This is a genomic window from Nocardioides sp. CFH 31398 (assembly GCF_022436705.1).
Classification (GTDB): Bacteria; Actinomycetota; Actinomycetes; order Propionibacteriales; family Nocardioidaceae; genus Nocardioides.
This window is the reverse complement of record NZ_JAKUHT010000001.1, coordinates 1-355,684: the sequence shown is the minus strand read 5'-3', so window position 1 is coordinate 355,684 and position 355,684 is coordinate 1. Positions and strand designations below refer to the sequence as shown.

General features: G+C 73.9%; 349 protein-coding genes and 5 tRNA genes. 129 read left to right on the top strand and 225 right to left on the bottom strand.

The window, feature by feature from the left end:
- Window positions 1-78: 78 nt before the first annotated feature.
- From rpoB to MJ876_RS01675, 19 genes are all read right to left on the bottom strand, one after another.
- Window positions 79-3,546: a DNA-directed RNA polymerase subunit beta gene (gene rpoB, locus MJ876_RS01765; RefSeq protein WP_240234323.1), complete on the bottom strand. Its 3,468-nt coding sequence runs from the start codon at window positions 3,544-3,546 to the stop codon at window positions 79-81.
- A gap of 265 nt (window positions 3,547-3,811) precedes the next feature.
- Window positions 3,812-4,792 carry a J domain-containing protein gene (locus MJ876_RS01760; protein ID WP_240234322.1) on the bottom strand — a complete coding sequence of 327 codons (981 nt, stop codon included), beginning with the start codon at window positions 4,790-4,792 and terminating at the stop codon, window positions 3,812-3,814.
- Window positions 4,789-5,490 (bottom strand): hypothetical protein, encoded by a 702-nt coding sequence (locus MJ876_RS01755; protein ID WP_240234321.1) that lies wholly within the window; start codon window positions 5,488-5,490, stop codon window positions 4,789-4,791. Before MJ876_RS01755 ends, MJ876_RS01760 begins: the two co-directional genes overlap by 4 nt.
- 90 nt (window positions 5,491-5,580) lie before the next feature.
- Window positions 5,581-6,903: an MCE family protein gene (locus tag MJ876_RS01750; protein ID WP_240234320.1), complete on the bottom strand. Its 1,323-nt coding sequence runs from the start codon at window positions 6,901-6,903 to the stop codon at window positions 5,581-5,583.
- Complete coding sequence (locus tag MJ876_RS01745) at window positions 6,900-8,519, bottom strand: MCE family protein (protein ID WP_240234319.1); 1,620 nt, start codon at window positions 8,517-8,519, stop codon at window positions 6,900-6,902. The genes MJ876_RS01750 and MJ876_RS01745 overlap by 4 nt, the downstream gene beginning before the upstream one ends.
- Window positions 8,516-9,706 (bottom strand): MCE family protein, encoded by a 1,191-nt coding sequence (locus MJ876_RS01740; protein ID WP_240234318.1) that lies wholly within the window; start codon window positions 9,704-9,706, stop codon window positions 8,516-8,518. Before MJ876_RS01740 ends, MJ876_RS01745 begins: the two co-directional genes overlap by 4 nt.
- Window positions 9,703-10,764: an MCE family protein gene (locus tag MJ876_RS01735; RefSeq protein WP_240234317.1), complete on the bottom strand. Its 1,062-nt coding sequence runs from the start codon at window positions 10,762-10,764 to the stop codon at window positions 9,703-9,705. The genes MJ876_RS01740 and MJ876_RS01735 overlap by 4 nt, the downstream gene beginning before the upstream one ends.
- A complete protein-coding gene (locus MJ876_RS01730; protein WP_240234316.1) occupies window positions 10,761-11,840 on the bottom strand; it encodes an MCE family protein in 1,080 nt (359 codons plus the stop codon). The genes MJ876_RS01735 and MJ876_RS01730 overlap by 4 nt, the downstream gene beginning before the upstream one ends.
- A complete protein-coding gene (locus MJ876_RS01725; RefSeq protein ID WP_240234315.1) occupies window positions 11,837-13,153 on the bottom strand; it encodes an MCE family protein in 1,317 nt (438 codons plus the stop codon). Before MJ876_RS01725 ends, MJ876_RS01730 begins: the two co-directional genes overlap by 4 nt.
- Window positions 13,153-13,980 (bottom strand): ABC transporter permease, encoded by an 828-nt coding sequence (locus MJ876_RS01720; RefSeq protein WP_308192546.1) that lies wholly within the window; start codon window positions 13,978-13,980, stop codon window positions 13,153-13,155. The genes MJ876_RS01725 and MJ876_RS01720 overlap by 1 nt, the downstream gene beginning before the upstream one ends.
- 3 nt (window positions 13,981-13,983) lie before the next feature.
- Window positions 13,984-14,769, bottom strand: coding sequence for an ABC transporter permease (locus MJ876_RS01715; RefSeq protein WP_240234314.1), 786 nt, complete (start codon window positions 14,767-14,769; stop codon window positions 13,984-13,986).
- Window positions 14,770-14,771: 2 nt separating this feature from the next.
- On the bottom strand, window positions 14,772-15,722 hold the full coding sequence (locus tag MJ876_RS01710) for an ABC transporter ATP-binding protein (RefSeq protein ID WP_240234313.1): 951 nt from the start codon (window positions 15,720-15,722) through the stop codon (window positions 14,772-14,774).
- Window positions 15,723-16,034: 312 nt separating this feature from the next.
- Window positions 16,035-16,427: a 50S ribosomal protein L7/L12 gene (gene rplL / locus MJ876_RS01705; RefSeq protein WP_240234312.1), complete on the bottom strand. Its 393-nt coding sequence runs from the start codon at window positions 16,425-16,427 to the stop codon at window positions 16,035-16,037.
- A 60-nt stretch (window positions 16,428-16,487) separates the two neighbouring features.
- Window positions 16,488-17,138, bottom strand: a complete 651-nt coding sequence (rplJ, locus tag MJ876_RS01700; RefSeq protein WP_240234311.1) for a 50S ribosomal protein L10 — start codon at window positions 17,136-17,138, stop codon at window positions 16,488-16,490.
- A 360-nt stretch (window positions 17,139-17,498) separates the two neighbouring features.
- The gene (gene rplA / locus MJ876_RS01695) at window positions 17,499-18,215 is read right to left on the bottom strand and encodes a 50S ribosomal protein L1 (protein WP_240234310.1); all 717 of its coding nucleotides are present in this window, start codon (window positions 18,213-18,215) and stop codon (window positions 17,499-17,501) included.
- Between the two features lie 98 nt (window positions 18,216-18,313).
- The gene (gene rplK, locus MJ876_RS01690; protein ID WP_240234309.1) at window positions 18,314-18,742 is read right to left on the bottom strand and encodes a 50S ribosomal protein L11; all 429 of its coding nucleotides are present in this window, start codon (window positions 18,740-18,742) and stop codon (window positions 18,314-18,316) included.
- Window positions 18,743-18,975: 233 nt separating this feature from the next.
- A complete protein-coding gene (gene nusG / locus MJ876_RS01685; protein WP_240234308.1) occupies window positions 18,976-19,827 on the bottom strand; it encodes a transcription termination/antitermination protein NusG in 852 nt (283 codons plus the stop codon).
- A 68-nt stretch (window positions 19,828-19,895) separates the two neighbouring features.
- A complete protein-coding gene (gene secE, locus MJ876_RS01680) occupies window positions 19,896-20,156 on the bottom strand; it encodes a preprotein translocase subunit SecE (RefSeq protein ID WP_240234307.1) in 261 nt (86 codons plus the stop codon).
- 33 nt (window positions 20,157-20,189) lie between these two features.
- A tRNA-Trp gene (locus MJ876_RS01675) sits at window positions 20,190-20,262 on the bottom strand.
- A 122-nt stretch (window positions 20,263-20,384) separates the two neighbouring features.
- Here MJ876_RS01675 and MJ876_RS01670 point away from each other — a divergent pair.
- Genes MJ876_RS01670 through MJ876_RS01650 form a run of 5 tightly spaced genes read left to right on the top strand, consistent with a single transcriptional unit; the run spans window position 20,385 to window position 24,239 of the window.
- Window positions 20,385-21,668, top strand: a complete 1,284-nt coding sequence (locus MJ876_RS01670) for an aminotransferase class I/II-fold pyridoxal phosphate-dependent enzyme (RefSeq protein ID WP_240234306.1) — start codon at window positions 20,385-20,387, stop codon at window positions 21,666-21,668.
- 7 nt (window positions 21,669-21,675) lie between these two features.
- Window positions 21,676-22,758 carry an adenosine deaminase gene (locus MJ876_RS01665; RefSeq protein ID WP_240234305.1) on the top strand — a complete coding sequence of 361 codons (1,083 nt, stop codon included), beginning with the start codon at window positions 21,676-21,678 and terminating at the stop codon, window positions 22,756-22,758.
- Window positions 22,755-23,201 carry a hypothetical protein gene (locus MJ876_RS01660; RefSeq protein WP_240234304.1) on the top strand — a complete coding sequence of 149 codons (447 nt, stop codon included), beginning with the start codon at window positions 22,755-22,757 and terminating at the stop codon, window positions 23,199-23,201. The genes MJ876_RS01665 and MJ876_RS01660 overlap by 4 nt, the downstream gene beginning before the upstream one ends.
- Before the next feature lie 37 nt (window positions 23,202-23,238).
- Window positions 23,239-23,679 carry a hypothetical protein gene (locus tag MJ876_RS01655; RefSeq protein WP_240234303.1) on the top strand — a complete coding sequence of 147 codons (441 nt, stop codon included), beginning with the start codon at window positions 23,239-23,241 and terminating at the stop codon, window positions 23,677-23,679.
- 29 nt (window positions 23,680-23,708) lie between these two features.
- Window positions 23,709-24,239 (top strand): DUF4190 domain-containing protein, encoded by a 531-nt coding sequence (locus MJ876_RS01650; protein WP_240234302.1) that lies wholly within the window; start codon window positions 23,709-23,711, stop codon window positions 24,237-24,239.
- Between the two features lie 18 nt (window positions 24,240-24,257).
- Here the strand turns inward: MJ876_RS01650 and MJ876_RS01645 are convergent, their stop codons facing one another.
- From MJ876_RS01645 to MJ876_RS01585, 13 genes are all read right to left on the bottom strand, one after another.
- Entirely contained in the window at window positions 24,258-25,325 is a 1,068-nt protein-coding gene (locus MJ876_RS01645; RefSeq protein ID WP_240234301.1) for a UDP-N-acetylmuramate dehydrogenase, read from the bottom strand.
- Window positions 25,318-25,710: a MaoC/PaaZ C-terminal domain-containing protein gene (locus MJ876_RS01640; RefSeq protein WP_240234300.1), complete on the bottom strand. Its 393-nt coding sequence runs from the start codon at window positions 25,708-25,710 to the stop codon at window positions 25,318-25,320. The genes MJ876_RS01645 and MJ876_RS01640 overlap by 8 nt, the downstream gene beginning before the upstream one ends.
- A complete protein-coding gene (locus tag MJ876_RS01635) occupies window positions 25,707-26,123 on the bottom strand; it encodes a MaoC family dehydratase N-terminal domain-containing protein (protein ID WP_240234299.1) in 417 nt (138 codons plus the stop codon). Before MJ876_RS01635 ends, MJ876_RS01640 begins: the two co-directional genes overlap by 4 nt.
- Window positions 26,124-26,227: 104 nt before the next feature.
- On the bottom strand, window positions 26,228-26,398 hold the full coding sequence (gene rpmG, locus MJ876_RS01630) for a 50S ribosomal protein L33 (protein WP_221024354.1): 171 nt from the start codon (window positions 26,396-26,398) through the stop codon (window positions 26,228-26,230).
- Window positions 26,399-26,443: 45 nt separating this feature from the next.
- Window positions 26,444-26,520, bottom strand: a tRNA-Met gene (locus tag MJ876_RS01625).
- Between the two features lie 41 nt (window positions 26,521-26,561).
- A tRNA-Thr gene (locus tag MJ876_RS01620) sits at window positions 26,562-26,634 on the bottom strand.
- An 82-nt stretch (window positions 26,635-26,716) separates the two neighbouring features.
- A complete protein-coding gene (locus MJ876_RS01615; RefSeq protein WP_240234298.1) occupies window positions 26,717-28,129 on the bottom strand; it encodes an amidase in 1,413 nt (470 codons plus the stop codon).
- Window positions 28,126-28,719, bottom strand: coding sequence for a DNA-3-methyladenine glycosylase I (locus tag MJ876_RS01610; protein WP_240234297.1), 594 nt, complete (start codon window positions 28,717-28,719; stop codon window positions 28,126-28,128). The genes MJ876_RS01615 and MJ876_RS01610 overlap by 4 nt, the downstream gene beginning before the upstream one ends.
- A gap of 33 nt (window positions 28,720-28,752) precedes the next feature.
- Window positions 28,753-29,721, bottom strand: a complete 969-nt coding sequence (locus MJ876_RS01605; RefSeq protein WP_240234296.1) for a pirin family protein — start codon at window positions 29,719-29,721, stop codon at window positions 28,753-28,755.
- Window positions 29,722-29,743: 22 nt separating this feature from the next.
- The gene (locus MJ876_RS01600) at window positions 29,744-32,161 is read right to left on the bottom strand and encodes an FdhF/YdeP family oxidoreductase (protein WP_240234295.1); all 2,418 of its coding nucleotides are present in this window, start codon (window positions 32,159-32,161) and stop codon (window positions 29,744-29,746) included.
- A gap of 56 nt (window positions 32,162-32,217) precedes the next feature.
- Window positions 32,218-33,438: an acetyl-CoA C-acetyltransferase gene (locus tag MJ876_RS01595; protein ID WP_240234294.1), complete on the bottom strand. Its 1,221-nt coding sequence runs from the start codon at window positions 33,436-33,438 to the stop codon at window positions 32,218-32,220.
- Window positions 33,439-33,496: 58 nt separating this feature from the next.
- The gene (locus tag MJ876_RS01590) at window positions 33,497-33,931 is read right to left on the bottom strand and encodes a hypothetical protein (protein ID WP_240234293.1); all 435 of its coding nucleotides are present in this window, start codon (window positions 33,929-33,931) and stop codon (window positions 33,497-33,499) included.
- A gap of 1 nt (window position 33,932) precedes the next feature.
- Window positions 33,933-34,400, bottom strand: a complete 468-nt coding sequence (locus MJ876_RS01585; protein WP_240234292.1) for an SRPBCC family protein — start codon at window positions 34,398-34,400, stop codon at window positions 33,933-33,935.
- Between the two features lie 76 nt (window positions 34,401-34,476).
- Here MJ876_RS01585 and MJ876_RS01580 point away from each other — a divergent pair, with 76 nt between their 5' ends.
- Window positions 34,477-35,661, top strand: a complete 1,185-nt coding sequence (locus tag MJ876_RS01580) for an acyl-CoA dehydrogenase family protein (protein ID WP_240234291.1) — start codon at window positions 34,477-34,479, stop codon at window positions 35,659-35,661.
- A 75-nt stretch (window positions 35,662-35,736) separates the two neighbouring features.
- Here the strand turns inward: MJ876_RS01580 and MJ876_RS01575 are convergent, their stop codons facing one another.
- Entirely contained in the window at window positions 35,737-37,089 is a 1,353-nt protein-coding gene (locus MJ876_RS01575; RefSeq protein ID WP_240234290.1) for an MFS transporter, read from the bottom strand.
- Window positions 37,090-37,240: 151 nt separating this feature from the next.
- On the opposite strand from MJ876_RS01575, the gene MJ876_RS01570 reads away from it, so the two are divergent.
- Together MJ876_RS01570 and MJ876_RS01565 are read left to right on the top strand one after the other, a co-directional pair.
- A complete protein-coding gene (locus MJ876_RS01570) occupies window positions 37,241-37,876 on the top strand; it encodes a hypothetical protein (RefSeq protein ID WP_240234289.1) in 636 nt (211 codons plus the stop codon).
- Entirely contained in the window at window positions 37,873-39,036 is a 1,164-nt protein-coding gene (locus tag MJ876_RS01565) for a fumarylacetoacetate hydrolase family protein (RefSeq protein WP_240234288.1), read from the top strand. The genes MJ876_RS01570 and MJ876_RS01565 overlap by 4 nt, the downstream gene beginning before the upstream one ends.
- Before the next feature lie 77 nt (window positions 39,037-39,113).
- Here MJ876_RS01565 and MJ876_RS22055 read toward each other — a convergent pair whose 3' ends face one another.
- The 3 genes from MJ876_RS22055 to MJ876_RS01550 all read right to left on the bottom strand — a co-directional run bounded on the left by MJ876_RS22055 (window position 39,114) and on the right by MJ876_RS01550 (window position 42,224).
- The gene (locus MJ876_RS22055; RefSeq protein WP_240234287.1) at window positions 39,114-39,944 is read right to left on the bottom strand and encodes an adenylate/guanylate cyclase domain-containing protein; all 831 of its coding nucleotides are present in this window, start codon (window positions 39,942-39,944) and stop codon (window positions 39,114-39,116) included.
- Window positions 39,941-40,783, bottom strand: a complete 843-nt coding sequence (gene menB / locus MJ876_RS01555) for a 1,4-dihydroxy-2-naphthoyl-CoA synthase (RefSeq protein WP_240234286.1) — start codon at window positions 40,781-40,783, stop codon at window positions 39,941-39,943. Before menB ends, MJ876_RS22055 begins: the two co-directional genes overlap by 4 nt.
- 73 nt (window positions 40,784-40,856) lie before the next feature.
- On the bottom strand, window positions 40,857-42,224 hold the full coding sequence (locus tag MJ876_RS01550) for an FAD/NAD(P)-binding protein (protein ID WP_240234285.1): 1,368 nt from the start codon (window positions 42,222-42,224) through the stop codon (window positions 40,857-40,859).
- A 252-nt stretch (window positions 42,225-42,476) separates the two neighbouring features.
- Here MJ876_RS01550 and MJ876_RS01545 point away from each other — a divergent pair, with 252 nt between their 5' ends.
- Together MJ876_RS01545 and MJ876_RS01540 are read left to right on the top strand one after the other, a co-directional pair.
- Window positions 42,477-42,812, top strand: coding sequence for a hypothetical protein (locus MJ876_RS01545; protein WP_240234284.1), 336 nt, complete (start codon window positions 42,477-42,479; stop codon window positions 42,810-42,812).
- Between the two features lie 244 nt (window positions 42,813-43,056).
- The gene (locus MJ876_RS01540; RefSeq protein WP_240234283.1) at window positions 43,057-43,542 is read left to right on the top strand and encodes a hypothetical protein; all 486 of its coding nucleotides are present in this window, start codon (window positions 43,057-43,059) and stop codon (window positions 43,540-43,542) included.
- Window positions 43,543-43,596: 54 nt separating this feature from the next.
- Here MJ876_RS01540 and MJ876_RS01535 read toward each other — a convergent pair.
- Window positions 43,597-43,678, bottom strand: a tRNA-Tyr gene (locus MJ876_RS01535).
- A 114-nt stretch (window positions 43,679-43,792) separates the two neighbouring features.
- Between MJ876_RS01535 and MJ876_RS01530 the strand changes: the two genes are divergently transcribed.
- The 3 genes from MJ876_RS01530 (at window position 43,793) to MJ876_RS01520 (ending at window position 47,506) form a co-directional block, all read left to right on the top strand.
- Window positions 43,793-44,284, top strand: coding sequence for a YajQ family cyclic di-GMP-binding protein (locus MJ876_RS01530; protein WP_240234282.1), 492 nt, complete (start codon window positions 43,793-43,795; stop codon window positions 44,282-44,284).
- Between the two features lie 172 nt (window positions 44,285-44,456).
- Window positions 44,457-46,406, top strand: coding sequence for a 2-oxoacid:acceptor oxidoreductase subunit alpha (locus MJ876_RS01525; RefSeq protein ID WP_240234281.1), 1,950 nt, complete (start codon window positions 44,457-44,459; stop codon window positions 46,404-46,406).
- The gene (locus MJ876_RS01520; RefSeq protein ID WP_240234280.1) at window positions 46,403-47,506 is read left to right on the top strand and encodes a 2-oxoacid:ferredoxin oxidoreductase subunit beta; all 1,104 of its coding nucleotides are present in this window, start codon (window positions 46,403-46,405) and stop codon (window positions 47,504-47,506) included. The genes MJ876_RS01525 and MJ876_RS01520 overlap by 4 nt, the downstream gene beginning before the upstream one ends.
- A gap of 83 nt (window positions 47,507-47,589) precedes the next feature.
- On the opposite strand, the gene MJ876_RS01515 is transcribed toward MJ876_RS01520, so the two are convergent.
- A complete protein-coding gene (locus MJ876_RS01515; protein ID WP_240234279.1) occupies window positions 47,590-48,027 on the bottom strand; it encodes a hypothetical protein in 438 nt (145 codons plus the stop codon).
- 93 nt (window positions 48,028-48,120) lie between these two features.
- On the opposite strand from MJ876_RS01515, the gene rarD reads away from it, so the two are divergent.
- Together rarD and MJ876_RS01505 are read left to right on the top strand one after the other, a co-directional pair.
- Window positions 48,121-49,071 (top strand): EamA family transporter RarD, encoded by a 951-nt coding sequence (gene rarD, locus MJ876_RS01510; RefSeq protein WP_240234278.1) that lies wholly within the window; start codon window positions 48,121-48,123, stop codon window positions 49,069-49,071.
- A gap of 183 nt (window positions 49,072-49,254) precedes the next feature.
- On the top strand, window positions 49,255-51,354 hold the full coding sequence (locus MJ876_RS01505) for a PhoX family phosphatase (protein WP_240234277.1): 2,100 nt from the start codon (window positions 49,255-49,257) through the stop codon (window positions 51,352-51,354).
- Between the two features lie 89 nt (window positions 51,355-51,443).
- Here MJ876_RS01505 and MJ876_RS01500 read toward each other — a convergent pair whose 3' ends face one another.
- The 22 genes from MJ876_RS01500 to MJ876_RS01395 all read right to left on the bottom strand — a co-directional run bounded on the left by MJ876_RS01500 (window position 51,444) and on the right by MJ876_RS01395 (window position 73,861).
- Window positions 51,444-51,638: a hypothetical protein gene (locus MJ876_RS01500; protein WP_240234276.1), complete on the bottom strand. Its 195-nt coding sequence runs from the start codon at window positions 51,636-51,638 to the stop codon at window positions 51,444-51,446.
- Window positions 51,639-51,651: 13 nt separating this feature from the next.
- Complete coding sequence (locus MJ876_RS01495) at window positions 51,652-52,491, bottom strand: hypothetical protein (protein ID WP_240234275.1); 840 nt, start codon at window positions 52,489-52,491, stop codon at window positions 51,652-51,654.
- Entirely contained in the window at window positions 52,488-53,396 is a 909-nt protein-coding gene (locus MJ876_RS01490; RefSeq protein WP_240234274.1) for an ATP-binding cassette domain-containing protein, read from the bottom strand. The genes MJ876_RS01495 and MJ876_RS01490 overlap by 4 nt, the downstream gene beginning before the upstream one ends.
- Window positions 53,393-54,871 carry a PH domain-containing protein gene (locus MJ876_RS01485; RefSeq protein ID WP_240234273.1) on the bottom strand — a complete coding sequence of 493 codons (1,479 nt, stop codon included), beginning with the start codon at window positions 54,869-54,871 and terminating at the stop codon, window positions 53,393-53,395. The genes MJ876_RS01490 and MJ876_RS01485 overlap by 4 nt, the downstream gene beginning before the upstream one ends.
- On the bottom strand, window positions 54,868-55,368 hold the full coding sequence (locus MJ876_RS22050) for a PH domain-containing protein (RefSeq protein ID WP_240234272.1): 501 nt from the start codon (window positions 55,366-55,368) through the stop codon (window positions 54,868-54,870). The genes MJ876_RS01485 and MJ876_RS22050 overlap by 4 nt, the downstream gene beginning before the upstream one ends.
- Before the next feature lie 87 nt (window positions 55,369-55,455).
- The gene (locus MJ876_RS01475; protein WP_240234271.1) at window positions 55,456-55,641 is read right to left on the bottom strand and encodes a hypothetical protein; all 186 of its coding nucleotides are present in this window, start codon (window positions 55,639-55,641) and stop codon (window positions 55,456-55,458) included.
- Between the two features lie 218 nt (window positions 55,642-55,859).
- On the bottom strand, window positions 55,860-56,867 hold the full coding sequence (locus tag MJ876_RS01470) for a polyprenyl synthetase family protein (RefSeq protein WP_240234270.1): 1,008 nt from the start codon (window positions 56,865-56,867) through the stop codon (window positions 55,860-55,862).
- Window positions 56,864-58,585, bottom strand: a complete 1,722-nt coding sequence (gene nuoN / locus MJ876_RS01465; RefSeq protein WP_240234269.1) for an NADH-quinone oxidoreductase subunit NuoN — start codon at window positions 58,583-58,585, stop codon at window positions 56,864-56,866. Before nuoN ends, MJ876_RS01470 begins: the two co-directional genes overlap by 4 nt.
- Window positions 58,585-60,165 (bottom strand): NADH-quinone oxidoreductase subunit M, encoded by a 1,581-nt coding sequence (locus tag MJ876_RS01460; RefSeq protein WP_240234268.1) that lies wholly within the window; start codon window positions 60,163-60,165, stop codon window positions 58,585-58,587. Before MJ876_RS01460 ends, nuoN begins: the two co-directional genes overlap by 1 nt.
- Window positions 60,166-60,229: 64 nt before the next feature.
- On the bottom strand, window positions 60,230-62,170 hold the full coding sequence (gene nuoL / locus MJ876_RS01455; RefSeq protein WP_240234267.1) for an NADH-quinone oxidoreductase subunit L: 1,941 nt from the start codon (window positions 62,168-62,170) through the stop codon (window positions 60,230-60,232).
- A gap of 13 nt (window positions 62,171-62,183) precedes the next feature.
- Entirely contained in the window at window positions 62,184-62,477 is a 294-nt protein-coding gene (gene nuoK / locus MJ876_RS01450; RefSeq protein ID WP_240234266.1) for an NADH-quinone oxidoreductase subunit NuoK, read from the bottom strand.
- On the bottom strand, window positions 62,474-63,286 hold the full coding sequence (locus tag MJ876_RS01445) for an NADH-quinone oxidoreductase subunit J (protein WP_275694247.1): 813 nt from the start codon (window positions 63,284-63,286) through the stop codon (window positions 62,474-62,476). The genes nuoK and MJ876_RS01445 overlap by 4 nt, the downstream gene beginning before the upstream one ends.
- 26 nt (window positions 63,287-63,312) lie before the next feature.
- Window positions 63,313-63,873: an NADH-quinone oxidoreductase subunit NuoI gene (nuoI, locus tag MJ876_RS01440; protein WP_240234264.1), complete on the bottom strand. Its 561-nt coding sequence runs from the start codon at window positions 63,871-63,873 to the stop codon at window positions 63,313-63,315.
- Window position 63,874: 1 nt separating this feature from the next.
- Complete coding sequence (gene nuoH, locus MJ876_RS01435) at window positions 63,875-65,221, bottom strand: NADH-quinone oxidoreductase subunit NuoH (RefSeq protein WP_240234263.1); 1,347 nt, start codon at window positions 65,219-65,221, stop codon at window positions 63,875-63,877.
- Complete coding sequence (locus MJ876_RS01430) at window positions 65,218-67,683, bottom strand: NADH-quinone oxidoreductase subunit G (RefSeq protein ID WP_240234262.1); 2,466 nt, start codon at window positions 67,681-67,683, stop codon at window positions 65,218-65,220. Before MJ876_RS01430 ends, nuoH begins: the two co-directional genes overlap by 4 nt.
- A complete protein-coding gene (gene nuoF, locus MJ876_RS01425) occupies window positions 67,680-69,014 on the bottom strand; it encodes an NADH-quinone oxidoreductase subunit NuoF (protein ID WP_240234261.1) in 1,335 nt (444 codons plus the stop codon). Before nuoF ends, MJ876_RS01430 begins: the two co-directional genes overlap by 4 nt.
- Window positions 69,011-69,850, bottom strand: coding sequence for an NADH-quinone oxidoreductase subunit NuoE (nuoE, locus tag MJ876_RS01420; protein WP_240234260.1), 840 nt, complete (start codon window positions 69,848-69,850; stop codon window positions 69,011-69,013). The genes nuoF and nuoE overlap by 4 nt, the downstream gene beginning before the upstream one ends.
- Window positions 69,847-71,223, bottom strand: coding sequence for an NADH-quinone oxidoreductase subunit D (locus MJ876_RS01415; RefSeq protein WP_240234259.1), 1,377 nt, complete (start codon window positions 71,221-71,223; stop codon window positions 69,847-69,849). The genes nuoE and MJ876_RS01415 overlap by 4 nt, the downstream gene beginning before the upstream one ends.
- Window positions 71,223-72,029 (bottom strand): NADH-quinone oxidoreductase subunit C, encoded by an 807-nt coding sequence (locus MJ876_RS01410; RefSeq protein WP_240234258.1) that lies wholly within the window; start codon window positions 72,027-72,029, stop codon window positions 71,223-71,225. Before MJ876_RS01410 ends, MJ876_RS01415 begins: the two co-directional genes overlap by 1 nt.
- Window positions 72,026-72,580: an NADH-quinone oxidoreductase subunit B family protein gene (locus MJ876_RS01405; RefSeq protein WP_240234257.1), complete on the bottom strand. Its 555-nt coding sequence runs from the start codon at window positions 72,578-72,580 to the stop codon at window positions 72,026-72,028. Before MJ876_RS01405 ends, MJ876_RS01410 begins: the two co-directional genes overlap by 4 nt.
- Before the next feature lie 22 nt (window positions 72,581-72,602).
- A complete protein-coding gene (locus MJ876_RS01400) occupies window positions 72,603-72,962 on the bottom strand; it encodes an NADH-quinone oxidoreductase subunit A (RefSeq protein ID WP_240234256.1) in 360 nt (119 codons plus the stop codon).
- A 209-nt stretch (window positions 72,963-73,171) separates the two neighbouring features.
- On the bottom strand, window positions 73,172-73,861 hold the full coding sequence (locus tag MJ876_RS01395; protein ID WP_240234255.1) for a demethylmenaquinone methyltransferase: 690 nt from the start codon (window positions 73,859-73,861) through the stop codon (window positions 73,172-73,174).
- Between the two features lie 141 nt (window positions 73,862-74,002).
- Here MJ876_RS01395 and MJ876_RS01390 point away from each other — a divergent pair, with 141 nt between their 5' ends.
- The 5 genes from MJ876_RS01390 (at window position 74,003) to MJ876_RS01370 (ending at window position 77,369) form a co-directional block, all read left to right on the top strand.
- Window positions 74,003-74,155, top strand: a complete 153-nt coding sequence (locus tag MJ876_RS01390) for a hypothetical protein (protein WP_240234254.1) — start codon at window positions 74,003-74,005, stop codon at window positions 74,153-74,155.
- Between the two features lie 65 nt (window positions 74,156-74,220).
- Window positions 74,221-74,373 carry a hypothetical protein gene (locus MJ876_RS01385; protein ID WP_240234254.1) on the top strand — a complete coding sequence of 51 codons (153 nt, stop codon included), beginning with the start codon at window positions 74,221-74,223 and terminating at the stop codon, window positions 74,371-74,373.
- 65 nt (window positions 74,374-74,438) lie between these two features.
- Window positions 74,439-74,591 carry a hypothetical protein gene (locus MJ876_RS01380; RefSeq protein WP_240234254.1) on the top strand — a complete coding sequence of 51 codons (153 nt, stop codon included), beginning with the start codon at window positions 74,439-74,441 and terminating at the stop codon, window positions 74,589-74,591.
- Window positions 74,592-74,673: 82 nt separating this feature from the next.
- Complete coding sequence (locus MJ876_RS01375) at window positions 74,674-76,488, top strand: ABC transporter ATP-binding protein (protein WP_240234253.1); 1,815 nt, start codon at window positions 74,674-74,676, stop codon at window positions 76,486-76,488.
- Window positions 76,485-77,369, top strand: a complete 885-nt coding sequence (locus tag MJ876_RS01370; RefSeq protein WP_240234252.1) for a serine/threonine-protein kinase — start codon at window positions 76,485-76,487, stop codon at window positions 77,367-77,369. Before MJ876_RS01375 ends, MJ876_RS01370 begins: the two co-directional genes overlap by 4 nt.
- 649 nt (window positions 77,370-78,018) lie before the next feature.
- Here MJ876_RS01370 and MJ876_RS01365 read toward each other — a convergent pair.
- A complete protein-coding gene (locus tag MJ876_RS01365; protein ID WP_240234251.1) occupies window positions 78,019-78,642 on the bottom strand; it encodes a hypothetical protein in 624 nt (207 codons plus the stop codon).
- Window positions 78,643-78,715: 73 nt separating this feature from the next.
- Between MJ876_RS01365 and MJ876_RS01360 the strand changes: the two genes are divergently transcribed.
- Both MJ876_RS01360 and MJ876_RS01355 read left to right on the top strand, forming a co-directional pair.
- Window positions 78,716-79,996, top strand: a complete 1,281-nt coding sequence (locus tag MJ876_RS01360) for an isochorismate synthase MenF (protein WP_240234250.1) — start codon at window positions 78,716-78,718, stop codon at window positions 79,994-79,996.
- A complete protein-coding gene (locus MJ876_RS01355; RefSeq protein ID WP_240234249.1) occupies window positions 79,993-80,859 on the top strand; it encodes an NAD(P)H-binding protein in 867 nt (288 codons plus the stop codon). Before MJ876_RS01360 ends, MJ876_RS01355 begins: the two co-directional genes overlap by 4 nt.
- On the opposite strand, the gene MJ876_RS01350 is transcribed toward MJ876_RS01355, so the two are convergent.
- Window positions 80,856-81,515, bottom strand: a complete 660-nt coding sequence (locus MJ876_RS01350) for an MBL fold metallo-hydrolase (protein WP_240234248.1) — start codon at window positions 81,513-81,515, stop codon at window positions 80,856-80,858. The genes MJ876_RS01355 and MJ876_RS01350 overlap by 4 nt on opposite strands.
- A 31-nt stretch (window positions 81,516-81,546) precedes the next feature.
- Window positions 81,547-83,187 carry a von Willebrand factor type A domain-containing protein gene (locus tag MJ876_RS01345; protein WP_240234247.1) on the bottom strand — a complete coding sequence of 547 codons (1,641 nt, stop codon included), beginning with the start codon at window positions 83,185-83,187 and terminating at the stop codon, window positions 81,547-81,549.
- A gap of 115 nt (window positions 83,188-83,302) precedes the next feature.
- Here MJ876_RS01345 and MJ876_RS01340 point away from each other — a divergent pair, with 115 nt between their 5' ends.
- Window positions 83,303-83,791: a GNAT family N-acetyltransferase gene (locus tag MJ876_RS01340; RefSeq protein ID WP_240234246.1), complete on the top strand. Its 489-nt coding sequence runs from the start codon at window positions 83,303-83,305 to the stop codon at window positions 83,789-83,791.
- Here the strand turns inward: MJ876_RS01340 and menD are convergent.
- The 3 genes from menD to MJ876_RS01325 are packed head-to-tail and all read right to left on the bottom strand — an operon-like array spanning window position 83,763 to window position 87,515.
- On the bottom strand, window positions 83,763-85,400 hold the full coding sequence (gene menD, locus MJ876_RS01335) for a 2-succinyl-5-enolpyruvyl-6-hydroxy-3-cyclohexene-1-carboxylic-acid synthase (protein WP_240234245.1): 1,638 nt from the start codon (window positions 85,398-85,400) through the stop codon (window positions 83,763-83,765). The two genes, MJ876_RS01340 and menD, sit on opposite strands and share 29 nt — an antisense overlap.
- Entirely contained in the window at window positions 85,397-86,383 is a 987-nt protein-coding gene (locus MJ876_RS01330; protein ID WP_308192545.1) for an o-succinylbenzoate synthase, read from the bottom strand. Before MJ876_RS01330 ends, menD begins: the two co-directional genes overlap by 4 nt.
- A gap of 4 nt (window positions 86,384-86,387) precedes the next feature.
- Complete coding sequence (locus MJ876_RS01325) at window positions 86,388-87,515, bottom strand: AMP-binding protein (protein ID WP_240234244.1); 1,128 nt, start codon at window positions 87,513-87,515, stop codon at window positions 86,388-86,390.
- Between the two features lie 41 nt (window positions 87,516-87,556).
- Here MJ876_RS01325 and MJ876_RS01320 point away from each other — a divergent pair, with 41 nt between their 5' ends.
- Window positions 87,557-88,444: a 1,4-dihydroxy-2-naphthoate polyprenyltransferase gene (locus MJ876_RS01320; RefSeq protein WP_240234243.1), complete on the top strand. Its 888-nt coding sequence runs from the start codon at window positions 87,557-87,559 to the stop codon at window positions 88,442-88,444.
- 9 nt (window positions 88,445-88,453) lie between these two features.
- A complete protein-coding gene (locus MJ876_RS21400) occupies window positions 88,454-88,585 on the top strand; it encodes a hypothetical protein (protein ID WP_275694169.1) in 132 nt (43 codons plus the stop codon).
- A 22-nt stretch (window positions 88,586-88,607) separates the two neighbouring features.
- Here the strand turns inward: MJ876_RS21400 and MJ876_RS01315 are convergent, their stop codons facing one another.
- Genes MJ876_RS01315 through MJ876_RS01305 form a run of 3 tightly spaced genes read right to left on the bottom strand, consistent with a single transcriptional unit; the run spans window position 88,608 to window position 90,555 of the window.
- Complete coding sequence (locus MJ876_RS01315; protein WP_240234242.1) at window positions 88,608-89,180, bottom strand: putative glycolipid-binding domain-containing protein; 573 nt, start codon at window positions 89,178-89,180, stop codon at window positions 88,608-88,610.
- 11 nt (window positions 89,181-89,191) lie between these two features.
- The gene (locus MJ876_RS01310) at window positions 89,192-90,250 is read right to left on the bottom strand and encodes a PLP-dependent cysteine synthase family protein (RefSeq protein ID WP_240234241.1); all 1,059 of its coding nucleotides are present in this window, start codon (window positions 90,248-90,250) and stop codon (window positions 89,192-89,194) included.
- A gap of 38 nt (window positions 90,251-90,288) precedes the next feature.
- Window positions 90,289-90,555 carry a DUF4229 domain-containing protein gene (locus tag MJ876_RS01305; protein WP_240234240.1) on the bottom strand — a complete coding sequence of 89 codons (267 nt, stop codon included), beginning with the start codon at window positions 90,553-90,555 and terminating at the stop codon, window positions 90,289-90,291.
- Between the two features lie 61 nt (window positions 90,556-90,616).
- Here MJ876_RS01305 and MJ876_RS01300 point away from each other — a divergent pair, with 61 nt between their 5' ends.
- A complete protein-coding gene (locus MJ876_RS01300) occupies window positions 90,617-90,949 on the top strand; it encodes a hypothetical protein (RefSeq protein WP_240234239.1) in 333 nt (110 codons plus the stop codon).
- Between the two features lie 426 nt (window positions 90,950-91,375).
- Here MJ876_RS01300 and ccsB read toward each other — a convergent pair whose 3' ends face one another.
- From ccsB to hemL, 6 genes are read right to left on the bottom strand one after another with little or no spacing between them, the layout of a single operon-like run.
- On the bottom strand, window positions 91,376-92,416 hold the full coding sequence (gene ccsB / locus MJ876_RS01295) for a c-type cytochrome biogenesis protein CcsB (RefSeq protein WP_240234238.1): 1,041 nt from the start codon (window positions 92,414-92,416) through the stop codon (window positions 91,376-91,378).
- Window positions 92,413-94,047 carry a cytochrome c biogenesis protein ResB gene (locus tag MJ876_RS01290; protein ID WP_240234237.1) on the bottom strand — a complete coding sequence of 545 codons (1,635 nt, stop codon included), beginning with the start codon at window positions 94,045-94,047 and terminating at the stop codon, window positions 92,413-92,415. The genes ccsB and MJ876_RS01290 overlap by 4 nt, the downstream gene beginning before the upstream one ends.
- Window positions 94,044-94,805, bottom strand: a complete 762-nt coding sequence (locus MJ876_RS01285) for a cytochrome c biogenesis CcdA family protein (RefSeq protein ID WP_240234236.1) — start codon at window positions 94,803-94,805, stop codon at window positions 94,044-94,046. The genes MJ876_RS01290 and MJ876_RS01285 overlap by 4 nt, the downstream gene beginning before the upstream one ends.
- The gene (locus tag MJ876_RS01280) at window positions 94,798-95,433 is read right to left on the bottom strand and encodes a TlpA disulfide reductase family protein (RefSeq protein ID WP_240234235.1); all 636 of its coding nucleotides are present in this window, start codon (window positions 95,431-95,433) and stop codon (window positions 94,798-94,800) included. Before MJ876_RS01280 ends, MJ876_RS01285 begins: the two co-directional genes overlap by 8 nt.
- A gap of 2 nt (window positions 95,434-95,435) precedes the next feature.
- The gene (locus MJ876_RS01275; protein WP_240234234.1) at window positions 95,436-96,140 is read right to left on the bottom strand and encodes a histidine phosphatase family protein; all 705 of its coding nucleotides are present in this window, start codon (window positions 96,138-96,140) and stop codon (window positions 95,436-95,438) included.
- Window positions 96,137-97,456 carry a glutamate-1-semialdehyde 2,1-aminomutase gene (gene hemL / locus MJ876_RS01270; protein WP_240234233.1) on the bottom strand — a complete coding sequence of 440 codons (1,320 nt, stop codon included), beginning with the start codon at window positions 97,454-97,456 and terminating at the stop codon, window positions 96,137-96,139. The genes MJ876_RS01275 and hemL overlap by 4 nt, the downstream gene beginning before the upstream one ends.
- A 365-nt stretch (window positions 97,457-97,821) precedes the next feature.
- On the opposite strand from hemL, the gene MJ876_RS01265 reads away from it, so the two are divergent.
- Window positions 97,822-99,021: a lytic murein transglycosylase gene (locus MJ876_RS01265; RefSeq protein ID WP_240234232.1), complete on the top strand. Its 1,200-nt coding sequence runs from the start codon at window positions 97,822-97,824 to the stop codon at window positions 99,019-99,021.
- A gap of 407 nt (window positions 99,022-99,428) precedes the next feature.
- On the opposite strand, the gene hemB is transcribed toward MJ876_RS01265, so the two are convergent.
- From hemB to MJ876_RS01235, 6 genes are all read right to left on the bottom strand, one after another.
- A complete protein-coding gene (gene hemB / locus MJ876_RS01260) occupies window positions 99,429-100,448 on the bottom strand; it encodes a porphobilinogen synthase (protein WP_240234231.1) in 1,020 nt (339 codons plus the stop codon).
- Window positions 100,438-102,153 (bottom strand): uroporphyrinogen-III synthase, encoded by a 1,716-nt coding sequence (locus tag MJ876_RS01255; RefSeq protein WP_240234230.1) that lies wholly within the window; start codon window positions 102,151-102,153, stop codon window positions 100,438-100,440. The genes hemB and MJ876_RS01255 overlap by 11 nt, the downstream gene beginning before the upstream one ends.
- Window positions 102,150-103,142 carry a hydroxymethylbilane synthase gene (gene hemC, locus MJ876_RS01250; protein WP_240234229.1) on the bottom strand — a complete coding sequence of 331 codons (993 nt, stop codon included), beginning with the start codon at window positions 103,140-103,142 and terminating at the stop codon, window positions 102,150-102,152. Before hemC ends, MJ876_RS01255 begins: the two co-directional genes overlap by 4 nt.
- Window positions 103,139-104,446, bottom strand: coding sequence for a glutamyl-tRNA reductase (locus MJ876_RS01245; RefSeq protein ID WP_240234228.1), 1,308 nt, complete (start codon window positions 104,444-104,446; stop codon window positions 103,139-103,141). Before MJ876_RS01245 ends, hemC begins: the two co-directional genes overlap by 4 nt.
- Window positions 104,443-105,159 (bottom strand): redox-sensing transcriptional repressor Rex, encoded by a 717-nt coding sequence (locus tag MJ876_RS01240; protein WP_240234227.1) that lies wholly within the window; start codon window positions 105,157-105,159, stop codon window positions 104,443-104,445. Before MJ876_RS01240 ends, MJ876_RS01245 begins: the two co-directional genes overlap by 4 nt.
- 245 nt (window positions 105,160-105,404) lie before the next feature.
- Window positions 105,405-105,686: a glutaredoxin family protein gene (locus MJ876_RS01235; protein WP_240234226.1), complete on the bottom strand. Its 282-nt coding sequence runs from the start codon at window positions 105,684-105,686 to the stop codon at window positions 105,405-105,407.
- A gap of 61 nt (window positions 105,687-105,747) precedes the next feature.
- Between MJ876_RS01235 and MJ876_RS01230 the strand changes: the two genes are divergently transcribed.
- From MJ876_RS01230 to MJ876_RS01220, 3 genes are all read left to right on the top strand, one after another.
- Window positions 105,748-106,644 carry an HAD family phosphatase gene (locus MJ876_RS01230; RefSeq protein WP_240234225.1) on the top strand — a complete coding sequence of 299 codons (897 nt, stop codon included), beginning with the start codon at window positions 105,748-105,750 and terminating at the stop codon, window positions 106,642-106,644.
- 137 nt (window positions 106,645-106,781) lie between these two features.
- Window positions 106,782-107,576, top strand: a complete 795-nt coding sequence (locus tag MJ876_RS01225) for a sigma-70 family RNA polymerase sigma factor (RefSeq protein ID WP_240234224.1) — start codon at window positions 106,782-106,784, stop codon at window positions 107,574-107,576.
- Window positions 107,577-107,670: 94 nt separating this feature from the next.
- On the top strand, window positions 107,671-109,005 hold the full coding sequence (locus MJ876_RS01220; RefSeq protein ID WP_240234223.1) for a DUF5667 domain-containing protein: 1,335 nt from the start codon (window positions 107,671-107,673) through the stop codon (window positions 109,003-109,005).
- Window positions 109,006-109,060: 55 nt separating this feature from the next.
- Here MJ876_RS01220 and MJ876_RS01215 read toward each other — a convergent pair whose 3' ends face one another.
- The 9 genes from MJ876_RS01215 to MJ876_RS01175 all read right to left on the bottom strand — a co-directional run bounded on the left by MJ876_RS01215 (window position 109,061) and on the right by MJ876_RS01175 (window position 117,135).
- Window positions 109,061-110,281: a lysophospholipid acyltransferase family protein gene (locus MJ876_RS01215; RefSeq protein WP_240234222.1), complete on the bottom strand. Its 1,221-nt coding sequence runs from the start codon at window positions 110,279-110,281 to the stop codon at window positions 109,061-109,063.
- Window positions 110,274-111,377 (bottom strand): NAD-dependent epimerase/dehydratase family protein, encoded by a 1,104-nt coding sequence (locus tag MJ876_RS01210; RefSeq protein WP_240234331.1) that lies wholly within the window; start codon window positions 111,375-111,377, stop codon window positions 110,274-110,276. The genes MJ876_RS01215 and MJ876_RS01210 overlap by 8 nt, the downstream gene beginning before the upstream one ends.
- Before the next feature lie 50 nt (window positions 111,378-111,427).
- The gene (locus tag MJ876_RS01205) at window positions 111,428-111,529 is read right to left on the bottom strand and encodes a 30S ribosomal protein bS22 (RefSeq protein WP_084653504.1); all 102 of its coding nucleotides are present in this window, start codon (window positions 111,527-111,529) and stop codon (window positions 111,428-111,430) included.
- A 129-nt stretch (window positions 111,530-111,658) separates the two neighbouring features.
- Window positions 111,659-111,859: a helix-turn-helix domain-containing protein gene (locus MJ876_RS01200; RefSeq protein ID WP_240234221.1), complete on the bottom strand. Its 201-nt coding sequence runs from the start codon at window positions 111,857-111,859 to the stop codon at window positions 111,659-111,661.
- A gap of 285 nt (window positions 111,860-112,144) precedes the next feature.
- The gene (locus tag MJ876_RS01195) at window positions 112,145-113,356 is read right to left on the bottom strand and encodes an acetoin utilization protein AcuC (RefSeq protein ID WP_374202452.1); all 1,212 of its coding nucleotides are present in this window, start codon (window positions 113,354-113,356) and stop codon (window positions 112,145-112,147) included.
- A gap of 44 nt (window positions 113,357-113,400) precedes the next feature.
- The gene (proC, locus tag MJ876_RS01190) at window positions 113,401-114,249 is read right to left on the bottom strand and encodes a pyrroline-5-carboxylate reductase (protein ID WP_240234220.1); all 849 of its coding nucleotides are present in this window, start codon (window positions 114,247-114,249) and stop codon (window positions 113,401-113,403) included.
- An 8-nt stretch (window positions 114,250-114,257) separates the two neighbouring features.
- Complete coding sequence (locus tag MJ876_RS01185; RefSeq protein WP_240234219.1) at window positions 114,258-115,208, bottom strand: proline dehydrogenase family protein; 951 nt, start codon at window positions 115,206-115,208, stop codon at window positions 114,258-114,260.
- Window positions 115,209-115,351: 143 nt separating this feature from the next.
- The gene (locus tag MJ876_RS01180) at window positions 115,352-116,167 is read right to left on the bottom strand and encodes a sugar phosphate isomerase/epimerase (RefSeq protein ID WP_240234218.1); all 816 of its coding nucleotides are present in this window, start codon (window positions 116,165-116,167) and stop codon (window positions 115,352-115,354) included.
- A complete protein-coding gene (locus MJ876_RS01175; RefSeq protein ID WP_240234217.1) occupies window positions 116,164-117,135 on the bottom strand; it encodes a Ppx/GppA phosphatase family protein in 972 nt (323 codons plus the stop codon). The genes MJ876_RS01180 and MJ876_RS01175 overlap by 4 nt, the downstream gene beginning before the upstream one ends.
- 73 nt (window positions 117,136-117,208) lie before the next feature.
- On the opposite strand from MJ876_RS01175, the gene MJ876_RS01170 reads away from it, so the two are divergent.
- From MJ876_RS01170 to MJ876_RS01160, 3 genes are all read left to right on the top strand, one after another.
- Window positions 117,209-117,994, top strand: coding sequence for a hypothetical protein (locus MJ876_RS01170; protein ID WP_240234216.1), 786 nt, complete (start codon window positions 117,209-117,211; stop codon window positions 117,992-117,994).
- 83 nt (window positions 117,995-118,077) lie between these two features.
- Window positions 118,078-118,716: a VOC family protein gene (locus MJ876_RS01165; RefSeq protein ID WP_240234215.1), complete on the top strand. Its 639-nt coding sequence runs from the start codon at window positions 118,078-118,080 to the stop codon at window positions 118,714-118,716.
- Window positions 118,717-118,747: 31 nt separating this feature from the next.
- A complete protein-coding gene (locus tag MJ876_RS01160; protein ID WP_240234214.1) occupies window positions 118,748-119,473 on the top strand; it encodes a class I SAM-dependent methyltransferase in 726 nt (241 codons plus the stop codon).
- Between the two features lie 104 nt (window positions 119,474-119,577).
- Here MJ876_RS01160 and MJ876_RS01155 read toward each other — a convergent pair whose 3' ends face one another.
- On the bottom strand, window positions 119,578-120,618 hold the full coding sequence (locus MJ876_RS01155) for a LacI family DNA-binding transcriptional regulator (protein WP_240234213.1): 1,041 nt from the start codon (window positions 120,616-120,618) through the stop codon (window positions 119,578-119,580).
- Window positions 120,619-120,756: 138 nt separating this feature from the next.
- Between MJ876_RS01155 and radA the strand changes: the two genes are divergently transcribed.
- Both radA and disA read left to right on the top strand, forming a co-directional pair.
- Complete coding sequence (gene radA / locus MJ876_RS01150) at window positions 120,757-122,172, top strand: DNA repair protein RadA (protein WP_240234212.1); 1,416 nt, start codon at window positions 120,757-120,759, stop codon at window positions 122,170-122,172.
- A gap of 87 nt (window positions 122,173-122,259) precedes the next feature.
- Complete coding sequence (gene disA / locus MJ876_RS01145; protein ID WP_240234211.1) at window positions 122,260-123,342, top strand: DNA integrity scanning diadenylate cyclase DisA; 1,083 nt, start codon at window positions 122,260-122,262, stop codon at window positions 123,340-123,342.
- 279 nt (window positions 123,343-123,621) lie between these two features.
- On the opposite strand, the gene purL is transcribed toward disA, so the two are convergent.
- A complete protein-coding gene (purL, locus tag MJ876_RS01140; RefSeq protein ID WP_240234210.1) occupies window positions 123,622-125,910 on the bottom strand; it encodes a phosphoribosylformylglycinamidine synthase subunit PurL in 2,289 nt (762 codons plus the stop codon).
- 22 nt (window positions 125,911-125,932) lie between these two features.
- The gene (locus MJ876_RS01135; protein ID WP_240234209.1) at window positions 125,933-127,264 is read right to left on the bottom strand and encodes an endonuclease/exonuclease/phosphatase family protein; all 1,332 of its coding nucleotides are present in this window, start codon (window positions 127,262-127,264) and stop codon (window positions 125,933-125,935) included.
- A gap of 113 nt (window positions 127,265-127,377) precedes the next feature.
- Here MJ876_RS01135 and MJ876_RS01130 point away from each other — a divergent pair, with 113 nt between their 5' ends.
- Complete coding sequence (locus MJ876_RS01130; protein ID WP_240234208.1) at window positions 127,378-128,229, top strand: hypothetical protein; 852 nt, start codon at window positions 127,378-127,380, stop codon at window positions 128,227-128,229.
- Window positions 128,230-128,244: 15 nt separating this feature from the next.
- Here MJ876_RS01130 and MJ876_RS01125 read toward each other — a convergent pair whose 3' ends face one another.
- Together MJ876_RS01125 and MJ876_RS22045 are read right to left on the bottom strand one after the other, a co-directional pair.
- Window positions 128,245-129,579, bottom strand: coding sequence for an aminopeptidase C (locus MJ876_RS01125; protein ID WP_240234207.1), 1,335 nt, complete (start codon window positions 129,577-129,579; stop codon window positions 128,245-128,247).
- A 64-nt stretch (window positions 129,580-129,643) separates the two neighbouring features.
- Entirely contained in the window at window positions 129,644-131,086 is a 1,443-nt protein-coding gene (locus MJ876_RS22045; protein WP_240234206.1) for a PQQ-binding-like beta-propeller repeat protein, read from the bottom strand.
- Between the two features lie 156 nt (window positions 131,087-131,242).
- On the opposite strand from MJ876_RS22045, the gene MJ876_RS01115 reads away from it, so the two are divergent.
- Window positions 131,243-132,613 (top strand): glycoside hydrolase domain-containing protein, encoded by a 1,371-nt coding sequence (locus MJ876_RS01115; RefSeq protein WP_240234205.1) that lies wholly within the window; start codon window positions 131,243-131,245, stop codon window positions 132,611-132,613.
- Window positions 132,614-132,701: 88 nt separating this feature from the next.
- Window positions 132,702-133,148: a DUF3817 domain-containing protein gene (locus MJ876_RS01110; protein WP_240234204.1), complete on the top strand. Its 447-nt coding sequence runs from the start codon at window positions 132,702-132,704 to the stop codon at window positions 133,146-133,148.
- A 20-nt stretch (window positions 133,149-133,168) separates the two neighbouring features.
- On the opposite strand, the gene purQ is transcribed toward MJ876_RS01110, so the two are convergent.
- The gene (gene purQ, locus MJ876_RS01105) at window positions 133,169-133,840 is read right to left on the bottom strand and encodes a phosphoribosylformylglycinamidine synthase subunit PurQ (protein ID WP_240234203.1); all 672 of its coding nucleotides are present in this window, start codon (window positions 133,838-133,840) and stop codon (window positions 133,169-133,171) included.
- Window positions 133,837-134,136 (bottom strand): phosphoribosylformylglycinamidine synthase subunit PurS, encoded by a 300-nt coding sequence (purS, locus tag MJ876_RS01100; RefSeq protein WP_240234202.1) that lies wholly within the window; start codon window positions 134,134-134,136, stop codon window positions 133,837-133,839. Before purS ends, purQ begins: the two co-directional genes overlap by 4 nt.
- A gap of 59 nt (window positions 134,137-134,195) precedes the next feature.
- On the opposite strand from purS, the gene MJ876_RS01095 reads away from it, so the two are divergent.
- Window positions 134,196-134,705 carry a general stress protein gene (locus MJ876_RS01095; RefSeq protein WP_240234201.1) on the top strand — a complete coding sequence of 170 codons (510 nt, stop codon included), beginning with the start codon at window positions 134,196-134,198 and terminating at the stop codon, window positions 134,703-134,705.
- Between the two features lie 173 nt (window positions 134,706-134,878).
- Window positions 134,879-135,838 carry a ribosome small subunit-dependent GTPase A gene (gene rsgA, locus MJ876_RS01090; protein ID WP_240234200.1) on the top strand — a complete coding sequence of 320 codons (960 nt, stop codon included), beginning with the start codon at window positions 134,879-134,881 and terminating at the stop codon, window positions 135,836-135,838.
- 7 nt (window positions 135,839-135,845) lie between these two features.
- On the opposite strand, the gene MJ876_RS01085 is transcribed toward rsgA, so the two are convergent.
- The 5 genes from MJ876_RS01085 to MJ876_RS01065 all read right to left on the bottom strand — a co-directional run bounded on the left by MJ876_RS01085 (window position 135,846) and on the right by MJ876_RS01065 (window position 139,441).
- Window positions 135,846-136,037: a hypothetical protein gene (locus MJ876_RS01085; RefSeq protein WP_240234199.1), complete on the bottom strand. Its 192-nt coding sequence runs from the start codon at window positions 136,035-136,037 to the stop codon at window positions 135,846-135,848.
- Between the two features lie 42 nt (window positions 136,038-136,079).
- Window positions 136,080-137,645, bottom strand: a complete 1,566-nt coding sequence (locus tag MJ876_RS01080) for a long-chain fatty acid--CoA ligase (protein WP_240234198.1) — start codon at window positions 137,643-137,645, stop codon at window positions 136,080-136,082.
- A 42-nt stretch (window positions 137,646-137,687) separates the two neighbouring features.
- Window positions 137,688-138,131 (bottom strand): SRPBCC family protein, encoded by a 444-nt coding sequence (locus MJ876_RS01075; protein ID WP_240234197.1) that lies wholly within the window; start codon window positions 138,129-138,131, stop codon window positions 137,688-137,690.
- A gap of 22 nt (window positions 138,132-138,153) precedes the next feature.
- The gene (locus MJ876_RS01070) at window positions 138,154-139,056 is read right to left on the bottom strand and encodes a phosphoribosylaminoimidazolesuccinocarboxamide synthase (RefSeq protein WP_240234329.1); all 903 of its coding nucleotides are present in this window, start codon (window positions 139,054-139,056) and stop codon (window positions 138,154-138,156) included.
- Window positions 139,057-139,153: 97 nt separating this feature from the next.
- Complete coding sequence (locus MJ876_RS01065; RefSeq protein WP_240234196.1) at window positions 139,154-139,441, bottom strand: acylphosphatase; 288 nt, start codon at window positions 139,439-139,441, stop codon at window positions 139,154-139,156.
- 122 nt (window positions 139,442-139,563) lie between these two features.
- On the opposite strand from MJ876_RS01065, the gene MJ876_RS01060 reads away from it, so the two are divergent.
- Genes MJ876_RS01060 through MJ876_RS01040 form a run of 5 tightly spaced genes read left to right on the top strand, consistent with a single transcriptional unit; the run spans window position 139,564 to window position 143,157 of the window.
- Window positions 139,564-140,337, top strand: a complete 774-nt coding sequence (locus tag MJ876_RS01060) for a hypothetical protein (RefSeq protein WP_240234195.1) — start codon at window positions 139,564-139,566, stop codon at window positions 140,335-140,337.
- Complete coding sequence (locus tag MJ876_RS01055; protein ID WP_240234194.1) at window positions 140,334-141,089, top strand: hypothetical protein; 756 nt, start codon at window positions 140,334-140,336, stop codon at window positions 141,087-141,089. Before MJ876_RS01060 ends, MJ876_RS01055 begins: the two co-directional genes overlap by 4 nt.
- Window positions 141,086-141,319, top strand: a complete 234-nt coding sequence (locus MJ876_RS01050; protein WP_240234193.1) for a hypothetical protein — start codon at window positions 141,086-141,088, stop codon at window positions 141,317-141,319. The genes MJ876_RS01055 and MJ876_RS01050 overlap by 4 nt, the downstream gene beginning before the upstream one ends.
- Before the next feature lie 9 nt (window positions 141,320-141,328).
- Window positions 141,329-141,670, top strand: a complete 342-nt coding sequence (locus tag MJ876_RS01045) for an antibiotic biosynthesis monooxygenase (RefSeq protein WP_240234192.1) — start codon at window positions 141,329-141,331, stop codon at window positions 141,668-141,670.
- A gap of 29 nt (window positions 141,671-141,699) precedes the next feature.
- Entirely contained in the window at window positions 141,700-143,157 is a 1,458-nt protein-coding gene (locus tag MJ876_RS01040) for an MFS transporter (RefSeq protein WP_240234191.1), read from the top strand.
- A 79-nt stretch (window positions 143,158-143,236) separates the two neighbouring features.
- On the opposite strand, the gene MJ876_RS01035 is transcribed toward MJ876_RS01040, so the two are convergent.
- A complete protein-coding gene (locus MJ876_RS01035; RefSeq protein ID WP_240234190.1) occupies window positions 143,237-143,848 on the bottom strand; it encodes an antibiotic biosynthesis monooxygenase in 612 nt (203 codons plus the stop codon).
- Window positions 143,849-143,956: 108 nt separating this feature from the next.
- On the opposite strand from MJ876_RS01035, the gene MJ876_RS01030 reads away from it, so the two are divergent.
- Entirely contained in the window at window positions 143,957-144,472 is a 516-nt protein-coding gene (locus tag MJ876_RS01030; RefSeq protein WP_240234189.1) for a hypothetical protein, read from the top strand.
- Here MJ876_RS01030 and purB read toward each other — a convergent pair.
- Both purB and purD read right to left on the bottom strand, forming a co-directional pair.
- A complete protein-coding gene (gene purB / locus MJ876_RS01025; RefSeq protein ID WP_240234188.1) occupies window positions 144,469-145,896 on the bottom strand; it encodes an adenylosuccinate lyase in 1,428 nt (475 codons plus the stop codon). The genes MJ876_RS01030 and purB overlap by 4 nt on opposite strands.
- Window positions 145,897-145,925: 29 nt before the next feature.
- Window positions 145,926-147,161, bottom strand: coding sequence for a phosphoribosylamine--glycine ligase (gene purD / locus MJ876_RS01020; RefSeq protein WP_240234187.1), 1,236 nt, complete (start codon window positions 147,159-147,161; stop codon window positions 145,926-145,928).
- A 122-nt stretch (window positions 147,162-147,283) separates the two neighbouring features.
- Here purD and MJ876_RS01015 point away from each other — a divergent pair, with 122 nt between their 5' ends.
- From MJ876_RS01015 to MJ876_RS01005, 3 genes are all read left to right on the top strand, one after another.
- A complete protein-coding gene (locus tag MJ876_RS01015; protein ID WP_240234186.1) occupies window positions 147,284-149,521 on the top strand; it encodes a serine/threonine-protein kinase in 2,238 nt (745 codons plus the stop codon).
- A gap of 109 nt (window positions 149,522-149,630) precedes the next feature.
- The gene (locus tag MJ876_RS01010; protein WP_240234185.1) at window positions 149,631-151,799 is read left to right on the top strand and encodes a protein kinase; all 2,169 of its coding nucleotides are present in this window, start codon (window positions 149,631-149,633) and stop codon (window positions 151,797-151,799) included.
- A gap of 3 nt (window positions 151,800-151,802) precedes the next feature.
- Window positions 151,803-153,581 carry a hypothetical protein gene (locus MJ876_RS01005; protein ID WP_240234184.1) on the top strand — a complete coding sequence of 593 codons (1,779 nt, stop codon included), beginning with the start codon at window positions 151,803-151,805 and terminating at the stop codon, window positions 153,579-153,581.
- A gap of 22 nt (window positions 153,582-153,603) precedes the next feature.
- On the opposite strand, the gene MJ876_RS01000 is transcribed toward MJ876_RS01005, so the two are convergent.
- Entirely contained in the window at window positions 153,604-154,887 is a 1,284-nt protein-coding gene (locus MJ876_RS01000; RefSeq protein WP_240234183.1) for an adenylosuccinate synthase, read from the bottom strand.
- Window positions 154,888-155,028: 141 nt separating this feature from the next.
- Between MJ876_RS01000 and MJ876_RS00995 the strand changes: the two genes are divergently transcribed.
- Entirely contained in the window at window positions 155,029-155,949 is a 921-nt protein-coding gene (locus MJ876_RS00995; protein ID WP_240234182.1) for a diacylglycerol kinase family protein, read from the top strand.
- Window positions 155,950-155,964: 15 nt separating this feature from the next.
- Here MJ876_RS00995 and MJ876_RS00990 read toward each other — a convergent pair whose 3' ends face one another.
- The 7 genes from MJ876_RS00990 to MJ876_RS00960 form a co-directional block, all read right to left on the bottom strand.
- On the bottom strand, window positions 155,965-156,954 hold the full coding sequence (locus tag MJ876_RS00990; RefSeq protein ID WP_240234181.1) for a helix-turn-helix domain-containing protein: 990 nt from the start codon (window positions 156,952-156,954) through the stop codon (window positions 155,965-155,967).
- Between the two features lie 295 nt (window positions 156,955-157,249).
- Complete coding sequence (locus MJ876_RS00985; RefSeq protein WP_240234180.1) at window positions 157,250-157,894, bottom strand: dihydrofolate reductase family protein; 645 nt, start codon at window positions 157,892-157,894, stop codon at window positions 157,250-157,252.
- A gap of 65 nt (window positions 157,895-157,959) precedes the next feature.
- Window positions 157,960-159,462 (bottom strand): lysine--tRNA ligase, encoded by a 1,503-nt coding sequence (gene lysS / locus MJ876_RS00980; RefSeq protein WP_240234328.1) that lies wholly within the window; start codon window positions 159,460-159,462, stop codon window positions 157,960-157,962.
- A 95-nt stretch (window positions 159,463-159,557) separates the two neighbouring features.
- A complete protein-coding gene (locus MJ876_RS00975) occupies window positions 159,558-159,971 on the bottom strand; it encodes a DUF3151 domain-containing protein (RefSeq protein ID WP_240234179.1) in 414 nt (137 codons plus the stop codon).
- Window positions 159,972-160,016: 45 nt separating this feature from the next.
- Window positions 160,017-161,798, bottom strand: coding sequence for an alpha/beta fold hydrolase (locus tag MJ876_RS00970; protein ID WP_240234178.1), 1,782 nt, complete (start codon window positions 161,796-161,798; stop codon window positions 160,017-160,019).
- A gap of 105 nt (window positions 161,799-161,903) precedes the next feature.
- Window positions 161,904-162,938, bottom strand: coding sequence for a class II fructose-bisphosphate aldolase (fbaA, locus tag MJ876_RS00965; protein WP_240234177.1), 1,035 nt, complete (start codon window positions 162,936-162,938; stop codon window positions 161,904-161,906).
- A 91-nt stretch (window positions 162,939-163,029) separates the two neighbouring features.
- On the bottom strand, window positions 163,030-163,755 hold the full coding sequence (locus MJ876_RS00960; RefSeq protein ID WP_240234176.1) for a hypothetical protein: 726 nt from the start codon (window positions 163,753-163,755) through the stop codon (window positions 163,030-163,032).
- A gap of 35 nt (window positions 163,756-163,790) precedes the next feature.
- Between MJ876_RS00960 and MJ876_RS00955 the strand changes: the two genes are divergently transcribed.
- Window positions 163,791-164,300: a DUF2867 domain-containing protein gene (locus MJ876_RS00955; protein ID WP_240234175.1), complete on the top strand. Its 510-nt coding sequence runs from the start codon at window positions 163,791-163,793 to the stop codon at window positions 164,298-164,300.
- Window positions 164,301-164,328: 28 nt separating this feature from the next.
- On the opposite strand, the gene MJ876_RS00950 is transcribed toward MJ876_RS00955, so the two are convergent.
- The 5 genes from MJ876_RS00950 to MJ876_RS00930 form a co-directional block, all read right to left on the bottom strand.
- Window positions 164,329-164,826 (bottom strand): SRPBCC family protein, encoded by a 498-nt coding sequence (locus MJ876_RS00950; protein WP_240234174.1) that lies wholly within the window; start codon window positions 164,824-164,826, stop codon window positions 164,329-164,331.
- Window positions 164,827-164,836: 10 nt separating this feature from the next.
- On the bottom strand, window positions 164,837-165,481 hold the full coding sequence (locus MJ876_RS00945; RefSeq protein ID WP_240234327.1) for a TrmH family RNA methyltransferase: 645 nt from the start codon (window positions 165,479-165,481) through the stop codon (window positions 164,837-164,839).
- A gap of 109 nt (window positions 165,482-165,590) precedes the next feature.
- Window positions 165,591-166,118, bottom strand: a complete 528-nt coding sequence (pyrE, locus tag MJ876_RS00940) for an orotate phosphoribosyltransferase (RefSeq protein WP_240234173.1) — start codon at window positions 166,116-166,118, stop codon at window positions 165,591-165,593.
- A 24-nt stretch (window positions 166,119-166,142) separates the two neighbouring features.
- A complete protein-coding gene (locus MJ876_RS00935) occupies window positions 166,143-166,805 on the bottom strand; it encodes a DedA family protein (protein WP_240234172.1) in 663 nt (220 codons plus the stop codon).
- Window positions 166,806-166,815: 10 nt separating this feature from the next.
- The gene (locus MJ876_RS00930; RefSeq protein WP_240234171.1) at window positions 166,816-167,505 is read right to left on the bottom strand and encodes a class E sortase; all 690 of its coding nucleotides are present in this window, start codon (window positions 167,503-167,505) and stop codon (window positions 166,816-166,818) included.
- Between the two features lie 76 nt (window positions 167,506-167,581).
- Between MJ876_RS00930 and MJ876_RS00925 the strand changes: the two genes are divergently transcribed.
- Window positions 167,582-168,775, top strand: coding sequence for a pyridoxal phosphate-dependent aminotransferase (locus tag MJ876_RS00925; protein ID WP_240234170.1), 1,194 nt, complete (start codon window positions 167,582-167,584; stop codon window positions 168,773-168,775).
- Here the strand turns inward: MJ876_RS00925 and MJ876_RS00920 are convergent.
- The 4 genes from MJ876_RS00920 to clpB are packed head-to-tail and all read right to left on the bottom strand — an operon-like array spanning window position 168,765 to window position 173,759.
- Window positions 168,765-169,247: a hypothetical protein gene (locus MJ876_RS00920; protein ID WP_240234169.1), complete on the bottom strand. Its 483-nt coding sequence runs from the start codon at window positions 169,245-169,247 to the stop codon at window positions 168,765-168,767. The genes MJ876_RS00925 and MJ876_RS00920 overlap by 11 nt on opposite strands.
- Window positions 169,248-169,282: 35 nt before the next feature.
- A complete protein-coding gene (locus MJ876_RS00915) occupies window positions 169,283-169,930 on the bottom strand; it encodes a hypothetical protein (protein ID WP_240234168.1) in 648 nt (215 codons plus the stop codon).
- Window positions 169,927-171,093 (bottom strand): hypothetical protein, encoded by a 1,167-nt coding sequence (locus MJ876_RS00910; RefSeq protein WP_240234167.1) that lies wholly within the window; start codon window positions 171,091-171,093, stop codon window positions 169,927-169,929. The genes MJ876_RS00915 and MJ876_RS00910 overlap by 4 nt, the downstream gene beginning before the upstream one ends.
- Before the next feature lie 53 nt (window positions 171,094-171,146).
- On the bottom strand, window positions 171,147-173,759 hold the full coding sequence (gene clpB / locus MJ876_RS00905; protein WP_240234166.1) for an ATP-dependent chaperone ClpB: 2,613 nt from the start codon (window positions 173,757-173,759) through the stop codon (window positions 171,147-171,149).
- A 113-nt stretch (window positions 173,760-173,872) separates the two neighbouring features.
- Between clpB and MJ876_RS00900 the strand changes: the two genes are divergently transcribed.
- Window positions 173,873-174,403 carry a gamma carbonic anhydrase family protein gene (locus MJ876_RS00900; protein WP_240234165.1) on the top strand — a complete coding sequence of 177 codons (531 nt, stop codon included), beginning with the start codon at window positions 173,873-173,875 and terminating at the stop codon, window positions 174,401-174,403.
- Between the two features lie 30 nt (window positions 174,404-174,433).
- On the opposite strand, the gene MJ876_RS00895 is transcribed toward MJ876_RS00900, so the two are convergent.
- From MJ876_RS00895 to MJ876_RS00885, 3 genes are all read right to left on the bottom strand, one after another.
- Window positions 174,434-176,047 (bottom strand): hypothetical protein, encoded by a 1,614-nt coding sequence (locus MJ876_RS00895; protein WP_240234164.1) that lies wholly within the window; start codon window positions 176,045-176,047, stop codon window positions 174,434-174,436.
- A 78-nt stretch (window positions 176,048-176,125) separates the two neighbouring features.
- Window positions 176,126-176,776 carry a hypothetical protein gene (locus tag MJ876_RS00890; protein ID WP_240234163.1) on the bottom strand — a complete coding sequence of 217 codons (651 nt, stop codon included), beginning with the start codon at window positions 176,774-176,776 and terminating at the stop codon, window positions 176,126-176,128.
- 94 nt (window positions 176,777-176,870) lie between these two features.
- The gene (locus MJ876_RS00885; protein ID WP_240234162.1) at window positions 176,871-178,199 is read right to left on the bottom strand and encodes a DUF222 domain-containing protein; all 1,329 of its coding nucleotides are present in this window, start codon (window positions 178,197-178,199) and stop codon (window positions 176,871-176,873) included.
- Between the two features lie 98 nt (window positions 178,200-178,297).
- Here MJ876_RS00885 and MJ876_RS00880 point away from each other — a divergent pair, with 98 nt between their 5' ends.
- The 3 genes from MJ876_RS00880 to rpsR all read left to right on the top strand — a co-directional run bounded on the left by MJ876_RS00880 (window position 178,298) and on the right by rpsR (window position 179,278).
- On the top strand, window positions 178,298-178,498 hold the full coding sequence (locus MJ876_RS00880) for a hypothetical protein (protein WP_240234161.1): 201 nt from the start codon (window positions 178,298-178,300) through the stop codon (window positions 178,496-178,498).
- A complete protein-coding gene (locus MJ876_RS00875; RefSeq protein WP_240234160.1) occupies window positions 178,495-179,016 on the top strand; it encodes a putative immunity protein in 522 nt (173 codons plus the stop codon). Before MJ876_RS00880 ends, MJ876_RS00875 begins: the two co-directional genes overlap by 4 nt.
- Before the next feature lie 73 nt (window positions 179,017-179,089).
- Window positions 179,090-179,278 (top strand): 30S ribosomal protein S18, encoded by a 189-nt coding sequence (gene rpsR, locus MJ876_RS00870; RefSeq protein ID WP_240234326.1) that lies wholly within the window; start codon window positions 179,090-179,092, stop codon window positions 179,276-179,278.
- Window positions 179,279-179,285: 7 nt separating this feature from the next.
- On the opposite strand, the gene MJ876_RS00865 is transcribed toward rpsR, so the two are convergent.
- From MJ876_RS00865 to MJ876_RS00845, 5 genes are all read right to left on the bottom strand, one after another.
- A complete protein-coding gene (locus MJ876_RS00865) occupies window positions 179,286-179,642 on the bottom strand; it encodes a YciI family protein (RefSeq protein ID WP_240234159.1) in 357 nt (118 codons plus the stop codon).
- Window positions 179,643-179,688: 46 nt separating this feature from the next.
- A complete protein-coding gene (locus tag MJ876_RS00860) occupies window positions 179,689-180,453 on the bottom strand; it encodes an AIM24 family protein (RefSeq protein WP_240234158.1) in 765 nt (254 codons plus the stop codon).
- 15 nt (window positions 180,454-180,468) lie between these two features.
- Window positions 180,469-181,113, bottom strand: a complete 645-nt coding sequence (locus MJ876_RS00855; RefSeq protein WP_240234157.1) for an AIM24 family protein — start codon at window positions 181,111-181,113, stop codon at window positions 180,469-180,471.
- Between the two features lies 1 nt (window position 181,114).
- Window positions 181,115-181,735, bottom strand: a complete 621-nt coding sequence (locus MJ876_RS00850; RefSeq protein ID WP_240234156.1) for an AIM24 family protein — start codon at window positions 181,733-181,735, stop codon at window positions 181,115-181,117.
- Between the two features lie 119 nt (window positions 181,736-181,854).
- A complete protein-coding gene (locus MJ876_RS00845; RefSeq protein WP_240234155.1) occupies window positions 181,855-182,559 on the bottom strand; it encodes a TetR/AcrR family transcriptional regulator in 705 nt (234 codons plus the stop codon).
- A gap of 86 nt (window positions 182,560-182,645) precedes the next feature.
- Between MJ876_RS00845 and MJ876_RS00840 the strand changes: the two genes are divergently transcribed.
- The gene (locus tag MJ876_RS00840; RefSeq protein WP_240234154.1) at window positions 182,646-183,509 is read left to right on the top strand and encodes an NAD(P)H-binding protein; all 864 of its coding nucleotides are present in this window, start codon (window positions 182,646-182,648) and stop codon (window positions 183,507-183,509) included.
- A gap of 19 nt (window positions 183,510-183,528) precedes the next feature.
- Window positions 183,529-184,311 carry a matrixin family metalloprotease gene (locus MJ876_RS00835; RefSeq protein ID WP_240234153.1) on the top strand — a complete coding sequence of 261 codons (783 nt, stop codon included), beginning with the start codon at window positions 183,529-183,531 and terminating at the stop codon, window positions 184,309-184,311.
- A gap of 21 nt (window positions 184,312-184,332) precedes the next feature.
- On the opposite strand, the gene MJ876_RS00830 is transcribed toward MJ876_RS00835, so the two are convergent.
- Together MJ876_RS00830 and MJ876_RS00825 are read right to left on the bottom strand one after the other, a co-directional pair.
- On the bottom strand, window positions 184,333-185,946 hold the full coding sequence (locus tag MJ876_RS00830) for an arylsulfatase (RefSeq protein ID WP_240234152.1): 1,614 nt from the start codon (window positions 185,944-185,946) through the stop codon (window positions 184,333-184,335).
- A complete protein-coding gene (locus MJ876_RS00825; protein WP_240234151.1) occupies window positions 185,943-187,292 on the bottom strand; it encodes an MFS transporter in 1,350 nt (449 codons plus the stop codon). The genes MJ876_RS00830 and MJ876_RS00825 overlap by 4 nt, the downstream gene beginning before the upstream one ends.
- 126 nt (window positions 187,293-187,418) lie before the next feature.
- Between MJ876_RS00825 and MJ876_RS00820 the strand changes: the two genes are divergently transcribed.
- Window positions 187,419-188,168, top strand: a complete 750-nt coding sequence (locus MJ876_RS00820) for an IclR family transcriptional regulator (protein WP_240234150.1) — start codon at window positions 187,419-187,421, stop codon at window positions 188,166-188,168.
- Window positions 188,169-188,177: 9 nt separating this feature from the next.
- On the opposite strand, the gene MJ876_RS00815 is transcribed toward MJ876_RS00820, so the two are convergent.
- Complete coding sequence (locus MJ876_RS00815) at window positions 188,178-190,910, bottom strand: hypothetical protein (RefSeq protein WP_240234149.1); 2,733 nt, start codon at window positions 190,908-190,910, stop codon at window positions 188,178-188,180.
- Between the two features lie 54 nt (window positions 190,911-190,964).
- Entirely contained in the window at window positions 190,965-192,170 is a 1,206-nt protein-coding gene (locus MJ876_RS00810) for a GAF domain-containing protein (protein WP_240234148.1), read from the bottom strand.
- A gap of 136 nt (window positions 192,171-192,306) precedes the next feature.
- Between MJ876_RS00810 and MJ876_RS00805 the strand changes: the two genes are divergently transcribed.
- The 5 genes from MJ876_RS00805 to MJ876_RS00785 are packed head-to-tail and all read left to right on the top strand — an operon-like array spanning window position 192,307 to window position 197,325.
- Complete coding sequence (locus MJ876_RS00805; RefSeq protein ID WP_240234147.1) at window positions 192,307-194,136, top strand: NAD(P)/FAD-dependent oxidoreductase; 1,830 nt, start codon at window positions 192,307-192,309, stop codon at window positions 194,134-194,136.
- Window positions 194,133-195,188: a 2,3-butanediol dehydrogenase gene (locus MJ876_RS00800; protein WP_240234146.1), complete on the top strand. Its 1,056-nt coding sequence runs from the start codon at window positions 194,133-194,135 to the stop codon at window positions 195,186-195,188. The genes MJ876_RS00805 and MJ876_RS00800 overlap by 4 nt, the downstream gene beginning before the upstream one ends.
- A gap of 48 nt (window positions 195,189-195,236) precedes the next feature.
- Window positions 195,237-195,851, top strand: a complete 615-nt coding sequence (locus tag MJ876_RS00795; protein WP_240234145.1) for a molybdopterin-dependent oxidoreductase — start codon at window positions 195,237-195,239, stop codon at window positions 195,849-195,851.
- Complete coding sequence (locus MJ876_RS00790; protein WP_240234144.1) at window positions 195,844-196,560, top strand: FAD-binding oxidoreductase; 717 nt, start codon at window positions 195,844-195,846, stop codon at window positions 196,558-196,560. The genes MJ876_RS00795 and MJ876_RS00790 overlap by 8 nt, the downstream gene beginning before the upstream one ends.
- 9 nt (window positions 196,561-196,569) lie before the next feature.
- Window positions 196,570-197,325: a VOC family protein gene (locus tag MJ876_RS00785; protein ID WP_240234143.1), complete on the top strand. Its 756-nt coding sequence runs from the start codon at window positions 196,570-196,572 to the stop codon at window positions 197,323-197,325.
- Window positions 197,326-197,391: 66 nt separating this feature from the next.
- Here MJ876_RS00785 and MJ876_RS00780 read toward each other — a convergent pair whose 3' ends face one another.
- The 6 genes from MJ876_RS00780 to MJ876_RS00755 form a co-directional block, all read right to left on the bottom strand.
- Window positions 197,392-198,711, bottom strand: a complete 1,320-nt coding sequence (locus MJ876_RS00780; RefSeq protein ID WP_240234142.1) for a cytochrome P450 — start codon at window positions 198,709-198,711, stop codon at window positions 197,392-197,394.
- A gap of 58 nt (window positions 198,712-198,769) precedes the next feature.
- On the bottom strand, window positions 198,770-199,630 hold the full coding sequence (locus MJ876_RS00775; RefSeq protein ID WP_240234141.1) for an endonuclease/exonuclease/phosphatase family protein: 861 nt from the start codon (window positions 199,628-199,630) through the stop codon (window positions 198,770-198,772).
- A gap of 70 nt (window positions 199,631-199,700) precedes the next feature.
- Window positions 199,701-200,516 (bottom strand): membrane protein insertase YidC, encoded by an 816-nt coding sequence (gene yidC / locus MJ876_RS00770; RefSeq protein WP_240234140.1) that lies wholly within the window; start codon window positions 200,514-200,516, stop codon window positions 199,701-199,703.
- Window positions 200,517-200,558: 42 nt separating this feature from the next.
- Complete coding sequence (locus MJ876_RS00765) at window positions 200,559-200,822, bottom strand: hypothetical protein (RefSeq protein ID WP_240234139.1); 264 nt, start codon at window positions 200,820-200,822, stop codon at window positions 200,559-200,561.
- A 9-nt stretch (window positions 200,823-200,831) separates the two neighbouring features.
- On the bottom strand, window positions 200,832-201,290 hold the full coding sequence (locus MJ876_RS00760; RefSeq protein WP_240234138.1) for a MarR family winged helix-turn-helix transcriptional regulator: 459 nt from the start codon (window positions 201,288-201,290) through the stop codon (window positions 200,832-200,834).
- Window positions 201,287-202,066 (bottom strand): sulfite exporter TauE/SafE family protein, encoded by a 780-nt coding sequence (locus MJ876_RS00755; protein ID WP_240234137.1) that lies wholly within the window; start codon window positions 202,064-202,066, stop codon window positions 201,287-201,289. The genes MJ876_RS00760 and MJ876_RS00755 overlap by 4 nt, the downstream gene beginning before the upstream one ends.
- 150 nt (window positions 202,067-202,216) lie before the next feature.
- On the opposite strand from MJ876_RS00755, the gene MJ876_RS00750 reads away from it, so the two are divergent.
- From MJ876_RS00750 to MJ876_RS00740, 3 genes are read left to right on the top strand one after another with little or no spacing between them, the layout of a single operon-like run.
- The gene (locus MJ876_RS00750) at window positions 202,217-203,281 is read left to right on the top strand and encodes an ABC transporter substrate-binding protein (RefSeq protein WP_240234136.1); all 1,065 of its coding nucleotides are present in this window, start codon (window positions 202,217-202,219) and stop codon (window positions 203,279-203,281) included.
- Window positions 203,278-204,120, top strand: coding sequence for an ABC transporter ATP-binding protein (locus MJ876_RS00745; RefSeq protein ID WP_240234135.1), 843 nt, complete (start codon window positions 203,278-203,280; stop codon window positions 204,118-204,120). The genes MJ876_RS00750 and MJ876_RS00745 overlap by 4 nt, the downstream gene beginning before the upstream one ends.
- Window positions 204,110-204,994, top strand: a complete 885-nt coding sequence (locus tag MJ876_RS00740) for an ABC transporter permease (RefSeq protein WP_240234134.1) — start codon at window positions 204,110-204,112, stop codon at window positions 204,992-204,994. The genes MJ876_RS00745 and MJ876_RS00740 overlap by 11 nt, the downstream gene beginning before the upstream one ends.
- Here the strand turns inward: MJ876_RS00740 and MJ876_RS00735 are convergent.
- The 10 genes from MJ876_RS00735 to dnaK all read right to left on the bottom strand — a co-directional run bounded on the left by MJ876_RS00735 (window position 204,978) and on the right by dnaK (window position 215,681).
- Window positions 204,978-205,739 (bottom strand): SDR family oxidoreductase, encoded by a 762-nt coding sequence (locus tag MJ876_RS00735; RefSeq protein WP_240234133.1) that lies wholly within the window; start codon window positions 205,737-205,739, stop codon window positions 204,978-204,980. The two genes, MJ876_RS00740 and MJ876_RS00735, sit on opposite strands and share 17 nt — an antisense overlap.
- 48 nt (window positions 205,740-205,787) lie before the next feature.
- Complete coding sequence (locus MJ876_RS00730; protein WP_240234132.1) at window positions 205,788-206,834, bottom strand: hypothetical protein; 1,047 nt, start codon at window positions 206,832-206,834, stop codon at window positions 205,788-205,790.
- A 159-nt stretch (window positions 206,835-206,993) separates the two neighbouring features.
- On the bottom strand, window positions 206,994-208,190 hold the full coding sequence (locus MJ876_RS00725) for a homogentisate 1,2-dioxygenase (RefSeq protein WP_240234131.1): 1,197 nt from the start codon (window positions 208,188-208,190) through the stop codon (window positions 206,994-206,996).
- Between the two features lie 66 nt (window positions 208,191-208,256).
- Window positions 208,257-209,069, bottom strand: coding sequence for an alpha/beta fold hydrolase (locus MJ876_RS00720; protein ID WP_240234130.1), 813 nt, complete (start codon window positions 209,067-209,069; stop codon window positions 208,257-208,259).
- 167 nt (window positions 209,070-209,236) lie between these two features.
- The gene (locus tag MJ876_RS00715) at window positions 209,237-210,127 is read right to left on the bottom strand and encodes a hypothetical protein (RefSeq protein WP_240234129.1); all 891 of its coding nucleotides are present in this window, start codon (window positions 210,125-210,127) and stop codon (window positions 209,237-209,239) included.
- A 77-nt stretch (window positions 210,128-210,204) separates the two neighbouring features.
- Entirely contained in the window at window positions 210,205-211,383 is a 1,179-nt protein-coding gene (locus MJ876_RS00710) for a serine hydrolase (RefSeq protein ID WP_240234128.1), read from the bottom strand.
- Between the two features lie 124 nt (window positions 211,384-211,507).
- Window positions 211,508-211,945, bottom strand: a complete 438-nt coding sequence (locus tag MJ876_RS00705) for a heat shock protein transcriptional repressor HspR (RefSeq protein ID WP_240234127.1) — start codon at window positions 211,943-211,945, stop codon at window positions 211,508-211,510.
- Between the two features lie 25 nt (window positions 211,946-211,970).
- Window positions 211,971-213,134 carry a molecular chaperone DnaJ gene (gene dnaJ / locus MJ876_RS00700; protein WP_240234126.1) on the bottom strand — a complete coding sequence of 388 codons (1,164 nt, stop codon included), beginning with the start codon at window positions 213,132-213,134 and terminating at the stop codon, window positions 211,971-211,973.
- Window positions 213,135-213,189: 55 nt separating this feature from the next.
- Window positions 213,190-213,804, bottom strand: coding sequence for a nucleotide exchange factor GrpE (grpE, locus tag MJ876_RS00695; protein WP_240234125.1), 615 nt, complete (start codon window positions 213,802-213,804; stop codon window positions 213,190-213,192).
- Complete coding sequence (dnaK, locus tag MJ876_RS00690; RefSeq protein WP_240234124.1) at window positions 213,801-215,681, bottom strand: molecular chaperone DnaK; 1,881 nt, start codon at window positions 215,679-215,681, stop codon at window positions 213,801-213,803. Before dnaK ends, grpE begins: the two co-directional genes overlap by 4 nt.
- Window positions 215,682-215,870: 189 nt before the next feature.
- On the opposite strand from dnaK, the gene MJ876_RS00685 reads away from it, so the two are divergent.
- The 4 genes from MJ876_RS00685 (at window position 215,871) to MJ876_RS00670 (ending at window position 218,891) form a co-directional block, all read left to right on the top strand.
- Complete coding sequence (locus tag MJ876_RS00685) at window positions 215,871-216,716, top strand: aldo/keto reductase (RefSeq protein WP_240234123.1); 846 nt, start codon at window positions 215,871-215,873, stop codon at window positions 216,714-216,716.
- Between the two features lie 140 nt (window positions 216,717-216,856).
- Window positions 216,857-217,198 carry a rhodanese-like domain-containing protein gene (locus tag MJ876_RS00680; RefSeq protein WP_240234122.1) on the top strand — a complete coding sequence of 114 codons (342 nt, stop codon included), beginning with the start codon at window positions 216,857-216,859 and terminating at the stop codon, window positions 217,196-217,198.
- 2 nt (window positions 217,199-217,200) lie between these two features.
- On the top strand, window positions 217,201-217,857 hold the full coding sequence (locus MJ876_RS00675) for a GAP family protein (RefSeq protein WP_240234121.1): 657 nt from the start codon (window positions 217,201-217,203) through the stop codon (window positions 217,855-217,857).
- A gap of 17 nt (window positions 217,858-217,874) precedes the next feature.
- Window positions 217,875-218,891, top strand: a complete 1,017-nt coding sequence (locus MJ876_RS00670) for a cation diffusion facilitator family transporter (protein ID WP_240234120.1) — start codon at window positions 217,875-217,877, stop codon at window positions 218,889-218,891.
- 85 nt (window positions 218,892-218,976) lie between these two features.
- Here the strand turns inward: MJ876_RS00670 and MJ876_RS00665 are convergent, their stop codons facing one another.
- Both MJ876_RS00665 and MJ876_RS00660 read right to left on the bottom strand, forming a co-directional pair.
- Window positions 218,977-219,423, bottom strand: coding sequence for a hypothetical protein (locus tag MJ876_RS00665; RefSeq protein ID WP_240234119.1), 447 nt, complete (start codon window positions 219,421-219,423; stop codon window positions 218,977-218,979).
- A 14-nt stretch (window positions 219,424-219,437) separates the two neighbouring features.
- Window positions 219,438-220,028: a hypothetical protein gene (locus MJ876_RS00660; protein ID WP_240234118.1), complete on the bottom strand. Its 591-nt coding sequence runs from the start codon at window positions 220,026-220,028 to the stop codon at window positions 219,438-219,440.
- A gap of 181 nt (window positions 220,029-220,209) precedes the next feature.
- On the opposite strand from MJ876_RS00660, the gene MJ876_RS00655 reads away from it, so the two are divergent.
- Entirely contained in the window at window positions 220,210-220,662 is a 453-nt protein-coding gene (locus MJ876_RS00655; RefSeq protein ID WP_240234117.1) for a hypothetical protein, read from the top strand.
- Window positions 220,663-220,708: 46 nt separating this feature from the next.
- On the opposite strand, the gene MJ876_RS00650 is transcribed toward MJ876_RS00655, so the two are convergent.
- The 10 genes from MJ876_RS00650 to MJ876_RS00605 form a co-directional block, all read right to left on the bottom strand.
- A complete protein-coding gene (locus MJ876_RS00650) occupies window positions 220,709-223,021 on the bottom strand; it encodes a PQQ-dependent sugar dehydrogenase (RefSeq protein WP_240234116.1) in 2,313 nt (770 codons plus the stop codon).
- Window positions 223,022-223,088: 67 nt separating this feature from the next.
- Window positions 223,089-223,790, bottom strand: a complete 702-nt coding sequence (locus tag MJ876_RS00645) for a hypothetical protein (RefSeq protein ID WP_240234115.1) — start codon at window positions 223,788-223,790, stop codon at window positions 223,089-223,091.
- Window positions 223,791-223,832: 42 nt separating this feature from the next.
- The gene (locus MJ876_RS00640) at window positions 223,833-224,765 is read right to left on the bottom strand and encodes a sugar phosphate isomerase/epimerase (RefSeq protein ID WP_240234114.1); all 933 of its coding nucleotides are present in this window, start codon (window positions 224,763-224,765) and stop codon (window positions 223,833-223,835) included.
- Window positions 224,762-225,925: a dihydrodipicolinate synthase family protein gene (locus MJ876_RS00635; protein ID WP_240234113.1), complete on the bottom strand. Its 1,164-nt coding sequence runs from the start codon at window positions 225,923-225,925 to the stop codon at window positions 224,762-224,764. Before MJ876_RS00635 ends, MJ876_RS00640 begins: the two co-directional genes overlap by 4 nt.
- A complete protein-coding gene (locus MJ876_RS00630) occupies window positions 225,922-227,097 on the bottom strand; it encodes a Gfo/Idh/MocA family protein (RefSeq protein ID WP_240234112.1) in 1,176 nt (391 codons plus the stop codon). Before MJ876_RS00630 ends, MJ876_RS00635 begins: the two co-directional genes overlap by 4 nt.
- On the bottom strand, window positions 227,094-227,915 hold the full coding sequence (locus tag MJ876_RS00625) for an ABC transporter ATP-binding protein (RefSeq protein WP_240234111.1): 822 nt from the start codon (window positions 227,913-227,915) through the stop codon (window positions 227,094-227,096). Before MJ876_RS00625 ends, MJ876_RS00630 begins: the two co-directional genes overlap by 4 nt.
- Window positions 227,905-228,681, bottom strand: coding sequence for an ABC transporter ATP-binding protein (locus MJ876_RS00620; protein WP_240234110.1), 777 nt, complete (start codon window positions 228,679-228,681; stop codon window positions 227,905-227,907). Before MJ876_RS00620 ends, MJ876_RS00625 begins: the two co-directional genes overlap by 11 nt.
- Window positions 228,678-229,865, bottom strand: a complete 1,188-nt coding sequence (locus MJ876_RS00615) for a branched-chain amino acid ABC transporter permease (protein WP_240234109.1) — start codon at window positions 229,863-229,865, stop codon at window positions 228,678-228,680. The genes MJ876_RS00620 and MJ876_RS00615 overlap by 4 nt, the downstream gene beginning before the upstream one ends.
- Window positions 229,849-230,733, bottom strand: a complete 885-nt coding sequence (locus MJ876_RS00610; protein WP_240234108.1) for a branched-chain amino acid ABC transporter permease — start codon at window positions 230,731-230,733, stop codon at window positions 229,849-229,851. The genes MJ876_RS00615 and MJ876_RS00610 overlap by 17 nt, the downstream gene beginning before the upstream one ends.
- Before the next feature lie 7 nt (window positions 230,734-230,740).
- Entirely contained in the window at window positions 230,741-231,982 is a 1,242-nt protein-coding gene (locus MJ876_RS00605) for an amino acid ABC transporter substrate-binding protein (RefSeq protein WP_240234107.1), read from the bottom strand.
- A 142-nt stretch (window positions 231,983-232,124) separates the two neighbouring features.
- Here MJ876_RS00605 and MJ876_RS00600 point away from each other — a divergent pair, with 142 nt between their 5' ends.
- From MJ876_RS00600 to MJ876_RS00585, 4 genes are all read left to right on the top strand, one after another.
- Window positions 232,125-233,183, top strand: coding sequence for a LacI family DNA-binding transcriptional regulator (locus MJ876_RS00600; RefSeq protein WP_240234106.1), 1,059 nt, complete (start codon window positions 232,125-232,127; stop codon window positions 233,181-233,183).
- Between the two features lie 42 nt (window positions 233,184-233,225).
- On the top strand, window positions 233,226-234,338 hold the full coding sequence (locus tag MJ876_RS00595; protein ID WP_240234105.1) for a glycerate kinase: 1,113 nt from the start codon (window positions 233,226-233,228) through the stop codon (window positions 234,336-234,338).
- 132 nt (window positions 234,339-234,470) lie between these two features.
- On the top strand, window positions 234,471-234,899 hold the full coding sequence (locus MJ876_RS00590; protein WP_240234104.1) for a hypothetical protein: 429 nt from the start codon (window positions 234,471-234,473) through the stop codon (window positions 234,897-234,899).
- 10 nt (window positions 234,900-234,909) lie between these two features.
- Complete coding sequence (locus MJ876_RS00585) at window positions 234,910-235,812, top strand: alpha/beta fold hydrolase (protein ID WP_240234103.1); 903 nt, start codon at window positions 234,910-234,912, stop codon at window positions 235,810-235,812.
- A gap of 98 nt (window positions 235,813-235,910) precedes the next feature.
- Here the strand turns inward: MJ876_RS00585 and hutI are convergent, their stop codons facing one another.
- Genes hutI through MJ876_RS00570 form a run of 3 tightly spaced genes read right to left on the bottom strand, consistent with a single transcriptional unit; the run spans window position 235,911 to window position 239,694 of the window.
- Window positions 235,911-237,092 carry an imidazolonepropionase gene (hutI, locus tag MJ876_RS00580; RefSeq protein ID WP_240234102.1) on the bottom strand — a complete coding sequence of 394 codons (1,182 nt, stop codon included), beginning with the start codon at window positions 237,090-237,092 and terminating at the stop codon, window positions 235,911-235,913.
- Window positions 237,089-238,456, bottom strand: a complete 1,368-nt coding sequence (locus MJ876_RS00575; protein ID WP_240234101.1) for a formimidoylglutamate deiminase — start codon at window positions 238,454-238,456, stop codon at window positions 237,089-237,091. Before MJ876_RS00575 ends, hutI begins: the two co-directional genes overlap by 4 nt.
- The gene (locus MJ876_RS00570; RefSeq protein WP_240234100.1) at window positions 238,453-239,694 is read right to left on the bottom strand and encodes an allantoate amidohydrolase; all 1,242 of its coding nucleotides are present in this window, start codon (window positions 239,692-239,694) and stop codon (window positions 238,453-238,455) included. The genes MJ876_RS00575 and MJ876_RS00570 overlap by 4 nt, the downstream gene beginning before the upstream one ends.
- An 11-nt stretch (window positions 239,695-239,705) precedes the next feature.
- Between MJ876_RS00570 and MJ876_RS00565 the strand changes: the two genes are divergently transcribed.
- From MJ876_RS00565 to MJ876_RS00550, 4 genes are all read left to right on the top strand, one after another.
- A complete protein-coding gene (locus MJ876_RS00565) occupies window positions 239,706-240,299 on the top strand; it encodes a nitroreductase family protein (protein ID WP_240234099.1) in 594 nt (197 codons plus the stop codon).
- Between the two features lie 132 nt (window positions 240,300-240,431).
- The gene (locus MJ876_RS00560; protein ID WP_240234098.1) at window positions 240,432-240,989 is read left to right on the top strand and encodes a DUF1992 domain-containing protein; all 558 of its coding nucleotides are present in this window, start codon (window positions 240,432-240,434) and stop codon (window positions 240,987-240,989) included.
- A 178-nt stretch (window positions 240,990-241,167) separates the two neighbouring features.
- Window positions 241,168-242,247 carry a CoA ester lyase gene (locus MJ876_RS00555; protein WP_240234097.1) on the top strand — a complete coding sequence of 360 codons (1,080 nt, stop codon included), beginning with the start codon at window positions 241,168-241,170 and terminating at the stop codon, window positions 242,245-242,247.
- Entirely contained in the window at window positions 242,244-243,107 is an 864-nt protein-coding gene (locus tag MJ876_RS00550) for a CoA ester lyase (RefSeq protein ID WP_240234096.1), read from the top strand. Before MJ876_RS00555 ends, MJ876_RS00550 begins: the two co-directional genes overlap by 4 nt.
- Window positions 243,108-243,291: 184 nt before the next feature.
- Here the strand turns inward: MJ876_RS00550 and MJ876_RS00545 are convergent, their stop codons facing one another.
- The 10 genes from MJ876_RS00545 to MJ876_RS00500 form a co-directional block, all read right to left on the bottom strand.
- A complete protein-coding gene (locus MJ876_RS00545) occupies window positions 243,292-243,843 on the bottom strand; it encodes a cysteine dioxygenase family protein (RefSeq protein WP_240234095.1) in 552 nt (183 codons plus the stop codon).
- Window positions 243,844-243,856: 13 nt separating this feature from the next.
- Window positions 243,857-244,804 (bottom strand): amidohydrolase family protein, encoded by a 948-nt coding sequence (locus tag MJ876_RS00540; protein WP_240234094.1) that lies wholly within the window; start codon window positions 244,802-244,804, stop codon window positions 243,857-243,859.
- 123 nt (window positions 244,805-244,927) lie between these two features.
- A complete protein-coding gene (locus MJ876_RS00535) occupies window positions 244,928-245,971 on the bottom strand; it encodes a M48 family metallopeptidase (RefSeq protein ID WP_240234093.1) in 1,044 nt (347 codons plus the stop codon).
- Window positions 245,972-246,046: 75 nt separating this feature from the next.
- Complete coding sequence (locus MJ876_RS00530) at window positions 246,047-246,532, bottom strand: DUF664 domain-containing protein (RefSeq protein ID WP_240234092.1); 486 nt, start codon at window positions 246,530-246,532, stop codon at window positions 246,047-246,049.
- A gap of 32 nt (window positions 246,533-246,564) precedes the next feature.
- Window positions 246,565-246,909 (bottom strand): hypothetical protein, encoded by a 345-nt coding sequence (locus MJ876_RS00525; protein WP_240234091.1) that lies wholly within the window; start codon window positions 246,907-246,909, stop codon window positions 246,565-246,567.
- Between the two features lie 28 nt (window positions 246,910-246,937).
- Window positions 246,938-247,873, bottom strand: a complete 936-nt coding sequence (locus MJ876_RS00520; protein WP_240234090.1) for an ABC transporter substrate-binding protein — start codon at window positions 247,871-247,873, stop codon at window positions 246,938-246,940.
- Window positions 247,870-248,820 (bottom strand): ABC transporter substrate-binding protein, encoded by a 951-nt coding sequence (locus tag MJ876_RS00515; RefSeq protein ID WP_240234089.1) that lies wholly within the window; start codon window positions 248,818-248,820, stop codon window positions 247,870-247,872. Before MJ876_RS00515 ends, MJ876_RS00520 begins: the two co-directional genes overlap by 4 nt.
- Before the next feature lie 44 nt (window positions 248,821-248,864).
- Window positions 248,865-249,626: an ABC transporter permease gene (locus MJ876_RS00510; protein WP_240234088.1), complete on the bottom strand. Its 762-nt coding sequence runs from the start codon at window positions 249,624-249,626 to the stop codon at window positions 248,865-248,867.
- A gap of 1 nt (window position 249,627) precedes the next feature.
- Window positions 249,628-250,296 carry an ABC transporter permease gene (locus MJ876_RS00505; RefSeq protein ID WP_240234087.1) on the bottom strand — a complete coding sequence of 223 codons (669 nt, stop codon included), beginning with the start codon at window positions 250,294-250,296 and terminating at the stop codon, window positions 249,628-249,630.
- A 3-nt stretch (window positions 250,297-250,299) separates the two neighbouring features.
- Entirely contained in the window at window positions 250,300-251,370 is a 1,071-nt protein-coding gene (locus tag MJ876_RS00500) for an ABC transporter ATP-binding protein (protein WP_240234086.1), read from the bottom strand.
- 113 nt (window positions 251,371-251,483) lie between these two features.
- On the opposite strand from MJ876_RS00500, the gene MJ876_RS00495 reads away from it, so the two are divergent.
- The gene (locus MJ876_RS00495; protein WP_240234085.1) at window positions 251,484-253,091 is read left to right on the top strand and encodes an aromatic amino acid ammonia-lyase; all 1,608 of its coding nucleotides are present in this window, start codon (window positions 251,484-251,486) and stop codon (window positions 253,089-253,091) included.
- Between the two features lie 12 nt (window positions 253,092-253,103).
- On the opposite strand, the gene MJ876_RS00490 is transcribed toward MJ876_RS00495, so the two are convergent.
- Both MJ876_RS00490 and MJ876_RS00485 read right to left on the bottom strand, forming a co-directional pair.
- Window positions 253,104-253,634 carry a cysteine dioxygenase family protein gene (locus tag MJ876_RS00490; protein ID WP_240234084.1) on the bottom strand — a complete coding sequence of 177 codons (531 nt, stop codon included), beginning with the start codon at window positions 253,632-253,634 and terminating at the stop codon, window positions 253,104-253,106.
- Window positions 253,631-254,575 carry an amidohydrolase family protein gene (locus MJ876_RS00485; protein ID WP_240234083.1) on the bottom strand — a complete coding sequence of 315 codons (945 nt, stop codon included), beginning with the start codon at window positions 254,573-254,575 and terminating at the stop codon, window positions 253,631-253,633. The genes MJ876_RS00490 and MJ876_RS00485 overlap by 4 nt, the downstream gene beginning before the upstream one ends.
- Before the next feature lie 68 nt (window positions 254,576-254,643).
- On the opposite strand from MJ876_RS00485, the gene MJ876_RS00480 reads away from it, so the two are divergent.
- Window positions 254,644-255,651: a LacI family DNA-binding transcriptional regulator gene (locus tag MJ876_RS00480; RefSeq protein WP_240234082.1), complete on the top strand. Its 1,008-nt coding sequence runs from the start codon at window positions 254,644-254,646 to the stop codon at window positions 255,649-255,651.
- 282 nt (window positions 255,652-255,933) lie between these two features.
- Here MJ876_RS00480 and MJ876_RS00475 read toward each other — a convergent pair whose 3' ends face one another.
- The 7 genes from MJ876_RS00475 to MJ876_RS00445 form a co-directional block, all read right to left on the bottom strand.
- Complete coding sequence (locus MJ876_RS00475) at window positions 255,934-257,382, bottom strand: aromatic amino acid lyase (protein ID WP_240234081.1); 1,449 nt, start codon at window positions 257,380-257,382, stop codon at window positions 255,934-255,936.
- A complete protein-coding gene (locus tag MJ876_RS00470; protein ID WP_240234080.1) occupies window positions 257,379-258,392 on the bottom strand; it encodes an ornithine cyclodeaminase family protein in 1,014 nt (337 codons plus the stop codon). Before MJ876_RS00470 ends, MJ876_RS00475 begins: the two co-directional genes overlap by 4 nt.
- A 4-nt stretch (window positions 258,393-258,396) precedes the next feature.
- Window positions 258,397-260,070: a urocanate hydratase gene (hutU, locus tag MJ876_RS00465; RefSeq protein ID WP_308192543.1), complete on the bottom strand. Its 1,674-nt coding sequence runs from the start codon at window positions 260,068-260,070 to the stop codon at window positions 258,397-258,399.
- Window positions 260,067-261,680: a histidine ammonia-lyase gene (hutH, locus tag MJ876_RS00460; RefSeq protein ID WP_240234079.1), complete on the bottom strand. Its 1,614-nt coding sequence runs from the start codon at window positions 261,678-261,680 to the stop codon at window positions 260,067-260,069. Before hutH ends, hutU begins: the two co-directional genes overlap by 4 nt.
- Window positions 261,681-261,755: 75 nt before the next feature.
- Window positions 261,756-261,986: a hypothetical protein gene (locus MJ876_RS00455; protein WP_240234078.1), complete on the bottom strand. Its 231-nt coding sequence runs from the start codon at window positions 261,984-261,986 to the stop codon at window positions 261,756-261,758.
- 93 nt (window positions 261,987-262,079) lie between these two features.
- Window positions 262,080-262,478, bottom strand: a complete 399-nt coding sequence (locus MJ876_RS00450; protein ID WP_240234077.1) for a hypothetical protein — start codon at window positions 262,476-262,478, stop codon at window positions 262,080-262,082.
- A 26-nt stretch (window positions 262,479-262,504) separates the two neighbouring features.
- Window positions 262,505-262,903 carry a hypothetical protein gene (locus MJ876_RS00445; protein ID WP_240234076.1) on the bottom strand — a complete coding sequence of 133 codons (399 nt, stop codon included), beginning with the start codon at window positions 262,901-262,903 and terminating at the stop codon, window positions 262,505-262,507.
- 178 nt (window positions 262,904-263,081) lie between these two features.
- Here MJ876_RS00445 and MJ876_RS00440 point away from each other — a divergent pair, with 178 nt between their 5' ends.
- From MJ876_RS00440 to MJ876_RS22035, 9 genes are all read left to right on the top strand, one after another.
- A complete protein-coding gene (locus tag MJ876_RS00440) occupies window positions 263,082-263,798 on the top strand; it encodes a response regulator transcription factor (RefSeq protein ID WP_240234075.1) in 717 nt (238 codons plus the stop codon).
- A complete protein-coding gene (locus MJ876_RS22040) occupies window positions 263,795-265,546 on the top strand; it encodes a histidine kinase (RefSeq protein WP_240234074.1) in 1,752 nt (583 codons plus the stop codon). Before MJ876_RS00440 ends, MJ876_RS22040 begins: the two co-directional genes overlap by 4 nt.
- 106 nt (window positions 265,547-265,652) lie before the next feature.
- Window positions 265,653-266,741 (top strand): ferredoxin reductase, encoded by a 1,089-nt coding sequence (locus tag MJ876_RS00430; protein ID WP_240234073.1) that lies wholly within the window; start codon window positions 265,653-265,655, stop codon window positions 266,739-266,741.
- A 101-nt stretch (window positions 266,742-266,842) separates the two neighbouring features.
- Window positions 266,843-268,042: a fatty acid desaturase gene (locus MJ876_RS00425; RefSeq protein WP_240234072.1), complete on the top strand. Its 1,200-nt coding sequence runs from the start codon at window positions 266,843-266,845 to the stop codon at window positions 268,040-268,042.
- Complete coding sequence (locus tag MJ876_RS00420) at window positions 268,039-268,521, top strand: hypothetical protein (protein ID WP_240234071.1); 483 nt, start codon at window positions 268,039-268,041, stop codon at window positions 268,519-268,521. The genes MJ876_RS00425 and MJ876_RS00420 overlap by 4 nt, the downstream gene beginning before the upstream one ends.
- A 27-nt stretch (window positions 268,522-268,548) precedes the next feature.
- Window positions 268,549-269,310, top strand: coding sequence for an IclR family transcriptional regulator (locus MJ876_RS00415; protein ID WP_240234070.1), 762 nt, complete (start codon window positions 268,549-268,551; stop codon window positions 269,308-269,310).
- Between the two features lie 32 nt (window positions 269,311-269,342).
- Entirely contained in the window at window positions 269,343-269,858 is a 516-nt protein-coding gene (locus MJ876_RS00410) for a hypothetical protein (RefSeq protein ID WP_240234069.1), read from the top strand.
- Window positions 269,859-269,897: 39 nt separating this feature from the next.
- On the top strand, window positions 269,898-270,530 hold the full coding sequence (locus MJ876_RS00405) for a copper resistance CopC family protein (RefSeq protein WP_275694164.1): 633 nt from the start codon (window positions 269,898-269,900) through the stop codon (window positions 270,528-270,530).
- Window positions 270,531-270,532: 2 nt separating this feature from the next.
- Window positions 270,533-272,605, top strand: coding sequence for a cytochrome c oxidase assembly protein (locus MJ876_RS22035; RefSeq protein WP_240234068.1), 2,073 nt, complete (start codon window positions 270,533-270,535; stop codon window positions 272,603-272,605).
- On the opposite strand, the gene MJ876_RS00395 is transcribed toward MJ876_RS22035, so the two are convergent.
- Both MJ876_RS00395 and sppA read right to left on the bottom strand, forming a co-directional pair.
- Window positions 272,585-273,412, bottom strand: coding sequence for a PhzF family phenazine biosynthesis protein (locus tag MJ876_RS00395; protein WP_240234067.1), 828 nt, complete (start codon window positions 273,410-273,412; stop codon window positions 272,585-272,587). The two genes, MJ876_RS22035 and MJ876_RS00395, sit on opposite strands and share 21 nt — an antisense overlap.
- 79 nt (window positions 273,413-273,491) lie before the next feature.
- The gene (gene sppA / locus MJ876_RS00390; RefSeq protein WP_240234066.1) at window positions 273,492-275,249 is read right to left on the bottom strand and encodes a signal peptide peptidase SppA; all 1,758 of its coding nucleotides are present in this window, start codon (window positions 275,247-275,249) and stop codon (window positions 273,492-273,494) included.
- 168 nt (window positions 275,250-275,417) lie between these two features.
- Here sppA and MJ876_RS00385 point away from each other — a divergent pair, with 168 nt between their 5' ends.
- A complete protein-coding gene (locus MJ876_RS00385) occupies window positions 275,418-278,666 on the top strand; it encodes a heterodisulfide reductase-related iron-sulfur binding cluster (protein ID WP_240234065.1) in 3,249 nt (1,082 codons plus the stop codon).
- Window positions 278,667-278,760: 94 nt separating this feature from the next.
- On the opposite strand, the gene MJ876_RS00380 is transcribed toward MJ876_RS00385, so the two are convergent.
- On the bottom strand, window positions 278,761-279,648 hold the full coding sequence (locus tag MJ876_RS00380; RefSeq protein ID WP_240234064.1) for a type IV toxin-antitoxin system AbiEi family antitoxin domain-containing protein: 888 nt from the start codon (window positions 279,646-279,648) through the stop codon (window positions 278,761-278,763).
- Window positions 279,649-279,707: 59 nt separating this feature from the next.
- Window positions 279,708-280,649, bottom strand: a complete 942-nt coding sequence (locus MJ876_RS00375) for a siderophore-interacting protein (protein WP_240234063.1) — start codon at window positions 280,647-280,649, stop codon at window positions 279,708-279,710.
- 63 nt (window positions 280,650-280,712) lie between these two features.
- Here MJ876_RS00375 and MJ876_RS00370 point away from each other — a divergent pair, with 63 nt between their 5' ends.
- Window positions 280,713-281,225 carry a hypothetical protein gene (locus tag MJ876_RS00370; RefSeq protein ID WP_240234062.1) on the top strand — a complete coding sequence of 171 codons (513 nt, stop codon included), beginning with the start codon at window positions 280,713-280,715 and terminating at the stop codon, window positions 281,223-281,225.
- Window positions 281,226-281,247: 22 nt separating this feature from the next.
- Here the strand turns inward: MJ876_RS00370 and dcd are convergent, their stop codons facing one another.
- The 4 genes from dcd to MJ876_RS00350 are packed head-to-tail and all read right to left on the bottom strand — an operon-like array spanning window position 281,248 to window position 283,562.
- Window positions 281,248-281,823: a dCTP deaminase gene (gene dcd / locus MJ876_RS00365; RefSeq protein ID WP_240234061.1), complete on the bottom strand. Its 576-nt coding sequence runs from the start codon at window positions 281,821-281,823 to the stop codon at window positions 281,248-281,250.
- A 9-nt stretch (window positions 281,824-281,832) separates the two neighbouring features.
- Window positions 281,833-282,492: a hypothetical protein gene (locus MJ876_RS00360; protein WP_240234060.1), complete on the bottom strand. Its 660-nt coding sequence runs from the start codon at window positions 282,490-282,492 to the stop codon at window positions 281,833-281,835.
- A gap of 12 nt (window positions 282,493-282,504) precedes the next feature.
- Complete coding sequence (locus MJ876_RS00355; protein ID WP_240234059.1) at window positions 282,505-282,948, bottom strand: MarR family winged helix-turn-helix transcriptional regulator; 444 nt, start codon at window positions 282,946-282,948, stop codon at window positions 282,505-282,507.
- Window positions 282,945-283,562: a DJ-1/PfpI family protein gene (locus MJ876_RS00350; protein WP_240234058.1), complete on the bottom strand. Its 618-nt coding sequence runs from the start codon at window positions 283,560-283,562 to the stop codon at window positions 282,945-282,947. Before MJ876_RS00350 ends, MJ876_RS00355 begins: the two co-directional genes overlap by 4 nt.
- Window positions 283,563-283,613: 51 nt before the next feature.
- Here MJ876_RS00350 and MJ876_RS00345 point away from each other — a divergent pair, with 51 nt between their 5' ends.
- The 4 genes from MJ876_RS00345 (at window position 283,614) to MJ876_RS00330 (ending at window position 285,633) form a co-directional block, all read left to right on the top strand.
- On the top strand, window positions 283,614-284,384 hold the full coding sequence (locus tag MJ876_RS00345; protein ID WP_240234057.1) for an SGNH/GDSL hydrolase family protein: 771 nt from the start codon (window positions 283,614-283,616) through the stop codon (window positions 284,382-284,384).
- A 26-nt stretch (window positions 284,385-284,410) separates the two neighbouring features.
- Window positions 284,411-284,486, top strand: a tRNA-Gly gene (locus tag MJ876_RS00340).
- Window positions 284,486-284,998, top strand: coding sequence for a polyketide cyclase (locus MJ876_RS00335; protein WP_240234056.1), 513 nt, complete (start codon window positions 284,486-284,488; stop codon window positions 284,996-284,998). The genes MJ876_RS00340 and MJ876_RS00335 overlap by 1 nt, the downstream gene beginning before the upstream one ends.
- Window positions 284,995-285,633, top strand: coding sequence for a DUF2461 domain-containing protein (locus tag MJ876_RS00330; RefSeq protein WP_240234055.1), 639 nt, complete (start codon window positions 284,995-284,997; stop codon window positions 285,631-285,633). The genes MJ876_RS00335 and MJ876_RS00330 overlap by 4 nt, the downstream gene beginning before the upstream one ends.
- Before the next feature lie 275 nt (window positions 285,634-285,908).
- On the opposite strand, the gene MJ876_RS00325 is transcribed toward MJ876_RS00330, so the two are convergent.
- Both MJ876_RS00325 and dinB read right to left on the bottom strand, forming a co-directional pair.
- On the bottom strand, window positions 285,909-286,835 hold the full coding sequence (locus MJ876_RS00325; RefSeq protein WP_240234054.1) for a hypothetical protein: 927 nt from the start codon (window positions 286,833-286,835) through the stop codon (window positions 285,909-285,911).
- A gap of 29 nt (window positions 286,836-286,864) precedes the next feature.
- Window positions 286,865-288,079, bottom strand: a complete 1,215-nt coding sequence (dinB, locus tag MJ876_RS00320; protein WP_240234053.1) for a DNA polymerase IV — start codon at window positions 288,077-288,079, stop codon at window positions 286,865-286,867.
- Between the two features lie 184 nt (window positions 288,080-288,263).
- On the opposite strand from dinB, the gene MJ876_RS00315 reads away from it, so the two are divergent.
- Window positions 288,264-289,268, top strand: a complete 1,005-nt coding sequence (locus MJ876_RS00315) for a hypothetical protein (RefSeq protein ID WP_240234052.1) — start codon at window positions 288,264-288,266, stop codon at window positions 289,266-289,268.
- Window positions 289,269-289,275: 7 nt separating this feature from the next.
- On the opposite strand, the gene MJ876_RS00310 is transcribed toward MJ876_RS00315, so the two are convergent.
- Together MJ876_RS00310 and MJ876_RS00305 are read right to left on the bottom strand one after the other, a co-directional pair.
- Window positions 289,276-289,734, bottom strand: a complete 459-nt coding sequence (locus MJ876_RS00310) for an Rrf2 family transcriptional regulator (protein ID WP_240234051.1) — start codon at window positions 289,732-289,734, stop codon at window positions 289,276-289,278.
- 128 nt (window positions 289,735-289,862) lie between these two features.
- Complete coding sequence (locus tag MJ876_RS00305) at window positions 289,863-290,759, bottom strand: sulfite exporter TauE/SafE family protein (protein WP_240234050.1); 897 nt, start codon at window positions 290,757-290,759, stop codon at window positions 289,863-289,865.
- Between the two features lie 221 nt (window positions 290,760-290,980).
- Here MJ876_RS00305 and MJ876_RS00300 point away from each other — a divergent pair, with 221 nt between their 5' ends.
- Window positions 290,981-292,858: an acyl-CoA dehydrogenase gene (locus tag MJ876_RS00300; RefSeq protein WP_240234049.1), complete on the top strand. Its 1,878-nt coding sequence runs from the start codon at window positions 290,981-290,983 to the stop codon at window positions 292,856-292,858.
- A 171-nt stretch (window positions 292,859-293,029) separates the two neighbouring features.
- Here the strand turns inward: MJ876_RS00300 and MJ876_RS00295 are convergent, their stop codons facing one another.
- Together MJ876_RS00295 and MJ876_RS00290 are read right to left on the bottom strand one after the other, a co-directional pair.
- Entirely contained in the window at window positions 293,030-293,356 is a 327-nt protein-coding gene (locus tag MJ876_RS00295) for a GIY-YIG nuclease family protein (RefSeq protein ID WP_240234048.1), read from the bottom strand.
- Window positions 293,357-293,848: 492 nt separating this feature from the next.
- Window positions 293,849-294,709, bottom strand: a complete 861-nt coding sequence (locus MJ876_RS00290; protein WP_240234047.1) for a LysR family transcriptional regulator ArgP — start codon at window positions 294,707-294,709, stop codon at window positions 293,849-293,851.
- Between the two features lie 70 nt (window positions 294,710-294,779).
- On the opposite strand from MJ876_RS00290, the gene MJ876_RS00285 reads away from it, so the two are divergent.
- A complete protein-coding gene (locus MJ876_RS00285; RefSeq protein WP_240234046.1) occupies window positions 294,780-295,391 on the top strand; it encodes a LysE/ArgO family amino acid transporter in 612 nt (203 codons plus the stop codon).
- Window positions 295,392-295,394: 3 nt separating this feature from the next.
- Here the strand turns inward: MJ876_RS00285 and MJ876_RS00280 are convergent, their stop codons facing one another.
- Together MJ876_RS00280 and MJ876_RS00275 are read right to left on the bottom strand one after the other, a co-directional pair.
- Window positions 295,395-295,829: a group 1 truncated hemoglobin gene (locus MJ876_RS00280; protein WP_240234045.1), complete on the bottom strand. Its 435-nt coding sequence runs from the start codon at window positions 295,827-295,829 to the stop codon at window positions 295,395-295,397.
- On the bottom strand, window positions 295,826-296,311 hold the full coding sequence (locus MJ876_RS00275) for a MarR family winged helix-turn-helix transcriptional regulator (RefSeq protein WP_240234044.1): 486 nt from the start codon (window positions 296,309-296,311) through the stop codon (window positions 295,826-295,828). The genes MJ876_RS00280 and MJ876_RS00275 overlap by 4 nt, the downstream gene beginning before the upstream one ends.
- A 169-nt stretch (window positions 296,312-296,480) precedes the next feature.
- Here MJ876_RS00275 and MJ876_RS00270 point away from each other — a divergent pair, with 169 nt between their 5' ends.
- The 7 genes from MJ876_RS00270 to MJ876_RS00240 all read left to right on the top strand — a co-directional run bounded on the left by MJ876_RS00270 (window position 296,481) and on the right by MJ876_RS00240 (window position 303,143).
- Window positions 296,481-299,393, top strand: coding sequence for a Na+/H+ antiporter subunit A (locus MJ876_RS00270; RefSeq protein ID WP_240234043.1), 2,913 nt, complete (start codon window positions 296,481-296,483; stop codon window positions 299,391-299,393).
- On the top strand, window positions 299,390-299,848 hold the full coding sequence (locus MJ876_RS00265) for a Na(+)/H(+) antiporter subunit C (RefSeq protein WP_240234042.1): 459 nt from the start codon (window positions 299,390-299,392) through the stop codon (window positions 299,846-299,848). The genes MJ876_RS00270 and MJ876_RS00265 overlap by 4 nt, the downstream gene beginning before the upstream one ends.
- On the top strand, window positions 299,845-301,581 hold the full coding sequence (locus MJ876_RS00260; RefSeq protein ID WP_240234041.1) for a Na+/H+ antiporter subunit D: 1,737 nt from the start codon (window positions 299,845-299,847) through the stop codon (window positions 301,579-301,581). The genes MJ876_RS00265 and MJ876_RS00260 overlap by 4 nt, the downstream gene beginning before the upstream one ends.
- On the top strand, window positions 301,578-302,162 hold the full coding sequence (locus tag MJ876_RS00255) for a Na+/H+ antiporter subunit E (protein WP_240234040.1): 585 nt from the start codon (window positions 301,578-301,580) through the stop codon (window positions 302,160-302,162). Before MJ876_RS00260 ends, MJ876_RS00255 begins: the two co-directional genes overlap by 4 nt.
- On the top strand, window positions 302,159-302,470 hold the full coding sequence (locus MJ876_RS00250; protein WP_240234039.1) for a monovalent cation/H+ antiporter complex subunit F: 312 nt from the start codon (window positions 302,159-302,161) through the stop codon (window positions 302,468-302,470). The genes MJ876_RS00255 and MJ876_RS00250 overlap by 4 nt, the downstream gene beginning before the upstream one ends.
- On the top strand, window positions 302,467-302,853 hold the full coding sequence (mnhG, locus tag MJ876_RS00245; protein ID WP_240234038.1) for a monovalent cation/H(+) antiporter subunit G: 387 nt from the start codon (window positions 302,467-302,469) through the stop codon (window positions 302,851-302,853). Before MJ876_RS00250 ends, mnhG begins: the two co-directional genes overlap by 4 nt.
- A gap of 74 nt (window positions 302,854-302,927) precedes the next feature.
- Window positions 302,928-303,143, top strand: a complete 216-nt coding sequence (locus tag MJ876_RS00240; protein ID WP_240234037.1) for a DUF6458 family protein — start codon at window positions 302,928-302,930, stop codon at window positions 303,141-303,143.
- A 91-nt stretch (window positions 303,144-303,234) separates the two neighbouring features.
- Here MJ876_RS00240 and MJ876_RS00235 read toward each other — a convergent pair whose 3' ends face one another.
- On the bottom strand, window positions 303,235-304,089 hold the full coding sequence (locus MJ876_RS00235; protein WP_240234036.1) for a crotonase/enoyl-CoA hydratase family protein: 855 nt from the start codon (window positions 304,087-304,089) through the stop codon (window positions 303,235-303,237).
- 55 nt (window positions 304,090-304,144) lie between these two features.
- Here MJ876_RS00235 and MJ876_RS00230 point away from each other — a divergent pair, with 55 nt between their 5' ends.
- The 6 genes from MJ876_RS00230 (at window position 304,145) to MJ876_RS00205 (ending at window position 312,346) form a co-directional block, all read left to right on the top strand.
- Window positions 304,145-304,558, top strand: coding sequence for a VOC family protein (locus tag MJ876_RS00230; protein WP_240234035.1), 414 nt, complete (start codon window positions 304,145-304,147; stop codon window positions 304,556-304,558).
- A 58-nt stretch (window positions 304,559-304,616) separates the two neighbouring features.
- Complete coding sequence (locus MJ876_RS00225) at window positions 304,617-305,393, top strand: hemerythrin domain-containing protein (protein ID WP_240234034.1); 777 nt, start codon at window positions 304,617-304,619, stop codon at window positions 305,391-305,393.
- Window positions 305,394-305,437: 44 nt separating this feature from the next.
- Complete coding sequence (locus MJ876_RS00220) at window positions 305,438-306,364, top strand: GNAT family N-acetyltransferase (protein WP_240234033.1); 927 nt, start codon at window positions 305,438-305,440, stop codon at window positions 306,362-306,364.
- Between the two features lie 154 nt (window positions 306,365-306,518).
- Entirely contained in the window at window positions 306,519-307,847 is a 1,329-nt protein-coding gene (locus MJ876_RS00215; protein WP_240234032.1) for an Ig-like domain repeat protein, read from the top strand.
- A gap of 28 nt (window positions 307,848-307,875) precedes the next feature.
- A complete protein-coding gene (locus MJ876_RS00210) occupies window positions 307,876-311,115 on the top strand; it encodes a BTAD domain-containing putative transcriptional regulator (RefSeq protein ID WP_240234031.1) in 3,240 nt (1,079 codons plus the stop codon).
- 214 nt (window positions 311,116-311,329) lie between these two features.
- Window positions 311,330-312,346, top strand: a complete 1,017-nt coding sequence (locus tag MJ876_RS00205; RefSeq protein WP_240234030.1) for an LLM class flavin-dependent oxidoreductase — start codon at window positions 311,330-311,332, stop codon at window positions 312,344-312,346.
- Between the two features lie 179 nt (window positions 312,347-312,525).
- On the opposite strand, the gene MJ876_RS00200 is transcribed toward MJ876_RS00205, so the two are convergent.
- Window positions 312,526-313,782, bottom strand: a complete 1,257-nt coding sequence (locus MJ876_RS00200; RefSeq protein ID WP_240234029.1) for an acyl-CoA desaturase — start codon at window positions 313,780-313,782, stop codon at window positions 312,526-312,528.
- A gap of 56 nt (window positions 313,783-313,838) precedes the next feature.
- Window positions 313,839-314,993: a flavin reductase family protein gene (locus tag MJ876_RS00195; RefSeq protein ID WP_240234028.1), complete on the bottom strand. Its 1,155-nt coding sequence runs from the start codon at window positions 314,991-314,993 to the stop codon at window positions 313,839-313,841.
- 97 nt (window positions 314,994-315,090) lie between these two features.
- Here MJ876_RS00195 and MJ876_RS00190 point away from each other — a divergent pair, with 97 nt between their 5' ends.
- Together MJ876_RS00190 and MJ876_RS00185 are read left to right on the top strand one after the other, a co-directional pair.
- Window positions 315,091-316,263, top strand: coding sequence for a CdaR family transcriptional regulator (locus tag MJ876_RS00190; RefSeq protein ID WP_240234027.1), 1,173 nt, complete (start codon window positions 315,091-315,093; stop codon window positions 316,261-316,263).
- A gap of 32 nt (window positions 316,264-316,295) precedes the next feature.
- A complete protein-coding gene (locus MJ876_RS00185) occupies window positions 316,296-317,180 on the top strand; it encodes an SGNH/GDSL hydrolase family protein (RefSeq protein WP_240234026.1) in 885 nt (294 codons plus the stop codon).
- Window positions 317,181-317,328: 148 nt separating this feature from the next.
- Here MJ876_RS00185 and MJ876_RS00180 read toward each other — a convergent pair whose 3' ends face one another.
- Complete coding sequence (locus tag MJ876_RS00180) at window positions 317,329-318,912, bottom strand: amidohydrolase (protein WP_240234025.1); 1,584 nt, start codon at window positions 318,910-318,912, stop codon at window positions 317,329-317,331.
- A 63-nt stretch (window positions 318,913-318,975) separates the two neighbouring features.
- On the opposite strand from MJ876_RS00180, the gene MJ876_RS00175 reads away from it, so the two are divergent.
- Window positions 318,976-319,503 (top strand): GNAT family N-acetyltransferase, encoded by a 528-nt coding sequence (locus tag MJ876_RS00175; protein WP_240234024.1) that lies wholly within the window; start codon window positions 318,976-318,978, stop codon window positions 319,501-319,503.
- A 61-nt stretch (window positions 319,504-319,564) separates the two neighbouring features.
- A complete protein-coding gene (locus MJ876_RS00170) occupies window positions 319,565-320,551 on the top strand; it encodes an NAD-dependent epimerase/dehydratase family protein (RefSeq protein WP_240234023.1) in 987 nt (328 codons plus the stop codon).
- Window positions 320,552-320,557: 6 nt separating this feature from the next.
- On the opposite strand, the gene MJ876_RS00165 is transcribed toward MJ876_RS00170, so the two are convergent.
- Window positions 320,558-322,081: a serine/threonine-protein kinase gene (locus MJ876_RS00165; protein WP_240234022.1), complete on the bottom strand. Its 1,524-nt coding sequence runs from the start codon at window positions 322,079-322,081 to the stop codon at window positions 320,558-320,560.
- Between the two features lie 107 nt (window positions 322,082-322,188).
- On the opposite strand from MJ876_RS00165, the gene MJ876_RS00160 reads away from it, so the two are divergent.
- Window positions 322,189-322,722, top strand: coding sequence for a hypothetical protein (locus MJ876_RS00160; RefSeq protein ID WP_240234021.1), 534 nt, complete (start codon window positions 322,189-322,191; stop codon window positions 322,720-322,722).
- 71 nt (window positions 322,723-322,793) lie between these two features.
- A complete protein-coding gene (locus MJ876_RS00155; RefSeq protein WP_240234020.1) occupies window positions 322,794-323,060 on the top strand; it encodes a GlsB/YeaQ/YmgE family stress response membrane protein in 267 nt (88 codons plus the stop codon).
- A 104-nt stretch (window positions 323,061-323,164) separates the two neighbouring features.
- On the opposite strand, the gene MJ876_RS00150 is transcribed toward MJ876_RS00155, so the two are convergent.
- Window positions 323,165-325,858 (bottom strand): adenylate/guanylate cyclase domain-containing protein, encoded by a 2,694-nt coding sequence (locus MJ876_RS00150; RefSeq protein ID WP_240234019.1) that lies wholly within the window; start codon window positions 325,856-325,858, stop codon window positions 323,165-323,167.
- Between the two features lie 221 nt (window positions 325,859-326,079).
- Here MJ876_RS00150 and MJ876_RS00145 point away from each other — a divergent pair, with 221 nt between their 5' ends.
- Window positions 326,080-326,772: a Crp/Fnr family transcriptional regulator gene (locus MJ876_RS00145; protein WP_240234018.1), complete on the top strand. Its 693-nt coding sequence runs from the start codon at window positions 326,080-326,082 to the stop codon at window positions 326,770-326,772.
- Window positions 326,773-326,791: 19 nt separating this feature from the next.
- Here the strand turns inward: MJ876_RS00145 and MJ876_RS00140 are convergent, their stop codons facing one another.
- The 7 genes from MJ876_RS00140 to MJ876_RS00110 form a co-directional block, all read right to left on the bottom strand.
- On the bottom strand, window positions 326,792-328,354 hold the full coding sequence (locus tag MJ876_RS00140; protein WP_240234017.1) for a dihydrolipoamide acetyltransferase family protein: 1,563 nt from the start codon (window positions 328,352-328,354) through the stop codon (window positions 326,792-326,794).
- 3 nt (window positions 328,355-328,357) lie between these two features.
- Window positions 328,358-329,332, bottom strand: a complete 975-nt coding sequence (locus MJ876_RS00135) for an alpha-ketoacid dehydrogenase subunit beta (RefSeq protein WP_240234016.1) — start codon at window positions 329,330-329,332, stop codon at window positions 328,358-328,360.
- Window positions 329,329-330,525, bottom strand: a complete 1,197-nt coding sequence (pdhA, locus tag MJ876_RS00130; RefSeq protein ID WP_240234015.1) for a pyruvate dehydrogenase (acetyl-transferring) E1 component subunit alpha — start codon at window positions 330,523-330,525, stop codon at window positions 329,329-329,331. The genes MJ876_RS00135 and pdhA overlap by 4 nt, the downstream gene beginning before the upstream one ends.
- A gap of 237 nt (window positions 330,526-330,762) precedes the next feature.
- Entirely contained in the window at window positions 330,763-331,686 is a 924-nt protein-coding gene (locus MJ876_RS00125; protein ID WP_240234014.1) for a DMT family transporter, read from the bottom strand.
- 5 nt (window positions 331,687-331,691) lie between these two features.
- Complete coding sequence (locus MJ876_RS00120) at window positions 331,692-332,369, bottom strand: GntR family transcriptional regulator (RefSeq protein WP_240234013.1); 678 nt, start codon at window positions 332,367-332,369, stop codon at window positions 331,692-331,694.
- Window positions 332,366-333,574 carry a CaiB/BaiF CoA-transferase family protein gene (locus MJ876_RS00115; RefSeq protein ID WP_240234012.1) on the bottom strand — a complete coding sequence of 403 codons (1,209 nt, stop codon included), beginning with the start codon at window positions 333,572-333,574 and terminating at the stop codon, window positions 332,366-332,368. Before MJ876_RS00115 ends, MJ876_RS00120 begins: the two co-directional genes overlap by 4 nt.
- Window positions 333,574-334,347, bottom strand: coding sequence for a glucose 1-dehydrogenase (locus MJ876_RS00110; RefSeq protein ID WP_240234011.1), 774 nt, complete (start codon window positions 334,345-334,347; stop codon window positions 333,574-333,576). Before MJ876_RS00110 ends, MJ876_RS00115 begins: the two co-directional genes overlap by 1 nt.
- Before the next feature lie 106 nt (window positions 334,348-334,453).
- On the opposite strand from MJ876_RS00110, the gene MJ876_RS00105 reads away from it, so the two are divergent.
- The 3 genes from MJ876_RS00105 to MJ876_RS00095 all read left to right on the top strand — a co-directional run bounded on the left by MJ876_RS00105 (window position 334,454) and on the right by MJ876_RS00095 (window position 336,978).
- Window positions 334,454-336,109: a FumA C-terminus/TtdB family hydratase beta subunit gene (locus MJ876_RS00105; protein ID WP_240234010.1), complete on the top strand. Its 1,656-nt coding sequence runs from the start codon at window positions 334,454-334,456 to the stop codon at window positions 336,107-336,109.
- Between the two features lie 126 nt (window positions 336,110-336,235).
- Window positions 336,236-336,688, top strand: a complete 453-nt coding sequence (locus tag MJ876_RS00100; RefSeq protein WP_240234009.1) for an SRPBCC family protein — start codon at window positions 336,236-336,238, stop codon at window positions 336,686-336,688.
- 50 nt (window positions 336,689-336,738) lie between these two features.
- Complete coding sequence (locus tag MJ876_RS00095; RefSeq protein ID WP_240234008.1) at window positions 336,739-336,978, top strand: hypothetical protein; 240 nt, start codon at window positions 336,739-336,741, stop codon at window positions 336,976-336,978.
- A gap of 19 nt (window positions 336,979-336,997) precedes the next feature.
- Here the strand turns inward: MJ876_RS00095 and MJ876_RS00090 are convergent, their stop codons facing one another.
- Together MJ876_RS00090 and MJ876_RS00085 are read right to left on the bottom strand one after the other, a co-directional pair.
- Window positions 336,998-337,921, bottom strand: a complete 924-nt coding sequence (locus MJ876_RS00090) for a cation diffusion facilitator family transporter (protein WP_240234007.1) — start codon at window positions 337,919-337,921, stop codon at window positions 336,998-337,000.
- A gap of 10 nt (window positions 337,922-337,931) precedes the next feature.
- Entirely contained in the window at window positions 337,932-338,825 is an 894-nt protein-coding gene (locus MJ876_RS00085; RefSeq protein WP_240234006.1) for a MarR family transcriptional regulator, read from the bottom strand.
- 113 nt (window positions 338,826-338,938) lie between these two features.
- Here MJ876_RS00085 and MJ876_RS00080 point away from each other — a divergent pair, with 113 nt between their 5' ends.
- Entirely contained in the window at window positions 338,939-340,585 is a 1,647-nt protein-coding gene (locus MJ876_RS00080; RefSeq protein WP_240234005.1) for an MFS transporter, read from the top strand.
- A 3-nt stretch (window positions 340,586-340,588) separates the two neighbouring features.
- Here the strand turns inward: MJ876_RS00080 and MJ876_RS00075 are convergent, their stop codons facing one another.
- The 5 genes from MJ876_RS00075 to MJ876_RS00055 all read right to left on the bottom strand — a co-directional run bounded on the left by MJ876_RS00075 (window position 340,589) and on the right by MJ876_RS00055 (window position 344,090).
- Window positions 340,589-341,020 (bottom strand): hypothetical protein, encoded by a 432-nt coding sequence (locus tag MJ876_RS00075; protein ID WP_240234004.1) that lies wholly within the window; start codon window positions 341,018-341,020, stop codon window positions 340,589-340,591.
- A 48-nt stretch (window positions 341,021-341,068) separates the two neighbouring features.
- A complete protein-coding gene (locus MJ876_RS00070) occupies window positions 341,069-341,455 on the bottom strand; it encodes a hypothetical protein (RefSeq protein ID WP_240234003.1) in 387 nt (128 codons plus the stop codon).
- The gene (locus tag MJ876_RS00065; RefSeq protein WP_240234002.1) at window positions 341,452-342,408 is read right to left on the bottom strand and encodes a glutathione S-transferase family protein; all 957 of its coding nucleotides are present in this window, start codon (window positions 342,406-342,408) and stop codon (window positions 341,452-341,454) included. Before MJ876_RS00065 ends, MJ876_RS00070 begins: the two co-directional genes overlap by 4 nt.
- A 46-nt stretch (window positions 342,409-342,454) precedes the next feature.
- Window positions 342,455-343,135, bottom strand: a complete 681-nt coding sequence (locus MJ876_RS00060; RefSeq protein ID WP_240234001.1) for a hypothetical protein — start codon at window positions 343,133-343,135, stop codon at window positions 342,455-342,457.
- Window positions 343,136-343,271: 136 nt separating this feature from the next.
- Window positions 343,272-344,090 (bottom strand): alpha/beta fold hydrolase, encoded by an 819-nt coding sequence (locus MJ876_RS00055; protein ID WP_240234000.1) that lies wholly within the window; start codon window positions 344,088-344,090, stop codon window positions 343,272-343,274.
- 79 nt (window positions 344,091-344,169) lie between these two features.
- On the opposite strand from MJ876_RS00055, the gene MJ876_RS00050 reads away from it, so the two are divergent.
- Window positions 344,170-344,754 (top strand): transcriptional regulator, encoded by a 585-nt coding sequence (locus MJ876_RS00050; protein ID WP_240233999.1) that lies wholly within the window; start codon window positions 344,170-344,172, stop codon window positions 344,752-344,754.
- Window positions 344,751-346,010, top strand: coding sequence for an MFS transporter (locus MJ876_RS00045; protein ID WP_240233998.1), 1,260 nt, complete (start codon window positions 344,751-344,753; stop codon window positions 346,008-346,010). Before MJ876_RS00050 ends, MJ876_RS00045 begins: the two co-directional genes overlap by 4 nt.
- Here MJ876_RS00045 and MJ876_RS00040 read toward each other — a convergent pair.
- From MJ876_RS00040 to MJ876_RS00030, 3 genes are read right to left on the bottom strand one after another with little or no spacing between them, the layout of a single operon-like run.
- Window positions 345,973-346,743 carry a hypothetical protein gene (locus MJ876_RS00040; RefSeq protein ID WP_240233997.1) on the bottom strand — a complete coding sequence of 257 codons (771 nt, stop codon included), beginning with the start codon at window positions 346,741-346,743 and terminating at the stop codon, window positions 345,973-345,975. The two genes, MJ876_RS00045 and MJ876_RS00040, sit on opposite strands and share 38 nt — an antisense overlap.
- A 42-nt stretch (window positions 346,744-346,785) precedes the next feature.
- On the bottom strand, window positions 346,786-347,859 hold the full coding sequence (gene hisC, locus MJ876_RS00035) for a histidinol-phosphate transaminase (protein WP_240233996.1): 1,074 nt from the start codon (window positions 347,857-347,859) through the stop codon (window positions 346,786-346,788).
- Between the two features lie 10 nt (window positions 347,860-347,869).
- Entirely contained in the window at window positions 347,870-348,436 is a 567-nt protein-coding gene (locus MJ876_RS00030) for a VanZ family protein (protein ID WP_240233995.1), read from the bottom strand.
- 101 nt (window positions 348,437-348,537) lie between these two features.
- On the opposite strand from MJ876_RS00030, the gene MJ876_RS00025 reads away from it, so the two are divergent.
- Genes MJ876_RS00025 through MJ876_RS00015 form a run of 3 tightly spaced genes read left to right on the top strand, consistent with a single transcriptional unit; the run spans window position 348,538 to window position 350,398 of the window.
- A complete protein-coding gene (locus MJ876_RS00025) occupies window positions 348,538-348,936 on the top strand; it encodes a phage holin family protein (RefSeq protein ID WP_240233994.1) in 399 nt (132 codons plus the stop codon).
- A complete protein-coding gene (locus MJ876_RS00020) occupies window positions 348,933-349,541 on the top strand; it encodes a low molecular weight protein-tyrosine-phosphatase (RefSeq protein ID WP_240233993.1) in 609 nt (202 codons plus the stop codon). The genes MJ876_RS00025 and MJ876_RS00020 overlap by 4 nt, the downstream gene beginning before the upstream one ends.
- Window positions 349,538-350,398, top strand: a complete 861-nt coding sequence (locus MJ876_RS00015) for a fructosamine kinase family protein (RefSeq protein WP_240233992.1) — start codon at window positions 349,538-349,540, stop codon at window positions 350,396-350,398. The genes MJ876_RS00020 and MJ876_RS00015 overlap by 4 nt, the downstream gene beginning before the upstream one ends.
- 16 nt (window positions 350,399-350,414) lie before the next feature.
- On the opposite strand, the gene MJ876_RS00010 is transcribed toward MJ876_RS00015, so the two are convergent.
- Together MJ876_RS00010 and MJ876_RS00005 are read right to left on the bottom strand one after the other, a co-directional pair.
- A complete protein-coding gene (locus MJ876_RS00010) occupies window positions 350,415-350,921 on the bottom strand; it encodes a hypothetical protein (protein WP_240233991.1) in 507 nt (168 codons plus the stop codon).
- A partial coding sequence (locus MJ876_RS00005; RefSeq protein ID WP_240233990.1) for an LPXTG cell wall anchor domain-containing protein occupies window positions 350,918-355,684 on the bottom strand: 4,767 nt, incomplete at its 5' end. The genes MJ876_RS00005 and MJ876_RS00010, both read right to left, overlap by 4 nt.

Genomic DNA, 355,684 nt, shown 5'->3' with positions numbered 1-355,684 from the left:
GTTGGTTTTTTTATTTTGGGGGTGTTGGGTGGGGGGGGCCGGGGGGGGCGCCCCCGGGGGGGCCCCCCCCGGCGCCGGTCACACCTCTTCGACCGAGCTGGGCTCGCGACGGGACAGGTCGATGCCGAGCTCCTCGGCAGCGCGGAAGACGTCCTCCTCCGCGTCGCGCATCTCGATGCGCGACCCGTCCTGGCTGAGCACCTCGACGTTCAGCGACAGCGACTGCATCTCCTTGACGAGCACCTTGAACGACTCCGGGATGCCGGAGTCGGGGATGTTCTCGCCCTTGACGATGGCCTCGTACACCTTCACGCGGCCGGGGACGTCGTCGGACTTGATCGTCAGGAGCTCCTGGAGGGCGTAGGCGGCGCCGTACGCCTCCATCGCCCACACCTCCATCTCACCGAAGCGCTGGCCACCGAACTGCGCCTTACCACCCAGCGGCTGCTGCGTGATCATCGAGTACGGGCCGGTGCTGCGGGCGTGGATCTTGTCGTCCACGAGGTGGTGCAGCTTCAGGATGTACATGTAGCCGACCGACACCGGGTCCGGGAACGGCTCGCCGGAGCGGCCGTCGAACAGGTCGGCCTTGCCGTCGGAGCTGATCATGCGGACGCCGTCGCGGTTGGGCAGCGTGGAGCCGAGCAGACCGGTGATCTCGTCCTCGCGGGCACCGTCGAAGACCGGGGTGGCGACCTTCGTGCCGGGCTCGGCCTGGCCGACGCCGATCTTGATCAGGCGCTGCTTCCACTCGGAGTCCTCCGGGTCACCGGAGAGGTTGAGGTCCCAGCCCTGGTTGGCGAGCCAGCCCAGGTGCAGCTCGAGGATCTGGCCGATGTTCATGCGTCGCGGCACACCCAGCGGGTTGAGCACGACGTCGACCGGCGTGCCGTCCTCCATGAACGGCATGTCCTCGATCGGCAGGATCTTCGCGATGACGCCCTTGTTGCCGTGACGCCCAGCGAGCTTGTCGCCGACGGAGATCTTGCGCTTCTGCGCGACGTACACGCGCACCAGCTGGTTGACGCCCGGCGGCAGCTCGTCGCCGTCCTCGCGGTCGAAGACCCGGACGCCGATGACGGTGCCGGACTCGCCGTGGGGGACCTTCATCGAGGTGTCGCGCACCTCGCGGGCCTTCTCGCCGAAGATCGCGCGCAGCAGCCGCTCCTCGGGGGTCAGCTCGGTCTCGCCCTTCGGCGTGACCTTGCCGACGAGGATGTCACCGGTGGTGACCTCGGCGCCGATCCGGATGATGCCGCGCTCGTCGAGGTCGGCGAGCATGTCCTCGCCGACGTTCGGGATGTCGCGGGTGATCTCCTCCGGGCCGAGCTTGGTGTCGCGGGCGTCGACCTCGTGCTCCTCGATGTGGATCGAGGTGAGCACGTCCTCCTGCACCAGGCGCTGGCTCAGGATGATGGCGTCCTCGTAGTTGTGGCCCTGCCAGGGCATGAAGGCCACGAGGAGGTTGGTGCCCAGCGCCATCTCGGCGTCGTCGGTGCACGGACCGTCGGCGATCGGCGAGCCCACCTCGAGGCGGTCACCCGCGTTGACCAGCGGACGCTGGTTGATGCAGGTGCCCTGGTTCGAGCGGCGGAACTTCGCCATCCGGTACGTCGAGTAGGTGCCGTCGTCGTTCATCGTCTCGACCGCGTCTGCCGAGACGTCCTGGACGACACCGGCCTTGTCGGCGACGACGACGTCGCCGGCGTCGACCGCGGCGCGGTACTCGATGCCGGTGCCGACGTACGGGCTGTCGCTACGGATCAGCGGCACGGCCTGACGCTGCATGTTCGCGCCCATGAGCGCGCGGTTGGCGTCGTCGTGCTCCAGGAACGGGATCAGGGCCGTCGCGACCGACACCATCTGGCGCGGCGAGACGTCCATGTAGTCCACCTCGTCGGCGAGGATCGCGTCGACCTCACCGTTCTTCTGGCGGACCAGCACCCGCTCCTCGACGAAGTGGTTGTCCTCGTCGAGCGGCGCGTTGGCCTGGGCGATGACGTAGCGGTCCTCGTCGTCCGCGGTGAGGTAGTCGACCTGGTCGGTGACCTGGCCGCCCACGACCTTGCGGTACGGCGTCTCCACGAACCCGAACGGGTTGATCCGGCCGTAGGAGGCCAGCGACCCGATCAGGCCGATGTTCGGGCCCTCCGGGGTCTCGATCGGGCACATCCGGCCGTAGTGGCTGTGGTGGACGTCGCGGACCTCCATGCCGGCGCGGTCACGGGACAGACCGCCGGGGCCGAGCGCCGAGAGGCGACGCTTGTGCGTCAGGCCGGCGATCGGGTTGGTCTGGTCCATGAACTGGCTCAGCTGCGAGGTGCCGAAGAACTCCTTCAGCGCCGCGGTGACCGGGCGGATGTTGATCAGCGACTGCGGCGTGATCGCCTCGACGTCCTGGGTCGTCATCCGCTCGCGGACGACACGCTCCATGCGGGCCAGGCCGGTGCGGAGCTGGTTCTGGATCAGCTCGCCGACCGTGCGCATGCGGCGGTTGCCGAAGTGGTCGATGTCGTCCGCGGACAGGTCGAGGACGCCGGCCTCGCCGCGGTCCAGCTCGGTGCGGCCGTCGTGCAGCGCGACGATGTACTTGATCGCGGCGACGATGTCGTCGACGGTCAGCGTCTGCTGGTCGAACGCCTCCTCCAGCCCCAGCTTCTTGTTGATCTTGTAGCGGCCGACCTTGGCGAGGTCGTAGCGCTTGGGGTTGAAGTAGTAGTTGTTCAGCAGCGTCTGCGCCGCCTCGCGCGTCGGGGGCTCACCCGGGCGCAGCTTGCGGTAGATGTCGAGCAGCGCCTCGTCCTGGTTGGCGGTGTTGTCCTTCTCCAGGGTGAGCATGACCGACTCGTACTCGCCGAACTCCTCGCGGATCTGCTCGTTTGTCCAGCCGAGCGCCTTGAGGAGGACGGTGACGTTCTGCTTGCGCTTGCGGTCGAGGCGGACGCCGACCAGGTCGCGCTTGTCGACCTCGAACTCCAGCCACGCACCGCGCGAGGGGATGACCTTCGCGGTGTAGACGTCCTTGTCGGAGGTCTTGTCGGCCGAGCGCTCGAAGTAGACGCCCGGGCTGCGGACCAGCTGGGAGACCACGACGCGCTCGGTGCCGTTGATGATGAACGTGCCCTTGTCGGTCATGAGCGGGAAGTCGCCCATGAAGACCGTCTGGCCCTTGATCTCGCCGGTCTCGTTGTTCGTGAACTCGGCGGAGACGTAGAGGGGCGCGGAGTGCGTGAAGTCCTTCTCCTTGCACTCCTCGACCGTGTACTTCGGGTCGTAGAAGACCGGGTTCTCGAACGAGAGCGACATCGTCTCGGAGAAGTCCTCGATCGGGGAGATCTCCTCGAAGATCTCGGTCAGGCCCGACTTCGGGGAGACGTCCTGCCCAGCAGCCTCGCGGCGGGCGACCTCCTGCTCCCACTTCTCGTTGCCGACCAGCCAGTCGAAGCTGTCGGTCTGCAGCGAGAGGAGCTGGGGGATCTCCAGCGGCTCGGTGATCTTCGCGAAGGAAATACGGCGGGTGCCGTCGGCGTTGTTGCGCGCAGCCAAGATCCGTCCTCAGGATTGATCTGAAGGTGTGTGCGTCCCTGCCCACCACGAGATCGGCCACCGGACAGGCGATCAGGCATCTGAGGGCAGACGCAACTGCACACAGTACATGCCGGTCGAGGGCACCACAAGACGGTGGCGCCTGAACTCGAACGTCTCGACGATGATCCCGGTCGCACGCCCCCAGGTCAAGCACCTGCGCCTGGCGCGGTGGACGGGCGCGCTGCTCCCCCGGGCGCCCGGCGTGCCGGCGGATCGGTGCAGGTCAGCCCGCCGTGCCGGTGTCGAGGTCGTCGACCAGCCACTCGTCGTCGACCCGCTCCATCGTCACCGTGACCTGGTTCGAGTCGGTGCGCGGCGTCGCCAGCTGGTCGTTGGTCGTCTGCTGGTCGACGAACACGAGCACCTGGACGCGGGTGACCTCGGGGTCGGTCCGGACCACCGCCGAGGCCAGGAGCGTCGCCTGCACCCGCGCGCCGATCTCCTCCGCGTTGCCCTCGATCAGGCCGTCGAAGATCTCGGCGTAGTCCTGGCCGAAGTCCTCGGTCAGGTACGACAGCGCGGTCGAGCGGCCCGCCTCGAGGTCGGTGGCGTCGTACGACAGCACCGGGACGATCGCCCGCTCCGCGGCCGCCTGCGCGTCGCCGACCTCGTCGTCGAGCTCGGCGGTCGGGGTCGAGTCGGTGAGCACCCACACCGACAGCGCCGCCAGCAGGACGGCGAGGACCCCCGCGACGAGGGCCACCCACAGCGGGCGACGCTCGCCGGCCGGGGCGGGGTCCGTCGTCTTGGTCAGGACCGGCTTCTCCCCCGCGGGCTTCTTCGGGGCGGGCTTCTTCGCCGCGGGCTTCTTCTGCGCCGTCTTCTTCGGGACGGCCTTCCCCCGGGCGGCCTCCTTCGGGGCGGCGGGGCCGTCCGCGGGAGCCGCCTCCGCCGCGACGGCCGGGCGCCCGGGGCCCCCCCCGGCCCCCCCGGCGCGGCCCGCCGCCGGGCGCGCCGCGACCCCGGCCGCCGCGTCGCCGGGCTCCGGGACGGCGTCCTCGTCGTCCTCGGCCTGCTCCGCGAGCTCGGCGTCGTGCGCCGCGCGGGCGTCCGGGTCCAGCAGGACCTTGGCCGCGCGGTTGAGCACGGCGAAGCGGCGGTCGGTCGGGTCGAGGTCGGCGACCTCGGCTCGCCACGCCGCGCGGATCTCGTCCGTCGTGGCGTCGGGGGCGACGTCGAGGACGTCGTACCAGCTCGGGGTCACCGGCCACCCCCCTGCTGGCCCTGCTGGCCCTGCTGACCCTGCTGGCCGCCCTGGCCGGGCTGCTGCGAGGGCAGGGGCAGGTCGGGGTCGACCGGCTGCTGCTCCTGCGGGGGCGAGACCCCGGCGAAGTCGTCGACCAGCCACTCCCCCTCGACCCGGACCAGCTCGACCCGGAGACGCAGCGGCACCGGCTGGCCGACTGGCTCGCCCTCCAGCGAGTCCGTGAACGTCCCGGCCACGAGCACGGCCGCGTCGTCGTCCGACATCTCCGCGACGCCGGTGCCGAGCACCTCGGCGCGGCGGGACACCCGGGAGTCGGCGACCTGCTGCTCGACGAGCGGCAGCGACTCCTCGAACCCGTCGCGGAACGACGGGGTGAGCAGCTCGCCCACGCTCTGGCCGTACTCGGTCAGCTTGCCGTCCTCGAGCCCGTCCGGTCCGTAGGTGCCGAGCCGCAGCACGAACTGGCGACCGATCTCCATCAGCTCGTCGCGCTGGGCCTGGACCTCGGCCTGGTCGCCCGCGACCTCCCGGTCGACGACCACCCAGGAGCGGGACGCGAACGTCCAGACCAGGACGCCGGCGGTGACGAGGGCGAGGACGACGGCGGCCGCGACGAGCGCGCTCGCCGTCCGGGCAGGAACGGTCCTGCGCGTCGGACGGGCGGTGCCGCCCGACGGGCGCTCACCTGCGGCCACGACGGCTCCCTCCCTCGGTCCCGGCGAGGCTAGCGCCCCGACCTGGGGCGCCGCAGGCGGGACGACCGGCGCGCCCGAGCCGGCCCGGCCTCACTCGCCGCCGGTCAGGGGCCGCATGAGCAGCCACGACCAGGCGTTGTCGCCCAGCGCCTCGGGCGCGCGGCTCGTGGTCGTCGCGGCGTCGTCCCCGCTGCCCCAGCGGACACGGCCCGAGTCGCGGTCGTAGGTCGCCACGGTCGGGCGCGAGTCCCAGGGCACGAGGCGCGGCGGGTTGTTCTGCTGACCGCGCACGTTGCCCTGCGCGGGGGTCAGGGTGCACCGCGCGTCCTGCTCCATCGGGATGTCGCCGCGCTCGGTCTGCGGGTCGCGCTGACGCTCCGTCGGCGGGAAGTTGCTCGTGATGGGCCGGTCGGCGAGCTTGTAGCCCTGGGTGCAGAACTGGGGCTCGTTGGTCAGCACCAGGCCGAAGTGGGCGTCCTTCAGCCCGTCGCGGCCGTCCTGCGTGACGACGGTGAAGCTGCCCGACACCACGTAGGGGTAGAGCACGAGGAACTGCTGGATGTTCGGCAGCCGGCGGACGACGATCTCGCCCGTGGTGACCAGGTTGTCGAGCAGGCGGCCCAGCGGGACGTCGTTCTGCTCGAGGAAGGTCCGCAGCTGGTTCGCGGTCGCCCCGCCGGTGTCGATCACCCGGCGCAGGTCGTCGTCGGCGCCGGCCAGGGTGGTCGAGAAGAGGCTGAGGTCGGTCGCGAACGAGCGGATGTCGTCCTGGTTGTCGAGCTGGGTCGACAGCACGGTGTTGGCGTTCTCGATGAGGTTCGCCGTGGTCCCGAAGTTCTCGTCCGCGGTCTCGATGAACGAGTTGCCGGTGTCGATGATCTGCTGCAGGTCGGGGCCCGTGCCGGCGAAGGCGTCGCCGAGCTCGCTCACGACGGTCCGCAGGTCGTCCTCGTCGACCGAGCTCACGGTGGACGACACGTTGGACAGCAGGGTCTCCACGGGCAGCGGCGTCGTGGTCCGGTCCTGTGCGATGACGTCGCCGTCCTGCAGGAAGGGGCCCTCGTCGGTCGTGGGCTGGAGCTCGATGTACTGCTCGCCCAGCGCCGACCGGTTCCCGACCACCACGTCGCTGTCGGCCGGGATGTCGTCGTAGGTGTCCTCGATGACGAGGTCCGCCTCGACGCCCCGCTCGGTCAGCGTCAGCTCACCGACCTGTCCGATCTTGACACCCCGGTAGGCCACCAGCCCGCCGGTGAACGACCCGCCGGAGTCGGCGAGGTCGACGGTCACGGTGTAGCTGCGGTCGACGACGAGCCGGTCCAGCTGGGCGTAGCGGCCACCGACGAAGGCCACGCCGAGCAGGGTGATGACGGCGAAGACCAGGAGCTGCAGCTTCGTACGACGGGTGATCACCGGCCCTCACCTCCGGGCAGCGCGGCGCGGGTGACGCCGGGGACGAGCAGTCCGGTCAGGTCGGCGTCGTAGGCCCGTGCCAGGTCGTCCATGTCGACCCAGTCGTCGGCCAGCTCCCCGCCGTAGACGGGGGACGCCGGGGCCGCGCGGGGCAGCAGCCCGCCCAGCCCGTCGTCGCCGAGGAGGCCGCCGCCTCCGCCGCCCCCGCCGCCCCCGCCGCGACCGCCGCCGCCGGGCAGGCCGGGGAGGTCGGGCAGCAACGGCTCGGTCGGGTCGACGGGCAGGCGGCCACCGCCGCCACCGCCGCCGGCTCCGCCGCCGCCCTCGGGGCAGAGGCCGGGGAAGAGCGTGCCGAGGACGTCGCACTGGATGAGGTCGGGGATCTCCGCGCCGACGTCGCCGACGCAGCCGAGGATCTCCTCGAGCGTGGGCTCGCCGGTGCCCAGGTCGTCCAGGCACTGCTGGATCGCGTCGACGGCCCCGCTGTCGCAGATGGCGTTGACGAGCTCACGGATCTGGTCGAGCGGCAGCCCGCTCTCGATCAGCCGCTTGAGGACCAGGGAGTCGATCTCGTCGCACACGACGTCGATGAGGTCACCGGCGCTCCCCAGCTTGAGGTCGAGCTGGATGTCGAGGTTGACGTAGTCACCGAACTGGATGGACCGCGCGACCTGCGGGTCGCGACCGACGGTCTCGTCCACGAACGGGAACGTGAGGAACGTCTGGATCGAGAACGCCAGGTCGTCGTCCGCGTTCGCGAGCTCGCGCAGCACGGGCTCGAGGAGCTCGAGGGACCGGATGGTCCCCTGCTTCGAGGCACGGATGACGTCCACCCCGACGTCGCTGAGCTCGTCGAGCGACGTCAGCGCCTCGACCAGGTCGTCGCGCTGACGGTCCAGCGACAGGGTCGCGGAGGGGATCTCGTCGAGCGCCAGGTTGATCGTGTCGGTCTGCGCGTTGGCCGACTTCGACAGCTCGTTGAGGGAGTCGATGGCGTCGATGATGTCGTCGGAGTTGTCGTCCGCGACCGTCGCGAAACGGTTCAGCCGCCGCAGGGCGGAGCGCAGCTCGGGCTCACGCCCTCCCAGGGCCGCGTTCAGCTCGCGGGTGATGACCTCGAGCTGGCCGATGCCGCCACCGTTCAGCAGCAGGCTCAGCGCACCGAAGACCTCCTCGACCTCCGGGTTGCGGCCGGTCTGCTCGATCGGGATGTCGTCCCCGTCCTCCAGAACGTCCCCCGACACCGTGTTCTCGGAGCCGGCCGGCGGGTCGAGCGAGACGAACTTCTCGCCGAGCAGGCTCGTCTGGCGGATCCGGGCGAAGGTCGTCGTCGGCAGGTCGAGGTCGCCCTGGATCTCCATCGTCACGAAGGCGCGGTAGTCGCGGGTCGTGATGTCGGTGATGCGTCCGACGTCGACGTCGTCCACCTTGACGTTGGTCTGGGGCACCAGGTCCATCACGTCGCGGAACTCCGCGGTGATGGTGATCGGGTCGTCCCCGGTGTCGGGGCCACCCGGCAGCGGGATCGAGTAGATGCTGAAGTCGCAGGAGCTCAGCAGGAGCATCCCGACCAGCGCCAGGCCGATCGCCCTCAACCGGTGCAGCGGCGTCCTCATCGGTCGCTCACCTCCACCAGGCCACCGAGCGTCGGGTCGAACGTCTCGCGCTCGGCGAGGGTCCGGAAGCCGCCGCCGGCGCCCTGTCCGAGCGGCGCGGTCCTGGCGGCGGGCAGCTCGGGGATGATCGGTCCGAGCAGGTCCTGGCAGCGCTCCACCGAGTCCGGGCCCTCCAGGTTCAGCAGGGTGCACAGGCTGTTCGCCGGGTCACGGATCAGGTCCTCGAGCCCGTTCTGGAGGTTCGCGCGGGTGTCGAGGGTGCCGGCGTCCCGGTTGTAGGTGCCGCCGAGGTTGTTCAGGGCGATCGGCGCCGTCCGCAGCACCTCGTCGAGCTCGACGCGGCGGTCCACCAGGATCTGGGTGACGTCGCGCAGCCCGCGGATGTTGCGGCCGAGCTGCTGGCGGTTGTTGCGCACGAAGCGGGAGACGGCGGTGGTGGCGGTCCCGAGGTTGTCCAGCGCCTCGCCCAGGTCCTCCCGCTCGTCGGCGAGCAGGTCCGACACGTCGGCCAGGGAGTCCGAGAAGTCACGGACGGTCTGGTCGTTGTCGGCGAGCGTCTGCACGAAACCGTCGATGTTGTCGACGCTGTCGAACAGGTTCTCCTTGTTGTTGTCGAGCGTCTGCGTCAGCGCACCGAGGTCGGTCACGGTCTGGTTGAACCGCTCGCCCTGCCCGCCGAAGTTGCGGGCCGTCTGGGTCAGCAGGTCCGACAGGGCTCCGTTCGCGTTGGCGCCCTCGGGGCCCAGCGCGACGCTGAGGTCGTTCAGACCGTCGTAGATCTGGTCGAGCTCGAGGGGCACCTCGGTGCGGTCCTCGTCGAGCGTGGTGCCCGTCGCCATCGGCGTGTCACCCTCCGAGAAGGCCGGGGTCAGCTGCACGTAGCGGTCACCCACCACCGACGGGGCGATGATCACCGCGGACGCGTCGTCGGGGACCTGCACGCCCTCCTGGTCGACGTACATCTTCACCTTGACCTGCGTGCCCTCGGGCTCGACGGTCTCGACCTTCCCGACGGGCACGCCGAGGACCCGGACGTCGCTGCCCTCGAAGATCGAGATGGTGCGCGGGAAGTACGCGGTGATCTCTGTGCGGTCGGGCGTGCGCAGCACCAGCACCGCGGCGCCGGCGACCAGCGCCAGGATGATGATCGGCACCGCGAAGCGGCCCAGGGAGGCGAGGTACTTCACCGTGCCACCCCCTGACGTCCCTGCTGCGCCGGCCGGTCGGCGGGCTCGCCCGGGCCGACCCGCCCGGTGCCGCCGCCGAGGCCCCCGCCCTCGGGGACGAGGTCGGGCACCGAGTTGGGGAAGTTCTCGATGAGGGTGTCGAACCAGGGCCCGGTGCCGAGCGTGTTCTGGAAGACCCGGTAGAAGGGCACCATCAGGCGCAGGCTCTCGTCGAGGTTGTCGCCGTTGCGCAGCAGCGTGTCCTCCACGTTCCCGAGCTTGACCAGCGCCGGCTTCAGGTCGCCGCGGGTCTGGCGCACCAGGGTCGTCAGCTCGACGGAGAGCTCGGACGTCGCGTCCAGCAGGTCGCTGATCGCCTGGCGCCGCGCCACGATCGCCCGGAACAGCACGTCGGCGTCCTCCATCAGGGTGACGATGTCGTCGTCGCGGGCCTCCAGGACGCCCGAGACGTCCTCGAGGTTGCCCAGCAGCTCGTCCAGCTCGTCGTCGCGGGACGCGATCGTCTCGGAGATCTCGGAGACGCCGCGCAGGGTGCGGCGGAACGAGCGCGGGGTGTTGCGGGTCAGGTCGGAGAGGACCGTGAACGAGTCCGCGAGCTGGTCGGAGTCCAGCTCCAGCGTGGTGTCGCCGAGGCCCTCGAAGGCCTCCACGACGTCGAACGGGGACGTGGTCCGCTCCAGCGGGATCGTCTCCCCCGCGGCGAGCTGGCCGTCGCCCGCGGGCTCGAGCGCGAGGAACATCGACCCGAGCAGGGTCTTGATGCGGATGGAGGCGCCGGTCTCCTCGCCGAAGCCGGTGTCCTCCTCGATCCGGAAGCGGACGATGACCTCGTCGTCGTCCACGGAGACGTCCTCGACGACGCCGACCCGGACGCCGGCGACACGGACCTCGTCGTCGGCCTGGAGGCCGCCGGCCTCCGAGAAGGCGGCGTAGTAGATGTCGCCGCCGCCGATGATCGGCAGGTCGCTGGCGCGGAACGCCGCCGTCATGATGGCGGCGATCAGCGCGAAGCCCAGGGCTCCGATGATCACGGGGTTGCGCTCGCGGAAGGGCTTCATCCGAGGTCGCACCTCGGTCCGAGGTCGGTGCCGGGCAGCGGGTACTGCAGCTGCAGGTTGCGGTTGATCCCGAGCAGCTGCCGGATCGGCTTGGGCAGCGCGGACAGGTCGATGCGCCCCTGGAAGTTGCAGAGGTAGAAGTTGAAGTACGACCCGTAGACCGCGGTCCGCCCGATCTTGCGGAGCTTGATCGGCAGGACGGTGAGGGCCCGGTCGATCTCCGCAGTGTCGCGCGGCCGGTCCAGGTTCGTGGCCAGGCGGCGGATCTCGCGGATGTCGTCGACGAGCGGCGGACGGATCCCCGAGACCAGGTCCGCGGTCTCGACGGACAGCGCGGAGATGCCGTCGAGGGAGGCGAGCAGGGGCTCGCGGTCGTCGCGCAGGCCGGAGACGAGGCGGCGGAAGTTGATGATCAGGTCGGACAGCTCCTCGTCGCGGTTGCTGACCGTCTCGAGCACCTGGTTCAGGTTGGTGATCAGGTCACCGATCAGCTGGTCGCGGTTGGCCAGGTCGGTCGTGACCGAGGCGGTGCTCGCGAGCAGGGACTCGACCGTGCCGGCCTCGCCCTGGAAGACCTGGATGATCTCGCCGGAGAGCTGGTTGAGCTCCGCGGGGCTGAGGGCCCGGAACAACGGCTTGAACCCGTTGAACAGGACGGTGAGGTCGAGCGCCGGGGAGGTCCGGTCGGTGGGGATCGTGTCGCCGATCGCCAGGCGGTCGGTGCCCCCGATGCCCTGGCTCAGCGACAGGTAGCGCTGGCCGACCAGGTTGCGGTAGCGGATCTCCACCTCGGTCCCGGCGGTCACCGGGGTCGCCTCCGCGACCGTGAACGTGACCTCCGCGAGGGTCGAGTTGACCACCTGGATGTCCTTGACGACGCCGACCTTCACGCCCGCGACGCGGACGTCGTCGCCCTTCACGACGCCGGTGGCGTCGGTGAACTGCGCCTTGTACTCGCGCTGCGCGCCGAAGGTCAGGTTGCCGATCGTGATGACGAGCAGGCTGGTCGCCAGCGACGTGACGACGATGAAGACGATCAGCTTGATGCCGGCGCTGATGAGCTCGCGGTTCCTCATCGCAGCTCCACCTCCGACCCGCGCGCCATGGGCCCGAGCAGCGCGACCCCGAGGTCGGGGACCTCGTCGGCGCTGGTGCCCAGCGCGGGGGCCATCATGCTGCGCAGCATCTCGGCCTCCTGCGAGGTCCCGACGTACGACGGCGCAGGGCCGGTGCCCGCGAGGTCGTCGCCCCCGGCACCGGAGACGGACGCCCCCGGCGCGGAGCGCCGCAACGTCGAGTCGTTCACGCCGTCGTCGAAGTCGGGGATGTTCGTGAACCGGTTCTCCTGGCTGTACGACGGGTTCGGCAGCTCCCCGCAGAAGGGTGGGTTGTCGGCGCCGAGCTGCGGCACCTCGTTCGGGGTGTAGGCCCGCGGCTGCTGCGGCAGCAGCTCCAGGTTGATGTGCAGCGTGTAGTCCCGGAACGCCTCGCCCTGGTCGGCGCCGGCGTTCACGAGGCCGCCGAGCAGGCAGGGGTACTCCGGCGAGTAGCGCGCCAGGACGGCCAGCTGCTGCTCGCCGAGCTGGCCGACTCGGATCAGGTTGTCACCGTTGTCCTCGAGGAAGACGCGCGTCGTGTCCGCGAACCGGGAGAGGTCGCCGAGCAGCGCCTGCAGCCGGTCCTCGCGTCCCTCCAGCGTGGTGAACGTCGTGACCGTGTTGCGCAGGATGGTGCTGAGCTCGGGGATCACGTCGTTGTAGACGTCGGAGACCTCCGCGGTCAGCCGCAGGTCCTCCATCAGCGCCGGGAGCTCCGGGTTGAGCTTGCCGAGGTAGGCGTTCAGGCGCTCGATGTTGTCGCCCAGGCGGTCGCCGCGGCCCTCGAGGGCGACGACCAGCGCGTTGAGCGTCATGTTCAGGTCACCGGGGCGCACCGCGGTGAGCAGCGGCTGGAGGTCGGACAGCACGCGCTCGACCTCGGTCGCGACGACGGTGCGGTCGATCACGTCACCCGCCTCCAGCGTCGGGCCGTCGTCGACGGTGCCGTCAGGGGGGATCAGCTCGACCTCCTTCTGCCCGAAGAGGGTCTTGGGAATGATCGAGCCCGTGACGTCAGCGGGGATCTCGTCGATCTTGTCGGGCAGGATCCCCAGGGTGAGCTCCGCGCCGTCGTCGGTGACGTCGATGCCGCGCACCTCGCCGACGATCATGCCGCGCAGCTTCACGTCGGCGCGGTCGGGCAGCTGGAGGCCGATCTTCGACGTCTCGAGCGTGACGTTCTGGAAGTCGGTGAACCGCTGGGTGAAGATCGCGTAGGTGAGGTAGACGCTGCCCACGAGCATCGCCAGGAAGATGGCGCCGAGGGTCTTGTAGGCCTTGAGCAGGTTCATCAGCCGGCCAGCCTCACCGTCGTGTTCGTGCCCCAGATGGCCATCGACAGGAACAGGTCGAGGACGTTGATGGTGACGATGCTGGTGCGGACGGCGTACCCGACGGCGACGCCCACGCCGGCGGGTCCGCCGGTGGCGTTGTAGCCGTGGTAGCAGTGGATGAGGATCACGGCCACGGCGAAGATCAGGACCTTGCCGAACGACCACAGCACGTCCTGCGGTGGCAGGAACTGGTTGAAGTAGTAGTCGTACGTGCCGACCGACTGCCCGAAGAACTGCGTCACCGTGAGTCTCGTCGCGAAGTACGACGACAGCAGGCCCACGACGTACAGCGGCACGATCGCGATGAGGCCGCCGATGATGCGGGTGGTGACCAGGAACGGCAGCGAGGGGATCGCCATCACCTCGAGGGCGTCGACCTCCTCGGAGATGCGCATGGCGCCGAGCTGCGCGGTGAAGCCGCAGCCGACCGTCGCGGCGAGCGCGATGCCCGCCACCAGCGGGGCGATCTCGCGGGTGTTGATGTAGGCCGACACGAAGCCGGAGAAGGCCGCCGTCCCGATCTGGTCGAGGGCCGCGAAGCCCTGCAGACCGACCTCGGTGCCGGTGAAGAAGGACAGGGCGGTGATGACCCCGACGGTGCCGCCGATCACCGCGAGCGCACCCGACCCGAGGGTGACCTCGGCGAGGATCCGCAGGATCTCCTTCTTGTAGCGCGCGATGGTGCGCGGCGTCCACGCGAGGGCGCGCAGGTAGAAGGAGAGCTCCTGCCCCAGGCCCTCCAGCTTCTTCAGTGGCGCGGTCGCCACCGACTTCACGGTCGCCACGCCCTACCCCGTCTTCGGTGGCACGAGCTGGAAGTAGATCGCGCTCATGGAGAAGTTGACGACGAACAGGAGCATGAAGGTGATGACGACGGACTGGTTCACGGCGTCCCCGACGCCCTTCGGGCCACCGCCGGCGTTCATGCCCATGTAGCAGGCCACGATGGCGGCGATCAGCCCGAAGATGAGGGCCTTGATCATCCCCTGCCACACGTCGGCGAGCTGGGCGAGCGCGGTGAAGCTCGCCAGGTAGGCACCGGGGGTGCCGCCCTGGAGGATGACGTTGAAGACGTAGCCGCCCGCGACCCCGACGACGCTCACCAGGCCGTTGAGGAAGACGGCGATGAGCATGCACGCCAGCACGCGGGGCACCACCAGCCGCTGGATCGGGTCGATGCCCAGCACCATCATCGCGTCGAGCTCCTCGCGGATCTTCCGCGCGCCCAGGTCGGCCGCGATGGCGGAGCCGGCGGCGCCGGAGATCAGGAGGGCGGTGGCGATGGGGCCGGCGTTGCGGACGACGGCGAGCACGGAGGCGGAACCCGTGAACGACTGTGCGCCGAACTGCTGGATCAGGCTGCCGATCTGCAGCGAGATGACGGCGCCGAACGGGATCGCCACCAGGGCCGTCGGGATGATCGTGACCGACGCGATGAACCAGGCCTGCGTGAGGAACTCACGGAACTGGAAGGGTCGTCGGAACAGCTGACGACCGACGTCGAGGCCGAAGGCGAAGAGCCCGCCGGCCGTCCCGATCGGTGCCAGGACCTTGGAGTTGAGGCCGCTCGCCACCCTCAGGCCCCCACCGCGGCGTTCTCGTCCTCGAAGGAGCCGGGCGGCGGGGTGACCCCGTTGTCGCGGCACCAGGCACCGGGCTCGCGCTGGCTGCGGCGCGGGATGCCGTTCGAGGGCTCGATCTGGAGCGGGATCGGGGGCAGGGGCGGCAGCTCCTGGTCCTTCTCCGCCTCCAGCTCGTCGGCGTCCTTCTCCTCGGACATGCCGATCGGGCCGACGCGCTGGGCGTTCAGGAACTGCCGGACGACGGGCTCCTCCGAGCTCAGGAGCATCTCGCGGGGGCCGAACATGGCGAGGTGCTTGTGGTACAGCAGGCCGATGTTGTCGGGCACCGTGCGAGCGGTGTTGATGTCGTGGGTGACGATGAGGAACGTCGCGTCGATCTGCGCGTTCAGGTCGACGATCAGCTGGTTCAGGAACGCGGTGCGCACCGGGTCGAGACCGGAGTCGGGCTCGTCGAAGAGCACGATCTCGGGGTCGAGCACGAGGGCCCGGGCCAGCCCCGCGCGCTTGCGCATGCCGCCGGAGATCTCGCCCGGCAGCTTGTCCTCCGACCCGAGCAGGCCGACCAGGTCCATCTTCTCCATGACGACGTCACGGACCTCGGACTCGGTCTTCTTCGTGTGCTCGCGCAGCGGGAAGGCGACGTTGTCGTACAGGTTCATGGACCCGAACATTGCGCCGTCCTGGAACAGGACGCCGAACAGCTTGCGGATCTCGTAGAGGTCGCGCTCCTTGCAGGAGGCGATGTCGACGCCCTCGATGACGATGGATCCCCGGTCGGGCTTGAGGAGGCCGATCAGCGCCTTGAGGAACACCGACTTGCCGGTGCCGGACGGGCCGAGCATGACGCAGATCTCGCCGGCCGGGATGGTGAGCGTGACGTCACCCCAGATGAGCTGCTTGCCGAAGGACTTGGTCAGCCCCTCGACGGTGATCTCGACACCCATCCGGAACCCCCTCTCTGTGCGCGTCGCCGTCACGGTCCGTGCCGGCCGGGACCCCCGGACCGGCCAGTGCTTCAACGTGACGAACGGCGCAAGGTTACGTCGGTCTCACCCGAGTCCGCCGGTGAATGCTAGTGGTCGGATTACCGGTGAGTAAACAGAGGGTCACCGAAACGAGACGTCGAGTTCTGGGCGTGTCGGCCCCCGGGACTCGTCGGCGTGACGTACGACGAGGGCGGCCACCCCGGCTGGGGTGACCGCCCTCGTGCGGTGCCTCGGATGAGGACTGGGTGCCGGCCCGTGGGCCGGCGGGTGTCACTTGAGGGTGACGGTGGCGCCGGCGCCCTCGAGGGACTCCTTGGCCTTCTCGGCGGCGTCCTTGGCGACCTTCTCGAGGACCGGCTTCGGGGCCGACTCGACGAGGTCCTTGGCCTCCTTCAGGCCGAGGGAGGTCAGGGCGCGCACCTCCTTGATGACGTTGATCTTCTTGTCACCGGCGGACTCGAGGACGACGTCGAACTCGTCCTGCTCGGCGGCGGCGTCGCCACCGGCGGCAGCGCCGCCCGCGGCGGGAGCGGCGGCGGCGGCGACCGGGGCGGCCGCGGTGACGCCGAACGTCTCCTCGAACTCCTTCACGAACTCGCTGAGCTCGATGAGGGTCATCTCCTTGAAGGACTCGAGGAGGTCGGCGGTGGAGAGCTTGGCCATGGTGGCTTCCTTCCTGGTGGTGCTACCCGATGTGGGCGGTATGGGTGGGTGGGGTGGTGCTCAGGCCTCGGTGGACTCGGCCTCGGTCGCGCTGTCGTCGCTGGTCGTCTCGTCGCCCGCCTCGGCGGCAGGCTCCTCGGCGGGCTGCTCGGTCGACTGGGCCGGCGTACCGGCACCACCCGCGAGGACCGACGGGTCCTCGGTCGCCTTCGCCTCGAGCGCCCCGGCGAGCCGGGCCATCTGCGAGAGCGGGGCGTTGAGCAGGTAGACGGCCTGGGACAGGGAGGCCAGCATCGCGCCGGCCATCTTGCCCAGGAGCACCTCGCGGGACTCGAGGTCGGCCAGCTTGGCCACCTCGGCTGCGCCCACGGGGTTGCCGTCGAGGATCCCGCCCTTGATCACCAGGGCCGGGTTGGCCTTGGCGAAGTCGCGCAGGCCCTTGGCGGCCTCGACGACGTCGCCGTTGATGAAGGCGATGGCCGTCGGGCCGGTCAGCAGGTCGTCGAAGCCCTCGATGCCGGCGCGCTTGGCGGCGATCTTGGCGAGGGTGTTCTTGACGACCGCGTAGTTGGCGTTGTCGCCCAGCGAGCGGCGCAGCTCCTTGAGCTGCTTGACGTCGAGTCCCCGGTACTCGGTCAGCACGGCGCCGGAGGCCCCGGTGAACGACTCGGTGATCTCGGCGACCGCGGCGTCCTTGTCAGGTCGCGCCATGGGTCTCCTTCGTCATGATCGGTGCGGTGGGTGGCGGGCGGCTGCCCGTCCCCGGCCGCGTCCCGCTCGGCGGAGGCCCTGGAATGCAGAACGCCCCGTGCAGGTGCACAGGGCGTACGGCGCGCGGAGCGCCACTCACTCGGTGTCACCTGCGCAGGTCGCCCCGTCTCCCGGGGCCCTTCGGACCTCCCCTCGCGGGGCGGCCGACCGGCGGTCTTCGGCTACAGCGGACAACAGTACGGGCGCCGTGCGGACCCGGCCAAATCGAGCCGCTGGGACACCGCCACGGACCGGGTCCGCGACGACGAACGGCCCGCCCCCGGTTGGGGGGCGGGCGGTCGTGCCTCGTGCGAGGAGCGGTCAGTCGGTCTCGTCGGCCGACGCCACGTCCTTGGTGCGGTTCGGGTCGACCTGGACGCCGGGGCCCATCGTGGTCGAGACCGTGATCTTCTTGATGTAGCGGCCCTTGGAGCTGGCGGGCTTGAGCCGCAGCACCTCCTCGAGGGCGGCGGCGTAGTTCTCGGCCAGCTGGGCCTGCGAGAACGACGCCTTGCCGATGATGAAGTGCAGGTTGGCGTGACGGTCCACGCGGAACTCGATCTTGCCGCCCTTGATGTCCGAGACGGCCTTGGCCACGTCCGGGGTCACGGTGCCGGTCTTCGGGTTCGGCATGAGGCCGCGGGGGCCGAGCACGCGGCCGAGACGACCGACCTTGCCCATCATGTCCGGGGTCGCGACGACGGCGTCGAAGTCGAGCCAGCCGCCGTTGACCTTCTCGATCATGTCGTCGCCGCCGACGTGGTCGGCGCCGGCCTCACGGGCGGCCTCGGCCTTCTCGGCGTTCGCGAACACGAGCACACGGGCGGTCTTGCCGGTGCCGTGCGGCAGGTTGACGGTGCCGCGGACCATCTGGTCGGCCTTGCGGGGGTCGACCCCGAGGCGCATGACGACGTCGACGGTCTCGTCGAACTTCTTCTTGCTCGTGTCCTTCGCGATGGTGATCGCGGAGTACGGGGAGTGGATCGCGTCGCGGTCGTAGGTCTCGACGGCGGCCCGGTAGGTCTTGCTGCGCTGCATGTGACGTCCCTCCTGGACGGGCGTGGTGCGTGAGCCAGCGCGTGGCTCTCCCACGGTTGTGCGGTGGTGTGGAGCGGGTGGGGCTGGGCGCCCCGGGATCACTCGGTGGTGACGCCCATGGAGCGGGCGGTGCCCTCGACGATCTTCATGGCGCCCTCGACGTCGTTCGCGTTGAGGTCGGGGAGCTTGGTCGTCGCGATCTCGCGGACCTGGTCCTTCGTCAGCTTGCCCACCTTGTCGGTGTGCGGCGTGCTCGAGCCCTTCGCGAGGCCGGCGGCCTTCTTGATGAGCTCCGCGGCCGGCGGGGTCTTCGTGACGAACGTGAACGAGCGGTCCTCGAAGATGGTGATCTCGACGGGGATCACGTTGCCGCGCATGGACTCCGTCTGGGCGTTGTACGCCTTGCAGAACTCCATGATGTTCACGCCGTGCGGACCGAGCGCGGTACCGACCGGCGGGGCCGGCGTCGCGGCACCGGCCTGGAGCTGCACCTTGACCAGCGCAGCGACCTTCTTCTTGCTAGGCATGTCGCCCTCTCTCTCGTGTGGTCATGACGGGGCGGGTGCCCCTGCCACAGGTTTCTGTCGTGCAGCTCCCATGGTGCCGGACGGGTCGTGCTGGGGCCGATTCGTGGACCGGGCTGACTCTCGTCCCACCCGGTCTCGAGACGCGCCACGCCCCCGCTCGCTTCGCAGCGCGGGTGCGTCGGCGCTCCTCGACCTCTTCGCCCGACTTCTCCTCGCAGGCTCGGAGAAGTCGCTCAGACTTTCTGAATCTGGTTGAAGCTCAGCTCGACCGGGGTCTCCCGGCCGAAGATCTCGACCAGCGCCTTCACGCGCTGCGACTCCGCGTTGATCTCGGTGATCGTCGCGTGGAGCGTGGCGAACGGGCCGTCGACGACCATGACCGAGTCCTGGACGTCGAAGTCGGCGACCTCGACGGCCGGCTTGCGCGCGGTCGTGGCGGAGCCACCGGAGGCGGCGCCGGACGACTGGCCCGCGGCGGCGGCCTCGGACTCGGCGGCGGCGATGACGGCGGGGGCGAGCATGTTCTCGACCTCGGTCATGCTCAGCGGCACCGGCTGGTGGCTGTGGCCCACGAAGCCCGTCACCGACGGGGTGTGGCGCACGGCGGCCCAGGACTCGTCGGTCAGGTCCATGCGGACCAGGACGTAGCCCGGGAGCACCGTGCGGCGGACCATCTTGCGCTGGCCGTTCTTGATCTCGGCGACCGTCTCGGTCGGCACGACGATCTCGTGGATCAGCTCCTCCATGTTGAGGGAGATGATCCGGTTCTCGAGGTTCGCCCGGACACGGTTCTCCATGCCGGAGTAGGTGTGGACGACGAACCAGTCACCCGGCTTCGCCCACAGCTCGCGGCGGAACGCCTCCAGCGGGTCCTCGGGGTCGGCGTCCTCGCCGGCCTCGTCGTCCGCGTCGTCGGAGTTACCGCTGACGGCGTCCTCGATCGTCTCCGTCTCGACGTCCTCGAGGGGCTCGACCGGCTCCACGATGGTGGTCGACTCGGCGCCGTCCGGGCTCTCGGGGTCGGTGATGACCTGGGCCTCGGTCTCGTCGACCTCGGTCGCTTCTGCGTCGTACTGCTCGGACACGCGTCTGGTTCCTCGGATCTCGTCTCGGGTGCGGGGCACGGCCCCGGTGGCGGTGGTGCTGGAGGCGGCTAGGAGCCGTCGCGCGCGAAGATCTCGAAGACCAGCTGCCCGAAGGCCAGGTCGAGGAGCGAGACCAGCGCGATCATGAACAGCACGAACACCATGACCACGATGAAGTAGGTGACCAGCTGCTGCTGGGTCGGCCACACCACCTTGCGGAGCTCGGCGACGACCTGCTTCAGGAAGGTGATCGGGTTGGTGCGCCGACCGCCGGGGCCGTCGCCACGCGAGTCGTCCCGGGAGCTGCGCACAGCGCTGCTGTCGGTCACGCCCGTCCCACCTTCCGCTTCGTCGTCGTCTCGCAGGGCACGAGGGACTTGAACCCCCAACCTTCGGTTTTGGAGACCGATGCTCTGCCAGTTGAGCTAGTGCCCTCCGGGTCCTGGGGGGTCACGGCGCGCACGCCGCAGCCCTGTCCCTCGGACACCAAAGCCTTACTCTACGGGGGCGCCCGGACCAAGTCGAACCGGCACCCGTGGCGGTGCGACGATGGCCCCGTGACCGCGCAGCAGACCGCCCTGACCGACCGCTCCCCCGCCGACCTCGCCGCGTTCGCCGAGGAGGCCCGCGCCGCGTACGACGCCCTCGCGGCCCAGGGGCTGTCCCTCGACCTGACGCGGGGCAAGCCCGCGCCGGAGCAGCTGGACCTCGCCGACGGGCTGATGGGCCTGCCGACGACCACCCACGACTCCGCCGGCACCGACGTGCGCAACTACGGCGGCCTGGCCGGGCTCGCGGACCTCCGCTCCATCTTCGCCGAGCTGCTCGGGGTGCCGACCGCACAGCTCGTGGCGTCCGGCAACTCCAGCCTCGTGCTCATGCGGGAGGTGCTCACCGACCTGTGGATCAAGGGCGGCCCGACCAGCGAGCGCCCGTGGGGCCGCGAGGAGAAGGTCCGCTTCCTGTGCCCCTCGCCCGGCTACGACCGCCACTTCACGCTGCTGGAGTGGTTCGGGATCGAGATGGTCGCGGTGCCGCAGACCGACGAGGGCCCGGACGTCGACGCCATCGAGCGCCTGGTCGCCGAGGACCCCACGGTCAAGGGCATGTGGGTGGTCCCGACCTACGCGAACCCGACCGGGACCGTGGTCTCCCAGCGGGTCGCCGACCGCCTCGGCGGCATGGCGACGGCCGCGCCGGACTTCACGATCCTGTGGGACAACGCCTACGCCCTGCACCACCTGACCGAGGACGAGGTCGCCAGCGCCGACCTGCTCTCCGCGGCCACCGCCGCCGGTCACGCCGAGCGGGTCGTCATGTTCGCCTCGACGTCGAAGATCAGCTGGGCCGGCGCCGGGGTGGGCTTCCTCGCGGGGTCCCCGACGACGGTGGAGTGGTACCTGCACCACCTCGGGAAGGGCGCGATCGGCCCGGACAAGGTGAACCACCTGCGCCACGCCCAGCTGTTCGGCGACGCCCAGGGCGTGCGCGACCACATGGCGAAGCACCGCGACCTCGTCGCGCCCAAGTTCGCCGAGGTCGACCGGGTCCTCGGGGAGCGTCTCGGCGGTCTCGGCGTCGCGGAGTGGACCCGCCCGCTCGGCGGCTACTTCGTCAGCGTCGACGTGCTGCCCGGCACCGCGAGCCGGGTCATCGCCCTGGCCAAGGACGCCGGGGTCGCCCTGACCCCGGCCGGCTCGGCGTTCCCCTACGGCCAGGACCCCGACGACACCAACATCCGCCTCGCGCCCACGTTCCCCTCCCTGCCGTCGGTCGTCGAGGCGATGGAGGCGTTCTGCACGTGCGTGCGCCTGGCCGCCGCCGAGAAGCTGGCGGGCTGAGCCGGGCGTGAGCGACAGCGCGCCGCGCCGCCGGCTCGACACCCTGCCGAAGGCCCACCTGCACCTGCACTTCACGGGGTCGATGCGGCACGGCACGCTGCTCGAGCTGGCGCGGCGCGACGGGATCCACCTGCCCGACTCGCTGGTCACCGACTGGCCGCCGCGCCTGTCGGCGGCCGACGAGAAGGGCTGGTTCCGCTTCCAGCGGCTCTACGACGTCGCACGGTCGGTGCTGCGCACCGCGGACGACGTCCGCCGGCTCGTCCGGGAGGCCGCCGAGGACGACGTCGCCGACGGCGGCCGGTGGCTGGAGATCCAGGTCGACCCCAGCGGGTACGCCGCCCGCTTCGGCGGGATCACCGCGTTCACCGACCTCGTCCTCGACGCCGCCGCGGAGGCCACGACGACGACCGGGCTGCCGGTCGCCGTCGTGATCGCGGCGAACCGGACCCGCCACCCCCTCGACGCCCGGACGCTCGCGCGCCTCGCCGCGTCGTACGCCGGACAGGGTGTCGTGGGCTTCGGCCTGTCGAACGACGAACGGCGCGGCTCGACCGCCGACTTCGCCCGGGCCTTCGCGATCGCCGAGCGCGCCGGACTCGCGCTGCTCCCGCACGGCGGAGAGCTCCTCGGGCCCGCCTCCGTGCGGACCTGCCTCGACGTGCTGCACGCCGACCGGCTCGGTCACGGGGTCAGGACGGTCGAGGACCCCGGGCTGCTCGAGCGCGTCGTGGCGTCCGGCGTCGCCCTGGAGGTCTGCCCGACCTCGAACGTGGCGCTGGGTGTCTACCCCGACCTCGGCACCGTGCCGCTGCCGCAGCTGCTCGAGGCCGGCGCCACCGTGGCGCTGGGGGCCGACGACCCGCTGCTGTTCGGCTCCCGGCTGGGCGCGCAGTACGCCACCATGCGCGCCGCGCACGACCTGGACGACGAGACCCTGGCCGAGCTCGGCCGCATGTCGATCCGTGCGGCGCGCATGCCGGACGCGCTGCGCGAGCAGCTGCTGGCCGACGTCGACGCGTGGCTGGCGCCGGGGCCCGCCCCGGAGGAGGTTTCGACCGCCGCGAGGGAGGCAGACTCCTCGTCATGACCGGAGCCGACCCCTCGGAGCGATGGCGCGAGCTCGACGCGCACCCCGCCGAGCCACCGGGGTCGGTCGAGCCGGCTGGTCCCGCGGGGCCGTCGCCCTACGAGACCTACCCGTGGGCCGCGGTGGGCGGCCAGCCGGTGGTTCCGGTGGCCCCGTACCCGGCGTACCCGCCGCCGTGGCCCGTCCCGGTGACCCACCCCTCGGCCGCGACCGCCCTGACCCTCGGCGTGATCGGGACGCTCGGAGGGATGGCCTGCGGGCTCCCGCTCCTGCTGTCCCCCGCCGCGGTGGCGCTGGCGCGGCGCGCGCGGCGCGAGATCGACGCGTCGCAGGGGGCCCTGACCGGCCGCTCGACGGCGACCGCGGGGCTGGTCCTCGGGAGCGTCGGCTGCGTGCTGCTCGCCGTCCTGGCCCTGATCGTCGTCGTCGCGGTCGCCGGGTGACCGGGACCCGTCGGGCCCCGACCCCGGAGGTCGACCCGTGAGCGAGCAGCACCTGGGGCCGGACGAGCGGCCCACCGCGGCCGTCAGCTCGGGCCCGTCGCCGTACGCGCAGGCCCCGGACGCCCAGCCGCAGCTCGCGCCGCCCCGGGTGGCGCCCGGACACGCCGCCGTCCCACCGAAGCACCCGTCGGCCGGCACGTCGCTCGCGCTCGGGTTCGTCGCCGTCCTCGGTGGGGTCGTCCTCCTGCTGCCGCTGCTGGTCGCGCCGTGGGCGTGGCTGACCGGCGCACGGGTCGTGCGGGAGATCGACGCGTCGGGCGGCCGCCTGGGCGGCCGGAGCGAGGCCGTGGCCGGGCAGGTCCTCGGCATCATCGGGACCGTGCTGCTGGTTCCCGCGGTGCTCCTGGCGGCGTTCTACCTCTACTTCTTCCTCGCGCTCGTCGGCTTCGTCGTCGCCCTGCTCACCGGGTCCGGTTGAGCGCGGCCGTCGCGGGGGATGATGGGTCCATGAGCGACCAGCACCCGCCGTCCGACGACCGGCCGAACCTGTCCAAGCCGGGCGACCAGGGCTCGCCGTACGGGCAGGACCCGTACGGCCAGCAGAACCCGTACGGCCAGCCGAACCCCTACGGCCAGCCGAACCCCTATGGCCAGCAGAGCCCCTACGGACAGCAGAGCCCGTACGGACAGCCGGGCTACGGCCAGCCGTCGCCGTACGGCCAGCCGGGTCACGGGGCGCAGGCGTACGGCTACGGGCTCCCGCCCAAGCACCCGTCGGCGACGACCGCCCTCGTGCTGAGCATCATCGGTCTCGGCGGATTCCTCTTCTGCGTCGTGACCGTGCTGGTCTCGCCGTTCGCCATGGTGATGGGCTCGCGTGCGGTCAAGGAGATCGACGCCGACCCGGGTCGGTACTCCGGACGCGGCGAGGCGCAGGCCGCCTACGTCATGGGCATCATCGGCACGGTGCTGCTGGGCCTGGTCCTGATCGGCGTCGTCTTCTTCGTGCTCCTGATCGTCGGCGCGGTCAACGCCTAGACCCGCCGGGACCCCCGCCTAGAGGGTGCAGCCGACGAGCACCGGCTCGTTGACCAGCCGCACGCCGTACGCCGCCTCGACGCCGTCGCGGACCTCCCGGGCCAGCGCCAGCAGCTCCTCCGCCGTGGCGCCGCCACGGTTGGTGAGCGCGAGCGTGTGCTTGGTCGACAGCCCGACCGTGGCGCCGGGGCGCTCGAGCCCGTGGCCGCGGTCGAACCCGGCGTGCTGGATCAGCCAGGCCGCGGAGGTCTTCACCCCGCCGCCCTCGACGGGCCAGCGGGGCGCGTCCTCCGGCAGGGCCGCTGCGGCGTCGTCGTCCAGGACGGGGTTGGTGAAGAACGACCCGGCGCTCCAGGTGTCGGGGTCGGCGTCGTCGAGGACCATCCCCTTGCCGCGGCGCAGACCGAGCACGGCGTCGCGGACGGCGGCCAGGGGCGCCCGACCGCCCTCCTCCACGCCGAGGGCGCGGGCCAGCTCGGCGTACCGCACGGGTGCGCCGAGGTCGCCGCGGCGCAGCTGGAAGGTCACCTCGAGCACGACCCAGCGGCCGGGCTCGCGCTTGAAGCGGCTGTCGCGGTAGCCGAAGCCGCAGTCGGCCGCGGGCAGGGTGCGGCGACGGCGCTCGCGACGGTCCCAGGTCAGGACGCTCCAGATCGTCTGGGCGACCTCCTGCCCGTAGGCGCCGACGTTCTGCACGGGCGTGGCGCCGACGGAGCCGGGGATGCCCGACAGGGCCTCGACGCCGACCCACCCGGAGGCGACGGCGCGGGCGCAGAAGGCGTCCCAGTCCTCCCCCGCCGCGACGGTGACGAGCTCGCCCCCGCAGGCGGGGTCGGTGGACGGCGCACCCGTGGGGTCGGTGTCGGTGCGGACGCCACGGGTGGCGACCTCGACCACCACCCCGTCGACACCGTCGTCGGCGACCACGAGGTTGCTGCCACCGCCGAGCACGAGCACCGGCTCGCCGCCCTCGTCGGCGCCGGCGACGGCCTCCACGAGGGCGTCCGTCGTCGTCGCGGTCACCCAGCGGCGCGCGGGGCCGCCGAGGCGCAGGGTGGTGCGGTCCGCGAGCCGGGGCTCAGGCACGCACGACCGCCCGGGGGTTGCCCAGGACCTTCTGCTCCCCGCAGGTGACGACGAGCGCCAGCGTGGTGAGCCCGTCCTCGACGCCCTTCACGGTGCCGGCGACGACGAGCTCGACCCCGTCGTCGTCGTCCGGCACCGCGACGGGAGCGGTGAACTTGGCGGCCAGCTCGACGACCTCGGCGCCGCCGGTCCACTCGGTCACCGCGCGGCCGACCAGACCGAGCGTCAGCATGCCGTGGGCGATGACCCCGTCCAGGCCCACGGCGGTCGCGACCCGGTCGGACCAGTGGATCGAGTTGAAGTCACCGCTCGCGCCGGCGTACCGGACGAGGTCGGCGCGGGTGAGGGTGAAGGTCCGGGGGGAGAGCTCGTCGCCGGTGTTCACTGCTCGCCTCCACGGTGGATGAGGGTGGCCGTCGCGACCAGCACGCGCTCGCCGTCGGCGTCGGTGATCTCGCTGGAGGTGCCGATGATGTCCATGCCGCGCACGGTGCGCGCCGAGGCGACCTCGAGCGTCGCGACGAGGCGGTCGCCGATGCGCACCGGGCGGGCGTAGCGGAAGCCCTGGTCGCCGTGCACGATGCGCGACAGCTCGATCCCCTCGGCCTCGAGGAACGCGTTCATGGCGTCGAAGGCCAGGACGATCGGGAACGTCGGCGGGATGGCCGGGGCGTCGCGGTCGGCGTTCTCGCCGTCGCCGCCGGTCGCGGCGCTGAACTCGCGGACCTTCACCGCGGTCACCTCGTACGGCGGGGTCGGGGGGTAGCTGCGACCGACGAGGTCGTCCGTGAGGGCCATGCTCGCCAACCTATCCGGGGTGCGGTCCGAGATGCGACGAGGCGACCGCCCCGATGGGGCGGCCGCCTCGTGCGGTGTCTGTCGTGCGCTGTGCCGTCGCGGCGTCAGCGCGTCTCGCGGTGCGCGGTGTGCGTGCGGCAACGCGGGCAGAACTTCTTCATCTCCAAGCGGTCCGGGTCGTTGCGCCGGTTCTTCTTGGTGATGTAGTTCCGCTCCTTGCACTCCACGCAGGCGAGGGTGATCTTGGGGCGGACGTCGGAGCTCTTGCTGGCCACGTGAGTGTCCTCTTGGTCGGAACTGGATCGGTGGTGGTGCGTGGGTGGTAGCGGAGGCGGGACTCGAACCCGCGACACCACGATTATGAGTCGTGTGCTCTAACCACCTGAGCTACCCCGCCATGGGCATGTGGATCGACCGTCGTCGACGGCTCCCACCCAGAGCCCCTTTACGGAATCGAACCGTAGACCTTCTCCTTACCATGGAGACGCTCTGCCGACTGAGCTAAAGGGGCAACGCGGAAGAACGATACACAGGGGTCCGAGGGGCTGCGAAATCGGCCCCGACCTCGCGCCTCCGCTCCCACGGGGAGGCCTTCAGGACGGCGCGGTGGGCCATCCGACGGCTTCCTCCAGCTCGTAGGCGAGCTCGAGCAGGAGGGCCTCCCGACCCGCGCCCGCGCTGAGCATCATCCCGACCGGGAGCCCCTCCGCGGTGCGCGCGAGGGGCAGCGAGACGGCCGGGTCACCCGTGGCGTTCTGAAGCGGCGTGAAGCCCACCCAGGCCAGCAGCCGCTCGAGCACCAGCGCGCCGTCCTGGGTCGGGTCGAGGTGCCCGAGGTGCGGCGTCGGGTGCGCGAGGGTCGGCGTCAGCACGACGTCGTAGTTCGCGTAGAAGCGGGCGCTGCGCCGCCGCGAGGCCCGGAGCCGGGCGATCGCCAGCGGCAGGCGGGGCAGGCGCCGCCGGGCCTGACGGGCGAGGTGGTGGGTCAGCGCGTCGAGACGGTCGGGGTCCCAGGACGGGCCGTGGACCCGCGGTCCACGACCGATCGAGGCGAGGGCGAGGAACGCCCAGTAGGTGAGGAAGTCGTCGACGAAGCTCCCGGGCACGGGCGCCTCGGCGGGCTCGACGTGGTGGCCGAGGCGCTCGAGGGTCGCGGCGGTCTCGTGGGTGAGGCGGACGACGTCGTCGTCGACCGGCCCGGCGGGGCTCTGCGTGACCAGGGCGACGCGCAACCGGGCCTCGCCGGGACGGGTGATGTCGCCGACCGGGGGCAGGCTGAGGTCGCGGTAGACCTTCTCGGCCTCGCGGTAGAAGGCCGCGGTGTCGCGGACGGTGCGGGTCAGGACGCCGTCGTGGACGATGCGCACCGGCATCTCGCGCAGCCCCTTGTCCTGCGCGAGCCGGCCTCGGGTGGGCTTCAGGCCGACGAGGCCGCAGCAGGAGGCGGGGATCCGGATGGACCCGCCACCGTCGTTGGCGTGGGCCATCGGCACGGCCCCGGTCGCGACCATGACGGCGGACCCGGCGGACGACGCCCCCGCGGTGCGGGTGGGGTCCCAGGGGTTGCGGACCGGACCGAGCCGTGGGTGCTCGGCGGAGGCCGAGAAGCCGAGCTCGCTGAGCTGGGTCTTGCCGAGCGGCAGCAGGCCGGTCGCCCGGGCCATGCGGGCGTGGTCGCCGTCGCGACGGGCGGGGACCGGGTCCCAGGCGTCGGTGCCCTCCATGGTGGGGCTGCCCGCGAGGGCGGCGTTGTCCTTGACCCAGAACGGGACGCCGGCGAAGAACCCGCCGGCGGGGTCGCGCGCCAGGCGCCGCGCCTCGTCGTACGCCGGGTGGGCGATGCCGCCGAGCCGGGCGGCGGCGTCCTCGCTGCGGGCGATGGCGGCCTCGACGACCTCGGGGACCGAGACGCGACCTGCGGCGATCTCCCCGGCGAGCCCGACGGCGTCGTGGGCGCCGAGGGCGTCGTCGCGGCCGGCGTGCACCACGGGGGCGGGGTCGTTCACCCGCCGTACGCTGCCACGCCGCGGCGGTGGCAGCCGGTCAGGTGGGTGTCCACCACGCCGAGGGCCTCCATCAGCGCGTGCATGGTGGTGGGGCCGACGAAGCGGAAGCCGCGCTTCTTGAGCGCCTTGCTGAGCGCGAGCGACTCCTCGGAGGTGGTCGGCACCTCGTCCTGCCGGCGGGGGGCGGGCTGCCGCTCGGGCGGAGGTCGGTGCTGCTCCACGAGGGCCTCGAGCCCGCCGTCGGCGCGGAGGTCGACGGCCGCGCGGGCGTTGGTGAGGGTGGCCTCGATCTTCGCGCGGTTGCGGACGATGCCCGCGTCGGCGAGCAGCCGCTCCGTCTCGGGCTCGCCCCAGGTCGCGATCGCGTCGACGTCGAAGCCGGCGAACGCGGCACGGAAGGCGGGCCGCTTGCGCAGGATGATCGCCCACGACAGTCCGGACTGGAACGCCTCGAGCGTCAGGCGCTCGAAGAGCGCCGACTCCCCGCGGACCGGCACGCCCCACTCGGTGTCGTGGTAGTCGCGCATCTCCCCCGGCGTCGCCGCCCACAGGCACCGCGCGACGCCGTCCTCCCCCACCACGGCCTCCACGGACCCATCATCGCCGACGCACGGCGGTCGACCCTAGGAGCGGGTCCTCAGGCGGGCGTTGGGGAGCTCGGGGGCGGGCAGGGGTGCGAGGGGCTCGTCGGCGACGACGCCGAAGCGGCCGTCGTGCTGGGTGCCGTCGACGAGCTGGGACTGCCACGCCTCGCGGTAGGCGACGACCTCGTCGTGGGTGCGGCCGACGAAGTTCCACCACATGACGATCTCCTCGCCGAAGGGCGGGCCGCCGAGCAGCAGGAGGCGCACCGGCTCGTCGCCCGCCACGAGCTCCACCTCCGAGCGGCCCGGCGCGAGGTAGCCGAGGTCGTTGGCCGCCAGGGTGGTCCCGGCCGCGGTCACGGCACCGGTGTCGACCAGCACGCCGTGCTCGTACGACGCGTCGACGTCCACGGTCGCGCGGGTCCCGGGCTCGAGCAGCACCTCCGCCCCGAGCAGCGGGGTGTGGGTCTCGACGGGCGACGTCTCCCCCAGCAGCGAGCCGAGGAACACGCGCGCGGTGAGACCGTCGCGGACGACGGGGTCCGGCGCGTGGTGGGCGAAGCCGGGGGCGACGTCGCGGGCGGCGTCCGGCAGCGCCAGCCACAGCTGCACGCCGTGCAGCGTGGAGGTCCGGTCCGTCGAGACCTCCGAGTGGCTGATCCCGTGCCCGGCGGTCATGAGGTTGAGCTCGCCGGGGACGACGAGCGCGGCGTTGCCGGCCGAGTCCCGGTGCTGGATCTCACCGGTGAACAGCCACGAGACCGTCGACAGCCCGGTGTGCGGGTGCGGGGCCACGACCATCCCGCCGGTGTCGGTGACGTCGTCCGGTCCGTAGTGGTCGACGAAGCACCACGCGCCGATCAGCGACCGCGACCGCTGCGGCAGCGTGCGGCGCACCCGCATCGCGCGAGGCCCCCCGAGGGGGACCTCGCGCGGTGTCAGGACCTCCAGGTCGCCCGCCGCCGCGGCGCAGACCACCTCGTCGGGGCGCGTGTCGAGGTTGCTCATCGCGACAGTGTCCCCGGTGGTGTCAGCTCAGCTGCTCGGGCTCGACGAACGACTTCTGGTCGTCGCTGGCGACGGTGCCGTCGGCGTTCACCAGGCCGTAGCCGGTGAGGTAGGCCGACTCGCCGCCCTCGACGGGCCGCTCGTCGGTCGGCACGAGCCGCACGATGACCGCCTTCGAGGTCGGGCAGTTGCTCTTCAGCGCCTTCGAGTCCAGCGGGATCAGCGGGTTCGTCTCCGGGTAGTACGCCGCCGCACAGCCCCGGGGCTGGTCGTAGGCCACGACCCGGAACAGCGGGGCCTTGCGGTAGCAGGTCTCCGCCGAGGGGTCGTCCGGGTCGGTCCACTCGCTGACCAGGTCGACGTACTGGTCCTCCGCCAGGCCCAGGGACGCGATGTCGTCGGGGTGGACGAAGACCACCCGGCGTCCGTGGTGGATGCCGCGGTAGCGGTCGTCCAGACCGTAGATGGTGGTGTTGAACTGGTCGTGGCTGCGCAGCGTCTGCATCAGCAGCCGCCCCTGGGGCACGTGGAGCATGTCGGTCTCGTTGGCCACGATGACCGCCTTGCCCTCCTTCGTCGGGAACTCACGGGTGTCGCGCGGCGAGTGGGGCAGCGTGAAGCCGCCGGGCTGGTCCACCTTCTCGGCGTACGCCGCGGCGCCGGGCACGACGCGGGAGATGCGGTGGCGGATGTTCGTGTAGTCGGAGCGGAACTCGTCCCACGGGATGCCGTGGCGACCCTTCAGCGTCGCCTCCGCCATCGAGCACACGATGTCGACCTCGCTGCGCAGGTGCGGCGAGGCCGGCTTCAGCGGGCCCTTCGAGGCGTGGACCGCGGACATCGAGTCCTCGACGGTGACGCGCTGCTCGGTGCCGCCGGTGTGGTCCTTCTCGGAGCGGCCGAGCACCGGGAGGATGAGGGCCGTCCTGCCGTGGGTGACGTGGGACCGGTTGAGCTTGGTCGACACGTGCACGGTCAGGGACGCCTTCGCCATCGCGGCCTCGACGACCTCGGTGTCGGGGACGGCGGACACGAAGTTGCCGCCCATCGCGAAGAACGTCTTGGCCCGGCCGTCGCGCAGCGCGCCGATGGCGGCGACGACGTCCAGCCCGTGCTCACGGGGCGGCTCGAAGCCGAACTCGTCGCGGATGGCGTCGAGGAAGTGGTCCGGGGAGCGCTCCCAGATGCCCATCGTGCGGTCGCCCTGCACGTTGGAGTGACCCCGCACGGGGCACAGGCCGGCGCCGGGCTTGCCGATGTCGCCGCGGATCAGCGCGACGTTGGTGATCTCCTTGATGGTCGCCACCGCGTTGCGGTGCTGGGTCACGCCCATCGCCCAGCAGTGCACGGTCGCCGAGGAGTCGGCAATCATCCGCGCGGCCTGCTCGATCAGGCCGCGCTCGAGGCCGGTGGCGCGCTCGACGGCGTCCCAGTCGAGGGCGCGGGCGTTCGCGGCCCACTCCTCGAAGCCGACGGTGTGCTGCTCGACGAACTCGTGGTCGATGGCGTCCCACTCGAGCAGCAGCGCGCCGATGGCCTGGTAGAGCGCCAGGTCGCCGTTCACGCGGACCGGCAGGTGCAGGTCGGAGATGCCCGTGCCGCCGCCGATGACGCCCTTGACGCTCTGGGGGTTCTTGAACCGCACCAGCCCGGCTTCCTCGAGCGGGTTGATGTCGATGATCCTCGCGCCGTTCTTCTTCGCGATCTCGAGCGCGGAGAGCATGCGCGGGTGGTTCGTGCCGGGGTTCTGACCCGCGATCACGATGAGGTCGGCCTTGTGGATGTCGGTGAGGTGGACCGAGCCCTTGCCGATGCCGATGGACTCCGCGAGGGCGACGGACGTCGACTCGTGGCACATGTTGGAGCAGTCGGGCAGGTTGTTCGTGCCGAAGGCGCGGACGAACAGCTGGTAGGCGAAGGCGGCCTCGTTGGAGGTCTTGCCGGAGGTGTAGAAGATCGCCTCGTCGGGGCTGTCCAGCGCGTTGAGCTCGTCGGCGATCAGCCCGAAGGCCTCGTCCCAGCTGATCGGCTCGTAGTGGCTGCGGCCCTCGCGGTAGACCATCGGCTGGGTGATGCGGCCCTGCTGGCCGAGCCAGTAGTCGCTGCGCTCCTTGAGCGAGGCCATCGAGTGCTCGGCGAAGAACTCGGGGCCAACCCGGCGGACGGTCGCCTCCTCGGCGACGGCCTTCGCGCCGTTCTCGCAGAACTCCGCGGGGTGGCGGTGGCCCGGGGCGGGGTCGGGCCAGGCGCAGCCCTGGCAGTCGAATCCGCCGACCTGGTTGAGCTTGAGGAGGGTGCGGGCCGTGCGGGTGACGCCCATCTGCTCCCAGGCGAGCTTCATCGAGACGGCGACGGCCTTGACCCCGGCCGCGCTGCGACTGGGGCTCCCGACCTTCAGCTCGGTCTCGTCGACGTCCTGGGCCGGTGCGCGTCTCGCCATTCCCTCATCCTCCCCTAGGTGACAACCAACCGTGAGGTTCCCCCGGAGGCCGTGGGTCAGACGACGCGCTCGAAGACCGCGGCGAGACCCTGCCCGCCGCCGATGCACATCGTCTCCAGGCCGTAGCGGGCCTCGCGGCGACGCAGCTCACGCGCGAGCGTGCCGACCATGCGGGCGCCGGTGGCGCCGACGGGGTGGCCGAGCGAGATGCCCGAGCCGTGGGGGTTGGTCCGCTCGTGGTCGGCCTCGGTGAAGCCCCACTCGCGCATCACCGCGAGGGCCTGGGCGGCGAAGGCCTCGTTGAGCTCGATGACGTCCATGTCGGCGAGCGTCAGCCCGGCGCGGCCGAGCGCGGCGGCGCTGGCCGGGACGGGGCCGATGCCCATCGTCGCGGGCGGGACGCCGGCCACCGCCCAGCTGACGAGACGCACGAGCGGGGTCAGTCCGAGCTGCTCCGCGCGCTCGGGCGTGGTGACGAGGCACATCGCGGCGGCGTCGTTCTGGCCCGACGCGTTGCCCGCGGTGACGGTGGCCTCGGGGTCGCCCTTCCCGAGGATGGGGCGCAGCCCGGCCAGCGACTCCATCGTGGTGTCGGCGCGCGGGTGCTCGTCGCGGTCGACGACGACGTCGCCCTTCCGCGACGGGATGGTGACCGGGACGATCTCCTCGGCGTACACACCCGAGGTCTGCGCGGCGACGGCGCGCGCGTGGGACTGCACGGCGAGGGCGTCCTGCTCCTCGCGCCCGATGCCGTACTCGCGGCGCAGGTTCTCCGCGGTCTCCAGCATCCCGCCGGGGACCGGGAAGTTCTCGCCGCCGGCGGTGACGCGGCCGCGGGCGAGGCCGTCGTGGACCGTGACGCCGGTGCGGGCGCCGCCCCAGCGCATGTCGAGCGAGTAGAAGGGGACGTTGCTCATCGACTCGGCCCCGCCCGCGACGACCACGTCGGCGGCGCCCGTCTGCACCGTCATCGCCGCGTTGAGCACGGCCTGCAGGCCGGAGCCGCAGCGACGGTCGAGCTGCTGGCCTGTCGTGGTGATCGGCAGCCCGGCGTCCAGCGCGACGACGCGGCCGATCGCGGGGGCCTCCATCGTCGGGTAGCTGTGGCCGAGGATCACCTCCTCGACCACCGCGGGGTCGATCCCGGTGCGCTCGAGCAGGCCCTGCAGGGCGACGACGCCGAGGCGGGCGGCCGTGACGTCCTTCAGCGCGCCGCCGTACCGGCCGACGGGGGTGCGGACGGGCTCGCAGACGACGGCTTCGCGCAACTCGGTCACGCCCTCACTCTGCCCGCTGGGGCCTGGAGGCGACCACCGCGGCTCCCGTCCAGCGGACTCAGGAGGTGAGGGCGGCGACGAGGACCACGACGACGAGGAGCAGCGCGAGGACCCCGTGGAGGGCGATGCCGGGCAGCGTCATGGCGTTCTCGGCGACGTGCTGGTCGGGCTCGGGCCCGATCGGCGCGGCGACCTTCTGCCGTCGTGAGCGGAGGGTCCTCACGAACAGCAGCTCGCCGACCGCGACGCCCAGGACCAGCCACCCCAGCGTCGTCCAGGCCAGCCAGGCCTCGTCGAGCACGACGTACGCCGTCCAGGTGATCGCGCCACCGAACGCGAGCAGCGGGTGGACGAAGAGCAGCAGCGGCGGGAGGTTGCTGGTCTGGCCACCCGACTCCGGGCGGCCCACCTCGGTGGTGTGCCGCCACAGGGCCAGACCGGCGAGCATGGTCAGGGCGTAGAGGGCCAGGCCGAGGCCGCCGAGCCAGCCCACCTCAGGCGGCCACGCGCGAGAACCGCGCGGTCAGGGTGTGGCGCATCCCGTCCTGCGCGTCGTCGCAGAGGCGCCGTACGGCGGGGCGCAGGACCGTGTCCCAGGTGCGCGGCGCACGCTCGAAGGTCACGCGCATCGTGTAGTCCACGACGACGCCGCGACCGTCCTCGCTGCGGCGCAGGCGGATGACGTCGTGCGCGCGGACGAGCCGGCTCGAGCCGACCCACTCGATCCGGTCGCCGCCGTCGGCGCCCTGCTCGACCCGGGTGGTGGTGTAGCCCATCGGGATCGAGCGGCCGAGGGACTCCACGTCGCACTCGTGGTACGACCCCTGGCCGCCGTCGCCGCTCAGGCGGTGGGTCCCGGTCGCGCGGGGGTCCCACTCGTCGACGGTCGTGAAGTCGGCGAGATAGTCGAAGACGCCGGGCGCCGCGTGCGGGACCGCGACCTCGCGTCGGAAGGTGAGCATCCGTGCCCGTGCCCGCTGACCCCGTCGCGATACGGACGTCGGGACGCGGCTCGTCCGGCGGGGGCATCCTGGGGTGGTGACCGACACACCTGCCCGCACCCCCGCCGACACGCTGGACGACGACGAGCTCGAGGCCGTGCTCGACGCGGTGCGCACGTTCGTGCGCAAGGACGTCGTCGCCGCCGAGGACGAGATCGAGGAGACCGACGCCATCCCGGAGCGCCTGCGGGAGCAGGCGAAGGAGATGGGGCTGTTCGGCTTCGCCATCCCCCAGGCGTACGGCGGGCTCGGGCTGACCATGTCGGCCGAGGTGCGCCTCGCGATGGAGCTGGGCTGGACCACGCCGTCCTTCCGCTCGATGTTCGGCACGAACAACGGCATCGCCGGCTCCGTCCTGGTCAACGCGGGGACCGAGGCGCAGCGGGAGCGGTGGCTGCCGGGCCTGGCGAGCGGCGAGCTCGTGGCGTCGTTCGCGCTGACCGAGGCCGAGGCGGGCTCGGACCCGAGCGGGTTGCGGACGCGCGCCGTCCGGGAGGGCGACGAGTACGTCCTGAGCGGCCAGAAGCGCTACATCACCAACGCCCGCGACGCCGACCTGCTGATGGTCTTCGCCCGCACGACCCCGCCGTCCGGGTCGGCGCCGGCCGGGAAGGGGATCTCCGTGTTCGTCGTCCCGACGGACGCCGAGGGCGTCACGCTCGGGCCGAAGGACGCGAAGATGGGTCAGCGCGGCACGACGACCTGCGAGGTGTTCCTGGACGGCGTCCGGGTGCCCGCCGACCACCTCGTCGGCGAGGTGGAGGGCGAGGGCTTCGGCACCGCGATGCGCTCGCTGGCCAAGGGCCGGCTCCACATCGCCGCGCTGTGCGTGGGTCTCGCGCAGCGGCTCGTCCACGAGTCCGTCAGCCACGCCACCACCGCGACGCAGGGTGGTACCCGGCTCTCGGACTTCCAGCTCGTCGCGGCGATGCTGGCGGACTGCCACACCGAGACGTACGCCGGCCGCGCCATGGTGCTCGAGGCCGCGAGGGCCTGGGACGACGGCTCCGACCGCCGCCTCGCGCCGTCCGCGACGAAGCTGTTCTGCTCCGAGATGGTCGGTCGTGTGGCCGACAAGGCGGTGCAGGTCCACGGCGGGCTCGGCTACATGCGGTCCGTCCCGGTCGAGCGCTTCTACCGCGACGCCCGCCTGTTCCGGCTCTACGAGGGCACCAGCGAGATCCAGCGCCTCATCGTCGCGGGGCAGCTCACGCGCGGCTAGGCGCTCGGTGCCGCTGCCGCGCCGGTCTCGACAAGCTCGACCACCGGGGGTCGAGCTTGTCGAGACCCGTCAGCGTCAGGCAGGGGCGCGCTGTGCGGTCGGGCTGTCGTCGGCGTCGACGCCGAGGTCGTTGCCGCGGGTCTCGCCGACCATCGTGACGGCGACGAACGAGATGGCGGTCAGCACCATCATGTAGACGGCGATGGAGATGCCGGTGCCGGTCCGCTGCACGAGGATCTCGGAGATCAGCGGGGCGAACGCCCCACCCAGGACGGCGCCGAGCGCGTAGCCGATCGAGACGCCGGAGTAGCGGACACGGGCGGGGAAGAGCTCCGCGAACAGCGCCGTCAGCGGTCCGTAGCTCATGCCGAGGCCCACGTTCATCAGGCAGATGACCAGGCAGAAGGTGACGATGCCGCCGCGGTCCATGAGGAAGAACATCGGGATGAGCCAGACGAAGGTGAGGCCGAGACCGATCTGGAAGGTGCGCACGCGCCCGATGCGGTCGGACAGCGCACCGCCGCCGAGCGTCGTGGGCAGCCACACGGCGGAGGCGATGACGATCGAGGCGAGGACGGGGACCTGGTCGAAGCCGAGGGCCGTCGTCCCGTAGCCGATGAAGTAGGCGATGACGAGGTAGCCGGCGGCGTTGGTCGAGACGAAGACGAGGGCGGTGAGGATCACCATCCGGGCGTCGTGCCGGAAGAGCTCACGCAGCGGGGCGGACGACTCCCGACGACGCTGCAGCAGCTCGGCGAAGACCGGGCTCTCCTCGACGGAGCGGCGGATCAGGTAGCCGATGACGATGAGGACGATCGACAGCAGGAACGGCACGCGCCAGCCCCAGGCCATGAACTGCTCGGGGGTGGTGAGGTTCGTGATGAGCAGCAGGATGCCGGTGGCCAGGATGAGCCCGCAGGGGACGCCGATCTGGGGGTAGGCGCCGAAGAGCCCCCGCTTGTGGACCGGGGCGTGCTCGACCGCCATCAGTGCGGCACCGCCCCACTCGCCGCCGGCGGAGAAGCCCTGCACGACGCGGAACAGGATGAGCAGGACCGGCGCCGCGACCCCGATGGAGGCGTACGTCGGCAGCAGGCCGATCGCGACGGTCGAGACGCCCATCAGCAGCAGCGTCAGCACGAGCATCTTCTTGCGGCCCAGCCGGTCGCCGTACCGGCCCGCGACGACGGCGCCGAGCGGCCGGAAGAGGAAGCTGATGCCGATCGTCGCCAGCGACACCAGGGTGCCGAGACCGGGGTTCTCCGACACCATCGGCTCGATGAACAGCGGCGCGAGGACCAGCGTCGCGGCCTGGGCGTAGATGAAGAAGTCGTACCACTCGATGGTGGTGCCGGCGAGCGTCCCGATGAGGACCTTGCGCTCCTCGCGGGTCACGGGTGTCTTGCCTGGGGGCGTGTGCGTGCTCATGCGGGGTCTCCGAGTCGGTTCCGAGAAAGGGGCGGCCGCGTCGTCACGCGGCACCGTCGTACCGACCGAACGGTCGGGCGGGGGACGGCGGGAGAACCCTAGGAACGGTGTGACGCCCGACACAAGGGTCGCGGCGTGGCAGGTTGGAGCCGTGAGCACCTGGGACGGCTTCGTCGACGACCTCCGACCCGCGGGCTCCGCGCCCCTCGACTCGCCGTACGTCGGGTTGCGGGCGGTCCACGACACCTCGCTGCCGGACGTCGACCCGGGGCGCGCGGGTCTGCGCGTCGTCCTCACCGGCGGGGCCGCCCAGGTGGCCGGCCCGGTCGCGCTCTGCGAGCGCCGCGGCCTCGCGCTCGGTGCGCTCGACACGACGCTGCGCGACCCGGTGGACCCGGCCGGCAACGCCCGCCGGGTGGGGGCGGCGCTGGCGGACTCCCCGCCGCCGGACGGCACGCGGGTGCACGTCCGGGTGCCCGCCGACTCCGGGCCGTCCGGGCCGTCCGGGCCCGGCCTGGCCGCGCTCGACGAGCTGTCGATGATCGAGGCGGTCGTCGCCCTGCCCGCCGACGCGCCCTCGCTGGAGCCGTGGCTCGACGCCGCCCTCGACCGGGAGCTGACGGTCTCGCTGGTCGGCGGGACGGTCGGGCAGGCCGTCGACGCCGTCCGCGTCGCGGCACGGCTGTGGGGGGACCCCGGGGACGTCGCGGTGGGGCGCCGGTTCGTGGTGTCCTGGCTGACCGACGACACCGCCGCGGCGGTCGCCCACCTGGAGGGCCTGGCATGAGCGGCTTCGGACCGGACCACCTGCCGTACGGCGTGTTCTCGACGCCGGGCGCTCCGCCGCGGGTCGGCGTCCGGCTCGGCGACGGGGTCCTCGACCTGGCCTTCGAGACCGGCCGCGACTGCTTCGCGGCCCCGTCGTTGAACCCGTTCCTGGCGCTCGGGCCGGCGGTGTGGGCGGAGGTCCGCGACGAGGTGTCCGCCCTGGTGCGCGACGACGACTTCGAGCTGCTGCCGCTCGCCTCGGCGACGCTGCACCTGCCGTTCGAGGTCGCCGACTACGTCGACTTCTACTGCTCCGAGCACCACGCCGCGGGCGTCGGGCGGCTGTACCGCCCCGACGCCGAGCCGCTGCTGCCGAACTGGCGACACCTGCCGGTCGGCTACCACGGCCGGGCCGGCTCGGTCGTCGCCTCCGGGACCCCGGTCGTGCGCCCGCGGGGCCAGCGGGTGCTCCCCGGCGACGACGCGCCGTCGTACGGGCCGAGCCGCAGGCTCGACCTGGAGGCCGAGCTCGGGTTCGTCGTCGGCGCCCCCTCGGCGCCGGGCACGACGGTGGCCCCTGACGCGCTCGCGGACCACGTCTTCGGGGTCGTCGGGCTGAACGACTGGTCGGCGCGCGACGTGCAGTCGTGGGAGTACCGCCCGCTGGGCCCGTTCCTCGGCAAGTCGTTCGCGACGACGGTGTCGACGTGGGTCACGCCGCTCTCCGCGCTGGACGCCGCCTGGACCCCGCTGCCGGGCCAGGCCCCCGCACCGCTCCCCCACCTCGCGCACACCGGCGGCGCGGAGGCCGCGGTCGGCCTCGACGTCACGGTCGAGGTGGAGGTGGACGGCGAGGTGGTGTCCCGACCGCCGTACGCCACGACGTACTGGTCGCCCGGGCAGATGCTCGCGCACCTCACCTCGAACGGCGCAGCGCTCAGGACCGGTGACCTCTTCGCCTCGGGCACCATCAGCGGACCCGCCCCGGACCAGGTCGGCTCGCTGCTCGAGCTCACGGCCGACGGCACCCGTCCGCGCTCCGCGTCCGGCGGCGACCGGACGTGGCTCGAGGACGGCGAGGTCGTCGTCCTGCGCTACTCCGCCCTCTCGACGACCGGCGGTCGCCTGACCCTCGGCGAGGTCGCGGGCAGGATCGAGTCGGCCCGGACGCACACCTGAGGGACGCCGAGTCGGCCCGGACGCACGGCCTGAGGGACGCCGAGTCGGCCCGGACGCACGCCCCGGCGACGCGACGTCTAGGACGTCAGCTCGCGGCGGTCGCGCTCCTCGGCCCAGACGACGGGGTGGAGGGCGTGGCGGCCGGAGAGGCCCTTGAGCTCGGTGGTCCTGGGCTCGGCGAGGACGAGCCCGTCGTCGGTCAGGGTCTCGACCACGGCGTCCGAGACGAGGACCTCGCCGCCCTCGGCGACGCCGGCGACGCGGGCGGCCTGGGCGACGTTGCGACCGAAGATGTCGCCCATGCGGTGGACGACGTCGCCGCGGTGGATGCCGATGCGGACGGCGAGGTCCGCGGCCCGGCCCCGGGTGTGGGCGCGCTGGACGTCGACGGCGCAGCGGACGGCCTGCGGGCCGGTGGCGAAGCAGACCATGAAGCCGTCGCCCTGGGTCTTCACCACGTGGCCCTCGTGCCGCTCGACGCACCGGCGCACGACCCGGTCGTGGCGCGCCAGCAGCCGGACGAAGGCACGGTCGCCGAGCTCGGAGTTGAGCTCGGTCGACCCGACGAGGTCGGAGAAGAGGATCGTCACGGTGCCGTCGACGGCGGCCATCCGCACGAGGTCGGGCCGCTCGACGCGCGCCCAGTCGGCGAGCTCCTCGACCGAGCTGCGCAGCGCACCCGTCACGCCGCGCTCACGCACCAGCGACGCGGTCTCCCACACCGCCTTCACCGTCTCCTGCGGCGACGGCACGAGCCGGCGTCGCCTGCGACCCTCCGACATCGCCTCCAGGCGGGCCCGCAGCACGCGCCTGCTGCGCCGGGCGCCCAGCCAGAGCCCGAAGAACGTCGCGGTCGACGCCCCCAGCGCGCCGACGGCGACCAGGAGGACGATCTCGAGCGTCGTCACGGACGGCGGGGGAACTGCCCGAAGTCGGGGGTCCGCTTCTCGCGGAACGCGTTGCGACCCTCCTGGGCCTCGGGGTTGCCGTAGAACAGCAGGTTCGCGTCGTGGGCGAGCTGCTGGATGCCCGCGTAGCCGTCCTCGTGGGCGTTCACGCTGAGCTTGTACAGCCGCAGCGCCCACGGCGACAGCGCGAGCATCTCGCGGCACCAGGCGACGGTGGTCGCCTCCAGCTCGGCGAGCGGGACGACGGTGTTGACCAGGCCCATCCGCTCGGCCTCCGCGGCGTCGTACTGGCGGCAGAGGAACCAGATCTCCTTGGCCTTCTTGGGCCCCACGAGGTCCGCGAGGAGGCCGGCGCCGTAGCCGCCGTCGAAGGACCCGACGCGCGGACCCACCTGCCCGAAGCGGGCGTTGTCGGCGGCGATGGTGAGGTCGCAGACGAGGTGGAGCACGTGCCCACCCCCGATGGCCCAGCCCGCGACCATGGCGACGATCGGCTTGGGGCAGCGACGCATCGCGACGTGCAGGTCGGTGACGTGGAAGCGGCCGGTGGAGCCCTCGTCGAGCTTGTAGCCCGAGTCGCCCCGGACGCGCTGGTCACCGCCGGAGCAGAAGGCCTTGTCGCCCTGCCCGGTGAGGATGATCGCCCCGACCGACTCGTCCTCGCGGGCCAGCTCGAGGGCGTGGGAGATCTCGACGAGGGTCTGCGGCCGGAAGGCGTTGTGCACCTCGGGGCGGCAGATCGTGATCTTCGCGATGCCGTCGTCGGTGGTCTCGTAGGCGATGTCGGTCCACTCGCCCGAGGGGGTCCAGACGACGTCGGTGTCCTGCGTGGCGCTCATGTCCCCATTCTGCCGACGTGGGCCGCGCCCGGACGCGACGGGCTCCGCTGGCCGCGGCCGCCGCGGGCCGGCCTCAGCGCCGGGCGAGGTCGGGACGGCGGGCGTCGGCGGGCTCGCTGAGCCGCGCGGCGAGGTCGGCGGCCTGCGCCCGGATCTCGGGCACCGCGGTGGTCTCCCACAGTGCGCCCTTGCGCGGCGGCCCGAGGACGACGAGGTCGTCGCGGACGACACCGTCGCGGTCGATCACCCGACCGTCGGGCTCGCAGTCGGCGCCGAGGCCGAGGGGGTCGCGCCGGAGCAGGCCCCGCTCGCGCAGACGGACCGCCAGCGGCATGGAGGTGCGGTCCAGGTCGGGGCAGGGGCCGGTGCAGTTCACGACGGCGTCGGCCACCACGACGCGACCGTCGCGCAGGGTGACCGTCGCGGTGTCACCGCGGTCGTCGACCGAGCCCAGCCCGCCGCCGAGGACGTGCAGGCGGCCCGTGGCCCGGAAGGCCTCGATAGCGGTCGCCACCTCGGGCGCCATGCGGTGGCGGGCGACCTCCCAGTCGCGGGCGTGGGCGGCGAGGAAGCGGCGACGCTCGGTGACGTCCAGGCGCTGCCAGAGACGCTGCGTGAGCCCGCGCATGCCGTCGATGACCGAGCGCCAGCACACCCCCGAGGCCGCCGCGCGGTCGACCTGCTCGCGCACGTGGACGGCGTACACGTCGGCGGTGCGGGCGTCGTCGGAGATGGGGCGGACCCAGCTGGTCGAGCAGGGCAGCGGGAGGTGGCGGTGCGGCACCATCCCGGTGCGGCTGACCATCCACACCTCGCGGACCGGCTCGTCGCCGAGCAAGGTGATCGCGGCGTCGACGGCGGTGAGCCCGGAGCCGACGAGGACGACGCGCGCGTCGGCCGGCAGGGCGCGGAGCGCGGCGACGTCCCAGGCGCTCGGCAGGTGCCAGGCGGCGTCCGGCAGCGGGCCGTCGTCGGTCGACAGCCGACCCGAGGGCAGGTTGCCGTAGGCGAGGACGACGGTGTCGGCCTCGGTGCGGCCCTCGCTGCCGGTCACCACGTAGCCGCCGCCGGCGCGCGGCTCGACGTCCAGCACCTCCTCGTGGCGGCGCTCCAGCCGGCCGTCGTCGAGGTCGGTGAGGAGGTCGGTCAGGTAGCGGGCGTACGTCGCGCGCGGCAGGAAGCCGATCGGGTCCGCGGGCAGGCCCTCGCGCTCGGCCCACGCGACCAGGTGGCCCGGCTCGTCGGCGAGGCCGCTCATGTCCCGGGTGCGGACGTTCAGCAGGTGCCGCTCGTCGGTGGTGCTGTAGGCGAGACCGCGACCGACCTCGGACGCACGCTCGTGGATCACGACCCGCAGGTCGGTCCCGCGGCTCATGCGCAGCAGGTTGGCGGCGGTGAGGGTGCCACTGGCTCCCCCGCCGACGATCGAGACGGTCCGCATCACCCGGGCTCCTATCAGTCAAACTCGCCTGACTTTGACGACTTTAGCGGACGTCGGGCCCCGGCGCGGAGACGGCGCGCCCGAGGCCCCCCTCGGGCGACCCGGCTGCCCTACGCTTGCCCCGGCGCGACCGGGCAGGACTCGGCCCGGAGCCCGCCGCCGTCTACGACCGGCGTCGGTGGGCACCTACAGACAAGGGCCCCGCGCCGCGGCGCAGCGATGGGGCAAGCAGCCGGACCGGGAGTGAGGGCCATGCACTTCCACGTCACGGAGTCGAAGATCGGCGACGTGGCCCACGACGTCGGTGGGGACCACGCGCTGCCCTACCCGACCCGCCGGCCCACCTTCGACACCACGGCCGGTGCCGTGGACGCCGTCATGGCCGCGGCGTTCGAGTACTGGGGAACGCCCGCCGAGATCCACGTCGAGGTCTCGCTCGCCGTCGAGCTCAGCCTCGGCAAGCAGGGCTCCAAGCACGGCGCCGTCGCCGCCTGGGACGTCTCGGAGGACGAGGGCGCGACCTGGGCCCTGCACGCCTGCGAGTGCGCCGACGGCACCCTCGCGCAGCTCTTCGCCGGCCGCGGCTGACCGCCCCCGGCCGGACAGCCGTGTGACGGGGTCACGACGGGGTACGTGGTGCTGCGCCGGCGCCTCGCGCTCCGTGCGTGTGGGCCACCTCGCCCCGACCCGGGGGGGTACGACGGGCCGGGTGGCCCACCTGGAGGCGCCGTCGAGCCCGGGGGCCGACAGGGGGCCGACAGGGGCCCGGCGAGTCGATCCCGCCCGGTTGGGGAACCCGGCCCAGGTGACCTCCGAGACGCATCAGCAAGCCGTGGGACCCGACGCCACCCGGGGGCGAGAGCGTCCCGAGAGCCCCGGCGGTGACTACCACCTCCGCTGGTTGGTCGCCCTCGTGAACGTCGAGCCCTCCGTCAAGCCGCGCATCTCCCTGTCCGTCGGCGGCGTCATCTACTCCGGGACGCTCATCTCCCGGCGCGAGTACGCCCACCGCATGCGGGCCGAGGTCGACCGGATGGACCTCCCGCCGCACCTCGACGAGCTGTGGCGGGAGCCGTTCGGGACCATGGTCCGCTCCGAGGACGACGCCGCGTCCGACCAGACGCGCCGGCTCGACCTGACCGACGAGATCGACCGCGCCAGCCACGTCCACCTCGCCGACTTCACGGCGTGGCAGGCCGACTGGCCGAGCTTCACCGACGGCCAGCCCCCGTGGCGCGGGCAGATCGAGAAGGTGGACGGCTGGACCCTCGCCGACATCAAGCCGCCGCGGCTCGGCGAAGAGAACCCTCGCGGCTGAGGCCGGACGCACGTCGGCCCCCGGACCGCATCGCTGCGGGCCGGGGGCCGGATGTGGCAGGTGTTGGATTCGAACCAACGAAGGCTGTGCCGGCTGATTTACAGTCAGCTCCCTTTGGCCGCTCGGGCAACCTGCCAGGGTGCTCGGGGACCGTGTTGAGCAGGCCCTCGACGCCCCGCGACAATAGCGCAGCCGATCCGGCCGGACCCAACCAGCACCCGACCCGCACCCCGACTCCCAGGAGGCACCCGTGGCCGACTCCTCGTTCGACATCGTCAGCAAGATCGACCGCCAGGAGGTCGACAACGCGCTGAGCCAGACCGCCAAGGAGATCGCGACCCGCTACGACTTCAAGGGCACCGGCGCCAGCATCGAGTGGAAGGGCGAGGACGCGATCGAGATCACCGCCTCCGCCGACGACCGCGCGAGCGCCGTCCTCGACGTGTTCCAGGGCAAGCTCGTCAAGCGCGGCCAGAGCCTGAAGATCCTCGAGACCGGCGACCCCCGCCCGTCGGGCCAGCAGTCGAAGATCGGGATCGCGCTCAAGGAGGGCATCTCGTCGGAGAACGCGAAGAAGGTCTCCAAGCTGATCCGCGACGAGGGCCCGAAGGGCGTCAAGGCGCAGATCCAGGGTGACGAGCTGCGCGTCAGCTCGAAGAAGCGCGACGACCTGCAGGCCGTGCAGGCCCTCGTGAAGGAGCAGGACTACGACTTCGCGGTGCAGTTCACCAACTACCGCTGAACCGTCGCCGAGCGCGTTCGCCGGGCCCTCGCCCGGCCGGTGACGCCGGGACGGCGGGCCGCGAGTGACGAGCCTCACCCGCCGTACGGCGTCCACGGGCCGTCGCCGGGATTAGGTCAGGCTCACCTGTCGTTATCGTGGATCAGTCAGGCAGTCAACGACAGGGAGCCCCGTGGCATCCGCCAAGCAGGTCAAGCAGCTCGACCGCGTCATCGTCCGGTTCGCCGGCGACTCCGGTGACGGGATGCAGCTCACCGGTGACAGGTTCACCTCGGAGTCGGCGTCGTTCGGCAACGACCTCTCGACCCTTCCGAACTTCCCGGCGGAGATCCGCGCGCCGCAGGGCACGCTGCACGGCGTCTCGTCGTTCCAGGTGCACTTCGCCGACCACGACATCCTCACGCCCGGTGACGCCCCCGACGTCCTGGTGGCGATGAACCCTGCGGCGCTGCGGGCCAACCTGGGCGACCTGCCCAAGGGCGCGACGATCATCGTGGACACCCACGACTTCACGGCGCGCAACCTGACCAAGGCCGGGTACACCGACAACCCGCTCGACGGTGACGACCTCGCCGAGTACCAGGTGCACCCCGTGGACCTGACCGGCATGACGGTCGCCGCCGTGAAGGAGTTCGGGCTGTCCCGCAAGGACGCCGCCCGCGCGAAGAACATGTTCGCCCTCGGGCTCGTGTCGTGGATGTACGGCCGCCCCACCGAGGGCACCGAGGAGTTCCTCGCCAAGCGCTTCGCGAAGGTCCCGGACATCCGCGACGCCAACATCACGGCGTTCCGCACCGGCTGGAACTTCGGCGAGACCACCGAGGCGTTCGTCGTCTCCTACGAGGTCAAGCCCGCCCCGATGGCGCCGGGCACCTACCGCAACATCACCGGCAACCTCGCGCTGGCGTACGGCCTCGTCGCCGCGGGCGTGCAGTCCGGACTGCCGGTGTTCCTCGGGTCCTACCCGATTACCCCGGCCTCCGACGTCCTGCACGAGCTGAGCAAGCACAAGGACCTCGGGGTCACGACCTACCAGGCCGAGGACGAGATCGCCGGCGTCGGTGCCGCCCTCGGCGCCTCCTTCGCGGGCCACCTCGGCGTGACCACCACGTCGGGGCCCGGGCTCGCGCTGAAGTCGGAGACCATCGGCCTCGCGGTCATGACCGAGCTGCCGCTGCTCGTCGTCGACGTCCAGCGCGGCGGCCCGTCGACCGGCCTGCCCACCAAGACCGAGCAGGCGGACCTGCTGCAGGCGATGTACGGCCGCAACGGCGAGTCGCCCGTGCCGGTCGTGGCGCCGCAGTCGCCCGGCGACTGCTTCGACGCGGCCCTCGAGGCTGCGCGCATCGCCATCACCTACCGCACGCCCGTGCTGCTGCTGAGCGACGGCATGATCGCCAACGGCTCCGAGCCGTGGCGCATCCCCGAGACCGACGACCTGCCCGCCATCGACCCGGCGTTCGCGACCGGGCCGAACGAGGGCGACGCATTCATGCCCTACCTGCGGGACGCCGAGACGCTGGCGCGCCCCTGGGCGGTGCCCGGCACCGCCGGCCTCGAGCACCGCATCGGCGGGCTGGAGAAGGGCGACGGGCACGGCAACATCTCGTACGACCCGGCGAACCACGACTTCATGGTCCGCACCCGTCAGGCCAAGGTCGACCGCGTGGCCGACTCGCTGCCGCCGCTGGAGGTCGACGACCCGACCGGCGAGGCGAAGGTCCTCGTGGTCGGCTGGGGCTCGACGTACGGCCCGATCGGCGCGGCCTGCCGCCGGGTGCGCCGGGCCGGCGGTCACGTCGCCCAGGTGCACCTGCGCCACCTCAACCCGTTCCCGAAGGACCTCGGCGAGATCCTCGCCCGCTACGACAAGGTCCTCGTCCCGGAGATGAACCTCGGGCAGCTGTCCACCCTGCTGCGCGCGAAGTACCTCGTCGACGCGATCGGCTACAACCACGTCCGCGGGCTGCCGCTGAAGGCCGCCGAGCTCGCCGAGGCCATCGGTGAGCTCGTCGCGTCGGCCGACGGCGTCGAGCTCGACCTCTCCGGTGCCGGCCACGTGACCCGTGACGCGGATCCCTCCGGCCCCGCCACCCCTGTGACCCAGGAGGCCACCCGATGACGACCGACCTCGGCATCCCCGCCGCCCGTACCGGCACCGACGGCGTCCCCGCCCTCGACCCGGACGCCCCGAAGCAGACCGGCAAGGAGTTCACCTCCGACCAGGAGGTCCGCTGGTGCCCCGGGTGCGGTGACTACGCCGTCCTCAAGGCCGTGCAGTCGTTCCTGCCCGACCTGGGCCTGCGCCGCGAGAACATCGCGTTCGTCTCCGGCATCGGCTGCTCGAGCCGCTTCCCGTACTACCTCGACACCTACGGGATGCACTCCATCCACGGCCGCGCCCCGGCCATCGCGACCGGTCTCGCGACCGCCCGCGAGGACCTGTCGGTCTGGGTCGTCACCGGCGACGGCGACGCGCTGTCGATCGGCGGCAACCACCTGATCCACGCGCTGCGCCGCAACGTCAACATGACGATCCTGCTGTTCAACAACCGGATCTACGGCCTGACGAAGGGTCAGTACTCCCCCACCTCCGAGGCCGGCAAGGTCACCAAGTCGACCCCCATGGGCTCGGTGGACCACCCGTTCAACCCGATCTCGCTCGCGCTCGGCGCCGAGGGCACCTTCGTGGCCCGCACGATCGACTCCGACCGCAAGCACCTCACCTCGGTGCTGTCCGCGGCGGCCGCCCACCGGGGCACCTCGCTGGTGGAGATCTACCAGAACTGCCCGATCTTCAACGACGGCGCGTTCGACGCGATCAAGGACCGCGACACCAAGGACGAGGCGATCATCCCGCTGGTCCACGGCGAGCAGATCCGCTTCGGCACGCCCGGCGAGGACGGACTCGGCCCGAAGGGTCTCGTGCGCACCGCCGCCGGCGGCGTGGAGGTCGTCGAGGTGTCGGACGTCGACGCGGCCGACCTCCTCGTCCACGACGCCCACACCGACGACCCGACGACGGCCTTCGCGATCAGCCGTCTGACCGACGCCGGCTACCTGCACCGGGCGCCGATCGGCATCTTCCGCAGCGTCGAGCGCCCGACGTACGACGACCAGGCGCGCGCGCAGGTCGACCTCGCCCAGGGCGAGCGGACCGGCAGCCGCGACGACCGGCTCGCCTCGCTGATCGGCGGCGGCGACACCTGGACGGTCGTCTGAGCGACGACGGCCGGGGACGCCACCCCGGACACGACGAGGCCCCCACCGCCGAGCGGTGGGGGCCTCGTGGCGTGCGGAGCGGGTCAGCCGCGGCTGGCGCGGAGGACCTGAGAGTTGTCGCCGGAGTACTTGCCGCGCGGTGCGACACGGGCGAAGTAGTAGAAGCTCTGGCCGCTCCGACGCGGGGCGACGACCTTGGAGGTGTAGTAGCCGCGACCGTTGGTCTTGACGCGGTTGTAGACGGTGTAGCCGCCACGGGGGCGCGAGCTGCGCTTGATGATGACGGTGCTGTTGGAGTAGTTCGGGGTCACCCGGCCGACGATGAACAGGCCGTTGCGACGCTCCTTGCCGCGGGCGGTGACCTTGCGGGCGCGCTTGGCCTGCGCCTCGGGCGCGCCGGCGGTCGACGACTGCGCGGACGGCGCCGGGGCGATCGAGTCGGCCGAGGCGGCCGAGGTGAGGGCCAGCGGGGTGAGGCCGAGCAGGGCGACCGACACGATCGCGGTGATGAGACGCTTCATATTTCCTCCGAGTGACGACGTCGTGGGACGTCGATGACTTTCCCACACGAGCCCCACCCGAAACACCCACGTCCGGATTCCTAGACTCTGGTGGTGAGCGACCGCCAGGCCCCGCCTTCCACGCAGGGCGACCCGACCGAGCTGCGTCGCGGCTTCCTGCTCGGCCTGGCGGCGTACGGGATGTGGGGTGCCTTCCCCCTCTACTTCCCGCTCCTCGAGCCGGCCGGGGCCGTCGAGCTGCTCGCCCAGCGCGTCCTGTGGTCGGCGGCCACGATGGTGCTCCTGCTGGTCGGGCTCCGGAAGGTCCGCCCGCTGCGGCGCATCCTGCGCGACCGGCGCCGGGTGGGGCTGCTGCTGGTGGCGGCGTGCGTCATCGCCGTCAACTGGGGTGTCTTCATCTGGGGCACCACGAACGGCCGCGTCATCGAGGTCTCCCTCGGCTACTTCGTCAACCCGCTGGTGACCGTCCTGATCGGCGTGCTCGTCCTGCGCGAGCGCCTGCGGCCGCTGCAGTGGGCCGCCCTGGCCTTCGCCGGGGTCGCCGTCCTGCTGCTGACCCTCGACTACGGACGCCCGCCGTGGGTCTCCCTCGCCCTCGCCTTCTCGTTCGGCACCTACGGCCTGGTGCGCAAGCTCGCCGGGGTCGGCGCCATCGAGGGGCTCACCTTCGAGTCGCTCGCCCTCGCCCCCCTCGCCGGTGCGTACGTCGGGTGGCTGGCCGCCACGGGAGCCTCGACCTTCGGCACCGAGGGGCCGGTCCACGCGCTGCTGCTCGCCTCCGCGGGCCTGGTGACCGCCGTCCCCCTGCTCTGCTTCGGCGCAGCGGCGACGCGCGTGCCACTGGTGACCATCGGCCTGCTGCAGTACGTCGCCCCCACGCTGCAGTTCCTGCTGGGCCTGTTCGTCTTCGGCGAGGACATGCCCGCCGAGCGGTGGATCGGCTTCAGCCTCGTGTGGCTCGCCCTCGTGCTGCTCACCGCCGAGACCCTGGGCCACCGACGGCGGACGCGGCGGGCCGCCGTCGCCGTGCCCGAGGTGGCCTGACGGTCGCCGCGCGCCCGTGTCCTTCCCGTGGCGCTCCTGTGACCATCCTGTGACCGGACCGGGTCGATGGGGCCGTGACCCGGGCCCCGTTCACCCCGTTGTCACCGTCACAACCCCTCTCGCTCACCGACGCGCCCTAGCGTCCTGGCGTCTGCCACCCACGACTTCGGGAGCCCTCTCCGCATGACGACCACCCCCCTCCACCGCACCCCGCTGCCGATCACCGCCGTCGGCTACGAGCAGCGGGCCTCGCGCAGCGCCATGACCTGTCGCAACCGCTGCGGTGACGCCTGCTTCAAGCCCGAGCCGAACCGCACCGACCACGGTCACGTCCGCGACGAGATCGCGAAGGTCGTGCAGCGTCGCGCCCTGCTGAAGGGCGCCGCGGCGACCGCCGGTGTCGGCGCCCTCGTGCTCGGTGGCGGCTCCCTGCGCCCCGCCGCGGCCGCCCCGCTGCCCGCCGCCCCGGACGCCGCCGCCCTGAGCAAGGACATGTCGAAGGCCGCGTTCCGCCCCGTCCCGCCGAACACGCGGGACGCCCTGGTCGTCGCGCAGGGCTTCACCCAGGACGTCGTCATCCGCTGGGGCGACGCGGTCCTCCCCGGCGCCCCCCGCTTCGACCCGCAGGCCATGAGCGCCGAGGCCGCCCGCCAGCAGTTCGGCTACAACTGCGACTACGTCGGCGTCCTCCCGCACCCGACGAAGCGTGCGAAGTCGCTCCTCGTGGTCAACCACGAGTACACCTCGGACGACATCATGTTCCCCGCCTCGTACGACGACGAGGCCAAGAAGGAGATCTCGATGTACAACCACGGCATGTCCGTGGTCGAGATCAAGCGTGGCCGCGTCGAGGGGTCCTGGCTGCGCGTGCAGCCCCGCTTCGCCTCGCACAACCGCCGGATCCACCTCGACACCGAGTTCGAGGTGACCGGGCCGGCCGCCGGCACCGACCGGCTGAAGACCTCCGCCGACGCGTCGGGCCGCACCGTGCTCGGCACGCTGAACAACTGCGCGGGCGGCACCACGCCCTGGGGCACCGTGCTGTCCGGCGAGGAGAACTTCAACCAGTACTTCGGCACCGAGGGCACGCCGAACCCCGAGTACGCCGCGTCGTACGCCCGCTACGGCCTCGCGGCCTCGACCTCGCGCGGCTGGTACACGGTGCAGGACCGCTTCGACCTCGCCAAGGAGCCGAACGAGCCGTTCCGCTTCGGCTGGATCGTCGAGGTCGACCCCTCCGACCCGCAGAGCACCCCGCGGAAGCACACGATGCTGGGTCGCTTCAAGCACGAGGGCGCCAACATCATCGTCAGCAAGGATGGCCACGCCGTCGCCTACATGGGGGACGACGAGCGCGGTGACTACCTCTACAAGTTCGTGTCGAAGAAGAAGGTCGCCACCGGCACCGGCGCGAACGCCCGCCGCCGCAACCTCTCGCTGCTCACCGAGGGCACGCTGTACGTCGCGCGTCTGGAGGGCAACGGCTACGACGCCACCACCAACGCCGACTGCGACGGCACCGGCACCTGGATCCCCCTGGCCTCCGACACCGAGTCGTTCGTCGAGGGCATGGAGCTCGCCGACGTCCTCATCGACACCCGTCTCGCCGCGGACCGTGCGACCACCGCGGACGGCGGGGGCCCGACGCGGATGGATCGTCCCGAGGACGTCGAGCCCAACCTCGTCACCGGGCGGGTCTACGCCGCCCTGACGAACAACTCGCGCCGCGGCACGCAGTTCCCGGTCGACGAGGCCAACCCGGTCGGCTCGTCCACCACCAAGGACTCCGGGGAGCCCACCGTCACGCCGGGCAACAACAACGGCTACGTGCTCGAGATGATCGCCACCCGCGGCGACCACGCCCTGGACACGTTCCGCTGGAAGCTGTTCCTGGTCTGCGGCGACCCGGAGGCGCAGGAGACCTACTTCGGCGGCTTCGACAAGTCGCAGGTCAGCCCGATCAGCTGCCCCGACAACGTCGCCTTCGACAGCGTCGGCAACCTGTGGGTCTCCACCGACGGCAACGCGCTGGGCAGCAACGACGGCATCTTCCGCGTGCCCACCCAGGGCCCGGAGCGCGGCCACGTGCAGCAGTTCCTCTCCGTCCCCCGCGGCGCGGAGGCCTGCGGCCCGCTGATCACGGCCGACGACAAGTCGCTGTTCGTGGCGGTGCAGCACCCCGGCGAGCTCGACGACGCCTCGTTCGAGAACCCCGGCAGCACCTGGCCCCACACCGACGACTACCCCCGCCCGTCGGTGGCGGTCGCGTACCGCAGGGCCTGACGGCGCCCAGCGCCTCGGCCGGTCCCCGGAGCCCGGTCCCCGCAGCCAGCGGGGGCCGGGCTCCGGCGCGTCCGGCGTCGGGGCCGTCGTCAGATCCGTCCCGCCCTGCTCACCAGGGCCGTGGTCAGCGCGGCTGCGGCCACTCCGGCCAGCAGCGCAATCCCCCAGCGAACCGGCGCCGGCACGTCGGTGAGGAGCGCGAGCAGCACGCTCACCACGACCGTGGTGATCGCCAGCGCCACCGACGCGGCCACCGACGAACCGGGTCCCTTGTCCTTCGCCACGACGTCGTCCCCCTCAGAAGCTCTGCACCGCGACCCGCCGCACGGCCACAGCCGAGAGCAGCGCCGACCAGCCGAGCAGGCCCACGAGTCCCGTGACGAGGTCCCCGACCCCGGTCGCCGTGACGGATGAGACCGTCGTCGCCTGGCTGAGGAGCGTGACGGGCGAGACGTCGACGAACCAGGCCACTGCCTCGGCCACCACCTCCGGGAGCAACGCTGACGCGAGGCCCGAGGCCAGGGGGATGATCATCCACCAGGCCAGGCACGCCAGGACAGCGACCATGGGCCCGCCGCAGAGGCGACCGACGGAGTACCCGAGCACCAACATCAGGGCGGCGGCCGCCGAGCCGGCCACGACGCCTCCGAGCACGGTGGCGGCTCCTGCTCCTCCCCCGCCCGCCAGGACCACGACGCCGACCAAGCCGGTCACGAGCACGCCCGTCGCGAGGCCGTAGGCAGCGACCGCACCGAGCTGGGCTCCGACGAGTGCCGTCCGGCGCGGCACCACGACGACCGAGACGCCCAGCATCCCCCTCTGCGAGTCCCTCCCCGCCCAGTTCGCCACCACCAGGGCCGCGAGCAGGGCGAAGGACGACGACGTGGCCTCGACCGGGACCGACGCCACCACGGTCGCCGAGGCGGCGTCCCCCGAGGACAGGTAGCGCAGGACGGCAAAGGCTGCGACACCGACAGCAGCGGCCAGGACGGCGACGACCAGCGACGCGTTCCGGAGTCCACCCTGCCGTGCGAGCCGGCGACACTCCGCCACACCGAGCCCGACGACCGGCACCGGGGGACGGCTCGTGGCCCGGGCCGGCACCCCACCCGCGCGAGTGTTCGCACGCACGGTCATCGGACCGCCTCCTCGTCCTCGAGCGAGCGTCGGAAGTACACGTCCTCGATCGACAGCGCCCGTTCGGCGAGGTGGCTGAGGCTGCCACCTCCGGAGAACACCACGCGCCCCACGTCTTCGGGACCGGCCCCGGTGACGATGGCCCCTCGGTCCAGCGACCGGACCTCGAGGTCCGCCGCCCGGAGGAGCCGTGCCGCGAGACCCAGGTCAGGCGACTCGACGTACACGCGCCGGGGTCCTGCGGCGTCGCTCCCCTGCACCCGCCCGTCCGTCACCGCGCCCTCGTGCACGATCCGACCACGGTCGATCATCACGACGTGGTCGGCGACCATCGACAGCTCGCTCATGTGGTGGGACGACAGGAGCACCGCTCCACCGCGGTCCGCCACCCCACGGATGACGTCGCGGATCCAGCGGATGCCCTCCGGGTCCAGACCGTTGATGGGCTCGTCCAGGACGAGGTTCCGGGGCTGTGTCATCACGGCAGCACCGATGCCTACCCGCTGGCGCATCCCCAGGGAGTAGCCCTTGATCTTCCGGTTCGCGTCGGCGAGCAGACCCACGGACCGCAGCACCTCGTCGACCCGGCTCGCCGGGAGCCCTTGGACCTGGCACAGGTAGGTGAGGAAGGAGCGCGCGGTCTGGTGGGCCGGGATCCACTCGGCGGAGAGGAAGACGCCCCGCAGGTCCGGGGGCAGTGCGGTGGCGCCGAGACGGTGCCCGTCGATCGTCGCGGTCCCCTCGTCGGGCGCCAGCAGCCCCGAGACCGCCTTGAGGACGGTCGACTTACCGGCCCCGTTGGGGCCGATGAAGCCCGTCACGGCCCCGTCACGGGCGGTGAACGAGACCCCCGCCACCGCTGTGGTGGAGCCGAACCGCTTCACCAGTCCTGTCACCTCGATCATGAGTGTCCTCTCCTGGGTGGTGCCTCTCGACGGGCAAGACCGCGGACGGCGTCGACGTCCAGACCGTCGAGGCGCCACGTCCGGGCGACTCGGGGAGCCCCGGCGTAGTAGGACACGGCGAGGTGACCCGCGCGACCGGCCACCATGCCGCTGGAGACGGGACCGAGGCTGTCGCCGTGCAGCCAGGTCACCCGTCTGGCGCCGAAGGCACGCCAGACCACGAGGTGACCCGTCGATGTCGAGACCGACAGTCGGGAGGTGACACGGAGGCCGACCGCGCCACCCGCTGCGACAGCGCCCAGCCACAGGACGGCGGACACCAGGGCTGAGGTGTCCGCCACGGCCGCGACCAGCCCGGTCAGGACGGACGCGCCTGCGAGCACCAGGGTCCAGCCGGCGAGCTCGACGCGTCGGTTCGACTCCGCCCCCGGGCCCTCGGACCCGGAGAGGTGCGACCGCACCACCGCGCTCCACTCGGGGGCCGCGATCTCGCACAGGTCCGCGGCGCCGAGGGAGGGCAGGGCGAGGTTGCGCCCCAGCCCTCCGACCGAGTCGCGTGAGACCACCAGGACCCGCCAGCGCCCCAGCGGGCGTTCGAACAGCGACTGGCGGAGCTCCAGACCCAGCACCGTGGTCCGGTCGAGCCGGCGCTCGGCCCGTGCCAGGTACCCGTGACGGATGGTCACCGACCCCTGGTGCACCTCGGTCTCGAAGGAGCCGAACCTGAGCAGGGTCGCCGCCGTGCCGAGCACGAGGGCCAGGACCGACAGCAGGACTCCCCCGACGACCGGCGAGAGCTGAAGGCCCGTCCAGGCTCGGTCGGCCAGGCCGACGGTCCGGGCGACCTCGGCGACCGCGAGGACGGCGCCGACCCCGAGGACCACGGGGAAACCGAGGACGAGGCCGGTCACCACGACGTCGCGGTCACGGACCCGGACGACCCGGCCGTGACGAGGGTGGGCGGTCGGATCCATCGACAGGCCGGCGGCGGTCGACGCCGGGACGTCGTCCGACCCTCGCCGCTCGATCGGCGGCGCAGCGCCGACGGTTCGCGCCCGGAGTCGCTCGGCGGACGCCGTCGTCATCGACGGCAGGCGGAGCGCGCCGCTCTCCGAGCCGTTCTGCGACACCGTCACCCGCGTCACGCCCATCAGCCGGTGGGCCCAGTCCTGGTGGAGGTCGACGGTGGAGAGCTGGCTCCAGTCGAGGATGCGTCGGCGGCGACGGACGAGGCCGGTAGCCACCTCGATCCCGGCGGCCGCGACGGTGCAGGTCGTGGTCGCCCACAGCACGACGGGCACCGCGACCCGGGCGAGGATCAGCACACCGAGGAGCCACCGGCTGGCGGTCGACACAGCGGTCTCGTCCGCTGCCGCGGCGACGACGACCCCGACGAGCATGAGCGCGAGGGCCACCGCGCCGTCGAGGTACTCCGCCACCAGCGCGCGTAGCGGCGCGCGACGTGCGGTCGTCACGACGTCCTCCCCTCGCCTCTCGTGGCGCCCGCGTCGAAACGGCGGCGCAGCTCGCCCGCAGCCACCTCGTCGATCGGACCGAATGCCTGGACGTCCGTGACCGTCGATATGCGCAATGTGGACAGGCCCAGCATTCTGGTCACGGGCCCCTGTCGGAGCTCGATGTTCATCACCATGTCGCGCGGAATGATGGTGTGGGACCGCACGACGACGCCGCGCCACAATTCCAGGGAATTCCGGCGGATCGTGAACCGGGTGAATTGCAGACGTCGCGGAATGACGAGGAAGAGGTCGACGGCGAGGAATCCCAGCGCACAGACGATGACGGCGGCGACGGCACCCGAGCTCCAGCGATCCGGCGCCAGGAGCGCCAGCGGGATGACGACGATCGCCGACACCGCCGTCGTCTCGAGCACGCTGCGGAGCCGCAGGTACGACGCGGCCGCACGAGGGAGACGCTCCGCCCACTCCGGCGGCACCGCCCCCGCGACGTCCACCGGCGCACGGTAACAGAGGCTCTGGGCCTGGCCGTGAGGCCGAGGAGGCGTCGCCGCCCCCTCGACCTCACGCACGGTGTGGGGCACCTACCCGATCCCCAGGCTTCTCATGATCCACTCGGCGATGGTCACGAAGGGAACGCCCCGCTCGATCCACCGCCAGACGACCCTCCAGTAGCGACGCGCGTAGGCGGCGATGGCCCGCACCGTCCGCACGCCCCACCTCCACGCCTTTCCGAGCACCCACGCGATGAAACGCAGCACTGTCGACATCGTTCGATTCCTCCCCGTTTCCGCATGGAACCTCCATGCGGTTTCCCGAGATGCGCCCCGGTGGGCAGGCCCGAGATTAGGAGGCAGCGAACTGTGGGCGGAACGGCGAAATCAGGAAAAAGTTCTTTGATTCCGCTGCAACCGGACGACCGGAGCGTGCGTAAGGAAAGCAGGCAGACGACGCCGAGGAATTCGGCGTGCCCGCACCCGTGTCGGCCTCAGGCGGAGCGGGTGGCGACGATGTCGGCGAAGGTCTCGAGCGCCTCGCGGACGGGTCCCTCGGGGAGGGCGACGAGGAGCTGCTTGGCCTCGTCGGCCCGCGCGACGACGTAGCGGCGGGCCTCCTCCATCGCGGGGTGGGCCCGCAGCAGACCGAGGGCCTCGGCGTGCAGCACGTCGTCGTCGAGGTCCTGGTCGAGCAGCTCCCGCAGCCGTGCGTCGCCGGGCTCCGTGGAGGTCCGGGCGAGCAGCACCGGGAGGGTCGGGACACCCTCGCGCAGGTCGGTGCCGGGGGTCTTGCCGGACTCGGCGGCGTCGGAGGCGATGTCGAGGATGTCGTCGGACAGCTGGAACGCGACCCCGACGATCTCCCCGTACGCCGTCAGCGCGGCGCGCACCTCGGGCGAGGCGCCGCCGAAGATCGTGCCGTACTCGGCGGACGTCGCGATCAACGAGCCCGTCTTGCCGGCGAGCACCTCGAGGTGGTGCGCGACCGGGTCCTCGTCGGGTCCCGGCGCGACGGTCTCGAGGATCTGACCCTCGACCAGCCGGGTGAACGTGCGGGCCTGGATGCCCACGGCGTCCGCGCCGAGGACGGCGGTGAGCTCGGACGACTTGGAGAAGAGGAAGTCCCCGGTGAGGATCGCGACGTGGTTGCCCCAGCGGGCGTGAGCGGCGTCCGCGCCGCGGCGCAGGTCGGCCTCGTCCATGACGTCGTCGTGGTAGAGCGAGGCCAGGTGCGTCAGCTCCACCACGCAGGCGGCGGTGAGGACGTCGTCGGAGTCGGGCTCCTCCCCCGTCTCCGCGGCGAGCAGCACCAGCAGCGGCCGCAGCCGCTTGCCGCCGGCGCGGAGCAGGTGGCTGGCCGCCTCGGTCACGAAGGGCGCCCGGCCCTGGACGTGCCCGGCCAGCAGCGTCTCCACGCGCTGCATGCGCGCCCCGAGGCGGGAGGCGAGCTCCGCGTCGAGGACCGGCAGCGCGAGCTCCTGCGGGGCGCTCGTGGTCACCGGATGAAGGTACCCACGGACCCGGCGAGGTCGAGCACCGGTCCGGGGACGATCCCGAGCAGGAGCACCACACCGGCGCACACGGCGATGACGACGACCGTCGCCAGGGACGGCGTCTCGACCCGGACCTCGTCGGCGACGCGGGTCGGCGAGGTGACGGTGATCGTGCCCCGCTCGGGCTGGGAGCCCGAGGACGGCGACGCACCGGCCAGCGCGGCGTCGCCGCCGACGCCGACGTCGGTCGAGCCGGCCTTGGTCGGGTCGGGGTCCGCGGTGAAGTACATGAGCAGGATCACGCGCACGTAGAAGTAGACGGCGATCATGCTGCTCGCCAGGGCCACGACCACGACCGGCCAGGCGCCGGCGGAGACCGCGACGGCGAAGACCGACCACTTGCCGACGAAGCCCGCGGTGAGCGGGATGCCGGCCATCGACAGCAGGAACAGCGCGAACACGCTCGCCACGACCGGCGAGCGGCGGCCGAGCCCGGCCCAGCGCGAGAGTGCGGTGACCTCGCCGGAGTCGTCCCGGACGACGCTCACCAGGGCGAACGAGCCGAGGGTCGCGAAGGCGTAGGTGACGAGGTAGAAGAGCACCGCCTGCAGGGAGGTGATCTCCGCGCCCCCCAGCTCCACCGAGTCACGCAGGCCGATCACGCCGGTGAGCAGGAAGCCGGTGTGCGCGATCGAGCTGTAGGCCAGCATCCGCTTCACGTCCTGCTGCGACACCGCGAGCACGGCGCCGACGAGCATCGTCAGGATCGCGACGATCCACAGCATCGGCTGCCACGACCAGCGCTCCCCGCCGAAGGCGACGTAGAACAGGCGCAGGGTGGCTCCGAAGGCCGCGACCTTCGTGGCCGCGGACATGAAGGCGGTGACGGCGGTCGGGGCGCCCTGGTAGACGTCCGGGGTCCACGCGTGGAACGGCACGGCACCGACCTTGAACAGCATGCCGACGGTGATCATGCCGAGGCCGGTGAGCATCAGCACCGAGCCGGACTCGCCGGCCCGCACGGCCTCGGCGACGGCGGCGTACGACATGGAGCCGGCGAAGCCGTAGACGAGCGCGATGCCGTAGATGACGAAGCCGGAGGAGAAGGCCCCGAGCAGGAAGTACTTCATGGCCGCCTCCTGGCTGAGCAGACGGCGACGACGCGCCAGGCCGCACAGTAGGTACAGCGGGAGCGAGAGCACCTCGAGCGCGACGAACAGCGTCAGGAGGTCGTTGGCGGCGGGGAACAGCATCATGCCGGCGAGCGCGAACAGCAGGAGCGGGTAGACCTCGGTGTGGTCGAGGCCCTCCGTCGAGGCCTTGCGCTCGGCCTCGGTGCCCGGGAGGGCGGCGGCCTGGCCGGCGAAGGCGGAGAGGCCCGACTCGAGGCGTCGCTCGGCGAACAGGCCGACCCCGCCGAGGCCCAGCAGCAGCACCAGGCCCCACAGGAACAGGGTCGGGCCGTCGACCGCCACGGTGTCGCCCACGGTGGTCACGCCGTACGCCGTGACGTCGTCGGGTCCGACGGACGGCAGGTCCATCGCGACCATCACCGTCCCGACCAGGCCGCCGACGATGCCGAGGGCCGCGATCACGACCTGGCCACCGAACCGGCGGCCGCGGGGCAGGAACGCCTCGGCGAGGACGCCGAGCAGCGCCGCGCCGAAGACGACGTACGCCGGCCACAGCACCTCGTGGGCGATCTGGGGGGCGGAGAACTCCATCACTCGGTCCCTTCAGCGGAGCCGGCACCGTCAGCGGCGTCGGCGGGCACGGTCGGCGCGTCGTCGACCACCCCGACGTTCGTGAGCAGGTCCTCGACGTAGGGGTTGACCACGTCGAGCGCCGGCATCGGGTAGAAGCCGAGCAGGACCATGAGGAGCACCAGCGGCGCGACCGCGCCGATCTCGCGCCGGCCGAGGTCGGGGGTGACCGCGTCCGCGGCGGCACCGGCGACCGGGCTCGGGCCGGTCATCGTGCGCTGGTAGGCCCACAGCACGTAGATCGCGGCCAGCACGATCGCCGTGACCGCGACGACGCCGGCCCAGGGGGCGTAGACGAAGGCGCCCACGAGCACGAGGAACTCCGAGACGAACGTCGACAGGCCGGGCAGGCCCAGGGTCGCGAGGCCGGCCACGAGCAGCAGACCGGCGAGCACCGGCGCCGACTTCTCGACGCCACCCAGCTCGCTGATGAGGCTCGTGCCCCGCCGCCGGACCAGGTAGCCGCCGACGAGGAACAGCGCCGCCGTCGCCAGGCCATGGTTGAGCATGTAGAGGATCGAGCCGGTGCCGCCCTGGGTGTTGAGCACGAAGATGCCCAGCACGATGAAGCCGAAGTGCGACAGCGAGGTCAGGCCGATGAGGCGCATGAGGTCGTCGGTGCCGATGGCCAGCAGCGCGCCGTACACGATCGAGACCAGGGCGATGATCACCACGACCGGGGTGGCCCACTGCGACGCCTCGGGGAACAGCCCCAGGCAGAAGCGCAGCATGCCGTAGGTGCCGATCTTGTCGAGCACGCAGACGAGCAGCACGCTCGTGCCCGGCGTGGCCTTCTCGGTGGTGTCCGCCAGCCAGGTGTGGACCGGGAACAGCGGGGCCTTGATCGCGAAGGCGACGAAGAACGCGAGGAAGATCCAGCGCTCCGGCCCGGTCGCGATGTCGAGGCCCGCCAGGTCGCTGATCAGGTACGACGGGTCGCCGGCGGCCGCCGACTCGACGTACAGGCCGATCACGCCGCCGAGCAGGATGAGGCCGCCGACGAGCTGGAAGACGAGGAACTTCACCGCGGCGCGCGCGGCGCCGGGGCGACCGAACCCGCCGACGAGGAAGTACGCCGGGATCAGCGTCGCCTCGAAGACGACGTAGAAGAAGAAGACGTCCTGGGCGAGGAACACCGCGACCGCGGCGGCCTCCAGGGCGAGGACCCAGCCGACGAAGGCGTGGGGGCTGCGGCCGTCGGCGCCGCCGACGGAGTCCCACGACGCCATCAGCACGATCGGGACCAGCAGCGTCGTGAGCAGCAGCAGCACGAGACCCAGCCCGTCGAGGCCGACGGCGTAGCTCGCGCCGATCGCCCCGATCCAGGTGTGGGTCTCGGCGAACTGCAGGCCGCCGTCCACGTCGAAGCTCAGCGCGAGCGCGACGGCGAGGCCGAGGGTCGCGAGGGAGACGACGAGGCCGACGACCCGGGGCAGCGTGCCCACGTCGCGGCGGGCGCCGCGCGGGAGCAGCGCGGTCGCCACGGCACCCACGAGGGGCACCAGGATCAGGATCGAGAGCCAGGGGGCGGCGCTGCTCATCGCTCGTCCTCTCGCTGCGGGGTGCTGGGTCGGGTAGTGGTCTCGGGGCGTCGTGCGGTGGCGGTCATGCCAGCGTCACCACCAGCAGGGCGCCGACGACGAGGAGGACGCCGAGCAGGACGGCCGCGGCGTACGAGCGCACGAAGCCGTTCTGGAAGCGGCGCAGGCGGCCGGAGAGCCCGCCGATGCCGTACGACGTGCCCTCGACGAGGCCGTCGACGACCTTGGCGTCGGTGACCGTGACCGACTCGACCAGGACGCGGCCGGGTCCGACCACGAGTCCCTCGTTGATGGCGTCGCCGTACAGGTCGGCGCGGGCCGCCCGGGTCAGCGGCGAGACGTCGGACGGCGCCTCGCGCGGCACGTCGCGGCGCCCGACGAGGAACACGGCGAGCGCGACGCCGATCGCGACGACGACGGTGATGACGATCGAGAACACGATCGGCGGGACGGGGGTCGAGTGCTCCTCGGCCTCCCCCACGACCGGCGCCAGCCAGTACTTGATCCAGTCACCGAGGATCAGCACGCCGCCGACGACCGACAGCGTCGCGAGCACGACGAGCGGCACCGTCATGACGGCGGGCGACTCGTGCGGGTGCGCCTGCTCGGCCCACCGCTTGTTGGTGAAGTAGGTCATCAGCATCAGCCGGGTCATGTAGAAGCCGGTGACGCCGGCGCCGATCAGCGCGGCGACGCCCGCGACCGGGTTCTCCAGCAGCGCCGTCTCGATGATCCGGTCCTTCGAGAAGAAGCCGGAGAAGAACGGGAACCCGATGATCGCGAGGTAGCCGAGGCCGAAGGTGATGAACGTGACCGGCATGGCGCGACGCAGGGCGCCGTACCGGCGCATGTCGACCTCGTCGTCCATGCCGTGCATCACCGAGCCGGCGCCGAGGAACATGTTGGCCTTGAAGAAGCCGTGGGTGATGAGGTGGAAGATCGCGTACGCGTAGCCCGCGACGCCGAGGCCGGCGCCGAGCATCATGTAGCCGATCTGGCTCATCGTGGAGCCGGCGAGCACCTTCTTGATGTCGTCGCGGGCGCAGCCGATGACCGCACCCCAGATCAGCGTCACGCAGGCCACGACCACGACCACCGTCTGCGCGACCGGGGCGTTCTCGAAGATGAAGTTCGCGCGGACCACGAGGTAGACGCCCGCGGTGACCATCGTCGCGGCGTGGATGAGCGCCGACACCGGGGTCGGGCCCTCCATCGCGTCGAGCAGCCACGCCTGGAGCGGCACCTGGGCCGACTTGCCGCAGGCGCCCAGCAGGAGCAGCAGGCCGATGATCGTCAGGGTCGTCTCGCTGGCCTCCCCCGCCACGGCGGAGACGCCGGCGAACGAGCTCGTGCCGAACGTGACGAACATGAGCATGATGGCGAGGGAGAGGCCCATGTCGCCGACGCGGTTGATGACGAACGCCTTCTTCGCCGCCGCGGCCGCGGACGGCTTGTGCTGCCAGAAGCCGATCAGGAGGTACGACGCGAGGCCGACGCCCTCCCAGCCCAGGAACACGCCGAGGAAGTCACCGGCCAGCACCAGCATCAGCATCGCCGCGACGAACAGGTTGAGGTAGGCGAAGAACCGCCGTCGCCGCTCGTCGTGGGCCATGTAGCCGATGGAGTAGAGGTGGATCAGCGACCCGACGCCCGTGATGAGCAGGACGAACAGGATCGACAGCGGGTCCAGCAGCAGGTCGAAGCCGACCGTGAAGCTGCCCGCGGTGATCCAGTCGAACAGGCGCAGGCCGTGCTGCCGCTCCTCCTCGCCGAGGCCGAGCATCTCGACGAACAGGTAGACGCCCAGCCCGAAGGAGGCGAAGGACGTCGCCGTGCCGAGCAGGTGGCCCCACCTGTCGGTGGCCCGGCCGCCGAGCAGCAGGACCACCGCGCCGGCCAGCGGCAGCGCGATCAGCAGCCACATCAGGGAGAAGGCCCCGGTCGCCGCGATCGGCTCGACCACGGGGACCTCGCCGCCGGAGGCGGCCATCGGAAGGAACGTCATCGTCGCTGCTACCTCAGTACTTCAGCAGGCTCGCGTCGTCGACCGAGGCCGAGCGACGGGTCCGGAAGATGGTCATGATGATCGCGAGCCCCACGACGACCTCGGCGGCGGCGACGACCATGACGAAGAACGCCGCGACCTGCCCCTCGAGGTTGCCGTTCTGGCGGGCGAAGCTCACCAGCGCCAGGTTGGAGGCGTTGAGCATCAGCTCGACGCACATGAACACGACGATCGCGTTGCGGCGGATCAGCACCCCCGCGGCCCCGATGGCGAAGAGGATCGCCGAGAGCACGATGTACGGCGTCACGCCTGCTCCCCTCCCCTGTCGGGACGCTGCGAGTCACCGGGGGTCTCGCCCTGGACGGCGGCGCGGCTGGTGTCGGCCTCCGGCTCCGGGCGGCCCGACATCTGCCGGCGCACGGCGTCGATGTCGTCGGCCATGTCCGGCGCGGACCGTACCGTGCCACGGGCGGTGAGCACCCGCGACACGGAGGTCGGCGCGGGGCTGCCGTCGGGCAGCAGCGCCGGGGTGTCGACCGCGTTGTGGCGGGCGTAGACGCCGGGGGCCGGCAGCGGCGTGATGTTCTCGCCGCGGTCGGCGTACGCCTTCATGCGGCGTGCGGCGAGGTCGGCCTGGGTCGCCTTGGGCTCGGTGCGCTCGCGGTGCGCCAGCACCATGGCGCCGAGGGCGGCGGTGACGAGCAGGGCGGCGGTGGCCTCGAAGATCAGCACGTAGTCGCTGAACAGGATCGCGGCGATGCCCTCGATGTTGCCGTCGGCGTTGGCCTCGGTCAGCCCCACGGCCGGCGCGAGGCCGACCTGCCCGAGGCCGATGGCGAGGACGGCGGCGAACAGCACGCCCAGCACGGTGGCGGTGACGCGGTGGCCGCGGATGGTCTCCACGACCGAGTCGCTGGAGTCGACGCCCACGAGCATCAGCACGAACAGGAACAGCATCATGATCGCGCCGGTGTAGACGATGATCTGCACCGCGAACAGGAACGGCGCCTCGAGGACGGCGTACAGGCACGCGAGGCTGATCATCACCACCGCGAGCAGCAGCGCGGCGTGGACGGCCTTGCGGACGAACAGCACGCCCAGTGCGGCCAGCACCATGATCGGTGCCAGCACCCAGAACGCGATCACGTCACCGGCTCCTGCTTCTCGTTGCTCGTGTCCGAGGCGGACGCGGGCGGTCGGGTGGCGCCGCGGTAGTAGTCGCCCTCGTCGTCCCCGAGCCGCATCGGGTGCGGCGGCTGCTCCATGCCGGGCAGCAGCGGGGCGAGGAGGTCGGACTTCTCGTAGATGAGGTCCGCGCGGTTGTCGTCGGCCAGCTCGTACTCGTTGGTCATCGTCAGGGCCCGGGTCGGGCACGCCTCGATGCACAGCCCGCACAGGATGCAGCGCAGGTAGTTGATCTGGTAGACGCGGCCGTACCGCTCACCGGGGCTGAAGCGCTCGCCGGAGGCGTCGTCGTTCGACGCGCCCTCGACGTAGATCGCGTCGGCCGGGCACGCCCAGGCGCACAGCTCGCAGCCGATGCACTTCTCCAGGCCGTCGGGCCAGCGGTTGAGCTGGTGGCGCCCGTGGAAGCGGGGCGCCGTCGGCTCCTTCTGGAACGGGTACTGCTCGGTGACGACCTTCTTGAACATGGTCCGGAAGGTGACGCCGAAGCCGGCGACCTGGTCACGGAGGGTGGCCATCTCAGTCCTTCTTCTCGGCGGTCTTCGTGCTGGACGTGGTGCTGTGCGACGAGCCCGGGAACGTCAGCGGCTTCGCGGCGCCGCGCACGGCACCGCCCTTCGGCATCGGCGGGGCGGGGAAGCGGCCCTCGCCGGGAGCGCCGCGGCTGATGCCGCCGGCGTCCGGCCCGATCACCGGCTCGGCGTCCGCGCCGGCCTTCTCGTCGGCCTTCTCGTCGCCGCCGAAGAAGAACAGCGCGATCAGCACGACCGCGATGACCGCGGAGCCGATGACCAGCCAGCGCTGGTCGAGGCCGCCGCCCTCGAGGGTGATCATCCGGATCACGGCGACCAGGACGGTCCAGCCCAGGGCGATCGGGATCAGGACCTTCCAGCCGAAGTTCATGAACTGGTCGTAGCGCATCCGGGGCAGCGAGCCGCGCAGCCAGATGAACAGGAAGATGAAGGCCAGGACCTTGCCGAAGAACCACAGCACGGGCCAGTAGCCCTCGTTCAGGGTCGGGAAGAGCGTCCCCAGCCCGAACGGTGCGCGCCAGCCGCCGAGGAACAGCGTCGTGGCGATCGCGGAGACCGTGGCCATGTTGATGTACTCGGCCAGGAAGAACAGCGCGAACTTCAGCGAGCTGTACTCGGTGTGGAAGCCGCCGACGAGCTCGCCCTCGGCCTCGGGCAGGTCGAACGGGGCCCGGTTCACCTCGCCGACCATCGAGATCACGTAGATCACGAACGAGGGCAGCAGGACGATGCCGAACCAGATGTTCTCCTGCGCCGCGACGATCTCCGAGGTGGACACCGACCCGGCGTACAGGAAGACGGTCACGAGGGCGAGGCCCATCGAGACCTCGTAGGAGATCATCTGCGCGCTCGAGCGCAGGCCGCCCAGCAGCGAGTACGTCGACCCGGAGCTCCAGCCGCCGAGCACGATGCCGTAGATGCCGATCGACGCGATCGCCATCATGAACAGCACGGCGACCGGCATGTCGGTCAGCTGCAGCGGGGTGACGACGTCGGTGAACGGGATCTGCACCTCGGGCCCGAACGGGATGACCGCGAACGTGACGAACGCGGGCACCACGGTGAGGACCGGGGCGATGATGAAGACGACCTTGTCGGCCGCCTTCGGGATGATGTCCTCCTTCAGCGCCAGCTTCACGCCGTCGGCGAGCGACTGCAGCAGGCCGAAGGGGCCGTGCACGTTCGGGCCGATGCGGTGCTGCATGCGCGCCACGACCCGGCGCTCCCACCAGATGTTGAACAGGGTGAGGAGCACCAGGACGACGAAGATCAGGACGGCCTTGAGGCCGACGACCCACCACGGGTCCTGGCCGAAGGCGGAGAGGTCGGTCACGACTGCACACCCTTCACCACGACGGTCGAGCCCGGCGAGGCCAGGTCGGCCAGCACGCCGCGGCCGGTCGACCGAGCGGGCACCCACACGACGCCGTCGGGCAGGTCGGCCGCCTCGACGGGCAGGTCGATCGAGCCGCGGTCGCCCGTGATCGTCACGTGCTCGCCCAGGGCGGCGGCGACGTCGTGGGGCAGGCGGGCGACGGGCGTGCGGGCCGTGGCGCGCAGGTGCTTCTCGTTGTCCTGCATCGAGCCCAGGTCGAGCATGAGCTTCCAGGTCGCGAGCCGCATCCGGACGCTTCCCGTGGGGGCGCTGCGCTCGTCGGGCGTCAGCGGCGCGGCCGGGCGGTGGACCGACATCGTCGCGAGCGGACCGTCCCAGGCACCCATCTGCTGCATCCGGGCACGGACCTCCGACGTCTGCCGGAAGCCGAGCGGGCGTCCGAGCTCCTCGGCGACACCGGCCAGGACCCGCGCGTCGGGCAGCGAGGACGGCTCGGTGAAGACGGCCTCGAACGGGCGCGTCCGGCCCTCCCACGACACGAAGGTGCCGGTCTTGTCGGTGGTCGGGGCCACCGGGAAGACCACGTCGGCCGCACGGGTCACGTCGGTCTCGCGCAGCTCGAGGGCCACCACGAACGACGCCGCGTCGAGCGCCGCACGGAACGCGGCCGGGTCGGCGGTGTCGTCGGGGTCCACGCCGCCGACGACCAGGCCGGCCAGCGTCCCGTCGACCACGGCGGTGACGATCGCGTCGGCGTCGCGGCCCGGGGTCTCGGGCAGCGCCTCGACGCCCCACTCCGTGGCGGCGTCGACGCGGGCGGCGGCGTCGCCGACGGGGCGGCCTCCGGGCAGCAGGTTCGGCAGGCAGCCGGCCTCGACGGCCCCGCGGTCGCCGGCGCGGCGCGGCACCCAGGCGAGCTTGGCGCCGTGCGCGCGGGCCAGGTCGGCCGCGGCGCTGAGCGCGCCGGGGACGGCGCCGAGGCGCTCGCCGACGAGGATCACCGAGCGGTGGTCGAGGACGAGGTCCCCGCCGCCCGTGAGCGCCTGCAGCGCGCGGGCCTCCTCGCCCGGCGCGGTGCGGACCAGGTGACCGTGGGTCTTCTCGAGACCGCGCGTCGTCCAGGGGGCGACGGCGACGACCCGGGTGCCCTTGCGGGCCGCCTTGCGCAGGCGCAGGAAGATCGTGCCGGCCTCGTCCTCCGGCTCGAGGCCCGCGAGGACCACGGTCGAGGCGCCCTCGAGGTCGGCGTACGTCGCGCCACGGCCGCCGCGGGTGGTGTCGGGCCCACCGAGCACGACGTGGGCGGCGAGGAACTCGGCCTCCTCACGGCTGTGCGGGCGGGCGCGGAAGTCGACGTCGTGCGTGCCGAGAGCGACGCGGGCGAAGGTCGAGTAGGCGTAGGCGTCCTCGGCGGTCAGGCGGCCGCCGGGCAGCACGCCGACCCCGCCGGCGTCCCTCGCCGCCGCGAGGCCGCGGGCGGCGACCGCGAAGGCCTCCGGCCACGACGCCGGGCGGAGCAGGCCGGTCGCCTCGTCGCGCACGCGGGGGTGGGTGAGGCGGTCCTCGCCGCGCGCGTAGTGGAACGCGAAGCGGTCCTTGTCGGTGATCCACTCCTCGTTGACCTCGGGGTCGTTGCCGGACAGCCGGCGCATGACCTTGCCGCGGCGGTGGTCGATGCGGATCGCCGCGCCGCAGGCGTCGTGCTCGCCGACGCCGGGGGTCGACACGAGGTCGAAGGGACGGGAGCGGAAGCGGTAGTCGGCGCTGGTCAGCGCGCCGACCGGGCAGATCTGGATGGTGTTGCCGGAGAAGTAGGACTCGAAGGGCTGCTTCTCGTAGATGCCGACCTGCTGCAGCGCGCCCCGCTCGACCAGCGCGATGAACGGGTCGCCCGCGATCTGCTCGGAGAACCGGGTGCAGCGGGCGCACAGCACGCAGCGCTCACGGTCGAGCAGGACCTGGGCCGAGATGTTGATCGGCTTCGGGAACGTGCGCTTCACGCCCTCGAAGCGCGACTCGCCCCGGCCGTTCGACATGGCCTGGTTCTGCAGCGGGCACTCGCCGCCCTTGTCGCAGACCGGGCAGTCGAGCGGGTGGTTGATGAGCAGCAGCTCCATCACGCCCTGCTGCGCCTTGTCCGCCTTGGCGTTGGTGTTCTGCGTCTCCACGACCATGCCCTCGGCGACCTGCAGCGTGCAGGAGGCCTGCGGCTTGGGCATGCCGCGCCCGTTGCCGGCGTCCGGCACCTCGACCAGGCACTGGCGGCACGCACCGACGGGCGCGAGCAGCGGGTGGTCGCAGAACCGCGGGATCTGGACGCCGATCTGCTCGGCGGCCCGGATCACCAGGGTGTCCTTCGGGACCGACGTCTCGACGCCGTCGATGGTGACGGTGACGAGGTCGGACTTCTCGACGGCGCCCTGACGGGACCTGTCGGAGGGCTGCTGGGTCGCGGTCATGCCGGGGTGACCTCCGGGGCGAACACGGTGGAGGCGCGGTAGGGGAACAGCTCCCACGCCGGGGTGTGCATGCCGGCCTCGAACTCCTCGCGGAAGTGCTGGATCGCGGAGGTGATCGGGCTCGTGGCGCCGTCGCCGAGGGCGCAGAACGACCGGCCGAGGATGTTGTCGCACAGGTCGACGAGCTTCTCGATGTCGCCCTCCTCGCCCTGGCCGGCCTCGAGGCGCTTCAGGGTCTGGACGAGCCACCACGTGCCCTCGCGGCACGGGGTGCACTTGCCGCACGACTCGTGCTTGTAGAACTCGGTCCAGCGCAGGACCGCGCGCACCACCGAGGTGGTCTCGTCGAAGACCTGCAGGGCGCGGGTGCCGAGCATGGAGCCGGCCGCGCCGACGGCCTCGTAGTCCAGCGGGACGTCGAGGTGCTCGGCGGTGAGGATCGGGGTCGACGAGCCGCCCGGCGTCCAGAACTTCAGCTCGTGGCCCTCGCGGATGCCGCCGGCCATGTCGATGAGCTCACGGAGCGTGATGCCGAGCGGCGCCTCGAACTGTCCGGGCTCGCGCACGTGCCCCGACAGCGAGTAGAGGACGTAGCCCTTGGACTTCTCGGTCCCCATCGAGGCGAACCACTCGGCGCCGTGACGCACGATGCCCGGCACCGACGCGATGGACTCCACGTTGTTGATGACGGTGGGGCTGGCGTACAGGCCGGCGACCGCGGGGAACGGCGGGCGCAGGCGGGGCTGGCCGCGACGGCCCTCGAGCGAGTCGAGCAGGGCCGTCTCCTCGCCGCAGATGTAGGCGCCGGCGCCGGCGTGGACGACGATCTCGAGGTCGTAGCCCGAGCCGAGGATGTCGGCGCCGAGGTAACCGGCCTCGTAGGCCTCCGCGACCGCCTGCTGCAGCCGCCGGACGACGTGCAGGATCTCGCCGCGCACGTAGATGAACGCGTGGTGAGCGTTGATCGCGTAGGCGGCGAGGATGACGCCCTCCACCAGCAGGTGGGGGCTCGCCATCATCAGCGGGGTGTCCTTGCAGGTGCCCGGCTCCGACTCGTCGGCGTTGACGACGAGGTACTTCGGGTTCGGGTTCTCCTGCGGGATGAAGCCCCACTTCATGCCCGTGGGGAAGCCCGCGCCGCCGCGGCCGCGCAGGCCGGACTCCTTGACCTCGGTGAGCACCTGCTCGGGGGTCATGTCGCGCAGGGCGCGGCGCAGGGCGTCGTACCCGCCGCCGGTCTCGTAGACGGCGCGGGTCCAGCTGCGCTTCTCGCCCCAGTCCGCGGACAGGACGGGGGTCAGGGGGTCGATCGTCTGCTGCTCGGTGCTCACTTGGCCTCGCCTCCGGTGCCGGGTGCGTCCTCGTGCTTCGTGCCGGCCGGCGACGCCTCGGTCGCCACGGCACCCTCCTGGCCGTCCTCGGCGGTCGCCTGGGCGGCCGCACGCCCCTGGTCGGCCACGGCCTCGGCACGGTCGGCGTCGCTGCCGGCGCGTCCGGGCGGGGGGCCCCAGCCGTTGAGCTGGGCCAGCTGCAGGCCGTTCAGGGAGGGGATGCCCGCGGAGGGCCCCTCGTCGGCGAGCCCGTCGGGGAACCCCGCGAGCACGCGCTCGGCCTGGCGGAAGGTGCAGATGCGGGGGCCGCGCGTGGAGCGGACCTCGTTGCCCTGCCGCAGGTCGTCGACCAGCTGGACCGCCGACTCGGGGGTCTGGTGGTCCATGAACTCCCAGTTGACCATCACGACCGGCGCGTAGTCGCAGGCCGCGTTGCACTCGACGTGCTCGAGGGTGATGTCCTTCAGCCCGTCGACGTGCTCGGTCGTCTCGTCGTTGCCGACGTCGAGGTGGTCCTTCAGGCGCTCGAAGATCTCGTCGCCACCCATGACCGCGCACAGGGTGTTCGTGCAGACCCCGACGTGGTAGTCGCCGACGGGACGGCGCTTGTACATCGTGTAGAAGGTCGCGACGCCGGAGACCTCGGCGGTCGAGAGGCCCAGGACCTCCGCGCACGCCTCGATGCCCTCGGCGGTGACGCGGCCCTGGACGCTCTGCACCAGGTGCAGCATCGGCAGGAGACCCGAGCGGGCCTGCGGGTAGCGGGCGCCGATCTCCACGAGCTCGGCGCGCACCTCGGCGCTGATCGGCGGGGTCCCGGTGGACTGCTGGGTCATCGGTCGACGCCTCCCATCACGGGGTCGATCGAGGCGATGGCGACGATGACGTCGGAGACCATGCCGCCCTCGCTCATCAGCCCGGTGGCCTGCAGGTTCACGAACGACGGGTCGCGGAAGTGCGCGCGCGCCGGCCGGGTGCCGCCGTCGGAGACGAGGTGGCAGCCCAGCTCGCCGCGAGGCGACTCCAGCGGCACGTAGGCCTGGCCCGGCGGGACCCGGAAGCCCTCCGTGACCAGCTTGAAGTGGTGGATCAGCGCCTCCATCGACTCACCCATGATGTGGCGGATGTGGTCGAGGCTGTTGCCCATGCCGTCGCTGCCGATGGCGAGCTGGCTCGGCCAGGCGATCTTCTTGTCGGAGACCATGACCGGCGCGCCCTGCGACTTCTCGAGGCGGGCCATGCACTGCTCGACGATGCGCAGCGACTCGTGCATCTCGGCGAGCCGGATCCGGAAGCGGCCGTAGGAGTCGGCGGTGTCCCAGGTCTGGACGTCGAAGTCGTAGGTCTCGTAGCCCGACACCGGCTGGGTCTTGCGCAGGTCCCAGGGGTAGCCGGTCGAGCGCAGCACCGGCCCGGTGATCCCCAGCGCGAGGCACGCCTCGAGGTCGAGGTGGCCGACGCCGTCGAGGCGGGCGCGGAAGATCGGGTTGGCGTTGCACAGCGCGGCGTACTCGGTGAGGCGCTTGCGCATGAGGGGCACGAAGCCGCGGAGCTCGTCGAGCGCGTCGTGCGGCAGGTCCTGCGCCACGCCGCCGGGGCGGATGTAGGCGTGGTTCATGCGCAGACCCGTGATGAGCTCGAACAGGTCGAGGACCAGCTCGCGCTCGCGGAAGCCACAGGTCATGACGGTCAGCGCGCCGATCTCCATGCCGCCGGTCGCGATGGCGACGAGGTGGGAGGAGATGCGGTTGAGCTCCAGCATCATCACGCGGATGACCTGGGCCCGCTCGGGCACGTCGTCGGTGATGTCGAGCAGCTTCTCGACGCCGAGGCAGTAGGTCATCTCGTTGTAGAACGGCGACAGGTAGTCCATCCGGGTGCAGAACGTGACGCCCTGGACCCAGGTCCGGTACTCCATGTTCTTCTCGATACCGGTGTGGAGGTAGCCGATGCCCGCACGGGCCTCGGTGACCGTCTCGCCCTCGAGCTCGAGGATCAGCCGCAGCACGCCGTGCGTGGACGGGTGCTGCGGACCCATGTTGACGACGACCCGCTCGGCGATCTCGTCCTCGTCGCTGGACAGCGACGCGGCGATCTCGTCCCAGTCCTGGCCGGTGACGGTGAAGACCCGCCCCTCCTCGGACTCGGACCCGGGCTGGGCGAAGATGTCGTCGTTGCGACCGTCGGTGGTCGAGCTTGTCGAGACCATCAGGTGTACGCCCTCCGCTGGTCGGGCGGCGGCACGGTGCCGCCCTTGTACTCCACGGGGATCCCGCCGAGCGGGTAGTCCTTCCGCTGGGGGTGGCCGGGCCAGTCGTCCGGCATGAGGATCCGCGTGAGCGACGGGTGGCCGTCGAAGATCACGCCGAACATGTCGTAGGTCTCGCGCTCGTGCCAGTCGGCCGTCGGGTAGACGGACACCAGGCTCGGCACGTGCGGGTCCGCGTCGTGGCAGCTCACCTCGAGGCGCAGCCGGCGGTTGTGGGTCATCGACAGCAGGTGGGTGACCACGTGCAGCTCGGCGCCGACGTCCCCGGGGTAGTGCACGCCGCTGACGCCGGAGCACAGCTCGAAGCGGAGCCGGGCGTCGTCGCGCAGGAGGCGGGCCACGGCCAGGTAGTGGTCGCGGTGCACGTGGAGGGTCAGCTCGCCGCGGTGGATCACGACGCCCGTCACGGCCTCCTCGAGCGGGCCGCCGGTCCAGGCCTCCGCGAGGGCGTCGTACGCCTCGTCGAACCACTCGCCGAAGGGCCGCTGCGCGGCACCGGGGAGGATGACGGCCTGGACCAGGCCGCCGTACCCGGAGGTGTCACCGGACCCCTTGACGCCGAACATGCCGACGCGGGTGCCGACGTGCTCGACGCGCCGGGTGGTGTCCAGCTCGCCGGCGCCGGGGTGGCGGTCCACGGAGCCCTCGCGGTCGCCGACCGTGCTGGGGGCGTTCTCCGGGGTCTGGTCGACCGCGCGCTGCTCGGGACGGTCGCCGCCCTTGTCCTCGGGGGTCTGGCTCGTCATCGCAGCAGACCCCGCTGGTCGCCGGTCGGGACGGCGTTCAGGGCGGCGGTCTCGAGCTCGGTGATCTGCTTCGCGCGGTGCGGGCCGAACTTCGTGTGCTGGACCTGGTCGTGCAGCTTGAGGATCGCGTCGATGAGCATCTCGGGCCGCGGCGGGCAGCCGGGCAGGTACATGTCGACGGGGACGACGTGGTCGACGCCCTGGACGATCGCGTAGTTGTTGAACATGCCGCCGGAGCTGGCGCACACGCCCATGGCCAGCACCCACTTGGGCTCGGCCATCTGGTCGTAGATCTGGCGCAGGACGGGGGCCATCTTCTGGCTCACCCGGCCGGCGACGATCATCAGGTCGGCCTGGCGCGGGCTGGCGCGGAAGACCTCCATGCCGTAGCGCGCGAGGTCGTACTTCGGGCCGCCCGACGTCATCATCTCGATGGCGCAGCAGGCCAGCCCGAAGGTCGCGGGCCAGAACGACGCCTTGCGCATGTAGCCCGCCACGCCCTCGACGGTCGTGAGCAGCACTCCGCTGGGGAGCTTCTCCTCGAGTCCCATGTGTCTCTCCCTCGGGACCTTGTCAGTCCCAGTCGAGACCGCCCCGACGCCACTCGTAGGCGTAGGCGATCGTGATGTTGAAGAGGAACAGCACGACGGCGATCAGGCCGAACCACGAGAGCTGGTCGAAGTAGACCGCCCACGGGACCAGGAACATGATCTCGACGTCGAAGATGATGAAGGTCATCGCCACCGTGTAGTACTTCACCGGGATGCGCCCGCCGCCCAGGGGCTGCGGGGTGGGCTCGATGCCGCACTCGTACGAGTCCAGGCGCACGCGGTTGTAGCGGGCCGGACCCGTGACGCTGGTGATCACCACGGAGAAGACGGCGAACCCCGCGGCGAGCGCCGCCAGTACCAGGACGGGGGTGTAGAGCTCCATCCTCGATCCCTCCTCGGACCCACGTGCGGTAACCCTGCGGACCGCCGCGGAGTCTCCCGCGGGGTCGGGGGTCTCGTGACCTTGTGAACACCTTCACGAAGTGGTGCGGAGCACACCCTACGCCGCCCGTGAGGCACCCGCGAACCCGGGGAGGGCGGCTTTATTCCCGCCCGTGACGCGTGATTTCGGGCACGTTGCCCTTGTCTAAATCAGGCGGTCGCCCGGTGCAGGGCGACGATGCCGCCCGACAGGTCGAGCCACTCGACGTTGCTCCACCCGGCGGCCGAGAGCCAGCCCGCGAGCTCCGCCTGGTCCGGCCACGCCCGGATGGACTCCGCGAGGTAGACGTACGCGTCCGGCGCGGACGACACCGTGCGGGCGACGGGCGGCAGGGCGCGCATCAGGTACTCGATGTACACGGTGCGGAACGGCGTCCAGGTCGGGTGGCTGAACTCGCAGACCACCAGCCGACCGCCGGGGCGCGTGACCCGGCGCATCTCGGCCAGGCCGGCGTGGGGGTCGACGACGTTGCGCAGCCCGAACGAGATGGTCACCGCGTCGAAGGTGTCGTCGGCGAACGGCAGGCGGGTGGCGTCGCCGGCGGCGAACGGCAGGCCCGGGCGGGCCCGCTTGCCCTCGGCGAGCATGCCGAGGGAGAAGTCGCACGGGACGACGTACGACCCGGCGGCGGCGAAGGGGACGCTCGAGGTGCCCGTGCCGGCGGCCAGGTCGAGCACCCGCTCACCCGGCTGCGGCGCGACCGCGTCGGTCACGGCGCGGCGCCAGCGGCGGTCCTGGCCGAGCGAGAGGACGTCGTTGGTCACGTCGTAGCGACGGGCCACGGCGTCGAACATCTTCTGGACGTCGGCGGGCTGCTTGTCGAGCTCGGCGCGGGGCACGCGCCCAGTTTCCCACCCGGGCGGAACCCGCATGAGAGAGCCCTCATCCGCGTCTCACAGGCACCTCACACACGGACCGCAGAGTTCTTCTCGTCAGCCCGGGGAGGTCCCGGGAGAACCGAGAGGGAAGAGGTCACCACCATGGCTCGCTCCAGCATCTTCACCGCGCTCCAGCCGGCGCGCATGTCCGCCGAGGCCCGGCGGTCGCGGTCCAACAGCAACGACGGCCGGAAGCGGCGCCGCCGTCGCCGCAAGAACCGCTCGCGCAGCGGCCGCTCGCGCAGCCGCGGCTGACGAGCACCGCTCCACGCACCCAGCACTGACGCTCCGCACGACACCGAGAAGGACGAGGACTCCCCATGGCACGCTCCAGCATCTTCACCGCGCTCCAGCCGGCGCGCATGTCCGCCGAGGCCCGGCGGTCGCGGTCCAACAGCAACGACGGCCGGAAGCGGCGCCGCCGTCGCCGCAAGAACCGCTCGCGCAGCGGCCGCTCGCGCAGCCGCGGCTGACGAGCACCGCTCCACGCACCCAGCACTGACGCTCCGCACGACACCGAGAAGGACGAGGACTCCCCATGGCACGCTCCAGCATCTTCACCGCGCTCCAGCCGGCGCGCATGTCCGCCGAGGCCCGGCGGTCGCGGTCCAACAGCAACGACGGCCGGAAGCGGCGCCGCCGTCGCCGCAAGAACCGCTCGCGCAGCGGCCGCTCGCGCAGCCGCGGCTGACGGCTCGCACCGTCGGACCAGGCACCGGGTGGGTGGCTCGTGATGGGAGCCACCCACCCGGTCCGTCGTACAGGGGACCACCATGACCAGCACTTCCGCCACCGGCTCGACGAAGCGGTGGACGCAGCGGCTCGCGGCGTCCATGCGCCCCGACGGCCGCGACGACCACCTCGTGGCGCAGGCCCGGGGCATGACGATCGTCGAGGTCGTCCGACGCTTCTGGCCCCGGCTGCGCCCGCTGCGCGGCTGGCTGGCCCTCGGCCTGCTGCTCCTGCTCGCCGCACCGGCGATCGCGACCGTCGAGATCCTGCTCTTCTCCCGGCTCGTCGACGACGTCCTCGTGCCCGCCGACTGGCGCCCGCTGCTCTGGCTCGCCGCGGCGTACGTCGGCCTCAACCTGCTGAGCGCCGTCGTGGACGGGTGCGACGACTACCTGTCGACGTGGGTCTCCCAGCGCTTCCTCGTGGGGCTGAGACGTGACGCGTTCGCGCACGTCCTCGCCATGCCCTCGCACGCCCTCGACCGGCGCAGGCTGGGCGACACCATGGCGCGGTTGACCTCCGACATCGGCTCGGTCGAGCGCTTCATGGTCGGCCAGCTGACCGCCGGTCTCGGCGCGCTCGCGACCCTGCTCTTCTACGTCGGCGCGCTGCTGTGGCTGCAGTGGGAGCTCGCCCTCGCCTCGTTCGTCGTCGTCCCGCTGTTCTGGTGGGTCTCGAAGAGGTTCGCCACGCTCACCCGCGAGATCTCCCGCGAGCGCCGGCGTCGCGGCGGCTCGCTGTCGTCGCTGACCGAGGAGAACCTCGCGAACGCCGCGCTCGTGCAGACCTACGGGCGCGAGGAGCAGGCGGTGGCGTCGTACCACCGGCAGAACCGCGCCATCGCCCACGCCGAGCTGGCGGGCAGCCGCATCCGCGCGTTGTTCCTGCCCCTGGTCGACCTGGCCGAGCTGCTCGGCATCCTCCTCGTCGTCGGCCTCGGCGTGTGGGCGCTCGCTACGGACCGGCTCACCCTGGGCGGGCTGCTGGCGTTCCTGACGCTGCTGTCGTCGTGCTACCGGCCGATCCGCGAGCTCTCCGACCTCCTGCCGTCGCTCTACTCCGCCACCGCCGGTGTCGAGCGGGTCGTCGAGCTGCTGGACGAGCCGCTGGCCTCCGACCGGCCCGGCGCCCGCGACGTCGTGGTGAGGCGGGGCGAGGTCGAGCTGCGCGGCGTGCGCGCGACGTACCCTCCGGACCCGACGCTGCCCGCCCCACGGACGCCGCGCCCGGTGCTCGACGGGTTCGACCTGCACCTGCGACCCGGCGAGCGGGTCGCGCTGGTCGGGCCCAGCGGGTCGGGCAAGTCGACGGTGGCGCGGCTGCTGTCGCGCCACCTCACCCCCGAGGCCGGCGCCGTCCTGCTCGACGGCCAGGACGTCGCGGACGCGACCGCCTCGTCGGTGCGCCGGGCGGTGACGGTCGTGCTGCAGGAGAACCTGCTGCCCGACGCGACCGTCGCGGAGACGATCGCCTTCGCCCGGCCCGACGCGTCACGCGAGGACGTCGTCCGCGCGGCGCACGCCGCCGACGCGCACGGCTTCGTGACCCGGCTGCCCGACGGCTACGACACCCGGATCGGCCAGCGCGGCCGCACCCTGTCGGGCGGGCAGCGCCAGCGGCTGTCCCTGGCGCGGGCGCTGCTCCACGACGGACCGGTGCTGGTGCTCGACGAGCCCACGACGGGCCTCGACCCGGCGTCGTCGCGGCGCCTGCTGGACGCCGTCCTCGACGGGGCGCGCGGGCGCACCGTGCTGCTGCTGACCCACGACCCGGTGGCGCTGGAGTACGTCGACCGGGTGGTCGACCTGGGTGCTGCCGCGACGCCGTCGGTCGCGCTCGAGAAGGTGGCCCCGTGATCCGGCTGCCCTCCCGCCGTCGCGTCCCGTCCGACGTCGACCCGCTCGAGGCGGCACGGGCGACCGGTGCCCTGCCGCCCGCGGGCTACGAGGCCCTGGCCGTGCTCGGTCACGGCCGGCGGTGCGTCACCTGGGACGCCTGGGACCTCGCCCGCGACGCCCGCTGCGTGGTCAAGGTGCTGCGGGCGGACCGGCTCGCCCGGTCGTCGCCGTCCGAGGCCGAGGAGCTGGTGGCCTCGACGCTGGCGGAGGCGAGGATCCTCGTCGAGCTCGGGCACCCGCACCTCGTGCGTGGCTACGAGGTCCTCACCGACCCGCTGCCCGGCATGGTCATGGAGACCCTCGGCGGCGCGGCCCTCGACGCGGTCGTCGAGGACGCACCCCTCTCGCCCGCCGACGCGGCGATGCTCGGCCTGCAGCTCTGCTCGGCGCTGGGGTGGCTGCACCGCCACGACTGGCTGCACCTCGACCTCAAGCCCGCGAACGTCGTCGTCCAGGCCGGGCAGGCCAAGGTCATCGACCTCGGCCTCGCCGGACGCCCGGGCGACGGGCGCCCCGGCTCCGGCACCCGCGGCTACCTCGCGCCGGAGCAGGCGGTGGGCCACGGGCTCTCCCCCGCCACCGACGTGTGGGGCCTGGGGGTCACGCTCCTCGAGTGCCTCACCGGCGACCTGCCCTTCGGCGACGAGGCGACCTGGGAGTCACGCCGCCGCCGACCGCTGCTGGACCGTGCGATGCCGACGGCCCCCCGCGACGTCCCCGCCGACCTGCCCGCCCCGCTCGCCGACGTCCTGCGGCGCTGCGTGGCCCTCGACCCCGACGCCCGACCGACCCTGGTCGAGGTCCGCGCCGTCCTGCGGGAGATCACCAGCGACCGCTGAGACCGCGGAGTCGGCCCCAACGCACGCTCCACGAACGCCGAGTCGGCCCCAACGCACGCCCCACGAACGCCGAGTCGGCCCCAACGCACGCCCCACGAACGCCGAGTCGGCCCTTACACGCGACCCACGAACGCCGAGTCGGCCCTTACACGCGACCCACGAACGCCGAGTCGGCCCCAACGCACGCCCCACGAACGCCGAGTCGGCCCCAACGACGCCTCACCAGCGCCGAGTCGGCCCCAACGCACGCCTCAAGAACGCCGAGTCGGCCCGAACACGCGCCCCACGAACGCTCGGACGGCCGCTTCTGCGCCGTCCGAGGACATCGAGTCAGTTCTGTCGGGTCGTTCGACGTTGCTCCATCAGACCAGCACTGTGGCTAGCTCGTCGAGCCGCGTCGTCCGAAGCCCTGCCGACTCGGCGTGGCCCACGCGAGCGTTCGGGCCGACTCGGCGTGGCCCACGCGAGCGTTCGGGCCGACTCGGCGTGGCCCACGCGAGCGTTCGGGCAGACTCGGCGTCATCCGGGCGAGCGTTCGGGCCGACTCGGCGTCATCCGGGCGAGCGTTCGGGCCGACTCGGCGTCATCCGAGCGAGCGTTCAGGCCGACTCGGCGACGTCCGGGCGAGCGTTCGGGCCGACTCGGCGACCTAGGCGTTGAGGTCCCAGACCTCGTTCACGAGGGCGGCGGACTCGCCGAGGTTGGTGCCGGCGATGAGGCGGACGGTGAGGCCGGGCCCGGTGCGCTGGCAGGTGACCGAGACGACCCGGGGCTCGGGCAGCGGCTGCTGGGTGGCCGGGTCGACCTCGGAGCGCTCGACGATGCAGGTGACGTCGTCGCCCTCCACGACCTGGAACGGGGCCTCGCGGAGGCCGAACGCCTCGGGGTCGACGATCTGCTCGGGGATGAGGGGACCGGTCTCGGCGCCGTACACCTGGATGGTGGGGGCGGCGGTCTCCTCGGAGTTGAGGTACTGCCGGCTCGCGCCGCCGGCGTCGACCAGGTCGGCGAGGACGTCGTCGGCGTACTCCTGGCTCGCGACCAGCGCCTGGATCTGCTCGGCGGGGATCTGCTCGGACTCGACGGTGTCCAGCGCCGTGTAGCCGCCGGTCAGCGTGTCGGGGAGGTCGATCTCGCCGAGGGAGCCCTCCTCGGAGGCCGGGTCGGCGGAGACCTTCGGCAGGACGACGGCGAACACGACCAGGAGGCCGAGGGCGAGCAGGCCGGCGACGGCGCCGAGCACGGCGACGGTGCGGTCACGGGGCGTCTTCACGCCTGCGAGGCTACCCAGCGCCCCTCGACCGGGGTCGCGGTACCCGTCCTGGAGCGCCGGATACTCTCGAGAGGTGACCACCGCGCAGGGCGCAGGCCCCCACGGCGGCCTCGGTCCGGCGGCCGGCCCGCTCGTGTGCCGGACCGTCCGCCTCGACCCCGACGCCGCCGACTCGCTCCTCGACCTCCTGCCCGCCGACGGTCCCCTCAGCTGGGTACGTCGCGGCGAGGGCCTGGTCGGCTGGGGCAGCGCCGCCGAGATCGCCACCTCCGGGCCCGGTCGCTTCGACGACGCCGACGCCTGGTGGGCCGACCTGGTCGCGACGGCGGTCGTGCGCGACGAGGTCCACGTGCCCGGCACCGGCCCCGTCGCCTTCGGCAGCTTCGCGTTCGCCGACTCCCCCGGCTCGTCGGTCCTGGTCGTGCCCGAGGTCCTCGTCGGCCGCCGTGGGAACGACGCCTGGCTGACCACCGTGGGCCGCAGCAGCATCGCCGCGCCCCGGCTCGGCGTCACCGAGGCGCCGCAGCCGCCCGCCGAGGTGACGTTCTCCGACGGCGCCCTGGACGGCGAGGCGTGGATGTCCGCGGTCGCGTCGGCGGTCGCCCGGATCGAGGCGGGCGAGGTCGACAAGGTGGTGCTCGCCCGCGACCTGCTGGCCACGGCGGCCGAGCCGGTCGACGTCCGCTGGATGCTGCGCCGCCTGGCGACGGCGTACCCCATGTGCTGGACCTTCCACGTCGAAGGGTTGGTCGGCGCCACCCCCGAGATGCTCGTGCGCCGCGACCGCGGCCTGGTCACCTCCCGCGTGCTCGCCGGCACCATCCGCCGCACCGGCGACGACGAGCACGACCTCGCCCTCGCGGCGGCCCTGGCGCGCTCCAGCAAGGACCTCGAGGAGCACGAGTACGCCGTCCGCTCCGTCGCCGACGCGCTGCGGCCGCACTGCTCCTCGGTCAACGTGCCCGAGTCGCCGTTCGTGCTGCACCTGCCGAACGTCATGCACCTCGCGACCGACGTCGCCGGCAACGTCCACGACGCCCGCGAGGTCTCCTCCCTGCGCCTCGCCGCGGCGCTCCACCCGTCCGCCGCGGTCGGCGGCACGCCCACCGACGCCGCCGTCGGGGTCATCGGGGAGCTCGAGTCGATGGACCGCGGCCGCTACGCGGGGCCCGTCGGCTGGATCGACGCCGCCGGCGACGGCGAGTGGGGCCTCGCGCTCCGCTCGGCCGAGGTGTCCGGGCCGCTCGTCCGGCTGTTCGCGGGCTGCGGCATCGTCGCCGGCTCCGACCCCGAGGCGGAGCTCGCCGAGGCGCAGGCCAAGTTCGTCCCCGTCCGCGACGCCCTCTCCTCGTGACCGCGCCCTCCCGCGTCGCCGTCACGGGCGCCACCGGCGCGCTGGGCGGCGCCGTCGCCGCGGCGCTCGCCGACCTCTCCCCGCGCCTGGTCGTCCGCTCCGCCGCCCGCGTCCCGGCCTCGCTGGCGGGCCTCGAGGTCGCCGAGGCGTCGTACGACGACGGGGCGGCCTGCGCGGCGGCGTTCGCCGGCGTCGACGTGCTGCTGCTGGTCTCCGGGTCGGAGTCGGCCGACCGCCGCGCCCACCACCGCTCGGCGGTGGCGGCGGCCGCGGAGGCGGGCGTGCGTCACGTCGTCTACACCTCGTTCAGCGGCGCCGCGCCCGACGCGACCTTCACCCTGGGCCGCGACCACGCCGACACCGAGGCCGCGCTGCGGGACTCCGGCTGCGGCTTCACGCTGCTGCGCGACGACTTCTACACCGAGGTGCTGCCGCTGTTCGCCGACGGCGAGGGCGCGGTCCGCGGCCCGGCGGGACCCGCCCCCGGCGGCCGCGTCGCCCTGGTCGGTCGCCGCGACTGCGCCGCGGTCGCCGCGCAGGTGCTGCGGGACGTCGCCGGCGGCGCGAGCACCCACGACGCCGCGACGTACACCCTGACCGGCCCGGAGGCGCCCACGCTCGGGGAGGCCCTCGAGCGCGCCGCGGTCGTGGTGGGCCGCGGCCTGCACTACGTCGAGGAGACGCTCGACGAGGCGTACGCCTCCCGCGCGGCGGCATACCCCGACGCCGAGGACTGGCAGCTCGACGCCTGGGTCAGCACCTACACCGCGATCGCCGACGGGTCCGTCGCGACCGTGACCGACGACGTGGCCCGCGTGCTCGGCCGCGACCCGCTCACCCTCGAGCAGGCCCTCGGCGGCTAGCCGGCGGCTGGTCCGGCGGGGAGGTCCTCCCCGTCCGCCAGCCGCAGGTACTCCTGCCCCGCGGGCTCGAGGAAGTGCCGCATGTGCCCGGCGAGCATGCCGTGGGCGGCGTCGGTGTAGATCCGGTCGTGGATCGCGAGGTTCCGCGGCGCACCGATTTCGCGGGCGTAGTCGATGGCCTCGCTGGCCTTCAGCCACGGCGCGGACGACGGCACGAGGAGCAGGTCGACGTCCGCGTCGGGCACGACGAGCGCGTCACCGGGGTGGTGGACGACGAGGTCGCCGAGCCGCAGCGTGAAGCCGGAGTTGTCGAACCGGGGCATCTCGGGGTGGATCACGGCGTGGAGCTCGCCCACCGCGGTGACGGGCACGCCGGCGGCCTCGAACGACTCGCCCGGCGCGACCACGCGCACCCGCTCGGCCACGTCCGGGGCGTCGGCGCGGAGCCTCGCCGCGACCGCGGCGATCGTGAGCACGGGCGCGTCGGTGCGGCGCAGGTTCGCGGCGTCGACGTGGTCGGGGTGCTCGTGGGTGAGCAGGACGACGTCCGCGCCGTCCACCGCCTCGGGCTCGGTGAACATGCCCGGGTCGATCACGACGGTGCTGCCCTCGTGCTCCACGCGGACGCAGGCGTGACCGTGCTTGGTGAGTCGCATCGCACCATCCTGCACCCGGCGGCGCGCCGGCTCAGCGAGCGGCGCGGGCGTCCTGCGCCTGGCGGACGAGCCGGCGCAGCTCCTGCGCCCCGACGTCCGCGGCGCGCTCGCCCAGCGTGGCCAGGTCGACCTCGCACCGTCCGCGGGACCGGACGCCCTTCAGCGTCTCGGCGAGGTCCGCGGCCACGGAGGCGTGGAGCAGGTAGCGCGACGGCTCGACGTCGGCGCCGGCGGCCCGGACCTCGCCGTCGGCCCGGCCCGCCTCGCCGGAGGCGGTCGAGCGCCACCGCACGTCGGCGGTCCCGATCAGGGTCCCGGGCTCGACGCCCTCGGCGAGCACGACCTCGTACAGCGCCGTGGCGTGGTGCCCCGCCCCGAGCTCGCCCGCGTCCACGCCCAGGTCGTCGAAGTCCTCGTCCGCAACCGCCCGGTTGTCGTAGCCGACGAGCCGGTACGACGAGACGAGGTCGGGGTCGAACGCGACCTGCGCCCGTGCCTCGGAGGCGACCGGGGTCAGGGTGGTCACGAGGTCGGAGCCGAACAGTCGCTCGGCCTCGCCGTAGGTGTCGACGTAGGAGTAGAAGCCGTCGCCGCGGTCGGCGAGCTGCTCCATCAGGTGGTCGTTGTAGTTGCCCATGCCGTAGCTGACGGTCACGAGGTGGATCCCGTCGCGGCCCTCGGCCTCGATGCGGTCGACGATCGACCCGGGTCCGGTGGTGCCGACGTTGGCGACCCCGTCGGAGGCGAGGACGACGGCGTTGACGGCGTCGTCCGTCGCGTTCTGACGGGCGAGGCGGTAGCCGAGCCGCAACCCCGCCGCGAGGTTCGTGCTGCCGCCCGGCCGCAGCTCGTCGATCGTGTCGAGGATGCGGTCGGTGTCGCTCACCGGCGTCGGCTCCAGCAGGGCGGTGGCGCGGTCCTCGAACCCGACGACGGAGACCGTGTCGTCGGCGTCCAGGCGCTGCGCGAGCAGCGCGAGGGACGACTGCACCAGCCCGAGGCGGGAGCGGATGTCCATGCTGCCGGACCGGTCGACGACGAGGGTGACGTTCACGCGGGGGCGCTCGGCGGGGTCGATCTCGCGGGCGTCGACGGCGACGCGGACCAGCTGCGTGTCCGCGCAGGTCGGCGAGTCGGCGGTCTCGGTGGTCACCGACAGGTCCTCGGCGTCGGGGCCGGACGCCGGGGCGGCGGGGCCGTCGTACGTCTGCGCGTTGACCCACTCCTCGACCCGGACCGACGCCGGTGGCGGACGGCGCCCGTCGCGCAGCCAGGTCCGCGCGACGCCGTACGAGCCGGTGTCGACGTCGAGGGCGAACGTGGACAGCGGGTCGTCCGCGGGGTCGACGGCGCCGCTGGTGCCGGCGTCGACGAAGGTGTTGTCCTGCGTCGGGCCGGGCACGGGCGGCATCCGGCCGGGACCGGCGGACTCCCGGGCCGACCCGGCGGCCGCCGCCCCGGACGCGGCACCGTCGGCGACGCCCCCCGAGAGGCCAAACCATCCGCCGTCCTCGCCCTGGCCGACCTCGTAGTCCTCGTAGTACGAGCGCGGGTCGATGCTGCCCGGGGCGGACGCCCGGGAGGTGAGGGCCAGCGAGCCCAGCGCGAGCGCGCCGGCCACGGCCAGGACGACGGTCCGGGTGCGGCGGGCGCCGCGGCTGCTGTGCGTCATGGTGCTCGGACGGCGGGCCCGGTGCGCCCGGTTCCACCACCGGGGTCACGGAACGGCCACGATCGGGTGCCGTGCCCGGTCCCGCGGCGCCGGGCGACAGGATCGAGGGGTGACCGTGACCCTGAGACAGGCCGTGCCCGCCGACGCGGCGGCGGGCGGCGCGCTGCACCGGCGGTGCTGGGCGGAGACCTACCGCGGCATCGCCGACCCGGAGGTGCTCGAGCCGAGGCTGGCCGACCACGCCGGCTGGACCCGCCGCTGGGAGCGGGCGCTCGCCGACGGGCCGCCGCACACCCTGGCCGAGGACACGGACGGCACCCTCGTCGGCTTCGCGGTCGCGGGGCCGTCGCGGATGGACGACGCCCCGACCCCGCAGGAGCTGTACGCGCTCTACACGCTGCGCTCGCAGCACGGGACCGGGCTCGGGGAGCGGCTGCTGCACGCCGTCCTGCCCGACGCCGACTGCATGCTGTGGGTCAGCGAGGAGAACCACCGGGCCCGTGCGTTCTACGCCCGCCACGGGTTCGCACCCGACGGCGGCCGTCAGCTGTACGACGGGCTCGGCGCCTGGGAGCTCAGGCTGGTCCGACCGCGAGGGACCTGAGCGCGGCGTCGACCTCACGACGGTCGGTGCGGCCGACGACGGCCTCGACGACCTCGATCCCCTGGGCCGGGGTCGCGAGGGCGGCGTCGAGCCCGGCGCGGGTCGTCACCCGCCGGTGGGGGGTGCGGGTGGCGGCGCACAGGGAGCCCAGGTCGACGCCGTGCGGGGTGGCGAAGAGCCGCTCGAACGCTGCGGCGTACGTCGGGGCCCCCTGCTCGAGCGTCGCGAAGATCGAGCCGCCGTCGTCGTTGACCACGACGAGGGTCAGTTCGGCGCGCGGCTCGTCGGGTCCGAGGACGAGGCCGTTGGCGTCGTGCAGGAAGGTCACGTCGCCCAGCAGCGCGAGCCGCCGGGTGCTGGTGTCGCGGGCCAGCGCGGCGCCGAGGGCCGTGGACACGGTGCCGTCGATGCCGGCGAGGCCGCGGTTGGCGACGACCATGCGGCGCTCCCCCACGCCCCAGCCCGAGGCCATGACGTCGAGGTCGCGGACGGGGTTGGAGGCGCCGACGACCAGCAGCCCGCCCGGCGGGAGCGCCGCGGCGACCGCCCCGGCGACCTGCCAGGGGTTCAGCCGCTCGCCGGCGACACGGGCGTCGACGGCGGCCGCGGTGGCCTCGTCGGCGGCGCGCCAGGCGTCGAGCCAGGCGGGGTCGTCGGGACCCTCGACGTCGAGGGTGCGGTGCTCGGCGTCGACGGGGAACGGACGATCGGGCCAGCGGCCCCGTGCGCGGAGGGAGACGACCTCGACGCCGTCGCGGGTCAGCAGGTCGGTGACGGGGCGCGACAGGGTGGGGTGGCCGGCGACGACGACCCGCTCGACGGTGTCGGCCCACCCGGCGGCGAGGAGCAGGCGGTAGCAGCGCAGCGCGTGGGCGCCGGTCCGCGAGCCGGAGCTCGGCTCCGCGAGCAGCGGCCACCCGGCCCGCTCCGCGAGCTGCCGGGCGGGCGGCCCGGCGTCGTCCCCGGCGACGACGACGGTGCGCGGCCCGATGCCCAGGACGGCGTCCGGCGGGGGGCGGTCGCGACGACGACGGGGCACCTCGTCGGTCAGGGCGGGCAGGGGGACGTCGGTCCAGGTGTCCGCCGGCACCAGCGGCGGGGCGAGCTGCACGTTGAGGTGCACCGGTCGCCCGACGTGCGCGGCGTCGAGGAGGCGGTCGACGAGGCCCGGCGGGGCGTGGTCGAGGTCGAGGGAGTCGGCGGCGTCGCCGTACAGGTCGACCTGGTCGGTGGTCTGGTTCGCGCCCGTGCCGCGGACGACGGCCGGCCGGTCGGCCGTCACGGCCACGAGGGGCGTCCCGGCGTGGGAGGCCTCGAGGACCGCCGGGTGCAGGTGGGCGGCGGCGGTCCCGGAGGTGCAGACCACGGCGGCGCGGCGGCCGTGACGGGTCAGGCCGAGGGCGAGGAACGCCGCGGTCCGCTCGTCGATGCGGGTGTGCAGCCGCAGCGCGCCCGCGGCCGCCGCGTCGTGGGCGGCGAACGCGAGGGGGGCGTTGCGCGAGCCGGGGGCCAGCACGACCTCACGCACGCCCGCGCCGAGCAGCGCGCCGACGACCTGCCGGGCGAGGTCGGTGGCGGTCGTGGGCTCCGACGGGCCCCGGGCGGTCATCGGACCAGCGCCCGCCCGTCGAGGACGGCGGCCACCTCGTCGTGCCGCGCGCGCCACCAGGTGGCGCGGTCGGGGTCCGCCTCCGCGGCCGCCAGCGCCGCGGCGCCCGGGGCGGGCGCCGGCAGGACCCGCAGCGCCCCGTCGACCGGGACGAGGGCGGGGTCGAGCAGGTCGCGGGCCAGGAGGGTCGCCGTGCCGAGCCCGCAGGCGTGCGGGAGCTCCGGCAGCGCGGCCGCCAGGGCGACGCCGGCCGCCAGGCCGATGGAGGACTCCACGGCGCTGGACACGACGACCGGCAGCCCGATGTCCTCCGCGACCCGCAGGCAGGCCGCGACCCCGCCGAGCGGCTGGACCTTGAGGACGGCGACGTCGGCCGCCTCGAGGTCGCGGACGCGGTAGGGGTCGGCGGCCCGGCGGATGGACTCGTCGGCGGCGATCCGCACGGAGGTGCGTCGGCGCAGCGCGGCCAGGTCCTCGACCGTCGCGCACGGCTGCTCGGCGTACTCGAGGCCGCCGGCGGCGCGGTCCAGCCGGGCGAGGGCGTCGCGGGCGTCGTCGACGCTCCAGGCGCCGTTGGCGTCGATCCGGACGTGGCCTTCGGGGCCCAGCGCGTCGCGGACCGCGGCGACGCGGTCGGCGTCGGCGTCGAGGTCCTGGCCGGGCTCGGCGACCTTCACCTTGGCGGTCCGGCAGCCGGAGGCGGCGACGAGCGCCCGGGCCCGCTCGGCCTCGATCGCGGGGACGGTGGCGTTGACGGGGACCGACTCGCGCAGGGGCGCGGGCCACTCGCCGGCGGCGGCCTCCCGGGCGCAGCGCAGCCACGCCGCGGCCTCCTCGGCGCCGTACTCGGCGAAGGGCGACCACTCGCCCCAGCCCGTCTCCCCCTCCGGGCCGTCGACGCGCAGCAGGACACCCTCCCGGACCGTGAGGCCGCGGAAGCGCAGCCGCATCGGCAGGCTCCAGGGGTGGAGCGTGGTCCTCACGCGCTCACTCCCCCTCGTCGGTCTCGTCGGTCTCGTCGGTCTCGCCGGTCTCGCCGCCGTGACCGGTCTCGGCCAGCGTGGCCAGGCGCAGCCGGTCGACCTTGCCGTTGCCCAGGAGGGGCAACGCCTCGACGTACCGGACGTCACGGGGCGCCCACGCGCGCGGCAGCGTGGCGCCGACGAAGTCGCGCAGCTGGTCCAGGGTCGGCGGACGCAGCGGCGGCCTCGTGGCCGGGACGACGACCGCCACCACCCGGCGGCCCCACTCGGGGTCGTCGACCCCCACGACCTCGGCCTCGCGCACCCCGGGGTGCGCGCGGAGGCGCTGGGCGACGGCCGGGCCGGGCACGTTGACGCCGCCGGAGACGACGACGTCGTCGAGGCGGCCGATGACCTGCAGCCGGCCCTCGTCGGCACCGTCGAGCCAGCGGCCGGCGTCGGAGGTGCGGTACCAGCCGTCGACGAAGGTCTCGGCGGTCAGCTCCACGTCGCCGAGGTACCCGTCCGCCAGCGTCGGCCCACCCAGCAGGATGCGGCCCCGCCCGCCGGGGGCCTCGTCGAGCCGCACCCGGACGCCGTCGAGCGGGCGGCCGTCGTACACGCAGCCGCCGGCGGTCTCCGACGCGCCGTACGTCGCGACGACGTGGACCCCGTTCGCCTCGGCCCGCGCCCGCAGGGCCGTGTCGACCGGCCCGCCGCCGAGCAGCACCGTGTGGAAGCGGGCCAGGGCCGCGAGGTCCTCCTCGTCGTCCATCAGGTGCGCGAGCTGGGTCGGCACCAAGGAGCACAGCCCACCGTCGCCGAGCGCGTCGACGGCCTCGTCGAAGGTCTCGTGGTCCTCGCCGAGCACCGGGCGGTGCCCCGCCAGCAGCGAGCGGACGGCGACCTGGAGCCCCGCGACGTACGAGACCGGGAGCGCGAGCAGCCACCGCCGCTGCACCCCCAACCGCTTCGCGGTCGCCTCCGCGGAGGCGACGAGGGCGCGGCGGGACAGCACCACCCGCTTGGGCCGGCCGGTGGAGCCGGAGGTCTCCACCACGAGCGGCTCGGGCTCGCCGTCGGCGGCCAACCAGGACGCGAGGGCCTCGACGACCTCGGCGGTGGGACCCGAGACGGGCCGCAGGGAGTGCACCGGCTCACGCTACCGAGGACCTCGCCTGTCAGGATCCGCGCATGGCGACACCGGGTCAGTGGGTGCAGGGGGCGCGACCGCGCACCCTGCCGGCGGCGTTCGCGCCCGTGCTCGCCGGGACGGGCGTCGCGGCCTGGGCCGGCGGCGCCGTGTGGTGGAAGGCCCTGCTCGCCCTGGTGGTCTCCGTGGCGCTGCAGGTCGGCGTGAACTACGCGAACGACTACTCCGACGGCATCCGCGGGACCGACGACGACCGCGTCGGACCGCTACGGCTGACCGGCTCCCGGCTCGCCTCGCCGGCCGCGGTGAAGCGTGCGGCGTTCGCCTGCTTCGGCGTCGCCGCCGCGGCGGGCCTCGTGCTCGCCGCGACCACGGCCTGGTGGTTGCTGGCCGTCGGGGCGCTGTGCGTGCTGGCGGCCTGGTACTACACGGGCGGGTCGCGGCCGTACGGGTACGCCGGTCTGGGCGAGGTCATGGTCTTCGTCTTCTTCGGGCTGGTGGCGGTGGTCGGCACCACCTTCGTGCAGACCACCGACGGCGACGCCCTCGTCGCCGCCACCCTCGCCGCCGTGGGCATCGGGGCGCTCGCCTGCGCGATCCTCGTCGCCAACAACCTGCGCGACATCCCCACCGACGCGGTGGCCGGCAAGCGCACGCTCGCCGTCCGCCTCGGCGACCCCGCGACCCGTCGGCTGTACGCCGCGCTGGTGGCCGTCGCGGCGGTGTCCGTCGCGTTGCTCGCCGCGACGACGTCGCCGTTCGCGCTGCTCGCGTCGGTGTTCGTGCTGCCCGCGGCCCCGGCCGTCCGGACCGTCATGGCCGGCGCGTCCGGACCGGCGCTCATCGCCGTCCTGGCGCGGACGGGGATCTCCGAGCTGCTGCTCGGGCTGGGTCTCTTCGTCGGGCTGGTGCTCGACACCGCGGTCTAGACTCACAGCATGCTCTGGGTCCTGCTCATCGTCGCCGCGCTCGTCGCCGCCTACGTCTTCCGGGTGCAGCTGCTCTCGAAGGTCCTGGGCCAGCCGGAGAGCCGCATCCGCGGCCAGCTGGAGCGTCGCAAGCGCCGCTGAGGTCCTTCTCGCCGGGCCGGCGTCACCGCACCCGGGTCGCCAGGTCCGGGTAGTCGACGACCAGCCCGTGCCGGTCGTAGGTGAGCGTGCACGCGACGCCGAAGCGCGGGGCGGCGTAGGCGAACGCGAGCCCGGTGTCGTCGAGCGCGGTGTAGGTCTGCTCGAGCACCTCCACCGCGAGGGTCGTCGCGCGCACGAAGAGCGCGGGGGCCGGCGTCGGAGTGCCCCTGCCTGGCTCGAGCCGGTGGACGGGCAGCGTGTTGGTCACCGCCGACGACTCCAGGTCGACGTCGACGAGGCCGGCGAGGTCGGGCCGCCGGACCCCGTCCACCGACCATCCGCCCGCGTCCCGCTCCAGGACCAGGCGGGCCTCGCCGTCGGCGGTCAGACTCCGCACCTCGGCCCGACGCACGGACCAGTCGTCCGCGACGTCGAGCTCGTAGCCCACCGACCAGCCCACGCCGTCCTCGACGGCGGTCGTCACGCCCCGCAGCCGAGGTCCGCGCACCGTCGGGTCGGTGACCAGCACCTCGTGGCCGTCGCGGGCACCCTGGTGCCGCCAGGCCGCCGAGGACGGGAGCGCCTCGTACCGCATGGGGCCCGACGCTAGGGCACCCGCCACTCCCCCGTCGCGGAGAACCGCTCCAGCGCGCCGACGTACGGCGCCAGGTCGAGGCCCTGCGCGGCCACCCAGGCGTCGTCGTAGTAGGTGCCGGCGTACCGCTCCCCGCCGTCGCACAGCAACGTCACCACGGAGCCCCGCTCCCCTGCGCGGCGCATCTGCTCGACGAGCCCCAGGACGGCCCACAGCGACGTCCCGGTCGAGCCGCCGGCCGAGCGGCCGAGGACGTCGGTGCACCACCGGGCGGCAGCGACGGAGGCGGCGTCCGGGACCCGGACGACGTCGTCCACCACGCCGGGCACGAACGACGGCTCGACGCGCGGACGGCCGATCCCCTCGATGCGGGAGCCCGTGCCCGTCGCGGACGGGTCGCCGTCGTGCCAGCCGGCGTGGAAGGCGGAGCCCTCGGGGTCGGCGACGCAGACGCGGGTGTCGTGGCGGCGGTAGCGCACGTAGCGCCCGATGGTGGCCGAGGTGCCCCCGGTGCCGGCGCCCACGACGACCCATGCGGGCACGGGGTGCCGCTCCAGCGCCATCTGGTCGAAGATCGACTCGGCGATGTTGTTGTTGCCCCGCCAGTCCGTCGCCCGCTCGGCGTACGTGAACTGGTCGAGGAAGTGGCCTCCGCACTCGGCGGCCAGCCGACGGGACGTCTCGTAGATCGACGACGGGTCGTCGACCAGGTGGCAGCGTCCGCCCTCGAACTCGATGAGCGCGATCTTCTCCGCCGACGTGGTCGCCGGCATGACGGCCACGAAGTCCAGGCCGAGCAGCCGCGCGAAGTAGGCCTCGGAGACCGCGGTGGACCCCGACGAGGCCTCCACCAGCGTCGTGGTCGGCCCGACCCAGCCGTTGACCAGCGCGTGCAGCACGAGGGACCGGGCGAGCCGGTGCTTGAGCGAGCCGGTGGGGTGGACCGACTCGTCCTTGAGGTAGACGTCGATGCCCGCCTCGCGGACCGCCGGCGGCAGCGGCAGCACGTGCAGGTGGGTGTCGGCCGAGCGGTTCGCGTCGGCCTCGACGCGGCGGACCGCCTCGTGCACCCAGGCCCGGTCCTGCGCCCGGCCCGGGGCCCCGCCGCTCAGAGGCCGCCGTCCTCGCGGGCGCGGCGCTCCTCGAGCTTGCGGTTCGCCTTGTCGGCACCGCCCTGGATGCGCAGCGCGAGGGCGTCGCGCTGGCGGTCCAGCAGGAAGTACGACGCGATGCCGGAGATGACGAGCGCGGCCAGCAGCGGGAGGATCAGCGGCAGCCGGTCGCGGGTGAAGATCAGCCAGATCCCCCCGACGAGGGCGTACGACGCCGCGAACAGCCCGATCCGCAGCCCGGTGTAGACGGCGAACTCCTTCATGCCCCGAGCCTACGGTCGGGTTCCGCCCTCGGCGTGACCACCCAGTGCCTACGCTTGAGGCGTGCTGAAGTTCCTGCTCGTCGTCGCCCTGGTCGGCCTCGCGGTCTACCTGCTGATCCGTGCGGGTCAGCGGCGCGCAGCAGGCGGAGCAGGGGGCGGCGGCGCCGTCCCGCCCCCGCCGAAGCGGCCCCTCGGGCCCGACGACGACCCCGACTTCCTGTGGAAGCTGGACCGCGAGAAGCGCCACCGCAAGCCGTCCGGCCCCACCCCGCCGCCCGAGACGACCCCGCCCGCCCCGGCGGCCGACGCCGAGGACACCGGCCCGGCGTCCGAGCCCGACGCCGACCCCGAGCGCAAGCCGGACGACGACGCGCGCCGTACCGGCGAGGCCTGAGCCTCTTCCCGCCCGCCTGGGTTGGCGTGGTGGTCGTGGTGCTCCTGGGGGGTTTCACCAGCCGGCTGGTGATGCCCCGACCTGGCCCACGAAGCTTCGTCCGCCCAGTCGGGGTTTCACCAGCCGACCCGTGATCCACCGACGTGGCCCACGAAGCTTCGTCCGCCCAGTCGCGGGTTCGTCCGCCCAGTCGGGGTTTCACCAGCCGACCCGTGATCCACCGACGTGGCCCACGAAGTTTCGTCTGCCCAGTCGCGGGTTCGTCCGCCCAGTCGGGGTTTCACCAGCCGGCTGGTGATCCGCCGACGTGGCCCACGAAGTTTCGGCCGCCAGGTCGGGGTTTCACTAGCCGGCTGGTGAAACCCGCGGCCCCCGGGTCGCAAGAGACCCCGAGGCCAAGACAAACCCCGGGGGCGTCCCGCTGCCCTAGACCCCGACGAGCGGGTCGTGCGCGGCGTCGGCGGCGCCGGGGTCGACCGTCCGGACGACGGCTGGCGGGGCGTCGGCGTAGGAGTGCTGGCTGGTGGTCGAGAAGAAGTTGATCCCGATGAAGTTGAACCACAGGGTCGCCGTGCCGAGCAGCGCCAGGTAGGCCGCGTTGCGACCCTTCCACCCGGCCGTGGCGCGGGCGTGGAGGTAGGCGGCGTACACCACCCAGGTGATGAAGGCCCACACCTCCTTGGGGTCCCAGTTCCAGTAGCGGCTCCACGCCTCGTGCGCCCAGATCGGGCCGGTGATGAGGACGGCGAAGGTCCACACCGGGAAGGCGAAGGCGTGCAGGCGGTACGCCGTCCGGTCGAGGGCGGCGGGCTCGGGCACGCGCGCGAGGTAGCCGGTGGTGCCGCCGCCCCGGGCGAGCTGCCGCTCCTTGAGCAGGTAGAGCACCGACAGCAGGCCGCCGAGGGTGAACGCCGCGGTCGCGATGACCGCGGAGACGACGTGGATGACCAGCCACGGCGAGTAGAGCGCCTCGGTGAGCGGGGCGACCTCCTCGTGCAGCCAGATCACGTCGATCATCAGCAGCGTCAGGACGGTGCCGACCACGATCGGGGCCATCCAGGCGAGACGCAGGCGCTGCCGGACGACGAGGAAGATCAGCGTCACGAAGAACGTGCCCGAGAGCGTGAACTCGTACATGTTGCCCCAGGGGACCCGCACCGGGTCCGCCGCGAGACCGCGGCCGAGCAGCGCCACGAAGTGGATCGCGCAGGCCAGGACGGTGAGGAGGAGGCCGAGACGGCCGAACATCGCCGACCGGTGGTGGGCGGACTCGAGGTCGCCCGTCGTCGTGGTGTCGTCGGCGGGCACCGGGGCGCCCGCCCCGACCGGCTGGCGCTCCGCCTTCGCGACCGGCAGCCGCCGCAGCGCCGACCACTCGACGAGGTGCGCCAGCAGGGCCAGGAAGTAGACGACACCGGCGGCCGCCACCGCCTGGTTGCTCAGGCTCTCCCACGCGGCGTTGCTCATGGCTTGCTCCCCTTCGTCTCCGGATCGGTGTCCGGCGCGGTGTCCGGGTCCGTGCCGCGCATCGCGGCGACCACCCGGTCGAGCTCCTCGGTGATCTCCTGGCCGCCGGAGCGGTCCAGCGCCGCCACCTCGACGTACGTCGACCCGCCGCGCTCGCGGGCCCGGACCCACACCCGGCGCGGCCGGATGAACAGCGAGCCCAGCAGACCCACCAGGGCCAGTATCACCCCGGTCAGCGCGAGGCCCTTGCCCGGCGTCTGGCTGATCTGGATGCGGTTCCAGCGCTGGACGCCGTCGAAGCTGACGCTCCCGGCGCCGTTGGGCAGCTCGACGCTCTGCCCGGGGGCCAGCTCGATGCGGAAGAGGGAGCCGTCGGGGTTCTCGACCAGCTCGGCGTCGTCCTTGTCGAGGACGTACACCGACTGGCCCACGCCGTCGTCGAGGCCGAGGTCGCCGACGTAGGCCTGCATCACGATCGCCGGGTTGACCGCGTCGCCGAACGCGGAGAACGGTCCGCGGTCCGGCGTGAAGGCGTACGTCGGGTAGAACTCGCCCTCCAGCCCGATCTGCTGCGGCTGGGCGTCGGGCGCGGCGACGACCCCGAACGACCGGAACGACGGGTCGGACGGCAGGAACGGCTTGGGACCGGAGGAGACGACGTTGCCCTCGGCGTCCCGGACGGTGATGACCGGGGCGTAGCCGTGCCCGATGAGGAACACATCGGTGTCGCCGATGGTCAGCGGGTGGTTGACCCGCAGGTCGTAGCTCTGCACCGGGCTGTCGGGGGTCTCGCGGTAGTCGAGGTGCGACACGAACTTCTGCGCCATGCCCGCCCGGGGGCCGTCGGTGAGCCAGTCGATGTCGAAGTCGGTGACGTCGAAGGAGAACGGCTCCATCTCGGAGGGGTCGAACAGGTCGCCGGGCGCGAAGTCGTCGTACTGGGTGAGGTTGTTGGAGAACCCTCCGCCCTGCAGCACGATCACCCCTCCCTGGTACCCGAACAGCCCGCCCCAGGCCACCCCGGCGAGCACCACCAGCACCGAGACGTGGAACACGAGGTTGCCCGCCTCGCGCAGGTAGCCGCGCTCGGAGGCGACGGTCTCGTCGGTCGCGTCGACGCGGTAGCGGCGCTTCCGCAGCACCTCCCGCGCCCGGGCCAGGACGGTCTCGACGTCCTCGTCGGTGGTCCACGACGTGGAGTCGGGCAGCCGGGTGAGGTAGCGCGGCGCCCGGGCCGGGCGCGAGCGGAGCGCGCGGAGGTAGACGAACGTCCGCGGGAGGATGCAGCCCACCAGCGAGACCATCAGCAGGATGTAGATGGCCGAGAACCACACCGAGTCGTAGACGCTGAACAGGCCGAGCCACTCGTAGATCGGCGTCAGCCGCGGGTTCGCCTCCTGCCAGCGCGTCACCTCGAGGGCGTCGACGTCGGACTGCGGCACCACCGATCCCGGCACCGCGGCCAGGGCGAGCATCAGCAGCAGGACCAGCGCCGTCCGCATGGACGTCACCTGCCGCCACAGCCAGCGCAGGGACTCGCGGAAGGTCAGGTCACCGGGGCGCCGCGGCGCCTCGGGCTCGACCGGGGACGACGAGGCGACGTGGCCCTCGGGGCGGACGTCGGTGCTCACACGGCCACCTCGAACCCGGAGACGAGGTGGATCTGCACCCAGGCGACGGCGACGTCCCACCACCCGGTCAGCAGCGCCAGCCCGGTGAGCACCATCATCGCGCCGCCGAGACGCATCACCCAGACCTGGTGGCGACGGATGAAGGAGACGGCGCCGAGGAAGCGGCGGTAGGCCAGCGCGGCGACGACGAACGGCAACCCGATGCCGAGCGCGTAGACCGCCGAGAGCACGGCACCGCGGCCGGCGGTGCCCTCGTTGATGGCCAGGGTCGAGATCATCCCGAGGGTGGGCCCGATGCACGGCGTCCAGCCGAGCCCGAACAGGAAGCCGAGGAACGGCGCGGCGGCCAGGCCGACGCGCGGGACGGCGTGCACGCGGGCGTCGCGCTGGAGGAACGGGATGAACCCGGCGAAGGCGAGGCCGAGCACGATCGACAGGATCCCGAGACCCACGGTCAGCTCGCGCCGGTAGACCACCAGGGCCTCGCCGAGCGCGCCGGAGGCCGTGCCGATGAGGACGAAGACGGTGGAGAAGCCCAGCACGAAGAGCAGGGAGCCCGCCAGCATGCGACCGCGGCGCTGGGCGGCCTCCCCCGAGGCGAGGTCCGCACCGGACAGACCGGTGGCGTACGACAGGTAGCCGGGCAGCAGCGGGATGACGCAGGGCGAGAAGAAGGAGACCAGCCCGGCCAGCAGCGCGACCGGCAGCGCCAGGGCCAGGGACCCCGACGCCGTCGTCTGCTCGAACCACTCACCCACGCCGCACGTCCCCGTCCCGGGTGCCGTCCTGGCCGCCGCCCGTCTCGGAGGCGACGTCGTCGATGAGGGTGAGAAGGGTCTGCTCGGAGGGCAGGGGCCCGATGATGCTGGCCGCGACCCGGCCCTCGGCGTCCAGCACGACCGTGCTGGGGATCGACTGCGGGGACAGCGTGCCGCTGAACGCCAGCAGGTCCTGGCCGTCGGGCGAGAAGAACGACGGGTAGGGCACGTCGAAGGTGCGGTTGTAGGCGAGGCCCATCGAGGTGTCGTACTCGCGGATGTTGAGGCCGACGAACTCGGCCGTCCCCTCGGCGGCGTTCGCGGCGGACGTCAGCTCCGGCTGCTCGGCGCGGCACGGGGGGCAGGTGGAGTACCAGACGTTCACGACCGCGACACCGCCCCGCAGGTCCGCGAGGTCGAGGGGCTCGCCGGTGAGGGACTCCCCGGTCAGGTCGACGGGCGCCCCACGGTCGTCGGGGGCGACCTCCTGCACCCGGCCGTCGCCGGTGATGTAGCCCTTGTCGCCGGTGCCCTCCAGCTCGGTGCACCCGCTCAGCAGGAGTGCGGCCAGCACCCCCAGGACGGCGAGCAGTCGGGGGCGGGATGCTGGGCGGGCGGAGGCGGGCATCGTCAGGGCACAGGCTCCTCGTGCCGTCCGCCGGAGCTGAACGGCGACTTCTTGTCGCGCGCCGGGATCATGTCGCCGGCGGGCTCGGAGTAGGTGAGACGGACCAGGCGGTCGCCCTCGTAGTGCAGCGAGGTGAGCGAGCACAGCGTGCACTGGCGCCGGCGCGGGTCGTGGAGGAAGACGCTCTTGCCCTCGACGCGCAGCCGGGTGGTCCAGATGGGCAGCTGGTGGGACACCACGACGGCCTCGTGGCCCCGGGCGGCGTCGCGGGCGGCCGCCGCGCCGGCCAGCATGCGGGCCGCGATCTGGCCGTACGGCTCGCCCCAGGACGGGCGGACGGGGTTGCGCAGGTGGCGCCAGGCCAACGGGCGGCCCAGCGCGCCGCCGTCGTTGATCGCGAACCGCGTGCCCTCGAACTTGGACGACGACTCGATGACGCGGTCGTCGATCTCCGGGGTGATCCCGAGCGTGGCGGCGAGCGGGGCGACGGTCTCGCGGGCGCGCTCCAGCGGCGAGACCCGCAGGTGCACGATGTCGCGGTCGGCCAGCGAGGTCGCGATCCGCTCCGCCATGGCGCGACCGCGGGCGGACAGGCGGTAGCCCGGCAGCCGGCCGTAGAGGATGCCGTCGGGGTTGTGGACCTCGCCGTGCCGCAGCAGGTGGACCACCGTGCGGTCGGCGGACGGCGCCGCGGTGCCCGCGCTCATGCGGCCCCCTGGGCCGCGGCGGCGGCCCGGGCGGCCGCGGGCAGTGCCTCGACGATCCGGCCGACGGCCTCGTCGTCGTGGGCGGCGGAGAGGAACCACGCCTCGTACGCCGAGGGCGGCAGGTGCACGCCGGCGTCCAGCATGGCGTGGAAGAACGCGGCGTACGCCGTGAGGTCCTGGCCGGAGGCGCCCTCGAAGTCGGTGACCCGACCGGAGCGGAAGAAGACGGAGAACATGGTGCCGGCGGACTGCACCTGGTGGGGCACGCCCGCCTCGGTGAGGGCCTCGGACGCGGCGCGCTTCACGACCTCGCCGGCCTTCGTGAGGTGCTCGTAGACCGCGGGGGTCGCGAGGCGCAGCGTGGTCAGCCCGGCGGTGGTCGCGACGGGGTTCCCCGACAACGTCCCGGCCTGGTAGACGGGCCCGTCGGGGCTGAGCGAGCCCATGACGTCGGCGCGCCCACCGAAGGCCGCGGCGGGGAAGCCGCCGCCCATCACCTTGCCGAAGGTCATGAGGTCGGGGCGCCAGCCCTCGACCGCACCGTCGATCCCCCAGTAGCCTTGGGCCGAGGCGCGGAAGCCCGTCATCACCTCGTCGGTGACGAAGAGGGCGCCGTGCGCGGCGCAGGTCTCGGACAGGAACCGGTTGAAGCCGGGCTCGGGCGGGACGACGCCCATGTTGCCGGCGGCCGCCTCCGTCACCAGGCACGCGATGCGGTCGCCGTGCTCGGCGAAGGCGGCCTCGACGGCGGCGCGGTCGTTGTAGGGCAGCACGATCGTCTCGCCGGTCGCGGACTCGGGGACCCCCGAGGAGCCGGAGCGTGCGAACGTGGCGACGCCGGAGCCGGCCGCGGCGAGGAGCGCGTCGACGTGGCCGTGGTAGCAGCCCGCGAACTTCACGACGACGTCGCGGCCGGTGAAGCCGCGCGCCAGCCGGATGGCCGACATGGTGGCCTCGGTGCCGGAGGAGACGAGGCGGACACGCTCGATCGGCGTCCGGGCGACGATCTCCTCGGCGAGCTCGAGCTCGGGGACCGTCGGGGTGCCGTACGACGTGCCGCGGGCGGCGGCCGCGGTCACCGCGGCGACGACCTCCGGGTGCGCGTGGCCCAGGAGCATGGGGCCCCAGGACCCGATCAGGTCGACGTACCGGGTGCCGTCCGCGTCGGTCAGCCATGCCCCCTGCGCGGACGCGATGAAGCGCGGTGTCCCGCCGACGCCGTTGAACGCACGCACCGGCGAGTTGACGCCGCCGGGGGTCACGGCGAGGGCGCGCTCGAACAGAGCGCGCGAGGACGTCGTACGGGCCTCGACCATGGCCCCATCATCGCCGAGCGACCAAGGGCCGCTCCAGGAGGGGCCGACGGGGTGGGCCGGGACTTCCGCGCAGGTCAGCGCACCTCGGATGGCCGACGGGGGGTGCGGCCGGGGCCCTCGGAGCGGTACAGTCGTTCACTTGTGAGGATGCTCACGTGATGGCCCCCGCGAGGTCATCTCCCGGTTCGCTGGTTCGTGCGTAACGGGAGGTGGCACACTTCGTTGGAGTTATCACACCGGTGCGGCATCTCGGGTCACCACCGGCATGACAGCGAGTCGCAGGCTCACGGGAGAGCCCGCGGGGGATGGGGAGAACACGGATGTCGCAACGACGGTTCGGTAGGTCGCAGCGCGCCCTCACTCTGGTGCCGCTCGCCCTGCTGTCCGCCGCGTGGACCGCAGGACTGGCCACGCCGACCACGCAGCTGGCGGAGGTGGCCGACGAGGTCCAGGGCCAGCTCCCGGACGGCACCGAGGTGCCCACGGAGGCCATCGAGGCCCCGGCGAGCATGTCGCGCCGCGGCGCGGTCGCCCCGGGTGTCCCCTCGGGCCGCAGCGCCGCCGCGGTGCGCACCGCCTCCACGAACGGCATCCCGGCCGCCGCCCTCGCGGCGTACCAGCGTGCCGAGACGGTCATCAACCGTGCCGACGCCGGCTGCAACATCTCCTGGCAGCTCGTGGCCGCGATCGGCCGCGTGGAGTCGGACCACGGCCGCTACGACGGCAACGTGCTGAACTCCGCGGGCGTCGCGAAGCCCGGCATCATCGGCATCGCCCTCGACGGCACGAACAGCACGGCCCGCATCGCCGACACCGACGCCGGCCAGCTCGACGGCGACCGGAAGTTCGACCGCGCGGTCGGCCCGATGCAGTTCATCCCCTCCACCTGGTCGGTGGTGGGCGTGGACGCCGACGGCGACGGCCAGCGCGACCCGCAGAACATCAACGACGCCGCCCTGGCGAGCGCGGTCTACCTCTGCTCCGGCAACGAGGACCTGTCGACCACCCAGGGCCAGCGCGCGGCGGTCTACCGCTACAACAACTCCGACGAGTACGTCGACCTCGTGCTGTCGATCATGGAGGCCTACTCCGAGGGTGACTACTCCTCGGTGCCGACGGCCACCGCCTCCGGCAACACCTTCACCCCCGACGAGGACGCCCCGCAGGCCGACGGCCCGACCGCGCCCGGCACGACCCCGCCCGGCGGCCCGACGTCCCCCGGTGACGAGGGCGACGGCGGCTCCGTGGAGCCGACCGACCCGGGCACCGAGGGTCCGGGGACGCCGGAGAACCCCGGTGGCGGTGACGACGAGGGCGACGGCGGGGACGACGGCGGCACCACGCCCCCGCCGACCGAGCCCCCGACGGAGGAGCCCGAGCCCCAGCCGCCGGTCCGGAACCCCACGAAGCCGGTGGAGGACCTCCTGACCTACGCCGAGGCCCGCCTGCTCTGCCTGGACATCCTGGGCCTGCGGCCGCTCGACCTGGTCGCCGGCATCCTCAACCCGGACGCCGCGCAGAACAACCGCGACCTCAACGCCTGCATCGCCCGCGAGCAGGGCTGACGCACCGCACAGGCCAGCACCGGACGCCGCGCTCCCCGTCCCGGGGGGCGCGGCGTTCGTCGTCCCGGCCGAGTCGGCACGTCTGCGCAGCCCAGGAGGCTCGAGTCGGCACGTCTGCGCACCCCAGACGGCTCGAGTCGGCACGTCTGCGCACCCCAGACGGCTCGAGTCGGCACGTCTGCGCACCCCAGACGGCTCGAGTCGGCACGTCTGCGCACGTACGGGTGTGGCGACGAACGATGGCTCTCGCCTCCGGCTGGACCCACCGACGGTCATGTCGTCACGGAGCAGCACCGGCCCCGACTCGACGCTCCGAGCTGCGCAGACGTGCCGACTCGACGTCCCCCAGGTGCGCAGACGTGCCGACTCGACCCCGTACAGCTGCGCAGACGTGCCGACTCGGCGTCCTAGCGGGCGAGGAGGCGGGCGGCCTCGGCGGCCCAGTACGTCAGCACGACGTCCGCGCCGGCGCGGCGGATCGAGGTGAGGGTCTCGAGGATGGCGGGCTCGCGGTCGATCCAGCCGTGGGCGGCGGCGGCCTCGAGCATCGAGTACTCCCCCGAGATGTTGTACGCCGCCACGGGGACGTCGACGGCGTCGCGCACGCGCCGCAGCACGTCGAGGTAGGCCAGGGCCGGCTTGACCATGACGACGTCCGCGCCCTCCTCGACGTCCAGCAGGGCCTCGCGGACGCCCTCGAGGCCGTTGGCGGGGTCCTGCTGGTAGGTGCGGCGGTCGCCGGTCAGCGAGGAGTCCACGGCCTCGCGGAAGGGGCCGAAGAAGGCGGAGGCGTACTTCGCGGAGTAGGCCATGATCGCGACGTCGGTGTGCCCCGCGTCGTCGAGGCCGTCGCGGATCGCGGCGACCTGCCCGTCCATCATCCCGCTGGGGCCGACCCAGTCGACCCCGGCGTCGGCGAGCACCCGCGCCATCTCGACGTACGACGCCAGTGTGGCGTCGTTGTCGACCCCACCGGCCGCGTCGAGGACGCCGCAGTGGCCGTGGTCGGTGAACTCGTCGAGGCACAGGTCGGCCATCACGGGCAGCGCGTCGCCGACCTCGGCGACCACGTCGCGCACGGCCACGGAGAGCACGCCCTCGGGGTCGAGGGCGGCGGAGCCGGCGGCGTCCTTGGTGCGGGGCAGGCCGAACAGCATGATCCCGCCGAGACCGAGCTGCGCGGCCTCGGCGGCCGCGGCGCGCAGCGAGTCGCGCGAGTGCTGGACCACGCCGGGCATCGAGGAGATGGGGCGTGGCTCGTCGAGCACCTCGTTGACGAAGACCGGCAGCACCAGCTGCCGAGCCTCCAGCGAGGTCTCCGCGACCAGTCGACGCGTGGCCGCCGTACGACGCAGCCGCCGCGGCCGGATCACCGGCCGCAGCGGCTGTGACGGAGCGGACCCCGACGACACGGGCTCAGGACCCACTCGTGGCCTTGCGACGCGCGGCCGGACGGCGCTCGGACGGCTTGGTCACCGGCTGGCCGGACTCGAGGAGCTCGGCGCGGCGGACCGCCCCGAAGTCGGCGAGGGCGTCGGCGAGCTCGTCCCCGGACGGCGCGGCGGCCAGGACGTCGACCCGCAGGCCGTGCTCCTCCGCGGTCTTCGCGGTGGCCGGGCCGATCGCGGCGATGATCGTCGACGGGTGCGGCTTGCCCGCGATGCCGACGAGGTTGCGCACCGTCGAGGACGACGTGAACACGACCGCGTCGAACTTGCCGGACTTGATCGCGTCCCGCGTCGGCGCCGGCGGCGGGGCCGCACGCACGGTGCGGTACGCCGTGACGTCGTCGCACTCCCAGCCCAGCTCGACGAGGCCCGCGAGGAGGGTCTCCGTCGCGATGTCGGCGCGGGGCAGGAAGACGCGGTTGATGGGGTCCAGCACGTCGTCGTACGGCGGCCAGTCGGCCAGCAGGCCGGCCGCGGACTGCTCGCCCGAGGGCAGCAGGTCGGGGCGCAGGCCCCACGCGGCGATCGCGTCGGCGGTCTTGTCGCCGACCGCGGCGATCTTCAGGCCGGAGAACGCGCGGGCGTCGAGGCCGTACTCCTCGAACTTCTCCCGGACGGCCTTCACGGCGTTGACCGAGGTGAAGGCGATCCACTCGTAGCGACCCTCGACGAGGCCGCGGACGGCCTTGTCCATCTGCTGCGGGTTGCGCGGCGGCTCGACGGAGATCGTGGGGACCTCCTCGGGCACGGCGCCGTAGCCGCGCAGGCGGGCGACCAGCGGGCCGGCCTGGTCCTTGGTGCGGGGCAACAGGACGCGCCACCCGAACAGCGGCTTGGTCTCGAACCACGACAGGGTCTGGCGCAGGTCGACGACGTCGCCGACGACGGTGACGGCCGGGGGCTCGACGCGGGCCGCGCGGACGTCGGCGGCCACGTGCTCGAGGGTGCTGACCAGGGTGTCCTGCTCGGTGGTGGTGCCGACCCGCGTCATCGCGACCGGGGTGTCGGCCGGGCGGCCGGCGGCCACGAGCGCGTCGGCGACCTCGCCGATCGAGCCGACGGCCGACAGCAGCACCAGCGTCCGGTCGTCGGCGTAGCGCGCCCAGTCGATGCGCGACTCGCCGCAGGTGACGACGGCGACCTCGCGGTGGGTCTTCGTGGTCAGCGGGATGCCGGCGTACGCCGGGACCGCGGAGACCGACGAGACGCCGGGGACGATCTCGAGGCCGAGGCCGGCCTTCACGCAGGCCTGCGCCTCCTCGGGGCCCGAGGCGTAGAGGAAGGGGTCGCCGGCCATGAGGCGGACGACGCGACGGCCGCCCTTGGCGGCCTTGACGACGACCTTGCCGCGGGCGGCGTGGGTCAGGGGCTGGCCGTCCTCGCCGAAGCCGCCGTCGAGCAGCTCGGGCAGGGCGTCCTCCGCGACGTCGGTCAGCAGCTCGCGGACCATCGCCTCGTGCTCGGCGACCTCGGTGACGACGACGTCGGCGTCGCGGAGCAGCTGCACGGCACGGACGGTGAGCAGGCCCGGGTCGCCGGGGCCCGCACCGACGAAGGAGACGCGCCCGCGGCTGGCGGGGGCGGTCGATCCGGCCGACCTGGTCGCGCCCGCGGCGCCACGCGGGGTGGCGGCGGGGGCGGTGGCCCCGAGGTCAGCAGTGGCTGCGGTGGTCACAGTGGTCATGCGCGCTGCTCTCCGTTGTCAGGTGACACGTGGTCCTGCATCAGTTCTGCTGCTCCGTCGGCGAGCATCTCGTCGGCGAGGCGTCGGCCGAGACCGGCGGCGTCGGCGGGGTCCCCCACGGCCGAGCGGCGGATCTCCACCGCTCCGTCCCCCGAGAGGGCGACGGCCCGCAGGTACAGCTCCTCGCCGTCCTCGCCCTCCACGACGTCGGCCAGAGCGCCGACCGGGGCCGAGCACCCCGCCTCGAGGGCGGCGAGCACGGCCCGCTCGGCGTCTACGGTGGCGCGTGCCACCGGATCCTGCAAACTTGCGAGGAGCGCCGAGAGGTGCTCCCCCTCGTGGACGTCGTCCGCCCGGCACTCGACCGCGAGGGCGCCCTGGCCGGGGGCCGGGAGCATCTGGAGCGGGTCGAGCACCTCGGTGACCTCGTCGGCGCGACCGATGCGGGCGAGGCCCGCCCGGGCCAGGACGACGGCGTCGAGCTCGCCCGAGGTGACCTTGCCGAGGCGGGTGTCGACGTTGCCGCGGATGGCGACGACCTCGAGGCCGAGCCCGAGGGCGCCGAGCTGCGCGGCGCGCCGCGGCGAGCCCGTGCCGACGCGGCTGCCGGCGGGCAGCTCGCCCAGCGTGAGCCCGTCGCGGGCGACCACGGCGTCGCGGGCGTCCTCGCGCGGCGGGACGGCGGCCAGGGCCACCCCCGGCTCGGGCGCGGTGGGCAGGTCCTTCAGCGAGTGGACGGCGACGTCGACGCGCCCCTCGAGGAGCGCGGCGCGCAGGGCGCCGACGAAGACCCCGGCGCCGCCGATGGTGGCCAGCGGGGCGCGGTTGACGTCGCCCTCGGTGGTGACCTCCACGAGCTCGGTGGGCAGGCCGAGCCGCTCGGTGACCAGGTCGGCGACGTGCTGGGACTGGGTGGTGGCCAGGCGCGAGGCGCGGGTGCCGACCCGCAGCGTCCGTGTGCCGGTGGCGCCGGTGGACGTGGTCGTCACGTGCCCATCCCTTCCGGACGCGTGACGGCCTCGACGGCGTCGGGGTGCAGGGAGAAGAGCTCGGCGAGCGCGGCGGCGTACGACACCGCACCGGTCTCGCCGGCCAGCTCCTTGACCCGGACGGTCGGCTGGTGCAGCAGCTTGTCGACGACGCGGCGCACCGTGTGCAGCACCTCGTCGTGCGTGGCGGGGTCGAGGTCGGGCACGCGGGCGACGAGGCGCGCCATCTCCGCGTCCACGACGGCGGTGGCCATCGAGCGCAGCGCGACCACGGTCGGGGTGACGCTGGCCTGGCGGCGGGTGGCGAGGAAGACCGCGAGCTCCTCGGCGACGATCTCGCGCACCTCGGCCACGCCGCGCCCGGCGTCGGACCCGCGCAGCTCGGCGGCGAGCAGGGCGAGGTCGACGAGGGTGACGTGCGGGAGGTCCTCGACGCCCGCCTCGACGTCGCGCGGCAGCGCGAGGTCGACGACCGCGAGGGGGCGCTGCGCGGTGCCGGCGGCCTCGCGGGCCTCGCGCAGCACCGCGGCGTCCAGGACCGTGCCGGTGGCGCCGGTGCAGGAGACGACGAGGTCGGCGCGGCCGACCTCCTCGGCCAGGCCGGACATGTCGACGGCGCGGGCGCCGTACGTGCGGGCGAGGCGCTCGGCGGAGGCGCTGGAGCGGTTGACCACGGCGACGTCGCCGGCCCCGGCGGCAGCCAGCGTGGAGGCGGCCAGGGCCGCCATCGCGCCGGCGCCGAGGATGGCGACCCGCTGACCGGTGACCGGGCCGATCGCGGCCTCGGCGCGGCTCAGGGCGGCCGTGACCAGCGAGGGTGCGGCGCGGTCGACGTCGGTCTCGGCGTGCGCGCGCTTCCCGACCCGCAGCGCCTGCTGGAACAGGGCGTTGAGCGAGGGTCCGACGGTCCCGGCCTCCTGGCCCGACCGCAGCGCCTCACGGGTCTGGCCGAGGATCTGGCTCTCCCCGACGACCATCGACTCCAGGCCGCTGGCGACCTGGAAGAGGTGGGAGACCGCGGCGTCCTCGTAGTGCACGTAGAGGTGCTCCACGAGCGACTCGGGCACCTCGTCCGCCCCGCGGGTCAGCAGCCGCGAGATGTCCTCGACGCTGCCGTGGAACCGGTCGACGTCGGCGTAGACCTCGATGCGGTTGCACGTGGCGATCACCGTCGCCTCCGTGACGTGGTCGCACCCCATCACGTCGTCGACGAGCTTCACGGCCCCGTCGTGGTCGAGCGCGAGACGCTCGAGCAGCGAGACCGGCGCCGACTTGTGGGAGACCCCCACCACCAGGACGCTCATGCGGACTCCTCTCCGCGACCCCCGGTACCCACGGGCGCGCCGGCGCGCGAGGACGGCGCCTTCCGCTGCTCGTGGTAGGCGAGGATCTGCAGCTCGGTGGACAGGTCGACCTTGCGGACGTCGACGCCGTCGGGGACGGCGAGGACGGCGGGCGCGAAGTTGAGGATGCTGGTGATGCCGGCGGCGACCATCCGGTCGGCCACCTCCTGGGCGGCGGCGGCGGGGGTCGCGACGACGGCGATGCTGACGCCGTGCTCGGCGACCACCCGCTCGAGGTCGTCGAAGGGCCGCACCCGCAGGCCCCCGATCTCCTCGCCGTGCCGCTGCGGGTCGGCGTCCAGCAGCGCGACGACCCGGAAGCCGCGGCTGCGGAAGCCGGAGTAGTTGGCGAGCGCGTGGCCCAGGTTGCCGATGCCGGCGACGACGACGGCCCAGTCCTGGGTCAGCCCGATCTCGCGCGCGATCTGGTGGCGCAGGTACGACACGTCGTAGCCGACGCCCCGGGTGCCGTAGGAGCCGAGGTGGCTGAGGTCCTTGCGCACCTTCGCGCCGGTCACCCCGGACGCCGTGGCGAGGGCGTCGCTGGAGCAGGTGGCGGTGCCGGCGTCGGCGAGGGCGGTCAGCGCCCGCAGGTAGACGGGGAGACGCGAGAGGGTCGCCTCGGGGAGCCCCTTGTCGACGGGTGCGGCTGCCCCGTCCAGGGTGGGTGCCACCCCGCCGGCAGGCGTCTCGCCCCGCGGTGCGCGCCGTTGCGTCACGTGTTCTCGTCTCCCGCCGCGCGCACCCGGTTCGACGTCCGGGAGGTCGCGTCCAGTCACTTCCCCCAACCGCGCGGCTCCGCAAGCGTAGGAGTTCGTGAACGCGAGGACAAAACGGCGCGAACGGGCGCTACCACACCCGGCGAGGCCCGGCACGGGCAGGGCGAGGGCACGTCGCGCACGGGCACCCGCCGGCGGCGTCAGCCGACCCGGCCGCCCTCGGTCAGCGCCCGGCGGAGCCGACCCGCGTCGACCCGCCAGAAGTCGTGCTGCCGCCCGTCCACGAAGGTCACCGGGACCTGCTCGTCGTACCGCGCGAGCAGGGCGGGGTCGTCGTCGACGTCGACCTCGACGAAGCGCTCGCCCACCTCGGCGCAGACGGCCGCGACCACCGCACGGGCCTCCTCGCACAGGTGGCAGCCCTCCCGCGTCACGAACGTCACACGGGCCTCGTCGCTCGCCTTCCCCGTCGCGCCGGACACCCTCCGATCGTAGGCCGGTCGCCCGGCCGGTGACGGGGGCCGGGGTGGCTAGGATCGCAACGTGACACCGCGGCAGCCCGGCCCGCAGCGCCGTGTCGTGCGCGCCCCCGACCTGCGGGTCCGCTCGGCGCTCGCGGGCGAGGCCCAGGCCGCCAGCGCGGAGGTCGAGCGGGAGCTCACCGTGGCGGACGACCCGACCGCGGCCGCGTTCTTCGACGTCGACAACACGATCGTGCAGGGCGCGAGCATCTACCACCTGGCCCGCGGCATGTACCAGCGCGGCTTCTTCGGGCCGCGCGAGATGGCCGGCGCCCTCGGCAAGCAGGTCTGGTTCCGCGTCGCCGGCGCCGAGAACGCCGGCCACGTCGCCGACGCCCGCACGGCGGCCCTGTCGGTGATCGCCGGGCACGAGGTCACCGAGCTGCAGTCGCTGGCCGACGAGGTCTTCGACGAGGGCATGGCCTACCGGATCTGGCCCGGCACGCGGGCGCTCGCCCAGCTGCACCTGGACCGCGGCGAGCGCGTGTGGCTGGTGACCGCCGCCCCCATCGAGATCGCGGAGGTGATCGCGCGACGGCTCGGCCTCACGGGAGCGATGGGCACCGTCGCCGAGCACGTGGACGGCGTCTACACCGGCCGCCTCGTCGGCGACCTCCTGCACGGCGAGGCGAAGGCCGTCGCGGTCCGTGACCTCGCCGAGGCGGAGGGGCTCGACGTGTCGCGGTGCTCGGCGTACTCCGACTCCTCCAACGACCTGCCGCTGCTCGGCCTGGTGGGGCACCCGTGCGCGGTGAACCCCGACCGCCGGCTGCGCCGCCACGCCGAGGAGCAGGGCTGGCCGGTCCGCGACTACCGGGTCGGACGACGGGCCGCGCGGCTCGGCGCGGCCACGGCGGTCGCCGGCGGGGCGGTGGCCCTGACCGCGGGCGCCCTGGCCGCCCGGCGCCGTACCTCCTGACGCCCTGAGGGGCTGGGGCGCCGACCGCGCACCGGGTGCGCCGGGCGGTGCACGACGGTTCTCCGACTTCACAGGGGGCCCGAACCCCCTTACCGTAGGGAGTTGCCCCGAGGACGGGCAGGGGGAGGACGTCACCGATGACGGACGGTCGGGCGGGACCGGACGGGCTGGCAGCGCTGCGCGAGGCGGTGCTGCGCGTGCTGTCCGCGTGCGCGGTGCCCCAGGCGGCCGCCGTGGTCCCCTCCCCCGGCCTCGCCGGCGCGTCGGGTCACGCGATGGTGGACGGGATGCTGCTCTCGGAGCAGGCCGTCGTCCCCGGCGGCGCCGGCGCGCCCGACGACCACGACCTCGCCGTGTCGTCGGAGGACACCGAGGAGGAGCGCACCCGCCTCATCGCCCTCGTCGAGCTGGCGCGGGGCGGCGACCGGGACGCGTTCGGCGAGCTCTACGACCACTACCACCCGTCCGTGTACCGCTTCCTCTACTACCGCACCCGCTCGGTCTCCCTGGCCGAGGACCTGGCCGCGGACACGTTCTTCCGCGCCCTGCGCAACATGGACGGTTTCCGGTGGCAGGGCCGTGACTTCGGCGCCTGGCTCATGACCATCGCCCGCAACCTGACGACCGACCACTTCAAGGCGGGGAAGACGCGGCTGGAGTCGGCCACGGAGGACATGTCGGCCCACGACGGCGCCGTCGAGACCGTCGAGTCGACCGTGATGGGCGAGCTCACGAACGAGATGCTGCTCCGGGCCCTGACGCAGCTGCCGACCGAGCAGCAGGAGTGCCTGATCATGCGCTTCCTGCAGGGTCTGAGCATCGCCGAGACCGCCGCCGTCCTCGGCCGCAGCGACGGGGCGGTGAAGCAGCTGCAGCTGCGCGGGGTGCGCAACCTGGCGAAGCTGGTGCCCGAGGGGATCCGCGACCGATGACCCGTAACCGAAGGACCGCGAGCCTCGTTGTGACCGGTGGATGCGTGCCACCGGACACGGGGGCCGGCGGACGGGCGGACGAAGGACGGACCGGATGAGCGCGATGTGGGTGCGGGGCCGAGCGGCCGAGCGCTTCGACGCCGCGCTCGAGCGCGCGTGGGCCGACACGTCCGCGAGCCCCCTCGACCGGGCGACCCGCGACGCCGTGCCCGGAGCCGCGGCCCCCGCGGAGCTCCTCGCCGTGGTGGGCGCCCTGCGCGCGCTGCCCGAGGTCGCCCCGCGCGCCGAGCACGCCACCGCGCTCCGCGAGCGCCTGATGGACGAGGCCGACCGGCTCGCCGCGCTCCGCGCCGCCGAGGCCCCGGCCGCCGACGCCTCCCTCGACCCGGAGGAGCGTCTCCGCCTGCGGGTCCCCCGTCGCCACCCGCGCCGCTTCGCCGTCCTCGCCGGCACCGTGGCCGCGCTCGGGGCGAGCACCTCGGTGGCGGTCGCCGCCCAGTCGGCGCTGCCGGGCGAAGCCCTCTACCCCATCAAGCGGGCCCTGGAGGACGCGCAGGCCGGCGTCACCCGCGACCCCACCGAGCGCGGCGAGCTGCTGCTCGTCAACGCCGCCGACCGCCTCGGCGAGGCGTCCGCGCTGATCGCCTCCGGCGAGGCCGCCTCCTCCGCGGAGGTCGCCCCGACCCTGGACAGCTTCACCGACCAGGCCTCGGAGGGGGCCGATCGCCTGCTCGCCGAGTACGCCCGCACGGGCGACCGCGAGCTGGTCCGCGACCTGCGCGACTTCGCGGCCGTCAGCGGCAGCGAGCTCGACGACATGGCCGTCGACCTCCCCGCCGCCGCCCGCGACGCCTGGACGCGCGCCGTCCGGGCCGTCGACCGGATCGAGGCGGACACCGCGCTCGCCTGCCCGCTCTGCGTGGCCGACCCGACCGGCTTCGAGTCCGGCGACGAGCGTCTGAGCGCCGGCGACGAGCTGCCCGGCTCCGGCACCTCCGCCACGCCTCTGCCCGAGGAGGACACCGCCGACGGGGCCGACCGCCGGGGCGGTGCCGACGGACAGGGGCGCGGACGCGGCCTGGGCCCCGGGCCCGGGGGCCCCGCCGGCCCCGACGCCCCCGGCGGCGGCCAGGGTGACGACGGTTCGGGAGGCCGGGGCGACGACGTCCCCGTCGACCCCTCGACGCCGCCGAGGCTCCCGGAGTCCGACGGCGGGCCGGGGGACGGCCTCGGTGACGTGCTGGGCGACGGCGTCGCCAGCGGGCTCGGCGACGGCCTCGGCACCGGGCTCCGCGACGGCCTCCGCGACGGCCTGCGCGACGGCCTGGGCGGGTCCGGCAAGGCCGAGGACGACGGTCGTCGCGACCGTGGCGGCAAGAAGCGCGACGGGCGCGGCTCCGGCGGCGACCTGGACGACCTGCTGCCCTAGACCGCGCCGGGGCCCCTCACCCGACGGCTCCCCACCCGACGGCTCCCCACCGGGCTCACCCGAAGACGGAGGGCCGCTCCATCAGCAGCGAGTAGAGCGTCTGCTGGATGGTCTCGCGGACCTGGTCGGTCACGTTGAGCACCAGCATGGGGTCGTCCGCGGCGCCCTCGCCGTACGCGTCCGTCCGCACGGGCTCGCCGAACTCGATCAGCCACTTCGACGGCAGCGGCACCAGCCCGAGCGGCCCGAGCAGCGGGAACAGCGGGGTGATCGGCACGTAGGGCAGGCCGAGGAGACGCGCGAGGGCGGGGACGTTCCCGACCAGCGGGTAGATCTCCTCCGCGCCCACGACCGACACCGGGATGACGGGCACACCGGTGCGCATGGCGGCGGACACGAACCCGCCGCGGCCGAAGCGTTGGAGCTTGTACCGCTCCGAGTAGGGCTTGCCGATGCCCTTGAACCCCTCGGGCCACACGCCGACGAGCTCCCCGCCGGACAGCATGCGCTCGGCGTCCTCGGTGCACGCGAGGGTGGCGCCCATCTTGCGGGCCAGGCCGGCCACGACGGGGGTGCGGAAGACCAGGTCGGCCCCGAGGGGGCGCAGGAAGCGGCCGGTGTGCTCGGTGACCGAGAACATCGTCATCAGGCCGTCGACGGGGATCGTGCCGGAGTGGTTCGAGACGACCAGCGCACCGCCGGTGGCCGGGATGTTCTCCAGCCCGCGCACCTCGATCCGGAACCACTTCTCGGCGAGGGGGCGCAGGACGGCGAACAGCAGCCGGCGGGTCAGCTCGGCGTCGAAGCCGTACTCGTCGACGGCGTACTCGCCGGTCAGGCGGCGTCGGAGCCCGGCGAGGCCGTGCGCCAGCCGGTTCTCCCAGTCGTCCCCGAGCACCTCGCGGGCCCCGGCGACGAGGGCGTGCGCCCAGTCGGCGGCGGGGATGCCCGGGGCGCCGGCGCGGTCGGTGACCTCGACGCCGGACGGCCCCGCCGACGTCGGTGCGGGGACCTCGAGACGGGCGACGACGTCCTGCTCGGCCGGGGTCGTCCGCTCGTCGGCGCGCGGCCCGGTCACGGTCGTGGCGGTGTCGGGCCCTGTGTCGGTGCCGGTATCGGGCCCGGTGTCGGTGCCGGTGCCGGTGTCGGGGTCCTGGGCGCGGCGACGGGCGGCGTGCGGGGCCAGGTCGCGGGCGGCGGACGACGGACGGCGCGTGCCGGAGCCGCGGCCCGGTCGTCCGCGCGTGCCGATCGGGATGATCTCGGCGTCACCCACGTGCGTCACCCCCCTGTCCGGCGCCCCCACCCAGGGCGGGGGTTCCGGCCAGCGAGGCTACGCCGCGACGGCCCGGGCCGGGGGTCGCGTCCGTGTCGTCGACGCCGTCGATCCCGAGGACCCGCCCGACGCCCGCCACCACGCGCTCGCCGGGGCCGGGCCCGGGTGCGATGTGGGCGGCGAAGTCCGCGAACGCCGACGCCGTCGTGTAGCGGGGACGGAACCCGAGCACCTCACGCATCCGCGTGGTGTCGACCCCGCGGCCGAAGGTCAGGAGCGAGACCTGCTCCGGGGAGAACTCGGTCAGGCGCGCCGAGCGCAGCACCGAGCCGACGCCGCCCACCGCGGAGGCCGGCAGGGGGATCGAGGGGCGGCCGAGGCGGCGCAGGGCCTGGGACAGCGACAGCACGCCCTCACCGGCCACGTTGAAGGTGCCGTGCGCGCCGTCGGTGACGCTGTGCTCGAGGACGGCCATCAGGTCGTGCTCGTGCAGGAACTGCAGGCGCGGGTCGAACCCGAGGACCGTCGGCACGACCGGGAGCCGGAAGTACGACGTCATCGGGCTGACGACGTGGGGTCCGACGACGTTGGCGCAGCGGAGCATGGTGACCCGGACGTCGGGCCGGCGGCGGGCGAAGCCGCGCACGTAGGCCTCGACCTCCGAGGCGTCCTTCGCGTAGCCGGAGCGCGGGAGGCGCCGCGGCTCCGTCTCCTCCGCGAACATCGCGGGGTCACGGCTGCTGGCGCCGTACACCGTGGTCGTCGACTTCACCACGAGCGTCTCGAGCCGCGGGGCGCGCTGGCACGCCGCGAGGAGCTGCATCGTCCCGATGACGTTGAGCTCCTTCATCGTCGTCCGCCCGCCGGACGTGCCGGGGGTGGCGATGACGCTCATGTGGACGACGGTGTCGACGTCCTCCTTCGCGATGACCTTCGCGATGACCGGGTTGCGGATGTCGGCGCGCACGAAGGCGACGCCGCCCATGTCGCCACGGGGCGGCGAGACGTCGACGCCGACGACCCGGTCGACGCCGGGAGCGGCGGCCAGCGCGGCGGCGCTCCGACGGCCGAGGTCTCGCGAGACCCCGGTCACCAGGACGACCCGACCCACTGCCCCGCCCGCTCTCTAGAGGCCGCTGCGGAGGATCACTTGCCGAGCTTGCGACGCTGCACGCGCGTCCGCTTCAGCAGCTTGCGGTGCTTCTTCTTGGCCATGCGCTTGCGCCGCTTCTTGATGACAGAACCCACAGGGAACAACCTCTCGCGTCCGAAGTCGCCCGGCAGGTCCGCCGGTGCGACCACGACAGCCTAACGGCCGTCCCCGGGGGCCCCGACAGCCGCTCGACCCGCTGCTCGGCCCACTCCTCCGCCGGCCTGTCAGCCGGCGTCGAAGAAGCTCTCGCGGAGGTAGCGGTTGACGTCGTCCTCGAGCACCCGGAAGGAGCGCCCGACCCGGACGGCCGGCAGGTCGCCGTTGTGGACCAGCCGGTAGACGGTCATCTTCGACACGCGCATGACCGCGGCCACCTCGGCGACGGTGAGGAACTTGGCGTCGGACATGTCCGGGGAGGCTGCCATGGGTCCGTCCTTCTCTGTCCTCGGGTGCGTCGCCGACCACGTCGACGAGGAGCGCACCCCGTTGCCGTAAAGATAGGGCCAGATGTGACGCGTGTGAAGCAAGTTGCGGAAAAACTGCTGTGCGCCCGGCGTGTCGCCTTGCGACCCACCGCAGCCGAGCTAGCGAGGCTACGACGTGGGTCGGATCGAGCGAGCGCGCGCCCGAGCTTGCGAGGGCGCGACGGCGGGACGAGACCCAGCGAGGGACCAGGCCACCGTCACCTCGTCACGTCCGCCGAGCCCTCGTCACCAGGCGGCCGGATCCAGCCCGTGCAGCGGGAAGACCGCGGTGCGGGTCGCGTGGACGGAGCGGTCGAGCCAGGTGGCGGGGTCGTAGCCCTCGCTCCAGTCGCGCCAGACGACCTCGCGACCGTCGGTCATCCGCAGCGGCGCCGTGCGGCCCAGGCTGCGGGTGACGTGGTCGCGCCACACCTGCGGGGTCGGCAGGAGGGGGTCGATCGCCGTGCCGGTCATCGTCGCGAGCAGGTGCGACCACGAGCGGGGGACGACGTCCACGAGGGCGTAGCCGCCCCCGCCGGTGACGATCCACCGGCCGCCCGCGACCTCGTGGGCGAGCGCGTGGAGCGCCTCGTACGTCGTGCGGTGGCCGTCGACGGTGAGGTTGAGGTGGGTCAGCGGGTCCTCGACGTGGGAGTCGCAGCCGTGCTGGGTCACGAGGACCTCCGGCTCCCACTCCCGCAGCAGCGGCGGGACGACGGCGTGGAACGCGCGCAGCCAGCCGGCGTCCGAGGTGCCGGGCGGGAGGGCGACGTTGACGACCGATCCCTCGGCCTCCGGCCCGCCCGTCTCGTGCGGGTAGCCGGTGCCGGGGAAGAGCATCTCGCCGGTCTCGTGCAGCGAGATCGTCAGCACGCGCGGGTCGTCCCAGAACACCTTCTCGACGCCGTCGCCGTGGTGGGCGTCGACGTCGACGTACGCCACCCGCGTCGCGCCGGAGTCGAGGAGGTGCTGGATGCCGATGGCGACGTCGTTGTAGACGCAGAAGCCGCTGGCGCGACCCGGCATGGCGTGGTGCAGGCCTCCGGTGACGTTCGCGCTGTGCAGCGACTCCCCCGACCACACCCGGCGGAACGCCTCCACGCTGGCACCCACCACGTGGGCGGTCGCCTCGTGCATGCGCCGGAACACCGGGTTGTCGTCGCTGCCCAGGCCGTGGGCGAGGTCGGACCCGCCCTCGTGGCCCAGCCTCGTCACGGCGCGCACGAGGTCGTCGTCGTGGACGGTCCGGATCAGGTCGTCGTCCGCGATCGGCGCCGGGACGACGCGCACCCGCTCGAGCACGCCGAGGGAGTCCGCGAGGCGCATCGTCAGGTCGACGCGCACGGGGTGCATCGGGTGGCCGGGGCCGAAGTCGTAGCCGCACAGCGCCTCGTCGAAGACGACCGTGGACAGCGCGCCGCACCCCGGACCCGCTGCCGGCCCGGCCCCCGTCGCCACGGGTGGCGCCGGGGGCACGACCGGCGGCTCGTACGGCGTGTCGCTCACGAGCCCGCGGCCAGCTCGCGCGAGCGGTCGTGGGCCGCCCGCAGCGCGGCGAGGAAGGCCGCCCGCACGCCGTGGATCTCGAGCTCCCGCAGCGCGGCGGCGGTGGTCCCGCCGGGCGAGGTGACCTGCTCGCGGAGCACCACCGGGTGGTCCCCGGTCTCGGACAGCATGGCCGCGGAGCCGACGAGGGTCTGCACGACGAGCTCGGTGGCCGTCCCGCGGGGCAGCCCGAGGTGCACGCCCGCCTCGATCATCGACTCGACCATGAAGAACACGTAGCCGGGACCGGAGCCGGAGATCGCCGTGGCGGCGTCCTGGTGCTTCTCCGGCAGGCGCAGCACGCGCCCGGTCGTGGCGAGCAGCGCCTCGACCTCGGCGAGGTGGCGCTCCTCGCAGTGCGAGCCCCCGGAGATGGTGAGCATCCCCTGGTCGACCAGCGCCGGGGTGTTCGGCATGACCCGGACGACGGCGACGCCCTCGGGCAGTCGCGCCTCGAGGAAGGCGGTGGTGATGCCGGCCGCGAGGGAGACCACGAGCTGCCCGGGCCGGATCGCGCCCGCGATCTCCTCGACGACCTCGCTCATGTCCTGCGGCTTCACGACGAGGACGACGGTCTGCGCGCCGGCGGCGGCCTCGACGTTGTCGACGACCGAGATGCCGTAGCGCTCGCGCAGCTCGGCGGCGCGCTCCGGGCGCTTCTCGCCGAGGAGCATCGAGGTGGTCGGCCGGCCGGCGCGCACGAGCCCCGAGACCAGCGCCTCGCCCATCACGCCCACGCCGATCACGGCGGTGACGCCGCTCACGGCAGGGCCTGCGGTGCTGTCGGCGCCGTCTGCGTTCGTCATCGGTGCACCTACTTCTTCGAGACGAGGGACCTGACGAAGAACGACAGGTTCTGCGGACGCTCGGCGAGCCGGCGGACCAGGTAGCCGTACCACTCCGAACCGTAGGGGATGTAGACGCGCATGGTCTCGCCCTCGGCGGCGAGGCGCTTCTGCTCCTCGGGGCGGATGCCGTAGAGCATCTGGAACTCGTAGGTGCCCGGACGCCGCTGGTACCGTCCCGCGACCGAGCGGGCGATCTCGATCATGCGCGGGTCGTGCGTGGCCAGCATCGGGTAGCCGTCCCCGGCCATGAGGACCCGCATGCAGCGGACGTAGGAGCGGTCCACCTCGAGCTTGTCGGTGAACGCGACGCTGGCGGGCTCGTCGTACGCGCCCTTGCACAGGCGGACCCGCGACCCCTCGTGGGCGAGGGCCCGGCAGTCGGCCTCGGTGCGGCGGAGGTAGGCCTGCAGGACGGCGCCGGTCTCCGGGAAGTCCTTGCGGAGCTCGCGCAGCACGGCCAGCGTCGCGTCGGTGGTGGTGTGGTCCTCCATGTCGACCGTGACCTGGGTGCCCGCGTTGCGGGCGGCGCGGCAGATGGTGCGGGCGTTCTCCAGCGCCGTGCGGTGCCCGCCCTGCGGTGCCTCCGAGGCGGGCAGCGCCAGGCCGAGCGCGGTGAGCTTGACCGACACCTCGGCGCCCCGGGCCAGCCCGCGCGCGGCCAGCTGCTCCAGCAGCTCGACGTACGCGTCGACGGTGGCCTGCGCCTGGGCGGCCTCGACGGTGTCCTCGCCGAGGAAGTCGATGGTGGTGAGCAGCCCGTCCGCCTCGCACGCGGCGACGGCGTCGACGACCTCCGTGGTCGACTCGCCGGGCACGTAGCCCGCCACGACCGACGACGTCACCGGCATGGTGGTGGCCAGGTCCTTGACCCGCTCGTTGCGCGCCAGCCACATCAGCGGTCCCCGCAGCACCGACATCTCGTCCTCCGCTCCCGTCGCGACGGTGTGGTCCCGACCACGTCAGGCTACGACCGACCCCTGTTCGGGGCCTCCGGTGGCCTCACGCCGGACGGGCCACCACCCGGGGGGACGACCCCGGGTCCGGGTCGCGACCCGCCGCGTCACGGGGTCGCGGGCCCCGTGGCGGCCTGCCCCAGGTGTCGCCGCGCGAAGGCCAGCGACTCGGCGAGGTCGGCGACGCGCTCGTCGCGGTCCTCGACCTTGCGGGTGTTGATCTCGAGGACGACGTGCCCCTCGAAGCCGCGGCCGGCGAGGGCCTGCAGGAGCTCGGCGGCGGGCATGTCGCCGCGGCCGGGGACGAGGTGCTCGTCCTTCGCCGACCCGGTGCCGTCGGTGAGGTGGACGTGGCGCAGCCGGTCCCCCATCGCCTCCGCCATCGCGAGCAGGTCGCTGCGGGCCGTGGAGGCGTGCGAGACGTCGAGGGTGGTGTTGGCGTAGGTCTCGGTCGAGGGGTCCCAGCCGGGCACGTACATCTCGAGGCCGCGGGAGTCCTTCTGCCGCTTCGAGGTCCGCCAGGGGTACATGTTCTCGACCGCGAAGGCGATCCCGGTCGACTCCTCGAGCGCCGCGATGCCGTCGACGAACTCGCGGGCGTAGTCACGTTGCCACCGGAACGCCGGGTGGACGACGACCACGTCGGCACCCACGGCCTGCGCCATCTCGGCCGACTTCTGCAGCTTGCCCCACGGCTCGACGCCCCACACGCGCTGGGTGAACAGCAGGCAGGGCGCGTGCACCGAGCAGACGGGCACCCCGTGGTGGGACGACAGCGCGACGACGGCGTCGATCTCCTGGCTGACGCCGTCCATGCCGACCATGACCTCGACGGCGTCGTACCCGAGCTCGGCGGCGTAGGAGAAGGCCCGCGCGCTGGACTCGGGGTAGACGGAGCTCGTCGACAGCCCGACGACGCTCACCTGCCGACCACGCGGTCCTCGGCCGTGGCGCCGTCGGACCGGAAGCCGAGGTGGTCGAAGCGCTCGAGGATCAGGCCCTCGCGCAGCGCCCACGGGCAGATCTCGAGCTCGGGGAGGTCGAAGATGTCCATGACGGCCTCGGCCACGAGCGCGCCGGAGAGGATCTGGTGGGTGCGGCTGGCGGAGACGCCGGGCAGCTCGGCGAGCTCGTCGGTGGCCATCGTGGCCAGCTTGGGGATCCACTCGCTGAGCGTGGTCGCCGGCAGCACCCGCTTGACCAGCCGACCCTCGCCGCTGGGCGCGGCACCGCAGATGCGCGCCAGCGAGCGGAACGTCTTGGACGACGCCGCCGCGCGGTCGGGCCGTCCGCCGCGCAGCACGTGGCCCGCGTCGCGGGCGATCTCGGCCCGGACCTCGGTGCGCAGCCGCTTGAGGACGTCCGGGTCGGGCGGGACGGAGTCGAACCAGGTCCGCGCGAGCCGGGCCGCGCCCAGCGGCAGCGACCAGGCGACCTCGGGGGCCTCGTCCGAGCCGGCGGCGATCTCCAGCGACCCGCCGCCGATGTCGAACATCGCGAGCCGCCCCGCGGACCAGCCGAACCAGCGCCGGCAGGCGAGGAAGGTCAGGCGCGCCTCGTCCTCGCCCGAGAGGACGGCGACGTCGACGCCGGTGGCGTCCTGCACGTCGGCGAGGACCTCGAACGAGTTCGTCGCGTCGCGCACCGCGGACGTCGCGAAGGCGAGGATCTCCGAGCAGCCCTTGTCGTCGGCGACGGTCCGGGCGCTCGCGACGAACTCCCGCAGCGCCGCGGCACCCTCGTCGGACAGCGCGCCGTCCCCGGTGAGGTGCTCGGCGAGACGCAGGGGCTCCTTGTGCGAGTACGCCGGGGAGGGCGGTGCGCCGCCGTGCGCGTCGACGACCAGGAGGTGCCCGGTGTTCGACCCGATGTCGAGGACTCCCAGACGCATGGCCTCAACCTACGCCCCCGCCCGCCGGTGTCCCGTCGTCCGGACCCGCGGAGGCCGGCCGTAGCGTGGGCGGGTGCCCGAGGTGGACCTCGACTTCCCCCGCGCCTGGTTCGAGCTCGTCGACCCCGACGACGCCGACCAGGTGTTCCGCTGCGACCTGACCTGGCTCACGTCGCGCTACCGCTGCATCTTCGGTGCCGGGTGTGCCGGGATCTACGCCGACGCCCCCGACGTCGGCTGCTGCGCCCTCGGCGCGCACTTCTCGGACGACGAGGACGAGGAGCGGGTCGCGACCCACGTCGCGCGCCTGACCCCCGGCCTGTGGCAGCTCCACCCCGGCCGCGACGTCACCCGTGAGGACTGGACCGAGCCGGAGGACGGCGAGCGGAAGACCCGCGTCGTCGAGCTCGACGGCCAGAGCGCGTGCGTGTTCGCGAACCGTCCCGACTTCGCGACCGACGAGGGCGGCGGCCCCGGTTGCGCGCTCCACGCCCTCGCGCTGCTCGAGGGCCGCGAGCCGCTCGAGACGAAGCCGGACGTGTGCTGGCAGCTGCCGATCCGCCGGACCTTCCGCGACGTGACCCGCGGCGACGACACGTCGTACACCGAGGTGACGATCGCCGAGTACGACCGCCGCGGCTGGGGTCCCGGCGGGCACGACCTCGACTGGTACTGCTCGGGCAACACCGAGGCGCACGTGGCGCCCGACCCGCTGTACGTGACGAACGAGCCGGAGCTGGTGGCCCTCATGGGGCGGCCGGCGTACGACGTCCTCGCCGAGGCGTGCGCCCAGCACCTGCGCGGTGGGCGGCGGCGGCTGGCGATCCACCCGGCCGATCGCCGCGCCGGTCAGCGGTGACCGTTCCCACACCACTCGTCTCGATGTCAAGAGAACACGCCCCCGGGGTCGAGGGTGGAAACGAGCCGGGTCACAATCCCTGCATGCGCCTGGACCACCTCTCCTACGCCGCCGGCCCCGACGGACTGGCCGCGACTGCCCAGCGCATCGGGGGACTGCTCGGGACCGACTTCGTCGACGGAGGGGTCCACCCCCGCTTCGGCACCCGCAACATGATCCTGCCGATGGCGGACCGCACCTACCTCGAGATCGTCGAGGTCCTCGACCACCCGGCCTCCGACAAGGCCCCGTTCGGCCAGGCCGTCCGGGCCCGCTCCGCGCTCGGCGGCGGCTGGCTCGGCTGGGTCGTGGCCGTCGACGACATCTCCGTCGTCGAGCGGCGCCTGGGCCGGGAGTCCGTCAAGGGCAACCGCCACCGCCCCGACCGCACCGAGCTGCTGTGGCGCCAGATCGGCGTCCACGGCCTCATCTCCGACCCGCAGCTGCCGTTCTTCGTGCAGTGGGAGTCGCCCGCCGACATGCACCCCAGCGTCGGCGCCGACGAGCGGTGGAGCCTGGCGTGCCTGGAGATCGCCGGCGACCCGCGCCGCGTGAGCGAGTGGCTCGGCGAGACCGTCGAGGCGCCGCTGGAGGACGTGAAGGTCGACTGGGTCGCCCCGCACGGCACCCCCGGCATCATCGCCGCGCAGGTGCAGACGCCGCAGGGCCTCGTCCGGCTCTGAGCCGGCCCACCGCCCGGCCCGGGGTCCGTCCGTGAGCTCGGTGCCCGGTCTCGCGACCGGCGCGATCCCCAGCCCCAACATCTGGCACCACACCGCGACGTACGAGGTCGAGAACCACGCCTTCGACCCCGACGGCCTGGTCGAGTCCGCGATGCTCGAGGTGCTGGGCGCCGCCGACCTCTCCGGGCGCACCGTGCTCGACCTCGGCTGCGGCACCGGCTTCCACCTCCCCCGCTTCGCCGCCACGGCGTCCTCGGTGGTCGGCGTGGAGCCGCACCCCGGCCTGCTCCGCCTCGCCCGCCGACGGGTGGCGGGGACCCCGAGCGTCGACGTCCGCCACGGCTCGGCGCAGCAGGTGCCGCTGCCGGACGCGTCCGTGGACGTCGTCCACGCGCGCTGGGCGTACTTCTTCGGCCCCGGCTGCGAGCCCGGCCTGCGCGAGCTCTCCCGCGTCGTGCGCCGCGGCGGCACGGCGTTCGTGCTCGACAACGACGGCACCACCTCCACCTTCGGTGCCTGGTTCCGCCGCGGCTACCCGAAGATCCGCGCCGACGAGGTCGAGCGCTTCTGGGCCGCCCGTGGCTGGCGCCGCACGCCGATCGCCACCTGCTGGCGCTTCACCTCCCGCGCCGACCTCGAGGCCGTCGTCCGCATCGAGTTCGACCGTGCCACCGCCGACGCGATCCTCACCGAGCACCCGCCGTCCGCCGGGCTCGAGGTCGACTACGCCGTCAACCTGTGGTGGCGGACCTTCTGAGCCTGGCCGGGTCCGGTCGGGTCCGGTCGGGGCGTCGGGGGGTTTCACCAGCCGGCTGGTGAAACCCGTGCCTCCTGAGGCCCCGGGGACGACGACCGGCCGGCTCAGCCCGACGCGCGGACGGCGAGGGTGGGCGCGAGGAGGACGTTGGGGGTGCTGGTCGGCGGGTGGGCGAGGAGGCCCGAGAGGGCGGCGACGATCTCGACGGCGACCTGCTCGAGGGGCTGGCGGACGGAGGTGAGGCCGCCGGGGACGACCTGGGCGACCTGGGAGTCGTCGAAGCCGATGACGGCGACGTCGCGTCCGGGGACCAGGCCGCGCTCGGCGAGGGTGTGCAGCACGCCCATCGCCAGGGTGTCGGACGCGCAGGCGAAGGCGGTGGCGCCGGCCTCGTCGAGGAGCACGGCGGCGGCGTCGCGGCCGCTCGCCACGGTGTCCTCGGTCCGCGACGCGAGCCCGGACGTCGACAGGCCGGCGGCGTGCATCGCGCGGGTCCAGCCGGAGCGGCGGTCCTCGCCGATGCGGGAGTCCTTGCGCCAGCCGATCCAGGCCACGCGGGAGTGGCCGTGGCCGAGCAGGTGCTCGGTGGCGGCGGCGACGCCCGCGGCGCCGTCCACGTCGACCCACGGGTGGGACGCCTCGGGCTGGTCCCAGGGGCGGCCGAACGCGACGAACGGCGCGCCGCGGTCCTCCAGCCAGGTGGTCTGCGGGTTGCCGAGGAAGGTGTCGGTGACGACGAAGGCGTCGACCGCGGTCGAGCGGAGCAGGTCGTCGTAGCCGGCCAGCGCGTCCGTGCCGTGGCCGGCGAAGAGCAGGACGTGGTAGCCGGCCTCGCGGCTGGTCTCGACCAGGGAGTGGACGAACCGGTCCATGGCCGCGTTCGCCGTGCCCTCCTGGCCGGGCACGAAACGCATGCCGATGAGCTGTGAGGACCGGGTCCGCAGGTTCCGCGCGGCCCGGTTCGGGGTGTAGCCGAGCTCCGCGACGGCCGCCTGCACCCGCTCGAGGGTGTCGGCGCGGAGGAGGTCGGGGTTGTTCAGGGCGTTCGAGACGGTCTGGCGCGACACCCCGGCGAGGTCGGCGACGTCGGCGAGCGTCGGCGGGCCCGCGGCGTACGCCGGGCTGCGCGGCTCCGGTCGCCTCATCCAGTCCCCCAGGTCCGACTACTTGAACGTTCCAAACCATGATCCGGGGCGCCTCGACAGCGGTCAACACCGGGGGCCCCACCCGCCGTGCGGACCGCTCGGGCGGGACTGTCGGTGGGGTGGCCTAGCGTCACGGCCATGAGCAAGCCAGCGCGCGTCCGAGCGTCCTTCCGCTGCGCCGAGTGCGGCTGGGAGACACCCCGGTGGGTCGGCCGCTGCCTGGAGTGCCGCGCCTGGGGGTCGGTGGCCGAGGCGGCGCCCGCCGCGAGCGCCGGCGCGGGGGTGCGGACGACGGCGGGCCCCGTCAGCAGCCCCGCGGTGCCGATCGGCGAGGTCCCGCAGGAGGCGGCCGCGTTCCGCAGCAGCGGCGTGCCGGAGCTCGACCGGGTGCTCGGCGGCGGGATGGTCCCCGGCGCGGCCGTGCTCCTCGCGGGCGAGCCCGGCGTCGGCAAGTCCACGCTGCTGCTCGAGGTCGCCGCGCAGACCGCCCGGCGCAAGCTCCGGACGCTGTACGTGACCGGCGAGGAGTCCGCCTCGCAGGTGCGCCTGCGCGCCGACCGCACCGGCGGCGTGCAGGACGAGCTCTACCTCGCCGCCGAGACCGACCTCGCCGCCGTCCTCGGTCACGTCGAGGCCGTGCGCCCCACGTTGGTGGTCGTCGACTCGGTGCAGACCATCGGCGCCCCCGACACCGAGGGCGTGCCCGGCGGCGTCACCCAGGTGAAGGAGGTCGCGGCCGCGTTGATCCGGGTCGCCAAGACCCGCGGGATCACCGTCGTCCTCGTCGGCCACGTCACGAAGGACGGCGGCATCGCCGGGCCGCGGGTGCTCGAGCACCTGGTCGACGTCGTCCTGCACTTCGAGGGCGACCGCTCCTCGCGGTTCCGCATGGTGCGGGCGGTGAAGAACCGTTTCGGCCCCGTCGACGAGGTCGGGTGCTTCGACCTGGCGGCCGACGGCATCAGCGCCGTCACCGACCCCACCGGGCTGTTCGTCGAGCACCACGCGGCCCGGGTGCCGGGCACCTGCGTCGCCGTCACGATGGAGGGACGCCGCCCCCTGCTGGCCGAGGTCCAGGCCCTGGTGACGGCCTCCCCCGCCGAGCGGCCCCGCCGCACGACGTCCGGGCTCGACTCCTCGCGCGTGGCGATGGTCCTGGCCGTCCTGGCGCAGCACTGCCGGGTCCGCACCCAGCACGCCGACGTCTTCGCCTCGACCGTCGGTGGGGCGAAGCTCACCGAGCCGGCCACCGACCTCGCCCTCGCCGTCGCGCTGGCCTCCGCCCATCACGGCAGCGCGCCGCCGCTCGGGACCGTGGTCATGGGCGAGATCGGGCTCGCCGGCGAGGTGCGGCGGGTCCGCGACCTGCGCGTGCGCCTGGGCGAGGCGGCTCGGCAGGGGTTCTCCCACGCGGTCGTGCCCTGGCACCGCGGCGTCGGCGAGGGGGGCGCCCCCGCCGAGGTCAACGGCATGCGCGTCATCGAGGTCCGGGGTGTCGCGGAGGCCCTCGACCTGCTCGGCATCGTGGACGGTCGCGAGCAGGACGTCCTGTGACACCCATGGCCTAGGGTGTGATCGTCCGGGGGACGGCGCGACGCCGCGGATCTCGGGCCACGGGGAGCAGGAAGACGGGGAAGAGCAGTGGTCGGCATCGAGCGCACCGAGGAGTCGTTGCGCCTGCGCGCGACCCTCGCCACGATCGCGCCGGGCACCCCGCTGCGCGACGGACTCGAGCGCATCCTGCGCGGCCGGACCGGCGCCCTGCTCGTCCTCGGCCGCGACGAGCTCGTCGACTCGATCGCCTCCGGCGGGTTCGTGCTCGACGTCCCCTTCACGGCCACCGGCCTGCGCGAGCTGGCCAAGATGGACGGCGCGATCGTCCTCGACGCCGAGGCCACGACGATCCACCGGGCCGCGGCGCACCTCATGCCGGACCAGTCGATCCCGTCGGTCGAGACCGGCACGCGGCACCGCACCGCCGACCGGGTCGCGCGCCAGACCGGTTACCCGGTCATCTCGGTGTCGCAGTCGATGCAGATCATCGCCGCGTACGTCGGGGAGACCCGGCACGTGCTGGAGGACTCCGGCCAGATCCTCTCCCGCGCCAACCAGGCCCTCGCCACGCTCGAGCGCTACAAGCTGCGCCTCGACGAGGTCACCAGCAGCCTGTCGGCGCTCGAGGTGGAGGACCTCGTCACCGTCCGTGACGTCGTCGTGGTCGCCCAGCGGCTCGAGATGGTCACCCGCATCGCCCGGGAGATCGAGGACTACGTGCTGGAGCTCGGCACCGACGGCCGCCTGCTGTCGCTGCAGCTGGAGGAGCTCGTCACCGGCGTGGACCCCGAGCTCGAGCTGGTCATCCGCGACTACCTGCCGGAGCGTCGTACGCCGAGCGCGGACGACGTCCGCGTCCGTCTGGAGCAGCTCACCCCCACCGACCTGGTCGACATCGCCTCGGTGGCGCGGGCGCTCGGCCTGTCCGGCGGCGAGCACCTCGACGGCGCCGTCGCCCCGCGCGGCTACCGGCTGCTCGCGAAGGTCCCCCGCCTCCCCCCGATCGTCGTCGACCGCCTGGTGGAGCACTTCGGGACGCTGCAGAAGCTCCTCGCCGCCGGTCTCGACGACCTGCAGGCCGTCGACGGCGTCGGGGAGCTCCGCGCCCGCTCCGTCCGCGAGGGCCTGTCGCGCCTGGCGGAGTCGAGCATCCTCGACCGGTACGTCTGAGCGACGACCGCACGAGGGACGAGTGCGGTCGTCACGCGAAGAGGTCGAGCGAGCGCGCGCCTGAGCCTGCGAGGGCGCGACCGCGGGTCGAGACCTCGGTGGGCGGAGGGCCGACCTCGAACCCGCCGGTCAGGGGTGCGGTCGGTGCGTCACCGGGTTTCGAGGCTCGCTGCGCTCGCACCTCAACCAGCGGTGACGGCCAGCGGCTCTCACCTCGACCGGCGTTGACGGCCACCGGCTCCCACCTCGACCCGGCGGTGACGTTGTGGCGGGCCGCGCCTAGTTGTCGAACACCGCCGGCAGGGTGGCGCGCCACACGGTCTCGACCTCGGCGACGTCGATCTCGAACGAGGAGTCGCCGGCCTCGACGACCAGCGACTCGCCGCCGGACGTGCCGACCTCGGCGACCGCGAGCCCGAGCTCGGTGGCCCGCGAGCGGACCGTCTCGAGGTGCTCGTCGGTGACCGCGAGCAGCGCGCGGGCGGAGGACTCGGAGAACAGCGCGACGAACGGGTCCACCCCGAGCGCCTCGGGGCGCACCGTGGCTCCGCGGCCGCCCGCGATGCACGCCTCGACGAGCGCCTGGGCGAGCCCGCCGTCGGAGAGGTCGTGGGCGGCGGCGACGGTCCCGGCCGCGGCGGCCTCGACCATCAGCGTGGTCAGGGCCTTCTCGGCGTCCAGGTCGACGCGGGGCGGGGTGCCTCCGAGGTGGTCGTGGACGACGTGCGCCCACTCCGAGCCGGACAGCTCCTCGCGGGTCTCCCCCACGACCAGCAGGTGGAGGCCGTCGGCGGGGAGTCCGGAGCGGACGCGGGTGGCGACGTCCTCGATCACGCCCAGCACGGCGACGACGGGCGTCGGGAGGATGGCGGTCTCGCCGGTCTGGTTGTAGAGGCTCACGTTGCCACCGGTGACCGGCACCCCCAGGGCGAGGCAGGCGTCCTTGAGCCCGCGGCAGGCCTCGGCGAACTGCCACATCACCGCCGGGTCCTCGGGCGAGCCGAAGTTCAGGCAGTCGGACACCGCGAGCGGCCGGGCGCCGCCGACGGAGACGTTGCGGTGCGCCTCGGCGAGCGCCAGCTGGGCGCCGGTGTAGGGGTCGAGGCGGGTGTAGCGGCCGTTGCCGTCGGTGGCCAGGGAGACGCCGAGGCCGCTGGCGTCGTCCACGCGCAGCATCCCGGAGTCCTCCGGCTGCGACAGCACGGTGTTGCCGCGGACGTAGCGGTCGTACTGGTCCGTCACGAACGACCGGTCGCACAGCCCGGGCGAGCCCGCGAGCCGCAGCACGGTCTCGCGGAGCTCGTCGCCGGACGACGGCCGCGGGAGCGCCTCGGCGGCGTCGGCGACCAGGGCGTCCTGGGTGTCGGGGCGCGCGAACGGGCGCTCGTAGGTCGGGCCGTCGTGCGCTACGGACCGCGGCGGGACGTCGACGACGCGCGCGCCGTGCCAGTCCACCTGGAGCCGGCCCGTGTCGGTGACCTCGCCGAGGACGACGGCGTCAACGTCCCACTTCGCGCAGACGGCGAGGAACGCCTCGACGTTCGCCGGCTCGACGACGGCCATCATCCGCTCCTGGCTCTCGCTCATGAGGATCTCCTCGGGCGAGAGGGTCGAGTCGCGCAGCGGCACCAGGTCGAGGTCGACGTGCATGCCGCCGTCGCCGGCGGAGGCGAGCTCGGAGGTGGCGCAGGACAGCCCGGCCCCGCCGAGGTCCTGGATGCCGGCCACGAGGCCGGCGGCGAACACCTCCAGGGTGCACTCGATGAGCAGCTTCTCCATGAAGGGGTCGCCCACCTGCACCGAGGGCCGCTTGGCCGGGCCGTCCGCGTCGAAGGTCTCGGAGGCGAGCACCGAGACGCCGCCGATGCCGTCGCCGCCGGTGCGGGCGCCGTACAGCAGGACCTTGTTGCCGAGGCCGGAGGCGTTGGCGAGGTGCAGGTCCTCGTGGCGCATCACGCCGATCGACAGCGCGTTCACGAGCGGGTTGCCGGCGTACGTCGCGTCGAAGACGACCTCGCCGCCGATGTTCGGCAGGCCGAGGCAGTTGCCGTAGCCGCCGACGCCGGCGACGACGCCGGGGAGCACGCGGCGGGTGTCGGGGGCGTCGACCGGGCCGAACCGGAGCTGGTCCATCACCGCCACCGGCCGTGCGCCCATCGCGAGGATGTCGCGGACGATGCCACCGACGCCGGTCGCGGCGCCCTGGTAGGGCTCGACGTACGACGGGTGGTTGTGGGACTCCACCTTGAAGGTGACGGCCCAGCCCTGTCCGATGTCGAGGACGCCGGCGTTCTCGCCGATGCCGGCGAGCATCTTGCCGACCGGGGTCTCCTGGGGGACCTCGGAGAACTGCTTGAGGTGCACCTTCGACGACTTGTAGGAGCAGTGCTCGCTCCACATGACGGAGTACATCGCGAGCTCGGCGCTGGTGGGGCGGCGTCCGAGGATCTCGCGGATCCGGTCGTACTCGTCGGACTTCAGGCCCAGCTCGGCCCAGGGCTGCTCGCGCCCGGGGTCGTCCGCGGCGCGTGCGACGGTGTCGAGGTCTCCAGCGGTCGTGTCGGCCACGGCCCGCAATCTATCGGCCCCCTCAGCGGCGGGCGCCGGGCACCGTCAGGTCCGCCCAGACCATGCGGTGGTCGGAGCTCGGGAACCCGTTGGTGTACGACGGGTCGTAGACGCCGGTCAGCCGCGAGAGGGGGTCGGCGAGGACCGGCCAGAACACCCCGGCCGCGCGGGTCTTCAGCGGCCGCGACGGCAGGACGTAGTCGACGCGCAGGTTGCCGCCCGAGCCGGGACCGTCGCTGAAGTCGGCGGTGTCCAGGGCCGGGTCGCCGCGGTGGGAGGTGTTGACGCCGCCCTGCCGGCGCGACGCCTCGGCGGCACCCGCGCTGCGCGGCAGGGGGTCGCGCACGAGCGGGTGGTCGACGACCTGGCCGGCGGCGCCGGGGAGCCCGTTGCCGTCGTCCGACGCGTCGGCGTTGAGGTCGCCCATCACCACGAACGGCGAGCCCGGCTCCAGCCCGCCGCGCCTGCCGTCGTCGTCCACGAGGTAGGCGGACCGCTTGCCGGGCGACACGTAGTCGGCCCAGAGCCGGATCTCGTCGGCGTTGCGCCTGCCGTTGCGGTCCTCGGGGCCGTCGAAGCCCGGCGGGGTCGGGTGGCTGGCCAGCAGGTGGACCGTCCGTCGCCCGACCCGGATCGGGACGTCGGCGTGGTTCTTGCTCGACAGCCGCACCACCTCGAGCTCCTCGGGCGTGAACCAGTCGGCGGGCTCCGGGGTCGACAGGTCGTCGGGCAGCCGCGCGCCGGGCATGTCGGCCCAGCGGAAGTCCTGGAAGGTGCGCACCGCACGCTCGTCGATCGGGTAGCGCGACAGGACGGCGAAGCCGTACTGGCCCTCGAACTCGCCGAAGCCGAACGCGTCGTCGCCGTACGCGCGGCCGGTGGTGCCGACCTGCCCGTCGTTGTTCAGGTCGAACCCGCTCGCGACACCGGTGTTGGAGTCGAGCACCAGCGAGTGGGCGTAGCGGATCGGCTCCGCCCCGCCCTGGCCGACGGCCAGGAAGTTCTCCTGGAAGTCCTCCAGCGACTGCCCGGAGAGGTCGACGTCGAGCTCGTTGAGCAGCAGGACGTCGGGACGCTGGCGCTGGATGATCTCCGCGACGTTGCGGACCTCGGCGTCCTGCGCCTCGTCGTCGGCGTCCGCGAGGTCGGCGGCGAGCTCGCCCTCGGTCGTGCGGAACATCGACACGTTGAAGGAGGCGAAGCGGACGGTGTCGACCTTCCCCGGGCCCTTCGGCCCCCCGGGCCCCTCCGGACCCCGGTCGGGAGCCGCGACGGCGCCGCCGGAGAGCGGCAGGGCGAGGGCCGCGGCGAGCGTGCCGGCGGCGAGCAGGCGGGCGGGGCGGGACAGGGTCACGGGTCCTCCGAGCAGGACGGGTGGCGGACTGGTCGTGGGAGTTGCTACCACACGGTCGCGACGTGGGGGTGAACGCGACGACCCGCCCACCGCCACCCCGGCATCATCGGGGCATGAGCCGGGCCGTGATGGAGAAGGTGTTGTGGCCGGAGGTGAGCCGGTCGTTCGGCGAGCGCGGCGACAGCCACGTCGGTGGCGCGGTCGTCGGGGCCGCGGACGCCGCGAGCCTGGGCGGGCCGGCCGGACGGGTGGCCGCCCACGGCCTGGCCGACCTGTGGCCCCAGGGCCCGGAACCGTGGTCGGTCGACGTCCTGCGGTACGCCGCGGCCCCGCTCATGCGGCACCGCACCCCCGCCGCCGACACCCCGTCACGGCCGTGGCCGACCTACCCGCACGGGTTCCTGCCCGCCACCGGGGCGATCGTGCCGGTCTGGGACCTGGCCACCACCCGTGTGCCCGTCGGGGCCGAGGTGTGGCGCGTCCACGCGGGCGGCGCCGAGCAGCACCTGCTGACGTACGACGGCCCGGCGTACGGCTGGCGCGGGGCGATGGCCTGGGCGCCGACCCTCGGGCTCGTCGGGCCGCGTGCGCAGTGGCAGGGGCGCGAGTGGATCGCCGCCCACGCCGCCGACCCGTCGTGGGTCCAGCTGGTGGCGTACGGCGACCCACCGGACGCGACCTTCGACTCGCCCCGGCCCGGCGTCGTGACCCGCACGGTCCCGCTGGCCGAGTGCGCGCGGGTGTTCGCCCTCGACCTCCGGGGCCGCTGGGCCGGCTTCGACGTCCGGTTGCTCCACACCTCCGGCGGCCCCGGTGGTTCAGCCCGCGTCGAGCTCGTCGACCCCGACCCGGAGCAGGCCGCGACCGTCGGCGCCACCGCGGTCGAGCCCGGACGCTTCGAGATCACCGTCCGGGCCGACCAGGTCGAGGCGGGGGAGAGCCACGTGCTGGAGTCGGACGCCTAGCGCCCTCCCCGCGTCCTACTGCGCCAACGCCCCCATCGGGTCCCAGGCGGGCAGGACGATCGGCGGCGTCGCGATGGCGTCACGGAGCTCGGCGGGGAGCGCGTCGACCCGGCACGCGGTCTCGAAGACGTGCTCGTCGAACCAGCCGTCGGTCATCGTCCAGAAGCCCTTGTCGGCCTTGTCGGTGCCCCACGAGTTCTCGACCCGCCAGCGGCGCGGGACACCGTCGACGACGTCCACGCCGCTGAACAGCATCGCGTGGTTCATCGCGGTCGCGCCGTGCAGCAGCCGGTCGACCTTCGTCATGTCGCTCGTCGTGCCGTAGACGGCGTCGTAGTCGAAGAGGTTCGCGTCCCACACCCCGCCGTCGCGGTCGTGCATCTTGCCGGCGTCGCAGCCGAACCACACCGGCTCGCCACCGACGATCGAGTCCGCGGCGATCCGCTTCATCGTCGCGACGTCGACGTTGAGGTAGACCACGGGCGGGCCGCCGACGACGTTGCCGAGGTGCTCGACCGTGAAGGTGCGGCCGACCGGGCTGGTCGGGCGGGGGTCGTGGACGAGGCAGACGTAGTCGTCGAGCGGCAGCGTGGCGTAGCGCTGGGCGAACTCCTGCGGCGTCAGCGTGCCGTCCCGGTGGAAGCCCTTGTCCTTGTCCCGCCACTGCCAGTCGAACGAGGTGGGCGGGGTGCCGAGGTGGATGGCGAGGATGCGGTGGACGGTCTCGAGGACCCCGTCCTTGCGCTCGCGCAGCGCGTCGGCGGACTCCCCCGACGCCGCGGCCGCGCGGAGGTCGCGGGCGGACTGGCGCAGGACGTCGCCCAGGTTGCGGTTCAGCTGGCGGGTCTCGGACGACGACTGCGTCTCCGGCATCACCGACTTGGGGACCAGCCCGTGCTTCTGCACCAGCGCCACGAACATCGTCCACTGCCCGCCGTCCTCGGTGGGCGAGCCGAGCAGGTGGGCGACGGTCCGGTCGTCGACGTCGCGGTCCGCGGTCTGGAGGATCGACTCGAGCCAGAAGTTCGCCTTCTCGAGCTTGTCCCAGAACTGCAGGTAGGACTGCGAGAACTCGAACTCCTTGACGCCCAGCTTCTCCGCGGCGCCGACGCGCAGCAGGTTCAGGCCCGCGAACATCCAGCAGCGTCCGCTCATCTTCTGGTTCGTGGCGGACCAGTCGTCGAGCTGGTGCGACATCGACCGCTCCGCGGCGACCGCGGCGCGGTGGTCGAGGGCGACGGCGTCGACGGCGGTCTTCGTCACCGCGTTCTGCATCACCCGCGCGTGCGGGTCGGCGTCGAAGGCCTTCGCCAGCTGCTCGATCCGGTCGGGTGAGATCGCTCCGGTCATGGGTGCTCCTGCGCTCATCGATTTTTCGGCGGTGCCGCGACAGTACGCCGCACCCGCGGACCGCCTACCTCAGGCAGCGCACCGTGCCGTCCTCGACGAGGACCAGGCCGTCGGGGACGGCGGTGACCGTGCCGGCGGCGTCCTCGTCGCCCGTCAGCGGCGCGCTCCACTCCGGCGACGCGATCGTGTCGAGGCCCTCGAGGTAGGAGACGGTGCCGTCCTGCGCCACCCCGTAGAACCCGTCGGTGGTCGGCAGCACCGAGACGTACTCGCTCGTCAGCACGTCCAGGTCCTCGTCGTACAGGACGCCGCCCGCGGCCAGGAGCTCCTCGCCGTCCTCCCACGACCAGGGGGCGTCGCGACCCTCGGGCAGCGTGAGCTCGTCGCCGACCGGGCCCTCGCGGTCGAGGACCCACCCGGTGCGGTCGTCCGGCCCGGACTCGCCGGCGGTGACCGAGTACGCCGTCGCCCCCAGCACCCGCCCGTCGCGCAACGTCCAGGCGGCGACCAGCTCGGTGACGGAGTCGTCGGACCACAGCGTCTCCCCGTCGCCGAGGTCGAGCGCCTGCGTGCCGTCCTCCGAGCCCAGCAGCACCATCTCGCCCGCGACGACCACCCCGGGCTGCTCGCCCTCGGGCGTGATGCGCCACCGCTCCTCGCCGGTGCGCCCGTCGACGCGGCGGACGCCGTCGTCACCGAGGAGCACGAAGTCACCCTCCGCGGAGAACCCCACCGTCAGCACGTCGTCCGCGGTCCACAGCTGCTCGCCCGTCTCCCGGTCGAGCGCCTCGACGGCCCCCTCGCCGTCGTCCTCGCTCATCAGGGCGACCTCCTCGCTCGCGCCCGCGAAGGTCCCCTCGGTGTCCCACAGGGGCTCACCCGTGCCGGACTCGACGACCTCGACGACGCCGGGGGCGCCGGAGCCGACGTCGGCGAAGGAGTAGGCCAGCGCCGTGTCCTCGGTGATCGAGCTGATGAACGAGGCCTGCTCGAAGTCCGCGGACCAGCCCTCCTCGCCGTCGGCGTCGAGCACGACCATCGAGGTGGGCGAGTCGTACTCCGCGCCGCGGTTCCAGCGCACGAGGACGCCGTCGTCGACGGTGGTGTCGTCGGGGTACGCCGAGACCGCGGTCGCCGCGTCGGGGGTGTAGGTCCAGGCCTCCTCCGGCTCGTCCTCGGCCGGGGCGGGCAGCTCGACGTCGGTGCCGTACGAGTACGCCTCCGCTCCCCCGCCGCCGTCGCGGAGCAGCACCCAGGCGCCGGCGCCGGCCAGCAGAGCCACGGCCACCAGCGAGCCGCCGACGACGAGACCCGTCCGGCGTCTCCGCGGCGTCGGCGCGCCCCACCCGGGCGGCGGGGCGGCGTACGGGTGCGGGGCGGCGTACGGCGGCGGGGCGCCGTACTGCGGCGGGGACGGCGGGGCCGCGTCTCGCGGCAGGCCACAGCGCGGGCAGGCCGTCTGGGCCGGCACGAGGTAGGCGCCGCAGCGCGCGCAGGAGACCACCACGACCTCGGGTCTTCCCCGCGTCAGGGGCCTTCAACCGCCCCGGTGAATTACAGATCTGTAGTTCCAGTGAACACGTGTTACGGGTGTGATCAGTGTGATTACAGTGACTCGCCGTGCCGACTCGGGCGGCACCTTCCCCGCCGATCGGAGCCCCTCGTGACCCCCTCGACGACCGCTCGTGTCCGTCGCAGCACCCCCCGCCGCGTCCGCGTCGCCGCCGCCTGCACGAGCCTGCTCGGGCTCGTCGGCGGACTGCTCGGCGCCGGCGCGACCGCCCCCGCCGCCGCGAACCCGGTGACCCCCGGCAACCTCACCGGCTACGGCTTCGACCAGTGCGAGGCGCCGTCCCAGGCGGCCATGACGCGGTGGATGGAGACCTCCCCGTTCCTCGCCGTCGGCATCTACATCTCCGGGGCGTCGCGGGGCTGCCGCGAGCAGCGCAACCTGACCCCGCAGTGGGTCAGCACCCAGCTCGCCCAGGGCTGGGAGCTGCTGCCGATCACCCTCGGCCCCCAGGCCTCCTGCAGCCCGCACTTCCCGCGCTACGGCAACGACCCGACGATCAACCCCACGCCCGGCGCCGGCAACAACTACACCGCCGCGCGGGCGATGGGCCGCACCGAGGGCCAGCGCAGCGTCGACGCGGCGAGGCGTCTGGGCATCGCCCCGCGCAGCGTCCTCTGGTACGACATGGAGGCATTCGACGTCGGGAACACGCACTGCCGCGAGTCGGCCCTGGCGTTCGTCTCGGCGTGGAACACGACCGTGAAGCGGCTCGGCTTCACGACCGGCCTCTACTCCAGCGCGGGCTCCGGCCTGAACGCGTGGGACGACGCCCGCGTGAACCGGCCCGGCCGGTACGTCATGCCGCAGTACATCTGGTTCGCCCGCTGGGACGAGGTCGCGAACTCGTCGACCTCCTACCTGCGCGAGGACGGCTGGCGCCCGAACCGTCGCGTGAAGCAGTACCGCGGCGGCCACCTCGAGACGCACGGCGGCGTCACCATCAACATCGACAGCAACTGGCTCGAGGTCGGCAAGGGCTCACGCGCGCTGCCGCCGGTGACCAAGTGCGGCGACGTCCTCGTCGACCTGCCGCGGTACGGCGCGCTGACGCCCGGCGCCAAGGGCCGGATGGTCTCGGCCCTGCAGTGCAACCTGAGGATGCGTGGCTTCTACTCCGGGGAGCCCACCGGTCGCTACGACGACGCCACCGGCGCCGCGGTGGCGGCGTACCGCCGTGACCGCGGCATGGACGGCGGTCGCACCTGGGGCCGGACCGGCTGGGTCCGCCTCGCCTCCGAGGGCGCCCGCCCCGTGCTGAAGCTCGGCTCCAACAGCTGGCACGTGCGCCGCGTGCAGCGGATGCTCAACGCCACCGGCCTGCGCGAGGGCGCCGTCGACGCGTACTACGACCGCGAGGTCGCCGACGCGGTGAAGCAGTGGCAGGCACGGGTGAAGCAGCCGCAGACCGGGATCGTCACCGAGGCCAGCTGGCGCGCGATGAGCTTCGGGCGGGGCGTCTGACCCCCGCTCTGTGACCCGGCTCGCTCGCACGGACCCCCGTCATCCCCCGCGGCCTCACCCCCCATCGGCCGCAGGGGATGATCGGGTCATGAGCCCGCTTCGCCTGTTCCGGGTCGTCGCCGTCACCGAGGCCCTCACCTGGGCCCTGCTGCTCGTCGGGATGGTGCTGAAGTACGTCACCCGCACCACCGACGCCGTCGTCAGCGTCGGCGGGATGCTGCACGGCGTCGCGTTCATCGCCTACTGCCTGACCACCGTCGTCGTCGCCCTCGACCAGCGCTGGCCCGTCGGTCGCACGCTGCTCGGCCTCGTCTCGGCGGTCCCGCCGTTCGTCACCCTGTGGTTCGACCGCCGCTCGGAGCGGCGCGGCCACCTCGGCACGAGCTGGCGCCTCGCCACCGAGCGCCCCACCGGGACGCTGGAGCGGCCCGCGGCGTGGCTGGTCCGCCGTCCCGCACAGGGGCTCGGCGTCGGCGTCGTCGCCGTGGCCGCCCTGACGGGCGTCGCCCTGCTGGTGGGTCCGCCGGTCGGCTGACTCGCCGGGCCGCGCGCCGACTACAGCGCGGCCGCGACCGCGGTCAGGCTGGTGAAGAAGCCGAGCCCGTCGGTGCCGGGACCGCACAGGTCCTCGACCGCGTGCTCCGGGTGCGGCATCAGGCCGACCACGTTGCCCGCGACGTTGGTGATGCCGGCGATGGCGCGCAGCGAGCCGTTCGGGTTCGCGCCGACGTACGTCGCGACGACGCGGCCCTCGCTCTCGAGCACGTCGAGCGTGGCCTCGTCGGCGACGTAGGACCCCTCGCCGTTCTTCAGCGGGACGACGACCCGCTGGCCCGGCTCGTACGACGCCGTCCACGGGGTGGCGGCGTTGCGGATCTCGAGGGTCTGGTCGCGGCAGACGAAGCGCTGGTGGTCGTTGCGGACGAGGGCCCCGGGCAGCAGGTGCGACTCGCACAGCACCTGGAAGCCGTTGCAGATGCCGAGCACGGGCATGCCGTCGGTGGCGGCCTCGACCAGCGGGCCCATCACCGGGGAGAACCGGGAGATGGCCCCGCAGCGCAGGTAGTCGCCGTACGAGAAGCCACCGGGCAGGATGACCGCGTCGACGCCGGACAGCGTGGCCTCGCCGTGCCACAGAGCGACGACGTCGTGGCCCGCGATGCGGGCGGCGCGCTGGGCGTCGACGTCGTCGAGGGAGCCCGGGAAGGTGACGACGCCGACCCTCACGCGTCCACCCCCTGCGTCTGCGCGACGGCCTGCTCGACGTGCACCCGGTAGTCCTCGATCACCGGGTTGGACAGCAGGGTGGCCGCCATCTGCTCGACCTCCGCGAGCCGCTCGGCGCCGAGGGAGCCGTCGGCGTCGGCCTCGAGCAGGAGCTCGAACCGCTTGCCCTGGCGGACGCCGTCCACGCCGGCGAAACCGAGGCGGGCGAGCGCGCCGGAGACGGCCTTGCCCTGGGGGTCGAGGATCTCCGGCTTGGGCATCACGTCGACGACGACCGTCACAAGGGGCGCGACCATGGCCGACAGCCTAGGGCGACGCTCAGCAAGCCCTCAGCCCGGCTGGGCACAATGGAGGCATGTCCACCTCGTCCGGTCCCCGCTCCGCCGCCGCGCTGAACCTGCAGTTCCCCCAGTCGCTCGCCGTCTACGACGAGTACACCGACGCCCAGCGCGCCGTCGACCACCTCTCGGACAACGAGTTCCCGGTCGAGAACTGCATGATCGTCGGCACCGAGCTGCGCCAGGTCGAGCGGATCACCGGCCGCCTGACGAGCGGCAAGGTCGCCGGCGCCGGCGCGCTGAGCGGCGCCTGGTTCGGGCTGTTCATCGGCCTGATCTTCTCGCTGTTCGGCGAGGAGAACGTGTTCGGCGTCATCATCGCCGCCGCCCTGTTCGGCATGGCGTTCGGCGTCATCTGGGCACTCATCGGCTACGCCGCCACCCGCGGCCGCCGCGACTTCTCCAGCGTCTCCACGATCGTCGCCACCCGCTACGAGGTGCTCGTCGAGCACAAGCTCCTCACCCGCGCCCAGGAGGTGCTCGCCACGCTCCCCGGCGGGCGCGGCACGGCCAACCCGTTCGGCTGAGACCTCAGGGGTCTCTCCTGCCTCGGGTTTCACCAGCCGGCTGGTGAAACCCCGACCTGGCCCCCGAAGCTTCGGGGGCCAGGTCGGCACTTCGTGGGCCCGGTGCCCACGGCCTCGTCGTCGCCACCGAAAACCGGTCGCGCGCCGGGCGACCACCGCCCCACGATGAGGCGATGCCCGACACCACCCAGCGCGCCACGGTCGTCGTCGTCCACGGTCGGACGGCGGAGGTGCTCGGCGCCGACGGCGCCTCGCAGCCGGTCCGCCTCGCGCCCGGCCTCGCGCTGACGCCGGTCGCCGGCGACGAGGTCGTGGTCGCCGACGGGCGACTGGTCGAGGTCCTCCCCCGGCGTACCCAGCTGACCCGCCCGGACCCGAACGGTCACGAGCTCCAGGTGCTCGCCGCCAACGTGGACCTGGTCCTGCTCGTCGCGCCCGCCGACCACGGGCAGCGTGAGGGCGCGCTGGAGCGGATGGCGATCATGGCCTGGGACTCGGGCGCGACACCGCTCGTCGTCCTCACCAAGGCGGACCTCGCCGACGACCCGGACGCGCGCCTCGAGCGGGCCCGCGACGCCGCGCCGGGGGTCGAGGTGCTCCTCACGAGCACCGTCGACGGCCGGGGGCTCGACGCCCTGCGCTCCCGGCTCGGCCCGGGGACGACGGCGACCATGCTGGGCGCCTCGGGGGCGGGGAAGACGTCGCTGCTCAACGCGCTGGAGGGACTCGACGAGGCGACCCGCGAGGTCCGGGCCGACGGGGAGGGCCGGCACACCACGACCACGCGGCGCCTCTTCCGCCTGGGCTCGGGCGGGACCCTGCTCGACCTGCCGGGCGTCAGGAACCTCGACCTCCACGCGAGCGAGCAGGGCGTCGCGACCGTGTACGCCGACGTGGCCGACCTCGCCGCGGAGTGCCGGTTCGCCGACTGCGCCCACGACACCGAGCCCGGGTGCGCCGTCACCGGCGCCGTCGCGGACGGCGCACTGTCGCCGCGTCGGCTCGAGGGGTGGCGGGCGGCGCAGCGCGAGCTGGCCTACCTCCACCGCCGCACCGACCCGGCCGCGCGGGCAGCGAAGCTGCAGGAGTGGAAGCGGGTGACCCGGGAGTCGCGGGGGCGGCAGCGGCCCTGAGGCCGACCTAGCGGCGGTTCTGCAGCACCACGATCCCGAGCGCGACCCCGAGACCCGCGAGCGCCGAGCCGAAGCCCGCGGCGCCGCGGGAGTCGGCGAGCGGGCCCCCGACGTACCCCAGCCCCTGGAGGGCCGCGACGCCGCCGAAGGCGAGCATCATGGCCGCGAGGGTGAGCCCGAACCAGTGCGCGACGGTCACGGGCCCATCCTCGCAGGCCTCACAGGGGCCCTCGGGCGAGGCTCAGGAGAGCTCGCGCTTCAGGATCTTGCCGGTCGAGGTCATCGGGAACTCGTCGACGACCTCGATGATCCGGGGGTACTTGTAGCCCGCCATCTCCTCCTTGGCCCAGGCCTTGAGCGAGTCGGGGGTCTCGTCGGTGTCCTTGTTCAGGATGACGAACGCCTTGATCTCCTCGCCGTGGGACTCGTGGGGGACGCCGATGACCGCGGCCAGCGAGACGGCCGGGTGGCTCATCAGCACCTCCTCGATCTCGCGCGGGTACACGTTGAAGCCGCCCCGGATGATCATGTCCTTCGAGCGGTCGACGATGTAGTAGAAGCCGTCGGCGTCCTTGCGGCCGAGGTCGCCGGAGCGGAACCACCCGTCGACGATCGCCTCCTCGGTGGCCTCGGGGCGGTTGTAGTAGCCCTTCATGATGTTGTGGCCCTTGATGGCGATCTCGCCGACGGTGTCCTCGCCCTCGGGGAGGTCCTCGCGCTTGCCGGGGTCCGGGTCGATCAGCTTCATCTCGACGCCCTCGATCGGCCGGCCGATCGAGCCCACGCGGGGCTCCTCGCCCCACGGCGAGAAGCTCGCCACCGGCGAGGTCTCCGAGAGGCCGTAGCCCTCGAGGATCGTGACGCCGAACTTGGCCTTGAAGTCCTTGTGCACCTCGCCGGGGAGGGCGGCCCCGCCCGCGGCGGCCACGCGGAGGTTCTCGGCGAGGCTGGAGACGTCCACCGGGGACTCGTCGAGCGCGCCGAGCAGGCCCCAGTACATGGTCGGGACGCCGGCGAAGAACGTGACGCCCTCGTTGAGCATCAGCTTGAGCGCGGCGTGCGCCTCGAAGCGCGGCAGCATGACGACGGTGCCGCCGAAGCCGAACCCGGCGTTCTGGATCACGGTCTGCCCGAAGGAGTGGAACAGCGGCAGCACGCACAGGAACGTGTCGGGCTCGTCGACGTTCGCCCCGAAGATGTTCTGGCCGGCCAGGGCGTTGTCCCGCATGTTGCGGTGGCGCAGCTCGGCGCCCTTCGGCTTCCCGGTGGTGCCGGAGGTGTAGAGGATGACGGCGGTCTCGTCGTCGTCCACGTCGACCGAGTCGAACTGCGGCGAGGCCTGCGCCATCGCCCGGCCGAGCGTCTCGGTGCCCTCGATCGGGGAGTCCGCCGCCGGGTCCGCGGTGATGACGAAGAAGTGCTCGCAGCCGTCGGTGGCGTCGAACCCGGCCTTGCCGGCCTCCGCCATCGGCAGCTCCTCGGTGCCCTGGAAGCAGAAGTAGGCCTTCGCGTCCGAGTCGTCGAGGTGGTAGGCGACCTCCTTGCCCCGCAGCAGCACGTTGAGCGGGACGACGGTCGCGCCGGCCTTGAGGATGCCGTAGTAGACGATCGAGAAGTACGGGATGTTCGGGCAGGTCAGCGCCACCTTGTCGCCCGGCTTGATGCCCCGGTCGACCAGGACGTTGGCGACCATGTTCGAGGCGCCCTGCACCTCGGCGTACGACAGACGGGTGTCGCCCATGACGATCGCGGTGCGATCCGGGTACGACGCGGCGGTGTCCTCGAGCAGGCGGGAGAGGTTCGTCATGGGCGAACCCTACGGGCCCGGGTGACCCTGGTCACGCGACGGTTACCCGGTGGTACGACGCTCGATCGCGCGGGCGGCGGCCTTCAGGTCGGCCCGGACGCCCAGGGGGCCGACGATCCGGATGCCGAGGCCGATCGGCATCCGCCAGCCGGGGGCGTCGACGTCGACGACGGCGACCACGTGCGTGCCGGGGCGGCCGTCGGTCTCGGTCGGGGTGAACGTCATGTCCAGGCGGGCGACGAGGCCGCGCCACTCGCCGCGCTCGGACCAGGCGCGACCGGGCTCGTCGACCGTCACCTGCATCAGCGGCTTGGCGCCGACCAGCGTGACGTCGTACCAGCGGGCGCCCACGCCGCGACCGGGCCCGGGCAGGCGGTCGATGCGCCGCAGGCTCGACTGCCAGTCGGGCCGCAGGGACGGGTCGGCGAAGTAGTCCTGCACCGCCTCGGGCGGTGCGGCGACGTCGACCTCGAGCGTGAACCCCATCCGGATCTCCCTGTCTCGTGCGTCAGAACCGCTGTCCGGTCAGTCTCTCGTAGGCCTCCACGTAGCGCTGCCGCGTCAGGTCCACGACGTGCGTCGGCAGCTCCGGCGGGGGCGCCTCGCCGGTGCGGTCCCAGCCCGACTCCGGCCCGGTGAGCCAGTCGCGCAGCACCTGCTTGTCGTACGCCGGCGGGGTGACGCCGGGCTCCCAGGCGTCGGCGGGCCAGTAGCGCGAGGAGTCGGGGGTGAGGACCTCGTCGCCCAGGGTGAGCCGCCCCGGGTCGCTCGCGTGCGAGTCGTCGGTGCCGAGCTCGATCTTCGTGTCGGCCAGCAGGATCCCCTGAGCGCGGGCGATGCCCTCGGCTCGGGCGTAGACGGCCAGGGTCACCTCGCGCAGGGTCTCGGCCGTGGCCGCGCCGACGGTGGCCACGACGGCCTCGAAGGAGACGTTCTCGTCGTGGTCGCCGAGCGCGGCCTTCGTCGCGGGCGTGAAGATCGGCTCGGGCAGCCGGGAGGCCTGGGTCAGGCCGGGCGGCAGGGCGATGCCGCAGACCTCGCCGGTGGCGCGGTAGTCCTCGAGCCCGGAGCCGGTGAGGTAGCCGCGCGCCACGCACTCCACCGGGTGCATGGTCAGCGGCCGGCACACCAGGGCGCGGCCGCGCAGGTGCTCGGGGACCCCGTCGGTGCTGCTGACGACGTGCCCGGGCACGAGGTCGGCGAGCTGGTCGAACCACCACAGCGACATCCGCGTGAGGATCTCCCCCTTGTCGGGGATCCCGGGGCTGAGCACGTGGTCGTAGGCCGAGATGCGGTCGCTGGCCACCATCAGCAGGTGCCCCGCGTACGCGCCGGTCTCGAGGCGGTAGAGGTCGCGGACCTTGCCCGAGTGCAGGTGCGTGGCGCCGTCGACGGTCGGCGCGGGCGGGATGCCGTGCGCGAGGGGGTCGCCGGCGGACGGACGGGGCGTCTGGGGGTCGGCCACGGGCCCAGTATCCCGTCCGCGCGACCCGGCCGGCCCAGCCGGCTCAGCCGGTCGTGCGGAACCCGCGACCGGCGACGTCCGTCTCGGGCTCGACGTCGTCGACCGTCACGGCCTCGACCCGGGCCGGCGGCGGGCCCTCGTGGGCCCAGGCGACGAGAGCGTCGACCGCCTCGACCGGCCCCTCGGCGTACGCCGCGACCGAGCCGTCGGGCTCGTTGCGGACCCAGCCGTCGACACCGAGCCGCCGGGCCTCCTGCTCGGTGGCCCACCGGAACGAGACGCCCTGGACCCTCCCGGTCACACGGAGCCGGACCGACCGCTTCCCGTCCACAGGCGCAGCCTGCCACGCGCCCTGCACAGGACGGGCCGCGCGCGGGTGCGGGGACGGTGCGGCGGACGCAGGGTGGGGGCACGCGGCCGACCCGGGCCGCGACCCTGGCCCGAGGAGGACCGATGGACCTCGCCTGCTCCTACGCCGGCATCGCCGGCGCCGCCGAGGTGGCCGAGCGGCAGGCCACCCACACCGGCGACGTCACCCGCTACGTCCACGACGTCTGCACCCGGTACGACGCCTTCCGGGGCGCCGTCGCCGGCCTGGGCGCCGTCTACGCCACCGCGGTCGGCTCGGCCTGCGACGGCCTGGACCGCAGCGCCCGGGCCGCCCGGCGGTGGGGCGGCGCGGCCCGCGACACCGCCGACGACCTCGCGGACGTCGACGCGCTGGCCCGCCGCGTCGTCGAGCGGCTCGCCGAGCTGCTCCCGGGACTTCCCGACGACCTGGTCCCGGTGGCGCCCGTCGAGACGCACGTCGGGCTCGGCGCGTGCCTGCCGTCGGCCGTCCCGGGCGCGCTGGCCGGCCCGGGCGGCTCCCCCGTCCCGCTCGACGACGTGCTGGGGCTCGACACCGGCGCCTCCGACGTGTTCGCGGCCGACGAGCCCTCGGAGCCCCCAGAGCCCGACGACCCCGGCGACCCCGGCGACACCGGCGACCCCGGCGCCGGGGTGGGGTCGGAGGACGACGTGGGGTCGGAGGACGACGGGGCGGCCCGTCGGCTCGGCGAGCACCGACCCCTCGCGCAGGCGCTGGGGGCGGGCTGGGACCTCGCCGACGCCGTCGACGAGGCCGTCGGCGCGGTCGACGCCCTCGGTGCGTCCATGACCGCCGGCGCGGACGCGCAGGACGACGCCGCGGCCTACGACCGCGTCGTCGCCGGGGCGGGCGCGTGAGCGCCGCGGCCGTGAGCGAGCGGTGGGACGCCGGGTCCGCCGTCTCGGGTGCGGCCCCGGAGGTGTCGACGGCGGGCTACCTCGACACGCTGCGGGAGGAGGCGGGGTGGACCGTCCGGTTCGTCGACTGGGCGGTGCGCTCGCTGACCGGCCACGACCTGGTCGCGGAGGCGCTCGAGCCCCTGGCCGGCGACCCCGGGGCCCTGGCCTCGATGCAGCTCGGCTGGCGGCAGGTCGCCGAGGCGCTCGGCGCCGTCGGCGCGAACCACACCGACCTCGCCGGCCAGCTGCCCGGCGTCTGGGAGGGCGGCGCCCGCGCCTCCGCGGGCGAGGGGCTGGCCACCCTGGCGGAGACGGCGGCCCGGCAGGCGGAGGCGGCCGGGATCGTCGCCGAGCAGCTCGGCCACGTCCTCGCGGTCTCGACGGCCACCGCCGAGACGGTGTGCGCGGCCCTGTCGGTCATCGACGACGTCGTCGTGATGCTCGGCGTCAAGCTGCTCGCCGGTCCGGTCGGGACCGCCCTGGCGGGCGTGACCCTGCCCGCCGACGTGGCGCGGATCCTCGCGATGCTCGACCGGATCCGGTCGGCCGTGCTCCGGCTGGTCCGCGCGGCCGAGACCTGCGCCGAGGTCATGGCGCTCGTCCAGGTCGGCCTCGACACGGCCGCCGTCGCCGCCGAGGCGGTCGCGGTGGGCAGCCACCACGCCGCGGCCTCCCGGATGGACGACGTGGCCGGCGTGGGGTTCGCGTGAGCGCAGGTGGCCTCGGCCCGGCCGCGCTGGGTCCCGACCAGGCGTGGGCGCGGCTGCGGGAGGCGGCAGCGCGCGCCCGGGAACGGACCGCCGCCACGGTGTCGGCGCTGGCGGCGGAGCGGGCCGTGATCGAGCGGGAGCGCCGCGAGCACCCGTCGTACGACGAGGCGCGGCGGGAGCGCGCGCGGCGCGGGGCGTCGCGGGCCGACCGCACCGTGGGCCCGCCGTAGGCTGGCGCCATGTCGGTGGTGAAGATCAACGCGATCCACGTGCCCGAGGGCGGAGGGGCCGAGCTCGAGAAGCGCTTCCGCGCCCGCGCCGGCACGATCGAGAGCACCGAGGGTTTCCTCGGCTTCCAGATGCTGCGCCCGACCAAGGGCGAGACGCGGTACTTCATCGTCACCCACTGGGTCGACGACGCGGCGTTCGAGGCGTGGATGGGCGGCCAGGGCCGCGCCGCGCACTCCGGCGAGCGCGCCAAGCCGGTCGGCACCGGGTCGGACCTGCTCGAGTTCGAGGTCGTCCTCGACGTCGCGCCGTACGACGAGGACGCCGAGCCGTGGGAGGACCTGGAGGACTGACCCTCCCACCGGCCGGGCACCCTGGACCCGTGACCTCCGCCGACGCCGACCTCGCGAAGGACGGCGGGCGGGAGGACGACACGACCGAGCCGGACCCCCGACGCTGGCGGATACTCGCGGTCGCGCTCGTCGTCGGGTTCATGTCGCTGCTCGACGTCACGATCGTCAACGTCGCGCTGCCCTCGATCCGCGCGGGCCTCGAGACCTCCGCGGGCACGGCCCAGTGGATCGTGTCGGGCTACGCCCTGACGTTCGGGCTCACCCTGGTCAGCGGCGGCCGGCTCGGCGACGCGTTCGGCCGCAAACGGCTCATGATCGTCGGGCTGGCGGCGTTCATCGCCTCCAGCGCGCTGGTCGGCTTCGCACCGAACGTCGAGCTCGTCGTGGCCGCCCGGCTGCTGCAGGGCGCCGCCGCGGGCCTGCTGACCCCCCAGAACTCCGGGTTGATCCAGGACCTCTTCCGGGGGCCGGAGCGGGGCCGTGCCTTCGGCCTCTTCGGGTTCACGGTGTCGGTCTCGTCGGCGCTGGGCCCGCTGATCGGCGGCGTGATCATCGCGCTGCTCGGGCCCGACCTCGGCTGGCGGGCGATCTTCCTCGTCAACGTCCCGATCGGCCTGGTCGCGATGGTCTTCGTCGCCCGTCTCGTGCCAGGCAGACCACCCGGTGGCTCGGGGCCGGTGCGGCTCGACCTGCCGGGTGCGCTGCTGCTCGGCGGCGGCGTCCTGTGCCTGCTGTACCCCCTGGTGTCGCTGGAGGGCGGCGCCCTGCTGCCGCTCGCCCTGCTGCCCGGCGTCCCGATCCTGCTGGCGGCGTTCGTCTGGTGGGAGCACCGCACCGTCCGCCGCGGGCACGCCCCGCTGCTCGACGTGACGCTGCTGCGGCAGGTCCCGGGCTACGCGAACGGCATCGCCGTCGGCACCATCTACTTCACCGGCTTCACGGGGATCTTCCTCGTGCTGTCGGTCTTCACCCAGGAGTCGCTCGGGCTCACCGCGCTGATGTCGGGGCTGGTGATCACCCCGTTCGCGATCGGCTCGGCCTTCTCCTCGCCCGTCGCGGGCCGGCTGGTCTCCCGGATGCACCGCCGCATCACGGTGATCGCGTTGACCGTCAACATCACCGGCGTGGTCGCCGTGGCGCTGCTGGCGCCGTACGGCTTCGACAACGGGTGGTGGCTGGTCGTCGTGCTGGTGCCCCTGCTCGTCGCCGGCCTCGGCGGCGGCGGGGTCGTCTCCCCGAACCTCACCCTCACCCTCTCGGAGGTGCCGCCGCGGATGGGCGGAGCGGCCGGCGGCGCGGTCCAGACCGGTCAGCGCATCGGCTCGGCGCTCGGCGCCGCGCTGCTGATGACCGTCTACCAGGTCGCCGTCGGCTCCGGCATGAGCGGCGTCGACGCCCTCCGCGCCGCCCTGCTCACCGCGGCCGCGATCCTGTCGGTCGCCCTCGTCCTCGCGTACGTCGACCTCCGCGCGGAGCGTCGTCGCTAGCGCCCCGCCACCCCCTCAGGACACCGAGTCGTCCCGAACGCACCCTCTCAGGACGCCGAGTCGGCCCGAACACATCTCCTCAGGACGCCGAGTCGGCCCGAGCCCTCCGTCGCCACGGGGCCGGCTCCCCCGCGAGCCACCAGGCGAGCCGCCGGGTGATCCACGGCAGCGCGACGTACGTCATGACCGGGGTGAGCAGCAGCGTTGTCAGCAGGACCCGCGGCGCGATGGGCAGGTCCGGCAGCACGATCGACAGCACCCACCCGACGAGCAGGCTGAGCGGGAAGAACGCCAGCCAGATGGTGGTCGCCTGCTTCCACCGCGGTGGCGCGGCGGGCGCCGGCTGGTCCACGGTCGTCTCGACCGGCTCGTCGAACCACCCCTCGATGCCGGTACGACGCTCGACCCGCGACTCGACGACACCGAGGCCCGAACCGGAGCTGCGCCACCACTGGCGCTGCGGCGAGTGCTCCCAGTGCTCGAGCGCCGAGGAGTCCGCGAAGCGGTAGAGCATGTGCCAGTCCTGCGAGCCGACGTCCGGGCGCACCCACCCCGCCCCGAGGAAGCCGGGGAAGCGCTCGGCGAGGCTGATGCCGGCGGTCAGCCAGCTCACCACCTCGGCCTCGTGCCCGGCGGGCACGTGGCGCGTGATGGCGACGGTGACCGGAGGGCCGGCGTGCGCGGTCGACATGACCTCATGGTCCCGCGACGGTCCGGTTCGGGCCGACTCGGCGTCCCCAGCGCGTGCGTCCGGGCCGACTCGGCGTTTGCGCACCGGGCCCGCGGGCAGCATGGCGACGTGCTCGACACGCTGAAGCTGTTCGCCGACGACATCGCCACGCTCTGCGTCCCGGGGGAGACGCCTCTGGCGGTGGGCGGGGTGATGTACCACGGCGGGGCCGAGCGGGCGGTCGGCCAGGTGGACCCGCGATGGCGGTCGGTGCGGTTCGACGGGGTTGGCCTCAGCAGCGCCCGCGCCGAGCTCGCCGTCGAGCGGATGGTCGGCGGGGAGACGCTGCGCTCGTTCCCGGGCAGCGACGCGGAGGCGGCCAAGCGCGCGGTCGAGGCCTCGGACAACCCGGCGCTCCTCGTCACCGACCGGCGGGTGGCCGTCGTCCGTGTGGCCCCGAGCCCGGTGCTGCACTGGGCGGTCCCCCGCGAGCGGGTCCTGCACGTCGCCCACCGGCGCCACTGGCTGTGGCAGGGGCGTCTCGAGGTGGCCTTCGTGGACGGCTCCTCCGTCCGGCTGGTCGCAGGCGCGCTGCTCGCGCGCCGGGCCACACGGCTCGCGCGCGCCTGGGCCGGGGGTCGCTAGAGGATCGCGCCCGGGTCGTACGACGCCGCGTCCGGGTGCAGGGCCGCGAGGGTCTCGACGCGGTCCACGACCGCCGCGACCTGGGCGACGGCGGCGCCGGTGAACTCCAGTGGGTCCGCGACGAGCGCCTCGATCGCGGCCCGGTCGAGGCCGAGGCGCGGGTCCGCGGCCAGGCGCTCGAAGAGGTCGTTGTCGGCCCGACCGGCCCGCATCTCGAGCGCGACCGCGACGGCGTGCTCCTTAATCGCCTCGTGCGCGGACTCGCGGCCCACCCCGGCGCGGACCGCGCTCATCAGCACCTTCGTGGTGGTCAGGAACGGCAGGTAGCGGTCCAGCTCGCGCTGGATGACCGCCGGGAAGGCCCCGAACTCGTCGAGGACGGTGAGGAAGGTGCGGAACAGCCCGTCGGCGGCGAAGAAGGCGTCGGGCAGCGCCACCCGGCGGACGACGGAGCACGACACGTCGCCCTCGTTCCACTGGTCACCGGCCAGCTCACCGACCATCGACAGGTTGCCGCGGACGACGACCGCGAGACCGTTCACGCGCTCGCACGAGCGGGTGTTCATCTTGTGCGGCATCGCCGACGAGCCGACCTGGCCCTCCGCGAACCCCTCGGTGACGAGCTCGTTGCCCGCCATGAGCCGGATGGTCGTCGCGAGGTTGCTGGGCCCGGCGACCAGCTGGGCCAGCGACGACAGGACGTCGTAGTCGATGCTGCGGGGGTAGACCTGGCCGACGCTGGTCAGGACGCGTGCGAAGCCGAGGTGGGCCGCCACCCGCTGCTCCAGCCCGGCGAGCCGGGCGGCGTCGCCGTCCAGCAGGTCGAGCATGTCCTGGGCGGTGCCCATCGGGCCCTTGATGCCACGCAGCGGCAACCGGCCGAGGAGGTCCTCGACGCGCTCGACGCCCAGCACCAGCTCCTCGGCCGCGGTCGCGAACCGCTTCCCGAGCGTGGTCGCCTGGGCGGCGACGTTGTGCGAGCGGCCGGCCATGACCGTCGTGGCGTGCTCGGCGGCCAGGCGCGCCAGCCGGACGGCGGTCGCGACCGCCCGGTCGCGGACCATCGCGAGCGAGTCGCGCAGCTGCAGCAGCTCGACGTTCTCCGTGAGGTCGCGCGACGTCATGCCCTTGTGGACGTGCTCGTGGCCGGCGAGGGCGTTGAACTCCTCGATCCGTGCCTTCACGTCGTGCCGGGTCACCCGCTCGCGGCGGGCGATCGACTCGAGGTCGACGTGGTCGACCGCCTTCTCGTACGCCTCGACGACGCCGTCCGGCACCTCCACGCCGAGGTCGCGCTGCGCGCGCAGCACCGCGATCCACAGCCGGCGCTCGAGCACGATCTTGTGCTCGGGCGACCAGAGCGCGGCGAGGTCGGATCCGGCGTACCGGGTGGCCAGGACGTTCGGGACGCTCACGTGCCTCATGGTCCCACGACCCGTCGCGGCGGAGCGGGTCAGCGTCCGGCGGCGATGTCCGTGCGGTGCTGGGCGCCGGGGAACGAGATCGCGGCTACCCCGGCGTACGCCGCCTCGCGGGCCGCGGCGACCGAGCCGCCCGCCGCGGTCACGGCCAGGACGCGCCCGCCGGCGGTGACGAGGTCGCCGTCCGGCGTGGTGGCGGTGCCGGCGTGGATGACGTCGACCCCGGCGGGGACGGCGTCCGCGCCGGTGATGACGTCGCCCGAGGACGACGACGCGGGGTAGCCGCGGCTGGCCAGGACGACGGTGACGGCGGCGCCGGCGCGGAAGGACGGCGGGGCGACCCCGGCGAGCCGGCCGGTGGCGCAGGCGTGCAGCAGCTCGGAGAGCGGCGAGTCGAGCAGCGCCATCAGCACCTGGGTCTCCGGGTCGCCGAAGCGGGCGTTGAACTCCACCACCCGCACGCCACGGGAGGTGAGCGCGAGACCGGCGTACAGGAGCCCGGAGAACGGCGTGCCCCGGCGGGCCATCTCGTCGACGGTCGGCTGCAGGACGGTGCGCGTGACCTCGTCGACGAGATCGGCGGGCGCCCAGTCGAGCGGCGAGTAGGCGCCCATGCCGCCGGTGTTCGGGCCGGCGTCGCCGTCGAGGGCGCGCTTGAAGTCCTGCGCGGGCTGCAGCGGGCGGACGGTCGTCCCGTCGCAGAGCCCGAACAGCGACACCTCGGGGCCGTCGAGGAACTCCTCCACCACGACCGCGCCCGAGCAGGCCGCCGCGTGGGCGAGGGCCTCGTCGCGGTCCTCGGTGACGACGACCCCCTTGCCCGCGGCCAGGCCGTCGTCCTTCACGACGTACGGCGCCCCCGTGGCGTCGAGGGCGGCCTCCACCTCGGCGGGCGTGGTGCAGACGTGCGCGCCGGCGGTCGGCACCCCGGCGGCCGCCATCACCTCCTTCGCGAACGCCTTCGACCCCTCGAGCCGGGCCGCGGCGGCGCTGGGCCCGAAGCAGGGGATCCCCCGGGCGGTCACCGCGTCGGCGACGCCGGCGACCAGCGGGGCCTCCGGGCCGACGACCACGAGGCCCACCGCGAGGGAGGCGGCGAGGTCGGCGACCGCGTCCGGGTCGAGCGCGTCGACGGGGTGCAGGGTCGCGACCTGCGCGAGGCCGGGGTTCCCCGGCGCCGCGTGCAGGTCCCCGACCTCGGGGTCCCGGGAGAGCGCGAGGGCCAGGGCGTGCTCGCGGCCACCGCCGCCGATCACCAGGACGTCCACGGGCCCCGATGCTAGGGCCCCGGGCGGACCCCCTGGCGGGCCGGCGGTCCCTGAGGGGGTGCCTCACCGGGCGGCGTGGGGCAGGATCGCCCGACACACCAGCGAGCAGCCGAGGGGGGACCATGGCTCAGGCGCGGGTCGGCGACCTCGTCGGGAGCCGCTACCGGCTGACCGGCGAGCTCGGGCGCGGCGGGATGGGCGTGGTCTACCGCGCGACCGACACCGTCCTGCACCGCGAGGTCGCGCTGAAGGTCATGGGCGGGGTGTCGGCCGGCGACGACACCTTCCGCGCCCGCTTCGCCCGCGAGGCGGCCACGCTCGCGCGCCTGGACTCCCCCCACGTCGTCGTCATCCACGACCACGGCGAGCACCGCACCGAGGCCGACGCCGCCCACGACCAGCCCGGCTCGCCCTACCTGGTCACGCAGCTCGTCGCCGGCGGCGACCTCGGCAGCTACCTCGCCCGCCACGGCCCCCTGCCGCCCGTCCACGCCGTCGCCCTGCTCGCCCAGGTCGCCTCGGCGCTGCGCGACGCCCACCGCGCGGGCGTCGTCCACCGCGACGTCAAGCCCGCCAACGTCCTGCTCCGCGACCCCGACGCCGTGCGCACCGACGACCTCCACGTCTACCTCTGCGACTTCGGCATCGCGCAGACCGCCGTGCCCGCCGGCGCGGCCGACGACCGCGACGGCCTGCACCCGCTCACCACGACCGGGGTCGTCGCCGGCACCTGGAAGTACCTCGCCCCCGAGCGCGCCCGCGGCGCGCCCGCCACCCCGGCCAGCGACGTGTACGCCGCCGGGTGCCTGCTGTGGGCCTGCCTCACCGGGTCCGCGCCGTACGGCGGGGACAGCGACCTCGAGGTGGCCATGGCCCACCAGCAGGCGCCGGTCCCGCAGCTCGGGTGGGACGACGACCTCGGCCGCGCGCTCGACCACGTGCTGCGACGCTGCCTGGCGAAGGACCCCGCCGACCGCTACCCCGACGCGGCCAGCCTGCGCGCCGACCTCCTGGCGCTGCCGCGCGACGCCGGCGGGACGCTCCGCCCCGTCCCGCGGCCGGTGGCGCCCCCCGGGACGTCGGTGCGGCGCCCGCGGGACGGCGCCCGCCCGGACCCGGTGGCGACCGGACGCGGCGCCGGCGGCCGGGCCCCTCACGACCGGCGGCGGTGGGTGCTCGCGGCCGCCCTCGGCCTCCTCCTCGTCGTCGGGGTGGGTGCGGGCGTCGGCCTGGCCTCGGTGCTCGGGGCCTCCTCGGCCGACGCCGGACCCGGCCGGCCGGCGGGCGGCGCCGCCGGCCCGGGACGCGTGCTCGAGGTCCACGGGGACGTCGACGGCGACGGCCTGGGCGACCTGGCGGTCTCGGGCCTCGGCCCGACCGGGCCGGTCCTCGTGTCGTGGCCCGGCACCGACGACGACGGCGGGCCGGGGGCCGGCCCGCCCGCCGACCTCACCGACGCGCGGTTCGACCCGGCGAACGTGCCGCTGCGCGGGGACTTCGACGGCGACGGCGTCGAGGAGTACGTCGGGATCACCTCTGAGCCCGACGGCACGCTGACGCTGGATCCCGTCAACGGTGCCCCCGCGTGGAGCGTGGCGGGTGCCGGCGCTCGGGTCCCCCCGATCGTCGGCGACTTCGACGGCGACGGCACCGACGACCTCGCCCTGCTCGGCCACCCGGACGGCGGCGGCTTCGAGGCCCCGGGCGTCGACGGCGGGGAGGTCCGGCTCGCGCTGGGCGGCGACCGGGCCGGGTCGGCGGAGGTCGCCTACTCGGGCGCCCTCGACCCGACCACCGACCTCCTGGTCGCCGCAGACGTCGACGCCGACGGTGACGACGACGTGGTCGTCGTCCGGCCCCAGGGCTCCCGCGGCCTCCAGGACGGCGCGATCACCCTGACCGTGCTCCTCGCCGACGGTCCCGGCGACCTCGTGGCGGGCCCGGAGTCCACCGTCTTCTCCGACCTCGCCGGGGCGTTCTTCCGACCGGTCGACGCGGACGGCGACGGGGTGGACGAGGTCGCGGTGGTCCCCCGCGAGGGCGGTGCCCAGGTCCGCCTGTTCTCGGCCGACGACGACGCCCGCGTCACCGAGGCACCGGGGTGGGGCGCCGTGGCCGGGTCGACGTCCCCCGAGTCCGTGCGGGCCGTGGGCACCAGCGACGTGGACGGCGACGGGCGCGACGACCTGCTGCTGGTCCGCGGGGAGGACGACGGGCCGGCGACTGCGCTCGAGGTGCAGCGCGCGGGCGACGACGGTCTCGACGAGGCGGTCGGTCTCGTGGACCTGTCCGACCGTCTGCTCTACGCCGCCAAGATCCCCGACGGCAGCGTCCACCGGCCCTACGAGGTCGGCTCCTGAGCCGTTCGACCGTCCCTCCTGGGCCGCGGTGCACGACGGACCCCGTGACCTCCGACGCACCCCCGGTTCGGTCTGATTCACTTCCCTCCCGGGGAGAGGAGGCCGAGGCATGGCGATCGACGTGGGTGACGTGATCGGTCGGTACCGGATCGACTCGGTGCTGGGCGTGGGCGGGATGGGCGTGGTCTACCACGCCACCGACACCGTCCTGGACCGCCGCGTCGCGCTGAAGGTCATGTCCGGCGCGGTCTCCCACGACGAGGGCTTCCGCGTCCGCTTCCAACGCGAGGCCGCCACCCTCGCCCGCCTGGACTCCCCGCACGTCATCGCCATCTACGACCACGGCGAGCACACCGACGCTCACGCGGGCCCCGACACCCCCGGCTCGCCGTACATCGTCACCCAGCTCGTCCCCGGCGGCGAGCTCGGCCAGCTCATCCGCGACCGCGGCGTCCTGCCGCCCCGCCTCGCCGCCCAGGTCTGCGCCCAGATCGCCGCCGCCCTCGCCGACGCCCACGCCGCCGGCGTCGTCCACCGCGACGTCAAGCCCGCCAACGTCCTCATGCGCGACGCCGACGCCGCCGCCCGCGGCGAACCCCACGTCTACCTCTGCGACTTCGGCATCGCCCAGACCGAGGGCTCCTCCATGACCCAGGCCGGCGGCATCGCCGGCACCTGGGGCTACCTCGCCCCCGAACGCGGCATGGGCGCCCCCGCCTCCCCCGCCACCGACATCTACTCCGTCGGCTGCCTGCTGTGGGCCTGCCTCACCGGCACCGCCCCCTACCGCGGCTCCGACGTCGAGGTCGCCCTCGCCCACCAGCACGCCCCCGTCCCCCAGCTCCTCGAGGACTCCGAGACCGCCGCCGGCATCAACCGCGTCCTCGCCCGCGCCATGGCCAAGGACCCCGCCCAGCGCTACCCCACCGCCGAGGCCCTCCGCGCCGACCTCACCGCCCTCGACCGCACCGGCAGCTCCGGCATCGGCGTCGCCGCCGACCCGACGACCCTGGCCCGGCCCGGTGGCCCGGGCGGGACGCGGACCGGCGCCACCGGCACGACCGGCACGACCGGCACGACCGGCGGCGGCCGCAACCGCCTCGTCCTCGGTGGCGTGGCCGCCCTCGCCCTGGTCCTCGTGCTCGCCGGCGGGGCCTGGGCCGTGCTGGGCGGCGGCGGCGAGCCGGAGGTCGACCCCCTCACCGACGGCGGGAGCAGCGAGACCGCGGGCGGCGCCGAGGACGGGCCCTCGGGGCCGACGCGCAACGACTTCGACGGCGACGGCCTGGGCGACCTCATGGTCCAGACGAGCTCGAACAACCCGGACGCCACCCGCCTGCGGTGGCTCTCCGAGGGCACGACCTTCCCCGACGACCCGGAGGAGGTGCCCTTCGAGGACCCGAGCGAGAGCGGTGTCCCCGTCAGCGGGGACTTCGACGGGGACGGTGTCGCGGACCTCGTCGAGTACGGCGCGGGCGGCCTCATCGTCGTCCGGTACGCCAGCGGCGAGACCACGGAGACGGAGCCGGGCGACCTGGAGGGCGCGTTCTTCGGCAACGCGGGCGACCTGGACGGTGACGGCCTCGACGACCTCACCAGCACCGACTTCGGCGATCCCGGGGAGGAGGAGGTCTCCCGGGTGTTCGTCTCGATGGCCACCGGCGACGACGAGGGCCTCACCGTCCCGGAGCAGGCCGAGCTGCCGGACGACCTGGCCGACGGCCGTCTCGAGGTGGGCGACGTCGACGGCGACGGCCAGGCCGAGCTCGTGCAGATCCGCGGCTCGGACGCCTCCGTCGGCGCCGGGGAGATCACGATCCTCGACTACGCCGACGGGGCGTTCGACTACGCCGCCCGCAACCTCGAGATCACGGGCCTGGTGCAGAGCGACGGTCTCGACATCGTCCAGGGCGACGTGGACGGCGACGGCGCCGCGGAGCTCGTCTTCACCGACCTCGGCCGCTCCAACCGCCGCATCCGCGTCGCGGACTTCGTGGAGCGGGACGGGCAGCTGGGCCTGGCTCAGAAGAAGTGGTTCGTCGGCGAGCGGAGCAACGACGACGACCCGGACGCCCGACCGCTGCGACCCGTGGCCAGCGACCTGAACGGCGACGGGGCCGAGGACCTCGTGATCTTCCGCCGCACGCCGAACGGGCTGAGCCTCGACGCCTACCTGTCGTCCGGCTCGTCGTTCAGCAACGCCGGTTCGTGGGCCGACTGGGACTGCGACGCCACCTGCCAGGACGAGTTCGTCACCGTGGACCGCAACGGCCTCTGACCCGTGCCACGCCGACCCACCGGCGCCGACGCGCCCGTCCGACTCGACCGGCTGGTCGAGCGCGGCCCCCTGCCCCCGGCGACCGCGGTGGCCATCGTCGCGTCCGTCGCCGACGCCCTCTCCGCCCGCACCGGCACCGACGCCCACGGGGCGCTCGACGTGTCGGCGGTGCTCGTGTCCGGCGACGTCGACGGGCCGCCGTCCGAGCTGTCGGTGCTGCTCGAGGACCCGGCGGACGGTGGCAGCGGGACGGTCGCGGACGACGTCCGCTCGGCCGGCCTGCTGCTGCGCGCCTGCCTGGCGGGCAGCACCGACCCCGAGGCGCCGCTGCCCCCCACCGGCGGCACGAGCACGGCCGAGCGGAACCTCGACCGGGGCCTGCGCTGGGTGCTGGCCCGCTCCACCTCCGAGGACCCCCGCAAGCGGCACCGGGACCCCGGGGCGCTGCGCGCCGACCTGCTCACGCTCCTCCCGGCCGCCGCCGCCGTGCCTCGTGCCCTCCCGGCCGAGGAGGCACCCGGGACGACCGTGGAGCCCGAGGAGGCGTCCCCCGCCGCCGTGGCCCCGGCCCCCGAGCGTCCGCACGACCCGGCGGAAGGGCGACGGCGCCGCCGCTGGGTTCCGCTGCTGCTCGTCGTGGTGACCGTCCTCGCGGTGGCGCTCGGCGCGGCGGCCGTCGCGGGCGTCCTGCCCGGCACGGACCGCGACCCCGGCGGCTCCACCGACGCGCCCGGCGAACCGTCGTCCTCCGCGCCGGACACCCCGTCCTCCGAGGAGGGCTCGGGCGCGGCGGGGACGGAGGCGGCGGGCGCCGTCACCGGGGACGTCGACGGCGACGGGCGCGGCGACGTCGTGGCGGCGTTCCGGGCACGGGACGGCCGGGCCGAGGTGACGGTCCAGCGCTCCACCGACGACGGGCTGCAGCAGAGCAGCGTCGGGCCCGTCGGCGACCTGCTCCCCCTCCTCGCCGACACCGACGGCGACGGCACCCTCGAGCTGCTCGACCAGGCCCCCGGGGACGACCCCGCCGACCTCGTGCTGACCGGGCGGGGGGACGACGGGTGGTCCGGCACCCTGGTGGACGCCGGGCAGGGCGCGGTCCCCGTCGCCGGGGACTACGACGGCGACGGGGCCGACGAGGCCGCGCTGCTCGGCCCCGACGGCGTGGTCCGCGTGGCCGACCTGGGTGGGGCCGCCCGGTCGCCGGCCCGGCCGTGGGCGCGGAACCCGGCGTGGTCGCAGGCGGACGACCTGCTGGTCCCCGCCGACCTGGACGGCGACGGCGACGACGACCTGGCCCTCGTCCGCCGCGACCCCGCCGCCGACGAGGTGAGCCTCGTCCCCCTCGTCTCCGACGGCGCGCGGTTCCGTCGGCAGACGCCGTCGGGGACGGTCGGCGGGGTCGTGCTGCACGTCTTCCGTGGCGCCGATACCGACGGCGACGGCACCGACGAGGTCCTCCTGGTGCCGATCACCGGGGGCGCGACGGTGACGTCGTTCGTGCTGGACGGCGACACCCTCGGCCCCGGCCCCGACCTCGGGGAGCTGCCCGGCCCGGGTGACGTCCCGACGTCCGGCGTCACCGACGCCGACGGGGACGGCGCCGACGACCTCGCCGTCGTCCGCGTCGCCGACGACGGGGCGCTCCTCGTGCAGGTGCTGACCCGCGGCGGGCCGGGCCTGCGCGCGCTGACCGACGAGGTGCGACTCGGGGTCGGCCCCACCCGGCCGAGCGTGCGCCTGCTCGACGGCAGCGTCCACCGCCCGTTCCTCCCGCAGTGAGGTCCGGGCCGGAACGACGGGCTCAGTCGTGGACGGTGAGCGTCTGCTCCCGCCCCGGGCCCACCCCGACGCCCCAGAAGGGGGCGCCCGAGAGGTCCTCGAGGGCCTTCACGTAGGCCCGGGCGTTCGCCGGGAGCTCCGCGAAGGTGCGGCAGCCGGAGATGTCCTCCCACCAGCCGGGCAGGTACTCGTAGACCGGCTTCGCCCGGTGGAACTCGCCCTGGGTCATCGGCATCTCGTCGTGGCGGACGCCGTCCACCTCGTAGGCGACGCAGACCGGTACCCGCTCCCACGACGAGAGCACGTCGAGCTTGGTCAGGAAGAACTCGGTGAGGCCGTTGACGCGGGTGGCGTAGCGGGCGATGACGGAGTCGTACCAGCCGCAGCGGCGGTCGCGGCCGGTCGAGACACCGACCTCGCCGCCGATCTTCCACAGCTTCTCGCCGTCGGCGTCGAACAGCTCGGTCGGGAACGGACCGGAGCCGACGCGGGTCGTGTACGCCTTGATGACGCCGATGACCCGGTCGACGCGGGTGGGGCCGATGCCGCCGCCGACGCACACGCCGCCCGCGACCGGGTTGGACGAGGTGACGAAGGGGTAGGTGCCGTGGTCGACGTCCAGCATCGTCGCCTGGGCGCCCTCGAACAGCACCGTCTCGCCGCGGTCCAGGGCCTGGTTGAGCAGCAGCGAGGTGTCCTTGACCATCGGCCGCAGGCGCTCGGCGTACGACGTGAGCTCGGCGACGACGGCCTCGACCTCGATCGAGCGCCGGTTGTAGACCTTGGTGAGCAGGTGGTTGCGGACCTCGAGGGCCGCCTCGACCTTCTGGGTGAGGATCTTCTCGTCGAAGAGGTCGGCCACCCGCACGCCGACGCGGTTGACCTTGTCGGCGTACGCCGGGCCGATGCCCCGGCCGGTCGTGCCGATCTTGTTCTTGCCGAGGAAGCGCTCGGTCACCTTGTCGATGACCCCGTGGTACGACGCGATGACGTGGGCGTTGGCGCTCACGACGAGGTCGGCGAGCTCGACGCCGCGCTCGAGCAGCCCGTCGAGCTCCCGGAACAGCGCCTCCGGGGAGACCACCACGCCGTTGCCGATGACGCAGGTCGCGCCGGGCGTGATGATGCCGCTGGGCAGCAGGTGGGTCGCGAACTTCTCGCCGTCCACGACGATCGTGTGGCCGGCGTTGTGACCGCCGGAGGTGCGGACGACGTAGTCGATCCGGCTGCTGGTGGCCAGCAGGTCGGTGGCCTTGCCCTTGCCCTCGTCGCCCCACTGGGCGCCCAGGATCATGATCGCGGGCATCGCGTCCCGCCTCCCCCTGATCGTCGGTCCGGCCCTCCGGACCGGCCTGTCGGACCCGCGCCGAGGCGCCGGTGTGCGGCCGACAACTTACCAGCCCCCGGGCACCGGACCGCCCGGTGCGGGTGCCGCTAGGGTCGCCGGGTGGAGCCGCTGCTCGTGATCACGAACTCGGGGGCGGGCACCGCCGCCGAGGAGAACCTCGAGCAGGCGCTGTCCGTCCTGCGGGCGAGCGCGTCCGTCGAGGTCGCCGAGACCGACGGCCCCGGCGAGCTGGACGGCGTCCTGCACCGCGCCGGCTCCCGCCGCATCGTGGTCGCCGGCGGCGACGGCAGCCTGCACGCCGTGGTCTCCGCGCTCTACCGGCGCAACGAGCTGCACGGCAGCACGCTGGGCATCCTGCCCCTCGGCACCGGCAACGACTTCGCCCGCCACGCCGGCATCCCCCTCGAGCCCGCGGACGCCGCGCGGGTGGTCCTGGCCGGCCACGGTCGGCCGACCGACCTGATCGTCGACGAGGTGGGCGAGGTCGTCGTGAACAACGTCCACGTCGGCGCCGGTGCCCAGGCCAGCCGCCGCGGCGACCGCTGGAAGAAGCGGCTGGGCGTGATCGGCGTGGGCAAGGTCAACCTGGGCAAGCTCGGCTACCCCATCGGCGCGGCCCTGGCGGCGTTCAAGCCCCCGTTCCTGCGCCTCCACGTCGAGGTCGACGGGGTCACGGTCAACGACCTCGACGAGCCCGCCCTGATGGTCGCCGTCGGCAACGGCGCCACCGTCGGCGGCGGCACCAGCCTGACGCCCGCCGCCGACGCGGCGGACGGCAAGGTCGACGTCATGGTCTCCCGCGCGATCGGCCCCCTCGCCCGCTTCGGGTACGTCGCCGACCTGGTGCGGCGCCGCCACACCGACCGCGAGGACGTCGTCTACCGCCGCGGCACCCGGGTGACCATCTCGGGCGAGGAGTTCTACTGCTCCGCGGACGGCGAGATCTACGGCCCGGAGCGCTCGCGGTCCTGGCGGGTCGAGCCCGCGGCGTACACGCTGCTGGTGCCGGCCCACGCCTGACGGCCCCGGGCCGTCTCAGAGCCACCCGCGCCGGGCGGCCTCGACCCCGGCCTGGAAGCGGGAGTCGGCGCCCAGCTCGACCATCATGTCGGCGATGCGCCGTCGTACCGTGCGGAGGCTGACGCCGAGCGCGCGGGCGATCTGCTCGTCCTGGACCCCGGCGGCGAGCTGCTGCACCACGAACCGTCGCAGGTCGGGTCGCGCCACCCCGCGCTCCAGGCCCGGGGCGGGCAGCGCCCGATCCCAGTAGGCGTCGAAGAGCAGGGAGCACGCCTGCACCACCGACAGCTGCCGCACCAGCAGCCGGGGCTCGTCGACGCGGCCGAGCGGCTCGGGCAGGACGGCGTGCGTGCCGCCGATGACGATCATCCGGGTCGGGAGGTCGGCGACGATGCGGATCTCCTCCCCCACCTCGGCGCGGCGACGCAGGGTGTCGGGGGCCTCGTGCAGCGCCCGGGCGGGGTAGAGGGCCCGGGACGACCGACCGCCCCGGACCGCGGCGCCGACGATCTCCGCCATCGCGTCCTCCCGGGGCCGGCGGAACTGGTCGGGCCGGAACCACAGCAGGTCGCCCGTGCTCCGCTCGATGAGGTCCTTGAGCAGCGCGACCGGGTTGCCCCCGCGGGAGACCTCGCCGTCCAGGGCACCGACGACGTCCTGGGCCCGGGCGTCGGGACGGCTCGTGGAGGCGTTCAGGGCGCCCATGGCGCCGGTCAGGGCCTCGAGACGCTGCTGCTCGCCCGCGTGGTCGCGCACCCAGCCGGCCAGGAGGTGGTGCACGACCTCGCTGGGGGTGCGGACGACGACCAGGTCGCCCTGCACCACGACCGCCCCGCAGGCCGCCAGCGGCGCCAGCTCGCGCAGCGCCGCCCCGACCGGGACGTCCAGGACACCGGCGATGACCTCGACCGGCGAGCCGCTCAGCCCGAGCACCCGCTCGTACGTCTGCTGAGCGGCGGCGGGCACCCCGATGGCCGAGAGGACCGGCTGCCGGGACGCGCTCATGGTGGCAACTTAGTGACAGCGGCCTTTCTGAGCCAGTTCACAGAGTGCATGGGGTGGAACAATTACGTCAACGCCGACATGTCCGGTCACACCGCGGGGGATGAGACTGGACGTCAGGTGGTCGACATCGGGGGATGGGATCGCCACGGCGCACAGGCGTCGGAGTCGCCAGCAGGGACGGCTCCGGCGCCTTTTCTTTGCCCTCACCACCTACTGGCAGGTTCCTGCCTTCACTTCTCCGACGGTGTGGTGAATCGCCGGGCCGCCACCTCTGCGCACCGTCCGGCGCGCCGGGTCATCGCCAGAACAGGTGGTGGACGACGCCGCTCGGGCTCGGCACGGCCTCGTGGTGGTAGCGGTCCTCGAGCTCGTCGGGTGAGGTCCACAGCCGTGACCCCCGTCCGAGCCGGACGTCGGGGCACTCCGCGACGTGGAGGGTGTCGACGAGGCCGGCGTCCAGGAAGGACCGGACCGTCGTCGGCCCACCCCCGAGCCGGACGTCCCCGCCGCCGGCTGCGGCCCGGGCCTGCTCCAGCGCCACCGCGGGGGCGGCGTCGGTGAAGTGGAAGGTGGTGGCGCCGAGCGTGAAGGAGGGCCGCGGGTGGTGCGTCAGCACGAGCACCGGGGTCCCGAAGGGCGGTTCGTCCCCCCACCACCCCTGCCAGTCCAGGTCCTCCCAGGGGCCCGTCTGCGGCCCGAACTTCCCCCGGCCCATGATCTCGGCGCCGATGTCCCGGCCGAAGTCCCGCGTCATGTAGTCGTCCAGCCCGCGGCTGCCTCCCGGGTCGGTGCGGTTCGGCCAGCTCGCGGTGGCGCCGGCCCAGGCGAACATCTCCCCCGGGTCGGCGTAGCCGAACGGGCGCTCGAGGCTCTGTCCCTCGCCCGCGCCGAACCCGTCGGCGGAGACGGTCAGGTTGTGGACGCGCAGCAACGAGGTCATGCCCAGGAGGACCGGCCGTGGGCCCCGGACTCATCGCCCGCCACGCGGACGTCCCGGCACGCCGGCTAGCGGCCCTCCGGCCGGAGGTGGGGGAAGAGGATCGTGTCGCGGACGCCGGTCGCGCGCTCGGCGGAGCCCGTGAAGAGCGCGAGGAGCCGGTCGATGCCGAGGCCCATGCCGCCCATGGGCGGGGCGCCGTACTCGAGGGCACGCAGGAAGTCCTCGTCGAGCACCATCGCCTCGGGGTCGCCGCCGGCCGCCAGCAGCGACTGGGCCTCGAGCACCTCGCGCTGGACGACGGGGTCGACGAGCTCCGAGAACGCCGTGCCCCGCTCGACGCCGGCCACGATGAGGTCCCACGCCTCGATGAGGCGGGGCTCGCTGCGGTGGCGTCGCGCCAGCGGCTGCGCGGACGGCGGGTAGTCGCACAGGAAGGTCGGCTGCAGCAGGGTCGGCTCGACCAGCTCGCCGAGCAGCTCGAGCACCAGCTTCTCGGCGCCCCAGGCGGGGTCGACCTCGACGTCGTGGGCCTCGGCGAGCGCGCGGAGCCGCTCGGCGGACGTGTCCGGGGTGACCTCCTCGCCGACGGCCTCCGAGACGCCGGTGTAGACGGGCAGCCAGCGCCACTCGCCGTCCAGGTCGACGACACCGGCGGGTGTCTCGATGGTGTGGGAGCCGTCCGGCGAGACGGCGTCCGCGACGGCGAGGAACAGCCGCTTGGTCAGGTCCGCCATCGTGTGCTGGTCGCCCCACGCCTGGTAGGCCTCGAGCATCGTGAACTCGGGGCTGTGGGTCGCGTCGACGCCCTCGTTGCGGAAGATGCGGCCGATCTCGAAGACGCGGTCGACGCCGCCGACCACGGCCTTCTTGAGGTTCAGCTCGAGGGCGATGCGCAGCGTCATCGGCTGGTCGAAGGCGTTCATGTGGGTGCGGAACGGACGTGCCGCCGCTCCCCCGTGGATGAGCTGGAGGACGGGCGTCTCGATCTCGAGGTAGCCGTCGACCTCGAGGGTCCGGCGCACGGCGCGGACGGCGGCCGCGCGGGTGCGGACCATCGAGCGGGCCTCGTCGCGGACGATGAGGTCGGCGTAGCGCTGCCGGACCCGGACCTCCTCCGACAGCTCGCGGTGCAGCACCGGGAGGGGTCGCAGGGCCTTCGAGGCCATCGTCCAGCTGCTCGCCATCACCGACAGCTCGCCGCGGCGGGAGCGGATGACGCGACCGGTGACCGAGACGTGGTCGCCGAGGTCGACCTCGGCCTTCCACGCCGCGAGGGACTCCTCCCCGACCTCGGCGAGGCTCAGCATGACCTGCAGACGGGGGGCGAGGTCGTCGCCGACCGCGGCGCCGAGACCCTCCTGGAGGGTGGCGAAGCAGAGCTTGCCGGTGTTGCGCACGAACACCACGCGCGCGGCGACGGAGACCACGTCCTGGGTCTCCTCGCCGGTCTCGAGGCCGTCCCACCGCTCCCGGACCTCGCGCAGGGAGTGGGTGCGCTCGACGGTGACGGGGTAGGCCTCGCGGCCCGACTCCAGCAGCCGCGCCCGCTTGTCGCGACGGACCCGGATCTGCTCGGGGGTGTCGTCGACCTCGTCCGTGGTGGGCTCTGCGGGGGTGTCGGTCACGCGGGCGAAACTACCGGTCGGCCCCGGCGCCCGCGGTCTCAGCCCAGCAGGGCGTCGTACGCCGGGCGGCTGGTCTCGGCGAGGAAGTCGGCACAGCGGTTCCACTCGTCGGTCTCGCCGATGTCGCGGGCGGCGAGCGCGAGCAGGGCCATGCAGCGCAGGAACCCGCGGTTGGGCTCGTGCTCCCACGGCACCGGCCCGTGACCCTTCCAGCCGTTGCGGCGCAGGAGGTCGAGGCTGCGGTGGTAGCCGACCCGGGCGTAGGCGTACACGGTCACGTCGTCGGCGCCGGCGTCCTTGGCCGACTGGGCGAGCGTCGCCCAGGCGAGCGGGGACGCCGGGTGCTCCCGGACGACCTGCTCCGGCGACTCCCCCGCCTCGATGAGCTCGGCGGCGGGATCAACGGGCAGGTGGGTGGGCGGCGGCCCGGCCATCAGGTCGACGTGCGGCATGCCGCAAGCCTCTCAGACCGCTCCGCGCCGCCGCCCCTCCCCCGCCTAGCGGAACAGCCGCTGGTCCGGCTGGCAGGTGCTGCCGTTCCGGACCGGCTTGCGGTGGATGAAGTACTGCCGGTACGCCTCGGTCACGCAGCTCGAGCTGCCCAGGTTGCCGTGGCCGTAGCCGTCGTAGAACAGGAACGCCGAACCGGTGAACACCTTGTTGGCGCGGCGGGCGCCCCGCACCGAGGTGGCCGGGTCGTAGTTGTTGCCCACGATGAGCAGCGGCGTCGAGGTCCGGGTGTACCAGCCGCCGCGGAACGCGTCCGAGCCGTCGCCGATGCCCTGCTTCGCGCACGGCGAGGACGCCCACGTCCACAGCGGGCCGAACCACGGCGACGGGCCGGTGGCCTCTGCCGCCTCCACCCAGGCCTGCGGGTCGCGGGGGTTGCGGGTGTCGCTGCAGCCGACGGCCTGGAAGGCGACGCCGACCCGGTAGCGACGGGCGGCCGCGGCGAGCGGGGAGGCCGCCACCCCGGAAGCCGGCGCGGACACGGCCGGGGTCGTGTACGGGCCGCGCTCCTCGCGCTCCTCGCGGACCTCCTCCCACTCCTCCCAGCTCTCGGCGGCGCGGGCCGCGGCCTCGGAGCCGCGCCGCGCGCCGTCGCCCTCCACGAAGGTGGCGTGCAGCTCGGCCAGCTCGGTGAAGTAGCCGTCGAAGGCGCTCTGGTCGTACATCACGGACAGGGTGGTCGCGACGATGTCGGACTCCCGGAGCCGGCCACCCGGCTCGCCGGGCTCACCGGGGAAGACGATCTCGCCGTCGCGGGCCGCGCGGAGCAGCTCGCGCCACTTCGTCGCGGACGACGGCGCCAGGTCGCAGCGGGACCGACCGACGCGGTCGCACTCGGCGAAGGCCGTCGTCAGCGCACGGTAGGCGCCCTGACCGCTGCGGAGCCGCCAGGTGAAGGGCCGCAGCGGACCCGAGCTCGGGCCCGTCGACCAGGCGATCGGGTCGAGGATGGCGTCGACCGCGAGCGCACGGATGCGACCCGGGAACAGCGCGGCGTACGTCTGGCCGAGGTAGCTGCCGTAGGAGACGCCGTAGTAGTTGAGGTCCCCCTCGCCCAGCGCGCGGCGCACGAGCTCCATGTCGCGGGCGTTGTCGGCCGTCGTGGCGTGGTCGACGATCGTCGTGGCGCCCTGGTCGCACAGGCTGCGCAGCGCGTCGTCGGCGCGCAGCTGGCGGCGAACCTCGCGGTCCGTGACCGGGTAGGCGAACGACGAGAACGGGGCGGTGTCCGCCGTCCCGCGGCACGCGGCCGTGCGGCTGGCGCCGACCCCGCGGGGGTCGATGCCGATGACGTCGAACCGGCGGTCCACGGCGGGGCTGATCAGCCGGCCGGCGTAGGTGGCGAAGCCCCGGGCGGGCCCGCCCGGACCGCCGGGGTTCACGAAGAGGCTGCCGATGCGGTTCTCCGGCTGCCGGGCGCGCCACTTCAGCACCGCCAGCGGGGTGGTGGCGCCCCGCGGCCGGTCGTAGTCGAGCGGGACCTGCACGGTCGCGCACCGGGCACGGGGCCCGCCGAACCCGCGGCAGTCGCGCCACCGGATCCGCGGCGTGCGGGCCTGCCCCACACCCTTCGCGGCGGCACGGGCAGCCGCGGTCTGGGACGGCTCGCGCGTCGTCGGAGCCTCGAAGGTGAGGGCGTCGGCACCGCCGCCCTCGTCCGGCGTGGCCGAGGCCGGGGCGGTGACGCCCGCCGCGAGCGCGGCGCCCAGGAGACCGGCCAGCAGGCCGGCCCCCAGACGCCGGGTGGTCCCCCGAGTGATCTGAGTCATACTCGGCAAGGTAGGGGACCGCACCGACACCGGGCGAGGGCCACGTGCGGCGAGTCGGCGAGCGGCGTGCGAGGGGCCGGCGGGCACCGACCCCTCGCCGCGCGGTCAGCCGCTGACCGAGGTGCCCGCCGAGCGGAGGTTCTCGCAGGCCTCGACGACCCGCTCGGCCATGCCGGCCTCGGCCGCCTTGCCCCAGGCGCGGGGGTCGTACTGCTTCTTGTTGCCGACCTCGCCGTCGACCTTGAGGACGCCCTCGTAGTTGGCCAGCATGTGGCCCGCGACGGGGCGGGTGAAGGCGTACTGGGTGTCGGTGTCGACGTTCATCTTGATGACGCCGTAGTCGACCGCCGCGCCGATCTCCTCCGCGGTGGAGCCGGAGCCGCCGTGGAAGACCAGGTCGAAGGGCTTGGAGCCGGCCTCGAGCCCGAGCTCCGCGACGACCGCCTCCTGCGCCTTCTTCAGGATCTCGGGGCGCAGCTTGACGTTGCCGGGCTTGTAGACGCCGTGGACGTTGCCGAAGGTCAGGGCGGTCAGGTAGCGACCCTTCTCGCCGGTGCCCAGCGCGCGGACCGTGGCCAGCGCGTCGTCCGTGGTCGAGTAGAGCTTGTCGCCGGAGCCGCCCTCGACCCCGTCCTCCTCGCCGCCCACGACGCCGACCTCGATCTCGAGCACGATCTTCGCGGCCGCGGCGCGGGCGAGGAGGTCCTCGGCGATCTCGAGGTTCTCGTCGAGCGGGACGGCGGAGCCGTCCCACATGTGGGACTGGAACAGCGGGTTCTGGCCGCGGTCGACGCGGTCGCGCGACAGGTCGAGCAGCGGGCGCACGAAGCCGTCCAGCTTGTCCTTCGGGCAGTGGTCGGTGTGCAGCGCGATGTTGACGGGGTAGGAGCGCGCGACCTCGTGGGCGAACAGCGCGAAGGCGGTCGAGCCCACCACCATGTCCTTGACGCTGGGGCCGGAGAAGTACTCCGCACCGCCCGTGGAGACCTGGATGATGCCGTCGGAGCCGGCGTCCGCGAAGCCCTTGAGCGCGGCGTTCAGCGTCTGCGACGAGGACACGTTGATGGCGGGGTAGGCGAACTGGTTCTGCTTCGCCTTGTCCAGCATCTCGGCGTACACCTCGGGGGTGGCGATCGGCATGTGCGGCTCCTTCGGCGCGGTCGTGCGGGCGGTCGTGCGGGGCGTGCTTGCGGCGACCCTACTCAGTCGTGCGCGACCGTGGGACCGGCGTTCACCGGTGCTGGCGACGGCTGCCGCCGTGCCAGTCCTCGACCGTCCCGGCCTCACCGGCCGTCACGCCGAACGACGCCAGCTGCGGGCGCTCACGCAGGCTCCGCTTCAGCTCCGTGAAGCCGCCGAAGCGGGCCAGGGCGACCACGTGCTCCCACAGCTCCGCGGCCTGCCGCTCGTCGGGGAGGCGGCTGATGACGGGGCCGAAGAACCCCGTGCCGCCGTCCTCGGCGTCCGGCTCGACGTGCAGGATCGGCGTCCCGACGTCCTTGCCCGTCAGCGCGAGCGCCTCGTCGGTCTCCGCCTGCAGCGCCGCGTCGCGCGCGTCGTCGTCCAGGGCGTCGACGAGGTCCGCCGGCAGGCCCACCTCGTCCAGCAGCGGGGCGACGAGCGGGGCGGTGCCGCGGTACCCGGCGTCGAGGTCGGCGCTGTCGGACGCCTCGAAGATCCGGTGGCCGTACGCCGCGTGGAGACGCTCGACGGCGTCGTTGCCGTGCTCCTCGCGGACGCGGTGCAGCAGCCGCAGCACCCGCAGCCCCGCCGTGTGCCCGGCCTCGTACTCGGGCGGGAACTGCGCGTCGTAGTCGACGTGGGCGTTGAGCAGCCGCAGCGAGATGAAGCGCCACTCCACGTCGTAGTCGCGCTGCGCGGCGACGGTGCGCACCCAGCGGCTGGTGAGCCAGGCGAACGGGCAGACGGGGTCGAGGTAGAAGCGCAGGTCGGTCACCCCACGAGCCTGGCACGGCTGGGTACCGTCCGCGCGTGACCCCGAGGACGAGCACGCGCTCCACCGGCCTGGACGCCGACCCCGACGTCGCGTGGGCGACCGTGGCCGACGGCCGCGCAGGACCGCGGTGGTACCTCGACGCGATCCCCTTCCGCTTCCGCGACCTGCTCGACCGGCTCGCCGGCGGGCAGGACCGCGACCACCCGGCGCCGGGTGGCGCGGAGCTGCGCACCGGCGACCGGGCCGGCTTCTGGCTGGTGCGCGAGGCGGACCGCTCGCGCCGGCGCCTGGTGATGGAGGCGACGGTCCGCGCGCCGGGGCGGGTCACCTTCACCACCGAGGTGACCCCCGTGGTGACCGGCGGGTGCGAGCTCACCCAGTCCGTGCGGTTCGACCCCGCCGGGGTCGTGGGCGTCGCCTACCTCGTCGTCGACCTGCCTGCACGGGAGACGCTGATGGAGTGGGTGCACCGCCGGACCTGCGCGGACGTCCTGGACGCCGTGGCCGCCCCAACCCGGGGGCGCACGCCGCCCGGGCTGCGCTGAGGCGCGGGACCCGGACGGGCCCGGGGCCTCAGGACTCCAGGATCCGCTTGAGCGTGGCGAGCGTGGCCGGGATGCCGGCGTGGGCGTCGGAGGCCCGGTCGGCGACCTGCGCGTCGGCGACCTGCGCGTCGGCGTCGTCGCCGTACTTGTCGCGGAACATCGCGAGGCCCTCGGGCAGGAACTCCCAGGTCTCGGTCAGCTCGGTACGACCGTCGTCCAGCGGGGCGAGCTCGTAGCCCCACCGCACGAACGCGCCGCCCACCAGCCACGCGAACGAGCGTCCGGGCTCGGCCTCGACGACCTGCGAGCGGGTCTCCCACACCCGGGTGCCCTTCTCGTTGCGGCCGGTGAACCACGCCCCCACCCGGGGGCCGTCGTGCGGCGGCTCCCACGCGCAGGAGGTGCACACGGGGCTCCACTCGCCGGTCCGCTCGATGCTGGTGACGAGGTCGTAGACCTCGGCGGGCGTCGCGTCGACGACGACGGACTCGCGGCGGGTCAGCTCGGGTGTCTGCGGGGTGCTCATGGTCGAGACGCTAGGCGGTCGGCGGTCCGGCGTGCGCGCGGATCCAGGCGTGCATGGCGATCGCCGCGGCCGCGGAGGCGTTGATCGACCGCGTCGAGCCGTACTGGGCGATCGAGAACGTGCCGTCGACGACCGAGCGGGCCTGCTCCGACAGTCCCGGTCCCTCCTGCCCGAACAGCAGGCACACCCGGCGCGGCAGGTCGGCGGACTCCAGCGGCAGCGAGCCGGGCAGGTTGTCGATGCCCCACAGCGGGACGCCGTCGGGCCCGTCCAGGCTCCCCAGGTAGTCCTTCAGCGCCGGGACGTCGGGGTGGTGGCGCACGTGCTGGTAGCGGTCGGTGACCATCGCGCCGCGGCGGTTCCACCGGCGGTTGCCGACGACGTGCACCTCCGCAGCGAGGAACGCGTTGGCCGAGCGGACGATCGTGCCGATGTTGAAGTCGTGCTGCCAGTTCTCGATGGCGACGTGGAAGCCGTGGCGGCGGGTGTCGAGGTCGGCGACGATCGCCTCCATCCGCCAGTAGCGGTAGCGGTCGACGACGTTGCGACGGTCGCCCTCGGCGAGCAGCCGCGGGTCGTGGTGGTCCTCGTCGGGCCACGCGTCACGGCCGCCGGGCCAGGGCCCGACGCCGACCTCGGGCGGGCCGTGGGGCATCGGGTCGTACGGCGCCCGCTCGTCCGCCCTGTCGTCGGCCAGGTCGTCGGCCGGGTCGTCGGCCAGGTCGTCGGCCGGGTCCTCGGCCGGGTCCTCGGTCGGGTCGGTCTCAGCCACGCGCGGCGTCGAGCTGCGCCTTCGTGAGCACCGGCCGGACCTCGAGCCCGACGTCCGCGAGGGGGTTCTCGCCGGCGGGGCTGCGGTCGATGGCGCACACGACGACCTCGACGACGGCGCCGGCGTCGCGCAGCGCGCGGGTGGCGTCGCGGACGGCCCCGCCGGTGGTGACGACGTCCTCGACGAGGGTGACCCGGCGGCCCGCGACGTCCGGGCCCTCGGCGAGCTTGGCGGTGCCGTACTCCTTCGCCTTCTTGCGCACGAAGAGCGCGGGCAGCATCGTCCGCGCCGACACCGCCGTGGCGATGGGGACGCCGCCGAGCTCGAGACCGCCGAGCAGCTGGGTGCCTTCGGGCACGAGCGGCACCATCGCGTCGGCCACCCTGGCGAGCAGGAGCGGGTCGGACTCGAAGAGGTACTTGTCGAAGTACTCGCTGCTGACCTGCCCCGAGCGGAGCGTGAACTCCCCGCTCAGGCGGCAGACCGCGTCGACGTCACGGGCGAGCTGGTCGTCGGTCACGGACGCCCACCCTAGTCGCGCGCCTCAGGCGGCGCGCTTGTGCCGGATGGAGCGGACGCGGTTGACCAGCCACCACGCCAGGAGCGCCACGGTGACGCCGATGACGACGTACTGGACGACGCCCATCACGGGCTCGATCGCCTCCCAGTTCTCGCCGAGGTAGTAACCCAGGAGCACGAAGATCGTGTTCCAGATCAGGCTGCCGGCGAGCGTGAGGCCGAGGAACTGCACCAGCGGCATCCGCTCGATGCCCGCGGGCACGGAGATGAGGCTGCGGAAGATCGGGATCATCCTCCCGAAGAACACCGCCTTGCGGCCGTGCCGGGCGAACCAGGCCTCGGTCTTCTCCAGGTCCTCGGTCTTGACCAGCGGCATCCGCTCCCACACCCAGTACATGCGCTCGCGGCCGAACGCCGCGCCGATCCAGTAGAGGAGCAGCGCGCCGACGACGGACCCCGCGGTGGTCCAGAACAGCGCGGAGGCGAGGGTGAAGTCCCCCTGGCTCGCGGTGAACCCCGCCAGCGGCAGGATGATCTCGCTGGGGATCGGCGGGAAGAGGTTCTCCAGCGCCACGATGATCCCCGCGCCGACGGCGCCGAGGCGCTCCATGAGGTCGACGGCCCAGCCGGCGATGCCGCTCAGCTCCTGGCCCGAGGGGTCTGGGGCGGCGGCGACGGCGGTGATCACGTGGGCGAGGCTACCGGCGGTCCGAACCGGGCCCGGCCGGGGCGGACGCCGCGGTCGCGGCCTCGCGCGGGCGGCTGTCGACGAGCACGCCGAAGGCCACCATGCGCTCGGTGGTCTCGAAGACCGACGCGCAGGTGGTCAGGGTGAGCAGCCGCTGACCGGGCCGCTGTGCCGGCTCGACGCCGCCCTCGACGGGGTTGTCGGGGACCTCGTCGACCACCCAGTAGTCCTCCATGCCCACCACGAGGTCGTCCCCGCCGCTGGTGAGCCGGTAGGTGTATCGCGTCGAGGCGGTGTCGACGACCACCTCGTCGCCCGGCTGCAGCTCCGGCATGTCGCGCAGCGGCTCGCCGTGGGTGACGCGGTGCGCCGCGATCGCGTAGTTGCCGCGCTCGCCGGGGCCGACGGCCTCCGGGAAGTGGCCGTACCCGGTGGCCAGGACGTCGTCGCCCACACCCTCCAGCACCGGGACGGCGTAGTCGTCGCCGAAGCGCGGGATCCGGACGACGGCGCCCGCCTCCTCGCCGTCCACCGAGGCGACCCGGCGTCCGGCCTCCCAGTCGCGCTCGAGGGCGTCGACGACGTCACCGTGCTTCTGCTGGGCGACGTACGTCGTCCCCCACATCTCCCAGCCGTACCACCCGAGCGCCGCGAGGCCGGCGAGCACGAGGAGGGCGCCGAGGGCCCTCACGCCGCCCACGCCCGTCCGCGTCGTGCACCCCTGCCCACCACAGGAGGCTAACCCCGCCCCCCGGGCGTGTGGTTGTCTTCACCGAATGGAGACGAGCACCTCTCGGACCGTCCGCACGGCCTCGCGTCTCGACGGGATCGCCCCGACCATCTTCACGCGGATGTCGGCGCTCGCGGTCTCCACCGGCTCGGTCAACCTGGGGCAGGGGTTCCCCGACGCCGACGGGCCCGCGGAGGTCCGCGAGGCCGCGGTCGAGGCGCTGCGGACCGGCGCGAACCAGTACGCGCCCGGCATCGGCCTCCCGGCGCTCCGGCAGGCCGTCGCGGCCCACCAGCACCGCCACTACGGCATCGAGCTCGACCCCGACACCGAGGTCGTGGTGACCACGGGGGTCACCGAGGGCGTGGCGGCCGCGGTCCTCGGGCTCGTCGAGCCCGGTGACGAGGTCGTCGTCGTCGAGCCGTTCTACGACTCCTACCCCGCGATGCTCCAGATGGCCGGCGCCGTGCGCCGCCCCGTCGCCCTCCGGGCCCCGGACTTCCGGCTCGACGTCGCCGAGCTCGAGGCGGCGGTCGGCGACGGCACCCGGGCGATCCTGCTGAACTCGCCGCACAACCCGACCGGGACGGTGCTGACCCGCACCGAGCTGGAGGCGATCGCGACGCTGGCGCGTCGCCACGACGTCCTCGTCATCGCCGACGAGGTCTACGAGCACCTGGTCTTCGACCACCACGAGCACGTCCCGATCTCGACCCTGCCCGGCATGGCGGAGCGGACGTTGACGCTGTCCAGCGTCGGGAAGTCGTGGTCGCTGACCGGCTGGAAGGTCGGGTGGGCGACCGGCCCCGCCCCCCTGGTGCGGGCGGTGCTCGACGCCAAGCAGTGGCTGACCTTCACCTCGGGGGCGCCGCTGCAGCCGGCGGTCGCCGTCGCGCTGGACTCCCACGACCACTGGCCGAAGGCGCTCGCCGCGGACCTCGCCTCGCGCCGCGACCTGCTGGTGGAGGGTCTCGCCGCCGTGGGGCTGCCCGCGCGACCCGCCGAGGGGACGTACTTCGAGCTCACCGACGTCGCTCCCCTGGGCTGGGACGACGCCGACACCTTCTGCGCCGCGCTGCCCGAGCGGGCCGGCGTGGTGGCGATCCCGCTGCCGATCTTCTACGACCGGCCCGACGCCCCCGGTGGGGGCCGCACGCTCGTCCGGTGGACCTTCTCCAAGGACCGCCCGGTCATCGAGGAGGGCCTCGAGCGGCTCGCGCGGGCCGACCTCACGGCCTGAGCCCCGCGGCGAACCAGGCGCTCGCGGCGGGCACCCAGAGGCACACCACCACGGCGACGGGCACCGCGGCGCCGAGCAGAGGCAGCACCACCAGCTCCACCGATCCGCCGCCGTCCAGCGCGGCCACCAGCGTCAGGACCACCACCGCGACCCCGGCCAGGGCGAGCAGCGCGTCCCAGATCGTGAGGACGACCCGCGCGACGGCCCCGCCCCGCATCACGCGGACGCCGAGCAGCACGTGCAGGCCGCTGAGGAGCACGCCCACCGCGACGACGACCACGGCCGCGACCACCAGCACGGGGGTCACGCCCTGCTCCGGCGGGCCGTCGCCGGTGCTGCCGGCGAGGGCGTCGATCACGAGGCCGAGGACGGCGACGAGGCCGCCGACCACGAAGGACGCGAGCACCCCGAAGATCCCGAACAGCATCGTGAGGACGCCCGCGGTCGTCACGGCCCCCGGACGCGCGGGCACCGACCGCGGCACCGGCCAGGGCGGGCCGGGTGTCGTCACCAGCGCTGGGGCGGGCCGCCGTACGGCGGTCCGCCGTACGGTCCCGGCGCCGTGCCGGCGTTCGCCGGGAGGCGGCGGGCGAACCAGTCGTTCGCGCCCCCGACGTACAGCAGCACGACCGTCGCGACGGACGCCACGAGCGGCACGACGGTCACGATCGCGGTGATCGTGAAGAGCCAGAACACCGCGGCCAGGCTGGACATGACGGTCAGCAGGACGCGACCCGCGACGCTGCGGCGCAGCGTGAGGACGCCGCCGAGCACGCCGACCGCGCCGAGCGTGACCATGAGGACGAACGCCCCCACGACGACCGCGCCGCCGGTGTCGGAGTCCAGGCCGTCGACGAAGTCGTCGTAGCCGGCGAGGGCGAACGACGTCACCATGACGCCGAGCAGCATCCAGCCGCCGGAGGACACGATCCCCAGCCATCCGGCGACCGACACCGTCAGGGGTCGCCGCACGTCCGCGGCCGAGGTCGGCCCGTAGGCGTACGCCGGCTGCTGGGCGTAGGCGGGCTGCTGGCCGTACGGCGGCTGCCCGTACGCGGGCTGCTGGCCGTACGGCGGCTGCTGCGGCGGGGCCGGCGGCTGCTGGCCGCCGCTGGGGCTCGACCAGCCCGCCCGGGTGGGCTCCTCGTCGCTCATCGACCCGTCCCACCGCGACCGGCGTACCAGGCCCGGACCTCCGGGCGCAGCAGGCACAGCACCGTGAGGAGGGCGGCGAGGGACAGCGCCCACAGCACCGGCTGCAGCAGGCCCGCCAGCACCGCCAGCGCTCCCGACACCGCGGCGGAGACGACCAGGGCCGTCCGCCCGGCGGGCGAGCCCCGGAAGGCGAGGACGGCGGCGACGATCGCGCCGATCGCCCAGACGGCGACGAGGCCGCACATGACCGCGATCGTCGCCACGAGCGCGCCGCGCGTCAGACCGCTCTGCTCGAACGCCTCGGGCTGCTGGCGGCGGACCTCGTCGAGCAGCGGGTCGGCGTTGAGGAGCACGTCGACCGCGCCGGCGACCATCAGCAGCGCCACGAGGCCCGACACCAGCCAGGTGACCAGGCAGGCGACGAGCACCGCGGGCGGCCGCGTGCGGGCGTCGCCGCGGGCCGGGGCCGCCGGGCCGGTGCCGCCCCAGGGACGCGGGAGGGTGTCGGTGGCCTGACCCGGCTGGCCGGACTGGGGCGTCCCGAACCCGGCGTACGGCCGGGCGCCGGTGGCCTCGCCGTCGGCGACGGGTCGTGACCACGGGGCGTCGGGGGCCGACGGGCCGTCGGCGGGCCCGTCGGTCCCGGTGGGTCCGCCGGTGCCGTCGTGCGACGGGTCCGGGCGCGCGGCGGGGTCCCCGGGCGTCGGCCGGGCGGGCGCCTCGGGCACCGCGCGCGGGGTGCCGTCGAACCAGTCGCGGCTGGGCTTGACCCAGAGCAGCGCGACGGAGACGGCGACGACCGACGACAGCAGGCCGCCGGCCACGATCCCGGCCAGGAACAGCGGGACGGCCAGGACGCTGAGCAGGACGCGGGCCGGGCGGTGGCGGCGCAGGGCGTAGACGCCGAGCACCGCCATCGCGGCCGCGCACCCGCCGGCCACGAGCGCGCTGGCGTGCAGCAGCTGCAGGAAGCCCTCCACCGAGATGCCGGAGGTGTCCAGCGGCGGCTCGGCGAGGGTCTCCTCCACGGAGCGGCGGGTGTCCAGGGACCGCAGCTCGGCCATCGTCGTGAACAACGACGCGACCAGCAGCACGGAGCCGGAGACGATCATCCAGCCGCCGAGGGTCGCCTGCTGGGGCCGGGCGTCGGTGGTCTGAGGCACCCTGTGATCCTCCCATGAGGGTGGAGGAGCGCCCCGGTGGCGAGGGCCGGCGATTAGCCGGGCCGCACCGCCAGGCCGCCGTCGTCGGAGTCGGCGACGTCCACCGTCACGGTGCCCCCGTCGGTGACCTCCCCGCCGATGAGCAGCCGGGCCAGCGGGTCGCCGATCGCCGACTGCACCAGGCGCCGCAGCGGGCGGGCGCCGTACGCCGGGTCGTAGCCGACGTCCGCGAGCCACCGCTTCGCCGCGTCCGAGACCTCGATCGAGATCCGCCGGACGGCGAGGCGCCGCTCGAGCAGGCCGAGCTGCAGGTCGACGATGCGGGTGAGGTCCGTGGGCGTGAGGGCGTCGAAGGTGACGATCTCGTCGAGCCGGTTGAGGAACTCCGGCTTGAACGACGCCCGGACCACGCCCATGACCGCCTCGCGGCGCGCCTCGGGCGACAGCGTGGGGTCGACCAGGTGGTGCGAGCCCAGGTTGCTCGTGAGGATCAGCAGCGTGTTGCGGAAGTCGACCGTGCGGCCCTGGCCGTCGGTCAGGCGACCGTCGTCCAGCACCTGCAGGAGGATGTCGAAGACCTCCGGGTGGGCCTTCTCGACCTCGTCGAGCAGGACCACGCCGTACGGGCGGCGCCGGACGGCCTCGGTGAGCTGGCCGCCCTCGTCGTAGCCGACGTAGCCGGGCGGGGCGCCGACGAGACGGGCCACCGAGTGCTTCTCGGAGTACTCGCTCATGTCGACGCGGACGATCGCGCGCTCGTCGTCGAACAGGAAGTCCGCCAGCGCCTTCGCCAGCTCCGTCTTGCCGGTGCCGGTGGGACCGAGGAAGAGGAACGAGCCCGTCGGGCGGTCGGGGTCGGCGATGCCCGCGCGGGAGCGACGAACGGCGTCGCTGACCGCGGTGAGGGCCTGGCGCTGGCCGATGAGGCGCTCGCCGAGGACGTCCTCCATCCGCAGCAGCTTCGCGGTCTCGCCCTCGAGCAGACGGCCGGTGGGGATGCCGGTCCACGCCTCGACGACGTCCGCGACCTGCTCGGCGCCGACCTCCTCGCCGACGAGCGGCTCGAGGTCCCCCTCGTGCTGGGCCTGCTCGGCCTGCGCGGCCGCCTCGGCGATCTGCTTCTCCAGCACGGGGATCTGCCCGTAGAGGATCTCGCTCGCGCGGCCGAGGTCGCCCTCGCGCTGCAGCCGGTCGGCGTCGATGCGCAGCTGGTCGAGCTGCTTGCGGAGCTCGCCCTCCCCCTCGAGGGTCTGGCGCTCACGCTCCCAGCGGGCCTCCAGGGCGCGCAGCTCCTCCTGCTTGTCGGCGAGGTCGGCGCGCAGCGCGGCGAGCCGCTCGACGGAGGCGTCGTCCGACTCCTTCTCGAGGGCGAACTGCTCCATCGTCAGCCGGTCGACCTGCCGGCGCAGGACGTCGATCTCCTCCGGGGAGGACTCGTGCTCCATGCGCAGCCGGCTGGCGGCCTCGTCGATGAGGTCGATCGCCTTGTCGGGCAGCTGGCGGCCGGTGATGTAGCGGTCGGAGAGCTGCGCGGCCGCGACCAGGGCGGCGTCGGTGATGCGGACGCCGTGGTGGGCCTCGTACTTCTCCTGGATGCCGCGGAGGATCTGCACGGTGTCCTCGACGGTGGGCTCACCGACGTACACCTGCTGGAAGCGGCGCTCCAGCGCCGGGTCGGACTCGATGCGCTCGCGGTACTCGTCGAGCGTGGTCGCGCCGACCATGTGCAGCTCGCCGCGGGCGAGCATCGGCTTGAGCATGTTGCCGGCGTCCATCGCGGAGTCGCCGCCGGCGCCCGCTCCGACGACGGTGTGGAGCTCGTCGATGAAGGTGATGACCTGCCCGCCGGCGTCCTTGATCTCCTCGAGGACGGCCTTGAGGCGCTCCTCGAACTCGCCGCGGTACTTCGCACCCGCGACCATCGCCGCGAGGTCGAGGCTCAGCACGCGCCGGCCCTTCAGCGAGTCGGGGACGTCGCCGTCGACGACGCGCTGGGCGAGGCCCTCGACGACGGCGGTCTTGCCGACGCCGGGCTCGCCGATCAGGACGGGGTTGTTCTTCGTGCGGCGCGAGAGGACCTGGATGACGCGGCGGATCTCGGCGTCGCGCCCGATCACCGGGTCGAGCTTGCCCTCGGCGGCGGACGCGGTGAGGTCGACGGAGTACTTCTCGAGCGCCTCGTACGTCGACTCGGCGTCCGGGCTCGTCACGCGGCGGTTGCCGCGCAGGGCGACGAGCTGCTCGGACAGGCCTTTCTGGTCCAGCCCGGCGGCGGTGAGCACCCGCTGGGCGGCGCTCTCGACGGCGGCCAGGGAGACGAGGAGGTGCTCGGTCGCGACGTACTCGTCCTTCATCGACCCGGCGAGGTCGATCGCCTTCGCGAGCACGCGGGTGAACGCCGCGCTGGGACCGGGGCGCTGCACCGTGCTGCCGCTCGCGCTGGGGAGCCGGTCGGTCTCGGCCTTCGCGGCGCCGAGCAGCGCCTGCGGGTCGACCCCCGAGCGGGTCACGAGGCTCTGGGTGCTGCCCTCGGCGTCGCGCAGCAGGGCGACGAGCAGGTGCACCGGCTCGACGGCGGTGTGGCCCTCGGTGGTGGCGAGGATCTGGGCGCCCTCGATCGCCTCACGGCCCTTGGTCGTGAACTTCTCCGCACTGAACTGGCTCAAGCCCGCCTCCTCGCGTCGTCTCGGCCCGGTGGTCGACTACAGAAACTTTAGCGCACTCGACTCAAGGTGTATTCCTGGACGACCGCCGTCCCGGTCGTGGCAGGGTGACGCGGGTGACCGGACCCCTCCTCATCCCTCTCGGCGACACCCGTCCCGTCGTCCACCCCGACGCCTGGGTCGCGCCCGGCGCGATCCTCGTCGGCGACGTGCGCGTGGAGGCGGGTGCCAGCGTCTGGTACGGCTGCGTGCTGCGCGCCGACGTGAACCCGATCCTGCTCGGCGCCGACAGCAACCTGCAGGACGGCACCGTCGTGCACGCGGACACGACCCACGCCGTCGAGATCGGCGCGCGGGTGTCGGTCGGCCACCAGGCGCTCGTGCACGGCTGCACGGTCGGCGACGACGTGCTGATCGGGATGGGCTCCCGCCTGCTCAGCGGGTGCGTGGTCGGGACCCAGAGCCTGGTGGGCGCCGGGGCCGTCGTCCGGGAGGGCCAGGAGGTCCCCGCCCGGAGCCTCGTCGTCGGCGTGCCGGGCAAGGTGCGGCGCGAGCTCACCGAGGACGAGCTCACGCGCGTCCACCGCAACGCCCAGTCCTACCTGCCGCTCCGCGACACGCACCGCGAGGCCACCCGGGGCCTCTGAGCCGTCCCCGCGTGGGCGCCGGCGTCCCCGTCAGGCCCGGGCGCGGTGGTGACCCGTGGGGCGCCGGCGGCGGGCGACGAGCACGCTGCCCAGGGCGATCGCCCCGAGAGCCACCGGGAGCACCACCGCCGGCGGACCGCCGGTGTTCGGCAGGTTCGGACCCGGGTCCCGGGCGCCGCTCGTCCGGTCGGCACCCGTCTCGGTGTCGGTCCCGGTGCCCGTGGCGCCGGGCATGCCGCCGCCCAGGTCGCCCAGGCCGCCGCCCAGGGCCCCGTCCTGGCGCATCTGGTCGCCGAGGTCGCGGCCCAGGCCGGCGCCCGAGGCGTCGCGCCGCGCGCCGTCCCCGGAGTCGTCCGGCTCCTCCGTCTTCTCCCGGCCCTTCTCGCGGTCCGTCCCCACGCCACCGCCGAGCAGCCCGTCGTCGCGGCCGAGGGTGAGGACCGCCGGGCCGGACGCCCGCGGCCCGGCGCCCCGGTCGCCGTCCGGCTCCGTGGGCTCCGTGGGCTCCGCCTCGGCCGGCACGGCGGTGAAGGTGCAGGTGGGGGACGAGGAGCGGTCGGGCATGGTCACCGTCCCGCTCGTCCCGGGTGTGTCGACCAGGCGCGTCGGACCGTCGTCGCAGGCCAGGGCCACGTCGTACGCGGTGGGGGCGAGGCCGTCCGCGGTGGTGAGGACGACGTCGTAGGTGGCGCCCGGCAGGGCGAGGACCTGGACGTACTCGCCCAGCTTCGCCTGGCGGCCGGTGTCGTCGCCGGCGGTGACGCCGCGGGGCGCGACAGGCGAGCCGTCGTACGCAGCGCCGGTGAGGGTCACGGCCAGCTGGTCCGTGGGTGCCACCCGGCCCCGCGGCAGCGCGACGCGCACGGTGAGCTGGCTCGGCCGGCCGCAGGCGAGCGCCTGACCGGCGGCGGCGCCGTAGGTCGCGACCGTCTCACCGGTGACCGGGTCGATCGCGGTCGAGAAGCCGTCGGAGACGAGGTGGAGGAGACCGTCACGCGTGAAGGCGATGCGGGTCACCGGGGCGTCGGTCGACGCACGGCTGACCTCCGCGACCTCGAGGGGACGCGTGCTGGGTCGGAGCGGGAGTGCGGTGCGGAAGAGGACCGCCTCGCCACCGGCGTCGGCCGCCGCGACCACGTACAGCCGCCCGTCGGCCCCGAAGGTGAGGCCGCCCGCGGCCCCGGGCGCCCCGGGCAGCTCCAGGGTGGCCAGCGGCGCGGTGGTGCCCCCGTCGAGGGCGCGGCGGAGGACCAGCCGTCCGGGCGCGACCTGCTCGGCGACCCATCGGGTGCCGTCGACTGGGTTGCTCGCGCCCCCGACCGGGCCGTCACCGAGACCACCGCCGACGCAGGACGGGCCCGCCGGCACGGGAGCCACCGGCTCCGCGGGCTGGACGCTCCCGGTCGGCTCGGTGCTCTCGCCGGGCGCGGTCGGCGCGCTCGGCTCGGTGTCCTCGAGGCCCTCGACGGGTGCGCTCGGCTCACCCGGCTCCGTCAGCTCCGTCGGCTCCGTCGGCTCGACGGCGCCCTCGGCGCCGGGGACGGTGGCCTCGACCTCGTCGGCGGCCACAGCGGGCACGACCGGGACCGCCAGCAGCGCCAGGGCGGCCAGGGAACCGACCCCGGCGAGCAGACGTGGGCGCACAGCAGGACGGAACGACATGAGGACCTCGAGAACGGGGGAAGGATGCAGGGTCGCCTCCCCATGGGCGACCACCCGATTCTAGAAATCCGAGGGCCCCCGGCGTGGGGCTTTCGCCAAACCCGTCGACCCGCCGGCGGCGTCGTCGGCGGGCCGGGCCGCGGGCGCGCGCAGGCTGAGCCACCGCTCCTCCACGAGGTACCCGACCCGCGCGTTCATCGCCAGGCTGCCCGCGTTGACCGCCGCTCCCCCGGTCCCGAACACCCGCGCACCACCGGGCAGCATCACGAGCACCGACGCCGCCTTCACCGCCGCCGCCAGCCCACGCCGCCGGTGCTCGGGGTGCACCGACGTGAAGGACGTCTCGACCAGTCCCTCCCCCGGCTCGACCGCCGTGACCGCGGCGAGGACGTCGCCGGCCCACGCCCCCACGAACCGCGCGTCCATCGCCTCCAGGACGGCGCGCGTGCGCGCGGGGACGTCCGTCGCCGGCGTCCTGGGGTAGTCACCGGCCGTCACCGCCTCCAGCCCCGCGACGGCGCCGAGCTCGTGGCGCTCGAGCTCGCGGACGTCGTACCCGGCGAGGGTGGCGACGTCCACCAGCGCCCGCAGCCGCTGCGGGTCCGGGTCGCGCAGCCGGGCACCCCAGGACTCCGCGACGACCGTCCACCCCTCCCCGAGCAACCGGGCGGCCTCGGGGTCCTCCTCGCGCAGGACGCGGGTGTCGCTCACCGCCCCAGTCTCGCCCGGCTCCCGGTGCGGGCGCGCCCGGTCTCGACGGGCGTTCGCCCGCCGGGGCCCGCTCACTGCCCGACCACCCGGGGGTCTACTCCCGGGGTGACCTGGGTGGGTGTGCGGGTGGTGGTCGGGTCTCGTGGGTGTGGCCGGTGGGGGTGGTGGTCTCGACGACGTGGGTGCCGTCGGGGTCGGTGCGGGTCTTGGAGCGCCAGCCGGGGGCTTGTTTGGCGTAGTTGCAGGCCTCGCACAGGCCTTGGCCGTTGTCGGCGGAGGTGGGCCCGCCCTCCTCGGCCGGGAGGACGTGGTCGGTGTGGCGGATGGGGGCGCCGCACCAGGGGGTGCGGCAGTAGGTGTCGCGGCGCCGCAGCAGCAGTGCGAGCAGCGCGGGGAAGCGGCGTGCGGCGGATTCCATGGCGACGAGCTGTCCGGTGGCGGGGTCGGTGAAGACCCGCCGGAACACCCCCAGGGTCTCGACGGCATCCGCGACCAGCGACCGGGTGAGGTCGGCGGGGACCTCGCCGTAGCCGTCGACCCACCCGAACGCGTGCGGCGCCTGCCCGTCGTGGGAGCCGTCGGGCAGCAGCGCGTCGAGGGGGACGGTGACGTCGACGGTCACGGGCGCGGGGTCGGTGAGGGGGTCGCGGCCGGTGACGCGTCCGACGAGGGTGTCGGCCATGACCTGCCCGCGGGTGCGGTCGTCGCCGGCGGCGCGTGCCTGGTCCGCGGCCAGGCGTAGCGCGGCGATGAGGGCGACGCCGTCCTTGACCGGCAGCAACGCGGAGAGCCGCATCATGGTGTCCGGTGCGGGCCGTGAGGTGACGTGGCGGTCGGCCTCGGCGGCGGCACGACGGCGTACCGCGCCGGCGGGGTCGGCGGCGCAGGCGAGGGCCTCGGCGGCGCCGCGGGCCTGCCAGTCGTTCATCTGGCACAGCCGCTCCGCACGCTCGGGGTCGCCGGCGAGCTGGGCGTCCACCCCACGACGGTCATCGGCGTCGAGCCACACGATGCGCCCCACGATGAGCGACACCTTCCGCTCCGACACGCGACCGGCGGCCCACAGCCCGGCCAGGTGCGGCAGCGCCGCGACCTCCCGCGCCAGACCCAGGTGCGTCGAACCGCGGCTGGGCGGCTCCCGACGGGCCAGGGCGACCTGGTGACCCACCCCCTGACCCAGCCGCGAGGACCGCCAGCCCGCCGCCCGCTGACGGGCGACCGCCGCGGCGTACACACCGCGGGTGGCGACCGCCTGCGCCGATTCGGCCGCGCACTTCAGGGTCTCGAGCTCACCGAGGACGTCGACCAGGTCGGTCTCGCAGAAGGACTCGGGAGCGAGGTCGGCGAGACCGCGGGCGAACGCCCGCGCGGCGGCCACGGGGTCATCCCGCACCAGCGCCTCGATTGCCAACGACTCGCTCATGTGTTCGATTCTAGGATCGACCACCGACAACGAGTAGGCCGAGAAGGCTTTCCGCGGGAATCTGTGGAGAACCATTCCGCAGCCCTAGGGTGGGGGCGGTGCGCGCCCCGGAGATCGAGCTCAGCCTCGACGACCTGCGCGCCGTGACCTCCTTCGCCACCGCCTGTGCCACGTGGGTGCTGCCGGTGTTCGAGGCCGCGCGAGGGGGCGACGACAGGCCGCGACGGGCTGTCGACGAGGCCACCACCACCGACGCGAGTCGCCTCGTGCACCGGCTCGACGGGCGGCTCCGCACGTGATCCTGCCTCCCGTCCGCGACCCGCGCCTGGTCACGATCCGCCGCGGCGGCAGCCTGACCGACGAGCACCACCGCCTGCTGGCGCTCTGGGCCGCGGACTGCGCCGAGCGGGTCCTGCCGCTGTTCGCACGCGAGCAGCCGGACGACCCGCGGCCCCGGGTGGCCGTCGAGGCGGTACGGGCGTGGACCCGGGGTGAGATGCCGATGATGCGCTCGCGGGCCGCCGGTGGGCACGCCATGGGGGCGGCGCGACCGCTCGAGGGGGCCGGGCGGTTCGCCGCGTACGCCGCGGGTCAGGCCGCCTGCGTGCCGCACGTCGCCGAGCACGACCTCGGCGCCGCGGCGTACGCGATCAAGGCCGTCCGGGCCGCCCGTCCCGACGACCCGGACGCCGGGCGGCGCGAGCGCGACCGTCAGCGGGAGCTCCTGCCGGACGAGGTGCGGGAGCTCGTCCTCGAGGACCAGGGACGCCGCGACCACCTCTGCTGGGGCGTCTTCGGGAGCCAACCTCCGAGTTGAGAACTGTTCTCAGTACGACTACGGTGGGCCCATGCCCCGCCCCGCACGCCCCGGCGTCAAGCGCCGTCCCCCGATGCTGCCCCGCGACGTCGCGCACGTGGACTACAAGGACGTCACGCTGCTGCAGAAGTTCGTCACGGACCGCGGCAAGATCCGCGCCCGCCGCGTCACCGGCCTGACCCCGCAGCAGCAGCGCAGCGTCGTGAAGGCGATCAAGAACGCCCGGGAGATGGCCCTGCTGCCGTACGGCCCGTCGCACTGACCAGGGCCTAGCCCTTGGTCCACCCGTCGGTGAAGGCGCGGAGCTCCTGCGGCCACCGGCACGCCTCGGCGATGGCACCCGTCCAGTACCGCGCCTCGCGCTCGGTGTCGACCTCGATGATCGTGAAGCCACCGACCCACTCGTCAGGACGCGAGTAGGGCCCGTCCGCGATCACGAGCTCACCGCTGGTCGCGTCGGCGTGCGCGCGCGGTGGCGTCTCCTCGAGCCCGCCCGCGAAGCGGACGATGCCCGCCTCCTGCATGCGGTCGACCAGGGCGTGCGAGTCCCGCGCGATGTCGTCGAAGTCCTCGACCGGGTAGTCGGGGACCCACTGCTGGTTGAAGTAGATGATGTAGGCAGTCACGAGCGGGGCAGACCCGGGCGGCGCGCGGAACTCATCGCCCGTCGCGCTAACGGTTCTGCTGCTGGCTCTGCTGCACCTCGGCCGCGAGCCGCTGCGCCAGCGTCTGCTTCTGCTGCACCGGCAGGACGGCGGCCTGCGACTCGATCAGCCGCAGCGTCGCGGGGTCCGACCGCGTCGTCTCGCTGGACTGCAGCAGGATCACCCCGGCGCCCGTGAAGTCGAACTGACGCTCCTCGCCGGAGACCCGGCCGAACATCCCCTGCGCGGCCGCCATCATGTTCGCGGCCATCCACGCCGCGTCGTGGTGGTGGGACGGCGCGGGGCAGTCCGCCCAGCCGAGGAGCGCCTCGGGGTCGGCGCGGAACGGCGGCTCCTTGAAGATCACCGGGCCGTTGCTGCTGGCGAGGAACTTGCCCGTCCCGATGAGCGTCACGAAACCCGGCACGATCGACTGCTTCAGCTCGAGGCCGGCGTCGAAGGCCAGCAGGTTGGTGGCCTTGATCGTCAGGTTGCCGGCGTCGATGTCGTAGCTGTTGACGTCGTACCCGCGGTCGGCGAGCAGGAGCTTGCCCTGACCGTTCGCGACGACCCAGTCCTGCACGTAGATGGGGCTCGAGAACTGCGCGGCCACCCAGGCCTCGCGGGACGCGAAGGCGGCGACGGCCTCGAAGTCGATGCGACCGTAGTAGGCGATCATCGCGCCCTTGGAGATGAACCAGGAGCCGTTCAGCGCGACGCTGAAGGCGTACGGGTTCACGTTGTCGTTCTCCGGCAGGGTCGCCGCCGTGTACGTCGTGTCGAGCTGCAGCATGTCGTCTCCCCCTGCTCAGAACTTCTGCTCGGACGGCTGGACGTAGGCGTCGCCCTGACCGGTGAGACGCAGCTTGAACGCCTCCCCGCTGCCCCGGCCGACCGCGTCCCGCAGACCGACCTTGCCGGTCAGCTCCACCTGGACGTTGCCCTGGTGCGCGACGTACGCCTGCGGGTCGATGAACACCTCGCCGTTGACTGGCATCCGGATCGCCCCGCCGTGGGAGAGGATCGCGACGGCGCCCTGCCCGCTGAGCTGTGACGTCACGAGGCCCTGCCCGGTCATCGCGCCCTGCGCGAGGCCGCGCAGCCCGCCGCTGCCGATCTGCATCAGCGACAGCTGGATGGAGTGGTCGTAGGCGAGGAGGCGGTCGGCCTCGATCGTCAGGGGCGCTTGCGGCGTCAGCTGGACGACGTCCACGTGCAGGCCCTGGTATCCGTAGAGCACCGAGCCCTGGCCCTCGGCGGCCATCATCGGGTTGGCCTCCCCGCTGAGCATGCCGGTCATGACTCCGGCCATGCCGCCGCGCGGGCCCGCCGTCCCGGCGAGGGGGCGGAAGAACACCTGGCCCTCGTACCCCAGCATCGCCCCACGACGGGCGACCCACCGGGACATCTGGTTCACCTCGACCGAGACGACCTTGCTGTTGATCTTCTCCATCTCACGCACCCCGCTCGGCCGGCTGGAGGAACACGACGCCCTGGCCGGTGAATCGCTGGGTGAACGCCTCCCCGTTGCCCTCGCCGACGAAGGTCCGCCAGCTGACGCCGCTGATGAGGTTCATCTGCAGGTTCCCCTGGGAGGCGACGTAGGCCTGCGGGTCGACGAACACCTCGTCGCCCTGGACACCCAGCGCGATCATGGGCCCGTCGGAGAGCAGCGCGACCTCCCCGCTGCCGCTGACGACGGTGGTGGCGACACCCTGGCCGTTGCTGAGGTTCTGCAGGCCGATGAACTTCACGTCGGTCTGCAGGCCCTGGGTCAGCGCGAGCAGGGAGTCGGCCTCGACGGTGAGCGTCTCGTTGTTCAGCTCGACGCGCGTCACGTACTGGCCGTCCTCGGCGAGCATCACGTGGCCGGCGCCGCTGACCTCCATCAGCGACAGGCCCTCACCGGCCACGCGCTGCTTGAGCGCGGCCCGGAAGCCGCCCCCGCCGCCCATGCCGGCGCTCTTGAAGTCGACCTTGCCCTCGTAGGCGACCATCGAGCCGGTCCGGGCCCGGATCGTCTCCCCCTGCAGGTCGACGTGGAGCACTCGACCGTCCGCCCTGAGCTGTCCCATGCACAGTCCTCTTTCGCACCGGTGGCACGCACCCCCCGGTGCGGCCGGAGGCACAGTAGCGCCGGGCTCCGACGGTGGGGAGTCTTTTGCCCGCCGGTCTCGCAGGGTGTCCGTCGGGGTCAGGGGACCCGGGTGACGCGCCCCAGCCACTCCGCCATCAGCGCCCGCTCGGCCGCGCTGAGCCCGTCGAGGTCGGGCAGGACGGCGGCCATCGTGACGGCCACTGCCTGCGGCGTCGCGTCCTCCACGACGGGCGCGGACCGCAGCAGCGCCGCGGCGAGCGCGTCGTACATGGCGTCGGGCAGGCCGGGGTCCCGCTCGTCGGGAGGGACGCCGAGCAGGGCGAGGACCGTCCCGTGGCCGGCGGCGTGGACCATCCAGACCGCCCGCTCCTCATCGACCCGCAGCCGACCGGCGGCGGCGACCCGACCCACGCGTCGGCGGAGCACCTCGATCCCGGTCAGCGTGCCAGGGGACCGCTCCGAGCCCTGACGGCGCCCGAGCAGGGCGTAGAGCGCCGGGTTGGCCAGGCCGAAGTCGACGTGCGCCCGCCAGGCGTCCCGCAGCGCGACCACCGGGTCCTCGTCCTCCTCGTCGGCCGCGCGCTCGGTCTTGGCCGCGACGTACGCCGCCATGACGTGCTCGGCGAGCGCGTCGACCAGGCCGTCCTTGTCGCCGAACAGGCGGTACAGCGTCGGCGCCTGGACGCCGGCCGCGTCGGCGATCGCGCGGGTCGTGAGGCCGTCGGCGCCGACCTCGCGCAGCAGGTCCGCCGCCGCGTCGAGCACGGCCCGCCGGGCCGGGGTCTCCGTCGCCGCGTTCACGATTCCGATGCTAACGCCTCCTTGCGATCGCCGATAACGACAGGTTCACTGGTGCCGTTAGCAACGATCCGTCCATAGGAGTAGCAATGATCATCACCACCGGCGCGACCGGCAGGCTCGGCTCGCTCGTCGTCCAGGAGCTCCTGCGTCGCGTGCCCGCGGACCGGGTCGGCGTCAGCGTGCGGGATCCCGACCGGGCCGAGCACCTGGCCCGGCTCGGCGTCCGCGTGCGAGCCGGCGACTTCACCGACCCCGACACGCTCGTGCGGGCGTTCGAGGGCGCCAGCCGGGTCCTCGTCGTCTCGGCCGCCATCCGCGGAGAGGCGGCGCTGGCGGCCAACACCGCGGCTCTCGACGCCGCCCGGACGGCGGGCGCGCAGCGGATCGTCTACACCAGCCACCAGGCTGCCTCGCCCGACTCGCTCTTCGCCCCGCAGCGCGTCCACGCGGCCACCGAGACCCACCTGGCCGGCCTCGGCGTGCCGTTCACGGCGCTGCGCAACGGCTTCTACGCAGGCTCCCTCGGCCTGTTCGTGGGCGACGCCCTGCGCACCGGCAGGCTGCTGGCCCCCGCCGACGGTCCGGTCTCCTGGACCGCCCACGCCGACCTGGCCACCGCCGCCGCGACCGCCCTGACCGACGACGACCCGGCGCTGGACGGCGTCACCCCGCCGCTCACGGCCGGCGCCGCCCTCGACCTCGAGGCCGTCGCCGCCCGGCTGGGCGAGCTGAGCGGCACCCCGGTGACCCGGGTGGTCGTCCCGGACGACGTGTGGCGCGAGCAGGCCGTCGCCGCCGGCATGCCGCCGGGCGCCGCCGACTTCACCCTCGGCATGTACGCCGCCGCCCGGCGCGGCGATTTCGACGTCGTCGACCCGACGCTCGGCCGACTGCTGGGTCGTGAACCCGTCGCGGTCGACACCGCGATCGGCGCACTGGTCGATCGCTAGGGCAACCGTAGGCTGCCCCATGCGCACTCGGGGGGTCGTCACGGCCGTACTCGTGCTCGTCGCCTCCGTGGGCTGCTCGGGCGGCCCGGCCGCGCAGCCGGCCGCCGGGCCAGACGCCACGACGGCAGCGACCTCGGAGCCGTCGTACGCCCCGGCCCGGTCCAATCCCCTGTCCGACCGCGAGCAACGAGCCCTCCTCGACTCGCCGCCCGGTCGGTGGGGCTTCCAGGGCGGCGAGGCGCTCTTCGCCCTGCTGCGACCCGGGGCCCGGTGGGACCCGTGCTCTCCGGTGGAGATGGTGTGGAACCCGACCGACGCGCCGGAGGGTGCGCTGCGCGACCTGAGGACGGCGGTCGACCGCGTCGCCGAGGCGTCCGGCCTCGACCTCCGGCTCGACCGTCCCGTGAGCCGGCCCGCCTACCGCACGTACGGCGAGCGGTCCGACCAGCCGGTCCTCGTGACGTGGGGCGAGGACGGCGACGGCGCACTGTGGGGTCGGCAGGCGGACCGCGGCGGCGCTGCGCGGCCGACGTATGTCGTGAACGCTCGGGGTCAGGAGGTCTGGGTGTCGGGGCAGATCACCTTCGACCTCTCCTTCGACGCGCGCCTCGTCGAGGGCTTCGGGACCGCCGTCTCGCGCGTCGCCGTCTACATGCACGAGGTGGCGCACCTCCTCGGCCTCGACCACGTCGACGACGAGATGCAGCTCATGCACCCGACCTCGGGGGCACTGGACCTCGGCGCCGGCGACCTCGCTGGCCTGCGGCGGCTGAGCGAGGGGCCCTGCCGTCCTGCCGACTGAGGACCGTCCGCGCCCAGGGGGCTACTCCGGCGGCAGCCCCTTGCCGCGCTCCGCGTACAGCGCGAGGGTCCGCTCGTGCGGGATGACGCCGCACCGCTCGGCCCAGGCCTCGTACGCCGCGGACAGCTCGGCGACCAGGTCCGGGTGCTCGGTGGCCAGGTCGTGGGCCTCCGCGCGGTCGGCGGGGACGTCGTACAGCTCCCACTCCTGCCCGTGCTTGCGCACGAGCTTCCACCGGCCGCGACGGATCGCGGAGTTGCCCTCGTGCTCCCAAAGCAGGTCCCGCTCCCCCGCCGTGCCGCCGCGCAGCGCCGGCAGCAGGGAGACGCCCTCGGCCGGCGGGACGACGTGGCCGTCGCGCTCGGTCGGGTACGGCGCCCCCGCGGCGTCCAGGAACGTCGGCAGGACGTCCACGAGCTGCGCGGGCTCGGTCACGAGCGTCCCGCCGGCCCCGCCGAGCCCGGCGGGCCACCGCACCAGGAGCGGGGTCGAGATGCCGCCCTCGTGCACCCAGTGCTTGTACTCCCGGAACGGCGTGTTCGACAGGTGCGCCCACGCCCTCCCGTAGGACTGGTACGTCGACTCCGGGCCGGGCATCAGCCCGGGCACGTTGCCGGCGACGACCTCCTCGCCGTCGCGCGTGGTCGGCTTGATCGGCACGAACGCGGTGACGAAGTCGTGGTCGAGCTCCTCCGCGCAGCCGCCGTTGTCGGAGAGGAAGACGACGATCGCGTTGTCGAGGCGGCCGTGGCGCTCGAGGGCGTCGAGCACCTCGCCGACGCCGGCGTCCATGCGCGAGACCTGGGCGGCGTACGTCGCCATGCGGGCGGCGTCCCACCGACGGTGGTCGGGGTCCTCCCAGGCGTCCTCCCACGCGGGCACCCGCGGGTCGCGGGCGGCCAGCTCCTGGTCGGGCTCGACGATGCCCTCCTTCACGAGCCGCTCGAGGCGCCGCTCCCGGAGGACGTCCCAGCCCTCGTCGAACCGCCCCTCGTACGCCGCGACGTCGTCCGCCGGGGCCTGCAGCGGCCAGTGCGGCGCGGTGTGGGCGAGGTAGAGGAACAGCGGGTCGTCCGGGCGCTCGGCGGCGTGGTCGTCGATGAACCCGACGGCCGCGGACGTGATCGCGTCGGTGTAGTAGAAGTCGTCCTCCAGCCCCTGCTCCTCGACGTTCGTCTCCTGCTCGTGCAGCGTGCGCGGCTGGTAGAAGCTCCCCGCGCCCTCGAGCGTCCCGTAGAAGCGCTCGAAGCCGCGGCGGGTCGGCCACGAGTGGTTGGGCGTCTCCATGTCGGAGGCCACGTGCCACTTGCCCGACAGGTACGTCGCGTAGCCCGCGTCGCGCAGGGCCTCGGCGACGGTGACGCTCTCGTCCGCGAGGTCCCCGGGATAACCGTCGGGCGAGTCGTCGAAGTTGAGGATGCCGACGCCGACCTGGTGCGGGTGCAGGCCGGTGAGCAGCGACGCACGGGACGGCGAGCAGCGCGCGGTGTTGTAGAACTGCGTGAACCGCGCGCCCTCGCGACCGATGCGGTCGAGGTTCGGGGTGTCGATCTCGCCGCCGTAGCAGCCGATGTCGCTGAACCCCATGTCGTCCGCGAGGACGAGGACGATGTCCGGACGGGTCGCCTGCGTCATCGCACGGCCTCCTTCACGCGGGTGTCGGTGATCTCCTCGGTGTCGAGGTCACGCCACCGGGTCTCGGGCAGGAAGGCGAGCGAGACGAGCGTGATCGCGGCCATCGCCATGACGTAGACGGCGATCGGCCAGGACGCCCCGGAGTACGCCGCCAGCAGCGACGTCCCGATGACCGGCGCGACGGCGCCGGAGGGCAGCACGCCGAGCTGGTAGACGGTCGACATGCCGCTGTAGCGGACGCGGGTCGGGAAGAGCTCCGCGAAGAACGCCCCCTCGGCGCCGAACATCGTGCACGCCGCGAAGGCCCACCCGACGACGACGGCCACGGTGATGAGCAGCGGGTCCTTCGTGTCGACCAGCCACATGATCGGGAACGCCGTGACCAGGGCGATGCCGGCGCCCAGCGCGAAGACGGGACGGCGACCGATCCGGTCGGACAGCGCGCCGGCGCCGAGGATCACGGCGAAGCCGACCACCGCGGCGACGATGAGCGCGTCGAGGATGACCTTCGGGGCCAGCGCCAGCGTGGCGACGTACGCGACGAGGAAGGCGTTGTAGATGTTGAACGTCACCGACTCGCTCATCCGGGCGCCCATGCCGAGGAAGGTGGCCTTCGGGTGCTTCACGAGCGCCTCGAAGGCCGGGATGCCGGCGCGCTCGTCCTCGCGGACGACCTTCTTGAACGCCGGCGGCTCGTCGATGCGCAGGCGGATGAACAGACCGATGCCGACCAGGACGATGCTGGCGAGGAACGGGATGCGCCACGCCCACTGCACGAGCGCCTCGTCGCCGAGGAAGCCGAGGCCGCGCACCGACAGCGTCGAGAGCAGCAGTCCGATCGGGACGCCGAGCTGCGGCCAGGCGCTGAACCAGCCGCGCTGGTGGTCGGGTGCGTGCTCGACGCAGAGCAGGACGGCGCCGCCCCACTCGCCGCCGAGCCCGATGCCCTGCAGCATCCGGAGCGCCACGAGCAGGATCGGGGCGGCGATGCCGATGGTCTCGTACGTCGGCAGCAGACCCATGCAGAACGTCGCGCCGCCCATGATCATCATCGTCACGACGAGCATCGGCTTGCGGCCGAGCTTGTCGCCGAGGTGGCCAAAGATCACGCCACCCAGCGGGCGGGTCACGAACCCGGCCGCGAACGTCGTGAACGCGAGCAGCGCTCCCGTCGTCGGGTCGGACGTCGGGAAGAACTGCGTCGCGAAGACGAGACCGGCGATGGTGCCGTAGAGGAAGAAGTCGTACCACTCGACGACGGAGCCGATCAGGCTCGCCGCCGCAACGCGCTTGATCGGCGCCTCGCCCTTGCCGTCGGTGTCGACCGACGCGGCCGTGCTGCTCATGCGGACCTCGGGGTTCTGCTAGTGTCCCGTTTAGCGGGACGACGTATCGTCTGGCGGGACACCACACTGTGACCACCCGCCGTCCGCGTCAAGCACGCCGTGCGCACCCCTGCAGGGAGGACCGACATGAGCGAGCAGCTCCGTCGCGCCGTCGCGCTCCTCGACGAGCTCGCCCGCGGCGAGCCGTCGCAGTCGATCCGCTCGCTCGCGGAGACGACGGGGTTGTCGAAGAGCGCCGTCCAGCGCTCGCTCGCCGGGCTCGTCGAGGTCGGCCTTGCCGAGAAGCACCACACCGGCGCCTACGCGCTGGGCCCCCGCACCCTCGCGCTCGGGACGGCGTACCGGCGCCGCATCGACCTGCGCGCGGTCGCGGTCCCGATGATGACCCGGTTGCGCGACGTCACCGGCGAGACGGTCGGGCTGTCGATGCCGGTGGGCGACGAGATCCTGCACGTCGAGCAGGTCGAGTCGCGCTCCGAGCTGCGGCGGACCTTCGAGATCGGCCGCCCGCTCCCGCTGTGGTGCGGCGCCCCGTCGCGCCTGGTGCTCGCCGCCCGCACCGACGACGAGGTACGCCGGGTGGCTCACGCCCGCGACGGCGCGACGCTGACCCCGGCCGACCCGCCCTCGCCCGACGAGCTGGTGCGCCTGGTGGAGCGCTGCCGCGCCGACGGGTACGCCGCCGCGCTCGGCGAGACCATCGCCGGCGTCAACACGCTCGCCGTCGCGGTCCACGACGCACAGGGCGACGTCCACGCCACCCTCTCGGTCACCGGACCCGCGACGCGGTGGGACCGGGCCGCGATGACCGCGACGCTGACGGACTGCCGCGACGCCGCACGGGAGCTCAGCCGGGCCCTCGGCGCCACCTGGTGACGGACAGCCCTAGTCCACGACCCTGATCGTGCGCCGATCGGCCCCGATCTGGCTGCGGACGACGGCGGTCAGCTCCTCGACCCCCTCGTCCCGCCCGTCCCTGCGGGTCGGGATCGTCACGGTCACGGACGTCCTGCCCGGTCGGATCCAGTTCCCGATGTCGGTCTCACGCGTGTGGAGCGGGGTGCTCGGCGGACCGGGGCGGAAGACGTGGCGCTTCACCCACGCCGGCGGGAGGTCCCCGACCGCCAGCTGCGGACCGCGGCCGCGGGTGGGCTGAACGTTGACGTAGACGGGGTAGTTGACCGGTTCCGACAGGGTGACCGTGGCGGTGATCGCTCGTCCCTCCCGGACCTGACGGGGGGTCCTGGTCGTCGTCTCGGGGCTCGGGTCGTCGTCCTCCACGACGACCCGGCCGTCGTAGACGTCGGTCATCGCCCCCCGCACCGCGAAGGCACTGAGGTAGGCGGTCCGTCGGTCCTCGTCGTCGAGGTCGTTCGGGCGGTAGGTCAGGGGGATCGACCCCTCGGTCTGGCCGGGGGCCAGGTCGAGACGGATGCGGGACTGCTGCTCCGGTGACTGCAGGTAGGACTCCAGGCCGACGGTCAGGCGGGCGGGCCGCGTCAGGGTCCCGTCGACGGTGAAGGGCACCCGGGCCGTGGCCGGCCTCGTCCCGTCACCCTCGGTCACCCGCACCGACCCGAGGCTGACCGTGGGCGCACGGCGCTCGGGGACCGGCGCGAGCGCGGTCGGCGCCGCGGCGACGTCCAGCACCCACACGTGACCCCGGCCGTTGCGTGCGACGATGTCGACGCGGGTGATGCGCGACGCGTCCAGGCCGGGGGCCGACGACGCGTCCGCGAGGACGGTCTGCGCCCAGCGCTTGCCGACGTACCGGTCGAGGGGGAGGGCCGGGACGAGCCCGCCGCCCTGGGGCGTCACGACCACCGAGGCGCCGTCGGCGTCGGTCAGGCGCAACCGGATCCGGGCGTCGCCGACGGTGGGGTCGACGATCGTGCGCAGCTCGAGCCGGTCCTCGGAGAGGTCCAGCGGACGGCGGAGGACCATGCCGGCGCTCTGCCCCGTCGCGTCCCACGTCATCTCGAACGCCGTCCGCGGAGGCGCGTACTCGTAGCCGTCGTACCAGTGCGGCGCGTTCCCGCTGAGCCGCCGGCCGGTGCCGCAGGCGTTCGCGGACCCCTCGGCGGTCACCCCGCGGCAGAAGCGGCTCGCGGCCCCCTCCGCGAGCGCCAGGCCGGCGTCGAGCGCCGGACGGCGCAGCTCGCGGCCGCCGCCGACGGCGTGCGACTGGACCTCGGCGTCCCCGATCGAGGGGGGCACCACGGGCGACCCGTCGTACAGCGGCAGCACCTCGGCCTCGTCGCGCCCGGTGAACAGCTGGACGGCGCCGGCGACATACGCGACCCCGACCTTGCGCTGCTCCCCCGCGCTCAGCCGGGTCGGCGAGCTCTTGCCGCAGACCTCGTTGCCCTTCCCGCCGCCGAACCAGTCGTCGATCGCGGGCGCCACGGCGATCCCCGGCGTCCACTCGGTGTTGAAGAAGTTGTGGTTGGCGCCCTGGACGAGCACGGAGCTCTTCAGCGACGTGTCGTCGCCGAGACCGAGGTCGCGCGAGGAGTCCGTGAACCGCTGGCCCTGGAGGTCGTAGACGTCGCCGTCGCAGTAGGGCAGCACCGTCACGGTCGGGACGTACGGCGCGGTCTGCGTCCCGAAGTCGGTCGGCGCGAGCAGCACCTGCCCGGCGATCCGGTACGGCGCGTCGAGCGGGACCTGGATCGACGCACGGTCGACCCCTTCACCGCCGCGGCTGTGCCCGACGAGCACGACCCGGTCGAGGTCGACCTGGCGCTCGGCGGCCATCTCGGCCCAGTGGTCGAGGTGGCGCTGCACGATCGCGGCGCGCGCGTCCGCGCCCCCGTCGGCGAGGCGGAAGTCCTGCGCGTTGATGCCGTTGACCCGGATCGACACCGTCGCGTAGCCCTGCGAGGCCAGTCGGCGCTGCAGGTAGTCGTACCCGAGCTGGCTCGGAATCTCCTCGAACGGCGCCGGGCAGGGCCACTGCCCGGTGTACGCGTCGGGCTTGTCCGGCCGGTAGCAGACCGAGTGGCGACCGTGGAGGAACAGCACCAGCGGCCGGGGCCCGGTGGCCGCGTCGGCCGTGGGCTCGACGGTGTGGCCGACCATCTCGATCGGCTGCCGCATCCCCGGCAGCTTCACCGGGTCGAGCTCGTAGTCGTCGGTGACCACGTCGAACTCACCGGGCGCGGCCGGGTCCACCGCCGTCTGCGTCGTACGACGGGGGGCCGGGGTCGCCGCCGACCCCGGAGCCGCCTCGCTCAGCGCGTCGACGCCGGGCTCGTCGAGCCGGTCACCGGAGAGCACGACGTCGAGCTCGTCGACGTCCGGCTCGCCCCCGGAGCGGACCGACGCGACGACGGTCCTGCCGTCGGCCTCGACGGTCGGGACGCCCACCGGCCCGTCGGGGCCCGTGACGGTCGGCCGGTCGGAGGTCAGCGGGAACCGCCGCGGCGAGGTCCACGACACCTCCCACGCCCCACCACCGAGCGGGGTGACGCTCCACCGGCTGCCGCCCGGCGCGGCCCCGGGACCGGCCGGGTCGGGCTCGGCCGAGGCCACCGGACCCGCGGTCAGGGTGAGCGCCGCGGCGAGGGCGACGGTGGCGGCGGCACGGAGCCGTCCGGGGCGGGGGTGACGGCTCATCGGGGCTCCTGTCGGTCGGTGCCGGCGAAGCCGATCACGCCGAGGCTGCGTCTGTCACCCCTGCTGGCGGACCGCCAGGTGAACACCGTCCGCCACCCGGTACGGCGACGTCGCGACGAGCGCGCCGGCCACGCGGCGCAGGCGCGAGACCTCGGCGCGGACGGTGACCTGGTGCTCGTCGTCGCCGTACAGCCGGCGGGAGAGGTCGGCCGCGGTCAGACCGGCCGGCCCGGCCGCGTGCAGGGCGCGCAGCAGCGTCTCGTGCCGTGGGGAGAGCGGGGTGCTCCACCCGTCGGCCTCGCCGGTGCCGTCGACCTCGAGGACGGCGCGGCCGTCGCGCCGCACGATCCGCGCGGTCACCGCGAGGCGCTCGCCGCGGGGCCGGACCAGCCAGCCCTGGGCCAGCCGCTCGGGCAGGCAGAGCCCGAGGCCGGGGACGGCGAGGGCGCGGTGCTCGCTGGGGACGGCGATGCGGTCGCGGACGGTGACGCCGGAGTGGTGGGCGACCCAGCCGTGGTCGTCGACGAGGAGGTGGGGCCCGGAGACGCCGGCGAGCACGTGCTCGGCGGAACGGCGCAGGCCGCGCAGGCGTTCCTCGTGGCGGTGCAGCAGCTGCGCCTCGGCGAGCCGGGTGGCGGTGTCGACGAGCGCGACGAGCGCCGGGTGCAGGGTGAGCGCGGGGCCGCTGACGTCGACGATGCCGAGCAGCGCCCCGGTGCGGGGGTCGTGGACGGGCGCCGCGGTGCAGTACCAGGGGTGCTGGTCGGTCTCGAAGTGCTCGGCGGAGAAGAGCTGGACGGGCGCCTGCTCGGCGAGCGCGGTCCCGATGGCGTTGGTGCCGACCTGGCCCTCGGTCCACGCCGAGCCCTCGAGGAAGCCGAGGCGGTCGGCCTGGCGCAGCACGCCGGGAGAGCCCTCCCGCCACAGGATGACGCCGTCCGCGTCGGTGACGACGACGATGAAGTGGGCGGCGTCCGCGACGCTGGTCAGCACCGAGCGGATCTCGTCGACGACCAGCGCGAGGGGCGACGTCCGACGGCGGCGCTCGAGCTCGGCGGCCGCCACCGGGCCGCGGGGGTTCGTCTGGCTCGGGTCGAGGCCGAGGTCCAGCACGCGCTGCCAGGAGCGGGTCACGACCGGCCGGGGCCCGGCGGCCTGCGCGGAGCCGCCCATGAACGCGTCGTGGACCCGGCGCAGCGAGCGGGCGTGCAGGTCGAGGTCGACCCCCGGCCCCACCGCCGCCGTCGCGCCCACCGTCATGGGCGGAGCCTACGTCGCCCGTGTGATCGGGACCACAGACCGAAGGGCCGGGATTGCAACGCGTTGCAACCCTTCCGTCCCGTCCCCGTGGGGGGTTGTGTGAGCCCGACCACACGACCACCCGCGAGGGAGACCCATGACCGAGACCCTGGAGCGCCCGACCAGCGAGGGCACGGCCGACGACCGGGCGAACGCCTGGCTGTCGGGCTTCGAGGACGCCCTGACGTCCGGCGACGTCGAGCGCGCCTCGCACATGTTCGCCGCCGAGAGCTACTGGCGCGACCTGATCGCCTTCACCTGGAACATCGCCACCGTCGAGCACCCGGCCGGGGTCGCCGACCTGCTGAACGGCACGCTGGAGAACACGCGCCCGACCGGCTGGGCCACCACCGAGCCCGCCACCGAGGCGGACGGCGTCGTCACCGCCTGGATCGGCTTCGAGACCTCGGTCGGACGCGGCTGGGGCCTGCTCCGCCTCGTCCAGGAGGACGGCGAGGACAAGGCCTTCACGCTGCTGACCTCGATGTACGAGCTGAAGGGCCACGAGGAGCCCCGCGGCACCCACCGTCCGATGGGCGCCGAGCACGGCGCCAACAAGCAGCGGAAGACCTGGGCCGAGCAGCGCCAGGAGGAGGCCGAGACGCTGGGGACGACGACCCAGCCGTACGTCCTCGTCATCGGCGGCGGCCAGGGCGGCATCGCCCTCGGCTCCCGGCTCCGGCAGCTCGGCGTCCCCAGCCTCGTCATCGACAAGCACCCCAAGCCGGGCGACCAGTGGCGCAGCCGCTACAAGAGCCTCTGCCTGCACGACCCGGTCTGGTACGACCACCTGCCGTACCTGAAGTTCCCCGACAACTGGCCGGTGTTCGCGCCGAAGGACAAGATCGGCGACTGGCTCGAGTCGTACGTGACGATCATGGAGGTCCCGTACTGGTCCTCGACCAAGGCGCTCTCGGCGCAGTGGAACGAGGCGAAGGGCGAGTGGACCGTCGAGGTCGAGCGGGAGGGCCAGACCTACCAGCTGACCCCGAAGCACGTCGTCTTCGCGACCGGCATGTCCGGGCGCCCGCGCATGCCCGAGGTGGAGGGCGTCGACGTGTTCGCCGGCGACGTGCACCACTCCTCCGCCCACCCCGGCCCGGACGCCTACCGGGGCAAGAAGGCCGTCGTCATCGGCTCCAACAACTCCTCCTTCGACATCTGCGGGGCGCTGTGGGAGAACGACGTCGACGTCACGATGGTGCAGCGCAGCTCGACGCACATCGTGAAGTCCGACTCGCTGATGGACATCGGCCTCGGTGACCTCTACTCGGAGCGGGCGCTCGAGGCGGGGATGACGACCGAGAAGGCCGACATGACCTTCGCGTCGCTGCCCTACCGGATCCTGCACCGGTTCCAGATCCCCGCCTACGAGCAGATGGCCGAGCGGGACAAGGACTTCTACTCCCGTCTCGAGGCGGCCGGCTTCGACCACGACTGGGGCGACGACGGCTCCGGGCTGTTCATGAAGTACCTGCGCCGCGGCTCCGGCTACTACATCGACGTGGGCGCCGCCGAGCTCGTCGCGAACGGGGACGTGAAGCTGGCGAAGGGCCAGATCTCGCACCTGACCGAGGACGCCGTCGTCCTCACCGACGGCACGGAGCTGCCGGCCGACCTCGTCGTGTTCGCGACCGGCTACAACTCGATGAACGGGTGGGTCGCCGAGATCGTCGACCAGGAGACCGCGGACCGCCTCGGCAAGTGCTGGGGCCTCGGCTCCGACACGACCAAGGACCCGGGCCCCTGGGAGGGCGAGCAGCGCAACATGTGGAAGCCGACGCAGGTCGAGAACCTGTGGATGCACGGCGGCAACCTCCACCAGTCGCGCCACTACTCGCTCTACCTCGCGCTGCAGCTGAAGGCGCGCTTCGAGGGCATCGACACCCCGGTGTGGGGCAAGCAGGAAGTGCACCACACCTCATGAGGGCCGCCCGGTTCCACGCCCGCGGCGACGTGCGCGTCGACGACGTCCCCGAGCCCGCGACGACGCCCGGGACCGTCAAGGTCGAGGTGGAGTGGTGCGGCATCTGCGGCACCGACCTGCACGAGTACCTGGAGGGGCCGATCTTCGCGCCCACCCAGGAGGCGCCCCACCCCCTCACCGGGGAGGGTGCGCCGATCGTGCTCGGCCACGAGTTCGCCGGGGTCGTCGCCGAGCTCGGTGACGGCGTCACCGACCTGCGGGTGGGGGACCGGGTGGTCGTCGAGCCGTACATCGTGTGCGGGCGCTGCGACGCCTGTCAGCAGGGGCGCTACAACGTCTGCGCCACGCTCGGGTTCGTCGGGCTCTCCGGCGGGGGCGGCGGGTTCTCGCAGCACGTCGTCGCGGAGCGCCGCTGGATCCACCCCCTCGGCGAGCTGGGCACCGACGTCGGCGCGCTGGTCGAGCCGTTGGCGGTGGCGTACCACGCCGTCCGACTCTCGGGGGCGCAGCCGTCGCACTCGGCGGTCGTGTTCGGGGCGGGTCCGATCGGGCTGGTCACGACCGCGTCGCTCAAGGCCGTCGGGGTCGAGGAGGTGATCGTCGTCGAGCCCGCGCGTGCCCGGAAGGAGAAGGCCCACGGTGCCGGCGCCGACCACGTGCTCGACCCGCGGGAGACGGACGTCGTCGAGGCGGTGGCCGAGCTGACGAAGGGGCGCCGCGCCGACGTGTCGTTCGAGTGCGCGGGGATCGACCAGGTGCTGGCCACCGCCATCCGGTCGACCCGGGCCGGCGGGACCTGCGTCAACGTCGCCATCTGGGGCCACGAGGCAACCGTCGCGATGAACGACCTCGTCTTCAACGAGGTCGCCGTCCGCGGCAGCCTGGCCTACTGCGACGACCACACCGACACGATCGCGCTGATCGCCGACGGCAAGGTCGACCCGTACCAGTTCATCACCGGACGCATCGGCCTCGACGACATCGTCGAGAAGGGCTTCCGCGAGCTGATCGACAACAAGGAGGAGAACGTGAAGATCCTGGTCAGTCCCTGACCGGCCGCACCTCGCACGGACGGTTGCCGGGCACGGGAGGATGGTCCCGTGCCCGTCACCCGTGGATTCACCGGACGCCGCCGGCCCGTCTCCCGCGAGGGCCGGCTGCCCCCGGGCCAGCACGACGTCGGCGACGGGTGGCCCGTCCTCACCGCCGAGGCCGAGCCGCACCTGCGCGACGACCAGGTCTCGCTGACGGTCGGCGGCCTCGTCACCTCGACCACCACGTGGTCGCTCGCCGACCTGCAGGCGCTGCCGCACTCGACGTACGCCGGGGACATCCACTGCGTCACCAGCTGGTCGAAGCTGGGCACCCGCTTCACCGGCGTCTCGCTCGACCTTCTCCTCGAGGCGGCCGGGCCGCTGGAGCGTGCGGCGTACGTCGTCGCCGAGTCGGTCACCGGCTACACGACGAACCTGCCGCTGGAGCACGTCACCGGTGGCCGCGCGTGGGTGGTCTGGGACCACGAGGGCCGTCCACTGCCGCCCGAGCACGGCGGGCCGCTGCGGCTGCTCGTGCCGCACCTCTACTTCTGGAAGTCCGCGAAGTGGGTGTCGCGGATCGAGCTCACCGAGGTCGACCGGCCCGGGTTCTGGGAGCGGTACGGCTACCACGACCTCGGGGACCCCTGGACCGAGCAGCGGTACGTCGGGGATGCCTGACGCCCCGCTCGCCGGGACCCCGGAGATCCCCGGCGCGTGGACGACCGGCACGCTCGTCGACGTCCGGCGCGACGGGAGGCTGGCCTACCTGCGACTCGCCCTCGAGACCCCGTTCACGCACGCCGCGGGCCAGCACTGCGTCGTCCGGCTGCGTGCCGAGGACGGCTACACCGCCCAGCGGTCCTACTCCATCGCCTCCGCCCCCGGCGACGACCACCTCGAGCTCTGCGTCGAGGTGATGCCGGACGGCGAGGTGTCCGGCCACCTGCACGACGAGGCGCGGGTCGGCGACACGGTCGAGGTCCGCGGGCCGATCGGGCGCTGGTTCACCTGGGGCGGGCGGACGCCGAGCATCGCCGTCGTCGGCGGCACCGGCGTGGTCCCTGTCGTCTCGATGCTCCGGCACGCCCGCACGCTCGGGACGGGCGAGCGGCTGCGGGTGGTCGCGGTGACGCGCACCCTCGCCGAGCTGCCGTACGCCGACGAGCTGCTCGCCCACGGCGCCTTCGTCGCGACGACCCGGGAGAACCGGGGCGATCGCGTGGCCGCCACCCCCTATCCGGACGAGGTCGCGCCCCTCGCCGCGGGCGTGGAGCGCGCCTACGTGTGCGGCTCCCCCGGCTTCGCGTCGTACGGCGTGCGGCTGCTCGGGGAGGTCGGGGTGCGCAAGGACATCATCCGGGTGGAGCAGTTCGGGCCGACGGGGTGAGGATGGGCCATGGTCTGCGACCTGGCCGCCCTGACGTTCGTCTCGCCCGACCCCGAGCGCCTCGCGGCGTTCTGGGGCGGTCTGCTGGGTGAGCAGGTGACCACCGTGCGCGGCGCCCCCGGGCTGGCCGGGCCGGACGGCGTCGGATTCGCCGTCCGGTACGTCGCCTCCGCCGAGCCGAAGCGGGGACCGAACCAGATGCACCCCGACCTCAAGTCCCGCTCCCTCGCCGAGCAGGACGCGGCGGTCGAGCGCGCCCTCGCGCTGGGTGCGCGGCACCTCGACGTCGGGCAGGGCCCCGACGCCGAGCACGTCGTCCTGGCGGACCCGGACCGCAACGAGCTCTGCGTCCTCGAGCCCGGCGGCTCCTTCCTCGCCGGCTGCCCGTTCTTCAGCTCGCTGGCCGGCGACGGTCTCGCCGGGGTCGGACGGTTCTGGCGCGACGCGCTCGGCTGGGCGCTGGTCTGGGACGTCGACGGCGAGACCGCCGTCCAGCACCCCGACGGCGGGCCCAAGCTCACCTGGGGCGGGGAGCCGGTGGCACCGAAGCACGGCGTCAACCGCCTGCACCTCGACCTGGTGCCGCGTCCGCCGTCCACGGTCCCCGACGAGGTCGACCGGCTGGTGTCGCTGGGAGCGACCCCCGCCCCGGCCCTGTGCCCCGACGGCGTGGGCCTCGCCGACCCGGGCGGGAACGAGCTGTGCGTGGTGTCGCCCGCCGTCGCTCACCACGCTGGGGAGGTGAGCCCTCGGGTAGCGCGGTGAGCCCACCCCGCCAGGCTGCGGTCGGCCCACCCAGCGTGGTGAGCGGCGCGGCCCGCACACCCCAGGTCAGCCCAGCGCGACGGGCAGCGTGGACCACCCGCGCAGGATGCGCGTCCGGCGGCGGTGGCGGCCGGGGCGGAGCGTGAGATCGGGGTAGCGCTCGACGAGGGCGCGGAGGCCGACCTCGCCCTCCATCCGGGCGAGGGCGGCGCCGAGGCAGTAGTGGCGGCCCGACGAGAACGAGACGTGGTCGCGGGCGTTGGGGCGCGCGACGTCGAAGACGTCGGGGTGCTCGAAGACGTCGGGGTCGCGGTTGGCGCCGGCCAGGAAGGTGGTGAGCACCTCGCCGCGGCCGATGCGTCGCCCCGCGACGGTGGTGTCGCGGGCGGCGACGCGTCCCGTCAGCAGGACCGGTGGGTCGATCCGCAGGACCTCGTCGACCGCGTTGGGCCACAGGTCCGGCTCGGCCCGCAGCCGCTCGAGCTGGTCGGGGTGCTCGTGCAGCAGCACGGTGCCGTTGCCGAGCAGGTTCACGGTGGTCTCGAACCCGGCCGCCAGGACGAGCCCGGCGGTCGCCTCGAGCTCGGCGTCGGTGAGGCCCACGCCGTCCTCCTGCTCGGCGACCAGCCTGCTCAGGAGGTCGTCGCCCGGCTGGTCGCGCAGCGCCGCGAGGTGGGCGGCGAGCCAGTCGCGGAAGGCGGCGAGGGACCGCTCCACGTGGAGGAACTCGCGGTAGCCGAGCCCGATGTCCAGGCTCGGCGCGGCCGCGGCGCCGAACTCGAGCACCCGCTCGCGCTCGGAGGCCGGGACGCCCAGGATCTCCGCGATCACGGTCACCGGGAGCAGGGCGCAGTAGCGCTCGACCAGGTCGACCTCGCCGCGCGCGTCGGCGTGCGAGCCGAGCTCGTCGAGCAGCTGGGCGGCGATCTCCTCGGTGCGCGCGCGGAGAGCCTCGACCGCCCTCACCGAGAAGACGCGGGTGACGAGCTTGCGGTAGCGCGTGTGGGACGGCGGCTCGCTGACCAGCAGGGACGGCGGCTGCAACGGTCCGAGCTGGTTCGGGTCCTTCGCCCAGGCGCCGACCCGGCGGAACGGACCCTGCTCGATGTCGAAGACGCCGGTGGCGAAGTCGCTGCTGCCGAGCACCTCCCTGACCGTGGGCAGGGAGGCCGTCAGCGTCACGAACTTCGCCCGGTACAGCGGGCCGTCGGCGCGGGCGGCCTCCGCGATCTCCTGCAGCCGGGTCTCGCTGGCGGACACGTCGTGGTCCAGCAGCTGGCCCTGCAGGTCACCCCGCCGGCCGGCGGCGCGCATGGCCCGGCTCGGCAGCGCGTGGCCCAGGACCCACCGGGCCGTCGGGCGGAGGTGGGTGTCGACCGGGCTCATGGTCCAGTCCTACCGTGAACGGTCGTGCTCCGACAGTGACGTGCGCCTCGTCGGCGGCTCACTTGCGGCGGACGGTCGTCCACAGCTGGTCGTGGTCGCTGTGCGGGGCGTCGACGACCTTGTCGCGCACCAGGCGCCACTGCCACGACACGAAGCCGTAGTCGAACTTCGCCGTGCCGAGGGTGGGCTCGCCGTCGCGGCCGCAGCAGCCGTCGGACTCGGTGTAGATGCCGTCGGCGCCGCTGCCGTACGCGGGGCGGTACATCGGGTCGAGCGTGTCCGCCTGGGGCTGGTCGTTGAAGTCGCCCCCGACGTACGTCGCGAAGCCCCGCCGCACGTAGCCCCGGGTGACCGCGGCGACGCGACGCGCCTGGGCCTCGCGGTCGAAGCCCCGGTCGCGCTCGGCGGTGAGGTGGGTCGAGCAGGCCGCGATCCGAGAGCTGCGCCGGCTCACGCAGACGAGCTCGCGGGAGCCCTCGCTGGCGGGCAGGTCGACGCGACGCCGGGTGACCGGCCCGTTGCGGATGAGGACGGCGTTGCCGAACCACACCCCGCCGGGGCAGGCCCGGCCCTTGCCGAAGAACTCGACCCGGTAGCCCGTGAGCCGCCGGTCGACGGCGCGGGCCTGGTTGCCGCAGATCTCGTTCAGCGCACCGGCGTACGGCTTGTTGCGGCGGATGGACCGCACGAGGTCGCCGGCGACCGGGTCCACGCGGCCGTTGTTGCCCTGGGTGCGCCCGGCGACGTTGTGGGCGAGGAACGTGACCGTCGAGCCCGCGACCGGCTCGTCGACGGCGGGCTCGCCGGACGAGGCGGGGACGCCGACGGCGGCCGAGGCGGGCGGCGGGAGGAGCAGGCCGGCTGCCGCGACGACGGCGAGGAGGGGGGCGAGGGGGCGGAGGCGTCGTACCGAGGTCACCTCCCCCACCCTGCCCCACCCCCGGTCACGCCCGGGGCAGAACCCCGAAGCCCGGGGCCCGGGCCGGGCCTCAGGCCCGCGCGGCGGTCCTGGCCTCGAGCCGCCCGGCGGCCTGCGACCCCGGGGTGGGGAACCAGCGCCACACGACCGCCGACTGCGCCATCGTCCAGACCTGGCTGCACACCCAGTAGACGAGCAGCGCGACCGGGACGACGCCGCCCGCGAGCAGCATCCCGCCGGCGGAGACGAGCGGCATGATGTTCTGCACGGTCACCATGACCTCGGGGGCGTCGGTCAGCACGGTGTTCTGCCGCACCAGCCACCGCTGGGTCGCGTACGACAGCAGGGCGGCGGTCGCCGCGAGGCCGGCCACGACGGCGAGGTGCGCCACGCCCTCGCCGAGGTAGCCGGTGTCCGCGAGCGGGACCCCGGCGATGGTGGCCTCCCGCAGCGACGCGACCTGGGCGGCGTCCATGAGGCCGACCTGCTGGCCGCGGGCCAGGTTGGCGAGCAGGTGGTAGAGCGCGATCCAGACGGGGATCTGCACGAGCAGCGGCAGGCAGCCCCACCGCGAGACGCCGTGCTCCTCGGTGATGCGGCGCCGCTCCTCCATGAACTCCCGCGCGGCCTTCGGGTCGCCGGAGCGCTCCTTGAACCGCTTCTGGAGCTCGGCGAGGTGGGGCCGGGCGCGGGCGTTGGCGTGGGCGAGCCGGACGCCGTGCACCGCGATGGGCAGCACGAGCGTGCGCACGACGACCACGACGGCGGCGATGCAGAGCACCCAGGTGGCGCCGGAGTCCGGGTCGGCGCCGAGGGCGGTGAGGCCGTCGTGGGTGGTGGCCACCACGGCGGCCAGGGCATGGGAGACGGGGTCGAGCAGGGACACGGTGGTGCTCCAGGGGTGGGTCGGGACGGGGCCTGAGGTGACTCAGGCCGTCCCGGGAGCACGCGGGCGCAGCGGGTGGGCGTCGGGGTCGGTCACCCGCCCGCGCACCAGCGGCGCATCGTCGTACGGCGCCCGCGGCGGGCGGCTGACGCCCGGCAGGTGGAGCACGACGCGCCCGGCCCCGCCGGTGCAGAGCGCGGCCAGGGCGAGGGCGAGGACCGCGGCGGGCAGCGACGGCAGCGTCGGCTCCGCCAGGACCGTCAGGGACGGCACCAGCGCGAGCAGCACGCCCATCACCACGGTCACGAGCCGATCCTAGGTCACGTCGCCGCCGGCCGCGGGCTCCGCGAGGACGCCGACGAACGCCTCGAGGAGCCGCCGCAGCGCCCGGGGGTCGCCGTCGGGGGCCACCTCGTCGGCCAGCGCCTGGACCCGGGCGTCGAGCCGGACGACCTCACGGTGGGCGAGGGCGAGCAGCTCCTGGCCCCGGGGGGTGAGCCACCACGCCTGCGCGCGGCCCGGGGCGGAGGTGCGGGTGACGAGGTCGTCGGCCTCCATCGACCGCAGCAGGACGTGCGTCGACTGGCGCGAGACGTACGCCGCCCGCGCGACGTCCGCCCCGGAGCACCCGGGCTCGCGGTCGAGGTGGAGCAGGCAGGAGTACTGCGCGACGCTCAGCCCGAGCGGGCGCACCACCGCGTCGGTGGCGGCCCGCAGCGCGACGGCCGCCTCCCGCAGCGACGCGCCGAGCCCGGCGTCGACGGTGTCGGTCATCGGCCGAGCACCGCCTGGACGACGTACAGCACCGACAGCGAGATCGCGAGGACGCCGAGCAGGTCCTTGAGGCGCCGCTCGGGCACGTGGGGCTGCAGGCGGGCTCCGCAGTAGCCGCCGACGAGACCGCCGAGGCCGGCGGCGACCCCGAGGCTCCAGTCGGGCGCGATGGTGTCGGTGCTGCCCAGCGCGAGGACCGCGAAGGCGACGACCCCGGCGATCGAGGTGAGGAAGGTGCCCGCGAGCGCCGCGGGGGCGACGACGGCCATCGCCATCCCGGAGCCGGCGAGCAGGGGTGCCAGCAGCGAGCCACCCCCGACGCCGTACAGGCCGCCGACGGTGCCGGTGGCGAAGCCGAGGGCGACGATCGTCCGCCGCCCGTAGCCGGAGCCCGTGGGCCGGGGCGCACGCCGTCGCAGGACCAGCAGGCCCGTCGGCAGCAGCACCGCGGCGGCGATGAGCCGGAAGACGGTCGGGTCGCTGGCGACGTGGACCCGCAGGACGGCGCCGAGGACGACGCCGGGCAGCGAGCCGGCGACGATCGCGGAGACCAGCGGGCGGTCGAGCTGCTTCTGCCGCACGTAGCGGACCAGCGCGCCCGGGCCCGACACCACGTTGTAGAGCAGGTTCGTCGGGGTCAGGCGGGGGTTGGGCACCTCGAGCACCGTGAGCTGCACGGGCAGCAGGAACACCGCCCCGGAGACGCCGGCGGGGCTGGTCACCACGGCGATCAGGAAGCCCGCGACGAGACCGATCGCATCGCGCTGCCAGTCCACGCCTTCACCCCTGCCCATCGGATCGCGCCACGCCAATGACCACAGTGCGGCGTAACTCCATTATCTATGTAGGCTTACCCTATCGGTGCCGGCTCGGGCCCGGCTCGTCCCCTGCACGGCGCAGTGCCGTCTGAACCTCGAAGGATGTCCATGCGAAAGACCACGCCCGCCCGCCTCACGGCCCTCGCCCTCGTCGCAGCCGCCGGGCTGACCGGTTGCGCCGAGGCCACCACCGGTGGCGACGGCGACGACTCGACGCAGGAGGTGCTGATCGGCTACTTCCCGAACATCACCCACGCCACGGCGATCGTGGCCGAGCAGGAGGGCTACTTCGACGAGCAGCTCGCGGAGGTCGACGCGGAGCCCGGTTACCAGCAGTTCAACTCCGGCACGGACGCCTACCAGGCCGTGCAGGACGGCTCGCTGGCCATGAGCTTCATCGGCCCCGGCCCCGCCCTGACCGCGTTCGTGCAAGGCCCCGACTCCGTGCGCGTCGTCTCCGGCGCGGCCTCCGGTGGCGCCGCCCTGGTCGTCCAGGACGACATCCAGGACCTGGCGGACCTCGAGGGCGAGCGCGTCGCCACCCCGAGCCTCGGCAACACCCAGGACGTCGCGGCCCGCGCGTACTTCCTCGAGGAGGGCTACGAGACCGACCTCGAGGGCGGCGGTGACATCAACATCGTCCCGACCGACAACCCGGTCGCGGTCAACGAGTTCCGCGACGGCAACATCGCCGGCGCCTGGGTGCCCGAGCCCTGGGCCAGCATCCTCGTGGCCGAGGGCGGCCGCGTGCTCGTCGACGAGGCCGACATCTGGCCCGAGACCGACGGCCAGTTCGTCACCACCCACCTGCTGGTCAACGCCGAGTTCCTCGAGGAGAACCCCGACCAGGTCAAGGCCGTCCTGAAGGCCACCGTGGCCGCCAACGACTTCATCGAGACGGAGTCCGACACCGCGCGCGACGAGGTCGGCGCGCGCGTGACCGAGCTGACCGACGCCCCGATCGAGCCCGAGGTGCTCGCCGACGCGTGGGACAACCTCACCTTCACCAACGACCCGATCGCGCCCTCGCTCGAGCAGGACGCCGTGGACGCCGGCGAGGTCGAGCTGCTCGACGGTCTGGACGACGCCCCGCCGGTCACCGACATCTACGACCTGACCCTCCTCAACGAGGTCCTGTCGGAGAACGGTGACGAGGAGGTGCCGGCTCCGTGAGCACGGTCTCGAGCAGCCAGGCGAGCTCGACCGGCAGCAGGGCCGGCAGCTCCGCCGGCACCGCCTCCGCCGGAGCCCAGCAGCGCGCGGACCGCGGCGTCGCGGTCGACATCCGCGGCGTCTCCAAGGTGTTCGGCAGCGGCGCGGAGGAGGTCGTCGCCCTGAAGGACGTCGACCTCTCCGTCGCCGCGGGCGAGTTCGTCTGCCTGCTCGGGGCCAGCGGGTGCGGCAAGTCGACGCTGCTGAACCTCGTGGCGGGCCTCGACAAGCCGACGTCCGGCACCGTCGACACCCACGGCAAGCGGATCGCCTTCATGTTCCAGGAGGCGACCCTCTTCCCGTGGCTGACGCTCGCGCAGAACGTCGACCTGGCGCTGCGCCTGAACAACGTGCCGAAGGCGGAGCGCAAGCCCCGGGTGGAGGAGCTCCTCACGAAGGTCCGCCTCGGCGGCCGGGGCCACCGCCGTCCGCACGAGCTCTCCGGCGGCATGCGTCAGCGCGGCGCCCTGGCGCGCGTGCTGGCGCAGGACGCCGACATCGTCCTGATGGACGAGCCGTTCGCGGCGCTCGACGCCATGACCCGCGACGCGATGCACGACGAGATCGAGTCGCTGTGGTCCGAGCTCGGGCTCACGGTGATGTTCGTGACGCACAACGTCCGCGAGGCCGCGCGTCTCTCGGACCGCACCGTGCTCATGGAGTCGGGCCCGGGCCGGGTCAAGCAGGTCTACCCGGTGAACCTGCCCCGCCCCCGCCACCTCGACGACCCGCACCTGACCGAGCAGGCCGCCCACATGACCGACGAGCTGAAGACGGAGGTGGCCCGGCATGTCCGCTGACGTCACCGAGCGACCCACCACCACCCCGCCGGTCGGGAAGGAGCCGGGCGCCCGCAGCGCGGCCACGCCCAGCCGCGGCAAGGAGGTGTTCGACGCCGTCTGGCCGAAGGTCGCCGCCGTGGTGATCGTGCTGATCATCTGGCAGGTGCTCTACTCGTCGGGCTGGAAGCCGGACTACCGGTTCGCCTCCCCGGCCGACACCTTCGAGCGCCTGTGGTTCGTCGCCACCGGCAACGGCCCGTTCAACTTCTGGATGGGCGTGCAGAACACCGTCATGCGCGGCGTGCAGGGCTTCCTGCTGTCGCTCGTGATCGGCACCGCGCTCGGCATCGCGGTCTCGCAGTGGAAGCCGCTGCGCAACGCCATCGGCGCGATGATCACGGGCCTGCAGACGATGCCCTCGATCGTGTGGTTCCCGTTCGCGATCCTGATCTTCGGGCTCGACAGCGCCGCGATCTACTTCGTGATCCTCATGGGCGCCATCCCCTCGATCGCGAACGGCATCATCTCCGGCATCGACGACGTGCCCCCGGCGTACCTGCGGGCCGGGCACATGCTCGGCGCGCGGGGCTGGCGCCGCTACCGGTACGTCGTCATCCCGGCCGCGCTCCCGTCGTACGTCGCGGGGCTCAGCCAGGGCTGGGCGTTCGCGTGGCGCGGCCTGCTCGCCGGCGAGATCATCGTGTCGATCCCGGAGGTGCCCGCGCTGGGCACCCAGCTCAACCAGGCGGCCACGAACGGTCAGTCGTCGAACCTGCTCGCCCTCATGATCGTCATCCTCGTCCTGGGCATGCTGGCGTCGTTCGTCTTCTCGTCGCTGGCCAACACCATCCGCGCCCGCCGCGGCCTGACGGGGTTCACCGCCTCGCGCTGAGACCCGGCACCACCAGCACCGCCCGCATCAGCATCTCGTTGATGCCGTGGCGGCGGGGGCGGGTGACCATGAAGACGATCGAGTCGGCGACGTCCGACGCCTCGAGCGCCTCGAGCTCGCCGAAGTCGCGGTCGCTGGTCATGTCGGTGACGACGAAACCGGGCTCGATGATGCCGACCCGGACCTGCTGGGGACCCAGCTCGAGGCGCAGCGCCTCGCAGAACGCCCCGACGGCGTGCTTCGTCGCGGCGTACACGTTCGACGTCGCCTTCGGGACCCGCCGGCCGCTGGCCGAGCTGATGGTCACCAGGTCGGCGATGCCGCGCTCGCCCCGGGCGGCGGCGACCAGGTGCGGCAGCGCCGCGTGGCTGACGTGCAGGACGCCGTGCAGGTTGACGTCGACCATCGTGTGCCACTCGTCGAGGTCGGCGTCCGCGGCCAGGCTCATCGAGCCGACGCCCGCGTTGTTGACGAGGACGTCGATCCCGCCGAGGTCCTCGGCCACCTGCGCGACGGTGTCGCGGACCGCGGCGGCGTCCGTGACGTCGACCTGGTACGCCGTCGCCGACGGCCCGATGTCGGCCGCGATGTCCTCGAGGAGGTCGGTGCGTCGCGCGAGCAACGCCACCCTCGCTCCCTCCGCGGCCAGCGCCCGGGCCGTCGCCTCGCCGATGCCGCTCGACGCGCCGGTCACCGCCGCGCGCACCCCGGCCAGCCGGCCGCCCTCTGGTCCCTTCGTGCTCATCCCGCCATGCTGGCACGGGTGTGCACCGGCCGGGGCGCAGTCCGCGTCTCAGGCGTCGCGGACGTCGAGGCCGTCGCGGGTGCGCAGCTCCGCCTCGACCTCCCGCAGGACCGTCGCCTCGGCGTGCAGGTCCCCCAGGAGGTCCTCGACGCGGGTGGCGACCCACTCGTCGGCGGCGCTGCGGCCCGGGAGCGCCAGCCCGTGGACGTCGTGGCCCACCGCCTCCACGGAGCCGACGGCGTCGGCCAGCGAGTCCCGCGCCGCCAGCGCCTCCGCGCAGGCGTCGCGCAGCTGCGCCAGCTGGCGCAGGACCTGCCCGCGCTGGCCTGCGGACGGGTTCGCCAACCCGGCCACGAGGTCGGGCACGAGGGCGGCCGCCCGGTCGACCACGGTCGCGGCCCCGGCCCGGGCCCCCGTGGTGTGCGACAGCACCTCCGCGGCGAGCCGGTCCCCGTCGTCCAGGTCGTCGAGCCAGGCGTCGAGCCGGGGTCGTCCCACCGTGCGGGGCGCCCGGTGGTCGTCGCGGCACTCCCACAGCGCGGTCCGGACGGCGTGCACCACCGCCGCGGCGTACGGCTGGTGGGCGGAGCGCGCGCAGACCGCGTCGGCCAGCTGGACGCGGCCGGTGAACGGCAGGGCCGTCGCCTGGTGACCGCGGCGCCGCCAGGCCGCGGGGTGCTCGTGCGGCGGCACCCGGTCGGCGAGGAGGAGCACGAGGACGAGGACGGGGATGACCAGGAGGAACCAGCCGCTCCCGTCCGCCGCCGCGGCGGCCACGGCCGTCAGCACTGCCGCGACCGCCGCCGCCGTGACCGACCGGGGGCTGGCGGGGAAGGGCAGCGCACTCGCCGTCCGCCGGGCGAGCGACGGCGAGGGCATGCGCTCGACGGCGTGCTCCCGGGCCAGGCCGACCGGGGCGCCGGGGTCGGTGACCACGACGTCGACGACCCGCGGGCCGGCCGGTGCGGTCCAGTGCAGCGGCTTCTCCCAGACCGCCACCCCCCAGGGGTAGTGGGCGACGGCCCACCGCGAGCCGCTGGTCATGACGGGCGGCTGCATGCGGTGGTGCTGCCACCACAACGCCGGCTGCGTCACGACCGGATCACCTCCGAGGGGGAGCCTTCCCGCTGGCTGTCGAGACTAACCCCGTCGTCCCACCCGCGCCGGTCGAGCGAGGCCCCCCACGGCCGGCGGCACCACCGCCGGTCGAGCCCGGGCTCGCTCACCGCTCGACCACCGTGGGGCCGGCTCCGGTCAGGAGTTCTTGTCCCACGACAGCGCGTAGGCACCGTCGTCACTGGCGAGGGCGGCCTCGCCGAGCTCGAGGGGCCTGAAGGTGTCGACCATGACCGCGAGCTCGTCGAAGCGTTCCGCGCCGAGGCTCGCCTCGACCGCTCCCGGCTGCGGGCCGTGCGCGTGGCCACCGGGGTGCAGCGAGATCGAGCCGATACCGATGCCCGTGCCCTTGCGGGCCTCGTAGTCGCCGCCGACGTAGAACATGACCTCGTCGGAGTCGACGTTCGAGTGGTAGTACGGCACGGGCACGGCCAGCGGGTGGTAGTCCACCTTGCGCGGCACGAAGTTGCAGATCACGAAGTTCGAGCCCTCGAAGACCTGGTGCACCGGCGGCGGCTGGTGCACGCGCCCGGTGATGGGTTCGAAGTCGTCGACGTTGAAGGCGTACGGGTAGAGACAGCCGTCCCAGCCCACCACGTCGAAGGGGTGGTGCGGGACGACGTGGATCGTGCCCGCGAGGCCGCCCGGACCGTGGCCACGGTGCTTGAGGTAGACCTCCACGTCGGTGTCCTCGACGACCCGCGGAGGGGTCGGCAGGCGCAGGTCGCGCTCGCAGTACGGCGCGTGCTCGAGGAACTGGCCGTACTTCGAGAGGTAGCGCTTCGGGGGCGCGATGTGGCTGGTGGCCTCGACGGCGTACAGGCGCAGCGGGCCGTCGCCCGACGGGACCCAGCGGTGGGTCGTGGCGCGAGGCACCACCACGTAGTCGCCACGGCCGACCTCGAGGTCGCCGAAGACCGTCTCGACGCGTCCCGCGCCGTCCTCGACGTACACGCACTCGTCGCCGACGGCGTTGCGGTAGAGCGGGGACGTCGCCCCGACGGCGGCGTAGGAGATGCGCACGTCGGCGTTGGCCAGCACGAGGCGCCGGCCGGTGACGGCGTCGACGTCGCGCCAGGCGTCACCCTCGAAGAGCGTGTGCAGTCTCAGGTGCAGCGGCACCAGGGGGTGGTTGGGCCGCGTCGTCTGGTCCGGCAGGTCCCAGGTGCGCGCCGAGCGGATCGCCGAGGGGATGTGGCGGTGGTAGAGCAGCGAGGAGTCGGAGGAGAAGCCCTCCTCCCCCATCAGCTCCTCGGAGTAGAGCGCACCGTCCGGGTCGCGGTGCTGCGTGTGCCGCTTGGGTGGTACGGCGCCCACGCGCTGGTAGTGAGCCATCGTCGGTCCTTCCCGCGCCACCACGGTGTGGCGCAGGTCGGACTCTTCCAGGCTCCCGGTCGGGTGTCAGTCCGCCGCCGACAGGAACGGGCGGAGGACCGCGAGCACGAGCTCGGGGTCGGCGTACCCGCCGAAGTGGGTGGTCCCGGGCAGCACCGCGAGCTGGGAGGCCGGCACGCCCTCGAAGTCGCCGTTGACGTCGCCGCCGCGCAGGCGCAGGAACGCCACGGCGTGGTCGAGCGAGACCATGTCGGCGTCGCCGACGGTGACCAGGGTGGGGGCGGCGATGCCGCGGATCTGCTCCTCGGTCCAGTCCGGCTCGGAGAAGATCGCGCCCAGCTTGTCGAGCAGGCCCTGCAGGTGCTCGTGGTCGGGGTGCGGCGACTTCGCGAGGTAGGTCGCCTCCATCGGGGTGCCGGCGATCATCTCGACCTTCATCTCGCCCACGGCGTCCGCGTTCTCGGAGCCGCGCATGCCGGCCTTGGCGTACGACACCGACGAGGCAACGAGGCGGCGGACCCGGTCGGGGTGGTGGACGGCGAGGCCGATCGCGACGTTGCCGCCGAGGCTGTAGCCGACGACGTCCACGCGGTCGATGCCGAGGTGGTCGAGCAGGCCCACGGCGTCACCGGCCATGTCGGCGGCGCGGAACGGGCGGTCGACGTCGTTGGTGCCTCCGTGGCCCTGCAGGTCCATGGCGACGACCTGGCGGTCGCTCGCGAGACCGTCGATGATGCCGCCGAACTGGAGGTCGATGTCGAAGAGGCCGCCGTGCAGGAGCAGGACGGGCGGCAGGCCGGTGGGCTCGCCGTGGATCTCGTAGTAGACGTTCAGGTCGCCGACGGGCGCGTGGCCGCTGGTGTGGGTCATGGTGCTCATGACCGGGAGTCTCCCGCAGACTCATCGGTGCGGGCCTCGACCGCTGGTCGAGGTGCGAGCGCTCGTCACGCTGGTCGAGGTGCGAGCGCAGCGAGCCTCGAGACCCCGTGACGGGCCCCGGTCCGGCTCACGTGGTGTCGAGGCTCCTCGCCGGCGCTCGTCGCACCTCAACCGGCGGTGGTGGGGCGCTCCTTCGTGTCGCGCAGCTCCGCGTCGACCTCGCGCAGGACGACGGCCTCGGCGCGCAGGTCGCGGAGGACCTCGCCGACGCGGTGGCGGCGCTCGTCGCGCTCGGCGTCGGCGGCGGCGAGGCGGAGGTCGGGGACGCCCGGGCCACGGGCCGCACGGGCGAGACCGGCCTCGAGCGCCTCGCGGGCGGCGTGGGCCTCGCGGCAGCCGTCGCGCAGGTCGCGCAGCTGCGCGACGGCCTCGCGCCGGGTGGTCTCGGACCCGGCGGCCATGACCGCGACGAGGTCGCGGGTCAGCGAGGCCGCCCGGTCCACGACGGCCCGGTGACCACCGGGCGCGGCACCGGCCATCGACCGGGCGTACATGACCACGCCGGTGGCGGCCTCGTCGGCGCGGTCGACGTCGGCGAGCCACCGGTTGAGCGCGGACGACGTCCGCGAGTCCTGCGAGCGACAGCCCCACAGCGCCGCGCGGACGGCGGCGGTCACCTCCGGGGCGTGCGGCATCTGGTGCGAGGCCGCGCGACGGGAGAGGGCGTCGGCGAGGTGGATGCGGCCGGTGAAGGGGAGCTTCGCCGTCCTGCCGGCGGGGCGGCGGGCGAGGCCGAACCAGCCCCAGCGGCCCCAGGCGGCCCGCCACCGCGACGACGGCACGTGGTCCAGCGCGGCGTGCACGGCGGCGTCGACGGACGCTCCGGGCTCCGCGACGGCCACCTCGACGACGCGGAGCCGCCGGTCGGGCTCGCGCCGGGTCGGGCAGTCCCAGAGGGTCGCTCCCCACGGGTGCGCGCCGACGACGAAGCGCTGGTGGGGTCCGCGCGACGGCGCGGTCATGCGGTGGTGGTGCCACCACAGCGTCGGCTCGGACACGTCCCCCACCTCCCCGTCCTCGGGGCAGGCTAACCGCGGCGACCCCTCGTCGTCAGGGGCCACGGACGCCCGAGGCCTCAGCCGAGGGCGTCGTAGAGCGCCTCCTCGAACTCGCCGTACACCTTCCACGCCTCGTCGGCGACGATGAAGGGCAGGGAGTTGGTGTAGATCGAGGCGCAGACCCCCGTCGCCCGGTCGACGAAGAAGTGGGTGTTGAACAGCCCGGCCCACGCCCCGGTGCCGGCCCGTCGGCGACCCGGCACGTCCCTCGTGTTCAGCAGCAGCCCGTAGCCCCACTTCCACCCCGGTCCGGCGTGGAGCGTGTCCGTGATGGGCGGGTCCGCGGTCGGGATCTCCTCGGGCACGTCGAGGTCGCCGATCTGGTTCGTGAACGCCGCGTCGACGGTCTCCTGCGACAGGATCCGGACGCCGTCCAGCTCGCCGCCGCGCAGCAGGGCGCGCTCGAACCGGATGTAGTCGCGCGGTGTCGAGTAGAGACCGTGGCCGCCGGCCCACCAGTCGGGCTCGGGGTTCAGGACGTTGCCGACCGACCCCCACTGCCCGTCCTCGCCCTTCACGTGGACGGTCACCGCGCGGGCGTGCGCGGCCTCGTCGGGGGCGAAGGTCGTGTCGTCCATGCCGAGGGGTCCGGTGATGCCGTCCCGGACCACCACGTCGAGCGTCGTCCCGGCCACGGCCTCGACGACGCGGCCGAGCCAGTCGGTGTTGATGCCGTAGGTGTAGGTCTCCCCCGGGTGCGCGGTCATGGGGGCCTTGAACGCCTCCATCGACCCGGGGACGACGTTCGGCACCCCGGTCAGCGCCTCGTAGCGCTTGAGGGGCTCGTTCCAGAACCAGTACGCCAGGCCGCTGGTGTGGGTGACGAGGTGGTGCACGGTCGCCTTCGTGCGCGGCTCGACCAGGATCGGGGTGTCGCCGTCGAAGCCCTCGAGCACCTTCACGTCCGCGAAGTCCGGCACGTACTCCTCGACGGGCGCGTCGAAGTCGAGCTCGCCGCGTTCCTTCTGCTGCAGCGCGGCCGCGGTGCAGACCATCTTCGTCATCGACATGATGCGGAAGACGGTCGACGTCCCCACGGGGTCGTCGGACTCTCCCGCGACGCGCGGCCCCGCGCCGCCCTCGTAGAACACGCCGTCCGCGTCGGCCGCGATCGCGGCGACGTGGGGCAGGTCGCGGTTCGCGACCGCCCGCTCCAGCACGGCGTCGATGCCGGCCGGGTCGATGCTCCTGGTCATCTGCGCCTCCTCACCGGGCCCGCCGGGTGCGACGCCCGTCACACCACGATGCCTCAGCGATGCCTCGGGCGGAACTGCCCGAACGGCAGGGAACCGCCGGTGAGGCGACCCGGGTCGAGCGGGGTCAGCGGCCGCGGCGCCAGACCACGACGGGCCCGGGCGACTGCTCGCGGAGCAGGGCGGGCAGGCGGGACGCCGCCACCGGGGAGGGCCGGGTGGACAGCGCCTCGCGCAGCGCCTCGCGGGTCGCCTCGAGCTCGGCCTGCAGCTCGGCGTTGCGGTGCTCCAGCGCGAGCGCGTGGTGCTCCAGGTCCATGATCCGGCGCACGCCCTCGATGCCGATGCCGGAGCCGGTCAGGCGGGCGATCTCCCGCAGCTGCTCGATGTCGCGACCCGAGTAGCGGCGCCCGCCGCCGGCGGTGCGCTCCGGGGTGATGAGCCCCATGCGCTCGTAGGTGCGCAGGGTCTGCGGGTGGAGCCCGGTGAGCTCCGCCGCGACGCTGATGACGTAGACCGCGGCGTCGGGCGGCGGGCCACCGGGACGGTGCACGGGTGCGTCCATGTCACTCACGGTCACTCACGGTCACTCACGCCTTCTCGAACAGGTTGGCGCGGAGCGTAGTCTCCCCGACCGCCGCCCGGTAGGCCTCGAGCGCCTCGCGGGCCTCGGTGCCGAGGCGGGCCGGGACCTGCACCTCGACGGTGGCGAGCAGGTCGCCGTTGGTGCCGTCCGCCTTGCGGCCGCCGCGGCCACGGACCCGGAAGGTCCGGCCGTTGGGCGTGCCGGCGGGGATCTTGAGGGTGACCGGCGCCCCGCCGATCGTGGGGATCCTGATCTCGGCGCCCAGGGCGGCCTCGTCGAAGGACACCGGGACGTCGAGGGTGAGGTTGTCGCCCTTGCGGCCGAACAGCCGGTGCGGGGAGACCTTGACGGTGACGTAGAGGTCGCCGTTCGGGCCGCCGTTCTCGCCCTTGGCGCCCTTGCCCTTGAGCCGGATCCGCTGGCCGTCCTTCACGCCGGCGGGGATGCGGGCCTGCACGGAGCGGTCGGAGCGACCACGCCCGGAGCCCTGGCAGGTCGGGCACGGCTCGTCGTACACGAGCTGGCGACCGCCGCAGACGGGGCAGGTCTCGGTCATGGAGAACGCGCCGCCCTGGCGCCCGGAGACGAAGCCGGCACCCTCGCACTCGGTGCAGATGTGCGGGCGGGTGCCCGGCTTGCCGCCGCTGCCCGAGCAGGTCGGGCAGGCGGAGTCGCTCGTGAGGCGGAGGGAGATGGTGACGCCGTCGAGGGCGTCGGTGAAGCCGATCGTGGCCGTCGTCTCGACGTCCGCGCCCTTGGTCGGCCGCGGCCGACCGGTGGTGCGACGGCCCCCGGTCTGACCGAACAGGTCGCCGAAGACGTCCCCGAGCCCACCGGCCCCGGCGGTCCCGCCGGGCTGCTGTCCACGGAAGAGGTCCGAGAAGTCGAAGCCCCCACCCTGCCCGCCGCCGCCGAAGCCGCCGCCGAAGGCGGGGCCCGCCGCGCGCATCTCGTCGTACTCCTTGCGCTTGGCGGGGTCGCCGACGACGTCGTACGCCTCGGCGACCTTCTTGAACCGGTCGTGCTTGGCGGTGTCACCCGGGTTGGAGTCCGGGTGGTTCTCGCGCGCCAGCTTCCGGTAGGCCTTCTTGATGTCGGCGGACGAGGCGTCCTTGGCGACGCCGAGGACGGCGTAGAAGTCCTTGTTCAACCACTCGGCGTTCGCCACGGGGACACCTCCTTCGGGTGCGCGGTCAGGGTGGGGGGCTGGATGGTGCGGGGCCTCAGGCCGGGTCGACCACGAGGACCTGGGCGGCGCGGACGACGCGGTCGCCGATCCGGTAGCCGGCCTTCACCACGGTCTTGACCGAGGTGACCTCGACGCCCTCGTCCGCCCCGAGGTGCGAGAGCGCCTCGTGCAGGTTGGGGTCGAAGGGGTCGCCCGCCTCGCCGAACCGGACGAGGCCCTGCTGGGCCACGACGCGCTCGAGCTGGTCGGCGACGGACTTGAAGCCGCCCTCGACCTCGCCGTGCTCGCGGGCCCGGTCGATGGTGTCGAGGACCTCGACCACCGGGCTGAGCACCTTGTACGCCGAGTTCTGCGCCAGCAGCTCGCGGTCGCGCTCGACGCGCCGCTTGTAGTTGACGAACTCGGCCTGCAGGCGCTGCAGGTCGGCGGTGCGCTCGGCGAGCTCCATCCTCGTGACGGTCAGCTCGTCGGACGCCGCGTCGCCGTCCGTGACGGCCTCGTCGAGGCCCTCCGCCTCGCCGACCGGATCGGTGAGGTCACCGAGGTCGCCGGGGTCGGCCGAGACCTCGACCGGCTCCTCGGGGGAGCCGGCCGGGGCCTGCGGGTCCGACTGGTCCGCGGGGTCGGGCTGCTGGTCGCCAGCCGTCACTTGGACTCACCCTCGGGCTTGTCGCCGGTGCCCGCGTCCTGGGAGGGGTCCTCGTCGACGATCTCGGCGTCGACGACGTCGTCGTCGGCCTCGCCCGTCGCGCCGGTGGTCCCGCCCGCGGCGGCCTGGTCGGCCTCGGCGGCGGCGTACATCGCGGCGCCCATCTTCTGGCTGGACTCGTTGAGCTTCGTGACGCCCGCGGAGATCTCCTCGGCGGTGGCCTCGTCGTTCTCGAGCGTGGCCTTCAGCGCGTCGACGTCGGCCTGGACCTCGGTCTTCACCTCGTCGGGCAGCTTGTCGCCGTTGTCGGTGAGGAACTTCTCGGTCGTGTAGACGAGGCTGTCGGCCTGGTTGCGGGTCTCGACGGCCTCACGACGCTTGGCGTCCTCCTCGGCGTACTGCTCGGCCTCCTTGACCATCCGGTCGATGTCGTCCTTGCTCAGGGCGCTGCCACCGGAGATGGTCATGGACTGCTCACGGCCCGACGCGGTGTCCTTCGCGGACACGTGGACGATGCCGTTGGCGTCGATGTCGAAGGCGACCTCGATCTTCGGCACGCCGCGCGGCGCCGGGGGCAGACCGGTCAGCTCGAAGTTGCCGAGCGGCTGGTTCTGGTTCCACATCTGGCGCTCGCCCTGGGCGACCTTGATCTCGACCGACGGCTGGTTGTCGTCGGCGGTGGTGAAGACCTCCGACCGCTTGGTCGGGATCGTGGTGTTGCGCTCGATCAGGGTGGTCATGACGCCGCCCTTGGTCTCGATGCCGAGGCTCAGCGGGGTGACGTCGAGGAGCAGGACGTCCTTGACCTCGCCCTTGAGGACGCCGGCCTGCAGGGCGGCGCCGACGGCGACGACCTCGTCCGGGTTCACGCCCTTGTTGGGCTCCTTGCCGCCGAGCAGCTCCTTGACCAGGTCGGTGACGGCCGGCATGCGGGTCGAGCCGCCCACCATGACGACGTGGTCGATGTTGGAGACGGCGACGCCGCCGTCCTTGAGCACCTGCTGGAACGGCTTCTTGGTGCGCTCGAGCAGGTCGGCGGTGAGCTTCTGGAACTCCGAGCGCGTCAGGCGCTCCTCGAAGTGCAGCGGGCCGGACTCGCCGTGGGTGATGTACGGCAGGTGGATCGTGGTCTCGGAGGACGACGACAGCTCGATCTTCGCCTTCTCGGCGGCCTCCTGGAGGCGCTGCTTGGCGATCTTGTCGGCGCCGAGGTCGACCCCGTTGCTGTTCTTGAACTTGGTGACCATCCACTCGACGATCCGGGAGTCCCAGTCGTCGCCGCCGAGGACGTTGTCGCCGGAGGTCGCCTTGACCTCCACGACGCCCTCGCCGATCTCGAGCAGGGACACGTCGAAGGTGCCGCCGCCGAGGTCGAAGACGAGGATCGTCTGGTCGTCGCCCTTGTCCAGGCCGTAGGCCAGCGCGGCCGCGGTCGGCTCGTTGACGATGCGGGAGACGTTGAGGCCCGCGATCTCGCCGGCCTCCTTGGTGGCCTGGCGCTGCGCGTCGGAGAAGTACGCCGGCACGGTGATCACCGCGTCGGTGACGGTCTCGCCCAGGTAGGCCTCGGCGTCCCGCTTCAGCTTCTGCAGCACGAACGCGCTGATCTGCTGGGGGGTGAAGGACTTCTCGTCGATCTTCTGGGCCCAGTCGGTGCCCATGTGGCGCTTGACCGACCGGATGGTGCGGTCGACGTTCGTGACCGCCTGACGCTTGGCGACCTCGCCGACGAGGACCTCGCCGGACTTGCTGAACGCGACGACGGAGGGCGTGGTGCGCGCTCCCTCGGCGTTCGCGATGACGGTGGGCTCGCCGCCCTCCAGGACGGCGACGACGGAGTTCGTCGTGCCGAGGTCGATGCCGACCGCTCGTGCCATGGGGTCCTCCTGTGCTCGTGGGTGACCGGATCGGTGCCGGTCGGGTTCGTGGGCCTCCGTCGTCGGAGGCGATGCCCCAAGTCTGACAGGAAAGGTGAGTCGACTCAACTCAGGTTTGCTCAGCCGTCGAGTGACGCTCGTCCTGCCGCTCGGAGGAATGTCCGGCGGCGGTCGGATGTTCCTCCCCGCATGACCGTTCCCACCGTGTCCCTGAACTCGCAGCACCAGATCCCCCAGCTCGGCTTCGGCGTGTTCCAGATCGACCCCTCCGACACCGTCGAGGCGGTCCTGAACGCGTTCGAGGTCGGCTACCGCCACATCGACACCGCGCAGATGTACGGCAACGAGCACGAGGTGGGTCAGGCCATCCGCCAGTCGGGTCTGCCCCGCGACGAGATCTACGTGACCAGCAAGCTGAACAACAACAACCACGAGCCCGACTCGGTGAAGAACTCGTTCGCCAGGTCGCTCGAGCTGCTGGGCCTCGACCGCATGGACCTGTTCCTCATCCACTGGCCGCTCCCGTCGCGCTACGGCGGCGACTTCGTGTCGACCTGGCAGGCCATGGCGGAGCTCGCGGCGAGCGGGCAGGCCTCCTCGGTCGGCGTCTCGAACTTCCAGCCCGACCACCTGCGCCGGATCGTCGACGAGACCGGCGTCGTGCCCGCGATCAACCAGATCGAGGTGCACCCGTACTTCACGAACGAGGCCGCTCGCGAGGCGAACGCCAAGCTCGGCATCGCCACGGAGGCGTGGTCCCCGATCGCGCAGGGCGGGGTGCTCGACGACCCGACCATCTCCGAGATCGCCGAGAAGCACGGCAAGTCCACCGCGCAGGTCACCCTGCGCTGGCACGTGGAGCGGGGCGACATCATCTTCCCGAAGTCGGTGACCCCGGAGCGCATCAAGGCGAACTTCGAGATCTTCGACTTCCGCCTCACCCCCGACGAGGTCGCCGCGATCAGCGCCCTCGACAAGGGCGAGGACGGCCGCACCGGCCCCAACCCGGACGTCTTCGACTACGTCCCGGAGTGAGCCCGCGCGTCCTCGACGCGCACCGGCCGCACGCACCGGCCCCACGACGCCCCCGGCCCACCGCCGGGGGCGTCGTCGCGTCCGGGCGCATCGGTGAGACTGGGGCCGACACCCCCGCCCGACGCCCTGGAGGAGCCCCCGTGACCGAGCCGACCGACGACATGATGGCCCGAGCCGCCCTCGCCCGTGAGCGCGTGCGGAACGAACCCGCCGACGAGGCCCTGGCCGCGGGGCGCGTCGTCGTCGACGTCCGCCAGCCCGAGGAGTTCGCCGCGGACCACCTCGACGGCGCCGTCAACATCCCGCTCGGCGAGCTCGCCGACCGTGCGGGCGAGCTCGGCGACCCCGGCACCGGAGTCGTCACCTACTGCAACGGCGGCAACCGCGGCGCTCTCGGCGCCGACACCCTCGGCCGGCTGGGCTGGACCGACGTGGTCAACCTGGACGGCGGGCTCCGCGGCGTGAGGGCCCAGGAGGGCTGAGGGTGGAGCACGTCCTGCTCGGCGTCCTGCCCCTCGGGCTCGCCGCGGCGGTCAGCCCCGTGATGCTCACGGAGCAGACCGTCCTGATGGCCGGACGCGGTGGACGCCGCCGGTCCTGGGCGTACGCCGTCGGCGCGCTCCTCGTCGCCGCCGCGTACGTCGCCGCCCTGGTCGCCCTCGGGCGTTCGGTGTCGCTGCCGGCGCTGCCCCGGCTGGACGGCGCCGCCGACGTGCTCATCGGCCTGGTGCTGCTCGCCATCGCCGCCGCCGTCCAGCGGTGGCCGCGACGCGCCCCGCGACCACGGAAGCAGCCCGCCCACCAGCACGGGGCGGGCGGGGCGTTCGCGTTCGGGGTGTTCTCGATGGTCACGGACGTCACCTCGCTGGCCCTCGTGGCCGCGGCGGCGAAGGACGTCGCCGCCGCCGGGCTGGGCGGCGGGACCACGGTGCTGCTGGCCTCGTTCCTGGTGCTGCTCGTCGCCCTGCCCGCCTGGCTGCCGCCCGCCCTCGCCGCGGCGGCCCCGGGGCCGGCCGCCCGTGCCCTGCGCGCCGTCGAGGGCACCGTCCGCCGCCACTCCCGCCGGATCGCCGTCGTCCTCACCGCCGCGGCCGGCACCTACCTGGTGCTGCGTGGACTCCTCCGGGTGGTCACAGGCTGAGGGGGCACCCTGACGAGGTGGCGGACCGACGGGCGCGAGCACCGGACCAGGAGCAGCAGGGCTCCGGCGGCGAGAGCGCCCTGACCGTGATCGTGGCCTTCCTCGCGAACCTGCTGGTCGCGGTCGCGAAGTCCGTCGCGGCCGTCGTGAGCGGCTCGGCCGCGATGGTCGCCGAGGCCGCCCACTCGTGGGCCGACACCGGCAACGAGATCTTCCTGCTCGTCGGCACCCGCAAGGCCGCGAAGCCCGCCGACGAGACCCACGCCCTCGGCTACGGCCGGGTCGGCTACGTGTGGTCGATGTTCGCGGCCTTCGGCCTGTTCTCCGTGGGCGCGGCGGTGTCGGTGTGGCACGGCGTCCAGAGCCTGGTCTCGCCGGAGGCGGAGCCGTCGACGTCGCAGTACGGGTGGGCGTACGGCGTCCTCGCCGTCGCCTTCGTCCTGGAGGGCACCTCCTTCATGCAGGCCTTCGGGCAGACCCGGCGCGGTGCCCGTCGCCGACGGCTCCACCCGGTCCGCTACGTGCGGGAGACCTCCGACCCGATGCTGCGGGCCGTCGTCCTCGAGGACTCCGCCGCGCTGGTCGGCATCCTCGTGGCCGCCGGTGCGATGGCGCTGCACCAGGTCACCGGTGTCGCCGCCTGGGACGCCGTGGGCTCGATCGTCGTCGGCGTGCTGCTCGGTCTCGTCGCGCTGTTCCTCATCGACCGCAACCTCGACCTGCTGACCGGGGAGGCGGTGACGCCGCTGGCCCGGCACCAGGCCCTGACCCGGCTGCTGGAGCACCCGGCCGTGGAGAGGGTCAGCTACCTGCGCATGGAGTGGGTCGGCGCCGACCTGATCTTCCTCGTCGCCGCCGTGGACCTCGTCGGCGACGTCCCCGAGTCGGCGGCCGCGTCGAGGCTGTGGGAGGTCGCGGACGCGATCGAGTCCCACCCCGAGGTCGTCCGCGCGGTCATCACCCTCGCCCGGCCCGACGACACCGCCTCCCTCACCCCCGAGCCCCTGCCGGAGTGGTACCGCGAGGACGCCTGAGGTCCCTCGTCTGCGAGGCCGTGTCCGCCGTACATCACCCCAGGTCGGGTTCCGTCCGCGAGGTCGTCTGCTCGACCGCCTGGTGTCAGGCGAGGTTGGTCCAGGACTGGAGGTCGCGGCGGATCGTCAGCAGCTGCGGCGGGTCCGTGAGGTCCTCGCTGATCTGCGGCAGGGCTCGCAGCTGGTAGTCGACGGCCTCGATCGCCAGCGCCCGGTCACCGTCGTTCAGCCGACCGGTGAGGCGGAGCAGGACGAACGCGGCGCCGACGACCAGGGCGGCGGTGTCGACGCCGTCGATGCCCTCCATCGGCCCTGCGACCTCCCGCACCTCGTCGGGCTCGCACTCGAGGACCGTCGCCAGGGTCGGGTCCGCGATCAGCTCGTCGCGGCGGTCCGCCCAGGTCCAGAGCAGGTCCGAGCCCTCGTCGGAGCCGAACGGGGCGAGGTCGTCGCCCTCGTCGTCGTACAGCGGGTCCGTGAAGTGCTGGGCATACCCGAGCGCTGCGTCCGGCAGCGAGAAGTTCTCCGTCACGGCTCCTCGATCCGTCAGGCGATGGTGACGGTGACCTCGTTCGAGGCCTCGTCGCTGCCGGTGTCGAGGACGCGGAAGCGGTTCTCGCCGGTCTGGGAGGTGATGATGAAGGTGCTGAAGGTCTCGCCGGTGACCGTCGCCGTGATGGGCTCGGTGCCGAACTGGACCCAGCCGCCGTTCTCGAAGCGCTGGACGACGAGGCTCGCGCCCTCGCCACCCGGGTAGACGCCGGTGAGGTCGATCTGCTCGCCGGGCGAGACCTCGGTGGAGCCGGCCTGCAGGGAGATCTCGGACTCGGGCTCCTCCGACTCGGACTCCGACTCGGACGGCGAGGGCTCCGTCGACTCCTCCTCGTCCGGCGGGCCGCCCGGCAGCGTGAACAGCGGGCCGTCCGGCGGCTCGGTCTCCTCCGGGGACGGCATCACCAGACGGGCTCCCGGGCCCTCGCTGGAGCTGGCGGTGGAGGTGTCGTCGAGCCCCAGGACGCGGGCGCCGAAGAACGTCGCGCCGCCCGCGAGCAGGCCCACGACGAGGCCCACGGCGACCAAGGCGATCAGACCGGTCCAGATAGACCGCTTCTCGTCGTCCCGCACGTGCCTCGACACCCCACCCGTTGCTCGACGTCTCTCGCTCGCGGCGTCCGGCCCCCGCGGCATTCGTCCTCATTGTCGTGGAGTCGGCCAAGAATGGCCATCTGGCCTCCACAGGCGTCGCGCGCGCCGCGTCCTCCACAGGCCGGACGGCGGCCCCTGTCGGGCGAGCCCAGCGCTTCCTAGCGTCAGCGGCATGACCACGACACCGCTGTCCCGTCCCCGATCCACCGGCCCCGTGCGCCTGCCGAGCGGCTGGGTGCCGCTCGACCCGGCCGCGCCGCCCGACGACCTCGCCCGTGGGGTCCCGGTTCCCGACGGCGTGCTCTGCGCCGCCGCTGCGCCTCGCGTCGCGACCTCCGGCACCCGGCCGGCCCTGCTGCTGGCCCGCGGCCGGGCCGGTGTCGCGGTGGACCCCGCCCTGCTCGACGAGGACGACGACTTCGTCGACGACCAGGGCCGGACGGTGCGCTACCGACGCTGGCAGGCCGCCGCGGACCTGAGGACGGTCTGCGAGTCGTGGACCTGGACCGACGACGACGATGTCGTCACGCAGCTCCTCGCCGCCGTCGACATCGCGGACTACTCCACCTTCACCGACCTGTTCGAGGCCGTCGCCGAGTCCGTCGACCCGGACGCCGCCGGGTAGGGCGGCGTCCGGGCCCGGGTGCTCGCGCCGGGTGCTCGGCTCCGCCTCAGCGGGTCCAGCGGCGGTACTGCTGGCGGACCTGGGCGGGCGTGGCCGCGACGTCCAGGAACGCCAGATCGTCCATCCGGCAGTCGCAGGGGTTGCGCTCACGGCTGTCGTCGGGGAACGAGCCGCCGATCTTGATGCCGCGCGGCAGGGTGTCGCTGGTGCCGGTGCCGTCGACCTGCCAGGGGTCGCCCGGCGTGGTGTAGCGCCCGGCCAGGCGCTCGCCGTCCCTGTAGAGCGCCATCCGACCCGTGGTGAAGTCGAACGTCGCCGCCAGGTGCACCCACTGCCCGCGCGGCAGAAGCTCCTGCCACGGGGCGTTCGCCGCGAAGGTCTGCGACGCTCCCCCGTCGAGCCGGCGGCCGAGGGCGACGAGCGACAGCTCGCCGTCCACGTCGATCAGCTCGAGCAGGGCGCGGACCCCGTGCCCGTCGGAGTCGCCGGACAGGATCCCGGCGAGCCCGACCGCGTTGTAGCGGTCCGCCGGGTCGGGGGTGGTGGTGTCGAGGGCGGGGAGGTCACCGGTGACCTTGAACCAGCCCATGACGGTCGTGCCCCGGGCACCGGCGAACGGGGCGAGCGAACCGACGCCCTCGGCGTCCCAGACGCCGGCCTTCCAGTCGTCGTTGCCGTCCCTGGTCGGGTCGACCTGGCGGGTGCGGATCGCGTTGCGGCTGCCCGGGTGGGCGCCGTCCGCGACCCGTGAGCCCCAGCCGCCGTTGACGAGGTCGAGGAGGGTCCTCGAGCTGCCCTGGTCCTCCTCCTTGCCGCCGTTCACGCCGAGCGGGTGCTCGAAGTCCCAGTGCGCGACGACGTCGCGGGCCAGGGCCGGGGTGAAGTCGTCCTTCCACGGCTCGCGCACCACGTCGACGACCTTCCAGACGACGCCGTTCGCCTTCGACAGCAGGTAGAGCTCGCCGTCGGTGTCGGTGCCGAACCGCAGGTCGACCCGGAAGTCGTCGACGAGGTCGGTCATGCGGACCCGCTCGCCGTCGGTCGTGTACAGCGGCATCTCGCTGATGGGCGCCTCGCCACGACGCTCCTGGCGCAGCTGGCCGGCCTTCGCCGCCATCACCCGGCCGTCGACGATGTCGCCGAAGACGTAGGTGCCGCGCAGCTCGGGGATGGCGCCGCGGTAGACCTGGCCGCCGCTGATGCCCTGGCCGATGTCGGCGGAGCAGTCGTAGCCGGCCGGCCGCTCGTGGTCGTACGACGTCACCGGCAGCACGTAGCCGGCGGCGCGGTCCTCGGCGGAGGGCTCGACGAGGAAGCACTCGTTGTCCGGGTCGTAGGCCCAGCGGCCCTCGAGGTCGCTCCACCCGAAGTTGTCCCCGGCGCGGACCTCGTAGACGGACTCGACGACCTTCTGACCGATGTGCCCGAGGTACATGCGGTGCTGCCCGCCCGGGTCCCAGCTGAAGCGGTGCGGGTCGCGCATGCCGGAGGCGTAGACCTCCCCGAGCGCGCCCTCGGTGCCGACGTGGGGGTTGTCGTCGGGGATGCCGTAGGTGCCGGTCGGGCCGTCGTCCCCGGCGGGGTCGATGCGCCAGATCTTCCCGTACGGCGAGTCCAGGTCGCGGGGGAAGTCGTCGCGCAGGGCCGCTCCCCCGTCGCCGACGGCGACGTACAGCAGCCCGAAGTCGTCGTCGCCCGGCTCGGCGGTGGGGTTGAAGTCGATCTGCTGGACCGCGTGGATCTGCGAGGAGAACCCGAGCCGCAGGACCTCGCGGCGGGTGCCGCGGAAGCGGTTCGCGCCGGGGTCGGACGCCGTCCACTCGGTGACGACGCTCTGGAGGAACTGGTTGGGCTGCGCCGGGTAGGTCGTCTCCTTGCGGGTCCAGTCGGCGTACTGCTCGGTGTGGACGGTGTAGAACCGTCCGTTCGTCGCGAAGCGCGGGTGGAAGGCGGCGAAGCCGAAGCCCGACCCCATCCCGCGGCCCGAGAAGAAGTCGCCGAACTCGTCCTTCAGGTCGAGGTAGCGGGTCCGCGTGCCGTCCTCGCCGAGCAGGTAGAGCGGCCCGTTGAGGTCGGGGACGTAGCGGCGGCCGTCGGGCAGCTGGCCGATGTAGTTGATCCGCGCGTGGCGCATCAGCCGGTAGTCGGTCGGGGCGGGTGTCGGCTCGGTCCTCGGGAACCGCGCGTAGCGCTCGAGGACGAGGCCGAGGTTCCCGCGCCCCACGTCGGCGGGGACGGGGTCGGCGACGGGGTCGCCCGGCGCGCGCGTGGCGACCGGGCCGGTCCCGACGGCGGGGGCCATCAGCCCCGCGGCCAGGACGGGCGCCGCGACGAGCGCGACGGCGTGGCGGATCTTCATGGCAGGTGCCTTCCGAGAGGGGGTGCAGCGGCGACGAGCAGCGGGGGCGGAGGGGAAGCCTGGGTGGTCAGCGGCGGGTGCCGAACGCGACCACGTTCCTCACGCGGCCGTAGTTGTCGAAGGAGCCGAATCCGATGCGGCCGCCGTCGAACGTGGAGTCGGTGCCGGTCATCAGCGGGCGGCGCAGGTCGTCGACGTACACGGCGACGCGGTCGGTCGCCGGGTCGAAGGTGAGCCGGACGTCGTGCCAGTCGGTGTCGTCGATGGCGGGCGGCGCGCCGACGGTGCCGTTCCACTGGTCGTCGACGCGGAGGCGGTCGGCGTCGTCCACGACGAAGATCCCGTTGTGCGGGTAGATCGTGTTGTCCTGCGACAGGTGCGCGTAGGAGAACCGTGTCGGTGAGGAGTAGTTGAAGACGAGGACGACGTCGCGGTCGTTGCGCGTCACCGGCTCGTCGACACGTACGCGCGCCCGGTAGTCGAGCCTCCCGAGCTCGGGCCCGGACGTGACGACGGCGTACTCGAACGGCCGGCGGGGACCGGTCGGCGCCTCGCCGCGCTCGGTCATGGTCGCGGCGTTGAACCCGAGGTCCCACTTCGCGTCGGTCACCGGGTCCCAGTGACGCGGCAGGACCGGGACGACGAGCGCGGGTCGGCCGGAGGCCGTGCCCGGCCGGTCCGGCGCGGCGGTGGCGGGGCCGGGCGTGGCGGCCAGGAGACCGGCGGCGACGAGCACCGCCAGCCCTGTCCGTAGGGAGGTTCTCTTCATGCGTGCCGGTCCTTTCCCGAGAGTGGCACAGCAGGGCGGGTCCTACAGGTGGGGCTCGACGAGCTCGACGTAGCGGCGGGCGAGCGTGGCCACGACGTCGGCGCCGGGGGCGGCCCAGACGTCGGCGTTGAAGATCTCGACCTCGACGTCGCCCGTGTAGCCCGCGGCGGCGACCGCGCGGGTGAAGGCGGCGAAGTCGATGTGGCCGTCGCCGACCATCCCGCGGGTGAGCAGGGCGTCGGGCGGCAGCGGGGTGATCCAGTCGCCGACCTGGTAGACCGCGACGCGGTCGCCGCAGCCGGCGACCCGCTCGAGGACCCCGGGCTCCCACCAGAGGTGGAACGTGTCGACCACGACGCCGACGGCGTCGGCGGGGTGGTCGGCGGCCATGTCGAGGGCCTGGGCGAGGGTCGAGACGACCCCGCGGTCGGCGGCGAAGATCGGGTGCATCGGCTCGATGCCGAGGCGGACGCCGCGGCTGCGGGCCTCGTCGGCGAGGGCGGCGACCGCCTCCGCCGCCCGGCCCCGGGCGGCGGCCAGGTCGCGGTCGCCGGCGGGCAGCCCGCCGGGGACGAGCACGAGCACGGGCGCGCCGAGCGCGGCGGTCTCGTCGAGGGCGCGCAGGTTCTCGTCGTGGGCGGCGCGACGCTCGGCGGCGTCGGTGCCGGTGAAGAACCCGCCGCGGCAGACCGAGGAGACCCGCAGACCGGCGTCCGCGACCATCGCGACGGCGACGTCGAGGCCGACCTCGGCGACGGGTTCGCGCCAGGTACCGATGGCCGGCAGCCCGGCGGCGACGCAGCCGTCGACGGCGGAGCGCAGGTCCCACCCGGCGGTGGTCCGCTGGTTCAGCGACAGCCGCGCCAGGCGTGGATCCCCCGGCCCGGGGGTCGGGGCCCGGGCCGGGAGGCCGGAGGGGACGTCGAGCGTCCCGACGCGCCTCGCGCCGACGTCCTCACGGGTGGTCGTCGTCATGGCGTCATCCCCACGGTCTCCAGGTAGGAGGTGACCCGGCGCGCGGCGAGCTCCGGGTCGCGCAGCACGCCGGCGTCGTCGGCGAGCTCGACGAGGCGCGCGAGGTGCAGGGCGCTGCGGGCGGACTGCAGGCCGCCGACCATCGTGAAGCCGCGCTGGTGGCCGTTGAGCCAGGCCAGGAACGCGATGCCGACCTTGTAGTGGAACGTCGGGGCCTCGAACACGTGCCTCGACAGCGGCAGCGTCGGGTCCATCGCCGCGTCGTACGCCGCGAGGTCGCCCTCGTCGAGCGCCGTCAGCGCCGCCGAGGCGGCCGGGGCCACGAGGGCGAGGGCGCCGAGCAGGGCGTCGGAGTGGTGGGTCCCGTCGCCGCGGATGAGCTCCGGGTAGTGGAAGTCGTCGCCGGTGTAGAGCCGGACGCCGGCGGGCAGCGCTGCGCGGAGGCCACGCTCGTGCTCGGCGGAGAGCAGGGAGACCTTGACCCCGTCGACCATGTCGGCGTGCTCGGTGACGAGCTGCAGGAAGGTGGCGGTCGCGGCGTCGACGTCGTGGTCGCCCCAGTAGCCGGCGAGCTGCGGGTCGAACGCCTCCCCCAGCCAGTGCAGGACGACGGGCCGCTCGACCTGCTTCACCATCCGGGCGTAGACCTCGAGGTAGTCCTCGGGTCCGCGGGCGACGGCCGCCAGGTGACGGGAGGCCATGAGGATGACCTGCGAGCCGGCCCCCTCGATCACCTCGACCTGCTCGCTCCACGCGTCGACCACGTCGTCGAGGGTCACCAGGGAGCCGGGGGCGCGGTGGTCGGTGCCGGCGCCGGAGGCGATGCGGGCGCCGTGCTCGGCGGCCTGCGCCGCGCTGCGGCGGACGAGCTCCTGGACGGCGGGCCAGTCGAGGCCCATGTTGCGCTGGGCGGTGTCCATGGCTTCGGCGACGCCGAAGCCGTGGCGGAACAGCTCGCGGCGGAAGCCGAGGGTGGCGTCCCAGTCGATGGCCGCGGGGGCGCCGGGCACGTTCTCGCCGCGCGGGTCGGCGGCGACGTGGGCCGCGGCGAAGGCCACCCGCGTGCGGTGCGGCCCCGGGTGGTCCGGCCACGTGGTGGGCGCTGCGAGCCGACGCGTGCGGAAGCCCCCGCCGGCGTCGGGCAGGACGACGCTGGTCATCGCAGCGCGCCCTCGCGGGCCGTGGCTCGGGTGCGGGTCTCGAGCGCCACCCGGCGTCCCTCCGCGGACGACGTGAGGCCGGCCTCGACGAGCTCGAGGCCGCGGACCGCCGAGGCGAAGTCGTAGGGGTGCGGCGTCCCGGTGACGACGTCGCGCAGGTAGTGCTCCCACTGGGCGCGGAAGCCGTTGGAGAACTCCGCGTTGTCGGGCACCTCGTCCCACTGGGCGCGGAAGTCCTCGGTGGTCGGCAGGTCCGGGTTCCACACCGGCTTCGGCGTGGTCACCCGCGGCTGCACCCGGCAGCCGAACAGCCCGGCGACGGCGGAGCCGTGGGTGCCGTCGACCTGGAACTCGACGAGCTCCTTGCGGTCCACGCGCACCGCCCAGGACGAGTTCATCTGGACGATGACGTCGCCGATCTCGAAGATCGCGTACGCCGCGTCGTCCGCGGTGGCGGCGTACGGCCGGCCCTGCTCGTCCCAGCGCCGGTCGATGTGGGTCACCGCCTTGGCGATGACGGAGTCGACGCGGCCGAAGAGGTGCTCGAAGACGTAGTTCCAGTGGCAGAACATGTCGAGGACCATCCCGCCGCCGTCGGCGGCCCGGTAGTTCCAGCTGGGCCGCTGGGCGGGGATCAGGTCGCCCTCGAAGACCCAGTAGCCGAACTCGCCGCGGACCGAGAGGACCTTGCCGAAGAAGCCGGAGTCGACGAGCCGCTTCAGCTTGAGCAGCCCGGGCAGGTAGATCTTGTCGTGGACGACGCCGTTGACGGTGCCGGCGGCGTGGCCCGCCTCGACGATCTCGAGGCCCTCCTCGACGGTCTCGGCGAGCGGCTTCTCGGTGTAGACGTGTCGCCCGGCGGCCAGCGCCTTGAGGATCGCCTTCTTGCGCTCCGAGGTGACCTGGGCGTCGAAGTAGACGTCGATCGTGTCGTCGGCGAGGACGGCGTCCAGGTCGGTCGACCACTCGGCGATGTCGTGCCTCGCGGCGAGGTCGGCGAGCTTCTCGGCGTTGCGGCCGACGACGACGGGCTCGACCTGGAGGCGGTCGCCGTCCGGCAGCTCGAGGCCGCCGGCGTCGCGGATGGCCAGGATCGAGCGGACCAGGTGCTGGCGGTAGCCCATGCGCCCGGTCACGCCGTTCATGGCGATGCGGAGGGTCCTGGTGCTCATGAGGCGGTGACTTCCTTGTGCTCGTTCGGGGCGTGGGCTTCGGTGTGGGGGCGGCCGCCGAGGTAGAGCTCGGCGAGCTGCGGGTCGGCCAGCAGCTCGGGGGCGGGCCCGGAGATGTGGACGCGACCGAGGTCGAGGACGCAGCCCGTGTCGGCGGTCTCGAGGGCCCGGCGGGCGTTCTGCTCGACGAGCAGGACGGCGATGCCGGCGTCGCGCATGCGCACGACCTGCTCGAAGACCTTGCCGGTGGTCTTGGGGTCGAGGCCCATGGACGGCTCGTCGAGCAGCACGACCTTCGGGCTGACCATGAGGGAGCGGGCGAACTCGACCTGCTTCTGCTGGCCGCCGGAGAGGGCGCCGGCGAGGTCGGACCACCGGTCGGCGACGACGGGGAACAGCGTCTTCACGAAGTCGGTGCGCTCGGCGACGAGGGCCTTGTCCCTCACGGTGTAGGCGCCGAGCCCGACGTTCTCCGCCACGGTCATCTCCTTGAAGACCGAGTGGCCCTGCAGGACGTGGGAGAGCCCGGCGCGGATCATGTCCTGCGGCCCGTGGCGGGTGACGTCGGTGCCGTCGACGGTGATGGAGCCGGAGCGGGGCGTCAGCATCCCGCTGGCGACCTTGAGGACCGTCGACTTGCCGGCGCCGTTGGGGCCGACGAGGCAGACGATCTCGGACGGGTGGACGGTCACGGTGAGCCCGCGAAGCACGAGGGCCGCGCGGCCGTAGCCGGCCTCGATGTCCGTCAGCTCGAGCAGCGGGCGGGTGCCGGCGCCCGCGGCCGGGCGGGCGGGGCGGGACGGGGTGTCAGACGCCAAGGTAGGCCTCCAGGACTCGGGGGTCGCCCTGGACCTCGTCCGGGGTGCCGGCGGCGATCGGCCGGCCCCGGTCGAAGACGACCACGTGGTCGGAGAGGCTCATGACCATCTCCATGTTGTGCTCGACGATGACGAAGGTGCGGCCCTCGGCGTTGAGCTCGCGCACGAGGGTGCCGATCCGGCCGATCAGCGCCGGGTTCACGCCGCCGGCGGGCTCGTCGAGCATGATCGTCTCGGGCTCGACCATGAGGACGCCGGCGAGCTCGAGCAGCTTCTGCTGGCCGTAGGAGATGTCGCGCGCCTCGGCGTGCTCGAGGTGGTCGATGCCCACGCGGCGCAGCAGCTCGCGGGCCCGGTCGATGTCGGCGGCGTGGCGCGAGCCGCGCAGCCGGTGGGCCAGGCCCTCCGGCTTCACGCCGACGAGCATGTTCTCGAGCACCGTCATGCGCGGGAAGATCCGGCACAGCTGGAAGCTGCGGCCGATCCCGGCGGCGGCGATGCGGTTCGGGGACTTCCGGGTGATGGGGCGGCCCCGGTAGGTGACCTCGCCGGAGTCGGGCCGGATCATCCCGGTGACGCAGTTGAAGAACGTCGTCTTGCCGGAGCCGTTCGGGCCGATGAGGGCGTTGATCTTGCCGTGCTGGAACGTCACGGTCGCGTCGTCCACGGCCCTGACGCCGCCGAAGGACTTGCTGAGGCCGACGGTGGCGAGGCCGGGCTCGACGTCCACGTCTCGTGTCTGCGTCTCGTGACGGGTGGCGGTCATCGGGCGCTCCCTCCCACGTGCTCGCGCTCGGTGGTGGTGTCGTCGTCCTCGGCCTGCGAGGTCGCGGGCTCGGTGCGGCTCGCCCGCTCCTGCGCCTCGCGGTCGCGGCGACGGTTGTCCTCGAGCAGGTCGGCGGCCGACATCTCGCGGATGGAGCCGGCCTGGGGGCCGAGGCGCTTCACCCCGGCGGCGACGGCCGGGATGATCCCGTCCGGCATGAACAGCACGACCAGCGCGAGCATCAGGCCGAGCGCGACGAGGTGGAACTGGGTGTCGCCGAAGTTCACCTTGAAGAACTCCAGGGCGTAGCCGACGATCACCGCGCCCAGCACCGGCCCGAAGAGGCTCCGGATGCCGCCGAGCAGGCTCATCAGCACCATGTAGGAGCCGACGAGGATGGAGAACTGGAAGACCGGGTCGAGGTTGCCGAACCAGAGGGCGTAGAGCCCGCCGGCCATCGCGGTGAAGAACGCGGAGACCACGAACACCACCAGCTTGTAGGCGAAGGTCGGGACGCCGAGCGACTGCGCCTTGTCCTCGTCCTCGCGGATCGCCTTCAGACCCATCCCGAAGCGCGACCGGTCGATGAGCCACCACACGAGCAGCGCGACGGCGATCAGCGCGACGAACAGGTAGAAGAAGCGCTGGTGCTGCTCGGGGCGCAGCACCTCGGGGCCGAACGGCCGCGGCACCCGCAGGCCGTTGGACCCGTTGGTCAGGCCCGCCCAGCTCTGCGAGACGAGCAGCAGGATGAGCACCACCGCGATCGAGACGATGACGAACGAGGCGCCGCGGACCCGCAGCGAGGCGATGCCGATCGGCACCGCGACGACGGCCACCAGCACCGCACCGAGGACCAGCGAGACCCAGGGGTTCCACTCGAGGCGGGTGATCAGCAGGGCGGTGGCGTACCCGCCCATCCCGCTGTACGCCGCGTGGCCGAGCGAGATGTAGCCGGTGAAGCCGCCGACGAAGTTCCAGCCGACGGCGAAGGCCGCGTAGCTGGCGATGATGACGCCGACCGACAGGATGAACGGGTTGGCGGCGGTGGCCGGGAAGCTCAGCACGAGCACGGCCACCACGAGCAGCGCGGCGACCTTCACCACGCGCACGACCCGGTCGAAGCGGGTCTGCCTCGCGGCGAGCGCCGCGCGGTCGGGCCGGGTGTCAGAAACGCTGGGCAAGACGACCTCCGAAGAAACCCTGGGGGCGGACCATCAAGGTGGCGAACAGCGCGACGTAGAAGACCGTCTGCGCCCAGGTGGTCCCGAGCGGGATCTGCAGCAGGGCCTGGGAGACGCCGAGCAGCATCGCGGCGATCGCGGCGCCCGGGATGGATCCGAGGCCGCCGATGACGATGATCGCCATCAGCGGGCCGATCCAGTGCCAGTGCAGCGAGGGGTAGATCGTCGAGTCGAGCGAGAGCGCCGTCCCACCGATCGCGGCGGTCGCGAGGCCGAGCCCGAAGCCGAAGCCGGCGATGCGGTCGGTGTCGATGCCGAGCAGCCGGGCGGCCTCGGGGTGCTGGATGGTCGCCCGCAGCGCCTGGCCGAACGACGTCAGCTTGAGCACCGCCCACAGGGCGACGAGGGCGACGACCGCGAGGCCGAAGGCGACGAGCTTGACCACCGCGACCTGGGCCCCGAGGACCTCGAAGCTCGCCGAGGCGTACGAGAGCTGGATGCGGCGCTGGGTGCCGGTGAAGAAGTAGCCCAGCGCCCCCTCGATCGTCAGTGCGATCGCGAAGGTCAGCAGGACCGACATCATCGTCAGCGTCGCCGGGCGGAGCCGTGACAGCAGGCCGCGCTGCATGACGTAGCCGACGACGAAGAACGACGGCACGGTCACGACCAGCGAGAGCAGCGGGTCCAGCCCGAGCGAGGTGTTCATCCACCAGGCGATGTAGGCGGCCAGGATGAGGAACGCCGAGTGGGCGATCATGACCACCCGCATGACCCCGAAGTAGAGGGTCAGGCCGGCGGCGAGCAGGGCGTAGAGCCCGCCGAGGAGGATGCCCAGGATCACGCCCTGGAGCAGCAGGGAGGCGCTCACGGTCGCCTCACCAGGCCGGCTTCGGCATGACGAAGTCGGCCTCGGCGGACTGCTCGGGCAGGACGATGCGGATCTCGCCGTCGACGTACTGCTGGATGAGGTGCGCGCTCTCGGGGCGACCCTCGGCGTCCCAGGTCAGCGGTCCGACGACGGTGTCGACCTCGTTCTCGCGCAGCCAGTCGATCAGCTGGCCCTGGCACTCCGGGTCGGGGTCGGCGCAGCCGACGGCCTCGACCGCGGCGGCGGTGACCTGGCCGGTGGTCCAGGCGTTGGCCTGGTCCTCGCCGGGGGCCTCGCCGGTGGCCTCGGTGTAGTAGTCGACGAACTCCTCGTTCGAGGGGTACGGCGCCTCGGGGGTGTAGCCGGTCGGGGCGATGATCCCCTCGGTCGCCCCGCCGATGGCCTCGGCGAACTCCGGGTTGGTCGGCGCGGTCGAGAAGGCGGCGAGGTCCGGCTGGTAGTCGAGCTGCTGCAGCGCGACGATCATGTTGACCGCGTCCTGGTACTGCGTGCCGCCCACGACCATGTCGGCGTCCGAGTCGGCGATCTGCGCGGCGATCGAGCTGAAGTCGGTCGTGTTGGGCGGGTAGACCTCGTCGACGACGATCTCGACGCCGGCCTCCTCGAGCTTGTCCCGCAGGCCGTAGGCCGTGCCCTGCGCGAAGGGGTCGTCCATCGCGGCGAACGCGGCCGTCCGGGGACGCTCGTCCTCGGGCATCGCCAGGATGTGCTCGGCCAGCAGGTTGTAGTGGTCGTCCGCCACGGCCGGGGCGGCGTAGAAGAGGTTGTCGAAGCCCTGGGTGAAGACCTCCTCCGCCGCGCCCGCGGGCTCGACGAAGAGGAAGCCGTAGTCCTGCGCGACCTGCGCGGCCGGGACCACCAGGCGGGTCGAGAACGGCCCGAAGACCAGGTCGACCTGCTCGGAGTTGATGAGCTGCTCGTAGTCGGACGCGACCCGGTCGGCGTTCGACTGGTCGTCGAGGATCTCGAGGCGCACCTGCTTGCCCAGCAGCCCGCCGTTGTCGTTGGTCCAGTCGGCCCAGGCCTCGTAGCCCGCCTGGACGCCCTTGCCGGGCTCGCTGTAGTCGCCGGTCAGCGGCAGGGAGATGCCGATGACGATCTCGTCGTCGCCGCCCTCGCCGCCCGAGGCGCCGGCGCCGAGCCCGCAGGCGCTGGTGACGGCGGCCAGGGCCAGGCAGGTGCCCAGCACGCCGGCGGTGCGGCGGATGCGGGTCGATGCAGTGCTCACGTCGTGCTCCGTTCTGAGGAAACGCTTTACGTAAGCGATTACGTAAGCGGTTTCGTGTAACGTAGGACACACGTGGTCGGTGTGGCAAGCACCACAGGGGCACGAATGTGGTGGAACCATCCGACGAGTCCGAGGAGGCACGATGCGCAGCACCGGCGGCTCGCCGCGCCTCGCGGACGTGGCGGAGGCGGCGGGCGTCTCGATCGCCACCGCCTCGCGGGCGATGGCCGGGACCAACGGCGTCAGCGCCGCGGTCGCCGACCGCGTGCGGGAGACCGCGCAACGCCTCGGGTACGTCGCGAACATCCACGCCCGCTCCCTCGCGGGCGGGTCGTCGACCACCGTCGGGCTCGTGGTCCACGAGATCGGGGACCCGTACTTCTCCGAGATCGCGAGCGGCGTCCTCGACCTCGCGCGGCAGCGCGGGCTGACGGTGCAGATCTGCCACACCGGGCGTGACCCCGAGGTCGAGCTCACCCAGATCCGGACCCTCGTCGCCCACCGCGTCAGCGCGATCGTGGTCGCGGGCTCCGGCTTCGTCGACCCCGCCCTCGAGCGGACGGCCCGGGGCGAGCTCGAGCAGTTCACCGCCGCCGGGGGGCGGGTGACCGTGATCGGGCGCCACCACCTGCGTGCGGACGCCGTCCTGCCGGACAACCTGGAGGGGGCGCGCGAGGTCACCCGCCACGTCCTGGGCCTCGGCCACTCGGCGCTGGCCGTCGCCGCCGGCTCGCGGACCCTCACCACGGTCGCCGACCGCCTCGCCGGCGTCCACGCCGCCCTCGCGGAGGCGGGACTGGACCCGGCCGCGGTCCCGGTGGTCGAGGCGCCGTTCACGCGGGACGGCGGGCGGCAGTGCGCGACCCGCATCCTCGCCGAGCACCCGGCGACGACCGCGATCCTGGCGCTGAACGACGACATGGCGATCGGGTGCCTGACCCAGCTGCGGCGCGACGGCGTCGCCGTCCCCGACCGCGTGTCGGTCACCGGTTTCGACGACGTGGCCGTCGCCGGTGACCTGGCCCCCGGCCTCACCACGGTGCGGCTGCCCATGGCCGAGATGGGGCGACGAGCGCTCGAGCTGGCCCTGCGCGAACCGGGCAAGCGGCCGCGGCGTGCGACGGTGGGGGCCGACCTCGTCGTGCGGGACTCGACCGGTCCGGTCGGCGCGTTCGTCGTCGACGCCGCGTCGGGCGCCTGAGACGGACCGGCGAGCGGCGACGAGGGACGGGAGACTGACGGCGTGCGGATCGTGCTGGCGTGCGACAAGTTCAAGGGGTCGCTGACGGCCGCCGAGGTGTGTGCCGCGCTCGAGCGGGGGTTGGTCGCCGAGCGACCGGACGCCGTCGTCGAGCGCGTGCCCGTCGCGGACGGCGGCGACGGCACGCTCGTCGCCGCGCTCGAGGCGGGCTACGAGCGGGTGCCCGTGACCGTCACGGGCCCGACCGGCGAGCCGGTCGACACGGCGTACGCACGCTCGGGCGACCTCGCCGTCGTCGAGATGGCCGACGCCTCGGGGCTGTCGCGGCTGCCCGGCGGGCTGGAGCCCCTCACCGCCTCCCCCGTCGGCACCGGCGAGCTCATGGCGGCCGCGGTCGACGCCGGCTGCACCACGATCGTGCTCGGCGTGGGTGGGTCGAGCTCGACGGACGGCGGCGCCGGCCTGGTCGTCGGCCTCGGCGGACGGGTGCTCGACGCGGACGGCGCCCCGGTGCCCCTCGGCGGCGCCGGGCTGGAGCAGGCGGCGTCCCTCGACCTCACGGCGGTGCGCGCCCGCCTCGACGGCGTCACCGTCACGGTGGCCAGCGACGTCGACAACCCGCTGCTCGGCCCGCGCGGCGCGGCCGCGGTCTACGGCCCGCAGAAGGGCGCCACCCCGGACGACGTCCGCCGGCTCGACGCGGCGCTCGCCGGGTGGGCCGACCTGGTCGCGGCCGAGACCGGGCGCGACCTGCGCGACGCCCCCGGCGCCGGCGCCGCCGGCGGGACCGGTTTCGCCGCCATCGCGGTGCTCGGCGCCGACCTGCGCCCCGGCATCGAGACGATGCTCGAGCTCGCCGGCTTCGAGGAGCGGGTCGCGGGTGCGGACCTCGTCGTCACCGGCGAGGGGTCCCTCGACGCCCAGTCGCTGCACGGCAAGGCCCCCGTCGGCGTCGCCTCCGCGGCGGCGCGGCACGGCGTCGGCGTGGTCGCGGTCTGCGGCGTCTCCTCGCTGTCGGACGCCGACCTCGCCACCGCGGGCATCCGTCGGGCGTGGGCCCTGTCGTCCCTCGAGCCGGACCCCGCCCGCTCGATGGCCGACGCCTCCGTCCTGCTCGAGCGCCTCGGCGCGGAGGTGGCCCGCAGCCTGCCGTAGGCCGGGTGCAACCGATCGGGTGCGCGTGGCGTCCTAGATGTCGTGGGGGACACGGGGGACGCAGCGGACCCAGCGGACGCGGGGACCGGTGCCGCGACGACGGACACCTGGCGGCGACGGACGGCGACCGCGGTGGCGCTGCTGTTCCCGGTCGCGGCCGGGGCGGTGACGGTGGCGGCGTCCGCCACCTTCGAGCCTCCACGGGGGCCGGACGGCCCACCCCGGTCCGCCTGGCAGACGGTCGAGTTCGGCGGAGTGACCGTCGACGTCCCCGCCCGTTGGGGTGCCGCGGACCTCGACGGCTGCACCGAGCCGCTCGCGGCCTGGACCGTCCGGGTCCGCACCCGGTGCGGCCAGGGGCCCGGGGTGTCGTTCGTCCCGTCCGCCACCTTCGATCCACCGCACGGCCCGGGTGTCCGTCAGCCCCCCGACGGGCCCGGGCCGGAGCGGTGGTCCGGCTACGTCCGCGTGGGCGACGTCGCGGTCGACGTCGTGGCCGGCAGCCGGGGCGTGGCGCGACGCGTGCTGTCCTCGGTGGAGGACGAGCCGTCGTTCCGGTAGGGATGTCCCCGTGAGCGACATCGGGGTCGTCCGGGGCGGCCAGGTCGAGATCGCCTACACGCGCCACGGGGACCCCGGCGGGTGGCCGGTCGTGCTGCTGCACGGCTTCCCCTACGACCCGCGCTGCTACGACGAGGTCGCCCCCCGTCTCGCCGAGTCGGGCGCGGACGTCGTGGTCCCCTACCTCCGGGGTTACGGACCCACCCGGTACGTCTCCGCCGACGTCCTGCGCTCGGGCGCGCAGGCGGCGTTCGCGCACGACCTGCACGACCTGGTGACGATGCTCGGTCTCGAGCGCCCGATCGCCTGCGGCTTCGACTGGGGCGGCCGCGCCGCGTGCGTCGCCGCGCTGCTGTGGCCGGACCTGCTCGGCGGGCTCGTCACCGTCGGCGGCTACAACGTCCACGACGTGGCGCGGATGGCGGTGACCCCCGCGCACCCGGCGGTCGAGAGCCGGCTCTGGTACCAGTGGTACCTCCACTCCGAGCACGGTCGCCGCGGCCTCGAGCGCTACCGCCGCGAGATCGCCCGCCAGCTGTGGGAGGAGTGGTCGCCGACGTGGTCACCCTCCGACGACGTCTTCGAGGCCACGGCCGTCTCGTTCGACAACCCCGACTTCGTCGACACCGTCGTGCACTCCTACCGCCACCGATACGCCCTGGTGCCCGGCCACCGGGACCACGAGGACTCCGAGCGACGTCTCGCGGCTCAGCCGACGGTCGACGTCCCGACCGTCGTCGTCGACTCCGCGGCCGACCCGATCGCGCCGCCGTCCAGCACGGAGGCGCACCGCGAGCGGTTCACCCGGCTCGTGGAGCACCGCGTGGTGGACGTCGGGCACAACCCGCCGCAGGAGGACCCCGCCGGGTTCGTCGACGCGGTGCTCGCGCTGCGGCGGGCCATCGCCGGTTGAGGTGCGAGGAGCGCTGGCGACGAGCCTCGAAACCCGGTGAGACGGCCGGCGGTCTCGACGCGGTCACTCGCAGGGCTCGCTCCCTGCTCGACCACCTCTCAGGTGAGGGGGCGGCCGGCGAGCCAGGTGGCGGCGACGAGGGGGACGCCGGGGCGGTAGGCCAGGTGCAGGTACGACGGCGCGTCGAGCACCACGAGGTCCGCGCGCATGCCGGGCAGCAGCGCCCCGATGTCGTCGCGGCGCAGCGCCTCGGCGCCCCGCTTCGTCACGGCGTACGTCGCCTCGGCGGGGCTCATGCCCATGTCACGGACGGCCATCGCGACGCAGAACGGGATCGACGAGGTGTAGCTCGACCCGGGGTTGCAGTCGCTCGCCAGCGCGACCCGGACCCCGACGTCGACCAGCCGCCGCGCGTCGGGCCACGGCTGGCGCGTCGAGAACTCGACGCCGGGCAGCAGGGTCGCGACGGTGCCGGTCGAGGCGAGGGCGTCGACGTCCGCGTCGTCGAGGTAGGTGCAGTGGTCGACGGCGGCGAGCCCCAGCTCGCAGGCGAGCCGGACGCCGGGCCCGGGGCCGAGCTGGTTCGCGTGCAGACGTCCGGCCAGGCCGGCGGCCTCCCCCGCGGCGAGGATCGCCCGCGCCTGGTCGGCGTCGAACGCGCCCGTCTCGCAGAACACGTCGATCCACCGGGCGTACGGCGCGCAGGCCTCCAGCATCGGCCCGGTCACCGTGTCGACGTAGCGGCTCGGCTCGATGTCCGACGGGACGACGTGCGCGCCGAGGAACGTCGTCTCCGGCGTCACCTCCCGCGCGATCGCCAGGGAGCGGGCCTCGTCGTGGACGGTGAGGCCGTAGCCGCTCTTGATCTCGACCGTCGTCGTCCCCTGCCGCCGCATCTCGGCGACGTGGCGGGCGACGCCGGCGGCGAGCTGCTCGTCGGTGGCGGCCCGCGTCGCGGCGACGGTGGTGCGGATGCCGCCCGCGGCGTACGGCGTCCCGGTCATGCGGGCGGCGAACTCCTCCGAGCGGTCGCCGGCGAAGACGAGGTGGCTGTGGGAGTCGACGAAGCCCGGCAGCACGGCCCGCCCGCCGAGGTCGTGGGCGAGGTCGGCGGCGGGCGCGTCGGCGGCGCGACCGACCCAGGCGATCCTGCCGCCGTCGAGGACGACCGCGGCGTCGCGGACCAGGCCGAGCAGGCCGCCCCCTCCCGGTCCGTCATCGCCGCGGGCGGGGTCGTTGGTCACGAGCTCGCCGATGCCGGTGAGCAGGGTCGTGGTCACGGGTGCGCTCCCTCGGTGGTCGCTGCGCTGACGTGGGCGATGGCGGCCGCGAGCTCGCGGCCGAGGGCGGGCCGGTCGGCCCGGCGGAACACGACCCGGCCGTCGACGACGGTGCGGACGACGTCCTCCGCGGCCGCCGCGAAGACGGCGGTGCCGAGGTCTGCGCCACCCTGGGAGCCCGTCCCGGCGGTGCGGACGCTGGCGTCGTCCAGCGTGACGAGGTCGGCACGGGCGCCGACCTCGATGCGCCCGGCGTCGCCGAAGCCCAGGCTCGCGTGGCCGTCGACGGTGGCGGCGGCCAGGAGGTCGGCGGCCGACCAGTGACCCCGTCGCCCCGAGACGAGCCGCTCGTCGAGCTCGACCGCGCGGGCCTCCTCGAGCAGGTCGACCACGGCGTGGCTGTCGGAGCCGAGCGTGAGCCGGGCGCCGGCGTCGCGCAGCGGCGCCGACGGGCCGACGCCGTCGGCGAGGTCGCGCTCGGTGGTCGGGCAGAAGCAGGCGTAGGCGCGGGCGGCGCCGAGCGCCGCGACGTCGTCGTCGGTGAGGTGGGTGGCGTGGACGACGCTCGTCCGGTCGCCCAGCAGACCCTCCCGGGCGGCGAGCCCGGTCGGGGTGAGGCCGGTCGCGGCGAGGCACGCCTCGTTCTCCGCCGGCTGCTCGGACAGGTGCAGGTGCAGCGGCCGACCGAGCTCGGACGCCCACCCGGCGACGGTGGCCATCTCCTCGGCGGGCACCGCCCGGACGGAGTGGACGGCGGCGCCCACCACCACGTCGTCACGGTCGGCGAGCGACTCGTCCAGCGCCGACACCCGGCGGCTCCACGCCGCGGCCGAGCCGTCGTCGTACCGCACCTGGACGCCGCTGACCGGCTCGCCGAACCCGCCGGCGAGGTAGCAGGTGTCGAGCAGGGTCAGCCGGATCCCCGCCTGCCGGGCGGCCTCGACGAGGGCGAGACCCATGGCGTTCGGGTCCTCGTGAGCGGTGCCGTCCTCGGTGTGGTGCAGGTAGTGGAACTCCCCCACCGCGGTGATCCCGGCGGCGGCCATCTCGCGGTACGTCGCCCGCGCGAGGCGCAGGTACGACGCCGGGGTGAGCCGGGCGGCGACGTCGTACATCTGCTCGCGCCAGGTCCAGAACGAGCCGCGGGGGTCGACGGCGTGGGTGCGACCGCGGAGCGCGCGGTGGAAGGCGTGCGAGTGGGCGTTCGCCAGGCCCGGGATCGTCAGGCCGGGCACCTCGAGCGCACCGCGCGGCCGGGCGGCGCCGGGCGTGACCTCCGCGAACCGGCCGTCCTCGACGACGACGAGGACGTCGTCGTGCACGCCGTCGGGCAGGACGGCGCGCTGCAGGAGGTGCGCCGTCACGAGGTCAGGCTCCGCAGTGCCGCTGCGAGCGCCTCGACGCCGGCGAGGCAGTCGGCGGTCTCGGCGTGCTCGCCGGGCGCGTGGGAGACGCCGGAGGGGTTCCGCACGTGCAGCATCGCGGTCGGCACGCCGGCCTCGGCGAGCACGCCGGCGTCGTGGCCGGCGCCGGTCGGGATGACCGGCAGCCCGCCCCCCTCGACGACGGCGGCGTCGATCCGGGCGGTGAGGTCGGTGTCGAAGTGGACGGGCGCCGTCACCGACTCGGCGGAGACGGTGACCGCGGTGCCGTCGCGGTCGGCCCGCTCGGTGGCCTGCCGCTCGACGGTCGCGACCAGCGCCCGCACCGCGGCGTCGTCCGCGCCGCGGGCGTCGAGCCAGGCGCTGACGCGGCCGGGGACGGCGTTGACGCCGTTGGGGCTGACCTCGACCCGCCCGAACGTCGCGCGCAGGTCGGCCAGGCGGGCCTGCTTGTCGGCGGCGAGCGCGGTCATGGCGTAGGTGAGCATGGGGTTGCGGCGGTCCTCCATGCGGGTCGTGCCCGCGTGGTTGGCCTCCCCGGTGAAGTCGAAGCGCCACCGCCCGTGCGGCCAGATCTGCGAGCCGAGGGCCACGGGGACGTCGCGATGCACCAGGTCGCGGCCCTGCTCGACGTGCAGCTCGACGTACGCCGCCACCCCGGCGAGGATCCCGGTGCCGTCCCGGACGTCGTCGCCGCGCTCCAGCGGTGCGGGGTCCAGCCCGGCCGCCACCAGCGCGTCGGGCAGCGCGACGCCGTCGCGGTCCCGGAGCTCGCGGACCGTTGTCCAGTCCGCCGCGCCGACGGCCAGGCGGGAGCCGAGGCAGGCCCGCCCGAACCGGGAGCCCTCCTCCTCGACGAACGCGGCCACCCCGAGCGGCCGGGCCGGTGCGTGACCCTGCTCGCGCAGCCGGTCGAGTGCCGCGAAGGCGCTGACCACGCCCAGCGGGCCGTCGTACGCGCCGCCGTCGAGGACGGAGTCGAGGTGGGAGCCGGTCAGCAGCCCGTCGGTCCGGGCGCCGGAGCCGTCGGCCGGGTCCCACCACGCGACCTGGTTGCCGAGGGCGTCGACGACGAGCCGCAGGCCCCGCGCCCTCGCCTGCTCGGCGAACCACGTGCGGAGCTCGGTCTCCGCGGTGGTCCACGGCTGACGGAAGTACCCGCCGCTGGACGCTGACCGGCCCACCGGGGCGAGGTCGCGCCACATCTGCTCGAACGTCATGATCCGCTCCCATGGAGTTCGCCGAGGTCGTCCGTCGCCGCCGCATGGTCCGGTCGTACGCCGAGGAGCCGGTCGCGGCCGACGTGCTGGACCGGGTCGTGGCCACCGCCCTGCGCGGGCCGAGCGCCGGCTTCACGCAGGGGACCTCCCTGCTGGTGCTCACCGGGCCCGACGAGGTGGCCGGCTTCTGGTCCGCCACCTCCGAGCCGGACGCCGCGAGCGCCTGGCTGGACGGCATGCGAGGCGCGCCCGTCGTGGTCGTGGTCTGGGCCGACGAGGCGGCGTACCGCGACCGCTACGCCGAGGCCGACAAGGCCGCCGCGGACCAGGGCTTCGACGTCCCGTGGTGGCACGTCGACGCCGGGATGGCTGCGCTCCTGCTGCTCCAGGCGTGCGTCGACGAGGGCCTCGGGGCCTGCTTCTTCGGCGTCCCCGGCCGGTCCTGGGACGCCCTGCGCGTGGCGTACGGCGTGCCCGACGGGCTCGTCCCGACGGGCGCGGTCACCGTGGGGCACCCGGCGGCCGGCGCCGTCACGGGATCGCCCGCCCGCCGCGCCCGGCGCGGCGCGGACGAGCTGGTCCACCGCGGGCGCTGGGGTCGCTGACACCGGGCCAGTCCATCGGTCGGGCTCCCGGGGCGGCAAGCGGGGTGGGCTCACCGCAGTCTCGGATGCGAGACGCCGCGCCCGTGCCAGGCCACCCGCCGCCCTCGTACGCTGGACGGCGAGGTGATGGCGATGAGCGAGCAGCCCGACCGCGCGCGGACCGACCGCGAGGTCGACCCGCGCACCGGCAAGGCCGCGGCCGCGCTGCGGATCCAGCACCAGACCTCCTGGGTGGACCTGCAGATCCGCAAGGCGCAGGAGCGCGGCGACTTCGAGAACCTGCCGGGGGCCGGCAAGCCCCTGGACCAGCTGATCGGGCGCGGCGACGACCCCGACTGGTGGGTCAAGCGCCTCATCGAGCGGGAGAAGATCACCGGGGTCCTGCCGCCCGCGCTCCAGCTCCGCAAGGACGACGCCGCCCTCGCCGACCACCTCGACGCACTGTCGGCCGAGTCCGACGTGCGTCGCGAGGTCACCGAGTTCAACGCGCGCATCAAGCACGCCCTGCTCACCAACCTGGGCGGCCCGCCCGTCATCACCGAGCGGCGCGACGTCGAGGCCGAGGTCGAGGCGTGGCGCGCCCGTCGCCGCGCCCGTGCGCTCGAGCAGGCCGAGTCCCGCCGGGCCGAGGCGGACGCCGCCCCCGAGCCGCGCCGCCGCTGGTGGTCGCGCGCTCGCCGCGCGGGCTGACCGCTCCCGACGCCGGGCGCAGTGCGTGCACGGCGGACAGGAGAGATCCGCCGTACGCCACCGCTGAGCGGCCCCGTGGAGGCATCTCTCCTGTTCTCCGCGCCCCGCACGGCCGGGCGGTCGTCGACGTGCCACGCGTCACATCCCGCGGTGGCTACTTCCGAGTAGGTTTCGGCCCATGCGTCCCGCACGAGACTTCTTCGCGCCCCTCGCCGTCGGAGCCCCGCAGCCGCTGCGGGAGATCCCGGCCCGGCCGAGCCGCGCGATCCACTTCTTCGACCCGTCCAACGAGAAGATGGCGGCCAAGGTGCCCGGCATGGTCGGCACCGTCGACGTCCTGCTGGGCAACCTCGAGGACGCCGTCAAGGCCGCCAACAAGGAGGCCGCCCGCGAGGGCCTGGTCCGGATCGCCGAGGCGACCGACTTCGGGAGCACCCAGCTCTGGACCCGCATCAACGCCCTGGACTCGCCCTGGGTGCTCGACGACCTGACCCGGCTCGTCACCGCGATCGGCGACACGCTCGACGTGATCATGGTCCCGAAGGTGCAGGGCGCCGAGGACATCCACTACGTCGACCGCCTCCTCGCCCAGCTCGAGGCGAAGGCCGGGCTCGAGAAGCCCCTCATGGTGCACGCGATCCTCGAGACCGCCCGCGGCATGGCGAACGTCGAGGAGATCTGCGGCGCCAGCCCGCGGATGCAGGGCCTGTCGCTGGGCCCGGCCGACCTGGCCGCCGACCGCAGGATGAAGACCACCCGCGTCGGCGGCGGTCACCCCGGCTACCTCGTCCGCCAGGACCCCACCGACGGCAGCGCGGAGGCCATCGCGGCCGAGCGGACGTCGTACCAGCAGGACCTCTGGCACTACACCATCGCGCGCATGGTCGACGCCTGCGCGATGCACGGGATCTCCGCCTACTACGGCCCCTTCGGCGACATCGCCGACACGGTCGCGTGCGAGGACCAGTTCCGCAACGCCTTCCTCCTCGGCTGCGTCGGCGCCTGGTCGCTGCACCCCAAGCAGATCGAGATCGCGCACCGCGTCTTCAGCCCCAGCCCCGCCGACGTGGCCCACGCGCGCCGTGTCGTCGAGGCGATGGGTGACGGCACCGGCGCCGTGATGCTCGACGGCAAGATGGAGGACGACGCCTCCCTCAAGCAGTGCCTGGTGATGGTCGACCTCGCCGAGCAGCTGGCCGCCACCGACCCCGCCCTGGCCGAGCGGTACGCCGCGGCCGAGAAGGAGGCCTCCGCATGAGCGAGTTCACCCCGCTGCGCTCGGTGCTCTACATGCCGAGCTCGAACGCCCGCGCGCTCGAGAAGGCCAAGACGATCCCCTGTGACGCGCTGATCCTCGACCTCGAGGACGCCGTCGCCCCCGACGCCAAGGCGGACGCCCGCGAGGCCGCCTGCGCCGCGGCCGCCTCGGGCGAGTACGGCCGACGCACCCTGACGATCCGGGTGAACTCGATCGGCACCGAGTGGCACGACGCCGACCTGGCCGCCGCCGCGGCGGCCGGGCCCGACGGCATCGTCGTCCCGAAGGTCGGTTCACCGGCGGAGGTGCACGCGCTCGTCGACGCGATGGAGGCCGCCGGCGCCCCCGACCACACCCGGCTCTGGGCCATGGTCGAGACGCCCGCGGGCATCCTCGACGCGCTGGCCATCGCCCGATCGTCGGAGCGTCTCGGCGCCTTCGTCCTCGGGACGAACGACATCGTCAAGGAGCTGTACGCCGAGCACGTGCCCGGCCGCTGGAACGTCCTGCCGTCGCTGCACCAGGTCCTCCTCGCCGCCCGCGCCGGCGGCATCGAGGTCGTCGACGGCGTCTACAACGACGTGAAGGACACCGAGGGCTTCCTCGCCGAGTGCGAGCAGGGCCGGCAGATGGGCTTCGACGGCAAGACCCTCATCCACCCCGGTCAGGTCGAGGGCGCCAACCGCGCCTTCTCCCCGTCGGAGGCCGCGATCGAGGACGCCGAGGGGCTCATCGCCGCCTTCGAGGAGGCGGGCTCGGGCGTGGCGACGTACAACGGCCGCATGGTCGAGCAGCTGCACGTCGACACCGCCCGCCGCACCCTCGCCATCGCCGAGGCCATCCGCGCGCTGGAGGACTGAGGGCACTGCCCAGGTGGTCGAGCCGCCGAGCCGCGCCAGCGGCTCCGCGTCGTCGAGACCACCGGGACCACCGCCGGTCGAGCGTGTCGAGACCCTCACCGTGGTCTCGACGACGCGCGCTCGCCGAGCTCGCGTGCTGCTCGACCACCTGAACGGATCGGCTCGACCGGCGGCGGGCGAGGCGTCAGTCCAGCGGGCGCAGCTCGTCGGCGTACGACACCGACCAGCGGCGCATCACGCCGTCGGACGAGATCGAGTACTGCCCCATGCGCCACAGCGGCGGCGAGTAGGCGTGGATCGAGACCGACCCGTCGACCGCGCCGACCATGCGGTGGATGTGGTCGGGGCCGAAGGAGAACGACGCGCCGGCCATGGCGGTCCGCTCCTCCGGCTGCCCGCCGAGGCGGGGCTTCGACTCGGTCACCGCGCCGCGGGTGACCGCGACGGCCCCGGACGACGTGTCGTGGTCGTGCCAGCCGGTGTCGTCGACGGTGTTCCAGCACAGCAGCCACACGTCGACGTGGGCGTCGCGGAACAGGGAGACGTAGTGACGACCGCCGGTGTCGTGGCGGGCGTGGGCCGCCCACACCTCGGGGCGGGCGGCGAGGTCGCGGACGAGGTCCTCGAGCTCGGCGGGGCCCAGCACACGGGGCGGGACGGCGGGCAGCTCCTCGGCACCGAGCACGGCCCCGCTGGGGGTCGTGCCGGCGCCGGGGGAAGTCGGAGCCAGGGTCATGTCGGGCCTCCTTCTATCTCTCGGGTGGTGCGGGGGTGAGCAGGCGGTGCGGGTTCGCGACCCCGAGCGCATGGGCGAAGGCCTCGCCCAGGCCGGGATCGTTCCTCGGGTCGAACGCCTCTGCGTAAGGTGCGTCCGACCCGAGGACGAGGGGGTCGACGCCGACGACGCGCGCGGTGGCGTCGACGGCGCGAGCGGCGTACGAGGAGGTCTCGTAGAACACGCCGGGGTCGACGGCACCGAAGGTGCCGCCGCGAGCGACGAGGCGCTCGTGGTGCAGCGGGGCCAGGCCGGCCAGCGCGACGAAGCAGATCCGCAGGTCCGGCAGCAGCGCCCGCCCCGCCACGTGCCAGGCGAACCAGGCCGCGGCCTGCTGCGCCGGGTACGACGCGAGCGCGGGCCACCACCCGGGGAGACCGTCCGTGGTCGTGACGGGAGCGGGCCCGGGGTGCACCATGACCGGCAGGCCGGCGTCCTCGGCGAGCGCCAGCCGTGGCGCCAGCCGCTCGAGGGCGGCGGGGTCGGCCAGGGCGGTCGCGGGGACCTGGAGCCCGACGACGTCGGCGCGAGCGAGCGTCGCGGCGAGGTCCCCCAGGTCGGGGTCGGCCAGGACGGGCGCCGCCCAGCGACGGTGGTGCGCGGCGAGCCCACCCGTGTGCCACGCGTCGACGAGCGGCCGGGCCTCGTCGGGGTGCAGGTGCTCGACCCCGAGCGGGCTCGACAGGGAGACGAGGGTGACCTCGACGCCGTCCGCGAGGTCCTGCTTGGCGCGGAGCTCGAGGTCGTGGGCGGCCGGGTCGACGTCGTACGGCGGCTCGCCGTCGAGGTGCAGCGTCCAGCCGTCGAGGTACGGCGCACGCCCCCGCCGGCCACCGCTCCGGCCACCGCGCCGACGCAGTGCGTCGACCAGCGCGTCGGGCCACAGGTGCTGGTGGCAGTCGACCGTCCCCCGGGTGTGCATCAAAGTAGAGTAACTTGCTCGGCTTTGCTGGCAAGCCAGGACGAGCCGTCGGCGCGTCGGCGGTGGGGACCGGGACCGACGGCAGCGCCGATCACCCGCCGGAGCGGGCCGGAGCGGGCCGCCTCAGGAGCCGCCGCGGCGCTTGCGCAGCTGCTCGTCGAGCCAGACCTTGGCGGTCCCGACGTACCCGGCGACGTCGTGGACGAGGCCGCCGATCGTGTCGGTGGCGTTGCCGAACGCCTCGGTGTAGCTCGCGGCGGCGTCCTTCGCCGCGTCGGTCATGGTCGCCTCCGCGTCGTCGACGCGGCGGGGGTAGCCGCCGCCGACGAAGCGGGCGTACTCGCCGGACTCGACCCAGCGCCGGAGCTCGGCCGCGCGCACGACGGCGAACGGGTGGCTGGCGTTCTCGACCAGCATCATCTTCAGCACGGAGTCCCGCAGGCCCCCGGCACCCAGGTACTCCTGGCCCTGCGCCTGGAACGACGTCGGGTCCAGGTCGGCGAGGTGGCCGCCGCTGGCGCTCTGCATGTGGACGCGGAGCGCGACGGCCGGGTCCTGCGTCGCCAGCAGCGCGGCGCGGTCGGCCGACAGCTCGGACTTGCGCGACCACTCGTTCAGCGCCGCGACGATGGCGCGGACGGCCAGCCCACCCACCGGCACCGAGCCGAGGACGCCGCTCAGCGAGATCAGCCGCATCAGCAGGGTCTGGTAGAGCGCGTGGCCGCTGAGCGCGTGCCCCAGCTCGTGGGCGACCACGAAGCGACGCTCGTCGGAGTCGAGGAGCGCGACCAGTCCGCTGGTGAGCACGATGAACGGCCTCTTGATGCCGATCGTGAAGGCGTTGATGCTCGGGTCGGCGACCACGAATATCTCGGGCAGGGTCTCGCCGAGGGCGCTCCCCTCCCCCGTCGCGTCGAGGACGCTCGCGACGTCGAGCAGGGCGTAGTGCAGGTCGGGGAACTGCCGCTCGTCCACGCGGACGGCGCTGCCGAGGTAGGCCAGCCGCACCGCCCGTTCGTTCACCAGTCCCACGACCGCCTTCAGGACGGTGTCGAACCCCTTCAGCTTCCGCAGCGCCACCAGCGCACCGCGGTCGGCGGGGTGCTCCCACGCGCGGGAGCTGATGCCCGGCAGCGGCGTCCGGCGGCGCATGGGTGCGGCGGTCATGGGCTCACCCTTCCACCGCGGGGGCCGGCGTACACCTGCTCGCGGAGGACGGCCGACCCTGGTCGGGCGAGCCGCTCAGTCCAGGACGAGCCGCTGGTGGCCGTCGATCAGCTCTCGGGCGGCGTCGAGGTGGCCCGCGTGGGTGGCCGTCTCGACGAGCACGTGGAGCAGGATCTCGCGGGCGTCGTCGTGCGGGACGCGGCCGTCGTCGGTCCAGCGCGGCGCCGCGTCGGGCGAGGTGGCGAGCACGACCTCGTCGGAGCGGGCGCACTCGGCGCGGTACGCCGCGAGCTCGGCCTCGACCGTCGTGGGCTCGTCGAGGGTCCATCCCTCCCGACCGACGGGCAGCCACACGTCGTCCCCGGCGAGGACGCGGCTGAACCACCAGCGCTCGACGTCCAGCGCCAGGTGGCGGACGACGGCGAGCGGCGCCCAGGCCGACGGCAGCACCGGGCGACGCGCCTGCTCCTCGGTCAGCCCGTCGAAGACACGCTCCACGTGACGGCGCTTGGCGCGCAGCCACTCGAGGGTCAGGTCGCGGTCCGGGTACGTCGGGGTCACCTGCTGATGCTCGCAGGCGAGGTCACCGGGCCTCAGGACGACGAGGGGGGCCAGGTCATCGTCCACCGCGACCAGGGACCGTGGTCCCCGTTGTCGTCCGTGGGGTCCGGGGTCCACGAGGAGGACGGCACGTCACCGGGGTCGTAGTCCCGGCCGGGCTCGACGCCGAGGGCCCGCAGCTCGTCGGGCCCCGGGACGGCCTCGTCGAGGACGAACCGCGCGCGGCCGTCCTGGTCCATCAGACCCTGGATCAGGCCGCTCTCGACGAGGGGCCGCAGCACTGCCGGGTCCACCGCGGCGACAGCCGCGAGCTGCTCGACGAACGACACGGCGACGGTCTCGACAAGCTCGACCACCGTGGGGTCAGGCTCGCCCACCGTGGCGTCAGGCTCGCCCACCACGACCTCAGCCCGTGACGCCCTGCTCGGACAGGAAGTCCCCGGCGACGACGGCCGGGTCCGCCTTGTCGAGCTGCACCTCGGCGAGGTACTCGGTGAGGTTCTCGGTGGTGAGCGCCTCGGACACGTTGTCCAGTGCCTCCTCGACCTCGGGGGTGATGGCGTCGGAGCGGATCAGCGGCAGGATGTTCTGGACGGCGAACAGGTTCTCCGGGTCGTCGAGCACAACCCAGTCGTTCTCGACGATCGAGGAGTCCGTGGAGAAGACGCTGGCGACGTCGACGTCGCCGTTCAGCAGCGACTGCTTGACCAGCGGGCCGCTGGAGTCGAGCGGCTTGTACTCCTCGAACTCGAGGCCGTAGACCTCGCGCAGGCCGGGCAGGCCCTCGGAGCGGTTCTCGTACTCCGGGCTGGCCCCGAGGACGAGCTGGTCGGCGATCGGCTCGAGGTCGGCCATCGACCGGAGGTCGTACTCCTCGGCCGTCTCGCGGGTGACGGTCAGGGTGTCCTTGTCCTCCGCGGTCGACCGCTCGAGGGTCTCGCTGCCCTCGGGCAGCACTCCCTGCAGCGCCTCGTCGACCTCGTCCGAGGAGTTGACGTCGTCCGGCACGGGGTCCGGGGCCACGAGGTAGGCGAGCAGGGCGCCGTTGTACTCGGGCAGGAGGTCGATCGACCCCTGCTCGAACGCCTCGAGGTAGACCTCGCGGGCGCCGATGTTCGGTCGGTACTCGACCTCGACCCCGGCGTCCTCCAGCGCCTGTCCGTACATCTGCATCAACAGCTCGTTCTCCGGGAAGTTCGCCGACCCGACGGTGATGCTGCCGGCGTCGTTGTCCCCTCCCCCGGAGGCGAGCGGGTCGCCGCCGTCGTCGGAGCCGCACGCGGACAGCAGACCTCCGGCGAGGAGGCTCACGGCGACACCGACGACGGCGGCGCGGGTCACGAGGTGACGCCCTCGTCGTTCAGGAACTGCTCGGCGACCACCGACGGGTCGGCGTTGTCGAGCTGGACCATGGCGAGGTACTCGGTGAGGTTCTCGGTGGTCAGCGCCTCCGAGACGGCATTGAGCGCCTCCTCGACCTCCGGGGTCACGGCCTCGGACTGGATGAGCGGCACGATGTTCTGCGCCAGGTAGAGGTTCTCGGGGTCCTCGAGCACGACCCAGTCGTTCTCGGTGATGGCCGAGTCGGTCGAGAAGATGTTGGCGACGTCGATGTCGCCGCTCTCCAGCGCCTCCTTGGTCAGCGGACCGCCGGCGTCCAGCGCGCGGAACTCCTCGAACTGCAGGCCGTAGACCTCCTCGAGCCCGACGAGGCCCTGGAAGCGCTCCTCGAACTCCGGGCCGGCGCCGACGACGAGCTGGTCGGCGACCGGCTCCAGGTCGGCGATGGAGGCCAGGTCGTACTCCTCGGCGGTCTCCTGGGTGACCGTCAGGGTGTCCTTGTCCTCCGCCTCGGACTGCGGCAGCGTCTGGCTGCCCTCGGGCAGGACGTCCTGGAGGGCGTCGTAGACCTGGTCGGGGTCGGTGACGTCCTCGGGGACGAGGTCGGGGGCGATGAGGTACGACAGCAGCGCGCCGTTGTACTCCGGCAGCAGGTCGATCTCGCCGTTCTCGAACGCCTCGAGGTAGACCTCGCGGGCGCCGATGTTGGGCTGGTACTCGACGTCGACCCCGGCGTCCTCGAGCGCCTGGCCGTACATCTGCATGAGCAGCTCGTTCTCGGGGAAGTTCGCCGAGCCGACGGTGATGGTCGACGTGTCGCCGTCGCCCCCGCCGCCGGACAGGGGGTCGCCCCCGCTGCCGCCGTCGTCGGAGCCGCAGGCGGTGAGGGTGGCGCCGGCGAGCAGCGCGCTCGCGGCGAGGAGGTAGGTGGAGCGGGTACGGCGCATGACGGGTGCCTCTCGGTTCTGGACAGCTGTGGGTCGGGTCGGGGTCAGGGGGAGGAGCCGGGCTCGGCTCCCCCGGTGCTCGCGAGGACGGCGGTGGTGCCGTCGTCCCCGCGCTTGGCGCCGGAGCCCTTGGCGCGGCGCTTCGCGGCGCGGCCGTCGGTGCCCGGCGAGACGAGGAGCCGCTGGATGCCGGAGATGGCGAGGTCCAGCAGCACGGCGAGGACGGCGACGAGGACGGAGCCGGCGACGACGCGGGGGTAGTCGCGCAGCGCGAGGCCGCTGAAGAGGTAGCGGCCGAGCCCGCCCTGGCCGACGTACGCCGCGATGGTGGCGGTGGCGACGACCTGGAGGACGGCGTTGCGCAGGCCGCCCATGATGATCGGCAGCGCGACGGGCAGCTCGACCTGGGTGACGATCTGCTTCTCGCGCAGGCCGATGCCGCGGGCGGCGTCCACGACGGCGGGGTCGACCGACCGGATGCCGGCGTACGTCGTGGTGAGGATCGGCGGGACGGCCAGGGCGACGAGCGCCGCGATGACGGGGACGAGTCCCAGCCCGGCGAGGGCCAGGACGAGGAAGAGGATGCCGATGGTCGGGACGGCGCGGGCCGCGTTGCCGAGGTTGATCGCGAAGAACGCGCCCTTGTTGGTGTGCCCGATCAGCAGCCCGATCGGGAACGCGATGACCGCGGCGACCAGGACGGCGACCGCGGTGTAGCCGAGGTGCTCGAGGATGCGGGTGAAGAAGCCGTTGGACTCGAAGGTCCAGTTCGCGCCGTCGAGCAGGTAGGAGAAGTAGCCGCCCACGTCAGGCCCCCTGTCGCAGTCGGGTCCACGGCGTGACGGCCCGCTGGACCAGCACGATGACGAGGTCGGCGAGGACGGCGAGGGCCACCGAGAGCACGAGCCCGATGACGATCGGCGGCGGGTAGAAGCCGAGCTGGAAGCCGCGGGTGAAGAGCTGCCCGAGGCCCCCGATGCCGACGAGGGCGGCGATGCTGGCCATCGACACCGAGGCGACCGTGGCGACCCGCAGGCCCGACAGGACGACCGGCAGCGCGAGCGGCAGGTCGACGGCGAACCAGCGGCGCACCGGCTTGTAGCCCATGGCGGTGGCCGCCTGGACGATGAGCGGGTCGACCGAGGACAGGCCGTCGGCCGTGGTCCGCACCAGCAGCGCGAGCCCGTAGATGGTCAGCGCGATGACCACGTTGTTGGGGTCGAGGATGTTGGTCTGCAGGATGCCCGGGATGACGAGGATCAGCGCGAGCGACGGGATCGTGTAGAGCACGCTCGACAGCGTCAGCAGCGGCACCCGCAGCCACGAGTAGCGGACGACGAGGAAGCCCAGGGGCAGCGACAGCACGAACGCGATCACGACCGGCACGAGCCCGATGTAGAGGTGGTCGGTGATGGCCTGGAGCACCGTGGAGTAGTTGATCTCCAGGTACTCCACCAGGTCGGAGAAGAACTCCACGGCTCAGCCCTCGGCACCCGCGGTGGACCGGCCGTGCCCGCGCAGCCGCTCGATCTGACGCTCGCGGAGGTGCTCGGCGACCGTCGCGTGCCGGACCAGGCCGTCGACGCGACCCGAGGCGTCGACGCGGACGGCGGCGCCCGCCGGCGACAGGATCGCCAGGTCGGTGACGCGCCGCATCGTGTCGGAGGCGGTGAAGGTGCCCTCGGTCGGGAGGCGGGTCGAGCCGTCGCCGTCCCAGCCCAGGGCGCGGCCGTCGCCGTCGACCGCCAGGCGCAGGCCCTCGACGACGGTGTCGGCGGGCTCGACCGGCAGGTGCTCGGCGGTGGTGAAGGACAATCCGCGGTAGCCGCGGTCGCGGCCCACGAAGCCGGCGACGAAGTCGCCGGTGGGGTCGGCGAGCAGCTGGTCCGGCGGCGCGAACTGGGCGAGCTTGCCGCCCTCGGCGAAGACGGCGACGTGGTCGCCGAGCTTGATCGCCTCGTCGATGTCGTGGGTGACCATGACGATGGTCTTGCCGAGCTCGCCCTGCAGGCGGAGGAACTCCTGCTGCAGGTCGTCGCGGACGACGGGGTCGACGGCCGAGAACGGCTCGTCCATGAGCATCACCGGCGGGTCGGCCGCGAGGGCGCGGGCGACGCCGACGCGCTGCTGCTGGCCGCCGGAGAGCTGGGCCGGGTAGCGGTCGGCGAGCTCGGGGCGGAGCCCGACGCGGTCGAGGAGCTCGCGGGCGTGCGCGCGGGCCTTCTTCTTCGGCGTCCCCGCCAGGACCGGCACCGTGGCGACGTTGTCGACCACGGTGCGGTGGGGGAACAGGCCGGCGGCCTGGATGACGTAGCCGATGCCTCGGCGCAGCTCGGCCGGGTCGGAGTCGCCGACGGGCTTGCCGTCGATGCGGATCTGCCCGGAGGTCGGGTCGATCATCCGGTTGATCATCCGCAGCGACGTGGTCTTGCCGCAGCCCGACGGGCCGACCAGGACGGTGATGGCGCCGTCCGGGATCGTGAGGTCCAGGTGGTCGACGGCCGTGGTGCCGTCGGGGAACGTCTTCACGACGTCGACGAACTCGATCACTGCCGTCCTCCTCGGGGGCACCCGCTCCCCTGCCGGAGTGGGCGGCTCGTGCTTGTTCGAACCAGATCAAACCACGCGAGTACCCAACCACCGTGCAGTCCTAGGCTCCGGGCGTGGAAGGTCGTCACCGCTCCCCCGCCAGCGCCGGTCCCCCGAGTCCTGCGCGGAGGCGCCCCGCGCCCGCCCGGCCGGTCGCCGTCCCGGGGCTCGGGCCGCACCTCGTCGCGACCTTCGCGCACGCCGGGCCGGACGACGACCCGGTCGTCGACCTGAGCCTCGACGAGGCCGCCCTGGCCCCCGTCGTCCGCGGCCACGGCGCGCTCGCCTCGGCCCGCGCAGCCGGGGCCGTCTACGGGTTGACGACCGGCGTGGGCGCGCTGCGCCACGTCGCGGTGGCGGAGGACGAGAGCGTCGACCTGCCCGGCACCCCGGCGCCCATGACGAACGACGAGGCGCCCGGCGGGGTCGGCGTCCGACCCCACGGCACCCACACCCTGCGGCTGTGGCGCAGCCACGCCGCCGGGCTCGGGCCCGAGCTCGACGAGCCCACCGCGCGGGCGGCGATGCTCATCCGGCTCCACCAGCTGCTGCGCGGCAGCTCCGGCGTCCACCCCTCGCTCGTCGAGGCGCTCGCCGCGGCGCTGCGCGAGCGCGCCGTGCCGTCGATCCGGCCGCTGGGGGCGCTCGGCACCTCCGACCTCAGTGGGCTGGCGCAGCTCGGGCTGACCCTGGTGGGCGAGCTGCCGTGGCGCTCCGGCGGCATCCCCCCGGTCGCCGCGGTCTCCGGCGACGGCCTGCCCTTCCTCTCCTCCAGCGCGATCACCGCCGCCGTGGGGTCGCTCGCCGTCCGCCGGATCGTCGGGCTGTCGCGGACCGCCGAGGTCGTCGGCGCGCTGTCGCACCTCGCGCTGCGCGGGGCCGCCGAGGCGTACGACGCCCGGGTCCACGCGGGCAAGGACGACCCCGAAGCGGTGCGGGTCGCGGCGCGGATGCGGCACCTGCTGGGGCTCGACGACCCGTCGGCCCGCCGGGAGCACAGCCGGATCCAGGACCCGTTCAGCCTGCGCTCGCTGCCGCAGGTCCACGCGCCGCTGATGGAGGCGATCGCGGCGGCGGAGCGAGCCCTGACCGCGGAGATCGGCGCGGCCGCGGAGAACCCGATCCTCGTCGACGTCTCAGCGCTGCACCACGGCCAGTTCCACACCCAGCGGCTCGCCGCCGCGCTCGACGCGACCCGCGCGGCGACGTACGCGGTGCTGTCGCTGTCGGTCTCGCGGACCTCCGCCCTGCTCAACCCCGACCTCACCGGGCTCCGGGCGTTCCTGGCCGCCGGGCCGGCGGACAGCTCGGGGCTGATGATCGTGGAGTACGTCGCCGCCGACCTGCTGGCGCGCGCCCGTGGGCTGACGCTGCCGACCAGCACCGGTCACGCGGTCGTGTCGCTGGGGCTGGAGGAGCACGCGAGCTTCTCCACCCAGGGCGCGCTCGCCACCGACGACCTGTCGCGACTGACCTCCGACCTGCTCGGGGTGGAGCTGCTGACCGCCGTCCGCGCGCTGCGCATCGCCCCGGAGCGGCTCGCCGACTGCCCCGCCCGCCGCCTGTACGACGCGGCGGCGGAGCTGCTGCCCGACGCCGAGGAGGACCACGTCCTCGGGCCCGGGTTGCGCGCCGCGGGCCAGCTCGTGCGCGACCACTCCGACGAGCTCGCGGACGGGTAGGCCGGCCGCCGCTCAGGCGTCGACGGGCCGCAGCTCGTCGGCGTACGAGACCGACCAGCGGCGCATCACGCCGTCGTCGGAGATCGCGTACTGGCCCATCCGCCACAGCGGGGGCGAGTAGGCGTGGATCGACACCGAGCCGTCCACGGCCCCGCTCATGCGGTGGATGTGGTCGGGCCCGAAGGCGAAGGACCGGCCGGCGGGCACGGTCCGGGTCGCCGGCTCCCCGCCGAGGCGCGGGCGGCTCTCGACGACCGCGCCCTCGGTGACGACGACGGCGCCGGCGGAGGTGTCGTGGTCGTGCCAGCCGGTGTCGTCGCCGGTGTCCCAGCACAGCAGCCACACGTCGACGTGCTCGTCGCGGTGCAGGCTGACGTAGTGCCGCCCCGACCCGGTGCCCCGCTCGGCGTCGTGGGCGACGTGGTGGCGCCACAGCTCCGGCCGCGCGGCGAGGCGCTCGACCCAGGCGCGGAGCTCGGGCTCGTCCAGGACGCGGCCGGGGAGGTCCGGCACGCCGATGGTCTCGGGGGCGTGGTGGGTCATCGAGGTCCTCCCTGCAGCAGGTGGTGGGGGTTGGCGGAGCGGACGGCGTGGGAGAAGGCCTCACCCAGGCCGGGGTCGGCGGACAGGTCGGTGGCCACGGCGTACGGCCGGTCGGAGCCGAGGACCAGCGGGTCGACGCCGACGACGCGGGCCATCGCGTCGACGGCGCGGGCGCCGTACGACGAGGTCTCGTAGAAGACGCCGCGGTCGATCGCGCCGAGCGTGCCGCCGCGCTGCGTGAGCCGCTCGTGGTGCAGCGGGGCCAGGCCCGCGAGACCGACGAAGGCGACCCGCAGGCGCGGCAGCAGCGCGCGGCCGGCGACGTGCCAGGCGAACCACGCGGCGGCCTGCTGCGCGACGTACGAGGTGAGCGCGGGCCACCAGCCGGGGAGGGCCGCGTCCGTGGGGTCGGTGGGCACGGCCGGACCCGGATGGACGAGCACGGGCACGTCGGCGGCCTCGGCGACGGCGAGCAGCGGCGCGAGCGCCTCGAGCCGGGCGGGACTGCCCATCGCGTCGGCCGGGACCTGGAGGCCGTGCACCCGCGGACGCGCCAGCGTGGCGGCGAGCTCCGCCGGGTCCGGCTCGACGAGCCGGGGGGCCGCCCAGAGGCCGTGCGCGTCGCCCACGTCGTCCGCGAGACCGTGCCAGCCGTCCAGCAGCGGCGTCGACTCCTCGGCCGGCAGCCGCTCAAGGCCGAGCGGGGCCGACAGCGACAGCAGGGTGAGCCCGACGCCGTCGGCACGGTCGGTCCCGGCACGGGCCGCGAGGTCGTGGGTCGCGGGGTCGACCTCGTACGGCGGCTCGCCCTCCAGGTGGAGCGTCCAGCCGACCAGGCGGGGCGCGCGGGTGCGACGTCGCAGGGCCTCGACGAGAGGCTCTGGCCACAGGTGCTGGTGGACGTCGACGACGGTCGGCAGGGGGCAGGGGAAGCGCTTCACAACACGGCCAGTGAAGCGCTTCACTCCGCTGGCCGTCAACTCCTGGGAGGCCGCCCTACGATGAGTCGGTGGTCAAGCGCCCGACGCTGCAGGACGTCGCCGCCGAGGCGGGCGTCTCGCCGGCGACGGCGTCGTACGCGCTGCGCGGCCAGCGGGGCTCCGACGCCACGGTCGAGCGGGTGCGGCAGGCGGCGGAGCGCCTGGGGTACGACGCCGACCCGATCGCCCGCGCCCTCGCGACCGGCTCGACCGGCACGGTCGGCGTGCTGTGCGGCTCGACCCGCGACCTGTGGCAGCAGCGGCTCGCCGTCGACCTCTCCCGCGCCCTCATGGCCCGCGGCCGCCACGCGGTCGTCGCGGACGCCGACGGCGACCCCGGGCGCGAGCGGGCCCTGCTGGCCAAGCTGCGCGAGCAGCGCCCCGACGGCCTCCTCGTCGCCCCCCTCGACCCGGACGCCGCGCACTGGCACGACGTCGCCGAGCGGTTCCCGGTGGTCTGCGTCGGCGAGCAGCTCCCGCGCGCCCCCTCGGCCGGCGCGGTGGTCTTCGACAACGACGCGGGCATGGCCCTGGTCTTCGACCACCTGGCCGGCCTCGGGCACCGCCGCGTCGCCGTCGTCCTCACGGCGCGTCCGAGCACGCCGGACCGGCCCGCGGAGGACCTCGTCCGCCGGCACGCCGCGCGGGTCGGGGTGTCCGTCGTCCTCGTGCACCCCCCGCCGGCCACGGCGGACGTCGCGGACCTGCGCGACCACCTCGCCGCGGCGCTCGCCGGCCCCGCCGCCGGGGTGAGCGTGGTGTTCTGCCTCAGCGACTCCCTCGCCTTCGCCGCACTGCGCGCGGCCGCCGTCCGCGGCCTCGCCGTCCCGGACGACCTGTCGGTCGTGGGCTTCGAGGACCTCGACGTCGCCGACCTGGTCGGCCCCGGCCTCACCACGATGAGCTGGGGTGAGGAGACCGTCGTCGACGCCGCCGTGGGCCAGCTGCTCGTGTCGATCGAGGACGACGTCGCCCCCGCCCGCAGCACCATCGCCCCGCGTCTCGTCGTCCGCGGCACGACGGGCCCCGCACGGTAGTCGTCGGTCCTCGTGGGGCCCGGTGGGGTGGCGTCGGGCCGGTAGTCCCCGACGTTGCGACCCCGATCCCGGCCCCCGGACGGTCAGAACGTCGGGGACTACCGGGCCGACCGCCCCCCGGACCCCGCACCCGTCGTACTCCCCGACGTTGCCCCCGAGCCCGGCCCCCAGACGGTCAGAACGTCGGGGACTACCGGGTCCACGGGCCACGGCCCACGCCCCACCCGGTCGCGCGGTTCCTGACGTTCTGACCCGGATCGGGGCCCCAGCACGGTCGGAACGTCAGGAACGACCGAGCAGGGGTCCGTCGAGGAGGCGCTGGAGGTCCTCGCCCCACGGGCGGTCGAGGGTCGTGGCGGGGAGGACGGCGGCGAGGTCGTCGAGCAGGGACGCCAGCGGGGGCGGGGCGTCGGCGAGCAGGTGGGGGGCCAGCAGGCGGGCCTGGTGGACGGCGAGCAGACCGCACGCCTGCACCTCGCGGGCCGCGTCGACGGTGAGCCGCAGCCGCTCGGCGGCCTCGAGGGCGAAGGTCTGGACGTCCTCCTGGCCGCCGGAGGTCTCGGCCGTCCCCAGCGGCGTCGGCGCCCACCCGGACACCGCGTGGACGGCAGCCGCGGCGCGCTTGTGGACGGCGACGAGGCCGCCGTGGGGTCCGGGGGCGGCGGAGAGCTGAGCGGGCAGGCCGGAGGTGACCGGGTCCAGCATCCGGTGGAGGCGGGCGGTCCCGACGGCGGCCGTGTGGGCGAGCGCCACGCGCAGGCCGTCGAGCGCGGCGGCGAGGTCGAGGCCGTGGAAGCCGGCGGTCCCGACGAAGGCCCCGGACTCCGGCAGCCACGCCGGGGAGTCGGTGACGCCGGTGAGCGCACGGTCCGCCGCCGCCTCGAGCGCCGACCCCTGCCGCGCGAGGTGGGCGAGCACCGGCCCGACGACCCGGAACGAGACGGGGGCCTGGAGGCGGCGCACCGGGGTCGCGTCGGTGACCGGGGGCAGCGCCGCGGCGAGGTCCGCGAGCACCCCGGCGAGGGCGCGGTCGCCGCGGGCGAGGGCCAGCGCGTACGGGTCGCGGCTGGCCCCGACCAGCGCGACCTGCGCGGCCGCGAGGCGGGTCTCGAGCGCGGCCACCCGGCGTACGTCGTCGGCGCGCAGCAGCGCCAGCGCCGTCGCGGTCGGGACGCCCTGCAGCAGCGACAGGCCCTCCTTCGGCCCGAGCCGCGGCGGGTCGGCGAGCGCCGCGCGGCCGAGCCAGCGGCCGACCCCGGCGAGGTGCCCGAAGGCGTGGGCGAGCGGGATGATCTCGCCCGCGGCACCCGAGCCGGTCCGGGGGACGGCGGGCAGCGCGCCGTCCGCGAGCAGCGTGGTCAGCCAGGTGCACAGCTCGGCGGAGACGCCGGCGTCCCCGGACAGGAACGTGCGCAGCCGGACGGCGAGCAGCGCCCGGGTCTCGGCCTCGTCGAGCCACGGCGGCCCGCCCACGGCGCGCGCGAGCATCAGCCGGGCGGAGTGGTCGGTCTGCTCGTCGACGGAGAGGGCCACGTCGGACAGGGCACCCATGCCCGTCGAGACGCCGTACGCCGCGACGCCGCCGGCCAGCGCCGAGACGACCTCGTCGCGGCGCCCGCGCACGAAGGTGAGGAGGTCGGGCGCCAGCTCGACGTCCGCGCCGCGGGCGACCTCGAGGACGGCCGCGGCGTCGAGGTCCTCGGGCCGGGCGACGGCCAGGGTCTCCGTCACCGGTAGCGGACCATCGTCCCGACGTCGGCGGCCTCCGCGCGCTGGAGCAGCAGGTGGCCGACGGCCACGTCGAGGATCGACAGGCCCCGGTGCCAGAACAGGATCCGCTCGTCGTCGCGCTCGCGGCCGGGACGCTCGCCGGTGACGACTGCGCCGAGCTCGGCGTGCAGCGTCTCCGCGGTCAGCGCACCGGAGCGCAGGTGCGGACGCAGGGCACCGAACTCCCCGGACTGCGCCTCGCGCCAGTCGTCGACGACGACCTTGTCGACGACGTCCAGCAGGTCGGGCGCGAGCGCCGAGACGGTGCCGTAGGGCACGAGCAGCGAGCCGGCCTTGAGCAGGTCGGTCGTGATGAGCGGAGCGGGCTCGACGAGGCGCGTGGCCTCCACGGCGATGTCGGCACCGTCGAGGGTCGCCTCGGTCGAGTCGGTGACGACCACGGGGGTGTCGAGGTCGGCGCGCAGCCGCTCGGCGAACGCCTCACGTGACTCCGGACGCCGGCTGGTCACCCGGATCTCGTCCAGGTCGAACAGCGCGTCGAGCATCACGATGTTCGCGTACGCCGTACCGCGGGCGCCGAGGTGGCCGAGCACCTTCGCGTCGGGCCGGGCGAGCCGGCGGGCGCCCACCGCGGTCATGGCGCCGGTGCGGACCTCGGTGATCCAGGTGGCGTCGAGGATGGCGGCGGGGACGCCGGTGAGCGGGTCGTACAGCGTCAGCAGGGCGAGCTCGCTGGGCAGCCCGAGGGTGTAGTTGTCGACGTAGTCGCCGACGACCTTCACCCCCGCGACGCCCTGCTCGCCGAGCGTGGTGACGCTGCCGCGGAGCACGTTGAAGTGCCCACGGCCACCGTTGTCGGGCACGAGGTGGGTGCGCGGCTCGAACACCGTCTCCCCGCGCCCGTGCGCGGCGACGACGGCCTCGCAGGCGTCGACGACCTCCGCCGGGGTCGGCGCCAGGGCGTCGACGTCCGGGCCGGAGAGGAAGCGGAGGTACAGGGCGTCGCTCATGGGGTCAGCCTCCCAGTGGGATCCGGACGCCACGCTGGGCGGCCACCTCGAGCGCGCGGTCGTAGCCGGCGTCGGCGTGGCGGACCACACCCATGCCCGGGTCGTTGGTCAGGACCGCCTCGAGGCGGGTGCGGGCGAGATCGGAGCCGTCGGCCACGCAGACCTGGCCGGAGTGGATCGAGCGGCCGATGCCGACGCCGCCGCCGTGGTGCAGCGAGACCCACGAGGCGCCCGACGCGGTGGCGACCATGGCGTTGAGCAGCGGCCAGTCAGCGATGGCGTCGGAGCCGTCGAGCATCGCCTCGGTCTCGCGGTACGGCGACGCGACGGAGCCGCAGTCGAGGTGGTCGCGGCCGATGACGACGGGTGCCGAGAGCTCACCGGAGGCGACCATCTCGTTGAACTTGAGCCCGGCGAGGTGGCGCTCGCCGTAGCCGAGCCAGCAGATGCGGGCGGGCAGGCCCTGGAAGTGGACCTTCTCGCCCGCCATGGTCAGCCAGCGACGCAGCTTCTCGTCGTCGGGGAACAGCTCGAGGACGGCGCGGTCGGTCGCGGCGATGTCGGCGGGGTCGCCGGACAGCGCGGCCCAGCGGAAGGGGCCACGCCCCTCGCAGAACTGCGGGCGGATGTACGCCGGCACGAAGCCCGGGAACTCGAACGCCCGGTCGTAGCCGCCCTTGCGGGCCTCGTCGCGGATGGAGTTGCCGTAGTCGAAGACCTCGGCGCCGGCGTCCGCGAACTCGACCATCGCCCTCACGTGCGCGGCCATGGAGGCCTGCGCGTCCTTCGTGAAGCCCTCGGGGTCGCGGTCGCGGGCGTCGTGCCAGTCCTCGTGCGGGACGCCGACCGGCAGGTACGACAGCGGGTCGTGCGCGGAGGTCTGGTCGGTGACGACGTCGATGGGCGCCTTGCGCTCGAGCAGCGCCGGGAACACCTCGGCGGCGTTGCCGAGCAGGCCGATCGACAGCGGACGGCGGGCGTCGCGCGCCTCGGTCGCGAGCTCGAGGGCGTGGTCGAGGTCGCGGGCCTCGACGTCGAGGTAGCGGTGCTCGATGCGGCGCGCGATGCGGGCGGGGTCGACCTCCACGCAGATCGCTACGCCCTCGTTCATTGTCACGGCGAGCGGCTGGGCGCCGCCCATGCCGCCGAGGCCGGCCGTGAGCGTGATGGTGCCGGCGAGGGTGCCGCCGAAGGACTTGTCCGCGACGGCGGCGAACGTCTCGAAGGTGCCCTGGAGGATGCCCTGGGTGCCGATGTAGATCCAGGATCCGGCGGTCATCTGGCCGTACATCGTGAGCCCGAGGTGCTCGAGGCGCCGGAACTCCTCCCAGGTCGCCCAGTCGCCGACGAGGTTGGAGTTGGCGATGAGCACCCGCGGGGCGTGCGCGTGGGTCTTCATCACACCGACGGGCTTGCCGGACTGGACGAGCATCGTCTCGTCGGCCTCCAGGTCCCGCAGCGTCGCGACGAGCGCGTCGTAGGCCTCCCAGGACCGGGCGGCGCGGCCGGTGCCGCCGTAGACGACGAGGTGGTCGGGGTCCTCGGCGACCTCGGGGTCGAGGTTGTTCATGAGCATCCGCAGTGCGGCCTCGGTCTCCCAGGACTTGCAGGTCAGCTCAGGTCCGCGGGGGGCCCGGATGGCGCTGTCGGGCCGGTACAGGCTCGTCGGGGTGGTCACTGGAGCTCTCCGATCGTGGCGGTGACGGCGTCGAGGACGGCGCCGGAGGCGACCAGCGCGACGCTGGCCTCGATCTCCGGCGAGAGGTGGCGGTCGGGCCCGGGGCCCTCGACGCCGTGCTCGCGGAGCAGGCGGACGACGGCCTCGGTGGCGGGTGACGGGCGTACCCCGGTGGTCGAGCCTGTCGAGACCCGGAGGTCGAGCGCCCGGGCGGCGGTCATGGTCTCGATGGCGACGACCCGGGCGAGGCCGTCGACGGAGCGGCGGAGCTTGCGGGCGGCGCCCCAGCCCATCGAGACGTGGTCCTCCTGCATCGCGGAGGAGGGGATCGAGTCGACGCTGGCCGGGACGGCGAGCCGCTTCAGCTCGGAGACGATCGCGGCCTGCGTGTACTGCGCGATCATCAGGCCCGAGTCGACGCCGGGGTCGTCGGCGAGGAACGGCGGCAGGTCGTGGCTGCGGTTGCGATCGAGGAACCGGTCGGTGCGGCGCTCGCTGATGCCGGCGACGTCCGCGGCGGCGATGGCGAGGAAGTCCAGCACCTGGGCGACGGGGGCGCCGTGGAAGTTGCCGTTGGACTCGACGCGCCCGTCCTCGCCGTCCTCGCCGAAGAGCACCATCGGGTTGTCGACGACGGACGCGAGCTCCCAGCCGGCGACGCGGTCGGCGTGGTCGACGGAGTCGCGGGCCGCGCCGTGGACCTGCGGCGAGCAGCGCAGGGAGTAGGCGTCCTGGACGCGGTGGCAGTCCGGGCCGCGGTGCGAGGCGACGACACCGGAGTCGGTGAGGATCGCGACCAGGTTGGCCGCGGACGCCGCCTGCCCGGGGTGGGGGCGCAGCCGCATCAGGTCGGCGGCGAAGACCCGGTCGGTGGCGAGCTGGGCCTCGACGCTCATGGCGGCCGCGACGTCCGCGGAGCGCAGCAGCACCCGCAGGTCGTGGATCGCCAGCACGAGCATCGCGAGCATGCCGTCGGTGCCGTTGATGAGGGCGAGGCCCTCCTTGGCGGCGAGCTCGACGGGCTGCAGCCCGGCGGCGGCGAGCGCCTCGGCGGCGGGCATCAGGACGCCGTCCGCGTCGCGGACCTCACCCTCACCGATCAGCGCGAGCGCGCAGTGGCTGAGCGGGGCCAGGTCGCCGGAGCAGCCGAGCGAGCCGTGCTCGCGGACCACCGGGGTGATGCCGTGGGCCAGCAGGTCGGCGAGCAGCTGCGCCGTGACCCGCCGTACGCCGGTGTGGCCGGTCGCGAGGGTCGACAGGCGCAGCAGCATGAGGCCGCGGACGACCTCCCGCTCGACCTCGGGCCCCGAGCCGGCGGCGTGGCTGCGGACCAGCGAGCGCTGGAGCTTGGCCCGCATGTCGGCGGGGATGTGGCGGGTGGCGAGGGCGCCGAAGCCGGTCGAGATGCCGTACGCCGGGGTCTCCCCCGCGGCCAGCCCCTCGACGACGGCCCGGCCGCGGTCGAGCGCGCCGTACGCCTCGTCGGTCAGCCGGACGGCGGCGCCGTGACGGGCGACCGCGACGAGCTGCTCGGGCGTGACGGGGCCGGGGCCGACCTCGACGACGCGGGCGGCCGGTGCGGCCGTCCGGGCCTGGTGGGTGGTGGTCACGGGTCCTATCGGACACCCGGGGCGACGCCGGCCACCAGCACCGGCGACCTCATGCTGTCTCGGATGCGAGACCGCTCAGCCGGCGTCGGGCTCGCGGTCGCCCCGGACCGCGCGGAAGGCCAGGCGGGCGCCCAGCAGGGCGACCAGCACGCCGACGACCACGCCGGGCAGGAGCAGCGGGACCTCGAACGCCCAGAGGGCGCCCAGGACGAGCAGCGCGAAGGCCACGTTGGCGACGAAGGCGCGGGCCTCGCGGGCCACGGTCGGCAGGGGGCGGAGGGCGTTCATGTCGGCGATCAGGCTCATGACCCGACCCTCGCGCCGAGCGGGCCGCCCCGGCAGTGCCTCGCCTCATCACTCCCCCATGACGAATGGCACCGCCGGGGCGTGCGCCCGCCCTCAGCGGCGGCGCCCCGAGAAGAGCAGGACCACGACGAGCACGGTCAGGACCTCGGTGACCGCGCCGTAGACCACGAACAGCAGAGGCACCCCGGGCACGAAGAACGCCGGCAGCGCGGAGACCGCGTTGACGAGGAGGACGCCGGCGAGCACCCGGCGCCACACCGGAGCGCGGGTCCGCCAGGCGAGCACGGCGGCGACCAGTCCGACCACCCCGAGCGCGCAGACGAGCACGATGATCGCGAGCGGCGGTCCGGTCTCCCCGTCCGGCGGGGACATCGGGACCGCCATCAGGGCGCAGAAGAGTCCGCCGACGACGAGACCGGCCCGCTGCGCGCGGGACGGGGCCGGGCGGGCGACGGCACCGGTGGCGCCGTCGAGGTGGGCGGCGGTGCTCACGGGCTCTCCCGGGCCGGTCGTCGCGCTCACCGGCGCGGTCCGGTGAACAGCAGGACGACCACGACGAGCGCGATCACCTCCCCGATCCCGGCGAGGACGACGAGGACCAGCGGGACGCCGGGGACGAAGAACGCCGGCAGCGCCGCGACGGCGTTCAGGATCATCAGGCCGGCGATCAGCCGCCGCCACAGCGGCGCGCGGGTGCGCCAGGCCAGGACCGCGGCGACGACGCCGAGCACGCCTGTCACCGAGCCGAGGACGACGATCGCGAGGGGCGGGCCGACCTCGCCCTCGGGCCCGGTCATCGGGGGGACGTTCGTCAGGCTGTACAGCCCGGCGATGACCACGCCGATCTTCTGGGCGCGCGAGAGCGCGGGGCGGGCGGAGGCGCCGGCGACGCCGTGCGGGTGTGTGGTGGTGCTCATGTGACTCCTCGGGGCGGGCCGGTGGATGGCCGGCGGGTGGGTCCGTCCCACGGACCGTCCCGCCGTCCCCGCTCCCGAGGGCAGGGGTGCTGCTCCCATCCTCGTTCCCGGGAGCGCCCGGTGCACCCGGGAACTTCGTCCCGTTCCGGCCGGGCCCCGGTCGGACGATGATGGGGCCGTGCAGGACCAGGCCGGGGATCCCGAGATCCGGGTGGTCGTCGCGGACGACCACCCCGTCGTCCGCCGCGGCCTGCGGGCGCTGCTCGACACCCTGCCCGGCATCCGGGTCGTCGGGGAGGCGGCGGACGGCGAGGCCGCCGTCCGGGAGGCGCAGCTGAGCCGGCCGGACGTCGTCCTCATGGACCTCCGCATGCCCGGGCTGGACGGCGTCGCCGCCACGCGCCGGGTCCGCGAGACCACGCCCGGGACCGCGGTGCTGGTCCTGACGATGGTGGACGACGACGCGACCGTGCGGGAAGCCGTCCGGGCGGGCGCCCGGGGCTACCTGCTGAAGGAGTCGGAGCAGGAGGAGATCCTCGGCGCCCTGCGCGCCGTCGCCGCCGGGCAGCTGGTGCTGGGCGGCGCCGTCGCCGACCGCGCCGGGCTGCTGCTGACCGACGACCCGGTGCCCGCCGCGCCGTACGCCGGGCTGACCGCCCGCGAGCAGGACGTGCTCGAGCTGCTGGCCGCGGGGCGCTCGACCACGGCGATCGCCGCCGAGCTGTTCCTGTCGCCCAAGACCGTGAGCAACACCCTGACGCGGGTGTTCGCCAAGCTCGGCGTCACCGACCGCACCGCGGCGGTGATCCTCGCCCGGGAGGCGGGCCTCGGTCGCCCGCGCCGCCCGGATCGCCCGGGCTCCCCGGCCCGTCCCGGCGGGGACCCGGGGCCGTGACGGCCGCCCTCGCCGCGGGCCTCGTCGCGCTGTCGTGCACCGTCTCGGCGGTGCTCGTCCGCCGCGATGCACGCACGTTCGCCGCGCTCCTGGGCGTCGCGGCCGCGACCCTCTCGCTCGCCGCCGCCGCGTCCCTGCTCGACGCCGGGGTCGTCGCGGCCGCGCTGCTGGTGGTCGTCGCCGCCGTCGTGACGCCGCTGGCCCTCAGCGCCTACCCCGTCCCGGCCTGGTCCGACCCGGCCACGTGGCTGCTGGCCGCGCTCGGTGTCGCCTGCGCCGCCGTGGCCGTCGCCAGCCCGCGGCTGGACGTCGACGACACCGCCGGGCTCGTGCTCGTGCTGGGCCTCGTCGCGGCCGGCTGGTGGCGCATCGAGCGGGCCGGTGACCCCGACCGGCAGCTCCTGCTCTGGCAGGCGTTCGTCGTCGCGCTCGCCGTCCTCGCTCCCGCGCTCGCGGAGTTCGCGACCAACGGGACCGGTCTCGCGGTGGCGGCCACCCTGGGCGCGGCCGTCGTCCCGCCGGCCCTCGCGGCCGGGCTGCTGCGACGCCAGCGTGAGGTCCGCGCCCTGGTCGTCCCGGTGGTGGTGGGCGCGCTCGCCGGCGCGGGCTACGTCGGGGTGCTCGTGACCACCTGGAAGGTCGTGCGGCTGACCGACGTCTCCGTGACGGACGGCGGCTACGCGCTCCTCGGCTTCCTGCTCGCGCTCGCGGTGGCGCCCACCACGCGCGCCCTGCGGGGCGTCGTCGACGAGGTGCTGTTCGGACGGCGCCCCGACCCGCTGGTCGCCGCCAGGCGGGCGGCGGGCGCGATCGGCGCCGCCGGCGACGACCTCGGGGCCGCGCTGGACGCCGTCCGCGAGGCGCTCGTGCTGCCGAGCCTGGTGCTGCGGGTGGGCGACGAGGACGTCGCCGGGGCGGGCGACGACACCTGGGCACGGACGGAGGAGGTGCCCGCGGGCGGCGACCCGCCCGTGGTCCTGCGCGTCGGCCTGCGTCCGGCGGAGGCACGGCTGGGCGGCGCCGACGCCGACGTGCTCCGGGTGGTCGGGCCGCTGCTCGCGCAGACGGTGCACGCGCACCGCCTCGCCGCCGAGCTGCACGCCTCCCGCGGCCGGGTGATCACCGCGGTCGAGGAGGAGCGCCGCCGGCTGCGCCACGACCTCCACGACGGCCTGGGCCCTCGGCTGTCGGGGATGGCGTTCACGACCGACGCCGCGCGCAACGTGCTCGCCGGCCCCGGTGACGGCGCCCCCGCCGCCGCGGCCGCGCTGCTCGCCGACGTCCGTGCGTACGCCGTCGCGGCCGTCGAGGAGGTCCGCGGGCTCGTCGCGGGGCTGCGTCCGCCCGCGCTGGACGAGCTGGGCCTCGCCGGGGCGCTGCGGCAGCACGCGGCCGACGTCCGTCGCCACGACGGGCTGCCGCTGACGGTCACGGTCGACGCGGGCGACCTCGGGGAGGTCCCGGCGGCGACGGAGGTGGCGGCGTACCGCATCGCCGTCGAGGCGCTGACGAACGTCGCCCGCCACGCCCGCGCGACCGCGGCGCTGGTCGACCTCGACCGCGAGGCCGACGTCCTGACCCTGACCGTCACCGACGACGACCGCACCGCCACGGACGTCGGGTGGACCCCGGGCGTGGGCCTGACGTCGATGGGCCAGCGCGCCGAGGCGCTCGGCGGTTCCCTCGCGGCCGGCCCGACCCCGGACGGCGGCCGGGTGCACGCCCGCATCCCCACCCGGAACGGCTGACCGAGGCCGTTCCCCGCCCCTACAGTGTGTGCCGCACCACACAGGGGGGTACCGAGCGAGTCATCGCTCGGTGTACAACTGGTCACTCAATCCCTGAGGAGGGACGTTGAGCATCCTGGACCGCGTCGAGCGACCCAACTGGCAGCGGGTCCGGACCCTCGCCGACAAGCTGACCACCCCCCTCCACCCGGACGACTACCTCAAGCTCGTCAACCCCCTGTGGTCGGCGCGCGAGCTGCGCGGGCGCCTGGAGGACGTCGTCCAGGAGACGGACGACGCGTCCACGCTCGTCATCCGCCCAGGCTGGGGCTGGTCGTTCGACCACGAGGCCGGGCAGTACATCGGCATCGGCGTCGAGGTCGACGGGCGCATCCAGTGGCGCTCCTACTCGCTGACCTCCACGCCCCGCAAGCGCGGCCGCCGCATCACCGTGACCGTCCGGGCGATGCCGGAGGGCCTGCTGTCGGGGCACCTGGCCCAGGGCATGAAGCCCGGCGCGATCGTGCGCCTCGCCGCCCCCGCGGGCGAGTTCGTGCTGCCCTCGCCCCCGCCGCCGAAGATCCTCTTCCTCGTCGGCGGCTCCGGCGTGACGCCGATGATGTCGATGCTCAAGACGATGGACCGCCGCGGCACGATGACCGACGTCCAGGTCGTCTACTCGAGCCCGACCGAGGAGCGGATGATCTTCCGGCAGGCCATCGCGGACCTCGCCGAGAAGCACGACTCGCTGAAGGTCGACTTCCGGTTCACCGACGACGACGGCATGTTCACCATGGACGAGCTGGACACCGTCTGCCCGGACTGGCGCGAGCGGGAGACCTGGGCCTGCGGCCCCGGCCCGATGCTGGACGCAGCGGAGGAGCACTTCTCCGACCACGACGTCGAGGACCACCTGCACCTCGAACGGTTCACCCTCGAGCTCGGCGACAACGCCGGCGAGGGCGGGACCATCAGCTTCCAGAACTCCGGCAAGACCCAGGAGGTCGATGGATCGACCACCCTCCTGGAGGCCGGCGAGGAGGCAGGCATCGGCATGCCCTACGGCTGCCGCATGGGCATCTGCCACACCTGCACCCTGACGCTCGTCTCCGGCTCGGTCACCGACGTGCGCAACGGCGACCAGTTCAACCAGCCGAACGAGCAGGTCCAGACCTGCGTCACGGTCGCCAACGGCGACTGCACCCTGAACATCTGAGACACCGCACCACCCGCACCACCCGGCACGATCCGGCACCACCCAGCACCATCCAGCACGGCCCGGCACGACCCCCACCCGCCCATCCCGAGGGAGCACGTATGGCCATCTCCGACGTCAAGGAGTACCTCCACCTCACGCCCGAGGACGTCGAAGCGATCGGCGCCGAGTTCGACGCGATCCGCAAGCGCATCGAGGAGTCCCGCAACGCCGACGACGCGGCGTACATCAAGCGGCTGATCAAGATCCAGCGCGGGCTCGCCTTCGCCGGGCGCGTCACGCTGCTCGCCAGCCACAAGAAGCCCGCCTGGGCCGCCGGTGCCGCCATGCTCGGGGTCGCCAAGATCCTCGAGAACATGGAGATCGGCCACAACGTCATGCACGGCCAGTGGGACTGGATGAACGACCCGGAGATCCACTCCTCCAACTGGGAGTGGGACACCGCGCAGCCCGCCGAGCAGTGGAAGCACAGCCACAACTACGTGCACCACCAGTTCACCAACGTGCTCGGCCACGACAACGACATCGGGTACGGCATCCTCCGCATGGCCCGCGAGCAGCGCTGGAACGTGTTCAACCTGGGCCAGCCGGTCTACAACGCGCTCCTGGCCGCCATGTTCCAGTGGGGCGTCGCCCTCCACGACCTCGACGTGGAGCGCATCCGGAAGGGCCAGAAGGACCCGAAGGAGATGAAGCGCCAGCTCAAGCAGATCTGGCGCAAGGGCCGCAACCAGTTCGTCAAGGACTACGTCGTCTACCCGGCGCTGTCCGGCCCGAACTGGAAGACGACCATCACCGCGAACCTGGCGGCGAACTCGATCCGCAACTTCTGGTCCTACGTGATCATCTTCTGCGGCCACTTCCCCGACGGTGCGATGCACTTCACCGAGGAGGAGCTCGAGGACGAGACGCGCGCCGAGTGGTACCTGCGCCAGGTGCTGGGCGCCGCCAACTTCGAGGGCGGCGAGCTGCTCCACATCATGTCGGGCAACCTCGGCTACCAGATCGAGCACCACCTCTTCCCCGACCTGCCGTCCAACCGGTACGGCGAGATGTCGGTCGAGGTGAAGGAGATCTGCGAGCGCTACGGGATCCCCTACACGATCGGGCCGCTCCACAAGCAGTACGGCCAGGCGCTGCGCACGATCATGAAGCTCTCGCTGCCGAACGGCATGACGCAGCCCGACGGCACCCCGCCGCCGGACGAGCTGCCCAAGCAGCGCAACAAGCGCAAGACGGACGCCGAGCGTCCGGAGCGTCGCAGCGAGCTGGGCGCCTGGTCGCGGAGCCGGACCGCGTGAGCTGGCGGCCGACCGTCCTGGACGGCGGCCGCGACCCCGGTGCGGTGGTGTGGCCGGAGGAGCTGGCCGGCCGTCGTACCGACGAGGCGTCGGGGTTGCCGCTGCCGTTCGTGTGCGAGCACGACGACGGCAGCGGCGACCTCGCCCACCTCGCCAAGAAGCGGGTGCTGCAGTGCGCGCTGAGCCGCGTCTGCAGTGCCTGCGGGCTGTCGGGGCTGCCGAACCCGTTGGTGCTGCTCGGCACGCAGGCCGAGGTCGAGGACAACGGGTTCCGGCTGCCGCCGCTGCACACCGACTGCGCCGCCGCCGCGCTGGCGTGGCTGGCGCTCGGGGTCCCGGTGCTGGGGCAGACCGAGGCCAGGCCCGCGTGGCGTCGCGTCCTGACCGGCGGCTTCGACCTCGACCGTCCCGACGGGACCGGCCACCCGGCGTACCCGACCTTCCGGCCGCACTCCGTCGTCGACGTCCGCGACCTGTAGGCCGACTGGGCGGCCTAGCCTGGCCGCATGAGTCAGGTGCCGGCGGCGACGAGGGCGCTGCGAGTGCTGCGCTTCCTCGCCTCGCAGCCGGGTCCGGTCCCCGTCGACCGGGTGGCGCGGGCGTGCGACCTGCCGCGCAGCTCGGCGTACCACCTGCTGGGGGCGATGGCCGAGGAGGGCTTCGTCGTCCACCTCCCCGACGACCGCGCGGTCGGCCTGGGGGTCGCGGCGTTCGAGGTGGGCAGCGGCTACGCCCGTTCCGAGCCGCTGGCCCGCATCGCCCGGCGTCCCATCGCCGACCTCGCGGACACCACCGGCCGGGCCGCCCACCTCGCGGTGCTGCACGGCCGTGACGTCCTGTACGTCGTCCAGGAGCGCGCCCCGGGCCGCCCGCCGCTGGTCACGGGCGTCGGCGTCCGGCTGCCCGCCCAGGTGACCGCCAGCGGGCGGGCGATCCTCGCCGCGCTCCCCGCGGCGCAGGTGCGGGCGCTGTTCCCCGCCGCCGACGCGTTCGTCACCCGCGAGGGCCACGGCCCGGCGAGCCCCACCGAGCTGCGGGCCCTGCTGGCCGAGACCCGCCAGCGCGGCTTCGCCGTCGAGAACGAGGAGGTGACGGCGGGGCTGGTGAGCGTCGCGGTCGCCGTCCTCGACCACACCGGGCACCCCGCGGCGGCCGTCGCGGTGACCTACGACCTCGACGACAGCGCCGTCCGTGAGGACGACGCGGTGGCGGCGGTACGGCGGACCGCCCGGCTGCTCGGCACCCGGCTCGGCGGCAGCGGCGGGTAGCCTCGGCGGTCGGACGTCGAAGGGCTTCACACATGCGCGGGGACATGCGCGGGACGGTGGTCGGCCTCGTCGTCGCCGCCGGCGCGACGTGGGCCCACCAGTGGGCGGGCGGCGGCACCGCCACCGCGGAGCCGACCCTGCTCCTGCTGGTCCTCGCCTCCCTGGCCGGTGGTCACGCCGTGGTGCGCCGCGGTCGGGCCGGGCTCCCGGCGCTGCTCGTGCTCGCCGGGCTGGCCCAGGCGGCCTGGCACGTCGTGCTGCCCTCGCACCCGATGCACGCGGGGCACGCGGGGCACGGCGACGTCGCCGCCACGGCGCTGGCCATGCTGGCCGGCCACCTGCTGGTCGCGCTCGTCACCGTCGCCGTCGCAGCGGGCGCCGACCGGGCGCTGGTCTCGCTGGCGCGGGACGCCGTGAGCCTCCCGCCGCCGCCCGCGGGCGTGCCCGCCGCCCCGTCGCTCGCCGTCACGCGGACGCCGCCCGGCGTCCGCAGCGCCCTCGCGGTCGCGCCGCACGGCGCCCGCGGGCCGCCGTCCGACGTGGTCTGAGCCCACGTCCGACCCCGCAGCACCCCTTCCGGAGCCCTCATGTCCCTGTCCCGCCCCGCGGCGCTGGCCGCCGCCCTCCTGCTCACCGTCCTCGGCGGCCTCACCCTCACCGCCGCCCCCGCCTCCGCCCACGCCTCGCTGATCGGCGCGAACCCCGAGGACGGAGCGACCGTCCAACGGCCCCCGACCGAGGTGTCGCTCGAGTTCAGCGAGGAGGTCTCCGAGCCGGCGTTCGTCTCCGTCACCACCGCCGACGGGATCGACGTCACCGGCGGCTCGGTGGCCGTCGACGGCGCTCGCGTCACCCGCCCCCTCGCGGCCGCCGCCGCGGCCGGGGAGTACACGATCGCCTACCGCGTCGTCTCCGCCGACGGACACCCGATCGAGGGCGAGACCACCTTCACCGCCGACCAGCCGGCGGCTGCGCCGAAGGCCAGCACCCAGCCCGGGGACGACGGCGGCGCCACCGAGCCGACCCCCGCCGACGAGGGCACGGCCGCACCGTCGGAGGACCCGACCACCGCCGACGGGTCCGACACCGAGCCCGCCGCCAGCCAGACCGACGAGTCCGACGAGGGCGGCGTCAGCACGACGGTCGTGGTCGTCGGTGTTGTGGTCCTCGTGGCGGTGGTCACCCTGCTCATGCTGGCGCGTCGCCGCGGGAACCGCTGACCGTGACCTCCACCGCCCCCCGCACCGCTCCGGAGGTCCCCAGGGACGGCTCCGGGGACGGCTCCGCGGACGCGGGCGCCCGCCGCACGCAGGCGGCCGCGGCGCTGCTCGCGGCCGCGGGGGCACTGGTGGTCCTGCTGCTCGTCGCGGGCGGGGCGCCCAGCCCCGCCCCGCCGGGCATCCCGGACCCCGGACCCGTCGTCGGCTGGGCGCTGCCCGCGCTCGACCTCGTCGGCCAGGTCGTCGCGGTCGGCGTCGTGAGCCTGCTGCTGGTGCCGCTGCTCACCCTGATCACGCTCCGCGACCCGCTCGCCCGCACGCCGCGCGGCGGCGGACCGGTGCGCGCCGTCGTCCCCCTCGCGCTGCTGTGGGCGCTGGTCGCTCTGCCGCAGGCCGTGACGACGTACGCCGACCAGCTCGCCGTCCCGCTGTCCGGGCTGAGACCGTCCGGGCTGATCGACGCCGCGGGGTCGTCGTCCCAGGTGCAGGCCCTGCTGCTCCAGGCCGTGCTCGCGCTCGTGCTGGCCGTGGTCGCGCGGACGGTCTCGACCGCCGGCGGCGCGGTGGTCGCCCTGGGCCTCGCCCTGCTCGCCGTCGTCCCGCCCCTGCTCGTCGGCCACGCCGGCGCCGCGGGCGGCGGCCACGGCACCGCCGAGGTCGCGCTGCTGTGGCACGTGCTGGGCGCGTCGGTCTGGGCCGGTGGCGTCGTGGCCCTGTGGTGGCACCTGCCCGCCCGCTCGGGCGTGGCGGACGCCGGTGCTGCCGCCGATCGTGCCGCGGCCCGCTTCTCCGCCGTCGCCGCGTGGTGCTTCGGGGTGGTCGCCGTCTCCGGCGTCGCCTCCGCGCTCACCCGCGTCACCTCGGTCGCCGACCTCGCCACCGGGTACGGCGCGGGGGGCGCCGCCAAGGTCGTCGTCCTCGGCGCGATCGGGCTGGTCGCGCTGCGGCTGCGGGGCATGGTCCGGTCCGCCTCGACGCCTGCGCGGACCTTCGCCGGCCTCGCGGGCATCGAGGTCACCCTGATGGCGACCGCGTTCGGCCTCGGGGCCGCCCTCGCCCGCACCCCCACCCCGCCCACCGGCGTCGTCACCCGGGCCGAGTCGGTCCTGGGCGGGCCGTTGCCGGACCCGATCAGCCTCGGCGGGGTGCTGTGGTCGTGGCAGCCGTCCGGCGTCGGGCTGAGCGTCGTCCTGCTCGGTGGCGCCGCCTACGCCGTCGGCGTCCGCCGCCTGGTGCGTCGCGGCGACTCCTGGCCGGTGCTGCGGACGCTCTCCTTCACGCTCGGCCTGCTGCTCGTGCTGTGGTCGACCTCGGGCGGCCTGGGCGTGTACGCCGGCGTCCTGTTCAGCGCCCACATGGTCGCCCACATGGTGCTGTCGATGCTGGCGCCGATCTTCCTGGTGCTCGGCGCCCCGATCACCCTCGCGTTGCGCGCCCTCCCCGGCCCCGACGTGCCCGGCGGCACCGGCCCGCGCCAGCTGCTGAGCGCGGCGCTGCGCTCGCGCGTCGCGCAGGTCGTCAGCCACCCGGTCGTGGTGGCGGTGATCTTCGTCGGCAGCCTGTACGTCGTCTACCTCGGCGGGCTGTTCGACGTCCTCATGGACCACCACCTCGGCCACGCCGCCATGGAGATCCACTTCCTGGCCTCGGGCTACCTGTTCTTCGAGATCCTCATCGGCGACTCCCCCATGCGGCGCCTGCCGCACGTCGCGCGGCTGGGGCTGCTGATGGTGACCATCGCCTTCCACGCGTTCTTCGCCGTCGCGGTGATGTCGAGCGAGCTGGTGATCGGCGCGGACTACTACGACGCCCTCGGCTTCGCCCGCGACCCGTCGTACGACCAGTACCTGGGCGGCTCCGCCACCTGGGCGCTGGGCGAGCTGCCGATGGTGCTGCTGGTCGTCGTGCTGCTGTTCCAGTGGTTCCGCGACGACGACCGCGAGGCCAAGCGTCGCGACCGCTCCGGCAACGCCGAGGCCGAGCTCGCGGCGTACAACGCGATGCTGGCGCGGGCGGCCGGCCGGGACGCCGCCGCCACCTCCTCGCGAGGCGGCTCAGAGCGCGACGGAGCCTGACACCACCGTCCGGGTCGCGCCGCCGATCCACACGTCGTCGCCGACCTGCTCGACGACCACCCGGCCGTCGCGGCCGATCGCCGTGCCCTGCCGCGCGACGTACGACGGCGGGAGGGCGCCGGTGCCGATCAGCCACACCGCGAAGCCGGCGTTGAGGCTGCCGGTGACGGGGTCCTCGTCGACCCCGATGCCGCCCGCGAAGGCGCGGACCTCGACGTCGGCGGGACCGCCGTCGCCGTGCGGACCGAGGACGCCGAGGTGCAGGTCGGCCATCACGGTGCTGTCGGGGACGATCGCCAGGACGTCGTCCGCCGAGGCCAGCTGGAGCCCGAGCCAGCCGGGACCGTTGTCGATCCAGGCGGCGGCGACCAGGCGGTCGCGCCCGACGCCGACCGACGCCAGCGCCTGGTCCAGCGTGGCGTCGTCGACCTCGCCGTGGCGGAGGAACCCGGGCGCGGCGAACGAGAGCACGTCCTCGCGACGCACCGTCACGAGCCCGACGCCGCACTCCTGGGCGACGACACCCGCCTCGCGCGGCGCACCGCCCGCCTCGAGCCACGCGTGGGCGGTGCCGAGGGTGGGGTGGCCGGCGAACGGCAGCTCCCGGCCGGGCGTGAAGATCCGGACGCGGTAGTCCGCGGCGGGGTCGGTCGGCGGCAGGAGGAAGGTCGTCTCCGACAGGTTCGTCCACCGCGCGAACGCCTGCATCGTGGCGTCGTCCAGACCGTCGGCCCCGTGGACGACGGCGACCGGGTTGCCGCTCAGCGGCCCTCGCGCGAACACGTCGACCTCGGTGTAGCTCAGCACGGCCCGACGCTAGCGATAGCTGGCCGAGGTGCGGACGAGGTCAGCGCTGGCGCGCCCCACACCTCGACCACCGGGCGGGCTACCGCAGCCGCAGGTCGAGACCCATCGTGAGGACGCCGGTGGTGGGCGGCAGGCCCACGAGGCCCAGCAGACGCGCGAGGAGCGGCTGGTTGTCGCCGCCGAGCAGGACGCCGGCCGCGGCGGCCGGGGACTGGCTGTTCTCCGGCTGCTGCAGCGCGGCCAGGGGGCCGGTGCGCGGCCAGGTGCGGACGTCGGCCTTCCTCCGGCTCACCGACGCCAGCTCGCACGCGACGTCGATCGCCCGCGACAGGCCGCCGAGCTCGTCGACGAGACCGATCTCGTGGGCGTCGGCGCCGGTCCAGACGCGCCCGCGGGCCACCTCACGGAGGTCGCCGACGGCCATGTCGCGGTCGCGGGCGGCCTTGCCGGTGAAGTCGTCGTACACGCGGTCGAGCCAGCCCTCGAGCCGCGCCCACTCCTCGTCGTCGAAGCCGCGGTCGGAGGAGAACATGTCGGCGTAGCGGCCGACGGCGACCGTCTCCTGCGCGAGCCCGACCTTCTCGAACGCCTCGCGGAGCACCTGCTTGCCGGCGAGCACCCCGATGGAGCCGGTGATCGTGCCCGCGGTGGCCAGCACCCGGTCGCAGGGCATGGCGATGAAGTAGCCGCCGGACGCCGCCACCGAGCCCATCGAGGCCACGACGGGCGTCCCGGCCTCACGCAGGCGGTGGATCTCGCGGTGGACGGTGTCGGAGGCGGCGTACGAGCCGCCCGGGCTGTCGACCCGCAGGACGACGGCCTTCACGGCGTCGTCGCGGCCGGCCGAGCGCAGCGCGGCGGCGAGGGTGTCGGAGCCGACGCTGGGCCCGCCGAGCGGGCTGGAGGGCCCGGACCGGCCCAGGCTGATCGCCCCGTGGGCGCCCACGACGGCGATCACCGGGTCGTCGGTGGCACCGGGCAGCGTGCCGACGAGGTTCTCGACGACGGACGACAGCCCGCCGGTGCCGGAGTACTTCTCGACGTACTTGAGCGCCACCGACCCCTTCTCGACGTCGGCGGGCGAGGCCCCGAGGTCGTCGTACACCTCGTCGCGGTAGCCGACCCGGTCGACAAGGCTGCGCTCGAGCGCCTCGTCGGCGGTCAGCGGCCCCGCCTCGAGCGCGGCGCGGACGGCCTCGCGGGTCAGCCCGCGGGCGGAGGCGACGTCCGCGACGAGCGTGTCGGTGGCGGAGGTGACCAGCCGGGTCGTCATCTCGCGCACCGGCTCGGTCATCGAGGTCCGCAGGAAGGTGTCGGCGGCGGACTTGTACTCGTGCCGTTGCGCGATCTGCGGCTCGACGCCGACCTTGTCGAGCGTGCCGCGCAGGAATCGCGCGCGGGCGGAGATGCCGACGAGCCCGACGTCGCCGCTGGGCTGGACCCAGACCTCCTCGAAGGCGCTAGCCAGGTGGTACGAGGTGTTGCCGGGCCCCATCTCGCCGTACGCCTCGGACCAGACCACGGTCCGCTTGCCGGCCTCGCGGAGCGTCGCGACGGCGGCCCGGAGCTCCGCGGACTGCGCCAGCGTCGGCTCCCACGTGCCGACGTGGCAGACGAGCCCGGTCACGTCGTCGTCCTCGGCGGCCTCCTCGAGGGCCTTCACGACAGTCCGCAGCGACGGCGTCCGGATCGAGCGCAGCGCCTCCAGCGGCGAGGCGGGCGGCGTCTCGGTGACGCCGCGTCCGAGCTCGAGCTCGAGCAGGACACCGGGGCCGGCGCCGACGAGGGTCCGCAGACGGCCGGGGAGACGGGAGGTCAGGGCTGTCGGGAGAGCCATGGACCCACGCTAGCCAGGTGTGCCGCACACCACGCGCCGATCAAGTTACCCGCGGGTAGTGTGTGCGGGTACCGGATCGGTGCCTGACGCCCGCGTACGCCGTCCCTAGGCTGCGCGAGTGCCCACCCGACGCGGAGGGCCGGCTGGGAGCAGAGGAGAGTCCCCCGCATGCTGCAGATCGTCGCCATCGTCGTCTCGCTGGCCATCACGGTCGTCGGGATCGCGCTGTTCGTACGCGCGATCCAGGAGATCCTGGGCGTCATCCGCGCCGGTCAACCCGCGATGTCGCGCACCAACGACCCGGGCGCCCGGACGGTGACCCTGCTGAAGGAGTCCCTGGGCCACACAAGGATGCTCCAGTGGGGCGTCGTCGGCGCCGCCCACTGGATCGTCTTCGTCGGGTTCGGCCTGCTGTTCTTCACGCTCCTCACCGCGTTCGGCCAGCTCTTCGACGCCCACTTCGCGCTGCCGCTGATCGGCCACTTCCCGCCGTACGAGTGGGCCAGCGAGGCGTTCACCTGGGCGATGACGTTCGCGATCCTCGGCTTCATCTACTACCGCGCCACGCGCCCGAAGGAGCGCGTCCGCGGCAAGCCGGGCCGGTTCTACAAGTCGACGATGTGGCAGGGCTACTTCGTCGAGGGCGTCATCCTCGGCGTCGGCCTGTGCATCATCACGCTGCGCGGCCTCGAGTACGCGCTCTTCACGACCGACGAGCCCGACCTCGCCTCCCCGCTGCACTTCCCGCTCACCTTCTGGCTGGGCGAGCTGTTCTCCGGCCTGTCGGTCCCGACGATCGAGAACCTCATCTACCTCGTGGCGATGCTGAAGATCGTCATCTCGTTCACGTGGATGATCGTGCTCGCGCTCAACACGACGATGGGCGTCGCCTGGCACCGCTTCACCGCGTTCTTCAACATCTGGTTCAAGCGGGAGTCGTCCGGCCGGACGGCGCTCGGGGCGGTCAAGCCGCTCACCAACGCCGGTCAGCGCGTCAGCCTCGACGACATCGAGGAGCTCGACGAGGACGCCTCGCTGGGCGTCGGCAAGATCGAGGACTTCTCCTGGAAGAACATCCTCGACTTCACCTCGTGCACCGAGTGCGGCCGCTGCCAGAGCCAGTGCCCGGCGTGGAACACCGAGAAGCCGCTGAACCCCAAGCTGATCATCACCCAGCTGCGTGACCACGCCTACGCGCAGGCGCCGTACCTCCGCGCCGCCGAGGGCGAGCGCGAGCAGGTGCTGGCCGGCAGCGACACGCTGACCAAGGAGGTCGAGCGTCCGCTCATCGGCGACGAGGCGGCGTACGGCGTCATCGACCCCGAGGCGCTGTGGTCGTGCACCTCGTGCGGCGCGTGCGTGCAGCAGTGCCCGGTCGACATCGAGCACGTCGACCACATCATCGACATGCGTCGCCACGCGATCCTGGTCGAGAACAACTTCCCCGCCGAGCTGAACCAGCTGTTCAAGGGGATGGAGAACAAGGGCAACCCCTGGAACCAGTCGCCCAAGGCGCGGATGGAGTGGGCCAAGGGCCTCGACTTCGACGTCCCCGTCGTCGGCGAGGACATCGAGGACCTGGACTCCGTCGAGTGGCTCTTCTGGGTCGGCTGCGCCGGCGCCTACGAGGACCGCGCGAAGAAGACCACCCGCGCCGTCGCCGAGCTGCTGCACATGTCGGGGACGACGTTCGGCGTCCTCGGCAACGGCGAGACCTGCACCGGCGACCCCGCCCGCCGGGCGGGCAACGAGTTCGTCTTCCAGGGCCTCGCGACGCAGAACGCCGAGACGCTGACCGAGGCGAAGGCGAAGAAGGTCGTCTCGACCTGCGCGCACTGCTTCAACACCCTGAAGAACGAGTACGCCGAGTTCGGCGTCGAGCTCGAGGTGGTCCACCACACGCAGCTGCTCAACCGCCTCGTGCGCGAGGGCAAGCTGACGCCCGTCAAGGACGGCGCCGGCGCGGCGAAGCGGTCGATCACCTACCACGACCCCTGCTACATCGGCCGCCACAACGGCGTCTACTCGCCGCCGCGCGAGCTGCTGCAGGTGCTGCCCGGCGCGGAGATGGCCGAGATGGAGCGCAACTCGGAGCGCTCGTTCTGCTGCGGCGCCGGTGGTGCCCGCATGTGGATGGAGGAGAACACCGGCGAGCGGATCAACATGAACCGCACCGCCGAGGCCGTCGGGACCGGCGCCGACCAGATCGCCGTCGGCTGCCCCTTCTGCCGCGTGATGCTCTCCGACGGGCTGACGATGATGCAGTCCAAGGGCGAGGCCCGCGAGGAGGTCGAGATCCTCGACGTCGCGCAGATGCTGCTCGCGTCGGTGAAGGGCGAGGCCGCCACCAAGGCCCTCGCCGGGACCACGGCGAAGGCCGCGAACTCCCCCGCCCCCGCCGCCCGCGCCGACGAGGCCACCCGCGACGAGCCGGCCCCGTCCGACGACACCCAGACCGCCGGCACCGTCACCGAGACCTCGGACGCCGGGCCGCTGGCCAAGGCCTCCGGAGGCACGTCGCTCTTCGACGACCCCGCCCCCGCACCTCGGACGCCGACCACCTCGCACGGCGACGCCCCCGAGGAGGAGGCGGAGGCCGCCACGCCCGCCTCGTCCGGGGGGTCGCTGTTCGACGTCTCGACGCCGGAGCCCGAGCCCGAGGCGAAGAAGCCGGAGCCCGCGCCGACCGAGGACGCCGGTCTCGGCGGGTCGATGTTCGACATCCCGGCGGGCAAGCCCGAGGCGAAGAAGCCGGAGCCGGCCCCCGAGCCGACGGCGAAGGCCGAGCCCGCGCCGTCCACGGGCGGGTCGATGTTCGACATCCCGGCGCCCGAGCCCGAGGCCAAGAAGTCCGAGCCCGAGACGGTGCCGGAGCCCGAGACGGAGCCGGTCGCCGAGACGGAGCCGGAGCAGCCGGCGGGTGACGCCGGGTTCGGCGGGTCGCTGTTCGACATCGCCGCACCCGCGACGCCGGAGCCCGAGGCCGAGAAGCCGGAGCCCGCACCCGAGCCGGCCCCGGAGCCAGCACCCGCGGCGGAGGCCGAACCGGCGAAGCCCGCGGAGCCCGAGGAGCCCGAGGAGCCCGCCGGGTTCGGCGGCGGGTCGCTCTTCGACATCCCGGCCCCCACCGCCGAGGCGGAGGCCGTCGCCGAGGAGCAGGAGGCCGACGAGCCCGAGCCCACCGCGCCGTCCGGTGCCGACGTCAGCGAGGCGGCGACCGCCCTCACCGCCGACGACCCGGAGCCGGCACAGGACCCGGAGCCCGAGCCGGAGCCCGAGCGGGAGCCCGAGCCGGAGCCCGAGCCGGAGCCCGAGCCGGAGCCGGAGCCCGAGCCGGAGACGAAGGCCAGCTCGAACGGGCAGGCGAACCAGCCGAAGACGAACGTCGACCTCGGTGGCTCCCTGTTCGACATCTAGGCCGCGAACTGTGGTGGATCGTCTGAACCTGGTTCGGACGATCCACCACAGTTCTCGCATCGCAGGGGTTCGACCTCGAGCAGCGCCGCGATCTTCACCGCCGTCGAGCACGCGCGCGGCATGACCTGCCCGTAGCCGAGCCTGACGGTGCGCAGCCCGTCGAGGGCGGCGTCCAGGTCCCGCTCGAGGTCACGGTCGCGCGCCCGGGCCGTCGAGTGGAAGAGGCGCGGCCGTCCAGCTCCACCACCAGGCCGTGCCGGGGGTACAGCACGTCGCGGAGCATCGGACGACCCGCACGGTCGCGCGCGGGCGCCTGCAGCACGCCGCGCGGGAGCCCGTGGGCGCGTTCGACCCGTCGGCGGTAGGCCCGCTCGAGCACCGAGCAGGTCCCGGCCTCCACGTCGTCGAGGATCTGGTCGATCAGCAGCCGTCGGTGCATCCGGGGCGACGCCGACATCGCCTGCCGCAGCCGGTGGGCGGTCGTCCGTCGTCCGCCACACGCCTCGGCCAGCCACCCGACCGCCGCCATCTCGGTGGCGGCCCGGTCGGCGACGTGCAGGACCGCCGCCTCGTAGCGCAGCACCGGCGGGTGTCGTCGCCAGAGCGCGAGGTCGTCGAGGCGGGCCACCCGCCGGACCACGACCCCGTCCGGCGCCGCGACGTGACGCCCACGCTCGACCGCGACCCGGACGACGTCCTCGGACAGCTCCGACCGGCCCGGGCCCTCGGCGGCGCGGAGCGCGGAGTGGGCGTCGAGAACCGCCGGCCAACAGGCCAGGACGGCCGCCCAGGCCCGTTGCAACCAGCTCAGCGGCCCGGTGTGGGTCACGTACACGCCGGGGTGCACCGCGACCCACTCGCGGCGGCGCACCAGCCGTTCGACGGCGGTCGAGGTCATCCCCGCCGCCAGCGCCTGGCGCCGCGCGACGACGCCGTCCTGGAGGTCGACGAGCTCGCGCAGGGCGGGAGGCAGCGGCGTCATGCCGGAGTCCTCCCCCGCCGGAGCCGTCGCGAACCTGCGGGTCGTGGGCCTGTGGAGAACTAGCCCTTCATCGCGACGCCCTCGCGCCAGTAGCCCATGAAGGCCACCTGCGAGCGGTCGACACCCAGGTCCCTCACCAGGTGGCGGCGCAGGCCGGTGACGACCTTCGCCTCGCCCGCGATCCAGGCGTAGAGGCCGGAGTACGGGCCGGCCTCGGGGGTGTGGGCGACCTCTGGGGTGTCCCACACGAGGTCCTCGACCTCGTCGTCGGCGACCTGGGGCGGGGCCTGGCGCCAGTCGTCCTCGCCGAGCCGGCGCAGGGTGGCGGCCCACAGCCGCGCGCCGCGCTCGGCGCCGTCGCGGGGCAGCCACTCGACGTCCACGCCCTCGGGACCGCGGAGGTCGTCGAGGACGTCGGCGGAGGTCGGCACCTCGAGCAGCACGCAGCCCCGCGCGTCGGCGGGCAGGTCGCGCAGGATCCCGTACGCCGCGGGCACGGCCGTCTCGTCGCCGACGACGAGCACGCGCTCGGCGTCGCCGGGCGCGAACTCGATGCCGCCCCACTCGGCGTCGCGGCGGGGACCGATCACGATCGCCTCCGCGCCCGGGGCCGCGGCCAGCGCCCAGGCGTTGCCCGGCCCGGACGGTCCGTGCTCGTGGACGACGACGTCCACGACGACCTGGCGGGCGACGCCGTCGCCGACGACGTCGCGCGGGGTGTAGGTCCGCATCGAGCCGCGCTCGGCGTCCGGCAGCGCCAGCCAGGCGGCGTACCAGTCGGCGGCGGGGTCGAGGTGCGGCAGCGTGCCGGCCACCCCGGGGAAGATCAGCTTGATGCGCTGGTCGAGCATCGGGCCCTGCGTGCCGAAGTCGGCGAGCGCGTCCCCGCCGAGCCACACGCGGACGAACGAGGGGCTCACCCGCTCGGCCCGGCGGACGACGACCCGGTCGACGACGCTGCTCGGGACGGCGGGGGCTTCGTCGACGGCCTGGGTGCTCATGTTAGGTAAGCCTAACTTGCCTCGGCGCCCGCCGTCGACCGCGGTGGTGCCTACCCTGGGGCGGTGCCGAGCAAGCGGGACCGCAAGCAGCAGCGCAAGGCGATGGTGCGGGAGCACGAGCGGGCCCGGCGACGGGAGGGCCGCACGTCGCTGCTCGGGGTGCTGGGCGCCACGGCGCTGCTCGCCGCGGGCCTGGTGGCGATCCTCGTCGCCTCCGACGTCGGCGACGGTCCTGCGCCGCCGGCGTGGCTGGTGGTCGGCACCGCGGTGGCGTCCTTCGGGCTCGTCGCAGCGCTCGTCGTACGCCGGCGCGGGGCCGGGCCGGGGCGACGGCGCAACGCCACGCTGGGGGCGGTGTGCGCCGCGGGCGTGGGCGTCGCCCTGCTGGCCTCGGTGGTGCTGGCGACCTCGGGCGGCGGGGACGCGGCGTCCGCGGCAGCCTTCGCCGCGACGATGCTCGTGCCGTTCGCGCTGATCCTCGTGGTGGGCACGCTGCTGCCCGAGAAGGCACTGGCCCCCAGCGGGAACGAGAGCGCGACCCAGTCGACCGACGCCGCGCTGCGGATGCTCGACTGACCCGCGGCGAGCGGGCCGCGGGTCAGATGCGGGTGCGCAGGAAGTTCGCCGACGACCGCGAGGGCGTCGGGCCGCGCTGGCCCTGGTAGCGCGAGCCGTACTTCTCCGAGCCGTACGGGTGCTCCGCCGGCGAGGAGAGCCGGAAGAAGCAGAGCTGGCCGATCTTCATGCCCGGCCAGAGCTTGATCGGCAGGTTGGCGACGTTCGCGAGCTCCAGCGTCACGTGGCCGGTGAAGCCGGGGTCGATGAAGCCGGCAGTCGAGTGGGTCAGCAGGCCGAGGCGACCGAGCGACGACTTGCCCTCGAGGCGCGCGGCCACGTCGTCCGGCAGGCGCACCGACTCGTAGGTCGAGCCGAGGACGAACTCGCCGGGGTGCAGGATGAACGGCTCGTCGCCGACGCAGGTGACCTCGCGGGTGAGGTCCGGCTGGTCCTCGGCGGGGTCGATGTGCGGGTAGCGGTGGTTCTCGAAGGTGCGGAAGATCCGGTCGAGCCGCACGTCGACGGAGGACGGCTGCACCATCTCGGGGTCCCAGGGGTCGAGGACGATCCGGCCCTCGTCGGCCTCGGCGAGGATGTCGCGGTCGCTCAGCAGCACGGCCCGAGACTACCCAGACCCCTCACCGGCTCCCTCGCCGGCGGCGCCGGCGACCACAACGGTGACCGGCATGCCCGCGACGGAGGACAGCTCCGCGCCGAGCGCGCCGGGGTCCTCCACGGACTCGTCGACCTCGACCCGCAGGCCGGAGGAGTCCGCGCACCCGGCGACCGCCGTCCACGAGGTCCCGGCGGTCGCGAGCGCGCTGCCGACGAGCGCCAGGCCACTCGCGACGTCCGCGGCGGAGAACGCCGTCGGGGCCACGACGACCTCCACGCCGTCCGGGCGGCGCCCCGCCAGGTCACGCACGGACGCCGGGACCGGCTCGCGCCAATAGAGCAGGACGCGGCCCTCGTCCGAGACGGCCTGTCCGGCGTACCCCTGCAGCCCCTCCGTCTCGGCGCGCAGGTCGCCCAGCGCGTCGACGACCGGCGGCGGCTGGCCCGCGGAGGCCGAGACGGCGTCCTCGGCGGCGGGGCAGACGGCGTCCCCGGTGAGGAAGCCTGCGGGGTCCGGCGCGGCGGCGTCGGCGGGTGGCGCGACGGCCGGGGAGCGGGTCAGGTCGCCCACGACGCCGGGCACGACCACGACCGCGGCGACCGCGAGGACGGCGGAGGCCACGGTCAGTCGGGTGCGCCACACCGGCGCGGGGGCCCGGTCCGGTTCCACGGGCCCAGCGTCTCAGTCCGGGTGCACGACCGCCAGGGCCGCGGACAGGTCGTGCAGGGCCGCGAGCACCTCCGCGGCACGATCGGCCCCGAGCTCGGCGACCAGGGCGGACGCCGCCGCTGCGTGCTGCGGCGCGATCCGGCGTACGGCGTCCACGCCGGCGTGCTCGGGGACGAGCAGCTTCGCGCGCCGGTGGGCGGGGTTGTCCTCCCACCGGGCGAGGCCCCGCCCGACCAGCAGGTCGGCGATGCGCTGGACGCTCTGGCGGGCCAGGCCCATCTGCCGCGCGACGCCGGAGACGGTGTCGGGCGTCTCGAGGACCGCGCCGAGGACCTGCCACCAGGCGGCCGTGAGGCCGGCGGGGCGGGCGAGGTCCTCGGCGAGGGCCAGGACCTGCGAGTTGAGGCGGAACGTCGTGAGCGCGACGTCCGAGAGGACCGCGGGCTCGTCGCTCACGCCCTCTGCTCCGTCCCGGCCATCGCCATCAGCTCGTGGAACCCGGCCGGGTCGCGGTCGCCGTACAGCTTCAGCCAGGAGTCGACCATGGGCTCCGGGTGGCTGCCGAGGGTCCGGAAGACCTCGGCCGCGAAGTGAGCCGGCGCGACGGCGGTGGCGGTGACGACGCCGCGGTCGGAGACGGCGGGGGCGTCGACGTACAGGGCGGCGCCGCCGTACCCGGACGCGGCGAGCCAGCCCGGGTCGTTGCCGGTGTGGCGCCGGTCGTCGAGCAGCCCGCCCACCGCGAGGGCCCACACGGCGCCGCAGATCGCGGCGACGGGCACGCCGGCCCCGAGGAGGGCACGGGCGGCGTCGACGAAGCCGTCACCGTCGCCGGACTCCCAGGTCTCGCCGCCGGGCAGCACGAGCATCGCGCTGTCCTCCGGGCGCAGGTCGGCCAGCGCGAGGTCGGCGGCCACGCGCAGGCCGCCCATGGTGGTGACCGGTCCGCCGTCGAGGCTGACGGTCGCGACGCGGACGTCGCCGCCGCCGTGGGTGAGGTGGGCGGTGAGGAAGCCGATCTCCCAGTCCGCCAGCGTGTCGATCAGCGCGAGGTGCAGGGTCGAGGTCATGACAGGAGACTGTCATGTTTGACAGAACGCTGTCAAGAGCACACTGGGGCGGTGTTCTCCCGCTACGTCGCCCTCGGCGACTCCTTCACCGAGGGCGTCGGCGACGACGACCCCACCCGCCCCAACGGCCTGCGCGGCTGGGCGGACCAGGTCGCGGAGGCGATCGCCGCGGTCGAGCCGGGGCTGCGCCACGCGAACCTCGCGATCCGTGGCCGCAAGCTGCACCAGATCCTCGACGAGCAGCTCGAGCCGGCCCTGGCGATGGCCCCCGACCTGGTGACGATCTACGCCGGCGCGAACGACATCCTCCGGCCCTCGGTGGACCTCGACGCCCTGGTGCAGGACTACGACGACGCGCTCGCCCGACTGGCCGCGACCGGGGCGCGCCTGCTCGTGTGGACGGCGTTCGACCCGGGCGGCTCCGCGGTCTACCGGCCGGTGCGAGGGCGGTTCGCGCTCTACAACGAGCTCGTGCGCGAGGTCGCGGACCGGCACGACGCCACGATCGTCGACTTCTGGCGCCTGCGCGACTACCGCGACTGGCGGATGTGGGACGCCGACCGGATGCACATGAGCCCGGCCGGGCACCGCCGCATGGCCGTCGAGGTGCTCGACCTGCTCGGCGTCCCCCACTCCCTCGAGGCCCTCCGGCTGCCGGACGCGGCCTCGCCCACCCGGCGCGAGGCCGTCGCGGCGGACCTGGCCTGGGCGCGGTCGCACGCCGTGCCGTGGGTGCAGCGCAGGCTCACCGGCCGCTCCTCGGGCGACACCGTGACCGCCCGCCGTCCGACCCTGGAGCCGGTGGTGTCGCCGGTCGAGTAGCATCGCCTGCGACCCGCGAGGGTCATGCGGACGTAGCTCAGTTGGTAGAGCGCGACCTTCCCAAGGTCGATGTCGCGAGTTCGAGTCTCGTCGTCCGCTCCATGTCGGAGACGTCAGCGGAGACACGCACCGAGGCCAGCCGGGTCGTCCCGGCCGAGCCCGCCGCGATCTTCGCCGTGCTGTGCGACCCGCAGGGCCACGTCGCGATCGACGCGACCGGGATGCTGCAGGACGCGACCGGGTCGCCGGTCTCCGCAGCCGGGGACACCTTCGTCGTCCACATGGACCGCGAGGCGCTGGGCGACCGCCCCGAGATGGGTCGCTACGACGTCGAGGTGACCATCCGGTCGTTCGTGCCCGACCGCGAGATCTCCTGGACGATCGTCGGCACCGTCAGGCCCGGCATCGGCCACGTGTTCGGCTACGAGCTCGAGCCGCTGCCGGAGGCGGACGGCGGGGGCACCCGCGTGACGTCGTACTGCGACTGGAGCGAGGCGCGGGAGGACTGGAAGCACGTCTTCCCGATCGTCACCACCACCGCGCTGCGCGGGACGCTCGGGATCCTCGACCGGACCGTGCGCCGCGGCTACCCGCGGGGCACCGGCCGGGCGTGACCTTCTCCGGCTTCCCCGTCGCCGCCCTCGACTTCTACGACGACCTCGAGGTCGAGAACACCCGGGCGTTCTGGGAGCAGCACCGGGCGACGTACGACGAGTCGGTGCGCGCGCCGATGCTCGCGCTGTGCGCCTCGCTCGAGGCGGAGTTCGGGAAGGCGAAGGTCTTCCGGCCCTACCGGGACGTGCGGTTCGCGAAGGACAAGACGCCGTACAAGACGCACCAGGGGGCGTTCGTGGCCGCCGGGCCGTCGTGCGGCTGGTACGTGCAGGTCGGCGCCCCCGGCGTCCGGGTCGGCGGTGGGTTCTACCGCGCCGAGGCGCCCGACCTGGCGCGGATCCGCGACGCCATCGACGCCGAGCACTCCGGTCGTGAGCTCGAGCGCCTCCTGGCCTCGCTGGAGGCCGAGGGGTTCGAGCGGTCCGGGGAGCAGCTGAAGACCACCCCGCGGGGCTGGTCGTCGGACCACCCCCGCATCGACCTGCTGCGCCACAAGTCGCTGGCGATGGGCCGCTCCTACGGCTTCGAGCCCGTCATCCACACCCCCGACCTGGCCGACCGCGTCCGCGAGGACTGGCTCCGCCTGCGACCCCTCGTGGAGTGGGTCGCGGCGCGGCTGGAGGACCTCGGATGACGTCGGCGCCCGCGGACGTCGCCCTCGTCGGTGTCGTCGACCGCCGCGGGGTCGTCAGGTAGTCGAGTCGGCACGTCTGCGCACCTCAGAGGGCTCGAGTCGGCACGTCTGCGCACCTCAGAGGGCTCGAGTCGGCACGTCTGCGCACCTCGGAGGGGTCGGGTCGGCACTAGCCGTGACCGACAGCTGCGCAGATGTGCCGACTCGACGCCCCACAGCTGCGCAGATGTGCCGACTCGACGCCGTACAGCTGCGCAGATGTGCCGACTCGACGGTCAGTCCTCGTAGCCGGAGGGCCCGGAGGCGGAGACCTGGGTGGGTTCCTCGGTGTCGGGGAGGAGGATCGTGCGGTCGCGGGTGCCGGGGACGACGCCGCAGGTGCCGGCCGGGACGTCGCAGGCGACGAGGTCGGCGCCGGTCGTCTCCCCCGTCGCGAGCTCCTCGGTGGGGACGTCGGGGACGACGCCGACGACGGTGTCGTCGTCGATCCAGCGGGGCCGGAGGAGCTCGGGGCCGGGGAGGTCGAGCTCGACCGGGTCGCCGTCCGCCGACACGACGCCGGCCGCCTCGCCGCGGACGTCGGTGCGCCACCGTCCGTCGGGGCTGCTGAGCGCGGCAACGTCGAGGACGTCGCGGGCGGCGCCGCGGGCCGGACGGCTCGCGCCGGTGGCCAGGTCGAGGACGAGGACCTCGTCGAACGTCGTGACGTAGGCGACCGTGTCGGTCAGCCGGGTGGCCCGCAGCCCGGTGTCCGGCGGGAACGGCCTGCTCCGCTCGCCGGTGGTCACGTCGTACAGCACGAGGTCGAGCCGCACCTGGCGCTGCTCGGTGTCCAGCTCGTTCCACGCGAGCCAGCGCCCGTCGGGCGAGGCGACGGGCGCGGACGCGTCGGCGGCGAGCTCGAGCGGGTCGCCGCGGCCGTCGTCGAGGAGCAGCGGCGAGCCCAACGGGTCGCCGCCGTCGGTGGAGCCACCCTGGGTCGCGGGCAGGTAGGCGACCCCCGCGGTGGTCTCGGCGAACCACAGCACCTCACCGTCGACCCGCCGCTCCGCGCCGGACGCCAGGCGGATCCGGTCGCCGTCCGCCCACGCGACGCCGGTGGCCGCGGCCGGTCCGGGGGCGTCCGCGCCGCACCCGGCCGCGAGGCCGACCGTGATGACGAGGACGACGAGGGCGAGCACGGTCGCCCCTCGACTCGTCATGCCGGGAGGTTCCCCCGTGCGGTACCGCCTCACTCGTGCTCCGGCAGGACCGGGCTCGAGATGCCCTGGTCGCGACCGATCTGCGTCGCGCGGGCGACGCTGGCCTGCCCGAAGCGGTCCCGGACCTTGTCGAGCGCCGTGTCCAGCGAGGCCTGCGCGGGGTCGGGCTCGTCGTCGGTCGACAGCTCGAGCTGCTCCCCCACCCCGACCGCCAGGTTCGAGAACGACAGCCCCAGCAGGGTCAGGCCCTTCTCGGTGATGCGCGCCTGCTCGGCGGCGAGCAGGGAGCGGGCGACACCCAGCAGCGTCGACGTACGCCGGGTGGGCACCGGCAGCGTGTGCGAGCGGGTGGCGCGGGTGAAGTCGCCGTACCGCAGCCGCAGCACGACGGTCCCGGTGTCGCGGTCGCCGCCGCGCAGGCGCCGAGCGAGGCGGTCGACGATGCCCGCGAGGATGACGTCGAGCTCCTCGGGGCTCCGCGCGCGGCGGCCGAGGGCGCGCTGCGACCCGATGGAACGACGGCTCGGCCCGCTCGACACCGAGCGCGGGTCGCGGTGGCGGACCAGGGCGTGGAGGTGGCGGGCCGCCGCCGGCCCGACCGTCGCACCGAGGGTCTGCTCGTCGAGCGCGAGGACGTCGGCGACCGTCGTCAGCCCGAGACGGTGCAGCTTCTCGGCCGTCTTCGCGCCGACGCCCCAGAGGCGCTCGACGCGCAGCGGCAGGAGGAACGCGTCCTCGCCGTCCGGCGGCACGAGCAGGAGGCCGTCCGGCTTGGCGCTGCCGCTGGCGACCTTGGCCAGGAACTTCGTGCGGGCGATGCCCACGCTCACCGGCAGGCCCGCCTCGGCGCGCACCCGGCGGCGCAGCCGCGCGGCCACCTCGACCGGGGTGCCGACGCTGCGTCGCAGACCGCCCACCTCCAGGAAGGCCTCGTCGATCGACACCGGCTCGACCAGCGGGGTCGTGTCACGGAAGACCGCGAACACCTCCTTGCTGGCCGCCGAGTACGCCTCCATGCGCGCCGGGACGACGAGCGCCTCCGGGCACAGGCGCAGCGCCTCGCGACCGCCCATGGCCGTCCGCACGCCCCGGGCGCGGGCCTCGTAGCTGGCGGCGAGCACCACTCCCCCACCGACGATCACCGGACGACCCCGCAACCGGGGGTCGTCGCGCTGCTCGACCGAGGCGTAGAAGGCGTCGAGGTCGGCGTGGAGGATCGTCGCCTCGCCGGTCGCCGCCTCCACGTCATCCAGGTTCCCACTCGCCACCGACAGCCCGCGGCCGCGAGCCGACGGGTTCGTCCACAGGGGGCGTCTCGATCCGGTCACTTCTCCACAGCCCCCTGTGGACAACGTCGTTCCCGGAGCCCTCGACGGCGGGTCAGGCCGATGTCGCCCGCTGTTCACCCGGCCCACGGACGCTGGCGGCATGGCCCGCCGTACCGCGTTCCTGTGCCTCGGCCTCCCGGGCGCCCTCGGCTCCGGGACCGTCGCCGACCTGCTCGTCGAGCACGCCGACTCGCTGTCCGTCGCCGGACACCGGATCGCCGCCACCCCCGACGTCAGCCGCCGTGCCGTCCTCGAGCTCACCCGGGACGGCGACGCGCTCGCCGCCGCCGGCCTGGCCCGGCGCGACGTCGAGGGCACCTGGGAGGGCGTGTGGCGCACGGCGTACCGCGCCCGCCCCCGCAACGCCGTCCTCGCCGAGGACGGGCTCGCCGCCGCCACGTCCGACCAGGTGGCGCTGACCCTCGACGCGCTCGCGGGCTTCACCGTGCACCTCGTCGTGGTCGCGGCCGACCCCGCGGACCTCCTCGCCCGCGCCTGGACCGCCGCCGTCGCCGAGGACCGGCCGATGCCCCTGCTGCGCTTCCGGGACCGCCTCGAGCAGTCCGGCCCCGGTCACGAGCAGGCGCGACGCTGGTGGGCCGCCCACCACCTCCCGGGCGTCCTCGAGCGGTGGGGCGCACACGTCCCGGCGCACCGGGTGCACGTCGTCGTGGCGTCCGGCGACGAGCGCCACCGGGTCCAGCAGGTCGGCCGGTCGCTCGGCACGCTCCTCGGCACGCGCGCCCTCCTCGGCACCCTGGCCGCCACCCCGGCCTCCCGGCCGCGCGCCCTGCCGTCGACGGTCCTGGCCGCGATGCGCACCGAGGGCCGCGACTGGGCCGACGCCCTCCGCGCCTCGCCGTACGACGTCCACGGCGACCCGGACGCGCTCGTCGCCCCCTGCCCCGCCGACGTCGAGGACGAGGCCGCGACGCTCGCCGACCTCACCGCCGACGACCGCCTGCACCTCGCCGGCGACGCGCTCGCCGACGCCCTGAGCCAGCTCGAGGGGCTGCGGCGGGAGAACGCTCGGCTGCGGGTCAGCGCCTCGGCTCCGCACACCGGTCGACGACGGCTACTCCGTCACCGGGTCCCGACCCGCTGACGCGACCTCAGTGAGGCGCCCAGGCGTCCTCGTCGGCGGTCCTCTTCGTGACCGCCTCGGGCAGCTCGCCGGCGGAGAGCTGCTCGATGCTCACCTGCTCGAACACGTCGCGCAGGGAGCGCCGCGCGGCGATCCAGACGTGCTGGAGCACCTCGGCGGACTCGTTGTACGTCACCGCCTCGGGCCGCAGGCCGTAGACGGAGACCAGCGGACCGTCGACGGCGCGGATCACGTCCGCCACCGACACGTCGGCCGGCTTGCGGGCCAGCCGCCAGCCGCCGGACTGGCCGCGCTGCGACACCACGACACCGGCGCGACGGAGGTCGGCGAGGATCGCCTGCAGGAACCCGTGCGGGATCTCCTGGCGACGTCCCAGCTCCTCCGCGCTGACGGGACGGCTGTCGTCACTGCGCGTCATCTCGATCAACGCCCGCAGTGCGTAGTCGGCCTTGGCTGAGACGCGCATGGGGCAAGTCTGTCAGAGGAGCCGAGCCGAGCAGGCGACGAACGCGCCTGCGGGCGCGCGGGCGCTCCTCGGGCCCGGGCCGTCACCCCCGCTGGGGCACGGCCCGGGCCCGGGCGGCGCAGGGTGGTTCAGGAGCCGGCGTACGCCTCCTCGAGGCGCGCGGTCTCGCGGGCGGCGCGCTCCTGCTGGACCGCCCAGACGATGCCCACGACCCACAGGACGGCGAGGAAGGCCAGACCGGACCACAGGGACAGTCCGGAGGCGCCGGCGGCCTCGGCGAGCGTCTTGACGTTGGTCACCACGATCAGGCCACCGGCCGCGACGCCCAGGACGCGGGCGGCGAGGTGCTTGACCAGCCACGCGGCGATCGGGGCCGCGATGACGCCGCCGACCAGGAGGGCGAGCGCGAACTCCCACGGGATGCCCTGCGAGCCCAGGGCCAGGATGAACCCGAGCGAGCCGCCGACCGCGACGACGAACTCCGAGGTGTCGATCGACCCGACGACCTTGCGTGGCTCCAGGCGGCCCGAGGACAGCAGGGACGTCGTCCCGACCGGGCCCCAGCCACCACCGCCGATGGAGTCGAGCGCGCCGCCGAACAGGCCCATGGGCGCGAGGAAGAAGGCCGACGGACGCGACCTGAACTCCGGACGACGGCCACCGAGGCGCAGGAAGCGGTAGATCACGTAGACGCCGAGGCTGAACAGGATGAAGGCGACCAGCGGCTTGGCGGCGTCGCCGTCCAGGTTCGACAGGAACGTCGCGCCGGCGAAGGCCCCGACGAAACCGGGGACGGCGAGGATGCCGACGGTGCGCCAGTCCACGTTGCCGAACTTGGCGTGCGAGGCGCCGGAGACCAGCGAGGTGCCGATCTCCGAGAAGTGGACGGCGGCCGACGCGGCGGCCGGCGCGACGCCGGCGGCGAGGAGGATCGTGGTCGAGGTGACGCCGTACGCCATCCCCAGCGAGCCGTCGACGAGCTGCGCGAGCAGCCCGACGAGGGCGACGACGATGATCTTGCGCATGGAGAGATGTCCTTCGGGTGAGGGCGATCGGCGGGTCCCGAGGCCGCTAAGTCGATCTGCTAGGTCAAGTTACTGACTTAGTAGAGATGAGGCAGATTCCGCCTGTCAACTCCGCGCCCCCGGACGGCGTGTCGCGGGGCCTCCAGGACAGGTCTTGCCGCGAAGTTACTGATGGGTAGACTCGTCGGTAACTTCCACATCCCGATCGAGAAGGTGGATCCGTGACCCACTACAAGACGAACCTGCGCGACATCGAGTTCACGCTCTTCGAGGTCCTCGGGCGCGACGAGGTGCTGGGCACCGGGCCCTTCGAGGACGTCGACGGCGAGACCGCCCGCTCGATCCTCGCCGAGGTCGACCGGCTCTCCCGCGAGGACCTCGCGGCGTCGTACGTCGACGCCGACCGCAACCCCCCGGCCTTCGACCCGACCACCGGCACCGCCGACGTGCCGGCGTCGTTCAAGAAGAGCTACCAGGCCTGGATGGACGCCGAGTGGTTCCGCCTCCAGATCCCCGAGGAGCTCGGCGGCACCCCGGCGCCGTCGTCCCTGAACTGGGCGGTCGCCGAGATGGTCCTGGGCGCCAACGCCCCGGTGTGGATGTACGCCGCCGGCCCGAGCTTCGCCTCCGTCGTCCACCGCAACGGCACCGACCGCGACAAGCGGATCGCCGAGATCATGGTCGAGCGCGGCTGGGGCGCCACGATGGTGCTCACCGAGCCGGACGCCGGCTCCGACGTCGGCGCCGGCCGCTCGAAGGCCACGCAGAACGACGACGGCACCTGGAACATCGAGGGCGTCAAGCGGTTCATCACGTCGGCCGAGTCCGACCTGCACGAGAACATCATCCACCTCGTCCTCGCCCGCCCCGTGGGCGTCGAGGGCGCCGGCGGGCCGGGCACCAAGGGCCTGTCGATGTTCATCGTGCCGAAGTGGCACTTCGACCCCGAGACCGGCGAGCTGACCGGCGAGCGCAACGGCGCCCACGTCACCAACGTCGAGCACAAGATGGGTCTGAAGGTCTCCAACACGTGCGAGGTCACCTTCGGCGACCCGTCCGTCGGCGGCGGCGAGCCCGCCCGCGGCTGGCTGGTCGGCGAGGTCCACCAGGGCATCGCGCAGATGTTCCAGGTGATCGAGAACGCCCGCATGATGGTCGGCACCAAGGCCATCGCCACGCTGTCGGCCGGCTACCTGAACGCCCTCGACTACGCGAAGTCCCGCGTCCAGGGCGCCGACCTCACCCGCGCCGCGGACAAGACCGCCCCGCGCGTGACCATCACCCACCACCCCGACGTCCGTCGCTCGCTGATGACGCAGAAGGCGTTCGCCGAGGCCATGCGCGCCCTGGTGCTCTACACGGCGACCTGGCAGGACCGCGTGCAGCAGGCGACGTACGCCGGGGAGCGCGACGAGATGGCGGAGAAGGTCAACGACCTGCTGCTGCCGATCGTCAAGGGCTACGGCTCGGAGCGCTCCTGGGTGCTGCTGGGCACCGAGTCGCTGCAGACCTTCGGCGGGTCGGGCTTCCTCGCGGAGTACCCGCTCGAGCAGTACGTCCGGGACGCCAAGATCGACACCCTCTACGAGGGCACCACCGCGATCCAGGGCCAGGACCTGTTCTTCCGCAAGGTCGTGAAGGACCAGGGACAGGCACTCGGTCACGTCGCCAAGGAGATCGGCGCGTTCGTCGCCTCCGAGGCCGGCAACGGCCGGCTCAAGGTCGAGCGCGGCCTGCTCGCCACCGCCCTCGAGGACGCCAACGCGCTGGTCGGCCACATGATCACCGACCTCATGACCGCCGACCCGAACGCCGAGGGCGGCGACCTGCGCAACGTCTACAAGGTCGGCCTCAACACCTCGCGCCTGCTGATGGTGCTCGGGGACGTCGTCTGCGCCTGGCTGCTCCTGCGCCAGGCCGAGGTCGCCCTGAACGCCCTGGGCGGCGAGGTCTCGGCCAAGGACAAGGCCTTCTACGAGGGCAAGGTCGCGGCGGCGAAGTTCTTCGCCGCGAACGTCCTCCCCAAGGTCTCCGCCGAGCGCGCCATCGCCGAGTCGGTCGACCTGTCGATCATGGAGCTGGACGAGGCCTCGTTCTGACCTGAGCCCGACCGCGCCTCCTGAGGGAGTGCGATCCCAGTGCCTGGAGCGCTGGGATCGCACTCCCTCTGCGTTTGCAGAGGTGATCGACCAGCCGCCTCGGCGACGAAGCACCTGAGGTGGTCGAGCAGGGAGGAGCCCCGGCGACGACCGCGTCGAGACCGCCGGCGCCTAACCGCCCTCCCCCGCCTCCATCTCCCGCCGACGGCGCCTCGAGGTGGGCTCCGACAACGACGGCAGCGCGGTGTAGTCGCCGCGGATGAGGGCCTCGCGCTTCGCACGGGACCAGTTCTGGACCTGCTTCTCGCGAGCGAAGGCGTCGTCCACCCGGTCGAACTCCTCGTGCCACACGAGGACGACCGGCCGTCGGTGGCGAGTGTGCGACGCGCCCAGGCCCTCGTTGTGCTGATGGAGTCGGAGCTCGAGGTCGGTCGTGCTGCCGACGTAGTAGCTGCCGTCGGCGCAACGGAGCATGTAGGCGAATCCGCGTCTGCTCATGGTCGAAGGATCGCGGCGCCGGTGAGCCCGCGGTGCCCGCGACGGATCGGTTGTGGAGGGCCGGCGCCTGCGCGCGCCTGTGGAGGGCCGGCGGCCATCACGACGGTCTCGACGCGCTCCCTCGCCAGGGCTCGCTCACTGCTCGACCACCTCTGCGTGGGCGGCGGTCTCGACGCGCTCCCTCGCCGGGGCTCGCTCACCGCTCGACCACCCTCCGTGGACGGCGGTCTCGACGCGCTCCCTCGCCGGGGCTCGCTCACCGCTCGACCACCTCTGCGTGGACGGCGGTCTCGACGCGCTCCCTCGCCAGGGCTCGCTCACTGCTCGACCACCTCTGCGTGGACGGCGGTCTCGACGCGCTCCCTCGCCAGGGCTCGCTCACTGCTCGACCACCCCTCCGTGGACGGCGGTCTCGACGCGCTCCCTCGCCAGGGCTCGCTCACCGCACGACCACCTCCAGGCGGGATGCCGCGACCGACACCCGATCGCCCCTCAGGGGCGCGCCGCTGCCGCGAGGACCGCGTCGGTGAGGCGGGCGAGGGTCGGGGAGTCGACGCGCCAGCGCTGCCAGTAGAGCGGGACGAGCACCGGCTCGTCGGCGAGGCGGACCAGGTCGGCGGCGGAGGGGTCGGCGAGCTGGTGGTCGAGGGCCATCCCCCAGCCGAGCCCGCACCGGATGGCGGCGACCAGGTCGGCCGTGGTCGGCACCCGGTGGACGACGTCCGGCGGGGCGTGGCCATGCGCGGCCAGCCAGTCGTGCTGGAGGGCGTCGTCCTCGTCGAAGCGGACCATCGGCAGGCGCCGCCAGTCGAGCCCCCCGTCCGCCCGCCGCGCCCGCTCGAGCACCCCGGGCGCCGCGACCGGGTGGTAGCGCATCACGCCGAGCGGCCGGGCGGTGCAGCCCTGCACCGGCGCGGACTCGGCGGTGACGGCGGCCAGCACCCGGCCCGTGCGGAGCAGCCGGGTGGTGTGGTCCTGGTCGGCGACGTGCAGCTCGAGCGCGACGCCCGGCCAGCCCGCGACCTCGGCCAGGACGGCGCGGAACCAGGTCGCCAGCGAGTCGGCGTTGACCGCCACCGCCACCCGCCGCACCCCGCCGGACTCGCCGAGACGCTCCGTGGTCTCGGCCGCCAGCAGAGCCGTCTGCCGCGCCAGGCCGAGCAGCACCTCACCCGTCCCGGTGGGCCGGCAGGGCGCCGTCCGGGTGACCACCACCTGGCCGACCTGCTGCTCCAGCGCCCGCACGCGCTGGCTCACCGCGGACGGCGTGACGTGCAGCGCGCGGGCCGCGGCCTCGAAGGTGCCGCCGTCCACCACGGCCGCGAGGGCGGCGAGACGGTCCGGGGCGTACATGAAGCAACGCTAAGGCATGTGCAGAAACCTTCGCTTCCCTGCACGGCAGCGCGTCCCTAGCGTCGGTGGCGTGCTCGCTCCCCTCGCCACCGGCTTCCTGACCCTGCTCGCCCTGATCGTCGCCGTCGGGGCGCAGAACGCGTTTGTGCTGCGACAGGGGGTCCTGCGCCACCACGTCGGTGTGGTCGTGGTGATCTGCGCGCTCTCGGACGCCGTGCTGGTGATGCTCGGCGTCGCCGGTCTGGGCGCCGTGGTCACCGAGGTGCCGCTCGCCCTGCGCGTCGTGCAGTGGGCGGGCGTCGCCTTCCTGGCGACGTACGGCGTGATGGCGCTGCGCCGTGCCGCCCGGGGCGACGCGCTCACCGCGGCCACCGAGCAGGCCTCGTCGGTACAGCGGGTCGTGCTCACCACGCTCGCGCTGACGTGGCTGAACCCGCACGTCTACCTCGACACCGTCCTCCTGCTGGGCTCGCTCGCCCAGGCGCACGGCCCGGACGGCCGCTGGTGGTTCGGGGTGGGAGCGGCGCTGGGCAGCCTCACCTGGTTCACCGTGCTCGGGTACGGCGCCGGGCGGGTGCGGGCGTTCCTCGCCCGGCCCGTCACGTGGCGCTGGGTCGAGACCGGCGTCGGCGTCGTGATGCTCGCGCTCGCCGCCGGCCTCGCCCTGCACGCGCCGGCCTGAGACTCAGGCCTGGACCACCTGCGAGCGGTAGCTCTCGATGATGGCCATGAACTCGCCGCGCTCGGCGTCGGGCACCCCGAGGAAGTTCAGGGTCGCGTCGATCTCGGTGTAGACCGCGTCGAAGCCGGCCTCGTCGATGGCCAGGTGCTCGTGGCCGGTCACCATGTCCTTGCCCGGGTAGCACTTCGGGCCGCCCGCGGCCTCGATGGACCAGCCGGTCACCAAGAACTTGTAGCCGGCGGCGTTCGCGGGGTCGCCGTGGTGGGCGTGGACGGCGGGGTTCGCGTTGACGGCGATGTTGTCGAAGAGCCGGTCGACGAGGATGTCGACGGCCCCGGCGATGCCGTACGTCCCGCCGAGGCGCTCGTAGAGCGAGGCGTCGGACGGGGTCTGCTCGGCGGCCTCGGCGAGGTCGGGCTCGGGTCGCGTGGTGGTCATGACGGTTCTCCTTCTCCTGGGGGCGTGGTCGGTGGAGGCACGGGGGCGGCGAGGCGCCCGGCGAGGGCGCGCAGCTCGCCGCGGAGGGTGGCCAGCTCCGTCGGGGAGAGGCCGGTGTCGCACTGGACGGCGCTCTGGACCCGGGCCGCCTCGGCCTCGAGCGGGCGGCCGGCCGCGGTGAGACGGACGACGACCTGCCGGCGGTCGTCCCCCTGGCCGCGGGAGACGAGGCCCGCCGCCTCGAGCCGGTCCACGAGAGGGCTCACGGCGTGCGAGTCGAGCTCGAGCCGGGCGGCGACCCGGCCCACCGGGGCGTCGCCGTCCTGCCAGAGCGTCAGCATGACGAGGTACTGCGGGTAGGTCAGGCCGATCGCGGCCAGCCGCGGCCGGTAGCTGCGGACGATCGCGTTCGCGGCGGCGTACACGGCGAAGCAGAGCTGGTCGTCGAGCCGCAGACCCGCGCCCTCGTCGAGCTTCCCCATGGCAGTCGCCTCCCGGCGTCCACGTGACCCACGTCACGTTCCCCGGTCAATCCATCACGCGTGACGGAACCCGTCAAGACCTGGGGAGACCCGGGATGGTCACGGGGTCAGGCGGGGGCCACTACGATTGACCACGCCGACCTCACCTTCTGCCCGAGAGGCCGACCTGTTGCTCGCCTTCGTCCTGGCGCACCTCCTCGCCGCAGCGGCCGCTCCGGTGCTCGTGCGCCGGGTCGGACGATGGACCTTCGCCGTCCTGGCGGTCGTCCCCGCGCTCACGCTCGTCTGGGCGCTCACCGCCACCGGCACCGTCCTGGACGGCGGAGCGGTGACGACGGTGATCGACTGGGTGCCCGCCATCGGCATGGAGATCGCCCTGTCGATGGGGCTCCTGCAGTGGGTGATGGTGCTCGTCGTCGCGGGCATCGGAGCGCTCGTCCTCGCCTACTGCTCCTGGTACTTCCACACCGGCGACGACGGTCTGGTCGCCTTCAGCAGCGCGTTCATGGGCTTCGTCGGCGCCATGCTCGGCCTGGTCCTCGCCGACGACCTGCTCCTGCTCTACGTGTTCTGGGAGCTCACGACCGTCTTCTCCTACCTCCTGATCGGCTTCGACCCGCTGAAGCGGGCGAACCGCCTGGCCGCGATGGAGGCCCTGATCGTCACCACGCTCGGCGGGCTGACGATGCTCGTCGGGATGCTCCTGCTCGGTCGGGAGTCCGGGACCTACCGCATCAGCGACATCCTGGCGAACCCGCCGGAGACGTCCGCCACGGTCGTCGTCGCCGTCCTCCTGGTGCTCGTGGGCGCGCTGAGCAAGTCGGCGCTGTTCCCCTTCCAGTTCTGGCTGCCGGGCGCCATGGCCGCGCCGACGCCCGTGAGCGCCTACCTCCACGCCGCGTCGATGGTGAAGGCGGGCGTCTACCTCGTCGCGCTGCTCGCGCCCGTGTTCGCGACCGTGCCCGGCTGGCACCTGGTCGTCCTCACCCTCGGCACCCTGACCATGCTGCTGGGCGGGTGGCGCGCCCTGCGGCAGGTGGACATCAAGCTGCTGCTCGCCTACGGCACCGTGAGCCAGCTCGGCTTCCTCATGGTGCTGTTCGGGATCGGCACCTGGACCGCCGCGCTCGCGGGCCTCGCGATGCTGGTGGCCCACGCGCTGTTCAAGGCCACCTTGTTCCTCACCGTCGGCATCGTCGACCACCAGACCGGCACCCGCGACCTCCGCGAGCTCTCCGGGGTCGGCCGCGCGATGCCCGTCGTCGCCGTCGCGGCGACCCTCGCCGGCGCCTCGATGGCCGGCGTCCCGCCGCTGCTCGGCTTCGTCGGCAAGGAGACCGTCTGGGCCGCCGTGCTCGAGCTGACCGAGGGCGAGGTCGCGGGGATCCCGCCGTACGCCGGGTGGCTGGTCGTCGTCGGCCTGATGGTCGGCTCCGCGTTCACCGCCGGCTACACCGCACGCTTCCTGTGGGGCGCGTTCTGGACGAAGCCCGGCGTCGAGGCGACCCCCGTCGCCCCCGTCCCCCCGCCGTTCGCCGCCGCCCCGGTGCTGCTGGCCGCGCTGAGCCTCGTCCTTGGCTTCGCCGGCTACCCGCTCACCGACGCCTTCGGCCTGTACGCCGGCACGCTGCCCGGGCCCACCGAGGAGTACCTCGCCCTGTGGCACGGCCTCGAGCTGCCGCTGCTGCTCAGCGCGCTCACGCTCGCGGGCGGCGCCGCCCTGTTCGTCGCCCGGTCCGCGGTCTGCCGCGCCGGCGGCCTGGTCTCCGACCACCTGTCGGCGGAGGCGGCGTACCGCGGAGCCATGAGGCTGCTCGACAGGGCCGCCATCGAGACCACCGGTGCGTTCCAGCGGGGCTCGGTCTCCGGCTACCTCGCGGTGATCCTCGTGGTCGTGCTCGTGCTGCCCGGCGGCGCCACCGTGCTGGCGCTGAGCGCGGGCGACGGGGTCGACGTCGTGATGTGGGACCGCCCGGCGCAGGTGGTCCTCGCCGTGGTGATGGTGGTGGCCGCCGTCGTCGCCGCCCGGTCGCGACGCCGGCTGCGTGCGGTCACGCTCGCCGGAGTCACCGGCTACGGCGTCGCGCTGCTCTTCCTGATCCACGGCGGCCCCGACATCGCCATCACCCAGGTCCTGGTGGAGACGGTCAGCCTGGTCGTGTTCGTGCTGGTGCTGCGCCGCCTGCCCCCGTTCTTCTCCGACCGGCCGCTGAGCCGCAGCCGCTACTGGCGCATGGCGCTCGGCGCCGGCGTCGGCCTCGCCGTCGCCGGGTTCCTGCTGGTCGCCGCCAACGCCCGCTCGAGCACCCCGATCTCGGAGGCCTTCGCCGAGGCGGCGTACGACTTCGGCTACGGCCGCAACGTCGTCAACATCACCCTGGTCGACATCCGCGCCTGGGACACCCTCGGCGAGATCGCCGTCCTCGTCGCGGCGGCGACGGGCGTGGCCAGCCTGATCTTCCTCGACTCCCGGACCTCGGGGATCCGGCGCGTCCGGGACATCCCCTACCCCTCCGACGTCACCAAGCTGCCCGCGAGCGGCGGCCGTCGCGTCTGGCTGCCCGGCCCGCGCACGCTCAGCCCCGACCGCCGCTCGATCATCTTCGAGGTGGTCACCCGGCTGGTGTTCCACACGATCATGGTCTTCTCGGTCTACCTGCTGATCGCCGGCCACAACCTGCCCGGCGGCGGGTTCGCCGGCGGCATCGTGGCCGGGCTCGCGCTCATGGTCCGCTACCTGGCCGGCGGACGCTACGAGCTCGACGAGGCCGCCCCCGTGGACGCCGGCAAGCTGATCGGCACCGGGCTGTTCATCGGCGCGCTCGCGAGCCTGCTGCCGCTGCTGCTCGGCGGCGAGGTGCAGCGGACCTACGACACCTACCTCACGCTCCCCGGCCTCGGGGAGATCCACCTCGTCTCCTCGGTGGTGTTCGACATCGGCGTCTACCTCGTCGTGATCGGCCTCGTGCTCGACCTGCTCCGCACCTTCGGCTCCCGGCTCGACCGCCACATCCTCCGCGAGGAGCGGGGCGGCGACACCGGTGCCGAGCGGGAGAACCGGGACAGGAGGGCCTTCCGGTGACCGTCAGCCTGCCTCTCGTCGTGACCGCCGCCGTCCTGGTCGGCACGGGCGTCTACCTCATGCTCGAGCGCAGCCTCACCCGCGTGCTCGTCGGCCTCGTGCTGCTGAGCAACGGCGTCAACGTCTGCTTCCTCGTCGCCGCCGGTCGCCCCGGCGACGCCCCGCTGTACGACGGCTCGAACGCCGAGACGATGGCCGACCCCCTGCCCCAGGCGCTCGTGCTCACCGCGATCGTCATCACCCTGGGCACCACCGCGTTCCTGCTGGCCATGGCCCACCGCAGCTGGCAGCTGAACGGCAACGACGACGTCCAGGACGACATCGAGGACGCAGCGATCCGCCGCCTGGCCCTCGCCGACGACGTGTCGGAGGGCTACGAGGCCGAGGGCGAGGACCAGCCCGCCGAGCGTCACGACGAGGACCGGGGCGAGACCCGGGAGGAGGAGCGCCGATGACCGACCTCGGACTCGCGGCCCTGGTGCCGCTGCCCGTGCTGCTCTCGCTGCTCGGCGCGGGCGCCGCGCTCATGCTGTCGGGGCGCCCGTCGCTCCAGCGCGCCGTCAGCGTCGTCGTCCTGTCGTCGGTGGTGGTGGTCGCCGCGCTGCTGCTGTGGGCCGCGGACACCCAGGGGCCCCAGGTGCTCCGGCTGGGCGGGTGGCCGGCCGAGCTGGGCATCTCCCTCGTCGCGGACCGCCTCGCCGCGCTGATGCTCCTCGTCTCGGCGATCGTCACCCTCGCCGTCCTCGTGTACTCCCTCGGTCAGGGCATCACCGAGGAGGACCGCGAGGCGCCGGTCTCGATCTACCACCCCACGTTCCTCGTGCTCGTCGCCGGCGTCTCCAACGCGTTCCTGTCCGGCGACCTGTTCAACCTGTTCGTGTCGTTCGAGATGCTGCTGTTCTCGAGCTACGTGCTGCTGACGCTCGGCGGGACGGCAGCGCGCGTCCGCGCGGGCACCATCTACGTGGTCGTGAACCTGCTGAGCTCGATGCTGTTCCTCGTCGCGATCGCGGTCACCTACTCCGCGGTGGGCACCCTGGGGATGGCGGAGATCGCCGTCCGCGTCTCCGAGCTGCCCGACAGCGTGTCGCTGGTCATCCAGCTCCTGCTGCTCGTCACCTTCGCCATCAAGGCGGCGGTGTTCCCGCTGTCGCTGTGGCTGCCGGACTCCTACCCGACCGCCCCCGCCCCCGTCACGGCCGTGTTCGCGGGCCTGCTGACGAAGGTCGGCGTCTACGCGATCCTGCGGACCCAGACGCTGATCTTCCCGGACAGCCCGCTCACCGACCTGCTGCTGGGCGCCGCGCTGGCCACGATGCTGGTCGGGATCCTCGGCGCGATCGCGCAGTCGGACATCAAGCGCATGCTGTCCTTCACGCTCGTCTCCCACATCGGTTACATGATCTTCGGCATCGCCCTGGCGACCCAGGCGGGACTGTCGGGCGCGATCTTCTACGTCGCGCACCACATCACCATCCAGACGTCGCTGTTCCTCGTCGTCGGACTGATCGAGGCCAGGGCCGGGAGCACCGCCCTGCTGCGCATGGGCGGCCTGGCGCGGCTGGCGCCGGTGATCGGGGTGCTGTTCTTCGTGCCCGCCATGAACCTCGCCGGGATCCCCCCGATGTCGGGCTTCATCGGCAAGGTGGGCCTCCTCGAGGCCGGGCTCGCGTACGGCTCCCCGCTCGCGCTGGTGCTGGTCGCCGCCGGCGTCCTGACCAGCCTGCTGACCCTGTACGCCGTCGCCAAGACGTGGGGCCTCGCCTTCTGGCGCTCGCCCGAGCAGGCCCACGAGATGGCCAAGGCGCTGCCCGAGCCCGAGGACGAGCGCACGGTCCTGCCCGCCCCCGGCGGGACGACCCCCGACGGCCAGCGGACGGCGATGGTCCACCACCGCGGCCACGTGCACGTCGGCCCGGCCACCTTCGGCGAGCGCGACCTGCAGACCGCCCACGAGCTGCGGGCCGAGGACGGCAACGACCGCGACCTGCACCAGCTCCTCGAGGCCGGCGCGCTGCCGACCCGTCTGCCCGCCCTGATGGTGGCGCCCGCGGCGGCCCTGGTCGGCGTCAGCCTCGCCTTCACGGTGATCGGCGGCCCGATGTACGCCCTGACCGACCGCGCGGCCGCCGACATCCAGGACCGGGCGCCGTACCTGAGCGCGGTGCTGGCGGAGGGGTTCGAGTGAGCGCGACGACCGGGCCCGACGCCCCGGGGGGCCGGCTCCCCGCGCGACGGCTGATCCAGTGGCCCATGATCCTGTGGCTGACGCTGGTGTGGGCCGCGCTGTGGGGCAGTGCTGCGCCGCTGATCCTCGTCTCGGGGGTGCTGGTGGGCGTCGTCGTCTCCCTGGTGTTCCCGCTGCCGCCGCTGCGGGCCGCGCCACGGATCCATCCCTGGCCGCTGCTCGTGCTCCTCGGGCGGTTCCTGGTGGACCTGGTCGTCGCGAGCGCGCAGGTGGTGTGGGTGACGCTGCGACCCGGCACGCCGCGCAGCGCGGTGATCGAGGTCGACCTGCTCACGGAGTCCGACCTCGTCATGACCTTCACCGGACAGCTCGTGTCGCTCATCCCCGGCAGCGTCATCGTCGAGGCCCGCCGGTCGACCCACACCCTGTTCCTCCACGTCCTCGACGTCACCGACGACCGCGGGGTCGACGAGGCGCGCAAGAGCGTGCTGGCCCAGGAGCAGCGGGTGCTGCGGGCCTTCACCTCCTTCGGCGACGGCCCCGGCCAGCCCACCGGCGCGTCGACGGGAGAGCGCTCATGAGCTGGCTGCTGGGCGCTTCCGCCGTCGTGTTCGGGGTCGCGGCGCTGCTCGTCGTCGTCCGCATCACCCGCGGCCCGACGATGCTGGACCGCGCCATCGCCTTCGACGTCCTGGTCTCCATCGCGATCGGCGGCATCGTCGTGCAGGCGGCGGTCGACGGCACCGCGGACGCCGTCCCGCTGATCCTGGTCGCCACCCTGCTGGGCTTCGTGGGCTCGGTGAGCATCGCCCGCTTCACCCCGGGCAGCGACGTCGTGGACGACGGCGACGAGTCCGACGACACCACCACGGCGGGGGACCGACTGTGAGCACCTCGACCCTCGACGCCCTGACCGCCGTCGCCGACGTCGCCTCCGGCGTGCTGATCCTGCTGGGCGCGCTGCTCAGCCTCGTCGCGGCGATCGGCATGCTGCGCTTCCCCGACGTCCTCACCCGGATGCACTCGGCCACGAAGCCGCAGGTGCTCGGCGTGGTGCTCGTCGTCCTGGGCCTCGCGCTGAACCTGCGCGACGCCTCGGTGCTGATGCTCCTGCTGCTCGTCGTCGTGTTCCAGATGAGCACCTCCCCGGTCGCCGGCCACATGGTCGGCCGGGCCGCGTTCCGCGCGGGCCAGGTGCGTGACGACCTGCTCGTCGTCGACGAGCTCAGCGACACGCTCGGCGGCGACGGCGAGCCCCGCGGCGCGCCCTAGAACCGCAGGTTGCCCGCACGTCCCACCCCTGCTGGGGCTACCGTCTGCACAACAACGACGTCGAAGGAGTCACCATGGGTATCGGACTGGGAATCGTCCTGCTCGTCCTCGGCCTGATCCTCGTCACCGACGCGGTCCAGCTGCCCCAGGCCATCGAGAACGCGATCAACGGCCAGGCCCTCGGCTGGATCTTCATCATCGTCTCGGTCATCGCGATCGGCCTGAGCCTGGCGATGAACCGCCAGCGGAACAAGACGACCCACGTCGAGGAGCGCCGCGACTACCGCTGAGGCGGTCCAGCAGCGTCTCCCGGGGGCCGGCCACGGCCGAGCCCCGAGGGCCGGTGAGGGCCTCGACGGGCCCGACCACCGGTGCTGACGGTCAGCGGGTGCCGCGGGGTCGGTACGACGGCTCGGTGCGCGCCGTCGCCGCCTTGCGGGCGACCTTCGTGTTGGCGCGGGTGAACAGCCACAGCTGCTCGAGACGCTCCCGCGCGAAGGTGGCGCGGGGAGACGACGTCCAGGTGCGCTCGAAGAGCCGCTTGGCGGCGGCGAGCTGGTCGGGCGAGCGGGTGCGCAGCGTCGCCACGAGCTCCTCCGCGGCGGCCACCGGGTCGTCGGCGACCTCGGTGGCCAGGCCGAGGCGGGCGGCCTCCGTGCCGGAGATCGTCTCGGCGGTCATGGTGAGGCGCTTCGCGACGTCCATGCCGACCTGGTCGGCGAGCGCGCGGACCCCGCTCATGTCGGGGATGAGCCCCCACTTCGCCTCGAGCACCGACCACTGGGCGTCGGGCGTGGTGATCCGGAAGTCGGCACCGAGCGCGATCTGCACGCCGCCGCCCAGGCAGTGACCGTGCACGGCGGCGACGACCGGCACCGGCAGCCGGCGCCACGCCCAGCAGGCCTCCTGGAACACGTTCGTGCCCGACCACGGCCGCGGCAGGAACGCGGCGGCGATCCGGCGCGGCTCGCGACCCACGGTGGCGAAGTCGAGGCCGGCGCAGAACGAGCGGCCCTCGCCGGTCAGGACGACGGCACGCAGGTCGCGGTCGGCGCCGAGCGTGCGCGCCGTGGCGACCAGGGAGTCGAGGGTGTCCAGGGTCAGCGAGTTCAGCTTGTCGGGCCGCGACAGCGTCACCCGGGCCACGCCGTCGGTGACCGTGCAGGTGACCCGGCCGTCGCCGGTCACGGTCTCGCGGGACGGGGACGCGGCGGGCTCGCTTCGCAGGGCGCTCACCATCCGGATCGTACGTCGCTTGCGCGCCCGGACGCCCACGGGTGAGCGTGACGGGGTGACGACGTACCCGCGGCTGCTCCAGACCGTCCTCGACACCACCGACGTCCGCGGGCTCGCGGAGTTCTACCGGGCGCTGCTGGGGCTCGACTACCGCCCCGGTGACGAGCCGCCGGCCCCCGGCGAGCCGGACGACGCGGACTGGCTGGTGCTCCTGGCCCCGGACGGCGGCCGCCGGCTGGCGTTCCAGGAGACCGCGGTGGTCCACCACACGACCTGGCCCGCGCCAGACGTCCCCATGCAGCTGCACCTCGACCTGACCGTCGCCTCGACCGCCGAGCTCGAGGAGGTCCGTGCCCGTGCGCTCGCCCTGGGCGCGACGCACCTGCTCGACCGGACCGACGACCCCGACGAGCCGCTGCACGTCCTCGCCGACCCCGCCGGCCACCCCTTCTGCGTGTTCGTCGCCTGAGCGCGGCGTCCAAGCGCCGTGCAACCGGGGTGCAAGTGGCTGCGGCGATGGTGCCGTCATGAACACGACACCCTCCGGCACCACGCCTGCCGACAGCTCCGCCCCGACCCCGATGTTCCCCGGCCAGGCCGCGGCCCCACCCGGGCCGTGCGACCTCACCGGCATGTACCTCATGCACCACGGCTTCCGCCGCGACCTGGACCGACTCGTCGCCGCCGTCGCCGTCACCCCGCCGTCCGAGCGCCGGACCTGGAAGGCGCTCGCCCGGTGGTGGCGGGACGTCGCCGCCCTCCTGCACGAGCACCACACCAAGGAGGACGAGCTGCTGTGGCCCGTCCTCGTCGACCGCGCGGACGCCGACGGCCGCGCCGTCCTCGCCGCCATGGAGGACGAGCACGACCGCATCGACCCGGCGCTCGCCGCCGTCGAGGACGCGCTCGCCCAGCTGGTCGCCGGCACCGACGCCGTCGCCGCCCGCGACCGCGCCACCGCCGCCTTCACCGACCTGCGGACCCTGCTCGACGAGCACCTGGCCCACGAGGAGCGCGACGCGGTCGCGCTGATCCAGGAGCACCTGTCCGCCGCCGAGTGGACCCGCATGGAGGACGACGGACTCGCCCACAAGCCCGCCCCGCCGCTGCTGTTCTTCCTGCTGCCGTGGATCGCCGACGGCCTCACGAAGGCGGACCTCGCCCCGCTGCTGTCGTCCGCCGGCGCGCCCGTGGCCGTGATGATGAGGGCCTCCACCCCCGGCTACCGCCGCCGGTTCCGCCGCGCGTTCGCCCACCTGCCGCAGGGCACGGGCCGGACCGGCGGCCGGGGGACGTCGTCGTGACGACCCTGGTCCCGCCCCCGCCCGGTCTCCTACGGTCAGGTGCCGTGAGCACCCCGCCGCTCGTCGGCCTGCCCGCCGGGCTCCACCACCGGCCGCTGCGGCTCGAGGACGCCGAGGCGGTCACGGAGGTCGTGGCGGCGGAGGAGCTCCTCGCGATCGGGACCTCCGAGATCGAGACCGCCGACGTCCTCGCCGACTGGCAGCGCCCCAGCCACGACCTGGCGTCGCTGTCGCTCGGCGTCCTGGACGGCGAGCGCCTGGTCGCGTTCGCCGAGCTCACGGACCCCGACCGGGTCGAGGTCGGCGTCCACCCCGACCACCACGGCCGTGGGATCGGCACCGCCCTCGCCCGGTGGCTGCGCGAACGGGCCCGGGCCGCCGGCTCGACCGTGATCGGCATGCCGGCCCCCGAGGGCAGCCCCGCCGACCGCTTCATGGAGGCGCAGGGCTACCGCGTCCGGTGGACCTCGTGGATCCTCGACCTCCCGCCCGGCGGGGCGATCCCGGACCGTCCGCTGCCCACGGGGCACCGGCTCCGGGACGCCGACGACGAGGCACACGTCCGCGCCGCGTGGACGGTCCTCGAGGACGCCTTCCTCGAGTGGTCCGAGCGCGAGCGCCAGACGTACGACGACTTCGCCTCGACCACCGTCGGCCGGGACGGCTCCGAGCCCTGGAACCTGCGGGTGCTGCTCGACGCCGACGGCGCCGCCGTCGGGGCCGTCCACGTCACCCTGGGCGGACCCGAGGGCGCGCGGGAGGCCCACGTCCACCGCGTCGCCGTCCGCCACGACCGGCGCGGTCTCGGCCTCGGTCAGGCGCTCCTCGTCGACGCCTTCGCCCTCGGCCGCGCGCACGGCGCCGTCCGCTCGTCGCTCTCCACCGACAGCCGCACCGGCGCGCTCGGCCTCTACGAGAGGGTCGGCATGCGCGTCAGCTCCAGCTGGGTCAACCGCGCCGTCGACCTCTGAGCCGCGTCGACCCTCCACCCTCCCAGGGCCGCCCAGTCGGCCCGAACCCCCTCCCCAGGGCCGCCCAGTCGGCCCGAACCCCCTCCCCAGGGCCGCCCAGTCGGCCCGAGCTTCCACTCACCGCCGGGCCACGGGCCCGCTGGAAGGACCTGTCATGCCCACGCCCGTCCTCCGCCTGCTCACCCTCGGCCTCGCCGCGGGGCTCGTGGCCGGCCCCTGCGCCCCCGCCACGGCCACCGGCGCCACCGCGACCGACACCCGTGCGGCCGCCGCGCCTGAGTACACCGACCGCACCACCGTCGCCGGCTGGGGCGGCTTCGACTCCGGCCAGTCCAGCCGGCCCCGCTCCCTGGCCACCACCGACCTCGTCGCGATCTCCGCCGGGGACGACAACTCGATCGCCCTGAGCCGCAGCGGGCGGGTCACCGCGTGGGGTGACGACTTCTACGGCCAGAGCAGCCCGCCCGCCGCCCTCACGGACGGCACCACCCGTGTGGTCGCCGTCGACGCCGGCGAGCACCACTCGCTCGCCCTCACCGCCGCCGGGGACGTCGTCGCGTGGGGCGGTGGACGAGAGACCGACGAGGGCCAGCTCGACGTCCCCGCTGGCCTCGGCCCCGTCACCCACGTCGCTGCCGGGCGCTACCACTCGCTCGCCGTCCTCACCGACGGCTCGGTGGAAGCCTGGGGCGCCGTGGGCCGGTACGGGGACGTCGACGAGGGCCAGCTGGACGTCCCCGCCGTCCTCGAACCCGGTGGCACCGAGCAGGCCGTGGACGTCGCGGCCGGGGCCCGCCACTCGCTGGCGGCGACCGCTTCCGGCCAGGTCCTGGGCTGGGGCTCGAACGTGCGCGGGCAGGTCCTGCCCCCCGAGGAGATCCGCGGCGCCGACGCCGGCGTCGTGGACGTCGAGGCGTACGGCTTCGCCTCGCTCGCCCTCACCGACGACGGCCGCGTCCACGGCTGGGGCGACGACGGCACCGGCACCGTGTCCGTGCCGGCGTGGCTCGCGGAGCACCGCATCGTCGACATCTCCCTCGGCTCGGAGATCGCCATGGCCCTCAGCGACACCGGGAGGGTCTTCACCTGGGGCGACACGGCGGAGCCCGTCCCGGGCACCGTCGCGCGGCACGCGCCCTTCGTCGGCATCGCCGCCGGCGGGCGCCACGAGCTCGTCCTGCACCGGCTGCCGAGGACCGCGAGCCGGGTCACGGTGTCCGCCCCGGCGACGCAGCGCCAGGGCCGTCCCGTCACGGTCACGGTCCGCCTCACCGGCGCCACCTCGGGCTCCGCCACCCTGCTCGACGGCTCCCGCCGCGTGGCCACCGTGGCCCTGCGCGCGGACGGCGCCGGCGCCGCGGGCCGCGCCGTCCTGCGGGGCCTGTCCGTGGGCACCCACCGCCTCAGAGCGCGCTACGCCGGCACCGACCTGGTCGCGTCCTCGACGTCCGCGGTCGAGTCGGTGAGGATCACGAAGCGCTGAGAGCACCGCCCGGGGAGGGGGACGAGTCATGCTGCACCTCGCGTGCTTCGGCACCGTGCGCGCGACGATCGACGGCGCCCCCGTCGACCTCGGCGGCCGCCGCCAGCGCTCCGTCGTCGGGATGCTGGCGGCGGCCGGGGGCAGGACGGTCTCGACCGACCGCCTGCTCGACGAGGTCTGGTCCGGCGAGCCACCGCCCAGCGCGACCGGCGCCCTGCAGGCCTACGTGTCCCGGCTGCGGTCCGCGCTCGAGCCCGGTCGCAAGCCGCGCCAGCCCGCCCAGGTGCTGGTCAGCGCGCCGCCCGGCTACGCGCTGACGCTGCCCGAGGGCGCCGTCGACACCTGGCACTTCGCCGCGCTGCTGCGCCGCGCCGGCGCCGTCGCCCACCCGGACCCCGCCGCCGCGCTCGCCCTCGCCGAGGAGGCCCTCGCCCTGTGGCGCGACGAGCCGTTCGCCGAGTACGCCGACGAGGAGTGGGCCGCCACCGAGGCCGCCCGCCTGACCGACCTCCGCTCGACCGCCGTGGAGCTGCGGGCCGCGGCGGCGCTGCGGCTCGGTCGCGCCGCCGACACCGTGGCCGACCTGGAGGGTCACGTCCGGGCGCACCCGTTGCGGGAGGAGGCGGTCGGCCTGCTCGCCCGCGGTCTGTACGCCGCCGGCCGCCAGGCCGACGCGCTCGGCGCGCTCGCGGCCCTGCGCGAGCGGCTCGCCGACGAGCTCGGGCTCGACCCCGGCCCCGGCCTGCGCCGGCTCGAGACCGACATCCTCCAGCAGGCCGACCACCTCGCGGCCCCACCGACGCCTCCGCCCCCCGCCCCGGAGGCCGCGGCGCCCCCGGCCGTCGTCCCGGCGACGCCGCCGGCGTCGCCCGCCGCGGACCGCGCCCTGGTGGGTCGCGAGACGGAGCTCGCGCACCTGGACGCGGCCGCGGACGTCGTCCGCACCGAGCGCCGCGGAGGCGTCGTGTGGGTGGACGGCGACGCCGGGTTCGGCAAGTCCACCCTGCTCGACGCCTTCTGCGCCGGGCTCGCCGGGCGGCCGGGCTGGGCCGTCGCCCGCGGACGCTGCTCCGAGATGGCGGGGACGCCACCGGGCTGGGCGTGGCACGAGGTGCTCGACGCCCTCGGGGTCGAGGCGGACTCCACCGCGGGCTCCCCCGACGCCTTCACCCTCGCCGCGACCGTCGCCGACGCCATCGACCCGCTCGCCGAGGGTGGGCGCACCGTCGTCGCGGGCGTGGAGGACGTCCACCGCGCCGACGAGCTGTCGCTGCAGGTGCTGCGCCACCTGGTGCAGTCCGACGTCCCGGTCCTCGTCGTCGCGACCTACCGCAGCCACGAGGTCGGCCGCGACCTCGCCGCCACCCTCGCGGTCACCACCGACCGCACCCTGGAGCGCCTGTCGGTGGGCGGGCTCGGTGACCGCGACGCACGGGCCCTGCTCGCCGAGCACGTCGAGGTCGACCTCCCCGACCGTGTCTGGCGACGCCTCGTCGACCGGGCCGCCGGGAACCCCCTGTTCCTGCGGCAGCTCGGCACGCTGGTCGCCGCCGAGGGCCCCGGCGCGGCCGAGGCGCTGCCCGTCGCCATCCGCGACCTCCTGCGCCGCCGTCTGCTCCGCCTGCCCGAGGCGACCGTCGAGGTGCTCTCCCGCGCCGCCCTCCTGGGCCGCGACATCGACCTGGACCTGGTCGTGGCGCTCGAGGAGGACTGGAGCGGGCTGGGTGAGGACGAGGTCGCCGACCACCTCGACGCCGCGCTGGTCGCCGGCCTGGTCGTCAGCGAGGAGCCCGGCGACCTGCGCTTCGTGCACGCCCTCGTCGCGGAGACCTTCGCCGACCTGCTCGCGCCGCTGCGCCGCCAGCGGCTCCACCGGGCGGCGGTCGCCGTCCTCGAGCGCGACCGGCCCGACGCGGTCGAGGAGCTCGCCCACCACGCGGCCGCCGCCCTCGACCGGCGCACCGCCGACCGGGCTCTGCCGCACCTGCTGGCCGCCGCGGAACGGGCTGGCGACGCCGCCGCCGTCGTCCACCTGCGCGCCGCGCTGCGGGCGCTCGAGCTGTCCGGCGCTCCCCGCACCGCCCGGTTCGCCGTACGGCGGGACCTCGTGCGGGCCCTCGCACGCTCCGGCGACACGCTGGCGGCGCGGGCGGAGCGCGAGCTCGCCCTCGCCGAGGCTCGGGCGCACGGCACCCCGCGCGACGTCGCGCTGGCCTGGAGCTGGGCGGCACCCGTGCTGTGGTCGCGGCGCCCGGTCGACGTCTCCTACGAGGCCGCCGTCGTCGAGATCTCCTCGCTGCTCGCCGACCTCGGCGGCGCCCAGGACGACGGCCTGAGGGTCGAGCTGCTCTGCGCGATGGCGCTCGAGTGCGACCCCGGCGGCCTGGAGCTCCTCGTCCCCGCCGCGGACGAGGCCCTGCGCGTCGCCGAGCGGCTCGACGACCCCGAGCGGCTGTGCCGCGCCCTCAACGCGCAGTACCTCTCGACCTTCGCCCGCGACGCCGTCTTCCTGCCCGCGCTGGCGAGCCGGCTCGTGGAGGTGGCGGCCGCCGCGGGGCTCGACGGCTACGAGGCCGCGGGCCACCTCATGCTCCAGTCGGCGGCGCTGCGGGCGGGCGACCGCGAGGCCGCCCGCGGCCACGCCCGCGAGGCGCTGCGGGTGAGCACCCCCGGGCAGCTGGGCGAGATGCTGCTCGTCGACGCCGTCCTCGGCGCGACGGACGACCTGCTGGCCGACCGCCTGGACGCCGCCCGCGCCACCTTCGACGCCGTCTGCCGTCAGATCACGCTGGCCGGCGACCCCAACGGCCCGCAGATCGAGCTGTGGGCGGGGTTCACCGTCGCCTTCGCCGCCGGGGACGCCTCCGCGCTGCTCCCCGCCGCCCGGGCGCAGGTCCCGCGGCTGCCCCGCGAGCTCAACGACATCCTCGTCTGCACCCTCGTCGACGCGGGTGACGTGGACGCGGCTCGCGCGCTGTGGGACCCCTCGGACTGGGAGCGCGACGCCACCTGGCTGTACCGCACGGCGCTGCGGTCGTGGCTCGCCGTCCGGCTGGGCCGCGACGACCTCCTCGACCGCCTGCACGACGACCTCGCCCCGTGGGCCGGGCACCTCGCGCTGACCCTCAACGGCGCCCTCGCGCTCGGCCCGGTCGACCACTACCTCGCCCTGCTGGCGGCGGCCCGTGGCGACGACGCGGCCGCACTCCGCCACGCCGGGGCGGCGGCCGCGATGCCGGGGGCGGGGCTGGTGCGGCGACGCCCTTGACGCCCAGTCGGCCCGAACGATTCCATCCAGACCGCCGAGTCGGCCCGAAGCACGCCCCCGAGACCGCCGAGGCGGCGCCAACGGCGTCCCCCAGACATGCGTCCGGGCCGACTCGGCGTCCCCCAGAAATGCGTTCGGGCCGACTCGGCGTACCCCAGGCACGCGTTCGGGCCGACTCGGGGAATGGTGACGTATCAACTACTGTTCTCGCACCATGAAGAAGAACATCGGCTTCCTGAACTTCGGCCACTGGACGCCGTCGCCGCACTCCGCGGTGCGGACGGCGTCCGATGCGCTGCTCCAGACCGTCGAGCTGGCCGTCGCGGCCGAGGAGCTCGGCGTGGACGGCGCCTACGTCCGCGTGCACCACTTCGCCCGACAGCTCGCCTCGCCGTACCCGCTGCTCGCGGCGATGGCCGCCCGCACCTCGCGGATCGAGCTCGGCACCGGCGTGATCGACATGCGCTACGAGAACCCGCTGCGCATGGCTGAGGACGCCGGCGCCGCCGACCTCATCTCGGGCGGCCGGCTCCAGCTCGGCATCAGCCGCGGATCGCCGGAGCAGGTCGTCGACGGGTTCCGCTACTTCGGCTTCGAGCCGGCGGACGGCGACCACGCGGCGATGGCGCGCGAGCACACCCGCGAGCTGCTCGAGGTGCTGAGGGGTGAGGGTTTCGCCGAGCCCAACCCGCGCCCGATGTTCCCCAACCCGGGCGGGCTGCTGCGCATCGAGCCGCACTCCCCCGGCCTGCGTCGGCGGATCTGGTGGGGCGCCGGCACCCGCGCGACCGCCGAGTGGACCGCGCAGCAGGGCATGAACCTCATGAGCTCGACGCTGCTCTCGGAGGACACCGGCGTCCCGTTCCACCAGCTGCAGGCCGAGCAGATCGCCCGGTTCCGCACCGCGTGGGCCGAGGCCGGTCACGACTGGGAGCCGCGCGTCTCGGTCAGCCGCAGCATCTTCCCGATCGTCGACGACACCGACCGGGCGTACTTCGGCACCGCCGGCGGCAACGACCAGGTTGGCTACATCGACGGCGGGATCGCCCGCTTCGGCAAGACGTACGCCGGGGAGCCCGACGCGCTGGTCCGCCAGCTCGCCGAGGACGAGGCCGTCGCGGCCGCGGACACGCTGCTGCTCACGGTCCCGAACCAGCTGGGCGTCGACTACAACGCCCACCTGCTGGAGTCCGTCGTGGAGCACGTCGCTCCGGGCCTCGGCTGGCGGTGAAGCCGCCGCGACCGAGCTCGCGAGGTCGCGACGCGGCGCAGGTCGAGCGAGCGCGCGCCTGAGCTTGCGAAGGCGCGAACGCGGGTCGAGACCCGGTGAGGATCCGATCGATCTCTCACCGGGTCTCGACGACGCCGCTCGCTGCGCTCGCGTGCTGCTCGACCAGCGTGGGTCGGCGCTCAGGCGGCCGCGGCGACCTCGGCCTGCTCGCGCTTCTGACGGGCGGCCACCTGGTTGAGGCGGGCCTGGGCGACCCGGCGCGTACGGCGGTCGCCCGTCGTCATCGCCCACAGCAGCTTGCCCTGCTCCACGAGGTTGCCCTTGTGGGTGGTGGCGAGGAAGTTGTTCGGCAGCGACAGCCGGACGACCTTGTGCCACGCGCTGCCGACCTGCTGCGGGAGCGGGGCGGAGTGGTAGTTGAGGTCGTACTTGTCGAACAGCGCCTTCACGCGCGGCGCGATCTCGGCGTACCGGCTCGACGGCAGGTCCGGGAACAGGTGGTGCTCGATCTGGTGCGACAGGTTGCCCGTCATGAGGTGCATGAACTTCGAGCCCGAGATGTTGGCGGAGCCGAGCATCTGGCGGACGTACCACTCGCCGCGCGTCTCGTTCTCGGGGATCGCGTTGCGCTCGAAGGTCTCGACGCCCTCGGGGAAGTGGCCGCACATGATCACGGAGTGCGACCAGACGTTGCGCACCAGGTTCGCGGTGAAGTTGGCGGCCAGCGCGGGCAGGAACGCGCCGAACGGCAGCGCGAGCGCCGGGTTGACCACGTAGTCCTTGGTGGCCTGCTTGCGGATCTTGCGCAGCGTGTTGCGGGCGTTCTTCTTGAACGTCTCGCTGCGCTTCTCCTTCGGCTGGCGCAGGTTCTTGCCGAGCTCGAGGTCGTACGCCGCGATGCCGTACTCGAAGAAGCAGGCGTTGATGAAGTTCCACAGCGGCTGCGCGAGGTAGAGCGGCACCCACTTCTGGTCCTCGTCGACGCGCATGATGCCGTAGCCGAGGTCGTTGTCCTGGCCGACGATGTTCGTGTACGTGTGGTGGACCTGGTTGTGCGAGTGCTTCCAGCCCTCGGCGGTGGAGGCGTTGTCCCACTCCCACGTGGTCGAGTGGATCTTCGGGTCACGCATCCAGTCCCACTGGCCGTGCATGACGTTGTGGCCGATCTCCATGTTCTCGAGGATCTTGGAGATGCTGAGGCCGACCGTGCCGAGCACCCACAGCGGCGGCAGCGCCGAGCCGAGCAGGACGGCGCGCGAGCCGAGCTCGAGCTTGCGCTGCACGTCCACGATGCGGCGGATGTACGCCGCGTCCTTCTCGCCGCGGGCGTCGAGGATGTCCTGACGGATGGCGTCGAGCTCGACGCCGATGGCCTCGACGTCGGCCTCGGTGAGGTGGGCGGTGGGGTTCTCGGGCTTCTTCGTGATGGTGGTCATGCGGTGCCTCCTGGGTCAGGTGGGCGTGCGGGGGGACGGAAGGTCGGTGTGGCCGGTCAGGCCGGGTGGTCGATGTCGCAGGCGCCGGCGGCGGCGGAGATGCAGGTCTGGATGGGGACGCCGCCCTGGTCGGTCTCGCCGGGGACGGCGGTGGTGATCGCGCCGTTGCGCAGGTCGCGGACGGCGCCGGAGCGCATCGGCAGGACGCAGCCCATGCAGATGCCCATGCGGCAGCCGCTGGGCATGAGGACCCCGGCCGACTCGGCGGCGTCGAGGATCGGGGTGGCGCCGTCGACCTCGAGGACGACGGTGCCGGAGCCGAAGGCGACGGACCCGCCGTCGCCCGGCTCCACCGTCGTCGCGCGGAAGCGCTCGGTCGTGAGCTCGAGGCCGCGGGCCGCGTGGTGCGCCTCGAGGGCGTCGAGCAGGCCGGCGGGCCCGCAGGCGTAGGCGAGCCGCTCGTCCAGGTCGGGGACCAGGTCGGCGAGGTCGTCGACGTCGAGCAGGCCGTGGACGTCGTCGTACCGCTCGAGCAGCGTGATGTGGCCGTCGCGGGCGTGGGCGCGGAGCTCGTCGCGGAAGATCGCGGAGTCCGCGTTCTGGTTGACGTGCACCAGGACGATGTCGGTGGCGACGGGCTCGGCGCGCGAGAACAGGTTGCGCAGCATCCCGATCACCGGGGTGATGCCGGAGCCGGCGGTGACCAGCAGCAGCTTCTCGGGCAGCGGCTGGGGCAGCGTGAACTCGCCCTCGGCCTGCGCGAGCTGGATCATCTGACCCGGCCGGGCGTCCCGCACCAGGTGGTTCGACACGGTGCCGCCGGGGATGGCCTTGACGGTCAGCGAGATGCAGCGGTCCCTGCGCGGGCCGTGCGTCAGCGAGTAGGTGCGCCACAGGCGGACGCCGTCCACGTCGACGCCGACGCGCACGTACTGACCCGGCAGGTGGCCGGCCCAGTCGCGGCCCGGCTTCACCACGACGGTGGCGGACTCGGCGGTCTCCGGGGTGATCGACACGATGCGGCCCTGGAGCCCGTCGCGGCCGCCGCGCAGCGGGTGGAAGACGTCGAGGACGTCGTCCAGGTCCAGCGGGGTGACGGCGGCGTCGGCGACGGAGCGGGCGCGGCGACGCAGGTCCTCCCGCCACCCGCCGGAGGTCGCACGGGTGCGGCGGGCCACGGTGCCCCGTCCGGGGAGTGCTGCGCTCGACATGCCTTCCATTCTGCTGGCGCCAGCGAGTAACTTCCTGACCAGCGGACGTGAATCGACCGCGGCATGTTGTTCACTGCGAACAAGAAGGCGGCCAGTCGTGTCGGACTCCCCCACCCTGCCGACCCCGGACCTCGTGCTGCCGGCGGAGGTCCTCGCGCAGATGCGCGGTCGGCTGCCGCAGGTCGCGGAGCGGACGGTCGACGCCATCATCTCCGAGGTCCCCAGCTACGCCGGGGCGCTGAGCGGGCCGATGGGCGAGAAGATCCGCCAGGCCGTGCAGCTCGCGCTCGGCGGCTTCATCTCGCTGGCCTCCCGCGCCCGCGAGGCCCCGCGGACGCCGACCGCCCCGGCCGTCGACGGCGCCTACCAGCTCGGCCGCGGCGAGGCGCGCGCCGGACGGTCGATGGAGGCGCTGCTGGCGGCGTACCGGATCGGCGCCCGCGCGTCGTGGCGGGAGATGTCGGCCGCGGCGCTCGCCGGGGGCATCGGTGCGGAGGAGCTCGGCGACTTCGCCGGCCTGGTGTTCGCCTACATCGACGAGCTCTCCGCCTCCAGCGCCGCCGGGCACACGGACGAGCTCACCACCTCCGGGCGGGTGCGGCGCCGCCGCCTGGAGCAGCTGGCGGGCCTGCTGCTGACCGGGGCCCCGCGGGAGCGGGTGGTGAACGCCGCCGAGCAGGTCGAGTGGGCGCTGCCCGACACCCTCACGGCGCTCGTCGTCCCCGACTCGCAGCGTCGCGCCGTGCTGGGCGTCGTCAGCCCCGCCACCCTGCAGCCCGCCGAGGACCTGCCCGGGCTCGAGGGCCGGGCCCTGCTGCTCGTGCCGGACGTCGCGGGCGCCCGGCGGGCGACCCTCGTCGCCGCCCTCGAGGGCCGGGACGCCGTCCTCGGACCGTCGAGGCCGACGCTGGAGGTGCGTGCCTCCTGGGACCGCGCCGCCCGCGCCCTCGGCCTCGGGCTGGGCGAGGGGGTGGTCGACACCGAGGAGCACCTGTGCGACCTCGTCCTGCACGCCGACCCCGTGGCGCTCGGCGACCTCCGCGCCCGCGCGCTGGCGCCCCTGGCCGACGTCCGGGGCGACACCGCGGAGAAGCTGCAGGACACCCTGCGCTCCTGGCTGCTGCACCAGGGCCGCCGCGACGCCGTCGCCGCCGACCTGTTCTGCCACCCGCAGACCGTGCGCTACCGGATGGGCCGCCTGCGCGAGCTGTACGGCGACGCGCTCGACGACCCCCGGACTGTGCTGGAGCTGACGCTGGCGCTGGCCTGAGGCGGCGAGGACCCCGTGCCTACGGTGTCGGGGTGCGTCGTCCGCTCCTGACCCTGCTCGCGGCGCTGCTGCTGACCGGGTGCTCGCAGGCCTCCGACGACCCGTCGTCCGCGGGGCCCTCGGGGCCCTCGGGGTCCTCGTCGAGCCCGGAGCCGCCCCGGGTCGAGCCGCTGCGCTACGTCGCGCTCGGCGACTCCTACACCGCCGCGCCCCTGGTGCCGCGGGTCGACGGGGCGTCGGGACCGTGCGTGCGCTCGACCGCCAACTACCCCGCCCTCGTCGCGGACGCGCTGGACGCCGGAGGGACCCCGGTGCGCCTCGTCGACCGCAGCTGCGTCGAGGCCGACGTGGGGGACCTGTTCGCCCCGCAGGCGGTGACCGGCGGCGAGGTGCCGGCGCAGGCCGCGCCGCTGGACCGTCGTACCGACCTGGTGACGGTGGGCATCGGGGGCAACGACGTGCTCGGCCCGCTGCTGGGCTCGTGCGTCGCCGACGGCACCTGCGCGGACCTCCCCCGCTCCGACGCCGCCGCCACCCTGGACGCGCTGCGCACCGACCTCGTCGACGCGCTGCGGCGGGTCGCCGAGGACGCGCCCCGGGCCGAGGTGCTGCTGGTGGGCTACCCGCAGACCGCCCCGCCGTCGGGCACGTGCGACGCGCTCGCGCCGGTCCCCGCCGCGGACGCCGCCTACGCCCGCGGGCTCGCCGACGGCCTCGACGCCACCCTCCGTGCCGCCGCGGGCGACGCCGGGGTCGGCTTCGTCGACGCGTACGCCGCCTCCGCCGGCCACGACATCTGCGCGGCCGAGCCGTGGGTCGCCGGCACCGAGACCGTGCCCGGCGAGGCACTCGCGCTGCACCCCTTCGCGCGGGGGCAGGAGGGCGTGGCGGACCTCGTGCTGGAAGCCACCACCTGAGGTGGTCGAGCATGGAGCGAGCCCTGGCGAGCGACCGCGCCGAGACCGCCGCCGCTCGAAGGGCGGTCTCGACGGCCGCTCCCTCGCTGGCGCTCGGTCACTGCTCGACCACCTCGGTCCGGCGACGGACGAGGTTGACGGTGACCGGTCAGACCGGGTGGACGACGCGGCCGCCGACCATGGTCAGCGCGACGGGCATGTCCCGCAGCGCCGCGGCGGCCGCGGCGGTGTCCCAGGTGACCTCCCCGCCCTCGTCGACCATCGGCGCCCCCTCGGCCGGGCCGAGGGCGAGCGGGTCGGTGTCGAGCAGGACCAGGTCGGCCGGGTGGCCGGGAGCCACGGTGCCGAGCCCGTCGACGGACGCCGCGAGCGCCTCGGCCGGGGTGAGCGTGTGCTCGGGGTGCCACACGGGCCGGTCGTCGGCGCTGCGGTGGACGGCGGCGGCCATCGCGAGCCAGGGGTCCAGCGGGGCGACGGGGGCGTCGGAGCCGAAGCGCAGGTCGACGCCGGCGTCGGCGAACCAGCGCCAGGCGAAGCAGCCCTCGGTCCGGTCGGGCCACACCCGCTCGGTGAGGTCCCGGTCGTCGAGCAGGTGCGCGGGCTGGACGCTCGCGCGCAGCCCCAGCTCGGCCATCCGGCGGACGTCGGCCCGGGCGACGAGCTGGGCGTGCTCGATCGCGCCGGCGGCACCGGTCTCGGCGTACGCACGCAGCGCCGCCTCCACCGCCGCGTCGCCGATCGCGTGGGTGGCGACCTCGAGGCCGTGGCCGTCGGCGCGCGCCAGCAGCGCGCGGAGCTCGCCGTAGTCCAGGTTCGGCTGACCGGCCGGGTACTCCAGGCGGTGGGCGTCGGCGTACGGCGCGCAGCACCACGCCGTCCGGGTGTTCAGCGAGCCGTCGGAGATGATCTTCAGCGGCCCCATCGTGACCATGCCGTCGCAGCCCTCGAGCGGGTCGCCGGTGCGCAGGCCGGCGCCGATGGCGTCCTCCAGCCCGTCGGCGTACGTCGCCGCCCGCACGCGCAGCAGGTCGGCGCCGCCGTCGTACCGGTCGGTCCAGTCGCCGAACCCGCCGCCGAACTCGAAGTCGACCAGGCCGACGACACCACGCTCGGCGGCCGCCTCCATCGTGCGGCGGTAGGCCGCCGGCGAGGTCGAGTCGTCGCCGAACATCGTCATCAGGCGGCCGTAGGCGCGGAACCACTCGGCCTCGCGGACGACGGCCTCCCGCACGGGCAGCGCCAGCCACATCAGCGCCGTGGTGTTCATCCACGCGTGGTGGGCGTCGCCGGAGATGAGGATGACCGGGGTGTGCGGGGCGACCGCGTCGAGCAGCGGCACCAGGGGCTCGTCGGGCCAGTGGGCGGAGCGGTGGCCCCACCCGATGACCGCGCCCTCGGGGCCGTCGGCGATGCGCTCGGCGACCATCCGCACGGCCTCCTCGGCGGACCGGGCGCCGGACAGGTCGAGGCGGGCGGCGGTGACGGTCCACTGCCCGAGGTGCACGTGCTGGTCCCACAGGCCGGGGACGAGCCACCGGCCGGCGGCGTCGATGGTCGGCGCGAGGACCCCCGGGCGCAGGCCGGGACCGACGTCCACGACCAGGCCGTCGCGCACCAGGACGTCCACCGGCTCGGCCGGCACGGGGGCCGGGGGGACCGCCCCGCCCCAGCGACCGGAGCGACGCGCGGCGAGCGGCACCAGCCGGACGTCACGCAGCAGCATCATCGCCATGCGCGCACCGTACGACCAGGGTTCGCGGACGTGCATGTGGGGGGTTGTGGGAGGGTAGAGATCATGTCCGACACCGTCGCCCCCGGTCTCGGCACCGTTCTCCGTCGGATCCAGCGGCGCGACCACGCGGCCGTCCTCGAGCTCAACGAGCGTCACGTCGAGCTGCTCTCGCCGATGAGCGAGGAGCGCCTCGAGCGGCTCCTCGGCTGGTCCGACCGCGCCGAGGTCATCGAGCACGAGGGCGAGTTCGCCGGGTTCGTGCTCACGATGGCGCCGGGCAGCGACTACGACTCGACGCACTACCGCGCCCACGCGGAGCACTTCGGCACGGACTTCTACTACCTCGACCGGATCGTCGTCGACGACCGCTTCCGCCGCCGCGGCGTCGCGGGCGCGGCGTACGACGAGATCGAGCTGACGGCGACGCCGTACGGCCGGCTGGTCCTCGAGGTCAACCTCGACCCGCCGAACGAGCCCTCCCTCGCGTTCCACGCCGCGCGAGGCTTCCGCCCGGTCTCCGACTACCCCAGCACCGACGGCAAGCGGGTCCAGCTCATGGCGCTGGAGCTGCCCCGCCGCCACCGGGCCTGACCGGCTCCGTCAGGGGCGGAACGCCCTTGACCCCGCGCCGTCCCGACGGTCGCCTGGGCTCATGAGGATCCTCGTGCTCGGCGGTACCGTCTTCTGCTCCCGCGCGGTCGCCGAGGCCGCCGTGGCCCGCGGCCACGACGTCACCTGCGCCTGCCGCGGCGAGAGCGGGGCGCTGCCGGACGGCGTGCGCCACGTGCGGCTCGACCGGTCGACGACCGACGCGGCGAGCGTCCTCGACGACACCTACGACGCCGTCGTCGACGTCGCCCGCGACCCCGCGTGGGTGCGGTCGTCGGTCGCGGCGACGCCGTCCGCGCACCACGTCCTCGTCTCGACGATCAACGTCTACCCCGACACCACGACCCCGGGCGGCGGGCCCGCCACGCTGGCGCTCCACGAGCCGCTGCACGACGTCCCGGCGGAGCGGGCGGCCGAGTCCGACGTGTACGGCGCCCTCAAGGTCGGCTGCGAGCGGGCGACCGAGGCGGTGGCGAGCCGCTGGGTGGTGCGGCCCGGCCTGATCGTCGGGCCGGGCGACACCTCGCACCGCTACCCGTGGTGGGTCCGGCGGCTGGTGTCCGCGGACAGGGGCGAGGAGGTGGTGGCGCCCGGCGCCCCGGACGACGCCGTGCAGGTCGTCGACGTCCGCGACCTGGCCGCCTGGCTCGTCGACGGCGCCGAGCGGCGCCTGACCGGGGTCCACGACGGTGTCGGGCCCGTCCTCGGTCGGGGCGCGCTGCTCGACGCGATCGCTCGCGGCGTCGGCGCCGACGTCCGCTGGCGGTGGGTCGACCAGGACACGCTGCTCGCCCACGGGGTCGCCCCCTGGGCGGGTCCCCGGTCGCTGCCGCTGTGGCTGCCGTTGCCCGAGCACGCCGGCCTCATGGCCCACGACCCGGGACCCGCCCGCGCCGCCGGCCTCGCCGTCCGCGCCCCGGAGGACACCGCCGCGGACACCGCCGCCTGGCTGGCGACGCGACCGGACCCGCCACCGGGCGAGGGGCTGACCCGTGACGAGGAGCAGGACCTGCTCCGGGCGGTCTCCTAGCCGTCGCTAGGGCAGGCCGAGGCCGTCGAGGCCGCAGGTGACCGCGGCCGAGACGCCGGCGTTCGTCATCTCGGGGTCGTCGGCCTCGGTGTTGTCGGCGTCCACCGTCAGGTCGTCGAAGAGGACCCCGCCCTCGACGAGGCCGTCCACGCCGACGTCGTCCACCCAGCTCTCGGCGGTGCAGCCCGGGATCTCCGCCTCGGCGTCCGACTGCGGCTCCTCGGAGGTCTCCTCGAAGTAGGTGGTCAGGTTGTCGATCGCGAGCTGGCGCTCCGCGGGGCTGTCGTACGGCGCGGCGACCTCGTCCGCCGACTCCGTCTCCGGGTCGGAGCCCGAGCCGGAGACGTCACCGCTCGTCGCGGCAAGGACCCCGACGAGGATGGCCAGCGCGACCAGGACCACCCCGGCGGCGATCGCCAGCCAGGTGCCGGTGCTGAGGCCGCTCGCCGCGGACGACGTCCGCGCGGACCCCGTCCCCACGGCGCCGGGGGGCGGCCCCGTGGGCCGCGCGGCGTACGGCGGGCCGGCCGGCCCGCTCGGAGCGCCCATGCCCGCGGGACCGCTGGGGGCGTTCACCGAGCCCGGTCCGCCCGGACGGCTCGGCCCGCTCGGCCCGCTCGGCCCGCTGGGCTGTCCGACGGGCGCCGTGCCCCCGGGGCCGACCGGGACGACGGCGGGCTCGTCGACCTTCCGCGCCCACTCGGCCAGGCGACGCAGCTCGTCGCGCAGCGCGGCGGCGCTCGGGTAGCGGAACTGCGGCTGCTTGGCCATCGCCTTGAGCAGCACCTTGTTGGTGGTCGCGAGGATCGGCTGGTTCGCGACCAGCTGGCGCACCGGCTGCTCGATGTGGCCGCGGATGACCTGGTACTCGCTGGTGCCGCCGTACGGCGACTGCCCGACGAGCGTCGCCCACAGCAGGCACCCGACGGAGTAGACGTCGGAGGCCACCCCGGCGTCCGAGCCGAGGTGGAGCTCGGGGGCCATGTAGGCGGGCGTGCCGATCTGACCGCCGGACGAGGTCACCTCGGCGTCGACGATCCGGGCGATGCCGAAGTCGGCCACGTAGGCACGGACGCCGTCGGAGCGGCGACGGATGAGCACGTTGGCCGGCTTGATGTCGCGGTGGATCAGCCCGGCCTCGTGGGCGTCCGAGACCCCGGCGGCGACCTGCGCGACGAGGTCGAGCGCCACGGCGAGCGGCGGCGCGCCGCCGGCGCGCAGCAGCGCGCCGAGGTCGCCGTCCGGCACGAGCTGGGTGGCGATGTAGAGGCGCCCCTCCTCCTCGCCGTAGGAGTAGACGTGCACCACGTTGTTGGAGTCGAGCCCGGCCTGGGTGCGGGCCTCACGCGTGAAGCGCGCGCGGTAGGCCTCGTCGTCCGCCATGCCGGGTGCCAGCACCTTGAGCGCGACCTCGCGCTCGAGCCCGTCGTCCCAAGCGGCGTAGACGACGCCCATGCCGCCGGCGCCGAGACGTCGGCGCACGGTGAAGGGGCCGATCGACTCGCCCGCCTCCGGAAATCCGCCGTCCACGGGTGGATGTCTACCCGTGATCCCCGACTTCAACCACCCCGGGCGGTCTAGCCTGGTGCTGCGTTCGCGATGGTGAACGCTGCGATCCCGATCGTGGGGGTGGTGAGGTGGCGGAGGACAGGCTCGCCGGCAACGTCGAGCACCAGCGGGCGCTGTACGGCGCCTCCGTGGGCGAGCTCGTCGGCAGCGTCACCGGCCCGCTGGGGCTCTCGCAGGCCGCGGTGGCACGCATCCTGGGGCTCAGCCCGGCGATGCTGTCGCAGCTCGCCACCGGGCACCGGGTCAAGATCGGCAACCCGCGGGTGCTGTTCCGGCTGCAGCTCATGCTCGCGCTCGCCGACGAGTCGCCCCGGCTCAGCCGGCACACGGTGGCCGGGCGGATCGCCGAGATCGGCCGGGCCCGCGCCGACCTGACCACCGCCGAGCGGCCCACGACCCCGACGCTGACGGTCGCCGCCGTGGCCGACCTGCTGCACGCCGTCGCGTCGCGCCGGGAGCTCGACCGGGCCGCCACCGCCCTGGACGAGGTCGCGCCCGGCGTGGCCGAGCTCGTCCGCGTCTACGGCCTGGGCACCCCGCAGCAGGCGGAGGAGCACTGGCGCGGCCTCGAGCACCTCCGCTGGTCGCCCGACACGGAATAGGCTGGGCGGCCCAACGGTTCACGCTTCACACGCGTACCTCGCGCACCTGATGTGGAAGAAGGAGAACCATCATGGGCATCATCGGATTCCTCGTCGCCGGCCTGATCATCGGCGCCCTCGCGCGACTCATCAAGCCGGGCAAGCAGAACCTCAGCCTCCTGGCCACGCTGCTGCTGGGCATCGTCGGCTCGGTCATCGGCGGCGTCATCGCCAGCGCGATCGGCACCGGCAGCATCGGCGAGCTGAACATCCTCGGCTTCGTCGTCGCGGTCATCGCGTCCGTGCTCCTGATCGGCGTCGCCGAGGGCGTCTCCGGTCGCGGCAAGGTCAACGCCTGACCCTCGCCTGACCCTCACCTCGCCCGGCGGCCGGGGCGCTCTGCGCCCCAGCCGTCGGGCGAGTCCCGTGTGAGGGCCGCGACCGTCAGGCGGCGGGGTGACGTCTACCCGTCGGAGCCGCCGGCGAGCGGCCCGTCGAGGTCGGTCCGTGGCGGGGTGGGCAGAGCAGCGATCTCGCGGACCAGGTCGACCAGCGGCTCCTGCCGTCCCCTCCTCCACGCCGCGTCCCACTCGGCGGCGCCGAGCAGCGGACGGCTCCGGGCCAGGATCCGCTCCTCGTCCTCCTCGAAACGGTCCGAGTACCCGAGCGCCTCCACCTCGCGGAAGACCGAGATGCTGGCGATGGTGCGGACGCAGTGGTGCGGGTGGGCGAGGCTCACCGCCGCGGCCATCGTCTGCGCGAAGGCGTACTGGTGCAGCGGGTCCCCGTGCTCGGCGAACCGGTCGATGTGCTCGGCCATCCGGAGGTGCGCCAGGTCCTCACGACCACGCCACACGTCGAGGTCCGACAGGTCGTTCTCGCGGATCAGCTCCACGGGCCAGCCGCGGGCGGCCCACAGGCGCTTGAGCTCGAGGATGGCCTCGCGCGTCCGCTCGTGGTCCCCGCAGGTGTACGACAGGTAGCTCTCGTTCTGCACCACCAGGACGGCGACCATGGGGTCCGGGTCCTTGGCGGCCACCCGCACCAGTCGCCGTTGCCACCGCAGGGCCTCCTCGACGTCGGCCGGCTCGGTCGCGCTCCAGCCGGCGGCGTTGGCGGCCTCGGCCATCACCCGGGTCCGCGACCGCCACGGCGAGTCGACCTCCGGCAGCGTCGGGCCCACCAGCAGGGCGGCCTGCCGGGCCAGGAGGGGTGCGCGTGCCCCGTCCCCGTGCATGCCCTCGCGGCGTGCGTCGATGGCGAGCAGCCAGCCGAGCCCCAGCCGGGCCAGCCCGTCGTCCGGCGTCCCCGGGCCGAACGCCTCGAGGCCGGCGGCGCACCACCGTCGGACGTCCCCGGGCAGGCGGTACTCCAGGGCGACCTCGGCGGCGAGGGCGCACCGGTGCGGCCAGGGCATCGGGTGGCCGTCCCACCGGACGTCGGCGTCGGGTCGAGCCAGCGCCGCACCGATGTTGGGGACCTCGAGCAGGAGCGTGCCCCGGGCCGTGCGCAGGTCGACGGGCTGCTCGAGGGGGTGCAGGTCGCGGGCGAGGTCCAGGTGGAACTGGGCGTGGCGTCGCTCGGCCTCGGCGCGCACGCCGCGCTCGGACAGCCGGTCCAGCGCGAAGCGCCGCACCGTCTCCAGCAGGTGGAAGCGGGGCTCGCCGTCCACGGTGTCCGTGACCACCACCATCGACTGGTCGACCAGGTCGAACAGCACGTCCAGCAGGTCCTCCCCGTCGAGGTCGGGGCCGGGGACGACGGCCTCGACGCCGGGCAGCGACGCTCCCCCGAGGAAAACCCCGAGGTGGTCCAGGACGGACCGCCGCGGACCGTCGAGCAGGTCGTGGCTCCAGGCGACCGTCGCCCGCAGCGATGCCTGCCGGCCGTCGGCGTCGCGGCGACCGTGCCGCAGGTCGAGGGTGCCGTCGACCCGGGCGAGCATGGCCCGGGGCGAGAGGACCTTGACGCGGGCCGCGGCGATCTCCAGGGCCAGCGGGAGCCGGTCCAGGACGGCGCACAGCTCCGCCACCTCCGCCCGGTTCGACGCGTCCACCACGAAGCCGCGGCGGGCGCGCGCGGCGTGCCTCGCGAACATCGTCACCGCGTCGTCGGGCTCGAGGACCGGCACCACGTGCTCGTGCTCCCCGGCCACGTGCAGCGGACGACGCGAGGTCGCCACGACGGTGACGTCAGCGGCCCCGTCGAGCAGGGACCGGACGACCTGGTCCGCCTCGTCGAGGTGCTCCAGGTTGTCCAGGACGAGGAGCATCCGGCGACCGCTCAGGTGGTCGAAGATGCCCGGCGGCGCCTGCCCCTCGGGCGGCACGCCGAGCACGTGCGCGGTCGTCGTCCACATCCCGGTGGCGGACGTCGCCCCCACCATCGGCACCAGGTACACGCCGTCGCCGAACAGGTGGGCGACCGAGGCCGCCACGGCGTTCGCCAGGGTCGTCTTGCCGACGCCGCCCGGCCCGGTGAGCGTCAGCAGCCGCGCGCCGCCCCGGACCAGCGCGGCGAGCTCGGCGACCTCGCCGTCACGGCCGACCACCTCGCGCAGCCCCTCGCGCAGGGCCGTCGGCAGGCTGCCGGCCCCGCCGAGGGCGCGCAGCGGCGGGTGGTCGTCGTCCAGCCCGGCCGGCGTGAGCTGGTGGATGCGGGTGCGGGTCGGGATGTCCCGCAGCCGGTGCTCGCCCAGGTCGACGGCCGAGACGCCCTCTGGCAGCGCCTCGGCCACCCGCTGCATCGTCGTCCCGGAGACCAGCAGCTGACCGCCGTGGCCGGCTGCGGCGAGGCGCGCGGCCCGGTGGACGTCCATCCCGACGTACCCGTCGGCGTGCCGGCTCGGCGTCCCGGTGTGCACCCCGATCCGGACCCGCACGCGGGCGTCGTCCGGCCAGGACGCCTCGGCCAGGGACCGCTGGGCGCGGACCGCGGCAGCGACGGCGTCCGCGGCCGAGGCGAACACCACGAAGAACGAGTCGCCCTGCGTGCCCAGCTCGACGCCGTCGAACCGCTGCCAGGCCTCCCGGCACACCCGGCGCTGGATCTCGAGCACCCGCGGCCAGGCCTCGCCGAGCGCGTGGACCATCTGCGTCGACCGCTCGATGTCGGAGAAGAGGAGGGTGACCTCACCGCTGGGCAGGTCCCGTGTCACGGGCGCAGTGAAACACAGCCGATGTGTCGTGCAGCGCACACTCCGGCAGGCCAGACTCGGGCAGCATGAACGACGAGCTCGGGGACCACGTGCCGGACGACTCGGTCGTCGGCCGTCCTGCGGAGTGCCGGGGGGCCTCCCCGGGACGACGGGCCGGGTCCGACGGACCGGTCCCGAGCGGCTCGGGACCCGGTCACCCATGGGGGTGGCCGGGACCGGGTGTGCCCTTCCCGTCCTCCTCCCCGCTCCTCGGGTCGCTGGGGCCGCGGGAGCGGGACGGGCTCCTGGCCGCGGCCCGTCCGCGCTCGTTCGAGCGTGGCGAGGTCGTCTGCCACGAGGGTGACCCCGCCGACTCGATGCACCTGGTCGCCGAGGGGCGCTTCACCGTCCACGTCTCGCTGGCCACCGGCGACACCGGCATGGTCAACCTGCTCGGCCCGGGCGACTACTTCGGCGAGCTGGCGCTGCTGCGGTCGGACCGGCGCCGGACCGCGACCGTCAGCGCGATCGAGCCGGCGCGGACCCTGGTCGTGACCGCCTCGGCCTTCCGCCTGCTCTGCGCGGAGCACCCGGCGATCTACCGCACCCTCGCGGAGCTGCTCGCGGGCCGGGTCGACGCCCTGAGCCGCTCGGTCCTGGAGCTGATGCGCGTCGGCCTCGACGAGCGGGTCCACCGCCGGCTGCTCGAGCTCGCGCTCGGCGCCCCGGCCGAGGACGTCGGCCCGGGCGGAGTGCCGGTCGTCGTCCCGCTCACCCAGGCGCAGCTCGCGGACCTGACCGGCGGCACCCGGCCCTCGGTCAACAGGGCGCTGCGAGTGCTGGTCGCCGAGGGGACGGTGTCCCTGGCCCGCGGCCGCATCACCGTGCACGACCTCGAGGCGCTCCGGCGCCACTGCCAGCTCGACGGGTCCTGAGCGGACCCGTCGAGCGGCCTCAGAAGAGCAGGGCGGTACCCGGGTCCTCCATGACGTCGGCGACGTCACGCAGGAACCGGGAGCCGGCCTCGCCGTCGACGTGACGGTGGTCGAAGCTCAGCGCGAGCGTCGTGACGTAGCGCGGCTCGATCACGTCGACCCCGTCGCGGGTGACGACCCAGGGCTGCTTGCGGACGGCGCCGAAGCAGAGGATCGCCGACTCCCCCGGGTTGATGATCGGGGTGCCCGCGTCGACGCCGAAGACGCCGACGTTGGTGATCGTGAAGGTGCCGCCCGACATCTCGGCCGGCTGGGTGCGACCCTCGCGCGCCGTGGCGGTGAGCGCGGACAGCGCCTCGGCGAGCTCGCGCAGGCCCAGCCGGTCGGCGTCCTTGACGTTCGGCACGACCAGGCCGCGCGGGGTGGCGGCGGCGATGCCGAGGTTGACGTACCGCTTGAAGACGACCTCCTGCGCGGCGTCGTCCCAGGTCGAGTTGATGACCGGCGTCCGACGGATCGCGAGGATCGCGGCCCGGGCGAGCAGCAGCAGCGGCGAGACCTTCACGTCGCGCAGCTCGCGGTGGCCCTTGAGCCGCTCGACGAGCTCCATCGCGCCGGTGACGTCGACGGTGACCCACTCGGTGACGTGCGGGGCGGTGAAGGCCGAGCCGACCATCGCCTCGCCCATCATCTTGCGCACGCCCTTGACGGGCTCGCGCCACTCACGGTCCGGCTTCACCGCGAGCGCCGGGGAAGACTCGGTCCCTGAGGAGCCGAGGGACGAGGCGTCTCGAAGGGCGACGGCCGCTCCTCGCTGGCGCTCGTCGCTGCTCGACCAGCGGAGGACGTCCTCGCGGGTCACCACGCCACCGGGGCCGGTGCCGCGGAGGGTGGCGAGGTCGACGCCGAGGTCCTTGGCGAGCTTGCGCACGGGCGGCTTGGCCAGCACGCGGACGTCGCCGGTGGCGGCGGGCGGGGTCAGGGGGTCGGCGACGCGGCTCTCGACCGGGTCGGGACGCGCGGAGGTCGCCGGGACCGCGGGCTCCTCGGACTCGACCACCGGGTCGGACTGGGCACCACCGGGCGCGAACGCGCCCTGGACCTGCATCTGGGTGGCGGCCGCCGACTCCGTCGAGGGGGACGCCGAGCCCTTGCGCGGGCGGCGCACCGGGCCCCGCTCGGCCTTCTGGCGACCGACCAGCGACTCGCCCTCGCCGCCGCCCGAGGCGGCCGGGTTGGACCAGTCGATCTCGGTGTCGTCGGTCGAGCCCGTCGAGACCGTGGCCTCGACCGGCGACGTCGCCTCCGGCGCCGGCGCGGTGGGGGCCGCCGCGGCGGAGCCCGGCTCCCCGATCGCGATGATCGGCGTGCCGACCTCGACCATCTGCCCCGGCTCGACGAGCAGCGCGGTGACCTCGCCGGCGTACGGGCTGGGCAGCTCGACGAGCGACTTGGCGGTCTCGATCTCGACGACGATGTCGTTGATGGCGACGACGTCGCCGACCTTGACCTTCCACTCGACGATCTCGGCCTCCGTGAGGCCCTCGCCGACGTCGGGGAGCAGGTAGGACTGCGTGGGCATCGCTCAGTACTCCAGGGCTCGGTCGACGGCGTCGAGGACGCGGTCGAGGTCGGGCAGGTACTCCTCCTCGACCCGCGACGGCGGGTACGGCGTGTCCGGCGCACCGACGCGCAGGACGGGCGCCTCGAGCGAGTAGAAGCACTCCTCGGTCACGCGGGCGGCGACCTCGGCGCCCATGCCGAGGTTCACGTGGGCCTCGTGGACGACGACCAGGCGGCCGGTCCGGCGTACCGAGTCGTGGACGGGGCCCAGGTCGAGCGGTGACAGCGTGCGGAGGTCGATGACCTCGAGGGAGGTGGAGTCCTCGGCGGCCTCGGCGGCGCGCAGGCAGGTCTTCACGGTCGGGCCGTAGCCGACCAGGGTCGCGTCGGTGCCGGCGCGCACGGTGCGCGAGGTGAAGAGCGGGGCGGGCGTCGCGGTCTCGTCCAGGTCGGCCTTGTCGGCGTGGTACTGACGCTTCGGCTCGAGGAAGATCACCGGGTCGTCGCAGGCGATGGCCTGCTGGATCATCCAGTAGCCGTCGACCGGGTTCGAGCACGCCACGACCTTGAGGCCCGGGGTGTGCGCGAACTGCGCCTCGGGGCTCTCGGAGTGGTGCTCGACCGCGCCGATGCCACCGCCGAACGGGATGCGGATGACCATCGGCATCGGCGAGCGGCCACGTGAGCGGTAGTGCATCTTCGCGACCTGGCAGACGATCTGGTCGTACGCCGGGTAGACGAAGCCGTCGAACTGGATCTCGACGACCGGACGGTAGCCGCGCAGCGCCATGCCGACCGCGGTGCCGACGATCCCGGACTCCGCGAGCGGGGAGTCGATGACGCGGTCCTCGCCGAAGTCCTTCTGGAGCCCGTCGGTGATCCGGAAGACGCCGCCGAGCTTGCCGACGTCCTCGCCCATGAGGAGGACCTTCGGGTCGTCCTCCATCGCCTTGCGCAGCCCCGCGTTGAGGCCCTTGGCCAGGGTGATCCTGCTCATCGGTGGGCTCCCGTCTCGCCGAGGGTGTGGTCGGTCTCGAAGCTGTCCTGGTAGGCCTGCCAGGCGGCCTTCTGGGCGCGGAGCTCGTCGGTCTGCTCGGCGTACACGAGGTCGAAGCCCTCGACGTAGCGCGGGTCGGGCAGCGCCTTGCAGCCCTCGCGCAGGCGGGCGCCGAGGTCGTCGGCCTCGGCCTGAAGGTCGGTGAACCACCGCTCGTCGGCCAGCCCCATGCGACGCAGGTACGCCGTCACGCGGGCGATGGGGTCCTTGAGCTTCCAGTTCTCGACGTCCTCGCTGAGCCGGTAGCGGGTCGGGTCGTCGGTGGTGGTGTGGGCGCCCATCCGGTACGTGTACGCCTCGACCAACGTCGGGCCCTGGCCGTCGCGGGCGCGCTGCAGGGCGGCCTTGGTGACGGCGTACGTCGCGATGACGTCGTTGCCGTCGACCCGGACGCCGGGGAAGCCGAAGCCGAGCGCGCGCTGGTAGAGCGGGATGCGCGTCTGGCGCTCGATGGGCTCGGAGATCGCCCACTGGTTGTTCTGGCAGAAGAGGACGACCGGCGCGTTGTAGGACGCCGCGAAGATGAAGGCCTCGTTGACGTCGCCCTGGCTGGAGGCGCCGTCGCCGAAGTGCGCGAGGACGGCGGCGTCGCGGTCTGGCTCGCCGGTGCCGACGTCGCCGTCGCGCTGGATGGCCATCGCGTAGCCGGTGGCGTGGAGCGTCTGCGCGCCGATGACGATCGTGTAGAGCCCGAAGCCGAACTCGGCCGGGTCCCAGGCGCCCTGGTCCACACCGCGGAAGAGCCCGAGCAGGTCGAGCGGGTCGATGCCCTTGCACCAGGCGACGCCGTGCTCGCGGTAGGTCGGGAAGACGTGGTCCTGGCGGCGCAGCGCGCGGCCGGCGCCGATCTGCGCGGCCTCCTGACCCAGCAGCTGCGCCCAGATGCCCAGCTCGCCGTGGCGCTGCAGCGCGGTCGCCTCGGTGTCGAGGCGGCGCACGAGCACCATGTCGCGGTAGAGGCCGAGGAGCTCCTCGGCGGACAGGTCGACGTCGAACTCCGGGTGGTGCACGCGCTCGCCCTCCGGGGTGAGCAGCTGCACCAGGTCGGGCCCGCCGTCACGCTGGCTGGGACCGAAGACCTCGGCGAGGTCGGGGCCGAACTCCCTCGGGGAGTCGCCGGCAGAGTGGGTCATCCGTGCTCCTTCGCTCGGCGGCCGGCGGGGTCTCCGCGGCCGTCCTCGTCCGCCCTCCGGCCGCGCCCGGGGGTGGCCGGTGCCGCACGTCGGTCGGTGCTGTGTGGGTGCTGCGTGTGAGCCCGGTCACCACCGGACGCCACGAGGCAGAGGGTATCCACCGGCCCCGTGGCGGGCGAATCGGACGCTGCCCCGGTGGTCGGTTCCGAGGCTCCTCGCCCAGGGGCTCGTCAGACCTCAACCCCCGGCGACGGGCGGGGGCCCCGCGTCCCGTGGACGGGCGCCGAGGGTGGCCGCGGCGACGCCCGCCGCGGCGACGACGAGACCGACCAGCTCGACGGGGCCGAGGCGGTCGCCCAGGAACACGTAGGCGAGGACCGCGGTGACGGGCGGCATGAGGAAGAACGTGCTGGACGCCGCCCCGGCGCCGCCCGCGCGGACCAGCAGGCCGAGCAGCAGCAGGCCGGCCAGCGAGTTGCCGACCACCATGTAGGCCAGAGCGGCGACGCCGACGACCGGGTCGCTGACGACGGGACCGCGCTCGACGAGCAGCGCGAGCACGGCGACGAACGGCGCCGAGGCGGCGCACTGGACGGCGGTCGACCACAGCGGGTCCGGGGCGTCGCCGATCCAGCGCTGGCCGAGGGTGCCGAGGCTGAGGCCGAGCAGGCTGAGGAAGGCCAGGGAGATCGCGACCGGACCGCCGGTGCCCTGCAGGTCGGGCACCAGCACGATCAGCACCCCGAGGACGCCGACCGCGAAGCCGCCCACCTGCGTCCGGGTCAGCCGCTCCCGCAGCAGGACGCCGGCCAGGACGACCGTCAGCACAGGGCTGAGCGAGTGCACGAGGGCGCCGAACGTGGCGTCCAGGCCCAGGCCGAACGCCGAGAACATCGCCGAGAAGACGAGGCCGTTGAGCACGACGCCGACCAGCGCGATCCGGCCGAGGTCGCGGCGGGAGGCGCCGACGCGGCGGCGCAGGGCGAGCGCGAGGAGCGCCGCGAGACCGCCCGCCAGCGCGAACCGCATCGCGAGGATCCACAGCGGTGCGATCGCGTCGACGCCGATCGGGGTGACGATGTACCCGGACGCCCAGACGGCCACGAAGGCCGCCGCGGGCAGCAGCGGCAGCCCGCCGCGTGCGCGTGTCTCGAGCGGCACGCGCCTCAGTCCGCGTCGAGGTCGAAGGGGTCCGGCCCGGCGGCGCCGGTGAGGCGTTCACGCAGATCCGCGAAGCCGGTGCGGATGTGCTCCTCGGCGGCCGCGCGGGCGGCGTCGGGGTCGCCCGCGCGCAGGGCGGCGAGCAGCACGCGGTGCTCGGCGTCCGACGCCCGGGCGCGCTCCTCGCTGCCGAGCGAGACGTCCCACGGGAAGGCCGCCCACAGCGACTCGATGTGCTCGACCAGCCCCGGCAACCCGCAGCGGCGGTAGAGCAGGAAGTGCAGCTCCCGGTTCGTGGCGCGACGCTCGACGGGGTCCGCGCAGGCGGCGGTCGCCTCGACGAGCTGCTCCAGCCGGCGCAGGTCGCGCAGCGTCAGCCGGGTGGTCGCGCGGGCCACCGCGTGACCCTCGGTGAGCCGGCGGACGACGTACGTCGCGGTGACCCGCTCGAGGTCGATCCCGGCGACGCGGACGCCGCGGTGGGGCTCGGAGACGGCCAGCCCCTCCGCCTCCAGGGCGCGCAGCGCCTCGCGGACCGGCGTGATGCTGGCCCGGAACCGGGCGGCCAGGTCGTCCTGGCGCAGCCGCTCCCCGCGCCTCAGCTCGCCCGAGAGGATGAGCCGCCGCAGCTCCTCGACGATGACGTCCCGCTTGGTCGCGGGCGGGGAGGGTTGCGTGCTCACAGCAACCCATCCTCCCGCAGCCGTGCGACCTCCTCGTCGGCGTACCCCAGCTCGGCGAGGATCGACCCGCTGTGCTCCCCCACGTCGGGGATCGGGTCCATCCGCGGCTCGCGACCCTCGACGGTGATCGCGGGCAGGGTCGCGCGGAGGTCGCCGACGGGGCTGCCGACGGTGCGCCAGCGGTCCCGGGCGCCGAGCTGCGGGTGCTCGAGGACCTCGGACAGCTCGCGGCGGCGGGCGTTGGCGATGCGCGCCTCCTCGAGGCGGGCACCGAAGGTCTCCCCGGAGAGACCGGCGAGCCGGGCGCCGATGACCTCGTCGAGGGCCTCGCGGTGCTCGACCCGCTTCGAGCCGGTGTCGAAGCGGGGGTCGGTGGCGACCGCCGCGTCGTCCAGGACGACCGCGCAGAACGCCGCCCACTCCCGCTCGTTCTGGATCGACAGCACGAACTCGGTGCCGTCACCCGCGGCGTAGGTGCCGTACGGCGCGATGGCCGCGTGGCTCGTGCCGCGCCGCGGCGGTGGGGTGCCGCCGTAGTCGGCGTAGTAGAGCGGGTAGCCCATCCACTCGACGAGGGAGTCGAAGAGGCTGACCTCCAGGGCCGTGCCGGCGCCGGTGACCTCGCGCTCGTAGAGCGCGGCGAGGATCCCGGAGAACGCGTACATGCCGGCGCCGATGTCGGCGGCGGGGATGCCGCTCTTGGCCGGGGTGTCCTCGGTTCCGGTGACGCTGACGAGACCGGTCTCGGACTGGATCAGCAGGTCGTAGGCCTTCGCGTCACGGTAGGGCCCGGACGTGCCGTAGCCGCTGATGGAGCAGGTGATCAGACGCGGGTCGCGGGTGCGCAGGCGCTCGGCGTCGAGGCCGAGCCGGGCGGCCGCACCGGGGGCGAAGTTCTGCACGAACACGTCCGCGTCGGCGAGCAGCGCGTCCATGACCGCGCGCGCCTCGGGGTGCTTGAGGTCGAGGGCGAGGCTCTCCTTGGAGCGGTTGAGCCACACGAAGTGGCTCGACATGCCGCGCACCGTCTCGTCGTACGAGCGGGCGAAGTCGCCGACCCCGGGCCGCTCGACCTTGATGACCCGCGCGCCGAGGTCGGCGAGCTGGCGGGTCGCGAACGGCGCCGCGACGGCCTGCTCGCACGACACCACGGTGACCCCGGTCAGCGGCAGGACCTCTCGGTGGTCGTTCTCGGTCTCGGACATCAGATGCTCCGCCCGCCGTCCACCGGCAGCACGACACCGGTGAGGAACGACGCGGAGTCGGAGGCGAGGAAGCAGATCGCCGAGGCGACGTCCTCGGGGGTCGCCAGGCGGCCCAGCGGGATGCTCGACTCGAACCGCTGCCGGGCGGCCGCCGGGTCCTCGGTGCCGAGGAACCTCTCGAGCATCGCGGTGTCGGTGGCGACGGGCGCGACGGCGTTGACGCGGATGCCGTCGCCGGCGTGCTCGACCGCCAGCGTGCGCGCGAGGTGGTTGGCGGCCGCCTTGCTCGGGGCGTACGCCGCGAAGCCCGGCCGCGCCCGCTCGCCCATGACCGAGCCGGTGACCACGATCGAGCCGCCGCCGGCCTCCTTGAGCGCGCCGATGGCGGCGCGGGCGGTCAGCCAGGCGCCCTTGACGTTGACCGCGAAGGTGGCGTCGAAGTCGGCCTCGTCGATGTCGACCGCGGGGGTCGGGTAGGTCGTGAGGCCGGCGTTGCAGGCGACGACGTCGAGCCGGCCGTGGGCGTCCACGGCCGCCGCGACGGCCGCGGCGCAGTCGTCGGCGGAGGTGACGTCGGTGCGGACGGCGGTGCCGTCGACCTCGGCGGCGGCCGCGGTGGCGGCGTCCTCGTCCAGGTCCGCGACCACGACCCGCGCACCGGAGGCGGCCAGCAGACGTACGGTGGCGAGGCCGATGCCGCTGGCGCCCCCCGTGACGAGGGCGACCTTCCCGGCGAGGCCCGGGACGACGACGGGTGCGCTGCTGGCTGACATGGGCGATCCTCTCGTTGATGACGCCGGGTCTGAGACCGGCGTCACGGTCAGTCAGGTACAACAGCACCAGATCATGCATGATCCATTCCCACGTGCCGGAGGAAACGTGAGCCAGCCCGACGTCGCGCCCCCGTACGAGGCGATCCTGCAGCGGGGCGCCGACACCACGTCGTACCGCCGGCTGGACCTGCCGGCCCCCGAGGTGCGCGAGGCGCTGGGGCGGACGTTCCTCGAGGTCCCCGGGTCGACGCTGCGGGCGCTGACCGACACCGCGTTCGCCGACGTCGCGCACTTCCTGCGCACCGCCCACCTCGAGCAGCTGCGCCGGATCGTCGACGACCCGGAGGCCTCCGGGAACGACCGCTACGTCGCGACCGACCTGCTGCGCAACGCAGCCGTCGCGGCGGGCGGCGTGCTCCCGATGTGCCAGGACACCGGCACCGCGATCGTCCAGGGCAAGCGCGGCCGTCACGTGCTGACCGACGGCCAGGACGCCGCCTGGATCAGCGACGGCGTCCGCTCGGCGTACGCCCGGCTCAACCTGCGCTACTCGCAGATGGCGCCGCTCACCATGTACGAGGAGAGGAACACCGGCGACAACCTGCCCGCCCAGATCGAGATCGCGGCGGAGGGCGACGACGCCTACGAGCTGCTGTTCATCGCCAAGGGCGGCGGCAGCGCCAACAAGTCGTTCCTCTTCCAGGAGACCAAGGCGCTGCTCAACGAGAAGAGCCTCCTGGGCTTCCTGCGCGAGCGGATCGGCGCGCTCGGGACGTCGGCGTGCCCGCCGTACCACCTCGTCGTGGTCGTGGGCGGCACCTCGGCGGAGGCGACGATGAAGACGGCGAAGCTCGCCTCGACGAAGTACCTCGACTCGCTCCCCACGAGCGGCTCGGCCGGCGGCCGTGCGTTCCGCGACACCGGGCTGGAGGAGCAGGTCCACCAGCTCACCCGGGAGCTCGGGATCGGCGCGCAGTTCGGCGGCAAGTACTTCTGCCACGACGTCCGCGTCGTGCGCCTGCCCCGCCACGGCGGCTCGTGCCCCGTGGCGATCGCGGTCTCCTGCTCGGCGGACCGCCAAGCGCAGGCGCGGATCACCCGTGAGGGCGTCTTCCTCGAGGACCTCGAGCGCGACCCCGCCCGCTTCCTGCCCGACGTCACCGAGGAGGGCCTCGGCGGGGACGTCGTCGCCGTCGACCTCGACACCGGCATGGACGCCGTCCGATCGACGCTGTCCGGCCTGGAGGTCGGGCAGCGGCTGTCGCTGTCGGGTGACCTCGTCGTCGCCCGCGACGCCGCCCACGCCGAGATCAAGAAGCGGCTGGACGCCGGCGAGGAGATGCCGTCCTACCTGCGCGACATGGCGGTCTACTACGCCGGGCCGGCGAAGACCCCGGACGGCTACGCGTCCGGTTCGTTCGGCCCGACGACGGCCGGCCGGATGGACACCTACGTCGAGCAGTTCCAGGCCGCCGGCGGGTCGCTGGTGATGCTCGCGAAGGGCAACCGCTCGGGCCCGGTGGCGCGCAGCTGCGGGCAGCACGGCGGCTTCTACCTCGGCACGATCGGCGGCCCCGCCGCCCGGCTGGCGCAGGACTGCATCCGCCACGTCGAGGTGCTGGAGTACGAGGAGCTCGGCATGGAGGCCGTCTGGCGCATCACCGTCGAGGACTTCCCCGCCTTCGTCGTCATCGACGACTCCGGACGCGACTTCTACGCGGACGACGACGGGCCCGTGCTGCAGATCGGGCGGCGCGCCTGAGAGTCGCCCGCGGGGAGGTCCATCCGCGGCTCACCACGCTGGGTGGGTGAGCGGGTGGACGGCGGGAGCAGGGCGCGGGTCTGGTCGTCGGGTCACCGACGACGGCCCGCTGGCTACCCTTCGGGCATGTCCTCCGACGAGCGCATCGTGTCCGAGACCGCCTCGATCGCCGCGCCTCCGGCGACGGTGTTCGCGATCCTCGCCGACCCCCACCAGCACGAGCGGATCGACGGGTCGGGCTCGGTAAAGGGCAACGTGAAGGGCCCGCGGGTGCTGAGCAAGGGCGCGAAGTTCGGCGTCGACATGAAGATGTTCGGGCTGCCGTACAAGATCCGGAACGTCGTCGTGGAGTACGAGCAGGACCGCCGCATCGCCTGGCGGCACTTCGGTGCGCACCGCTGGCGCTACGAGATCACCCCCACCGACGGCGGCTGCGAGGTCACCGAGACGTGGGACGCCTCGCGCTACCCCACCCCCATCTGGCTCGGCCTCAAGGCCGCCGGCTTCCCGGCCCGCAACAAGCAGGGCATCGCCGGGACCCTCGTCAAGCTCCGAGAGGCCGCCGAGCGCGACGCCTGACGGCGCACGGAGGTCTGTCGGACGGGCCCCGACGGGTCTAGGTTGCGGTCATGTCGCACGGGTTCGAGCCGCCGTCGTCGATGCGGCCGCCGACGTCCCACCTCGAGGGCCGCAACGCCATGGGGTGGGCGGTCGTCGTCCTGACCGTGCTGGCGCTGGTGTTCCTCGTCCTGACCGTGGCCGGTCTCGTGGGTGCCGTCGAGTTCCGCCTCGTCGACCTCGGCCTGGCCGCGCTGCTCGCCGGGGCGGCCCTCGTCGCCGAGCGGGAGCGCCGCAGGCTCCGCCGCTGACCCCACGCCCGTCCCTGCGTCAGTGCGCCTCGCCGAGGTCCTCGTGGGCGCGGTGGCTCTCGGGCTCCACCTGGAACGTCGCGTGGTGCACCGCGAAGTGGCTGGTGGTGCAGTGCGACAGGTCGTCGAGCACCGCCCCCACCCCGCGGGAGGCGAGCACCTCGTCGGTGACCGTCACGTGCGCGGACATGCTGGGCAGACCGGTGGTGATGGTCCACGCGTGGAGGTCGTGGACGTCGACCACGCCGGGCATCCCGAGCAGGTGCTCGCGGACCTCCTCGAGCGCGAGCCCGGCGGGCGCCACCTCGAGCAGGACGACGAGCGCCTCCTTCGCCAGGCTCGCCGCCCGCGGCAGGATCATGGCCGCGATGACCAGGGAGCCGAGGGGGTCGGCACGCTCGAAGCCCGTGGCCCAGATGACCACGCCGGCGACGACCACCACGACCGAGCCGAGCGTGTCGGCGAGCACCTCCATCGTCGCGCCGCGCAGGTTGATCGACCCGGTCCCCGAGCGGGTGAGGATCGCCAGCGACGCCGCGTTGGCGACCAGGCCGACCACCGCGAAGGCGATCATCGGGACCGGTGCGACCTCGCCGGTCGGCTCGAGCAGGCGGCTGACGCCCGCGACCGCGAGGTAGACGCACAGCGCGACGAGGACCAGGGCGTTGACGAGCGCGGCCAGCACCTCGGCGCGGTGCCAGCCGAAGGTGAAGCGGCGCGTCGAGGGCAGCGCCGCGACGTACGACGCCCCGAGCGCGAGCAGCACCCCGGCGGCGTCGGTCGCCATGTGGCCGGCGTCCGCGAGCAGCGCGAGGGAGCCGCTCACCCAGGCGCCGACGAGCTGCACCACGAGGACGGCGGCGGTGATGAGGAGAACCAGTCTCAGCCGCCGACGGTCACCGGCCCTGCCCGCGGTGTGCCCGTGGCCGTGACCGTGACCCATGCGAAGAATCTTATATGACGGGTGGGTCGGCCGTCACGATCGCGCGCAGCAGGTCGAGGAGCTCCTCGAGCCCGCCGTCGGGCAGGGCGGCGAAGGCGGTCGTCGCGCCCCGCCGTCCCCGGGTCCGGGCCGCGCGCAGCACCGCCGGTGCGAACTCGGTGAGGTGCACCTCCTGCGTGCGACGGTCGCCGACCACGCGGCGGCGCTCGACCAGCTCGCGCTCCTCCAGCTCGTCGACGATCGCCACCACGCTCGCCGCGCTGAGCCCGATGCCGCGGGCGAGGTCGGTCTGCGACACGGGGCCGAGCGTGGTCAGGGCGGTCAGCGCGCCGACGTGCCGCGGCTCGATCCCGAGCGGGGCGAGCAGCTCCTGGAACTGGCGGTAGAGCCAGGCGTGCACCCGCACGAGCAGCAGCGACACGCTCCCGCGGACGGCGTCGGGCAGGTCGTCGGGCAGCACGTCGTCCGCGAGGACCGTCAGCAGCTCCGTCAGCCGCGCCCGGCCCACCTCGTCGAACGGGCGGAGGACGACCTCGTCGAGCGCCGCGACGTCGGCGTCCCATCCCGCCAGCGCGGGCTCCGCCGCGGGGGCACGGCTCAGCAGGTACGACCGTCGGTCGCCGGGGTTGCGCACGCGCTCGATGAGGCCGGCGGACAGGAGGTCCGCCGCGACCTTCGTCATCGTCGTGCGGCTGACGACGACGGCGTCCGCGACCGCCTGCTGCGAGGCGGTCGCACCCGGGGGCAGGGCGTGGAGGACGGCATACGCGGTGAGGTCCAGGTCCGGCGGCAGGACGGCCTCGGCGGCGTGGCCCACCCGCGCGGCCGCGCGCCAGAAGACGTGCCCCGGGATGGCGGCGAGGGAGGGCAGCAGCGTGGTCGACGCGCTCGTGACCTCGCCCACAACGCTCCTCCGGTTGACAGTCAGGTTCTTGACGATACCCCCGTCGAGAGTACCGTGGTCAGCGAATCATTAGGCAGTTGAGCAGTTGGGCCGGGCGGCCCAGGAGGACCGAGATGAGCCACACCGAGACCGGCGCGCACGCCGGCAAGCACGCGGGCAGCCACGGCGGAGCGGGCGCCGGGGTCCACGCGGCCGGCAACAAGTGGTGGACCCTCGCCGCCGTCTGCACCGGCGTGTTCATGCTGCTGCTCGACATCACGATCGTGAACGTCGCGCTCCCGGACATCCAGCGCGAGCTCGACGCGACCCTGTCGGACCTGCAGTGGGTCATCGACGCCTACGCCCTCAGCCTCGCCGCGCTGCTGCTCACGGCGGGGGCGCTCGCCGACCGGTACGGGCGCCGCAAGGTCTTCACGATCGGCGTCGTCCTGTTCACCGTCGGCTCGGTCGCGTGCGGCGCGGCCACCGACATCACGGTGCTGACCGTCTCCCGGGCCTTCCAGGGCATCGGCGGCGCCGCCATGTTCGCGACCGCGCTCGCCCTGCTCGCGGGCGCGTTCCGCGGCAAGGACCGCGGGACGGCCTTCGGTGTGTTCGGCGCGGTCACCGGCGTCGCCGTCGCCATCGGCCCGGTCCTCGGCGGCGTCCTCACCAGCGGGCTGTCGTGGCGCTGGATCTTCTTCGTCAACGTGCCGCTGTGCCTCGTCGCCCTGGGCGTCACGCTCACCAAGGTCGCCGAGTCCCGCGACCCGTACGCGGGCCGCCCCGACTGGTTCGGCTTCGTCACCTTCTCCGCCGCGCTCGGCGCGCTCGTCTACGGCCTCATCGAGGCCGGCCAGAAGTCGTGGGGCGACACCCTCGTCGTGTCGTGCCTCGTCGCCGCCGGCGTCCTCCTCGTCGTGTTCGCCGTCAGCCAGCACCTGCAGCGCCACCCGATGTTCGACCTGTCGCTGCTGCGCAAGCCGACGTTCGTGGGCGGTCTCGTCGCGGCCTTCGGGGTCTCGGCGTCGATCTTCTCGGTGCTGACCTACCTGGTCATCTACGTGCAGAACGTCCTCGACTACTCCGCCGTCGGCACCGGCGTCCGCTTCCTGTTCCTCTCGGGCGCCTCGTTCTTCGCCGCGATCGCGGCGGGCCGCCTCACCGAGCGGGTCCCCGTCCGGTGGCTGATCGCACCCGGGTTCCTGATCCTCGGGGTCGGCCTGGTGCTGCTGCTGGGCATCGAGGACGACTCGACCTGGACCCACCTCATCCCCGGCCTGATCGTCTCCGGCTTCGGCATCGGCATGATCAACCCGCCGCTGGCCTCGACCGCCGTCGGCGTCGTCCCGGTCAACCGCTCCGGCATGGCGAGCGGCGTGAACTCGACCTTCCGCCAGGTCGGCATCGCCACCGGCATCGCCGCGCTCGGCTCGCTGTTCGGGCGCGAGGTCGCGGACGCCGTCCGCCCGGAGCTCACCGGATCCGTCCCGCAGGCGGCGGTCGAGCCGCTCGTGTCGGCACTGTCCGGCGGCCAGGTGACCGTCGCCGCCGAGGCCGCGCAGGCGCAGGCCGCGTCGGCGGGCGGCGCGTCCGCGGGCCAGCAGGCCTACGACCTCGTGCTCGGGGTCGGCACGTCGGGGGTGGTCGACGCCCTGAACCACATCCTGCTCATCGCGGCGGTCATCGCGTTCGCCTGCGCGGTGCTCTGCGTCGGGCTGATCCGTCAGAAGGACTTCGTCAAGCGCGAGGAGCAGGCGCCCGCGGCGATGGAGGGCTGAGGCCTACGAGGTCGCCCGGCAGTGGGGCAGGTCGGCCCGGACGAGCTCGACCTCCGGGCCGTGGTGCTCGACCCAGGCGAGGAAGGCGTCCATGGTGTCGCGTGCCCGCACCGGCACCACGGTCGGGCGGGACACCTCGCCGCGCCCGGCCTGGGAGCGGAAGGCCCTCGTGGTCGCGTTCGTGCCCGAGGCCCCCGCGTCGCGGTGCCGGTAGACGGTCGCCGTGAGATTCGGGCGCCGCGACTCGGTGGCGTCGACGCGGATCTTGACCGACGGACGCTTGTCGATCGTCGTCCGGCACGCCTCGAACACTCCACCCTTCCAGGTGGTGACGGGCGCGTAGTCCGCGGACGCGGTCGTCGGGGCGAGACCCACCAGGGCGCCGGCGAGGACGGCAGCCGAGGCGGAGGTGGCGAGGAGTCGACGGGGGCTCATGGCGAGGACCCCATCACAGTCAGGCCACAGAAGGAAGTGTCGTGTCACCTAGCAGCGCGGCAGCTCGGCGCGGGAGAAGCCGCCACCCGCCCCGGGGCCGTCGACCTCGCCGACGTAGGAGTCGAGGCGGTCGCCCGCCCGCAGCCTCACGGCCTTCACCCCGGACAGTCGCCCGGCGGACGCCCGCACCCGGAACGAGTCCGTCACCTCGCCGCGGTTGCGGAAGACGCCTCCCTCGTGGGCGTGACGGGCGCCCCGGTTGTCGAGCCGGAAGCGGATGGCCCGATCGCCGCCGAGGGTGGCGCGGCAGGCCTGCAGCTTCGCCCCGTGGACGGTCGTGACCGTCTCGTACGCCGCCGAGGCCGACGTCGGCGCGAGGCCGACGAGCCCGCCGGCGAGGAGTCCCGCCGCGGCCAGCCCGAGCCCGACCCTCACGCCAGGTCCTCGCGGCCGTGCTCCGTCGTCCAGCCCGAGAGGTCCGGACCCTTCGGCACGATGCCGGTGGGGTTCACGTCGGTGTGGACGACGTAGTAGTGCGCCTTGATCTGGTCGAAGTCCGTCGTGTCGCCGAACCCCGGGGTCTGGAACAGGTCGCGGGCGTAACCCCACAGTGCCGGCATCTCGGTGAGCTTGTTGCGGTTGCACTTGAAGTGGCCGTGGTAGACGGGGTCGAAGCGCGCCAGCGTGGTGAACAGGCGGACGTCAGCCTCCGTGATGGACGAGCCCATCAGGTAGCGACGGCCCGTGAGGCGCTCCTCGAGCCAGTCCAGCGCGGCGAAGAGCTCGTCGTACGCCTTCTCGTAGGCCGACTGGTTGCCGGCGAAGCCGCACTTGTAGACGCCGTTGTTGACCTCGCGGAAGACGCGCTCCATCACCTCCTCCATCTCGTCGCGGACGTCGTCCGGCCACAGGTCCGGCGCGTCGTCGCGCTGGAACTCGGTCCACTCGGAGGAGAGGTCGCGCGTGATCTGGTCGAAGTCGTTGGTGACGACCTTGCCGGTGGGGACGTCGACCATCGCCGGCACCGTGATGCCGCGCGGGTAGTCGGGGTAGCGCGCGAAGTACGCCTCCTGGAGCCGCTCGATGCCGAGCACCGGGTCCTTGCCGCCGGGGTCGAGGTCGAAGGTCCAGCTGTCCGCGTCGTGGGTCGGCCCGGCGAGGCCCATGGAGATGACGTCCTCCAGGCCGAGCAGCTGGCGCACGATGATGGCGCGGTTCGCCCAGGGGCAGGCGCGCGCCGCGGCCAACCGGTAGCGGCCCGGCTCGACCGGCCACTCGCGCTCGCCCGAGGGCTCGCGGACGATCCGGTCGTCGATGTAGTTCATGTCGCGGTCGAAGCCGTCGGCCTCGACGTAGCTGCCGGACTCCTGGCCCGCGTCGTCGCTCATGCGCACAGCGTAGGGAGCGGCCCCGACACCGGTCGGCCGGACCGCGTCAGTCGCGGAGCCAGCGCATCGCCCGGCGGACCCCGCGATCCATGTCGAAGTCCCCGGGCTCGGTGCTGAACCGCACCCCGAACCGGGCGCAGGCGTCGTGGAGGACGTGGGCCGTCTCGTCCCGCTTCTCCTGGCCGTGGACGGCGATCACGAGCGTCTCGAGCGCGCTGTCGGCGGCGCCGCGGGGCCGCAGCACGAGCGTCATCCCGCGCGACTCGGCGTCCGGGAACCACCCGACCTCCTCCAGCGCCCGCCACTCGTGCGTCCACCGGTCCTTCTGCCGCCCCGGATCGAGCGTGATGCCCTCCTCCGCCACGACCGCGCGACGACGACGCCGGTTCAGGGTGCTGAGCGCGAACAGGAGCAGCACGAGCGGGACCCACACAAACGGGCCACCGATGCCGTCGAGCCGGTCGAGGCCCGTCCGTCCCGTGTCGACCACGTCGCCCAGCCCGACACCGCCCTGCACGAGGAAGAAGAGGGCGCCGACGATCCCGAGGACGCCGGACAGCACGGACCACTGGAGCCCGGCGGCCTTGATCTCGTAGCGCGCCAACGGCTGGGGGCGACCGGCCATGCTCAGCCGGTCGGCCAGGGCCGACAGGTCCGGCTGGGCCGCCGCACCGGGTCGCGCCTGCGGCCCCGGCTCCTCCGCGCGGGGGCGAGAGTTCGTGTCCACGAGCGGGTTCTACCCCGGTCGCTGGCCGTCGAACCCCGAGCGCCGGTGGTCCCCGACGTTGCGACCCGGATCCGCGCCCGTGAACGGTCCGAACGTCGGGGAGTACCGGCCCAGGGGGTGGCGCGCGGCCCCGGCGTCAGCCGGCCGCCAGCTCCGCCAGCAGGTCGGCCATGGCCCCGGGGTCCCAGGTGTGGTTGGCGCCGGCCACCTCGACGGCGCGCGCCCCCGGGACGGCGGCCGCGACGGCCTCGGCGGCGAGCGGCATCTCCGGGAACGTCGACGTGCCGTACGCCGCGACCACCGGCACGGCCATCTGTCCGAGGCGGTCGCCGAGCTGGACGTCGTACGGCGCGGAGTAGGCCCAGCGCAGCGCCTGGGCGTCGACGCGCAGGGCGGGGGCGTTCGCGACCCAGACAGGCCAGACCGGGGAGTCCCGCAGGCCGCCGACCAGCTCCGGCGGGAGGTCGCGCAGGTAGTGGGTCAGCGCCTCCGCGTCCTCGCCCGCGTCGAGGAACCGCTCGACCTCGAGCGTCCAGGGCCCCACGCCCGTGGCGGTCGGGTCCAGCGGCGCCTCGAACAGCGCGAGCCCGGCCACGGGCACCCCACCCTCCGTCGCGGCGTACAGCGCGATCGCCCCGCCCGACGAGTGCCCGCACAGGACGGCGTCACCGCCCGCCGCGGCGACCAGCGCGGCGAGCGCGCCGCCGGGCCCGGCCTCGCGGTCCAGGTCGATCGGACCGTCGGCCGGGCTCTCGGCGCGGCCCACCCGGTCGTGCACCAGTGCGGGCACCCCCCGGGCGGCGAGGGCCTCCGCGCAGGCCGTGGTGGCCGGGTCGATGGCGCGGTACGGACCGGCACCGGCCACGAACACGACCGCGCGCCGCTCGCCGACCGGTCCGTGGGCGTCGTACGTGACGCGGTCGCCGCGGTCGGTCTCCAGGGTCCTCGTCTCCATGCCTGCAGTGGACCATCCCGCACCAGCAGACGGCAAACAGATATTTGCAAAGATGCGTTGGTGGTCTACGGTCGGTCGGGTGGACCTCACCTCGATCACCCCCGACGCCGCCGGCCTGCGCGCCCTCGCGCACCCGGCGCGGCTGCGCATCCTGGGCCACCTGCGCTCCGACGGCCCGGCGACCGCGACGAGCCTCGCCGCACGGATGGGGCTGAACAGCGGCGCGACGTCGTACCACCTGCGCACGCTCGCGAAGCACGGCTTCGTCGTGGACGACGCCGAGCGCGGCAACGCCCGCGAGCGCTGGTGGCGCGCGGCGCACCAGTCGACGCGCTCCGGGCCGGACGACTACCGGACCCCCGACGAGCAGGACGCCCTGGAGGGCTTCCTGCAGGCGGTGGCGATCGTGCAGACCGAGCGCCTGCAGCGCTTCGTCGAGGAGCGCTCCTCGCTGTCGCCCGCGTGGGAGGCGGCCACCACGGTCAGCGACTGGGAGCTGCGGCTCACGCCGCGGCACGCCCGCGACCTCAAGGAGGCCCTGACGGCCGTCCTCGAGGGGTGGGAGGAGGACCCCGAGGACGCCGAGGACGAGTCGGGCCGCGCCGCGCTCTTCCAGGTCGCGGTGCACGCGTTCCCCCGGTCGGTGCCCGAGGACGACGGGTGAGCGGGCGCGCCGCCCTCGCGGGTTACCTGACCGCGGACGTGCTCGCCACCGCCGGGGTGCGCGTCTCGATGATCGCCGTGCCGTGGTTCGTGCTGACCACCACCGGCAGCGCGGCCCTCACCGGCGTGGTCGCGTTCGCCGGCACCGTGCCGCAGGTCCTCGCGCAGGCGCTGTCGGGGCCGCTCGTCGACCGCCTCGGCGCCCGCCGGGTGGCTGTCGGGGCCGAGGCCCTGAGCGTGCCCGTGCTGGCAGCGGTCCCCGTCGCGCACGCCCTCGACGTGCTCTCGATCCCGCTGCTCTGCCTGCTCGTCGCGGTCGCCGGCGCGCTCAACGGTCCCGCCGACGGCGCCCGCGGCGCGCTCACCCCGCAGGTGGCTCGCCACGCCGGGACGACGCTCGAGCGGGTCGCGGGACTGTCCGGCACCGCCGAGCGCACCGCCGGCCTCGTCGGCGCCGCGCTCGGCGGCGTCCTCGTGGCCGCGGTCGGTGCACCGTCCGCGCTCCTCGTCACGGCCGTCGGCTGGGGCGCCGCGGCGCTGCTGACCGTGCTGGCCACCCGTCGCCTGGTGCCGCCGGAGCCGGCGCCGCGCCAGGGCTACCTCGTCGAGCTCCGGGAGGGCGCCGGATTCCTGCGTCGCGACCCGGTCCTGCTCGGCATCGCCGCGATGGTGGCCGTGACGAACCTGCTCGACCAGGCCTACTCGGCCGTGCTCCTGCCGACCTGGGTGGTCACGAGCGGCTTGGGTGCGACGGTCCTGGGCCTGCTCGGCGCCTCGTTCTCCGGGTCCGCGATCGCAGGGAGCCTCCTCGCGGCGGCCTACGGCGACCGGCTCCCCCGCTTCACCGTGTACGTCGTGGCGTTCCTGCTCGCGGGCGCCCCGCGGTTCGTCGTCCTCGCCCTCGACGCTCCGCTCGCCGGCGTCGTCGCGACCGGCGTGGTCGGCGGGTTCGCCGCGGGGTTCATCAACCCCCTCGTCGGCGCACTGATGTTCGGACGCACGCCCGAGCCGATGGTCGGGCGGGTGGGCTCGATGCTGACCGCGTCGGCGTGGTCGCTGATGCCGTTCGGCGGTCTGCTCGCCGGCGGGCTCGTCGCCGGGGTCGGGCTCGCGCCCGCGCTGCTCGTGTGCGGGACGGCGTACCTGGTCGCGACGATGGCCCCGGCCGCGGGCCCGCGGTTCCGCGCGATGGACCGCCCACCGCACCCACGGGGCGCGGTCAGCGACGCGACAGCGGTCCCTCGCCGAGCGGCGTAGACAGCACGCGGCGGGCGTCGTCGTCGTCCAGCAGGCCGCGCTGCGTCAGGTTCTCGACGGCCCGGCGTCGCATGTCGTGCAGCTGCTCCCGCGTCCGCGCCGGCAGCGCGTCGATCATCCGCCGGGCCTTGGCCCGGTCCGGCTCGCCGATCCGGGCGAAGCTGAGGTCGCCCTGGGTCCGCCGGCCGCGGGAGGCGAACACCATCGCGGCCGCGGTGAGAACCCCGGTGACGACCGTGACCCACGCCGGCAGGCTCGCGAGGGCGAAGGACCCGGCCCGCCACTCGTCGGACAGGCCCCGCAGCGCCGCGAGGCCGAGCGTCAGCCCGACCCCGAGCGCGAGCACCTCGTACGGGTCGCGGCGGCGTCCCGTCACCCACCACCGGCGCAGCGCCAGCGCCGGACCGGGGGCGGCGACGAGGAACACGAGGGCGAGCCACAGCTGGGCCCAGCCCCCGTCCATCGCGCCCGCCTCGATGCCGCTGCGCCCGGGGACGGGTCCACCGAAGGCGGCGAGGGTGAAGACCGGTGCGACGCAGGCGACCTGCCGCAGCCGTCGAAGCCGCTGGGGCTCGGCGGCCGCGGCGCCCGCGGCCTCGTCGACCCGCGCACGGCCGAGGGCCGCCAGGACCGGCTGGTGGTCCCGCAGCACGAACAGGTCGAGGTCCGCGGCGTCGAACGTCTCCCTGCGCACCGTGTTCGACCAGGCGCGGACCTTCGGGACCGGTGTCACGCCACCCTCATGCCCCACGGGAGGGACGACTACTCCTGCGGATCAGTCCTTCGAGAACGCCGAGGCGACCTCGATCAGGCGGTCGTTGGCCTCGGGCTCGCCGATGGTGACGCGACAGCCGTCGCCGGCGAAGGGGCGGACGACGAGCCCGGCGGCGTCCGCGGCGGCCGCGAACGCGCCCGCCTTCTCGCCGAGGTCGAACCAGACGAAGTTGCCCTGGGCGTCCGGGACGTCCCAGCCGACCTCGGCCAGCGCCTTCACGACCCGCTCCCGCTCGGCGACGAGCCCCTCGACGCGGTCGAGCAGCTCGGGCTGCGCCTCGAGGGAGGCGATCGCGGCGGCCTGGGCGACCGAGCTGACGCCGAACGGCAACGAGACCGCCCGCAGCGCCGCCGCGACGGGGGCGTGCGCGATCGCGTAGCCGACCCGGAAGCCGGCGAGGCCGTAGGCCTTGGAGAAGGTCCGGAAGACCAGCACGTTCTCGTGGCGGCGGTAGGTGCCGATCGCGTCGAGGGGGTCGTCGATCCGCACGAACTCGTAGTACGCCTCGTCCAGGACGACGAGCACGTCGGAGGGCACCTCGGCCAGGAACGCGTCGACCTCGGTCTGCGTCAGGGCCGGACCGGTCGGGTTGTTCGGGGTGCAGAGCAGGACGACGCGGGTGCGCCCGGTGATCGCGGAGGCCATGGCGTCGAGGTCGTGACGGGCGTCGGCGGTCAGCGGCACCGGCACCCCGACGGCCGCCGCCGTGGTGATCGCGATCGGGTACGCCTCGAAGGAGCGCCAGGCGTGGACGACCTCGTCGCCGGGCTCGCAGTAGGCCGACAGCAGCTGGTAGATCAGCGCGACCGACCCCGTGGCGGCGGCGAGGTCCTCGAGCGGGACGTCGAACCGGGCGGCCAGCTCGGCGTACAGCGCGGCGCTGCCCATGTCGGGGTAGCGGTTCATCGTCTCGACCGCGGCGTGCGCCGCGGAGATCACCCCGGGCAGCGGCGGGTAGGGGTTCTCGTTCGACGAGAGCTTGTAGGTGACGAGGTCGGTCCGCGGCGTCGGCGGCTTGCCCGGCACGTAGGCGGGGATCTGCTGGACGTTGCGGCGCGGCTGCGGGGCGGTCACGCTCCGCACGTTAGGACACGAGCCGGCGGGTCCGCTCCCGCCACGGACGCAGCAGGACAACCAGGCCGAGGCCGAGCGCGAAACCGATCGCCGCGCCGGTCACGTTGTCCACCAGGTCGGTGACGTCGCAGGCGCGGTCGATCCGCGCGAGCACGAGCTGGGCGTACTCGATCCCCAGCGAGTACGCCGCGAGCAGGCCGAGCCCGAGCGGCGCGAGCAGCCATCCCGCCCGCCAGCGTGCCGCGACCACCACCAGCAGCGCCCCGCTCGGCACGAACAGCGCGGTGTTCAGCAGCCGCTGGCCGCCGGAGAAGATCCAGAACCCGTCCGGCGCCGGCCCGCCGTAGTCGAAGGAGCACGCCGTCTGCACCTCGTCGGGCTGCAGGTAGCCGGGCGGGCCGGCCGCGGGCACCAGCGTCACCAGCGCGATGACGACCAGGGACCACACGAGCCCCGCGGCGGCGTACGACGTCACCGGGCCGACGCGCCGGGCGGCGAGGAGGGCGACCCCGAGCAGCAGCAGCCCGGAGACCGCAGCCCCCAGCACCATCACGCCCGCGCCCCCGAACCCGACCATCCGGCGAGGCTAGCGGGGTCCACGGACGCCGCCCCCGGCTCCGGCGCTGACACCGCCCGACGTTCAGCAGGACTTCAGCCGGCCTCACTAGAGTGACGGATGTGAAGTTCCTGGCGTCGGTGGTGGCGGGGATCGCGGGGCTGGCGGCCGCCGCGTTCCTCTTCGACGGCATCTACTTCGACGGCCCCCGCCAGGGCGTGGCGGAGATCGAGCAGAAGTTCCTCCCGCTGGTGCTGACCGGCCTGATCTTCGGTGTCGTGACCAGCGTGGTCGCCCCCGTCGTCCGGCTCGTCGCCCTGCCGCTGGTGATCCTCACCATCGGGTTGTTCCTGCTCGTCATCAACGCCGGCATGCTCGCGCTGACCGCCTGGCTGGCGGGCCAGCTCGGCCTCCCCTTCCACGTCGAGGGCTTCTGGACGGCGGTGGGCGGCGCCATCGTCATCACGCTGGTGACGTGGGCCGTGGAGCCGCTGTTCGAGGGATCGAGGGTGTCCTCGTGAGGCCGGCGCCGCCGCCGCGCGAGCCCGGCACCTACGTCGTCGAGACGGTCTGCCTCGGCAACATCTGCCGCTCCCCCACGGCGGCCGTGGTGCTCCGGGACCGGCTGGCCTCGGCCGGCCTGGACGACCGGGTCGAGGTCGTCAGCTCGGGCACCGGCGGCTGGCACGTCGGGGAGCCGATGGACCACCGGGCCGCCGCGACGCTGCGCGCCGCCGGGTACGACGCCGGCGACGTCGACGCCCACCGCGGACGCCAGCTCGGCACGGGCCCGGAGGCGGAGCGCGGCGCCGACCTCGTGCTCGCGATGGACGCCGTCAACCTCAGCGGCGTCCGCGACGGCCGCGCGGGGACGGAGGGCCACGACGACCGCGTCGCGCTCTTCCGCGACTTCGATCCGGAGGAGCCCGGGGCGGACGTCCCGGACCCGTACTACGGTGGCGAGGACGGATTCCGGGAGGTGCTGGCCATGGTCGAGAGGACGGCGGACGCGCTCGTCGCGTCCATCGACGCAGCCCTGCAGGCCGGCTCCGGGCCCAGCCCCGAGCCGGGCCCCGCAGCGACGGGCACGAGGGCGCCGGAGGACCGCCCCGGGGCCGCCCGGTGACCCGGCGGCCGACCGTGGCCCGCCGCGCCGAGCAGCTGCTCGGCACCTCCGTCGTGGCCACCGCGCCGGTGGCGGGCGGCGACATCTCCACGGCCACCCGGCTGCGCATGTCGGACGGCACGGTCGCCTTCGCCAAGACGCTGCCGACCCCGCCCGCCGGGTTCTACGCCGCCGAGGCGCGGGGGCTGCGCTGGCTCGCCGAGGCTCCCGGCGGCGCCGCCGTGCCCGAGGTGCTCGCCCGCGACGAGGACTGCCTCATCCTGCGCTGGGTCGAGCCCGGCCGCCCCTCCGAGACCACCGCCGACGACCTCGGCCGGGCCCTGGCCGCCACGCACGACGCCGGCGCCGCGGCGTACGGGGCCGAGGCCGACGGCTGGATCGGACGGCTGCCGCTGCCCAACGGCGCGGCGCCGACGTGGGCGGAGTTCTACGCCACCCGTCGGGTCCTGCCCTACCTCAAGGTCGCCCGCGACCGCGGGGCCGTGGACGCCGCCCAGGCGCAGGTCGTCGAGGGCCTGGTCGGCCGCTTCCCCGAGCTGCTGCCGGAGGAGCCGCCGTCCCGCCTGCACGGTGACCTGTGGAGCGGCAACGTGGTGTGGGGCGTGGACGGCGTCGCGCACCTCGTCGACCCGGCGGCGTACGGCGGGCACCGCGAGGCCGACCTCGCGATGCTGTCGCTGTTCGGGCTGCCGCAGCTGCCGCGGGTGCTCGACGCGTACGCCGAGGCGCACCCGCTCGCCGACGACTGGGAGGACCGGGTCGGCCTGCACCAGCTCTTCCCGCTGCTGGTGCACGCGGCGATGTTCGGCGGCGGGTACGGCGCCCGCGCCGCCCAGACCGCCGCCCGCTACGCCTGAGACGGGCCCCGCGCCGTCACCCCCGCGGGGCGAGGACCCCGCGCCGGACGTTGGGGACGCACCGGGTGGCCCCCTCCGCGACCTCGGCGTCCAGGGACACCTCGGCCGTCTCCCCGGGCTCGAGGTCCTCCACGACCGCCACGCCCCGGCCCAGGACGTCGGAGGTGTCGTTGGTCCAGCTGACGACCACCACGACGTCCCGCCGGATCTCGGCGGAGCTGGTCACCTCCCCCGAGACGGACACCTCCCCGGGGCCGGTGCCGCACTCCCCCAGGGTCAGGTCGCCGACGGCGCCGACGGGGTCGCGCACCTCCGGGATCTCGGGGAGGTCGGCCGGTGAGACCCGCGCGGGGTCGACGGCGGCGGAGCTCGACGACTCCTGGTCCGGCTCGGCCTGCGGCTCGTCGCCGCTGCACCCGGCCGTCGCCGCGAGCGCCAGGACCGCCACCAGCGCCCCGCGGTGCCTCCGGGGCCCCACGGACCCCGGGACCACGTCCGCCCGCCTCGTCGTGCGGATCCTCACGTGCGTGCCTCCGTCTCGCGGGCGTGCCGGCCGGCCCGGCCGGCGCCCCGTCGTCGTCGTGACCACAGCAGCGCCCCGATCCCACCACCGAGCAGCAGCAGGCCGATCAGCGCCACCCAGGCGGCGGGTCCGCCGGTGTCGGGCAGCAGCCCGCCGTCGTCCGAGTCACCCGGGTCGGTCGGGGGCGGGTAACCCGGGTAGCCGGGGTCACCGGGCTCGCCGGGCTCGCCGGGGTCACCCGGGTCGCCGGGCGGCACCGGGTCGGCGTCGACGAGGTCCAGCACGACGGCGTCCGGCGTCGAGACCACCGGCTCGCCGTCGGGGTCGGTGCCCTCGGCGCGCGCGACGTTCCTGACGCGGCCCCGCTCGGCGTCGTCCTCGCTCAGCGTGTACGTCCCGGTGCACGTGGTGCTCCGATCCGGGCGCAGCGTCGTGACGGGGCACGTGACGTCGTCGATCAGGGGGTCGACGACCACGAGGTCACGCACGGTCACCTCGCCCGTGTTCGTGACGACGAACTCGTAGTCGACCGTGTCGCCCGCCCCGGCGCGACCGTCGCCGTCGACGTCGACCACCCGCAGCGGGCGCTTGTCGAGCGTCAGCTCGGCCTCGGGGCCGAGGGTCGAGTCGAGGGGCACCCGGACGGTGTCCTCGTCGGACGCCTCGACGACGCCGTCCGGGCCCTGCCCGGTCGCGGTGGCGGTGTTGACGGTGAACCCCCGGCGGACGTCCTCCTCGGTGACGGTGTACGGCGCGTCGGCCTCGCACGTCCGGGAGCGGCCCGGGGCGAGCGGCCCGTCCGGGCAGGTCACCGCGATGCCCGCGGCGTCCAGCAGGTCGTCGGCGACCGTGACGTCGCCCAGGGTGACGTTGCCGGTGTTGGTCACCAGGAACGTGTAGCCCACGGTGTCGCCGGCGTCCTTGCGACCGTTGCCGTTGGCGTCGACGACGTCGCCGGCGCGCTTGTCCAGGTCGATCGCCACGTCCTCGGCGGCGAGCGGGGTCGTCGTCGAGTCCGGCTGGGACTCGAGCTCCGCGCCGTCGGGGTCGGTCGCGGTGGCGGTCGCGGTGTTGACGACCTCTCCGGCGGCCTCGTCGGCCTCGGTGACGACGTACGGCGCGCTGGTGCAGACCGTCGAGGACGGCGTGCCGTCCGCGGCGGCCGGCGGGAGCGTCGTGTCCGCGCAGGTCACCGTGTCGCCCAGGAGCGGGTCGACGACCGCGACGTCGTCCAGCGTCAGGGTCGGGGAGGAGTTGGTGACGGTGAACCGGTAGACGATCTCGTCGCCGGCGTCCGTCAGCCCGTCCTCGTCGACGTCGGTGACCGACTCGACCGCCTTGACCAGCCCGAGCACCGGCGGCACCGGCCCGCCCGTCGGGACGGTCTCGGTCGCGGGTCCCGACCCGGCGGTGTCCCCGTCGGGGTCGGTGGCGGAGGCCGTGGCGCGGTTGACGACCCGCCCTGCCTCCTCGTCGTCCGCGGTGATCACGTACGGCGCGTCCGCGACGCAGGTGGTGGAGGCGCCGACCGCCAGCTCGGTGGCGTCGCAGGTCACGCCCACGGGCGGGTCCTGCGCGGCGAGCAGCGGGTCGTCGACGGTCACGTCCGACAGCGGCACGTCGCCGGTGTTGGTGACGCGGAAGGTAAACGTCACGGCGTCGCCCTCGCCGACCCGGCCGTCGCCGTCGCGGTCCACGACCGGCAGCGAGGACTTGGTCAGCCCCAGGGCGGGAGACGGCGCCTGGACGGGTGTGCGGGTGGACGACTCGTCCGAGACGACGGGCAGCCGGTCGGGGTCGACGCCGTCGGCGGTCGCGGTGTTGACGACCTCACCGGCGGCCTCGTCGGCCTCGGTGATCACGTACGGCTCGACGGGCAGGCAGACCGTGCGGGTCCGCTCGGTCGGCACCCCGTCGCCAGGGGCCAGCAGGCGGGTCCGGTCGCAGGTGACCGTGGTGCCCTCGAGCAGCGGGTCGTCGATCGCCACGGAGGAGACCGGCACCGTGCCCGTGTTGGTCACCACGAAGCGCCACCGGATCTCGTCCCCGGCGTCCGTGAGGCCGTCGCCGTCGACGTCGGTCACGGAGCCCACGCGCTTGTCGAGCGCGAGGGAGGCGCGCGGTTCGACCACCGGCGTGGTGGTGGAGGCCTCGTCCGAGGTCACGTCGTCCCCGTCGGGGTCCGTGCCGACCGCGGTCGCGGTGTTCTCCACCTCGCCCGCGCGCTCGTCTGCCCGCGTCAGGACGTACGGGGCGTCCGCCGCGCAGTCGGTCGACCGGCCGACGTCGAGGCGCGTCGCCTCGCAGGTGACCGTGATCGGCGGGTCCTGGCCCGCGAGCAGCGGGTCGTCGATCCGCACGTCGGTGACGGGCACGTTGCCGGTGTTGGTGACGGTGAACGTGTAGGCGATGGTGTCGCCGGCGTCCGTCAGGCCCGAGTCGTTGGCGTCGACGGGCTCCGCGGCGCGCTTGGTGAGCTCCAGCTCCGGCTCCGGGCTCGTCACCTCGGTCCGGGTGCTGTCGGGTCGGGACACCACGGGCTCGCCGTCCGCGTCGACGGCGGTGGCGCGGGCGGTGTTGACGACCTCGCCGGCCTGCTCGTCGGCCTCGGTGACGACGTACGGCGCGTCCGCAACGCACTGCGAGACCTCTCCCGGCACCAGCCGCACCGGCGAGCAGGTCACGGTGATCGGCGGGTCCTGCGACGCGAGCAGCGGGTCGTCGATGCGCAGCACGGTGACCGGGACGTTGCCGTTGTTGGTCACCTCGAACGTGTACGCGACGGTGTCGCCGGCGTCGACGAGACCGGAGCCGTTGACGTCGACGGGGTCGCCCGCGGTCTTGGTCAGCCCGAGCACGCGGCGCGGGGCCACGACGGGGGTGCGGGTGGTGTCCTCGTTCGACTCCACGGCGTCGCGGTCGGGGTCCAGGGCGGACGCGGTGGCGACGTTGAGGACCTCACCGGCCCGCTCGTCGGCGGCCGTCACCCGGTAGGGCGCGGCGTCGCAGGTCGTCGCCTCCCCCGGGGCGAGGCGACCCACGGTGCAGGTCACGGTCACCCCCTGGGCGGCGAGGACGGAGTCCGCGACCCGGACGCGGGTCACGGGGACGTCGCCGTCGTTGGTGACCGTGAAGGTGTAGTCGATCGTGTCGCCGCGGTCGGTGATGCCCGAGGAGTTCACGTCGACCGGGTCGCCGGCGACCTTGTCCAGGGTCAGGACGGCGACGCCCTCCGCGGTGGGCACCGCGACCGAGTCGGGGTCGGAGCGCACCGGGGTCTCGTCGGGGTCGACGCCGGTGGCGGTGGCGGTGTTGCGCAGCACGCCGGCGTCCTCGTCGGCCGCGGTCACGACGTACGGCGCGTCGGCGGTGCAGTCGGTCGACCCACCCGGGGCCAGCGTCACGTCCGCACAGGTGACGCTGATCGGCGGCTGCTGGGACGACAGGAGGTCGTCGTCGATCGCGACGTCGCGCACCGGCACGTCGCCGGTGTTGGTGACCGTGAAGGTGTAGGCGACCTCGTCGCCGGCGTCGGTGAGTCCGGAGTCGTTGACGTCGGCCACGTCGGCGGACTTCTCGACCGCCAGAGCGGGCGCGGGCAGCGACACGGGGGTGGTCGTCGAGTCGGGCTCGGCGAGCACCTCGTCGCCGTCGGGGTCGGAGCCCGCGGCGCGGGCGACGTTGACGACCTCGCCCTCGAGCTCGTCGGCGGTCGTGACGACGTACGGCGTCGCCGCCCGGCAGCGCGTGCTCGTCCCCGGGTCCAGGGACGTCGCGGCACAGGTCACGTCGATCTCCTCCGACGCGAGCAGGGGGTCGCGGACCTCGACGCCGGTGACCGGGACGGTGCCGGTGTTGGTCACGGTGAACGTGTAGGCGATGGTGTCGCCGGCGTCGGTCAGGCCCGAGTCGTTCACGTCGACCGGATCCGCGGCACGCTTGTCGATCTCCAGGCCCGTGACCGGGGTCTGCACCGGCGTGGAGGTCGAGTCGTCGGGCGAGCGGACCGGCCCACCGTCGGGGTCGGTGCCCGTCGCCGCGGCGGTGTTGTCCACCGACCCGGCCGACTCGTCGGCCTCGGTCACCACGTACGGCGACTCGGCCGCGCACTCGACGCTGCGACCCGGCGCGAGCACCCCGTCACCGGGGGTCTCGCAGGTCACCGCGACCGGCGGGTCGCCCGCACCCAGCAGGGTGTCGTCGACCGCCACCTCGCTCAGCGGCACGTTGCCCGTGTTGGTGACCCGGAAGCTGTAGGCGATCGTGTCACCGGCATCGGTCAGGCCCGAGCCGTTGACGTCGACCGGGTCGCCCGCGGTCTTGTCGATCCGCAGACCCGGGTCGGGCACCACCAGCCCGGTCGTCCGGGTGGAGTCCTCGTTCGACACGCTCCGAGCGCCACCCGGCCTCACGGCCTCGGCGGTCGCGGTGTTCACGACCTCCCCGGCCCGCTCGTCGGCCTCGGTCACCACGTACGGACCGTCGGCCGCGCACTCGGTCGACTCCCCCGGAGCCAAGGCCGTGACCTCGCACGTCACCCCGACGGCCGGGGTCGAGCCGGCGAGCATCGGGTCGGTGACGACCAGCTCGTCCAGGGCGACGTTGCCGTCGTTGGTCAGCGTGAAGGAGTAGGCGATCGTGTCGCCCGCGTCGACCAGGCCGGAGCCGTTCACGTCGACCGGCTCCGCGGCCCGCTTGTCCAGCGTCAGCACGTCCGCCTCGGCCGTCACCGGCACCCGCACCGTGTCCGGGTCGGAGACCAC

Bases quoted from the DNA above. Each gene is read 5' to 3' on its own strand.
- MJ876_RS00210 (WP_240234031.1), top strand. From the start codon at position 307,876: ATGCTGCACCTCGCGTGCTTCGGCACCGTGCGCGCGACGATCGACGGC.
- MJ876_RS01390 (WP_240234254.1), top strand. From the start codon at position 74,003: ATGGCTCGCTCCAGCATCTTCACCGCGCTCCAGCCGGCGCGCATGTCC.
- MJ876_RS01380 (WP_240234254.1), top strand. From the start codon at position 74,439: ATGGCACGCTCCAGCATCTTCACCGCGCTCCAGCCGGCGCGCATGTCC.
- MJ876_RS01400 (WP_240234256.1), bottom strand. From the start codon at position 72,962: ATGGAGCTCTACACCCCCGTCCTGGTACTGGCGGCGCTCGCCGCGGGG.
- MJ876_RS00850 (WP_240234156.1), bottom strand. From the start codon at position 181,735: ATGGGACAGCTCAGGGCGGACGGTCGAGTGCTCCACGTCGACCTGCAG.
- MJ876_RS00970 (WP_240234178.1), bottom strand. From the start codon at position 161,798: ATGACTCAGATCACTCGGGGGACCACCCGGCGTCTGGGGGCCGGCCTG.
- MJ876_RS01430 (WP_240234262.1), bottom strand. From the start codon at position 67,683: ATGACCGCGACCCAGCAGCCCTCCGACAGGTCCCGTCAGGGCGCCGTC.
- MJ876_RS00100 (WP_240234009.1), top strand. From the start codon at position 336,236: ATGTCCTCCGACGAGCGCATCGTGTCCGAGACCGCCTCGATCGCCGCG.
- MJ876_RS00445 (WP_240234076.1), bottom strand. From the start codon at position 262,903: ATGAGCACCACCACACACCCGCACGGCGTCGCCGGCGCCTCCGCCCGC.
- MJ876_RS00140 (WP_240234017.1), bottom strand. From the start codon at position 328,354: ATGCCCACGCAGTCCTACCTGCTCCCCGACGTCGGCGAGGGCCTCACG.
- MJ876_RS00785 (WP_240234143.1), top strand. From the start codon at position 196,570: ATGGTCTGCGACCTGGCCGCCCTGACGTTCGTCTCGCCCGACCCCGAG.
- MJ876_RS01060 (WP_240234195.1), top strand. From the start codon at position 139,564: ATGGACCTCGCCTGCTCCTACGCCGGCATCGCCGGCGCCGCCGAGGTG.
- MJ876_RS00290 (WP_240234047.1), bottom strand. From the start codon at position 294,709: ATGTACGCCCCGGACCGTCTCGCCGCCCTCGCGGCCGTGGTGGACGGC.
- MJ876_RS01035 (WP_240234190.1), bottom strand. From the start codon at position 143,848: ATGTCGACCGCGCACGCCGGCCCTCCGGTCACCGTCGCCATCACGCGC.
- MJ876_RS01075 (WP_240234197.1), bottom strand. From the start codon at position 138,131: ATGGGGTTCACGCTCGAGGTCGACGTCGCCGCACCGCCCGAGGCGGTG.
- hemL (WP_240234233.1), bottom strand. From the start codon at position 97,456: ATGGTCGAGGCCCGTACGACGTCCTCGCGCGCTCTGTTCGAGCGCGCC.
- MJ876_RS01080 (WP_240234198.1), bottom strand. From the start codon at position 137,645: ATGACGAACCTCTCCCGCCTGCTCGAGGACACCGCCGCGTCGTACCCG.
- MJ876_RS00545 (WP_240234095.1), bottom strand. From the start codon at position 243,843: ATGACCCTGGCTCCGACTTCCCCCGGCGCCGGCACGACCCCCAGCGGG.
- MJ876_RS00810 (WP_240234148.1), bottom strand. From the start codon at position 192,170: ATGACGGTGGGCGCGACGGCGGCGGTGGGGCCGGGGGTCGACCTCGAC.
- MJ876_RS00315 (WP_240234052.1), top strand. From the start codon at position 288,264: ATGGCCCGCCGTACCGCGTTCCTGTGCCTCGGCCTCCCGGGCGCCCTC.
- MJ876_RS01445 (WP_275694247.1), bottom strand. From the start codon at position 63,286: ATGGTGCTGGCCGCACTGGGCGTGCTGTTCGTCCGCAAGGCCGTCCAC.
- MJ876_RS00645 (WP_240234115.1), bottom strand. From the start codon at position 223,790: ATGAAGAGAACCTCCCTACGGACAGGGCTGGCGGTGCTCGTCGCCGCC.
- MJ876_RS00815 (WP_240234149.1), bottom strand. From the start codon at position 190,910: ATGAGCCGTCACCCCCGCCCCGGACGGCTCCGTGCCGCCGCCACCGTC.
- MJ876_RS00215 (WP_240234032.1), top strand. From the start codon at position 306,519: ATGCCCACGCCCGTCCTCCGCCTGCTCACCCTCGGCCTCGCCGCGGGG.
- MJ876_RS00835 (WP_240234153.1), top strand. From the start codon at position 183,529: ATGCGCACTCGGGGGGTCGTCACGGCCGTACTCGTGCTCGTCGCCTCC.
- MJ876_RS01735 (WP_240234317.1), bottom strand. From the start codon at position 10,764: ATGAAGCCCTTCCGCGAGCGCAACCCCGTGATCATCGGAGCCCTGGGC.
- MJ876_RS00205 (WP_240234030.1), top strand. From the start codon at position 311,330: ATGAAGAAGAACATCGGCTTCCTGAACTTCGGCCACTGGACGCCGTCG.
- rplL (WP_240234312.1), bottom strand. From the start codon at position 16,427: ATGGCCAAGCTCTCCACCGCCGACCTCCTCGAGTCCTTCAAGGAGATG.
- MJ876_RS00750 (WP_240234136.1), top strand. From the start codon at position 202,217: ATGCGAAAGACCACGCCCGCCCGCCTCACGGCCCTCGCCCTCGTCGCA.
- MJ876_RS01045 (WP_240234192.1), top strand. From the start codon at position 141,329: ATGTCGGTGGTGAAGATCAACGCGATCCACGTGCCCGAGGGCGGAGGG.
- MJ876_RS01130 (WP_240234208.1), top strand. From the start codon at position 127,378: ATGAGCCGGGCCGTGATGGAGAAGGTGTTGTGGCCGGAGGTGAGCCGG.
- MJ876_RS00080 (WP_240234005.1), top strand. From the start codon at position 338,939: ATGAGCCACACCGAGACCGGCGCGCACGCCGGCAAGCACGCGGGCAGC.
- MJ876_RS00275 (WP_240234044.1), bottom strand. From the start codon at position 296,311: ATGGGGAAGCTCGACGAGGGCGCGGGTCTGCGGCTCGACGACCAGCTC.
- nuoN (WP_240234269.1), bottom strand. From the start codon at position 58,585: ATGGAGTTCTCCGCCCCCCAGATCGCCCACGAGGTGCTGTGGCCGGCG.
- MJ876_RS00180 (WP_240234025.1), bottom strand. From the start codon at position 318,912: ATGGCGATGATGCTGCTGCGTGACGTCCGGCTGGTGCCGCTCGCCGCG.
- MJ876_RS00925 (WP_240234170.1), top strand. From the start codon at position 167,582: ATGGAGACGAGCACCTCTCGGACCGTCCGCACGGCCTCGCGTCTCGAC.
- MJ876_RS01565 (WP_240234288.1), top strand. From the start codon at position 37,873: ATGAGCGGCTTCGGACCGGACCACCTGCCGTACGGCGTGTTCTCGACG.
- MJ876_RS01575 (WP_240234290.1), bottom strand. From the start codon at position 37,089: ATGAGCACGCACACGCCCCCAGGCAAGACACCCGTGACCCGCGAGGAG.
- MJ876_RS00155 (WP_240234020.1), top strand. From the start codon at position 322,794: ATGGGCATCATCGGATTCCTCGTCGCCGGCCTGATCATCGGCGCCCTC.
- MJ876_RS00305 (WP_240234050.1), bottom strand. From the start codon at position 290,759: ATGCGCAAGATCATCGTCGTCGCCCTCGTCGGGCTGCTCGCGCAGCTC.
- MJ876_RS00820 (WP_240234150.1), top strand. From the start codon at position 187,419: ATGAGCGAGCAGCTCCGTCGCGCCGTCGCGCTCCTCGACGAGCTCGCC.
- MJ876_RS00455 (WP_240234078.1), bottom strand. From the start codon at position 261,986: ATGAGCCTGATCGCCGACATGAACGCCCTCCGCCCCCTGCCGACCGTG.
- MJ876_RS01200 (WP_240234221.1), bottom strand. From the start codon at position 111,859: ATGGCAGCCTCCCCGGACATGTCCGACGCCAAGTTCCTCACCGTCGCC.
- MJ876_RS01460 (WP_240234268.1), bottom strand. From the start codon at position 60,165: ATGAGCAGCGCCGCCCCCTGGCTCTCGATCCTGATCCTGGTGCCCCTC.
- menD (WP_240234245.1), bottom strand. From the start codon at position 85,400: ATGACCGCCCGGGGCCCGTCGGAGCCCACGACCGCCACCGACCTCGCC.
- MJ876_RS01015 (WP_240234186.1), top strand. From the start codon at position 147,284: ATGGCTCAGGCGCGGGTCGGCGACCTCGTCGGGAGCCGCTACCGGCTG.
- MJ876_RS00725 (WP_240234131.1), bottom strand. From the start codon at position 208,190: ATGGCTCACTACCAGCGCGTGGGCGCCGTACCACCCAAGCGGCACACG.
- MJ876_RS00630 (WP_240234112.1), bottom strand. From the start codon at position 227,097: ATGAGCACCAGGACCCTCCGCATCGCCATGAACGGCGTGACCGGGCGC.
- MJ876_RS00825 (WP_240234151.1), bottom strand. From the start codon at position 187,292: ATGAGCAGCACGGCCGCGTCGGTCGACACCGACGGCAAGGGCGAGGCG.
- MJ876_RS01165 (WP_240234215.1), top strand. From the start codon at position 118,078: ATGCGCCTGGACCACCTCTCCTACGCCGCCGGCCCCGACGGACTGGCC.
- MJ876_RS01505 (WP_240234277.1), top strand. From the start codon at position 49,255: ATGACGACCACCCCCCTCCACCGCACCCCGCTGCCGATCACCGCCGTC.
- MJ876_RS01225 (WP_240234224.1), top strand. From the start codon at position 106,782: ATGACGGACGGTCGGGCGGGACCGGACGGGCTGGCAGCGCTGCGCGAG.
- rplK (WP_240234309.1), bottom strand. From the start codon at position 18,742: ATGCCTAGCAAGAAGAAGGTCGCTGCGCTGGTCAAGGTGCAGCTCCAG.
- MJ876_RS00535 (WP_240234093.1), bottom strand. From the start codon at position 245,971: ATGACCGCCGCACCCATGCGCCGCCGGACGCCGCTGCCGGGCATCAGC.
- MJ876_RS00240 (WP_240234037.1), top strand. From the start codon at position 302,928: ATGGGTATCGGACTGGGAATCGTCCTGCTCGTCCTCGGCCTGATCCTC.
- MJ876_RS00640 (WP_240234114.1), bottom strand. From the start codon at position 224,765: ATGACGACGACCACCCGTGAGGACGTCGGCGCGAGGCGCGTCGGGACG.
- MJ876_RS00600 (WP_240234106.1), top strand. From the start codon at position 232,125: ATGCGCAGCACCGGCGGCTCGCCGCGCCTCGCGGACGTGGCGGAGGCG.
- MJ876_RS01125 (WP_240234207.1), bottom strand. From the start codon at position 129,579: ATGACCGGAGCGATCTCACCCGACCGGATCGAGCAGCTGGCGAAGGCC.
- MJ876_RS00975 (WP_240234179.1), bottom strand. From the start codon at position 159,971: ATGCCGCACGTCGACCTGATGGCCGGGCCGCCGCCCACCCACCTGCCC.
- MJ876_RS00295 (WP_240234048.1), bottom strand. From the start codon at position 293,356: ATGAGCAGACGCGGATTCGCCTACATGCTCCGTTGCGCCGACGGCAGC.
- MJ876_RS00740 (WP_240234134.1), top strand. From the start codon at position 204,110: ATGTCCGCTGACGTCACCGAGCGACCCACCACCACCCCGCCGGTCGGG.
- MJ876_RS00385 (WP_240234065.1), top strand. From the start codon at position 275,418: ATGCTGCAGATCGTCGCCATCGTCGTCTCGCTGGCCATCACGGTCGTC.
- MJ876_RS01385 (WP_240234254.1), top strand. From the start codon at position 74,221: ATGGCACGCTCCAGCATCTTCACCGCGCTCCAGCCGGCGCGCATGTCC.
- MJ876_RS00280 (WP_240234045.1), bottom strand. From the start codon at position 295,829: ATGACCACCACGCGACCCGAGCCCGACCTCGCCGAGGCCGCCGAGCAG.
- nuoE (WP_240234260.1), bottom strand. From the start codon at position 69,850: ATGACCCAGCAGTCCACCGGGACCCCGCCGATCAGCGCCGAGGTGCGC.
- menB (WP_240234286.1), bottom strand. From the start codon at position 40,783: ATGAGCGCCACGCAGGACACCGACGTCGTCTGGACCCCCTCGGGCGAG.
- MJ876_RS01660 (WP_240234304.1), top strand. From the start codon at position 22,755: ATGACCGGAGCCGACCCCTCGGAGCGATGGCGCGAGCTCGACGCGCAC.
- MJ876_RS01095 (WP_240234201.1), top strand. From the start codon at position 134,196: ATGTCCACCTCGTCCGGTCCCCGCTCCGCCGCCGCGCTGAACCTGCAG.
- MJ876_RS00885 (WP_240234162.1), bottom strand. From the start codon at position 178,199: ATGAGCGAGTCGTTGGCAATCGAGGCGCTGGTGCGGGATGACCCCGTG.
- MJ876_RS00490 (WP_240234084.1), bottom strand. From the start codon at position 253,634: ATGACCCACCACGCCCCCGAGACCATCGGCGTGCCGGACCTCCCCGGC.
- MJ876_RS01415 (WP_240234259.1), bottom strand. From the start codon at position 71,223: ATGGTCTCGACAAGCTCGACCACCGACGGTCGCAACGACGACATCTTC.
- MJ876_RS00990 (WP_240234181.1), bottom strand. From the start codon at position 156,954: ATGAGCGCGTCCCGGCAGCCGGTCCTCTCGGCCATCGGGGTGCCCGCC.
- MJ876_RS01000 (WP_240234183.1), bottom strand. From the start codon at position 154,887: ATGCCCGCGATCATGATCCTGGGCGCCCAGTGGGGCGACGAGGGCAAG.
- MJ876_RS01185 (WP_240234219.1), bottom strand. From the start codon at position 115,208: ATGTCGGTGCTGCGGGGACCGCTGATGTGGCTGGCGCGCAACGAGCGG.
- nuoL (WP_240234267.1), bottom strand. From the start codon at position 62,170: ATGACGTTCCTTCCGATGGCCGCCTCCGGCGGCGAGGTCCCCGTGGTC.
- MJ876_RS01315 (WP_240234242.1), bottom strand. From the start codon at position 89,180: ATGCGGTACGAGGCGCTCCCGTCCTCGGCGGCCTGGCGGCACCAGGGT.
- MJ876_RS00425 (WP_240234072.1), top strand. From the start codon at position 266,843: ATGGCCATCTCCGACGTCAAGGAGTACCTCCACCTCACGCCCGAGGAC.
- MJ876_RS00560 (WP_240234098.1), top strand. From the start codon at position 240,432: ATGAGCGAGCAGCCCGACCGCGCGCGGACCGACCGCGAGGTCGACCCG.
- MJ876_RS00720 (WP_240234130.1), bottom strand. From the start codon at position 209,069: ATGAGCACCATGACCCACACCAGCGGCCACGCGCCCGTCGGCGACCTG.
- MJ876_RS01545 (WP_240234284.1), top strand. From the start codon at position 42,477: ATGCACTTCCACGTCACGGAGTCGAAGATCGGCGACGTGGCCCACGAC.
- rpsR (WP_240234326.1), top strand. From the start codon at position 179,090: ATGCTGCCCCGCGACGTCGCGCACGTGGACTACAAGGACGTCACGCTG.
- MJ876_RS01255 (WP_240234230.1), bottom strand. From the start codon at position 102,153: ATGACCACTGTGACCACCGCAGCCACTGCTGACCTCGGGGCCACCGCC.
- MJ876_RS00840 (WP_240234154.1), top strand. From the start codon at position 182,646: ATGATCATCACCACCGGCGCGACCGGCAGGCTCGGCTCGCTCGTCGTC.
- MJ876_RS00800 (WP_240234146.1), top strand. From the start codon at position 194,133: ATGAGGGCCGCCCGGTTCCACGCCCGCGGCGACGTGCGCGTCGACGAC.
- MJ876_RS00090 (WP_240234007.1), bottom strand. From the start codon at position 337,921: ATGGGTCACGGTCACGGCCACGGGCACACCGCGGGCAGGGCCGGTGAC.
- MJ876_RS00805 (WP_240234147.1), top strand. From the start codon at position 192,307: ATGACCGAGACCCTGGAGCGCCCGACCAGCGAGGGCACGGCCGACGAC.
- rsgA (WP_240234200.1), top strand. From the start codon at position 134,879: ATGCCCGACACCACCCAGCGCGCCACGGTCGTCGTCGTCCACGGTCGG.
- MJ876_RS01245 (WP_240234228.1), bottom strand. From the start codon at position 104,446: ATGAGCGTCCTGGTGGTGGGGGTCTCCCACAAGTCGGCGCCGGTCTCG.
- MJ876_RS00175 (WP_240234024.1), top strand. From the start codon at position 318,976: ATGTCCGACACCGTCGCCCCCGGTCTCGGCACCGTTCTCCGTCGGATC.
- MJ876_RS00110 (WP_240234011.1), bottom strand. From the start codon at position 334,347: ATGTCAGCCAGCAGCGCACCCGTCGTCGTCCCGGGCCTCGCCGGGAAG.
- MJ876_RS01730 (WP_240234316.1), bottom strand. From the start codon at position 11,840: ATGAGGAACCGCGAGCTCATCAGCGCCGGCATCAAGCTGATCGTCTTC.
- MJ876_RS00650 (WP_240234116.1), bottom strand. From the start codon at position 223,021: ATGAAGATCCGCCACGCCGTCGCGCTCGTCGCGGCGCCCGTCCTGGCC.
- rplA (WP_240234310.1), bottom strand. From the start codon at position 18,215: ATGCAGCGCAGCAAGACCTACCGGGCCGCCGTCGAGACCTACGACCGC.
- MJ876_RS00055 (WP_240234000.1), bottom strand. From the start codon at position 344,090: ATGGAGACGAGGACCCTGGAGACCGACCGCGGCGACCGCGTCACGTAC.
- MJ876_RS00570 (WP_240234100.1), bottom strand. From the start codon at position 239,694: ATGACGTTCGAGCAGATGTGGCGCGACCTCGCCCCGGTGGGCCGGTCA.
- MJ876_RS01725 (WP_240234315.1), bottom strand. From the start codon at position 13,153: ATGAACCTGCTCAAGGCCTACAAGACCCTCGGCGCCATCTTCCTGGCG.
- MJ876_RS01600 (WP_240234295.1), bottom strand. From the start codon at position 32,161: ATGGCGAGACGCGCACCGGCCCAGGACGTCGACGAGACCGAGCTGAAG.
- radA (WP_240234212.1), top strand. From the start codon at position 120,757: ATGAGCAAGCCAGCGCGCGTCCGAGCGTCCTTCCGCTGCGCCGAGTGC.
- MJ876_RS01275 (WP_240234234.1), bottom strand. From the start codon at position 96,140: ATGAGCGCGGGCACCGCGGCGCCGTCCGCCGACCGCACGGTGGTCCAC.
- pdhA (WP_240234015.1), bottom strand. From the start codon at position 330,525: ATGACCCACTCTGCCGGCGACTCCCCGAGGGAGTTCGGCCCCGACCTC.
- MJ876_RS21400 (WP_275694169.1), top strand. From the start codon at position 88,454: ATGCTCTGGGTCCTGCTCATCGTCGCCGCGCTCGTCGCCGCCTACGTC.
- MJ876_RS01585 (WP_240234292.1), bottom strand. From the start codon at position 34,400: ATGCTCACCTTCCGACGCGAGGTCGCGGTCCCGCACGCGGCGCCCGGC.
- MJ876_RS00380 (WP_240234064.1), bottom strand. From the start codon at position 279,648: ATGACGCCGCTGCCTCCCGCCCTGCGCGAGCTCGTCGACCTCCAGGAC.
- MJ876_RS01490 (WP_240234274.1), bottom strand. From the start codon at position 53,396: ATGATCGAGGTGACAGGACTGGTGAAGCGGTTCGGCTCCACCACAGCG.
- MJ876_RS00310 (WP_240234051.1), bottom strand. From the start codon at position 289,734: ATGCGCGTCTCAGCCAAGGCCGACTACGCACTGCGGGCGTTGATCGAG.
- sppA (WP_240234066.1), bottom strand. From the start codon at position 275,249: ATGGCTCTCCCGACAGCCCTGACCTCCCGTCTCCCCGGCCGTCTGCGG.
- MJ876_RS00065 (WP_240234002.1), bottom strand. From the start codon at position 342,408: ATGAGCGACGACGCGGGCCAGGAGTCCGGCAGCTACGTCGAGGCCGAC.
- MJ876_RS00415 (WP_240234070.1), top strand. From the start codon at position 268,549: ATGAGTCAGGTGCCGGCGGCGACGAGGGCGCTGCGAGTGCTGCGCTTC.
- MJ876_RS00135 (WP_240234016.1), bottom strand. From the start codon at position 329,332: ATGAGCAGGATCACCCTGGCCAAGGGCCTCAACGCGGGGCTGCGCAAG.
- MJ876_RS00350 (WP_240234058.1), bottom strand. From the start codon at position 283,562: ATGACCTCGACCCTGCACCTCGCGCTGATCGACACGCTGGCGGACTGG.
- MJ876_RS00620 (WP_240234110.1), bottom strand. From the start codon at position 228,681: ATGACCGCCACCCGTCACGAGACGCAGACACGAGACGTGGACGTCGAG.
- MJ876_RS00515 (WP_240234089.1), bottom strand. From the start codon at position 248,820: ATGCGCCGTACCCGCTCCACCTACCTCCTCGCCGCGAGCGCGCTGCTC.
- MJ876_RS00225 (WP_240234034.1), top strand. From the start codon at position 304,617: ATGAACACGACACCCTCCGGCACCACGCCTGCCGACAGCTCCGCCCCG.
- MJ876_RS00470 (WP_240234080.1), bottom strand. From the start codon at position 258,392: ATGAGCGACGCCCTGTACCTCCGCTTCCTCTCCGGCCCGGACGTCGAC.
- purS (WP_240234202.1), bottom strand. From the start codon at position 134,136: ATGGTCGCGCCCCTTGTGACGGTCGTCGTCGACGTGATGCCCAAGCCG.
- MJ876_RS00705 (WP_240234127.1), bottom strand. From the start codon at position 211,945: ATGGACGCACCCGTGCACCGTCCCGGTGGCCCGCCGCCCGACGCCGCG.
- MJ876_RS00375 (WP_240234063.1), bottom strand. From the start codon at position 280,649: ATGAGCACCCAGGCCGTCGACGAAGCCCCCGCCGTCCCGAGCAGCGTC.
- MJ876_RS00200 (WP_240234029.1), bottom strand. From the start codon at position 313,782: ATGACCACCATCACGAAGAAGCCCGAGAACCCCACCGCCCACCTCACC.
- MJ876_RS00790 (WP_240234144.1), top strand. From the start codon at position 195,844: ATGCCTGACGCCCCGCTCGCCGGGACCCCGGAGATCCCCGGCGCGTGG.
- MJ876_RS00985 (WP_240234180.1), bottom strand. From the start codon at position 157,894: ATGACCTCGTTGCTGCGCGTCCACAACCTGACCGTCTCCGCCGACGGG.
- MJ876_RS01110 (WP_240234204.1), top strand. From the start codon at position 132,702: ATGAGCCCGCTTCGCCTGTTCCGGGTCGTCGCCGTCACCGAGGCCCTC.
- MJ876_RS00780 (WP_240234142.1), bottom strand. From the start codon at position 198,711: ATGAGCCCGGTCGACACCCACCTCCGCCCGACGGCCCGGTGGGTCCTG.
- rplJ (WP_240234311.1), bottom strand. From the start codon at position 17,138: ATGGCGCGACCTGACAAGGACGCCGCGGTCGCCGAGATCACCGAGTCG.
- MJ876_RS00405 (WP_275694164.1), top strand. From the start codon at position 269,898: ATGTCCCTGTCCCGCCCCGCGGCGCTGGCCGCCGCCCTCCTGCTCACC.
- proC (WP_240234220.1), bottom strand. From the start codon at position 114,249: ATGACGAACGCAGACGGCGCCGACAGCACCGCAGGCCCTGCCGTGAGC.
- MJ876_RS00685 (WP_240234123.1), top strand. From the start codon at position 215,871: ATGACCGTTCCCACCGTGTCCCTGAACTCGCAGCACCAGATCCCCCAG.
- MJ876_RS01155 (WP_240234213.1), bottom strand. From the start codon at position 120,618: ATGAGGCGACCGGAGCCGCGCAGCCCGGCGTACGCCGCGGGCCCGCCG.
- MJ876_RS01475 (WP_240234271.1), bottom strand. From the start codon at position 55,641: ATGTCGACAGTGCTGCGTTTCATCGCGTGGGTGCTCGGAAAGGCGTGG.
- MJ876_RS01520 (WP_240234280.1), top strand. From the start codon at position 46,403: ATGACGACCGACCTCGGCATCCCCGCCGCCCGTACCGGCACCGACGGC.
- MJ876_RS00325 (WP_240234054.1), bottom strand. From the start codon at position 286,835: ATGACGAGTCGAGGGGCGACCGTGCTCGCCCTCGTCGTCCTCGTCATC.
- MJ876_RS00550 (WP_240234096.1), top strand. From the start codon at position 242,244: ATGAGCGAGTTCACCCCGCTGCGCTCGGTGCTCTACATGCCGAGCTCG.
- MJ876_RS01175 (WP_240234217.1), bottom strand. From the start codon at position 117,135: ATGCGTCTGGGAGTCCTCGACATCGGGTCGAACACCGGGCACCTCCTG.
- MJ876_RS00075 (WP_240234004.1), bottom strand. From the start codon at position 341,020: ATGAGCCCCCGTCGACTCCTCGCCACCTCCGCCTCGGCTGCCGTCCTC.
- MJ876_RS00915 (WP_240234168.1), bottom strand. From the start codon at position 169,930: ATGAGCGACGAGGAGCCCACCCGGGCGGGCTGGTCGAGCCCCAGCGGC.
- MJ876_RS00710 (WP_240234128.1), bottom strand. From the start codon at position 211,383: ATGACCAGGAGCATCGACCCGGCCGGCATCGACGCCGTGCTGGAGCGG.
- MJ876_RS00635 (WP_240234113.1), bottom strand. From the start codon at position 225,925: ATGACCAGCGTCGTCCTGCCCGACGCCGGCGGGGGCTTCCGCACGCGT.
- MJ876_RS01410 (WP_240234258.1), bottom strand. From the start codon at position 72,029: ATGACGAGCCAGACCCCCGAGGACAAGGGCGGCGACCGTCCCGAGCAG.
- MJ876_RS00950 (WP_240234174.1), bottom strand. From the start codon at position 164,826: ATGAGCACCCCGCAGACACCCGAGCTGACCCGCCGCGAGTCCGTCGTC.
- MJ876_RS01010 (WP_240234185.1), top strand. From the start codon at position 149,631: ATGGCGATCGACGTGGGTGACGTGATCGGTCGGTACCGGATCGACTCG.
- MJ876_RS00735 (WP_240234133.1), bottom strand. From the start codon at position 205,739: ATGAGCACGAAGGGACCAGAGGGCGGCCGGCTGGCCGGGGTGCGCGCG.
- MJ876_RS01650 (WP_240234302.1), top strand. From the start codon at position 23,709: ATGAGCGACCAGCACCCGCCGTCCGACGACCGGCCGAACCTGTCCAAG.
- MJ876_RS00760 (WP_240234138.1), bottom strand. From the start codon at position 201,290: ATGACCGACACCGTCGACGCCGGGCTCGGCGCGTCGCTGCGGGAGGCG.
- fbaA (WP_240234177.1), bottom strand. From the start codon at position 162,938: ATGCCGATCGCCACCCCCGAGGTGTACGCCGAGATGCTGGACAAGGCG.
- MJ876_RS01495 (WP_240234275.1), bottom strand. From the start codon at position 52,491: ATGACCGTGCGTGCGAACACTCGCGCGGGTGGGGTGCCGGCCCGGGCC.
- MJ876_RS00195 (WP_240234028.1), bottom strand. From the start codon at position 314,993: ATGTCGAGCGCAGCACTCCCCGGACGGGGCACCGTGGCCCGCCGCACC.
- MJ876_RS01515 (WP_240234279.1), bottom strand. From the start codon at position 48,027: ATGAAGCGTCTCATCACCGCGATCGTGTCGGTCGCCCTGCTCGGCCTC.
- purB (WP_240234188.1), bottom strand. From the start codon at position 145,896: ATGAGGCACGTGAGCGTCCCGAACGTCCTGGCCACCCGGTACGCCGGA.
- MJ876_RS00565 (WP_240234099.1), top strand. From the start codon at position 239,706: ATGGAGTTCGCCGAGGTCGTCCGTCGCCGCCGCATGGTCCGGTCGTAC.
- MJ876_RS01350 (WP_240234248.1), bottom strand. From the start codon at position 81,515: ATGCGACTCACCAAGCACGGTCACGCCTGCGTCCGCGTGGAGCACGAG.
- MJ876_RS01605 (WP_240234296.1), bottom strand. From the start codon at position 29,721: ATGAGCAACCTCGACACGCGCCCCGACGAGGTGGTCTGCGCCGCGGCG.
- MJ876_RS01305 (WP_240234240.1), bottom strand. From the start codon at position 90,555: ATGAAGGAGTTCGCCGTCTACACCGGGCTGCGGATCGGGCTGTTCGCG.
- MJ876_RS00945 (WP_240234327.1), bottom strand. From the start codon at position 165,481: ATGCCCCACGGCCCGCCCGAGGTCGGCGTCGGGCCCTGGCCCGGCGGC.
- MJ876_RS01745 (WP_240234319.1), bottom strand. From the start codon at position 8,519: ATGAGGACGCCGCTGCACCGGTTGAGGGCGATCGGCCTGGCGCTGGTC.
- MJ876_RS00555 (WP_240234097.1), top strand. From the start codon at position 241,168: ATGCGTCCCGCACGAGACTTCTTCGCGCCCCTCGCCGTCGGAGCCCCG.
- MJ876_RS00855 (WP_240234157.1), bottom strand. From the start codon at position 181,113: ATGGAGAAGATCAACAGCAAGGTCGTCTCGGTCGAGGTGAACCAGATG.
- MJ876_RS00095 (WP_240234008.1), top strand. From the start codon at position 336,739: ATGTCGCACGGGTTCGAGCCGCCGTCGTCGATGCGGCCGCCGACGTCC.
- MJ876_RS01345 (WP_240234247.1), bottom strand. From the start codon at position 83,187: ATGACGCACAGCAGCCGCGGCGCCCGCCGCACCCGGACCGTCGTCCTG.
- MJ876_RS01320 (WP_240234243.1), top strand. From the start codon at position 87,557: ATGGCGACACCGGGTCAGTGGGTGCAGGGGGCGCGACCGCGCACCCTG.
- MJ876_RS00170 (WP_240234023.1), top strand. From the start codon at position 319,565: ATGAGGATCCTCGTGCTCGGCGGTACCGTCTTCTGCTCCCGCGCGGTC.
- MJ876_RS00260 (WP_240234041.1), top strand. From the start codon at position 299,845: ATGACCGACCTCGGACTCGCGGCCCTGGTGCCGCTGCCCGTGCTGCTC.
- MJ876_RS00655 (WP_240234117.1), top strand. From the start codon at position 220,210: ATGACCACGACACCGCTGTCCCGTCCCCGATCCACCGGCCCCGTGCGC.
- MJ876_RS00540 (WP_240234094.1), bottom strand. From the start codon at position 244,804: ATGCACACCCGGGGGACGGTCGACTGCCACCAGCACCTGTGGCCCGAC.
- MJ876_RS00335 (WP_240234056.1), top strand. From the start codon at position 284,486: ATGTCGGAGACGTCAGCGGAGACACGCACCGAGGCCAGCCGGGTCGTC.
- dnaK (WP_240234124.1), bottom strand. From the start codon at position 215,681: ATGGCACGAGCGGTCGGCATCGACCTCGGCACGACGAACTCCGTCGTC.
- MJ876_RS00250 (WP_240234039.1), top strand. From the start codon at position 302,159: ATGAGCTGGCTGCTGGGCGCTTCCGCCGTCGTGTTCGGGGTCGCGGCG.
- MJ876_RS01220 (WP_240234223.1), top strand. From the start codon at position 107,671: ATGAGCGCGATGTGGGTGCGGGGCCGAGCGGCCGAGCGCTTCGACGCC.
- MJ876_RS01405 (WP_240234257.1), bottom strand. From the start codon at position 72,580: ATGGGACTCGAGGAGAAGCTCCCCAGCGGAGTGCTGCTCACGACCGTC.
- MJ876_RS01280 (WP_240234235.1), bottom strand. From the start codon at position 95,433: ATGCCCGCCTCCGCCCGCCCAGCATCCCGCCCCCGACTGCTCGCCGTC.
- MJ876_RS01710 (WP_240234313.1), bottom strand. From the start codon at position 15,722: ATGGGTGTCGAGATCACCGTCGAGGGGCTGACCAAGTCCTTCGGCAAG.
- ccsB (WP_240234238.1), bottom strand. From the start codon at position 92,416: ATGAGCAACGCCGCGTGGGAGAGCCTGAGCAACCAGGCGGTGGCGGCC.
- MJ876_RS00410 (WP_240234069.1), top strand. From the start codon at position 269,343: ATGCGCGGGGACATGCGCGGGACGGTGGTCGGCCTCGTCGTCGCCGCC.
- nuoI (WP_240234264.1), bottom strand. From the start codon at position 63,873: ATGGCCACCCTCCGTGACCAGGTCGCCGGCTTCGGCGTCACCTTCCGG.
- MJ876_RS00830 (WP_240234152.1), bottom strand. From the start codon at position 185,946: ATGACGCAGGCGACCCGTCCGGACATCGTCCTCGTCCTCGCGGACGAC.
- MJ876_RS00115 (WP_240234012.1), bottom strand. From the start codon at position 333,574: ATGTCCGAGACCGAGAACGACCACCGAGAGGTCCTGCCGCTGACCGGG.
- MJ876_RS01375 (WP_240234253.1), top strand. From the start codon at position 74,674: ATGACCAGCACTTCCGCCACCGGCTCGACGAAGCGGTGGACGCAGCGG.
- MJ876_RS00030 (WP_240233995.1), bottom strand. From the start codon at position 348,436: ATGGTCGGGTTCGGGGGCGCGGGCGTGATGGTGCTGGGGGCTGCGGTC.
- MJ876_RS00860 (WP_240234158.1), bottom strand. From the start codon at position 180,453: ATGCTGCAGCTCGACACGACGTACACGGCGGCGACCCTGCCGGAGAAC.
- MJ876_RS01635 (WP_240234299.1), bottom strand. From the start codon at position 26,123: ATGGCCCTCACGGACGACCTCGTCGGTCGCAGCTACCCCCCGACCCCG.
- MJ876_RS01550 (WP_240234285.1), bottom strand. From the start codon at position 42,224: ATGCGGACCGTCTCGATCGTCGGCGGGGGAGCCAGTGGCACCCTCACC.